The organism is uncultured Acetobacteroides sp. (assembly GCF_963667355.2).
Classification (GTDB): domain Bacteria; phylum Bacteroidota; class Bacteroidia; order Bacteroidales; family ZOR0009; genus Acetobacteroides.
In genome coordinates this window covers 2016774-2478146 of sequence record NZ_OY763328.2, presented here as the reverse complement: position 1 = coordinate 2478146, position 461373 = coordinate 2016774, and the positions used below count along the sequence as shown (strand labels likewise).

Genomic DNA, 461373 nt, shown 5'->3' with positions numbered 1-461373 from the left:
CAACGCATTCCAGCTCCTCAGCGAGGATAAGCTGCTGCCCGTGGGAACTAGAATGGATAATGGCAGCTTTGGCTTCGACCTGCCAAGCCCTACAACTGGTAAGCTAACCTCCAACTCGCTAAACAACCAGTGGGGAATGACTACCGGAGCCGATGGGAAGCCTGCCTACCTCCCCAAAGACAAAGACGGGAACTTCTTTAACCCCAAGACCAACCCCGAGAAGCTGGACTGGAAGAACTACGCCTACCTCCCAGCCGATCAGACCAAGGTGGAGAACAAAAACTACTACCTCGGAGCGGTAACCCTTCTGCAACCCGTGTACCTAGGGGGTAAGGTGCGGGAGCTAAACAAGATGGCCGGCTACGCCAAGAATATTGCCGAAACAAAGAAGAAGCTCGACGATACCGAGGTTCTCTACTACGTTGACGAGGCCTACTGGCGAGTGGTATCGCTTCAGGAAAAGGTAAAGCTGGCGCAAGACTACACCAACCTGGTTACCCGCCTCAATAGCGACGTGGAGGATATGTTTAAGGAAGGGGTGATCACCCGCAACGACCTGCTGAAGGTAAAGGTAAAGGTAAACGAGGTGGAGCTCAACCTGACAAAGGCTCAGGACGGGCTCGAACTATCCAAGATGGCCCTCTGCCAGGAGATCGGCATTCCGCTCGAATCGGATGTTAAGCTATCCGACCTGCCCAAGCCCCAGCTCACCAGCCTAAGCGATACCGGCTACGCCGACCGCGCCCTTGCCCACCGCAACGAAATAGTAGCCCTCGACCTGGCATCCAAAATAGCCCAATCGAACGTAAACATCATGAAATCGCGCTTTATGCCCAACGTGGTGCTTACGGCAAACTACATGGCCTCGAACCCCAACCCCTACAAGGGCTTTACCAACGAATTTGGGTTCGACTGGAACGTGGGCGTTGTGGTAAACGTGCCCATCTTCCACTGGGGCGAGCGCAACCAGACGCTACGTGCCGCCAGGGTGGAGCAAAAGGTGGCCGACCTGAACATCGAGGAGGCCAAGGAAAAGATTACGCTACAGGTGAGGCAGGCCATGTTTAAGGTGAACGAGTCCAACCGCCGCGTAGCCATGACCAAGAAGAGCATCGACCGCGCGGAGGAGAACCTAAAGGTGGCCAACGATGGCTTCAAGGAGGGCATCCTCTCGGCATCGGACGTGCTTGAGGCGCAAGCCCTCTGGCAGAGCGCCATCTCCGAAAATATTGAGGCCCGCAACGAGGCCATGCTAAGCGAGACGAACCTCAAGAAGGTACTTGGCGAGCTGCGATAGCTGTGCCCATAATTTGAACCAGCATTCAAATTACCCTAAAGCTCCCGATGGTATGTGGTGTACGTCGGGAGCATTTTTTTTAAAAATCTGGTAGGGTAAAGCAAAAGTTAGGTGTATTACCCTCAGAAAAGGATGAGCGAGCCGCCGAGCGCGGCAGCGTAGTCCTCACAGAAATGGTATCGTTACAGATGCTACCTGGTTGTTGAACGCTTGCTGCTTCTTGACGAACCGGCAAGCCCCAAAAAGAGAAGTTTTTTAGTGGGTCTTATGAATGAGTTTTTTTAGTTTTTATGTTAACCTTACATACTAAAGGGCGAGATTGTTGACGAAACAGTACTCGCCTTTGTTTTTTCCCCACGCCCCCACGCTGCCCCAGCATGCGCCCATCGCTTGCCGCGCAGCACCAGCCACCTTCCTCCATGCATGAACGAAAAGGTACTGCAGCCCCCTGCAGAAGCTTTATGCATACATATAAAGGCATTCGCCAGTAAAATCTTCCTTGTATGCATACATATAAAGATAAAACGGTCCAGAGCAGGCGTTGTATGCGTACATACAAGCACCATCATCATCGAAAACTTTTTTATATGCATACATATAAAAGCACTCGTCGGCAAAATCATCTTTATATGTATACATACAAAGGCGAAACAGCCCGAAGCGGTCGTTATATGCATACATACAAGCACCGTCATCATCAAAAACTTTCTTATATGCATACATACAAAGATGAAGCGGGCTGAAGCAGGCGTTATATGCATGCATATTTCCATGGGTACGGTTGGCGGCTGGGCGGCATGCCGGCATCATCGGCCTAAAACTTGAAGCGCTGGCAAAAAAACAGGGGGGAGATGCCTCTGGCACCTCCCCCCTCTATGCTGATCTGCAAGCGCTGCCTACCGGGCAAGCGCCTGCTTTACCTCGTCGAGCGTTGGGTTGTAGCCAAACACGGCCGAAGGCTTTAGGTAGAAGAGCTGGTGCTCGCGCTTGTAGCGCTTCTCGCCCCCGCCGGTGATGTTGAGCATGATGGTGGCGTCCTTGTCGATCCTGCCCGCCTTGGCTTCGCTGATGAGCGTTGCCACCGCTACGGCGGGGGCCAGGTGGATGTCGATCCCCTCGAGCTGCTCGAAGAGCTCGGCGGCGGCGAAGGCCTCCTCGTTGGTGGCCACCAGGAAGTCGCCACCGGCATCCTTCATCGCGTCGAACAGCCCCCCGGCCACGGCGTAGGGCGGCTTGCGGTTGGAGAGCACCTTGGCCACGATGGCCTCCACCTTGTGGCGGGCGTCATCATCATCCATAGGAAGAAGCGCGCGCGAGTCGGCCCTCCAGGCGTCGGCCATGGGGGTGAAGGGGGCATTCTGCGAAACCATCAGCTGGGCCTTGCCGGCGCCAAAGCGGCCGTCGGCAATCAGGCGCAGGTTGGCCTCCCAGGCGGCAATGGCGCCCGTTCCGCTTCCTACGGCCTGGAAGTAGTAGTCGGGAATGCGCCCGATGGCGGTGGCCGCCGAGAGCATGGTGGTGCCCATCCCGTCGCGGCGGGCGATATTCTTAGCGCCTCCCTCGGTGATGTAGCCGTCGAGCTGGCTCACCAGGTTCGAGAGGTTGATGGCGTCGAAGTAGTCGGCCCCCGCCTTGGGGCATATCAGCCGCACGCAGCTGTCGAGCGGGGCGTCGAACCAGAGCGCGTCGAGGTTGTCCTCGGGCACGCAAAGGATAAGCGGGATGCGGTTGTCGGAGCACACCTTGGCAAAGGCCCGGGCCGTGTTGCCCGCCGAGGCCACCACCAGCGTCTGGGAGGTGTCCATCAGCCTCCCGCAAACCGAGTAGGCCTCCGTCTCCTTAAACGAGCAGGTGCGGTTGTGGGCGCCGCGCTCGGGCCACCATCCGGTAAAGGTTACGTATAGGTTCGATAGGCCCAGCTCCTTGGCCAGCCGCTCGCTCTTGTAGGTTACCGGGGCCGACGAGCCGGCAAGCGTCCGCCCAATGGGGAGCCAGTCGGCAAACTTGTAGATGCCCCAGGCGTCATCTTTTACGTTAAGCTGCTTCTCCTCGTAAATGGCCCTCACGAGGCTGGGCTTTTCCTCGCCCAGCGGGTCGAGCATCCAACCAGAATCCTCAAACGTATGTCCGGTTGCAACAGATTGTAAAACGTAGCTGGTTTTGCCTATCACTTCATTCATTGTTTATATCGCTAAAGGATTCCAAAATTAGCATTTTTGCCCGTTGATGCCATCGCCAGCGGCCGTTAATGCCCGCAGGAGGCCAACTTTTCGGATTTTAGGGCCCCTCCATCCAGCAGCAAGGGGCGCCGCTACCGAAGTAGGGGCACCCCTTGCTGCCGGATGGCGACCACCGGGCCTTACTCCACGGTAAGGATTCTATTCTTGTAGGCGTAGGAGATCAGCTCGGCCGTATTCTGGACGTCCAGCTTCGAGTAAATGTTGTTCCGATGGTTGGATACCGTTTTTACGCTGATGCTTAGCACCTCCCCAATCTTCTCGGACGAATACCCCTTGGCAATTAGGTTGACAATCTCCTCCTCGCGCTTCGAGAGCTTGTTCTGCTTGGTTTTGCCCGCTTTCTGCGTGAGCATCTTGCCGAATAGCGGCAGAAGCACCTCCGAGTAGTAGCACTTCCCCCCGAATACCGTCCGTATCGCCCGTTCGAGCTCCTCCGAGCCAATATCCTTGATCACGTATCCGCTAACCCCGGCCTCCAGCATCTTCTGGAGGTACATCTCCTGATCGAACATGGTGATGGCCAGCATCCGTACCTGGGGGTACTCGTTGCTAATTATCGATGCCGCCTCAATCCCATCCATCTCCGGCATCATGATATCCAGCAAAACAACATCCACCTCCTGCAAGGCCAGCTCGTCGAGCAGCGCCCTGCCATTGACGGCAACAACGTTCAGATCAAAATCCGAAACCCTACGAAGGACGGAAACCATCCCACGCCGAAACAGCTCATTGTCTTCGGCAAGTGCAATACGGATAGACATAAAAATGGTATTAGCTGCTCGAATTTAGTTATTATCCCTCAACTTGCATGCTTTCTTAATAAAAACATCACCCCTTTAACATTTTATCCAAAATCGCCGCATTCGTGTAGCTTTATTTGCCGAAAAGTATACTTTTGGAGCAGCCTTGCTAAAGACTAGAGAAGAATGGGAACCGAGAGCTATAAAAAGATCCTGATTGTTGACGATGAAGCCGACAACCTTCAGCTCATCGTTGAGTCAATCGAAGCGATGGAGCAGCCCTACAACATCCTTTTGGCGAACAATGCCGTAAAGGCCATCACCATTATCAAGGACGAAGTCCCCGACCTCATCATCACCGACTGGGAGATGCCGGGCATGGACGGGGTCGACCTCATACGGATGGTAAAGGAAGATGAAAAGATTTCCCACATCCCCATCCTCATGTGCACCGGGGTAATGGTGAGCGCCGCGCACCTGAAGGCTGCGTTGGAGGCAGGTGCCGTAGACTACATCCGCAAGCCGTTCGATAAGATTGAGCTCAACGCCCGCCTCAACACCATGATGAAGCTCTCGGAGAGCACCCAAAAGATTCTCGACCTCAACAGGAAGAAGGAGGGGCTGCTTTCCATCATAGCGCACGACCTGCGAAGCCCGCTCTACGGCATTAAGTACCTCGCCAAGGTGACCATAGACGAGCTGAACAGCAACAACAACGCACAGGGAGTTGACGCCCTTGCCCAAATTGAAGAGCAGGCTGCTGCAACCTGCGATCTCCTGAACAACCTTCTGCTTTGGATTAAGCTGCCGGGAAGCACCAACTTCTATCACCCCAAAGCGCAAAGCATAAAATGCACCATAGAGGAGAGCACGAACCTATTCCGCACAACGCTCAACGAGATGAAGGTTCGCCTAACCCTTTCGGTCGAAGATGCAACGGCAAGCTTCGATAAGGAGCTTATAGCATCAGTAATCCGCAACCTAATTTCCAACGCCATCAAGTTTAGCGATGCCGGAGGCGAAGTGTCCATATCCTCCTCAGTAAAAAAAGATGCTGTAGTGGTAAAAGTATCCGATACAGGGGCTGGGATGAGCGAAGAACAGGTTAAGCGCATTACCACTCCACCTGCCAACTTGTACGAGTCAAACTCGTCGCGCACCAAAGGCTGGGGAATTGGCCTAAAGCTAGCAGCTATAATTCTAGACCTCCACAACACCCAGCTAAATGTCGAAAGCCATCAAGGAAAAGGCACCTCCATTTGGTTTTCGCTGCCGCTAACCCCTTCTAATGTAAAAGTTGCGCAGTAGCTTTTAGCTGCTGCGTATAGCGCTGCTCATTACCGGTCCACACCGACGAAAGAAGGGTATCAATCCATTCCATTATGGAAGGATTCCCCTTGGGCATCTCGTTGCTAAGCACCTTGCGAATCCGCGATGCCTTGTAAACCTCTATTTCCAGCAAAGATGATATCACCTTTTGAAAGGCAACCTTCTCCTCGTCGCTTTGGAATGTTGGCAACTCATACGATACATTAGGGACGGATTCCTCGCTGATGTTTGGTTCTAATTCCTCCAATTTCTGGTTGGAAGACAATGGCAGCGTAAACCACATCTGCGTCCCCTTCCCCATCTCCGATTCAAACCCAATTGTTCCCCCATGAGCCTCAACAGCCATCTTGCAAAAGGTCAGCCCAAGCCCAGTTGGCTTCACTCGCCCCAACATTTGCTCGTTGTAGCTGCCATATTTTTCGAAGATCAACTCCCCCTTATCCATCGGGATTCCTGGTCCCTTATCCGTAATGAAGAATCGTATGTTACCATCATCAATTGCACAGGAAAGCACCACCTCCGAATTCATGGGGGTATACTTCAGCGCGTTGGTAAGCAGGTTGGTAAAAATGCGCTCTACTACGTCGGCATCAATATCCAGCTCTATGTTGGCAGCGATTTTATTTACCAAGCTAATGCCATGCTGCGCTGCAAAGTAGCTTACACTTGAGAGCGATTTCTCCACTACCGTTCCAATAAGAATGTTATGCCTATTAAGCATCATCTTATCATTCTCGTACTTCTGAATATCGAGTATATTCTGAACCAAGCTAAGCATCTGCTGGCCTGCCGATGTAATTTTGGCATCGTTCGAGTAGTTGAGCACCATGTTTAGGGGATTCTTCAGATCGTGCACAATCATGGCGGTAAGCGCATTCTTAAGCCTATCCACCTTTACCAGCTTTTCGTTGACGCGCTTAAGCTCTTCTGCCTTACTTTCGATTTCCTGCTTCTGAAACGAGATGGATTGCGTTCGTTCCTCCACAACATCCTCCAGTTCCTTATTGTACTGCTGCAACTTTCGCGATAGAATCTCAACATCGTAAAAAGCAACGGAGGCTTTCTTGGATAACACAAATGCTTGCGAGAAAACCATAACAAACAACCCCAGTGGCATTAGAAACGAAGTGTCGACCATGCCATTGTAGAACAGGATATCGTTCATCATCACCGCAAACAAAAAGCAATACCCCAATAGCAGCACTAACGAATTGCTATACCTACAATAGATTGCCATCAACAAAATGTAGAAAACATAGCCGCCCTCTACAAGAAGAATGAACTGATAGGCAATTGGCGTGTAGGTGAAGTAAGTTGAGGGAAGAATTAAAACTATCGCCACAAAAAAAGCGGCCACCCCATAGCACACCTTTAGTATTTTTGATGATGTAAGCGTGGGGTAGATTTGCTCGATGAAGTGAAGGAAAACAGGTCCTGCCAATATGTAGGAAAAGTACTCGAACTTTACGGCAACTAACCAATCGAGCTGAGGAAAAAATAAAAATATCAGCTTCTCCCCAGTAGTGAGCAATCGAATTGTAATAATGCAGCACATGATGCTAAACACCAGCGACGACTTGTCCTTTCGCCTGTAGAGATAGAGCACCAAGTGGTAGAGCGCCATCACCAAAAACACGCCCAAAATAAAGAAGTTGGAACCAACAACCTTTTGCTTGAGATCGACAACATCAGTAGCCTGCCCAAGTATCATGGTGTCTTCGGGTCCTCCCTTCCAATGCTGAAAATTGGATATTTGTATAACTACTTCGGTTAAGCTATTACATGTGTAAAAGTAAAGCTCGCGCCGATGCCAGCTTGGCTCTGTATGTTCCTCCGATTTACCGACCTTACCGCATTCGGCTTTCAGCATTCCATCAATAAAAATTCGATAGGAACAATCTAATTCCCGGATTTTAAGCCCGTACGACTTATTCCTATCTAGGTTGAGCCAAAAACGAAGCGTGGCGCAACCTTGTCCTCCAATCTTCTTACCGTTTACCTCTTTCCCGTTCCATAATCCGGGAATTTTTAAGTAACCATCCTTTTGCGGCGCTGATATCTTGAACTCGTTGGGCGAGATTAGCCTATTCCAGTAGAACTCCACATTGCCGTTCATCCCGTAAAACTTTCCAGGCTCCATCTCACCCTTTAAGCTGCAAACCCCATCCTTGATAGTTGCAAGGGTTTTCTTGTTGCTCATGGCATTATAGCCATAGCGCACCATAAAAAAGAGCGGGATAAGCAGCAAAACTAGGATTAGTATGCGCAAGTATTTCCGATGGTCCTGCATGTTACGTTTTGATGTTAGCGTGGCGAATATAGCGCAATATCCTGTAAAGAATACACTTGAGGTATTTCTTTTAACTACGCCTACTCGCTTTTTTTGAAGAACTTCTACCGTTTTACCAGCGGCCAAATGAGACTTTCTAAGCCATTCAGCTTAATCTCGTACATCTGCTCCAGCATTTGTCCCAGCTCTCCCTTTGGAAAGCCCTTCTGCTTATACCACACAAGGTAGGGTTCGGGAAGTTCAACAAGTAATCGACCTTGGTACTTGCCAAAGGGCATGCGGGTGTTGGCTACCTTTAATAGGAACTGGCGAGGATCGGGGGTAAGCATGATTTTATGAAGTTAGATGAAGGAATCTTTAAAGTGAAAGAATAAAACTTAATCATCCTTCCTCAAATATTCGTCCAGTAACATTAAATTCAACTCTCTATTAGGGTACTTGAATTCAATCTCGTCGAAGGAGACCTTAAAGGTGCAGCCTTCCTTCCAGCGGCTGCAGCCAAAGGCGGTTTTGCCCTGCAGTATTTTTCCTTGTCCGCAGGAAGGACAGGTAAATTCATCTGTATATTCAAACTTTTTCTCCTTTGCAGGGATTTCGTCGCGCTGCAGTTCCACTTCGCCATTGGCGTTAAGGGTAAGGATGCCTTCGCACTTGGTACCATCAAGGGTAAAACCCTTAATCTTGGAAGTTTTTCCGTTGGCGATGAGGCTTTCGACCTGCTTGTCGGTTAGCTTCTTGCCAAACTGTTCGAACGAGAGGCGGAAACCGCATCCATTCTTATATTCGCTGCATCCATAGGCGGTTTTCCCCTGCAGCACCTTTCCCTTCTTGCACTTAGGGCAGGTAAGCTCGGCAGGTTTGTCGTCCTTCGGCTTCTTTTCGCGCTTTGCTTTTGCCTTTTTGCCATCCGATTCGCCCTCTGCCTCCTTTGCGGCAGGCTCTTCCTCGATAGTGATGCTATGAACCTCTCTTTCGGTGATCACCTCTACCACAAGCGCCTTTACCATCTCCTTCATCTCGGCTAAAAAGTCGGTTGCCTGGTAGTCGCCCTTCTCAATTTGGCGTAGCTTTCGCTCCCAAATACCGGTTAGCTCCACCGATTTTAGCTGCTCGTTGTTAATCGTCTGAATTAGCTCGATACCCGTAACTGTTGGCTCCAAATTCTTACGCACGCGGCGGATGTACTTCCGCTTAAACAGCGTTTCGATGATGTTCGCCCGCGTTGATGGACGTCCAATTCCGTTTTCCTTGAGCGCATCGCGCAATTCCTCGTCGTCGACCTGCTTTCCGGCGGTTTCCATGGCGCGGAGAAGCGTTGCTTCGGTGTAGGGCTTGGGCGGTTGCGTAAATTTCTCCTGAACTCCCGGCTCGTGTGGACCACTTTCGCCCTTTACGAACTCGGGCATCAGCTGGTCGTCCTTATCGGCAGGGTTTTCGTCATCATTTTCCTTATCGTCCTCCTTCTTCTTGAAAAGAATGCGCCATCCATCCTCCAAAATCTGCTTACCCGTTGCCTTAAACGGAATTTCGGCAGCCTCGCCCAGCACGGTGGTGTTGGAGACGATACAGTCGGGGTAGAAGGCGGCAATAAAGCGGCGGATGATGAGGTCAAACACCTTTTTCTCGTTGTAGGTGAGGTTGGGGTTGAACTCGCCCGTTGGGATGATGGCGTGGTGGTCGGTTACCTTGCTATCGTCGAAAACCTTCTTGCTCTTTTTGATTTTCGACTTCAGCAGCAGCTCGGTAAAGGTCTCGTAGGGCTTAAGTCCCTTGAGAATACCGGGAATCTTAGGGTATACGTCGTCGGGAAGGAAGGTGGTATCCACGCGGGGGTACGATACCTGCTTCTTCTCGTATAGGCTTTGGATGTAGCCGAGCGTTTCCTCGGCGGTAAAGGCAAACTTCTTGTTGCACTCCACCTGAAGCGACGTTAGGTCGAACAAGCGTGGCGGCGCTTCGGTTCCCTTCTTCTTTTCGAAGGAGGTGATGGTGAAGAGGCTCTCGCGAATCTTCTCGAGGATGTCGGCAGCCTCGTCGGCAGCGGCAAAGCGTCCCTGGGTTGCAGAGAAGATTACGCCGCGGTAGAGCGTTTTCAATTCCCAGTAGGCTTCGGGGGTAAAATTGACGATCTCGAGGTGGCGGCGAACGATAAGCGCCAGCGTGGGCGTTTGAACTCGCCCGATGGAGAGCACCCCCTTGCCGTTGCTGTACTTTGTGGTGTACAATCGGGTGGCATTAATGCCCAAGAGCCAGTCGCTTATGGCTCGGGCATGCCCGGCATGGAAAAGTAGATCGTACTTGCTGCCCTCCTGAAGCTTGTTAAAGCCCTCGCGGATAGCTTCTGCCGTAAGCGACGATATCCATAGCCGTTTCAGCGGCTTAGTGTTCTGCGCAAGCGAGAGTACCCATCTTTGAATGAGCTCTCCCTCCTGTCCGGCATCGCCGCAGTTAATTACCTCGTCGCATTCGCCAACGAGGCGCTTGATGGTGTTGAACTGTTTCTGGATTCCCGTATCGTCGACTACCTTAATCTGGAATCGCTGCGGAATAATGGGCAGGGTAAAGAGGCTCCACCGTTTTAAATCGGGATGGTAGTCCTCCGGCATCTTAAGGGTGCAGAGATGACCGAAGGTCCAGCTAACCCAGTAGCCATTGCCCTCGTAGTAGCCATCGTGGCGCGACTTGGCGCCCAAGATTTCCGCCAATTCCTTGGCAACGCTGGGTTTCTCGGCAATACAAAGCTTCACGGGAGTATCGGTAAATGGTAATCGTGCTACGAAGATAGCAAATTAGATTAGAACACGGATTTTGGGTTAACCTCAAAGGACAAAACAAGTACATGTATCCGAATGATTAACTACAAAGGGCGCAAAGGATAGCATAAAGGACACAAATATAATTGCTAAGGCAAGCGAAAGAACGACATTTACTACCAACGCCTATTCAACGCTGTGAATCCTCCCGCTTTGGCGGGAGGCAAGGGGTGGGTTGTAACTCTTAAGATTAACCTCAAAGCCCACAAATACAAAATCTCCGTGCTCTCTGTAGCTCTGTGCCTCTGTGCTAAAAACCACAAAGAACTCAAACATCTACCAAAATAAAACGCTGAACCATTCTATTTCAAATCTGTTTACCAAAGTATAAAAAAACCAAATGCCATGTCAGCAACCGAATCGAATATGCTGCCGCTGGGTACGGTAGCCCCAAAGTTTATGCTTGTAGAGCCTCTCACCGGGCAAATTCGCTCGCTCGACGGGCTGAAGTCGGAAAAGGCAACGCTCGTTATGTTTATCTGCAACCACTGCCCCTTTGTGAAGCATGTAAACCCGCAGCTGGTGGCGCTTGCCTACGATTACATGCCCCAAGGCGTTAGCATCATTGCCATAAGCGCGAATGATGTAGAGGAGTTTCCCAAAGATTTGCCCGTAAAGATGGCAGAGGTAGCACAAAAGCTGGAATATCCCTTCCCCTACCTCTACGACGAGACCCAAGATGTGGCGCGCGCCTACCATGCCGCCTGCACGCCCGACTTTTTCCTTTTTGATGGAACGATGAAGCTGGTTTACCGAGGTCAGCTCGACGGATCACGCCCCTCCAATTCCATTCCCGTAGATGGAAGCGACCTGCGCAGGGCTATTGATGCGGTTCTTGCGGGCAAAAAGGTGGATGAGAGGCAGCTTCCGAGCATCGGGTGCAACATAAAGTGGAAAGGGTAGCCCATACCGCTGAGGGCAAACCGCAGCAAGTATTTTATCGCCTAGCAAACCGCAAATGTCGGGTAAATCCCCGCGCATAGCTCTACAATCCCAAAAACAACCTAAGCTCCTTCACGAAATACATATTCATCACCGTTTTTCAGAATAAGTAGGCGAAATCAAGAAGATGTGATCCATTTTTTTTCGATAAATTCTTGCGTTTCATAGAGAAGTGATGGTGTTTTTTTGATAAAGTCATCCACTTTTAGAAGGATATCACCCATTTCCGAAGGAATGTAACCGAAATTCAAGGCATAGTAATCCAAAATCAGGGACTTACAATTGTACTTCGGAGCAATGTTATCCGTTTTCTTCTAACAGTGATACCATTTTTTTGAGAAGTAACCCCAAAACAAGCAATGGTTAGGCTGTTGCAAGCCCATGTAGCCTATTTTTTAGAAGCGAGTGTGCAGCTTTTTCAAAATGTTTTGCTTTTGCAGCCGAATGTTTTTGTAAATCCTAGGGATGTATTTCATTTTTTTGATGAAGTAGCTGATTTTTTCGAATGAGTAAGCAAAAGACAACGAGCATCACCCCATTTTCGAGCAGTAGCTCGCCGTTTTTTTAAAGAGTTCACCCAAAACATGCAAAGTTCACGCTCTTGAAGCGACCCGGTAGCAGCTATACGAGTATAGGAACCAATAATCGGAGCCATCTTTCCCATTTTTTCCGTATGTTTTTCATTTTTCGGGGGCAATTCCTCATTTTTTTTCTAAAAGTTATCGCCATAAATGGAAATGTAACGCTCTGAATCGTTCAAATACCCAAATGTAAGCTAATCTCATGCAGAGGTTTCGAGTAGCTCACCAGTTTTTTCGTACGAAAAGCAGCCTGTAACCGCTGCATCTCAGCAAATTAACCACAAACAGCGCGGAAACACTCAATTTTAACACACACCGTTTAGCTCAATAAGCTTAAATACCTGCAAAATGGGCTTTCCGCCAGTATTTGGAGCTACATGCCACAGTTCGACTGAGACTCCTGCCCCTACCCTTCAAGCACTCTTAAAGGAAGTACCCCTTGTCATGCCCATTCCCAACTCACCCCTAAATCCCCTCTCTTAGCCGAGTGGTTGGTTTACCAGTAAAAGAACGTTTCGGCTTCTGCTTTCTTTACTCAGGCGAAGCCTGCTCGGCCAAAAGAGGGGACTTCCTGCGCTCCGATTAAGCTGCAGCTTATATCCGTGCCGCTGCCCCCCTCTTTGCGAATGGCAAGTATATGCCGCTTACGGTATGGGCAGGCTCTCTAATGCCATTCGGAGAGAAGGGGATTTGGGGTGAGTCGGATTTGCGAAGCGCTTAGCTACCCCGTAGCTTCGCCTGTACGCCTACGGGCAAAAACCTCCACGTAGCACTGGCAAGGCTTGCCCTTTTACTGGCTAAGCTAAAATAAACTTGCACCTGCCGCAGAACCGCAGCGTATAATAACTAAATTGCCCGCCTACTTATAATCGGTAAGCCTAAGGTAAGCATGGTAGTTGAAGAGCACTTCGTTTGCGCCCCGTTCGGGGTGGTGGGTTTACGGTTTAAGTGGATAAATGCAACAGGAGCTAGGGTTATACGCCCAAAATGGATGGGTAACCACAGCTTTATTGGGGTTATAAACGAGTTAGGCGTAATTATATAACAACCAAACAAAAAAAAGAATGATAACAATAGACAATTATTTGGACAGCCATTATATACATAGAAGTAATTGGCTAAGAGCAGCTGTTTTGGGGGCAAATGATGGAATTATTTCAATTTCAAGTCTTGCTATTGGTGTTGCAACAGCAAGTACAACAAGAGAGCCAATTATATTGGCAACAGTAGCAGGTCTTGTGGCTGGTGCTTTATCAATGTCTGCAGGAGAATATGTTTCGGTAAGCTCACAAACTGATACAGAAAAAGCAGATATTGAAAGAGAAATGAAGGAACTTAAAGAAATGCCAAAAGAAGAACTTAATATATTGGCTCAAATCTATGAAAAACGGGGACTAAAAAAAGAAACTGCTATGCAAGTAGCTATTGAATTAACGGAAAAAGATGCTTTGAGTGCACATGTTAGAGATGAATTAGGTATTAATGAGATTAGCCAAGCTAACCCAATACAAGCAGCATTAGCGTCTGGTACGGCATTTACTGTTGGTGGTATTTTACCCCTTTTAACAATCCTCTTTGCACCAATAAAAGGTATGGAATATTGGCTGTATGGTTTTACAATAATTTTTCTCGTTATTTTAGGAACGATGGCTGCAAAGACAGGTGGTTCAAGTATTCTAAAAGCTATTTTAAGAATTACAGTTTGGGGAACAATTGCAATGGGATTATCCGCATTAGTTGGTTATATTTTTGGAGTGAACGTTTAAATAAAATTTGGAAAATGCAAAAACTACGCCTAACACGCGGTCATTAATATTGGGGTTTAAGCGGTTTGCTAAGTGTGGCGCCCACAGGCAGCAGTTCTTATCGGTTGATAAGTTCGCAGGCACGCAAACCCCAGTTCAGCGCAATCTCAATTAACCGCACGAGGCTCGGCGCATTTTACAATTCCGTCGAGCTTAAGTAGCGGTCTTTGACCGCCATTAAGCAGCAAGCTTTCACCACCACATAAAAGCGCAGCCATACCAACGGCTGCGCTTTGTTTTTTGCTGCCTCAGCCGAATCTATTCTGTAGGCTATGCCTGCAATGATAGAGTTGACGAAGGCAGAAGCCTTCGCCTAACAAGGAAATAGCCTAGAGTAAAACTCGGGGTTTTAGTCCGTAAGCGGTAAAAACAACTCAGATTGTAAAAGCGAAACAAGAATGAGTGCAGTCTTTCACCAACGTTGATGAAAGACTGCAATACCAACTGCATGTGACCATTAAAAGGACATTTACTTTCACATGAAATCCATGCCAAATGCAGCCATTGGTAACTAACGGTAGAATAATATAGCTAGATTTGGATCCTAAAATTGTACAACCAATCCAAATAGGCAATAATGGAGCATAACATTCCGCAAAAAGGATACGGAAATCCTTTTATGGTATACTACTTTTTCTTTCTGACGTACTTTATTCTAATTATCTTCAGCGTAACCGTTTATGTAGCACTATATGGCACCATCGGGTTACTACTCTCGCTTATACTAGCCCATGTTGATAATCGGCAAAATGAGAAGAAGGATGTAGCATTGTACATCATATACCCATTAGCCTCCGCCATATCCCTTTTCATTTTCATATTTATATTCTACCTAATGTCGGGTAGAATCGTTAACATATCACGCCTGTTCCTGCTTATAATCCCGCTAATTTGTGTAATTCCAGGCTACTTTACCATCCGAATATACCAAAGTATCGTAAATAGGAAGCTCGAAAATAAATACTGGGAAGAATACGATAAAACCCATTAATCACATCTAATATACTTACTAGTAATGAGAGGTATTCTTGGCATCGCTCTGCTATTTCTCGAAATAAAACGCATAACAACAAATATTATTAAGCCTATTAGGCTAAAGCGTATTTTAAAGAAGCTAGAGACCGATTTAAGCTATAGAACAACAGGCACCGATGAAATTGACTATCTAGTTGGGAAAGACGTAAGCTCCGAGTACAGCTTCCTATTTATACAGTACAAAAAGCGCATTGCCAACATTAAAACTCCCAAATTTGATGTAAGAGGGGTGTTTGATTTAAATCCCGATTCATTCTTAGTGGTTGTTCTATGCAACGATTCAGATTTAGCAGTAAATAGCTGGGGCGGTAATACCCTAGAACGGTATGTACGGATCCTTTACTTCAAGGTAAACCGAAATGCAAAAGAGTCGAGAGTAGAGATGTACTCATTTATTTATAACGATTTAAGCCACAAGAACACGCTAGAGGAGTTTTACAATTTAGCGAGCAAGCATATAAAAGAAGCCTCTATGACGTTTTAGGAGGGTAATGTCCTGCTTCCCTCTGCTCAGCCTAGCTAAGCTGGAGAGCAATCCGATAGATTCTGAAAAGAAGCCCTTCTGGTTATTCGCAAGGTTACTTTACTCCTCAGTTCGGCTGTGGCAGGAGCCCATAGCCAAACAAGGAAAGTAGCAGCTACTGCTGCATAGAAACAAGCTACAATAACCTACAACCAGAAGCCCAAAGGGCTTCAACCTTAATAGCCCCGAGTTTCACTCGGAGAATTAGGCCGTAAGCGGTAAAACAACTCCAAAGGGGTCAAATGTATTCGCAAAGTAGCGGGCCCTCCCTCCTATACATCCCCCCACCCTATTCGTCACAGAGCTGGTATCAGCAATTTTTTGTTGTTCCTGGAGAGGTTGCCGACAAACACCCCTGTTATATCTTTACCCGCCCCATTTTTGCTGCAACCGCCGCACAACCGCAGCTTAGAATCGCTATATTGCCACCCTAATTACATACAAAATTTGATAGTATTCATAAGCAAGAAAGTGATTAAGTATATTTGCTACGAAAGAATTAGAGGGAAATATTTACTTGTGAATGTTCTGTAGAGAATTGGATGAGGCTGAATGATTGGCAGTAGCTGTTTCAAAAGTTCGATAACTTATATCGAATAAATAAAACAACAATAAGTCTTGACAAAAATAACAGTAGTAAGGTTTATGCTATAATTAAACCTATTCGTAAACTTATTAATAGATGTCTCTGAATATTTTAGAAGAGGTTACCAAAACGAGCATAGAGCTACTTTTAAAGGAACCTTTTTATGCTCATTTTTTTTCTACATTAAATAAGGAGGTTGTACCTAAGCAGCATTCCGTTGCTACAATGGCCGTAGGGTTAAGGCATAATTCTTTTGTGCTAATAATCAATGAACATTTTTGGTCTTCCATTTTAACCAACCAAAAGCATCGCTACGGAGTCGTAAAACACGAAGTGCTACATCTAATTTTCAACCATTTACTAAGAAACGTAAAGGAGAATGGTAAGAATTCGCTTTTGTTGAATATCGCAATGGACCTAGTTGTTAACCAATATATTTTATCGGATCATTTACCGGAGTATTCTATCTTTTTGGATACATTCCCCGATTTAGATTTAGAAAAAGATCAAACATACGTTTACTACTACCAGAAGCTAAATGTTCTCCAAGAGGACATTGATAATCACATTGGACTATGCGATAGCATATCGGCTAAAAATTTGAAGAGTATAGAAAAGCAAAACCATGGATTAGAGCGGCATGCTACATGGGATGAATTTAATGTAATGTCTACCACTGAGCGAGAACTACTTGAAATACAGCTAGAAAACTCCATCAAAATAGCACGTTCTAAAACTTCCGAAAAAAACTATTCGCAGATTCCTCATGGCGTGCGTATTAGAATTGACGAAATTCTATTGAATAATAAGCCAATTGTTGATTGGAGAAGAGTTCTTCGACTGTTTTCGGAAAGTAGCGTAAGAACAAGAATTAAGAATACGCTAAGAAAACCATCTAAAAGGTATGGAACTAACCCAGGCCTCAAAATCGTACAGAGACATAAAATATTAGTTGTATTGGATACATCAGGAAGTATTTTGCTAGACGAACTCAAAGATTTTTTTTCGGAAGTTAGGTTTATGTGGAAACGAGGGGCCGAGGTTTTCATAGTAGAATGCGATTCTGTTATTCACAAAAAGTATTGGTACAAGGGTGTGCATCCCAATGTTGTATATGGTGGGGGCGGAACATCGTTTGATTTACCTTTGAAATTTGCCAATGAGGAGTTTCATCCAGATGGGATAGTATATTTTACAGATGGAATGGCAATGTCTCCCACGATTGTTTCTAAGGCGCCTGTTTTATGGGTGATTAGCAAAAATGGGATTGCAATAGGAAGTGAACATTTTACGAATTTAAAAGGACGGAAAGCAAAGATTTTGTAGTATGAGTAAGGAACAGCAATTTGACTACCAAGTTTACGGCGCTAAGGTATCGAGTTTAGAAATAGAAAGCCTGCTAAACCATTTATTTGAAAGTTTTCCCGACCGTAAGGATTCCGTTCCTGTACCTTTATGCATATGGGGGATGCATGGAATTGGAAAAACTCAGCTTATAAAGGAGTATGCCAAAAAAAACGGATACCATTTTGGCTATATCGCGCCTGCCCAATTTGAGGAAATGGGAGATTTGGTTGGAATGCCCAAAATTACAACGAAAGAGTGCGGTAGCACAGAAACATCTATCGTACCTCCGAGCTGGGTACCACAACAAGAAGGGCCTGGCATTTTTCTAATTGACGACGTAAATCGGGCAGATGATCGGATTTTAAGGGGAATAATGCAGCTGCTACAAGACTATGAGCTGGTGAGCTGGAAGCTACCTTCGAAATGGATGATTGTGCTAACGGCTAATCCTGATGGAGGAGACTATTCTGTTACATCTATGGATGATGCAATGCTGACACGAATGATGCATGTTACGCTTGAGTTTGATGTGAAAAGCTGGGCTAAGTGGGCCGAATTTTCGAATGTAGACCCAAGAGGGATTGCCTTTGTACTTGCCTATCCCGAAATAGTCACAGGAGGAAGAACCACCCCCCGCTCATTAGTTCAATTTTTTTGTTCAATCAAACGAATTCGGGATCTAAAGGACAACTTGACCATAGTTAAAATTTTGGCAGATGGTTGTTTGGATCCTCAAACAGCAATTTCTTTTATCAATTTTGTTTCGATGGATTTGGCCAAACTCGTTACACCAGAAGAGATACTGGAAGCCTCGAAATTTGAGCCGATCCGTAATAGAATAGAGGATCTTGTTGAAGGGAAGGTGAAAAGGCTAGACATCCTCTCCGTGATTCTTACACGCCTAACAAACTACTTGGTATCCTCAAAGGCCGAGCTGACAGATAAGCAATTCGAAAATTTAAAAAAGTTTATTCAGCTGCCTACTATACCAAATGACCTGAGGTTGGCAATGGCTCAAGAGATTGTAAAATCTGAGAAAAAGAGCGCAAAAAGGCTATACGCTGTACCTGAGGTTGGAAAACTGTTGCTGACAAAAATGTAATATACTATGATTAGTCGTCTAGAATATGGAGTTACGTGGTATACAAATTCTGCCACAAAAGAGGTTGCAATCTATTTGAATAAGCCCTTTAAAGTTGAAGATCTAAAAAGACTATACCCCAACTTGAAGGGGATTAGCTTCGAGTTCGCTAAAGGCGAATTTCGGGCACTAAAGGAGAGGCAGAATGAATACTTTAAAGAGGTGCTAGAAGCTTTCGACCTAGAGGAGGTCTTAATTGATGAGCACAGTTTCTTGGAGGGGTTACCTTCCATTCTTTTTAAGCCTTCTTTGAAACGTCTGTCAATTCATTCTTTGGGGAAGACAGATGAAAAATTTGAATTGAACATCCCTTCTTACAGCCAAATAGAAGCTGTAAGCTTACATTGTAACCATATTAAGCCAAATTCAGGGCTATTTGAGTTACCGAATCTAAAACATCTCGAGTTATACCTTTGCGAAGAGGCTGTTGATCTATCAAAGTCCGAGAAGCTAGAAAAATTAACATGTACCACCCAAAGTTCGGAGCTAGGTTGGGATACCTCAAAGATGCCGAACCTAAAGGAGTTGAATGTATGGATTAATGATAGTGAAATACCGGTTAAAACCCAGTTAGATTTTCAGCACAATAGATTTTTAGAGAAACTGTCCTTGCGTGGATTCGATTATTTTCCTAAAAATCTAGGAAAATGTAGCGCATTGAGAAGCGTTTGGTTGACAAATGTGGGACAACCGTCTTCGTCGGAAAACTTTATATTTTCATCACTAGATAATCTTGAAGAACTCTACCTGAACAAATGCGGCTTAGATTATTCGCCCGACAGATTTCTAGGATCGATGCCGAACCTGCATAAGCTCTCCATCCTAAATACCGAAGGAATTGTTCAGCTTAGGGCGGAACTTTTCCGATCTATGCAGCTTACGGAAGTGGAGCTCCAAAACTGCTCGTTGCCTAAAGATATGCCAGAGGTAGCTGTTGATTCTTTAGAAACGAACTATCTGAATACGGAAAATATTTCTTCGCTTTCGGTATTTAAAAAAATCAATCTTCTTTCTAGCGTACAATCCAATTTAGGGCAGGCAGAATGGAAGCATCTTATCTCCTTGGAAGACTTCAGTTTAAAAAGGTGTCATAATGTTAAGGTTTTACCTTGCTTTAGTGAAAGCAACAGCGCCCTCAAAACAGTTGAATTGAAAGAGAACGATCTGCTGGAAACATTCCCTGAGTCTTGGAAAGATTGTCCTGCCATAAAATCTCTATTTATAGATCGATGTCCGAATCTTGTTATACCTGCTTGGGATAGTTTTTCGGAATTGGAAAGCCTTTGTATCGATTCAAAGGTGTCTAAAATACCTGCTTCCATTTTATTATGGAACCGCCTAGCAACAATTAGCATTTCTGAGAATTGCCTTAGAAAGGAAGTCGCCTTATATGTGTCGGATCTAACAAAAGTTACATTAGATGACAACTTGAAGAAAGAAACAAAGCAGCTTATAGGCTTGTTGCTCTTCGAGAATTATACGAAACAGCATATTATAGATAAGAAGCGGCTATTTTTGGATATTTTAAATTGTAAAAGCTTTAACGTACGACAGTATGCTTTATCACGATTGGATTTGATAAACGAGCCTTTTGAGGTAAATATGGATTTTCTAAAAGAAAAAACGATTGGAATTCTTGGTAAAGTTCAAAATGCAAAAACATACTATAAAAATAAGCTGTCTGAATGCGGATTGCAATTTAAGTCAAAAATAGATAATGATGTTGATGTTTTAATTGTTGGTACAAACTTTGATCTGCCAGAAGAATTCACTTCCAAACAAAGATTCTATATATCAGAAAACCAGATCGAGAAATTTGTGCAGGATGTACGACCGGGATATATCCAAAATTTGGAAACACCAGAGCTGCAAAGCCTAAGAAACTTGATTTTCTCGAATCAGGAAGAGAACGACAGACTAGTTTTAGAAATGGTAAAAGGAGGAGGTGTCGCTGAAGCTTTGCTGCCAGATTTAATGGTGGTTGCAAAGACATCCAGAGTTGATTCTGTAAAAAATGGGCTAAAGAAACTTTTGAAGGCAAAACTATCGGCTGATGCACAAAAAATACTGTCGGATAGAACAAATATGCGATTGTATGGCGAAAGTCAATTTAACTATTACCATTCCTTAGATCCCGAATTTGATGTAGCTCAGATGGCCTACACGTTCGTACAGCGAGAAAACGCAGATCCAAAGTTCTTCTTGAACACATTTAATAGTAGTAAAAATCAATTTAGGGAGGAGATGTTCCTTGGCTATTATAAAAGATATCTTGAAAAGCCTCACTATTTGACAATCCGTGAGAAGCTAACTTCAGATGAGATGCGAATAGTTCTTTCGATGCCAGAATTTAAAGGCCTTCTTAAAAGATTAATTATTTATACAGATGAAGATGTTTCAGGATATATTGATGCACTATTATTACATAAGGACACATTGCAAGAACTCCATTTCACGACTACGTCTAGTAAACTGATAGATGATATAGGCCATTTAAAAAAAATTAAAAAGTTTAGTATTAATGGCAAAAAACTAGAGAAACTTTCTGAAGGACTGCTTCAAATGAAGAAATTAAAGGAGTTGCTTATCTATAGTGATCAGCTAATTATAGAAGATGTAAAGTTTAAAGAACTTAATAAAATAGAGCATTTTTATTGTTCAGGAAACATTAAGTTTCAAGAATAGATGTAGTGGTTATAGACTCGCTTATTCACCCCTAGTTCACCGTAGTCCAAATTAAACGCACGAGGCTCGGCGCATCTTGTAAATCCCGTCGAACATAAGTAGCGGTCTTTGACCGCCATTAAACAGCAAGCTTTCACCACCACATAAAAGCGCAGCCATACCAACGGCTGCGCTTTGTTTTTTGCTGCCTCAGCCGAATCTATTCTGAGGCTATAGCCTGCAATGATAGAGTTGACGAAGGCAGGAGCCTTCGCCAAACAAGAAAAATCCCCCTTTTACTATTCTTATTTAGACTGTTTATACCATAACAGCGTAAGCAGTCGGTATAAGCGCCAGTAAGGCAGCTCTACCTCATACTGTACGCCAGCTACTATTTATACCCTATTTTAAACTAATCACCTTAACATCAGGTGCAGTATTATCGTTTACATATCAGCAAAATAAAAATCGAAGCCCATGAGACGAACCGTACATTTCATTCTCACGCTTGTGCTACTTGCTATGCTTAGCTGCCAATTTGCAGCTGCACAGGTCAGGTATACGATAAGATCCCAAAAGGTGGAAATAGTGGGGACATCAAACATCCACGATTGGACAGCGGTAGTTGGAAAGCTCTCCGGATCATCCGACTTCGTCGTGGAGAACAATACGATAACAGGCATTAAAGCAGCGGTGGTAGATGTAGATGCCAGCTCGCTTGCCGGCTCGAAGGGGGGTATTATGAACAGAAAGATAAAGGAGTGCTTCGACTCCGAAAGCTACCCCCACATTAGGTTTGTGCTGGCAAAGGTAAATGGCGTTCAAACCACAGGGAATGTATCAACCATCAACCTTGTTGGCAACATTACCATAAAAACCACCACCGTACCGGTTGAGTTTTTGGTAAAGGCAACGGCACTTGCCAGTGGCGAAATTGAGGTGCGCACATCAAAGCAAATTAGGATGAGCGACTTTAACCTAAAGCCTCCAACAGCGCTGCTTGGCACGCTAAAGACCGCCAACGACGTAACAGTAAACATCTACTTTCTTCTTAAGAAGTAGTAGTATGCCAACCAGCGTATGGCTGGCAACCCGGTTCTAATTTTAAATCACACTACGATGAAATCAAAAGTAGGATACGCGCTAGTACTTGCCCTTATTGTAGGAGGCTCCTTCGGTGCATCGGCACAGCTTGCCGATATGCAGTACTTCAACAGAAACGACCAGAACGGAAGGAATCTTTTCGAAACAGCTAAGGATGATTCGGTAAAGTATGGTGGCCAGAAGCTAAGGGTTGGCGCAGGTTTCATGCAGGCCTTCCAAACGCTCAAGAATCACAATACGGCAACACCAAACATGGTAGGTGGCGTCGATCAGAACAAGCCCATTAAGATTGAGCCCGGCTTTGGTCTTGCTGCTGCAAACATGACCTTCGACGCCCAGCTCGCCGATGGCGTTAGGCTCAACCTCACCCTCTACCTTGCCTCTAGGCATCATAACGATACGTGGGTAAAAGGGGGCTACATCCAAATGGATAAGCTTCCGTTCCTTAAGGGAGAGCTCTTCGACAACCTGATGAAGTATACCACCATCAAGGTAGGCCACATGGAGGTCAACTACGGTGATGCCCACTTCCGCCGCAACGATAACGGGAACGCCATCCTTAACCCATTTGCCGAAAACCTTATCATGGATGGTTTTGCCACCGAAATTGCCGGTGAGGTTAACGTGCACTACAACGGGCTGATTGGCGTATTGGGGCTAAGCAATGGCCTGCTTAAAGGCGATGTTATAGAGAAGACCAACACCAAAACGGGCAAAACCCGCAGCAAGAAACCCTCCGTTTATGGCAAGCTTGGCTTTGACGGCTACCCTGTAGAGGGGTGGCGCCTCCGCGTTACCCAATCGGGCTACTTCAACGGCGGATCAACCAGCAATACGCTCTATTCGGGCGACCGTGGTGGATCCAGCTACTGGGGCGTGCTTACCAGCTCCACCGATCTAACCGCAAACATGGCAACCGGCCGATACTCCCCCGATTTCAGCTACCAGGTTAGCTCCCTAATGAGCAACATCTTCACCAAGTACCGCGGGCTGGAGCTCTTTGGCACTTACGAATGGGCAAAAGGACGACCATACACCAATGACGTAGCCCAGGTGGACAAGCGTACGGTACACCAAATTGCAGGAGATCTACTCTACTACTTTGGTGAAAAGGAAAACTTTTACGTAGGCGCTCGCTATAACAGGCTTAGCGGAGAGCTCGCTCCAACCGCAATGGATGCCGACATCACCCGTAAGGCATTTGCTGCAGGTTACTTCTTTACAAAAAACATACTGCTAAAAGCTGAATACGTGAAGCAAACGTACGATGGCTTCCCTGCAAATAACATCTACAACGGAGCCAAGTTCGACGGGTTTGTCGTAGAAGCAGTGGTGGGGTTTTAACACTTACCTAAATGAAAAAGTGCAGAGCCAGAGATTTCACCTTTATGACTTTTATTTTAGAGGAGTCCTCTATGAACCACAGAATAGAAAGGTTGCCCATATTTGCTCGCTTAACAACGGCAGGCAAACGTAGTGTTACCAACCGCTTTCTTCCGTAGACACCATGGCGCAGCCATACCAGACTGGCACGAATCCCTGTTTGAGCGAGGTCGCCTCCACAATGACCCTCAATGTTGTAACGGTCTTAGGGCTATTACCACATTTGAGGAAGCGCCATTTCTCCGCGACCGAGCGAGTTAATTCGTGCCAAGGCCTTTTGGTTCTTTTGGGCCAGCCAAAAGAACGGAAAAGAATAAATACTTCGCAGATAAAATCATAGCCAGCATTCAAGCCCTAGAAGAATTCTGTGCTTATTATTTTAAAAGTGATATACCTGATTGCTGGGCAGGGAGTTTACCTTGGCAGACCTCCCTGCCCTACTTTAGCGGATTGCTGATGCTACAGATATTTCTACTACAGGCTGTTTTTTTAGCTCTTGGGGCATCCAACAACCCCGACGTTCACACCTATGCCTACGAAATACTTTCCGGTAGCCAGATATCCATCTCTGGTAAAAGCAACATTAACACGTTTAGATGCTATACGGCCAATATCCCGCGTAAAGGATCCTTTTTAGCTTTCGAACCCGAAGGCGTTAATGTAGTAGATTTCTACCATGCCGATGTCGATCTGCTGGTAAAATCGCTCAGCTGCGGCAGCAAGCTAATCGAGAAAGATCTGAACAGATCCCTTATGGCCGATAGGTACCCATTTATTATGCTAAGCTTTAAGGATGCCAAGCTAGTTGCGCGATATCCAAATAGAACAGCAAAATATCAAACCACCTTAAGCATGACGATTGCCAGCACAACCCGCAACGTGGGAGTGGACATTCTTCTTCAGCAGGTAGATCATAACACGTTTAGGATAGTAGGTAGTCAGGTTATTAGCATGACCGATTTTAATATAAAACAGCCAACAGCAATGTTTGGAATGATAGTCGTAGATCGTGAGATTACCATTAGCTTCAATATTCTCGCAGCTGTATATAAGGATGTTCTTGGAAGCTATACAATCCCCATAGCGGGCAGTAGCAATTCCTCTGCTCAGCGTAAGCTAGATTAAACGCACGAGGCTCGGCGGAATTTGGCTACGCCGAGCTCCGCTTCGCAACGATGGTAATAGGCTACGTCGAGCTTCTGTTTCGTCGAGTTCAGCTCGGCTGAGTCCCCTGCCCATAGCCGTCAAGCTAAAAGATACCATTCTTAAAGGAAGACCATATGCCTGCCCATTCCCAACTCACCCCTAAATCCCCTCTCTTAGCCGAGTGGTTGGTTAACCAGTAAAAGAACGTTTCGGCTTCTGCTTTCTTTACTCAGGCGAAGCCTGCTCGGCCAAAAGAAGGGACTTCCAGCGCTCCGATTATGCTGCAGCCTATATCCGTGCCGCACCCCCCTCTTTGCGAATGGCAAGTAGGCGCTTACAGTATGAGCAGGCTCTCCAATGCCATTCGGAGAGAGGGGGATTGGGGGTGAGTCGGTTTTGCGAAGCGGCAAGCTCCTCTTTCGTTGCTTACCCATCCTTAGCTTGACGGCTATCGGCAGGAGCCTTCGCCAAACAAGGAATTGCCTATGCCATGCCCATCCCCAACTCACCCCTAAATCCCCTCTCTTAGCCGAGTGGTGGGTTAAACAGTAAAAGAACGTTGCCGCTTCTGCTTCCTTTACTCAGGTTACGCCTGCTCGGCCAAAAGAGGGGACTTCCATCGCTCCGATTAGGCTACAGCCTATATCCGTGCCGCACCCCCCTCTTTGCGAATGGTAAGTAGGCGCTTGCAGTATGGGCAGCCTCCCCAATGCCATTCGGAGAGAGGGATTGGGGGTGAGTCGGTTTTGCAAAGCGCTTAGCCACCCCGTAGCTTCGCCTGTTCGGCTACGGGCAAAACCCTCCACATAGCAGCGGCAAGGCTTGCCCTTTTATTGACTAAGCTAAAATAAACCTGACCCTGCCGCACAACCGCAGCGTATAATCGCTAAATTGCTCGCCTATTTATAATCGTAAGCCTATATTAAGCATGGTAACAGTGGAACACTTCGGTTGCGCCCGGTTCGGGGCGGTGGGCTTGCGGTTAGATAGTAGATGCACCTCATTTGCGGAAAAGGTATACATACCACTACAAATTTTGGTGGGATATACACCTTAGGGAGGATGGAGGTGCATATATAAACGAATTAGCGGTCACCCTAAGGACGACCCAATAAAACATAACAAGAAAGACAAATTAATATGGACTATATTTTACATACAATTGAAAAAAAGATAAGGCGATTTGAAGGTACAGCCGAGGCTCGAGTTTATCATCAAGTCAGAGTAGAATATGCCTTTTATTTGTTGCTTTCCTATTTTTGGAACAAAAATTTTGAAGAAATAGGAATTACTGATTTTGTTCTTCAAGGAAATATTATTAAGGAAATCCAAAAACCTTCAATTGGAACAATTGCAAGTATAATTCAAAAACTTGACATTGCTAATGAGTTATCTCAATCTGTTTCTAAAAAAGACACTAAACCCGAATTAAGCGAATATGCCGAACTCAGAAATGATTTAATCGGACACGGTTATAGTTTTGAAGATGATTTAAACAACTTTTCTAATTCATTCGATGTATGGTATCAGAAACTATTGAATCTAAGAGTTCAAATTTTAAGTAGAAAAACTGATTTGATAGTCTGTCAAGGTTTTGATGAAACTACTCAAGAATATATTGGAACAATATATGATTACGAGGGAGACATTAGAAGTAATTGGCGGTGTTCGAAAGAAATCTATGAGTTTGAATTCGAAAATCTTTATGCTTCATACGAACCAAACAATTATTCTCGTTTATCGCCATTTATCCACATAGAAGCTAATGAAGACGGATTGTTTGTATTTAGGAACGTTCAACAAGCACTACTTGGTAAACTTAGATATAACAGAATTGACAAATCAGATAAAGACTTCACTAAATGTTGGGAAGAGTTCGAATTTAGTGCTAATAACGGTGTTTTAAAAAGACAACCCAACGGCTGTATTATAAATGTATTTCACCCCAACTATAAAAGATACATTGAGGTTGGAAGTATAAAAGAAAAAGTTTACGATTTTCTAACAGGTAAAGAAAAGGGATCATCTGTATGTATTACATTATGGGGGCACGGTGGGAACGGTAAAACAGCTACAGTTCAAAAGATATGCGAAGAGCTTTCTCTCAATGAGAAAAAACCTTTTGAATTTATAATTTTTCTTTCCGCAAAAGATAGAGAATTGAATAAGTTCACAGGAAAAATTGTTCCTATAAATACGGAGAATCGCATTACCAGTTTTGAAGAACTTATTAAAAAATTGAACTTACTAATCTATTCAGAAGATTCAACAGACACTAAAAAAATCATTGATGAAAAATCCAGAATGTTGCTTGTCATAGACGACTACGAAACATTTGATGATACGGACAAAGAAAAAATTACTCAATTCATTAAACAATTAAATACTGTTTACCACAAAGTAATCATTACCACTCGAAATAGTTTTCTAAAAATTGGCGATGACATTCAAACGAATGAGTTGGATATATCTAACACAATTAAATTCCTTAATGAGGTATTGACATTTGAACACAACTATACGCCATTACAGCTAAAAGATGTTGAAGCTGAAATTAGACAAGGAGATATTAAGAAGGAAATTCATAAAATAACAATTGGTAAACCCATTGAAATTATCCGCTTCGTAAATTGTTTCGTTCAGAAAGGAAAACTTACTGAAGACTTCCTAAAAGATATGAAACGCGTTAATTCCCATTCTGAAAGAAATGAGTTCTTATATGGTCGAAACTACAAACAACTTGAAGGAGATAAATTAGCACAAGATATTTTTACTGTTATTGGCTTACTTACACCACAAGATTCCCTAACAAGTTTGGTCAAACACATAAAATTCATCTTAAATAAAAAAGATGAAGACGAAGCTGTTTTCAATAATTCATTGGACAAACTCGTTAAGCTTCGCTTAATTGAAGTTGACGAAGACGGTTCTTACAAAGTTGACTCGAAAGATATTCTTGAAATTATGAAACAAGAATACAACAAGAGAAATGAAGGTTTCCGAAGTGGTACTAGAGCATTTTATGAAAGGATAAAAACAAATATTACTACTGATACCGACAGAGCATTATTAACACACGTAAAAACTTTACGCCATCAATCAAATCCAGAAACAACAGTTCAGCAGTATCGAGAAATATTAAGACAGGGGAAAGAGTTTTCGTATGACGTAAAATTTGAAGCACTTTTAGATTTAGGTGATTTCCTTTTTAATCATCGTGGGGAAAAAGAGCTTGCTATAAAATTATTTGACGAATATTTTGATGATTATTATGAGTTTGAAGTTTTAAAACGATATTCGAGTTATTCTTGGAGTTTAGACAAAGAAAAATCAATTAGGATTCTTGAGAGTTTTTATGCAAAAAATTCAACGCGCAACGTAAGTATCACAAAGAATGAGAAACTACATTTGCTTGCGTTAATTGTTATGAGAGAAAGTTTCTATTGGAATGATAAGTTTGAAAGAGAAAATAACAATAGACAAAAAAATAAAGACCAACTTCAAAGAATATACAACAATTATGGTCATATACTCTTTGCACAACTCAAACACATTAATATCACGAAAGATTTAAGCTCGGAAGAACTTAATGACATTACCTTAGCAATAGAAAGTTTAATAGATACTTGCTATCGTATTAACAATAAACCCGTAGCTATTGAAATATGCGAGTTTGGATTAGCTAACTTTCCTGAACGAATACATTTTAGATTCAAGAGGAAAATTGACAAATTAAAAGGATATAGAAGCCATTTTCAACAAAGTCGTCCGAAAACACTTTCTGATTTTGGTGCAAAAGTAAAAGCTGCCTATACACCGTTAGAAATAATAAATCTTGACCCCAAAGACAAAGGATACACAGGTACAATTTTGAAATTATATAATGACCAATCAAAATACGGATACATAAAATATGATTCAGACCAAATTCAAGGCAGAATTTATTTTCGTGAAGCAAGTTTAGTTGGACATAAATTCGAACAATTAAAAGAAGGAGATAAGGTGAAATTTGGTTTTGGCAAAATTAATAAAACTAAATTTGGTGCTATTCAAATGATAAAAGCATAAACGACAAGGGCTAACCTCCGCTAAACGTAGCTCCTAGTTCAGCGCAATCTCAATTAAACGCACGAGGCTCGGCGGAATTTGCAATTCCGTCGAACATAAGTCGCGGTCTTTGACCGCAACTAAACGGCAAAACGAGCACCACCACATAAAAGCGCAGCCATACCAACGACTGCACTTTGTTTTTTACTACTTTTGATTGCGGTCTTCAGACCGCTACTTAGTAAAGTCGAAGTTTAAAACTTCGACTAGCCTTGAGCGCTGATGTAGGCTACGGCGAACGGGGGCACATCGTTTACGCCCCGTTCGGAACTACAGGTCTGCGGTTTTAGGTAAAAGACAGCTGTAGCTGCACATATACACCCATATAGGGATATATTAGGTAGCTTTGTTGCATATATAAACGAGTTGGGCGCAAGTTTGAAAATACGAGCATTAAGGATATTAACATTATAATATGACCAGAACAATAGGTATAATAGGAGACTTTCATAACTCGATAACTCAATCAACAATTGCTGATTCGATTAATCACTCAAATAGATTATTAGGATTTGATACAGCTTTTACATGGATTGACACAGAACAATTGGATTCGGATAATTATATGGATATATTAAATGGATTTGATGGCATCTGGAGTGCACCAGGAGGTCCATTTAATAGTTTAGATGGAGCAATAAACGCAATAAGATATGCCAGAGAAAATAGGATTCCGCATCTTGGAACTTGTGCTGGTTATCAACATACGATTATCGAGTATGCACGTAATGTATCAGGATTTAAGAATGCTCAACATGCCGAGTATTCATCAGATTTAGATAATCAATTTATAAGTAAAATGTCTTGTTCCTTAAAGGGTACAAAAGATAAAGTGATTTTGGTTAAGGATTCAATCGCTCAAAGGATTTATAATTCAAGTGAGATAGAAGGTGATTATTTTTGTAGTTATGGATTAAATAATGATTTTAAATTTGTATTTGAACACAGTGACTTTGTGGTAAGTGGATTTGATAAGGATAATGCAATTCGGATATTGGAATTAAGGAATCATCCATTTTTTATAGCAACAGTATTCGTTCCACAAGTTGATTCAACATTCGAGAAACCTAATAAATTGATAACAGAATTTGTGAGAATAGTGAACAGTTAAAAAAACCAGCGCCCAACAAGCGGTCTCAGCTAAGCGTAGCGTCCTCGCTACGCTCTAGCAACCAAGGCCTCCGGCCGTAACAATTATCACCAAGGCTACGCTTGAAGGGCAGCTTTACCATGAAAAGCTGCCGCTGTTGGTTCCCCGTTACATGGCATTAAAAAAAACAGCACAACCATAATGAAACACCTTGATTTTAAAGATAAATTTCTAAGAATTGATGATAAGGAACTTGAAATGGAGTTCTCGATTAAAGATGCTCGGATTATAGATAATAAAGCAATTGTGATTTTTGACTTTAATGATTTAGTTCCAAAACATAGACAATTTAATAATTGCAGAGCGTTTGATAATAATGGAGATTTGATATGGATTGCTGAACATCCGACAAATACAAGTGCTGATTTCTATGTTGAGTTTATGGATTCTAAATCTAATAAATTATGGAATTTTAGTTGTTTCATCTGTCAACTAGATTACAAGACAGGTAGATTAATTAAATCGGAGTTCACAAAATGATTTTTAAAACGGTAGATTCAAGAAACAAATGCAGCGGGTTTGACCCCCCAAGCTAAGCGTAGCGTCCTCGCTACGCTTGGTTGAGCAAGGCTTCCAGCCTATTATTAATGCGGCTCCTGCTCCCAAGTTCAGCGCAATCTAAATTAAACGCACGAGGTTCGGCGGAATTTGGCTACGCCGAGCTCCGCTTCGCTACGGTTGCAATTGACTACGTCGGACTTCGTTTCCGTCGAGCTTAAGTAGTGGTTTGTAACCGCCATTAAGCAGCAAGCTTGCTTGACAGGAGGGTACCGCTCGAGATCGAATAAAAGTCAATGGCCCGAATGGCTTATAAACGCATAAAAATTATCCCGGAAAGCATCCCCTATCGGAATCATGTTATCCTTAATCTTTATGCGGTTGCGCTCTATCGATTCAATCTTCGTTTTAGCTACAACCCATGATTTATGGACCTGGACAAACTTATTGGAAGGTAATTGACCAAGCATTGTAGCGAAGCTTTGTTTGGTCATAATCCTTTTATACGGCGTTACAATTTGCAGGTACTCCTTCATTCCTTCAATCCAAAGGATATCTTCAACCTGGATATTTTCGAGCCGGTATTCGGTTTTTACAAAAATATTAGCAGCTGTATCCGGGCTCATTTGCTTTGCCAGCGCATCGTCATAAGCTTTGTTCACGGCATCCAAAAAACGTTCAAACGAATATGGTTTCAACAGGTAATCAAACACCCGAAGCTCATAGCCCTTCAGCGCGTAATCGGCATACGCGGTAGTAATGATGACGTAAGGTTTTACCGATAACGCTTCCAGCAGCTGGATACCGGTAAGCTGCTCCATCTGAATATCGAGAAAAAGAACATCAACCTTATCCGCTTTCATATGCTGCATCCCCGAGAGGGCATCTTCAAAGCTGCCACGCAGCTCCAGAAAAGGTATTTTAGCAATAAAGCCTTCCATCTTGGTAATGGCAGGCGGTTCGTCTTCGATAATAATGCACGACAATTTCATGAGAGCAGGATGCTTAGGTCAACGCTAAAGATATGGTTTTCCTTCGAAACATGGAGCTGATACTTTCCCGGATAAAGAAGTGCAAGCCGGCGTTTTACATTCTCAAGCCCCACTCCTCCCGATCTTTCGTGCTGGGAAACCTCATCATTAAAATAATTCCGGCAAACAAAATGCAGCTGCTTCCCGTCACATTGTAAAGAGATATCGATAACCGGCACGATCCCCTTATTCGCAGAATACTTAAAAGCGTTTTCAACAAACGGGATGAACAGCATGGGGGCCAGCTCATAGCTAGAACAATCACAAGGAAATGAATATTTTACATATTCTGGCTTCTTAAACCGGATCTGTTGAAGCCGGATGTAATTCTGTACATATTCGACCTCTTTGGTTAACGGCACTTTTTCCGGTCGTGTTTCGTAAACCATGTACCGCATCATATCCGACAGCGTTATAAGCGCCTTCGACGCCTCATCGGGGGCACTGTGTATAAACGAATCGATATTGTTGAGTGTATTGAAGAGAAAATGAGGATTAATTTGTGATTTAAGGACTTCCAGCTCATTTTTCAGGTTACGGTTTTCCAGTTCTGCTTTCACCTTGATGTTGGTAAACCAATTCTCAAAGCCTCTCACCAGGCTTCCGCTTTGGGCAATGATAAAAGTGCCGACAACTGGAAGCCCGAAAACACTAAATCGCTGTACCTTAAAATGAGGTGCAATAACCCAATGGGCAACGAGGAAGACAAACGACACCAAAACCGTTAATATCAACGAATAAATGAGATAACGAACCAATTGCCGCTGCTCGAAATAACGAATAAAATACCCGTAGAACAGATAAAAGATAACAGCCGCCCATATAAAATTTAAGGCCAAATGCGGGATTAACAAAGTAATTCCGTCAAAATCGGCAATACTAGAGTATAACATAGCCAACACTACGGAGAACGCCCCAAATACCGTCCAGAAAATGCCGTGAATCAATATTTTTAAAGCCAGCTTCATTGCCTCGATAAGCTTAATTCTTCCTTCTCGCCCAGTACCCTTCCGGGCAAAAAGCATTGATGCAAACCTACGAATAAGATCAAATATGCAAAAGGGTTGTCCCCCCCTGAGCGTAACGCCCCCCGTTCGGCTGAGGCTCCTGCCTCAGTCGCTTCTATCCTTGTAGGCTTTGCCTACATAACGGAGCGTAGCCCCCAACTCGGCTACGGGCAAAAACCCTCACGTAGCGGCGGCAAGTCCTCGCTTTTTACTGGCTAAGCTACAATCCTGAAAGGATTGAATTTTAATAGCCCCGAGTGAAACTCGGGGAATTAGGTTGGAAGATGAAAACAACCCCGAAGGGGTTGAATAGCTTCTCTGAGAAACGGGCTAGCCCATAACGAATACCCAGGGATTTCGCCTTTAAGATTCTTGTTCTAGAAAAGGCCTTTATAAACCTCAGAATAAAAAGGTTTCCCATATTAGCTCGTTTAACAACGGCAGGCAAGCGTAGTATCACCAAACAACCTTCTTCCGTAGACACCATGGCGTAGCTGGAGGCGTTAGCCGACATCCCGAAAAGTTCCGACAACGGGACATACCAGACTGGCACGAATCCCTGTTTGAGCTGGCACATCCCGCTCTGCGGGAGAGGTCGCCTCCACATGTTCCTCAATGCTGTAACGGTCTTAGGGCTATTACCACATTTGAGGTAGCGCCATTCCTCCGCGACTGAGCGAGTTAATTCGTGCCAAGGGTTTTTGATCCTTTTTGCCCTACAAAAAGGATAGAAAAGAATAAAAGCTCGCGGCTAAAATCATAAGCAGCATTCAAGGCTTAGCTGAATTTTGTGCTTTTATTTTTTAAAGCGAAATCCCTGAACGAATACCCACCCTATTCGTTATAGAGCCTAATTTTTCGTTATTAGAAATATCATGGATATCAAGAATTTGACATTTGACTTTTCCGAGCTTTTACATAATTACTTATCAGCATGTAAACCGCCTGTGGCAACATAAAATACGTCATTCCCGAACAAGGAATCATGTAGCTGCCAATTAGTACGATAATTAAGTAGGATATGGTAAAGCTATAGGGCAAGGCAATCCCCTTCCTTTCCATTGAGTGCACCAACAAACCTAATGGAATGACTAGTATGCCAAAATAAAAGAACCAAAAAGCGGCAAACGTTTCAAAATTTGTACGTCCTGTCATTGCAGGAAATTCTTCCAATCCTCTGCTTATTTTAAAAAAACCCGATTGGGCAAATCCGTGAAATTGCTTGCCAAAACCACCAGCCGACAAAGCGCACTGGGTATGCATGATCCCAATGATTACAAGCAATATCCCGTTAGTTACTTTCTTTAGTATTTTCATAACATTTGGAGTTTTAAGGTTTCGTTTAATATTTCTGGCTAAAAAACATTGGTACGGTATAACATACAGTTGGCAACGCACACATTAAAAGGATCACTGGGGATGGCTGGCGGAAAGCTGAAAATAATGTAAACTCGGTTACGATGCGAATGACAAAGAATAAGATACACATTCCCAATACACTGTATCTTAGCAAGCTGCCTAGTATGGCTTTAGGCTGAACAAGCGACACTACTCCCATAAATAGTAAAACCAAAATAACAATGGCATGGTAAGTCAAAAAAATTGACCGGTTTACCTGCGACAGGCAGCTTAGTGTGTTGTCCCAGTCAAATAGCTTATTAAACAAGACGTGAAAAACAACAAACAGGAGGTCAATTGCCCCTGCTATACGGAGCATCAATACGCAATTCTTCATCATAATTATTTTTCAGAAAATTCATTGGTTATGCTAGTTATCATCGATTTGATAATGAGAATATGAAAAGGTTTTACTACGAAAAAATAGACACGTCCCCAGAAGTTATGATAGCACACCTTGGTTGTAACTGTCACCTTATATTTATAAGGTTGTATCTCCAACCTAAAAGACAAGCTGGCCGAGAGATGCTTATCGCTAGCATAGAGCAAGACCTCTTCGTCGGTTACTTCCTGCACATCAAAAAAACCGGCTCTTTCACCTTTTCGGATAGCCAAAACAGGCTGTTCCACCTCTTCTCCGGTTTGCAAACCCAACGGACGAACCAAGCAATTGCGCACTTTATAAAGCCAAACCAGCCAGGTTGGATTATAATTCAGCAGATAACGGGCAATACTGGTCACTTGTATGGGTTGCCGGGAAATAATTTCTCCTGAAAAGCTATCAGAATAATGTATCGTCGTAAAACAATCCCGCATCAACGATTTCTCGGGAGTGGCTATTTTTAAAGCATTCATGACTAATAGGTTAATTTGTCAGTACAAATATCCAATTAAGATTTATGCCAAACAAAACCAATCAACCAACGGACAATAACCGTCAACCAACTCAGTTCGACTGAGACTCCTGCCCTAGTTCAGCGTAGCATAAATGAAACGCACGAGGCTCGGCGTAGCTAAACTTCGCCGAGCCTCGTGCGCTGATACAGGCTTCGGCAAGTGGGGTGTTGCCCGTAGGGCATTCCGACTTGTAGCATGTCGCCACCTTACTTCGTAGAGGTTAAACCAGTCCGTTATAACCGAAGATCAACGTATTTTACCATCCAATGACAGGTATTCAAAAACCTGTCAGGTATTACCTTGTGGTGTAGAATCTCGGAAACGGGCACTATAGCATGCCTTGCTCTATACCCCTCACTAGCCGTAGTCTAATTAAACGCACGCGGCTCGGCGGAATTTGCAATTCCGTCGAACTTAAGTAGCGGTCTTTGACCGCCATTAAGCAGCAAGCTTGCACCACCACATAAAAGCGCAGCCATACCAACGGCTGCGCTTTGTTTTTTGCTGCTCTATCCAAACAGGCGAAGCCTGCTCGGATAAAAGAAGGGACTACCTGCGCTCCGATTAAGCTGCAGCTTATATCCGTGCAGCAGCCCCCTCTTTGCGAATGGCAAGTATAGCCGCTTACCGTATGGGCAGCCTCTCCAATGCCATTCGGAGAGAGGGGGATTGGGGGTGAGTCGAATTTGCAAAGCGCTATAGCCACCCCGTAGCTTCGCCTGTTCAGCTATGGGCAAAAACCTCCACATAGCTGCGACAAGGCTTACCCTTTTACTGGCTAAGCTAAAATAAACCTGCCCCTGCCGCAAAACTGCAGCGTATAATAACTAAATTGCCCGCCAACTTATAGCCGTAAGCCTAAGGTAAGCATGGTGGTGGTAGAGCACTTCGTTTATGCCCTATTCGAGGTGTTGGATTTGCGGTTTGTAGGTAAAAGGCAGCTATAGCTGCACATATACACCCATATAGGGATATATTAGGTAACTTTGTTGCATATATAAACGAGTTACCGCCAAGTGTAAGGAAGAAATCTGGATAATGAAATGTTGTTTCAAATTTGAATTTATTAATGGAATTATATAAAGCAATATATGGAGATTCTTGGAAAGAAAACATTGTTCTTTCAAGCGTTCCTTTATGGAAATATGACAAGCAAATTCCTATAGCAAATGCTTCAGGTTGTTTAATAAACTATAAAAACAATGTTTTTTTAGTTTCAATCGCTCATGCATCCATTGCTGAGAGTGAATGGAATGTTGAAGTTAAAGCAGTTGAAAAGGTTGGTGATCATTTTGGTACTATTCTTCAGCCAATTAAAATGCAACCGCTAGCAGAATTTAAAATAACTCCTAATGGAACAGGTTTTACCGAACCTAAAATTGTTGATTTTACTTACCGAAAAGTTTCTGATACATTTAAATCCACGCATTGTTTAGGTATAATAAATCAAAATCAATTAATGGAAAGTGATAGAACAGTTTTCTCAACAAACTTTCAAGACATCCCATCAGAAGAGAAAAAGTATGGTTTTTATGGTAAAGTAAAATTCAACGGAGTAAAAGGGAAATTAATGGATTTTCAACACAGAATAGAGAGTGATTTAGAATATATAGGTAAAAAAGATGAATTTTACGTATTTAGATTATCCCACAAATATGGTTCACATGCTAATTATGTTGGATGTAGTGGAGCTCCAATAATAGACCAAGATAATAAAGTGGTAGCACTTGTATCATATGGTGTGAAAAGTGAGAATTGTATTTATGCTATTGATATTGCTAAATATAGGGCTGCACTTGATATAGAATTATTATAACAAACCAATTTAGATTTTAAATATGAGCTTTTTGAAACTTTGTAACAATGATAATTTTTTAGTACTTCTTCGAGATACATTCAAAGCGTGTCCAATTAGAATTCCAGAAGAGAGAATTAAACCAATAATTGTTTATTCACAAGTAAGGAAAAAATATAAATATATTGGAGATGTTGTGAATCTATTAAATGATAATACAAAAATTGAGATAGAAGAACAAGTCTCTCAAATGGCAAGTTTATCTGCTACAAAGACAAAATCAGTAGACGCAAAATTAGGATTAGAAGTGATGGGCGGTTTTTTACAAGGTTTTGGAACTAAAGGAGCATCACTTGATTTTGCATTTAAAGGAGTGAAGAAGATTTCTTTTTCATTTCAAAATGTTAGTCGGTCTTTTGTTGATGTCGGAAAATTATGTGATTTATTGTCTAAACGAAAGTTTAATTTGGATAACCCTGTAAATAAAACGTTTGTAGATGAATCCGCAAAATGTATTATAATTGACAGTGTGATAAAAAGCGACAATTTTTCGATTTGTGTTGAGGAATCGACTGAAAGTGATTTTAAATTTGATATTTCAGAGATTCAGAAAGCTATAAGTTCAAATGGTAATAATATTTCAACAAAGTCATCTAACAATCTAAATATATCATTTCAAGGAGATAAATCGTTAGCTTTTGCCTTTTCTGGCTTTATAGTAAATTGTGATGAAGATGGCTCAATATATTATGAAGGAGAACCTGATAAGATGAATTTAACAGTTGAACCAACAAAAACTAGTAGAGTTATTCCTCCCTATTTAGATTTTATAGAATCTGATTTTGGATTATTAGAATTTGAATAAACACCAAGCGGTAACAAGCGGTCATAAAACATAGCGGTTTCGGTGCAATTTGCAAGCTCAGATCCCGCAGGCAAGGTCTGTAAAGGGGGATAGGTTCGCAGCCACGCAATCCGCTACGTTTCATACCGCCAACCGTTGGCAACAATTAAAGAAATGAACATGGAAACAATTGAACTGTTAATTGATGATTTTCTGAGAGAAGCAGAATATGCTGCCAATTGTTTTTACAAGAAATATTATCGTAAAGATTTATTAATAGCATCTAAAGATGGCACTATTATAAGATCCGGTAAAATCGAAGGTCTTCAACATTATGCTTTTCATGGAATAGGTCTGTATGCTAAACGGAAAAATTGTGAAATTGATTTTGACTTTGGATTGAACGACAGAATTGACGGATTTGACACTTGGCGATTGAATCAATTTGCTCAGTCAAGAAAAGAGAAAAAAGAGAAATGGACTGAAGATAAAATTAAAAATGAACTGGTAAGACTGGAACAGATGGGAAAGATATCAAAGTTGAAGGATGATATTTCTTCTAACTATTACAGGAATGAATAAAAAAATGTTGCCAACACACGGTATAGTCAACAAGCGGGTGAAGTGGTAAGCGGAAGTTTTCTGCGCCACAGCAGCCGCAAAGCAGGCTGAGAGAACGGAAGCCAGCAAGCACTTGTTGCCCCTAGTTCAGCGTAGCCTAAATTAAACGCACACGGCTCGGCGGAATTTGCAATTCCGTCGAACTTAAGTAGCGGTCTTTGACCGCCATTAAACAGCAAGCTTGCACCACCACATAAAAGCGCAGCCATACCAACGGCTACGCTTTTTTTTTTGCTGCTCTATCCAAACAGGCGAAGCCTGCTCGTCTAAAAGAGAGGACTTCCTGCGCTCCGATTATGCTGCAGCTTATATCCGTGCCGCCCCCCCCTCTTTGCGAATGGCAAGTAGGCGCTTACGGTATGGGCAGCCTCTCCAATGCCATTCGGAGAGAGGGGGATTGGGGGGGAGTCGGTTTTGCAAAGCGCTTAGCCACCCTTTTCGTTACTTACCCATCCTTAGTTTGAAGGCTATCGGCAGGTGCCTTCGCCAAACAAGGAAGTCCCCCTTGCCATGCCCATTCCCAACTCACCCCTAAATCCCCTCTCTTAGCCGAGTGGTTGGTTAACCAGTAAAAGAACGTTACCGCTTCTGCTTTCTTTACTCAGGCGCCGCCTGCTCGGCCAAAAGAGGGGACTTCCTGCGCTCCGATTAAGCTGCAGCCTATATCCGTGCCGCAGCCCCCTCTTTGCGAATGGCAAGTAGGCGCTTACGGTATGGGCAGGCTCTCTAATGCCATTCGGAGAGAGGGGGATTGGGGGTGAGTCGGATTTGCAAAGTGCGGCAAGCACCTCTTTCTTTGCCTACCCGTCCTTAGCTTGACGGATATGGGCAGGTACCTTCGCCAAACAAGGAACATTAAACAGGGGCGTCACCGCCCCTGTTTAATTGATGGTTATATATTCATTTGTACAATTCAACAAGATTTTTACCCATTTCAAAAGCATTTTTGCAATCAATTGGAAATTGTATTTCTCGTGCAACGTTCTGCTTCTTTTCAATTTCATCGCTAATTACATATCTTGATGGGTTTTTAAATATGGTTGTTTGATTTGCAGTCATATACTCCCATTTACCATTAAAAACTGAGCTACCCAATGCAGCATGCAACTTGAACATAGAGTCCATATTTTTTTGAATCATTGAGTCAATAGAAATCCCCATTGTATAAATCATGCCAACATTAATTTGTCCTTTAAATTGATTCCTATCATTAAGATCATAAGACAAGTTCATGTACTCTAAACGCTCCTTAAAAGCCTGTAATGCCCCAGATATATTGTATACGTAAATGGGTGAACCCATTATTAAAACATCACACTTCATTACTTTTTCAAGTATTGGTGTCAATTCATCCTGCATGCTGCACTGATTAATTAACTTTTTGTTTTTTAATTTACAGGCAAAACAACTGATACATCCTTTATAATTCAAATCGTATAAATGTATTATTTCTGTTTCTGCTCCAGCTGATTTTGCTCCTTCAAGAGCATGATTCAGTAATGTTGCCGTATTTCCATTTTTCCGAGGGCTTCCATTTATTGCTATAACCTTTTTCATTGGGGTAGTTGTTTAAATTAATTCCTCGACAAAATTATTCACATTTGCGACCTGATTAACGATACTTTCGCTGGGGAAAGCACTATCTAAAAGGAAAGTAGCTTAACATGAGTTCGATTTAAGCATTTTGCTTTAATGCGCTATTTTCAATCATTTCGATATTTAGAGATGTTTTTTAGGAAAGAATGAATATGCAATTGACCCAGATAACATATATCCACATTACCTTGAGTGAGCATGTAATCTACAATTTCACCTTTATCATTGATAGTCAGATGTAATTTCAATCAAAAAATTATATCCAATAGAACATTGTCCTTTCGTTGCAATATCTTTAAAAGCTTCATTGAAACACTCTCTTTTGGGAATGACACATCTTTAAAGGAGTGGAATCAATAAAAGAAACCTCAGAACACTAACCCAAACAGCATGTTTTCAACAATATAGTCATTGGCATAATTGCTCCCGGTTGTAATTCCACAAAACGACTATAGGAAATTCACGTTGAAGGTGTTATCAAAATCGTAATTACTTTACTATATGATAGAGTAGATATTCTGCTTCTAGACTTTTTAGTGCTATCATTTGAAATTACATGACCCGACTTAACGTTATTAAAATCAATGCAGAAATCGTCTACAATACAATAAATTTCTGTAAGTTTATCAATAGAAATCACGCGCGTGTGTTTTATTTGTTTTAAACATTTAAACATCTGACACTTAAACACAATGGGGAATCCTCATTTTTTATAGTATTTATTGAACTGTTTTACGTCGAACTCTAGTTAATTTAAATGTTAAACCATGAATGATTCAGATAAACAATTACACTCAGGTAACGAAGACAAGGAAAAATGTAAAAAAAAAATGATTGCTATTAGAGATTCGCTTGATGTACTTTATGGAAAATGGAAGATTCCAATCATTGCAGCGGTGTATTATGGAAATAAGCGATTTAAAGACATTAAGAATGAGATTCCAGGATTAACAGATAAAAGTTTAGCTAAAGAATTAAAAGAAATGGTTGGAGATGGACTATTAGCACGTGTTACAATTGACGCGTTTCCCCCTCTTGTTCAATATGAATTGACTGAGTATTCTGAATCGCTGAAACCTGTAATTGATGCACTATTTGAATGGGGATTTAAACATCGAAAAAAGATGTTAGAATAATCTTTTCATATGAAAGTGTGGGGGGGCAAGAAAAGCATGTGTGCGAAAGCGAATGGTTCGCTCGTAGGAAGTGCATGCCCATCCGCTGAACTCTTAGTGGGGGCACTTCGGAGGCAATCGTTCCTGCTTTAGCTCGTATAATTAATCCGGTAATGCTTTGGAGTAACCCCAGCATATTTATAGAATAATCGAATAAAGTAAGAGGAGTTATTGAACCCAAACTCTTCGCTGATTTCCTCTATGGAGAGGGTGGTATAGGCTAAAGAATTTTTAGCTTCTTGAATTACCTTTTTTAGAATGTAGGTCTTAGCATTGACTCCAAGTATTTGATGGGTTATCTTGTTTAGATAATTTGAGGTAATACAGAGTTGATTGGCATAGAAATTTACCTCTCGGTTTGTCTTAAAATTAGCCTCAACAAGCTCCGCAAATGCGGCCACATGCCTATTCATGATATATTCGCTGCTCGAAAGTGAGGACTCCTCATCAGCAATACTCGCACGCTCTAGTAATCCGAGCACCAAATAAACCAATGCTCTAAGTACATGATCTTCATTCTCAACATACGACTTCACTTCAGCTCTTATCTGCACGAATAGCTTTTCGACCTGGCCAAGGAGCTCACCTTCCAATCTTAAAAAGGGGGATCTATGCTCTCTGTTGAGGTAATGGAATTTTTCTAGAAAATGACGGTCATTGAAAAAGGAAAGGAGAAACTCTTTTTCAAACACAAGGGCATATCCTTCAAGCGAGCTGTCAGCTTGCCACCCCCACACATCTCCAGGTACCGAGCAGGCGATACATCCCGGAACAATACACATTTGGTGCTGGTTGAGCGTGATTTTCTCGGTGCCTTCGGTAATCAATGTCAGATCATAGTACGACAGCCGATGTACGGGAGTACTGCTGATATATTTTTTCATATCTTTTAAAGGGACCACATCTATAAGGAGTTCTTTACCATACTTGGTTTTATAAAAGTTGTACAGGTGTATTGATTTCATCCTACAAGCATTAAGAAGGCCTTATGAGAGTGCTATTCATCCGAAACAATATCGCACTTCTGCGGTTACTAAGTGGTATTTCCGGTAGTAAACAAAGGTAAAAAAACCAGATTGGCTTTTAATCACCCTAGATATGAAACTAGCAAGCTCATAGCTCGCTGCATCACATACGTTATAGGTTGGCACGTTATGTGACATTTTCCTCTTTGTTTGTGCTACAAGAAAACCTTGCGCTGCCGCTAACTTTGTACTATTAAAATTAATCACACTGCCATGAAAGAAAATAGCAAAGTAGCAGAGGCCATAATTGCTTTGGAAAAAGCAGCCTTAGACAGATGGTATAAAGGCGATCCATATGGTTACCTCGAAATGTACGATGAGCAAGATCTCTCATATTTCGATCCTGCAAAAGATAAGAGGTTGGATGGACATTCAAATATGAAAGCCTTTTATGATAGTATTAAAGGATTGGTTCATTCGGAAAAGTATGAAATTTTGAACCCCCTCGTTCAAGTGTCCAAAGACACGGCTACCCTAAGCTACAACCTTGTTGCTTATGTAGCGAAAGATGTTCACCGCTGGAACTCATCCTCCGTGTTCAGGTTGAATGAAAACAACGAATGGAAGGTGATCCATACGCACTGGTCATTTGTACGCCCTATGGATATGACATTTGATCCGGATAAGCAAGTTGTTTAAGCAGCGTAGCCTATAGGTATCAAAACCTCAGGGATTTCGCTTTTAGGATATGCTAAACGTTGAATACACCCCTAAATCCCCTAAAGGGGACTTCGCGGCAGCTCAACCATCATGTAAAATCTCGAGCACAATTCGGCTTCTGGTTACGATACGTGCTGCACCGTAGCCCCCTTTAGGGGGTTGGGGGTGAATACGGCTGAGTTTTCCTTCAGTTCCTAAGCGATAAATGTAAAAGCGATATCCCTGTATCAAACCTGCTTTTGAGGGATGAAAAGAGCAGGTTTGATTTTTTAATGTACTTGGGATTCAACAAATCTATGTTTTATGGATATTGAAAGTTTTAGAGAATACTGCCTCTCGTTAAAGGGAGCACACGACAAGCTGCCATTTCAAAAGGCAAGCACGGAATATGACCGAAATATTCTTGTATTTTCCGTGATAACGAAGTGGTTCTGTTTTGTTAACGTCGATAATTTCGATTTTTGTAACCTAAAGTGCAACCCGGAAGAATCCTTGATGCTGCAGGAACAGTATAAAGGAATTACGCCAGGATATCATATGAATAAAAAGCACTGGATTAGTGTCTACTTTAATAGTGATATACCAGATACGAAGATCAAGGAGCTTGTTGATAAATCATACAACCTAGTTGTAAAGAGCCTTTCGGCAAAAGAAAGGAATATCCTTAACGAAGAATTCTAGAACCCTAATAAGCTACAGATGGATGCTGAGACGTTCAGAGAATACTGCTTAAAGCTACCGAACACAAGGGAGGCAATGCCATTTGAAGGATTTTTTCATCATTCAAGATCAATTCTTGTCTTTTATGTAAAAGACAAAATGTTTTGCTTCTTTGACATAGATCGCTTCGATAGCTGTACAATAAAATGCAGTGTCAATCAGATAGAGGAGCTGAAAGATAGGTATAGCGCTGTTGGGAATCCCTTTAACCTCAGTCCAAAGCATTGGATTAGCATACAGCTTAATGCAGATATGCCAGCCGAATTGGTAATGGAGCTGGTTAAATCGTCGTACCTCCTGGTAGCGGAGGGCTTAGCAAGAAAAACTAAGGAGAAATAGATGCCTGTAATTTGGAATCCTTGGCATGGATGCACAAAAATAAGTGAAGGCTGCAAGAACTGCTATGTTTTTCGCGGGGATAAAAAGTGGGGTATTGATAGCAGCCAGGTAAGTAAAACCCAGAACTTCGATCTCCCACTCAAAAAGAACAGAAATGGAGAGTACAAAATTCCAACAGGAAGCAGGGTGTGGACATGTTTTACATCCGATTTTTTTATAGAACAGGCGGATAGCTGGCGGCCAATAGTATGGCAAATTATACAGAAACGAAAGGATCTCCACTTTTTCATCCCAACTAAGAGGGTTTATCGAATTCAGCAATGCCTTCCCGAAGATTGGGGAGAGGGGTATGACAATGTAACAATTAGCTGTACCGTGGAGAATCAGCGACAGGCTAATCTTCGCCTTCCAGAATATAAAAAGCTAGCCATTAAGCATAAATCACTTCTTTGCGAACCCCTATTAGAATCAATAGATTTAGAGCCTTGGATAGGAAGCTGGATAGAGTTGATAGTAGTTGGTGGCGAATCTGGGGGTAACGCTCGCACATGCAACTTTGATTGGGTTAGAAATATTAGGGCAGCTTGCGTCGAAAGCGGAATACCTTTTTGGTTCAAGCAGACTGGTGCCAACTTTGTAAAAGAAGGCATCGCCTATACGATCGAAAGAAAATCTCAAATTGCACAAGCGAAAAAGGCTGGCATAGATTTCGATCCCACCTGAGCTATCTTGATTACAAGGTCATAGTATCCACATCGACACGATTAAGAGCGAGCCCTGCTCAGCATAGCTTAATCAAAGCACGCGGCTCGGCGGAATTTGCAATTCCGTCGAACTTAAGTAGCGGTCTCTAACCGCAATTAAGCAGCAAGCTTGCACCACCACATAAAAGCGCAGCCATACCAACGGCTGCGCTTTGTTTTTTGCTGCCTCAGCCGGTTATATCCTCGCTACGCTTAATCTAGCAAAGCTTCCAGCCTACTACGAATGCAGCTTCTAGCCCTGAAAGGGCGATATCCAGCAGCGATGGGGGTAACCCATCGCTAGTAAAGCCATGGAATCACCTCCCCCCACCTAACGCACCTCCAAAAGGTAGTTAGCCCATCGCCCAAACCCCTCATCCCGCAAAAAAACGACGGCGAGCAGGCAGAAATACCCCAAAAAGTAGCTGCTGCACCCCCAAAAAGTGCGCTTTTCTGGAAACAAAAATTGAAAATTTTCGACCACTTATCGGCAAAAACCGACCAGTAATCCGTAAAATCCGACCACTTACTAAAATTCCCAGTAAGACGCGATCCACCGAATGGAATTATACCTATTTTAGGAATGTAAGACCCAACGTTAATTTTTAATTTAAAAAACAGGAACATGAAAGAAACCAACAAGCTATTTCTTCGGATGGCAATTCTCATCAGCAAGTATCTAAAGAACACCGATGCGCTCGCATCCATGCAGGTCATAAAGGAGCTCATCGCCAAGCTCGACGCACTGATCGAAAAAGCCGAAATACTGTCCACCTTCATCGACACCGAGAGCAAAACCGTAACGGTAGCGGTCGACGCGGCAAACTGCAAGGTAGTAGCCCCGCTGTATGCCGTAATGAAGGCGCTAGAGCACTACTACATCAAGCAGAACGACACCGTAATGGTGGCAGACCTGCACACCACCCGTACCGAGATCAAGCGATTGTCGTACGACACCATCGAAGCCAGCGCAAAGAAGGTGCAAAAGCTGGCCAAGGACAACCTCACCCACCTAGCCGTCTACAACATCACCGAAGCGCAGCTAACCGCCATCGATGCCGGCATGGCCGAGCTCACCACCGCCAACACCGCCCTCGTGGCCTACCAGGAGGAGAAGAAGGCGAAGCGCGTCGAGCTGAATACCCTCATGAATAAGGGCAAGGAGCTGCTCGACGAGGTCGACATGGTGGTCGAAATCGTGAGCCTCACCCACCCCGAGGCGCAAAAGGGGTACGCCGAGCTGCGCAGCAAGAGGGAGTACAACGAAAACATCCTCACCATTGCGGTGCTGAACAGCGAAACCGGCAAGCCCGAGGAAAACGCGCGGGTGCTGGTGCAGTCCACCACCAAAACCGAAAAGGGTAAGCCCGTGGTGCTGCTCGACCGCAAAACCGGCAAAAGCGGCGAGGTGCGCAACAGCAAGCGCATATTCGACCTCTACCGCCTAACCGCCGAAAAGCTGGGCTTCCACGCCGAAGACAAGCAGATTGTCCTTGCCGACAATACGCCCATCCGAATAGAGATCCTGCTAAAACGGATAGAGGGCACCAACTAGATACCGTAGGTTACATTTGACTTCATAAGTATTTTTGATTCATGGAGGGGTTGCCGCGAGGTACCCTCTCCTTTTTTGTATACGTTTATTTTCAAAAACCTTTATTACATGTCGACAGAAAACCTTAGCAAGATTTTCTTTGTTCTAACAACTGTAGAGTTTAAATATTTGTTCCACAACTGAGCATGGAAGAACGTTATGTCCAAGTAGTCAAGGCTTTTATTCATAAAATACGACAGAGGCAGAAAGAGCAAAATCGTATATAAAGTTTACGCTTAGCAAAAGAATCACTAGTAACAATTGTAATATATGGAATCATGGTTTAAAGAAAACAAAGTCGTTAGCATTAGTTCAGTCTTTTCCTCATTTGATCACGATGATGAAATATGTTCTATTGCCGTAGATACTAATAGTGGTAAAATAAAAACACTATCTGTTGATGGTATGTTGTACATACGTGATTTAAATTCTAAAAATATCATTCAACGAATCGACTGTTATAATGACTTGAAATTAACCAATTCAAGAAAATTAACCTTGCTGCCAAATTCAGATATATTATTGTATGAAAGTACTGACAGTATAATTGTTGGGCTAAACATAAAATCTAAAGAGATACAATTCTCAATTCCCAATAAGAACAAACACCTATTTTCAAATAATGTTACATCAGATGGAAACTATATCATTTTCTGTTATTCAGACGCAAATGTAGAAATTTTTAACACTAACAACCACAAAACAAAAACCTGCAAAATTAGTGGAACAAGCGCCGTTACATTTATCAATAATAACCCAAATCATTGGATTCTAGCACCAGAATCTGGAGGAGATAGTGGATGCTTTATTGTAGTTAATGATGGAAAACAAACAAGAATTGAGAAAGATTTCAGTTTTTTGTATAGACATATTGTTCATTGTCCATCAAAAGATATATTGATATGTACTTCAGATGATGAAGTTCATTTTGTAAGTCGAGTAACCTATGAAGTTATTCTTGCATTTAAAGCTTTTGAAGATGTAATTGACTATCCTCCTAATTTACTGACTGATATCCCTTGTGAAATAAGTTGCATCTGTTTCGTAGATGACGACCATTTTTTGTGTGCTTCTAATTTTGGACAAATAAAACTGTTTAATATAGAGATTGTTGAGAAGTGTATTTATGAAGAATCTCAACGAACATTTATGACAAAATGGGAAAAACCGAATGTAGAAAGAATATTTCTTTTCGGAGCAGGAGCAAGTGTGTATGCAGGTTTTCCTTTGGGTAAATCCCTTATTGATTTTGTACTTCGTTCAAAGTCTCCAGATAAAAAACAATATGATATTGGAGATGAATCAAACGGGATTGCATGGTTACTTGCTTATATAGTTACATCATCAGAACCATGTAAACTTTTGGATGATCCTGAAAAAGCTTTATCAGATTTAGTTACAATGTATTATGGGAATAAAACTTTCCCACAACTAGGGACTGAAGACTTATTCCTTGATTATAGGTATCTATCACATTGTCAACTCCCCATCAAAGTAAAAAGATATTCTAGTCTAAAAAGTTATTACATTGAAGGTTCTTTACCAGTTGAAGATGAAAAAAGAATTAAAAGATATAAAGAATACCTACCCAAATGGCTTAGTTTAAGTAATAATAAAAAAAAAGAATTATTGACCTCTTTTTCTAAAAAAAATAATACATCATGGTATGATATAGACCTCACAATAAAAGTTATGAACGAAAAACATCTGGAATTTTTTTCATTACAAAGTCTTATTAATGCATATATGCCAGCTTTTATTTATCACCAAAGAATTCTACGTTATACAATAAAAGAAGGTTATGAAAGTGAATATGCAAAACAGATATTTAAAACTAAAATTGACTTTGATCGTTTTATTGATACAGTTCATGGAATTAGTCAATATTTTAAAGAAGGAGATGTAATTGTAACATTTAACTGGGATTCTTTTTTAGAATATGTCCTATCTCTTTATAATCTTGTAAATATTCCAGCTGTTTATGGAATTGGCATTGCATGGGATCAAGAATATTTAAATGTCAAAAAGAATTGTATAAATAAATCGCCCATATATATACTTAAACCTCACGGATCTACAAGTTGGATGAGATATGAAGAGGATACTATAAGAGTCAAAAGAAATTTCAATAAAAAAGCAGAAATATACTGCAACAATTTAGACAACCTTTTTGGATGGAAGATTCATTCAACATTTTACCCATATGACTTAGAGGAATACAATACTTATGATTATGAGGAAAAGCAACTTTTTGCAGGAAGCGAGCCAGACTATGACGATAACTTTCGAACTTTTCAGATTATGAGTCCATTTTACCTTAAAGATTATAAAAGAATACCCATCCTTAATGAAATTTGGAATAATACTGCCCAATTATTACAGGAAGCATCGGAAATATATATTTGTGGCTATAGTTTACCTGAATCAGATCATCATGCTTTAGATCTCATACGTTCAGCTCTTTCAAAAAACAAAGAATGTAAAATTAAAATCATATCTAAGGAGCCTCAAGAATCATGGTTAAACCTCTTAAAAGATATAAATAAAAAACCTGAAAGTGGAGGGAATTTTTGGTTTGATAAATGGATGTGTAAAAACAGAGATTTTTAGTTTTCTGTTGCATTAGTGGAGAATACATCACAACTCATCGTTGGGCGTCCAAGTTGAACTGTTCATTTATTCGATTGTTATATTATCAGATTACTATATAAAAGAGAGTCTGTTATGGCACTTTCAACACAAAATACCAACGTGGCAAACACTGATATTAGTACAAGAGCAAATATTGGCAAGAATGTAATCTACTTCTCTCTGATAACCGTCAGTGTCCTAGGACTAGCGGTAATAATTACCGTTGGATTTGCTGACGAAACAAATACTACAATGGTTGAGAAGAAATTCAGTCTTATACGTGATACATTCACCATGCTGTTACCCGTTTTTGGAACCTGGGTAGGTACTGTATTGGCTTTCTACTTCTCTCGCGAAAACTTTGTAGAGGCAGCTAAGCAAACAGCAGCTCTTGTGAAGCAGCTTACACCGGAACAACAATTGGAAAAGATTCCTGTTACCGAAGCAATGATCTCCCTTGAGGATATAAATGCGGTGAAATTAGTGCTGACAAAGACTGAAGACCAAATTAAACTTTGGGATGACATTATACTCGCAGTGCTCAACAAAACCTCAAAGAACCGTCTGCCAATACTTGACAATCAGGGTCGTGTAAAGTATATTGTTCATCGGAGCATCATTGACAAATATTTAGCAGAGCAAGCATTGGCAGGTAATCAGAATGTCAAGAATTGCACACTAAAGGATTTGATCACCTCAAATGATTATGGAAATATTGCAACATCCTTTGGAGTCGTTGGAAAAATAACAACACTTGCTGCAGTGAAACAGCAGATAGATGGGAATCCTAACTGCTCAGATGTTTTCGTGACCGAGGATGGGACTAAAAACTCCAGAGCTACGGGTTGGATAACAAATGTCATAGTGAATGAAAGGTCAAAAGTATGATAATGTGCTCGCCCTGCTCAGCGTAATTTAATCAAAGCACGAGGCTCGGCGGTATTAGCAATTCCGTCAAACTTAAGTAGTGGTTTGTAACCACCATTAAACAGCAAGCTTGCACCACCACATAAAAGCGCAACCATACCAACGGCTACGCTTTGTTTTTTGCTACTTTTGATTGCGGTCTCTAGACCGATACTTAGCAAAGGCGAAGTTAAAAACTTCGCCTAGCCTTGAGCGCTGATGTAGGCAAACTACGACAATCGGGGGTTGCCGCGAGGCACCATCTCCTTTTTTGTACCCACCCCATTTTTGCCGCAACCGCAGCCAATAAGTGCTATATTGCCTATCTATTTATAATGGTAGGCCTATATTAAGCATGCTAGCAGTGGAACACTTCGGTTGCGTCCTGTTCGGGGCGATAGGTTTGCGATTTGTAGGTAAAAGACCGCTGTTGCATACACCCATAAAGGGATATATTAGTCAGTTTTATTGCTAATATAAATGAGTTGGATGCAAGCATAAAAACAGTTGCTAAACAAGATTTTTAAACTACAAATATGAAACAATATAGAAACCTGACGATTTTGGTTGTTTTACTCTTGACGATTTTCGCTTCTTGCGAAAAGGACAACAACAATGAACCTGAAAAAAATCAAAAACAAATTGTATGGTCAATTTCTCAAATCTCTGCAAAAGTTGAATTAAAAGGAGAAACGGACATTGACCAAGAATCAATAGAGCAAATGGAGAATGAAATAAAAGCAAAAACTACCCTTATTGGGGATTTATTCACATTTACTTATACTCTTGGAAATTCAAATACAGGACAGCTAAAGCGAACATTTAACGGAACCGAAAAAAAAATAGTTTCTGATTTTCTCACAGAAAAGTCAAAAGACAACGCACTATATTTAAAAATCATTAGCAACGGAGTGGTAATTGACTCTTTTCAAATAGTCGATAATTATATCATAAAAGACTTTTCTAAAGAATATAAGCAAATTAATAACAAGATAACTTCTGCTTTGGGAGCTGCAAAGTTTACAGTACTAAAATAATTGGCATTAGAAATAGGGTTTTGCTTCAGACCATAAGAATAGACTTATGTAAGTTAGCTAAATTAAAATTTAAGAATCAAGAAATGCCAACACTCTGTTCGGCTGAAGCAGAAGCCCATAGCCGTCAAGTTAAGCGGATGATAGAGTTATATCCTTTGAAAGAAAAGGATAGAAATTAAGTGCCAGCGCATGATTGAAACTGTTTATCCCCTCCTTGGGAGGGGTAGGGGTGGGTTAATAATGCTAATTAAAGTAAGATGTTGATCTAAACGAGTAAACCCACCCCCTGCCCCCTCCTATGGAGGGGATAACGAGCCATGAACATGCATTTGAGTTTTGAGAAAAACCCTTAGCTTGACGGCTATGAGCAGGAGCCTTCGCCGAACAAGGAAGTAATAAGCGATAGTTTACGGCGCTGCCGCAGTGCAGCAGGTTATTGAAAAGCAAAATCGAAAGCTTAAATAAAGTATAAACCGTCTGAAAGGACCTAAAATCAAAAGAAATGATGAAATTCAGCAATGTAAGACTGTTAGTCAAAGACTACGATAAGTGCTTCAAGTTTTACACCGAAAAACTTGGCCTAGAAGCGGCTTGGAATTTGGAAGGCTGTTATGCAAGCTTCAAAGTAGCCGAAGGTATTGAAGGATTGGCAATATTCGTGTCCGACCTTATGGCTCCTGCTGTCGGCAATACGGACAAAAGTCAGCCAACCGATTGCCGAGAAAAAATGATGGTGTCGTTTGAAGTTGGAAATGTTGATGAAACCTACAATGCGCTATTAGCAAAAAACGTTACCTTCATTAATCAGCCAACCGATATGCCCAATTGGGGTATGCGAGTAGCTTATTTGCGCGATCCCGAAGAAAATTTGATAGAATTATTTACACCGCTGAAAACAGAGTAGTAGAATCAGCTGCAAAATCAGGAGAACTACGAGAACGACACGATGAAAATTGAAAAGATTACCGAAAATAAGAAGCAGCATCTTGACCTACTGCTGTTGGCCGACGAGCAGGAAAACATGATTGATCGGTATTTGCCGAATGGAGACATGTTTGCCTTATATGACGACGAGCTGAAAAGTGTTTGCGTTGTGGTGCCAATAAACAGCGAAACCTGCGAGCTGAAAAACATTGCAACCTATCCAAAATATCAAGGAAAAGGGTACGGTAGAGCATTGATAAATTACATTTCCGATTTCTACAAGAACAACTACAAAACAATGCTTGTCGGGACAGGGGAAACACCGACAATCCTATCGTTTTACGAAAGCTGCGGATTTGAAAAGTCACATCGAGTAAAGAATTTCTTCACAGATAATTACGATCATCCCATGTTCGATGGCGACATACAGCTTGTTGATATGATCTATCTTAAAAAGGATTTATAGGAATAGCCACCTACTCAGCAAAAGAGGGGACTTTCAGCGCTCCGATTATACTGCAGCTTATATCCGTGCCACATCCCCCTCTTTGCGAATGCCTGGCATGGGCTTACAGCCTTGTCAGGCATTCTAATGCCATTCGGAGAGAGGGGGATTGGGGGTGAGTCGGATTTGCGAAGCCGTAAGCACCTTTTTCGTTGCTTACAGTTGCTTAGCTTGACGACTATGAGCAGGAGCCCATAGCCAAACAAGGAAAGTAGCAGCTAGTGCTGAATAGAAACAAGCTACAATAACCTACGACCCGAAGCCCCAAAGGGCTTCAACCTTAATAGCCCCGTGTGAAACTCGGGGAATTCGGCAGTAAGCGGTAAAACAACCCCAAAGGGGTTGAATGTATTTGCGAGAAGCGGACAATCCTCGGCTAAGCGCAGCGCCTCTTGTTAAGTTGAGGCTGAAGCCTTCGCCTAACGTAGGTAGCGTCAACGCTTAGCTGAGTGAATACATCGGCGAAACAAGCAACACTTGTAGCGCATCCATTAGTAACCATTGTAAAAACTAGAATACCAAATTATGAAGAGAATTGCCGTTGTCCTTGGATTATTACTTACGCTGGCATTAAGTGTAAGGGCAACAGAATGGTCACCTGTTGAACGTACATGTCCTATATGCAAGCACAAGCACGAGTATCAAGAAATCGTAAGCTACGGAAGCTACATATACAGCTGGCCATCGAAATACCAGTATGTTTTTTGGCCCCTGACAGACAATCCATCTGTTTACTGCTGCCCCGTGTGCCACTTTTCTGCATATATGTGGGACTTTGACAAAGTTCCTGAAAGTAAAGTAGACACGCTTACCAAGTTTCTCCAAACAGTGAAGCTCGATAAAGAGTATAAAGACTACCAGGATATTCCAATGACAACTCGACTCGAAATAGCCGAAAATGTTTATAAAATAATCGAGCAAAAAAGTGAATTCTGGTGTAAGTTCTATCGTGTACTAGGATATCATTACGACCAAGACAAGAATGCGATAAAAGCCAAAGAATCTCGGCTAAAAGCGCTAGAGACTGCCAAGCAAATGCTAGCTGACACAACCTATCGTGGGCAAGAGAAGGAAATTCTCTTTATTGCTGCGGCAATGCATAACTTCGTAGGACAAAAGGATAGCGCCTTAGCTTACCTAGACAAGGCAAGTGCTTTAACCTATAAGAACAAGAGTTGGAAGGTCGAAAATGCCAAAGGCCTTGATGGCTATTTGTCAGATTTGATTAAGCAATACAAAGAATTCATCAGAAAGGAAGATGAGAAGTAGCCCCCGCTAAGCACAGCGACCTCTCAACGCTTGATTTAGCAAGGCCTCTGGCCGTATTCGCCAGCCGAAGGTACCAACTATCGGCAAGCATCTGCCAAAAGATGGTTTACATTCACCCTCAGCGTGGCTAGGATTACAAAAAACGAGAAATGAAGAATCAGAGAATGATACGAAACTTGAAAGCCCTGATAATTTGTGCATTTAGTTTGGTTGTAGCTGCTCATGCAAGCGCCAAAGACAATCAGCAGAGGAAGCAACCTAAAAAGATCGTGAAGCTGAGCCATGGCTTTACATTAAGCTTAGGTAACGCAGAAGATTTCGGAGACTTTGTTACCTATTCCTACCTAAGGCTTTCTAAAAATGGGGCTACCATCTATGCTGACAAGGAGAAGGAGTATGAATTATCCGACAAGCATTATCCGTTATTGTTGAAAGCTGGCAAGAATAGCTTTGAGCTTCTTTTAGAGGTAAACGACAGACCCAGTAAAAGCTACTTGAGTAAGCTCTCCATTAGAAATAATCGGCTGGTAAAGACCGAGAAGCTTCCCACGTTCCTTACAAAACCATTCGATTTAAATGGAGACCGAAGGCTAGTTTGTGCTGGGTTCTTAGATTATACCCAAACTTGGGATGATTCATTAACCTGCTACAATCCGATACTCTTCTACGTAAAGGACAAGTCGGGTATTAGACTCGATTCTGCATTGACAATTAAAACCAACAAGGAAATCTATGGAGGTTTTTATGGATTTACGTATTATGAGAATAAAGTTCTAAACGTTAAATGTCTAGATAGGATTAGAGCGGTAACCGAACAGATTGAGAAGAAAGAAAGTAGCCAGCGCCAAGCACACGATATAGCCAACAAACGGATGAAGCGCTAAGCTGCTACCTAATGCGCCGCAACAGCCCCGCTGCAAGCTAACCACAAGCCGTTGTTGCCCACACGCCGAATGCTATCTGCATACTCCTAAAACTTACAACCTATGATTGAACAATTGATCGAAAGAATCAAAAAGGACGAAGAAAGCTGGCCTCATTTTCAGAATTCATTTGTTGAAACGAAGATACCATCAAGAGCTGTTTTATTGCGTGATGGAGAAATATCTACCCATATCTACATCATCAAAAAAGGCTGCCTAAGGCAATGGTTCAATAAGGACGGTAAAGAAATTACGCTTCAGTTCTTTTTCGAAAACCAGCCTGTTGCTTCTATTGATAGCTTCTTAAGCAATCAACCCAGCCTGTTCACAATTGAGAGTATCGAACCTTCAACCATTATTTCAGTTACGAAAGAAACCTTCGAAAAGCTCAATAGAATCTATCCCGATTTTAAGGATGGATTCAACGAATACGTATTTAAGAGATTCAGGAATTATGCTCAATTGTTCCTCTCCCGCATTAAGGACTCCCCCAAGGAAAGGTATGAAGACTTGATAAAAACCCATCCTGAAATAGTTAGAAGAGTGCCCCAACACTACATCGCTTCCTATTTAGGGATAACGCCTATTTCGCTTAGTAGAATAAGAAATAGAAGGTAAGGCCATTTTCTTAACAATAGCTATCGTTTCGAAGGGGAGCTATTGAAGAACTTTGCTCAAAAAATAATATGAGACAAGGATTCTTCAGAAGAGAGCATACAAGCACAACGTTTGTTACGCTTGACACAAAAAAATGCGAGGCATGTTGGAAATGCCTAAAAGCTTGTACTAGCAATGTAATTGGCCGGATAAACCTACCGTGGCACAAGCACATCCGATTTGTAAGTAGTAAAGAATGCAAAGGTTGCATGAAGTGTGTAAAAGCATGCAGGACTGGTGCAATAAGTAAGCTGATTAAAGAATAGGAGATTACACAAATGGGAAGGAATATCAACCGGTTCATAATTAATCTTGGCCTATTACTATTTGGAATTGCAACAGTATTCTCTGGAATGCTGATTCAGGCAAAGTACCACATGGGCAATCATGGAAATATTGCTACAAAGAACCTTGTTCTCGGAATTAACTACCAAGGTTGGTCGGATATCCATAAAATATCGATTGTGGCACTCTCCTTATTAATAATTTGTCATGTTTACCTACATAGGAAATGGTACAAAGCTGCGATTATAAAAAGGCACATCTCAAAAAATCAACAAGTATTGATGCTATCGGTGCTTTTTGTCGTAGTCGCAATTACGGGATTAACCCCTTGGCTTATCGATTTGCTGAACGGCAATGAAATGCAAAGGAAAGTATTCATTGAAATTCACGATAAGCTTACTTTAATCCTATCGGTTTATCTTACTTTGCATATCATCAAAAGATTGAAATGGTATTTCTCCACCTTTGAGAAAATAAGAAAGGAAGCACAGCACATAGAAAGTGATCATACCCCGTTCGGCTAAGGCTCCTGCCCATAGCCGCCAAGCCAAGCGAATGATCGAGTTATATTTTTTGAAAGAAAAGGATAGAAATTAAGTGCAGCGCATTATTGAAACTGTGTTTATCCTACCGCTTAGGCGGGAGGTAGGGGGTGGGTTAAAAACGCTAAGTAAAGTAAGATGTTGATTTAAACGAGTAAACCCGAAGCCCCAAAGGGGTTGAATGTATTTGCAGGGAAGCGGGCAATCCTCGGCTAAGCGAAGTTTAAATTAATTGCACGAGGCTCGGCGCATTTTGCAAATGCCGTCAAACTTAAGTAGCGGTCTTTGACCGCCATTAAACAGCAAGCCTGCACCACCACATAAAAGCGCATCCACATCAACGGCTGCGCTTTGTTTTTTGCTACTTTTGATTGCGGTCTGTACACCGCTGCTTGGCAAAAAACTTCGGCTAGCCTTACGCGCTGATATAGACCACAACGAATAGAGCACAGCTATAAGCGGCTTTGATAATAGCATTAAATGATATGGAAACAAAGATTTACAAACAATTTGGAACGGCTTCGGTGATTATACTTTTACCGCTAATGTTGTTTTTTTGTGGGTTATTGATTAAAACAGGATTTTCGACTGACCCAGCTACGATAATTCTGCTACTTGTAATCGTTACACTCCTGATTTGTTTACTAGTTTTCTATCAGTTAACGATTATGATTTCAAGTAATTCGATTTCATTTAGTCTCGGGATTGGATTGGCTGGTCGAACCTATAGATTTTCTGATATTAAATCGTGTAAGGCTGTAACCAATTCTGCATTAAATGGAATTGGAATAAGAATGCTTTCAAATGGATGGTTATACAATGTAACTGGACTCAAAGCAATAGAATTGCAATTTAAAAATCGAAAATCTGTTGTTCGGATTGGGACTGATAAGCCCGAAGAAATTGCCAATTTGATAAATTCAAGGATAGCTCAGGGAAATGCCGTTGCTGATGATTATGGATTGAAGAAAAAAATGTTTAATCCTATGTGGATTATCATGGTTATTTTGGTTTTACTTCCAGTTGCATTGTTAGTATCGAGCAAACAAGATACAAATATCTATTCAACTCAAAATAGTTTGATTATTGAAGGTTCGTACGGGTTAACTATACCATATTATGATATAATACAAGTTGATACGATTAGTTCTCTGCCGCAGATTAGTATTCGGACAAATGGATATGCACTAGGAAATACTAAAATCGGCAATTTTCGATTGGCAGATGGTAAAGATGCTAAGTTGTATGTAAAATCTGAATTCCCTCCTTATATTTTGATTCAATCAAAGGAAAATGGACTGATTTATATCAATTTTGAGGAAGCCAATAAAACGATAGATTTATACGATAAATTGAAAAAGAACAAATAAATAGCGGTGCCCTTTGTTGATCCTAGTATAATCGGAGTACAAGGCTCGGCATAGTCCGTGACTATGCCGAAGAAAGTAAGCAGTTTTAAACCGCAACAGAAGAGGCGCATCGAATGCGTGCTAATTATCGGCAAAGACTAAACTTCACCCATCGCTACAAGCAGCTACCAGCAGGAAGCGAACGGCTATTGTCTGATAGCATTCACCTATCCCACGGTTATCGATTCCTCGAAGTATGTTCCGTTGGGGCGTTTAAATCTTAGCAGGTAGGTTCCCTTTTCTTCGAGCTTTAGGTTCAGCTTTTCGCCGTTCAAAAACACCAATGCTTGCGTACAGCTTACAGGTTCGGTTGGTGCCTGCCCCCATATTTCAACATTTACGGTCTTCGCCATTTTTGCGATATCGAAATTGGCAAAGTGGTAGCAACCCGTTGGCCCCACGTATCCGTATAGCTGAATATCGAAGGCGTTGTTTGCGGTTATCTTTTCGGGTACCTTAATGCTATCAATTGCTATAAGGTACTTTCCGGTAAGCTTCCCATCATCTACTATTGTTGCATCTTTTGTGCACGAAAATGTCCATGTCCCTAGTAAGGAGAGACCCAATACGGCAACGATTGCTTTTAACGATTTCATGTTGGTTCGGTTTTAAAAGATTATTATAGGGTTGTTAAGGTATCCGATATCATCTGGCAATACTTACAGCGTTTCTATGGCAGCAGCGTTCGCTCCTTCAAAACATGGCTCGCCTTTCGCCGCATTTCTTATGCAGCGCTAAATATTGCGAATGATGCAAGACAATTTTTGTGCCAAAGCATTTAGCTGTTGACGACACATCCTTTTCAGCAATAGTTCACCTTCGCTAGGTTTAGCAAGGCTACTAGCCGCAACCCGAGGCAGCACTCCGTTCGGCTGAGGCTCCTGCCTCAGTCGAACAGGGGGGTATGGGCTGCACCTACGGCAAACGCAGAAGCAGAAAACACCAAGAAAAAAACAGCACATTCCAGCCAACGCTGTCATGTGCTGTTTCCAACCAATACATAACGATAACATACAGGTAAAGGCTAGTAGAACGTAGCCACTACCCATTAAAAATCAATCTGCGATTCTATCCATCTTAAGCTGATGCTTAATGGCATGCCTGATTGTGCTAAATTTGGGATGCAGCGCTTTGGGGCGTAGCGAGCTCTCCTTCAGAAGGAATATCAGAATACAAAAAAATCCTAGCATGCAGAGTAGTCCATAAATCTCCTTCATGCTCACCATCATTGCCTGCTGCTGCACGCTACCCCAAAGCCATCCGGAAGACACACGGCTTGCCCCTGTATTTACATTGTCAAGCGTAGCACCAATAAGCATCGTATTCTTCTTCATCGTATACTTAAATACGTGAGTAATTACGGCAGAACTAAACAAAGACCCACAGCATGCGCTAGCAAAGCTTTGAATGGTGAGCGACTGCCAAAAGTGCTCGAAAGGTGTTGTGGAGAGCGCCGTAATAAAGGTTATAATAATAATGATACTCCCAAATCCCCGCAGCAGCAAGGGCACAATAAGCATCTCCTTGGGTAAACCATAGTCTATCGTAAAATACATCATCAGCAAATACCCCACCACAAGCGTAAAACCAACCAGCGTCATTGTCTTGTACGTTACCTTGCGCAGGGCAAAGAAGCTGTAGGTAAAAATTACCCCCAGCACAATGCCGAGGAGCACCATCCAGTTCAGCGAAATAAGGTTCAGCGAGTCGTAACCTAGGATTCGCTCGGAGTAAATCATCTCAAGCTCGTGCGAAGGGCTAGTAAGGATATCCAGCACGAAGTAGAGAACAAACGTAAGCCACACGTTGCGGTAGGTCCACGTTTTGTTGGAGATGTAGGGATGCCGAATAAACGAGGCTCGCCACAGGTTAAGGGCTAATGCTCCTAAGCCGAATACCGTTCCCATCCAGATGTAGGAAGATTGATACCAATCGTAGTAGCTTCCGTAGTTAAGCACAAATATTGCGCACAGGATGGTGGCCGCCCACAGCAGGGCACCCATCCAGTCGATACCGAAAAGCGGAAGCTTCGGAATTATCCGCCTATTGCTAAAGAACACCCCCGTAAGCAGCAGCAGGCATAGCAGAAGCCCGATAATGAGCCAATGCATGTACTCCCATTGGGTGAAAAAGGCAACGAAAATGGTGGTTAACCCCGAGAGCTGCAGGAAACCCTGCACGCATAGCTGGATATAGCAAAACCACACCGCCATGTCGCGCTTAGGCGTTACCCATAGCTGAATGGCGCTATTACAGGCAAATGTACCCCACATGCGGAATATCCCGGCAGTAAAGCAAGTTGCTACCAGCAACGGAACGCTGCTGGTGTGCAGGCATATCAGGTTACAGGCAATAAGCCCCAAGGCCGTTACCGCTAGCGATGTCTTTGTGGTGAAGCAGAATTTCAGGCGAAGCATAATGGTAAATGTTAGGGCTAATCCCACCAACGAAGCATAGCCCGCCATCAGAACATCCTCCTGCATCAACGCCAAAGATCCCGACATCTCGCTAACGGCAGCCATATATACCCCACCCGAAAACTGGTAGATTACAAAGAAGACAATAAGAATCCACGGCCTTGCCTTTTCGGGTACAAATCCGCGGAACTCGGGTATGCTGAAAGGACCAGAGTGCTGCATCGGATTAATAGTTTACCTCGCATTCCACATTCATACCCGAGCGTAGCCTTTCCATATCCTGAAGCTTGTTGGAGCTGGAAAACTCGATGCGCACAGGTATCCGCTGCTCCACCTTCACAAAATTTCCAGCCGAGTTGTCTTGAGGTAAAAGAGAAAAGCTGGCACCCGTAGCGCGCGATATCGATCTTACCGTACCCTTAAATGTTACGTTGGGGATAGCGTCTATTCGTAGGTCTACGCTCATCCCCTCGCGGATGTTTGCCGTTTGGGTTTCCTTATAGTTGGCAATTACCCATCGCTCGGTGTCGTTTACCAAATCGAGTAGTGCCTGTCCTGGCTGGATAAGCTGTCCTGCTTCAATATTTTTCCGTCCGGTAACGCCATCGCATGGTGCCGTAATCACGGTGTACGACAAGTTTAGGCGGGCAAGCTCCAGGGCGGCCTTCGCCATCTTTATTCCGCCATCGTTTTGGTCGAGGCGCAAGGTTTGCTCGTTCTTCACCAGCGAGGTGGTGGCGCGCTGGCGCTGCGTTTGCTCGTAGCGAGCCTTCGCCGCTTCGTAGTTGGCGCTAGCAGCATCAAACTGCTGCTGCGTTACCGATTTCTGCGCCAAAAGGTTCTTATATCGGTTGAATTCCTTCTTTGCATTTTCCAGGCGCACCCGGCTTTCCTCAATACCGGCTTCCGTTACGCCGATATTGCTTTGCGTGGTAAGTATGGTGGTTCCCATTGCCTTTTTACCGATAATCGCATTCTTATAGTCGGCTTCGGCTTGCGCTACGCGGTAGCGGTACTCTGCATCCTCAATCAGCACCAGCGTATCACCCTTACGCACTCGTTGGTACTCCTTAAAGCTGATTCTCTTGATAAACCCTTGCACCCTCGAGTTTATGGGTACGATTTGCTGCTTTACCTGAGCGTTATCGGTAAATTCTACATCCCCAAGATGTACAAACTTGCCGCAAACCCAAATAATACAGCCCACAAGCAGTAGACCAACAACAATATTATACGCTAGCTTCATTTTCTTCTTTGCCATGATGATATGCTCTTCTAAAATTCTAGTTATTTGTTCTGATTACTTCCAATTTCCCTCTGCAGCCTGTAGTAGCTGTATATTACGTTGAGCTTTGCATTTACAACCTGCAGCTCGGCGTTAAGCTTGGTATTGCTGGCATCGAGCATCTCGGTAATTAGCACCAACCCGTTCAGGTAGCTGTTATTTATGATGCGATAGTTCTCGTCGGCCAGGCGGCTGCTGGTTTCGTATACCGTTAGCTTCTCAAACGACTCCTTAAACTTGGTGGAAGCGCTGTGTACAGCCACCTGTGCCTGCTCGATGGCAAGCGCTTCGGCATATTCCGCAGCAAGCTGTCGTGTGCTGGCAACCTGTACCTTTCTTTTGGTTTTGTAAAGCGAGGCGAGGTTGTAGCTTACCCCGACTCCCACATACCAGCTGTTGAAGTTCTTGTTGATGGTGGGCACCTCTATAAGAATAGGCCCATTAAAGCTGTTGGAAGCCACAAGTGCAACACGAGGGTAGTAGTCCGCCTTGGCAATGCGCAGCTCTTTTGCGGCAATCTCCCTACTTAGCGCTGCCGATCTCAGCTCCGGCAGATTTTCGATGGCATGCTGAAGCAGGTTCGCCGAATTTCCCTTACTCGTATCTAGATTTAGAATTGAAGGATCGGGAACAATCTGTATTTCGGGTGATAGGCCGAGCGTAACCACCAGCTGGTTGTTTATGATTCTACTGTTGTTGTCGATTTCGATTAGCGCCAGCTTTAGGTTCTGCAGCATCAGCTCGTGGCGGGTAACATCGCTACCTAAAGCCATTCCCTGCGATTCCTTCGACTTGATTTGCTGTATCAGAAGCTCCGTTTGCTCAATATTCTTCAGGAATACCTCACGCTGGTTCTTAAGCTTGAATAGATCGAGGTAGTAACCCGTTACCAGGAAACAGATGTCCAGCTCGTTGCGGCTGTAGCTAAGCTGTGCCACCTGCTCCTCCAGCTTGTTCTTCTCGATGCTTGTAGCAAGGGCACCTCCCGTAAAAATCACCTGCGAGGCCTCCACGCTGAAGCTATTCCCAAAATGTGGCATCCAAACACTCTGAGCATTGGAGAAGTCTCTATTCATGATGATGCCATTCCCAATGTAGGTAGCCGAAAGCGAGACATCGAGCGAGGGCAGCAGCGCTGTTTTGGTTAAGCTGGTAGCCGATTGTGCCAATCCAACACCTGTCTGAGCCAGCTTTAGCTGCTTGCTATTGGCAATGGCCAATTCGTAAGCCTCGTGTAGCGTTAGCACCTTGGCCGGCTGTGCCGAAAGACCTTGACAGGCCAAAATCAAAGCGCAAAACGCTATCGTAAAAGTTCTTTTCCGTTGTTGATTCATTATTTCCAATTAACTTAAGCGAGAGGCAAAAGTCGCGTTAATTGAAAATTAAATCGCTGTCTCGATTTCGACTAAAATTGTCTTTATTTCCACAAAACGGCTCACAGAAGAGCTATAAAAAAGTACTTTTGCATACAAAATGAGAATACCGCTAAATGCAGCAACCATCTCCTGATCTTTTTTTCGTTGATAAAACGAATATTGGAACTGATTTTCACATCTCGCTACACAACAACGCCTTGCCGATAGACTTTTCGCCTTGCCGAATAAGCTCCTGCTTGGTTTGCCTTTGCCTAGAAGGGAAGGCTGAGATAGAAGTAGACTTGCTGCCATACCATATTAGGCCCAACAGCATTATTGTGGTTTTCCCGGGGCAAATACTGGCTTGCAACGAAAAATCAGACGACTTTACGCTTGCCTACTTCTCGTTTTCCAATCTTCTGATCGACGAAATTCTGTTTCGATTTCCAACAGCTTTTATTGGGTTCCTAAGAGAAACCCCTGTTTACCATTTACCCGAGAAAGAGAAGCATACGCTTTGGGGCGAATACTTTACGATGCTACATGGCAAATACTTTGAGGTAAAAAACGTGTGCCGCAGCGCGATAATATTCAACCTGCTGCATAACTTTTACATGGATTTGTACAGCAAGGTGATTGCCAACAACGAGATACACCTACGCCAGCGTAAGCGTAAAAAGGAGATTCAGGAAGAATTCTTTCGTTTGGTAAAGCTGCACAAGGATAATCGTGAGGTTGCCTTTTTTGCCGAAAAGCTCTGCATAACGCCCAAATACCTCTCCATTATCACAAAGGAAAGTACAGGAAATTCTGCCAAATGGCTTATTGATAAGTTTGCCATAACGGAGCTCAAGCTGCAGCTTAAAACAACATCCACCCCACTCAAGGAAATTGCAGAGAACCTTAACTACCCCTGCGAAGCATTCCTGTGCAAGTACTTTAAGAAGCATACAGGCGTAACACCATCGCACTATAGGAATACAAGCAGGTAAAGAAATGCTATATTGCCTATCTATTTATTTACGGTAAGCCTAAAGCGTAGCATCACTTGTTACACTTAATTGAGCAAAACTCTTAGCCTGTAACTAATGCGGCCCAAAGCCGCATTAAGCAGAAGCGCAGGCGTTGCCTACGATTTGTAAAGAAACCATTGCAAGCACAAATAAACAGATGGTACACCTATCCTAAAGGAGATATTATGAAAAAAGTATTCTACATCACATTAGCACTCCTTCTGCTCAGCCAGGCATCATTTGGGCAGAAAGCTTCTACATTTCAAGACAGCGCTGCAAACTACTTCGATGAAATAAAAGCAGAGGCAGGCAGGCATCAGCAGCTCTGGGGAAAGGATCTATACGGCCCGTTGCTTTTGGTTGACCCCAACACACGGCAGCTATTCGCAAACTATCCCGATTCAGCTGGCATTCTCAAGCAAAGCGGTAACATATATACTGGCCAACTCCCAAACGAGATAAACATTGCCAACACCGCTATAAGATGGAATGGAACATGCTGGGCCATGATCATGCTCCCGCTACCAGCAAGCAAGCAGGAAAGAATAAGCCTACTCGCTCACGAGCTATTTCACGTCGCCCAACCCTCTTTGGGATTTCTTCAGTATAATACAGAAAATAAGCATCTAGACCAGAGGAATGGTAGGATTTACCTACGACTAGAGCTCGAAGCTTTAAAGAAAGCAGTACAATCAAAAAGCACAAGTGAGCAGAAGATACATCTAGCCAATGCCCTTACCTTTCGAAAGTACAGGTATATGCTTTACAAGGATGCCGACACTACCGAAAACCAGCTGGAGCTGAATGAAGGGATAGCCGAATATACAGGACAATCGGTTTCAGCAATATCAGATGAGCAGTCCATCGCAAGTCTCGAGCAATCCATAAATTCGTTCTATAGCAATCCAACCTTTGTTCGCTCATTCCCATATCAAACCATACCAGCTTACGGTTACCTACTCGCCAAGGTAAAAAGTGATTGGAACAAGGAGATCACATCCCAAACCAATCTAACCAGCTACTTTGCTACCCAGCTAGGCATACAGCTACCCAAAGACATAGAAAAATCGGTCGAGCGAACATCAGACCAATACGGTGGCCAAGCAATTATTTCAGAAGAAAAAGCACGAGAGGAGAAAACAAAAAAGCAGGTAGCCGAATTCAAAAGAAAGTTTATCGAGCAACCCCATTTCGAAATTGGGCTGATGAAGATGCAGGTCGCCTTCGATCCCCGAAACATTATGCCTCTTGAAGATAAAGGAACAGTATACCCAACCATTCGAGTTTCCGACAGCTGGGGCGTGCTTACCGTGAAAAACGGTGCTTTAATGAACCCCAGCTGGAACAAAATCTCAGTAACCCCTCCCCTAAAGATTAAAGATCGAGCAATTAGTGGAGACGGTTGGACATTGGAACTCCAGGAAGGCTATACTGCAACAAAAGATGAAAAGACCGGCTGCTACAAGCTTTCAAAAAAGTAAAAAAGTCGAAGCTGAGCGTAGCGAAGAACGCTCATAGCCGTCAAGCTAAGCGGCGAAATGCTACGAAGTAGCTAAACCTGACGGCTATGAGCTCCAGCCTCTGCCAAACGGAGTAATACTGCTAAAGAAAAGCTAGATTTTCTTTAAGCATAAGAGTTTTCCTTTAAGCATAAGAGATAATGTTTAAAGGATAAGAGATTTCCTTTAAGCATAAGAGATAAAGTCAAAGGGAAATGAGATTTCCTTTAAAGGATAAGAGATATTGTTTAAAGGAAATGAGATATCCTTTAAGCATAAGAGATAATGTTTAAAGGAAATGAGATATCCTTTAAAGGATAAGAGATATCGTTAAAGGAAAATGAGATTTCCTTTAAGCAAAATGAGATTTCCTTTAAGCAAAATGGATTATTGTCCCGACCTTAAGGCGTTCCCATACCAGCTTCCCCGTTCGGCTGAAGCGATAACCTTCTGCGAAAGCTGGCAAAACCATCGATAGCCCCCACCCTATTCGTTACAGAGCTGGCATACGCAATTTTTTGTTGTTCATGGATAGGTTGCCTCAAGGCACCCCCTTTTTTAAGTTCGTTTGATTTTTGTAGCTCTTGTTGAATAACGGCAGGGGATTATCGCTACATTGCTTTCCTATTTATAATCGTAGGCCTTTAGTAAGCATTGTAGTAAAAAACACTTCGCTTACGCCCTGTACGGGGTGGTAGGGTTGCGGTTAAATAGTAGATGCACCCCATTTTGCGGAAAAGGTATACATACCACTACAAAATTGGGTGGATATGTGCACCTTTTGGAGGATGAAGGTGCATGTATAACGAGTTAGGCAACATGTAAGCAGACCATCGAAACATTAAAGGATATGAAAAAAATAGGAGAACTAAATTTAGGTTTCATTGATGCAGAGAACTATCAAGGGAAATCAAACAAGGACTTGTTCAATAGAATATTTGTAAAGAATAAGTATCTAGATAGATTGTTTCTACATTACAATTACTTTCTGATTGGAGAGAAAGGCACAGGCAAGACTGCATATTCAGTATTTCTTTCTAACAACGTTTATAAAGACACTATTTCGGAAACTAAGTTCATTAGAGAAACTGATTATCAGAAATTTGTAACACTTAAAAAGGAAAAGCACCTTCAACTTTCTGACTATACAAGTATATGGAAAGTAATATTATTATTGCTTCTTTCAAAAAGTCTCAAAAAAGAGGAACTTGACCACAGTCCTTTTAGTAAAGGTGACATAATGAAATCAATATTATCAGCTATTGATGAGTACTACATGAATGCCTTTTCTCCTGAGATAATTTACGCACTAGATTTTATTGAGAATAATAAAATTGCTGCGGAATTAATCTCAAAATATTTGAAAGTTGGAGCTGAACAATCGCAAAATACAGCATTTCATGAATCAAGGTTTCAAGTAAATCTTCTCTATATTCAAAAAAAATTTGAGGATGCGTTATCGAATTTAAAATTAAAGTCAAATCATTTTCTTTTTATTGATGGCATTGACGTTAGACCTGGTGAAATAGCTTATCATGATTATCTAGAATGTGTAAAAGGGCTTGCAAATGCTGTTTGGGCATTAAACGCAGATTTTTTTTCAAAAATAAAAGACTCAAAGGGTAGATTTAAAGTAATTCTTTTATTACGTCCAGATATATTTAACTCATTAAGTTTACAGAATGCAACTAATAAATTGCAAGACAATTCGGTTTTTCTTGATTGGAGAACTACTTATCCTGAATATAGAGAATCTGAGTTGTTTAAACTTGCTGACAGAATGTTACGCTCCCAACAAACTGAAAATGTAGACGAAGGTAGAACTTGGGATTATTATGTTCCTTGGAAAAGTAAATCAAACCATCCTGATAGAGAATTTAATCCTTCCTTTTATAAATTTTTACAATTATCCTATTCTAGGCCTCGTGATATTGTAAGGATGTTAAAAATTTTACAAAGTATCTTTATTTCTAAGAATCACAATGAAAACTGGACTTTTCAAGAGTCTGACTTTGATAGTCATGATTTTCAAAATCAATATTCAGAATATCTTATGGCTGGGATAAGAGACCAGTTATCATTTTATTATACAAACGAGGATTATGAATTGTTTTTAAAGTTCTTTCAATTTCTTGATGGAAAGATTGAATTCAAATATGACGAATATGTTTTAGCATATCGTCAATTCGAAGAATACTTACTAGCAAATTGTAAAAACAGCATTCCTGAATTTGTTGAATCAGTTGATGGTTTTCTACAGTTTTTATATGAAACAAACATAATTTGCTATGTAGAAGATTATGAAACAGAACCTCTTTTTAGATTTTGTTATAGAGAAAGAAGTATAGCCAACATTTCACCAAAAGTAAAAACAAATGAAAGATATATAATTCACTATGGCTTAGCAAAAGAGTTAAATGTAGGAAAAGGAAAAAGAAAATAACACGTTGCTTAACACATGGTATAGTGCATGTGGGTTTCAGAAGTTTACGAGCGTTTGTCGCTCGTAAAAAAAGTAGGTGTAAACTGATATGAAATTGCTTCGTAATCCCTCAGTTCAGCGTAGTTTAATCAAAGCACGAGGCTCGGCGGAATTTGCAATTCCGTCGAACTTAAGTAGCGGTTTGTAACCGCCATTAAACGATTATTGCAATTCAACTAGCATGACAACAGGCTACCAAATAAAGGAACAAGATGCGCTTTACTACCTAACGCTACAGGTGGTAGACTGGGTAGATGTGTTTACTCGCCAATGCTACCGCGATATTGTGGTAGATAGCCTGAACTATTGCCAGCTAAACAAGAACCTGCAAGTATTTGCCTTCGTTATCATGTCGAACCACGTGCATTTAAATGCTAACAGCGGTACAAGCGAGTTAAGCGCAACGCTTCGCGATTTTAAGAAGTTTACGAGCAAGGCTATCCTACAGCAAGTAACCGAAGGTATAGAAAGCCGTCGCGAATGGATGCTCAACCGCTTCGAGTTTGCCGCCAGCCGTCACGGTAGAAATGATCATTATCAGCTATGAACACACGAAAACCATGCAGTACACCTTTACTCGGCAGATTTTATTCGCGAGAAGCTAGCGTACTTACATGATAATCCGGTACGTGCGGGTTTAGTTACAAAGCCAGAAGATTACCTATATTCAAGCGCTCGAAGCTACGCAGGTTTGGACGGTGTTTTGGATGTAGTACAAATAGACTTACCGTGGATAACTTATTAATCGCGGTCTATAGACCGCTACTTAGCAAAGTCGAAGTTAAAAACTTCGCCTAGCCTTGAGCGCTGAATTGGACTACGGCTATCGGGGGAAATGTTTGGATGATAGATGACATAAAATTATGAAAATACAAGCCTCGTTCGACGAAGGCTCCAGTCTTCGTTAGTTCTATCATTGCAGGCTATAGCATGCAGAATAGATTCGGATGAGGCAATAGCCTCAGCCGAACAAGGATATATTAGGTAGCTTCATTGCATATATAAACTAGTTAGCGTTCAGTGTAATAATGACAAACAAGGTTCTCTATGAAAAGAAGAAAAGTTGTATATGGAATCGTTATTGTATTGATAACATTGCTTATAACAGGCTTTGTTTTTAGAAATAGACTACTTTCCTCACTAATAATTGGGGAATTACTACCGAGAGAACCCAGAAATCAAATAGAGACTGTTACCGATATTGGTTGGTGGGCTTTTCAAGATGAGTTGAAAATTGACAACTTTACAGTGAAAATCGTCGAAAGCAAACTTAATTTATTCAACAACTATTCTTTGATAAGTTATACAGTAAAAGGAGAGTTAAAAGGAAACAATAATTGGAAACCTTATATAAGTAATATACATATTAGCCAGAGATTTATAAGAAAATATAATAGAGAACTTCATCCATATCTGGATAAGGATACATCAAAAATACCAGAAGCGCTTATTGAAATTACTCCTATTGTTAGGACAAAAGAAAATAAGAGTTATAAAGGTGAGGTTATTCAGTTTTGCTTTACAAATGAATTGAAAATACAGTCATTCCACTATGGAGATAATTGGATTAGATTCAAGTGTGACTCTTTACAAAATGATATTGTGTTGAAACAAAGAAAATAAACACCGAAACGCTAACACACGGTATAGTCAACAAGGGGTGAAGTAGTAAACGGTAGCTTACAGTCCTCGCTAACCGAAGTCTAAATAAACGCACGAGGCTCGGCGGAATTTGCAATTCCGTCGAACTTAAGTAGCGGTTTGTAACCGCCATTAAACGATTATTGCAATTCTACTAGCATGACAACAGGCTGCCAAATAAAGGAACAAGATGCGCTTTACTCCCCCCAAGCTAAGCGTAGCGTCCTCGCTCATAGCCGTCAGGCTAAGGTTTAATCCATAATGTTCGACTCCTCCAGAGTCGTGGTTCCAGGATGATTCCCCTATCTACAAACCTTTAATGCCTATGGCATTATGCTTTCGTTCGAATAATCCCAGAGGGATTTAAGGTTTGTAGATAGACGCTTGGCAACCATACCGACCCGATACGGGTCGTACTAGAAGAATCCTTTATTTCTTGGTCTGTCGGCTATGAGCGTCCTCGCTACGCTCAAGTAACCAAGGCTTCTAGCCTGTAGGTTTATGGCCGGAGGCCGAGAGGTAAAAAGCGTAGGCAGAGCCTACGCTTAGCATGAGAAAAAGGAGATGAGATCACTGGAATTGATACTAGTCTACCCAAGTGACTCATCTAAGCATACCATCCTCGCTACGCTTAATCTAGCAAAGTTTACAGCCTACTACTAATGCAACTTCTAGCCCTGAAAGGGCGATATACAGCAGCGATGGGGGTAGCCCATCGCTAGTAAAGCCATGGAATAACCACCCTATTCAGGGATGAATTGTCTCGACAAACAGAGCAAACAAGAGAATAGAAAAAACAAGAGCCGCAGTAATACTACTGCGGCTCTTTATTTGGAATAAGGCAATGCTTATCGTCTCAACCAGTACAGCCCCTTGTATTGGCTGTCGTTGTGGAACCAGATGACGGGTGTAACCACCTTTCCATCCTTGGTTTTCAAGTAGTGGTTGTAGGCTGCCATTACGGGGTCGAAAAGAATATCGGTAACCCCCACGGTAACCTTGCCATCCTGCTCCTCGCTAACCACCTCGAAGCCGCTAGCGGCAAGAATCTCGCTGATATGGCTGGCACGGTCGGGCGTAATGCCCTTCTCAACAATCGAGCAGCGAACTCCCTTGAGCTCCGCTACGGTATGGTGTGTATTTAATGCCATGTTTTTTCTTTTTTAGTATCAAGACACAAGTAACAAGACTTTGGTTGCAGCGAACAGCGGTAGCATCCTACCCTATTCCCTACTCCCTACTCCCTATTCCCTCCTAGATTGCCGAGCCAAGTACATCGATAAGCTTGTACAGCGAACCAATAAAGCCTAGCGAAATAATGGCAATAGTACAAACAACCAGCACGGTAGCGGTAAGCTTCGAACCCTTTATGGTTGGTACCGATTCCTCGTCGGGTGCGCTAATTACAATTGCCCTTACCACGCGTAGGTAGTTGTACAGCGATAGCACCATGTTAACGGTAGCAATAGCGAGCAGAATGTAAAGCTGCGATCCAAGACCCGAGGTAATTAGGAAGAACTTACCAAAGAACCCTGCGGTTGGAGGAACACCAGCAAGCGAGAACAGTGCAATGGCGAATACCAGCGCGTAGAAGGGGTTAGTTTTGAATAGCCCCTTGTAGCTGTTGATATCTTCCTTGCCAGTTGCCTCGCCAATAGCGCCAACAACGCTGAAAAGGGCGATGTTGCTGAACAGGTAAATGATGATGAAGTAGATGGCCGAGTCCATACCAATTTGCGAGGCACCGGCAATACCAACAAGCACGAAGCCCACCTGCGAAATCGACGAGAAGGCAAGGAATCGCTTAAGGTTGGTTTGGCGCATGGCAAACAGGTTACCAACCGTCATGGTAATAGCAGCAAGAATGCTGATGGCGTAGAGCCACTCCTCCTTTAGCGCACCAAACACCTGGTAAAGCACGGTAAGGAAGATGAATACTACAGCACCCTTCGATAGTACCGAAAGGAAGTTGGTAACGGGGGTAGGTGCACCCTCGTACACATCGGCAGTCCACAGGTGGAATGGCACCATCGACATCTTAAAGCCAAATCCGCTTAGGATAAGCACAAACGAAAGAAGGATAAGCGCGTTTGGCTGCTGAATGCTGGCAATGATTTCGTTGAAACCAAGCGATCCAACGGCACCGTAAAGAAGCGAAATACCAAACAGGGTGATTCCCGAAGAGAATGCCGAGTTCATGATATACTTGATACCTGCTTCCGACGACTTCTTGCTATCGGTTTGAAGGGCAGCAAGAGCAGCAACAGGAATGCTGGTAAGCTCTAGACCGATGTAAAGGGCTAGTACGTGACCGCTCGAAATCATTACAAACATACCAAGAACGCTCGAAAGCATCAGCATGTAGAACTCGCATCGGTTATCGAACGTCTTCAGCCATCTGGAAGCCGAGAGCGAGATTAGCAGAAGCCCGATGTTCAGGACATTCTTCTCGAGGGCAATAAGTCCGCTAGTTCTAAAGAAGTTATCGAAAAGGTGTCCATTCATCATAGGCAAGAAGCCTACAACGAAGTTGGCCAACAGCAGCACGTTAACCACGTTAAGAAAGGAGTTAGCCTTCTTATCGAAGCCGTTAAGGTTTAATATAAACAGCGCTATGATGATTAACGAAATCATCCACTCGAAGCGCAATAGCGTAAAATATTGAAGAAGCATCTCGTTCAATTTTCGGGTTATAATACTAGGCGTTTAGCAATCTCCTGCACATCTGGGCTAATCAGGTCGGTTAGCCAGTAAGGCATCGTACCAATAAATACGATACCTGCTACAAGAAGGATAACTGCAAAACGTTCGTTCCATGTTGCATCGGTAAGCTGCTTAAACTCTACGTTCTTAATGGTTCCCCAAATGGCGAAGCCAACTGCGCGGAGGATATACACTGCGGTAACAACAATTGATGATGCAGCAAGAATGGTGGCAACCTTATAGAAGACACCTGCACGGGCCCACGATCCAACAAACACGGTCATTTCCGATACGAAACCGCTAAATCCAGGAAGACCTAGCGAGCAAAGACCAGCAATGATGAATGCCGTACCAATGAATGGGATTTGGGTAAGGATACCGCCCAATTCGTCGGCCATACGGGTGTGAGTACGTTCGTAAATCATGCCAATGGCGGCAAAGAAGAGGGCTGTCATAATACCGTGCGATACCATTTGCATTACAGCACCGGTCATTCCCACCTGGGTTACAACGGCAATACCAAGAACTACGAATCCACAGTGCGATACCGACGAGTATGCGTTCATATACTTAAGGTCGCGCTGCATAAGCGTTGCAAATGCACCGTAAAGGATGGCAATTGCAGCCAGCACGATAAAGATCCAAGAGTATTGAACCGCAGCACCAGGAAGTAGGTAGGTGGCAACGCGAAGTGCTCCATATCCACCCAACTTCATCGAGATACCTGCAAGGAACATCGAAGCAGCGGTAGGCGCCGACGAGTGACCATCGGGTGCCCAAGTATGGAATGGGAACATGGCGGTAAATACGCCAAACCCAATAAAGGTAAGCAGGTAGATAGGAATCTGAACCGCCAGTGGGAAGTTCATGGTTGCAAGAGTTTGCAGATCCCAGGTGTTGTTACCAAAGTACCATCCCGAAGCAAGGTATAAGCCAATCATTCCAAGGAATACAACTGCCGAACCTGCCATAAGCATAAGAGCCAGCTTCATTGCGTTCTTTTCCTTGTTTCCAGTACCCCAAACGCCAATCAAAAGGTATTTAGGAATAACGGCAAGTTCCAGGAAGAAGAACATCATAAATAGGTCGAGCGAAACGAAGAATCCGTATGCACCAACGCTTAGGAAGGTGAGCAGGAAGAAGAACATCTTAATTCGACTTTCGATCTTCCACGAAATTAGCACGCCGGCAACCACTACCATAGAGGTAAGCATAATCATGGCAAGGCCAATTCCATCTACACCCATCGTGAAGTTGATGTGTAGCGGAGCAAACCACGAAAAGGTTTGGGTAAAGAGCATCTGAGCCTTTTCGCCTGCAGCGCGTAGCGAAATGTAGTGAACGGTAAGCCATGAGGCAAACCCTAGTTGAATGATGCTACCTACTAGCGCAATTTGCTTGGTGGCGATACCCTTTTTGGGTACAAGCAGCAGCAGCGATGTTGCCAGTGGTATTAGTAGAAGGTATATTAACACGCTCATGGTTACAAGAATTTAAAGATTAGAAGTGCGGCAAGCACAATAATACCTCCAAGGAAGTACATGGTGTAGCCTTGTAGCTTACCCGACTGCATTTGCTTGATGCTGCCTGACAACTTCTCGGCAACAAGTCCCGATTGCTGAACAGCGCCATCAACAACGTTGCGGTCGAACCATGCAGCGGGATATCCGATAAGGCGGAAGATAATCTTCTTGGTTACGAAGAGGTAAATCTCATCGATATAGAACTTGTTGTATACCGTTTTGTAGATGCCGTTAAGCGATGCGGCAAGTTTGTCAGAACGATCGTTCTTCTTGAAGTAAAGCACGTAGGCAATAACGATACCGATAACAGCAATTGCTACTGGAAGTATCGAGAATCCAAGGTGAACTACTAGCTCGATTGGCTTACCATCAGCTGATACATATTCGCCAAATGGAATGAGTCCGGCAAATACGGCACCAAAAGCCAAGATGATAAGTGGGATTGTCATAAATCCAGCACCCTTCTCGTGGTTGTGGTGTTCGTCGGCAGGCTTACTCCAGAATATGTTGAAGTAAAGACGGAACATGTAGAATGCAGTAAGACCACTAGCAAATACGCCTAGCACAAAGATGAGCTTGTCGGCTTGGTATGCTGAACTTAGGATGGCTTCCTTACTAAAGAACCCGGCAAATGGAGGAATACCTGCAATAGCCAAGCACGCGATAAGGAAGGTGATGTGGGTAATAGGAAGCATCTTGCGCAACCCGCCCATATCCTGCATATCGTTGCTGTGGATGGCATGGATTATCACACCAGCACCCAAGAACAGTAGCGCCTTAAAGAACGCGTGGGTAAATAGGTGGAACATTGATGCGGTGAAACCTTCGCTCTGCTCTGCTCCCCAACCTGCAACGCCAATGGCAAACATCATGTAGCCAATTTGCGATAGAGTAGAGAAGGCAAGCACGCGCTTGATGTCGTTCTGCGTTGTGGCGATGATTGCCGCAAACACTGCCGTAAATACACCAACGTAGGCAATGAAATGTAGTATTTCGGGTGCCGAGATGGAGTAGATAGGGAACAAACGGGCAACAAGGTAAACACCGGCAACAACCATGGTAGCGGCGTGGATAAGTGCCGACACTGGAGTTGGACCTTCCATAGCATCGGGTAGCCAAATGTGTAATGGGAACATGGCCGACTTACCGGCTGCACCTGCAAACACCAAAAGCATACCCCAAGAGAGCGACGAAAGTCCTAGGAAGGTGATTCCCTTCATTCCGAGCATCTGGATAGAACCGGTGGTGGTTAAGCGCTCTATAATGGTTGAGATGTTGAACGAATCAGCACCAAAACCAATAACCAGAATACCGATAAGGAAACCTAGGTCGGCAAAGCGGGTTACGATAAACGCCTTCTTGGCAGCGGCAATAGCCGACTGTTTGGTAAAGTAGAATCCGATAAGTAGGAACGATGATACCCCCACAAGCTCCCAGAAGATGTACATCTGGAAGATGTTGATCGAAAGTACCAATCCTAGCATCGAGAACGAGAAGAGCGATAGGTACGAGTAGTAGTTCTTGTAACGCTCTTCGCCATGCATGTACCCAACGCTGTAGATGTGTACCATCGACGAAACGGCGGTAACTACAACGAGCATCATCACCGAAATAGGATCGAGAATCGCTCCGAAGTTAATGCTCAACGAGCTGTTGAATACAAGCCATTGCGTGTTAAGCGCTATGTGAGGTAGGTAAACACCGTTTACCTTACCAAAATCGAAGAAGTACTGCTTCGCTATTACTAGCGAAAGTGCCAACGAGGCCAATATAGCAGTGGTGGCAATAATGCCGCCCATCTTTTGCCCCATATGCTTGCCCGAAAGGCCAATCACCACAAAGCTGAGTAGCGGAAGTAGCGGAATAAGTATTGCTGCAATATCCAAATTCATAGCTTAGTGTTTTAGGGTATCAGCCTCATCCATGTCAACCGTATTAAACTTGCGGTAGAGGTTGATGATGATGGCGATAGCCACCGTAACCTCGGCTGCCGCAATGGCAATTACGAAAAGGGTGAAGAAAACCCCTTCGAGCTGATTAGGATATAGATACTTGTTAAACGCAATAAAGTTGATGTTAACGCTGTTGAGAATTAGCTCCACCGACATCAACATGGTAATCATGTTGCGACGGGTAAAGAAGCCAAAAATCCCGATAAAGAACAGCAAGGTGCTAAGCACCAGAAAGTGTGTTATTGGAATTTGTTCCATTTCTTACTCCTTTTTATCTTTTATGGCGATGGCAATGCTACCAACTAGCGCGGCAAGAAGCAGGAAGCTTATCACCTCGAAGAACAATGCGTAGCCGTGGTTTGTGTAGTCGAGCATTTGTATACCAATGGTCTTTACCGATGCATCAACAGCTACCTGGCTGGTTTGTGGAAACGCATGTGTAAACAGCACGCCAAGGGTTAGCGCTAGGCCTGCTACACCAAGTAGTCCACCCCAAATAAGGTTGCTGCGTTTGCTCGCTGGCAACTTCTGTCCCGACTTGTGGGTAAGGAATATCGAGAAGATAATAAGTACAATAATACCTCCTACGTAGATAAGAATCTGGAGACCCGCAATAAATTCCATGCTCATTAGGAAGTAAAGTCCAGCAATGCTCACCATACAAAATAGCAGGTATATTGCCGAGCGGAATATCATTCGAGAAAACACAGTTAAGGCACCAAAAGCAACCGCCATTAGCGCCAAGATGTAAAATATTACGATTTCTGCGCTCATTTTACGGCTGGTTTAAGTTTTGAACCTGGTTTGTTGAGCACCTTGTTAAGTGTAGTACTCTTGTATGCGGCATGTTCGAAGGTATTTTCAAATTCGATGGCTTCGCTTGGGCATGCATCTACGCATAATCCGCAGAAGGTGCAAAGACCCATGTGGTATTGCCACTTGTCTAGTACCTTTTTCTTCTTGCCGTCCTCCTGCTCTTCCATCGCAGATATAATCTTGATGGTTCCGTTGGGGCAGTTTATCTCACAAATGCCGCAGGCGGTACAAGCATGGAAGTTTTCAGCATCGTGCTTAAGCGTTAGATTCCCTTTAAAGCGACTAGGAATTACCAGCGTGTCGCGGTTTTCGGGATATGGCTGCACGAGCCACATCTTTGGGTGCGTACTGTAGTAGCCCGTAAGCTTCATTCCATTCCAAAGCGAACGAATGGCAAGGAATATGGATTTATAAAAGTTAAATATGCGTCTCATTGTTGTACGGGTTATAGTAGCCAGTTCATAAGCGTAATTACAGCAGCAACTATCATGTTGATGATGCTAACAGGTAGCAGATACTTCCACTCTAGTTTTAGCAGCTGGTCGATGCGGAGACGAGGGAATGTCCAGCGGAACCACATAAATAGAATAATGAATCCGAGAGTTTTCCCGAAGAACCAAACTACACCTGGAATGAAATCCATCACATGGTTGAACCCATCAAGCCCAGGAATATGGAATGGCATCCATCCCCCAAGGAATACGGTTGTGGCCAACATCGAGGTTACGAACATGTTGCTGTAGTCCGAAAGGAAGAACATGGCGAACCTCATACCTGAATACTCGGTATGGAATCCTGCCGTTAGCTCTTGTTCAGCCTCAGCAAGGTCGAATGGGGTACGGTTCAGCTCGGCAGTACTTGCAATGATGTACACCACAAATGCTACGATTGCAGGAATATGCCCCTTGAAGATCCACCAAAGATCGCCTTGGCTCGCTATGATATCGTTTACGCTAAGGCTACCCGTCATAAGTACAATGGTAATCAGCGAAAGACCAGCTGACAGCTCGTAGCTCACAATCTGAGCACCGCAGCGCATTGCACCAAGCAGCGAATACTTATTGTTCGAAGCCCAACCTGCCATCAGAATACCAATAACAGCTAGCGAGCTGATGGATGAAACGTAGAATACCCCAATGTTGATGTCCCAGAACTGAACGCCTGGAGCATACGCCATGGGTAGAAGAGCCATAAAGCTAACTACGGTAACAATGTATGGAGCAATGGAAAACATCAGTTTATCCGCACTCTTTGGCATAAGAACCTCCTTCGAGAATAGCTTAAGCACATCGGCAAAAAGCTGAAGGGTTCCCCATTTACCTACACGGTTTGGACCGTAGCGTAGCTGCATAAAACCAGCTATCTTACGCTCGGCGTAAACCTGTATGATAGCCATAATTAATATCAAACAAATAATGGCCAATCCTCCCATAACCAACTCAGCGGCAAACGCGAGGTTGGGACTTAGGACTTGGTTGAGCCAAGTATCTATCGAATGGATGATATCAGCTAGTGTGATTGTTAGTAACATCGTTGTATAGATTACCTGTCAATATCTGGGATAATTAAGTCGAGCGTTGCCATGATAGCAATCATATCACCAATCTTTTGGCCAATAAACATCGAACGCAATGCGCTCAAATTGGCAAAGTTTGGAGTACGGTACTTTAAGCGGTAAGGCTTAGCACCACCATCGCTCACCAAGTATACGCCTAGTTCACCACGAGCAGTTTCTACACGTTGGTAGTATTCGCCCTCTGGAACTTTAGGTACACCCTTCAGCTTCTCGCGATATGGACCGGATGGAATGTTGTCGATTAGCTGCTCGATGATGTGAACGGACTGAACCATCTCGTCCATGCGAACCATGTAACGATCCCAGCAATCTCCACCGTTGTAGATAATCTCGTCGAACTGAAGTTTTTCGTAGCCATCGTAAGGGAAACGTTTACGAACATCGCACGCCAAACCCGATGCACGTGCCACTGGACCACATGCGCCAAAGTTGATAGCATCTTCTATGCTTAGCTTGCCAATGTTCTTTAGGCGGCTTTGCACAATTACGTTACCTGTAAATAGCTGGTGAAACTCTGGAAGGTTCTTCTTGAATTGGGCAATCCACTTCTTAACGTCTGCTACGAAGTTGGGGTGAAGGTCCTGAAGCACGCCGCCAGGAGTAATGTAGCTCATGGCAAGACGATTCCCAGTAGTTTCTTCAAAAATTTCGAGGATAGTTTCGCGCTCACGGAATCCAAGGAAGTAGGGTGTGTATGCACCCATATCCAAACCTATACTGGCATAGAATATTTGGTGCGATGCAAGGCGCTGCAGCTCTGCCATAATAATACGAATGGCTTTTGCACGTTCAGGCACCTCAATTTGCATACCCTTTTCAACGGCAAGCGAAACAGCTTGGTTGTTAATGTGAGCGGAGAGGTAGTCCATTCGGCTGGTCAGGTGAATGCATTGCTTATAGGTAAGCGCTTCATTCATCTTTTCGATACCGCGGTGGATATATCCCAAGTTTGGCTCAACATCAATTACTGTTTCGCCATTGAGTCTCATTTTAAGGTGAAGCACACCGTGTGTAGAGGGGTGCTGTGGACCAACGTTGATGACAAAGCTTTGCTCGTCCTCAGACTCTGAAAAGTTTTTAACAATTTCCATAGGATTACAGCGATATCATATTTTCGTCAGTATAATCTTTGCGTAGTGGATACCCTGGCCAATCCTCTCCAAGGATAAAACGGCGAAGGTATGGATGTCCCTTAAAACGAATGCCGAATAGGTCGTACATCTCATTCTCAAAGAACTCGGCTCCAGCCCAAAGCGAAGCAGCAGAGTCAATCTCTGCATTGTCACGGTCTGCAAGTTTTACCTTAACTACCATTTCGTGCTTAAGAGAGTAGGAGTGTAAATGGTAAACGACTTCAAAGTAAGTTTTACGATCTACGGCTGTTTGGCACATTAGGAAGTTAAGCTGTGTAGCCTCATCATCTTTCAGACGAGTAAGCACGCTTGTGATATCTTCCTTAGAAACCCATAGTAGTGGAAAATCAAAAGTTTCCTCTACAGTGCACTGTGGAAACGTATTGGTAAGGTAGCCTTTCAATTCTTCTCTACTCATCTTCCTGTTCCTTTTTGGGTTTATCAATAATGTAGGCTCTACCCTTCTTGATCTTAGCCTGTAGGGCCATCATTCCCTCTATAAGAGCTTCGGGGCGTGGTGGACATCCTGGAATATAAACATCAACAGGAATTACATTTTCAACTCCCTTTACAACCGAGTAAGAGTTGTAGAAGAATGGACCACCAGTTATGGTACAAGAACCCATAGCAATTACATACTTGGGCTCTGCCATTTGATCATAAAGTCTCTTTAGAACGGGTGCCATCTTGTAGGTGATGGTTCCTGCAACAAGAATAAGGTCTGCCTGACGAGGTGAGTAGCGAGCTACCTCAAAACCGAAACGAGACCAGTCGTACTTAGCAGATGCTGCCGACATCATTTCAATTGCACAACAACTTGTACCAAAGCCGAGCGGCCAGAGCGAGTTGCTGCGGGCCCAGTTGAATAATTTGTCAACTGTAGTAACCAAAAAGTTAGTGTTTCCTGTTTCGTCGGAATAAATTTCTCCAGGGAAATCAGGTTTCTGAGTTAAATCCATTGTAGCGCTTTCTTTTTATAGGCATACAGCAGCCCAAGGAACAATACGAGCACAAAAAATAGCATCTCAACGAGTGCTGCAATGCCTACAACCTTAAAAGCCGCAGCCCAAGGATACATAAAGGCAATCTCGACATCGAAGAGCAAAAAGACAAGGGCAAAGAGGTAGTAGCCAACATGGAATTGAACCCATGTGACACCCTCGGTTTGGACTCCGCATTCGTAAACTTCACCCTTTAAAGGGTTCGTTTTTTTAACCGACATTGCTTTACCCAGCCCAATAGCCAATGTCGCGAAAAATAATCCGCAGAGCATTAGCAAAAGGAGCGATACACTTCCCATATATAAGCCTTATTATAGTGTTGAAATTATTGTGCAAAACCTATTGATCCGCTTCCCAAGCTCCTTGTAGCATTCTTACAAGTTAAACCGCTGATAATAACTTGTTTTAATTGCATTCAAAGAGGTAAAAAAATGGTATAACCCAACAGCACTGCTCACATTAGCATAGGGTGGTGATTCGTAATAAGGTCTTGACTTTTTACAATCGGCGCAAAATTAGATGGTTTATTCTGTTTTGCAATACATTAATATGCTTTATTTTAGCCATAATATATTCACGATTTAACGCTTATTTGTTTGGCAAAAGGTATGATTGAATGATAGATAATATTGTTATTTAAATAACATAATTAAATGGTTAACATTATATCAAACTTGTTAACTTTGCGTGTTGTGATAATTCAACAGACTAGGAGTCAATGGTTTTTAAAATAACTAGTGGCTGTGCAAATTTGTGAACAAAGTAGAATGACTCGTTACCATTTGTAGCATATGACTTAAAGGGGTAAAAAATGGCTCTATACGTTTTAGATGGAAAAGTCCTAACTCCAGCTCAGAATTCAACTGTTTCGCGGTTATAGGCTCATGGTGATAATTTCCCCATATTGCAAATGGGGTTATACGAATTCAATCCTTCTCGGATTACTGCTCAGTTTCCATTGAGCGATCTTAATTAAGATAAAATAGAGCCTAGCAACTATTACAGCGAATAGAATCCATAAAGACCTGAGCATGAATCGCCCGAGTGAAAATTAATGGAGTGAGCAGAAGGTGGTAAACAACCTCAAAGTGTTTGAATATATTCACTGACAAGCGGCCATAACTAGCGCCCCCCAACTCATTATAGATCCCAAAAAGAGTTTGTCTATAAAAAAGTCCGCCCATCATCTGAAAAATGGAATACTTGAATTCGTTTTCAGACAGGGATGGGAATAAAAAAGGCAAAAAAAGAGGCTGCCCAATGTTTTTTTGGACAGCCCCCTTTTTGAATGTAAGCAGATAAAAATCCTTGAGTTCTTAATTTTTAAGCGCCGATAGCACTACCTTGACTTTTAACTTATTGCCAATTCCAACTATATCTACCACATTTTGAAGTGGAATCGAGTTGTCCGCTCTAAGGATAACTGTAAGATTTACTTTCTTATCGGTTAATTCACTTTGGAGTTGAGATTCAATTTCTTGAAATGAAATAGGTTTGTCGTTGTAGTAGTACTGCAAATCCTTTGTTATGCTAATGTTTATGTTCTTTTCTGCCGTAATCTGTTCAGCATATTGCGTTTTTGGTAGCAACAACTTAATAACAGAAGGATTAACCAGCGTGGAAATAATCAAGAAAAATAGCAGGAGGAAGAACATAATATCGCTAAGCGATGCGGTGTAAACATCTACAGCGTTACCACGTTTACTTCTTTCAACTTTCATTATATAAAATTTTTCGTTTAGCTATTTCCCGCGCTTAAGGAAGAAAATGAATTCATTTCCAGTTTTCTCCATATTGGCGGCAATTTTGTCTATCCTGTTATTTAACAAGTGGTAGCCAATAAAAGCAATAATACCAACTAGCAACCCAGCTGCCGAACAAATCATTTTCTGGTAAAGACCATCGGAAATAGTTCCAATGCTCAAGTTGTCGGTTATCGAAATGGTGTAAAATATCTTGATAACCCCCATGATCGTTCCTAAGAACCCAAGCATTGGGGCAATAGATGCAACCAAAGCAAGCAGGTTCATTCTATTTTCAAGGTAAAGGAGAACTTCTCTCGACTTTGCTTCCATCGCTTCGCGAATATCTTCAATCGAGTAATCCATGTAACGGATACCCTCTCCAATTAGCTGCGATAGTGGTTGATTATTTTTTTGGCAATAGATTAGTGCTGAGTTTGATTTGCCATCCGAGATGTAATTTTTCACCTCTTTTATTAGCAAACTATCCTCTTTACTTGCGCCATGAATAACCACAAATCTGTCAAAAATAACGAAGATGGCAACTAGTGAAAGTAGTGCTATGGGGATAAGAATCCATCCTCCTTTGATAATAATATCGAAGTAGTTACCGTTTGCTACGGCAGCAGGAACCTGGGCCGCTAACATTTCGAAACCTTTCATTGCAAGTGATTATAATTAAAAAAGGCACAGGTCATAACTATCATATGACCTGTGCGACCATGAAAACATTACTTTAATCCAGATAAGGCTGCTTTTGCCTTATCATTAGTAGGATCAAGTAAGAGTACTTTTCCAAAGGAGGCTTTAAAGTTAGCCATATCATTTTTCAGGTAATACTGATATCCAATATAGAGGTATGCTTCAGCTAACTCTCTTTTCCTTTCAACTTTTGCAGGATCGAGTTTTGGTTCACCTTTTGGTTCAAGAATTTCTATAACTTTTTCATAATAAGGTTTCGCTAAACCTTGAGTACTTGTTGGGTCAAAAGATGAATTTACTCGCGCTCTATAAATGTAACCTAGGTAACTGTCAGGTTGCTTCTCAGTGAAAATTGAAAATAAGCTATCAGCCTTATGTAAGTACGCTACTTTAGTCAACGAGTCTAACTTCTCGCTATTACCTGCATAGTAGTTTTCTTTTGCCCATTCGAAGTAACCCGATGGGCTAAGATTAGCCTTTTCACCATATAACTGTTCGAATATATCTGCAGACTTATCATACCTCTTCATTTTCTGATACAAGGATTGGATTTCGCGCGTCATAGCAATCCTATTTTTAGGAGTAATTGCCTTCCCAAAGTATGTTATGGCAAGTGAATCATTCCCAGCGCCCGAAAGTAATCTTGCATAGTACTCGTTATCACTTTGCAGAATATCATCCGGTTTCGCATTAGCCAAGAACTGCTCCATTACCTTTACACCATTTGCATAGTCTTTAGTTTCGAATAAGTTGTAGGCTAAAACTCTGTTAGCAACTGGACTCGTAGGATTTAATGCCTGAGCCTGCTTTACTATTTCTAGTGATTTGTTGTAGTCCTTGTTGAAGAATAAGATAAGTGCATAACGAACTAGATCGTTGTATGAAGGTTCTCCAGCAGCAAAAAATTTTGCATATGATTTTTCAGCATCAGCAAATTTGCCCTGTGCGTAGTAAACCTCTCCACGCTCTTTGTGAACAGGGAAGTAGGTCGAATCTAGCTGGTAAAGGTTATTGAAAGCATCCAACGATTGTTGGTAGTTCCCACTCTTAACGTAGATTCTCCCAAGCTTAAGGAAAGCCTCTTTGCTCGCCTTATCGTAGTAGATGGCAGTTTCGTATTTGGTTGCTGCTTCACCGATCTTCTTTTGATTTAAAAGAATATCTCCTTCGGTGATATAGATGCCTGCAAAGTTCTTATTTATGCTTTTTGCTTTATTAAGATAATCGTTGGCATCTTCGACATTGGGGGTTGCTTGGTTCATGTAAGCAGCATAGATGGCCATCCAGAGAGCAGGATTCTTTTTTTCGGAACTAATAGACTTAGCCTTCTTAAAGTTAGTCTCAGCCGTCTTTGTATCTCCGCTAGATAAGGCTATTTCACCCAATCCTACATAGGCAAATGCATTCTCAGGATTAACCTCTAGTCCCTTTTGATAGTATATGGCAGCAGAGTCTTTAATTCCCTGATTTTGGTAATTTTTGCCTAGAAGATAGTAGGCTTGATCTTTGTTTGCTCCGTTGAGTTCTTTTAGAAGATATTTTTTTGCTAGAACGAAGTTTCCATCGTTAAAGTAAAGAAGACCTTTCGTAAAGTCTTGTGCCATAGCGCTAGTTCCACATAGGACTGCTACAACTGCAAGAGTAAGTAAATATCTTTTTGCTTTCATGGTTATTTATTTACAATGGATAGTCATTGCTTACTTTTACAACCCTTAAGGGTTGTGTTGCTGGAACTAATCCAGACTTAAGGATGATGCGCTGCCCCCTATCGCTGGATAGGAATGAGGCAAATCCTGTTGGTACACCAGAGCTAGGATCGGTAGCAATGGAATAGATGATCCTACTAAGCGGATAGTCCTTGGTTGCCAAGTAAGCTTGGTAGGGTTGGTAGCTGTTGTCGGAGGTTGGATTTTTGGCGTACGAAACAGCCATTACTCTTATCCGATCAAGGAAGCCCATGCATTGGGCATTATTTCGGTTGCTAATCCAATTAACACCAATGATCCCAATAGCATTTGGATTTTTTGCAACGTAATTAATAACCTCCTCATTTTTGCTAAGTGCAGAAATCTGGGCCGATAGACTTTTACCTTCACAAAGTGAGTCGAGAAGGTAACGGACTGTGCTAGAGTTTTGGTTGTCGAAGATAATCTTCACTTTCCCAAGTCCCGATCCGCTGGCAATTTGGTTCCAGTTAGTAATTCCACCCGTTAGCAACTGACGGATCTGATCAACCGAAATAAGGCTATCCTTATTCTGGCGGTTGATGATTAGCGCAATGCCATCGGTTGCAATTTTCGAAATGCGTGGAACTAACTTTTTTTGTTGGAGTGCAGCCTTTTCCCTTTCAGTTAGCAAGCGAGTGCTAATAATTAGGCGAGTTGAATCTTTCAGCAAGGCATTCATAGCATCGATTTCCGAGACAAACTTTGCAGACACCTTTGCTTTGGGGTAAATACCTTCAAAAACTTCAATTTCTTCCGAAATAATCGGTTCGAAGGTTTGGTCAACATAGATTGTGGCCAAGCCGCTAGTAGGGGAATCTTCCTTAGTGGAAGACCCCCCGCAGCTTTGAAGTAATACGATACTTGATAAGAAAAGTAGGGTAACGAAAATGTTACTTGTTTTCATCTTTAATCTCCTTTACTTTTTTATAAATCCTATAAGCTCTAAAAATAGAGTAAAGAATTAGAAGAATTCCAAGTGCAGTACGCAGATTACCTGTAGAAATAAACTCTTGGAAAATGTTTGTTAACATAAATCCAAGGCCTAGAACTAGGTAGAAAAGCACCATCACATATCCGAAATACCCAGCAAACACCAACCAACTCTTCGTCATTGTCGTATCGTTGTTCTTCATGTTGTTCGGTTACTGAAGTACAAATTTAACTGGCATGGTAAATGCAACTCTAACAGCTTCGCCATTTTGCTTACCAGGCAGCCAGGAAGGCATGCTTTTAGCAACACGAATAGCTTCCTTGTCAAGTTCAGGGTCAACCCCACGGATTACCTTAACATCGGTAATTTTACCGTGCTTATCCACAACAAACTGTACAAAAACGGTACCTTGTATACCATTTTCTGCAGCTGTTTGAGGATACTGGGTATTCTTACCAAGGTATTTCATCATTTCCTCAGTACCACCAGGGAAGGTTGGCATCTGCTCAACTGCTTGGAATACTTGTTCCTCTTCTTGAGCGATCTCCTTTACGGTCTCAGTAATAGGCGTTGCAACAATCTCCTGACCGACATTATCGTCAAGTGGAGCAGCTGTAAGCATATCTTGAGACTGCATCTCTTCTCCTTCTTTTACCTCATCATCGGGTCTGATGACAGGAGGAACGAATTTGATTTGTGCCTTAACCTCTTCCTGCTTCTGTTCTTTTGGTAACTCTTGTGGTTTAATCTTCTCAATGTTGATTTTAGAGAGATTTGTCACCTGAACATTTTGCTCTTTTCCTTCCTTTAAAGCTTTATTAATAAAGGTAGGAAGCGCAGTGGCTAGAGAGAAGCCGATTACCACAAAAATAAAAGAACGTTTGTGGCGCGTGTCAGCATCCTTTCTAAGCACATAGGCACCATAGTCTTTGTTTTTCCCTTCAAAGACCATTTCGCACCATTCCCTGGAGAATAAGTTTATGTTTGATGCCATGGCTTATTGTTTTTTAGTTGATTCAGTAAATGCATCAGGCGCTGTTTTCACTACCAATCCTGTATCGTATGAAGTGATAGGTACAATAGCGTACTTAGCAACGTTGGTAATCTGCATTTCGTCGAGAATACTAACTAGGTTTTCGTAAGTCGAAACATCGCTAGGCTTGATAAGAACTACTACTGCGTCCTTATTTCCTCGAATTTCGGTTAACTTAGTCTTAAATTCCTCGGCCGATAGCTTTTTCTTGGCTTTTACCGCTTTCAAACTGTCCACTTGCTTCATAACAACTTTGTTACGAGTAAGCAGAGTCTTGCGAATACCTTTCTGTGAATCGAAGTTGGTCTCAAACACCTCTGGATCAACTCCGTTTTCGGTAGTCCCAAAGTAGTAGTATACCTTATTATCCTTAGCAAGGAGGATGGTCATTGCCTTAGAGGCCTTAACCTTATTTTGCTCCTCGTCTTTTACTTTTTCCTTCGAAGGCATTCTAATCTCCATGGTCTGTGGTTTAGCCATAGAGGTTGCAAGCATAAAGAAGGTGATAAGAAGGAATCCTAAGTCTACCATTGGCGTAAGGTCAACACGGGTGGATAACTTTTTAGGTTTTCCTTTACCCTTTCCACCTTTGTCTGCTGTATTTAATTCTGCCATTTTACTTAGTTTGTTTAGTAATTCTTTGGCAGTATTGGTGCCTCTTCCATCCCTGTAATAAGGTTGTACTGATTCTCATTAAGATCGAGAAGGGTATTCAAAACCTTTTTAATCTTACTGTAGGGGGTACCTTTATCTGCTTTAATTACAATCTTAATCTGGGGATTTACCTGGCGGGCAGCGCGTACCCACTCTTTAAATTCATTCCCTGTAGAGTCGGCAGGAATTCCAAGTACGTTTTCTGGCTTGGAACGATCTCCTGCGGATAGATCTAGTGATTGAGCAAGCGCGCCAATAGGAACTGCAAACGAATTGGCTAGACCAAACTCTTCAATTTGCTTTTTGGTGAAGGTTTTGCCGTAAACTTTAGCAATTTTATCGAGGAGTTCCTCGCGCTTCTTTTGGTTGTCAATGCCCATGGCCACCTTTCCATCGGGACCGATGAAGATGTTCATGACATTAACCTCGGGGATCTTGATCTCCGATATGGACGATGGTGTTACCACCTGTACCAGCTCCTTTTGAATGAAATTTGATGTCAAAATGAAGAAGGTAAGCAGAAGGAAGGCCACGTCGCACATCGCAGTCATGTCAACCCATGTACTTTTTCTTGCGACTTTTACCTTTGGCATATCAATGTACTTTAGTTGTTATTGGCTAATAAGCAGCTTAGTGCTTTTCAGCAAATGATTGTACCATTGAGTAGCCAGCTTCGTCGATGTTATAGGTAATCTTGTCGATTTGAGTTGTAAATACGTTGTAGAAAATGATGGCAACAGCTGCTGAACCAATACCTAATGCAGTATTGATAAGGGCCTCAGAGATACCAGCTGAAAGTGCAACTGAGTCTGGAGCACCTGCATTAGCCAACGCTGCAAACGCACGGATCATACCAAGTACGGTACCAAGAAGACCAATAAGAGTTGAAATTGACGAAAGGGTAGCAAGAATAACAAGGTTTTGCTCAAGGGTTGGAAGTTCCAAAGAGGTTGCTTCTTCTACGTTCTTTTGTAGAGATGCAAGCTTCTGCTCCTTAGTCATGGTTGTATCCTTTGCATTGTACTTGTAGGTAGTAAGTACAGCTTGGCATACATTACCAAGAGCTCCACGTTGCTTTGTACAAGCAGTTTCGGCAGCCTCAACATTACCTTCAGCAAGGTTTTTCTTAAGGTTGCGAAGGAAAGTTGCAGAAGAACCTTTACCCTTTGCACGGGTGATAGCGATCATACGCTCTAGTGAGAAGGTAAGCACCATCATTAAGCATGTCATCAGGATTGGTACGATAAATCCACCTTTGTAAATCACACCAAAAAAGTCACCAGGGATTGGTTGGTTTTCTGGATTTCCACCTTGGAAGTGACTAGGATCACCAAATACAAATTTGTAGATAATGATTGCAACTACCAATAAAGTTGGAATTACTAGGGCGGTGAACACTGTTCCAAAACCCTTCTTTTGCTCTGAGTTTTTCATGGTTGTCTATTAAATTGAAATTAGTAAAAAAAATTCGGTGCTATTTAGTTCAGCGAAGAAACGCTATGTTTCCATAGGCGTATTCTTTGTTGGTACATGTAGCTGCTAGTACAGTTACTTATGCTTGTTGCTGAATTTTGCAATTGTGGAAAATATTAATGTTGAACTGTTAGTTTACCAACAAGCAGTTGTTTGTTGGGGTGCGTGGTGTAAAGCGATATCACCAACTCAACATATTGGGCTAAATCCGAAACTGATTGAAAAGGGAGGTATGACATTGGGATAAGTCAACTTTTGGTGTAGAATACCAGCTGTCTTTGCTGCTTTCCGTAAGCTGGTTCAAAGAGCAACTTACTTTTTCAGTAGAGGCGAATGCCTTACTTAGCATCCTATAACTTTCCTCGGGCTTTGAGGATACCACTCTGATGAGGTTGATTAGCGTTTCCGAATCATGGTTATTATTAAAACCCAACTGTAAATCCGCTTCAACTACGGAACTATAGGTTGATGCTATGCCACATGAAATTGAGAACTCTTTCATCTGATTGTTGCTGTGCTTAGCGTTATTACATAATACATAAGCCCCAAGGAGTGTTCCTTGAAGAATTGCAAATGTCATAGCAACATATTTGAACTTTCCGCTTTTCAACGTCAACTTTTTTATGAACTACAATTCACTTCTCAAAAATCATGCATGCAAATATATACTAAATGCAATTCGACAATGCGTAGATCAAGATTATTAACAATAAATAACTAGATGCAAATACAAGCACCCTAAAGCCCCTTATTGACCTACTCCAAAGGCAAATGTAATGGAAAGTTTTACAGTTAACAACCTTAATGCTAAATAATGTGCCGATGATTCTTCTAATTCTAAAAAATATGTTTCGCCTTAAGGTATACGTCAGAAAATCATCGAGGAGGTTTCGTGGAAGAAATTAATTCCTCCAAGAAACCTTTTGTATAACATAAAAATACCTTTTGTATAACATATAAAAAAAAGAAGGCTTGTCTGTTCCCTCTTATATATTTGCCATACTATTGCATCGCAAAAGAATACTATAAAAGATTGAAGTTAAGTGGCAAACAATACCATAATGTTTAGGCATACTGTCTCTTTTGTGTGAGCCACTCCTTTAGTCTTGTAGCTATTTCTTTATAGTGGTGCTTATTAGTGGTAGTTTCAAGGTTGTAGCTTTAATTCGATTTTTCTTTTTGTACTCACAATTTTAATATAATTCCGATGTTCCACATTTTAGGCATTATTGCAATTATGATGGCCATTTCGTTCGTTATTGCAATGGCTGTTGCCCTGATCATAGAAAGGACAACAAGTGTAATAGAGAAGTTCGACCTTGCTTCGAGTAAGCCCAACGAGGTAAATAGAGCGCGTCGAATTCACAAGCTATCAAAGAAAATGAGAAAGCGTAGAGGTAACGATTATGCTAGGAAGCACGACGTTGAGATTGTCGACCACTACTATGGCGACAACAACTTCGATGGTAAATCCTCGCAACAGGAGCTCCTAAACCACTTTTACCCTCAAAAATAAGAACAGATGGACGGATTAAGCTTATCAGCACTCTTCCCTGGCATTGGAACCTTTTTCTCCTCGCCAGCTATAATATCAATTGCGCGTGTCATTCTTATTGCCTTAGGGCTTACTATAATTTACTTAGGACGCAAGAATATCCTAGAGCCATTGGTGATGATTCCAATGGGGTTAGGTATGATTGCCATTAATACAGGTGTGCTGTATATGCCTGGTGGTAGCATTGGAAACCTGTTCCTCGATCCAATGCTCTCGGATACCGATGACCTAATGAATGTGATGCAGATCGACTTTCTGCAGCCCATTTATACGCTAACCTTCAGCAACGGTCTTATTGCCTGCTTTATCTTTATGGGAATTGGCGCCCTGCTCGATATCGGGTACCTGCTCCAACGCCCCTACACCTCGATGTTTTTGGCGCTCTGCGGCGAGCTGGGAACATTCCTAACGGTGCCAATTGCCCATGCAATGGGTTTGACGCTCAACGAGAGCGCGTCTATTGCAATGATTGGTGGTGCCGATGGTCCTATGGTGCTCTTCACCTCGCTATCGTTGGCTAAGCATCTATTTGTTCCAATTACTGTTGTCGCATACCTGTACCTAGGGCTTACCTATGGCGGTTACCCATACCTAGTAAAGCTGCTTATTCCTCAGAGATTACGGGCAATTAAGATACAAAAGGATAGCAAGAAGAAGGTGAAGACCTACAGCTCTACCACCAAAATGGCGCTTGCCGTGGTGCTGTGCCTAGTGCTGTGCCTGCTCTTCCCCGTTGCTGCACCCCTTTTCTTCTCCCTATTCCTTGGCATTGTTATTAGAGAGTCTGGCCTAAAACAATTCCACGATTTTATTACAACAACGCTGCTATATGGCTCGACTTTCCTTCTTGGTACGCTACTAGGAGTACTTTGCGAGGCTAAGCTACTTACCGACCCCGTAGTGTTTAAGCTCCTAATCCTCGGAGTCCTTGCGCTGCTCATTTCGGGCATCGGAGGCATCATCGGAGGTTACATCCTTTACTTCGTCAAGAAGGGCAACTACAATCCGGTAATCGGTATCGCGGCGGTGAGCTGCGTGCCAACTACGGCTAAGGTGGCTCAGAAGATCGTCACCAAGGAAAACCCACAATCGGTGATTCTTGGCGAAGCCCTTGGCGCAAATATCTCGGGCGTAATATCTTCGGCTATCATTGCAGGCCTTTACATAACGCTATTCCCGCACATACACTAGCCGCGGCTAGGCTATAATACAAAAGGCAGCATACGGTAAAAGGTATGCTGCCTTTTCTGTTTAAATCCATTTACGCTGAAGCAGAGGATCGAGCATTCAACCTATAATTTTCACTAAGCAGCATTTAGCAAGACGAAACTGCGATACGCGTTTCATCGTGTTGGTGTATTTTTAGCGAGGCAGAAAAACAAATCAAGAAAAGGAAGCAGATGGACCAGAACAGTAGGGCCGCAGACCGTTTTAGGCGGCTGAAACTGGAGCGAACCCGCAAGTGGTCTATCACATGACAGGCGTAGGGCGACCGAGTACGTACAGCCCCGCTCCACCAAAGAACTAGTGGGGCGATGTCACTCTAGCACCCAGAAAACTCGCTAAATGTTTATGCTTAGCATAGCGATAGCGGTTAAACCGGCTATCGCTATTGGCATATAAGACCTAAGGTCGCAGTTCTTTCGATTCCCATCTACCACTATTCCCAAAACTTTTGCAGATACTCGTAAGATATTTGCAAGTACTAGCAAAATTGTTGCGTGTACTCACGAATTTCTTATTTATACACCAGAAATATTTGTTGATACTCACATCTTATTTGCAGATATTTACACCACGTTTGTTGATACTCGCAAAATATTTATTGGCATTCACGATATATTTGTTGATACGCGCAATATATTTGTTAACACTCACGAAATGTTTGCAGATACTCGCAAGATATTTGTTGGTACTCACAAAGTTGCTACCTGCACGCCCTTCCCCACCGCGTACGCAGGCAACTGTGCTCCCGTATTTCAAATGCCAACCTGCTGATGCGGCCTAGGGAACGGTTCTACCCATCGAACATTCTTCTGAACACCGCAGATGTTTCCCTAAAAGTAAACGGTAGGGTTGATATCTGGGAACTTGAGGATTTGCTACATTTGCAGCGTCGTTTTCTATACCTATTTATATATATACAAGATGACCGTACTTACCGAAAAGGAGCTAACCCTCTTTACCCCCTATAGCATTACCTCGGCCGATACCGACATGTGCGCACGCCTACGGTTGGGCGCCATGGTAAACCTGCTTATCCAGTCGGCTATTGGCTCTGCCGAGAAGTTGGGCTTTGGCTTTGGCGATCTGAGCCAGCTGCACCTCTTCTGGGTGCTCCGAAACCTTTCCCTCGAAATCTACCGCCCCGTGCGCTGGAGCGAGGAGCTGATGGTGGAAACCTGGCCAAAGAATATAGAGGGAATACTCTACCTTCGCGACTTTGTGGTACGCGACCGAAAGGGTGAGGTGGTAGCCCGCGCCACATCGGGCTGGCTGGCTGTCGATAGAACCACCAAGCGCCCCAAACGATTTAGCAGTGAGCAGCTGGAGTACTTCACCCACCTTAAGGAGAAGCATTCGCTGAGTTACAGCCCCGAGCGGCTGGCCGAGGCGGCTGGCAGCGACGAGTTCTTCGTTAAGCCCACCTTCTTCGATATCGACCTCAACCGCCATGTAACCTCCACCCGCTACATCGACTGGATGGTGGATACCCTGCCGCTCGACTTTCTGCTGGAGCGAAGCCCGGTGAAGCTCTCCATCAACTACCTCAAGGAAACCATGCTCAGCGACTCCATTAGGCTGGTGCGCTGCACCCTGGAACCTAACATTTTCGAGTTCGAGGGGATTAACGAATCGGCTGGCACCGCGGCATTCCGCGGAAGAATCGAGTACTCCTCGATTTAATGCTTTTACTTAGAACCATCCCCGCATAGCGTGAGGGGCTATTCCCTATTCACAATTTACTACAGGGGCAGATAGCGCTTTTGCCCCTCCTCGAAGTAGCAGATGCGCGAGTAGCCAACCTCCTTGAGCAAGGCCACCGCCTCGTCGAAGAATTGACCAACGTTATTGCGGTGATGGGCATCAGAGCCAAGGGTAACGTCAACGCCCAACTGGTGATACAACTCCACAATATCGCGGCGGGGATAGAACTCGTTGCAGATCTTAATCCGCCCGGCTGTATTCATCTCGAATGCCATGTTGTTGGCGAGGATCTTCTCGCCGATAGCCCTATACCTGTCGGTAAAGTCGATGTCGGTAAAGTGCCCGTACTTCTTGGGCAGGTCCAGATGCGCCACTATGTTGTACAGCTTGGTATCCACCATTTCCTCCAGCAGCTCTAGATACTTGGTGTAGGTGGCATCCACGTCTTTACCCTCCCAGTCGGCCGCATTGCTGTCGATGTTCCAGTCGCCGATGTAGTGCACGGAGCCAATGATGTAGTCCCAATGATTCTCCTCCTTCAGCCGCAGCACACGATTCTCACATCCCCTAACGTAGTCCACCTCCATTCCAAAAAGAATTTTGGCTGATGTGGTATTCGCCTTCAGGTTGGCAAAAGTGGAGCGCATCTCCTCGAATTGATCGAGGCGGGTAGTCCACGGATTATCGTGAAAGCAGAGGTGGTCGGCAATGCCGTATATGCCGATCCCTTTCGCGATGGCAGCCTCAACCATCTCGGCGTGAGTGCTACGGCCGTCGGAGAAGATAGTGTGCGAGTGAAGATCTACCAGCATATTCGTACTTTTTTTATGATGCAACCTGCCAGAGTCATCTCCGGTAGGCTGCAAGCATTATGCGCATACCTAAATCCGAAGAGAGTCCAGCTTACAAAAAAGGCAGCCGTTGAAGGCTGCCTTTTGCAAATGTATTCTTTCGATTAACCCTTAACGCGCTCTACGTAGCTGCGGGTGCGGGTGTCAATCTTAATCTTTTCGTCTTGGTTGATGAAGAGAGGAACGCGGATTTCTGCGCCTGTTTCGAGGGTTGCAGGCTTAAGTGCGTTCGATGATGCGGTGTCGCCCTTCAAACCAGGTTCGGTGTAGGTTACCACAAGCTCAACGAATGGAGGAAGTTCACAGGTAAGCACCTCTTCCTTATCGGCATGAACCATCATCTCCACATACTGACCTTCCTTCATCAGGTCGGCGTTCTCCACGATATCCTTCTCGAGGGTAATCTGCTCGAAAGTTTCGTTGTGCATGAAGTTGAATCCAACCTCATCAGCGTAAAGAAACTGGTATGGGCGACGCTCAACACGGATGATGTCGATCTTAACGCCAGCGTTAAAGGTGTTTTCAACAACACGACCGTTCTCTAGGTTTCTAAGCTTAGTTCTAACAAAAGCAGGACCTTTACCTGGTTTTACGTGCTGAAATTCTACTACGGAAAATGGCTTGCCGTTAAACTCGATGCATAGTCCGTTTTTGATATCTGCTGTAGTTGCCATAAATGGGTTTACTATTTTATTTGGTTGCAAATATAAGCCATTGATTCTAAAAAATATCGCTCTTTGCTATAGCCCAAGCGAATTTTTTTTAGATTTTGTTACCACAAAGTCTTTTAGGTAAAATGGTTCGAAGTAGGCGACGTCTACAAAGTTGCCGCTATCGAACAGCTGATGGGCAATGGGAACCATATTAGCAGCCGTATGGGCAACATCTATAAATTTTGCATTAGGTTGGTTGATGACCTCTGCGCATTTCTGGGCACCATTGCCAAAGAAGTAAACGATGTTGCTTGCCAGATCATTTCTGAACGAACTCTCGTCGATGATTGCTGCCTCTACAGCTGTTTTGGGACTACCGTCGCCATTGTAAAGTGCCGTATACACCTCCATCCGGCGGGCATCTATCATTGGGCAGAAAAGTATATTCCCGTTACCTTCAACTTGCCTTAAGGCACCATGAGTCAACGCCTGAAGGCTGCTAACGGCAATCATGGGGATCTTTGCTCCGAAACATATTCCTTTTGCGGTAGATACGCCAATCCGAAGTCCGGTGTAAGATCCAGGACCTTCGCTTACGGCAACTGCCGAAAGATCTTTCGTTGTAAGGTTGTTCTTTTTTAGAAGTTCGTCGATGAATACGGCGAGCTGACGAGCGTGCGCTTGAGGTTCTGCGCTTTCGCGGATGTCGACGATCTGGGAGTTGTTAGAAAGGGAAACGGAGCAAACCTCCGTTCCCGTTTCTATACATAGTATAATGCTCATGGTATTGTTCAGTATCTTCGAGCGCCTTTCGGTGCGCTTTCGGCTGCGAAGATACTTAAAACTTGATGGCTATTCAAACACCTTATCTGGCGGCACTACTTCCACCTTGGTACCATCTTTCAGCTTGCGCGATATGGCGCTAAATGGGGCAACGACTACCTCGTCCTTCTTGGTTAGCCCGCTTAGAATTTGGATGTAGGTGTTGTCCTGAATTCCAGTTTTCACCTTTACCCGTTTTACGTTCTTCTCTTTTGAATTGTACACATAAACAACCTCTTCTCCACCGGCACGGTCTAGTACGCTATCGTCATCAATAGGCTTCACCTCTTCGTCGGCTTTCTCCTCGCTTTTCTTAGCCTTATTCGCTTTTGCAATCTTTTTGGTGGTGTCGATGTAGTTGGTTACAGCTTGAATTGGTATGGTAAGCGCCTTGTTAATGCTGTTTGTTTGAATCTCTACCGATGCCGACATGCCGGGACGGAATGGGCTTGCCATCCCGGGCTTGATGATGCTCTTGTAGGAATCTTCGAGCAGTAGCACGCGCACCTCGAAGTTGATAACTTGGTCGGTGCTGGTTGCCGATGAGGTTGCCGAGTTGGCAATCTGCGTTACAATACCCTTAAACTTATGCCCTAGGTAGGCATCAACCTCAACAAGGGCTGTATCGTTGAGCTTAACCTTCACAATATCGTTCTCGTTAACATCGGCGTACACCTCCATCTGATTAAGGTTGGCAATGCGCATAACTTCGGTTCCTGCCATCTGCATGGTTCCAACAACGCGCTCGCCAAGCTCTACGTTCAACTTCGAAACAATGCCATCCATAGGGGCGTAAACCGTAGTCTTCGATAGGCTTTCATTGGTCTCCTTCAGCGAAGCTTGAGCGCTTTGGTAGTCGTACTGTGCAGCCTGTAGGCTATTCTTAGATGAGTTGTAAGAAGCTTCAAAAGCTTCGAACTCTGCCTTCGAGATTACCTTTTGGTCGTACAGCGTTTTATTTCTGCGGTATGCCTGCTCATCCTTTTGTAGCTGCACTTGCGCCTGGCTGATGCGGGTTTTGGAGGAGTTTAATGCGGCATTTGCCCTGTCGCGTTGCGAGAGGTACACATCGGGCTTTACCTTAAAGAGCAGGTCTCCACGCTTCACGCGCTGTCCTTCCTTTACGGGCAACTCAACAATTTCGCCCGACACATCAGAGCTGATCTTAACTTCGGTAACAGGCTGTATCTTGCCGTTTGCCGAAACGTACTCCACAATGCGGCGATCGGAGGGCTTCTCTACGGCAACCTTTTGCAGCTCACTTTTGCCAAACCATCCAGCTCTTTTACCGACTATAAGGAAAACAATTAGGACAACAACCCCAATTATGATGTATCTGGTTAGCTTTTTCTTCTTCATAGCTTATAGTTTTATGGGTACTCCTTTGTAGAAATCGAGGATTTTGGTTTTGAAGATGAACTGGTACTTTGCCTGCAAGAGCTCCGATTCCGATTTCGACAGATTGTTTTTTGCCGTGTTGTAGTCGAGCGAGTTGGCAGCACCTACGTTGAACTTCTTATCGATGTTATTGAACGATTCGGCTAGTGCTTCACTAGCTTTTTGGGTGGCGGCATACTTCTTTAGCGCGCCAACAGCATCGGCATGTGCCTGGGAGATCTCCTTGTAGAGCGTGTTCTTTCGCTGTTGAAGATCGAGCTGGGCTAAGCTGTAGCCTATACGGGCATTGCTAATGGAAAACTTCGTACGCATGCTGTTGAATATGGGGATTCGAAGGCTTAAGTTGATATTGGTGCTCTGATTCTTGTTCAGCTGATCAGAAATGGACTGTTTGCCAACGATGGGTGCCCCTGTTATGGGATCTTGCCCGAGAACTGTATTCTTCGGTGAAAAATAGTTCGATCCGTACTGGGCCGATAGAATAAAGCTGGGATAGTAGGCGCTTCGTGCAATCATTATTCCCTTTTCGGCACTTTGAAGCTTTACCTCGGATGATTTAATCTGGGGTAAATTCTGCGAAATTTCGAAGAGCTGGTTAGGATTACTTAGCACATACTGATCATTTACATTCATCTTGGTAGGATGCTCAACCTTAAATGGAGTATCGGCAGAAAGTTCGAGCAGCTGCTTAAGCGTAAGGTATGCAATGACCAGCTGATTTTGAGCATTAACAAGTGTAACCTCCTCCTGGGCTTGCTGCGAACGAATATCAAGCAGGCTACTCTGCGATAGGTTGCCCGCATCTACCAGCTTTTGGGTCCGTTCAACTTGCATTTTGGTGAGTTCTACCTGCTTTTCGGAGTTGGAGACGACCTCCTCGCTAAAGAGAACCTGAAGGTAGGCTGCCGCAATGTTGAGCGATATATCGTTTTTGGTTCGTTCAACTTCAAGAAGGGAAGACTGCAGATCCAGCTTGTTCTTCGAGATGGTGTTTCTTGTATTAAAACCTCCAAATAGGGTAACCTGGCTACCAAAACCAAGGCTTCCACTCCAGGCTGTTTTGTCGATATAGGTGTAGTTGGTGTTGTCAAGCGATCGTCCAAAGCTAACCGATTGGCTCCCGTTTGCCGAAAGCGTAGGTGTTTGGCTCCATTGAGCCTGCTTAACCGCATTCTCGGAGATGGCAACGTTAAGCTCCTGCTGCTTTATGGTGATGTTGTTGCTAATGGCATACTGGATGCACCGTTCTAGCCCCCAAGGTTCCTGGGCTTGTGCACCTACGGAGCCGATGAGTAGAAGTGTGAGTATGCTAAAGGGTCTTAGCTTCATAGATATATTTGATGTAGTTTGTTTTATGAGCATTCCTACGCAAGTTAGCTAAAAGTAGGAATTGGTTTGGCAAAACCTACAAATAAATGTAGATGTTCGCGTAAAACAACAGCCAGCACATCTTGTATGAACAGATTGGGCTGGCTGTTTTGCTATAGTACGAAAGGATTTCTAACTCCGTTTTACGATGGCTACTATTCCATCCATCTTTAGAATGGTAACCAGCGTATCCTTTTCAATAGGTTTCCCATCGATGCTTACGGCATCCCACTCGGTTCCACGGTAGAAAATCTTACCTCGACCGTTTTCGGGAATGTCATGGATCAGGTTAACCTTATCGCCAACAAACTCGGTGTAATCCATGCCTCCTTTGGCTTGCGAGAACTTTCGTTTGAGCAGCTTGCGGAGAAAAATCAGAAAGAGCACCGAACTTACGCTAAAGGTTACAATCTGCAGCGCGATAGTTGGAAGTACGCCCAAATAGGTGAGCAGAGCGGTTAGCAGAGCGCCCATCGCAATAAAGAACGCGAAGAACGATAGGCTGAACATCTCTATCACCAGCATTATAAAGCCGATGATAAGCCAAAGTTGGGAATCGCTTATTGCCTCCATAACTTCTACTTGACAGGTGTTGGATTACTTGGCGCTTGAGGGTACTGCTGCTTCACAACGGTAAGGGCGCTGGATACGATAGATGCCATATCGCCGAAGTTGGCAGGAAGAATAAGGGTATTGTTTGTTTTAGCAAGCTTGCCAAACTGCTCAACCAGCTGCTCGGCAACGCGGAGCTGAATGGCCTCGAATCCTCCTTCGTTCTTGATAGATGATGCCACCGCTTTAATACCATCGGCAGTAGCCACCGCTACGGCACGAATTGCTTCGGCTTGTCCTTCGGCTGTATTGATCTGCTGTAGTTTAACACCTTCCGATTCGAGAACTACCTTCTGCTTTTGACCTTCAGCAATGTTGATAGCCGATTGCTTTTCTCCTTCCGACTGAAGGATGCGGGCACGCTTTTCGCGTTCGGCCTGCATCTGCTTCTCCATGGCATGAAGAACCGATTGTGGAGGGGTGATATTCTTAATTTCGTAGCGAAGCACCTTTACACCCCAGTGCTGCGATGCCTCATCGATAGCCTCAACAACCGCGCGGTTGATGGTGGTACGCTCTTCGAAGGTGCGGTCGAGCTCGATCTTACCCATCTCGCTACGCATGGTAGTTTGCGAGAGCTGGCTTACGGCGAATACGTAATTGCTGATTCCGTAGGCCGCTTTTTGCGCATCAATTACCTGAAGAAATACCACACCATCGACAATAACCTGTACGTTATCGCGGGTGATACACACCTGCTCGGGGATATCAAAGGCTTGCTCCTTTAGGCTGTACTTATAGGCAACCTTGTCGAAGAAGGGGATTACGAAGTTGATACCCGGCTTAAGAACTTCATGGAACTTCCCGAAACGCTCGATGATGTATGCCGATTGTTGAGGAACAACCTTTATCGTCATCAAAACTAGAAGTAGCGCGAATGCTACAAGGGCAATTAATGCCCCAGAACCCATACCAATCATAATTTTCTACATTAATGAATAATAAACAATAGGACTTATTTAGGCTCTAAATTTAGTATTTAAGTTGATATGGCAGATATCCTCTGTTAATATTCTTTTCAATTAATAAAACTACAGCATTACATGGGGCTTTCGCTCCGTTGATACCTCTTTGCTACTGCTCACCTCATGTACAAAGCCTTCGTCGGAGTTCGGTTGGAGGCATTGTACCATGTGCAAGGGCTTAAACCGAACTCCGTTGGCCGTTTTGTACATGCTACAAGACCCTCGGTCTATGCTTCTAGCACGTTGTGCAGGACGGTTGGCATTCGGAAGTAAAACTTTGGGGATTCTATCAGAACTACTGCTTGAACTTGTAATCGCGATGCCGCTACCGAACCCGGACATCTATGTAGCTCGTATTTCGGCATGGATTTTTGCCATCGAATAGAATGCTATCAACAAAGTCCAAGCATTTGGCGACGTTGCTCTTCGATTTAATGGCGCCATCGCCGTGCGATGCACCTTTATATAGAACCAGTTTGGCTGTTTCTTTACCGGTTACTTCGTTAACCCGCTTCTGCATATTTACCGATTGCTGGTAGGGTACTATCTGATCATTGGTGCCATGCACTAAAAGGATGGGCGGGAAACGAGGTGTTACCAGCTGGATGGGGCTGGCATCATGCGTTCTTGCCTTGTTTGCATGGACATCGAAGCCCATGATCTTGTTAGCTGGGATGGTTCCTTGATCGCCTAACGCGCTTACATCAGCAATTCCATACCACGATACCACACCTTGTACCGCACTCGATGCATCCCTATTTCCCATCGACAAATCTTCGAAAGCGGGCAGGTTGTTGGTTGCTGCCAGCATCTCGACAATATGACCGCCGGCAGATGCTCCCCACGCTACAAGCTTTCTAGTGTCGAGGTGATACTTACCTGCATTGGCACGGATAAAGCGGATGGCTGCTTTTGCATCGTACAGCGGCTTGGGCCACTTTACCTCATCCGATAGGCGGTAGTTTACTGATACAACTGCATAGCCCTGTGTGGTGGCCTGAAAAATGGATGCTATTGTTTCGGATTGCTTATCGCCGCTCATCCATCCACCGCCGTGGAACAGAATAATGGTTTTGTAAGGTGGGTTGCCCATACTGGGATAGGCTATATCGAGCGTTTGACGGGAGTTCCTATTTCCTGTATAAAGAATATTGAGCGCTGTTTTTGAGAACTGCGACATGTCGACATTACGTTCTTTACTGGAGGTGCTATTTAAAGAAGATTCCCCTAAGGTTGCCTTTTCGATTCTCGAAGAATCGGATACTCTTGGTTTACCTGAATCTCGACATGCATAAAGTGCTGCTGCTAGCATTACAAATAGTACAGCCTGCTTAACGGTAGTCTTGGTTTTCATAACCGAACTGATTAGGTTTAGCATTTTCGCCCAAGACTTATTTACGTTACCTAACCTTCCAAAGTTCTTTGAAGGCTACAAGTTTAATGTTAGGTAAGTGAAACCGTCATAAATACTATGTTCTTAGGTTAGGGCTCGGCATCCCGTATAACAGATCATTCTGCATTCACTTTCTTAGTGCTGCGGAACGGATACTCAGGGTTACACGAAAGGTTTTGCTGTGCCGGAGTGCTTCTGCTGCCGTATTGTGCTGCTCTATGTTCTTCCCCCATCTATTAGGGAACACAGATGCATGTCAACATAACGATGTAACCATCTTTTCAAGCTATTTATTACTTCCAGGAGGAAGTTGGACAGAGTAACGGCTTACCTACAGAATTAGATGACCAACCGTTGCTCCTACTTCCTCAATCAGTTCCTGAGTATTGAGGTACAGCTGCAATCCTCGCTTCCCTGCGCTCACATATATCCGATCGAAATCGTTACAGGTTTCGTGAATGTAGGTGGGGAAATGCTTTTTCATGCCTATGGGCGAGCATGCTCCACGAATGTATCCGGTTGTTGGGAGAAGCTCCTTCATTGGGATCATCTCGCACTTCTTATTCCCCGAAATCTTTGCGGCCTTCTTCAGGTCGAGCTCTTCGGCTCCGGGAATCACGCAAACGAAGTAGCCCGACTTATCGCCTTTCAGCACCAATGTCTTAAAGACTCGCTCAACCGGCTCTTTCAGCTGCTCGGCAACGTGAATGGCGCTTAGATCGCTTTCGTCAACCTCGTAGGGGATTAGCTCGTAGCGGATCTTTGCCTTGTCGAGTAGCCTTGCCGCGTTTGTTTTATCAATAGCCATGGTGCTGATTTAATTTTCGGCAAAAATAGGAGTAATTGTACTTAAGCGTTACCTACTGGTACATTATATATATAGGTTTTGGCTTTAGCTTCATCAGCTCCGGAGGGGTTAGCAGGCGGTGGGGCGCCTTCTTCAAGTCGTTTTTGTAGAAAAGCTTGAATCCGGCAAACTGTACGGGCTCCTTGTACACATACTGCTTGTAGGTATTCTTCTTTAGCACGGGTTCTCCCCAGCCATCCATGTTCATTACGACTTGCACCTCGGGCCGCAGTTTGATGTCGCGGTATCTTCGGACCATTCCTTGGGTAAACCGATGGACAACCAGAATCTTTGGAGGGATGTTGTTCGCCTTTACCAGCTTGGCCAGGTACTCCGAGCAGAAGTTAACGTCATCGGCATCCATGGTGCCTATCTTATGGCCGGGGATGCTACCCGTTTTCATCGAGAATTCGGGATCGATGCCTAGGTGAACGTGCGGCATCTTCAGGTATTTCTCCAGCAGGGGAACTTCCTCCTGAACGCTACTCTTCCCGACCTGTATGTCTAGGAATACGATGGCATTCCCCATCTTGGCGATGGCCAATGCCGAATCGATCTGCCTGCGGGGCATGCGCATACGGTATTTGCCATCTTTCTGAGGAATTCCCTGGGCCACGACCGCGATATAGTGGATGGCGGGCTGCACGGGAGTGGTGGGGTCGGCCTCTTCCCAGGCTTTGACCTCGATATTTAGCCTTCGCCAGAGTTCCTTGGGGGGATACTCGCCGAGAATGCCCATTCGCTTGGAGTAGATGTTGCCGTAGTAGGCAATAATTCGCTTATGGGGAAGGATTGCCCCCTTTAGTGGGGCAGGATTATTCTTAATGGGCCAAAAACCTAGCGTGTCGCCATTGGCAAGGGCCGTTAGCTTTTCGGTATCCGAAGGTGTGCTGGCTGGAGCCGTACTTGCGGCCTGCTTATCCGTCGATGATGCCTGAGGTTTGCTCTTTTCAGAGCTAGATTCGCTCTTTTGAACGCATCCGTAGGTTGCAGCAGTAAGCGCAAGCGCTAAAATAGTAATGTGTCTGTTACTCATAAGATGAATTTAGAGAGACTGTAACGAAGGAGCTCTACGCTTTTATTGAGGCTGCCTTGCTTGTGTTGGTACTAGTTTGTTTGTTTGAATGTTTGGCGCATTTGCCGGAGCAAACGCTGAGGCGAACACTCGGGAGCAATAATCCTCCGTACGGATTGTAGCGGCAGTAGGGTGTCGCGCTTTGATATTAGCGTAAAAGAGAGCTTGAAGTAGCGGCTTAGCACCTCTGCGCTATGATGGTTATACACTCCGTTGGGGTAGGCCCAGTACTCTACCGGAATACCGGCTACCTTTTCGAGCACATCTTTTGGTTTCGCGACCTGCTTTTGCCAGTCGGACTCCTCCTTGTACTTGGTTGCCATCGTATGATCCCAGCTGTGCAGCCCTATGGTGTGCCCGCGCTTTGCGAGCTGCGCTATCTGAGCCTTTGTCATGTAGTTCTTCTTGTTGTAGGTGATGGTCATGATAAAGAAGACGCCCCTAAACCCGTACCTCTCCAGTATGGGAGCGGCAACGGCAGTGTGCTCCTCCCTCGAATCATCAAAGGTTATCATAACCGGCTTCTGGGGGAGCGGACTGTTGTACACCAGGTAGGCGTACAGCTGTGCGGGCGATATGGAGTGATATCCGCTATCGGCAAGGGCCTTTACGTGCGCCTCGAAAGTGGCTACGGCAACGGTATAGTCTCCTTTACGGTTGTCGGCAATTCGATGGTAGCAGAGGACGGGCACCTCGGGCTTGGAAAGGATCTGTGCAGCGCTGTTTTTGTGCTGATTGGTAGCAGAACTCTTATGAGATGTAGCGGCGGCGGTGCTTCGGCCTGCGGCTACGGCTTGCTGCTGTCGGTGCGCATCGCAGCCGATGCAGCATGCAGCTATTCCTAGCAGTACTACTCCTATGGTTGTAAGGCGTACGTTCATTTCTATTCCCTTTATGGTTAAGCAAAAGGCGCTATGCCCCTTGCGTTGTGGTAATTGTTCCATCATATCCAACAGCAGCTCTAGGGCGGGTGAATGCTACTAGGCTTCGGCAATGTTCCCCCTAAAATTGCCTGCTGCAAGATAATCTTTTCGTTTAATCAAAAAAGTAGGGTTGGCTGTTAAACTAGGAATTTGCAGTATAGCATAACCTTTTTCGAACAGCCCCCGCTCTGCAATGGCTTTCCCCTGCTCTACAATGGCTTTCCCTTCTTCTGTAATGTCTTTCCCCTCTTCTGTAATGCCTTCCCCCGCTCTGCAATGGGTTTCCCCAGCTCTGTAACGGCTTCCCCCTGTTCTGCAATGGCTTCCCCCTGTTCTGCAATGGGTTCCCCCTCCTCTGTAACGGCTTCCCCCTGCTCTGCAACGGCTTTCCCTACTTCTGCAATGGGTTTCCCCCGCTCTGCAACGGCTTCCCCCTGTTCTGTAACGGCTTTCCCCCGTTCTGCAACGCCTTTCCCCTCTTCTGCAACGCCTTTCCCCCGCTCTGCAATGCCTTTCCCCTATTCGGCAACGGCTTTTTCCAACCTTTCGTGGTGTTAATTCAATGTATATAAAAATAATTAGCAAATATTTTGCAAAACACTTGAAAATACGCTTGCAATTCCCGAACTTTACTTTCGAGAGTAAAATTTATTAGGCAACAATTAAGTATTAAGCAAAAGTAGGACAAATGAAAACAGCTTATTTACCATTTTCGCGCATGTACCTGCAGGTGCATTCCTTTTTGAACAACAGTAGCACACTAATGGACTTTCCGATTATGAAAACGATGGTCCCAAAGATGGAGGTGCACGGATCTACCCTCGAAAAGCTGGTGGGTGTTGTGACCTTCTCGGCAGCCGACGATCCTCAGGTGTACATTGATATCGTTAACACAAAGGGGTACCAGCTCGGCAAATGCCTGGAGGACATTGCCACCCAGAAGGGGGACACTGCCATGGTAAAGCGCATACATCTCTCCTACTCCGACTTAATCCGGAAGAGTACCTCCAATAAGATACAAAGTGCAAGCAGCATCCTCAACGAGGCGAAGGCTTGCCTTACCGATTTGGCCAACTACAAGGTGGATAAGGCCGATGTTGACAGCTTTGAGGCTGCCATCGTGAAGCTGGTAGAGATAAACACCAACAACGCCAAGCAGGCCGCAGAGCGCCGCATCAAGCAGCTGCAGGCGGCCGATGCCGTAAAGGTGTGCAAGGAGGATCTCCAGCGATGCGACAGCTTTATCGAAACGGTAAGGCTGAAGCACCCGGATATCTACAAGGCCTACTACGAGCAGCGCAAGGAAAAGGATAACCCCGCCATCTACTCGCGCATTCGGGTTGTAGATGCCGATACAAAGCAGCCTGTGCTAAACGCCCTGGTTACGGTAATCTCTACCACCCGAACAAAGAACGGCGAGCGGCTGGTGGTGCTCAAGCGCCGCACCGGGAAAACCGGCGAGCTGCGCATTAGCAACGCCGAGAAGGATATATTTATGGTTACCGCCGAAAAGCTGGGCTGCACGGAGAACAGCAGCAAGCTGGTAATTGCCGATAGCCGCCCGGTTGTGCTGGAGATTTCGCTGAAGAAGCTAAATATCAACTAGAACTCTTTGGTTAGGTTTTTTGTGGTTAATAGGGCTTGGTTAATGGTTGCCGCTTACCCCTTCGGGGGTGGCGGCTTTTTTTATCCGTAAGCAATATTTTTTACCAAATATTAAAATAAATGGGTTTGGGAGTATTACGGTACTAAAAAAATAGTACATTGCCCAATATCTTATAATCGTAGACCTTTAGAATCTTATTTGCTGTTACTCGTTTTTCGCTTGCTGCCCGTTCGGGGCGAAGGTTTACAGGTTGTAGGGTAGAAAGTTAATAACAGGAGACGCCTGCTATACTCCGTATTAGCATAAGGTCTATTGTTCAACAGTAATACCTATATCCCATGAAAAGACTAGCCATTCTGTTTTTGCTAATTGTCACCTTGGGCGCATTCGCCCAAACCGACACCAAGAAGCTCACCCTCGTAAAGGCGCAGTGGCCCATAAAGGGGGCGAATCCCGGCGAGGGCATCATTGGTAAGCCGGGGCAGTACATTAAGGGCGAAAGCAACTACGACAATCTCTTTATCGAGGCCAAGGAGGGCGACGCCGTGGTGGCTCCCGAAGGTGGAACCATAATGAACATTTCCTACATCTATCGAGAATCGTTGACCTATATGACGGGCACTAAGGTTGCGCTCGATAGCGGGACTGCCGCTGAGGATAAGCAGGCAAGGGAAGCCGTTGCGGCTAATCTGAAGAAGCATAACCGATCGCTTAAGGGCGATGTTGCCAAGTTTGTATCCCAGAGCATCGGAATTAGAACCGCATCGGGTGCGATTTACTGGATATCGGGGCTCCATCCCACAAAGCTATTCAAAACTGGCGATAAGGTATCGAAGGGCGACCAGATTGGCAGCGTTGGCTACGCCTACTCGGCCTTCGACAAGCCGCACATCAGCATCTCGCGCTCCATCGACTCGAAGCCGGCCGACCCCATGGGCGTTTTTGGCATTCCTACCTCGTTTGTAAAGGCAAAGCCAAAGACGTTCGACTTTTTGACCTACAGGCATCCGGTTGACTCGCTCAAGAAGGACTTCAGCATCTTCCGGAAATCCTTGGAGCAGGTGCATCCAGGGCTTTACGACTACACCTCGAAGGCGCAGATGGATAGCCTCTTCAATTCCATCGCCTCGAAGCTGAACACCCCCATGACTAGTAGAGATTTTATGATGCTCCTGAAGGAGATAACCGCAAAAATCAGGGATAGCCATACCTTCATTAGCGGAATAAATCCTCAGAGCATAAAGTTCTTACCTCCTGTTATGCTTGCCTACGACGGTAAAGGGATTGTGGTTACCGGTTCATCCGTAGCAGACAGGTGTAAAGTCGGCGAAAGAATAGCTGAGGTCAATGGCATTAGCTCGGCAACGCTGATTGAGCAAATGAAAAAGTCTGTAACAGGTGACGAGGGCTATAATACCCTACACACAGAACGATACCTGATGGAATACCTAACGCAACGGCTTTTTATAATGGGGCTATACGAAAAGGGAGGCTTCTTAAACCTAAAAACCGAGAGCGGGAAGCTCCTTGCCATACCATGCAAGGGGGTGAAGAAGACTTCTCGGGTAAAGATGAATAGCTGGGCTCCCGATTCGGTAGGCTTTACAGCTAGGATCATTAAACCCAACCTAGCCTGCCTTGATATCAACACCTTCCAGCTAAATCAGGTGGAGGAGGATTCCATTGCCAGCTTTGTAGCACGAATCGAGCGGCTTGGCGTAAAGAATCTTATTGTTGATGTCAGGGATAATGGGGGCGGAGAGATAAACGTTGGAACAAAAATCATCTCCTACTTCATTGATAAGCCTCTGAATACCTTTAGCTATCGAATGGTGAAGAGCAACACCACCTATCCCATACTTAAGTACTCGGATAGCTGGTTGGGAAGCCAAGTGATATTCCCCGAGTTTAAGGCGGTAGCGGGTAAGGACGGCTTCTACAGCTATGGAGAGGACTCTACCTACGTGCGCACGATTGTTCCCAACGAGAAGATTCACTTTAGCGGTCGCATATTTCTTTTAGCCAACGAGTACTCCCGTTCCATGGCCTCCGATTTTGCAAGCGCCCTTGTGGGGCAGGCTAGCTGTACGATTGTTGGCCGCGAAACCGGCAGCAGCTACTACCAGATGAACGCCGAGAAGTTTGCCGACATGCTGCTATTCACAACCAACATAAAGCTGCACATCCCCATGGTAAAATGCGTATTCCGCGATACCCCCAACCCACGAATCCCCTACGGCCACGGCGTAATCCCCGACTACAACGTTCCCCTCACCCTCAACGAGCTAACCCAGCCCAAGGATGTAATCCTCGACAGGGCAATGGAGGTAATTGAGGGAAAGGCGACAGCAAAGGAGTAGCTGGTTGCTGATATATTCCCCATTTTCGAGGACACCCCTATATAGAACGAACGAGGCTACCCATCAGGATAGCCTCGTTTATGTTTGTACAATAACTTTCTTATGTGTTTTGAAGAGGAATAGCCTCTTCTCCCTCTCCCTTCCTCCGCGTAAAGTAGGTAAACACCCCGGCAATGGCCACAACCATCAGGATGGTGCACACAATGGAGCCCTCGAAACCGAATTTCCCGCCCGTTATGGTCGCATCCCCCAGCGACGACATCTTTAGCAGGCTGCTGGTATGGGTTCCGCTCACCGAGTAGCCCAGCACAGGACCCTGGATGAAGTTCCAGAACAGGTGAAGGCTGATGGAGAACCAAAGGTTGCGCGTAAAGATGTAGGCCGAGCCCAGAAGTATCCCTGCAAGGATAAGGTTTACCAGCGGAAGCAGATCCATTCCGTTGTTCATGATGTGCAGCACCCCAAATATGGAGGCGCTGATGGCTAGCGCCACATACTTGTTCATCCGCGTCAGCAGGTTGTTGAGGATGTACCCGCGAATGAGCATCTCCTCGTTAACAGCAACCACTACGAATAGCGCAAAGCTTACCAAAAAGCTTGCCGCATCGAACTGAAAGCCCGTAAAGCGGATTTGTCCCATCAGGTAGAGGAGCGTAGTGCCAATGCCAAACAAAAGTATGGCGCCTACAAGTCCAGCGAGGATGTCTTTCCCCCTGCCAGCAATCGAAAAGCCGAGCGAAACAAAGGTTTTCCTATCCATGTACCGGCGGAATAGCAGCGTGATAAGCAGCGTACCCGTTAATCCAAAGAGTTCGACTCCCAGAAACTGTGCTGTGCTAAGGTTGCTGAAGCTTTCGAGGTCGGATATCGAGCATCCTACGGCAAGCATCCCTACTAGCTGGAGTGTTATCGTAGAAGCGATAAATGCAATAATGTACAGCACCACCCTTGCCCATAAAGGGAGAGATGCTTTTCTTTCTTTCTCAAGTTTTTCCATAGATGTATATTGGTTTACTGATAATATTCAGCCGATAGGTTGTAAAGACGGGTTTAAGGTAGCAAATAATGTTAAATAGCGAAGGTTTATCCTGTATTTCATCGAGAATTTCTCGCTTACGCAAGCTTTCAAAACAAAGAGACGCACATAGTGCGTCTCCTCGAATGTAAAATGAATGGATAAAAAGCAAAAATATCTGCATTGCGCCCCACGGTAACAACCGTACCAGCGAGGTTTTTACGGATTATCGGGCAGCCGCTGTTGTGTCCTAATCTCCGAGGGTTACGAAACTCGTGAATTGCTGTTGGGGAGCCTAGTTTACCTTCACGAACTCAACCCTGCGGTTCTGCGCCTTACCTTCGGGTGTGTCGTTGTCGGTAATTGGTTTGCTCTCGCCCCAACCTTTTGAGGTTAGGCGATTGGCAGAAATCCCCTGGCTTACTAACTCGTTGCGAACTGCTGCAGCACGTTTCTCCGATAAGGTTTTGTTGGCTACATCGGCACCATCGCTGTCGGTATGCCCTTCGACGCAGAATTTAAGCTCGGGATGATCGTTCATCAGCTTCACCACGTAGCTAATGGTGCCCATACTCTCGGGTTTGATGGTGGCTTGGTTGACATCAAACTTGATTCCCGTGGTTACGAATTTGCCATCGGTTAATATCTTGTCGTAAAGAGGTACTGCTCCTTTCGCAATTCTAATATTCTTGATGTAGCCATTCATGTCGCCGCTTGGATTGTGAAATCCAATGGTAAATCCAACGGGGTTAAACTCAATGTTGGGGATGTTAATCACGCGAGCATCATCAATATAGGCCTTTAATGCTCTTTTGTTGAAAGAGATGGCAATATGCCTCCAACTGGGTATCGATTTTGTATCAGCGTTGGAGAAACCGGGATAGAAGCCTTTGGTTATGTTTTTACCATCGGCGGCATTTTGGTAAAAGCGCAGGTACTCCCTACCGTTGATGTTGTTGCTCTTATCCAGATTCTTCTGATTTTTTGCATCAAGTAGGAATATGCGGTAGGCGTTATTATACTTATCGTAGTAGGCGTCGAATTCGATGGTAAATGCCTCTGGAAGGTAATCCTCCTTGCTGTTCTTTAGGAGGGGAACAATGCCATCGTAGGCGTTGGTGTTGCACTTCCTAAACATGATTACGTTTTCGCCATTGAGGTTGGCGTTCTCCACGATGCCCTGCACTAAATCCCACTTACTTGGGAATTCCCCATTCTGCTCACCCTGCAGGTTATCCTCGAATATGATCTCTGCCCCCGGAACGAAGTCGTATTTTGCCCATGTTAGCACAGCCTTAGCCTGTCCTCCGGCAGTATTTGCGCGTTGCGTGGATTTGCCTTGTGGTGCAGCTTGCTTATTGTTGACATTACCGTCACCTTTTACGGTGCTGTCTATGCCTTCCTCCGTTTTGTCGAAGGCTTTATCTATTCCTTTGTTGATTCGTTTATCGGTGCGCTTCTCGGTTTCTTTTTCTACCTTTTTCCCCACCTTTTTTATTGCCTTTTCGAGAAGTTGTGCGCTCGCATTCGTCGAAAATATCGCGAACAATGCGCAGGTAACGAGTAGTGTAGCTAATCTCATAGAACGTGTTTTTGGGAAGTAAAGGAACGTTGACGGTGCTGGCCTACTCTCTTACAACAATTGCAGGGTAGGAATTGTTTTCCAGCGCTGGTTTAGCAAAAAAGCTACTACTAAAAACAATGAACGATAGCATAAGGTAAGGGGATAACGCATCTTCAATACAAAGGATTCCCAATGCTCAAAAAGGAAACGGCTGCCCGTAAAGCAGCCGTTTCCTTTTTCATCTATTAGTTTGAATCCACCGATTTACCTAAGTTGTCGAGCTTCGAATACAGATGTGATTATGCTATCATCGGTAAGCTGAAGCGCACTAAAACTCTATTTTGTAGCTGATGGATGGCAGCTTAAACACCTTCTGCTCGCGCACAAAGGCTTTCTTCTTGTAGTTGTACTCGTACTTCTCGTTTTGTGGTTCGCCAAGCATGTTGTTCAGCTGCAAGCACCAGATGCTCGAATACTTGGCCCTATTTATACGGTAGGTGAACGAGATATCAACAAACTTGCTAGCCTTATCCTGCTTTTCGAATGCCTTATGCTCGTTATATATCGGACGCATGGCTGCCATAGATGCTGCTTCGTCGAGTGGGCTGTATCGCTCACCTCCCGATACGTTTATTCTGACATTTAAGCCCAGCAAGTTATTCTTGCCCCTGCCGATAAAGAACTCTTTGCCCATCAAAATATTCCCCACAAATCTTTTGTTGTAGCGGGTGTTACGCCAAACGTTATCATCGCCCTTATACTTAGAGTCGAACACCGATGCCGTAATCAGGTAGTAGAAGTTATTCTTTAGGAATCGCTCTAGGGTAATGTCTACCCCAATGTTTTTCCCAACGCTGTTATTGCCCAGCGTCGCCTGGAAGGTTAGATCCTGCCTAAAGTTGACCATGGAGAACGAGCTGTCGGCAATTCCGGGCACGTTGTACAGATACTGGAAGTATGGCTCTACCTTAAGCCGCATAGTCTCGCTAATGCGGTAGTTGTAGGCCAGCACCACATGGTGCGCGTTCGAAAAATCGAGTTTCTTGTTGGGATACAAGGGTTGCCCATTCTTCTGCGACTTAATGAAGTAGATATTCAAATCCTCCAGCTGGCTATGCTTGCCGTAGCCAATGCTAACGGAATGCTTTGGACTAAAGTCCCAGCTTACCGACACCCTCGGATCGATACTATAATGCTGGTTCAAGCCAAAGTATTCGACCATAACTCCTCCGTTGATGCTTAACGCATCGCTGATGCTATATTTCGACTCGCTATAGCCCTGCAAATGGTAGCTCTTGCCCGATTCGTCGGCATAGTTGCGATACGATGCCGGGTCTTCATTCTCCGTACCATTAAGGTTGTAGCTATAGAATAGGGTGTTGACATTAAATCCGGTTCGTGTGCTAAGCCGTGCCCCAAATTTGGTGTTCGCGTACATGTTAAAGCTCACCTTTCCGCTATTATTCTTTATGGCGATGTCGTTCTGCAGGGTAAGCGCATTGTTAAGGCGCTGTTGGGTGAGATCTTTCAAGTCGCATGTTCCTACAATGCTCGTACTAATAAGCGTTTTGGCGCTAATCGCATACTTGTGGTTTACACCAACGGCGCCAAAGGTCTCGTCCCAGTTGTTTTTGTAGCGATCCATATCGGTTTCCCACTTAGTGCTATCCGCTTGTTCCGAGTCGCGAATGTTATCGATACCGCCGAGACCCCAGAGCGAGAAAACACCCGCCTTTGCAGTAGGAAAATTAACCTTAAAGGATAGATCCTGGTATTTGGGAATCTGATCGGTGGGTATTGCGCCTAAATCAGCAAGCAATCCAAAGGTAGAGTAGCGGTAGTTGAACAGGTACGATGCCTTAGCCCCCTTTGCGAGCGGCCCCTCCGAAGAGATGTCAAGGCCTCGGATGCCAATCTGCACCGCGCTTTCGCGTTTCTCGTTATTTCCGGTTCGCAGCTTAATGTCGAATACCCCTCCTAATACGTTGCCATACTCGGCAGGGAAAGCGCCGGTGAGGAAATCGGAGTTGGCAAGCATCTGGCTGCTGATGGTGGTTGCAAATCCACCGCCTGCAACATTCCCACCCGAGAAATGGTTGGGGTTGGGGATGTCTACCCCCTCAATACGCCAAAGAACGGTCTTTGGTGCATTACCTCGAATCACAATGGCGTTATCCTGCATGTTTCCTCCACGAGCTACACCTGCAAAAGCCGACACCAAGCGGGCTGGATCGTCAACACCACCAGCATATCGGCGTGTCTCCTCCACATTAAACGACCGTGCGCTGATGGATGCCATGCTATTAAGGGGTCTATCCTTGTTGCTGTGGGCCTTTACCACCACCTCGTCGAGCTTGTTGACCACCTCCTGCATCTCTACCGTCAGCACGACCTCTTTTCCGCTCCCCACCAGCACTTCGGAGATGGTGATGGTGGAGTATCCCACAAATCGAACCTCTATTTGATGCCTACCAATCGGCACATTGGCAATCCGAAAGCCCCCTTCGGTATCGGTAATCGCTGCAAGCGAGGGGACGGTTCCCACAACCACCACGCTTGCCCCAGGAAGCGGCATCTGCGTTACTTTATCCACAACTTTACCCTTCACCGTTTGTCGGAGATTTTGTGCCTGCGCGGCAACTGCCAGTAGCGTAAAAAGAAGGACTAAAACCTGATGCTGTACTCTCATATCAATTAATTTTTACAGATTATTCGTAAGGCGTTACCTCCTAAAGAAGGTGTACACGATAAAAATCAAAATGAAAATACTTACTAGGTTGATGAGCAGATAAAATACCCGTTCGAGTACTTTACTCCAGAAGCGTTTCGCATCTTTCATTCTGTTTTTTTTGCAAAGAATTGAAAAATGCAGGCGCACATCGCCCAAGCCGATGCGCATGGACAAAGTACAGGTACAAGCGAATAGGATAGGACTGCCAATCGGCAGCCATTCAGTAGATTGTCGGTTTATCGAAGAGTAGACTTTTTCTCCGCCAAATATTGCGATGGGGTAATGCCGGTGTGCTTTTTGAACACTAGATTGAAGGATGACTTGGAGCTGAAGCCCGAATCGAGAGCGATGGCAAGGATGCTTAGGTGCTGGTTGCAGGTGGCAACCGCGCGCTCCTTAAACTCCTCAACCCGGTACTCGTTAATGAAGTCGTAAAAGTTCTTTCCCTCGTACTGGTTGATGATTTGCGAGAGGTGATTCACCGATACGTCGAGCCGAACGGCTAGGACGCTTAGGCTAAGCTTTGATTCGAGGTAGAGCTTATCCGCCTGCATCAGCTCCAGCAACTTTTGGTGGTGCTGCTCGGCGCTTTCAACCTTTAGCCCCGATTTTTTGTACTCGCCGTTGGGGTTGGCTTTGGTATCAGCAATCTGCTCCTCATCATTTATCGTTATGCTGCTGAATATCCCTTCCTGCCTAATGCCAAAGAAGCCCAGTAGGAATATGAAGAGGATTATCTCGGCATAGAGGACCAGATCGACATTAAAGGTGAACGGGTAATCAAATAGGCTTTGCAGGGTGGAGAAGAATGCAACCGTACAAAAGATGAGCGCGACCCCAAGGATGCAGTAGCGTAGCCAGCCCAGGCTAATCTTCTCGTCAAACGAAAAGTTTGCATGGATCAGCTTTTCGACCTTGCCAATCAACCTAAAGGATAGAATGGAATACGTAATGCCGGATACTACGAACGCCACTAAAGCAACAATACTGAAGGTACTATAGGCGTCTAGCTGTCCATGATGTAGCATAATCTTCTGCTCGGCAGTGTAGAAAAAGAAGAAGGGGAACATGTACAGGTAGCAGAGGAGCGCAGGAAGAAAGTGGGCGTAGTCGGTCAAACGGAACTGCTGCTCCTTTCTAAACGCAAATGCTACGTATAGGTAAAGCAAAGGGCCGTGCAACAGGGGTACAGGAAGCGTAGCCCCTACCAAATGCGGATAGCGATCCCAAAAACCAAGCTCATACAGGTAGTAGCTAAAAAGATGAATCCCAATGACGAACATCCAGATGCAAAGAATCTTATCGGATAGGGTTTTGTTCTTCTTTGTAAACAGCAAGAACTGAAGAAAAAAGGCGAGGAATATCCCAATTACAAATAGGTTGTTCATTCTTGGTTAACGTGCTACTATAGGTATATAAAATGTTAGGCCTAGCGGTACTACTGAAGCAACAAATATAGGTGCTTTAGGTAATGCACGAAATACGAGGGGGAAAATCATTACCAATTATTATCGCAGGCCTACCATACCCTACAAAAGTAACCAATTGTGGCTGTTACTCGATACGAAGATTACCGCTACGATGCATTGGTGCAGCGGCAGGGTTGTAGAGCAAAAGGAGTGGATTGAAATTCCCCGCATAGCAATGCGGGGAAGCCACAGGGAATTCGTTTTTAAAAATATAAGCACAAAATTCAGCTAAGTCTTGAATGCTGCTTATGATTTTAGCCGCGAACTTTTATTCTTTTCTATCCTTTTTGTAGGGCAAAAAGGATCAAAAACCCTTGGCACGAATTAACTCGCTCGGTCGCGGAGGAATGGCGCTACCTCAAATGTGGTAATCGCCCTAAGACCGTTACAGCATTGAGGAACATTGTGGAGGCGACCTCACTCAAACAGGGATTCGTGCCAGTCTGGTATGGCTGCGCCATGGTGTCTACGGAAGAAGGTTGTTCAGTGATACTACGTTTGCCTGCCGTTGTTAAGCGAGCTAATATGGGAAACCATTTTATTCTGAGGTTTATAAAGACCTCTTCTAGAACAAGAATCTTAAAAGTGAAATCCCATGAGGGGAAGCCATACGCCATGAGATCTCCCACTCAAAATGTTACATCTAGGGCTTATAGGGCTTGCCAACCACTAGGCGATTGCCCGAAAGATCGACCTCAAACAGATGGGGCACCCGATGGTAGCGACCACCAATATCCTTGTGGCTATGGGCCGACATGAGCAGCTTGCCATCCAACGTGCGGAACAGCATTCCATGTCCAAAATTAGGAGGCGTAATGGGCTCGCTCTCCTGGATCCATTTTCCGCTTAGGGTTCCGTTATCCGAGTAGGCCACTCCCTGCGTGTACACATCGTAAATCCAGCTGGTCCATATCATTCCCAGTCGGCCGGTGGATGTTCTAAACAAAAAGGGGCCATCGGTTACGCGGTTGGGATGGATGCGGCCATCCTTGTCCTTTTCGCGGCTCCATGGCGAATCGCTGGCCCGGAATAGCACTCTGCCGCTGCCTATGCTGCCGCTTAAGTCGGGCTTTAGCTCGATGCTCTCGATGGTTCCATTAAGATTCTGCAGCCACTCGTAGCAGTATACCATGTAGGGCTTGCTGTTGGTATCCATCCAGAAGGTACCGTCGAGGGTAGGCTTATTGGACGGAAGGTAGGTGGAGTCCTTCATCGGAACGTACGGGCCATCGGGCCTATTGCTTACCAGAATGTGCGAGGCGCGGCGTTCTATGGCAATCCCATTAACGGTATCAATCTTTACTGCGGGGTTGGTGAAGGTGGCAAAGTAGTAGTACTTGCCCTTGTAGGGATGAATCTCCGCCGCCCAGATCATCGGAGCTGGCCCCATCCACGATTTGGGATTGGTTTTGGCCACCACGTAGGGGCCATCCCAGTACTTTAGGTTCTTGCTCTTCCAGAGGAGCCCTCCAGTGCCGGTCATGTAGTACATATGCGTCCTGCCATCGGCTAGGATGTAGGGATCGCTTAACCGGATGGAGTCGAGCGGCACATGCTTTTTAATGATTGGGGCTGATTGGGGCTGCGCAGCCGATGCTGCAGCGGATATAGCCAAGCCTAGTACGAATAGCCATTTCATGCTCTAGTGTTTAGCGGCATTATGCCAGTGTATGCTAGCAAACGTACCACTTGCCCGGCATAGCAGCAAGCGCATGATCGTTAAAAATGGCGCTTCGCCCCTGCCCGACCTGCCGATGGGCTGTGCATAGCGCCGAATAGAGGATTGCACCCCTTGCTTGTTCCGAAATCGCCATACCAGCTGATAGTATACATCTTACGAGAGGCCTCCGACATGGACAAGGACAACCGGCAGAGGGTAGGAGGCTCCACTGTCCATTGACAGGTGCCACCATCAACCCTGGTGGTAGGTAAGCTACGGATTCATCTCCGTGTTGTACGCACGGTTGCTACTCGCTTCTCGTTTTTTTGCTTCTAATCTCGCATCCTTAATCCAACGAGACGCATGCAATGCACTGCTGTCCGCTAAAATAATTTAAGGTTTGAATTGCTTACAGGTTGAAAGTTCTCCGATAATTCAGCCTTGGCTAGGAACTCTTTTAGGTTCTCCTTTTCAAAAAGCGAAACGCTCAAGATTCGAAGTAATTCAAATGGCGATGACTTTGACTTCAATTCGACACCGACTAGAGCTACCAAGCAGTAGGCGATAATGCCTACATATATTTGGATTTTTACAGAGTTTTCGGAAGTTCCGTAAAATTGCTTTATCCTTAAATGCTGCTTTATCCATTTGAAGTACATCTCAATTTGCCATCTACACTTGTATAGGTATGCGATTTTATGCGCCTCTAAATCGAGGTTATTCGTAAAGAATTCTAGAGTTGCTTTCTTCTCTTCGTTGTAGTAGTAGATTATTCTCAGAGGTTTTTGATACCGAGCTTTCGCCCAACGATTCGACAATCTTATTTTTAAGTCGCGTAAAATGCCTTTTTCATGGACATCGCAGCTACATTCCTCTATAATTTCGAAGTTCATTTTCTCTTTCCTTCGCACTACAAAAAATGCACCTGCTTCATCGATTTTGTTAAGAGATAACAGTTTGACATAGGCTTTGTCGAAAATGTAAAATGCATCCGGTTCGTATTGAAAGTAGTCCATAACGCTTTGATCCCTGACGTCATGGTCGGTGATTACATTGTAAACCGGAATGCTTGTAAGGATGTCAAACATGGTGTGAACCTTAATTCCTCCTTTCCCATTTTGCACCTTGGACCACGAATACGCTTCCCATTTTAAAGTAACTGTTGTTGAATCCAACGCAAGCACACGATGAGGGATTCCCTCCATGAACAGCCCTTCGATGTTACCCCTTTTATCTTGAGCTATCTTAACAACTCGTTCAGCAAATAGCCGAAATATTTCCACATTTCGCTTCTCATTTGCTTCAGACAGCGTTGTGCGGCAAACGCTTTTGCCAAAGCCTAAACGATAAAACTTTGACCGATGCGCATTAAGCGATCCGATGATGTCGCGTAAACTTTCCCGGGCTGTCAGCTGAGCCCACAGCATAACCAAGAAATGGTTCCAGCAGGTAAACGATTTTATGTACTTGTTGCCATCGTACTTATTGACCAAATATTCGAAGTAGTCCTCAGGCAAGAACTGGCATAATTGCTTAAAAATATAGGTTCCACTATTCATTGCTTACAGTTTGTAGCTTGTCGCAAAAGTAAGCATCTGATATGTTCCGACTTTATCGCAACTGAATTAGCAATTAAACATCAATGTGTTAGTAGGTGTTTTAATAATATTTCCCGGACACTAGTGCATGCAATGCGTCTCTACCCCTAGGAATCTCATCTTTAAAATTTACGCTACTCTATTTCGAAGGATATCCCCCGCCGGCGGGGGGTAGGGGGTGGATTTTTTTAGAAGTGTATAGCAACAATTGGTATCAAGCTTTTACCTCTAACGCCTATTTTCCTCCCCCTTCCCCCTCCAAAGGGGGATACGCTTTGTGCTACGGCTTACTGATTCCTTTACGTCAACCTTAATTATGATCGATGTTTTTTTAAAAGCGATATCCCTGGTCTCTACCCCCATGGGTATCGCTTTTAATAATATAAGCACAAAATTCAGCTAAGCCATGAATGCTGCTTATGATTTTAGCCGCGAGCTTTTATTCTTTTCTGTCCTTTTTGTAGGGCAAAAAGGACCAAAAACCCTTGGCACGAATTAACTCGCTCAGTCGCGGAGGAATGGCGCCACCTCAAATGTGGGAATAGCCCTAAGACCGTTACAGCATTGAGGAACATTGTGGAGGCGACCTCGCTCAAACAGGGATTCGTGCCAGTCTGGAATGGCTACGCCATGGTGTCTACGGAAGAAGGTTGTTCGACAATACGACGTTTGCCTGCCGCTATTAAGCGAGCTAATATGGAAAACCTTTTTATTCTGTGGTTCATAGAGGACTCCTCTAAAACAAGAATCTTAAAGGCGATATCTCTGGTCTCTACCCCTGCAATGCTGATTCGAGCTGGGTAGAAACGCGATGTTCGCGTCTCTGGACAACTTTAAAAATGGATTTTACCCCAAATGCTTGCCAACAAAACCTACAATCATCGCTGGGCAAATCCTAAACGCGAAATCCCTGCTACTCGCTCCAGATGCCGTGCTTAAACAGCTGGAACCATTTCTCGATTTTCGCTTCGTCGTAGAGCTCTATTGCCCTAAATACCTCACGGGAAAACTCTATTGGGAATGATCCGCAGGCGGTGATTACGTTTTTGCCGGTTACCGCGGGCTCGTTTTGGTAGTGCTGTTCGCCACGATAGCTTGGAACTACCGCTTTTAGGTAGCCGAGGTCGTTGCTGGTATGGGCAAGCTCATCGAGCAGCCCCAGCTCTGCCAGCCGTGTTGTTGCGGCACAGATTGCGGCTACGGGTATTCCCCTCTTAAACGCTTCGACGACGAGCTCCGACACCTCTTCATTCTTCCCTTTCTCCCAGGTTGTACCTCCAGGAAGTATGAGCATGGCCAAATCGTGGAGGCCTACGTCGGCAACCGACGCTGATGGCTGTACCAGCATGCCACCCATAGAGGTTACCGGCTTTGCATCCTTCGAGATGTAAACCAGCTCGAATTGCTCGCTTCGGTTAATCTCGGGCGTAAGGTAGGCGATCTCCCAATCGGAGAATCCATCAAATAAAAACACTACAATCTTCTTCATCACTTATTAATTACTTTATCAAATCGGCTATCTAGGCAAACGCTCAGGTCGGTGGTTACCAATTCGCCGTTGTAGAACAGGCTGAATATGGTGGCGGGCGATGGAGCGGCCTGCGCCTGCTCCATGCTGTCGAGCTTGACGATGGTGAGCGGTAGATTCCGCTTCTCGGCGGCCTCTACCAGCGAGGTTCTTACGTGAAACTCGGTAAACGGGCAGCGGTTGGTGTAGTAGGCCACCAGCCCTTCGGTATTGCTGCATCTTCCGCTTCTTGTAGCATCCTTTAGCTGGGGGTTGGGGGCCTCGGGGTTGAGCTTTCGCACCAGCAGGGCAATCCCCGTTGACGTTTTGTCGCAGATCTCGAAGCCCTGCCGTAAAAGCCACTTGGTGTCGCTCATAAACGGCAGCTTGCTGGTGCCTGCTACGGTTACCAGCCCATTCTTTCCCTGCGATTGGGCATCGTCGAGCGCAAGACGTAGCAGCTCCTTGCCGTATCCCCTACCCTTGTACTGCCCCGATACCCAAAAGCACCCTACATGCAGGTATCCGGGGGCATCAACGGGCACCCAGGCCTTTTCAGCCGGACCGTACTCGATAAATACCTTGGCCCGCGCATCTATACGCCGAAAGACGTAGCCGTTGCCGAACTCCTGCTTTAGCCACTCCTGCTTAAGAACGTATCCTTCCCGGCATTTCTTATCGGAAAAGGCGCAGCAGATATGCTCGCTGTCGATATTCGACCGGTCTAGCGCTACTATTCGCTCCATTTTCTTGCGTTGCTTTAATATGCTACCAAAGATATGACATTCGGGATGACAACCCTATGTCAGCAGGGGGTGGAATTTTACTTGTAGTTCGAAAAATTAACCTGTTAGGCAAAGGATTTAGCCCATGGCTGCCAGCAGAAGAGGTGTGCTCGTGCCAATAGCCTACACCAGCACATGCTCAACTCACCCCTAAATCCCCTCTCTTAGCCGAGTGGTTGACTAACCTGCCAATTTAGGTCTCACTTACAGCTACGGCTATTAAAACAACCACTGCTCGGCTAATAGAGGGGACTTCCTGCTCTCCGATTAGGCACTACCCTTTATCCGTGCCACACCCCCCTCTTTGCGAATGGCAAGCATACACCTTTTTCGGATGCTGGTAGCCCAAAGCCATTCGGAGAGAGGGGGATTGGGGGTGAGTCGTAGCTGCGTGGTGATTAGCGGCTGTTTTTTTAACCACAAAGGGCACAAAGGATGGCACTAAGGGCACAAATAAGAAGCCTCCGTGCGCTCTGTTCCTCCGTGTCTCTGTGTTGAAAAAATAGCAGAACCCCTACCTCCCGTCTAAACGGGAGGATAACGTGCTGCTATTATGCCGTTACTCGTTAATAATTAGCGAATGCATCTAAATCTCAATACTTACAATTGCACAGAACCATTATTACTATTCTCAGTGCCCTACGTATCGTCCTATCTCTGTGTTAGAAAAGTAGGAAACCCACCCCTACCCCTCCCGCGGAGGGGATAACGTGCTGCTATTGTGTGTTATCCTGTAATCATTAAATAAATGCCTACAAATCTCAGACCTTACAATTGCACAAGAACATTCTCCAAAACCTCCGTGCCATCTGTACCTCAGTGCCTCAGTGCTGAAACCAGCAAAATAACCTCTACACCTCAGCGCTAGGCACCACAACGAAAAAGGGGAGCCCCCGCTCCCCTTCCCCATATCCCCACGATCAACCTAGGCCTTTGGCTTTTGGTCGTTTTTCTTCTCCTCGCGCTTTTTCTTGAGGGCGGCTTGCCGAACGGCCTCTGCCTTCTCGAATTTGGCGTTATGGATGGCAATTTGTCCATTCAGCTCCACCCACTTGCTACCCTTTTCCTCGCTGGCACGTATCCCTATAAAAACCATTAGGTTGCTGGCAGCCTTTATGAACTCGCCACGGATGCTCGAAGCGGTAACATTTTCTTCCGATTCGAGCTCCGTTACGATGGCCTGCAGGTGAGTCGATTCGCACAGGGCATCCTCGTCGAGCAGCTGCTTTACCTTCGCTTCCATCTTAAGGGTAGCAATAGCGCCGGCGTAGTTCTTCTGCTTCATATCCTGAATAAAGCTGTTGATCATGCCCGTTGCGCCGCTGTACGAGTTCTTCGAGAATTCGGAGGCGTAGCGTACAAACAGCGCATTAAGCAAGCTGGCAGCCTCGCGCTCGGCAGCGACGTTGGAGTTCAGGTAGCTCTTTGCGCCTAGGTTTACCGCCTGGAACGAACGGCCTCGTGCCTTAACGTACTCCGCCAGCTTATCGGTAAACGGATTCTTACGCTCCTGCAGGTGACCCAGTTCCATGCGATTAAAGGTATCGGTGTACACCAAGTAGGCGTTAGAGGCGTACAGCTCGGGAAGTTCAATTGATTTTAGGATTGCGTTAAAATCCTTAGCGTAACCTACAATCGAGCTGATTACGCTTCTTCTCAAAAACGACAAAAATTTTGCCATAACGATTTGTTTTTTAATTAAGAGAGTAGATTGTATTTATGATGGGGATATTGCAGAGGTGGTGGGTGAGATACCGGGCACCGTAAGGGAATCCTTACACCCGTTGGGCAGCGGCAATGCGCTGCGCTTAGATTGGTTTTGCCACGCCATGCGGCACGATTGGCGATCGGCGGAGTCGACATTTACTAACCTTACATAGTATGCCATACTTCTTGCTTTATTATTTCTGGTTAAGACTATATGCTGCGACCATTTTACCCAAACATATTTTGGTAAAAAGACCTATTACTCCATTTTTACCCATTTTCACCGTTGCAAACGGACATATTGACAGCAATAGTACCATTTGCACCTGTATTTTTTAATATTTCGGGCTCATTTACCCATTTGTACAAGTAAAAACGGATGTTTCACCACCATTTTATCTTTTTGTACAAGTATTTTTATATAAATCACCGCTCATTTATCCATTTGCACCGTTGCAAACGGACACATTGGCAGTTGGAGGTTCTTTTGCACTTTTTTGTCTGCCCCGATAGCCGCTCATCCTTTCATTTTCTCCGCTACAAGCTGTTGTTTACGCTAACGAAGGTCGGTTTGCACCCGGTGGGCCGGCTATCTGCCTCCAAAACCGTTGAAAAGTTATATAATATTCAGCTAACAAACAAATATTTTATCATTTTTTTCTTGCATAAAGCGCTACTCCATAGCGCATAGTGGCCTACAGCACATTCTAGCGCCATTTTTTATTTTATACAGATGTGCGTTGTGGGGGATTTTTTTATAACTTTCGAGGGTTGACCTATAGTATATCCATTATCTGAAGAATTAGAGAGTCAGAAATTCGTCGAACTCCATTCAGAGGGTATTGTAAAACTTATGGTTGAAAGTAATCTTTGTATGGTGAAAATAAACGCTATAAAAGATACGCTTTAAAACAAATTGTTAACAACACTAAATGGAAAGGAATATGATTAACGCATTTGATTTTTTTGCTTTTATATTTTTCCCTTATATACTTGTAGTACTAGTTTTTATCATAATTATGGTAATTCTCAGAAAACTAAACTTCAATGATAATGGAGAAAGAAAAAATAATTGGCGAAAACTGACACCTGATTTATTAAGTCAACAGATAGAGTATCACAATAATGCCACATATAAAGCCTTTGAGTTTTATATCAAAATGATTCTTGCTATTATAGGTGGAATTTCTATTCTGGCAATTTCAACGGATAAGAATGTAGATAATTTAAAAATTTTAGTAAAAACAGGTGGATTAATAATCTATCCTGTGACATTGCTTTTTTGTTCATTAGTCATAAATCATCAGCGAGCGAAAATAGAAAGGTGGAATAAATCATTTAAATGGCATGAAGTCTTTATGTGGAATGAGTATTGGTTTGTTACGATTCCTGTTCCAATTGCTGTTTCACTTAACGAAATAGTAATCCCATTAATAATTAATAATTTGAAATAAAGTTTAATGCACAACACTTTGGATAAGTAATGGAAGGGAAGGTGCTAAATAGTAAAGTTTGTAGCTTGCTTCAAACTGCGTCCCAGCTTGACAGAAAACCTCAGTTCAACTGAGACTCATGCCTCAGTCAAATCTATACTGCAGGCTATAGCCTGCAACGATAGAGTTTACGAAGGCAAGAGACTTCGCCAAATAAGGTTAGATGTATAAATAATTACTGAAAGCCTAATTAAGCAAATAAACAACAAATCATATGGACATTCTAGAAATTTTGACAAAAGCAATTAATCAACGGAAACCAATAATATTTGAGTATGATGTTGATAATAAAGTAAAAGGTAAAAGATATGGACATCCTTATGCTGTATTTACACATCCTACTAGTAACAATGTGATGGTTCATATATATCAAACAGATGGTGTTTCTGACACTAAAGATGAAATACCAGGTTGGCGTTCTCCATTATTAATGCACATCAAAAATATTGAAATACTTGAAAATAAAGAGTGCTTTGACATTTTGGGAACATATAAATCTAACTCACCAATGTATTCACGAGTATTTGCTAAAGTATAATGAGTATTCAATATCAAAAAGAGATTTTTAATAATGGCATATTATCTCTGCACATTAATATTGCAGGTGTTGACATAAACAATGTTACAAACAAGGATGATTTTTCATTATCGATTTATGCATTAAATAGGTCAACATTCAAATCTGTATTTTCTGAGTCATTAAATTTTGAACAAGCAAAGGCTATATACACACATTTAAATAGTATTTCTATAATTAGAGAAGATGGATTAACACATACAAGTGAATTTGTAGAAGTCACAAATAATGTAAAGGATATATTATCTATTATAAATAAAGTTGACAGTTCATTAGTAAAGTCAATATTAAGCAAAGTTGATGCTAATGATAAGTTGAAGTTAGTATTAGAAGCTCTTACAGAAAGTGAAATACAAAATCTTCACGCTTCTATTCAACAAACCAATCATCAGAAATCTTTAGTTAATCTAAGACAGTTACTTGACTTAGAAGAAAAGACTATAATTACTGATACAATTAATAATTTTGACAATCTTATAGAATATATTGCAGGTCAATCTGAAAAGATTTTTCAAAATTGGATTGAAAAAAATATCTGGACATTAGGGGTTGACTATATACAAAAACATCCAGCACGCCAAATTGGAATAAACTCTGAGAGCGATCTAATAATGGAAACTACTGACGGGTTTATTGATTTGATTGAATTAAAACGACCAAAATTTAATTTGTTTGACTATGATCAAAGTCATAAAAGTTATTATCCATCAAAAGAACTTTCAAAAGTAATTGGACAGTGTATGCAATATTTAAAAGTCTTGGATGATTACAAACTAGTTCTTGAAAAACAGCACAGATTCAAACTGCTTAAACCTCGTGTAAAAATAATCGTAGGCAGAACCAACAATTTTAATGACGAACAATTTGAGGCATTAAGAATGCTAAATTCAAGCCTAAATCACATACAAATAATTTCATATGATTATTTATGTTTATGTGGTGATAATATAATTTCATATTACAGTAGACAACTAGAAAAACAATAACAAGATAATAACAAAAAATTTATACTCAGCTAAGCGAAGTATAATTCAATACACAAGGCTTTGCGAATATGTAATTCCATCGAACATTGTCAGAATCACAGATTCGATGGATTAAAGAATTACACGGATAGCCATTATGGCGCTGAGATTACCGTTAGCTACGTGGAACACCACCCGTGAAATCGGCGAAATCCAATTAATCCGTAATTCGGAGGATAAGGGAGGTGCGCATTGCCTATTGTAGCAGAAAGATAGGTATTACAAAACCACAATCTTAGAAAGCTATAACCGATACAAACAAATATATCAATGAAATACACAGGTTTTGACGTAAATGGAGAACAGTTTGAATTCCATAATTCAATTGCTGGTATAGAAACGGTATTCGTTAATAGGAAGATTACGCAGCTCAGCTGATACCTCTGTCTTAGTCGAATCTATACTACAGGCTATAGCCTGCAATGGTAGAGCTGACAGCTGCAAGAGCCTTCGCCTAACAAGAATTTTTTTATACCTTTCGAGGGTTGATCTATAGTATGTTCGTAGGCTGAAACAGTAGAGAAGTAATATTTCAACAACCTTCGTTTGGGTTTATGGATTACTGATTGTAAGTTAGCGGTAAACTTTGTATGGTGAAGATAAATGCTATAAAGAATGCGCTTATACACCCAAAAAGGAAGGATATGTGCAACTTTGTTGAGCATATATACTAGTTACTTTCCATTAAAGAAAAATACTACGCAATTGATTAGTGGGTTATGATAAAGAAAATTTTAATCTTAATAATAGTCGTCATTCTTTTTGATAAAAATGCTTATTCTCACGAAGATGAGAATGCATTAATGTTCTTTATCAATAGTCCGATTGGAGTGCAGCAAGGATTTGGATCTAAAAACCCTAATAATAGTTTATCATTTGATACTAATATCACTCTTGTAATCTTTAATTTAGGGTATAATTATCAGGATTATTCTGGTCATAATGGATATATCGGTTTAGGTATAGGTTCTGCGATTCAAGTGCAATATGGATATGGATTTACTCAAAAAAAGAATTTATTAAGGATAAGGACTGATCTTCCATTATATTCTTTTACAGAGAATAAACAGTCACCACTTAGTTTTTGTAGTCTTGGTTTATATTGTGAAAAAACATTTGACAATCAAGACAAAGGATTAACAGTTGGTGTATCAGTAGGATTCAATATTTCAACATTGTTATTCTTAGAATCAAACTCAAATAATAGAAAAGGAAAATAGCCAGCAAATAACGCGTGATCATAATACATGCATATTTCAGTTCGGTTAAGGCTCAGCTAAGCGTAGCGTCCTCGCTACGCTTCGTTTAACAAGGCTTCCAGCCTGCATACCTCAACTCGGCTGATACTTCTGTCTTAGTCGAATCTATACTACAGGCAATAGCCTGCAATGATAGGGCTGATAACGGCAAGAGCCTTCGCCTAACAAGAATTTTTTTATACCTTTCGAGGGTTAACCTATAGTATATCCATTATCTGAAGAATTAGAGAAGCAGAATTTCGTGGAGCTCCGTTCGGAGGGTATTGTAATGCTTATGGTCGAAAGTAATCTTTGTATGGTGCAGATAAGCTCTAGAAAGCTGCCCTTACAAATAAGTTACCTGCAAGCACAAACTAAAATTAATATAAGACAAGCTGCTATGACAAAAATAAATTTAGTCCTGGTTATCTTACTGCTTACTACAGCATTCGCATTTGCTCAGAATTGCGATTGCAAAACCAACTACGAATGGGTAAAGAAAACCATCGAAGAAAATGATGCAGGATTTCAGTATGTTTTACAGGATAAAGGCCAGCAAGCGTACGCAGACCTCAATAAAAGAATTCTAGACAAAGTACAAAATGCGAAAACACTCGACGAATGTGCTCCCATTTTGTACGAATGGCTAAGATTCTTTCGCATAGGACACCTTAGCATACAGCCTATTAATCAGCAATCTCAACCACAACCACAACAAGCCGATACTCAAAAACCAAAAAAAGATTTCTCGAATTGGGAAACGTTCTCCATCAAAACAGAAGATTTCAAAAAATATCTAGACAAAAATAGAGTCTCCGACTACGAGGGTATTTGGGAAACAGAACCATATAAAATTGGAATCAAAAAAGAAGGTGATCGCTATATTGGTTTTATTATAGAATCGGGTGCCGATACTTGGACGAAGGGTCAGGTAAAATTAAAGTTTAGCATTGCAGAAGATAAAATGAATTCTGTTTTCTACATGCGCGATCATTCACCAGAGGAATCTGACAGGGGAACAATTATAGGAAAAAATTATCTGCAAATAGGTAGCTTTAGCCTTTCAAGAATTTACCCTAATATAGTAGACGAGCCTAAATATACCCAGTATCTAAAATCGTTAGGAGCAAAGCTGCCATACCTAGAGCAGCTAAACGAAACAACGCTATACCTAAGAATACCATCATTTAACAATAAGTACAAAAAGGATATTGATAGCGTTCTAAGCGTAAATAAGGGAAAAATACTTTCAACAAAAAATCTAATAGTCGACCTCAGAAATAATGGTGGCGGTAGCGATGGCTCCTATAGCGAAATCATACCATATTTGTATACAAATTCTATAAGAGCTATAGGTGTAGAATATCTATCTACAAAGCTGAATAATAAGAGAATGTTAGACTTTATCAATAACCCAGAATATGGAGCTAGCGATAAAGATAAAGAGTGGGCCAAAGAATCGTATGATAAGCTAGAAAGCAAATTGGGCCAATTTGTAAGCTTAAATGATAGGGTTGTTTCCGTAGAAAAGAAGGATACAATTTACCCATTCCCTCAAAATGTAGGCATTATCATTAATAGAGGCTGCGGAAGTACAACGGAGCAGTTTCTATTAGAAGCCAAGCAAAGTAAAAAGGTTAAGCTATTTGGTGTAACTACATATGGTGCGCTAGACATGTCTAATATGTACTTTGTCGATTCGCCTTGTAAAGAGTTTCAATTGGGATATGCTCTTTCTAGAAGTATGCGAATTCCAGACTTTACAATTGATGGAAAAGGCATACAGCCAGACTACTACTTAGACCGAAGTATACCACAATACGATTGGATAAACAGCGTAAACATGATACTAAACGAGAAATAGAGAAGTAATCAGGTAAAACACGGTTTATAAATTTGCCGATACAGTAGGTTATTCAAAGGTTGTTGCCAGCCCTTGCTCGCTATAGTATAAATCAACGGGCAAGGCTCGGCAAAGCTTGTAATTCCGTCGAACATTGTCAGAATCACGGATTCGACGGATTAAAGAATTACACGGATAGCCATTATGGCGCTGAGATTACCGTTAGCTACGTGGAAATACCAGGTATATCGCTTTTTAGAAGAACATCAATCATAATGGAGGTAAACGTAAAGAAATCAGCAAGTCGTATCACAAAGTGTATCCTCCTTTGGAGGGGGAAGGGGGAGGAAAATAGGCGTTAAAAGTAAAAACTTGATGCCAATGGTTGCTATATACTTCTAGAAATCCACCCCCTGACCCCCGCCAGCGGGGGATATCCTTCGAAATAGAGTAGTGCAAATATTAAAGGCGAACTCCCTACGTGGAATACCATCCGTGAAATCGGCGAAATCCAATAAATCCGTGATTCGGAGGATAAGGAAGGTGCGCATTGCCTATTGTAGCAGAAATCTACGCATGAGGCAGCATCGAAAGGATGCTTTGAGAATAGTAAAGGTATAATGCAAAACAGATAGCAAACTAAAAAACAAACAATGAGAGTAGTACCCTTCCTAAAAGTAGCCTCTCTACGCTTGCTTTAGCAAAGTTTTCATCCTGTAATTAATGCAGCAGAAGCAGCAAGAAAGTAAAAGTGCAGGCAAGTCCTACGATTAGCAGTAGAGTTTTAGCAATATGGCGGGATTTTTGTTGGTAATCCCGCTCAACCGCATACAAGCGACCGTTAATAGCACGTATAAGTTGGTTTAAAACATAAGACTCAAGATGACAAAAGCACCAGAGATAGTAGCTAAAACGTTAGATAGCCAACCGATTAATATTTCCGAAAAGTATTATGGTAACAACCTGCTCATTCTATTCTACAATAACGATTGCTTGGGCTGCACCGGTCGAGCCCTACCTTTAGCGTATAAGGCCATGCAGGAATTTAAGGGAATAGAGGTAATAGGCATACATAGCAGCTTCGGCAGAGCTATTACCAAAGAAGAAATCGTTGAAATATTTACCTCAAAGGAGCTCCCCTTCCCCATATATCTCGATGAAGAGCATAAAGCTTACGATTTGTACCAGTGCGAAGGAACACCTCATTGGATAATCATTAATAAGGTTGGAGAAATGTACCGATCATTCTTTGGATCTCAGGAAAATACCCAAACAAGGCTATGGTATTCTTTGAGCGAATTAACGCAAGCCGATTAGTAGCAGCTATGCAGCGATAAGCGGATTGCATAGCTAAGCGTATCGTCCTCGCTACCCTTGGTTTAGCAAGGCTTCCAGCCTTGTAATTAATGCGGCCAGAGTCTGCAACAAGCAAAAGCGTAGGCAGAACCTACGCTTAGCATCGGCAACAGCTGTAATTCCCTTGCTCGCTGTAGCAAAAGATATGGGCAAGGCTCTGCGAAGCTTGTAATTCCGCAGAACATTGTCAGAATCACGGATTCGACGGATTAAGGAATTACACGGATAACAATTAGGACACTGAGATTGCCGTTATCTACGTAGAATGCCATCCGTGCAATCGGCGAAATCCAATTATTCCGTGATTCGGAGGATAAGGGAGGTGCGCATTGCCGATTGTAGCAGCATTCAGCGCATGAGGCAGCATCGAAAGGATGCTTTGAGAATAGTAAAGGTATAATGTAACACAGATAACAACCTAAAACGCAAAAAATGAGAGTAAAACCCTTCCTAAAGGTAGCCTGTATTGCAGCAGTAGCCATACTAGCGGCAGCTACAGGCGTTAAGGCACAGCAGCAGGTAAAGCAAAAGTTTGTTCCGATGTACATTGTTAATGGCGAAGAGGTAAGCGAGGCCAAAGTCAATGAGCTGGCTAAGAACAACCGAATAAAGTTGATGCGAAGAGGCCTCTCGGATGACGAAAAGGCCGCCCTCATAAAGAAGTACGGTTCGCGGGTAGACGAAGCTATGGTCGCCATCATCTCGGTATATACCGATGAGGAAATGGCAGCGAAGAAAGAGGTCACCAAGGTGGAGGCCGAAGCTGATAGGAAGGCACATTTCGCCCAACAGGAGAAGAAAAATGCCGAAACGACGCTAGTCCACCCGGGCGATATGGCCCCCGACTTTACCGTAGAGATGCTTGATGGGCGCAAGGTAAAGCTGTCGGACCTAAAGGGCAAGGTGGTGCTCCTAAACTTCTGGGCAACCTGGTGCGGCCCCTGCATGATGGAGTTCAACGAGATGCCAGATAAGATTGTAAAGCGATTCGAGAATAAGGACTTTGTGCTAGTTGCCATTTCGTGGGGCGAAAAGCACGATGCTGTGGCGAGTAGGATGAGCAAGCTAAAGGCTAGGGGGATAGACTTCCCTGTAGGAATCGACCCTGACAAGAAAATATTCAGCCTGTATGCCACAGAATCGATTCCCCGCAACTTTATTATCGACCGCAACGGCAAAGTTGCCTACGTAACCATTGGCTACGATAGCAAGAAGCTCGATGATATTGCCAACACCATCGAGCAGCTGCTAAAGCAGTAGGTAGCTTCGGTAGGTTGCCCTTCGGAGATAGAGGCAACAAGAAGCAACATCGGAAGCAGAGCCTCAGCCACAGCTAAGCGTAGCGTCCTCGCTACGCTTGGTTTAACAAGGCTTCCAGCCTGCATACTAATGCAGCCAGAGTCCACAAGAAATAAAGCGTGGGCAGCTGCAACGCTTAGCAACGGGAAACCTCTTTGCCAAGCAAAGCCTACAACAGGTACAGGAGAATAAATGCACCAAAAAGATAAAGGGTAGCATGAGCTATAATATATCAATCACCAGAAATGATGTCCCTGCAGACGATAAGCAGGCATGGGAGTACGTAGAAGCCTTGTACAACGCCGACAGCGGCGAACCTTCGGCCGATTTTGTCGAGCTTATTAAAAAGCTTACGGAGAAGTTTCCCTGCATTTGCGACCTGCCCGACGACGAAGTGGACGATGGAGTTTGGAGCGATGGCCCGCTGGTAAACAATGCGGGTGATAGGATTACGGTACTCGGCGTTGTTTTCTCGCAGGTCGAAAACGTAATACCATTTGTTATCGAAACATCAAACCGACTAGGATTTGTTGTTTTTGATTATCAAACCGAAACAATATCAAGGCCAAGCGGAAGCGTAAACCATAGCAGCAAACCCTCCTCGAAGGGATTTTGGCAACGATTGTTTAGCTGATAAAGGATAGGCAAAAGCCTAAGTTCGGCTGATGCTCCTGCCTCAGTCGAATCTATACTGCAGGCTATAGCCTGCAATGATAGAGCTGACGAAGGCAGGAGCCTTCGCCAAACCAGAGAACCAACAATTAGCCTCTGCCATAACCTAGCCAGAGGCCAATACCTCAACCTAACAGGACAACAGTATAAGTAACAAACCATAACCTAAGTACCTATCATGCAAGAGACACGCGAAGTAGAGGTAGTACTCTACCAAACCGAGTACAACTGGGTTGATCCAGCGCCCGTAACCTCGAACGAGAAAAATGAGGCAACCATAACCAGCAACTACGACTACGAAGAGCTGCCCGATGGCACCAAGCGCATCTACCTAGATATTGGCTTAATTACGCACGCCTTAGCAATGGACTATCGTACAGGATTCGAGCTCGATGGCGAAGGTCTTCCGTGGAACATCATCTTTGCCCACAACATTATCCAACCATTGGTGGAGGTTGCTATCAAAAAAAGCCTCCAAGCCTACACCGACTGCTGCGAGGAGCACGGCATAGCGCACCCGCAGAGTATCGAGCTAAACGAAGAGTACGCCGAAGGCTTTACCAGCACCATCGTCGACCAGTACGTAACCCGCCGCCGCTTTAACGACGAAAAAAACGAGCGCGCCATTAACACCTCCGGCTTGGAAATCGAAATGGGAACCGACACCGAACTCCTTTTCGAGTGTACGTTTACCATTATGGACGACATACTCTATACCAACCACGCCTTCGACCATGCGCACAACATCGACGTCTTCACCGACCACGTGCACATCCAGCGCTACAACACCATAAAGCACTGCTGCCGGCAACCCGACGAAGATGTCATAGAGCTAAGCCTGTTCAGCACCGTCATGTTTCTCGATAGCCTTGCCTGCGCCCTACAGATGCTCGTTGGCGACAAGTCCGACCTGCTCGAAGCTACTCTCGAAGGCAAAGGAATCGGTAAGGAGGAGATCAAAAGCTACATAAGAATGGGAACCGAGCTCTTTGCCCAGTTCAACGATATGCTCGAAAGATCGCAAGCCCGCGTTTCCAACATCGAAAACCAACCCGACTGGTATCGGCTAATGCGGTAACAGCATATATTCGTACTACGCCTGGTTTATCGAGGCATACAGCCTGCTGCTGATGCAACCATACCTGAGCGCAGCAATGTAGCTCCGCTTAGGTGTGGCAGTTATGGGTTTTGTATTGAAAATTTTAGCCATAAAGATAAGCTCCTGCTATGGCGCGACGTTGCTTCGCTCCACTTCCTCTGGCTCCCTACTATTCATCGACCTCCTCTACCGCTACTCCACCACCTGCAAGAAGCTATTCAATATCGGATTGGGATTATTGCTGCTCCACACCATCTTTAGGGTGGTGCGCTGGGGGATTTTTGTAAGCTCCACAAACTTAACCCCCATATCGTAGCCCAGTTTTAGCGATGTTGGCACAATGGAGACGCCAAAACCGTTTTCCACCAGCCTAAAAATGGAGCTAGCATTAACCGTATAGTGCGAAACGATGGGGGTAAACCCGCTGGTGTCGAATATCTGCATCACGTTTACGTAGTACGACTCGCTAAACGACGAGTCGAAGAGGATAAACGACTCGTCCTTCAGCTGCGAGAGGTTCCTAAAGCTCGCCTCGGTTATCGCATGATCCTTTGGCAGCACCAGCGAAAAGGTATCCTCGAATACCGACCGCGTGCTTAGCCCCCTTGGCACGCGCTCCATGCGCACAAACCCGATGTCGATCTCCTGCTTCAGCAGCGCCTGCACCTGCTCCTCGTTGCCCATCTCGTTTAGGCTAAAGATGATGTTCGGATGCTCCGTTCTGAACCTAAGAAGCAGCTCGGGAATCACCTTTTGCATGGCCGAACCGATGTATCCCAGCTTCAGGTTGCCGGCAATGCCGTCGTTCAGCAGCTTGGCGTGGTCAACAATGTCGTCCAACCGCTTAAAGGTCTTGGTTAGCTCCTCCTGAAGGTACACCCCCGCCTGCGTAAGTTCCACCTTTCGGTTATGCCTCACAAATAGGGTGATACCAAGGTCATCTTCCAGCTGCTTTATCTGTCGGCTTAGTCCGGGTTGCGAGATGTAAAGCCGTTCGGCAGCCTTTCTAAAGTGCAGATCCTTTGCCAGCGCAAGGAAATACTTCAGGTGCCGGAACTCTATTTGATTACTTGCGGTTATCATACGTTGACAGAAGTAGTCTTATTCTGCATCAAAAATAGGAATAACTTTGTAATAGTATAAAAGCCTAACAAACTATGTTTAAATACGGAATCGACCACCTAACCGTCGAAAAAACCATCGAGATTGCCCAAGGCAAGCTCAAGGCAGGGCTATCACCCGAAGCCATTAAGAAAGTAAACGACTGCAGGGCACATGTTGATGCAATTGCCAGCTCCGATAAGGCCGTTTACGGCATTAACACCGGCTTTGGTCCCCTTTGCGATACGCAAATCACCCCCGCAGAGACCAGCAAGCTTCAGGAGAACCTGCTAATCACCCATGCCGTTGGCGTAGGCAACCCTATCGACAGGGAACTGTCAAAGATCATGATGATATGTAAGGTTCACGCGCTATGCCAGGGATTTTCGGGCATCCGCCTAGAGGTTGTAGAGCGTATCATCTACTTTATCGAGAACGATCTTCTTCCTGTTGTGCTAGAGCAGGGTTCGGTAGGCGCATCCGGCGACCTTGTACCACTATCGCACCTATTCCTAACGCTTCTGGGTGAAGGTGAATTCTGGCAAGGCGATAATCACGTCCCTGCCAAGAAGGTTTTGGCGAAGCATAACCTACAACCCATCACGCTAGCAGCAAAGGAAGGGCTGGCGCTAATCAACGGAACACAGTTTATCCTCTCTCACGCCATTAAGGGGTTGCATAAGATGGCCTACCTGCTCGACCTAGCCGATGTTGCCGGTGCAATGAGCCTCGAAGGATTCCAAGGAAGCGCCGCTCCGTTTAAGGAAGCGCTGCATATCATCCGTCCATTTAAGGGAAACCTTGTTGTTGCCGAGCGAATGCGCATGCTGCTAAAGGATTCTCAGAATGTGTCGTCGCACGTTAGCTGCGAACGCGTTCAGGACCCCTACTCGCTGCGCTGCATTCCACAGGTACACGGTGCAGCACGTAATGCATGGTATCACCTAAACGATATGGCCGAGATAGAGATGAATTCGGTAACCGACAACCCAATTGTACTGAGCGATACCGAAGCAATTTCGGGTGGAAACTTCCACGGACAGCCAATGGCCAATGTTCAGGACTACTGCGCTAATGCCGCATCGATACTTGGAGGTATTTCGGACCGAAGAAGCTACCTGCTACTCGAAGGTAAGTACGGTTTACCCCGCCTACTTACAACTGGTGGCGGATTAAACTCTGGCTACATGATTCCACAGTACACTACCGCCGCACTGGTTACCGAAAACAAGACGCTATGCTTCCCCGCATCGGCTGATAGCATCCCAACATCGCTCGGTCAAGAAGACTACGTTTCGATGGGAAGCATATCGGGACGTAAGTTCAACCAAATACTGGGTAATCTGGAGAAGATATTCGCCATCGAGCTGATGTACGCCGCACAAGCCATGGAATTCCGACCCCCAAATAGGTTTTCACCAATCATAGAGGAGAACTTTAGGATTATCCGTAGCAAGGTTGCCAAACTCGAGGACGATCGCCTGCTTAAGGATGATGTTACCGCCATGGTTGAGCTGGTAAAGGCAAGAGCATTTGTTGTAAAGTAGTAAAACAAGATAGAAAATGACATTTCAAGAACAGATACTGCAGGGAATTCCAGCGAAACTACCTGCAAAAAGGGAGTTACCTAAAGATGTGAACAGAGCTCCAAAGCGAAAGGACATCTTATCGGTAGAAGAAAAGCAGCTTGCCATCCGCAACGCCCTTCGCTACTTCCCAAAGGAGTGGCACAAGGAGCTGGCAGCTGAGTTTGCTCAAGAATTGAAGGATTACGGACGTATATATATGTATCGTCTTAAACCTGAGTACAAAATGTACGCTCGTCCGATTGAGGAGTATCCTGCCAAATGCCAGCAGGCAGCGGCAATCATGATGATGATACAGAATAACCTCGATCCTGCCGTTGCGCAGCACCCCGAGGAGCTGATTACCTACGGCGGCAACGGTGCGGTGTTCCAAAACTGGGCGCAATACCTGCTTACCATGCAGTACTTAGCCACCATGACCGATGAGCAAAGCTTAAACATGTACTCAGGTCACCCAATGGGGTTGTTTCCATCGTCGAAGGAGGCTCCAAGAGTAGTTGTAACCAATGGTATGGTTATTCCTAACTACTCTTCGCCCGATCATTGGGAAAAATTCAACGCTCTTGGCGTTTCGCAGTACGGACAGATGACTGCAGGATCGTATATGTACATCGGACCACAGGGAATTGTTCATGGAACTACCATTACCGTGATGAATGCCTTCCGTAAGATGCTGAAGAAGGGAGAATCGTCGAAGGGAAAGATATTCCTAACCGCAGGATTGGGCGGTATGAGCGGCGCTCAGCCAAAAGCTGGGGATATTGCGGGATGTGTCACCGTGTGCGCCGAGGTTAATCCAAAGGCTGCAACCAAACGCTACGAGCAGGGTTGGGTTGATGTGCTAGTAGACTCTATGGATGGACTTGTTGCTCGTGTTAAACAGGCACAGACAAACGAAGAGGTTGTATCCATTGCATACATCGGCAACGTGGTGGATGTTTGGGAGCGCTTTGATGAGGAAAACATCTTCATTCACATCGGTTCCGATCAAACATCGCTGCATATTCCATGGACAGGCGGCTACTATCCCGCAGGAATATCGTATGAGGAGTCGAATCGAATGATTCGCGAGGAGCCAGAGCAGTTTAAGGTAAAAGTTCAGGAGTCTTTGCGTCGCCATGCGGCTGCAATTAACCGACACACGGCAAAAGGAACCTACTTCTTCGACTACGGCAACGCATTCCTACTCGAAGCATCGCGTGCAGGTGCCGATATCATGGCGCCCAATGGCATCGACTTCAGATATCCATCGTACGTACAGGATATTGTAGGACCTATGTGCTTCGACTACGGCTTTGGTCCCTTCCGTTGGGTATGCGCATCGGGCAAACCAGAGGATCTCGATCAAACCGACGAGATTGCAATGCAAGTTCTTCAAGAAATTATGGAGAATTCGCCAGAAGAGATCCAGCTTCAGATGCAGGACAACATCACCTGGATTAAGAATGCCAAGAAGAATAAGCTTGTGGTAGGATCTCAGGCACGTATTCTTTACGCCGATGCCGAAGGGCGCTCGAAAATTGCAGAAGCATTCAACAAAGCAATCGGCGAAGGCAAGATTGGGCCAGTTGTTCTAGGTAGAGACCATCACGACGTGAGCGGAACCGACTCTCCTTTCCGCGAAACATCGAATATCTACGATGGTAGCAAGTTTACCGCCGATATGGCTATCCAAAATGTGATTGGCGATAGCTTTAGAGGCGCAACTTGGGTATCAATCCACAACGGAGGCGGTGTTGGTTGGGGCGAAGTTATCAACGGAGGCTTTGGAATGCTACTTGATGGAACACAAGAAGCTGATGCGCGCCTAAAAAGAATGCTTCTTTACGATGTAAACAACGGTATTGCCCGCCGTAGCTGGGCTCGAAACGATGGAGCCCTCTTCGCCATTAAGCGCGAGATGGAGCGTACGCCTAACCTAAAGATTACGCTTCCAAATATGGTTGAAGATGATCTTTTAAAGGGGCTTTTCTAAAATCGAAGAAGTAAAAACGAAAGAGATTTTTCCATAACGGGCACAAGGATATTCTCCTTGTGCCCTTACTTTTTATATTTTACAGACAAACAGGAGCAACACCCTCTACTATTTAGTTCTGCTTCGCTTCATAGCCCATTTTCTACATGTATTTTTCTTACATTAGTGCGCTAAATTCGCTAACCTAAGACAATATTTATGGAATTACATCATCATTCGAACCTAGGGCATGGCTTTAAAGGTTGGAAACCTTTTTTGTGGGAGTTTCTAATGCTATTTCTTGCCGTATTTGCAGCATCGCTTGCCGAATATCAGCTGGAGCATAAGATAGAAAGAGACAGGGAAAAGCAGTACATTAAATCGTTAGTAGTAGATTTGGCTGCAGATACAACTAATCTCAACAAAGCAATTAATGATATAAAAGAACAGAATTCAAGACTCGATACAGTTCTTGCACGATTTGATCAATTGTCAGTTTGCTTTAATGATACGCTAATTAGGAATATCTCGCTTAATTATGTAGACTTTATTTATACCGATCGCACCATGCAGCAGCTGAAAAATTCGGGAGCGATGCGCCTTATTAGAGATCAATCGGTTGCTGATAGCATCTTGGATTACGATTCGGCAATGAAGCACCTGATGAATTCGGGTCAACCCATTATCCAATACATGGTATTGCACGAACTCATGCCAATATACTACAAGTTAATAGATATGAAGGGGCTTACCTACAGCTTCAGGCATAAAAAAATAGCACAACTCCGAAAAGAGAATAAAACTTTTCTTATTAGTAATGACAAATCGAAGCTGGTAGAGCTTAGCAACTATCTCTTAAGCTATAGGTCTGCATGTTCGACGCTAAAGGATGATGAGATAAGGATAAAAAAGCAGGCAACAAAACTTATTAAGCAGCTAAAAGAGGAGTATAAATTGGAATAGCTTACTTTTTCCCTTCATAAGCCTGCGATTCTCGCTGTAAATTACTGAATTGGCAGCTGTTCTGCCATCCATCACAGCACTCCTTCCAATATTAAAAATGCTACGATAAGATAAGAATTGGCAAAAGTGCTATAAATTGCGACAATCAACTCGTATAGCAGATGAACTTTGTAGGACATATCTACCTTTCGGGTGAAAACGAGAGGATTGCTATTGGCAACTTTATTGGCGACTACGTAAAGGGGAAGGGATACGAGCGCTATCCTGATGATATCCGAAAGGGAATCCTGATGCATCGCGATATTGACGCTACAGTGGATGCGCATCCCGCCTTTTTGGCGACAAGGGGGCTGTTTAAGGAGAGCTACGGCCGCTATGCGGGAGTTGTTGTGGACATGGCCTTCGATCATATCCTTACAAAGAACTGGAATGACTGGCATACCATACCGCTAAAGAGGTTTACCCGCAGCTTTTACGGGTTGCTGATAAGAAATTATCGGGTTCTGCCCTCGCAGGTGAAGGATTTTCTCCCATTTATGGTACAAAGCAATAGACTTTACTCCTACTCCTCTCTTGATGGGATAGAGAAGGCGCTTGGAATAATGGCAAAATACACGTCGCTGCCCGGAAAACAGGCTGAAGCTGTATCCATCATACGAAATAACGAAGCAGATATTACCCAACACTTCAACGAGCTGCTGGGAGATCTATCGATTTACATAAATAAAAAGTACGAGCTGCCTGTAAATAGCAAAGCTGCAATTCAAATAGCAAGAAACTGCTCTACCGATACGGCAAAAGAGTAGCTCTGAGGACTACTCCTAGGTATTCCGCTTTTAAAGTTTAACCATACGACTCAAGAAACCCTTTGTTAGAAATCAGAAAAGCGAGATCTCTGGTGCTATTCCTATTGCGCAGAGATATTTACTTATACTTTTTATTTTGAAGTTCATGTTGCTATGCATTTCTTATGATGCCAACGCTGAGTTTAGTCAATTCACTATCCGATTATTGCGATATAAGGCTCTGATTTTACTAGTATTTGGGCTAGTTTCTCCAATATTCTGATACCTTTTACCTGTTTTTTTCCTGTTTCACGAGATATCCAGCGCATTCTCAAGAATCTTAAGGCTAGTTTTAGGATGAATTGCCGTGTTTATCTTAATCCTAAGGTAATTCACGCTTGTTGTAAGCTCATTTTCATCATTCTTAGGGCGTGTTTTTGAAAGTATTGAAGATGTTTTTCTTAATCCTAAGGGAGTTCACGCTGGTTGTAAGCGTGTTTTCATCATTCTTTGAGGTGGTTTTTGAAAAAGTTGGGGAGCTTTTTGGAATTCTAGGGTAGCTCTCGCCTATAAAAAGCTCATTTACGTCCATTCTTAGAGTCAATTTTACCGTTACGCAGCGCAATTCTATCGTGCTCCGAGCAAGTTTCTGCTAGAAACAAGACGAAATGATCGCAGATTTGGCGATGCATCCTCCTTTTTTGAGGATTCTATAGCATGCGTACGGATATATACAAGGCTTCTTTTACACATTTCGGTATTATTCGTCACTAACTTGTTGTAGAAAATTAAAAAAACTTCATAAAATAACTTGAAATCGCTTTTCACCCAATCGTAACTTGATACCTGAACAAAAAAACAAATCGATTATGAGAGTTTTGGTAGAACCACTTAGAAAGAGCATTGAGTCGAAATGCAACATCGTGATTAACTCGCCTGAGGCAAAGGATCACGCCGATACAAAAACGCTTGCAGAGGATATTCTTAAGGAAATAAACAGCAGAACTGCAACCAACATGAAGATTACGCTGGTGAAAAAGGATATTGAGGAGAAGCAGCGGACGGGCAAATCGCATTTGAGGATGCTTGCCATGATGGCCGTTGAGGGTAGCCACATGCTGGAGTCGATAAAGCCGGATGCCGAAGCCGATCCAAAGAATTTAAAGATAAAAACGAAGCTGGATAAGCTGGGCGACGCCAAGCTTTTGGAGGAGTGCGAGATTATTAACGCCGAACTGCTGAGGCAGAAGGCAAAGCTACTGGAGTACGGCTACAAGGAGGAGCAGATTGGCAAGCTTTCGAATGGTCTTGCCCAGATGACGAACATTAAGAAGGAGCTGACGGCAACCAACCTCTCCTACTCCGAGATTCGAAGCCAAAAAGAGAGCATGGACAAGGGGATTATGGAAAGGTTGGATAAGCTAAACCAAAAGATTGAGATAAATAAGGTGCTTATGCCGAACCTTTTTCGCGACTACTTTGCCGTTAAGCTGGTTACCGCCAAGAAGCAGCAATCGGGCATTAGCGGAACGGTGCTGTTTGACAAGCAACCGCTAGCCAACGCCTCGATAAAGCTGTACACGACCTCGGTAGCAAAGGCTCGAAAGAAAGCTTCGTCAAAGCCGCAAAAGGCTAGCGCGGAGCCACAGGAGAAGCTGGTGTACGATAAGCTGAGCAACAGCAACGGAGAGATAAATATTCGCGACCTAAAACCGGGAACCTACCGGCTAGTTGTCTCGAAAAATGGCTACAAGATCCAGGTATTTACCATTTACGTTAACCCTAAGGAGTTTTCGCTGGTAAAGGTTGAAATGGAGAAGCTGTAGAAGCGGGTAACGCTGAATGACTATATGAGAAATTGAGCGGTCTGAATAATAGCTTATGCTGAGGTGGGGGCGCAGGCGGAATCGGGAACGATGAGGCTTGCGCCCTTTGCTTTGTGAATGCTTTATCCTAAATTAATCCTATAAAATGAAAAGGGCTGTCGCCAATTTAGGTGGGACAGCCCTTTTTTCAAGTATGTTGTGCTAAAAATTATGCGTTGATAAGCGCAGCGTACTGCTCGGCAGTAAGCAACTCGTCAAGTTCGGCAGGATTAGCAACCTTAACCTTAATCATCCAACCTGCTCCGTATGGATCTTTGTTGATGCTATCGGGTTGGTCGGCCAAAATGCTGTTTACCTCAACAACTTCGCCAGCAACAGGCATAAAGGCATCAGAAACGGTCTTAACGGCTTCGATTGTGCCGAATACTTCTTCCTTTTCGAGCATTTCGCCTTCGGTTTCAATTTCAACGAAAACGATATCGCCAAGCTGGCTTTGAGCAAAATCGGTAACGCCAATGGTAGCAACATCACCGTCAACAAGTATCCACTCGTGATCCTTGGTGTACTTAAGGTTTGATGGAATATTCATGGTTCTAGTCTTTTATTGTTAGCATTTAGATCAGATTTGCTTAAAAAAGCACTCCAAAGTTAAACAATTTTCTTACTTCGCCGCTACTGACCGATATTATATCTTACGCTAAATCCAAAAGATGTATTAGCGGTAGGATAGGTGTTCGATATCAGCGGCTTATTCACCACCCTGTCGTAGAAAGCGCGGATGTTCACCCGCTCGTTGAACATGTAGTCGGAGCTAATCTTGAGGGCAACGGTATTTCGCCCATCCGAGGCTTGGGTAAAGCCCTCCACAATCTTGCGGATTAGCGACTGGTTGTTGGTAAACGACAATCCGCAATCGAGCTTCAGGTACGATGGGATCACCTTTTGCGACTCGTCGTCGATCCAACGAATTGGGTTGTCGATGCGGTAGCCTACGGTAAAGTTCCATTCGCTGTTGCGAATCTCGGTAATCTGGTTGTTGGTGAGGCTTAAGGCAACCACCCTGCTCCTGTTTATGCGCGCCTGGGTCTGTAGGTTGTTAACCCATCCTACGTTTACGCCAACTAAGGGCTGGAAATACTCCGAGATGCTTACGTTTACGATCTCGTGACGTGGGATAAAGTCGTTCTGGGCATTACGAACGTAGCTGAACCCATCGGTAAGCGGATCGAACTGGGGGTTGGAGTTGTATCCACCTATTGTATAAACGGCTCGGTACGAGTGCTCGATGTCGGCATTGGTGATATACGGCTTAAGCACTTCCATTTTACCAAAGCCTTGGTAGCGAATGGTCCAGTTAGGGTACGGAATGCGGATGAATGGCTTAACTCCAACGCTTGATGGCGAGAAGTTGGTGTACGCCGATAGGAAAGCGGGCAGCATTACCTCCTGCGAGAGCGAGCTGTAGCCATCGCTGTAGCCCTGCTTGGGCGTTCCATCGTATCCGTTGGCCGATCCTTTGGCACGATCGGAGCCTAAGCGTTGCGAAATGATGGCTCTATTGCTGATAAACCTGTCGAACGCGGCAGAATGATAGCCGTTACCCGATGTGGGGTTCTCGAATGCCGATCGAATGCCCACAACCGAGATGCTAAACGACCCGTTAAATACGGTTGCCCCACCGCCGGCGGTTCCATACTGGCTGGTGTTCTTCTGGTAGGAGCGATTTGCCGTAAGATCGACAATAAGATCCTTTATGGGCTCGAAGTTTAGGCGTGCCGAGAAGTTTTCCATGTGGTTCATCACAAAAGGTTGCAGGTAGTTGTTGTCGCTAACCAGCCAACCCTTAGCGCGGGCGACATCCATCATGTCGGGATCTTGCTGACCCATGATAAATGCTAATCCTGGGGCTAATCCGGTAGAGGTATGCAGCGTTCCAAACCAGCTGGAGTTGTTTTTGTATCCTGGAAGAATGGTTCCCTCGTTCTGGGTGTAGCTGGCGCTAATGTTTCGAACGCCCATGAGCATGCGAACGGCCCCTTTTGCCAGGTAAGCGAGCGGATTTTGATACTCCACCTTGCCGGTGATGTGTACAACAGCGCCTTTTACGGTTTCGGCAACCTGAATTGTTATCTTTTTCTTGGGTAGTACCTGCGTTACCGCCTCTACTGGCTTTCCTTTGGCATCGTACACGGCAACCTTGATGTCTACGCCCTCCATATCGTAGGATATGGTCTTCTTTCGCCCCTTAAAGAGGGTCATCTTATCGGTTTTGACGGTTTTGCTAACAAGAACGACCTTCTTGTTGGGATTATCGAACTCCTGGTTAATTGCCCGTAGGAACGGCACCTTATTGTAGAGCGAAACCATGTTAAGAGTTCCCATCAAAGATGCCTGATTCATGTTCTTGATGGTATTCCCAACGGAATAGGCCGTTTCGGCGGGCAGCATTGGACCTGCATCCCAATCGTAGCTGCCATCGTACGATGCCGAAGCCGATACCCAGTTAAACATCGGGATCTTATTGATAGGAATATTGTAGGTAATCTTAAAGCTGTGATCGTAGTGAACGTTTCGACCACCCATTGCAATATTCTTCCATACCGAATCTTTCCAAACTTGGTAGCTTGCCCTGTCGCGGCTCTTGTCTACCATTCCTTCTGGCTCGTCAATGCGGGCAAGATTGTTAGCTGACAAGGTAAACTTTAGGCTTTTTGTAAGATCCCACTGCAAAGCGTAAACCCGGTTCCAGTAAAAGTCCTTAGCAAAGGTGGAAGGTATCTGAATATCGGAATTTCCAGAAAGATTCCGGACCTTAATCTCGTTATAGTTACGGGTAATCTCCGAAACAAAGCTTAGCTGCGAGGGCTTATAGCCTATGTTGAAGTCTTTCAGCAGCCGTAGGTAAGGCGATTGCAGGGTTCTATTGCGGAAGCTGCTCAACGGCTCGAAATACTTTGGCGTTTGGTTGTACGCGTAGCTAAAAATGCCCTTGTAGTTCTTCTGCAGCTGACGCTCCATCTGAGGACTGCGCGAGTAGGTTTCGTTATAGGCATACGTCAGCGAGAAGTTGGAGGGCGAAATGATGGACGGCTTAGCCGAAGGTGGCGCAACCGTAACATTGGTAAAGTTAATCGACTTCCGCGCGGTAAAATCTTGGACAAGCGTAAGCACCGAGTCCTTGGCATGCTGCGATGGCAGATACTTTAGCGCAGTTTTCAACAGCAAATCCTGATCTGTGGGGCTATACTTGGCGTTAGCAATAGATTCGGAGTAACCTAAATGCATAGGAATTTTGACGCCAGCCTTCTCGGAGAAGAACTTGCCCAGCTCAAAGTCTCCTGCAAGGTCGTAGGTGTAGACATCAGCCTGATTACGGTTGTTGATTTTGCTCTCCAGCGAACCAAAACCAGGGGTCATGGTGCTACCGGCCAACGAAACCACACCAAAATCAGCCATCTTGGCAATCATGTGGGCATTTGCAGCCCAGCCACCCTCCTCGTTGAAGCTGTTAAGGCGCATTTCGTTCACCCAAACAATGCCCGACTTGGGCTGCCCATCGTCGGCAGCGTTGTTTTGCTTCGATGGATTGCGAATACCAATCATAATGGTGCGCACATTGCTTAAGCTGGGATTACCCAGCATTCGAACGATGTTAATACCATCATTCATTGTGAAGAGCTGCGTAGGAGAAGCACTAGATCCTAACGCGCGCATGGCATCGTACCGCTTCAGCTTAATATCTTGGAAAACATCTAGCGCAATATTTAAAGCATTATCGCTTGGCCATACGATAGCGCGATCGCTTTCCCTATCGCTGGAGTACTTTCCGTAAGGCGTAAGCTTAAGCGGGATCTCGTACTCGTAGTAGTTGTTCTTATAGTCGGTTCCTAGGCGGATAAAGATGCTGAGATCGCCGTCCTTAAGCGGTTGTCCTGAAATTGCCTCGGCATGTACATCAAGCTTAAGTCGCTTATACTGGCGAAAATCGTAGCCGGTGGTCTTATAGGCAGCCCGCGCGTCGCCATCCTGAAGGTCAAACACCTTTAGCTGCATTGCCTGCTCGTTTTCGCGAATGATCTGAGGGTTGCTAGGATCAATTACGCGATCGATTCCAGGAGGAAGGATGTAGTTAATGGGGGTTCTACTCGAGTTTTCCTCAACGCTTACCGTAGAAATGTCCAAACTTCCGTTAGTCATCTGCGAAGCGTTGCCGGTTTGCCCTTCGAGCAGCGAGAAATTATACTTGCGCCATTCCCCTTTTACGAGTTCCAAACGAGCGAAACGAAGAATAGTGGTATCCTCGAAGCCATGAAGCAGCATACGGATAAAACGTATCGACTTAAAGTCCTGAATATTTCCAATGGTTTTCTCGTAATCGGAAATTGGAACCTTAAACTGATACCAGGTTACCTTACTTTTGCCCATCGGCGTATCAACCTCGACATCGCGTCTGTCGCTCACAAAGTTTTTTCCTACCTCTAGTCCCGTTGGAGATAACGGCACGCGGTACTGGAAGTAAGATTCTGCATCGCTAAGGGTATTATCGTGGTTAATATCCTCGCCATCGGGGATAGAAGTTGACGATGTGCTGTACGACTCACCTGCCTGATCGGATGCCGGCGAGTTTCCTTCCTGGTTGTTGAAGTTCTTGTACCTGTCGAGGATAGAAGCCTTTTGATCGTCGTAATCTCGACCTCTAAAGTAGTGGTAGTTGTCGCTCGAAGGGTCGTTAAACGCATTTTGGTAGACCTTCGATCCGGCACCAAATAGCATTTCGAGATTCTTGAGGTAGGCATTAAAGAAGCTTTGCTCATCGTCGTTGCCCAAACCGTCTAAACCGACATCCTGATACCTACGTGATGCTGCGTTGTTGTCGAACGCATTTACCAGCGACTGAATAAGGGGAACCCTTCCCCATACAGTTGTATCGACTTTGGATACCGTGGCGCTGGTAGGAAGCCCATTCTCGAACGATTTACGTCCATCGCGAAGAATATCCTCCGAAATGTTTCCAAGGTTGAAGATCAGCTCTCCACCCTTCCTATTCTGGTTGTAAACGAATGGATCCATCATCCAAAACTCGATGTAATCGACATTCGCCATTTCGAAATCGCTAACCGGAATGGAGCGCATGACGCCGCCCCAGCGCGTTTCGGGAGCAGCAAGCGATCCATCGCTAAGCATACCTTTAGATACGGCACTTGCCGAGGTTTCGTAGTTGTACGGCCCCTTCTCCTTCGGATAGTAGGCAAGGTTTAGCACTGAAATGGTATTGGGTACGCCTTGTACTTCGTCCTTTTCAGGGAAAAGTTCACGTTCGCGGATCTCGCGCACCCAGTGGCTCGACTGCTGAACCTTATCGCGAGAAATATAGGCAGGAGTATACGAGGTATTTCGAAGGAAAAGAGGATCGATGCTGTACCAAGCCAGCTTTGCCCTATTATAACCGTAGGAAAGATTGTTCGACAGGTTACCTTCGGGGAACATATCGGGCTGCCCTTGGGGCGTTGATGCTAGCGTCCACGCATTCCAGCTTCGCAAATCGATTGGAATCTTAGCACCTTCGAAATCGTCGATGTAGGAGTTGCCCGATTTGCCAATAGCCTTTGCATGCCCGGGAATAAAGTGGGCAAACTCCGCCTCGAAAAGGATACTCGAAGGAGCCTGCGTTTCAATAAACGGTATTTTTTGAACCAGCGAGGTAAGCCAAGGTGCTTTATTCTGATACGACAGGTTTACCCCCCAAATGGTATTCGAAATTGGCTCGTCGGAGAAGTTAACCTTTTGCGTTAATGGTCGCTCGGAAAGGTTTAGCACCGTTGCCCCAATATGAAAGTTATCTGAAATACGATAATCGAAGTGCGAACCGACCAGCGTTTTGGTTTGAATGTTGAAAAGAGCCTGGCTCTCGAGCGATACCTTGATAGGAACACCCGATTCGAGGTAAGCTTGGTTGATAATACGCACACGTCCCAGCGCATAGTCTACGGTGTAGTCGATATTCTCGGCCAGCTTAAGCCCTCCGGCAGTAACTACCACCGAACCTTGTGGGATATTCATGGCGTTGAGCGAGATTTCGGAGCCTGCCGAGGACTGGAAGGTTCCGAAAAGCTTAAACCTATTCTTATCGGCCACCTGCTTTGCTTTGGTTAGCGAAGAATCGTAAAGTTCCTGGTAAACGTAGCGATCGGCAATGGAGTTATCTCCAATCTTAGAGCGAAGGTAGCTGCCAAATGGCTGAAGTACGGGGAAGATGACCTTTCCTCCCTCGGAAAGGACGGTGACTCCATCAACAAAGTCGAAGATACCATCGGGGTAAGGGTCGCCCTGCGAGTTTAGCCTGTCGAGATTCAGTACGCTAAGCAGCGGCTTGTTCTTTATTGCCCCTTCGGGGATATAGTTTACCGTTCTACCCACCTTGCTGTCATCGTAAAGGATATCCATGTAGAAATTCTCCTTATTTACCTGATAGCTTCCGATGGAGTAGATGTTTTTCATCATCAAAGCCCAGTTGGGCAGCTTTGGCGTAAGGTTTGTTCCCTTTAGCAGCTTAACCACAAGAGCCCTGGGAGCCTCGATACCATCGGTGGATAGCTCTCCCACCTTGTATGTTTTGCCATTCAGGATGTACTCGTAGGCTACACCCAATATTTCGTCGTTGTTCAGGGCGCTGTTCAGCGATATGTAGCCAAGCTTGGGGTTGAACGTGTACTCGTTGGAGCTTAACCGGCGCGCATTCTCAAGCTTCTCGAAATCTTCGCCCTGACGAAGCCCCATACCCGAGAGAATGGTGGTAGTTTGGTCGATTTGACGGATACCCGAGAGGGTTCCGTTCATCATGGAGTAAAGATTGTTGGCCTCGTTGGCGGGATATAGAACGCTAGGGCTGCCGGTAAAGGTACTTTTACGGTAAATGTTGCGCTGCTGCGCCTCGCCAAGGTCGAGGAAGGCAACAATGTTGCGCGCATTATCGAATTGTGCGGTTTTATTGGTTACCCACACCTCCAGCTTTGTAATTGTGACGCCCGACTGAATAACCGGAAAGGTGGATAGCGCATTATCGTAGCTCTCCCTGAAGAAATGCCCCATCAGGAAGTGGCGATTGGCGTCGTAGCTGTCGGCAGAGAGCTCGAACTGCTGGTTTTGCGCGCCTCCCTTGAGTTCCACCGACTGGCTTTGGCCCCGCTGCCGGCTAAAGATGGAGGTCATGGTAAGATTCCCGAACTTAAGCTGGGTTTTAAAGCCAAATAGCGACTGGCTCCCGGTGATTAGCGTTCCGGGCAGAGGTAGGGAGACGTTACCGGCCTCGATCTTCTGGATAATCTCGTCCTCGGTGCCGGTATACTCTACCTTTACGTTGTTCTCGAAGTCGAATGTTGCCTCGGTGTTGTAGTTGATGTCCATCTTCAGCTTCTCGCCCACCATTCCGGTGACGTTCATCTGCAGCTTGGACTGAAAATCGAAGATCGTGGTTTTGCGGAACTGCTCTGCAATGACGGGATTGTCGGTCTTATTCGTCTTTATCCCGAGAATAAGTTCGACGGAGCCTCGCGGAATGACGCTAATGGTGTTGCTCCCGAAGATTCTGTCGAAGCTTTCGCCCCCAACGTTCATGGAGGGGATAAGCGAGCTGGCTAGCCCCCCATTTCCGGCGGCGGGCTCGGAGCGCTTATCGAGCAGCAGGCGCTGCATGGCGCTTTGGACGCGGTATCGCTGGTATTCTTCGCGGCTCATCACCTTGTAGGGGATGCCGCGCGCAATGCTCTGGTTCTTGTAGAAGATGTAACGGTCGCTTTTGAGGTCGTAGATCACGTAATCGCCGGTGGCCGGATCGACATTGAGCGGTTTGGTGGGCTCCACGGCTTTCTGTCCGGTGGTATCCTGGCTTTGGCTAAGGTCGGCAAAGCTAATGCACGGGTAGGTAACCCTTGCCGTAGCCGAAGTAACGCAGCAGATGCCCAGAAATAGGAGTAAGCGCTTAATCATTCCAACCAATTATAGCCTTTTAAGAGCAGCCTTAATAATATCCTCAACCTTTAACGAAGCATCGTCCTTAAGTATTGCATCGAGCGCCTTCTCGACGTTGGGTTTTGCGAACCCGAGCGTGATTAGCGCCGACTGAGCCTCGTCGCGGGCAACGCTGCCCACCCCCGATAGGGCTCCGCCCCCGGCCATATCGCCATCAACCTTACCTTTTAGGTCGAGCAGCACGCGCTGAGCCGTTTTCAGGCCAATTCCCTTGACGCTCTTAATGCGGTTCAGGTCGTCGGTGGCGATGGCCGTGGCCACCTCGGCGGGCGTAAGCGACGAAAGCATGATTCGGGCAGTGTTGGGGCCAACCCCCGAGACGCCAATGAGCAGGCGAAACAAATCGCGCTCAACTTTATCGGCAAAGGCGAAGAGCAGCTCGGCATCTTCGCGTACAACATGGTGCAGGTATAGGATTACCTCCTTTTTCTGGTGTATCTTCGAGTAGGTATTAACGGAAATATTCAGATTGTAGCCAATGCCGTAGGCTTCGACAACGGCATTAGAGGGTGTAATTTCTGCTAGATTGCCCTTGATGTATTCGAACATGCCAAAGTTATTATATCTATTTCTTGCAAAGTTGTCTTAGATTTGCAAATATATCTATTTGGAACAATTAGGAGATTATGTAAGGATAACTTTAGCTGAACGAAGAGCAACTTTGACCCGTAGTATTATGATTGATCGAATTCGCGCCCTATCGCTTGCAATTGGCTTGCTGCTCGGCATAAGTGCAGAGGGGCAGGACCGACTTCCGCTGTCCTTTTCGGTAAAAGACCTGTCGTCGGAGCTAATTCCCACGAAAAAGCTGCCGCCAATCCCGAAAAAGGCGCCGGCTGCGCTGCGCTCCGAGGGGAGATCATCGCGCTACCTGAAGCGGCTGGAGTTTGGATCGACCCTGGCAACCAGCATCAGCATAAATTCCGAGGGAAAATCGGATACCGTACGCTCAACCATCATCCATAGAATAATGGTGAAGTCGGAAGGCGCGAAGTGCCTTACCCTTAAGCTGAGCGTCGACCAGGTAAGCGGGTTCGATAGCCGTAATATCTTCGTGTATACCCCCACCCGAACCTTCGTTGCCAGCGTGCTGGCCAAGCTTTCCGATAAGTCGACCGTGGTGCTACCCCTGGTGCCCGGCGATTGTGCCGTTGTGGAGGTCGAAAAACCAGTGGGCAGCAAGGCGGCCTTTACCATCAGCGAGGTGGTGCATGGCGATAGGCTTCCGCTTAAAGGGTACGGCTCGGATGCCGAGGTTTCGGGCGCGTGCATGGTGGATATTTCGTGCGCAGAGGGGCAGGAGTGGCAGGTGGAGAAGAACAGCATCGTGAAAATACTCATCGCCACCGAGCTGGGCGAGCGGATGTGCTCGGGGGTGCTGGTAAACAACACGTCGAAGAATAGGCATCCCTACCTGCTTACGGCCAACCACTGCATTCTATCGGGGGAGGACGCCAAAAACTCGGTTTTCTACTTCGGAAACGAGAAGAAGAGCTGCGGATCGGACAACATCTTTGTGGGATACTCCATCTCGGGCGCTACGCTGGTGGCCTCGGGTTACCAGGGGAAGACCGACTTCGCGCTGCTGGAGCTCTCGCAGGCGCCACCCGCCGAATACCTCCCCTACTTTGCCGGATGGGACGTCCGCCGTAAGCCTTTTACCGAGCCAGGTGCAACCTGCCTGCATCATCCCAACGGCGATGCCAAAAAAATATCCGTCGACTTCGATACACCTATCGCCGCCGACTTCAACGAGCTCGACCCCACCGCCGGATTCGAGGCCAACACCCACTGGCATGTCGAGCGATGGGACATTGGGGCTACCGAAGGCGGCTCGTCGGGGGCGGCGCTCTTCAACAGCAAGCATTTGGTTGTTGGAAACCTCACCGGGGGCCTGGCCGACTGCTCGAACCCCGTTGATGACTACTTCTCGCGCATCAACGCCGCATGGAGCAGCAATCCCGACCCTAAATATCAGCTGAAATACTGGCTCGACCCCGCCAAAACGGGCGATTCGACCCTTTTGGGCATGGGCAACAACGTCGTTTTCTTCGGCACCATCGAGCCCAGCAACGTCAGCGTTTACCCGATACCCGTTTACGGCGGCACCATCCATATCCGCATCAAGCCAGCCGAGGATAACAGCTCGTTTGTGTACTACGGATCGCTGGTGGTGAGCCTCTACGACGTCAACGGACGCAAGCTGGGCGCTACGCCCTTTACCGATCCCTCCGAAACCTTCGACTACAACCTGCCAACCGCCAATCCCGGCATGTACCTGCTCGAGATTGCCGCCAAAGAGCGGAGGGTGGTCAAGAAAATTATCATTCTCGGCCGCTAGGGGCGCCACCGCAGCCCGTCTGGGGCAGAAATGTACGCGACAGGGGCAAACTTTTGCCCTCATCCCTACGAATTGCACGGCAAAGTTGGCTCTTCCGCCGCGTTAGCCTGCTCCTATCACACGATCATCTGCAAATTATTCCATGAAAGGGCAGCGCAGCTCAACCATTTTACCCTTTACCTCAAGCGTAAGGGCGTTCCTACGCGCACTATTGCAAAAGACCGCGCGTAGGCCATGACCAGTAGCGCATGCAGGGGGAAAGCGCACGTAAAGCTTAGGGAACCACGCGTGATATGTGGCAACTTTCAGGTGAAACCTGAGGAGTTTCACGTGCAATATAAAGGGTTTCGCGTGCTGGGGTGGGGCTAAACGTTAGGCGGGGCAACGCTTCGTGCCGATCTTCCACCAGCCGACTCGACTACCATCGAGAAAAGGGCTCTACACCCCACTTGGTATCTAGAATTATTCTAAATTTGCACCATCAGGCGGCAAACGATACATTTGCCCAGGTAAACCAATGTGGATTTTAGGTGTTTCTACACCAACCGAAATAAAAGAAACGAAATGAGCATCGACAACCAAGCCATAGAGAAGGTTTTATCGCAGGTAATTCACCCCGACAGCGGCGATAGCATCGTTGCGCTGGGAATGGTAGAGAACATTCGAGTAGAAGGAACCGATATAAAGCTAACGCTGGCCTTCAAGAAGGCGCGCGACCCATTTGCCACCTCCATAAAGAGGGCCTGCGAAACGGCCATCGAGCAGGCGTTCCCCGGATTTACCATCAAGGGGAACATTCTTGAGCTCGTAAAGGAGAGCGAACCCAAAAAGAAGGCGGAAAAGCAGGTATTCGACACGCTGAGCGGCGTAAAGCACCGCATTGCCATCGCCTCGGGCAAGGGCGGCGTAGGCAAGTCGACCGTAACCTCCAACCTAGCCGTAACGCTCGCCAAGATGGGCTACAAAGTTGGGCTTATTGACGCTGATATCTACGGCCCGTCGATGCCCAAGATGTTCGGCCTCGAGGATGCCATGCCCATCATGGTGGAAGTTAACGGGCAGGAGCTCATCGAACCCGTCGAGAAGTTCGGCGTTAAGGTAATCTCCGTCGGATTCTTCGTCAAGCAGGAGGATGCGCTCGTTTGGCGCGGCCCAATGGCCACCAACGCCCTTCGCCAGATCGTCCAGCAGGTGAATTGGGGCAACCTCGACTACCTACTCTTCGACCTCCCCCCCGGAACTGGCGACGTACACATCACGCTCTCCACCGAATTCCGTCCCGATGGGGTTATCGTCGTAGGAACCCCTCAGGATGTCGCGCTTGCCGACGTGGTTAAGGGCATAAAGATGTTTACCAGCGACAATCTTCACATCCCGATCCTCGGAATCGTCGAAAACATGGCGTGGTTTACCCCCGCCGAACTGCCCGAGAACAAGTACTACATCTTTGGGAAGGACGGATGCAAGAACCTCGCCCAAAAATACGAGTTACCACTCCTGGGACAGATCCCAATCGTGCAAAGCGTCTGCGAAGGTGGCGATAGCGGCACCCCATCCGCCCTCTCGAACCCGATAGTTGCCGAAACCTTCGAGCAAATTGCCCACGGGGTTGTTACAGAGCTAGGAAAGATTTCGTAACGAAACACCAACACCAAATATGGAAGCCAACAGCAGCTTGGTAGAACGGATTGAAGGCGCGCTTGATACTATACGCCCATTTTTGAAGAATGACGGCGGAGATGTGCAGCTTGCCGAGATCACCCCCGATATGGTGGTGAAGGTAGTGCTGCTCGGCGCCTGCGGCAGCTGCCCCTTCAGCCTAATGACCCTAAAAAACGGCATCGAGCTGGCAATAAAGCGAGACGTTCCTGAAATAAGAGAGGTTATAGCCATCCAGGATGACGAGATTGTGCTGTAGCCGCTCCGTACGGCGCAGGTTATGCCGCTGCTGGGGCAAATTTCATGCATTCAGTAGGGGCATATCCCGCGTTTAGTCATCTTTTTTTGCTATAATTGCCAATCCAAAAAGGCTTTACTTAGGGTCTTCGAGGCGATTTCAACCCGTAACAATTGAAAAAGGCATTACTTATCGTACTCACTGGGCTGTTGCTGGGCTGTTCCACACAAAAGAACACGCTAGTCTCGCGTACCTACCACAACGTTACGGCGAGGTACAACTTTCTATTCAACGCCAAGGAGAGCTACAACGAAAGCACCGCGAAGTACGCCAAGGAATTCCCCTACACCTACAGCTCGCTCCTGCCAGTCTTCCTTTTCTCCGACAAGCTGGCCCCTTCGAAGACCGCCGAGGGCATGGATCGCGCCATACTCAAGAGCGGCATGCTGGTAAAGTACCATTCCATCACCGCAAAGCCTAAGAATGCCAAGCAAGACACGCATGGCCAGCGCGCATTCTACAACCAGCGCGAGTTTTGCAGGTACGTAGACGATGCCTACCTCTACATCACCAAGGCCAACGCCCATCTTCACGAGTACGGCAAGTGCCACCAGACCATCGACCAGATTCTGCTCAACTACCCCAACACCGATACCAAGGTAGATGCCCAAATATGGCAGGGCGTTATCGCCGGAGCCGAAGAGGACCTCATCCAGTACGCCAGCTCGCTGAATTCCGCCAACCAGCTTCGCAACCTTACCAAAGCACAGATGGCCTTCCTCCGCGCAGCCTGGGCCGACTACTACATAATGAAGAACGACTACCCCAAAGCCATCGAAAATCTCGAGCAGGCCGTTACCCTCGAAGGCAAAAAATACGACAGGGATAGATACCGCTATATTTTAGGCCAGCTTTACCTGCAAACCAACAAGAAACAGCAGGCCGCAGCCGCATTCCACAAGGTTGCCCGAAGCACATCCTCCTACGAGATGGCTTTCAACGCCCAGCTCGACGAGGCAAGATCGTACACTGCCGGCAGCGCATCCGATCTTAAGAACGTTTTACTGAAGATGGCCAAGAGCGACCGCAATGCGCCCTATCGCGATCAGATCTACTTCACCATTGGTAGGATCTACCAGCAAGATAAGAACGAAAAGGAGGCGCTTGCCTACTTCTACAAGGCGTTGGAATACTCGGCGCCCAACAGCAACCAGAAGGGGATCACCTTTGTTGCCCTTGCCGACATGGCGTACGACAAAAAGAGCTTCGTACAGGCCCAATCGTACTACGATAGCGCAACCACCAACCTCGATAGCGGCCATCCAATGTTCAACGCCGCCCAGCTACGCTCCAAAAAGCTCGACCGCCTCGCACTAAACATGCGCGAGTACCAGCGGCTCGACAGCTTGCTGAAGATGTCGGAGCTGAGCGAGGCCGAGCTCAGCAAGCTTATCGATAAAAAGATCGCATTCCTCACCGAACAGCAGAACAAAGTTCAGGAAGAGGCCAATACGCAGCGCCAGTACATGATGAACCAGAACAACCTTACGCTAAACCCCAGCCAATCGGGCAGCTGGTACTTCTACAACCAGTCCACCCTCGCATTTGGTACCGCCGAGTTCAAGATGCGATGGGGCCAGCGCAAGCTAGAGGACAACTGGAGGCGCAAAAACAGGGGAACCCTCGACCAAATCGCCGAGGAGAAGAAGGAAGAGGAAAAGAAGATAGAGGAAAAGACCTCGCCGCTCACCCGAGAGTACTACCTAAAGAACATACCCAAGTCGGCAGCCGACAAGCAGAAGTACATCGACCAAAAGCAGACGGCCCTCATCGAAGTAGCCGAAGCCTACCGCGCAGATGTCGAAGAACCCCGCGAGGCCATCGAAACCCTTAACGGGCTAACTGCTGAAAAGATCTCGGAAGCTAACGAGCTGAAGGCATACTCCATATACTACCAGTCGTATCTAGCCCTCAACGACATGGCGGGAGCCCAGCGCTACAAGGAGCTTATCGCCAGCAAGTATCCAAAGAGCGAGCTGGCCCAGTCGCTCAACACCACCACACATTCGGTAAGCGCACAATCGTCTGCTGCCAACGATGCATTCGCCAAATGCGTCGAGCTGCTCAACGCATCCAAGTACGACGAGTGTCTCACCCTTGCCAACCAGCAGCTAAAGGATAACACCAGCGCGCTTACCCCACAATTTGCGCTTGTTAGGGCAATGGCAACAGGTGGTTTACAGGGACGAGAAGCCTACCGTAAGGAGCTTGCCGCAGTAGTCAGCCAGTACCCCAACAGCGAGGCTGCCAAAACCGCGTCGGAATACCTTCTGCAGCTCGACAAGCAAACCCTTAACCTGATAAACAGCACCGAGCCTACGAAAAAGGCAGATACCCCAGCCAAATCGGCAAGCACCACCAGCTATGCCCCATCGGAAGGCTGCCATATGGCCATTATTGTCGTTCCCAGCAAGTCAAACTTCAACCAGATTAAGTTCAACCTCGTCTCGTTGAACCTCGAACTCTCGCCCGAGCAGGAGCTAAGCATCAACAAGCAGCAATACGACAACAACAACGATATTATAGTAGTAAGCCCCTTCGACAACAAGAAGAAAGCAATGGACTACTACTATGCCCTTATCCAAAAGCAAAAGATAATCAGCCAATCGGGAACCGAAAACTTCGCCATCTTTGCAATCTCGTGCGATAACCTAAATCTTTTACTCAAGGATAAGACGCTTGAAGGGTATGCTGACTTCTTCTTTAGCAGCTACCTTAAGTAACTATAAAATGTTCGAAAGATGCTATAACATCAGCAGAAGACCTACGTATAAAACTGATGTATTCAAGCCAAAACGATCACGAAAAAACAAGAAGCAACTTCAGACTCAAACATCACTTTATAAGCTTAAATGATTATTACGGTAAACGAGCTAGCCGACCTTGATGCAGCAGCAAAAAAGGTTGTAGAGGCTATTGGAAATAGAAAGGTTATTGCCCTATACGGGCAGATGGGTGCAGGAAAAACCACGTTGATTAAGCATATCTGTAAAGTTCTCGATGTGCAAGATGTGGTAAATAGCCCAAGTTTCTCGCTGGTAAACGAGTATCAACGCCCCAATGGCGATCCTATTTACCATTTTGATTTTTACCGTATAAATAAAATCGAAGAGGCTTTTGATTTTGGTTACGAGGAATACTTTTTCAGCAACAACCTCTGCCTTATCGAATGGCCGGAGGTAATTGAAGATTTAATTCCTGATGATGCTGTCAAGCTAACGATTCAGGTATTAGGCGATGGAAGAAGAGAGATACAAATTACATAGACATCTGCTTTATGGTAGTGGAGAATGGCAAAACGAAGACTAGTTTCCCGTTTGCATGGGGCTTTAACCCACAAGAAGAAATGCTGGAAGTGAGCCGAAAGACAAAAAAGCTCACCATTGGTATTCCCAAAGAAACTACTTGTGGAGAAACACGTATGCCGCTTACCCCAGAGGCGGTCAAGCTCCTCACCCAACGAGGGCACGACGTCATTATCGAAGCTGATGCAGGCCTAAATGCCAACTTCTCGAACCTGTACTATTCCGAGAATGGCGCAACCATTGTTCAAACGCCACAAGAAGTATTTACTGCGGATATCGTTATAAAGGTTTCCCCGTTTAGCATTGATGAGGTTGCCTTGATGAACGTCAACCAAACCATCATCTCCTCCCTTCACCTCAACAAGTACACTGCCGACTTCATAAAGGCAGTCATGCATAAAAAGGTTACTGCTATTGCCTCTGATGCCATAAAAGATGCTGATGGCTGTTACCCAATCGTTCGCTCGATGAGCTCCATTGCAGGATCTACGGCAATTCTTGTTGCCGCCGAACTAATGAGCACCACCAATAAAGGCAAAGGCGTGCTTCTAGGAAGCATCCCTGGCATTACTCCTGCCGAAGTCGTAATTCTTGGAGCAAGCACCGCAGGCGAATACGCTGCACGAGCCGCTATGGGATTAGGTGCCGAAGTTAAAATCATCGACCACTCCATAAGACGGCTTACCGAAATTCAGCAGCTGCTTGGTCAACGAGTTTTTACCAGCAACTTTCACCCACAAATCATCGAGAAAATTCTGAAAACCGCAGATGTGGTAATTGCCACCATCATCCCAGAAGACTCTCAGAACAGAATCCAAATTGACGATGACCTCGTAAAGGTTATGAAGCATGGTGCTGTTATTATCGACCTCACCGTCGACAAAGGCGGTTCGTTTGCATCCTCGGAATACAAGACCAACAACGATCCTCCATTCGTAAAGCATAACGTTATCCATTACTGCATCCCCAATATTACCTCACGAGTTGCACGTACGGCATCCATTGCCCTTAGCAACGTATACATGCCACTGCTAGACAGCATTGCTGATGCACCAAGCATAAAAGCCTACTTAAAAGAAAATACAGGAATTCGTAACGGAGTTTACGTCTTTAACGGAATGCTGACAAACAGCTATCTTGGAGATGTCTACAATATCCCATCAAAGGATATTGATTTGCTAATGGCAGCCTTTTAGCTACTGAGCTACAAAACGGTAGGTTATCGATCCTTTTTGGGTAGCAGGTGCCTTTTCATCCATAGTAAAGCGTGAACGTTTGGCGGCTTTTAGGGCTTCTGCAAAGAGGCATTCGCTTGCTGTTGTTCGTGCCGATATTGCAGCATCAACAACAGATCCTCGCTGGTTTATCGTAATGTTTACAACCACGTCTCCACCACCCTCGCAAAGATAGGCAGGCACAGGTAAGTAGGTTCCCTGGCGTCCTTGAACCGAGTAAGAAAGCACCGAAGCACCCTTATAAGCCTTTTCCGAACTCGAACGTGCACCACCACTGCCCATTTGTCCATGCTGACTGGATGGTGTCTTGTCTGCTGCTTCCAACGACTTCTTGTAGAGCTGCTGGTTATCCTTCATTCGGGCTGCCAACTGCCGAGCCTCTTCATAAACAGGATTCGACCTACCAAACTTATCATCAACAAGTTTATCGGTAAGCTTGTCTAGGTTAGTATTTACAGCAACATTTCGTACAGTGGTTGCCCTGTTATCTTGAGATTGTTTGATTATTTGGGAATCTGCTTTTTTTAAAAGTTCCTGAACAAACTTCGCAGGATCAGCATTGGGAGCAGCAGGTGGTTCTTGAAACTCTAGGTAAATCTTATCCTTGACATCCTTTACCGGATTAAGTTTTAAGGCTATCACGAAAACCATCACCAGCAGGTGAAACACAATTGTGCCCAACAACCCCACCTGATGATCAATTATCCACCGCACAAAGCCTTTCGACTGATTCTCGTTAACGATATCTCCCATCTAATCCGCAAAAGTTTAGACAAAAGTAATCATTACAACAAAACGTCAGCCAAACTTTATGATTTGCTAACAACCTTTGGAACAAAATGTGGCGTATTCATTCTCTTGAAAGAAGCGACAATCTCCCTTACTTGATAAAAACCTTTATCAAGATTCTGCCAATAACCAATTCTCTCAAGAAATAACCGCTTAACTTAGGAAGAATTCTTTGTCGTCTACTATAACCCGCTTTATTGAACTATACTTTAATATCTTAAATCCACCTCCATTAGTTTCATCACTTGCAATAAAGTGCCGAGAAGAGGCTGTGTAATTATAATTCAACGGCAAGGTGTAAGAATTCTGTTCGTCGAAAACAAGAAATCTATAGGTGGCTTCAATTAATAGTTTTTTGAGCACATCCTCGTCAAAAATAAAAACTCGCATAACTACTCAATTTATGTTTATACTCAAATCCAAAAATCAACGAACACCGACTATCGTCGTTATTTGACTGTTTGTTAAATAAAGCAACATTTATCCACAAATCAAATATGCAACACTGAAAGTTTTAAACTTTATCAAAATAGTTATCAACAGGCACAGCTCTTATTTTGATAAAAATTCTATTGGGGATGCTATCTTTGCGCAAAATTGAGGAATGCACAAACAATATCTCCAATCAAATGCCTTTCGATGGACGCTTGAACTAGTTGGATCACCCCAAAGGCTGCTCATAAACATCACTATTTTTATACTTGTGGGAATAGGATACGTACTTCCCAATAGTAACTCTGCCATTCTCATCCTTTTCTTCGGAGGAGTGATTCCATGCATTCTAAACTACTGCGTATATAGCTTATCACGAGTTTGCATCAGCAAAGCAGCTGGAAGAAGCATCACTATTAACCTAAGCCCAAAACGGATGAGGCTCTATTTCTGGATCGATAGCGCAATTATACTGATCCTGTCATGCCTTATAGTAACCGACGTTCTGTCATCCACCATATTCAAGGCTATTGCCTGTCCTTTGATCCCAACCATCCAACTTCTTGGCATGCGAGGACTGCTCATATTCTACTTGACTTAGATTGAAACGCTTATTTCAAGCCGACTTGCAGAAAAGAAGTGCATCTTTGCGTGAAATCCATTTTTTTTTTGTTAGTTTATGTTGATTATTAGAAAGTAGAAAACGGACAAGCTGATCGAAGTTTTCGAGAGGACTTTTTTTAATAATTTTGTAAATAAAATTTCCGTGAATATTAGCCACTACATCCAAGAACTACTCTTCACCAAACAAAAGGTAGTACTACCTTACATTGGCTCCTTTGAGATGGTGAGTAAGCCCGCACATATAGATGGTGCAACGGGAACCATTACTCCTCCATCTAAAAGCATAAAATTCATACATAATGAGGGAACAGACTATTCTGCTCTGGTAAACCATATTGCAAAAAAAAATGGCATTTCTACGACAAAGGCTCTTAAACAAATCTGTGCTTTTTCGGAAGAAATAAACAATCGTCTGCACAATGGTGAGGAATTTGAAATAGAAGGCATTGGCATACTACGAGTAATAGGAAGCGGAACTGTAATCTTTCTTCCTTTTTCGAGCTATAGCAACCTTGGCGAATCGTTTGGACTACCAACAATAAGCATCGGTAAAAAGGCCAAACTCGAAGAAGTAGCAGAGCAAGACGTTATTTCAGAAGCAGACCTAGAAGGTCAATCAACACCAGAGACCTCTCCTATTGTGAAGAAAGAAGAGGAAGAACTCTTCGAACTTATTGATGACTTTGTTGAGGAGCCATTACCCTCAGCTGCAGAAGTTCAACCAGAGAAAGTAGAAAGCAGCGAAGCAGGTAAGACACCTGCTATCGAAGAAGAAAAACATATTATTTCGGAAGAGAAAAAAGAAGATATTGAGGAAACTTCTCCAATTATAGAGAAGAAATCTGAAGAAAAGCCTACTGTAGAGATTCCTATTGAAAAAGCACCTGTAGAACCTGCAAGAGAAGTCCAACAGCCTCATTTTTTTAAAGAGAAAACCTTTAAAAACGATGAAGTACTGGAAGAAAAAACAGACATAGAAACAGCAACCCGAAGAAGCAAGCATAGCTGGATTTGGCCTTTGCTAGTTGTTATTTGCATCCTAGCGATTGGGCTTGTTGCCTTGTACCACTACAATCCCAATATATTTGCCTTTATCATTCCTAGCGATAAAGAAATGGTAGTAGAACCTGCTGTTCCTGCGGATGTAGACTCTTCGTACTACAAAACCCTTACAAGCGCTGCTACCGATACATCGTCAGTAGATAGTACCAGAGCAGATAGCGCAAGGGCTAACCTACAGAAGATTGATAGTACATCTAAGAAGACTCCAACGGGGAAAAAGATAGTAAAGACTCCATCCTTCTCTACAAAAAGACCAATGACCAAGGAAGAGATGGAGACCCTAATAAACGAAAAGCTGAAGTTGAACAATTCATCATCAGCGAAAACTAACGACACCCAGCAAAGAGCCGCAGTAAACAGACAAATACAACAAGAGGTAAAGCCATCGAAACAAGCAACAACAAAGGGCTACAGTGTTATTGCCGCAAGCGTTGCAAGCATGGATGAAGCCAAAAAGATAGCAGAGGTGCTGAAAACAAAAGGCTACAATCCTCAAATAATGGAAGGAGGTAAAGGGAAAATCCGAATAAGCATAGGTAGCTACCCAACCTCCCGACAAGCTATTAATGCGGCTAACTCCGCAAAGAAGAAAATTGGTATAAATGCTTGGATCCTGAATCCCTGATCATCAAGGAATGAAATAAAAAGCCCCACTAATACTTTAGTGGGGCTTTTTATTTAGAACGCTGTCCCATCTTCCTGTAGGAATAGGTTGGGAACCGACAGGTAGCGTTCGCCAGTATCGTAGTTAAAGGTGAGGATTCTTGCTCCCTTATGGATATCTGGCAACTTCTGGTTAATTGCAGATAGCGATGCACCACTAGAAATTCCAACAAATAGGCCTTCTTGTGATGCAGCCCTTCGCGCAAAATCGAAGGCATCTTTCCCATCAACCTGAATAACGCCATCTAGGAGAGAGGTGTCCAAATTCTTTGGGATAAAGCCGGCACCGATACCCTGCAAAGGATGAGAAGATGGTTGACCTCCGCTTATAACTGGCGAGGCAGCTGGCTCAACGGCATAAACCTTTAGGTTAGGCCACTTCTTCTTCAACACGCGAGCAACTCCTGTTATATGACCACCTGTTCCTACTCCGGTAATCAGGTAATCTATTCCTTCAGGGAAATCTTCGATAATTTCAAGAGCTGTTGTCTCTTCGTGCGCAAGAATGTTTGCTGGATTATCAAACTGCATCGGAATCCAAACCTTGGGGTTCTCTGCAGCAATCTCGTTTGCTCGCTCTATGGCACCTTTCATTCCCTTTTCGCGAGGTGTAAGTACGAATTCGGCTCCGTAAGCGCTCATGATGGCACGGCGCTCTACCGACATTGATTCGGGCATCACCAGCACTACCTTGTAGCCAAGCGCAGCACCAACTAGCGCCAATCCAATACCCGTATTACCCGATGTCGGCTCAACAATTACTGAATCCTTCTTTAGAATTCCCTTTTTCTCGGCATCGCGAATCATCGATAGCGCAACGCGATCCTTAATGCTACCACCAGGGTTTTGCCTTTCGAGCTTAACCCAAACTTCGTAGTCATTACCAAATAGCTTGTTGATCTTTAGGTGAGGCGTATTGCCTATCACATCAACGATTGAAGTTACTCTCATTTGCAGATATTTTTACAGTAAACAATTTTTGACTCCATGTTATTGAAGATTTTACTCCCCGGAGGAACGCTCTCGGTAAGCCAGACATTGCCACCAACAATGCTCTCGCGACCCACCACCGTATCGCCACCAAGAATGGTTGCTCCGGCATAAATGGTAACCCCATCCTCTATTGTAGGGTGACGCTTAACCTCGGCATCGGCTTTATGAACCGAAAGCGCACCTAGGGTTACCCCCTGATAGATCTTCACGTTGTTACCAATAATGGTAGTCTCGCCAATTACTATCCCAGTTCCGTGATCGATAAAGAAGCTGTGACCAATATGCGCACCGGGATTGATGTCTATCCCCGTTTTGCTATGCGCCAGCTCCGAGAATATCCGAGGAATGATTGGAACACCGGCAACATATAGCAGGTGGGCAATTCGGTAGGTGGCAATGGCAAAGAAACCTGGATACACCATGGCTACTTCCTCCGCAGATGAAGCCGCAGGATCGTTTTCGGCAATAAACTGCGCATCCTCCATCAGACGTTCACGCACCTCGCACAGATGACCAAAGAGATGATCAACTGTATTGGCAATACTCGCATGATTTTCATCAAGCAGTAGGAGGATCTTTTTCAGCTCCACCCGAAGCTCCTCCTCCGTGTGAATCTTCTCTGGATAGCACAATGTTTCGCAAAGCACATGAGGATGAACAAACGATATCAGCCCACTATGATAATTCTTCGCTCTTACCACCACCTCTAGCTGGCGGATCTTCTGATCTAACTCTTCCTGATTCTTTTCCTTCATTACACCAAAAATAAAAAGCCCCCTACCGTTAGGTAGAGGGCTTACGTATCGTAAATGCAAGCATAGTCTACCCGTACTGGTGCATACCACAACAGCAACAGATAAACGAATATGCTCTTTCTTTGTTCATGGGGTTTACATTACAATTGCCTGACGTACGTAGTACACTGCATTAGCGATGCTCTCAAACTGTTCTTTGGTTAGGTTCTCGCCAACTACAGGTTCAAATGCCTTTCTAATTGGTTCGAATAGCCTAAGCGTTTCCTCAACGTTCTTGCTCTCCTTGTTCTGCTCCATCAGCTCTAAAACCTTGTCTAGGGTTTGCTTCTGATTCGCAATCACTCTTAGGAAAACCTTGTTTTTTGGTGTCGACTTAGCGATCTCGACGGTAGTGTAGAGCCCTTCGACCCAGCTGCCGCTCATTACGAGGATCGAAAGATAGTCTTTTCCATTATTCTGCAAGAATGCATAGGTGTCTAGATACGAGTCGGTGATGATACGGGTCAACGAATCCTTGTTGTCGATATTCTGCTCAACACGCTCTGCGAAAGATGTATTAAACTGCGTAGATATCTGGAGCTCGTCGATTAGTTTTTTACAAACCTTCAGATAGTTTAAGGTTTCCTGCTTCATCCCGTAGGTGCTGGAGTAGCTTAGGTTGGCGCCATACACCCCCAAGTTTAAAGCCTTGTCCTTATCGGTAATATACTTGTCGACCTTTTCAACCGGGTTGCAGAGCGAGTAGATGTAGTTTGCCTTGGCCTTATTTAGCGCATCGTTAATTTGCTGTGGGCTTGGGATGGGGTACTTGATTACCTTACGAATCACCTCCTCCTTGTTCAGCGATAGGTCGTTGTTGTCCTTGTTCGACTTGCTGCCGCACGATACTGCAGTTAATGCAACGGCTAAGATGATGATATGGGAAAGCTGCTTAAACATAGTCTTCGACTAACAAAGTTTTTGTAATGTTAGCAATAAAGTCGTTAAAATCCGCTTCGACAACTTCTGTGCACCACGCAACTGCTGCCTTTTCGCTCAATTTTGTTAATGAGCACCGCCTAGGTCCTAGCAGAGAACGGGGCGTTCGAGCTGCTTGGCGATTTCGGTGCGCACCTGGTTGAGGGCGGTGATGCGCATCGTCATCTCCTCGAAATCTTCCTCCGTGATGTTCTTCAACTCCTCCATCATATTCTTAATGGCAAGCGCAATAACCTTTGCCTTGTAGTTGGTTACCGCCTTGGGCACCGCGGCGGAGAGGAACTCCACCAGGTTATCCTCCGATTGCCCGAACTTCTTCCAGATGTTGCTGAGCACATACTCGTCGGACTGGAGGTTGATGACCAGCTCGCTTATCTTCAGATTTTCGTGGTGGATGAAGTGCGTGATCTTGGGCTCCTCGCCGTTGGCGATAAGCACGGCGAAGTCGTCGAAGATCTGGCGGTACTCGAGGTTTAGGAACTCGAGCTCGTCGTTGGCGATTTCGGAGATGATGTACTGCCCGACGCTCATCTCGAGCTCCTCGCCGCTATCGTCGGTAAAGCGGAAGAGCTTTACGTTGGCATGCCGGAGCAGGAAGTAGATGATCTCCTTCTCCTGCTCCTCGCAAAACACGTTGCTTACGAACGAGGGGATGGCAGGGGTCTGCCGCTCGGGTCGCGCCTGCTGGGCGGCGTTAAACTGCTGGGCGGCGGCAACGCCCATCTTCTTGCTGCGCAGCGACGACATCTCCTGGATAAGCGTCTCCTCGGCTACCTCGAACATCCGGGAGCACTCGCGGATGTACACCGAGCGGATGATGGTGTCGGGGATGACGGAGATGGAGTGCATGACGTCGGTGATGAGCCCGGCGCGCTTTATGGGGTCGTTATCGGCATCCTTTAGCAGGAGCTTGGTCTTAAAGCTGATGAAGTCGGCCTCGCTGTCGGCGATGTACTGCCTGAGCTCGGTTACGGAGTGCGACTTGGCGAACGAGTCGGGGTCTTCGCCGTCGGGCAGCAGCACCACCTTTACGTTGAGCCCCTCCTCCAGGATCATGTCGATACCGCGCAGCGAGGCCTTGATGCCGGCCGCGTCGCCGTCGTAGAGCACGGTGACGTTGTTGGTGAAGCGCTTGATGAGGCGGATCTGCTCGGTGGTGAGCGAGGTGCCCGACGAGGCCACCACGTTCTCGATGCCCGCCTGGTGCATGGAGAGCACATCGGTGTACCCCTCGACGAGGTAACAGCGGTTCTCCTGGGTGATGCTCTTCTTGGCAAAGAAGATGCCGTACAGGGTGAAACTCTTGTGGTAGATCTCCGACTCGGGCGAGTTCAGGTACTTGGCCACCTTCTTGTCGGTCTTCAGCGTACGGCCACCGAAGCCGATCACCCGGCCGCTGATGGAGTGGATGGGGAACATCACGCGGCCATGAAAGCGGTCGAATAGGTCGTCGTTATGCTCCACCGAGAGCCCCGTCTTCACCAAAAAATCCTTCTTGTACCCCTGCTTAGCGGCGTACTGCGAGAAGGCGCTGCGGGTGTCGAGGCAGTAGCCCAGCTGGAACTTCTTGATGATGTCGTCGCGGAAGCCGCGCTCGCGGAAGTAGCTCATGCCAATGGTCTTTCCATCGACATGGTTGAAGAGCGTATCGGTGAAGTGCTTTTGGGCGAAGGCCGAGAGCACCATCATGCTCTCGCGGTCGTTGTTCTGCTGCATCTCCTGCGCCGAGAGCTCGCGCTCCTTGATCTCGATGCCGTACTTCTTGGCCAGGAAGCGCAGCGCATCCACGTAATCGAGCTTCTCGTGCTCCATGATAAACGACACGGAGTTGCCCGCCTTGCCGCAGCCGAAGCACTTGAAGATGCCCTTGGCGCCCGATACGGTAAACGACGGCGTCTTCTCGTTATGGAACGGGCAACAGCCGAGGTGGTTCACCCCCCGCTTCTTCAGGGATACGAACTCGCCTACAACCTCAACGATGTTGGCCGCATCAATAATTCTGTCAACCGTTGTTTTATCTATCATTACCCTGAGCTATCTTTAGTGGTGGATTTGGGGTGGCAAAGATACCTGTTATCCCCCATAAAAGTAGGAAAAAGAATGTCAACAAAAAGGAAAAAGCTGGTGGTGCTCACCGGGGCCGGCATCAGCGCAGAGAGCGGACTTAAGACGTTTAGGGATATGAACGGGCTCTGGGAGGAGTACAACGTGGAGGATGTGGCCACCCCCGAGGGATGGCACCGCGACCCCGACCTGGTGCTCCGCTTCTACAACGACCGCCGCCGGCAGCTCAAGGGCGCCCAGCCCAACCAGGGGCACATCGGGCTAGCCGAGCTGGAGGAGCACTTCGACACCGTCATCATCACCCAAAACGTGGACAACCTGCACGAGCGGGCGGGCAGCTCCACCGTCATCCACCTGCACGGCAAGCTCACCGAGGTGCGCAGCACGGCCAACCCCAACCTTATCTACACGGTGGATGGCGACGTAAACCTGGGCGATAGGTGCGAGCTCGGATCGCAGCTGCGCCCCAACATAGTATGGTTTGGCGAGGCCGTTCCAGCCATGGACATCGCCATCGATATCGCCTCGGATGCCGACATCTTTGCCGTGGTGGGCACCTCGCTCAACGTGTACCCGGCAGCAGGCCTCTACCGCTACGCCCCCCGCGAGGCACCCATCTACGTGATAGACCCCAACGACGACGTTACCGTGTCGGGCATGGGCGGCCGCGTGGTGTACATCCACGAGAAGGCCACCACCGGCGTGGCGCAGATGAAGGAGCTGCTGATGGAGAAGTACCGCTAGGATTTGGAGGTGGAGCCGATTGAGTAAGCGGGATAACAGAAAGTCCAGATTGCTTCCCCTGAAATTGCATCGACATCAATATAAATTCAATCGATGACCATTGAAATTACATGGTCATCGATACAAATTCAGTCGACAACCATTAAAATTACATCGACACCGATACAAATTCAGTCGACGACTATTGAAATTATATCGGCACCGATACAAATTTGGTCGATGACCATTGAAATTACATCGGCGTCGATACAAATTCGGTCGACAACCATTGAAATTATATCGATGCCGATATAAATTTGGTCGACAACCATTGAAATTCAATCGACGCCGATACAAATTCGGCCGATGACCATTGAAATTACATCGGCATCGATACAAATTCAGCCGATGACCATTGAAATTATATCGGCACCGATATAATTTCAGCCGACAACCATTGAAAAAGTAGCCGCTGGAAGTAAAACGTAAAGCCTACCTGTTGCGAGGTAGGCTTTTTTATACTGTAAGGGGATGGCGAAGACAAGTGCCCATAGCCGTCAAGTTAATAATGTTATTACTGCTACTTCGCCAAATAGCAGCACGTTATCCCCTCCTTGGAGGGGGAAGGGGGTGGGTAAAGAACGCTAAGTGAAATGAAAAATGTTGCTTTAAACGTGCAAACCCACCCCTACCCCTCCCATGAAGGGGATAAACAGTTTCAATCATGCACTAGTGCTTAATATCCATCCCTTTCTTTCTAGAATAAGGAGCTATACAACTCTTAGCTTGACATCCATGGGTGAAGCCTTCACCAAGCAGGGCACGCTACCCTACACCTCTTTCTACTTTCCCTCAATATCCTTTCGGTACTGGCAGATATCCTCGATGGAGACCACCGTCATGCGGTGCTTCTCGGCGAATGCGGCCACCTCGGGCAGGCGCGCCATGGTTCCGTCCTCGTTGGTAAGCTCGCAGAGCACGGCGGTGTCGCCCAGCCCAGCCAGCTTGGCGAGGTCGATAGATCCCTCGGTATGCCCCCGGCGCTCGAAAACGCCACCGGGCTTTGCCATAAGCGGAAATACGTGGCCCGGATGTGCCAGGTCGGAGGGCTTAGCGCCATCGGCAATGGCGGTGCGGATGGTGGTAAGGCGGTCGGCTGCCGAAACGCCTGTGGTTACCCCCTCCTTAGCCTCTATGGTGATGGTGAACGCGGTTTGGTTCTTGCTGCTGTTGGTGGTAACCATCGGGCGCAGCTCCAGCGCCTTTGCCCGCTCGGGCGTAACGCAGAGGCACACGATGCCGCTGCACTCGCGGATCATCAGCGCCATATCGGCTGCGGTCATGTTCTGCGCGGCGTAGATGATGTCGCCCTCATTCTCGCGGTCGTCATCGTCAACCAGTAGAATTCCCTTACCCTGCTGCAGCAGGGCGATGGCCTTCTCCACCCTCTCCCTGTAGTCAGCACCAAAATCGGCTAATCCTTTCATATCTTTCAAAGTTTATGCATCAAAAAAAGCCCCGAACGAGCCAATCTCATTCGGGGCATATATGTAAGATACGTACGTTATACTCACGTAGCAGCTGCTTCTTCTACCATCCAGACTGTAACTGTCGGTTTTGGAGTTTCACCAAATCAGTCCTCTATTGAGGAGTCGCGGACTGTAACCGCCGGTAGGGATTTACGCCCTGCCCCGAAGAAATCTGGTGCAAATGTATAAATAGTTTTGGGGATGATGCACTTTTTCGCGATTATGTTCGGGCAGCGCGCTACGGCTTACTCCTTCTTCGTCGACGAGCAGGTATCCATTCCGAATACCCTGTACAGAGGGCAATTCCCCACGATGCTGGTAACCACAAAAACGGCAGCTAGCACCAGAAGGAGTATTCCAATGGCCCCCATAAGTACGTTGCTCAGGTAAAGGATTACGATAACCACAGCAGCAATAAGGCGCGCCACCCTGTCGACGATTCCCATGTTCTTCTTCATCGCTCAATGCTTAGGATTCAACAATCAAATTGGTTGCTTTTAGAACATCGCTACTAGCAATATGTTTCGCGGGAGTCCGCCTTTATAGGCTGCAATCCCAAAGAATTAGCCGGCAATCATCTTTACCACCTTATCCAGTGCGATGCCAGTTTTTGCCGATACCTCCTCAGCCGTTATCCCGCTGCCGTGAAGCCGCACAATCAGCTGCTTCAACGTTTCGCCAACCTCGATAAGATGGCGGTCGGGGTCGAAGAAGCGGATGGTGTGCTGCCCCCACTCCTCCTCGTGCACCTCGTGCAGAAAGTCAACACCGGCATCCTTCAGCGTTTGGTAAACCTCCTGAAGAGTCTCCGTTTCGAAGTAGAGCTCGAAGCGGTTGCTCGAACGGTTTAGCGTATTGGCAACGCCCAGCGTTTGGGGTATCAGGTGATCGTCCTTTACCTGCCATAGTGCAAACCCACCCTTAAGGATGATGTTCGTACCAAAGTCGCACTCCACGGCAAAGCCAAGCTGGTTAACGTAAAACTCCTTCGACCGCACGATATCCTTCACAAATAGAGCGGGGCTACAGGTTCCTAAGTTCATAGCGCATTATTTACTTTTGATGATGTCCCCTTAAACAAAAAACCTAGGCGCTCACCTAGGTTTTACGTATTCTGATGCCGCTCCTACCTTTTTTCGTTAAGGACATAGCCCTCTACGGCAAGCCCGATACGGACAATCCGCTTACGGAGCCCCTTTACCACGATTGGATTCTCGCGATGCTCCACCTCGATGGTATCCTCGTACTGATCGAGAAACCTTTTTAGGCGGTTGCTTGGACGGAAGAATATCGACGACCCCGTTTCGTAGGTTTGCTCGTAGCCGTACTGCGCCATGATGTCGACAATAGCGCTTTTCTCCTGATCGAATGGCTTATTAAGGTACACCTTGCGCTTCCCGAAACCAACAAAAGGGTAGGTTAACCCAAAGGCAAGCCCAAAAATCAGCATCTTGTAAAGACCTATTTGCTGAATAAAAACGTCTACCGAAATATCTTGACCGCCCTGGAAAAAGTAGAGCAAAATCATCATCAAACTTATCGATACGTAGAAGAAGATGGTAAACTTTAAAGCCCGAATAGCGAATCTTTCCATATGAAATCAATTTTGATGGTAAAATATGATTTTTTCAGCTATAAATAAAACGCAATAAGCTGTAAATTTAAAGGCGATTACAAAAATCTTTGAAAGCCTATGAGCTGGATTTCCGATTTTATTGCCCTATTCTACCCGCATACCTGCCGGATGTGCGGCGCTCCCCTCCTAAAAGGCGAAACCACCATCTGCACCAAATGCGTTGCAAGCCTGCCCTACACCCGCTACTGGGAATACGATGATAATCCGGTTGCCCAAAAGTTCTGGGGGCAGATTGAGGCAACAGCAGGCTGCTCGCTCCTCCACTTCCGCAAGGGAGCCAAGGTGCGCAAGCTAATCCACCAGCTGAAGTATAAGGGCAGAACGGAAGTTGGCTTCAAGCTTGGCTACCTCTTGGGGCTTCACCTTAAAACCAATCCGGTTTATGCGGACATCGACTACGTTGTTCCAATCCCGCTTCACCCCAAGAAGCTCCGCAAGCGAGGCTACAACCAGAGCGACTACATTGCCAACGGGGTTGCCGAGGCGCTAGGGGCAAAATCGGCCCCAGCGCTAGTTAGGCGCAACACGCACACCTCCACCCAAACCCAGAAGAACCGAATGGAGCGCTTCCAAAACGTTCGCTCCATCTTCGAGGTGGTGCAGCCGCAGCTCATCGAGGGCAAGCACATCCTTGTTGTCGACGATGTGATAACCACCGGCGCTACCATCGAATCGTGCGCTGCCGAGCTGCTTAATGCAGCGCCCTGCAGGGTAAGCATCGCCTCTATTGGAACGGTGTAGCATGCTTGCTAAGGATTCTTCTCAAAGCCCAAACGCATAATCAGGGCGGTCTATCCCCTCCACGGGAGGGGGCAGGGGGTGGGTTTTGCTCGTTTAGATCAATATTTATCACTCCACTAAGCGTTCTTTACCCACCCCTACCCCTCCCGTGGAGGGGATAAACAGTTTCAATCATGCGCTGGTGCATGATATCTATCCTTATTCTTTTCAAAAAACATAGTTCTATGCATCTGATTAGCATGACGGCTATGGCTACCAAACTTCGGCTTGCTTATCTTTGCTTCCCATTAATCTTCATTCCTCGTTATGAAAAGCGACCTCTCCAAGCTGCCCAACATCGGTAAGGACACCGAAGCCAAGCTCGTAACGGTTGGGATTACCAGCGCAGCCGAGTTAAAGGAGGCTGGCGTAGAGCAAGCCTTCCTCCGGCTACAAGCCATCGATCCGGGAGCCTGCCTTAGCCTCCTCTACGGGCTATCCGGCGCCATCGAAGGCGTTAAGTGGAACCAGCACTCGCCCCAACGAAAGCAGGAGCTGCAGGAATTTTACCATCAGGCAAAGAGGATGCTCGATGGCAATACCTCCAACATCGGGTAGGCCGCAATATCGTACAAAATAGCTGTGGGGCTCTTTACGAGGATCGCTTATTCCTCGATTGCAGGTATCTTTGCCTCTTCAAATAAAGGGATTATGGGAAAGAGATTGAGGCTTCTGGCGGCTCTCCTTGGCGTTTTGCTCCTAGCAGGCTGCAGCAGCACCCGAAACATGCAGGTGCTAACGGCTCGACCAGCCAACATCGACGTCGATAGGTCGGTTAAGCGGCTTGCCATCGTAAACCGTTCGATTGCCATTCAGAAATCGGCGGTGGAGAGCGCCCTTAAAGGCGATATCATAGGAACCATTACCAGCGAGCTGACGGGCAGCGATATCAGGCTTTCGCGCGAATGCATCAGCGCCATCAACCAGGGGCTGAGCAACAGCAACCGCTTCGACGTTAGCGTGTACAACCGCGAGCTGCTCAGCGGGAGCCTAATCAGCTCCGAGTTTGGCTCGTGCCTCAGCTGGAATACCATTGGGGAGATCTGCCAAAAAACCGGTGCCGATGCCGTGATCTCCCTCGAATACTTCGATGCCGGCTACACCCTCGAGGACCTGAACAAGGCCAACAAGACCATCGACAAGGTGCTAACCAACCCTACCGGCGAACCGATCTTTAGCGCAGGGGGGACTGCCTCGGCACGCGCTGGGTTCAGGATTTACAACAACCGCAGCCATACCATCATCTACGAAAACTCCTACCGGCACAGCCGCGTTTGGAAGCAGAGCGCCCGTACCTACCTCGAGGCTGCCTCGAAGCTGCTGAAGCGAAACGATGCCGTAGTATACGTCAGCCGCGATTTGGGAACCAACTTCTCGAAGCAGCTCATCCCAATGAGCTACTGGGAGCACCGCCTGATGTTTAAGGGGAAGAATCCCGAATCGGTAAAAGCCGAGAGGCTGGCGCTCACCAAGGACTGGGAGGCTGCCGCCGATGCCTGGCTACGCGCCTACAACAGCGCCTTTAAGCCTAAGGAGCGGGGGGCTATTGCCTACAACCTAGCGCTGGCCAACGAGGTGCTGGGCGATTACGCGAATGCCAAGAAGTGGATCGTTACCTCGTACACCGAGGGGGGCGACAGGCGGGCGCTACAGTACTCGCAGATTATCGACGGCCTTATTGCCGACCACCAGCGCCTACAGCAGCAGAATCCATCCGAAAAATAAGCGGTACACCACCTCAGCAGAGCGGCCACCCAGCAACGGTGGCCTTTTCTTTTCGCGCCGTTTACACAGGCTGGCGTGCCATTGGCATTGCGCCAGCTGCTTTCTGTCATGCCGCGCCGCTAAAGTAGGAGCCCCCGATCTTTTCGTCTGATTTTTGATTCATCTTTGGCCAAAATAAACGAACAAACCAGATGAAAACTAGGATACTTATACTGGCGCTTTTCGCCGTAATTCTGGCGAGCTGCTCGAAGAAGGACGACAGCGTAACGCCTACCCCACCGGATTCGGGAACAGAAGTTGGCTTTCAGCAGCGAACATGGGATGGACAAAACCGTGGCGACGTGTTCTACGAGATCTTTGTCCGCTCGTTTGCCGACGGCAACGGCGATGGCATTGGCGACTTTAAGGGGATAACCGAAAAGCTGGCCTACCTCCACTCCCTCGGGATATCGGGCATCTGGCTAACCCCCATGAACCCTTCGCCATCGTACCACGGCTACGACGTTACCGACTACAAGGCCACCAACCCCCAGTTTGGCACCATGGCCGACTTCGAGGCGCTGCTGGCCGAAGCCAAAAGGCAAAATATAAAGGTGATTATCGACTTTGTGATTAACCATACCTCCAGCCAGCACCCCTGGTTTGTCGATGCCAAGAGCTCGCCCACCAGCGCCCACCGCAGCTGGTACCTCTTTGCGCCCACCGGCTCCATTCAGGAGTGGATCAGCTCGGGCAAGGTGCCAACCGTATCTACCTACAACGCCAGCGAGTGGCACAGCAACGGCGATGGCTACAGCTACTACAACGCATTTTGGGATCAGATGCCCGACCTCAACCTCGCCAACCCCGATGTGGTGAATGCGATAAACGATGCCGCCAAGTTCTGGCTCGACAAGGGGGTAGACGGCTTCCGCCTCGACGCCGTTAAGCACGCCTGGCAGGACCCCAAGGCTGCCGACGGGTACGCCTTCTGGAAGAGCTTCGCCAACACGATGAAGGCGTACAAGCCCAGCGTGTACCTGGTGGGCGAGGTGCTCGACGATGCCCCTGTGGTTGCCCCCTACTTCGGCTCGCTACCCGCGCTCTTCAACTTTAAGGCCTACTGGAAGCTCACCGAATTCCTCAACACCACCACCTACGCCAAGTGGTACCCCAAGGACTTTCAGGATATCCTGAACAGCTACAACGGCTACTCATCAACCTACACGAACGCCACAAAGCTCTCCAACCACGACGAGGATAGAGTCCTTAGCACGTTGGGCTCGGTGATGGGTAGGGCCAAGGTGGCCGCAGCGGTGCTACTTACCATGCCCGGGCAGCCCTACATCTACTACGGCGAGGAGATTGGCATGAAGGGCCTCAAGGCCTCCGGCGACGAGAATGTCCGCGAACCCTTCCTCTGGATGCTGGGCACGGATACCTACCGCACCACCTGGCGCACGCCAACCTTCTCCACCAACGCAACCGTTACGCCGCTTGCCCAGCAGCAGGGCGATGCAACATCGATATACGCCATGTACAAGAAGTTCCTCGAGCTGCGCAACACCTACCCCGCGCTGGCCTCGGGCACGCTCGCCTACGGCGACATCGACAGCCAACCCGACAACGAGCTGGTGTACTACCTCCGCCAAAAGGATGGCGAGAAGCTGCTGGTGATGCACAACTTCGGGTCGACCTCCAAAACGGTGAGCTTGGCCACCATCGTAAAGGCGCTAAACCTCTCCGGCATTAAGGCGCCCGTTGCCCAGCAGGGCGGGGCGAAGGTAACGCTTAGCGGCAGCACCTATACGGTGACGCTTCCCGAATACTCATCGATTGTAGCGGAGATGAACTAACGAAAGGAATATATTTCTAAGGAATACCCCAAAGGGCTTGCTGATGAGGTTCAGCAGGCCCTTTCCCTGTTTTTGAGGTCGCCCTAGGGGTTCAGGAAGCCCAAAATCCTACCTTGGCAGGCCTCGTGACCCCTCGGACAGGGGTCGGTCCCCCTTAAGGAGGCCTTGCGAGGCCTCTTCGAGGCCAACGTTGCCCTCGCCGAGGGGTCGTGAGACCTTACCGAGGCCTCGCATGGCCTCGAAGAGGGGTCGTGAGCCCTCAGCTAGGGGTCGAGAGGCCTCAACGAGGGGTAACGAGCCCTCCGTGAGGGGTCGCAAGGCCTCGGCAAGGGGTAACGAGGCCTATTCGGGGGTAAGCGTTCGCCCCTAAGGCTGGTTGGCGTAGGCCATTGAACCTGCTGGGGGGCTACCTCTTCTTGGATTTACCCACACCGGCCATCGCAATCTCGATATTGGTGTAGGTAACCATAAAGCCCTTTTCTGATTTTTCAAGCATCGGCATCAGCAGGTCGGCAAAGAGGTGGACCTTCTCGGGCTGGTCGACAATTTCCACCACGATGGGCAGCTTCTCGGTGACCTCCCACATGCTGGCCGAGATGATCTTGCTGCTCGGGCCAAACCCCATCATCCCCTTCAGCACCGTAGCGCCTTGCAGCCCATTCTGCTTTGCGAAGAAAACGATGGCCTCGTACAGCGGCTTGTGGTCGATCTTGTCGGTGCTGCTAACGTAGATGCGCATCAGCACGGCTGGTTCTTGCTTCATCCTAGAAAAGTTTTGTGGCTAAATTGCCCAGGTAAACGGCTACCAAACCCAGAAACACGCTTAGCGCGGTGTAAGCGGCAAAGTAGAGAAAGGCCCCATCCCGGAGGAGGCCCAGGTTCTCGTTGGCGAAGGTCGAGAAGGTGGTAAACCCACCGCAGAAGCCAACGGTAAGGAAGAGGCGCAGCTCGTCGGACATCAGCCCGCTGCGCTCCGAGAGGCCGTAGAACAGCCCGATCAGGAAGCATCCGGCGATGTTAACCCAGAACGTGCCGTACGGAAAGGGCGAGAGCACCGCCTGCTGCACGTAGCGCGACAGCAGGTAGCGCGATACGCTTCCCAAAAAACCTCCGGCGCCAATAATTAGAAGAATTCGAAACATTGCGGATTACCGGTTATCGTACAAAATGGCAGCTTACATAAAAAGGATGGAAAACTCCATCCTTTTAGCTGATAATATAGCTTACTCGAGCGAGGTCTTCGAGAAAACTCTTTCCGTTATTCTTGTGTAGGCCCAAGGCAGATAGATGCCCAAGGTTACAATGGTGAGCAGCAGCTGCCCCCAGATGAGCATAAAGTCGCCTCCTTGTTCCAGGTCGTAGTCGAGCGCCACCCTATCGCCAGCCGCATTCTCGCAGCTGGTATGCGATAGCACGTACTTGTAGATCTTCAGGTAGAACAGCGGGAAGTAGATGCCAACCGTAATCACGGTGAGCAGCAGGTGCAGGAATATGAAGCCCATAAAGCGGAAGAAGTCCACCTTTAGCGAAATGCGGTAGCCGTTGTAGCTGCCGTTTACCATCCACTTAAGCAGCAGGGTGTACAGCGGAGCCAAAGCCACCAGCTGGTACACGTTTAGGAGAATGCCCTCCTCCACGCTCTGTACGCCGTAGAGCGCTATAGCGAGAAAGGATATCGCCATAATTGGCACCACCATCAGCAGGGTGAAAATTCCAAACAGGGTAAGCCCATCGCCATCGAACTTGTAGCGAACGCCCTTGTAGCTCGATCCCTCGATAAAGAAGACCATCAGCCGCTGAACAAACCAGGGAAGGTAGATCCCAAGGGTGATAAGGGACAGGAACGTGCCAAGAACAAACGTCCTCAAAAACTCGGATATGGTATACGACGTTGCCAGCCGCTCACCCTGGTACTCGGTGTTATCGGTAGTAAATTTTAGGACGTAGTAGTAGAAGATGTAAATAACGCCCACCAGCAGCAGAAAAGTCAGCACCAGCATCACCGAAGTTCCAAACGAATTATCGCCATTAAGGATTGCCTTCGAACGAATACTGTAGATAATAACAAGAACGATACCTAAGATATAGGTCGAAATCCAGTACGGAAAAAGCTGCTTGCCGTCTAGGTGAAAAGATAGATAGTTTTTCATGGCTTTTGAGTCATTGAAGTCAAAAGATTATCTAGTATTAAATTTGATGCTAAAATAACCATTTAACCCGCACCAACAGCCGAACGCGCAAATAAACAGGTAAAAAAAGATTGACGAACCCCTACTTCGCCTGAAGCAGCCGCGCCCTTTGCTCCATCGGAAGAATGCAGCTGTACACGAAGCGGTTCACCGGAGTTGGCACGCCGTACTTCTCGCCCAGCCGTACAACCGTCCCGTTTTGGTACTCAATTTCCGAAGGCTTACCCTCCATCACATCGCGCGTAAGCGACGAGGTGGTTTCGTAGTCAAAGGTATCGATCATCGCCATTGTCTTGTCAATGATGTCCGGCTTCAGGTTAACCCCCTTTGCCTTGGCAACATGGTACGTTTCGGTAAAAAGATCGACGAGCATTTGTCGGGTTTCAGGAAGTTCTCTAACCGCCCCATACGAAGATCGGCATACCGCAAGCAGCCCGCTGCTGCAGATGAACAGGAACTTCTTCCACGCCTCAACCTCAATGTCGCGTGGTATTACAGCCGTCACACCTGCCCTATCAAAGGCTCCCTTGATACGGAGAACCCTATCGGTTTGCTCGTTGCTATTCTCCCCAAAGATGACGGTTGGGTCGATGCCAAAATGGTGAATCACCCCATACGACTCTACCTTGCTGAAGATTCGGCAAAGCCCCCGAATCACCGCTCGCTCGCCAAGCACCTCGCGCAGCTCATCGGTAGCCATCACCCCATTCTGAAGGGGGATAACAACCGTGCTATCGCCAATCATTGGCTTAAGCTGGGGAGCCATATCACGAACCTGCCAAGCCTTTAGGCAGACAAACACCACATCAACCACACCAACCTCCGCAATGCTGCTGGTAGCCTTGGCTGACTTTACCGTAAAATCTCCATTGATGCTCTTAACCCGCAATCCGTTGGTTTGGATTGCCCGTAAATGCTCGCCACGAGCGATGAAGGTTACATCGTAACCTGCTGCCGCTAGCTTTGCTCCAAAGTAGCCGCCAACACCTCCAGTACCGACAATGGCAAATTTCATCTGACAGATAATTTTTAGTGATGATCTTCTAGGAGAATCCTTCCCAGTTCTTAGCCAACCCTCCGATACCAGTCTCGCGGTAGGCAACCTGGATATCGTTGCCCGTTTCAGCCATAGTTTTTACCACCTGGTCGAATGGTATCTTATGCCCGCCATCGGAGAACAGCGCGTACGAGGCGCACTGGTACGCCTTACCCGCCGCAATAGCATTCCGCTCGATGCAGGGAATCTGAACGTACCCCATTACAGGGTCGCAGGTAAGCCCAAGGTTGTGCTCGAATCCCATCTCGGCAGCATACTCAATCTGAGTAATCGTTCCGCCTAGGATTTGTGCCATAGCGGCAGCAGCCATAGCGCAAGCCGTACCCACTTCGCCCTGACATCCTACCTCGGCACCCGATATCGATGCGTTATGCTTTACAATGTTTCCTATAAGAGCAGCAGTGGCTAGCCCACGCAGTATTTTATGCTCCGAAAGATTCTCGTCGCGATTCAGGTAGAAGAGCACACCTGGAAGAACACCTGCGGCACCACAGGTTGGTCCGGTAACCACCTTCGCCCCTGCGGCATTCTCCTCCGAAACTGCCAGCGCAAATGCGAATAGCAGCCCCATGTTCTTCATTGTTCCCGAAGACTTAGTGGCTCTTATGAATTGTGATGATGCCTTACGCTGCAACTTAATTGGACCAGGGAGTACCCCCTCGTTATCGATACCTCTACGAACGGTATCCTTCATTACCTCCCATATCTCTGCAAGGAAATCCCAGATTCCTGGACCTTCATAATCCTCTACGTACTCCCAGAACGTTTTTCCTTCGGTACGGCACCATTCCATAATCTCAGAGAGCAGATGATGAGGGTAGACCTCCTTGTCATTCAGCAATCCCTTGTCGTCCATCAAGTCGCCACCACCAACGCTGAATACACGCCACGAATCAAGTATCTGATTGTTTATATCGAAAGCAACGATCTCCATCCCATTGGAATGCTCCTCCAAAAAAATATCGGGCTTCCAAACAAACTGAACCTCCTTGGGCATGAGCTCCTTTAGGATAGCCTTATCGGTATGGTGCCCAACACCTGTTGCGGCAAGGCTTCCGTAAAGGGTAACCTTAAACTTTTTGGCATTTGGATTCTTGCTGCTAAAGATGGTTGCTGCCCTCCCCGGTGCTATGGTATGGCTGCTCGATGGTCCATATCCTACCTTAAAAATCTCTCTGATCGACTGCATGTGCGGTGTCTTTTCTATGCTATTATGTCCTGCAAAGGTAAGCCAAAACCTTTTATAGGATATGATTACTCTTTCTTCGTATTTTGATCCTCAACGGTTCCCACGGTGCTCACAACAGGTTTGGCAACCTCTTCGGTCTTTGGCTTCTCTTCTACTGATGTAGCAGCTGCTTTTTCCTGCTTTGGTGCATCTTTAGGTACTGGCTTAAAGAAATCAGGGCGCTTTTCGGTAATATACTGTAGATTCTCCTCAATAGAGAGGATGTAGCTCTGAAGTTTACTGTTTACCTCGTTGATAATATCCAACGACTTATCGGCAATGTTCGTCTTGGCAAAGTCGTTCAGGTTGCCCATGTCGCGCTTAACCTCAAGCAGTTTGGTACGAAGAAACGAGACGCTGGCAGGAAGCGAATCGCCATACTGTGCCTTTATGTTCTTCTCCATCAACTCCGTCTTCTCTATATATCCGTAGAGCTTATTCTCCACCACCATTGCCAAGCTATCGCGCTTCTGAAGTGCGGCAACCTTATAGCTCTGGTTCAGCCCATCGTAGAAATCCTTTACAGCAGCCAACGCCTGCTCGCGACAAATAACGCAAACCGTATTGTTTGCCTTCTCCTTCAGCTTTTCAGGTGCCGAGATATTCTGAGGTATCGATTTAGTCCCCCTTAGTTTGGAAATATCTGCCGTGAAACTCTTATCCAACAAAAACTTTTCGAACTGTGCAATTTGGCTTAGGATGATCTGACCTTCCAAGGTTTGCTCTAAGTTCGAGCGCTTAAAGATATCAGAGAAGCGAAGGCTGCGAAGGCTATTCTCGCATACGTAAGGATCGGTTAGCTTCATATCCTTTTCCAAGGCAACCATGGTTTTAACCATATTCTTGGTTTGCTTCAGGTTCTGATCGTCTTCTAGGTAAAGACTGGCAAAACCAAGGATTGAGGTGTACTCCGATTTAAATACGGTGAGGAAGGTACTGTTTGTCCTATACTTATACTCCACCTCGTCGTAGAGTTTCAACAGCTGGCGGTAGCCCTGCATAACCTTAATCAACCCGTTGGTAATGGCATCTGGGTTGCCCATTCGGAAGTTAAGGCTATACACCTCCATCATGCCCTTAAGATTGGCGAATACGGTTAGGAAGCTAATAAAATCCTTCTCCTGACGGTAGGTCTCATCATTAATCAGCCCCGCCTTATAGTCGTTCTCGATGCGTAGCTTGCGCTTGTCGATGTTCGACTGATTCACCTCATCACCACGAATCTGCTCCATCTTGTAAAGCGACTTGTAGTTGGCAACAACGATGAGCGGATACTGCTTGTAGCCTAGCATCTGAATCAAGCTCTCGCGGGTAATGTCAGGATTTGCAGTAGTATCAAGAAACGACTTTAGCGCTTCGGTATTAAGGAGAATTGGTCGGCTATTCTCCGTGTTAAGCGCATAAATTTTTATTGAATGAAGACGAGTATCAAAGTTTTTCTGCTCAAAAAGGCGGATGGTCGTGCTGAATCTGTACTCCTTTCGTTTCGAGTTAGCCTCCAAGAAATTACCAAACTCGCGTAAAAGCGAGAATACTGCGGCTGTTGGAGTCGGTATCTTCGAAATGTTCTGAAGCTGAGTTGCCACCAACGATACCATTTGATCGCGCTGGTTGGTGGTGATAGCTCGAACCTTTATGTCAGCATCAATCTTATCGGAAGCGGAGTAGAGCGGAAGGTTGTCGATAATTCGGATCTTATCGATCTTATCGCTCACAAACGTTTGGTACTTGTTATCCTTATCCCTATTTATCTGAAAATTGTAGATTGGATAGGCGATATCCTTGTCACCAAAGAACTTTACATCCTTAAGTTGCGCCGTAATGAAAAGATACTCCAGCTTCTCCTCATCAATCCCCCGCTTAAAAAAGCCTTTGCCTTTTGGGTTCTCGAAGTTGATCTCATTTATGAGCTTGCTAAACCGATCCCCGTTCAAGAGGTAGATGTCAGTAGAAAGGTATTGCCACTCACTACTAAAAGGATACTTCACAGAATCAGCAAAGCAAAGCTTTGTGACGATATCGCGCTGCGCATAGCCGCACGATGCTGCAAAAACGAGTAGTGCTGCAACTAGTAACTTCTTCATTACGATTAAACTTTTAGGCTGAAAACTCAAAGGTTCAGCTGTCATTAATGAGGCAAATAGGCTGCTCTAAACCTATTCCTTCACCTTCTTCTCTCTTCCAAACTTAGGGCAACGCTCAAATGGTTTACTTGGATCGAACCACATCCGGTAGGTAATATGCCTTTTGCGAATAGTACAGCCAATTTGTGTCATCAACCTCATCATTACCGGATTGAAATCGCCAACCCAGTTAAACTCGAGCTCGTTATAGCTAAACGTACTGGATGTGGCAACACGCCCAAAAGCCCTAATCATTCCAGCATCGACGCCCTTACCATGAAACTCGGGGACTACCCCAAAAATGATGCCAACAGCACGTCGAGCACGGCGCCTTACCTTAAGGTAGTAGACGAATTTTAACTTCCCCCACCAGTCGAAACGGCCATTCAGCGGCCTTGCTACTTGGTTCAGGTCTGGAATCATTATAAAAAAGCCAATGGGCTCCCCTTCGTGGTAGGCAAAGTAAAGCAGCTTCTCGTCGAGGATTGGCTTCATCGACTTTATGAGCAGCTTGGTGTTGGCCAAAGTCATATCACCGGCACCAACATACTTCCCCCACGCCTTGTTGAATACCACGTTGAAATCGTAGGCAAGCTTATCCAGATCTTTCAGGTTTGCATGCGTAAACTGGTACGAAGGGTTTGCCTCCAGACGAATACCTCGCTCAACTAGGGCTTCGGCTAACCCTTCGCAGCTAATCGGGCGGGTGTAAGTGTACTGGTTGAAGTAGTTTTGGAGTCCATACCCCTCGAAAAGATCGTTGTAGTAGGCTGGATTGTAGTTCATACAGTAGGTTGGCTCCACAAACCCTTCGCTTAGGCATCCCCACCAACGATCGCGGTCGCCAAAGTTCACGGGTCCATCCATTCCCTCCATTCCTTTTGCTTGCAACCACTGCTTGGCTGCATCTATGAGCATGTTCGCTGCCGCTTGGCTATTGATGCACTCGAAAAAACCAACGCCTCCAACGGGCGGCTCTCCCTTCTTAAAGGTTACCGGATCGACAAAGGCTGCAATGCGGCCAACAGCAACGCCCTTTTCATCCTCTAAAATCCAACGGATTACCTCTCCCTTTCTAAATCGCTTATTCCTTTTTGGATCAAAAACCTCCTCTATATCGCTATCAAGAGGTTGAACCCAAATCTTATCATCCCTATAAATTAAAAGGGGCATGCGCAAAAAAGTCTTTTCCAACTCTTTTCCACGTACCTCTTTGAGCGTGTACTGATTCATAATCGTAATTCTGTTGCCGTAAAAATAGAAATTATTGTGGGGAGTACAACCTCGGAATACTGGTAGGCCTAGTAGTAAGGCAAGAGGTCTGATGAGGTATAAATAAAAAAGCCGACTAGATTAAATTTCTTTTCTTTGGCAGGAATAGACAAGCTCGCCAAATCGAGTCGTTTTTATATCTAATCGGCTTTATGCACAAAAGTAATCTTGATTTTTAAGAATTCCATCTTTTAACAAAAAAACCTTAAACATTTCCCAATTAAATGCCTAGCTCACTCCGAACCTTCTTGGGAAGCTTGCATGCAACTTCAAGGTACGACTCGTCAATCCACCTATAGATAATGCCATCTGGGATGGTGCCATCAACCAGCACGGTTACCCAGTAGGTTTTATTCATGTGGTAGCCGGGAAGCACCGACGAATGCTCCTCCTTCATCTCGATAACCTTGTCGGGAGTATTTTTTAGGTTGATGCTAAAATCTCCATCGAGTTTGGTAAGCAGAAACATCTTGCTGGCAACCTTAAATACCAGCGTAACCTCATCGAATGGGAGGCATTCGGTAACGGCAGGTTTGGAGAGACAGTATTCGCGTAATTCCTCTATATTCATTTCAATCGGTAAAAGCAATGCGGCAAATATACCATTTCCCTTCTATCAGAAGTTAGGCTCAAAGGCATTCTCGATAAACTCCAACTCGTGATAGTTCTTGTAGAAAACAATGCTCACGATGTCGAAGCTGGCCTCGCGACCATCGTTGCGCTGCTGCATAAAAGCATCGGCAGCAAGGATGATGTTGTTCTGCTTTTTTCGCACCACCGCCTGCTTAGGATCTTCGAGAAAATGCTGACTCCGCGCTTTTACCTCAACAAAGTGCAGCATATCGTTCTTTTCGGCAATGATATCGACCTCCTTGTGACCGTACCGCCAGTTCTTGAAAAGGATCTTAAAGCCATTGTCGCGAAGATGCAGCATTGCCAGCTCCTCGCCCTTTGCTCCTAGCTCATTCATACTCAAAATCAATTTATGGTTCCTATCGCTTAGGTTGTAAAATGACAACTATTACTAGTACTGTCATACTCCTAGTTTTCAAGGAATATCTAGTCAAACCCAGAAGAGGTCGTTAATGTTTTGTTAATGGAGGAATAAATCAACAAAAAATTAAATGGAATTTTTCTAAATTGCCCCCTGCGAGATAATACAAATTTCAACTAAAAAATGTAACAAGATGAAGAAGATTGCTATTCTAGCTATGTCTCTTTTAATTGCTGGTGCTGTATTTGCTCAAACACCTCAAGCACCTGCTAAGAAAGAAGCTGCTAAGACTGAAAAGAAGTGCTGCGACAAGAAAGATAAAAAAGAATGCACTGAAGGAAAGAAAGAATGCAAGAAAGCTTGCGCTGAAAAGAAGGCAGAAAAGAAAGCTTGCTGCGCTGAGAAAAAGGCTGAGAAGAAGTCTTAATTACTCAAACGAAATAAAAAATCCCAGATCTAAGGTCTGGGATTTTTTTGTTTTATCGGGTTAGCCCATCGAGAGCGACAACCACCTTATCGAAGTTAAACTGCGCCAGCTTTGCCTCCATCAGCTGGGATATTTGCTCGTTGGCAAGATTTCCGATGCTACCCAGATGCTGGTAGTTTAGCTGTTTTGGACGCTTAAACTTACCCTCGGCAATATCGCCACCTACAATCTTGTAGGCATCGCGGAAGGGTTTGCCTTCTACTACTAGGTTATTTACGGCATCGACGCTAAAGAGTACATCGTACTTTTCATCATCAAGAAGACCGTCTTTTACCTTTACCTGCGAGAGCATGTAGGTGGTTATGTTGATGCAGTCTACAATCTTGTTGAAGGCTGGGAAGATGACGTCCTTGGTTAGCTGCAGGTCGCGGTGGTAGCCCGAGGGAAGGTTGCTGGTGAGCAGCATCAGCTCGTTGGGAAGCGACTGCAGCACGTTGCACTTGCCACGTACCAGCTCGAATACGTCGGGGTTCTTCTTGTGCGGCATGATGCTCGACCCGGTTGTCAACTCGTCGGGGAAGGAGATGAAGCCAAAGTTCTGGTTCATGTACAGCACCACATCGTAGGCTAACTTGGAGAGGGTTCCGGCAACGGCAGCGATGGCAAAAGCCACGTTGCGCTCGGTTTTGCCACGGCTCATTTGGGCAAATACGGCGTTGTAGTTTAGCGTTTCGAAGCCCAAGAGGTCGGTGGTTAGTTGCCTGTCCAGCGGAAATGTCGATCCGTAGCCGGCGGCAGAGCCTAGTGGATTCTTGTTTGCCGAGTTGTAGGCAGCCAACAGCATCTCCATATCGTCGGTGATGGCCTCGGCATAGGCGCCAAACCACATTCCAAACGACGAGGGCATAGCTAGCTGAAGGTGGGTGTAGCCGGGCAGCAGCTTATCCTTATGCTCTTTGCTTAGCTCCTGTAGTAGGTCGAAGAGCTCCTTGTAGCAGTACACCACGCGCATTACCTCGCTGCGGAGGAACATCTTGATATCGACCAAGACCTGATCGTTGCGCGAGCGTCCACTATGAATTTTCTTTCCAACCTCGCCCAAGCGACGGGTGAGCAGCAGCTCCACCTGCGAGTGGATATCTTCAACATCGGGCTCGATGGTAAAGCTACCCTCCTCTATCTCGCTGTAGATGTCTTTCAACCCTTTTTGCACCTGCTCAAGATCGGCTGCCGATAGCAAGCCTACCTTTTCGAGCATGCGGGTGTGCGCCAGCGAGCCTAGCACATCGTATTTTGCGAGGTAGAGGTCCAGCTCGCGGTCGTCACCCACCGTAAAGGTGTCGATGGACTGGTCTACCTGATAGTTTTTTTGCCAAAGTTTCATGGTCTTGATTTTAGACGTTAGACATTCGTTCGTAATACAACCGCCCCGCCCTTCGGGCACCCCTCATTGCTTCGAGTATTACACTGCAAACCCTTTTACTTATCTTCTTCTAACTTCGTTTAACTTCTGAAATAACTTCCTCTAGCTCCTCTACAAAATCACCTTCTCCAGCATCTTGATGTACAGCTCTACGCCTTCGTGGATTTCGGAGAGGTGCACAAACTCGTCGGCAGTGTGCGAGCGGGCGCTATCGCCAGGACCGAGCTTGAGCGATGGCGAATCGACCAGCGCCTGATCGGAGGTGGTTGGCGATCCGTAGGTGGTGCGGCCCAGCGCCAATCCGGCCTGAACGATGGGGTGCGAAACCTCAATCTTCGATGGTCGTAGGCGCATCGAGCGGCAGGTAACATCGCTCTTGATGTTCTGCTTGATGAACTCGAACACCTCCTCCAAGGAGTAAGCGTCGGTAAGGCGTACATCCACCACAAACGAGCAGCGGTCGGGCACCACGTTGTGCTGCGTTCCGGCGTTGATCATGGTTACGCTCATCTTTACCTCGCCCAGATAGTCGGACACTACCGGGAAGCGGTAGGTGTTGAGCCAGCTGATATCCTCAATCGCCTTGAAGATGGCGTTCACCCCTTCGTTGCGGGCAGCGTGACCCGACTTGCCGTGCGCCACGCAGTCGAGCACCATCAGCCCCTTTTCGGCAACGGCCAGATGCATCTGCGTTGGCTCGCCCACAATGGCAAAGTCGATGGGCGGAAGCAGCGGTAGCACGCACTCCAAGCCGTTCTTGCCCGAGTTCTCCTCCTCGGCAGTTGCGGCAAAGACGATGTTGTACTTCATCCCCTGCTGATGGTAGAAGTGGGTAAACGTTGCTGCCAGCGACACCAGGCATCCTCCGGCATCGTTGCTGCCCAAGCCGAAGAGCTTATCGCCCTCCACCGTTGGCTCGAACGGATTGCGGGTGTAGCCCGTGTTGGGGCGCACCGTGTCGAGGTGCGAGTTGAGCAGCACGGTGGGCTTCTTGGGATCGAAATCCTCGTTAACCGCCCAGACGTTATTCAGGTAGCGCTGGGTTTTAATGCCGCGCGAGGTGAGGTAGTGGTTCATCAGATCGGCCACCTTACCCTCCTCGCCGCTAAACGACTGGGTGGAGATGAGCAGCTTCAGCAGCTCGATGGCACCGTTTGAGAGCGTTTTGTAGTCCATGCTACGTTGGTATTGCTTCTTTATTTGTTGTATAGCCTTATTTAGAAAAGAGACGCATGCAATGCGTCTCTACCCTGAAACGCTTATTTAAGCTAGTAGAGACGCGATGTTCGCGTCTCAATGCTTATCCTTGTACTATTAACCCACCCCTACCCCTCCCAAGGAGGGGATAACGAGCCTTGATTAAGGTTAACCCGTAATTTTCTAGCTTCAATTTTATTTCGACTAATCCAGCTAAGGTGGGATGTCGCTTCGCTCCACTTCCGTTTATTCCCGTTTAACTTCTCGCTATTCGGAAGACTATAGGCTCAGCGTCGTTCCACAGGCGAGTGGCTCGCCGGAGGCAGTAAGCACATCCTCGGCTTGGGTGATTACCACCGAGCCTACGCCCTTAGCAAGCGCATCGAACGCGTTCTGCAGCTTAGGCAGCATACCTTTAGCAACAACGCCCGTGCTGACAAGCTCACCGAATTCATCCTTTTTAATTAGGCTGATAACGGAACTCTCGTCGTTGATGTCCTTCAGCACACCCTTCTTCTCGAAGCAGTACACCAGCTTGGTGTCGCCCTTCTTCGATAGCGCCACGGCGATGGCAGAGGCGATGGTGTCGGCGTTGCAGTTAAGCAGATTGCCCTTGCCGTCGTGCACGATGGCCGAGAATACGGGGGTGAACCCGTCGTAGAGCAGCTGCTTGAGGTGGTCGTCGTGCACGCTATCCTCGTTTAGGTCGGCTACGAAGCCAAAGTTGATGGGCTCCTTGGGGCGCTGTACGCCGCAGATGATGTTGGCATCAGCCCCCGAAAGACCGATTGCGTTGCATCTGCGTGCCTGAAGGGCAGCCACCATCTTCTTGTTCACCAATCCTGCGTAAACCATGGTAACAATATCGATGGTTTCGGCATTGGTGATGCGGCGGCCATCCACCAGCTGAGGCTCTACGCCCAGCCTTAGCGAAAGCTCCGTGGCAATCTTACCGCCACCGTGGATGAGCACCTTAGGCCCATCTATCTGGGCAAACTTATCGAGGAAATCGGACAGCAGCGCCGGATTGTCGATCACGTTGCCGCCTATTTTTACTATTGTAATCATCTTTTTTAAGATGTTAGATATTAGACTTTAGATTTTAGAGCTGTTTACCTAACCCTGACAGGGTTTTAAACCTGTCAGGGTTAACTGCCATGCGGCGACGAAGCTTTACACTTTGTAAAAGCTCTATTGCCGAGTGGCGATGAAGCTTTACACTTCGTAAATGCTCTTCTGCCGTGCGGCGACGAAGTTTTGCACTATGTAAATGTTCTACTGCCGGGTGGCGATGAAGCTTTACACTTCGTAAAAGTTCTACCCGCGAGCGCCGATAGAACTTTTCCTTAGGTGAAAACTCCATCCGCAAGCGCCGACAGAACTTTTCCTTAGGTGAAAACTCTACCCGCAAGCGCCGACAGAACTTTTCCCTTGGTGAAAGCTCAATCCGCAACCGCCGACGAAGCTTTTCCCTTGGTGAAAGCTCTATCCGCAGCCTCCGACAAAGCTTTTCCTTTAGGGAAAGCTCTACCGGAGCTCGCGGATGCTACTTCGTTGCCGCTATCGCCTTTTTAAAGGCATCGATAAACGCGTCGGCCTCTTTTTGGGTGATGTTTAGCGCTGGCAGCAGGCGTACGGTGTGCGCTCCGGCTGCTCCGGTAAACACCTTGTGGTCGAACACCAGCGCATTACGCAGCGGTCCAGCCGGCTTCTCCATATCCACCCCAATCATCAGTCCTAGCGCCCTAATCTCCTTGATGCCGGAGATGCCCTGCAGCTGCGCCAGGATGTAGTTGCCCATCTTCTGCGCGTTGGCCATCAGGTTCTCCTGCTCCATCACATCCAAAACGGCAATGGAGGCCGCGCAGGCAAGGTAGGCTCCGCCAAAAGTGGTTCCCAGCATGCCGTAGCTTGGCTTAATATCGGGTGCGATGAGCACGCCTGCCACCGGGAAACCGTTGCCCATGCCCTTTGCGGTGGTGATGATGTCGGGCTTTACGTTGAAGTGCTGATGGGCAAAGAACCTACCCGTACGACCGTAACCCGACTGCACCTCGTCGAGGATGAGCTTCGCCCCAAGCTCCTTGCACTTAGCCTGAATGGTTTCAAGGAAATCAGCGGAAGGAATCTGTATCCCGCCAACTCCTTGGATTCCCTCTACAATCACAGCAGCCACCTCGGCATCCATCTCTTTTAGGAATGCCGTAGTATCATTAAACGGAACAAATACGATGTTCTCGGTAGCGTTTACCGGGGCTACAATCTTGGGGTTGTCGGTGGCGGCAACGGCCAACGACGTGCGACCATGGAAGGCGCCCGTAAAGGCGATCACCTTCTTGCGTCCGGTAACAAACGAGGCGAGCTTAAGCGCGTTCTCGTTGGCCTCGGCGCCCGAGTTGCAAAGGAAGAGCTGGTAATCGGTGTAGCCGCTCAACTTGCCCAGCTTCTCGGCAAGCTCGTTCTGCATCGGAATCTTCACCGAGTTGGAGTAGAAGCCGATCTGCGAGAGCTGCTCGTTAATCTTCTTCACGTAGTACGGATGGCTATGGCCGATGGAGATCACGGCATGCCCACCGTAGAAGTCTAAATATTTTGTACCCTTATCGTCCCACAGGTAAGAGCCCTCGGCCTTTACCGGGTTAATATCAAAAACGGGATATACGTCGAATGGAATCATTGCTTTTTAAGATTTTAGATGTTAGACTTTAGATATTAGACCCATCTAAAGTCTAACGTCTATCGTCTAAAGTCTACTTTAAAACGCTACCGGCTTCAGCATCAACCCTGCGGTTTCGGGGATGCCGAACATCAGGTTCATGTTCTGAACCGCCTGACCCGATGCCCCCTTTAGCAGGTTGTCGATGATGCTCATCACCAAAAGGTACTCGCCATGCTTCTCCACGTGCACCAGACACTTGTTGGTGTTCACCACCTGCTTTAGGTCGATGTTTTGGGTGGATACATGCGTAAAGGGTTGCCCCTGGTAGAACTTCTGGTAGAGCGCCACCGCCTCCTCCTCCGTACCGCTAAACTTGGTGTGGATGTTCGCAATGATTCCACGGGCAAAGTCGCCACGGTAAGGGATAAAGTTGATGGCCTTCTTGTAGTCGGGCTGCAGCTGCACCACGCTCTGGGTGATCTCCTTCAGGTGCTGATGCTCGAACGCCTTGTACACCGACAGGTTGTTCGATCGCCAGCTGAAGTGGGTCGATGAGGTGGGCTTTTGTCCTGCCCCCGTGCTGCCCGTCACCCCTGTAATGTGAAGCTCATCGGTAAGCAAACCGTTTGCAGCAAGGGGAAGTAACCCCAGCTGCAGGCAGGTTGCAAAGCAACCCGGGTTTGCGATTTGTGTAGCAGTTTGTATAGCTTGTTTGTTAATCTCTGGTAGTCCGTATACAAAGCCAGTCCCCTCGGGCGATGTTCCCTTAATCCTAAAGTCCTGGCTAAGGTCAACGATCTTAACGCTCGAAGGCATCGGATTCGCCGCCAAAAACTTCTTGGCATCGCCGTGGGCAACGCACAGGAAGATGACATCGATATCGGTGGATACCTCACCGGTAAAGCGCAGGTCGGTATCCCCAAAAAGGTCGGTATGCACCTCGTACACGTAATTTCCCGCGTTGGAGCTGCTGTTTACGTAGGCAATATCCACATCGGGATGGTTTATCAGAAGGCGAATCAGCTCGCCCCCCGTATAACCTGCTCCGCCAATAATTCCGGCTTTAATCATAATTCAGATATTAGATTTTAGACTTTAGATTTTAGACTTTAGAAGGTAGATGGCAGGTGTTAGACTTTGCTTTTGTTGCATTTATCTAATATCTAACATCTAGTGTCTAATGTCTAAAATCTTATATCTAATGTCTTTCATTAAAACTCCACCCCATTAACCTTTTGGAAAATCGAAAGCTGATTGCCCAGAATCTTGGCAAAGCCTCTCACATCGTCGCCGCTCCACGACTTGTTCTCCTCGCCGTAGGCGCCAAACTTGCTCGACATCAAGTCGTGCTCCGACTCGATACCGTTAAGCTGGAAGTAGTGCGGATGCAGCGTGATGAACACCTTGCCGCTAACGTACTTTTGTGAGCTCTCGAAGAACGCCTCTATGTTGCGTAGGGTTGGATCGAGGTATTGACCCTCGTGAAGAAGGGTGCCGTACCAGTCGGCCAGCTGCGTCTTGATAAACTGCTGCCACTTGGTTAGCGTATGCTTTTCTAGCAGATGGTGCGCCTTAATAATAAGGTATGGAGCAGCCGCCTCGAATCCTACGCGACCCTTAATACCAATGATGGTATCGCCAACGTGGATGTCGCGACCAATGCCGTAAGGACCTGCAATGGCGTTAAGCGCGTGGATAGCCTCAACCGGATTGGCGTACGCCTTTCCGTCGATAGCCTTAAGTTCGCCCTTTTCAAAGGTAAGCTCCACGTCGAGCGGCTGGGTTGCGGTGCATGGGGTTGGGTAGGCCTCCTCGGGTAGCTGACCGTGCGACGAAAGCGTCTCCTTTCCACCAACCGAAGTTCCCCAAATACCCACGTTGAGCGAGTAAGTAACCTTCTTTGCCTCGAAATCTACGCCGTGCTTCTTAAGGAAGTCGATCTCGTACTCGCGCGAGAACTTAAAGTCGCGGATTGGGGTGATGATGCGGGCATTAGGTGCGATGGTGTTAAACACCAAGTCGAAGCGCACCTGATCGTTTCCGGCACCGGTGCTACCGTGAGCGATGGCATCAGCTTGCATTTCCTTTGCATACTGCGCAATGGCAATAGCCTGGAACACACGTTCGGCGCTAACGCTTAGCGGATAGGTGTTATTCTTAAGCACGTTACCCATGATAAGGTACTTGATGCACTTGTCGTAAAACTCATCGGTAATGTGGATACACTTGTACGAGGCGATACCAAGGCTCAGCGCCTTATTCTTGATAGCCTCCAGCTCGTCGGCGGTATACCCTCCGGTATCAACCATTACGGCGTGTACTTCGTGACCAAGCTCCTTGCTGAGGAAGAGAGCGCAGAAGGTGGTATCCAACCCACCGCTATATGCTAAAACAACTTTTTCTTTTGACATTTTGATTTGATTTTATAATTAGACTTGAGATTTTAGACCTTAGATTTTAGTTTTTGAGACTTGGCTGTTATTGCATTCGTCTAACATCTATCGTCTAATGTCTAACATCTTGTATCTATTAGGCAAACAACGCCGCCTTAATAAACTTGCCCCTGAGCATGATGAACTCCTTAAGCCTCATAAAGCGCTCGTACAGCTTCGACTTCTTCTTGAAATCCTCCATTGGAGCCTTATCGCCGCCCTTTTGCTTGGCAGGGTCAAATATCATCGCCGTACAGAGACAGTTCTTGCGCTCCTTGCTCATAAGGATCGGGAAGTTAACGCAGCTCTCGCAGCCCTTCCAGAACGACTCATCGTCGGTAAGCTCCGAGTAGGTAACAGGAACGTAACCCAACTCCGAGTTGATCTTCATCACCGCCAATCCGGTGGTAAGACCAAACAGCTTTGCGTTGGGGTACTTGGTGCGCGACAGCTCAAAGGCCTTCTCCTTGATCTTCTTCGCCAAGCCCACCTTACGGAACTTTGGCGATACAATCAGACCCGAGTTGGCAACGTACTCCTTGCCCCCCCACGTCTCGATGTAGCAGAATCCGGCCCACTCCACACCCTTGTAAAGTGCGATGATGCCCTTCCCCTCCTCTATCTTTTGGGCGACATAGGAAGGGGTACGCTTTGCAATACCAGTTCCGCGCTGCTTGGCCGATTCGGCCATCTCGTCAACGATCTCCTGGCTGTACTTGATGTGGTCGGTAGTTGCCACCGTTACCACAAAATCATCAATATGCATGATGCCTCTAAAATTGTACTGTGATGAATGAATTGCGTTGATTTCGCTCAGGGCGACTTATTGGTTACTTGCAGAAAAGTTCAATATACGATGCCAGAAGAGGCGATTGCCAATTTAGCTAGCTGCAAATAAAGATTGATTGTGAGAGTTTGTCCTAGTGGGACAAAAAAGAAATTACCGCCGGCTTTCCCGTCGGTTAAGGCTAGATGAAATAGTTGCGAACGAAATAGCAAGCTGACGTTGAGCGGAGATGCCCATCGAAACAGTCGAACTTAGTATGCTTTGCTTGTTGTCCATCGCAATTTTGCCTTTTCAGATGGTGCAAATGTAGATATTATAGTTTCCATTTATCATTCAGCCCTTTTTATTTCTTTTTTTTTAACAGATAAAGGCTGAAGAGAATCGAAACCGTTAAACTTTATCCCAATGTAGATGTTTCGGCCCATTAGAATCTCATTAGAGCTACACCTGCATATTTGATAGGTGTAATTATTTACTACATTTGGCGCCGAGGGAAAACACACCACATTTTTTGTTCATATGTTTAATTCTATTTTACGCACCCGCTTCAAGGGGTTACTCAGCTTAGCTGGAATTTACGTTGCCATTGCCATGGTAACCCGTACGTATCTTCTCTTCTTCTCACGTGCCGATGTTTCGTGGAATATCTGGAACCTGATAAAGGTATACGCCATGGGTGCCTTCTACGATATTGTCTCGGTAAGCTATATGCTCATTCCGTTTGCCCTTCTGGTAACGCTGCTCACCGACAACGCCTTCTACAAGCGCTGGAGGATGACATCGGCGATCGTATTCTACACCATACTGATTGCCGCAGCCATATTTGGCGCCTTTGCCGAGTACTTCTTCTGGGAAGAGTTTAGCACCCGCTTCAACTTTATCGCCATCGACTATCTGGTGTATACCTCGGAAGTTACCAACAACATCTTCGAGTCGTACAACATACCGCTGGTGGTATCGCTTTGGACCCTTTTCACAGCGGCTGTTGCCATATTCGCCATCCGCAAGAAGTTGTTTACCCCAAGCGAGCGCATTAGCACCACCATTTGGCAGCGCCTCAAGGTGGGTAGCGCCTTCATCATCTTCCCCTTTATCGCCTTCTTTGCATTCGGACAGAATACGGAGAGGTTCTTCGACAACCAGTACAACAGCGAGCTGGCTAAGGATGGCGTTTACTCGCTGGGCTCGGCCTACATCAACAACGAGCTCGACTACCACAAGTTTTACATCAACAACGATAATAAATCAACGCTTGCCGAGCTCCGTAAGCTGCTAGCCACCGAAGGTAGCCAGTACACCAGCAGCAACCCCGATGACATCACCCGAAAAATCACCAGCCAAGGAGAAGCAAAGAACTACAACGTTATCCTCATCTGTAACGAGAGCCTGAGCGCATCGTTCCTCGGAGCGTTTGGCAATACCGAGAAGCTAACGCCCAACCTCGATAGCATCGCCAAGCAGTCGATGCTATTCACCAACCTCTACTCCACAGGAACCCGTACCGTTCGCGGCATGGAAGCCATCACCTTGTCTATCCCTCCAACACCTGGCTCAAGCATTGTACGTCGTCCGGGCAACGAGAACCTCTTTACGCTGGGCTCAGTCTTCAGCCAAAAGGGCTACGACACCAAATTCGTTTATGGTGGCTACGGCTACTTCGACAACATGAACTACTTCTTCGGGAATAATGATTTTAAGGTGGTAGATCGTAACTTGTTTACCAAAGCCGATACCCACTTCGCCAACGCCTGGGGTGTTTGCGATGGCGATCTCTTCAATAAGGTTATCCAGGAAGCCGACAGCTCGTATGCATCCGGAAAGCCATTCTTCCAGTACGTAATGACCACCTCCAACCACCGCCCCTACACCTATCCCAATAATTGCGTAGATATTCCATCGGGCAGCGGGCGCGAGGGTGCCGTTAAGTACACCGACTACGCCATGGGCCAACTTATCCGCGATGCAAAGAGCAAACCTTGGTTTAAGAATACACTCATCATCATTGTAGCCGACCACTGCAACAACAGCGCTGGGAAATCAAGCATGAACATCGAGAAGTACCATATCCCATTTATAGTGTACAACCCAAACTTGGTAAAACCTGCTAAGGTTGAAACCCAGTGCAGCCAGATTGACGTTGCACCTACCATTCTTGGACTAATGGGCTGGAGCTACGAGTCGAAATTCTTTGGCAAAAACATCCTTACCATGAAGCCCAACGAGCAACGCGCCTTTGTTGGCACCTACCAAAAGTTGGGCTACCTAAAGGGTAATAAGGTGGTGATACTGGACGTACAGCATCAAAGCGAGTTCTTCACCTACAATAAGAACTCCAACAACCTAACTCCAGCATCAAAAGATAATGCCTTGCTTAACGAAGCCGTAGCCTACTATCAAGGGGCTTACTACCTATACAAAAATGGGCTTACAAAGAATTCTATTAACAAGAATCCCCCAATGGCACAAAAACGTTAGCAGTAGCCATCGATAAAATACAAAAAAGGCGTACCCAAAATGGGCTACGCTTTTTTTATGCTTTACAAATACCTACAACAGCATTTATGCTTTTAACAATGTTTACATCTTTAATAGAACTTTCCAAAAGACTTTCATCGAGCTTTTTAAAAGCATACGTTGTTTAAATCTATACCTCGCTCTTGTAGAAATAAAAACAAGGTTAGAAATGAAAAAAGGGATAGTCCTACTGCTGCTAATATTTGCATCGCTATACCTTCCTGCTCAGCATAGAAGGATGGAATCCCTATTACCATTCGAAAACTATAGTTCTCTAGTATCACAGATCAGCAGCGATATTATCCACAACCTTAGCAACCAAAATATATATACCCTGCTTGATTACCGCTTCACAAAACAAAAAAATCAGGAAACAAAACAAGTTTCCAGGATAGAAACCAGCCACATCTTGAGTGCCATACTACTCCTTGCACTTCTTTTAAGCGGTAGCCTAATCGACTTTTTAATCAAAAGTCGCCAGAAAGAGAGAAAAGCAAAGATGCAGATTCTTGCGCAGGTAGAGCAGCTGCAAGCACAGGTCGAAGAATTAAGGATCAGCAATAAATCAAAAGACCGAATGTTATCCATCGTTGCCCACGACCTGCGAAGTCCACTCGCTACCTTAAAAAACATACTAGACCTACGCAAGTCAAGGGATCTCTCCAAAGACGAATTCGACGAAATTATTCCGCTGATGATCAAGGAGGTAAACGGTTCGCTCGAACTTACCGAAGAGATTCTCTACTGGGCTAAAAGTCAAATGGAAGACAGCAGCTCTTCTCCCACAAAAGTTGACATCAACCAAATTCTTGAAGAACAAGTCAATCAATTCTGCATATCCGCAAAATCGAAAGGCGTTACGCTAAAAGTCAAAAGAACATGTGGCGAATGCACTGCATTAGCCGATGTCAACATGATAAAAACTATAATTCGAAACCTGCTTGGAAATGCCATTAAGTTTTGTCGATCCAACGACTGCATTACCCTGAGTGCTCAGAAAAATGGCAAGGCTACTCTTATAAAAGTGGCTGACACAGGCATCGGAATATCACCCAATAATCTATCTAAGCTGTTTGGTTCTAGCACAATTACTACAAAAGGAACAGCAAACGAAAACGGTTCGGGATTAGGATTAACCCTTTGCAAAGACTTCGTCGAGAAAAATCATGGCAAGATATGGGCGGAAAGTGAAGTTGGCAAGGGTAGCACCTTCTACTTTACATTACCCTAACAGTAACTATTTTTTCCCCTTAGCTCGGAGGGAAAATAATCGCTTTTACATATATTTACCGCTCTAACATTCCCAATAGAATTGTTGGAAATGCATCCAAGCATGAAATAGCATGCTGCATTAACGAAATCTAGTAAAGCGACATAATTATGAAACGAGCATGAATCTACAGATTTACCAAGGTAGATGAAAATCTGTCATGCGAGTTACATGTGACCATTAAGAAACAATTATTTTCACATGAAAGCACTACTGATTATTGACATGCAGATAGGGCTGTTTACCCCATCGACACCAAGATTCGATGCCCATGGTGTAATTAGCAGAATAAATGCCCTTTCAAAAAAGTTTCGAGAATTAGAATGGCCTGTTATCTTCATCCAGCACGATGGTACCAGCCAAGACTACCTCCTCCCCAATACCCCCGACTGGGAAATACTTCCATCGCTCATCCAAAAATCATCCGATATTGTAGTTGGTAAAACAGCCAACGATGCATTCTACAATAGCAATCTGCAAGATATTTTAGAAGCAAAAGGTATTACCGAACTGATAATAACCGGTTGTGCTACCGATTTCTGTGTTGATACTACCGTTAGATCTGCACTAGGACGAAATTATAAAATTACAGTTATCGAAGATGGACATACAACTGGTAACCGTCCTCATCTTGATGCCCAAACCGTTATCATGCATCACAACTGGATATGGAGCGAACTTTCTCCTACCGCTCATAGGCTAAAGGTGAAACCATTTGATGAAGTAATTGTAGAAATGTAGCCTTAAGGTAATCGGGTCAGCTCAACAATTATTTTTTCATGCTCGGGGAAAGCCTTTATGAGCCTTGACCTATCAGCAAGTTCAAAATCTGTGAAGTCGAAGCCTGGAGCTACCGTGCAACCCACTAAAGCAAATCCATCATCTACCACACGTGAGGCAAACCAGCATCCTTCGGGTACTACCTGCAAGGGTTGCTCGCCCTTCTCTAAATTCTTTCCCAACTTAAGAATCTCAAGTGTTCCTTTGGGATGGATAACCACTATTTCTAAACCAACACCCTCGTAGTGGTGCCAAAGCTCATCCGATTTAATGCGATGAAAGGCAGAGAAGTTTCCTGTCTCCATCATGAAGTAGATTGCGGTGCTTACCGAACGGCTACCTCCGCAAAAGCGATGATGAAGGCATTCCTCTGCAATTCTATCCGTCGAACGGTACATTTCCCGATAGTAGCCTCCCTCGGGATGAGGAATAAGTTGTAGTTGCCGAATAATATCTTTTGCAGCTGTCATGGTTACGCTTTTTATATCCACACAAAATTACGATGCCTTTCCTGAAACGTAAAATTAAAAAAGGAGGTTGCTGTAATAGCAATCTCCTTAAGTTTAATACTTACTTGTAAAACCTTCTTAACAGTACCTTTTGCAGCTCACGCTCAATTATCGTATGTGCGAGTTCCTCCTCCACGTTACAATCCTCCTTCCTCTGCAAAACACCTAATACATTAATATCAATTTGATAAAGCAGATTCTTTAAACGGCTGACATCGTTAATCCCAAGCGCTACAATATGGTTGTACACTTGAATGTAAAGTTCCTCGTAGGCTTGAGGAATATCGTTGCTATACGCGATGGACATCCCCCACATCCCAAAATCTTTCTCCAGCTGCCTAGCAACATCCGCAATTATCTCCTCCCGAAGCAGCGCATCCTCCATTTGCTCCCTCGTTACAATTCTATCAAAAGCACTGTTCTTCTTAGGACTTCTTTCCATCTATGTTGATGTTAAATATGAGAGTCTCTGTTTGCAGCAGCGTTTTACGCTTATCCTTCTTAGGCGAATAAACGTAGGCTCGTATAGTTAGAACTTCGTTCTTCTCTTTCCAATACGTAGAGTAACTAATAAAAGGTCCTCCCATAAAATCATTTTTCACATCCCAAAAACCTCGCATACGGTACCATGTTCGACCCTTATATATGAGCTTTTCTACTTTTGGTGCAACAGCCTTACCTGTTACCATGTAGCTCCCATCACTTGGACCTGGAACATGCTGCTTTGTATACCAATCGGTCACAAAGCATAGGTTCTCCACAGTAAAGTCCGCCTCTCCTTCGTACTTGCTGGTAAAAATCAGCAATCCCTGACTCGACAGGTTGGTCTCCAACGAAATCCATATAAAGTTGGTCTTGCTGGTACGCAGCTGATAGCCTGCCGGGAAATAGATGTCAAACCCAAACTTATCTCGAACAGCAACCGTAAGCCCAGCATCTGCCTTCGATTTTACAACCTGGGCATACCGATCCTTCTCGGTTTGATCAAAAATCGTCCTAAGCCTCTCCGCATTCTCCTTTACATAGCTTGCTGCAACTTCTACAGTGGGTGCTTCTACAGCTACCACAACCTGAGACATCGCATAGACATCAGCCTGAATAACCAACCGAGGTCTTGCAAGTCTTGGGTCTATTTTAGTGATAACAAGATTACGGAACTTTTGAGCCGCAGCAACAAACACATCCCTACTTACATGCAATACGTGAAAGTAAGGCTCTATCTGTGGAAGATAGGGGTAAGGCTCGGTTAACGCCTCGCGATAGGCTTCTCCAAGCTCCCCCTTCCAGCTTTCTTCGCTAAGAACAACCAGCACATCGCAAGCTGCACCAGCCGGATTAGGAAGCGTTGCCCCTCCTCTTTTGGCATCCTTGCATCCTGTCAGCACAGCAAGCGGGAGTAGCAGAAACAGAACAGCTCGTAGCGGTTTCATATATGGCGTTAAGTAGAGAACCGTACCCAATGCGGTTCGGCATAGGCAAGGTAGGGAGATTTTATTGCCTTATCAACCCTACAGCTACGCTGGCTGAGGCAATCCTATCGCTATAGCTGCTAGGATAGCGGATAACCTTTAAGGGAAATGACCTACCCTCTCAACAAAAAGAGTTATCCCTCGAAGGGTAACTCTTTTCCTTCGAGGGATAACTCTTACTGTCGTGAGGATAACTCTTTCCGACGCGTAGATAACTCTTACTGACGCGTGGATAACTCTTTCCGACGTGAGGATAACTCTTATCCTCGAAAGAATCTCATCTAGTGCTTAAACAGCTTAACTATATCGTTACCGTTGGCAAAGATAAGCAGGGCAAACAGGATGACCATCCCCACAATCTGGGCATACTCCATAAACTTTTCGCTAGGCTTACGGCGCGTAACTATTTCGTAAAGCAGAAACATCACATGTCCTCCGTCCAATGCGGGTATTGGAAGTATGTTCATTACGGCAAGGATGATGGAGAGGAATGCGGTCATGTTCCAGAACAGGTACCAGTCCCACGTACCAGGGAAGAACTTGCCAATGGCTATAAAGCCACCCAACGACTCGTATGCCTTTGTTTCGGGCGAGAAGATCAGCTTCAGCTGCTTCACGTAGTTCACCGTCTTATCGAAGCCATGGCCAATTCCGGCAGGAATCGATGCCCAAAAGCCGTACTCAATCTTACTAAACTTAAACTGGTTAAGGCTAAGCGCAGTGCCAATCAGCCCATCGTTATTGGGTGCAACGCTAAAGTTAACGGTATCCTTACCTCTAACAATGGTTAAGGCAACCTTCTTATTCTTATGCTTCGAGAAGTAAGTTCGATACTCGTCAACAAAGGTCATGCTTACCGTATCCACCTTAATAAGCCTATCGCCAGCCTTTACACCGGCAGCTTTAGCGGGCATATCCTTAGCAACATCCTCCACAATATACTTTGCACGTGGACCGAACATCCCTTTTGCCTTCAGGATCTCAGGAACAAATTTCTTGTTTATGGCAACATTAACCTGCTTGCCATCACGCTCTACCTTTACGTTCTTTACCTCATTAAAGATGATATCGCCCTGCAGCGTTGCAATATTTTCGAGTGGTTTCCCATCCAGCGAGATAATCTTATCGCCGTTGCAGAATCCGATGCGCTGCGCCAAGCTATCAGCCTGAATACCGTAGGTAACATCCTTGTTGGCAATGTACTCCTCGCCCCAGGTGTACAGAACGGCTATATAGATAAACAGGGCTAGTACAAAGTTTACCAACACCCCACCAATCATGATCAACAGGCGCTGCCACGATGGCTTTGCACGAAACTCCCATGGCTGAGCGGGCTCCTTTAGCTGCTCCTTGTCCATGCTCTCGTCCATCATCCCGGCAATCTTAACGTAGCCGCCAAGAGGAAGCCAGCCTACTCCATACTCGGTTTCCCCCTTCTTAAACTTAAACAGCGAAAACCAGGGGTCAAAGAAGAGGTAGAACTTCTCTACGCGAGTCTTGAATAGCTTTGCAAATAGGAAGTGCCCCCCCTCGTGGAGCAGCACCAGAATCGAAAGGCTCAGAAGTAGCTGGGCTACCCTAACTAGTATTTCCATTTTTTATCGAATTAGCGATGTTGTAAGCTGCCTTACTGCGGCATCGGTTTCGCAGTAGTCGGCTAGCGTTGGTTTGTTTATGAAGGATGCCCTGCACATCACCTTCTCGATGATGTCTGACATCTCTAGGAATCCTATCCTACCCTTTAGGAATGCATCAACCACCACCTCGTTGGCGGCATTTAGGATGCATGGCATGTTTCCACCCTTGCGCATGGCCTCGAAGGCAAAGGCAAGATTGCGGAATTTTGTCGTATCAGGCTCCAGGAAGGTTAGCGTGCTATAGTCCTTAAAGCTTAGGCGCTTAAAGTCCGTTTTCACCCTCTCGGGGAAGGTAAAGGCATACTGAATGGGCAGCTTCATATCGGGTAGCCCCATCTGCGCCTTAATCGACGAGTCCTCGAACTGTACCATCGAGTGGATGATCGACTGCGGATGGATCACCACGTCAATCTGATCGGGCGTTACATCGAAAAGCCACTTAGCCTCAATCACCTCAAATCCCTTGTTCATCATCGAAGCCGAATCGATGGTAATTTTTGCCCCCATGCTCCAGTTCGGATGCTTAAGGGCATCGGCACAGGTAACCGTTTTCAGCGTATCAATATCGGTATGAAGGAATGGCCCCCCCGATGCGGTAAGTATCACCTTATCGATAGAGTTCATCTCGCCAACCAAGCATTGGAAGATGGCAGAATGCTCCGAATCAACTGGGATTATGGGTGCCCTATACTCCCTCGAAAGAGCCTTAATCAGCTCCCCAGCCACCACCAAGGTTTCTTTGTTGGCAAGGGCAATTACCTTATTCGATTTGATGGCGTTGATGGTTGGCAGCAAGCCGGAGTATCCAACCATCGCCGTCAGTACAACATCAATGGTTTCCATCTCCACCACCTGCTCTATAGCCTTAGCGCCGGCGTACACCTTAATCGGATGGCTGCCCAACGCATCGACAACCATTTTGTACTTCGCCTCGTTGCCAATAACAACGGCGTTGGGCTGATATTTAATAGCCTGCTCGATGAGCAGCTCCACGCTATTGTTTGCCGTTAAAACCTCTACCTCAAAGAGGTCTGGATTTGCCTCTATCACCTCTAGGGCTTGCGTGCCTATTGAGCCTGTAGAGCCAAGTATTGCAATCCTTTTCTTAATCATATCTAAAAAATAACGTACTGCTGTGGGTTAATCGGTACCCCGTTGTACCAAAGCTCGAATAGCAGTTCAGCCGTATTCTTCTGCTCCTTCCGCGTTCCCACTACAGCAATAGCCTCTCCGGCCCTAACCTTTTCGCCGACCTTCTTAATCGCCTGCGAATTGTACCTATATACTGATATCAGATTATTGCTATGCTGAATAACCACGCTATAGCCAAACTCCATGCTCCAGCCTGCGCTAACCACAGTTCCCTCGAGCGCTGCCAGCACCAGCTCGTTGGGAGCCACCGACAGCACAACCCCCATCTGCCCGGTTTGGCTGTTGAAAGGCTTAGTAACCTTCCCCTTTACCGGCGTGTAGAATCGTACCCCAGATATTCCCTGTGGCTTCTTGGCCTTGTCGAAAACGCCCAGCTTATACTTCTCAGCAGCCTCCACCTCGGCCCTGAACTTCGAATCCTCCTCCGAACGCCCAACATTCAGATCCTTGTACTTTTTGGTGGTGTCGGGCCTGCTTTCGATAACCTCGGTTGGCCGCCCCGAAAGAACTCGGTTCACATTGTCGAGATGCCGCTGCCACATGCTCAGCTCCCGCTCCAGCGAGTCTACCTTAAGCGCATTGGCAACAATCGTCCGCCGGGTGTTCTTATCCGGATACCCCGGGATAAACTCGCGCAGAGGCGTAAACGAGATGAGGATGGTTACCGCAAAAATGATCAGGATGATTAGCGAACCAAAGACTACCAGTACGTTCATTCGCGAAAGGCGAAGGAACCAAACCTCCTCGAGGTTGGAGTCGTTGTAGATGCTAAGACGGTACTTATGGTGCAGCTTGGAGATCAGCTTCTTCTTTTTGCTCTCGGCCATTGTAGGGTTATGTTGACGACCACAAATATATAAGATTTAAGCTTACCATCTCGCAAAAAGACAAATAGGGCTGGGATTTCACTTTTAGAATATAGGCTTGCAGCTGTTTTCTTAGCTCGCTACGAATCTGTCTTGGTTCTATCAGGCATAGCCGTCAGCGAAGGATAGTATTACTACGGAAATGTATAATCAGGGCACATTATCCCCTCCCGAGGAGGGGCAGGGGGTGGGTTTGCTCGCAGAAATCAACATTTCTACTTTATAATATGCCCCCTCCCCCTACCTGCACCTTAGCAGCTTCGGCTAATCGGTTACAGCAACATCAACGGTTTCGCTCTCCCAAAGGCCGTGCTTGGTGCATACAGCCATCGCGGTAAGGTTCAGCGCCATCTTCGGAACGATATAGAAATCGACCTCCACATGGCCTGGCTGGTTACCCATTGCCCCCGGCATAAAGTGCACCTGCGCCAGCAAGGTTTCCCGGTTCCAGAGCTGGATGGTGCTAATGTAGTGGTCGTAGTCGTCGGGATGCACGTACTGATCGCCCAAGGTTACCTTAACCTTCAGCTTCTCGTTGCGCTTCGCCTCGCGCGCGCAGATAATAAATGGGGTATGGCGGTCGAAGTAGTCCTTGCGGCATTCCTTCTCCTCGTTGCTGATATCAACAGGTTTAAATACTAGTGGCATAAGGCATTTTTGTTTTTTACCCCACGAATTTACAGCATAGTTTCCAAATTGATATAGGAACCATCCGCAAAATAACTGCTATATTTTTCGGAAACCCTTGCAGAATCGGAAAAAGGAGTTACCTTTGCAGAGCAATTGAGAAAAACAGACAACTATCAAGTTTAAGATATAACATTGCGGGATGGAGCAGTTGGCAGCTCGTTGGGCTCATAACCCAAAGGTCACAGGTTCGAGTCCTGTTCCCGCTACTACAAAGACCTTCAGGAATTCCTGAGGGTCTTTTTTTATTATAATACCCTTTAAAATCTAGCATCCATCCCCATTTGCCAATCAGCGAAACCTCCGAATAGCCATTACCCTTGTAAACCCAATTATTACATCCGCATTCCAGCAGCTTGCAAAAACATTCCTCGTACTCGCGCATTTCTTTCACGTAATCGATACTACATTCCTTGCACTTACTCTTGCGTTTTACCCACTCGCTACTACATTCCCCGCACTTACTACTGCGTTTTACCCAATTGCTCCCGCGTTCCTCGCACTCGCTACTGCATTCTACCCACACACAGCTTCACCTCGCACAACAGCACCTACACCCCAGCCCCAAAGCCATCGGAGCTGCTGTTACAACCAAATTTTACCAATGCGGAGGCATTTACCTCTTCTCCCGAGAACAACTGCACGAATAATCTCCTACATTTACCAACAGGTTAGCCGCTAATAGGCAACCCCGCACATATTTTACCACCTACACAACGGCCGAAATGAAGAAGCTTCTATACCCTATCCTACTCGTTAGCATTGCCAGCGCCAGCCGCGCGCAGGACTTTCTTCCTACCTTTAAGGCATCATCCGACAGCTTAAAGAAGTACGTATACTTTTTGGCATCCGACAGCCTCAAAGGCCGCAGAACCAGCAGCCAAGGGCAGGAGATTGCAGCAGCCTTCATTGCCGGCAAGTTCAAGGAGGCAGGGCTTACCCCCATCAGCCCTACCAGCGCCACCCCCTTCTACCAACCCTTCGCCCTGTACACAGCCCCCATCAGCTTTAAAGAGGCAGCCATTAGCATTAAAGGTTCATCGAAGAAGGTTTACCTATTCAGCGACATCATGCTCCTCTCGGAAAGCGGCATTGCCAACACCTCAGTAACCCCTTACTTTGGCGCCAACGGCAGCCAACCCGATAGCACCAGCTATGCGCCCGTACTAGCCGCCGAATCTATTGATGATGGCCTAAGCAAGCTAAGCCGCGCCTACACCGAAAGTAAGGACGCCAAAAGAACCTTTCTCCTGGTTCTCCCCTCCCAGAAAGTCGTAGAGTTTAACCGTAGCAGGCTCATTTTTTCGGCGTCGCTCATGCAGAAGACCAATAAGGACGGCGACACCCTTTTCTACACCCCCATGAACGATCCTGTGCTAGCAAAAGAAAACATATACTACCATAAAGTTCTTCCATTTCTGGCCAAGCACCCAGGCATTAGCATCCTGCTCACCGACGAAATCTTCCTCAAAAAGCTCTTCAGCAAAGACGACCTCGAAGGCTACCCCCAGGTAAATAAAGCATCCGTAGGAAAAACATTGGTGATTAGCGGCAGCTGTGCCGCCGATAAGCTCAAAAAGATTCAAACCGAAAATGTAGTCGGAGTATTCGAGGGAACCAAGAAAAAGAACGAAGCGATAATCGTATGCGCCCACTACGACCATATAGGTACGCTCAAGAATAGCACGAGCACCCCAACAGACAGCATCTGCAATGGTGCCGACGACAATGCCTCAGGAACATCAGCAATCCTCGAAGTCGCCCGCCTACTCGAATCAGCCAAAAGCAAAGGTTACGTTCCCAACCGAACGATCATCCTGGTAGCCTTTACCGGCGAGGAGCTCGGACTATTTGGGTCCGACTTCATGGTTAACAACCCCATCTTTCCCCTATCCAAAACCGTAGCAGTAGTAAACCTCGATATGATCGGGCGATCCAACGGGACCCATTTCGACTCAGATATGTACGCCTATCCGCTTACACTAGGCAACCCGAGCAGCAAGTTCGGGCAATGCCTAAGTCAAAGCGCCAAGATCGCCAAGTTAAACATCAACAATACTATTTCTGAAAGGGAGCTCGAGCTATGGACGCATGGTTCCGACCATGATAACTTCGTAAAGGCAGGAATACCAGCCATCGTTATCACCACCGGCGAGCATGCCGACTACCATACCCCTGCCGATGAAGCCAGCAAGATTAACTATCCACGGCTCGAACGTATTACGAACTTCACCTTCTACACCGTTTGGAAGTTAGCCAATCAGTAAACCATTACTTTAGTCTTATAGTTCCGACGATTCGCCTGTAGAATTATCAGCGAGGTATACATTACTGATCGAAGTGCTGGTTAGAAGAACATCAACATATCTGAAACAACATAACACAAATTAATACCACCCCATAAACACTATCGCAATATAGCCTGTTCTAATGGTATAAAAATTTAGCCATGAACAAGCTTTCCAACCTCTACTACGAGATAAGAAACTACGAGAAAAACCTTGTAAAGCCATGCCTTATAACAAAGGATACCGATTCTTCCTTTGAAGTCTGGATCTCGAAAGGGAATTCGAGCATTTTTTTCAGCAGCATAGTGCTCTTCCCCGATCACCTTACCATTAAGTTTAATCCCCACATCATTAAGGATACCTACGACTACATACCCAATCCTCCCAAGTCGAGGTACGAGTACCAAGTCACAGAAACCGATATTGAGAAAAACATCGATAGCCAGCTGAAGCGCACCATCCTGGATCTTGTCCTATGCGCTCGCAACGAAAGCTGACCGCTGCTTTTCGAATTCCCATACTCAGCTTACAACCCCTTCCGTAAGGGCATAAAAAAAGCCCCCGACCTTTCGGTCGGGGGCTCTATAGGTTTGGCGGCCACCTACTCTCCCGCTTGGTGTAGCAGTACCATCGGCGCTGGCGGGCTTAACGGCCCTGTTCGGAATGGGAAGGGGTGGAGCCCCGCCGCCTAGCCACCTAAGTCTTCTTTTAGATCCTAGTATTTAGCACCTAGATCTTAGACTTCATAGCATATGCCATTCAATCCTCATATAGCGTCTAATATCTAGCGTCTAAAATCTTATATCTTTTAGATTTTGACATTCTTCGGACGAAGCGGCGTCTGCCCGCTAAGGGCGCGGCCCTCTCGGAGCTCGTTCGGGCAATTAGTACCGCTCGGCTAAGCGCATTGCTGCGCGTACACCTGCGGCCTATCAACGTGGTAGTCTCCCACGGCCCTTAAGGGAAGTCTCATCTTGAGGCAGGCTTCGCGCTTAGATGCTTTCAGCGCTTATCCCAACCGAGCGCGGCTACCCAGCGGTGCTCCTGGCGGAACAACTGGTACACCGGAGGCTCGTCCAACCCGGTCCTCTCGTACTAGGGTCAGACCCCCTCAAACTTCCTACGCCCGCAACAGATAGGGACCGAACTGTCTCACGACGTTCTGAACCCAGCTCGCGTGCCACTTTAATCGGCGAACAGCCGAACCCTTGGGACCTTCTCCAGCCCCAGGATGTGACGAGCCGACATCGAGGTGCCAAACCGCCGCGTCGATGTGAGCTCTTGGCGGCGATCAGCCTGTTATCCCCGGCGTACCTTTTATCCTTTGAGCGATGGCCCTCCCATGCGGAACCACCGGATCACTATGCCCTGCTTTCGCACCTGCTCGGCTTGTCGGCCTCACAGTCAAGCGCCCTTGTGCCATTGCACTCCACGCGCGGTTGCCATTCGCGCTGAGGGCACCTTGGGAAGCCTCCGTTACTCTTTTGGAGGCGACCACCCCAGTCAAACTACCCGCCAAGCGGTGTCTCCCTATCAGGGATTAGGCCCCGAAGTGGCGAAGGGCTGTATTTCAACGTCGGCTCCAACGATACTAGCGTACCGCCTTCACAGCCTCCAGCCTATCCTACACATCGCCACCCCAGAACCAGCGCTAAGCTGCAGTGAAGGTGCACGGGGTCTTTCCGTCCCGTTGCGGGTAATCGGCATCTTCACCGATACTACAATTTCACCGAGCTCACGGCTGAGACAGCGTCCAGATCGTTACACCATTCGTGCAGGTCGGAACTTACCCGACAAGGAATTTCGCTACCTTAGGACCGTTATAGTTACGGCCGCCGTTTACCGGGGCTTCGATTCAAAGCTTCTCTTACGATGACCTCTCCTCTTAACCTTCCGGCACCGGGCAGGTGTCAGGCCCTATACTTCACCTTTCGGTTTCGCAGAGCCCTGTGTTTTTGGTAAACAGTCGCCTGGACCTCTTCGCTGCGCCCCACGTCACCGTGGGGGCCCCTTATCCCGAAGTTACGGGGCTAGTTTGCCGAGTTCCTTAGCCGTGATTCACTCGAGCACCTCAGGATTCTCTCCTTGACCACCTGTGTCGGTTTGCGGTACGGGTGCCCAGCGCCTGATGCTTAGGGGGTTTTCTTGGAAGTCGGATTAGGGACGCTATCCGCTTGCCCGTGGGCTCGCGGTACTATCAGGTTCGGCAGGATCCGGCTATTAACCTACACCCTATACCTACACCCTTCAACCCGGCATTCCGTCGCCGGGCGGTCCTTTCACTCCTTCGTCGCCCCATCGCAGCGCTGGCCAGGGACGGAATATTAACCGTCTGTCCATCGGCATCCCCCTTCGGGTTAGCCTTAGGCCCCGCCTTACCCTGATCCGATTAGCGTTGATCAGGAAACCTTGGTCTATCGGTGGGCGGGTTTCGCACCCGCCTTGTCGTTACTCATGCCTACATTTGCTTTTCCACCAGCTCCACCAGACCTTACGGCCCAGCTTCACCGCCGGTGGAATGCTCCCCTACCATAATTTCTTATCCGCAGCTTCGGCGGACGGCTTGATGCCCGATTATTATCCACGCGCAGCCGCTCGACTAGTGAGCTGTTACGCACTCTTTAAATGAATAGCTGCTTCCAAGCTAACATCCTAGCTGTCGCTGCAGCCGCACATCGTTTCATCAACTTAGCCGCCTCTTGGGGGCCTTAGCTGGCGGTCAGGGTTCTTTCCCTCTCGTCGACGGACATTAGCACCCGCCGGCTCACTCCTGGATATCGCACCACGGCATTCGGAGTTCGTCAGGATTTGATAGGCGGTGAGGCCCTCGCATCCAATCGGTAGCTCTACCTCCATGGTGGTAAGTCCAAGGCTGCCCCTAAAGGCATTTCGGGGAGTACGAGCTATTTCCCAGCTTGATTAGCCTTTCACCCCTACCCACAGCTCATCCAGAAGCTTTTCAACGCTTATTGGTTCGGACCTCCATTCCGTATTACCGGAACTTCATCCTGGCCATGGGTAGATCGCAAGGTTTCGCGTCTGCCCCGTCCGACTTATTCGCCCTATTCAGGCTCGCTTTCGCTTCGGCTCCGTACGTAACCGCACTTAACCTTGCCGGACAGGAGCAACTCGTAGGCTCATTATGCAAAAGGCACGCCGTCACCCCACTAAAGGGCTCCGACCGCTTGTAGGCGCACGGTTTCAGGGTCTTTTTCACCCCCCTATTCGGGGTACTTTTCACCTTTCCCTCACGGTACTGGTTCACTATCGGTGTCCTATGAGTATTTAGCCTTGGCAGATGGTCCTGCCAGATTCAGACGGGGTTTCTCGTGCCCCGCCCTACTCAGGGTTCCTCCCCCGCCCACTCGCCTACGCCTACGGGGCTGTCACCCGCTATGGCACCGCTTTCCAGCGGCTTCAGCTTCGCTCGTGGTTGGTAATGGAGGCCCTACAACCCCCACCCGGCCGTAACCGGATGGGTTTGGGCTAATCCCCTTTCGCTCGCCGCTACTCGGGGAATCACTATTGTTTTCTTCTCCTGGGGGTACTTAGATGTTTCAGTTCTCCCCGTTCGCCTCCGGATTGCTCCGGATACCTGGCCTTCAGCCAGGTGGGTTGCCCCATTCGGGTATCCGCGGATCGATTCGTGCTTGCCGATCCCCGCGGCTTTTCGCAGCTTGCCACGCCCTTCGTCGCCTATAGGACCCAAGGCATCCCCCGTGCGCCCTTTTCTTACTCCTTTCCGCGCACCCGCCGGAGATCAACTCCGTCGCATGCGCCGCTTCGTCCTCAAACGTCAAAGATCTTCTGGTGCCTCCGGGTTTTAAAGCCGGATTTACCGTTTGCGCGCCACCCGCATCCGATGCGGCCGTCTGCCTCGTGGCGCTCAATATCTTTTGGGAAGTGCAGCTCTCAGATTTCGCCCTGATGGCGCTCCAGAAAGGAGGTGTTCCAGCCGCACCTTCCGGTACGGCTACCTTGTTACGACTTAACCCCAGTCACCGGTTTTACCCTAGGGCGCTCCTTGCGGTCACGCACTTCAGGTCCCCCCAGCTCCCATGGTTTGACGGGCGGTGTGTACAAGGCCCGGGAACGTATTCACCGCGCCATGGCTGATGCGCGATTACTAGCGAATCCAGCTTCACGGAGGCGGGTTGCAGCCTCCGATCCGAACTACGACCGGCTTTCGAGATTCGCGCCCCATCGCTGGGTGGCTGCCCTCTGTACCGGCCATTGTAACACGTGTGTCGCCCCAGACGTAAGGGCCGTGCTGATTTGACGTCATCCCCGCCTTCCTCGCAGCTTGCGCTGGCAGTCTCGGTAGAGTTCCCGGCTTAACCCGCTGGCAACTACCGATAGGGGTTGCGCTCGTTATGGCACTTAAGCCGACACCTCACGGCACGAGCTGACGACAACCATGCAGCACCTCGCCGACCGCCATTGCTGGCTATGAAGTTTCCCCCATATTCGTTCGGCGTTCGAGCCTGGGTAAGGTTCCTCGCGTATCATCGAATTAAACCACATGTTCCTCCGCTTGTGCGGGCCCCCGTCAATTCCTTTGAGTTTCACCGTTGCCGGCGTACTCCCCAGGTGGATGGCTTAACGCTTTCGCTAAGCCCCTGACCCTTGCAGGCCAAGAGCGAGCCATCATCGTTTACGGCGTGGACTACCAGGGTATCTAATCCTGTTTGATCCCCACGCTTTCGTGCCTCAGCGTCAATACTCAGCTGGCGAGCTGGCTCCCCAATCGGCGTTCTGCGCGATATCTATGCATTTCACCGCTACACCGCGCATTCCGCCCGCCTCGCTAAGATTCTAGCCCAGCAGTATCAACGGCAGCTCTCCTGTGGAGCAGGAGCCTTTCACCGCTGACTGACCGGGCCGCCTACGCACCCTTTAAACCCAATGAATCCGGATAACGCTCGGGTCCTCCGTATTACCGCGGCTGCTGGCACGGAGTTAGCCGACCCTTATTCGTCTGGTACTTGCAGGCAGGGACACGTCCCTGCGGTTACCCCCAGACAAAAGCGGTTTACGACGCGTAGCGCCTTCTTCCCGCACGCGGCATGGCTGGTTCAGGCTTGCGCCCATTGACCAATATTCCTCACTGCTGCCTCCCGTAGGAGTCTGGGCCGTGTCTCAGTCCCAGTGTGGGGGGCCTTCCTCTCAGAACCCCTAGCCATCGTAGCCATGGTAGGCCGTTACCCTACCATCAAGCTAATGGCACGCATGCCCATCCTTTACCGATAAATCTTTACCCCAAATCCGATGCCGGACCTGGGAGCCATGGGGCATTAATCCGCCTTTCGACGGGCTATTCCCCTGTAAAGGGTAGGTTGCATACGCGTTACGCACCCGTGCGCCGCTCTCAAGGACCCGAAGGTCCTCTACCGCTCGACTTGCATGTGTTAGGCCTGCCGCTAGCGTTCATCCTGAGCCAGGATCAAACTCTCCATAGTAGAAGATGTTGATTTCGGGGAATTGCTTCCCCTGTTGTTTCCTTAGCCCATCAGGATTACGTTAGTCTAATAAATCATCCTAATCGTTTTCTATCTTTTCACTGCACTTCCTCAAAGAACCTATTTACTTTTTGCCGCTTCGCAGCGACCCGCTCCCTCATTTGCGGGCTGCAAAGGTAGGCTTTATTTCGAAACTTCCAAGCGGTTGGCCAACTTTTTTTTTCGGTTGCCCCTTCGCGGCTTTCCGTCCTAAAACCCTTCTGGGCGGCCGGTGCTCTCGCTACTCCCTCGTCCGTTCCGGCTTACCTCCTAAGCCGCTTATGTTAAAGAGCCTCGCTCCCGTTCCCGCTAGCCCTCCCTGCGAAGGCGCCGTTGTTCCCGATTGCGGATGCAAAAGTACTGCCTTTTTCCGAACCTGCAACCCCTACACCATACCTTAACGCGTTAACGAACGTTGCCTCCCTTAAAATGAACTCCTTGGAGGGAAATGTTTTTTGAAAAACTACACGCTTATACCGTTTGAGATGCTATTGATAGCCTCCTATTGTAGATCTCTGAAGCAGATTTATGCTATTGCCCTCACACCATCTACAAATCTGGGACTATAAATGAAGTATATTGAGTAGATATCCATCTATAAAACAGAAAAGCATAATAAGTGGAGACCGAAAGTCTTACGTCATCACCTCTTAGTACTTATAAGTATAACGTTACAAACGAAGAAATATAATTTTCAATGAGAGGGGGGGATCATCGTCATTAGATGTCATAGAGGTGAATTGGAGGTAAACCGATTATTGATACTTTTGGGATTCAATTCAGCGAAGTGAACGAACAGGTACTTATAGCAGACATAGCAAAGGGTAATGAGGATGCTTTTGAGATGGTTTTCAGGGCATACTACGCTGCGCTATGCACCTACGCCAACTCGCTGCTGAAGGATCCTGCCGAAGCTGAAGAGGTGGTACAGGGAACTTTTCTTACTCTATGGGAGAGCCGCCAAGGACTTGATATCCATACCTCGCTGAAGTCTTACCTGTACCGTGCGGTGCATAACACCTGCCTGAATAAGCTAAAGCACTACAAGGTGCGGCAGGCGCACAGCACAGAATATAAGAGTACCAACAGCGAGGAGGTAGATACTACTATAGAGCAAGTGCAGGGTAGCGAACTCGAACGTCAGATTGCAACGGCTATTGAGAAACTTCCCAACCAGTGCCAAACCGTATTTAAACTTAGCCGCCAACAGGGACTCTCGTATGCCGAGATTGCCGAGCAACTGGGAGTATCAGTTAAGGCGGTTGATAAGCAGATTGTTCGGGCGCTTAGAATCCTTCGGGAAGAACTAAAGGATTACCTTCCTGCAATACTTATTTTCTTCATGTTTAAAAACTAAACCGAAGCAGAATTGACTGATGATGGCAAACATATCGACTACCTAATAGCCCGCTACCTAAATGGAGAGGCATCGACCGAAGAGCGGACGATGGTGAAGCATTGGTGCGCCGAATCGGAGGAGAACCAGAAGTACTTCGATGATTTACGGCTCATCTTTGAACGGGCATCGGAGCTGGAAACGGACAACCAGTTTGACGTAGATGCCGCATGGAACCGCATTGCACCTCAGTTGAAGCATTCGAGTAAGGTAATTCCCTTTAGGAAGAGATGGACAACATGGGTAGCAGCTGCAGCATCCGTTGCCATTCTTTTTGGTGTATGGACAGGCATTAACCGGTACGAGATGCATGATAAGGTTGCTAAGCCAATAGAACTGGCAGCCAACAATCTCCCCAAGAAAGGGCTTCTCCCCGATAACTCTAAGGTAGAGGTAGAGCCCAACAGCCGCATCACCTACGCCGAGGGCTTTGGCAAAACCAACCGCGAGGTAACGCTGGTAGGCAACGCCTCTTTTGATGTACACCATCAGAGCGGTCCCGCCTTTACGGTTAAGGCTAGCGGTACCCTTATCAAGGATATCGGAACAGCCTTTAGGGTGAAGACAGATGGTGATACCTCTATTGTGGAGGTGTACGTTAAATCAGGATCGGTGGTGTTCTATACGGACAACAACCGAGGAATAATCTTAAAGCAAGGTGAAACGGGTATCTACAACAAGATCACCAAGGAATTTACCAAGATTGAACCTGCCAAGCAGGAAGCCCCCCCTGCTGTGGTTAAGGCCTTCAACTTTCAGGAGACGCCTCTTAGCGAAGTTATCAACCTGTTGAGTAAGGCCTACAATGTTCCGATTGCTTTGGATAACCCTAAGCTGGGCAGCTGCACCATCAGCGTAAGATTTGAAAACGAAAAAATTGATACCATAATAGATATCGTAGCCGAGACCCTAAACCTTAAGGTGACAAAACGGAATAATGGCTACCTGCTAACCGGAGAAGAATGCTCGAAATAGTACGCAAGGGGGTAGGCTTGGTAGTCCTATCCTCTTCCATTATTGCTACCACCACAAAGTTACAGGCACAGAGCCAGGGCTCATCGGCACTAGAGCGCATCGTATCAGTAAACATTTACAACGAGCCCCCCAAGGAAATGCTTGATCTGATTGGCAAGCAGGCCAACGTTGTCTTTTCCTACTCGCCCAAGATACTTGAGAACCGTCCACCAGTTACGGTAGCTGCCGAACGTCAGCCAATTCGACTTGTGCTATTTACGGCATTTGGCGAAACGGTAAAGATGAAAAGCCACGGGAAGTACATCATACTTACCGATAACAGAACAGCACTAAGCAAGCCATTCGGGGATAAGCCACAGGTAATTCAGGGGTACATCACCAACCCCAAAACGGGCGAGGGGATTCGCAACGCCACCGTATACGACCAGAAGCTGCTGCTATCGGCCATTACCGATGAGTACGGCTACTTTAAGATGGAGGTTCCCTACGGCGAGATGTCGAAGCAGCTGCAGGTAAAGAAAATGGGATTTGCCGATACCACCATTGTACCGAACAACAACAGCAGCAGCTTCGTTCTGCTCAAGCTGCCAGCTACCGCACTCGATCATCTAAAGGATATTTCGAAAAAAGGGGAAAACTTCATTCTGAAAACTGTGCCCCACTGGTTAATGTCGGACAGACAGAAGACCAACACTATTAACGTAGGCGACACCATTTACCGTAACTGGCAGGTATCGCTACTACCCTACATTGGAACCAACCGCCAGCTATCGGGCAACGTGGTAAACAAGTACTCGTACAACATCTTTGCAGGATACTCTATGGGAGTTCGGGTGTTTGAAGTTAGCAGCTTGGTAAACATTGTTCGTGCCGATGCCCGATACGTTATGATTGGCGCGGTGAACTACGTGGGAGGAAACACCAAGGGCGTGCAGATCGGAAACATATTTAACCGCACCCAATCGGTTACAGGAGTCCAGATTGGCAATGTATTCAACCTAGCAACGGGCAACGTAACCGGCGCCCAACTTGCGGGTGTATTCAGCATGACCCATGCCACCTTAAAGGGCGCGCAGATTAGCGGAGTACTAAGCGTTGCCGATACCGTAAAGGGTGCTCAGATTAGTGCCGTGTACAGCAATGCCCACTACTTAAACGGTACACAGGTAAGCGGAATCCTGAACAACGCAAATGGGACAGCAGTTCCCTGCCAGCTATCAGCAGCCATTAACATCCTTAATGGCAACATCACCGGGTTACAAACATCGGGGGTGATGAACATCTCCAAAAAAGTTTCAGGAGCACAAGTTACAGGGGTGATGAACCTAGCCAGCATCGTAAAGGGGGAACAGATTGGAGGAGTGTACAACCAAGCCAATACCCTAAACGGCGTACAGGTAAGCGGTGTTACCAATATTGCAGGAAGAAGCAATGGCAGCGGCCAGGTATCAGGCGTTCTCAACATTCTTAATGGAGACGGAACCATACAAGTTGCTGGTGCGGCCAATATCGCCCGAAGCATACACGGTGTACAAATTGCCGGTATATACAACCAGGCCGATACGGTAGCAGGAGTTCAGGTAGGCGCTGTTCTGAACAAGGCAAAGGTGATGAAAGGGGTGCAGCTAGGCCTTATAAACATTGCCGATACCATTAGCGGTATCCCCATCGGTTTGTTTAGCTTCGTAAAGAAGGGATACCACCATATAGAAGCTTCGGGTGATGAGCTCTTCTACACCAACGTTGCCTTCCGCACAGGGACTCCACTTTTCCATAACATCATTACAGCAGGTAGCCGTACCCTCAACAAGGGAGGTGACGATCTTTGGACGGTGGGGTATGGCCTCGGAACCACCTTGTCGATGGGCAAGAAATGGTCGTTTGACGCCGATATCACCTCAAACACCATAGCCGTAAACGACCAACTGGAGGATAACAACAAGCTCTACAAACTATACCTTGGCTTCGACAGGAAGCTGAGCAAGCATGTGTCGGTTGCCTTGGGGGTTACCGCCAACTACTTCGACTATAAAGATTCCGAGGTAGAGGATGGCAAGATGCTTTCCAGCATGATCCCCTACACTTTATGGAATACGCAGCAGGAAAACGGGCGCACCTCGTGCGGCTGGATTGGCGCTAAGCTTGGCATCCGATTTTAGAAGACTTCTAGCCCCTTGTTCGGGTAGCAGATTCTGCTACCTTTGTTTGGCATTCGGTAACAACAGGTATATTGATGGCAAATAAACAACAAGGCTGTAGGAAGGGGATGGGAAGGTGGATGGGGATTATCCTCGTGCTTGCCGCTCTGCTAGCATCCTGCTCGGACGGGCCACCCCCAAGCGTATCATTCTACTACTGGAAGAGCCGCTTCCGGCTAGGTAAAATCGAACAGGAAGTCCTCCGCACCAACAACGTCCAAAAGCTGTACGTCCGCTACTTCGATATCAATATCCACCCCTACCTTGGTAGCGCAACGCCTGTAGCCATCATCAAAGGCGACAGCCTACCCCGATGCTCCATCGTTCCGGTTGTATTTATAAAGAATAGGGTATTCGAGAACGCCAGCAACCAAGAGGTAGATACGCTTTGCCGTAAGGTGGCGCAGCTGGTTGCCGGCATCAACCATAACTTTGGCATAAAGCCCACCGAGATGCAGTTCGACTGCGACTGGACGGTGAAAACCAAGGATGCCTACTTCCATTTTCTAAAAAAGTACCGGGCGTTAACCGGACAAACGCTATCGGCCACTATCCGCCTTCACCAGGTGAAGTACCCCAACAGAACGGGTGTTCCGCCAATAGACAGGGGCGTAGTGATGTACTACAACATGGGCAGCATTAGCGCCGATGGCCGCTGCTCGATCTACGACAGGGACATTGCACAGAAGTACACCGCCGCGCTAGGCCGCTACCCGCTACCGCTGGATGTTGCGCTACCCATATTTACGTGGGGAATTCAGGTGCGGCAGAACATGGTGGTGCACCTGCTAAACAAGATGAACGAGGGGCACTTTGCCAACGATCCGCACTTTACAAAAATGCACGACTCCCGCTACCGTGTCGTTACACCCTGCTTTAAGGGCGGCTACTACTTTATGCAGGGCGACGAGATAAAAATCGAAAGCATCTCGCGCAGCAACCTCCGCCAAATGGCGAAGGATATCGCGAAAAACCTCAAAGCCCATCCTCGAAACCTGATTTTTTACGATTTAGACTCTCTTAATATCAAACAATATGATGCTAAAATCTACCAAAAGCTGGCAAATCGTATGCGCTAGCCTGCTGCTCCTAGCAGCCTCGTACGGTATTGTACGCGCTTGCGCAGGTGGCGAATGGGACGAGACCTACACCTCGAACTACACGCCCGAGGTGTTTGTTGCCGATACCACCCAGACACCTTTCTTCTACACCTGGCTTTTCTACTACCAGATAGGGTTCGACACCCAGCACAACGAGCGCTTCAACACCACCAACGTGGCCGATTGGAACAGGTACCTGAAGGGCTCTATAGATTCCTCATCGCTCGACTACCTGCTAAACAGGGCTAACGATGCCTCCATAGATAGGTTTGCGGCCTTTTTCGACGGGAAGGCGCTGCCCGATTCCCTAACGCTTAAGGTGAAGGGGCTAAGCAGGAGCAATCCCCAGCACAAGGAGTTTGTCCGCTACCTAGGCTACGCCAAGAAGTGCGAGCAGTACGCCGTGTTCTACTACAACGACTACTACTGGGAGGTCAAACGCATCCTCCCCAGCAAGGAAACGCTGGGCAAGCTCGAAAAGCAGCTGCGCACCGGCTTCGAGAAGAGTGCCGACCAATTCCTAAAGGAGCGGTACTGGTTTCAGCTGGTCCGCTACTACTTCTTCTACGACTCGGAGAGGTGCATTGCCGAGTTCGAGAACTACCGATCGAAGCTTACGCCTAGCACCATGTACTACCGCACCATGGCGTACGCCGCCGGAGCCTACTACGCTACCGGTAAGTTCGGCATCGCCAACTACTACTACAGCCTCATCTACGATGGCAGCAGCCTGCTAAAGACGGTGGCCCACGCCAGCTTTCACCCCCAAGACGAAAGCGACTGGAAGCAAACGCTCGACCTGTGCAAGAGCAAGGAGGAGCGCATTACCCTTTGGCAGCTGCTGGGCATACGGTACGCCGACGAGGTGCGCTCGATGAAGGAGATATACAAGCTCTCGCCCCGCAGCCCCAAGCTCGACCTGCTGCTCACCCGATATGTCAACAAGCAGGAAACCGCCATACCCTACAGCACCAATAGCGACTCGGCAAAGGCAGCCATTGCGCAGGCCATCCGCTGGTGCCAGCAGGTGGCCAACGACGGCAAAACCTCGAACCCATTCCTATGGAGCGTATCGGCCGGCTACCTGTCATTCCTAACGGGCGACTACCCCAAATCGGCCCAGTACTACCAAAAGGCCGCCAAGAGCGCACCCAACAGCCCTCTTGCCCAGAGCCAGCTACGCCTGCTATCGCTGCTTACCAGCATTAAGCTGCTGCCCACGATCACCCCAGCCTCCGAGCAAGCGCTGCTGGCCGATCTGCAGTGGCTGTACGCGCTCTCGGAAGAGAGCGTCAACCCACGCTTCCGCTACTACACCGCGCAGGGCTGGGTGAAAACGGAGCTATCAAAGAAATATACGGAGCAGGGAGATATCGTCAAGGCCGAGTGCTTTACAACCAGCAGCGCCTTCTACGCCAGCAACGACAACGTCGAGCGGTTGAAGGCCTTCTTCCAAAATCCCAAAGCGAACGCCTTCGAGAAGTTCTGCATGGAGATGAGCGAGAAGAAGCTCGCCGACCTATGGGAGTACCAAGCCATACGGGCAGCCTACAGCGACAGCCTCGGCAAGGCCATCGCCCTGATGGAGCATGTAGGGCAAACCTCCACGCTACTCGGCAACCCGTTTGTTGGCCGGAAAAACGACTGCCACGACTGCGACCACGCCGCTCTCCAAAAGGTGAAGTACACCAAGATGGCGTTCCTTAAGAGGCTGAATGAGGCCGAAGCCGCCATCGTCGGAAAAGATGCCTTCAACAACGCCTTTGTTGTAGCCAACGCCTTCTACAACATGAGCCACTACGGCAACGCCCGCGCCTTTTACGAGTGCAGCGTTTTGGGCAGCGCCCACTACGCGCCCTACGCCATCCCCGACGAGTTCGTCGACATGCTTACCTCCAACCAAACGGCCGCGAAGTACTACCGGATGGCGCTGAAGGCAGCTACCAGCAACGAGCAAAAGGCCAAGTGCCTGTTTATGCTTGCCAAGTGCGAGCGCAACGAGTGGTACAACGGCATCTTCTACAGCGACAAGAAGAACGAGTACCGCTACGACCCCAACCAAGTTGACTTTATCCAGTGGAGCAGCTTTAAGGCGCTGAAGGCCTACAGCAGCACCAAGTTCTACAAGGAGGTGCTGAACGAGTGTGGCTACTTCCGCAAGGCCGTGCGCGGCTAACCCATCGGCCAATGGCACAGCAGCTCCCAGGATAGCCCCCTGGGAGCTGTTCTACTTCCCCACATCTTAAATGATAAAAATTAGCTCACCCGATAGGGGGGAGCATACCGGGTTAGGTGTCTTGAGTTGGAACCAAACAACCGAGCAACATGCAATCCATATCACGAGCGCTGCAGCACGCCGCCAATCACGTAGACTTTATTGCCACCCAGCTGCTGCTGGCCATCAACACCTGCTTCTCGATAGCCCTACACCACCTAGGCAAGCTGCTCTAGGTGGCATCTCCCATAACTACCTTTGAGGTGGTTATGGACTCTAACCGTCACCCCTAATAATCACCTTCGAGGTGGTTACTGACTCTAGCCACTACCCCACATAACCATCTTCGAGATGGTTATTGGCTCTAACCTCCACCCCACATAACCATCTTCGAGGTGGTTACTAACTCTAACCAACATACCCCATAACCACCTTCGAGGTGATTATTGACTCTAACCACCATACCCCACAACCACCTTTGAGATGGTTGCTAACCCTAGCCACTACCCCACATAACCATCTTCGAGATGGTTACTAGCTTTAACCACCATACCCTATAACTACCTTTAAGGTGGTTGCAAACCATGATCAACATACCCAAGAACCTCCTTCGAGATGGTTATTAACCTATTTAGAACAGGTTATTACCTATCTGGAACAGGTTAATAACCAGTTCGGAGCAGCTTATTACCTGTTCGAAGCAGGTTAGTAACCAGTTTGGAGCAGCTTATTACCAGTTCCAAACTGGTTACTAACCCACCTAGAGGGGCTGAGGGCATCATCAAAAAAAAAAATTTACCAGGAGGGGGGGAGGTTAGCCGGCAGGGTTGTCATAGAGCCGTAAGAGAAAACCAAATCAACAGAATTATGAAGCGTAACGTTCGAATGGCCATCGTGGCCCTAGCATTTATGGCAGCAGGCAGCACCAGCGCGCTTGCACAGTCAGCAGACAACAACCAAACCCAAGATAGCAGCATTACCTACCGTCCGTTCCAGATTTCATTTGTGCCCATGCTCGGCACCAACGGCATCGAATCGCCCAAGGTGGCCAATAGGCTTTCGGTAAACATCATTGCCGGCATGTCGAAGGGCGTAGGGGCGGCCGAGTACGGTGGCATTGCCAACCTCACCAACGGTAAGGTATTCGGGTTTCAGTACGCGGGCATCCTCAACACCTCGAAGGATGTAACCGGCTGCCAGGTAGCCGGCATCGTCAACCTCACCCGTGGCAACGTTAAGGGATTCCAGGCGGCTGGCGTGGTGAACAACACCAAAGACGTAAAAGGATTTCAGGCCGCCGGCGTGGTCAACCTCGCCAGGGGTACAGTGGAGGGCAGCCAAGCTGCCGGTGTCGGCAACATGGCCAAGAGCGTAACGGGCGTTCAGATGGCGGGAGTCTTCAACCTATCGGCCGATAAGGCCAAGACCCAGCTGGCCGGAGTCTTCAACTCGGCGACCACCGTCGAGGGAGTTCAGATTTCGGGTATTGTAAACAGGGCCAAAACCGTGGGCACCCAAATCGGCATCGTCAACATTGCCGACAGCTGCAGCGGCGCCACCATCGGCTTCATCAACATCGTGAAGAGCGGCTACCACCAGTTCGAGGTGTCGGGCGACGAGCTCTTCTACGCCAACCTAGCCTACCGCTCGGGGGTAAAGAAGCTGCACACCATCTTTTCGGCAGGTATCCGCCCCGACTACACCAACACCACCATCTGGACCACCAACTTTGGGGTGGGCACCAGCTGCAACCTTTCGGCCAAAACCCTCTTCGATGCCGAGCTATCGTGCGGTAACGTAGTTGTTGACGACAAGTTTCGCGATGAGAATAACCGCCTCTACAGGGCCTACATCGGCATCGACAAGTACCTCTTCCGCGGCATGTCCATTGCCATTGGCGCAACAGCCAACCTGCTAAGCTACAATACCGACAACGAGCGCAACGAATACCTGATGAAGCAAATCGTTCCCTACACCATGTACACCCACAAGGTTAACGACAGCCGAAGCCTTTCGGGATGGATTGGCGGCAAGATTGCCCTCCGATTCAACTAACCGATCAACACAACCAAACCCAGATAATTCCCAGATCGGAGCCATAGCGCTCCAGCCATTCTTCCCCTTACTGCCGACGATGGCAGTGGGGCGAAGAAAAGGCTCCCCAAAAAAGACAAATAGCAAAGTTCGAAGCATAGCCTTTGCCGCAGGCATACCCTGACACTCCTGCAGAGGCCAACCAACCATCGCATAAAATGAAAAAGATTCTGACAGCTATAGCTGCAGCACTACTATGGATAGGCGCTGCAGAGGGCCAAACCCTTGTCCAAACCGTACGCGGTAAGGTGTACGACGCCGAAACGCAGGCACCTATTCCAGGTGCCAACATCGCCATCTCGGGATTTGCTCTAGGCGGCTCGAGCACTGCCGACGGCAGCTTTAGGGTAGCCAACGTGCCCGTAGGTAGGCACGACGTGGTAGCCACCTTTGTCGGCTACGAGCCGGTAACCCTTCCCAACATCATGATTTCCTCGGGCAAAGAGGTAATCCTTAACATCGGCCTCAAGCAATCGGTAAAGCTCATGGAACAGGTAGTCATCAAGGGCAACACCCGCAAGGATAGGCCCATCAACACCATGGCTAGCATTAGCGCCCGCTCTTTTTCGGTAGAGGAAACGCGCCGCTACGCCGGAGGTATGGACGACCCCGCCCGCATGGCATCGGCCTTTGCAGGGGTTACCGTGGGCAACATCCAAGATAACGCCATCATCATCCGAGGCAACTCGCCCAAGGGCGTTTCGTGGAGGCTCGAAGGCGTGGAGGTACCCAACCCCAACCACTTTGCAGGTGGTAACGTGGCCGGTGGCGGCTTCACCAGCATCTTCAGCAGCCAGGTGCTGGCCAACTCCGACTTCTACACGGGCGCCTTCCCCGCCGAGTACGGCAACGCCCTTGCCGGCGTCTTCGACATGAAGCTCCGCACCGGCAACAACGAAAAGCGCGAGTACACCGCACAAATTGGCATGATGGGCATCGACTTCGCCTCCGAAGGGCCATTCAAGAAAGGCGGCAGTTCGTCGTACCTCTTCAACTACCGCTACTCCACCATGGGGCTACTATTCAAGGCAGGGCTAATCCCATCCGATCAGGTTCCCGTTTACCAGGACCTCTCGTTTAAGCTCAACTTCCCAACAGCCAAGTGCGGAACCTTCTCCATTTGGGGTATCTGCGGCATCGACAACAACAAGGAGCCAGTAGACAAAGACTCCACCAAGTGGGAGACCAACTGGGATCGTATAAAGTACAACTGGGACATATACACTGGTGCTACGGGCATCTCGCACCGCTACTCCATTGGCAAGTCATACATCAGCACCACCGTTTCGGCATCGGGCACCTCCAACAAGATGGACCAAACCCGCTACGACGACTTTATGCAGCTACGCCCCAACGGCAACATCAAGAGCAACACCTCTACCCTTACCCTCAACAGCTACATCAACAGCAAGCTTAGCACGCGCCATACGCTACGTGCCGGAGTAACCGTCAAGGAGATGTTCTACAACTTGGATATCAGCAGCACAATTGACGAAAAGCCCGAGACCTACCAGAATATGATACTCGAAAAAGGGCAAAGCACCCTTGCCGAGGCCTACTGGCAAAGCCGCTACCAGCTGTCGCCATCCATCTCGGTAAATGCAGGGATTAACGCCAGCTACTTTGCCCTCAACAAGAGCCACTCGGTAGATCCCCGCTTCAGCATCAAGTGGCAGATGGCCCCCAAACATGCCCTCACCCTAGGATTAGGGAAGCACAGCCAGCTGGAGGAGCTCCGCTTCTACTTTGTCAGAAATAGCAAAGATGGCAGCAGCTACTTCCCCAACAAGAACCTCGACTTCTCGCAGGCGCAGCACATCATTCTGGGCTACGACTGGTCGATCGGCGAAAAGCTACGGTTTAAGGCCGAAGCCTACTACCAACGCCTGTACCATGTACCCGGCATTGCCGACAGCTCCTACTCGATGATCAACTTCAACCAGGATTGGGGTTTTCACGATGCGCTCGTCAACAACACAAAGGGTAAGAACTACGGTATCGACCTAACCCTAGAGCGTTTCCTTACCGATGGATACTACTACCTGGCAACGGCATCCATCTTCGACTCCAAGTATAAGGGCGGCGATGGCGTTTGGCACAACACCCGATTCGACAAGGGATACTCGTACAATATCCTTGTAGGGAAGGAGTACGATCTTAGTAAAAACAGAATATTCGGAATAAACGTTAGGTTTAACTACATAGGTGGCGAGCGCAAAACACCCGTAAGCACCAGCGAATCGATAAAAGAAAGAAGGGTAATCTACAACGAGTCGAAGGCTTTCGACGAGCAGTACCCCTCCACCTACTACCTCGACTTTACCCTAACCTACCGCACCAACAAAAAGCATTACTCGGGCACTTGGGCGTTACAGGTTAAAAACATGCTAGGTTCGCCAATCTATGGCGGCCCAGAATACAACTACAAAACCAAAGCAATAGAAGAGCAGAAGATAACAATGGTACTCCCCGTACTAAGCTACCGAATAGACTTTTAATTTCACACAACCAGCAAAGGCAACCTCGTGAGGTTGCCTTTGCTGGTATTTGTACATTCTATATAATTCCCAAAATCTCCAAATTATTGCAAGATTAGGAGGTTTTTGGGTGGTTTTAAGATCTACTCATTAAGCAAGTCCACGAATTTTGGACCTTTTATAAAGGCCGTTTTTTTGCCATTCACCTGAACCAAATCAAGGTAACCTATGGACATCAGTCCCTGCAAATCTGTCCTTGCGGTTTGGTTGGACACGATAAAGCGATTTTGAATTTCTTTTACAGTAAAACGCAAATCTCCATTATTATAGAGCAGCCTAAGAATTTCGGCCTGACGCTCGTTCACCAAAGGTAATTTCTGAAAGACTACTGTACTCTGCTTCTCCCTAACCTTACGCTCGATGTAGCTCTTCAGTTCCGCGTAGGCTAAACTCATTGTTTTCAGGTTGTAGGTAATAAAGTAGGTTAGGTCATTCCCATCGTTTTCTGTATATAGGTAGGCCTTCTCGTATTGGTTTTTCGATTTTGCTATAAGACGAGATATGGAGAGGTATTCCGTCATCCAGTAGCCCTTCGAGAGTAGGTACCAGTAAAATAGCGCTCTGGCAGTTCGCCCATTTCCATCAGTAAAAGGATGGATATATCCCATCATAAAATGAATAATAATACCCTTTACTATGGGATGTATAAAAAGATGAGGGTTATCGTTATTAAAAAAGTCACAGAGTCCATCTATTAACTGCGGAATATCCTTGAAGTGTGGCGGCGTATGTACCACCTCGCTATCGCTGTGGTTAACCACGTAAATGTCGTTCGTAGTCCTAAAACACCCCTCCTCCAATTTATCATCAAGGGTATTGTACGCCATAAGCGCGTGAACCTCCAGCAAACGATCCAGCGTAAGCTTCTCCTGCTTATTTTGAACGATATGCCTAATGGTGTTATAGTTATTCACGATCATCTGATCCGACTTATTCCTCGGTTTTTCCTCATTACGAAGCATCTCCTTCGCCTTTTTTCGAGTAGTCGACGCCCCCTCCATTTGCGAAGATGCAATAGCCTCCTCCATGATGGAGCTGATAAGGTAGCGCTGCTTATCCTCTTCTGTTATTGCCCCTGTTGCTCCAAGCGTTCCCGCAAAGTTCAGGTCTATCTCATGCAAAACTTGTAAAATCCAATCCGTTGTATTAAAGATAAAACTGTAGTTCCCAAATCTAAGTTGCTTTGCATGTACGCTTCTTGAAACCTTTACGGCATGCCATAAATCCACAGCACCATACTTCTCCGAAATAGGACGATACTTCACTTTATCCCAATAAAGATACTTTTCGTTGATGCTTTGAATCAGTTCACGACCTTCGTCGCTGTTCATCAAACTAAACGCCTTACTAATTGATTGAGCATTCATCCTTAATGAAGGTGGTTGTTCTATCATTGCTAAAACCTCCTAATTTTTGCAATATTTGGAATGATTGGCAATGTATGATAAATTCCAAAAATCTCCAAATTATTGCAAGATTAGGAGATTTTGGGTGGTTTTGAGAAAGCCTATTCCACCTCAAACAATCCGCTTTTATAGTCGAAGGTCAAGCAGCGTCCCTTAAATAAGCTGGTTCCAATCCAACCATCCTTACTTATATTATATAGCATCTCCATTTCATCCACCTCCCTCGGCTACCTATTCATTATCGCCGATTTCAATTAAAAGAAACCACATCAAAGACGGATACTATTTTTCCCGTGTTAAAACAAACATATTTTACAAAACGCATGTTAATAGAGATGTTAATCAAAATAAATCTTTCTATGAAACTAAAATTAATGTTTGTTTCGATGCTCGTTGCAGCATCAATGCTATTCGTTGGCTGCTCGCAGCAAGACGATTCTGTAAACGTAAATTCTTCTCAGAAGGAATTAAGTGTTGCTCCTACTCAGAAGTATGTCCCTGGTCAACTAATCGTGAAGTTCAAGGATGGGCAGACTTTAAAATCTAAGACAGATGTTATGCAGGCTTTTGGTGGTGCTGTTGTTCAAAAGATCTATGGCTCCAAATTAAAAGGAACAGACAATGGTTCCGTTTACCTCTACAGCATTAAAACTTCTGTGGAGAGTGCCATTTCAAAGCTAAAGCAAATGCCTGATGTTGAATACGCCGAACCTAACTACATCTACACAACGCAGGTAACCTCCAACGATCCATACTTTACCAACAGATCGCTTTGGGGAATGTACGGCGATGCATCAACTCCTGCTAACCAGTATGGCTGCCAGGCTGCAGAAGCTTGGGCGCTTAACCATACCGGCTCATCTACAGTATATGTTGGTATAATCGACGAGGGTTACATGTACAACCATGCCGATTTGGCTGCAAATGCTGGTACCAACCCTGGCGAAATTCCAAACAACGGTATCGACGATGATAACAATGGCTACATCGACGACGTTTATGGTTGGAACTTTGATGGCAATAATAATTCCGTTTTTGACAGTGCTGGTGATACGCACGGAACTCATGTTGCAGGTACTATTGGCGGTGTTGGTGGCAATAATATTGGTGTTGCAGGTGTTTGCTGGAATGTAAAAATGATCAGCGGCAAATTTTTAGGGACCAATGGTGGTACGTTGGCAAATGCTATCCTTGCTATTGACTATTTTGTTGACCTAAAGACGAGACACAACCTTAATCTTGTTGCGCTTAACAACTCTTGGGGTGGCGGCGGCTTCTCTCAAGCACTTAAGGATGCCATCGACAGAGCAAGTGCTGCAGGTATTCTATTTATTGCAGCAGCAGGCAATGGCGGCTCTGATCAGATTGGCGACAACAACGATAGATATCCTAGCTATCCTTCCAACTACACCAGCAGCAATATTATTGCAGTAGCATCAATTACTTCATCGGGTGCTAGATCTTCATTCTCCAACTACGGTGCAACTTCAGTAGATATAGGTGCTCCAGGTTCTAGTATTTACTCTTGTCTTCCTAGTTCTAGTGGTGGTTCTACCTATGGAACCATGAGCGGAACATCAATGGCAACGCCTCATGTTACAGGTGCTGCAGCCCTATATGCTTCTACACACCCTGGTGCTACAATGACACAGATTAAAAATGCTATTCTTAACTCTGCTGTTGCCACAACATCTCTTAGAGGTAAATGCGTAACCGGTGGACGACTAAACGTTAGTGGGTTCTAGTATATAATTATAGGACCGTACTATATATCTGTATAAAAAAGGGGTTGTCTAAGTAGACAACCCCTTCATCATTTAAGAATATCGTATAAAAAAGATTTACCTCAAGCAAAGCATTTGTTAGTACTCGTCAGGTAACTCCTTAAGCTCCTTAAGCGAGAATACGGGACCATCCTTGCATACGTACACCTTACCCACGTTGCAACGTCCACACTTGCCGAAGCCGCACTTCATACGGTTTTCGAGGGTGGTGTAGATGTTCTCGTCGGTAAAGCCCAGCTTTGCCAGTACAGGGAATGTGTACTTTATCATGATTGGGGGACCGCACACAATGGCAACGGTATTCTCGCTGCTTGGCGCCATCTTTTCGAGAACGGAAGGAACAAAGCCAACCTCGCCCTTCCAATCTGGGGTTTCACCTCCCGGATCAACGGTAGTAACAAGGTTTACATCTGGGCGTTCTTCCCACTCCTTTAGCTCGTGCTTGTACACCAAGTCCTCAACGCTGCGGGCTCCATACAGGATGGTAACATCCTTAAAGTTCTCGCGGGTATCGAGGGCGTTCCAGATTACGCATCGCATTGGAGGGAGCGCAATACCACCTGCTACGAACACGAGGTTCTTGCCCTTCCACTCATCAATAGGAAAGGTGTTGCCGTAAGGTCCACGGAAGCCAATGACGCTTCCCTCTTCGCACTGCTGAAGTGCCGTAGTTACCTTTCCCGCCTGACGGAAGGTGCACTCGATATACCCCTTACGGGTTGGAGAAGATGCCACGCAAAAGGTAGACTCCCCTACCCCAAACACCGAATACTCACCAAACTGTCCCGCCTTGAAGCTGAATTTCTGCTCATCCTCTTCGTTGACGAACTTCAAACGGAATGTCTTAACACCAGGTGCCTCGTGAGTGATCTTCTCGACCACCATTTGGTATGGCATGTATATATTTTCGCTCATTACTTGATCTCCTGAATTGCGGTTAAATGTTCCAGAATATTCATATCGGCAGGACAGGCGCGCGAGCAACGTCCGCAGCCGCTACATCCGTACACCGAAAGACGCTCGGGCATGTACGAGAACTTGTGCAGAATACGCTGACGCCAGCGCTGCGACTGCACCTCGCGTGGGTTGTGCCCCGATGTATGTTGGGTGAAGAGCGATAGCCCGCAGGTATCCCAGCAGCGAACGCGGCTACCATGCTTGCCGTGCGCTTCGTCCTGAATGTCGAAGCAGGCGCAGGTAGGGCATACGAATGCGCAGGCACCGCAGCTGAGGCATCGGAGCGACTGCATCTTCCAAACATCGCTTTCGAAAAACTTGTCCACCTTATCCTTTATCTCCTTGTAGTTGAACCTAACAGGAAGGTTAACCAGGTACTTCTCCTTATCCACATCGCCAATTGCCTCGAAGAGGTTTGGATTCTTGCTTACAATATCCTGCCCCTTTTCGGTAATGATCTCTGCAAGATAATCGCCATCTGCGCCCATCTGGGTTAGAAAGATGTCGCTCCCTTGGGTATTGCCGGGACCTCCTGCAACAGAAGTACAGAAGCACGACTCGTCGCACCTGCTGCAGCTAAATCCTATTACCGTACTCTTTTCGAGACGAGTATTGTAGAGGATATCCTTGCTATCCCAGTTGAAAATTGCCTTTAGCGGAGCAATGCCGGCAGCGTCGCATGGACGAACACCCCAAACTACCGTTTCGGGAACGCTTTGCGGATCGAAGTCGGTAACGGCAATGCCATCCTTACCTTTAGTATAATCAAACAGCTTTTCGGTTCGTGGGAATGCCACCTCCTTAGCCGACTGGGTAGTCTGGATATAATCGATAGCAACATCAGAAAAATTGTCTACTACCTCGTAGTTCACCTTTCCATTTCTGAGCCTTGGAGCATAGATGGTCTTGCCCTGCTGTTTTATGGCGTCGAATAGCTCTGCAAGAGAAGCCTTCCTAACCAAACGCTTTTCAATACTCATAGTCTATCGTATAAAAGATTCTTTATCGTCGGGGTTGAACGTTGACATAACATGCGCACACTTTCGCGAAGGCTGGTGCTCTCCAAAGCTCTCCTCGATGTTCTCGAACATCTTCTTGGTAAGGAGGCTAAATGGTATTGCCAGCGGACAGGCATCGGCACAGGCGCCGCAATCTACGCAGCGACCGGCAAGATGCATTGCCCTCATGAAGTGCCACTCGATGTTACCCAGCTGGTGAGATGGGGCATGAATCCACTGAGGCTGATTCATCTCGACGGTGCAGCGCTGGCAGTAGCACATGGGGCAGGCAGCACGGCAGGCGTAGCACTTAAAGCAGGGCGACAGCTGCTCTACCCAGAAAGCCCAACGCTCCTCTTGTGTCATGCTATCGATCTTGGCAATTAGTTCCTTGTCGCGAGCATCAATCTCTATGGCATGCTGGGCAAGGTATGCCTCAACCTCATCGAGGTTGGCAAACTCCATCAGTTTGCTTTCTGGGGTGATGCCCAGCACTACTATATTTTCATCCTTAACCTGATTCTCGGCGGCAAGCTGAATAACTGCGCGCATCACAGGGATTGGAGCCACAATGGCAGGCTTACCCAGCTGCTTTACCTCATGCTTATGGAGGTAAACCGCAAGGTTCTGCACGCAACGGCTATCGAAAATCAGCTTAGCTACATCGTCGGGGTTGGTTACAAATACCGCCCTTGTCTTATTGCCGACACCTTGCTCGAATCCGATAACAACCTTTACTTCGCCGGATTCGAGAAGCTCCTTGGCGCGTTTTCTAAGTTCATCCATTGCTTACTTCCTTTTCGAGGTAATTAGCTACTTTCTTATAATCGTTGTAGGGTCCCAGCTCGCGGATGGTGGAAACGGTAGTGTTTACCACATCGGCCCACTTGGCACCCTCGGCTGCCGACACCCACGAGAACTGGATACGACGGATGTCGATACCCATGAAGTCGCAGAGGTTGCGGAACACGATCCAGCGGCGGCGGGCTTGGAAGTTACCCGAGGTGTAGTGGCAGTCGTTGGGGTGGCAACCCGAAACGATGATGCCATCGGCTCCCTCGCCAAATGCCTTCATCAGTAGCATATAATCAATACGTCCGGTGCAAGGGAAACGTACAATCCGCACGTTGCTTGCATACTTTATACGGCTTGTGCCGGTAAGGTCGGCTCCTGCGTAGGTACACCAGTTACACACAAAAGCCACTATCTTGGGTTCAAACTCGGTCATTTCTTATTCGTTTAGAAGTTAAACTGAAGTTAGACGGTAGTTATACAGAAGTTAATCGGAAGTTAGAAGAATGGCTTACGCCTCAAAATCTAACATCTAAAGTCTAACATCTTGTATCCTAAAACTCGTTCAACAATCCCATCACTTCGTTATACATCTGGTCGTGGGTGTAGCCCTGAATGTCTATCGACTTCGAGCGGCAGAAGGCAACGCAGGTTCCGCACCCTTGGCAAAGACCCGGATTAACCTTGGCAACCGTTTTGATGACATTGCCTGCACGATCCTTGATCTCCTCGCGCTCGATGGCCTGATACGGACAAGCCGACTGGCAAAGGAAGCAGCCCACGCAGGTGGAGAACATAGGCGGAGCGCAGCGGTTTACCGAGGCCACCAACGGCTCGCGGGTAAGCTCGCTCTGCGAGAATAGCGTGGCAACCTTTACAGCAGCGCCCGAGGCCATGCTCACGCTTTCGGGGATATCGCGAATCGACTGGCATGCTCCAGCAACCATGATACCTGCCGTGTTGGTTTCAACAGGCTTGAGCTTTGGGTGTGCCTCTGCAAAGAAATTGTAAGCATCGTACGATACGTGCAGCTTCTGAGCCAGCTCCTCGGCACCCGGATTGGCAACGCCGGCGCTTGCCAGCACCACCATGTCAGCCTCAATCTCTACAGGAGTTGCCCCAAGCAGGGTATCGGCACCCTTAACGATGAGCTTGCCGTTCTTCTCGTAAACGCGCGATACGCGACCACGAACGTACTTAACGCCATCGTCCTCTATGGCACGGCGAACAAACTCCTCGTAGTTCTTTCCGGCAGCACGGATATCCATGTAGAATACTGTCGACTCGCCACCGTGAACCTTGTGCTGGTACAGCATAGCGTGCTTAGCCGTGTACATACAGCAAATCTTGGAGCAGTATGGAATACCCTTAGCCTCGTCGCGCGATCCGGCACAGGCAATAAACACAATCTTTTTAGGAATCTGACCATCCGAAGGCCTGCGGATCTCGCCCAATGTTGGACCCGATGCCGAAGCAAGGCGCTCGAACTGCAGCCCGGTGATCACATCGGGGTACTTGCCGTAGCCGTATTCGGGGAAGAAGTCGGGCTGCTTTACGTTGAAGCCCGTAGCAACCACAACGGCTCCAACCTCAACCTCAACGATCTCATCCTCCTGGTCGAAGCGGATAGCTTGGGTTGGGCAAACCTTCTCGCAAACGCGGCACTTGCCCTTGGTGTAGTAGTTACAGGTAGCCTTATCGATTACCGGCTTGTTGGGAACCGCCTGTGGAAAGGGTACATATATAGAGGTACGGTTTCCTAACCTCTCGTTGAATTCGCTTGGTATCTTCTTATTCGGACACTTGGTGGTGCATAGCCCGCAGCCGGTGCAAAGCTTCTCGTCGATGCTCTTCGACTTCTTGCGGATCTTCGCCTTAAAGTTTCCGATAAAGCCGTCGAGGCTCTCCAGCTCGGCGTAAGTGTACAGCGTGATGTTGGGATGCTGGGCAACCTCCACCATTCGTGGGGTAAGGATGCACTGCGAGCAGTCGAGCGTGGGGAAGGTCTCCGAGAGCTGCGACATGTGCCCGCCGATGGATGGCTCCTTCTCCACCATAATTACCTTATGGCCGCAGTTGGCAATATCAAGCGCCGACTGGATTCCCGAAATCCCCCCACCAATAACCAGCGCGGTTTTGGTAACAGGCACCTTGATGTTGGACAGCGGATGGTTGCGCTTTACCTTCTCCACCAGCATGCGCACCACGTCGATGGCCTTTTGCGTGGTGGCATCGTTGCGCTCGTGCACCCACGAGCAGTGCTCGCGAAGGTTGGCCATCTCGCAAAGGAAGGGGTTAAGTCCAGCTTCGCTGCAGGCCCTACGGAAGGTAGGCTCGTGCATGCGGGGCGAGCAGGCCGCCACCACCACCCCGGTAAGGTTTTTCTCCTTGATGGCATTCTTAATAAGGGTCTGACCAGGATCGGAACACATGTACTTATAGTCCACGCTATGCGCAACCCCTTCGTACCCGCCAACTACCTCGGCAACTTTAGCGCAGTCGACGGTAGCTGAAATGTTTTCGCCACAATGGCAGATGAATACTCCTATTCGTGACATATCTTATGCTTCGGTACGGATTTCTTAAATATCAACTTTTACAAAATGCCTTTGCAGGCCTAGCGACTCCCTATCGAGCCCAATGGCAAGGCCGATGGCCTGGGTGGTGTAGAGCACCGGAATGCCTACGCTGGCGCTCAGGTAGGAGTTGATCTCCTTGCGGCGCATGTCCAGGTTGGAGTGGCACATGGGGCAGGCCACGATGATGGCCTCGGCGCCCCGGTCGGCCGCATCGCGTACGATCTCGCCCGAGAGGCGGGCAACGGTGCTGGTGCGCGACATGGTTAGCCCCGCCCCGCAGCACTCGGTCTTAAAGGCCCAGTCGATGGGGGTTGCCCCGATCTTGGCCATCAGCGTATCCATCGATTGGGGATCTTCCTGACGGTCGAACTTGAGGATTTCGTGAGGGCGAACCAGCAGGCAGCCGTAGTAGCAGGCCAGCTTGTGGTCGAAGGGCTTTACCACGCGCTCCTCGAGCTTGGGGGTGATGTACCTGTCGAGCATCTGGATGATGTTCAGAATCTCCACCGTACCCTTATACTCCATGCCGATGGCCTCCACCACCTTCGCCTTGAGCGCGGGGTTGGCGTTCAGCTCGTGCTGAGTGGTGCTCAGGCGGCTGTAGCAGGCGGCACACGGAACAAGAACCTCGTGCATACCCTGCGCCTCGGCCAGCGCCAGAATGCGGGTGGGCAGCGCCAGCGACAGCTCCTTGCTGACGTTATGCGCGGCAGTGGCGCCGCAGCAGTTCCAGTCCTCGATCTCGCGGATCTCGATGTCGAACGCCTTGGCTACTGCAAAAACTGATTCGGTATATTCGCGCGAGGAACCCTTGAGCGAACATCCTGGATAAAATCCCAGAACCATATGTTTCTTTTTTGATATTAGACGGGAGATATGAGAGGTTAGATATTAGACGTTAGACTTTGCGGCGTAGACTTCTTCTAATCCCGCTAAGGCAGGATGTCGCTTCGCGCCACTTCTTCTAACTCCTCCTCCTACTTCTTCTTCACCGTCTTATTAAAAATCGATACAATCTTACTCTTGCCCTTGATGACCTCGGGCACCAGGTGCAGCTTGCCGCGCGAGAGCATGGATGGGGCCACCGCCACGTCCTGCATCAGGCTAAGCGTGCGGGCCTTGTACTCCAGGGTAAGCCCCAGCTCGTACAGCCTTCCCGTCTTCTCGATGGAGGAGAGGAACGACTTGTGGAAGGCCACGATTTCCTTGGCTTTGGGTGATACCTTGCCCTCCTTAAGCGATTTCTCGCGGAGGTAGTCCATCACCTTGGGGATGTCTACGCTCTTGGGGCAGCGCGAGTAGCACATCTCGCAGGTTAGGCACACCCAGATGGCGAACGAGCGCAGCAGCTGCTCCTCGAGCTGCGGGTCGCCCGCCTGCAGCATGCGCATCGCGTAGCTGGGCGTGTACTCCATTTCGGCGGCCAGCGGGCAGCCCGCCGTACACTTGCCGCACTGGTAGCACTTGTTAACGTTAACCCCAGTGTTCGCTAGGACTTCGCCCGCTAGGCCACTTACGGTTTGATGGTGAACATCAGCACTCATAATTCCAGAAGTTGTTTTGTAAAAGCTACTTTTCGGACTTCCGCCGAAGAAATGCCCTCCCGGTATGGGCCGCCACTCCTCCCCAAAAAGTCCGGGGGCAAATGTAGTAACCCAATCGAAAAAGCCAACACCATTCCCCCTTATTTTCCATGCTGTTAATTGATTAGCAGTAAAATCGAGGTGCATTGCCCCCCTCCAGACCGCCCCCCATCGGAGGGTCGCGCCGCCAAGAGGCTATCGGATAGCACCTTTTGTTCATTCCTCCAAGCGAAATTTTGTTAATAATCTTTGTAAGCTAAATATCGCTAAGTATCTTAAGGGCCGATACGAGCTGCTCCCGCACAGCATCGTGCGCTCTTTGAAAGATCGGCTAACGCTTGCTCTTTACCGGAAGCACCGGCGCCCGCCGGAAGGCTAGGCTTCCACCCCCCCATCATTTTAATCATTAACATCCGCCCCGGCGGGTCGCCCTTAGGCGATGTCGGGAAGATGTTTTCGGTTCCGATTGGCTCGTCCCGACATCTCGGGTAGACGATTTCGGTTCCGATTGGCTCGTCCCGACATCTCGGGTAGACGATTCCGGTTCCGATTGGCTCGTCCCGACATCTCGGGTAGACGATTCCGGTTCCGATTGGCTCGTCCCGACATCTCGGGTAGACGATTTCGGTTCCGATTGGCTCGTCCCGACATCTCGGGCAGACGATTCCGGTTCCGATTGGCTCGTCCCGACATGCAAAGGCCAAGAACAAAAGGCAGGCAACCACCGATCTTCGGGAAAGCACGTCGCTGGCAAGCGGCTCCATCTGCGTAAATTGAACACTTAACCTTTAAAATGATTGACAGATGAAAAAATTTGGACTAAGCGGATTTAGCGTTAGCGATTCAGGTAGCATGGCCACCGTAGTGGAGGAAGAAGTAGCAGCCTCCACCCTTACCGAGGCCAAGGAGTCGCCCCAGCTTAAGGAGGTAATGAACAACCACGTGGACTACCACGAGAGCATGGCCCGTGTCCGTAAGAGCCAGAACACCGAGGTGAAGATTGCCGCCGACAAGGCCTTGGACGACGCCTGGGTGGGCACGCGGCAAATGGTGTGGGGGCACACCTACTCGCCCGACCCGGCCGTGGCGCAGAAGGCGCACCAGCTCTACGCCGTGCTCGACACCTACGGCGCCGGCGTGGAGGAGCTCTCGGGCACCGAGGAGAGCGAGAAGATTGACACCATCCTGGTAAAGCTCCTCGAGCCGGCCAACCTGCAGCTGGCGGTAGACCTCGGTGTGAAGCCCTTCGTCGACCATCTGAAGGTCTGCGCCCAGAACTTCCGCCGCGACTGGGGCAGCCTGGAGGCCGACAAGGAGGCCTTCCGCAACAGCCTCTCGGCCACCAACAGCCGCCGCAAGCTCGAGGCCAGCATCGTAGCCTTCTACGAGTATGTGGACTACGGCGCTAAGTTCGCCCCCACCAAGCGCGAGGAGTGGGCCAAGCTCGAGAGCGCCATCTATAGCCGCTACACCACCATCCGCCAGAAGTACGCCGAAACCAAGAAGAAGAAAACCGACCCCACCAAGCCTACCACGCCAGATACGGGTAAGAAGTAGGCAGGCCGATGCTGCAGATTACCCCGTCAGGATTAAAACCCTGACGGGGGATGGCTGCAGTTCTGACATATATTCAGTTATTTGGAGAAAGAAACAAGTTAAGTTTAATATTTAAAAAGAATCGAAGATGAATAAACATAAAGAGATTATTCCTATTGAAGACAATCGACTATATTTTCTTTTTAAGAGAGGTGAGCACGATCATATAAAGGCATTATTTGAAGAAGGAGAGGTCTATATAAACTCAATAGATCACATTCGAAAATGTGACAATAATAAAGAACGTTCCGATGAAGAAGATGGAATATTCTACAGAAACTTTATAGGACAAGCAACAGTAACAATGTGCGATGTTGGAAAAGACTTTGATAATGACGGTGTAAATATGAATACACCGGATTTGGTTTTTAATTATGATCATACTGAAAAAGGAAATATTTATTGTTTAACTGGAATTTACTCTGAACATTTAAGTGGTGATAGAGACAACATAACATTTAACACAAAATCATTTGGAGAAACTACAATACTAATTCATAGTCCCCAAAATTTTCTTGACAGGTTATTCGATGCGTTGAAAGAAAATGGATACTCAAATTTTAAACCAAGAAAAGTCTCTTACTATGAAAATAACTATTCTGGGAATGTTGGTTTCTTTAGAAAACATGAGAGGTTTAAACCACAAAGTGAATTTAGAATTTTCATACCAAATGCAAAAAACGAACCTATAAAGTTGAAAATTGGTTCATTGAAAGATATCGCTAGTTTTAATACAGGCTTTATCAAATTAAATTACACTGACGGTAAAGAACAAATAATATCCCTATAACGCCCTGTTAGGACTAAGTTTCACCTCTTCATAATCTATCCTAGCAAATTCTAGCTTCCACCAAAAAAAGAAGGCAACCCTTCTCAGAGTTGCCTTTGTTGTCCTATCAGGGCTCGAACCTGAACTCTTCTGATCCAGAGTCAGACGTGTTACCAGTTACACCATAGGACAGAATTGATGCTGCAAAGGTAGCAGAAATGCCCCAAAAAGGAAGCCTAGCACCAAAAAAATTTGCGAACTCTTTACATCTTTATGTTTATTAGCTAACTTGGGAACGTGTACAACCTAAAAAACTAACAGGTATGAATACAGTTTTAGTCAACAACGGTAAGGCCGAGATCCAGAAGGACGGCCAAACTGTTAGCACAATTGGCCACGGAGAGATTATCTGCGCCGAGTACAACCACGATCAATCGCTCATCCTCTGCGTAACCGATCAGGGAAAAGTTGAGCTGAGAAAGGAAAATGGCTCGGTGCATAAAAGTGTTGCAACAAACGCCGTTTACGCCACCTTCGAGGGGCACGACGTGCTAGTTACCACCATGAAGGGCAGGCAGGAGCTCCGCAAGGAGAACGGCAGCCTGCTAAAGACGATAGGTTAAGCAGCACATGTACGAAACTAAAAAGGCGAATCGGTTATGGATTCGCCTTTTCTACATTATAATGATGATGATCTACTTTCCGGCAATCTTAGCCCACGAGTCCTTAAGCGTAACCGTGCGGTTGAATACAATTCTATCCGCAGTGCTATCGGGATCTACGCAGAAGTAGCCGATGCGCTCGAACTGGAACTTATCACCAGCCTTCTTGGTAGCCAAGTCGGGCTCCACCAGCGCCTCAACCACCTTCAGCGACTCGGGGTTTAGGAAGTCCTTGTAGTCCTCCTCCTCGGTAAGGTTGTCCATATCCTGACGGGTAAACAGGCGGTCGTAGAGGCGAACCTCCACCTTCTTGGCATGCTCGGCCGATACCCAGTGGATAGTACCCTGAACCTTGCGGCCGTCGGGCGAGTTACCCCCACGCGATGCAGGATCGTAGGTGGCGTGTACCTCGATGATATTGCCATCGGCATCCTTAACCACATCGGTAGCCTTAATGAAGTAGGCGTAGCGCAGGCGAACCTCCTGGCCAATGGCCAAGCGGAAGTACTTCTTAGGAGCAACCTCCATAAAGTCGTCGCGCTCGATGAAGATTTCCTTACCAAAAGGAACCATGCGGGTGCCAGCCTCGGCATCTTCGGGGTTGTTTATACCCTCCAGCTCCTCGGTTTGCCCATCGGGATAGTTGGTGATAACCACCTTCAACGGATTAAGCACCGCCATGCGACGTTCGGCGCGCTTGTTCAAATCCTCGCGAACGAAGAACTCGAGCAGCGAGAAGTCGATAACGTTATCGCGCTTGGCCACCCCAATACGCTCGGCAAAGTTGCGGATAGCCTCAGCAGTGTAACCACGACGGCGGATGCCGCAGATGGTAGGCATACGAGGATCGTCCCATCCTGAAACGTAGTTATTCTTAACCAGTTCCAGCAGCTTACGCTTGCTCATTACCGTGTAGGTAAGGTTTAAGCGGGCAAACTCGTACTGCTTCGATGGAAATATCTCGAGCGTGTCCACAAACCAATCGTAAAGCGGACGGTGTACGTCAAACTCGAGCGTACATATCGAGTGGGTAATATTTTCGATGGAGTCGCACTGTCCATGTGCCCAGTCGTACATTGGGTAGATGCACCACTTGTCTCCAGTGCGGTGGTGTTTCGTATGGATGATGCGGTATAGGATTGGGTCGCGGAAGAACATGTTGGTATGCGCCATATCAATCTTAGCACGAAGCACCTTAGCGCCATTCTCAAACTCGCCATTCTTCATGCGCTCGAATAGGTCGAGGTTTTCCTCAACGCTACGGTTACGGTATGGGCTTTCCTTTCCGGGTACGGTTACCGTTCCACGACCAAGACGAATCTCCTCTTGGGTTTGATCGTCAACGTAAGCTTTGCCCTTCTTGATAAGCTCAATAGCCCAAAGGTAAAGCTGCTCGAAGTAGTCGGATGCGTAGAACTCGTTGGCCCAATCGAAGCCAAGCCACTTTACATCTTCCTTTATTGAATCAACGTACTCCACATCCTCCTTAACGGGGTTGGTATCGTCGAAACGAAGGTTGGTTTGTCCGCCGTACTTCTTTGCCAAACCAAAGTTTAGGCAGATAGACTTGGCATGACCAATATGCAGGTATCCGTTAGGCTCGGGAGGGAAACGGGTTAGCACCCTTCCGCCATGCTTGCCGCTCTTGATATCCTCTTCGATAATCTCCTCAATAAAGTTTAGCGCCTTTTCCTCAGCGCTGGTGATCTCCGTCTTATTGTCGCTCATACGTGTAGTTTTTCTCTTAATAACGATATCGCTCGAAACGAAGCGAACCACAAATATAAGCAAAGTGGCGCTTCGCAGCCGAACTTGGGCATACAAATCGCGCATTTCGGCAAAATACAGGAGCAAGATAGCACCCAAATCAGCCCTACCATCCGACAAAAGCCAGCCGAATCCATTACCTTTGCCCAAAACAGAACGGATATGCACGGTATTATTGAAATAGAGAACATGGAGTTCTACGCCTACCACGGCTGCTTTGAGGAGGAGGCCATCGTTGGCAACAAGTTTTTGGTAAACCTCACCATCGAGATGAACCCCGATGTACCCGCCCAAACCGATAGCATCACCGATGCGGTAAACTACCAGCTGGCCTACAGCATCGTGAAGCGCGAGATGGCGATACGCTCGCACCTACTGGAGCATGTTGGCGGACGTATTGTTGATGCCATCTACAAGGAGCTTGCCGGCATCCAGAAGGTAGCCGTTAAGGTTTCGAAGATGAACCCACCAATGGGTGGCCCTATTCAAAAGGTAAGCGTGACGGTGGTTAGATAGATACAACTGATGAGCACAGAGAATAAGCAACCCAAACAATCCATTTGCCCCAAATGCGGCGCCGAGTTTACCTGTAGCACAGCAACGGGCAGCTGCTGGTGCATGGAGCTTAAGCTATCCTCAGAAACCCATAACCAGCTGAGGGCAATGTATGCCACATGCCTTTGCCCTGCCTGCTTGGCTCAATTTGCCGAAAAAGATAAATGAAGCCCTTGCGGCTTTTAAAATTTTACTATCTTTGCCGACGCAAAAGGGTTTCGTGGCCGAGTGGCTAGGCAACGGTCTGCAAAACCGTGTACAGCGGTTCGAATCCGCTCGAAACCTCAAAAAGGCTGAATGTTTCATTCGGCCTTTTTTATTACCATTACCCAAACTGCATTTATATCTTGAATTTAGGATACAGAAAAGGGGAACCTCTTGGCTCCCCTCTTGATATAAAAGGTTCTTTAGTTTCTTTCTACTTTAGTCCTAAATCCCAGAAATCAGGAAGTACTATATCGCTTGCCTGCCTACCTGTTCCTATCAGAACTCGCTTATCAAATTCAAATGCAATAGCATCGCGACGATTAGGGACAGCACCAATTTCCACTTTTACCCATTTCTTTGCTACCGCATCGAGTGTCCAGAGGTCGCTAAAGTACTCCTCGTTATTACAGCCAAAACCTACATACGCCTTCCCTTTCAACGTAAAAGCAACTGCTGCGTAGCGATAGGTTGGAAAATCCTGAATTTGTCTCCACTCGTCTTTGATGGGATCATACTCATAAAAATCCTTTGTCTGACGATAGGGATACCCTCCTTGGCTAATTCCTAATCCCACATACCCCTTTCCGTTGCACGAAAAGGCAACAGCGCCGCATCTAATACCAGGCATGCTTTCAACCTGCATCCATTTATCTAGTTTGGGATCGTATTTCCAAAAATCACTTAAATAATCATCCGAAGAATTGTGAGTACCGGTTCCTACATAAGCACAACCACCTACCACAAAACTTTTTGCACTATAGCGAGCCATTCCTGGGAAATCAGCCTTTCTTTCCCACTTATTTGTGCTAGGATCATACATCCACAAATCGCTACAGTTTTCGTGATTAACGCTAAACCCAAGCCCAACATATAGCTTTTTACCAACAGTGAAAGCAGTTGACGCATTGTATCCTTCTCCTGGATAATCGGCTATTCTTGTCCATGTCTTTTTATTTTCATTATACTTCCAAAAATCATTTAGGTAATCGCCATTAGTATTTACACCTAATCCTACAAATCCATAGCCATCAATTGTTGCAGCTACCGCCCCCTGCCTTTCTGAAAGGGGAGTATCTTTTAACTTCTCAAAAACTGGATGGAAAATTTCATCTCCTTTTGAACAGCTTGTTAAAACAATGCCGGAGATTAAAACGGCAACAAGTAGCTTCATTTTTATCATTTTTCTTAGCTCTTAAATATTCGCCAAAATTAGCCGTTTTCAACGACAAACAGCATATAGAGCGACTACAACTTCGAACAACCATTAACCGAGCGAAGGGAATCGAACAGCGTATAGTATAATGCCGAATATACTTGAGCCTAAATAAAAAGGGGGAACCGTTAGGCTCCCCCTTTTATATATAGCTGGTTGCACTACAACCCAAACTCTTTCTTGATAGCGTCAACGCTGTCGAGCTTCTCCCAGGTGAAGAACTCCACCTCCTTCTCGGCTTGGTTGTTGATGGGGCCAACAAGCACGGCCTTCTTGTAGCACTTACGCCCGAAGTGGCCGTAAGCTGCGGTTTCCTCGAAGATTGGGTTCTTCAAGCCAAACTTCTCGATGATGCGCGCTGGACGAAGGTCGAACAGCTTAGCAACCTTTTCGCTGATCTGAGCATCGGTTAGCCCTGCCTTTGCCGTACCGTAGGTATTCACGTAGATGCTTACCGGACGGGCAACGCCAATTGCGTAGGCTACCTGAACCAGCACCTCTTCGGCAACACCTGCCGCAACAAGGTTCTTGGCAATGTAGCGGGCAGCATAAGCCGCCGAGCGATCTACCTTCGACGAGTCTTTACCCGAGAATGCTCCACCACCGTGAGCCCCCTTGCCGCCGTAGGTATCTACGATGATCTTACGGCCGGTAAGGCCGGTATCGCCGTGAGGGCCACCGATAACAAACTTGCCGGTTGGGTTTACGTGAAGGATGATATCGTCGTTAAAGAGGCTTTGGGTACGAGCTGGAAGAAGCGCCTTAACGCGTGGGATAAGGATATGCTGAACATCAGCCTTAATCTTGGCAAGCATCACCTCGTCCTCGTCGAACTCGTCGTGCTGAGTAGAAACTACGATAGTGTTGATGCGCGCTGGATGGTTGTTGTCGTCATACTCGATGGTAACCTGCGACTTGGCGTCTGGACGAAGATAGGTCATTTCCTTACCCTCGCGACGAATCTTGGCAAGCTCCTGAAGCAGCATGTGCGAGATGGTTAGCGATAGCGGCATGTACTCGTCGGTTTCGCTACAGGCGTAGCCAAACATAAGCCCTTGGTCGCCGGCGCCCTGTTCGCCTGCCCCCTTTTCCTCTTGGCTAACACCACGGTTGATATCGGGCGACTGCTCGTGAATGGTAGAGATCACGCCGCAGGAGTCTCCGTCGAACTTGTAGGCCGCCTTGTTGTAGCCAATACGGTTGATAACCTTACGGGCAACTTCCTGAACGTCTACGTAAGCCTCCGAGCGAACCTCGCCGCTGATAACCACCAAACCTGTGGTAACAAGCGTTTCGCAAGCCACCTTCGAGTTGGGGTCTTGGCTTAAAAACTGGTCGAGAATTGCATCGGAAATTTGGTCGGCAACTTTGTCTGGATGTCCTTCGGATACAGACTCAGATGTAAATAAGTATCCCATTTCTTGTTAAGCTGTTTTTGATTAAACAATAATGAGAAAGGATTTTAGGATGGACAGAAATACTAGGTTTTAGCATTTTTTTCTGTGGTTGCAAGCATCCAAATCTTTCCACATAAGCGCACAAAGGTAGCAATTGTTTTATTTTTTGCTCCATCCGTTGCGCATATTACCCATTTTCTTCAATTGGCTTATAAATTATTATGATAGCAGCCGCTACTGTTTGGGTTCTTTAACTAGCTAAATCTGAAAAACGGCGGCCCATAACTGTTTTTTAATCATTACCGACTATCTTTGCTTCTTGACTATCAACTTAGATTACGAATAATGTTTAGATTCTCTCGAATAGGTTTGGTTTTAGGCGTTGTGGCCCTTGCGATTGCTAGCTTTACATCGTGCTCGAAAAGCGATTTTGTAGGACCAACTCTTATCAACGACCCTATTAACCTAAAGCGGTCCTTTACCGTTAATCCTGGCGAGTCGGTTTCGCTCACCTCAAAGTTCGATGTACCCGAAAGCCTAACGTTCGAGTGGAGCATAGATGGCGTAAAGATGGCTGATAGCAAAAGCACGTATACCTTTTCCACCACCGATCCTGGCAGCTACATCATCACCGAAAAAATATCGAACAGCAACGGCGAGGTATTCATCGACTACTACGTTACGGTAAGAGGTAAGACCTACGACCAAGGCTATTTTCTGCTTAACAACAATACGTCGGAGGCATCGCTTACCTTTATCAGCAAGGATTATTCGACGACTGACGAAAACGCGTACGCAACCGTGAATCCCGGCAAAACTCTAGGTTCGAATATCGTCTCGGCCCAAGCCTACCTCGGAAAGATCTACATCATCTCCGAAACCGAGGGGCTGATTGTGCTAAACTCCATCACCCTAAAGGAGGTTGCCCGAATTGCGTTACCAGCCAAGCCCAACTACTTTTTGGGCATCGACAGGGCAACTGCTTTGCTCAGTACCGATGATGGCATCTACCGAATCAACCTCAACCCGCTTAAGGTGGGCGACAAAATCCCCGGCATCGGAGGGCGCTGTGGCTTGATGGCCACCACCACCAGCTACATACAGGTACTTACCCTCGAAAGTAAAATAATTGCCATAGACAGGAACAAGCTTATCGTATCGAAGCTGCTAAATGTGGGCCGTTCGGGGTTGGCTACCGATTTGAGCGGCAACGTATGGTCCTCGTACAAGGATACGCTCTACTCCATCAACTCATCGCTTTACGTTACAAAATATAAGATGCCTACCGGATTCCTGGTAACCTCCTCCTGGAATCCCTGGAACGAAGGCTCGCTCTGCATATCGCAAACCGAGAATGCGCTGTTCTTCATCCGGGCCAATAGCGATGGCCGCCCCTCGCAGGAAATCTACAAGGTTAGCCTCAGCACCATCACCAATACCTCCACAACGGCATTCATCACCCTGCCCGCAGGCCGGGCATTTAGCGGGGTGGGCATCCGAATCAACAGCGAGAACAACATCGTTGCCTCTACCGTTAGCAGCACCGGCGATAGCCCCGAGGTGGTGGTGTACCGCGCTGGCGATGGAACACCCGTAAAAACAATCAAAACCACCTCGAAGGAGGCAAAGTCGATGCTCTTTAACAACGTAAAGTAAGATGAGAAAGGTTGCCGCACACTACGTGTACTGTGGCGATGGCCAACCCGTAAAGTTTGGCATCGTTTCGCTCGACGACAATACGGTGGTTTCCGTTAGCCCATCGGCGGAAAACCTCGTAGAAGCTGCCCAAACCGAATTCTACCCCGGGGTACTCATCCCCGCCATCGTCAACGCTGCGGCGGCAACCGGCAGCGGCGTTTGGTTTCCGAAGGATGACCACGAGGTAGGCAGCGTACTAACCATCGAGAAGGAGCAGCCGCTGCTGGCGGTGATCACCCCCGAGGCATTGGCACACCTTTCGGCCGAGGCGCTGGCATCCATCTACGAGAATATGATTGCCCTGGCGATAGGCCACGCCTCCTCCAACCATCCTACCCTACTCCTTAGGATGATGGTGCAGCTGGCGGAGAAGCTGCCGGATGTTCCATTCCACGAGATTGTGAAGATGGCCACCACCAACGGAGCCGCAGCGCTGCAGCAGAAGCAGCGGGGCACGATTGCCGCCGGATACCAACCCGGCATTTACCACATATCGGGATTCTGCTTTGCCCGAAAAACCATCGACCAGCACTCCACCATTGAAGTAATTGCTAGCTAAAACCACCCGTTTACCATGGCTACATTTCTATTCGATAAGATAATATTTGGCCCTATAAAGAGCCGCCGCCTGGGCAGCTCGCTCGGCGTTAACCTGCTGCCCAACGACTGCAAGCTGTGCTCGTTCGACTGCATCTACTGCGAGTGCGGGTGGAACACGCCCGGCATCCGCAAGGTATTCCACCCCCGCGAGGAGGTAAAGGCCCGCCTAAGAGAGAAGCTCGAGGAGCTCGGCCGCCAGGATAGTTTGCCCGACGTGATCACCTTTGCCGGCAACGGCGAGCCCACCATGCACCCCGAGTTCGACGGCATCATCGACGATACCATCGAGCTGCGCGATGCGCTGAGCCCCAAAACCCGGATTGCCGTGCTCTCCAACGCCACGCTCATCGGGCGCGAGAAGGTTTTCAACGCCCTGAGGAAGGTAGACCAGAACATCCTGAAGCTCGACTCGGCCTTCGAGGATACCGTGCGGCTGCTCAACCACCCCCAGGGCGAGTACTCCACCGCCGTGCTGGTGGAAAGGCTCAAGAAGTTCGAGGGCAACCTCACCATCCAGACGCTCTTCGTGCGCGGCAGCTACAACGGGCAACCGGTGGACAACACCACCCCCGCCGAGCTCGAGGCCTGGATGAAGCTGCTGGCCGAGATCAAGCCCAAGGAACTGATGGTGTACACCATTGCCCGCGACACCCCAGCCCCCGACCTGGTAAAGGTGCCGGAGAAGGAGCTTCGCGCCATTGCCGACACCGTAACGCAAATGCTAAACATACCCGTACAGGTATCCGCATAAAACCAAAAACCCATGAAGGTACTGGTAGCACCGCTCAACTGGGGAGTAGGGCACGCCACCCGATGCATCCCCATCATCCACTTCCTCCTGAAAAGGGGCGACGACGTGCATATTGCCGGCGACGGGCAGTCGCTGGAGCTGCTTCAGAGCTACTTCCCGCAGCTGGCGTTCCACGAGCTGCCCCTGCTGACGATCACCTACACCAAGCACCTTCCGCTCTACGCGGCCTTCCCCCGCATGGCCGCACGCATGCTCATCCACTACTTTAAGGACCGAAGGGCCATCCGCCGGCTGATGGAGCAGGAGCACTTCGAGTGCATCTTCTCCGACAACCGCTACGGCATCCGCAGCGCCGAGGCCAAGTCGTACCTCATCACCCACCAGCTGCACGTGTGCTTCGGCTGCGCCAACAGCTGGCTCGAGCGCCTCTCGGCCCGCATCATCCGCCGGCTGATCCGCCCCTTCAACGCCTGCCTGGTGCCCGACTACGACAGCGACAACAACCTGGCCGGGAAAATCGACAAGCCCAACGGCGGGCTAAAGGTGCTCTACACCGGCCCACAGTCGCGCTTCCCGCTCGAGGAGCCCGACATCCCGCTGCCCCGCTACGACCTGCTCATCATCCTATCGGGGCCCGAGCCCCAGCGCACCAAGTTCGAGCGGATCGTCGCCTCGCTCTCGGCCTGCAGCGCCAAGCGCATCATGCTGGTAAGGGGCACCAAGGATGCCCCAAACGAGCCGCTGCCGGTTAACCTCAACACGCTCGACTTTGCCGGCGACCTCATGCTGCAAACGCTCATCCGCAACTCCAAGGCCATCGTCGCCCGCGCCGGCTACAGCACCATTATGGATCTCAACGCCCTAGGTCGCGGCGCCGTGCTGGTGCCCACCCCCCACCAGCCCGAGCAGGAGTACCTGGCTACCTGGCTCGACGGCAAGCGCGGCTTCGTTAAGGCCGGGCAGAACGAGAAGGAGCTGCAGGAGTGGTTCTAGCGGCAGAATCATATCATCAAAAATTATAGCAATGAGATCAGCGTTGATATTTGCACCATATATACTTATTCCCATATTCGTCACTTTAATTTTCAAAAAATATAAGGCCTCACGGTCTGATTGGACTTATCCTATAACACTCCTTCTCGTTTTCTTTTACCCATTCCTCCTGTTTTGGATTGACGACTTAGCGACTCCTCCGCAGCCGGGACCTAGATGCGGAAATCCTCCTTGAGGATTCCTTGTCGGCAGCACCATAATGCTGCTGCCCATCTCGCTGGTTCTGCAGTTCGTATTCAACAGAATTCTCTTGCCTACCAAAAAAAGCAGGAAAGCCCCCGATGAAACCAACGGGTAGCTTCACCGCCCATCCACACCTGCCACTGGTCAACTAGGATTCGAGCACGGGCGCTTTCGGGGAATGAACCTCCCCGCCACAGCAGCTTACGCCGACAATCGGATTCCCCCACCCCCCAAAATAAAAATCTCCTACGCCCTACGCAGGAAGCCGTACTGAGATCAGTACAGAGCCCTGCATACTGCAGGAAGCCGTACTGGAATCAGTACAAGTCCCTGCATACTGCAGGAAGCCGTACTGGAATCAGTACAAGTCCCTGCATACTGCAGGAAGCCGTACTGGGATCAGTACAAGTCCCTGCACACTGCAGGAAGCCGTACTGGAATCAGTACAGAGCCCTGCACACTGCAGGAAGCCGTACTGAGATCAGGACGGAACCCTGCACACTGCAGGAGGCCGCACACCTGCCCAAAGCAGATAGCACCCTCCCGCAAACCCGCAAAAAATTCGTACACTTTCTGCTTTGTAAGTATTTTTTAATATATTTACGCCTGTACAATAATATTAATTATTACTGTTATGAAAAAAGTAACCTTCCAGAGCTCTCCAGCTCACCTGCTCTCTCAGATGCAGTTTTACCAGTACATCATCGGCCAGGCCAACAGCATCCACGGGCTGGGCGATACCGTGCTTACCGATACCGAGCTCAAGCAGCTGGTTGCCGTGCTAATTGCGCTTTCGGGCGATTACAACAAGGTGCTACTCCGCGTTCAGAAGAGCCTCATCACCGACGACATCGTCAAGCAGGATCGGGTTCGCGACTTCAGCATCGCGGCGCTACGTGCCGCCATTAAGAACGCCCACTACTCCACCGATGCGGAGGTGGTACGCTGCTCTGTGGCCCTAACCATACTCCTGAACACCTACAGCGATGCCGCCCGGGAGGACCTAGACACCGAAAGCGCCACCATCGACAAGCTGGTGGGCGAGCTCGAGGGCCCCACCTACAAGCCCATGGTGGATACGATTGGAATTGCACCAAATGTCGCCCGCCTGAAGACGGACAACAACACCTTTAAGACGCTGTACGCCAAGCGTACCAGCGAGGAGGTGGCCAAGGATGCCTCCGATACGCGCGAGCTGCGCAGCAAGGTAAACGAGCAGTACATGCTGCTGTGCGACTACGTGCTGCTGAAGGCCCGCATGAAAGACGAGCCCCAGTACAACCAGTCGGTGCAGATCATCAACGAGGCCCGCAGCCGCTACAACGCCCTAATGGCCCAGCACCAAGCAAACCTGAAAAAGGAGAAAGAGAAAGAAAAGGAAAAAGAGAAGGAGAAGAACGACAAGCCCACCAAGAGCTAGCTTCCTCCCTACCATACGCCGCGAGTAGCGCCTCCACAGCGGGCGCTACTCGCCTTTTTTTGAACAAGGTCCGAGACGATGTTAGCGGCTATTGCTATTTTTATGGTCTGGCACCATCTTTGAGATGGAAATTTCCGCGTTGCCTACATTAAGCAACGCCACGCATGGAGGTATTTCCTACAAGCTATACAAGTAAACGTTCACTAAAAACTAAAAACAATGAGAACAACCATTTTGCTACTGAGCCTACTTTTCGCCTTTACGTCATGCTCGAAAGATGATGATAGCCAAGACCCAACCATCGACTACCCCAACAGCCAGATATATACCAACACCAACAAAACCCTGCTAGTTTTGCACAGCGCAGAGTGGTACCTCACCAAAAGCACCAATGGCTTCGCTGAAGTGCATCTGAAAGTGACAGGGTTTACCAACGGCGATAAGATAACCATCGAAAACTACGGCGATGGCCTAAAGGATGACGTAGACGTAGAGTTGGACTCCAAGAAGACCTTTACGAAAGATATCGTTATTTGCTTCTATGCAACCACCGTTCCAACCGGGGAATTCGAGCAGTCGACCACCGTAAAGGTATACCGCGGCTCGGACATACTAACGGTTGACCTGAAAAGCGGAAAACTGAAATTCTAAAGCTGCTATACAAATGGAGCGAGTAGCTGCCTAACCAGTAAGCACTACTCGCCTTTTTTTGGCCCAAATTATACAACGATAACGCAAAGGATTTTGTAAAAGCTATACCTTTGCTCCCCGATGAGAAACCTAAAAGCCATACTTGCCGTACTGCTGCTCGCGCTATCGCTGCTCGACTGCTTCGACACGTGCATCCTCACGGCTTTAAAGCGCTCTCCGAACCTTACCTGCCAAAGCTGCACCGCGCAGGCCACCCATCACCATCACCATCAGGAAGAGATTGTTTTGGAGGAGACCAGCACCACCAGCCAGCCGCAGGAGAAGCAGCAGCCGAAGCTCCCCGTTAGCGATCAGGTTGCCGCGAGCACCTACACTACCTCTATCTGGCAGCCCCCCAAAGCGGCCTAGGCGCAAAGCCTTCACCAAAATGCGATCTGCATTATCCATCGACCAGCAGCTAGGGTAACACCGGCATGACTGGCGATTAAAAACAAAAATCGACCATCATTTTTACCTGTATGAGTACAGAAAAGGAAAAAGTAGCCGGATTTTCGGTACTTGCCGCTGTTTTTTTGACTGGCTTTAAGCTGCTGGTAGGGATCGTTACCGGGAGCCTCGGCATCCTATCCGAAGCGCTACACTCAACGCTCGACCTAGTTGCTGCCATCATAACCTACTTTTCGGTTCGTATTTCCGATAAGCCCGCCGACTACGACCACAACTTTGGCCACGGCAAGGTCGAGAACCTTTCGGCCCTAATAGAGACGCTGCTGCTGCTGCTTACCTGCGTGTGGATTATTTACGAAGCGGCAAGCCGCCTTATCTCGGGCAATACCCACATTGAGGTAACCGTATGGAGCTACGTGGTAGTGGTGCTTTCTATTGTTATCGACTACACCCGATCGCGAGCGCTGTACAAGGTGGCCAAAAAGCACAACAGCCAGGCGCTGGAGGCCGATGCGCTCCACTTCGCCACCGACATCTGGAGCTCGGCAGTCGTGCTGCTAGGCTTGGTTTGCTCCAGCTTTGGCTTCTACTTTGCCGATAGCTTTTCTGCCCTAGCCGTAGCACTAATCGTGCTGGGTGTATCGTACAAGCTCGGCCGTAGGGCCATCGACGTGCTGCTCGACAGGGCCCCCAAGGAACTCTTCGACGAGGTCTCCGCGCTACTCGAACAGCAGCAGGAGGTGGAATGCTACCACGACCTCAAGGTAAGGGTGGCCGGTGCAGATACCTTCATCAACGTAACCATCCACCTTCATCCCGAGCTGAGCCTGACGCAGGCCCACGCCATATCGCATAAGGTGGAGGAGTACTTGAGCAGCAGCATCAGCCGATGCGAGGTGCAGATCCACTACGAGCCCCACGAGACCGAAGTATCAACCAAAAAAAATGAAATCCATGAACTGTCCAATATGTAACGTTCCCCTGATGATCGCCGACAAGCAAGGGGTAGAAATCGACTACTGTCCACAATGCCGCGGCATTTGGCTCGACCGCGGAGAGCTCGAAAAGATCATCGAGCGCTCGCAAACCTTCGGGTTCGGCCACAACCGCTACGATGACGACGACCATCACCACGACAGCCACCACAACTACGACAAGCACGACGACCATCACTCGTACAAACATGGCTACCCGCACAACCGCAAGAAAGGATTCCTATCCGACCTTTTCGACTTTTAGAAGATACCACAAAAGAGAAGCGCCCCCAATTGGAGGCGCTTTTCGCTTACTATCGTATCCTGTTTGATGATTTTCTAGAACAGGTAAATCGTGCAAATCATGGTAATCATGCCCAAGGCGTATCCCCCAGCAATCTGCTTAAGGTTATGCTCGCCCAGATAGAGCCTCGACGTTCCAATAACCCCGCTAAAGAGAAACCCGACGAGCAGAAAGCCGACGATACTCGATAGCAACTTAAGGATTACCAGAAAGATCATTCCCATTAGCCCACCAATGCCTACCATGTGGATGCTGACCTTCCAGAAGATGTTAACCACAAAGGTGAGCAGCACGGCTATTGTGGAGCCTAGCAGAAACCCTTTGATGATGCTTGGAAGCGACACCCCTCCAATAAAGTAGAAGGTTACCGCGTAAAGGATAAAGGTAAAGAGTAGCGGCAGCATCCGTTCCTTCTTATCCGAAAAGTTGTAGTCTTTAGCCATTCGTCGCTTGACGAATATGGGCAAAAGCAGCATGGGCAGCACAAGCGTATTGGCCACAACAACCATCAGCACGTACTGTTTTACCTCCCAAGGAAGAATAGCAGCCACGCTACCAGCCTGAAACATGATCAGGATGCCGTAGGTAGGCATAAAAAGCGGATGCAGCAAAAAGCTGAATGTCTTAGCCAGCACTTTAAACATATTCTATAGCTCCTTACGTAAACGTGCAACTGGAATATTGAGCTGCTCGCGATACTTGGCCACCGTACGGCGGGCAATGGGGTATCCCTTTTCCTTCAGAATATCCATAAGCGCCTCGTCGGTTAACGGCTGCCGCTTATTCTCGTTGGCAACGCACTCCTCCAGTATTGTTTTTATTTCTCTAGTCGAAACCTCCTCCCCGCTATCGTTCTGCATTCCCTCCGAGAAGAAGTGTTTTAAAGGATAGATGCCGAAGTGGGTTTGCACGTACTTGCTATTTACCACGCGCGAAATGGTGGAAATGTCAAGATCGGTTACCGCGGCAATATCCTTAAGTATCATCGGACGAAGCTTGGTTTCGTCGCCCTCCATAAAGTACGCCTTCTGAAATTCCAGGATGGCGTTCATGGTAAGCAGCAGCGTATTCTGCCTCAGCTTCAGGGCATCTATAAACCACTTCGCCGAATCTATTTTTTGCTTTACAAAGGTTACCGCCTCCCTATCCTGCTTGGTGCGATCGGCCTTTTTGGCAACATACGCCTGCAGCATGGTCTGGTAGTCGCGGCTGATGCGTAGCTCGGGCTGATTCATCGAGTTGAGCGAAAGCATCAACTCGTCATCCTTAAGCTCCAGCACAAAATCGGGGATAACATGCTCGGCATACGCGCTGTGCGGATCGTTGTAGCTGCTCCCTGGCTTGGGGGTAAGGCTAATGATCTCCTCAACGGCATCGCGAAGCTCATCCTCCTCCAGGTTGAGCCTGTTGGCAATCTTGTCGTAGTGCTTCTTGGTAAACTCCTCGAAGTACTTCTCCAAAATAGTGGTGGCATTGGAAACCGATGCCACCGCCTGATCCTTGTGCCGCAGCTGAATCATCAAGCACTCCTGAAGGCTACGGGCTCCCACGCCAAGCGGCTCAAAATCCTGAATAATCAGCAGCACCTCTTCGAGTTCCTGCTCGGTAGCTTCGATGTTGAGCGCAAAGGCAATATCATCGACAATGTTCTCCAGCGGACGACGGAGATAGCCGTCGTCGTCGATACTTCCGATGAGGTACTGCCCAAGAGCCTGCTGCCGGGGAGTGATCGGGCGTAGCCCCAGCTGATCCTCCAAACTGGTATGAAAGTCTACACCTACCGAGAAGGGGATCGCCGTCTTTGTGCTATCCTTCGAAAAGTTGTTAGCATACAGCTTGTAGCTGGGCGTATCGTCGTCGTTGATGTACGAGTCGATATTCGACAGCGCATCCTCCTGCGTTTTGTCGGCCATTTCGGCCTCGTCGCTCACCTGATCGCCTCCCTCTTCGAGTACAGGGTTAACCTCCAGTTCCTCCTTAATGCGCTGCTCGAGTTGCATGGTGGGAAGCTCCAGCAGCTTTATCATCTGGATTTGCTGAGGAGATAGCTTCTGTAGTAATCGTTGCTGAAGGTTTAGTTTTTGCATGCTAGCGAATTCCGTTGGCTACGTAGGTTAAAACTCTGCTGTATTTGGGGTACGTGGGAATGGGATAACGTCGCGAATGTTGCCCATTCCGGTAACAAATAGCAGCAGGCGCTCGAACCCAAGACCGAATCCGGAGTGGGGCGCAGTGCCAAACCTACGGGTATCTAGGTACCACCACATATCTTTTTCTGGAATCTCCAGCTCGGCAATACGGGCCTGCAGCTTCTCAAGGCTCTCCTCACGCTGCGATCCGCCAATGATCTCGCCAATCTTTGGGAACAGCACGTCCATGGCGCGTACCGTTTTGCCATCGGGGTTTTGCTTCATGTAGAAGGCCTTTATCTCCTTGGGGTAATCGGTAAGGATTACTGGTTTCAGGAAGTGCTTTTCTACCAGGTAGCGCTCGTGCTCCGACTGTAGGTCGAGCCCCCAGCTAACGGGAAATTCGAACTTATGGCCGCTAGCCATAAGAATGTCGATGGCCTCGGTATATGGTAAACGAACGAAGTCGTTGCTAACAACAAACTTCAGGCGCTCGATGAGCTCCTCGTCGTACATCTTATTCAGAAACTCTAGGTCGTCCATGCAGTTGTCCAGCGCATACTGGATGAGGTTCTTTAGGAAATCCTCGGCAAGGTTCATGTTGTCCACGATATCGTAGAAGGCCATTTCTGGTTCAATCATCCAGAACTCAGCAAGGTGGCGTGGGGTGTTCGAGTTCTCGGCACGGAAGGTTGGCCCAAAGGTGTAGATCTCGGATAGCGCCATGGCACCTAGCTCACCCTCGAGCTGCCCCGATACGGTAAGGTTGGTGGACTTGCCAAAGAAGTCCTGGGTATAGTTGATTTTACCATCCTCGGTACGGGGGGGGTTATTCATGTCCAGCGTGGTTACCTGAAACATGGCTCCAGCACCCTCGGCATCCGAACCGGTAATGATTGGGGTATGCAGGTAGAAGAATCCTCGATCGTTAAAGTACTTGTGGATGGCGTAGGCCATGGCATGGCGGATGCGAAGCACTGCGCCAAACGTGTTCGTGCGTGGGCGAAGGTGGGCGATCTCCCTAAGGAACTCCAGCGAGTGCCCCTTCTTCTGCAGCGGGTAGGTGTTGGCATCGGCGGTGCCGTAAACCTCTATCTCCTTGCCCTGGATCTCTACGCTTTGGCCCGAGCCAACCGACTCTACCAGTGTACCAACAACCTTGAGGCAAGCTCCTGTAGTTATCTGCTTAAGCATCTCCTCGTCGAAATTCGATACCTCAACAACTACTTGGATATTATTAATGGTAGAACCGTCGTTCAGTGCGATAAATGCTACGTTCTTGTTGCCACGCTTGGTGCGTACCCAACCTTTTGCAGTGACTTCGCTGCCAACGCTGTTGGAGCGGAGCAGATCCTTAATCTTAAGTCGTCCTCCGGGTTGCATGATGATCTTTAATTATATATTCATTTCGAAACTCGACAAAGTTAGAAAAAAGAGCCTTCTACGATGCGCCGCATGGGGCTCATTTTACCCGTTGCCTTTAAAGTAGGTTAATAACGATCGCTGCTAAATCACGTCTTTTAGGACAAAGCGCACCTTAACCAAGCCGCCATCCCGGAGAACCTCCATGTGAATTGTTGTTCCCTTCTTGCCATTGAGGATTTCCAACAGCTCGCTCATCTTTATGGTGATGGCCAGCTTGTCGTTTACCGACACAATCTGGTCGCCAACGCGTAGGCCCACCTTTTCGGCTGGCGAGCCGGACCGAACCGTTAGTATCCTGTATCCAGGGAAGCCGGGTAGTACGGAGCCGATTTCGATACCGCTCATGTCCAGAAAGAAGGGGCTCCTGTAGCTCGAGTTGGGCCGCAGCCCGATCTTCTTCTCGGGGTAGTTCAGCAGCACAGTAAAGCGCCGAAGGATATCGGAGCCGATGCTCCCATGACGGTTGTTCAGGTTCGATACGCTCCCGATGTAGGCGGTGTCGGGGAAGGCCGCGATGATCTTCTTAAAGCTGAAGCCACCAATTCCAATGGACGGAATTCGGCTCACCTGCCCGTAGATATCGCCGTTAAGCCCGTAGCCCAGGTAGCTGTAGATGCTGGTGGCCGACGGGGCAATGGTGGTGCCGGTGCGGATGTCCACCCAAAGGGGGGTGCTAAGGCCCGAGTCGATGAGGAACTTCATGGGCGCGCTTTTCCCGTTGGCGGTAACGTTGAAGGTTGCGAAGCACTTGTCGTCGGGCAGCTCGAGGTCGTACAACTTGTACTTTTTCAGTCTGGCCCGCCGAAAGTACTTGGGGTTCCAAATCTTCAGCTCCTTTTGGGTATAGTCAATCTCCACGATAAAGTTCTTGAGGAAGCCGCCGCCCATCATGCCGTTAACCACCATCCCCGTGCGGATGGAGAAGTCGAAGATGTCGTCGATGGCCACCAGCAGGTCGATGTTCTCGCCAACAATGCCAGGCATGCTAAAGGTGTTGCGCATGCTGGCGTAGGCCTCTATGGCCTTGCCCTTGCCCAGCCCCTGCAGCTGCACCTTCCGGGCCTGGTTGAGCGTGAGCACGCGGTTGTTCTGCAGCTCGGTGATGAGCACCCCGCCGTACCCCGTATCGAGCACAAACATCAGCGAGTCGGAGCCGTTTACCGAAAACGGCAGTATGATAAGGTTGTTGATGAACCGAAACTTGACCACGGTAAACCGCTTGGTGCTGTCGGTAAACCGGAACTGGTTGTAGTCGGGGTTGGCATTCGGCCCGCCATCTGGCGCTGCCCCGGCAAGCGTAAGGGCAAGTAGGATACCTGTAAGGGCTTGGATGATACGCGTCATAGCAGCTCCTCCTTCTCGTTTACTAGTAGAACAGCGAAAGCTAGCCGATGGTAATGGCTGCTCGGCCCAAAAAGCAGCCATTAGGGCGCGGGCAGCACCGCTCGGAACGTGAAGGTTGCCGAATCTGACGTAAAGTTCGCCGAGTTTGACGTTAAACTCGACGAGTTTGATGTTGGACTCACCGAGTTTGATGCTAGACTCACCGAGTTTGACGTTAAACTTACCGAGTTTGACGTTAGACTCATCGAACTTGACGTTAGACTCGACGAGTTTGATGTTAAACTCATCGAACTTGACGTTAGACTCGACGAGTTTGATGTTGGACTCACCGAGTTTGATGCTAAACTCAGCGAACTTGACGTTGGACTCGACGAACTTGACGTTAGACTCACCGAGTTTGACGTTGGACTCGACGAACTTGACGCGACGAACGTCAATCCTAACGCTTGGATAGCAGCACCGCTACCAACCAAAAAGGCCCACCAGAATGTCTCCGGTGGGCCTCGTATAGCTTAAGCGGCTGGTTTATCGTAGCGCTTCGATACCGCGACGGATGCGCCCAACGGCATCGGCCTTGCCAATGGCTGCCATAATATCGGCTATGCCGGGTCCCTTGCTGCTGCCTACCAGGAGGAGGCGCAGGGTGTTCATCACCTGCCCCATCTTCAGCCCGCTATCGTGGATGTAGCCCTTAACGGTAGCCTCGATGGCAGTAGCCGAAAAGTCGTCGGCGGCCTCAACTAGCTCGGCGATAGCGGTAGTGGCCTTGCCCATCTCCTCGCTCCAGAACTTGGCGGCCACCTTCTCGTCGTAGGCCGTGGGCGCCACAAAAAAGTAGGAGGCCTGCTCCCAAATATCATGAACAAACACCAGTCTATCCTTTACCAATCCGGTCACGGTAGCCACAAATTCGTCCGATGCCTCCACACCATGCTTGGCCAACTCGGCCTTAGCCAGAGGCGTTAACTCCTCAACCGGCAGCTGCAGGAGGTGCTGGTGGTTAAACCACTTGGCCTTATCGGGGTCGAAGCGGGCTCCCGACTTGCTCACTCGGTCGAGCGAGAAGAGCGGAATAAGCTCGTCGATGGTAAACAGCTCCTGGTTGGTGCCAGGATTCCAGCCCAGTAGGGCCAGCAGGTTAACGAACGCCTCGGGAAGGTAGCCCGCCTCGCGGTAGCCCGAGGCCGTTTCGCCCGTTTTAGGATCAACCCAGCGAAGCGGGAATACTGGGAAACCCAGCTTGTCGCCATCGCGCTTGCTGAGCTTGCCCTTGCCGCTTGGCTTCAGGAGCAGCGGAAGGTGCGCAAACTGCGGCATCTTATCCAGCCAGCCAAACGCCTTGTAAAGCAACACGTGCAGCGGCAGCGATGGCAGCCACTCCTCGCCACGAATAACGTGCGAGATATCCATCAGGTAGTCATCGACGATATTTGCCAAGTGATACGTTGGCAGCTGGTCGGCCGACTTATAGAGCACCTTATCATCCAAGGTCGACGAGTTTACGATCACCTCGCCGCGGATAAGGTCGTTCATTACAATCTCCTCGTTTTCGGGCATCTTAAAGCGAACAACGTACTGGTCGCCCGCGCCTATGCGACGCTGAACCTCCTCGGCAGGAAGTGCCAATGAGGTTGCCAGCTTCCCGCGCACCTCGTAGTTGTAGGTAAAGGTCTTGCCCTCGGCCTCGTATTCGGCGCGAAGCTTATCCAGCTCCTCGGCCGTATCGAAGGCAACGTAGGCATTGCCGCTGTCGATGAGCTGATCGGAGTACTTTTTGTACAGATCCTTGCGCTCGCTCTGGCGGTAGGGTGCGTGTGGGCCACCCACAGAAACGCCCTCGTCAATCTGAATGCCACACCACTTCAGCGACTCGATGATGTAGTCTTCAGCACCCGGCACAAAGCGGTGCGAGTCGGTATCCTCAATTCTAAGCAAGAAATCGCCGCCGTGCTGACGGGCAAATAGGTAGTTGAAAAGGGCGGTACGAACGCCTCCCATGTGTAGCGCACCGGTTGGGCTGGGTGCAAAGCGTACCCTTACTCTTCTTTCGCTCATTTTTCTGATGATTTCGTAATAGGCCACAAATATAGGGCGAAAGTTTGAGTTACCAGCAACTCGACCAGCGTAGCGCTCGTGGATGAGGGCGCGCTCTTCTATGAAATAAAAGAGGAGGCCCAACATCGCCTCCTCAACTCCTTTATCCTATTGGATTACCTTATACCGTATCAGGTTCCAGGTTTCGGTATTCCCGCTTTCGGGGTTCTTCACCTTCATCTTCACAATCCAGCGGTTGCGGGCAATCCAGTACTCGTTCTCGTAGGTGGTATTGGCCAAGATGCCTCCAACGCCCTTAACGGAGCACTTCACGTGTACCACATTGGTCAGCACCTCGCTGTCGAGGCTTACCTTTTCGTTTTCCGAGATAATGCTGAAGTAGGGGGAGTCAGTTTGATTAACAAAGGAGAGCGGGAATACCAAGATCATGTCAATGCTCGAAATAGGCCTGCTGCTCTTATCGTAGGCCGATACCCGAAGAGAGTTGCCCCGAGGCAGCAAATTCTCCACCTTGGTGCTCTGGTAGCCGTCGTTGCAAGCGTACCTCACCTCAATCTGCTGGGCAAGGCACCTATTTCCACCCTCATCCGTGCCCGAAACCTCGGTTTCGCTAAACAGCACCACGTACGAGGAGTCCGTCACGTTAGTCCCCTCCTGCTGGTACACCCAGTAGCTCCCCGGCTTAAAAGCCGTCCACTGCCGCGTCTCCTTCTCTATGGTGTAGTTTCGTACAGGATCTTCCTTTGTACACATGGTAAGCGCCATAATCGACACACCAGCCAACCCAATAAGCCTAATAACTCCCCTCATATCCTCGCGCTAAAATTTCCTGCCGCTAATATAGCGTGGTTCTTTACACTTCTGACGTATTATAGTGGATTTTTTAGCAGCTAAAATGTTAAATGGCTCGTGGTAGAAAACAAAAAATCCTGCCACACCATGTAGCAGGATTTTGTATGAGCCCGTAGCTGCGGGCTAAATTACCTTAGAGGCATACTTACGGGCAATAACCGCAAGCATGTCATCGGTCATGTTTTCGATATTCCATTTAGGACTCCAACCCCACTCCTCGCGAGCGCAGCTATCGTCCATCCAGTTGGGCCAGCTGCGCGAGATCGCTTCCTTAACCGAGTCTATGTTGTAGGTCATGGTAAACTCGGGGATGCGCTTCTTAATGGCAGCATAAATCTCCTCTGGCGTAAAGTGCATGGCGGTAATGTTAAAGCTGTTGCGGTGAACCAGCTTATCGGGGTTAGCCTCCATCAGCTGTACCATTGCCGATAACGCATCAGGCATGTACATCATATCCATGCTCACATCCTTGGGGATAGGGCAGATGAACGACTTATCCTTAATGGCACCGTAGTAGATCTCTACCGCATAGTCGGTAGTTCCGCCACCAGGAAGGGTTACGTTCGAGATGATTCCAGGGAAACGTACCGAACGGGTATCCACCCCAAAGCGCGAATGGTAGTAGTCGGATAGCATCTCGCCGGTTACCTTGCAAACGCCATAGATGGTAGATGGGCGCATCACGGTATCCTGAGGAGTTCCGTCGTGTGGGGTATTGTTTCCAAAAGCCCCAATCGAGCTAGGCGTAAACACCGAGCAACCATTCTCACGGCCAATCTCCAACGAGTTTATCAGCGCCCCCATGTTGATCTTCCATGCCAGCTGAGGATTCTTCTCGCCAGTAGCAGAAAGAAGCGCTACCATATTAAATATGGTATCAATCTTATACTTCTTCACCAGCTGAGCAAACTCCTCACCGTTAAGCGCATCTAGCACCTCGAATGGGCCATCGCCGCCAAGTGTCGCTCTGCTTTTGTCGTTAATATCGGTAGCAACAACATTGCTATTGCCGTAGATGCTTCTAAAGTAGGGCACCAGCTCAGATCCAATCTGTCCGCCAGCACCAACTATGAGGATGTTTTTCATTGACGTGTACTTAAATTATCGGGTAGGCAAATGTAGCCATTATTTAAAAATGTCATTACAAATGGTAATAAAAACTCACATCCAAACTGTAATTTAAAACATATACTGCGGATATCGATTACAATAAATCACCATTCGCACCTCGGTGCTTAATTATGTAGCGCCATAAGTAGTAGTTAGCTACTATCCCTCATCCAGAGGTCTTCTATAGTACATCCGAAAGCCCTTCTCCAAAAATAGCGAAGGCCACCTTGATGCAAGGTGGCCTTCGTAGTATTTTGTAGCATACGGCAAGGTAGGGGCTATCGCCTTCTACGCTTTCCGCTATCTTTCTTATCTCCATTTGGCTTGGATGATGAGCGGCGGCTTCCTCCGCTCGACTTCTTTTCGCCGGAGCGTCCTTTGCCCGAAGAGCCACGTCGCGAGGCAGAGCCTCCTCCGTTTCCGCCTCTTGAACTGCCGCCTGCGGGGCGTGGTGCGGCGGGCTCGAAGCTGAGCACCTCGTCGCCCTTGCCGATGAGCTCGTAGTCGAGCTGCTTGCGCGATAGGTTGGCGCGCAGCACGCGGATGCGTACCTCATCGCCTAGGGTAAAGGTGCGGCCGTTGGTTTTGCCCACCAGGCTGTAGGTATCCTCGTCGAAGATGTAGAAGTCGTCGGTGAGGTCGCGGGTCGAGACCATGCCCTCCACCTTGTTCTCCTTTATCTCCACGTAAATGCCCCACTCGGTGATGCCCGATACGATGCCGTCGAACTCCTGCCCGATCTTATCCACCATAAACTCCACCATCTTGTACTTGATGGAGGCGCGCTCGGCATCCGAAGCGAGGATTTCCATTTCGGACGAATGCTCGCACAGCTGCTCGTAGGTCTCCTTGCTCTGCGACTCGGCCTTGTGGTCGTACATGTCGAGCAGGCGGTGCACCATCACGTCGGGGTAGCGGCGGATGGGCGAGGTGAAGTGCGTATAGTGGTCGAACTGCAGGCCGTAGTGGCCGATGTTCTCGGTGGAGTAGCGGGCCTTGGCCATCGAGCGGACGGCTAGGGTTTCGATGAGGTTCTCCTCTGTCTTCCCCTTCACCTCGGCCAGCAGCTTGTTGAGCTCCTTGGAGATGCCCTTGCTGTTGGTGGCCTGCAGGTAGTAGCCAAACTTTACGATGAAGCGGCGGAAGGTGTCGAACTTATCGGGGTTGGGCACGTCGTGGATACGGTACACGAAGGTTTTGGCCACGCTCTTGCCCCTGGGCTTGCCGATGTGCTCGGCCACCTTCTTGTTGGCCAAAAGCATAAACTCCTCGATGAGCTGGTTGCTCTCCTTCTGCGCCTTGAAGTACACGCGTAGGGGTTTTCCATTCTCGTCGAGCTCGAACTTGGCCTCCTCGCGGTCGAAGGCAATGGCGCCGTGCTTGAAGCGGTCGGCGCGCAGCTTCTGCGCCAGGGTGTGCAGCGTTAGCACCTCCTCCTTATAGTCGCCCTGGCCGGTTTCGATTACCTCCTGGGCCTCCTCGTAGGCGAACCTTCGGTCGGAGTGGATCACCGTGCGGCCAATCCAGGTGTTAAGCACGTTGGCATCCTCATCGAGCTCGAATACGGCCGAGTAGGTGAGCTTATCCTCGTGGGGGCGCAGCGAGCAGAGGTTGTTCGACAGCCTTTCGGGCAGCATCGGCACGGTACGGTCTACCAGGTACACCGAGGTGGCGCGATCTACGGCCTCCTGGTCGAGGATCGACCCGGGTCGTACGTAGTGCGACACGTCGGCGATGTGCACGCCCACCTCCGTGTTGCCGTTGGGCAGGCGGCGGTACGAGAGCGCATCGTCGAAGTCCTTGGCGTCGGCAGGGTCGATGGTAAAGGTTACCGCATCGCGCATGTCGCGGCGCTTGGCGATTTCGGCGGGGGTAATATCGTCTGGAATCTGCTCGGCGGCGCGAAGCACCTCTTCGGGAAACTGGTAGGGCAGGCCGTAGTCGGCCAGGATGGCGTGCATCTCGGTTTCGTTGTTGCCGGGGCGGCCCAGCACCTCCACGATCTCGCCGATGGGGTTCTTCCCCCCCTTGGGGATCTCAATCACCTTCACGATCACCTTGTCGCCATCCTGCGCCTCGCCGGCGCTGCGCATGGGCACGAAGATGTCGAAGGGCATCTGCTTGCCGTCGGGCACCACAAAGACGTAGTTGGGCGACAGCTGCACCGTGCCCACGTACTGGCGCTTGCCCTGCTCGAGGATCTCCACGATCTCGCCCTCGGGGCGCTTCTTCCCCTTGTACGGGAAGATGAAGACGCGCACCTTGTCGCCGTGCAGCGCCTGGTTCATGTTGCCGGGGGCGATGAACACGTCCTCGTCGCTCTCGGGCGAGATGATGAACGCCGAGCCCGACTGGGTCATGTCCACCTTGCCCTCGATGAAGCCGCCCTTGGTAACCACCTTGAACACGCCGTGCTCCACCTCGGTTACCATGCCGCGCTGCTTGAGCTCGGCCAGGCACGATACCACCAGCTGCTTCTGCCCATCGTCCTTCAGCCCGATGCTCTTGGCGATGGCCTTGTAGCTGAAATCCTTGGTGGGGTTGCTCGATAGTATTTCGAAGATGTGCTTTTCGATGCTCTGCTTCTTTATGGCCTTGCCGCTAGCTTGGCCCTCCTTCTTGATCTTCTTCATTTGCTTGGATCTGTCGTTGTTTTACGGATGGGGCGGATGATTCCCCCACGACTTTCCTAGATAACCGCTCACAAGTAATGCTGGAGCTGGGGGGTGCACCCGACCGGTCAAAAAAAATATTCTAATCGGATGGATAAGATGGGGCAAAGGTACTAAAAATGATCGAGAACCTGCCAGCTTTCCCCCACCGCCCCCCTACCCCAGCTGCGGCAGGCAATGGCCCTTAGCCGGACGAGGGCGAAGCCGCAGAAAAGCCGTGCAGCGCCTACCGCCAGAACAACAGCGTGGCACAGCGCCATCAAAGTGCAAGCCTCAGCCCCAGCAATGCGGCTTACTACCCCCGAAATGAAACATACCACCCCCGCAATGCAATGTAGAGCCCCCGTAATGCGGTACAATACCACCGTAATGCAATGTAGCTCCCCCGCAATGGGGTTTACCGCCACAGCAATGCGGTTTAATACCTCTGCAATGCAATTTGCTACCACCACAATGCGGTTTAGCGCCACATTATTGCAATAGGCTACCCCATCATTGGGGTTTGCTGCCCCATCATTGCAGCTTGCTACCACCGTAATGTAAGTCGCTACCACATCTACGAGAGTGGCTACCCCATTAATGAAAGCTTGCGCCCCATCATCCAGATAAATAAAGTGAATGATTGCAGCTTTTGATCCCGAAATTTTACTAAATTTAACCGAACCAATACCGATACCCCCATGCTACGCTACAACATCGAGCGCATGATTCTGATGCGCGGCCACACCAACCCCAAAAGCTACCTGAAGCGGATGGGCTACACCCGCTACGTGATTAGCCACCTGCTGTCCAACCCCCGCCACCTCGACATCGCGTACATCGAGCGGTTCTGCCACGAGCTGCGCTGCACCCCCAACGACCTGATGGAGTGGGAGCCCTCGAAGTCGGAGCCAACCGAAAAGGACCACCCGCTCACCAAGCTCCGCCGCAACGACCTCAGCGCGCCCGTCCAAAGCGCCCTGCTGAGCGTGCCCGCCGAGAAGCTCGACGAGGCGGTGGCCTACCTCCAGCAGCTCGGCAAACCGGAGTAGCCGCCCTTCGCCCCACGAAATGGCGCCAACCCTCCACGATTTGCTCTAGCCAAGCGTAGCGTCCTCGCTACGCTTGGTTTAGCACGACCTCCTGCCGTATTCTGTGCGGCCGGAGGCCGCGAGTACGAAAGCGTAGGCAAAGCCTACGCTTAGCAAGGGCTTATATTTTAAAAGCGATATCCCTAGATAGCCCCCTAACCCGCTTACAATATCATCCGTAAATAGCTAACTTTGCTGCTCGAACAAAAAATTACGACAGCGATGGAAGGACAACTGCAAATCTACAATACCCTTACCCGTAGGAAGGAAGATTTTACCCCGCTCAACCCACCCCATGTTGGCCTGTACGTATGCGGCCCCACCGTGTACGGCGACCCACATCTGGGCCACGCGCGTCCCGCCATCACCTTCGACCTGCTGTTCCGCTACCTCCGGCACCAGGGCTACAAGGTGCGCTACGTGCGCAACATCACCGACGTAGGCCACCTGGTGAACGATGCCGATAGCGGCGACGACAAGATCGGCAAGCAGGCCCGCCTGCAGCAGCTCGAGCCCATGGAGGTGGTGCAGTACTACACCAACCGCTACCACCAGGCCATGGACGCGCTCAACGTGCTTCCGCCCAGCATCGAGCCGCACGCCTCTGGGCACATCATCGAGCAGATCGAGATGGTGCGCAAGATTCAGCAGGCCGGATTCGCCTACGAAAGCGAAGGATCGATATACTTTGATGTGGAAGCCTACAACAAGAAATTCCCCTACGGGAAGCTCTCGGGCCGCATCCTCGACGACATGATGGCCAACACCCGCGAACTCGAAGGCCAGAGCGAGAAGCGCAACCCGTTCGACTTCGCCCTCTGGAAGAAGGCGCTCCCCGAGCACATCATGCGCTGGCCCTCGCCCTGGAGCGACGGCTTCCCCGGATGGCACCTCGAGTGCTCGGCCATGAGCACCAAGTACCTCGGCGAAACCTTCGACATCCACGGCGGCGGCATGGACCTGATGTTCCCCCACCACGAGTGCGAGATTGCCCAAAGCACTGCCGCCCTGGGCCACGACTCGGTGCGCTACTGGATGCACAACAACATGGTCACCATCAACGGCCAGAAGATGGGCAAGAGCCTGGGCAACTTCATCACCCTCGAGCAGCTCTTCACCGGCAGCCACGAGCTCCTGCAGCAGGCCTACAGCCCCATGACCATCCGCTTCTTCATCCTCCAGGCGCAGTACCGCGGCACGCTCGACTTCTCGAACGAGGCTCTACAGGCCGCCGAAAAGGGGCTACAGCGGTTGATCACCGCCACCAGCACGCTGGCCAAGCTAAAGCCCGCCGACGCTTCAACCGTTAATGTTGACGAACTCGAGAACGGCGTATTCGCCGCCCTCAACGACGACCTCAACAGCCCCATCGCCATCTCGGTGCTGTTCGACTGGGTGCGCAACATCAACTCCATATACGACGGCAAGGAGAAGATCAGCACCGAAGACCTCGAGCGCCTTCGCGCCATCTTCAGCGCCGTAGTCTTCGACATCCTCGGCCTTCGCGACGACAGCATTGCCGGAGATAATAAGGGCAAGCTTACCGCCGAGCTCATCAACATGCTCCTGAACATGCGCCTAGAGGCCAAGCAGAACAAGGACTTCGCCACCTCTGATAAGATTCGCGACGAACTCAACAAGCTGGGCGTAATCGTAAAGGATAGAAAAGACGGCTTCGACTGGGAAATCGCCTAGTTCAAAACCTGATAGCATATTTCAAAAGCCTACCCGCAGCGGTAGGCTTTTTTTATTCCAGTACATTTAACAAAAAGCCCCTCTTCCCCAATCAAAAAAATGCAACAAAGACCAACTCCCTCCCGTAAAAAACAGTGAACAGAGGGGAGATCAAGAAGAGAAAGCACGTCGGTGGGACGTGTGAGTTTTAGAGGTCTTTTAAACATACGATAGTTGAGGCTTAAGACTTGGGTCTTAACTTTTAGGTGAAGGTTCATTTAAAAGAGGATGCTACAGAGGGTAAAACTTCTGCCGATTTTACTTGAAGCAAGTCTGATTCTCGAAATTAGAACTTGTAGCCTCAGTTGGGAGTCTGTAAATCGTGGTTTCATTCAAGGAACGCACCCTTAATCGAGTTAAAGGCGATATGCCAAGGTTACGATGAAGTAATGACAACACGCTTGCTCTCAATGCCGATTATCAAACGAGGTACAAAGCTAATGGAAGGGATCGTGAAAGCGAGTACGCCGGATTTGCAAGCTGCGATAGGTGTAAATTTCAGCAAATGGTTAAAGGTAAATTATCAGTTAGGTTGCAGATGCAGATTTTGGTTAACCCTTAAAATTTGTATATGGCAAATTTGAGAAGAGAAGACAATGAAACTTAGTGAGGCTACGATCTTAGATGATGGTAGCCTCAATTTTTTGGTACCAACCAGTACGTAGCCCGCTGCATAAACGTAAAAAAGGGAACCCTGTGGATTCCCTTTTGTCGGTTCGGTGAGGATCGAACTCACGACCCCATGATTAAGAGTCACGTGCTCTACCAACTGAGCTACGAACCGTTCTGATTACGGGTGCAAAGGTAGCGCCTTTTTTTAGAATCGCAAATATTAGCCCCCAAATATGGATGTTTTTGCAGAAGAAATGGCCCTACACCCCCGCTTATAGCTGCTATAAGCCGCATTACCACTCCTGCGGCAAGGGGGAAACAAAAAAGGGAACCCTGTGGATTCCCTTTTGTCGGTTCGGTGAGGATCGAACTCACGACCCCATGATTAAGAGTCACGTGCTCTACCAACTGAGCTACGAACCGTTCTGATTGTGCGTGCAAAGGTAGACCATTTTTCATCACAAGCAAGTCACCATAACACTTTTTTAGAATTAAATAGTAGCCCATTCTCCTGCCCTTTTTCGTACATTAGCGGCTCAATAAAGTATAGCATAATGAGCAAGAAGATTTTAGTAACAGGGGGAACCGGGTTCATTGGTTCGCACACCACCGTGGAACTCCAAAATTCGGGCTACGAAGTTGTGATTGTCGATAACCTCTCGAATTCTGAGGCAGGTGTTGTAGACGCCATCACGCAAATTACCGGCAAAAGACCAGCCTTCGAGCAGGTTGACTGTACCGATAAGGCTGCCATGAAGAATGTTTTTGAGAAGCACGGACCAATCGAGGCAATCATCCACTTTGCGGCGAGCAAAGCAGTAGGAGAATCTGTTCAAAAGCCCCTTCTCTACTACCGCAACAACATCGGCTCCCTAATCAACCTTCTTGAGCTCATGAAGGAGTTTAAGTGCAACAACATCGTATTCTCGTCGTCGTGCACCGTATACGGGCAGCCCGATAAGCTACCTGTAACCGAGCAAGCCCCAATCAAGAAAGCAGAATCGCCTTACGGCAACACCAAGCAAATTTGCGAAGAGATACTAGGTGATACCGTTAACGCAGAACCTTGGCTACAGGTTATTGCCCTTCGCTACTTCAACCCAATCGGGGCACACCCTTCAACGCTTATCGGAGAACTTCCAATTGGCGTTCCTGCCAACCTAATACCATTCGTTACGCAAACCGCCATCGGCATTCGCGAGCAACTTTCGGTATTTGGCGACGACTACAATACCCCTGATGGTTCGTGCATCCGCGACTACATTAACGTAGTAGACCTTGCCAAGGCTCACGTGGTAGCCGTAAACCGCATGTTCGAAAAGAAAAACAAGTCTAACTACGAGTTCTTCAATATCGGAACAGGAAAAGGATTATCGGTACTCGAACTTATAGACATCTTCCAAAAGGTATCTGGAACAAAGCTAAACTACAAGATTGTGGGTCGCAGAAGCGGCGATATCGAGCAAGTTTGGGCTGACACTTCCTTTGCCAACAACGAGCTTGGCTGGAGTGCAAAAGAGAGTGTTGAAGACACCCTTCTTTCGGCTTGGAAATGGCAGTTGAAGCTAAAAGAAAAGGAAGAGAAGAAATAAGCATTATCTTTACCCAATATAGCTATAACGACAGCTCGAATAGTATCGAGCTGTCGTTAATTATTAACGGCGATGAACAGAAAGTCCGCTTTCTTCATCATAAATACTGATAACTATGAGGACAATAGTAGTTACCGGAGGTGCAGGCTTTATTGGCTCGCATGTTGTGCGACTTCTGGTTAACAAGTATCCCAACTACCGTATCATCAACTACGACAAGCTGACCTATGCGGGCAATCTAGAGAACCTTAGGGATATCGAGAACACTCCCAACTATAGGTTTGTAAAAGGTGATATCTGCGATGCCCAACTTTTAGAAAAGCTTTTCGACGAAGAGAACGTTAGTGCCGTAATCCACCTTGCTGCCGAATCGCACGTTGATAGGTCGATTACCAATCCAATGGAGTTCATCCAAACCAACATCGTAGGTACAGTTACCCTACTCAACGTAGCAAAAAGTAAGTGGGCAGGTAACTTCGAGGATAAGCAATTCTACCACGTATCAACCGATGAGGTATACGGATCGCTTGGTGAAACTGGATACTTCTACGAAAATACATCGTACGATCCTCGTATAGCCCCTACTCGGCATCTAAGGCAAGTTCCGACCACTTGGTTATGGCATACCATCATACATTCGGACTTCCAGTAGTAATATCGAACTGCTCGAACAACTACGGTCCAAACCAGTTCCCCGAAAAGCTCATTCCGCTTGTCATCAACAACATCAAAAACGGCAAACCAATCCCCGTTTACGGTAAGGGTGAGAATATTCGCGACTGGCTATACGTTGTTGACCATGCAAGAGCCATCGATATGGTATTCCACAATGGCAAGAATGGCGAAACCTACAACATAGGCGGACACAACGAGTGGAAAAACATCGACCTGATTAAGGTTCTTTGTCGAGTTATGGACAAAAAGACGGGGAAACCCGAAGGTAGTGCCGAAAAACTAATTACCTATGTAAAGGACAGAGCAGGACACGACCTACGTTACGCAATTGATGCCACCAAAATTAAGGTTGAATTAGGCTGGTTGCCATCTCTTCAATTTGAAGAGGGTATTGAGAAAACCGTTGAATGGTATCTAGCCAATAATGCTTGGCTCGAGAATATCGTATCTGGTGAATACGAAAAGTATTATTCGTCCCAGTACGAGAAAAGATAATCAAATTCTAATATCAGTAAATAAAAAAGAGGGCGATGCCCTCTTTTTTATTTACTTACTGTATGTAATAACAAGTCTTATCGGATTTTTCGGTGCCTTATTCGGATCGGCACCAAGTATTACCTGATTAGGTACATTCCAAAAATCATAGGGTAATTCAACATAGTTTGTACCATACGAACTAGAACTGCTACTGTACAATCCAGAAGGGACACCAGCATATAAGTAAAACTCTTTAGGTTTTACACCACGCATTGCATCCTTAAAATGAGTTGTAATATTTAATGAGTACAACCTACGACTACGATTATAAAAAGCATTAGTAGAAACTCCCTTAAAGGTTACCATATCGTCAATAAAATACATATACTTCTTACCGCTAACAGTCTTAGAGTAATAAGCCGTCATTGACATTGGCATATTCTTATAATTGAGCAGATTCCCAGGAAAGTACGGTTCAACAATAAGTTCTGCTCTATAGATTTTAGCATCTTTATGCAATTCTAACCAACTCTTTACAGAAGCATCATTAAACTTAACCAAAGTTCGAAGTCCTCCAAAACCTTGAAGATAAACCAATTTAGAGGGTGTTGGATTCTTCGATAAATCAGGGTTGATTTCTCCAGGTTTCACAGCATACAGGCTATTTCCATTGTAAACATGCTGGATAATACTAAATCTACGAACACTACTATACGATGTACTTCCTACGAAGAAAGGCATACGTACAATTGAGTCTTTGTTCACTACTCCAGCAACTTTAAAGTAAAGATGCATTCTAGTAGTGGTATCGGAAAAATCTATTGCATTTAAACCGCCACCAGAAGAAAGTGCAGCATTCTCAATATAAAGAGACTTAAATGTACTCATAAATATCTCGTAACTCGATATTTTAGCAGTATCTATATTGCTATTAAAGAGTTTATTTACGAAATCTTTACTCAATTTTATGTGTACCACTCCATCACCTTTTCTACTATAAGAGATAGACGATTTATCAAAATTCTTATTTACACTTATTTCTTCAGTCTCAATACTATCCTTAATTCTATAGTTCGAGTAGTAATATAAGGTATCACTATGAATCTTATTCTTCATCTGAAAGACCTTAAGATGCTGTATTGCTAACGAGTCACCAACTCCACCTTTAAGTTTTAGATTTAGCACGAGAGAATCTATCCGATCGGAAACATTTTTTGCGTACTTCTTATAATCAGAGAGAGAAGAAGGATAAAACTGTGTAGCAACACTAGAATTAATTTGCCCAAAAACAGGATCGTTATATGAACCTATATAACTCTTCCCAGAGGTTGTACTTGTTGCAACACTATCAGTAGATACAGTATAGGCATCTATCGCAAAAGTAGAATCAATCAAAACCCCATTCCTCTGACTTGGATCTATAAAATCATCACCTAGAGTATTATCAACGTCAGTACAAGCATTAAAGGTAACAGCCAACGATGCTAATGCACCCAAAAAGAAAAATCCTCTATGCTTTATCGAAAATTTGATCATAAAAATCAGTATATGCTTCAACATAATTCTCCATTCCCTGATACCCGAGCACTGGTTTGTCGCAAGTTTTAAGGAATTCAGCAACTTCGCTATTTATTGATTCGCTTCCTATAATCATTCCATCGGAATACTTATAGGCGAACTTAATAAGATTAACGTAAGTTGGGTCGGTTAATTGTTCAACATCCTTACTTTTTATGCCCTCGAGAATTACTTTTTTCTTAAAACTAGAATCTAGAGGCGTTGGAAACTCATCGTTGTAGACGGTAAATACCACCTTTGTATTGGCAAACAAAGGATCTTCCTTAAAAAGTTTCTTCACGTAAAGTGGTACTAAGCTGGTAAACCAACCCTGACAATGAATAATATCAGGCGACCATCGCAGCTTACGAACGGTTTCGAGCACCCCACGAGCATAAAAAATGGCGCGTTCATCATTGTCTTCGAAGAACTGTTCATTCTCATCCTTAAGGATCTGCTTTCGGTGAAAGTAATCTTCGTTATCAATAAAGTAAACCTGCATGCGAGCTGCAGGAATAGAGGCTACCTTAATGATAAGAGGATGGTCGGTGTCATTAATTATGAGGTTCATTCCCGACAAGCGAATAACTTCATGGAGCTGGTTGCGACGTTCGTTTATTAAGCCAAACCGTGGCATAAATGTCCGAATTTCTTTTCCTTGCTCTTGTACCCCTTGGGGTAGATAACGACATAGTATGGAAATATCGTTCTCTGGTAAATAAGGCGTAATTTCCGTACTCACAAAAAGTACCCTACTGCTTTTCATTTTTTTCAGGTCTAACTATGGAGAAAGTAGATACAAAGATAGCTATTTTTCTTGAGCTTATAAAGATAAATGCAAAAGTAGCTTAACCTGCTTTAGCTGAAAAAGAAGCGTCTGCTATTGGAATGTATTGTTTGGATAATGGTATATTTGCCGAAATTTTTTTCCAATGAAGGTTGTTAGAACAGCTGCAGAACTCAACGAGGAAGTCGCAAAACAGAGAAAGGATGGACAAACAGTTGGGTTTGTGCCAACCATGGGAGCGTTACATGTTGGGCACATCTCGCTAGTGAACAAATGCTTAAACGATGGATGCTATACCATTTGTAGTATCTTTGTTAACCCTACACAATTTAACGATAAGAACGACCTAAAGAACTACCCACGCATGCCCGAGAAGGATTTAGCCCTACTCGAAGAATGTGGAGTTCACCTTGTTTTCATGCCATCGGTAGAGGAGATATACCCCGAACCAGATACAAGAGTCTTTGATTTTGGCTCTATCGATAAAGTAATGGAAGGGGCAAAACGTCCTGGGCACTTTAACGGTGTCGCACAAATAGTAAGTAAGCTTTTCGCTATCGTAAATCCTGATAAAGCGTACTTCGGAGAAAAAGATTTCCAGCAAATTGCCATCATCAATGCAATGGTAAAGCAGCTAGGATTCAAGGTAGAGATTGTTCGCTGCCCAATAGTTCGCGATACCGACGGATTGGCTTTGAGCTCGCGCAACATGCTACTCAACGAAAAGCAACGTAAAAGCGCACCTAATATATATAGAGCGTTAAGCGATGCCAAACAACTTGGCACTTCGTTTTCCATCAAAGAGATCAAAGAAAAGGTTATTGCTCAAATAAATGCCGATAACGAATTGAAAGTTGAGTACTTCGACGTAGTCGATGCAGATTCTCTGCAAAGCCTTTCATCGTGGGAAGAGTCCAATAACATTTTTGGTTGTATTGCCGTACAAGTAGGCGCAGTACGCCTAATCGATAACATCAGACTAAAGTAAAAAGCCATGCATATTGAGGTTGTAAAATCGAAAATTCACCGCGTAAAAGTTACAGAGGCAAACCTTAACTATGTTGGCAGCATCACCATAGATGAAGATCTTCTGACTGCTTCCAATATTATCGAAAACGAGAAGGTTCAGATCGTAAACGTAAACAATGGTGAGCGACTTGAAACCTACGTCATTAAAGGAGAAAAGGGGAGTGGAGCCATCTGTCTAAACGGCGCAGCTGCTCGTAAGGCAGAAATTGGCGATGTTCTTATCATCATCTCGTACGCAACTATGGATTTCGAAGAGGCTAAAGCCTTTAAGCCTTGGATTGTATTCCCCGATACCGAAACGAACCGCATCATCTAAGATACCCCACACGTTGAAAAAAGGAACTCTTCTCAGGGGAATAAACATTACCGTATTCTTTGGACTAGGCGTTGTGCTAATGTACTTTGCCTTCAAGAATGTTAAGTTTGACTTCCTGATGGAGGGGTTACGTGGGGCCAATTACTCGTGGCTGGTGATATCTCTTCTGCTGGGCAACGTCGCCTTTTTGGCACGTGCCCTACGCTGGAGGCTGCTCATAGAACCGCTTGGCTACCAGCCTTCAGTAATGAACTCTTTCCACGCTATTACCATAGGCTACCTTGCCAACTTTGCCTTCCCAAGAGCTGGGGAAGTATCGCGCTGTGGGGTTCTTCGCAAAACAGAGAAGATTCCGTTTGAATCGTTAGTAGGTACTGTTATAGTCGAGCGCACCTTTGATCTTTTATGCCTTCTGATACTGCTAACGGCAGTCTTCTTCTTTAAGGTCGATTCCTTCGGAAAGTTCATATACGATACAGCGTTACTTCCTATTACCAATAAATTTGCAGGTTTTGGAGGTAGCTATCTTGCTATGCTTATCGTAATGCTACCTATAGCTACTGCGCTTTTCGTTGCATACGTTTTTAGATACAAGTTGATCCGGTATGGTGTCATTCGTAAAATGATAAGGCTGTCAAAAGGCGTTGTCAACGGTCTGAAAACAGGCTTTACCATGGAGCGCCGACTTGAATTCCTTCTTTTCACCTTGCTAATATGGGCATCGTACCTCACAATGACTTGGGCCGTTTTTTATACGCTACCCGCCACCAGCACTCTTGGAATTGTTGATGCGCTATTCATCTTGGCCATTAGCAGCATAGGAATGGCGGTTCCTGTTCAAGGTGGATTCGGAGCCTTCCACATTATCGTAGCAATGGGGCTAACCATGTACGGCATCTCTCGTGAAGATGGATTACTCTACGCAACAATTTCTCACGAATCACAGGCTATCATGACTATTATTATTGGAGTAATTTCGCTATCTTACCTCTTCTTTAAGAAACGAAATAATCCAGTAATAGCCACCAGTCATGAACAGATTCAAGAACGTTAGTAAAAAGGTGGTGGATCAGCACGAGCTGAGCCGCCGGGTTGCCGTGTGGAACCTTCTCGGGAAAAAGATTGTTTTCACGGATGGCTGCTTCGATATTCTTCATCGAGGACATGTTGACTACCTCACACAAGCAGCGAGCAAAGGTGATGTTATGGTTATTGGGCTGCACTCAGATGCCTCAGTTGCTCGTCTCAAGGGTGAAGGACGTCCCATTCAGAATCAGGAATCCCGTGCGCTAATTGTAGCCTCGCTCTCGTATGTTGATGCTGTTATCATTCTTGAAGAGGACTCTCCATACAACCTTATCAAGTTTATTAAGCCCGACGTGCTGGTTAAGGGTGCAGATAAGCTACCCAAAGACATTATTGGCTACGACATTGTTTCTGCCAAAGGGGGCAGCGTTATTGCTCTTGATATTAAGGAGGGTAATACCGAACGGCTTATTGACAAAATAAAGCTAACCCAATAGACCCTAATCAAAGAATAAAACTATAGTATGGATTTTACCATTGCCGGTAGAATCCATATTTTTTTCGTGTATCTTAGTCGGACTATCGTAAAACTAAACATAATCATCAGGTAATGGCTAAGGTAAAAAAGGCCTACTTCTGCCAAAGTTGCGGCTTTGAATCTCCTAAGTGGTTAGGGAAATGCCCTTCGTGCGGCGAATGGAACACCTTTGTAGAGGAGATTGTCACCAAATCGAGCGCTGCACCAACCTCCTTTGGGCTGGAGACCAGCAAACCGCTACGCATCGACGAGATTGACCTTGAAAAAACACCCCGCATCACCCTTAACTCAGGAGAACTTAACCGCATACTAGGCGGTGGCGTTGTTCCCGGCTCGCTGATTCTAGTTGGAGGAGAGCCCGGCATAGGAAAATCAACCCTTAGCCTACAGATTGCCTTACGAACTCACGGTCTGAAAACGCTATATGTATCGGGAGAAGAGAGCGCACAGCAGATTAAACTGCGCGCCGAAAGGCTTGGCGGCAACAACTCCGACTGCCTGATCTACTGCGAGACGTTGGTGGAGAACATCATCACCCAGGCAAAGCACACAAACCCCGACTTGGTGGTTATTGACTCCATTCAAACGCTGCTCACAGAGCGCATCGACTCGTCGCCAGGAAGCGTGAGCCAGATCCGCGAAACGGCAGCCATGCTGCTGCGCTACGCCAAAGAATCGTCTACACCTATATTTATTATAGGTCATATTACCAAGGATGGCACCATTGCCGGCCCCAAGGTGCTGGAGCATATTGTGGACGTAGTGCTGCAATTCGAGGGTGACTCGAACCACATCTACCGTCTACTGCGCTCGGCCAAGAACCGCTTTGGCTCTACCGCCGAGATGGGCATCTTCGAGATGACCGGCCACGGGCTGCGCGAGGTAGACAACCCATCGGAGATGCTGGTTACCCAGCACGATAGCCAGCTGAGCGGCATCGCCATTACCGCTGCGCTCGATGGCAACCGCCCGTTTATGATTGAGGTGCAGGCGCTGGTTAGTTCGGCCGCCTACGGTACGCCTCAACGCTCGACAACGGGCTTTGACATCCGCCGCTTGAACATGCTGCTGGCCGTTCTCGAGAAGCGGGTAGGCTTTAAGTTGGGCGCTAAGGATGTTTTCCTGAACATCGCCGGAGGCATAAAGTTAGCCGACCCCTGCATCGACCTTGCCGTTATCAGCGCCGTGCTCTCGTCGAACCTCGACATCCCGATATCCACCGACATTTGCTTTGCTGCCGAAGTGGGGCTCTCGGGCGAGATCCGCCCCATTACCCGCCTCGACCAGCGCATCGCCGAGGCGCAGCGCCTTGGTTTTAAAAGAATATACGTATCAAAGTACGGGCAGAAAGGGCTAAACATTCCCGATGGAATAGACGTGAAGTTTGTGTGCAAGGTAGAAGAGCTGTTTAGAAGCCTGTTTGGAAAGGGGTAGCCCCCATATTCTCGTGAAAATCTATTCGAAAACACGCACATGTATCCTTGTCTTTACAAGGATACTTCAAAATAATCCCCCTTCAGATCTACTTCTGCAGATGCTATATTGGCGTTTTTGCAAATAAGTAACCCTATTCTAGCTTATTTCAACTAAAAAGATAGTAGGACGGTATCATCTCTTAGTATTTTTCATACCTTTCGTTTTGTTAACATAACATATACTAAAAGTATGAGAAAGACGATCATCGCTGGACTATGCTTGCTTATGGCCTCCCCGAGTCTATTTGCTCAGTCCAAGAAATTCGACGTAAAGGATATCGATATCCCTTACAAAAAGTTTGTTCTCGACAACGGTCTTACTGTGCTCATCCACGAAGACCACAAGGCTCCTGTGGTAGCCGCCAACATCTGGTACCATGTGGGATCGAAGAACGAGAAGGCCGGTAAAACGGGCTTTGCTCACCTTTTCGAGCACCTGATGTTTAACGGTAGCGAGCACCACAAGACCGACTACTTTAAGGCAGTTGACAAAGTTGGTGCAACAGACCTAAACGGAACCACCAGCAACGACCGCACCAACTACTTCGAAACCGTTCCGACCTCGTCGTTGGATCAGATTCTATGGTTGGAGAGCGACCGCATGGGCTACATGGTAAATGCCATCGACCAGAAGACGCTCGACGAGCAGCGCGGCGTTGTGCAGAACGAAAAGCGCCAAGGGGAGAACTCTCCTTACGGCTTAACCGAGGACGCCATCTGCAAGGCAACCTATCCAGCGGGCCATCCCTACTCGTGGACGGTTATCGGTTCGATGGAAGACTTGAATGCCGCCAGCTTGGACGATGTTAAGACTTGGTTTAAGACCTACTACGGTCCCAACAACGCAACCTTGGTTATTGCAGGCGACATTAAGACCGAAGAAGCCCTTGAAAAGGTGAAGAAATACTTCGGCGGCCTACAGGCAGGACCTCCTGTAACCAAGTTTACCTCGTGGCCTGCCAAGCGCACGGGTACACAGCGCGAGGTGATGCAGGATCGCGTTCCCCAAGCCCGCCTCTACATGGTATGGAACATTCCCGAAGATGGCAGCTGGGATGCCAACATGCTCGACATCGCCTCGAGCGTACTTGCCGGAGGAAAAACTTCTCGCCTGTACAAACGCTTGGTTTACACCGATCAGATCGCATCGAACGTATACGCTTGGGCGGGTACGAACGAGATTGCCGGACAGTTTGAGATTATGGCTACCGCCAAACCAGGCGTTGAGCTTTCGAAGATTGAGTCCGTGATCAACGAGGAGATGGCCAAGTTCCTAAAGGAAGGCCCTACCGAGCAGGAGATGGAGAAGATAAAGGCGAAGATGTACTCGTCGTTTGTACAGGGATTCGAGCGCGTGGGCGGATTTGGCGGTAAGTCGGATGTGCTGGCCACCTACCAGACCTACCACAACAACCCCGACTTCTACAAGGTCGTGCTCCAGCAGGAGATGGACGCTACACCAACCGACGTGAAGAAGGCCGCCAACGAGTGGCTCAGCGATGGCCTGTACGCCCTAGAGGTGGTGCCCTTCACCGACCCTAAGCCTACCACCGCCGATGCCGATCGCACAAAGCTACCCGATCTGAACACGCCCCCAACCCCAACCTTCCCCAGCTTCCAAAGGGCAACCCTCAGCAACGGGTTAAACATCATCCTTGCCGAGCGTCACGCCATCCCAGCACTGAACATGGAGCTGCAGTTTAACGCCGGAGCGGCTGCCGACATCCTTGCCAAGCCGGGTACGGCCCGCCTGTTTGGCAGCGTACTGGACGAGGGCACCAAGACCCGCTCGTCGATGGAGATTAGCGAGGAGATGGAGATGCTGGGCAGCTCGATGGGCGCCGGATCGAGCCTCGACCGCACCTACATCTACCTGAATACGCTGAAGGGGAACCTCGACAAGTCGCTCGCCGTATTTTCCGACGTGCTGCTGAACCCCACCTTCCCCCAGAAGGAGTTCGACCGCCTGCGCAAGGACCAGCTCGTTAGCATCAAGCAGGAGCAGGCACGCCCCAACAGCATCGCCTTCCGCGTTCTTCCCCAGTTCCTATACGGCAGCGGGCACCCCTACAGCAATCCGCTATCGGGTACCGGCTTCGAGAGCAGCGTAAGCTCCATAACCCGTGATGACCTAGTGAAGTTCTACAAGGATTGGATCACCCCAAATAACGCCACCCTAATCGTGGTGGGCGATATCACCATGGGCGAGCTGAAGCCTAAGCTCGAGGCCGCCTTCAAGGAGTGGAAGAAGGGTACCAACCCCAAAAAGCAGGTTGCAACCGTGGCGCTACCTACCAAGCCAACCATCTACTTCATCAACCGCCCACAGGCCCAGCAGTCGGTAGTTATGGCTGCCAACCTAGCGCCTGAGGCCAACAAGATGAACGAGGCCGCGGTAGATTTGGCCAACAGCATCATCGGTGGCGAGTTCACCTCGCGCATCAACATGAACATCCGCGAGGATAAGCACTGGAGCTACGGCGCTAGCTCGTTCGTTTACGAGACTGCGGGCCAGCAACCCTTCATTGCAACTACCTCCGTTCAGTCTGACAAGACCAAGGAGACCATTCAGGAGATCGAGAAGGAGCTTACCGGCTACGTGGGCAGCAATCCCGCCACCGCCGAGGAGTTTACCACCAACCAGAACAACAAGCTGCTCCAGATTCCTGGCACCTACGAAACCGGCAACGCCGTGCTGAACACCATCAGCAAGATTGTGGCCAACAACCTGAAGGATACCTACCCACAGGAGAACGCCAAGAACCTGAAGAGCGCCAAGCTCGCCGATATCCACCAGATGGCGAAGACCCTCATCAAGCCCAACCAGCTTACCTGGGTGATTGTGGGCGACAAGGAGAAGGTGCTCGCCAACGTGAAGAGCCTTGGCTACGAGGTGAAGCTGATCGACGCCGACGGCAAGCCCGTGGCGGAGTAACGACCCAGAGCAACGATCTTAAATGTGACCATTGAGATATGTGACGTGAACACGCCAGCCCCGCTGGCAAAAAAGGAGAGCCCGGATTTACATCCGGGCTCTTGCTTTTTATGGGGTAGCGGGTAGCGCTAGCTCTTCTTGGTCTTCTTCTGCTCCTCCTCCTTCTGCTTCTCCTCAGCTTTCTTCTTCTCCTCGGCGGCCTTGAGGGCTGCCTTGTGGCGGGCCACCAGCTCGTTGTACTCCTTGCGGATGGTGTTGATAATCTGTAGCGCCTCGGCGTACTGAGCGTCGTCGGTCATCTTGGCCCGGAGCAGCACGTAACTGGATAGGATCTGGTACTGCTCGTTCACCTGCCTGCGCAGGCTGATGGCCTTTGCGCTATCCTTGGTGATGGACTCGGCGCGACGCCCTTCGTAGAGCGCCTTGAAGGCGTTGTTGTCGGCCTTCAGACGGGCTAGCCTAGCCGAGAGGCCGATCTTCTCGACCATGGGCTTGTAGGTTGGCCCCTCGAACTCTGCCACCAGCTTGTCGATGGTGCCGCTCTCCTTATCCAACGACATGCGCGCTATGTCGCCGTAGGTGTCCAGCAGGGTCGTAAGGCCGTTGGCCGCTCGGAGCTCTGCCTCGTCGGTGGAGTAGGTAGCATTCTTAACCCACGACTTTAAGGCGCTAATGCTGATATCGCGAACCTGGTTTTTGGTAGCAATGTCGTCGCTCTTAAGGTTCTTCTGCACCTGAAGAATGGCCTTGTTGAAGTCCTCGGCAAACGAAAGAATCGTAATAACAAGGTTGCGCAGCTCGGCATCGGTAAGCATTGTGTCGCCAAGTGACTTGATGTGGTTGGCCTGTGAGGTTATGAACTGGTAGAAGTCTACGTTAGAAAGCTTAGGACCTGGAGTCACTAAAATGTTAATCTTTTTCATTTGAAAAGTTATTAAGTTAATGTTTGTCGTTTGTGCTGTTAGCATCATTTACGAATTTACAAATATTTTTAGGCTTATAATTCAAATTAATCAAATTATCTGCAATTATTTTTCCTAAAATACAGAAACATGCAAGCGCATCATGTTAAACTCAGATGTTAAACGAAAAAAATTAAAAGGACATCATCCCATTTACAAAAGGACGGCAGGCAGCTTACGCAAGCTAAGCGGGCCGTGGGAAGTTGGGCAAGCCTACACGGCTGCTACAGCTGCCAACAAAGAGCCCATGCAAAAGTGCAGCGGCCATAAATCGACGATTGTGGAGCTCCTGCAGGCTTGCAGGAGATGAATATTCTCCAACTTTAGGCTCATGCAGCTTGCAGGAGATATAAATTCGCCGATTTTTAGACTCAAGCAACTTGCAGGAAGCAATAATTCGCCAATTTTAGGCTCATGCAGATTGCAAGAAGCAATAATTGGCGAATTTTATGTCCATGCAGCCTGTTGCCAACCTAAAATTCGCGATTGTAAGGCCTATGCAAGCTGCAGGAGGTGATAATTGACGAATGCAAGGTTCATGCAGCACTGCATGAACCCAAAATTCATGAATTTTTGTTCCATGCATTCGTGCACGGACTAAAAATTCGCAAACGAAAGGTAGAATCATGGCATATTATCCCTCTGCATAAACGGGAGGATTAGAAATGCAGTTTGCTTAAATCGTTACTCTTCCTCTTTGTTGTGTACTTAACCCATCTTACCTCCCGCCAAGCGGGAGGATATCCATTTTAATAATACTGTACTATGAACTAGCATTGTGTTAGGGCTGCTAATATGTATATATAACCCGCTATTGCCGCTAGCAGGAAGCATGCAGCATGCTACAGCATGCCGATTCGTTAACGGCTAGTCCATATATAAAGGATAAATTTCTAAAGTGGTAATCGCTACTTATAGAAAAAGCTGGGAGCTGAACCCATCGCTATTATTAAGGAGTAAGTGGCAGTGCAAATAGCTGCATGCGGCATAGAGTATCCTCAGGCAGGTTAACAAAACCTTAATCTTGGCTAGCTAGAAGGTAAAATCCCCGTAATGCTTGCCTAACGCAGGGCTGGTTCCTTTGTGGCGGAATATAAAACCATAATCTAGGAAATCTATGTTTTTCGAATGGAAGAAGCTGCTGCTATCCACGCTGCCGGCACTTATGGTGCTAATGGGGATATCAGCCAATACCTTTGCGCAGGGAATCGTGAAGGGAAAGGTAACAGACAAAGCAGGAAATCCGCTAATTGGCGCAACTGTGCTAATCAAGCGGCTCAACGAGGGGGTGATTACCGACGCCAACGGCAACTTCACCCTAACCACCAAGAAGGCTATGAGCAAGAACGATATTCTACTATTTCGGTATGTAGGCTATAAGAATGCAGAGCTGAGGTACACCGACGGCCCCGTAAAAATGGTGCTGGAGGAGGATGCCCACACCATCGACGAGCTGGTGGTTACGGCGCTTGGCATCAAGAAGTCGGAGAAGAGCCTCTCCTATGCTACGCAGTCGATATCCAACGAAAAGCTTACGGGGGTGATGCCCACCAACTGGTCGTCCGCCCTATCGGGCAAGGTGGCTGGGCTGAGCATCAGCAGCGCAGGCGGCCCCGTGGGCTCTACCCGCATATCGCTGCGCGGTGACGTGTCGTTGAATCCCAATGGTAATCAGTCGCTGATTGTGGTAGACGGAATCCCCATCAGCAATACTCTTACCGGTACCGGGCCCGCCTACGGCGCGGGCAGCAAGAGCGATCTTCCAATAGACTACGGCAACGGCTTTGCCGATATCAATCCCGACGATATCGAGTCGGTGCAGGTGCTCAAGGGTGCCAATGCTACGGCGCTCTACGGCTCTAGGGCCGCCAACGGCGTGGTGCTTGTAACCACCAAGAGTGGCTCGAAGAAGCAGAAGGGGCTGGGAGTAACTATCAACTCCAACACAAGCCTCGACGACGTGATGCATTGGCCCGACTACCAGTACGAGTTTGGACAGGGCCTCCCCTCGTACATCGGCAAGGCAGGTACCGCCTACGCCGGGCAGCCCTACTACAGCTACGGCGCCTCGCCCGACGGCAACGGGGGCACCAGCGGCACCAGCAGCGCCTATGGCCCACGGTTCGACCCCAATGTGTCGTACTACCAATTCGACCCCGTAACCCAAACCCGTGCCACCGAGGCTACCCCCTGGGTTGCCCACAAGAATAACCGTAAGGGGCTATTTCAAACCGGCTACACGCTCACCAACAGCGTTGCCGTGGAGGGCGGATCGAAGGACGCCAGCGTGCGCGCCTCAATAACGCATACCAAAAATGAGTGGATTCTCCCCAACACCGGGTTCGAGCGCATCGTCGGATCGCTCTCGCTCAGCTTCAAGGTGTCGGATAAGCTGCGCATCACCTCCAAGGGGTCGTACACCAACCGTAAGAGCGACAACACCCCAGCCATCGGCTACAACAGCAACTCCATTGCCTACTTCCTGATCTTCCAAAACCCCAACGTAGACCTAAAGTGGCTGCGCCCAACCTGGGTAAACGGGCAGAAGGATGTGAAGCAGCTGCAACCCTACAGCACCTTCATTGGCAACCCCTACTTTACGCTCTACGAGTCGACCAACCCCTCCAACATGCATAGCGTTACCGAGAGCCTATCAGGCACGCTCGACATCACCAAGGATCTGCAGCTGATGGTACGCTCGGGGCTACAGCTCTCGTATGACGAGCGCGAGCAGCACCGCCCCGTCAGCGACGTGGTGTTTGGCAAGGGATACTTCAAGAAGCAGAACGTGTTCGACTACGAGGTGAACTCCGATGTCCTGCTCTCCTATAAGCACAACCTAGGCAATAGCTTCGACCTAGCAACCAGCCTCGGCGGAAACCTCATGCGCCAGCACTATAACCTGATGGAGGCATCGGTAACGGGGCTTACCACGCCAGGCGTCTTCAACCTGGCCAACGGCGCATCGAGCCCCTACGTGGTGTCCACCATGCGCAACAAGCGGCTGAACAGCGCCTACGGAACGGCCTCACTCTCGTGGGACGGAAAGGTATACCTGGAGGCAACCGGCCGCAACGACTGGTCGTCGACGCTGCCCAAGAAGAACTGCTCGTTCTTCTACCCATCGCTAGGCGCAAGCATCCTGCTCGACAAGCTCTTCAGCCTACCGGCCCAGGTGAGCCTGCTGAAGCTGCGCGGGTCGTGGGCGCAGGTGGGCAACGACACCGATCCCTACAAAACTACCAGCTACTTTACCACCGGCACCTTCCCAGGATCGGCCACACTCCCCACCACGCTGGCCAACATGAATTTTAAGCCCGAGATATCCACCAGCATCGAGGCAGGCATGGACATGCGCCTGTTCGGTAGCCGCCTGGGGCTCGACCTCTCGTACTACCACAACGAAACCAAGAACCAGATTATCGACGCCCCCATGGATCCCACCACCGGATTCTCCAAGGCCACCATCAACAGTGGTAGGGTGCGCAACCAGGGCTTCGAGGCCAACCTCAACATGGTGCCCATCGCCGGCAAGAAGTTCAGGTGGAGCTCCTCCATCAGCTGGTCGCACAACGAGAACACCATCCTCAGCCTGTCGGAGGGGATGAATGATAACCAGCTCATCAGCAGCATCGGGTCGGTATCCATCATCGGCAAGGTGGGCGGCACCACCACCGATCTCTGGGGCTATAAGCTCAAGCGCAACGACAAGGGGCAGGTGATTATCGCCGCCAACGGGCTACCACAGCTCGGCTCGGAGCTCGAGTACGTGGGCAACGCCTCCCCCAAGTGGAAGGCAGGATTCTTCAACGAGTTTTCGTACGGTATAGTGAAGCTGAGCATCCTGATCGACGGCCAGTACGGCGGCATCGTATACTCGCAGGCCCACCACAAGATGACCGAGCAGGGTAAGCTGCAGCACACCCTCAACGGAAGGCTTCCGGGCACCGAATTCTACATCGCGGCTGACGATCCACGCCTAGCCGCCGCCAAGCTACCCGCCATGGGTGGCGTGTACATGGTGGCACCAGGCGTAGTGGCCAACGCCGACGGCAGCTACAGCCCCAACACCAAGCTAGTAACAGTAGAGGCCTACAACAAGGAGAACTGGCGCATCGACAACGTGGAGAACAACTCGTTCGATGCCTCCTTCCTTAAGGTACGCGAGGCCCGCGTAGAGGTTTCGCTGCCCAGCAGCCTGCTCGCCCGTACGCCGCTCACCAGGGCATCGCTCGCCTTCTACGGCCGCAACCTGTACATGAAGACTTCGTTCCCGCTGTTCGACCCCGAGGCCGCCTCGCTCAACAGCAACGTCATCACGCCAGGCGTAGAAACGGGCCAGCTGCCCACCACGCGCACCTTTGGCGTTAACCTTACCCTAGGATTCTAGCACAGCAGCCCTATGCTGCAATTCAGAAATCAACTTGTAACGATGAAAAGAATTAAGATACTCGCCCTAATCGCCACCATGGCCGTTGGAGCCATCGCATGCTCCAACTTCGAGGATATCAACACCGATCCCAACCGGCTTACCAAGGTAAACCCCGGGTCGCTGCTCAACCCCATACTCTACAACCTGGCCATATTCAACTGGAACCGGGCCGACGACTTCACCTTCGACCTCATGCAGGTGTCGGTGCCCACCAACAGCTTGGGAGGGGTTAGCCGCTACTACATGTCCGACGCCGCCGGCAATAGCACCTGGAACAGCTACTACAAGTGGCTCTCCAACATCAACGAAATGGAGCGGCAGGCCGACGCGCTGAACGATCCCAATTATAAGGCCATTGCCATCACCCTCCGTAGCTGGGTTTACCAGCTGCTCACCGACTGCTTTGGCGATATCCCCATGTCGGAGGCGCTTCAGGGAACCAGCGGCCTGTTTAAGCCCAAGTTCGACACCCAAAAGGAGGTGTACACAGCCATCATCAACGACCTCGATAAGGCCAATACCCTCTTCGACGACACCAAGGGCCTTGCCTACAACGCCGATGGCGAGCTGCTCTACCTCACCAGCAACCAGCTAACCGCCGGCAAGTCGGCGGGCATCGCCAAGTGGCGCAAGTTCTGCAACTCGCTCCGCCTAAGAGTGCTGCTGCGCGTGCTGGGCAAGGATACGGAGATGGGCTCCAAGGCAAAGCTCCAGCAGATGCTCAATAGCCCAACCACCTACCCCATCTTCCAGAGCAACGACGACGCTGCGCTACTCTCCATATCCGGCGTATTCCCCCAGGATGCCCCTATGACGCGCCCGCAGGACTTCACCTCGTACAGGGCCGTAGCCAGCTCGTTCATCGATACCTTAAATGCGTGGAACGATCCCCGCCGCCCCATATTCTGTACCCCCGTTGTCGACCAGTATATCGGATGGCCCAGCGGATACGATATCGCACCAAGCACAGCAGCCTCTAACCTCAACCAGAACCTCGCCAAAACCCCAAGCAAGGTAGTTTTGATGAGCTATGCCGAGGTAGAGCTGATACGGGCCGAACTCGCCATTCGCGATATTACTCCCAACGTTAGCGCCGAGGATGCCTACCGAAGGGGAGTAACCGCCGCCATCGCCCAGTGGGGTGGTGTGGTTCCGCCTACCTACTTCAACAACCCTGCCGTGAAGTACAGGGGCACGCTACAACAGGTGCTCACCCAAAAGTACTTTGCCCTCTTCTTCTGCGACTACCAGCAGTGGTTCGAGTACCTCCGCACGGGCTACCCCATCCTCCCACGTGGCAAGGGAGTGCCCGATGGCAACCAAATGCCCTTCCGCCTCAAGTATCCGCAGACCATCCAAAGCACCAACGCCACCAACTACAAGGCCGCAGTGTCCAGTATGGGTGGCGACAGCTTCTCCACCATGCTCTGGTGGCAGAAATAGAACCTTTAAAATACTACCATGATAATGAACAGAAAGAAATTACTCCTCAGCATCTGGGCTGTAGCAGCCCTATCGATGCTGTGCAGCGCCCAAGTACAACGCCGCGAGCTTAAGCTCCCCAAGGTGGAAGGCTACGAGCTCCTCCGCTGCGATTTCCACATGCATACCGTCTTCTCCGACGGCATGGTGTGGCCCACCACACGTGTCGACGAGGCTATAGAGGAAGGCATCGACGCCATCGCCCTCACCGACCACATCGAGTACCGACCAAAGCTCAAGGAGTTCACCACCACCGACCACAACCACTCCTACGAGCTGGCCAGCAAGTACGCCGCCGACCGCGGCATCATCCTCATCAAGGGCAGCGAGGTTACCCGCCGCATGGCTCCCGGCCACTTCAACGCCATTTTTATTGATGATGCCAACGCCTTCCAGAAGTTCGTAAACCCTAACGACTGGCACGACGGCAGCAACATCGCCCAAACGCTCGACGAAGGTAAGAGGCAGGGCGGATTCATATTCTGGAACCACCCCTGGTTCCAGCACAAGCAAAACATCTCGGAGTGGGCCGCCATACACGAGGAGCTTTACCAAAAGAAGCTCATCTCAGGCATCGAGGTGGTAAACGGCAACCGCTACGACCCCACGGTGCTGCAGTGGTGCCTCGATAAGAACCTCACCGTGATGGCCAACACCGACATACATACCCCTATGAAGCTCGAGAAGGGCGAGTTCCGCACCATGACCATCGTGTTTGCCAAGGAGCATACCGCCCAAGCCATTAAGGAGGCGCTAGAGAACCAGAGAACCATTGCCTACTCCTCCAACGCCATCTACGGCAAGGACGAGTTGGTTCGCCAAATCGTAGCCAGCTCCCTGCAGGTAAAGGCCCGCCGAATTGGCCCCAACGGCGGTATCGTGGAGCTTACCAACATCTCAAGCATTCCCTTCAGCATGTCCGTAACCTCGTCCGAAGGAGTAAAGCCAGTACTCGATGGTGTCCTGAACAACTTTACCGCCTTCAGCACCAGCACCACGCTCATCCCTGTTGACCTCAAGAACCTTAAAAACAACCAAGGCTCCTTCACAGTTGAAGTAGTCAACGCTCAGGTCGGTGCCAACAAGCCGCTACAGTATACCATTACGGTGAACTTCGAAAAGTAGCAGAAGAAAAGACTAAGAAACATTAGTACCATGCAAAAGGGCCACCTCCTTACGGAGATGGCCCTTGAAACTATTTTTAGGCTATGCCTTAACTTACTTAATCGTTTTTACACGAATTCTAATAGCGCGAGTTTCTTGGGTAGTACCCATAATTTCAATTACCTTTATAAGACCTTTTTGGCCTAGCACTGTTTTGAATGCAAGGCAATCACCTACCAAAAGCTGAGTTTGTGCTGCAGCAACAAAAGTTGAGTTTGCAGTCTCTACAGGTAGAGTATTGTTGGTATAGTTTTCGGCAGTTGCCTTGAGGAACTTGGTTGCATTAACTACGTTGAATTGTCCAATATATTCCTTAATTCCAGCAACAAGTGTCAGCGAATTATCATTTATTGGAGAAAGAGTTGCTTTGTTATTCTCACCGAAGTAGTATACAAAGTCAACCAGCTGTGCATTGGTAACAGCATCGCTAAGCTTAAATACTTTATCAATAGCAACAGAATAGAAACCACCCTTAGCCCCGTTAGCTCCGGTAACGTTAAGCTGACCAGCAAGCAGTGTTGCTTCACGCTCCACATTGTCTGCAGGAATAGAAGTTCCCTTAGGAGCAACAGTAATGGTGGTAGTACCTACGCGACCCTTCACGTCCGTAGTTTCAAAGGTGATAGTAGATAGCGATTGCCCTACAGCGATGTTGTAGTTACGCTCCAAGAACTTGTCTCCACGGTTAAACCATCCAGAGTTTAGAGTGCTATCGAGAACTACAAAGCTCTGCCCTTGAACAACGGTGGTTATTTTGATTTTTTCAAGACGATCTTGTTGAGCACCCATATCGAAACGGGCAACTACTGGTACAATTTCGCCTGCATTCTTGTCGTTAATGGTGGTAATAGAAGCACCATCCCTGTTAATGGTAACCACAGGTTTGTCCAACTCTGGAACATCCAACAAATCGTCCTTCGAGCAAGAGGTGAAAGCAGCGCCAGCCAGCACAAATGCAAACATCAAAAACTTAAACTTTCTCATAGAATAGATATTAAAAAATACGGTGCAAAGTTCGCAAAAACTGAGCCATCCAACCGACTGTTAGGAATGTATAGCAAAAGGGCATTGCAGCAAGAATAGGAAAAGATACCCAAATTCGGTCCACAACCAGGCTAACACTCATTTCGTTAAATAGCGCTGAAATATATTTCAGAAGATAGCATTACTGTTAATCGCCCACGCAGTTTTCTCCTTCCTGCCATCTCCATACGGCTACCATTTACAGCAGGCATCCCCGCAAACCCCAACCTGCACCCTGATTTACCCACAAAAAAAGTTGCCCACACGCTCTGGCGAGGCAACTTCTATAAATGATGTTGGCAACCGATAAAACCGGCCGCTACTTCACGTCCTTTTTCATCTCCTTTTTCATATCCTTCTTCATCTCTTTCTTTTCGCACTGCTTAGCGCACTCCTTGGAACACTTATGGCCCTTTTCGCCATGGGCGTACACGTGCTTGCCATTCTTGCAGGCCTCGGTGCACTTGTGCTCCTTCAGCGCCTTCTGCTCCATCTTAGGCATATCCTTCTTCTGCTCCTTCTTTGTGGTCTGAGCATTTGCCGCATAAAACATCAGGGCAATTGCCAAAAGCCATAGTAGCTTCTTCATAATCGTACCATTTTAGTTTGACAACAGTTTTCTAGTATATTCGGTGATGCATCTCCATGAGCCACCAATATCAAGGAACAAGCAGAGTTGGGCAAGGGTTGATTCCTCCCTGCTTTTTTATGCTAACCCACGTTAAAGGCCCCGATCAACTTAAGTAGCAGCATTTGCTTTGCCCCTCCGCCATTTTTCGCGATATTGCGGCGAGTTTAAGAAAACGGTCATGCTTACAATCAGCAATCTTACGGTAGAGTTTCAGGGCGTAGGCCCGGTGGTAAAAGGAGTAAACATCAGCGTGGGCAAGGGCGAGACGGTTGGCCTCGTGGGCGAATCGGGCTCGGGCAAGTCCATCAGCTCGCTTTCGGTGATGGGGCTGCTGCCCTCCACCGCCAGGATGAGCGGCAACATATCGTTTACCAAGGCCGATGGCACCACCGTAGAGCTGGCCGTAAGCGGCAACGCCTACCCGCAGGGCGTTCGAGGCCGCGAGATTGCCATGATCTTTCAGGAGCCGATGACGGCGCTCAACCCCACCATCCGCTGCGGCGAGCAGGTGGACGAGATGATGCGCGAGAACCTCAGCTACAGCCGAGCACAGGCCAAGGAGCGCACGCTGCAGCTCTTTGCCGAGGTGCTTCTCCCCGATCCCGAAAAGGCTTACCGGTCGTACCCCCACGAGCTCAGCGGTGGTCAGCGCCAACGGGTGATGATTGCCATGGCCATATCGTGCCACCCGCAGCTGCTCATCGCCGACGAGCCCACCACCGCCCTCGACGTTACAGTGCAGAAGGAGATCCTCGAGCTGCTCAAGCAGCTGCGCAACCGCTACGGCATGGGGCTCATCTTCATCAGCCACGACCTGCGCATCGTTGCCGAGGTATGCGAGCGCATTGTGGTGATGCGCCACGGCGACTTGGTGGAGCAGGGTCAGTCCGACGACATCTTCCACCGCCCGCAGCACCCCTACACCAAGGCGCTCATCAGCTGCCTACCTCCAATAAATGCACGTCCCGAGCGGCTGCTTACCGTAAAGGAGTTTACCGAGCAAAGTAACCCCACCCTAACCTACCAAAGCGATAGCGACAGAAGCGATAAGCATAAGAAGATATACGCCCAAGCACCGCTGCTAAAGGTCACCAGCCTCGATGCCGGCTACTCGTTCGGCGGATCGATATTCAGCAAGACCCGCAACCTATTTAAAGCGGTAAAGCAGGTTGGCTTCGAAGTTTACCCCGGCGAAACGTTTGGCCTGGTAGGCGAATCGGGCTGCGGCAAGACCTCATTGGGCCGTACCCTCGTTGGACTAGTAAAGAGCCTAAGCGGCAGCATCGAGTTCGAGGGTAAGCGCATCGACAAGCTCAAAGGCGATGAACTACGCCGCATGCGCCGCGATATCCAGATGATCTTTCAGGACCCCTTCTCGTCGCTCAATCCTAAGATAACCGTGGGCGAAGCCATCATGGAGCCCATGCGCGTGCATGGCGTTGGCCGTAACGAAAAGGAGCGCTTGGAACGAATGAACTATCTGCTAAATAAAGTGGAGCTACCGCTCGAAGTAGCCTCGCGCTATCCGCACGAGTTCTCGGGAGGGCAGCGCCAGCGTATCGTCATAGCCCGTACGCTTGCCCTACAGCCCAAGCTGGTCATCTGCGACGAGTCAGTATCTGCTCTCGACGTATCGGTACAGGCGCAGGTGCTCAACCTGCTCAACGACCTGAAGAAGGAGCTGGGGCTCACCTACATCTTCATATCGCACGATCTCAGCGTGGTTCGCTACATCAGCGATCGAGTAATGGTGATGCAGCAAGGCAAGATGGTGGAGCTTAACGATGCCGACGAGCTCTACAACCATCCGCAGCAGGAGTATACCAAGAAGCTGATTGGGGCTATACCAAAAATATAGTTCCTATTCGAAACGCGTATTTTCCCGTGGGGTGATGCGCAATTTATGGCCCAATTTCAAACAGCAAAAAAATAAATCCCCCTTTACAACCCTAATTTTTTGGCATATTGACTGGAAACTGATAAGTTTGCTACTCGTACGAAGAAACAATGAGCGCACTAGACCAACGGATATCAAGTTTTATAAAAACCCACTCGGTTTTAACCATGGCCACCAGCTTCGGTGATGAGCCCTACTGCGCTAACCTGTTTTATGCCTTTCTTCCTGAGGATAACTGCCTAGTGGTTACTTCGGATATGAATACGAAGCATATAAGAAACATCTCCCACAACATATTTGTAGCCGGAAGCATTATAGATGCCTGCAACTTGCCAATGGCAAAGGGCGTACAGTTTCAGGGTGTGATTTCGGAGCCATTGCAGGAGCTGGCCGAAAAGGCAAGAAAAGTATACTCCAACCTATTCCCATTTTCGCGAGGAATGAACACTACACTCTGGGTTATCGACCTTACCTACGTAAAGTATACCGATAGTTCGCTTGGGTTTGGAAAGAAGCTAACCTGGAAAAAGTAACCATGCAACCAACCATACTAATCACTGGAGCTACAGGATTCTTAGGCGCTCATGTTGCTCTAGAGCTTCTGCAATCAGGCTACCATGTAAAGGGAACCTTCCGCAACCAAGCATCACAAGCAAAAGCCAAGCAGATTTTTGGCTACTACGAAAACGGCTTCAGCCTCTTCGATAAGGTTGAATGGGTAAGCGTAGACATGCTCGACTATAGCGAAGTTCTGATGGCAATGCAAGGCGTTCAGTACGTGGTGCACACAGCCGCAGAAGTATCGTTCAACCCCCAGTTCAAGAACCGCATCATCGAGAACAACACGCTAATGGCCTCCTACGTTGTTGATGCAGCCATCGAGGCTGGTGTCAAGAAGTTGTGCCACATAAGTTCTATAGCTGCGCTTGGCAGCACCATCAACGGCGAACCCATTACAGAGGAAACCAAGCTGGCATCGGTTAAGGATCAAAGCGCCTACTCTACCAGCAAGTTCTACGCCGAGATGGAGGTTTGGCGTGCCATAAATTCGGGGCTCAATGCGGTAATCCTCAACCCCTCAGTAATTCTTGGCGCTGGTGATTGGAAAACCAGCAGCTCTACCTTTATATCTTCCATCGCAAAAGGTTTGTCCTTCTATAGTAAAGGAGTAACGGGTTTTGTTGATGTCCGCGATGTTGCCCGTGCAAGCCGACTGGCCTTGGAGAGCGATATCTCTGCCGAAAGGTTTATTCTCTCTTCCGAAAACATTAACTACTACGACCTATTCTGCAGCATTGCCAAAGGGCTTAGCAAGCCAGTTCCTAGATACAAAGCATATCCATTTTTGATTAAAGCAATTGCCGCCTTTAGCGGTTTCTACTCCTACATAACTGGTAAAGAGCCGCTGGTAACGCCACAAAGCGCTCGTTCTGCCTGGCGAAAGAGCTACTACAGCGGCAAGAAATTTGAAACCCAGTTCAACTTCAAGTACACGCCAATCAGCGAAACCGTTGATTTTGCCTGCACCGGCTACCTAAATAGTAATCGTAAGAAGTAATGAAGAAGGCTGTCGTAATTGTTGCAGGAGGCAGCGGAACACGCATGCGCAGCGATATCCCCAAGCAGTTTCTGCTGCTTCGCGGAAAGCCCATCCTCATGCACACCATCGAGCGGTTCTACTACTTTTGTAATGATATAAAGATTGTTGTTGTACTGCCAAATGATGAGATCGAGCGATGGAAGCATCTTTGCAGCGAATACCACTTTACCATACAGCACGATGTGACCCAAGGTGGTGAAACCCGCTACCACTCGGTAAAGAACGGATTGTTGCTTGTCGATAACAACTGCATAGTTGGCATCCACGATGGCGTTCGACCATTGGTTTCAACTTCTGTTATTGAACGATGCTACAATGAGGCGGCTACCGGCAGGGCCGTCATTCCCGTTATACCTGCTGTTGACTCTCTTCGAATGGTTACGGCTACGGGCAATGCAGCAATAGACAGAAGCGCCATTCGTCTAGTTCAAACCCCACAGGTGTTTCCTTCAAATATGCTAATGAATGCCTACAAGCAGGAGTACACCCCTACCTTTACAGATGATGCTTCGGTTGTAGAATCTTACGGGTTAGCGATTACGCTTGTAGATGGTAATATCGAGAATATTAAAATAACAAACCCCATCGACTTAACCATTGCCGACAGGGTTTATGATAATGTTATTTAGCGCTTCGTTCTTAGCTTCAGCAATTTCCAGTAAAGTTTAAAGTGATTTGCAGTATCGGAACGCGCAATAGAGTACACGTTCAGTGTGTCGGCTACCAGATCGAAAGCAAATTGAACAGTATTCTTAGCACCGCTCATAAAGATTGCATCCTTAGGTAAAGTTGGCCTTAAGCAATCCATCCCATAGCAGAGCTTATACTCTTTAAAGCCCTTTATCCCATTAACTGATCCCGAATCCGAGAACTCAACTTCTTTTAGCAGCGACTTACCCTGCAAAGGCGTATACTTTCCTGCTATAAGAATTCTATTTAGCAGCCTATGGAAGATCTTTCCCCTATCCATACCCTTAAAGGCAGTATCTACCTTTGTATAAATCCAAGAACTTCCGCTCCACTTTTCTTCAAAGGAAAATTTCTTCTTAAGGTTTACAGTTCCAATGGTATCTGTAAACCGAGTTAGTAGGTACTTCCCCTTCTTTTGCTTAATCAGCATCATCTTATAGGTGGATGCTAAGCCGGTTCCCATCACCGAATCAATCCATCCCTTTTTAAAGGATATCTGCACAAACATAGGAGCAGCCTTTATTGCAGCAACCGAACGTTTTGCTGCAATACTATCCAGATACTGCTTACAAACCCACGTGCCCTCTAATGTTGGGGTAATGTGCGTTTTTTTAAAGCTCAAAAAGTAGTAAAGACCTGCTACAGCAACTATAAACAGACCTAAGGAGAAAAGTGCAATCTTTAGCCTATTTCCCCTTACCGTTTTGTGGACGTGCATTGGGCTTTGCATATTTATTTGCGTAAATGATAAAACCAATACCCGCTAAAATAAATGGTATGCTAAGAATTTGCCCCATGTTTAAGGCCATCCCCTGCTCAAATCCTACCTGATCATTCTTAATAAACTCAATTAAAAAACGGGACAAGAAAAGCAACGATAAAAATACACCGAATTGCATTCCAGGCTTCTTGAAGGCACACTCCTTCTTGAAGTGCATCCAATATAGCACAAAAAAGATTGTCAGATACGCTAATGCCTCATAAATTTGTGTCGGATGCTTAGGCAGCGTTTCGCCTTCACGTAAAAAGATAATCCCCCAAGGCAAGTTAGTTACATGTCCGTAGATTTCGGAATTCATTAGGTTACCTAAGCGCACAAACATTCCAGCAATAGGAACAGCAAGCGATATCCTATCTAAAAGCCAGATAAATGGTCGCTTATACTTTCGCGAATAGAGAGCCAAGGCAATTAAGATACCTATTGCGGCACCATGACTGGCTAGTCCACCCTCGCGAATGTTAAGAATATGCCAAGGATGTGAGAAGTAATATTCGGGCTGATAAAAAAGTACATGACCTAAACGAGCTCCAACAACAACGCCGATGCCCACATAAAATGCAAGATTATCTATTTCCGAAATCTTTATCCCCTCAAACTTATACATTCGAGTAAAGACCCAGTAGCTGGCCACAAAGGCTATGGCAAATAGTATTCCGTAATAACGAACCTGAAATCCAAAAATGGTAAAGAATACAGGATCAACATTCCAATTGATAAACAGAAGATTCATGCTTTTATATATTATGCTTTATTAAGGGTAAAGGCAAATGAGCTGCCTTCCCCTAATTTGCTTCTCACGTTAATGGTTTGACGGTGGGCCTCAATTATATGCTTAACAATGGCAAGGCCTAATCCCGTTCCTCCTGATTCTCTCGATCGACTTTTATCGGCCCTGAAGAATCGCTCAAAAATACGGTTTAAATCCTTTTGATCAATGCCTACACCATCATCCGAGACCTCAATGAGAATACTATCGAACATATCTGAAAAAGATACGATAGTTGTTCCTCCTTCCTTTCCATAATTTATGGAGTTAACCAGTAGGTTTACAATTACCTGCGATATGCTCATCCTATCAGCATTTACATAGATAGGGGTAGTCTTGCTCCGGGCAATCACAATTTTAATTTCGCGCTGTAACGCCTTCATCTCAAGGCTATCGACAATTTCCTGCACCATCGCTACGATGTCAAACTTTTCAGGCTTTAACTTCAACTCGCCAGACTCCAACTTCGATATTTCCTCCAAATCTTCAACAATCGAGATCATTCGGTTGATGCTTTTCTCAGCACGCTCGAGGTAACGTCGGTTTATTGATTCATCCTCAAGTCCACCATCCAGCAAGGTTAGGATGTAACCTTGCATGTTGAAAATTGGAGTTTTAAGCTCGTGCGATACGTTGCCTAAAAATTCTTTACGGTAACGTTCCATTTCGCGTAGTCGAGTTAACTCGTTACCCCGCTTCGCAGCCCACTTTGTAAGTTCCTCTTCGAGCTCCTTCCCGATATCCTTCCCCTCCAAAAATTCTTTCAATTCAGAATCAGAAAGATTAAGCTGCTGGATGGTTTTATATATTGGAGTTATCTTCCCGAAGATTAGTTCATTGAGAAGATAGTAGATTACAACAAAAACCACAATAAATACAACCAGTGCAATTGCTACGCCTAACAGCAACTCATTAATAAAGTTCTTCGACGTATGCGACAACCAAAATACAACCACCACTAATACCGAGGTAATCCCCGATATCAGCACAGACATTTGCTTAGGCGACGAGATTTGCATGAGATGCCTACTACTTTCCTGAGTACTGCTTCATGAGCTTTGTAACGTACTTACCAAGAATATCAAACTCAAGGTTAACTACCGTTCCAACCTTAAACTGGTGGAAATTAGTATGCTCGTAGGTATAAGGAATGATAGCTACCGAAAACTCATCATCTTTTGAATTAACAACGGTCAGACTTACACCATTAACTGCTACAGATCCTTTCTCTACAGTTATATTCCCTAAAGATGGATCATACTTAAATGTAAAGTACCAACTTCCATTTACCTCTTCGATGGAGGTGCAGACGGCAGTTTGATCAACATGTCCCTGTACAATGTGGCCATCGAGAAGTGCCTCCATGCGCATGCTACGTTCCAAGTTTATCTTTTCGCCAACCTCAAGTAATCCTAAGTTGGTTTTTTGTAGCGTCTCCTTAATAGCAGTAACGGTATACTCACCCTCCTTTAGGTTTACAACCGTAAGGCACACCCCATTATGGGCAATACTTTGATCTATCTTCAACTTATCGGCAAACGAGCAGTTGACGGTAATATTGAGGTTATCCTTTTCCTTCTCAAGCATAACCACCTTGCCGGCTTCCTCTACAATTCCTGAAAACATATATCAACTTTATTATTAAGTCCTAAATTAGTGCAATATATAACCACGAATTCAGATTCCAATCCTTAAAAGAGTTAATAAACACCTAACAAATCAACCAATCTTTCTTACTTTTGCCAGTTGTGGGATAATAACATCTTCAAACAAAGACTTTAGCTTTGAGAAATACACCTTTTATACTCCTTATAGGTGGCTTACTAGCACTATCATTTAGCCAATGCGCCCGTATGGTTAGCCCTACTGGCGGTCCAAAAGATACCCTTGCCCCTGTTGTTCTAAAAAGTTCGCCAGTCCAATTCAGCCGTAACGTATCTGAAAAGGAATTCGAAATCTCATTTGACGAGTATGTTACCCTAAAAGATCTACAAAAATCCTTCTTTGTTTCTCCCCCGATGGAGGAACTACCTGAAGTTCGAGAAAAGGGTAAAAAAATAGAAGTTGTTGTTGAAAAGGCGCTAATGCCCAATACTACTTACTCGTTCAACTTCGGTAACTCTATTGTTGACAATAATGAAGGCAATCCACTAGTTAACTACTCCCTCACTTTCTCTACAGGCAGCAACTTGGATACCCTTAAGTTGAATGGCACCGTTTATGATGCCAGCACAATGCTCCCTGTTGCCGGAGCTTACGTATTTTTCTACGATAACGATAGCGTCCAAGTGCCTCTAAAGTACAAGCCCAGCATTATCGCAAAAACAGATAAGGAGGGAATCTTTATTGCAAACACGCTTAAAAATAAGCAGTATAAAATTATCGCAATAGATGATGCCAACCGCAACTATCTTTTCGATCCCGGAATCGACAAAGTAGCTTTCGAAAAAGGACTCTTTAGCCCTGTTAACATCTCTGCTCGTCGAGACACAGTTTCCGACTCGCTATGGCGTTCACAGCTACCTCCTCAGGTTAAGTTTAAGATGTTTTCTGAAATGAAAACCCTCCAGTACATAACAGGGAAAACTCGTCCCGAGAAGTATAAGTTCCAACTGTTCTTCAACAGCCCCAACCCTGATATAAAAAAGATCGAATTCGATGGTTTAACTATCAATGATTTCTTTGTAGAAAAAGATACCGAAGGTGACACCATTACCTATTGGCTAAAAGATGCCACACGCAAGATAGTCGATACGTTGCTCGCTAACTATACCTACATGAAGAGCGATAGTACTGGCAAACTTATTGAAACTCTTGAAAAAGTTTCATGGGAACTTCCTCTTTCTAAAATGGATAGGGCTACAAAAAAAAATAAGAAGAAAGAAGAGGAAAAGGCTGCTCCAAAGATCCAATCCATTACACCTCAGTTTAACACGCCCGATGGCACAGCAAACGAGGATGGCGGCTTCTTTATGCAAGTAAACCTTCCGCTTACCCGCATTGATACCTCTAAACTTACCCTATATCGCATTGACGATAACGACAAAAGAGTAAAGGTTCCTTTTAACATTAAAACTGATCCTAAGAGTCTGCTAAACTACTCCATCACTTCAAAATGGGTGGAGGATAGTCGTTACCAAATGCTTCTAGACTCCAATGCAATAGAGAATATCCAAAAGCAGGTAAACGACTCAACCTCGTTTGCCTTCAACACCTCTAGCCCTTCCAAATTTGGAACATTTATCTTTAATGTCAAGAACGTTAAAGATAATTTGATTATGCAGGTTCTCGATAAGAAATACAAGTTGATCCGCCAAAAGACGATAACCCAAAGCGGCGTTATCCGCTTTCCTTTCATTAAGGCAGATACCTACATTATTCGAGTTATCGAAGATCTAAACAAAAATGGGGCCTGGGATACCGGAAACTACCTCAAGCAGTTGTCGCCCGAACGCGTATGCTACCTCCACAAAGAAAAGGAAAAGCAATTCGTGCTTCGCTCGGGTTGGGAGAATGAAGTGAATGTAGATGTAAACGAGATCTTCTCAAACTACTAAAACTATGTCAACCATACTACAATTTGCCATATTCCCTACCGATAAGGGGTCAAGCGTAAACAGCTACGTAAGTAAAGCCATTGATGCTATAAAGAGTTCAGGCGTTCCCTACCAGCTTACCTCCATGAGCACCATTATAGAAACGGAAACCCTTGAGGAGGCTTTAGCTATTGTCGCCAGAGCAAAAAAGGCAATCGAACCATTTGCCGACCGCGTTTACCTGAGTATTAATGCTGATATCCGCCAAGGAGAGTGCGGAAGAATGGAGCATAAAGTGCAAGCAATCCAGCAAAAAATTGTCGATGTAAACCTTTGATTTTAACGAATGAAAAAACTACTATATACACTCCTTCTTGCTGGAATAGCAGGTGCTGTTGTTGCCCAAAAACCAAACATTCCCGCTAAGAGATATCTTGGCATAAATTTTGGCTACGGAATGTCGGGTGTGATGTTTCAACCCGATTTAAAGCAAACATCCTACGCAGGTAGCTACAGCGGAGGATTATCGTTTAGGTATGTGGGAGAAAAATACATGTCATTTCAGGCGGAGTTGAACTATACGCATAGAGGCTACAAAAAGCCAGAGATTGGCGACTCAATTTACACCCGCACCTACAACTCCATCATGCTGCCAATAATGGCTCAAGGAAATGTAACCTACAAGAGAGTTTCGGTATTACTGAATCTGGGTTGCTACGTCAACTACATGCTCGACTCTAAGGATCAGATAAAAACTAAGGGTATTACCTATAAAAACGACTACGAATTTTTCCTTAAGCGCGATCGTCGTTACGAGTTTGGCGTATTAGGAGGTGTAGGATTAGGCTTAAAACTTAATCCATTCATGCTACAGGTAGAATCACGCTACTACTATGGGCTTACAAACCTCTACAACCCAGACTATACTAACAACCGTCCATATGGCTCGCGCCAATTTCAGCTGCAGTTTTCAGCAGCTCTATTTTACGACTTAGGATCACTGTTTGAAAGTGAGCCTAAGCTAACTAAAAACTAGATTTATGCGGAATGTTGTCCTGATTATTCTTTTTTCGGTATTTTCATTTTTAGGCTATGCACAAATGCCTGCCGAAGAGGGTCTGGCTAGCTTCTACAACAAAAGATTCAACGGACATAGAACTTCTAGCGGAGAGGTCTATCGCCACACCAAGCTTACAGCTGCACACCCATCATTTCCTTATGGAACAGACGTACTTGTTACCAACTTAAGCAACAACAAATCGGTTGTTGTCAAAATTAATGACCGCTGCTCCCCTCGTCGCATAAAAATTGATATTTCTCGTGCTGCTGCTGCAAAAATTGATATGATTGCAGCAGGGGTACAAAAGGTTAGAATAGAAGTGGCCAGCGATAGTATCAAAGCCCGACACTTAGCTGATGAGATTGCTGATTTAGAAGCTGCAGCAGATTCTCTACCATCAAAAAGCATCTCAACGAATACTGCAGAAGATAGCTGTACCATCCAAGTAGCCAGTGTAGCCTCGCTGAAGAATGCTAAGAGACTTGCTGAAAAGTTGAATGAGACCTACAAAATGCCTTCTAACTACCGAAAAGTAAGACACAGAAGAAAAACGCTTTACAAGGTTTTTGTTGGTTCATTTACCAATCATGACGAAGCAAAAGAACCTTTAGCGGATATAAAGAAAACCTATCGCACGGCCTTTATTATTGCCAACTAACTGCCATGGAATTTTTTGAAAGCCTAAACCAATACAAACGTCGTGAAACCAATAGCGTATGTATTGGAAACCTTATGTTGGGTAGTGAGTTCCCTATCAGAGTTCAATCGATGACTACGACGGATACGCTTGACACTGAGGCCTCCGTGGCTCAATGTAAGCGCATCTTTGAGGCTGGTTCAGATCTGGTTAGGCTAACCGCACAAGGTGTTCGTGAAGCAGAGAATCTTGCCAATATCCGTCAGTCGCTACTGCAGCAAGGCTACGATAAACCTCTTGTTGCCGATATTCACTTTAACCCAAACGCAGCCGATGTGGCAGCGCTTCATGTTGAAAAAGTTCGGATTAATCCTGGTAACTTTATCGATAAACGGGCTAGCTTTATTGACGTTAACCTAAGCGATGAAGAGTACGCAGAGGAACTGGGGAGACTACGCGAGAAGTTTGTCAACCTGCTCAACATCTGCAAAAAAAATAGTACCGCAATTCGTATTGGCGTGAACCACGGTTCGCTTTCCGACAGAATAATGAGCCGATATGGCGATACACCAGAGGGAATGGTAGAATCGGCAATCGAGTTTCTGCGAATATGCGTCGAGGAGAACTTTTCGAATGTAGTGCTCTCGATGAAATCAAGCAACGTTAGGGTAATGGTTCATGCCTACCGCCAATTGGTTAGGAGAATGAAGCTGGAAGGAATGCAGTTTCCTCTGCACCTTGGCGTCACCGAAGCTGGCGAAGGCGAAGATGGCCGTATCAAGTCGGCAGTTGGTATTGGAGCCCTTCTTGCTGATGGCATTGGCGACACCATTCGCGTATCGCTTACTGAAGAGCCAGAAGCCGAAATTCCGGTTGCCAAAGCTCTTGTAAGCTACTTCGACAATCGCCAAAACCATGGAAGAATTGCAGAAGTCAACACATCGTTATACAGCCCTTACACCTATGTAAAGGTTGAAAGTAGCGCTGTTGCAAACATCGGAGGTGATAACCTTCCTGTGGTAATCTGCGATCTTTCAAAGCAAGCGGCTATCACCAACGAGATCATCAGTAAGCTTGGATACCAACTTGCTGATAGTGATTGGAAGAAAGCGATTGATACCGCCCCAGATTACCTTTTTGCTGGTAAAGCACCTATCAGCTTAGGGACTGAAGAAGGTCTCAATATCATTGGTGATACCCCAAATACCCCTTCGTTTATTTGGGTAGATGCGGCTGATGATATGGAAGCTGCGGCTAGCAGCCTAAACCAGAATTCGCAGGCAGTAGCAATTATAAGCACATCCAACATCAATGGACTGGCGGAACAAAGAGCCGCAATACTCAACTTAAGGAGTAAAAAGGTGCTTAACCCAATTATAATTCATCGCCAATACTTCGAAAACGATGTAAACCTTCTACAACTTAAGTCTGCTGCCGACTACGGTCCTCTCTTCATAGATGGTCTGCCCGATGGTATCATGATATCGAATACTGGCAGCATTGACAACGAACAGGTTGTATCCACATCCTTTTCCATTCTGCAGGCTGCGAGGGTTCGTATCTCCAAAACAGAGTTTATTTCTTGTCCTGGCTGTGGACGTACGCTCTTCAACCTTCAGCAAACAGCTGCGCTTATCCGCGAGCGTACCAAACACCTTACCGGATTAAAGATCGGCATCATGGGCTGCATCGTAAACGGTCCTGGCGAGATGGCCGATGCCGATTACGGCTACGTTGGAGCAGGACCTCGAAGAGTTACTCTTTATAAAGGTAAGGTTGCTGTTAAGAAAAATATCCCACAAGAAGAAGCCCTAGAAGAGCTTATCAACCTTATCAAAGAAAACGGAGACTGGAAAGAGTAATCCTAGATTATTTTACATAACGTTTTACTAAAAGGCAGAAGTATACTAATACTTCTGCCTTTTTAATTTGTTAATGTACGTCACAATGAATATCTGTTTGTTTAATCGTGTTAATTCAAATGTTTGCTATTGCAAGGGTTTAGCAAACCATTATTTAATCAAGATCTCGAATAATCCAAAGGGTAAATTTTATTTAATAAATGGTTATAATGTTGTTTTTCAGGGCTGTTAATAACTTTCCTCGATTGTTGATATCTATAGTAAAAAGCGTTTGGCTTGCTCCAAATAACGTTGCTATCTTGCAAGGGCGTTCGTAATACGAGCAGAAATAGACAACTCATTTTTCCTAAAGCAATTAAAGGATACTATAAATACAGAATAATGGAAGCAGCCAAAACAGCCAAAACAAAACTAGAAACAACACCTGACGAGCTGAAGGTTTACTCGTATCAGGACGCCGTTGCTTCTGCCAAAGAGTACTTCCGGGGAGACGATCTTGCCGCTACCGTTTGGGTAAGCAAATATGCTCTCAAGGATTCGTTCGGTAAGATTTACGAGCAGAATCCCGACCAAATGCACTGGCGCATTGCCAACGAGATTGAGCGTATTGAGAAGAACTATCCAAATCCGCTTACAGCCGCCAAGGTTTACGAGCTACTAAAGGATTTCAAGTACGTTATTCCGCAGGGAGGACCAATGACAGGCATTGGCAACAACATGCAGGTTGCTTCTCTTTCTAACTGTTTTGTTATTGGGCAGGACAATCCGGCTGACTCATACGGAGGTATCATCCGTATTGACGAAGAGCAGGTGCAACTGATGAAACGCCGTGGAGGTGTCGGTCACGACCTATCGCACATTCGTCCAACAGGTAGCCCTGTATTAAATAGCGCGCTTACCTCAACAGGCGTTGTTCCTTTCATGGAGCGCTACTCCAACTCGACCCGCGAAGTAGCCCAAGATGGTCGTCGCGGTGCGCTTATGCTCAGCATCTCGATAAAGCACCCAGATGCAGAGCGCTTTATTGATGCTAAGATGGAAACTGGAAAGGTTACAGGTGCCAACGTATCGGTAAAGATTGACGATGAGTTCATGAAGTGCGTACAGACTGGACGTAAGTACGTTCAGCAGTACCCTATTGATTCTACATCACCCAAATACAGGGTAGAGATTGATGCCCAGAAGCTATGGAAGAAGATTGTTCACAACGCATGGAAATCGGCAGAGCCTGGCATCCTTTTCTGGGATACCATCCTTCGCGAATCGGTTGCCGACAGCTACGCCGACTTGGGATACCGTACCGTTTCAACCAATCCTTGCGGTGAAATTCCACTTTGCCCCTACGACAGCTGCCGTCTGCTAGCCCTTAACCTATATAGCTACGTAGAGAATCCGTTTACACCAAAGGCAAAGTTCGACTACGAACTCTTCAAGCGCCACGTCATCATTGCCATGCGCATGATGGACGATATCATCGACCTTGAACTGGAGAAGGTTGAAGCCATTATTGAAAAGGTAAACAAGGATCCTGAAGACGAGGAGATCAAGTTCGTTGAGCGCCATCTTTGGGAGAAGATTCGCGAGAAGGCAATCAACGGTCGCCGTACTGGCTTAGGGATTACCGCCGAGGGAGATATGCTTGCCGCCCTTGGTATTCGTTACGGTAGCGACGAAGCCATCGACTTCGCCGAAAACATCCAACGTATGCTTGCCACGGAAGCTTATCGCTCGTCGGTAATGATGGCTCGCGAACGAGGTGCATTCCCAATTTACGATACCAAGCGCGAATCAAAGAACCCCTTCATCAACCGTATTAAGGAAGCTGATCCATCACTTTATAAGGAGATGAGCGAAGTTGGTAGACGCAACATCGCCATGCTTACCATTGCTCCAACAGGTACTACCAGCTTGATGACGCAGACAACCTCGGGTATTGAGCCTGTATTCCTGCCTGTATACAAGCGACGCCGTAAGGTGAACCCCAGCGATCAAGATGTTGTGGTGACCTTTGTGGATGAGGTAGGCGACTCGTGGGAAGAGTACTATGTATTCCACCATAAGTTTATAGCATGGCTCGATATCAACGGCTACGATGTAGATGCTGTAAAGCAGTACGACAGCGAGCAAATGGATGAAATCATTGCAAAATCGCCATACCACAAAGCAACGTCGAACGACGTTGACTGGGTAAGCAAGGTTAAGATGCAGGGACGCATGCAAAAGTGGGTAGACCACTCCATCAGCGTTACCGTAAATCTTCCTTCGGACGTTACAGAGGATATGGTATCAAAGGTATACAAAACAGCATGGGAAAGTGGCTGTAAAGGAGTTACCGTTTACCGTGATGGTTCGAGAGCAGGCGTGCTTGTTTCTAGCAAAAAGGAGAAGAAGGAGAACAGCGCCGAGTTCCCCAGCAAGCGCCCAACATCGGTTGACTGTGAGGTTATCCGCTTCAGGAATAACGAGGAGCAATGGATTGCCTTTGTGGGTATCATCAACAACCGTCCTTACGAGATCTTTACCGGTATTGTTGACGAGGAAGTTCGTCCGATACCCAAGATCATCACCAAGGGTAAGATTATCAAGGTTAAAGATGACAAGGGGAGCCGCTACGACTTCCAGTACGTTGACAAGTACGGCTACACCAACACGCTAGGTGGTATCTCGCACATGTTTAATAAGGAGTACTGGAACTATGCTAAGCTGATCTCCGGCATCCTTCGCAACGGAATGCCTATTAACGACATCGTGAATCTTGTATCATCTCTTCGCTTGGATAGCGATACCATTAACTCGTGGAGGAATGGTGTTGAGCGTGCCCTTAAGCGCTTTATTCCAAATGGAACCAAGGCGAAACAGGGCATCAAATGCCCTGAGTGCGGTGCCGACACGCTAATCTACCAGGAGGGTTGCCTAATATGTACCTCGTGCGGAACATCTAAGTGCGGATAGCACTTCTTATATTTACAACTTGAGGAAAAGGCTCGGATTGTTCCGAGCCTTTTTTATGCAATAGGGATGCACTAGACGATGGTGAAGATTCCGAGCCGGTAATGGCTGGCACCACCTCTGTAGGTGGTACTACCTCAGCTTTAGCGCTTTACACTTTTCCCGCCAATCAGCCGGCTGAATGGCCCGTAAAGGAGAACGCCGAGTACCGCACCTGCCGTATCGGAGGCTACATCCATGAGCTCATAGCTACGACCGGGGAAAAAGTTCTGCTGCAATATTTCTATCAGCCAACCATACAGGAGGCAGATTAAAATGGTGATGGCATACGATGCCATTTTCGATTCCTTCAGCCGTGTATTCAGGGTTAGAACTGCCATAATTAGCACTCCAAGTACGAAGTAGAGCCCAAAGTGCACAATCTTATCCTGAAAAGGAAAGTCGAACAGCTTCATTTTATCAACATCCTTGGGCGGCATTCCGCAGAGTACTAGTATAATTGCTGCCCATGCCAGAGCCAAAAACCAATATTTCTTTTTTACCATGATAATCGCCTTTAACTTCGTAACTTTACGAGACAAAATTAATAATTTATTTGGTGGCAGGTCTTTACATTCATATCCCGTTTTGTAAAAAGCTTTGCAGCTACTGTGATTTCTACTTTTCGGTGTCGCTAGCCAATAAGGACGAGATGCTTACTGCTCTGGCTAAGGAGATTGCCGACCGAAAGGATTACCTTGGGGGCGAAACCATCAGCACGCTATACTTTGGTGGAGGAACGCCTACCATCTACTCGTCTGCCGAGCTTAAGCGGCTTGCGGATAAGGTTATGGAGTGCTACCCCTGGCAGATTGAGGAGCTTACCGTAGAGGCCAACCCCGACGACCTTACGCCGAAGTACCTTAGGGAGCTACGGGCGATGGGAGCAAATAGGCTGAGCATCGGCATCCAATCGTTTATTGAGCGCGACCTGGCGCTGATGAACCGCCGGCACGACGCGCAGATGGCCCTCGACGTTGTTCCGATGGCCCAGGCGGCCGGATTCGACAACATCAGCATCGACCTGATCTACGGTATCCCTGGTCAAACGGAACAGGAGTGGATGGACAACCTCGATACGGCGCTGTCGCTTAACGTACAGCACATATCATCGTACCACCTGAGCATCGAGCCTAAGACGGTGTTCGGCAACCAAATGAGGCGAGGCCTGTTCCATCCTATTGATGACGAGGCCAGCGAACGCCTCTACCGCCACCTCGAGGATAAGCTAACCCGTGGGGGCTTTGAGCACTACGAGGTTTCGAACTTTGCCAAGCCCGGATTCTACTCGAAGCACAACACCTCGTACTGGACCTACGCCAAGTACATCGGCATTGGCCCATCGGCGCACTCGTTTGATGGCGCATCGCGCCAGTGGAATGTTGCCAATAACAAGAAGTACCTTAATGCATTAGCGAAGAACCTTCCCTACTGGGAGAGGGAGCAGATGACCACCGCCGAGCAGTACAACGAGCTTATCCTGACCTCCCTCCGCACCGCGTGGGGGATCAGCAAAAAAAAGCTTGAGAGGCGCTTTGGGGAGAGGCTTACCGGCTACTTCTATAAGGCCATCGAGCCATACACGAAATGCGGAAAGCTGATCGACGATGGCGATGTTGTACGCATCCCAACCGAGCACTTCCTGCTCTCGGACGGCATCATGGCCGACCTATTCTTTGTTGAACCATAATATACCAAACCCTATGAGCCAGATTTTCGATTTCCTAAGCGAGCTTCGGGAGAACAACAACCGCGAGTGGTTTAACGATAACAAGAACCGCTACAAAGCGGCCCTATCAGAATTCGAAGGAGTAGTTGGGCAGATGATTGCCTCCATCGGCCAGCTGGACGATGCGGTTAGGCTGCTCGAACCCAAGGAGTGCATCTTCAGGATATACAAGGATATCCGCTTTAGCAAGAACAAGGAACCCTACAAGACTAACATGGGCGCCTACCTTGCTAGGGGTGGACGCAAAAGTAAATTCTCGGGCTACTACATGCATATGGAACCTAACGGATCGTTTCTGTCGGGAGGGATTTACCTGCCGGAGCCTGCGGTGCTAAGCCGGGTGCGCGAGGACATCGACCTGTACTACGACGACTTCATTAACATAATCAACAACCCCTCCTTCAAGCAGCACTTCCCCGAGCTGCATGGCGATAAGCTTAAGACAACCCCTAAGGGATACAGCAAGGATAATCCTGCCTCCGAAATCTTGAAGCATAAGAGCTTGTACGTTGCCCGGATGCTCTCCAACAACGAGGTAAATAGCCCGAGCTACATCGCCGAGGCCACCGAAACCTTCAGGGCACTGAAACCCTTCAACGATTTTCTGAATAGGGCCATCGAGGATTTGTAGCAGAAGACCGCTACACGAAGATGCGCTAGCCGGATGGCAGCATACCCTGCTCGTCACCCGGCAAGTAGTAGCTGCCTGCTCGTTCTTTACCTTCTGCTAAGCTGACGTCCAAAAATTCAACCTTGTGGAGTAGGCCTTCCCCATTTTGGCTGCTGGCTGCAGCATGCAGAGGGATTTTGCTTTTAAAATAAAGGCCTAGCATTCAGCAGAGGCTAGGCTTTATAAAGGAAATCTCATCTTCTTATCTGTTCTTTTTGTAGGGCAAAAAGAACCAAAAACCCTTGGCACGAATTAACTCGCTCGGTCGCGGTGAAATGTCGCCTTATCAAATAAATGCTTCGAGTCCTTTCATCGCTGTTGCGCAGATTAGCGTTGTAGTAGCTCCGCTCGCTCAAACAGAATTCCTGCCAGTCTGGTATGTCCCGCTGTCGGAATTTTCGGGATGTCGGCTAACGCCTCCAGCTACGCCATGGTTTTTACGGAAGAAAGCTATCCTAAACTAGTATGCCTGTCCGCCGTTGGTTGGTCATTCTTCCAATAATCGTTATATTCAAATTACAAAAGCGAAATCCCTACCAGCAGATCGAGGGGAGCGTAACGCCTTTCCCCTATGTTAGCCCAAGTGGTAAAGACCACCAACCCTATTTCTTCCACAACAATGCCATCCCTTCGGGATTAGGCCCAAGGGGTATGGGCCAGAACCCAAGGGAGTATAACCTTATAGAAAAATAGGCGCCGCCGTAGCCAATATCCCACATCGGGTACTAAATCCTAGAGCTTTACCATCTTAGCCGCTGATAGCCTAGTTACAAAGTACTGCGTCACAACTAAACACGAGCCACCTACTAGAATTAGGGCCCATATCATGGCTTGCGATGGTTCGGCATCGAGGCCCATCACGCCTTTTACATTCCCCCTGATATACGGATCAGACATGGCAATTATGGCCGACGAGCAGCAGATAAGCAGCATGAAGGAGGTGGTAAGCCACGATAGCTGCCTGATGGACTTCGATCTAATGCTGGTGTATATCTTTTTAAGGGCAATTCGTTTCCCGTAGTAGATGCCTGCCAGCAATCCGCAAAACAGGTTAAATACCGGAAATCCCATAAACAGCCCGAAAACTCCAATATTCAGCAGCAGATAGGCCACAATCAAAATCCATATCGGCATCTCGTAGATACGCTTCGAATACTTTTGCAGCAGTATCCCATCGACGGCAAGGCCTGCCACAATGCCCGCAATCAGGTAAACCAGAATGCTGCTGCCAGTTGGATCGGTGTAGTGCCAAAATCCGACAAACAGCAACCCGAATAGCAGGATGGGGGTAACACCTATTGCTGCCCCAAATAGTACCTTAAGAATTCTATCCATTTTTATTTCAAGTATAGTAATGACACTTCGAGTAAGGGTTTTCCCTTAACTTAATGGCAGCAGGCCGAGGGGACCATAGCGCCTTTCGCCTATGTTAGCCCATGCGGCCAGCTCCTCCTACCCTATTTCTTTTGTAACGATGCCATCCCTTCGGGATTCTACCCAAGGTGTATGGGTTAGAACCATAGGGGGATTGCCTTTAGGATATTCGATGCGCTGCACACCCCCCCTAAATCCCCTAAAGGGAACTTTGCGCTGCTCAACCATCATGGTAAATCTCGAACTCCTATTCGGCTTCTGGTCACGATACGGACTACAACGCAGCCTCCTTTAGGAGTTTAAGGTGAATACGGATGAGCATACCAGCTGCTCCCTAATATTTCGCTCTTAAGATTTAACCAGCGTTGAATGTAGGTATTGTTAGCAAACATTTGAGTAAAATCCCTTCCTAAATTTGTTCCAAGACGCAAGCAGCGCGTTTCTACCAGACTGAATCAGCGCCGCAGGAGTAGAGATGCATTGCATGTGTCTCGGGGTAATAAAGGATTTGAATCAAACCTAAAATTCCAAGCCAGCCTCCCATATGGCAGACCATTACCGCAAAAAGAAGCGGATACCTAAAGGTATCCGCCTTTACGATGATGTAAGCCGCCAAAGAGTAGCTACAATGCCCTAAAGGGCAAGGATTCGGATGGTATCGCCAAATATGGGCTTATGATCGCTACCTTGGTAGGCGCATCGGCACTCATATTCAATACCATGGGTAAACCCAGTAACAGTAATCTTACGTGTAGTAGACACGGCCGAACGCCACATGGTAGCATCGGAGTGCTGCGCAGGCGAAGGCGTAAAGTAGAAGATGTATACCGATACATCCTTGCTGGCAGCCACCGAAAAGATGAGCTCACCTTCGCATGTACCGTGCTCCACCTTAAAGCCTACGGGCCTAGAGGGTTGCTTGCTCTTACGTTCAGGCTCTTTAACGAGCTTAAAACCAGAAGTTGCCAGCTTATCGCGGTCGCCACTGGCCTGTATGCATAAGTCAAGCGCCAAATCGTCGAGAAGAGAGGTTAGGATGCCCTTCGAGGCGTTCTTCAGCAGGGTATCCTGCTTCGACCCATCCTTGCTCCTCGCCAACTTAGCTTGGTAGTCAACCAAACATGTCCGAACGCCATCAATCCGCTCTTTGGTTAAGGTAAAAAGCGAATTTCCGGTCAGGTTCTGCAGCACGTTCTCGGTAAACGGTATTAAGTCGTTATCCTTAACCGTGCTGTGGCTAATAACAAGCTCAATTTTATTCATATAACTCGATTAGAAGTTAAATGCTTAAAACACATGCCTACATCATCGCCTATAAATATACAAATATTTCTACTTTTTTATCTTTCTTTTATAATTAATGTTTTGTATATGGCCTAACCTGCATCTCCCCTACCCCAAGCGCAGCTGCTACAGCTCAAGCACCCTTCGCCCGTAAGGCAGCGCGCAGCACCTCCATCCTGCAGCGTAACGCTTGCTATTAACGATGAAATAGCCGCTACTAATTCCAAAATAAATGCAGCTAATTATGGAGTAAATTGAATAAGCTCTATCCTATTTTGAACCCAAGATGGAGCATTTTGTATTAAAGATGAACTTTTTTGCCTCAACGATGCCGCATTTTGATCTCAAAATGTCTCACATTTAAATTAATTTTAGCTATATAATGTTCGACATGCAGCATTTAGGGTTAAAGATTGGGCATTTTGTATTAAAGATGCTCCATCTTGTATTAAAGATGAAGCATATTGAATCAAAGATGGAACATATTGAATTAAAGATAAAGCATATTGGATTAAAGATGGAACATATTGAATACAATATAGAGCATTTTGGATTAGATATGCTCCACATTTTATAATACGTAAACAGTTGCATGTACAAGGTCAAAAAGCAGCATAACTATTTACAATATTATGCTTCTGTTACTTACAATTAAGTAAAATATGTTTTATTATTATTCAACTTTTACAGCCACTTTTTATGCTATTTTTTGCTATCTCATTTCACAGTATGTGATTTAGTGTTACAAATAATGCTGATATATGGGCATAGCTATTGCCTTAATTAAGGAATAAATAGCCGAAAAAGTAAATGGTAATTCTCGGTGAATTATCACCGTATTTAGCCGATAAATTGGTGAAGGCGGCTATAGGAAAGCCCTCCAAAGGAGTGCAGCACCACAAAAAAATAGCCGCATGCCTCAAAGGAATAAGGCATACAGCTTAGCTAATCGCCCTTACATGAGAAGGAAGCGCGGGCATCCTGCCGCCGATGCCCGATAGGGCGTACCGCTGCTGGCAAAACCCATTGGGCAAGAAGGCCTTGCAGAACGCTATAGCCTATGGTCGGCTTCGGCAGCATTCGCTACAGTGCGCTACAGGGATAAGCCACCCGCACAAGCAGCTGGGCGGCTATCGAATGTAGGTTAGCGGGTAGCTCGTCTTTACCATCCCCTTTATGATGCGGCGCAGCTTACCGCCCAGCAACCGCCGCGATAGAGCCGAAAGGCGGTCGACGTAAACCACGCCCTGGGTATGGTCATACTCGTGCTGGATGACGCGGGCAGTAACACCGCTAAAAGTCTTCCGATGCTGCTGGAAGCTCCTATCGTAGTACGCTATCTCGATTCTCCAGGGCCTTGCTACATCCCCCGATAGGTTGGGAACGCTCAGGCATCCCTCCTCGTCCTTCCAGATTTGCTCCGACTGCGATAGGATGGTGGCATTAATAAAGGTCTCCTTTACCCCCTGGTCGCCGTCGAAGTAGCCGCGCCGTTCGCTTTCGTCCATACTTCTATACACCTGGGCGTTATCAACGGTAAATAGCCGGATAGCCCTGCCCACCTGTGGGGCGGCCAGTCCCTGCCCGTGCGCTGCGTACATCGTTTGCCACATGTCGTCGATGAGCTGCTGCAGCTCGGCCGAGTCGGAAGAGATCTCGGTGCACGGTTTCTTTAAAATGCTGCTGCCATAGGCAACTATCGGTAGTACTGCCATCGCCTGCTGATTTTCTTACATCTAAAATGGTTAACAAACCTACACTCCTATAGGTAATTGCCCGCAAGTTAGCGGTAATTACGGCAGGTTGTACGGCTATAGCTTACTTTTGAAGGGGATGCGGGGAAGAGTCATTCCCCAGGGATTTAGTTTTTTTAGAATTTCAATTCGCTGCTTTCACCCCTAAATCCCCTAAAGGGGACTTTATGCTGATCAACCATCATGGTAAATCTCGAACTCCTATTCAGCTTCTGGTTACGATACGGGCTGCGCCGTAGCCTCCTTTAGGGGGTTTGGGGTGAATACGGATGAGCATACCAGCAGCTGCTCCCTGAGATATCTCTTTAAAGATAACCCCAGCGCTGATTGTAGGTTTTGTGTGCAAGCATTGGAATATAATCCCTCCCCAAACTTGTTCTGAGACGCGAGCATCGCATCTCTACCAGCCCTAATCAGCGTAGCAGGGGTAGAGACACATTGCATGTGTCTCTTTGTAGTAAAGGATTTGGACTAAAAGCGAAATCACAGAAGTCATCACTCTTCTGCAATACCGCTTCTATTGCTGCTGGCCCTGATGCCAGAAAATCGTTACCCCGCCTTCGGAAGCCGCTTCCTAAGGCTGCACAGGCGAAGATGCTGATGCAGCCTTGCGCGGACTCGCCTACGGCCTTAGCCGTTGCTTAGCGGATTCTTCGGGAGGTTGTTGAAGCCGGCAGTGATGCCTAGCCCCATGCTCTCGATGGCCGTGCTGGGCACGATTACAATGGTAGAATTGGTTTTCAGCCCCTCGTAGAGCATGTTCATGGCGCGGAGGTGGAACGCCGTGGGGTTATTGGCGTAGGTTTTGGAGGCCTCCTCGAACTTTTCGGCAATCTGACGCTCCGAATCGCCAAGGATAACCCTCGCCTGGCGCTCGCGCTCGGCCTGCGCCTGCATGGACATGGCGGCTTCCAATCCCTCGGGGATCAGCACATCCTTCACCTCCACCGATATCACGTTGATCCCCCAAGGCTCCGTTCGCTCGTCGATGATGCACTGGAGCAGCGTGCTGATCTTATCGCGCCCCTCCAGCATCTCGGCCAGCATCGTCTTGCCAATCACATCGCGAAGGGCCGTTTGCGAGGCCCAGCTGATGGCGCTTCGGTAATCGGCCACATCCATGGCCGCCTTCTTCGGATCGATGACCTTCCAGAATAGAACTGCATCAACATCCACCGGCACGGTATCCTTGGTAAGCGTCTTCTCGGCGTTAAAGGACGTGCTGATCACCCGGATGTCTATCCAGTACGGAATGCTATCGATAATGGGAACGATAAAGAAGAGTCCTGGCCCCTGAAGCTGATGAAACTTGCCCAGGCGCAGCACCACAGCCCGGTTCCACTGGTCGGCCACCTTGGTCGCCGAAGCTACCACGACCGCCAGAACCGAAAACCCAATAAGAATGATGATACTCAAAGGCGAGGAGAGGCTGCCGTCAACGGCAAACGCCAAACCGAGCCCCGCAGCAGCTACCAATACGAATAGAAGCGCTGCAAATGATCCGTTGTTATTCATATCCTATGCACGATTAAGAGGTTAATGACCGAAGCAAGGATCAGCAGGCAGGCGCTAAACGATGGGTTTAATGGGTAGCGGCGCCAAATGCGCACCGTATAGAGTAAACGCCGCTGCCGCCGTAGTAGCTCGTATGGACGGTACAATTAGTGCTAAAAGGATTGCCTAGAGGAAAACACGTATGCCGTATAGCGATACCACCCCAACAATAAGCCAAATTGTAACACCCAACACAATGGGCCTAACCCCTACGCTACGGATGGCCTTAAAGGATAGCCCCATCCCAATAAGGAATAGCGCAACGTTAAGCGTTCGTCGGGCAACGGAGGTTACGCCCAACAGCAGGCCATGCGGAATGGGCAGATAGGTTCCAACAACCATCGATACCACAAAAAGTATGATAAAGAGAGGAACGCTGGCCCTCTTCCCTCCTCCACCGTAGAGGTACGAAAAGAGCAGCGAAACAGGAACAATCCATAAGCTACGCTCCAGCTTAATGGTGGTGGCTATATTCAGCGCATCGCTCCCAAAAACGCTAGCAGCACCCACCACCGAGCTGGTGTCGTGTATCGCAATAGCCGACCAAAAGCCAAACTGCAGCTGACTCATATCTAGCAATCTACCAATAAAGGGGAAAATCAGCAGCGCTATCGCATTAAGCAGAAAGATGGTGGCCAGCGAAACCGAGGTTTCATCATCCTTTGCGCCAACTACTGGAGCAACAGCGGCAATGGCACTTCCTCCACAGATGGCGGTACCCGAGGATATCAGCAAAGAGATATTCCTTCCGATACCTAACCTACGGCCAATAACCATACCTACAAGCAGGGTTAGCGTAATGCTCAATGCCGTAACGGCCAACCCTGTTGTTCCCGCCTTTGCGGCATGTACCAGGTTGATCCCAAATCCAAGTCCCACAATAGAGTACTGTAGAATATACTTGGATAGCTTCGATGTCGCTTTAGGCATTGGACTACTCCATAGTTGGGCTACTACAACGCCCAATAAAAGGGCAACAGGAGCATTAATAAGGTCGAAGAGGCATAGAATGGCTACCAATGCGAGCATTGAGTAGAAAAGATGCGGAGTCTGCTTAAGCATGCGGTAATTCGTTTGTTTGCCGCAAAGAAACCCCAACAAAAGCCCACAGGAAACTCAAAAGTAGCTATATGGGATAGCTAAAAGCTATTGCTTAAGCAGCGCAAACTGAATAAACGACTCCGCAATGCCAGCCGATGCACCGTGGGGAAGAATAAAGTTAAGCGTTCTGGGAAACTCCACCTCCGCGAGCTGAAGCATTTTAAAAGAGCCTTCACGTACCTCGCTCTTAATGGTTTCTTCCGATAGGATGGCAATGCAAGTTCCCGCTTCGAGGGCATTCTTGATGCTCTCGGTGCTACCGAGGTAAAGCTTAACGTTCAGATCGCTAATCCGCAAACCACAATCCCGCAACGAATGCTCAATAACCTCAAGCGTTCCCGAGCCATTCTCCCGAAGAATGAGCGGCTGTGCCTTCAGCAGCTCAAGGCTGATGCTCCCGCGCGAGTAAAGCGGGTTCGAACGATGGCAAACCACCCTTAACCGATCCTCCCTAAAGGGAACATAGCGCAATCCGCTACGATGGCTAAGCCCCTCTACAATCCCCAGGTCGATACTCTTGCCAAGGGCCGCCTGTTCGATATCGCTGGTGTTGCCGCTAAGAAGCTTAACCTCCAGCTGCGGGTAGTTGTTGCTAAACTGCAGCAGTATTTTGGGGATGATGTACTGCGAAATGGTGGTAGAAGCCCCAAGCGTAAACGAACCCTTATGCTGGTTGGTAAGCATCCCCAAATCAAAGAGCAGCTGCTTCTCCTCTACGATAGCCTTCTCCACATGCTCCTTAAAGAGAATCCCAGCAGGAGTTAGCACCAGCTTGCTACCAGTACGCTCGAAAAGCGAATGCCCCAGCTGCTGCTCCAACTGCCGGATAGCCTTGCTTACCGCAGGCTGCGAAATGAGGTTGTCGTGAGCCGCTCGTGTAAAGCTAAGCGACGTTGCAGCAGAGTAGAATACCTTAACCTTAAAATCGAGCATGACAGCAGAGTTATTTTTTAGATATTAAACGCAAGATATTAGATTTTCCAAGTAAACACCCTCATGAATTATTGAGCGGTATTGCAAATCCACCAGCATTCGTAATTCCAATATCTCACATGATAGATCTCATAGCGGAGATCAAAAAGAAAGCCCCCAACAACGTGGAGGCTATTCGTTATGCTTCGGTTTGGTAGAGGAAGCGCTTAATGCTCTTCTTCGGCGTTTTCTCAAACTCTTCTTCACGGAGCTTTAATGCCGAAAGCTGACAGAAGGCAGGGAGCTGCCGATTAAGCTCGTGCCGTGTTCTCTCGAAATGGCTATGCAGCTCATCCTCCTTTATTCCCGAACTCTTTGCCGCATCAACATCTGGGAATACAAGCGCCACAAGGCGCGAGTTATTCTCCACAACCAGCGACTCGCTAACAAAAGGCAGGTTGTTGAGCTTGTTCTCTATCTCTTCTGGGTAGATATTCTGCCCCGAAGGACCAAGAATCATGTTCTTGCTACGCCCCTTTATGTAGATAAAGCCTTCTCTATCGATTACGCCAAGATCTCCGGTATGCATCCAACCAGTTTCATCAAGAACGGCAGAGGTAGCATCCTCATTCTTATAGTAGCCGAGCATCACATTCTCGCCCTTAACCAGTATCTCTCCCGCCTCGTTGTAAGGATCGCTAGAGTTAACCTTAAGCTGAAGCCTCTTTACAATCTTACCACACGATCCCACCCGGGTATCATCGTAAGGGGCATAGGCGATAATGGGTCCACACTCGGTCATGCCGTAACCAACGGTATAGCGAAACCCTATCTTCTTAAGGAATGCATCCACCTCGGGGTTCAGCGCAGCACCCCCAATAATTACCTCAATGAAGTTCCCTCCAAATAGCGAGGTAATCTTATCGTTTATCTTATTATAGATGATATTACGGATACCAGGAATCGAGAGCATCACCTTCATGGCAGGAGTCGAAATCTTCGGAAGGATCTCCTTCTTGTAGATCTTTTCGAGAATAAGCGGAACCAAAAGAATGATACGGGGCTTTACATCGCCAAAAGCATCGAGGATAATCTTTGGTGAGAGATTCTTTGTGAGGAAGACTATTTCTACCCCCTCTAGGAATTCGTAGATAAACTCGAATGCAGCACCGTAAGCGTGCGCCAAAGGTAGCAGCGAAACCACCTTCTCACCCCTTTCGATATTCAGAACATCCTGGGCAAAGCGATAGTTCGCCATCAGACTACGGTAGGGTAACATTACCCCTTTAGAGTATCCGGTTGTACCCGAGGTATAGTTTAAAAGACAAAGATCTTCGACGCTTTTCTCTGCCTCGTAACAGATATCCGATGGCTGTAGCCCATTAGGGAACTTCTCCTCGTAAAGAGCATTTACCTTATGGGTCAGATGCTCAATCTCATTATTAAAGGCATCGAAGGTAATGGTAAAGTCCGCAAGATTAACAATCGAGTTAAGCTGCGGCATCTTCTTTTCGTCAAGCTGTTCGATGTAGGATTCTCCAGCAAAAACCACCTTTGCCTCAGAATGGTTTATGATATGATGGATGTTGTCAACCTTGAACTCGTGAAGGATGGGAACAATTACCGCACCATAGGTTACCGAAGCTATAAAAGTTATAGCCCAGTTCGATGAATTCTTACCAACAAGGGCTATCTTATCTCCCTTTTCCACTCCGCAACGTTCGAAGATAAGGTGTATCTTCTCTATCCTGCGAGCTACATCTTTGTAGTGGTACGTATCACCCTTATAGTCCGTTAATGCCTTCCGTTCCCAATTTTCCTTTATCGTGCGTTCAAACTCTTTTATAAATGATGTTTCCATCAAAAAGGTTTTAGTTAAACGTTTTGTTATTTAAATAACAGTCATATTTCCAGCCTTTTAAAAAGATAAAAAGCGGACAAATATAAATAAATTTTCATTACTCGTACTTTTCAGCGATGTTAGACAACATATTTCCCAAAAAAACTGATACCAAAAAAAAGAGGCTGTCAATGACAGCCTCTTTCATCAATATTAATTCGATTGCTACTTGAGAATAAACTGTGTAGAGCCTACCTGACTGCCATCTAAGAACACCGCTGCAGAATAGGTTCCAGGCTTAAGCTCACCACGAGTATCGTAGAAGATACACATGTCAACATCCTGATTTTGATAGTCAACCTCACGCTTTGCAGAATAAACAAGGTTTTCGCCACCCGCATTAAATACATCTCCCTGACTTTGGGCAAGCAGGAATCCCTCTGGACTCGTAATACGAAGGTAGGCAACCTTTATACCAGCCTTTGCGATGCTATTTTCTACAAGAGTGAAGCATACCTTTATTTTCTCAACACGGCTAGCACGAGTCATTTCCTTTCCGCGTGCATTAATTGGTTGTGCTTTAGTTCCACGTGCCTTTATGATAGAACCCTTTGCTACCTGAGTGTTAAGTGAGGTATTTTGCTCTGTAAGCTGCTGGTTCTTTACCTTCTCGCTAGAGTAGTTCTTCTTTACGTCGATATTCTCAGCAATAAGCGCATGGTTTAGGGTATTTAGCGAGTCTATTTGGGTAATGTAGCTGCGCATTACTGCTCGAAGTGTACCTAACTCACTTTGATATTGCTTAATTTGCTCGTAGTTAACAGATTTAACGTGTCGCATCTCTCTAAGCAAGCCTTCAACCTTTGCACGCTCTCCAAGAAGCTGTGTGTTAATGGTGTCATTGCTTGTTTTTAGGTTACTATACTCGCCCACCATTTTGGTAAGGTTAGCTTCAATAGAATCCTTTTCCTGAGTAAGCTGAGCTTGGGTGCTCGCCGATTGGTTCGTTTGGTTCATGTACATAATCCCCAAAATCACAACAGCAATAATAAGGGCAACGATTACCCCTATCAGCACCTTACTTGTTGATTTTACTTGGCTTTGTTCGTTCATTTTATTCTGCTTTTTTCTTTTGTTACATGTCTTTCTTTCCTGTAAGCGAACGGAATACATTTTCAAGATGCGCCTCCTGCTCCTGCAGCTGCACAATGCTCAATCCATTCGCAACTGCAAAGTTAAACAATTTGGGTCTAATGTCAACATTATCAGAAGAATTGATTGTAAACCGTGCTCCATCCTGACGTACAATTTTACCAAAGCCCGCAAGCTGTTCAATAATATCGCTGCTAGGCTCTTTTTCGAATTCCACAGTTACCATTTTCGAATCGAGTGCCAAACTTGCAATTTCCTTAGTTGAACCATTTGCTACAATATATCCTTTATCTATAATTATGATATTCTGGCATATAGCCTCAACCTCCTGCATAATGTGCGTCGAGAGCATTACAGTTTTCTCGCGACCAATTTGCTCAATAAGGGAACGTATCTCTACAATTTGGTTAGGATCGAGCCCAGAAGTTGGTTCATCTAGAATCAGCACTCTGGGGTTGTGAATAAGCGCCTGGGCAAGCCCAACACGCTGCTTGTATCCCTTCGAGAGCGATCCAATTTTCTTATTCTGCTCGTAGCCAATACCCGTAATATCGATCACCTCTTTAATCCGAGCCTTAAGGTTTTCTACCTTATATATACCTCCCACAAACTCTAGGTACTCCTTAACGTAAAAGTCTTGGTATAAGGGGTTATTTTCTGGTAGATATCCGATAATACGCTTTGCTTCTATAGGATTCAGCAGCACATCAATCCCATCAACAAAGGCTTTACCCGATGTGGCAGGGATGTAACCCGTAAGAATCTTCATCATGGTAGATTTCCCAGCTCCGTTAGGACCAAGAAAACCAACAACCTGGTTAGATGGTATGCTAAAGGATACCTGGTTGAGCGCAACCTGCTCGCCGTAAAGTTTGGTAACCCCTTCTACTAGTATTGACATTATTTACTTTTTTTGAACCTCAAAAGTAAGGATTTTATCAAACGAATTAAAGAATGCAGACAAACACCGTTCCACTACGATTCCGGAATTCTATACCATCCAAGTCATCCATTCCCATCGCTAACAATACTTTCGTTTAGGACAGGACAACCTAACCCCTACCGTCTATTCATAAAATAAGTTGTTGAATAGAGTCTCATAAAAATAAATATTAAGAATTTGTATCTTGGCGCCACTTAAAATAAACCTGTTATTACCTATTAAGCTTTATGAAGAGCGTTGTTGTTGGCATTGATGTTGGGGGAACAAATACTGCCTTTGGCATAGTAGATAAGGATGGAAACTTCTACGGCGAGGGTTCTATCCCAACAAAAACATATCCTTCTTTTGAAGATTGGGCACAATCAATTCATGATGCCATTATGCAAACGTTAAAGCAGCAGAATGAGCAGATTGAAATTATCGGCATCGGCATTGGAGCCCCTAACGGTAACTACTATAACGGCTGCATCGAAAATGCTGTCAACCTTAGCTGGAGCGGCAAGGTTGATGTAGTTGGTAAAATCAAGGAACTTTTTGGTAACAATAAGCTAGTAGTTCTCACCAACGACGCCAATGCAGCTGCCGTAGGCGAAATGGTTTACGGAGGTGCTAAAGGAATGAAAGATTTCATTGTTATTACCTTAGGAACTGGTCTAGGCAGTGGTGTCGTTGCTAACAATCAAATGATACTCGGTTGCGATGGTAATGCAGGAGAGCTTGGCCATGTTATTATCGAGAGAGGTGGTAGAAGTTGTGGTTGCGGTCGTAAAGGCTGCTTAGAAACCTATGTTTCGGCAACTGGCATCAAGCGAACTGTATTCGAACTACTTGCCAACGAGAATATTCCTAGCACGCTTCGCTCCTACTCCTTCAACGATCTTACCTCCGAGATGATATACAAGGCAGCAGTAGCAGGAGATGCAATTGCCCTTAAGGCATTCGACGAAACAGGCAAACGCCTTGGCTATGCATTGGCAGACTTTTCCGCCTTTTCGACGCCAGAAGCATTCTTCCTTTTTGGAGGCCTAGCAAAAGCTGGAGAACTTATCCTAGAACCAACCAAGCGCTACATGGAAGAAAGCACCTGCATTATATATAAGAACAAGATTAAAGTTCTACTTTCGGAACTTAACGATAAAAATGCTGCTGTGCTTGGGGCAGCAGCCCTTGCTTGGTCTGAATTAAGTTAATTTGCTTCGTTTTTAACATAATAAAGAGCAGCTGTTCGATCAACTGCTCTTTTTTCTATTCCATCAATTATATAAAAAGCTATTTTTACACCCGAAACATTTTACACATGCGTAAAGAATTGACATTTGTTGCCTTACTGCTGCTCTTGTTAGTAACAAGTTCTTGCAATAAGCACAGCCAACTCCTCTACCTGCAAAGCCAAGGAGCTGCCAAGCCAGCAAAGGCTCAGCAAGAGGAGTATCGGATATCAGCCAAAGATGAAATTTACATCCAAATTACCAGCATGCTGAATAAGGAGATTAATAATCTGTTTAGCACTAGCAACAGCAATTCCAACATGATGGGTAATATGCTTAATAGCGATGTAGGCATCTATGTAAATACTTACTCGGTATGTGATTCTGGCTACGTAGAGATTCCGCTAATTGGTAAGGTAGATGCAGAAGGAAAGACCCTCAACGAATTTACCTCATCTGTCAAAAAAAAGGCGCTGGAATACGTAAACGATGCTGTTGTTGTTATTAAGTTGATGAGCTTTAGAGTTACCGTAATTGGCGAGGTAAAGAAACCTACCGTAATTACCAACTACCACGACAGACTCTCCATACTGGAAGCTATTGCTCAAGCTGGAGATATGACCGACTATGCAGACCGTCAAAAGGTAACCATCGTCCGTACCTTAAAGGGCGAAAACACCACCATCCCAATCGATTTAAACTCCAGATCACTCCTATCAAACCCTGGCTACAACCTTCAACCAGGCGATGTGGTGATTGTAGATCCACGAAAAGGAAAAACTACCCAAATGAATATACCCACATACTCTATATTCTTAAGTTCCGTTTCCACCTTAATTCTCCTACTTAACTATATAGTAAAATAGACCTATGGATTCAAGAGAAATAGAGCAGCTGTTGGCCGAAGAAACGCTTGATTTTAAGAAATATATAAACCTTGTACTACGCTACTGGTACTGGTTTGTTATATCATTGGTATTCTGCTTGGGATTGGCGTATATAGCCACACGAACAACACACAACGTTTACCAAGTTGATGCAACCATCCTGATTAGAGATGACAAAAACTCGAAATCAAATACAGGAGCAGAAGCACTCCTAAGCGAGCTAAGCTTAGTGAACAATACCAAAAGTATTCAAAACGAGATCGGTATTATTAAATCGTACACAATTGCCTACAATACGATTAAAGAGCTTGAGAGTTTTCACACCACCTATAAGCTTGTAGGAAGCAGCACCTTCAAGCAGAATGTTGTTTATAAAGATATTCCATTTCGCATTGTTTTCAATTCAGCCTACGAGAATCCCACAGGATTAGACATTACTGTTGAGTTTACCGATGGCGATAACTTTATTGCAAAGGTTAATAACGGCGATTTCTCTGAGCCAAAATCAATAGGACAAAAAGTTGTTATAGACAACTTTGCCTTTACCATCCTTCCAACTGCCTGCTATAGCGAAAAGGTGCTTTCGGGGAAAACTTACGTTATTACCCGAAACGATTTAAACACCTTGGCAAATCAGTATAAGAACAAGGTAACAGTAAACCTTGTAGACAAGAATGCATCGCTTATTTCGCTCTCCACCACAGGACAATCAGCCGACCAGGAGGCCGACTACCTTAACAAGCTTATTGAGGTATATGTCCGCCAAGGACTTGAAGAGAAAAACCAAATTGCAAAAAACACCATTGATTTTATTGATAACCAGCTGTTCGGAATGCGCGACTCGCTTCAACGTGCTGAGATTCAGCTGCGCAACTTCAGAACAAGCAACCGAATACTGGATATCGATAAGGAATCGAGCATGCTGCTGGATAAACTTAAGGATCTGCAAACCAGCAAGGCAACTGCTGAAATAAACCAACGCTACTTTGCCTACCTTAAAAATTACCTCCATAAGCGAGATAAGTATTCTGACGTTGTTGCACCATATACGCTAGGCATAGCAGATGTACAGCTGGTTAATCTGCTTAACGACCTAACGCAGCTGAGTAGCGAGCGCGAAAATATGAAAATGAGCGTTAAGCAAAGCAACCCGGCACTCCAACAACTCGAAGTAAAGATCCGCAATGTCAAGGAGGCGCTGATGGAGAAGGTCAACAGCTTAATAGCCACCAATAAACTATCCAACGACGATATAGACTCACAGATCAATAAGATCGAGTCAAATATCTCCTCGTTGCCAGTTAACGAACAGCTGCTCATCAACAAGACAAAGATGTACGACCTACTCGATAAGATGTACACCTACCTACTCGAGAAGAAGTCGGAAGCATCTATTGCAAAGGCGTCCAACATTTCCGATTGCAAGATTGTAGATCCGGCCCTTCCCATAAATGCCGAACTTAAGCAGCCTAAACCTAAGATGAACTATGCCCTAGGTTTTATCCTCGGCTTGCTCATTCCGCTGATCGTAATTATCCTTCGCGATTACTTCGACAACAAGATTCGCTCCATAAAAGACCTAACAGGCAAGCTACCCAATGTGTCGATGCTCGCCACCCTCGACCACTCGCAGCTACCGGTTGATATTCCGGTTATAGAGCGTCCAAAATCGAGGTTGTCGGAATCGTTCCGTGCATTGCGTACAAACATCAACTACTTTGTCCACGGCAAGAAGAGCATAACCCTGCTCACCACCTCGCTCATTAGCGGTGAGGGTAAAACATTTTGCGCTAGCAACCTAGCGGCAATATACGCGCTATCAGGTAAGCGCACGCTTCTTATTGGCCTCGACCTTCGCAAGCCAAAGATTCAGAAGATGTTTGAGCAGACTAACCACCACGGCATGAGTGGCTACCTAAGCGAACAGGGCACCTTCGATAAGGCGCTGATGACCACATCCATTTCAAACTTATGGATTGCTGTTTCTGGACCAATTCCACCAAACCCTTCGGAGCTTATTGGATCACCCCGAATGGAGCAGTTTCTGGCAGAAGCCCGCGAGCAGTTCGACTGCATCATCATCGATACGCCTCCTGTTGGCATAGTTACCGATGCCCGCATCATTTTTGACAAGGTAGATCTGGTGCTGTTTGTTACCCGTCTGGGCGTTTCTCCGAAGGAGACTGTCGAGTACTGCAAGGAGCTGCATGCTAACCTTGGCAACAAAATGGCGCTGGTGATTAACGACTTCGATTCGAAGAAAAGCTACTCCAGCTACAGCAAGTACCACTACGGCTACAACAAGTACTACCAGAGCGAGTACTACGAGAACTAGATGCTTGGCACAATATCCTAGATTTTGAACGGTGGATATTAGTGTCAATCCGTTGGGGCAGGGGACATCAGTCCCTTGCCGCCATTTAGCAGCAGCTCTCCCTATAGGAGACTCGCCGCTCCATAACTCTTTTGGAAGGTAGCTCTACTACCATCTCACCATTCAACTACTATTCAGTTGAAATCTCAGGGTGCTTTGTTTCCCCCATGCTATGCGGAGAAATTCTAATTCAAACCTTTCGGATTGCGGCTCCTTAGCCGTTGTTACCTCTATCAATAATCTATTGGGGCTTCAATGGGAATTGCTCCGAGAAAATAGGGTAGATGCCGTTCCGTGAATAATCCCCTGTACTGATTCCAGTACAGCTTCCTGCAGTATGCAGGGCTTCGTACTGATTCCAGTACGAAGCCCTGCAGTATGCAGGGCTCTGTACTGATTCCAGTACGGCTTCCTGCAGTATGCAGGGCTCTGTACTGATTCCAGTACGGCTTCCTGCATGGGACGCAGGGGGAATGTTTTGGGGGCGGAGGAAACTTGGTGCTCGGCGTAGGGGTGGTGAGAAGGTTCATTTCCCGAAAGCACTTGTACTCGAATTGGGCTTGCCCAGTGGTTGGTGGGGCTTCTGCGGTGATGCTACTCGTTGGCTTCTTCGGGCAAAGCTAGAGGCATCGGAGCATTACGGCCAGCAGCTTCTCGGTAAGCGCATGCTTGGAGAGGTAGAGGTAAAATCGTGTTTTATTCGAACATGAGCCAAGCCGATGAAATTCTTCGCGATACGAATTAAGAGAGGGTAAGCCGTACTTTAGGGCTATGCGATACATCTTGTACACCTTGCTGGCAATCCCCTTGTGGCATTCCTCAAAAATGGCGAAAAGGTTGACGTAGTAGCTCACCACATCGAGCACCGACTTTACAAAGCCGATCTGCCGCTGGGGATCAACCGAGTGCGAAGCAGACTCGCCAAGAACCCGGTAAACAGCAGTTGGATGAGGGTAATGCGCAATCTTATGGTTACGTGCGGCCTCTATCCACAGCGGATAGTCAATCATGCGCCACTTGTTCTGCAGAACAGCCTCGTGTACCGATTCGCGCACCTCGTTATATATCGATGTTCGCACCAAAACGGTAACCGTAGAGATAAAGTTCCCGTTTAGCAAATCGATAAGCACGCTACCCGATGGCGCCTTGGCAGGCTTATACGCTCTGAACCCTACACCTTCCACATACTGCCTTACATCCGTATATATCAGGCCATAGTCCCTATTTTGCTCCAAAAGGTTAATCTGCATCTGCAGCTTATGGGGATCATCCCAGTAATCATCTCCCTCGCAAAAGGCCAGATAATCGCCATCGATGTAGGAATCCAAATCGAAGAAGTTGGCAACCATACCAACGTTGGCCTCACGGATAGCTGCCGTTATTCTATCGGGATAGCGGGCTGCATAGTCGCGAATAATATCAGGAGTCCCATCAGTAGAGCCATCGTCGCCAATCACCAGCTGCACCGGGAAGGTGGTTTGCTGAGCCAGCACCCCCTCTATTGCCTGAGCAATATACGGTGCATGGTTGTAGGTTATCATCTTTACCGAAACCTTCATGCTATCCCTCGTTGCTTACGAATTTGAGCAAGCCCTTGCTTCTTGGTTTATGATACTTTGCAGGAATGCCAAAATAGATTCCCCAGTCGCTTAAGTTCGAGCAAACCAACGACATTGCGCCAACTGCCACACCCTCGCCAATGGTAAGGTTTGGGAAGATGGTAGTACTCGATCCAATCTGGGAGTAGCGCTTAATGGTTACCAAACCGCCCTGCACATTGGTATACTCACTTTTCGACATAGGGCTGATGAGATAATCGCCACCAAAATCGTCCATGGCGCTAAAGATGGTACAACGAGGAGAAAGCCCGGTATAATCTTCCATCACAACACCATTTGCACCATATATAGCCGAATAGGCTGCAATGTGTATGCTATTGCCAAGAGTAATGGTTCCGGATAGAATGCAGAAGTCATCGATGCGCACATTGCTTCCAATGCTCATCTTATCCGCACCGTAAAACGAAGCCTTACGGCTAATAAGAACGTTGCTTCCAACGCTTTTAAACCCCATTTCGGCTAACTCGATTTCGCTTAGGAAGGAGCTCATCTACCTTTTCTTTATTGAGTTGATAACCCTTTGCACATCCTCATCGGTCATATCCTGATGTAGCGGAAGGCAGATAACCTGGTTTGATATGCGGTTGGCTACAGGAAGATTATCGACTGCCGCAGACGGTAACCCTCTATAAGTAGAAAAGCTGCTGATTAGCGGGTAGAAGTATCGACGACCGTAAACACCCTGCTGCTGCATGGCAGCGTATAACCCATCGCGCTCCATGCCAAATTCCGTAGCATCAATAAAGATGGGAAAGTAGGAGTAGTTATGGCGAACATTTTCGAGTTCGGGGATAAACTTTAAGCCAGCAACACTTGCCAGCTCGCGACGATAAGTCTCGGTAATGGCCTTTCTGCGTTCGATAGCCGCATCGACATGCTTGAGCGACATCAAACCAAAGGCGGCCTGTACCTCGTTTAGCTTAGCATTGATACCGGGGGCAACCACCGTTACCTCATCGGCAAATCCGAAATTCTTGAGGTAGTCAATACGCTGCTTCATCTTCTCGTCGTGGCACACAATAGCGCCACCCTCTATAGTCGAAAATACCTTGGTTGCGTGGAAGCTGAGGATAGAAAGATCGCCAAAGTTAAGCACCGAATTGCCGTTTTCCTTAACGCCAAAGGCATGGGCAGCATCGTATATCACCTTTAACCCATAGGTGTCGGCAATTTTTTGGATACGCTCCGTTTGGCAGGGATTACCGTAAACGTGTACCGGCATAATTGCCGTAGTCTTTGGCGTAATGGCAGCCTCAATCCTATCGGGATCGATATTGAATGTGCGTGGCTCAACATCCACAAACACCGGCTTAATATCGTTCCACCAAAGGGAATGCGTTGTCGCTACAAAGCTGTATGGGGTTGTTATCACCTCACCTGTAATACGCAGAGCCTGCAGTGCCGTAATCAGCGCAAGCGTTCCATTAGAGAAAACAGAAATATACTTTACCCCAAGGTAGTCGCATAGCGCCTTTTCGAGCTCCTGATGGTAGTGACCATTGTTCGTAAGCCAGTGACGCTTCCAGATATCCTCCAGGTAAGGCATAAACTCCTCCAAAGGAGGGAGTAGAGGAGAGGTAACGGTAATATTCTTATTGTTTTCGCCCATTTCTCATCTTTTTAATAAATCCCACAAACATTGCCTTGAGCTCAACAAACTCCGTCAGCTTAATCCTATCGTAAATAACATACGAGAGTGCAAGCCCCACGACAATTTGAACTGCTAAGGTTGCAAAAAGATTCCAATTTAAAAAAGTAACCAGCCACATCGGAATGGCTACCACTATAGAAACACCTAATAGGGGAAGGATATCGGCCAGCTGCTCGCGGGTGGAGTAGCCTATCATATCAGCAGAATAGTAGCTGTTTAGGAAGAATGATATCACCGAAGTTACCACCATACCGATAAGCAGCGCATAAACACCCCAAAAGATAGCTACCACAATCACCGGAACGGCAATTACCTTTTTAATAATTTCTAACTTCAGATAGAGATCAGAACGTCCCTTTACGTTAATTACATTCAGGTTGATGGCATGTAGCGGGTAAAGCATTCCCGAAAGACAGAGCAGCTGCAAATAGGGGATAACCTGTTCCCACTGATTTCCAATAGATAGCAGTATAACAGGTTTTGCAGCAGCAGCCAACCCCAGCATCAGCGCAAAGGTAGCCATCATTGTATTGATGATAAGCTTGCGGTAGGCCTGCTTCAACTTAACGAGATCGTCCTGTATGGCAGAAAGAACAGGGTAGCTAACGCGCTGAATGGTCTGAGTCAAATTTGAAGAGAAAACTGACTGGAACTTATCGGCATTGGTGTAGTGTCCCAGCGTTGCCGACGAAAAAAAACGACCAATAACCAGCGAGTTAATATTCTTGTAAACGGTGTCGAGTAGGGAAGAGGCTAAAATCTTAGACCCAAAACCAAAAAGTTCTTTAAAACTAGACTTAGAGAAGACCAGCGATGGACGCCATCTATTCCCAAGCCACAGCATCAAGCTCTGCAATAGCTGGCGGCTTAAAAGCTGCCCAACCAAACTCCAAACACCAAATCCCATAAACGCCATGGCAATGCCAATAACCCCGCTACCAATCGACGATACCAACGATATCTTGGTTTGAAGCTTAAAGTCAATATTCTTGGTGAGAATAGTTCGCTGAATAACCGAAATGGAACTTATAATAAGCCCTAAAGCCAATACTCTGGTGATGCTTGTAAGCCCAGGCTGCTTAAAAAATGTACTTATTAAGGGAGCTGTAACATATAGCAAAAGAAATAGGAGAGAACCAACTCCAAGATTGAAGAAAAAAACCGTGCTATAGTCGTGCTGCGAGCAATCCTGCTTTCGTATCAGCGCCGTAGTAAACCCACTATCGATAAACGTATTGGAGATTGCAGTAAACACCGTAATCATGGCAACTAAGCCAAAATCGTTTGGTGTAAGCAGACGGGCAAGCACCACTCCAACCAAAAATGTGACACCCTGATTGCCGATATTATCAACAAAACTCCAACCAAAGCCGTGTAGCGTCTTCTTCTTTAATGACATTGTTATATTTTGAACCGCATTTATCTGAAACAGCAAAAGTAACTAAAACAAATGAAGCGACAGCGGTTCGAGAGTCGGGAGTCGTTAGACGGGATGGGTGAACAAGTGAACTGTGAGGCGAAATTTTACATTCTTTCATTTTTCATGTTTTCATTTCCAAACACAGAGTCTCAGAGAACACAGAGGTACACAGAGATTATTGTGAGTAGAGAATCGTTAGTTGGGAGGAGTGAACAAGAGAACTTTGACGTGGAATTTTTCATTCTTTCATTTTTTAATCTTTCATCTTGCCTGTCTTGTGTCGTGATACTTGATACTTTTTCTTGCTTCAAGAGGGCATTTTTCCCTATCTTTGGATTTCTTACTTACAGCATGGTAAATAAAGATAATAATAGCAAAGGGTTACAATCGCGATGGCTGGTAGGCTACTGCGCACCACGTTCGGAGAAGCAGGTTTACGATAAGCTTCTCAAGCAAGGTTATACAGCATATCTTCCCCTTGCCAAATCTTCGCGCAAGTGGAGCGATCGGATTAAAATTGTTGAAATACCTCTTTTTACCTCATATATATTTGTCTACCTTAACAACTTCGAGGTTTACGAGGCACTAAAAAGCATCCCACAACTAGTTCGATTCATCTATACGCAGGGCAAATTCGCCGAAATTACCGAAAAGGAGATAGAGGGCATTAAAAAGTTCCTATCAAAAACCGAAGGCTACCAGTTCTCATTCGAGGAGAATCAGGTAGTAGAAGTTCGCGAAGGTATCCTAAAAGGCAAAAGGGGTGTCATCACTAAACTGGGAAAGACTAAGATGCAGCTCCGCATCGAGGAGTTTGGATGGGTAGTTACTGCTGATATCCTTAGGACACAGGCCAAATCGGTGGAGTGAGGTAGGGAGTGGTGAATCGTGATGGGTGAACAAGTGAAGACAGTGAGGCATAATTTTTCATCTTTCATTTTTCATTTCCTTCGTCTTGTGTCTTAATACTATTATTTAACCACAAAGTTCTACAAAGGTATAGCACGAAGAAATACCGAGGGAATAGGGAACCGCTAGTAGAGAGTTGTTGATCGTGATACGTGAACAAGTGATCGTGTGTGGGAAAACTTTGATAAGGAACTTTTCATTTTTCTTATTTTCATCCTTTCATTTTCCAACGCAGAGACCAGAGGGCACAGAGGCACACGGAGTTTATAGAGAATGGGGACAAGTGATCGGGTGAAGAGAGAACCGTGAGGTAATTTTTTTTATTTTTCACCTCTTGTGTCTTCTGTCATGATACTATTTATTATAACCACAAAGTTCACAAAGGTGTAGCACAAAGAATCACAAAGAACTATTCGTGAAATTCGCAAAAAATCGTTGAATGGAAATCTCTCATTCTTTCATTTTTTCAACGCAGAGACACTGAGGTACAGAGGAACACAGAGATTATTTTGAGAAAGACACGTTAGTCGGGAGTGGCTAATCGTAAATGGTGATGCGTGAACCAAGAGGAGTTGCGAGATAATGTTGAGCAAAAATCATTTTTCACCTTTCACTTTTCATTTTTCATCATTCCCGTCTTGTGTCTAAAATCTAATATCTACCGTCTATCATCTCCTCCATTTAACAAATTATGTAAAGCTAAAGTCGACGATGGTATTGCATATTTACCCATAGCGGTTACTTTTGCACCGTTGGAAGGGAATTTACTACTCAATTATGGCTGCATGGAATTCCCCTTTTACATACTTCACAATTAGTTACTCCTTAGTATTACAGTTGGTTATAACGCCAACAGTGGGAGTGACGAGGCTTTGCTGTTGGTATTGTAATAAACGGTAAAACCACCAATAACACCCGTTCGGATTACATCTTTCGACATCCATCTATAAGAATAAATAATCTTTAACCTTGATAGAGGTAAAGTAGAGATAGGTAGCAAATAACCTACCATTAAATCTGCATCTTAATAACAAAAAAATATTTCTTTATTTCTGTTAATTTACTACATTTGTCTCCATAAGTAACTACTCAGCATAATTACTTATGTGTTAGTTGTGGCTAGTTCACAATATACATAACCACAGAGAGACACAGATTATCAGAGTTGTAACTATATGACTTACGCATGGAAAAGTGGAGCAATTAATTTATTTGGAGGGCACAGAGAGCAACCTACAGTTGATAAATTCAAAGGCTGAAAAAAATCTTTCGTTCATCTCCGTGCGCCTCTGTATCTCTGTAACTATGTGCTGAATAATTACAAACTAGAAACAATGCGATAAATGCTGCATTCAGCATTTAATGCAATAAAATAAAAAAGCTTAGGCTGAAAAAACTGTTGGAAACCACCGATATTATTTGCTATGAACAAAAAACTAATCCTATCGCTAATGGCGGCGGCTATGCTAGCGCTTGCCTTTACCTCATGTAAGAAAGATGTCTCGGAAGAGGAACTACTAAAGAACCAGCTCGCCCAAACCGACTCGCTGCTAAAGCGTGGTGGGGTAATAAAATATACCGTTAAGTTAGTATCGGCTGCAAACTCATCAATGCTAAAAGATGCGATGAGCCTTAAAGATGCCGAGGTTATCGCCTACCAAAACGATAGCGTATACACCGCAAAAACCGATGCTAACGGCTTTGCCACCTTCCCAAACATGCGCATTGGTACGGTAGCAGTACACGTTAAGCTTACTGGACACGCCGAGGTAGACTATATAGCCGACATTACCCCAGCCGAGAGCCTCATTAACCTCTCGCAAACCCAAATAATGAACACCATACGCTACGCCAGCACCATGATGCCCATGTTCCCGATAGCCGATCCCGGTTGCGCCACCATTACTGGTAAGGTAACGGCAGAGCTCGACCTTACCAACACCACCCCAGAACCAGCACCCGGCGTTAAGGTTACGGCAACGGTAGATGTTGACGACCCCGACTTTGTTGCCCGCTATATAGCCCCAACCCAGGGCACCACGAGCAACTCAAGCGCAGGCCGCATACTTAAGTACGCATTTAGCGATGCCAGCGTTACAGCAACTACTGCTGCCGATGGCACCTATACACTTAAGGTTCCTGCCTCGGTTAACGGTTTACCCGTTAAACTAAACGTGGCCGATTACCAATCAACTCAGAAGTTGTACCTAGAAAATGACCCTACTACCAATACATTTAAACCTGGGGAGTATACCGTTCCTGTTCTATTCTCCAGCAATGTAGAGCCTAGCCCAATACCTGAGGTTAAGCCTGTTTATGTGGTAGTGGATGAGCCTACAGCGCCGATAGGAATTGTATATAAAAGCGCCTCCTTTACATTTGAACTAGATGCTAATGGAGGAATTTCTAAAGTAAATGTGATTAATAAGGGGAAGTACAGTTCTAAGCCTGCACTAGTAGTATCTGACCAAGGTTCAGGAACAGGTGCTGTATTAGAACCTGTTTTCAATACAACAACTGGAGAAATTGAAAATATTACCATTATTAAACCAGGAAGTGGATACCTATCAATTTATTGCAATATATTTTTACTACAAAGTAAAAGAACAGCAAAAATTAATGCTGCTATAGACGATAATGGATACATATATAACATAACCCTTAGCGATAAAGGAACGGGTTACATAACCAAACCTACAGTTCGATTTCTTGCCCCTAATAACAATGCAATAGAACCTATTGTTTTATTGATAATGAATTCAGGACTTGGAGGAATTGCCAATGTATATCTTCAAAGTGCAGGATCAAACTATAGAAATGTATTCAATTACCCAATAGATACAAAATCAGTAAATTCAACTTTAAGTAACTGCAAATTAAACGTAAAAACAGAAAATGTTATAGTAAAAAACATTAATTTAAATACAGGATCCAGAATCAAATAACTACTTTCACATTAAAATTTAGGAAAAATATATATTTAATCTAAATACCTATTATCTCAAGTATATTTGAATAATAAAGCACTTACATATTAAATACTTTATCATTAATAGTATTTCCATCCTATTTGAGAAGAAAAAACTATAAAAGTTTTTATGTAAAAACGAATCCTTAAAAAGACAAACATTTTTGGAAACCAATAATAAAAAAATAGCCCAAAACACCATATTCCTCTATATACGGATGTTAATAACTATGGTCGTATCATTGTATACATCCCGTGTTGTTCTGAATACTTTAGGTGTGAATGATTTTGGTATATACAATGTGGTGGGTGGCGTTGTTGCCATGTTTGGTTTTATTACCAATACAATGGCATCTGCATCTCAAAGGTTTTTGGCATATGAAATCGGTCGCAAAGATGAAGAAAAATTACGTAAAACATTTAGCGTTACAGTAACTATATATCTTTTATTTGCCGTAACTATAATTATTCTAGCAGAAACTATTGGATTATGGTTTATTTACAATAAGTTAAATTTACCTGCTGAGCGATTTATTGCTGCTATATGGGTCTATCAATTTTCAATTCTAGCATTTATTGTTTCTATTTTAAGGATACCCTACAATGCAGCAATTATTGCGCACGAGAAAATGGGCTTTTATGCTTGGAACAGTATAGTGGAGGTGTGCTTGAAACTTCTAATTGTATTAATGTTGGTATGGCTTAGTTACGATAAACTTATGCTATATAGTGTTCTTACATTTTTGGTGGTATTAATTATTACTATCATCTACATCGTATATTCAAATGCTACATTTACATCCTGCAAATATAAATTTCAATGGGATAAAAATCTATTTCAAACTATGTTTAATTTTGCTGGTTGGACATTGTTTGACAGCCTTGCAAATATAGGTATGAATCAAGGAGTTAATATTCTTTTAAATATTTTTTTTGGCCCTACCATTAACGCAGCGCGAGGAATTGCATATCAGATAAGCTCACAAGTAGCATCATTTGTTTATGGTTTTCAGATGGCTACCTCACCTCAACTAGTTAAGTATTATGCATCTAATCAGAAAGATAAGTTCAAAAAGTTATATTATAGAAGTTCCAAACTCTCGTATTTTCTTCTTTTTTTTATAACATTACCAGTCTTATTTGAAATGGATTTGCTATTAAAATGGTGGTTGAAGAATGTGCCTGACTATACAACCCTTTTTGCTAGACTAGTTTTAATTTCTATACTTATTGATTGCTGTTCTGGAACTTCTAATGATGTTGCCAAAGCAACAGGCAAAGTTAAATATTATAACATGTTTACAGGTATTATAATGTTCTTAAATCTTCCCGTATCCTTTTTATTTTTGCAATATAGATTTGAAGCACAGTCAACGATGATTATTGCTATGTTTTTTAGTACAATAGCATTTTTTTTTCGTTTAATCTTATTAAGAAGTATTATAGGATTTAGTGTTTTAGAATATTTAAATTTTGTTGTAAGAAAAATTTTGTTGGTTTCCATTTTTGCAACTATACTTCCTTTATTTATATATTATAACATACATCAAAATATATTTGCTCTTTTTATTATATTCATTACATGTATGATTACAACCTCTTTATCTATTTATTTTATTGGTATAGATGCTTATGAAAGACTAACACTACAGGAGTATCTAAAAAAAATTAAACACAAATATTTTTAATTGCAAGCAATTAACTTTAATTGACATGAATATTAGTGTGTTTTTCCTAAAAAGTTTACGCAAGTTATACTCTATTTACCAGCAGAAAATTAGATGGACCAAAATAGAAATATTCAAAATAAAATTTGATCAGTATGAAGATCAACTATTTGAAGGGCATGTAGAAATGTTTGATCAGGAGGCTAATGATTACTGTAGTAAACTTTTGGCAACTGGGGCACCATGCATGATTTCAAAATTCGGGACTATAGAACTCTCTGCTTTAATACAGTATAAAAGTTTACAGCAATCGGGGTTTAGCTTTAGTGAGTATATTCAATATATAAAAAAAAAACGACCCACTTTATGGTGGAACGAAGGTGTTGATGCATTATGTAGTAATGCAGGCTTTTTCCCTAATGACCCCAAATTATTAGAGCAATTTTTTTATATAAATATTGCGGCGATGGAGCGTATTGATGTTCTTGGATCATATCTCGAAAGTGAAGATTTTTTTAAAGAAGAATTAAAACAAACTAGGAAAATAAATATTGATGGCTATTATGCCCCCTTCTATTTTAAGAACCCATGGACAAAAGTATTGAAAGGCAAGCGTGTTCTAGTCATTCACCCATTTGAAAAATCAATTCAAAGACAGTACCAACGAAAAGAGTTAATATGGCAAGATAAAGATCTACTGCCAGTTTTTGAATTAATAACAATAAAAGCAGAACAAACTATATTGGGGCAACCTTGCGAATATGCGAACTGGTTTGAAGCACTTGAATCGATGAAGAAAAAAATGCAAGTAATTGATTTTGATATAGCCTTGATAGGAGCGGGTGCTTACGGTATGCCACTGGCAGCTTATGCGAAAGAACTGGGAAAACAGGCTGTACATTTAGCTGGTTGGACACAAGTTTTGTTCGGTATTAAAGGTAAACGCTGGATTGATATGCCTTCGGTAGAAAAATATATGAATGAGTACTGGGTCAATCCTCTTCCCGAAGAAGTTCCACAAAATTTTAAAAAAGTGGAAAATGGGTGTTATTGGTAACGTAAGCATAGTAAATAAAAAGAATACAGTTACAATAGCAATAGTTGCTGTAATTCTAATATTTTCATTTGTGCCATGGATGTTTTATACGAATTTGCCAGTTCTATCTATAATTATTGGAATTGTTGCAGTTTGGATGGCATATAATAAAAAAATTGGCTATTCATTCATTTTTATAGCATTATCATTTACAATACCATATAGCCCAAGTCTTGAAAAAGATATAATAGCCGATTATATTTGGTGGCCGATAAATGCAATTAGAGAAAGTATATTTTTAATATTTATTCTTTATTATGTTATCAGAAAAATGTATGCTAAACTAATAACAAAACATTTGCTTATTATACTGTCTTCTTTATTAATATTAAGTTTTTTATATTCTATATATAATAATAGTAACTTCCTTGAACTCATCAATTGGATTAATACTGCATTTTATTTTATTCTATTTTATTTTATTACATATAATGATCAAAGTTCTTTAAAGGATTTCCTGTTATTATTAGACATTCTATTTATTTGTACATCAATTTATACAATAATTGAATTTATATTTCAAATTAGCCCATATCAATCATTATACTCTCAATATATAACATTTGGTATAGAAGATGAAATTGGAAGAGCAAAAGGATTATTAGGACACCCCTTAGTTTTAAGTTCTTTAGTTATAATCTATCAAGTCACATTATATATCAGATTAATGCTATTCAAAGAATTTAAAGCATTACTTTTTGCCTTGACATTAGTTATTGGGGTATTTACCACATCAAGAACAACTGTAGTTATTATGGCGTTTTCATTTATTTATTATTTCATTGCAGCAGGCATCTATAAAAATCCAAAGAAAATTATCGTAATAATTTTTATAATTACAATAACTATTTTCGCAGCTTTAAATAGTTTACAATACTACATCAATAATAATTTGAATAGAATTGAAACAAGTTCATCAGAACATAGGATGGCTGGATATACTAGTGTAGCTAATTTTTCAGCAGATCATATATTAGGCGTTGGTTATACAGACTTAACTAAAAAAATTAAAGTAGAAGGATATGCAAGCAAGGGATTAATAGATGGCTTTGGGACACTAGATAATTTCTTTTTAACACAAATTGCTGCCTATGGTATTTTCTCAATAATTGTTTTTGCATTTTATTTCTATTTATTTTTCAAATCCTACCATTATAGGAAAAAAAACAAGATGCTGTTTAGATCAGCCTTTATGCTTTTTCTTACATGGTGTCTCATAGGGCTTTCTTTCAATTTAGAGTCATATTTGTGTTTACTCCTCCTATTCTCTGGTCTTTATGCCAAATTAAATAAGCAATATTTGATAGAAAAAATTGAACATAAAGAATCTTTATTAAAGAATAATAATTATGCTATCAATCATTATTGTTAATTACAAAAACGAACTTAGATCTATAGAATATATTAAAAACGAACTTAGCAAGGTTTCTATGCCCCATATAGTAGTGGTTATAAACAATGCAGCGATGGATGATAGCAACAGGATATTATCGGAAGCATTAAATGCAGACCTTATAAGTGATATAGAACAGCCTATCAATAAAGATAAACGATGCTTTGTCGTAGCACATCCAGATAATCTGGGTTTTGCAAAAGGGAATAATCTAGGAGTAGAGTTTTCGGTTAAGCATTTTGATGTAGACTATTTTTTATTTAGTAATAATGACATTAGTTTTGTAAATAGTGATGTAGTAGAACAGTTGGTAGCCAAAATTTCCAATTTATCCAATGTGGGATTAATTGGACCAAAAGTAATTGGATTGGATGGAAAAGATCAAAGTCCAGAACCATATATGCCTTTTTGGAAAAAATATATATGGATGTATTGGTTAACACCATTTCTATCAAAGAAAATCAAAACTAAATTATTTAAACTTGACTACTCTGAAAAAGCAAAAGAAGGTATTCATTACAAAATTATGGGATCATTCTTCTTAGCCAAAAAGAATGATTTTATAAAGTGTGGTATGATGGATCCGAATACATTTCTTTATGCTGAAGAATTAATCTTATCAGAAAGACTATCCAATATTGGAAAATTTGCCTATTATTACCCTGAAGTAACAATTATTCACGAACATGGTAAAACTACTTCTCAACATTATAACACTATTCAAACAAGTCTAAAAAAATATGAAAGTGAAAATTACTATTATCGTAAATATAAAAATATTTCTTTATTAAGCATTTTCTTAGCAGGCATTTCTTTAAAATTTTATCTAAAACTAAAAGGTCTTCAAAAATGAAAATCCTATATATTTCGAACAATTATCTAAACGGCAATAGTGGAGGTAATTATGCAACTAGAGCTTTTGTCAATGCATTTGCAGAAATTGCAGATGAAATTCTATTACTTTATCCTGATAAAGGGCAAGATATAAAAAAATATGTGAATAATAAAATTAAATATAAAGGCGTTTCAAACAACAAAAATAATATAGAAAAATTATTTGATATATATATTGGCAAAATAAATAGATATACAAATGTAGTTATCACGGAAATTAAAAAATTTGATCCTGATATTGTTGTTTTTGATGGTAGCCGTAATTCTGCTGGACTGATAAAAAAAATCAATAAAAAAATAATAACAATTCATCACAACTATGAAATTGAGTATTACAAAGACACTCCTCCATCGATTTTATGGAGAATTCCATTTATGTATTATATAAAAAAAGCAGAAAAAAATGCAGTTCAATTAAGTGATGTAAATTTAACGCTTACCAATCAAGATATTAAACTATTAAAAATGCATTATGATCATAATAATACAGTTAAATTTAAAAAAGTTGGTTGTTTTGAATGTGAAAAAAAGAATATCGTTCCAAATTTCCTAGAAAAGGAACAAGACAATAATTCTCTAGTTTTTGCAATAACAGGATCGCTTTGTGATATTCAAACAGTAAATCCAATTATTCAATTTATATACAACTACTATCCTATAATATTAAAAAAACACCCAAATAGTAAACTTATAATTTCAGGAAAAAATCCTTCAAATAAAATAATTAAATCTTGTTCTAAATTTCCTGATTCAATTATTCTAATTCCAAACCCAGATAACATGCAAGAAGTAATTCACCAAGCCGATATATACATATGTCCTATTAATCTTGGTGGAGGATTAAAATTACGTATAATGGATGGTTTAAAAGCAGGTCTGCCTGTATTATCTCACGTTGTTTCTTCAAGAGGTTATGATGATTTTCAAAATGTTGGATATTTATTCGTCTATGAAAATAAAAAAACTTTTACTGAAATGCTAGAACAACTCTTATTAGAAAGAGAAAAAGGTAAATTAGATAAAATGAAAATAAAAAATCATTATTCAACACTATTCTCTTTTGAATCAGGAGTAAAAAGATTAAGACACATCTTGTCAAATGATTTATAATAACAAATAATTCATAATACATTGTCACTCATATGAATAAAAGAAAGATTATTGTATTCCACCCTGCTTTAGCACCTTATAGAATTGATTTTTTTAATGATTTATATAAAGAATTTGATGCTGAAATATTTTTTTTAAAAAACAACTTACATTCTCAAAAATTTGATTCCAATAAATTATTATGCCAACTAAATTTTAAACCAAAATATATTACAACTGGCTTTGAATTAAAACACAAAAACCGAATAATTAGATTTGGTTATCTATACAAAATAATTAAATTCAAACCAAAAATAATTCTATGTTGGGAATTCAATCCTATAACAATTATAATCTTATTATTTGCTAAATTATTTTTGTGTAATACAAAAGTATACACAATGTGTGATGATAGCCTTGATGTTGCAATTAATTGTTCCACATTTCGATCGTTAGCACGTACCATTTGCATTAAATATTTAGATGGAATAATATTTGGTAATGACGCTGCAAAAAATTGGTATATTACAAATTACAACAATATACGCGCTGTTGTTTTCCCAATTATACAAAAAGAAGAACGTATTTTTGAAATTATAAAAAACACAGATTATACTTCTAATGTATACATAAACAAATTTGATTTAAAAGACAAAGATGTATTGTTATTCGTAGGACGTTTGGTTGATGTTAAAAATTTGAATTTTCTAATTGAAGTATTTTCAGATTATGTTTTATTGAACAAAAATGCTAGACTAATATTAGTAGGCGATGGTGATAAAAAAAATGAACTTAAAAATTTAGTGCTAAATTTAAATATACAAGATTATGTTTTATTTACTGGCCGATATGAAAATGAAGAACTATATGCATGGTACAAAATCGCTGATTATTTCATACTACCAAGTACATCTGAAACATTTGGAGCAGTTGTAAATGAAGCATTAATAGCAGGTTTACCTGTACTATGTTCAAATTTAGCTGGTGCATCATGCTTAATAACATCAGATAATGGAATTTGTTTTGATCCATTCAACAAAAAAGATTTATTGAATATATTTAAATACAATATAAAAAAAAGAAATAAATTAACCGTAAACAACAGCAAAATGCCATATAGTTATCATGAAAAAATTACAGAGTTAATCTGCTTTTTAAAAGAATAAAATTTCACACTTACTTTTTACTAAAAGTGCAATTATGAAAAATAAAAGATTCATTGTATATACCTCAGGTACATTTGATATGTTTCATTCTAATCATTTAAAAATGATTAAGTACGCAAGAGGTTTAGCAGACATTTTAATTGTTGGTGTAAGCACTGATGAACTAGTGTGTACTTATAAAAATACACCTATAATTCCATTTGAAGAGAGGCTTTCAATTGTAGAAGCACTTAAATATCCAGATTTAGTTATTCCTCAAAATACATTAGACCATACAGAATTAGTAAAAAACTTAAATATTGATGCGTTTGTAGTTGGAGATGATTGGAAAGGTAAATACGACTACCTTAGGGATATAGGTATTTTAGTGTATTATTTCCCATATGGTAATGGAATTTCTTCAACTTCTTTAAAAGAAAGTATATATAAAAAATATGAGGAATTAAAATATAAAGCAGATAAACACGATAACCCTAAAGTAGTCTTTTAGTATGAAATATGCACTAATAACAGGTGGCACTAAAGGTATTGGAAAAGCAATCGGTAAAAGCCTGTTAAAAAAAGGTTATTCAGTAATACTTAATTATTCAACGGATGATAACACTGCCCGACAAGTTTTAAACGATCTTTCTCTGAAATATCCTGAACGTATTAGTATTATAAAAACTGATCTAAGTTCTATCGATAACGTTAATAACTTTTGTATCAAAGTAACAAGTATTACTTCTAAACTTGATGTTTTAATCTTAAATACAGGTATTACAGATCGTTCTAATTTTTTAGAAATTAAAGAAGAACAATGGGAAAAAGTAATTAATACAAATGTTTCCATTCCATTCTTTTTAATCCAAAGACTTTACAGAATAATACCAACAAATGGTTCAATAATTTTTACTGGTTCCTTAATGGGAATTTATCCTCACTCATTTTCCATATCCTACGGAGTAACAAAAGCTGCTGTTCATGCTCTTGTGAAAAATCTAGTTAAATTTCTAAGCCCGTATCAGATAAGAGTTAATGCTGTTGCTCCTGGTTTTATAGATACTGAATGGCAACAAGAAAAATCACATGAATTAAGGAATAAAATTGAACATAAGATTAGTTTAAAAAGATTTGGTCAACCAATAGAAGTTGCAAATGCTTGCCTATTCTTAATCCAGAATAATTATGTAAATGGGGAGATACTAGTTGTTGATGGTGGTTATAATTTTGTTTAAAAAATGAAAATATGAAAAAAGCCATTTCTAAAATACTTTATTATATTACGAAGTTAACGCCTAAATTTGATTGGATAATTATACAAACATATCCTATATGGGAAGATAATGGTGTAGCTGTATATGAATACTATAAAAATACTCATAAGATTATTTGGCTTATACCAGACAAATTAGAGTTTATACCTTTTCAAATAAATAAAAATACCATTTTCCTAAAGCGTAATTCAATAAGAGCAATATTTTATTATATCTTTTCACGTTATGTATTTATGACACATGGTTTATATTTTCGCAAATTCCCGAAAAATCAAATATCAGTAAATCTATGGCACGGTATGCCCTTGAAACGTATAGGTGTTGAAAAAGGAAAATCTCAATTAATTACTAACTATACATTATCAACATCTGTATATTTTAATCAGATATTAGCTGAAGCATTTAAAATTTCGCAGAATTCAATTCTACCTATTGGTTTACCTCGTAATGTAAGGCTCTTCACAAATAGAGAGGAAACACTTGAAAAACTCAAGGTTTCTTCAACAACAAAAATTATATTCTGGTTACCTACTTACCGTAAAAGTGTTGAAGGCGATGTTCGTATCGATGGTATTGATTTTGGTAACGTATTCAATATGCCTAATTTTGATACCAAACAATTTTGTATATTACTCAAAGAATTAGATATCATTTGTTATGTTAAGCCTCATCCTATGTCAGTTTTTCATGATATTTATGATAATGAAAGACTTAAAATTATCAATGACACATGGTTATATAAAAAAAAGTTAACTCTTTACGAAGCATTATCCGTTTGTGATATATTAATTACAGATATTTCATCTGTTTTAGTAGATTTTTTACTCGTTAACAAGCCAATAATATTTGCATTCCCAGATAAAGAAGCTTATATTAAAAGTAGAGGTCTTGCTACTGATAGTTTTTTAAAAAATTTGCCAGGTCCATTTTGCATTAATCAATTTGAAATAACCAAACAATTAACAGAAATTTGTAATAAACAAGATAATTATTTAATCCAACGTGAAAAATTAAAACTGATATATCATGAAAATGAAAATTATTTAGAATGTATAGACAATTTGAATACTATACTTAGTATAAAATAATTAAATGAAAATGAAAAATAAAATACTATTCATCCTCCATCTTCCACCTCCTGTACATGGTGCAGCTATGGTAGGTGAATACATTAAGGATAGCATTGAAGTAAACAGTAAATTTGATTGTACCTATATCAACCTATCAACATCAAAAACCGTAGATGATATAGGTAAATCCTCCTTTTCAAAGTACTTTACGTTTTTAAGGCTTTACATAAATGTACTAATAAGGATTTTTCATAATAGATTCGATCTTTGTTATATAACTATAAACTCTAAAGGTTCTGGCTTTTACAAGGAAATGGTAATTGTGGCAATTGTAAAACTCTTTAGAATACCAATTGTATACCACTACCATAACAAAGGTATAGCAGAAAATTGCAATAGTTGGCTTAAAAAAATGCTATACCGTTTTCAATTAAGCAAATCTCGAACTATTCTTTTATCTTCGCAATTGTATAGTGATATTGAGAATTTTTTACCCATAGATAGGCTATATTACTGCCCCAATGGTACTCCTTTAGTTAACCAAACTGACATTACTATCCAAAAAAATAGAAACAAAGAGGCAAATATTTTGTTCCTTTCAAATATGATGGTAAGCAAAGGGGTATATGTATTTTTGGAAGCCTGCAAAATACTATTAGCAAAAGGTGTTGTATTCAAAGCAAACTTTGTTGGTTCTTGGGGTGACATTAAACAATTAGATTTTAATTCTTATATTACTGATAATAAATTAAGTGAAGTAGTATCCTACTTAGGAGTGAAATACGATAATGATAAAAAGGAGGTTTTAAAAGAATCTAATATTTTCGTTTCCCCTACATGTAATGATTGCTTTCCATTAGTATTGTTAGAGGCTATGCAATATCGTCTGCCTATAGTTACCACTAACGAAGGAGCAATACCCGAAATAGTTGAAGATGGTGTTAATGGCTTTATTGTACCAAAAAAAGATGCCCAAACACTAGCCGATAAAATTAAATACTTAATTAGAAATCCTGAAATAGCCCAGCAAATGGGAGAAAGTGGATATAAAAAGTACGTGAATAACTATACGTTGGATATATTCGAAAAGAATTTTATTAGTACCATAAGTCAGGTTATTGCTGACTTTAAAAAGGAGAAAAGAAAAGTGAAACAGAGGCTTAAGGATCTTCCACTATTCATACTTTCCTTAGGTATGCTTCCTAAGGATAAATGCTTAGTAAATACCATTAATGCCCACTCTTTTAATACCCTTCAAAAGGATTTTGATTTTTATGAATCACTACAAAAGAGCACCATACTACTACCCGATGGCATAAGCATAGTATTAGCCATAAGACTCCTAACCGGAAAAAAGATTGGTAAGATTGCCGGAGAAGATCTCTTTAAGTGGGAAATGGAGCGAATGGAGCAGGAGAGGGGTAAAGTCTTCTTTTTGGGTAGCAGCGAGGCTACGCTGGCAAAGATTGTAGAAAGAACTAAAAGGGAGTACCCGAATGTAATGGTTGCCACATACTCGCCACCCTATAAGCCCGAGTTTACAGCCGAAGACAACCAGCAAATGATTGAGGCTGTAAATGCATTTAAACCGGATGTGCTCCTTATAGGTATGACAGCCCCAAAGCAGGAGAAGTGGGCTGCAGCGCATTTCGAGCAACTAATGGCAACACATGTATGCTCTATAGGTGCAGTATTCGATTTCTATGCAGGTACGGTAAAGCGTGCTCCACGCTGGATGATTGCTATAGGAATGGAGTGGTTTTACAGGCTGGTACGTGAGCCTAGAAGGATGTGGAGGAGATACCTTATTGGAAATGCACTATTTATATATTACATAATATGTGAAAAATTAAAGATGAAAGGATGAAAGATTTTCATTCCACTAATTTTCTCAAATTACGCGAATTACCCTTTGTGATTAAAGAAGGATGAAAAATGAAAGAGTGAGAAATTCTTGTCAACCTTAACGATTAACCACTAACGACTCCCACCCACCCCGTTCACTCGATCACTTATTCCCGCATCACCCGTCACAGTTCACACTTCACGACTCCCAATCACCTGCCCAATCATTCACTCGATCACTGGATCACCCGTTCACTATTAACCCCTCCAACTAACGACTAACGGCAACCCCCTCCCTTGATCACAAGTTCCCTGTTCCCTCCTCCCGGCGAACCCTTCACGCTTCACTCATCACATCTCACGCATCACTTCTCCTTCCTCACTTTTTAAAACTACAGCAGTTCCAACCCCGTATTACCACGAGTTTAAGGTCGGTATCACCCGAGTAACAGGCAATCATTACTGCTGTTTGGGGGCGGTATCATCGTAATATCAGGCTCAAATCACTACGTTTTTAGAGTCGAAATCATATACTGTTTGAAGGTGATTTCATAGTGAATTCGGGGTTAGTTTCATATACTGTTTAAAGTTGAACTCATAATGATATCGGGTTCGAATTCATAGTGAAAACGGGAAAGGATAAAAAGATGAAAAGATGAAAAGATGAAAGGATGAAAGGATGAAAAATGAAAATGAAAATGAAAATGAAAAATTTCGGCCCACGCTTCATTCGTCACCCATACGATTAACCACTCCCGATTACCGACTCCCAGCTCACTCGTTCTCTCGATCTCAAGTTGCCTTGTTCACGGGTCTCTCATTACGCTTCACAGTTCACGCTCCCCGACTAACAACTAATTCTGTTTTAATAAAGAAAAGAGAATGCCCCAGCCGAGGCCAGGGCATTCGATAGGAAAAAGGAAGGCTATACGATCGTAAACGTCTTTTTGAAGGCACTCTTTCTGATCTCCTTGTCGGAGCAGTAGGCCTTGCGCACCTGTGCTAACGTATTCGCCCTTCGTTAGCACAGGTAGGGTGAACATCAGCTCAGCATTGGTGATTTTTCCAAAATGCTGCACCTTCACCTCCGATCCGCTCTCGATGTTTACTAAGAAAAGCCCCTCATCTGTTTTAGTAGAATCTAACTTTAGCTCGTTGCCAATAAGCTTGTCAATAAATCCGGCATTATATTCGGTTGAGTTTCCAGTAAAACAGTTTACGAACTGCTTAAGTACAGGAGCTCTTTCCACCGAATCGTATCGACTAACCTGCAGATTAGTGATGCTACTGTTGAGCATTTCGCCGGGGGTAACCTTAACATTAACAGCATGTCTGGTTGAATCAAAGTTGTCAATTGGACTGTTGAATCTACCCGATATGGAAGGCTTAATGTTGACAATAGGTAATTGAACACTGCATCCGCTAGACACCTTGTCGATACCACAAAGAAGAGAATTTCCATTACCGCCTTGATGTCGGCAATGGTAGCAGACTATTATACTTCTGCATTTCGGCCGCAATACGGTTTACATCGTAAACATCGGTTGCACTTACTTTGGCCATGTACGCCTCCGAACCCTTAATCAGCGGGTTTTGTAATAGGTAGTACCAAAGAGTTCCTGTTACTTTTTGTCTAGCCATTTTCTAATTTTTTGGCATAACATTCAAAACTAACTTGCGTATTTCGAACCTTTTGGTACTTGTTACGGGTTAACAAAGTACAGAAGGTTAGCGTTGTGATAGGATAGGAGCATGTGAATTGATAGTTCGGCTCCTAAACGTATAGAGCATCTCGCTACAGTGTAGCATCTTTTTTAGGCCATTAACAGGCGATGTTGGCGCATCGGCTGTTGGTGGCTTTTTTTATGCAGCACATGGTGTCGCATAAAATGGTTGCGTATTAATCACCTATAGCATACAAAATCCATTAAGGTTTAACATTATGGGGGTTGGTACACCACAGAGCATACCACGCCCTACGCCTTTATCTTCTTTGTTGATTATTACAAGGACTCTTCGCCCTTTCTTCTTCCCGGTGGTAAATTACTTGTTCGGGATCTTTGAATAGCTGTTTAAGCTATAATCTTAATCTTAGTTTCAAACTCTGTAAACGACAGCCTCTTCAGCCTTCCTTGAGTATTCACATAACAAATATCGAATATTTTTTTAATAGTATCAAAATTTATGGTAAAATATTTTTATTCCAAGAATTATCACAAATTTCACAAATTACGCTTTGTCGCTGAAATAATAGTATCAAGTATAACGACACGAAGAAAGACAGGAAAAATGAAAGGATGAAAACATGAAAAAATTAGGCTCCAACTTCATTAGTCACATATAACGCACCACGCTTCACAATAGCCTCAGTGTCATATGTATCTTAGCGTTGAAAGAAAAATTACGTAAAGTTCGTGACAAAAAACTCGTAATATTAAAGTTAACTCACCACACATCATGGTTCGGGACTCTTGACTCTATGATTCTCGACTCCCTCCGTGTACCTATGTGCCTCATCGACTCTGCGTTGGAAAATGAAAGAATGAAAAATTCTTGTCTCTCATTACGACTCTCGACTAACGACTAACGGCAACCTCCTCCCAAGATCACTCACTCACCCATAACGATTAACCTCTCCCGACTAACGACACCTAGCTCCTGCCTCCCTCAATCACTCATTCACAGGATCATTCGTTCACTATTTCCTACTTCATCCGTATTTATCTGTTTCTCAATACCTCCGTATTGAGAAAACTACAAACATTCGTATTTAAAATATTCGTATATTTGTACTGAATTCTTTAATTCAGAAGTATATGGATAAGCCGTTTGTTTTTGGAGTTGCTGCAGCTGACGGAAACTTTACGGATAGACAAGACGAAGCAAAAAGATTGTTGGCCAACTTTTGAGCGGCGTAAATACGGTGCTGATATCCCCCCCGACGTTGGGGAAAACCTCGTTAGTTCGAAAAGTTGGGAAGATGACCGAGGAAAAAGGTGTAAAAGTGATGTTTTTGGATGTCTTTTCGCATCGGACCGAGGCTGAATTCTACAATGGCTTTGCAACTGCAGTAATTAAGCAAACCTCATCTAAATAGGAGGAATGGGTCGAGAACACAAAAAGTTTTCTATCGCGCGTACAACCTACTATTTCTATGGGAACCTATCCTAATATAGATTTCTCTGTAGGGCTAGTGCTAGATGAAAAGCGCGAATCAGTGGAGAAAATTCTATCGCTACCGGAGAAAATTGCTTTAAAGAAGGGGGTACAAATAGTTGTTTGTATTGATGAGTTCCAGCAGGTGATGGATTTTGAAGAACCTGTAACTTTTCAGAAAAAGTTAAGAAGCGTTTGGCAGCATCAGTCCGCAGTTTCCTACCGCCTTTTGGGGAGCAAAAAACATCTTATGAGCTTGCTATTTGAGAAAAGAAACCTGCCATTTTATAAATTCGGAGATGTGTTGTACTTGCCAAAGATAGGTACAGCTAACTGGGTGAATTATATAGTAGATAGGTTCGAGAGTAGCGGCAAAGAAATAGACGAGAGCTACGCTCAGTTGATCTGCGATATGGTTGATAATCATTCTTCGTATGTTCAGCAACTCTTCTGGTTGATATGGATGAGATCTGAAAATAGGGTTGACAATGAGAACTTTTGCTTAGGATTAGACGATTTGCTAAATCAGAATTCAATGCTTTTTCAGCGTGATATGGAATACCTGACAGGCTACCAACTAAACTTCCTAAGAGCGGTATGCGATGGCTTAAATTCGGAGTTTACTAAAAAGGATGTAATAGCTAAGTATAACTTCAGAACATCGGCAAATGTTACACGAATTAAGAAGGCTTTAGCTGATAAGGAGATTATTGATGTGATTTCCAAAAAGATAACCTTAGTAGATCCTGTTTTTAGTTTATGGTTTAAAAGAGAAATTCAGCATAAGCAAATATTACCTTTTAGTTTAACGAAAGATGAAAAATGAAAGATTCTGCCTTACGATTAACGACTTCTAACAAATTCTTCCCTCTATCACTTATTCACCCATCATGATTAACCACTCCCGACTAACAATAAACAACTAACGATTCTCGACTCCTACATCCCTCGATCACTCGTTCACAGGATCACTAGATCATTTGTTCTCCCTTCACATTTCACCAGCTTCATATCCTACCAGTTGGATATTTAACAATTTAAGCTTTTGAAGAATTAATTATGTTAGCTTACTTTAGCGGCGAAAATAAATGAAGGGAAAAGGGAATAGAGAGTAGTGTCTTTTGTAAGATCTAATATCCAACGTCTCAGATGACGTGCCTATCCACATTCTTTCATCTTTCATATTATACTAATACAATAGTTCTGGCATGTTGAATAAGAGGATGAAATTCATTAAGGTGAGCTTCATTATCATGGACACGGTACTCACCTTGGCAACCTTTAGGGTTGCGCTGGTGCTTCGTAACATGATAAAGGGAGATACCACCTCATTCGGTACCGCGTACTGGATAATGCTAGCAGGAGTAATGGTGCTATGGCCCATTTCCATAATGCTGTTCAACGTGTATGGTTTAACTAGTAATCATAAAAAAGAGAAGTTTGCACTTACAGCAATTCTTCCTAAGTTGATAGTAGCGGTATGCTTCGCCTTCCTGATCTGTACTACATCGCTTTACCTTATAAAAACTCAGGTAATTAGCCGCGCTTTTCTGATGGTATTTTTTGTTACCAATATAAGCGTACTGTTGGCAGCCAACTTTATTTACAAGATGTCGTTACGAAAGCTGCTAAGGCGTACCTCCTTTTACCGCAGAATAATTGTAGCAGGAAGTCCCGATAAGGTAAAGAAGCTGGTTAAGTACCTGAATAAAAATAATGAGCTATTTATCGACATTATTGGTACCGTACACCTAAACGGCTACGAAGACCTAAGCAGTAAGCCTAAGTTGGGCGATTTTGAGGATCTTCCCGAACTGATAATGAAGCACAATGCCGATGATGTGGTGGTAACCATTCCGTACGATCACCTTAAAGAGATAGAGCCGTACATACACCGTTGCGAGGCTATGGGTATTACCATTCACCTTGTAATGGATGTTTACGATATGAAGATTGCCAAGACTGGCATATCATCGATAGGCGTGATTCCTACTTTAACTTGGGCTAGTGTTAACCTAGATCCTTGGCAAATTGTAACAAAGCGCATAATTGACATGCTTGGAGGTTTAGTAGGACTAATTCTTACGGGAATACTTTCCATATTTATTGTTCCAGCAATACTCCTAGATTCTCCGGGCGGCGTATTTTTCCGACAGACTAGAGTAGGGAAGAACGGCAGAAACTTCAACATCTACAAGTTTCGAACCATGTGTAATAATGCCGAAGCTCTTAAAAAGAAGCTGATGGATAAGAACGAGATGGATGATATGATGTTCAAGATGAAGGATGATCCACGCGTTACCCGTGTTGGTAAGTTCCTCCGCAAAACCAGCCTCGATGAGCTTCCCCAGTTCTGGAATGTACTTATGGGCGATATGTCGCTGGTAGGAACGCGTCCGCCAACCCTCGATGAGGTAGATAAGTACGACCTTCACCACTGGCGCCGTTTAAGCGTTAAGCCTGGTATTTCGGGCATGTGGCAGGTATCGGGCCGTAACGAGATTACCGATTTTGAGGATGTGGTTAAACTTGATGTTCAGTATATCGACAGCTGGAGCATTTGGCTCGATTTCTCCATTATTTTCAAGACGATACATGCGATAGTTAAACGATCAGGAAGATAGAACACATATTTTACTGATAAAGCAGATTTTCACAGATATTGATTTTCCACTAAGATCTTCAATGAATTGCACAAATATCGCAATGAAAATGCCCCAGAGATTTTGTGAGAATATTTGTAATATGAGAGAGAGATTGAATACAGACGTTCCAAATAAACCTCTACGCCAAAATCAAAGAATATCCACCTTTGGAGGGGGTAGAGGAGGGCATTCTGCCGCAATAATTCAATTGTTTAGTTTTAATTCTATCGATTTTTTCCATGCGTAAATTCTCCCTACTAGCTGTTTTCATTTTTGTTAGCCTTATAGGTAGTTCCCAGTCTGTTACGGTAAACCATGGCAACACCGGCATTTACTCTTTTATCGACGAGCTATCCAACGACGGCATAATAGATGTGGTATCGGTTACCAAACCCTACTACCGAACCGATATTGCCAAATGGCTGCAGGAAGCCGATACAAAGAAGCAGCAGCTATCGCAACGACAGCAAAAGGAATTAGCCTTCTACCTTAAGGATTACGGCAAGGAACTACACGCTGATAGAAACTTTAAGCGTCGCCTAGATCTTCTTTACTACAAGGATACGCTGTTCTCGGCAACCATAAACCCAATATTAGGGCTCACAAAGGGCAAATATGGCGAACAAGATTACACCCATAGATACAACGGTATAGACGCCTTCGGGTATATAGGTAAGCATGTTGGCATTTGGGCCAGCTTTAGGGATAACTTCGAAAATGAACCGCTAACCAAACCAGCCTATCTAAACCAGGAACTTGGTAAGAACAATATGCATACCTCAGCAGGCTACGAGTACGACGAAATGCGCGGAGGCATATCATACGGTTGGAATTGGGGTAGCCTAGAACTAGCCAAAGATCAAATACAGTGGGGATCGGGTTATAATGGTACCAACATTCTTTCGGGTCGTACACCATCGTTTCCTTACGTAATGCTAACGCTATCGCCCGTAAAATGGTTTAAGTTTAAGTATTTCCATGGAACATTAGTTTCCGATGTGGTAGACAGCAGCAAATCCTATAGTATTTCAGGTGCAAAGTTCGATCGTGAGGTTTACCGAAACAAGTATATGGCAGCTAACATGTTTACCCTAATACCTACACGTTGGCTGGAATTCTCGTTCGGTAACTCAACTATTTATAGCGATAATGGGATACAACTAACCTACCTTATCCCATTTATGTTTTACAGATCGTCAGATAGATCTACCTCATCCAACAAGTCAAACGGTATAGATAACAACTCGCTGCTTTTCTTCAATTTGGAACTTAAACCCGTTAAGCACCTAAGCGTCTATTCATCGGTATTTATTGATGAGATAGGTATAAGCAGAATGTTTAGCAAAACCGAGAATACCAACGAGGTATCTGTAAAGGTGGGGGGTAATTTAACCAACTGGCCTGTAAACAATATACAGGCAACGGTTGAATATACAAGAACCAATCCCTTCAGCTACCGTCATTACGTTCAGGCTTGTACGTACGAATCGAACAGCTACCTTTTAGGTCATTACCTTGGCGATAATTCCGATGAAATCTACGCTGCTCTTACCGTAAAACCGCTCAGAACGCTTTACCTAAAGGCTACCTTCACCAAAGCAAGAAAAGGTAAGGTATATTCCGCCGACTTGATGAATAGTCCACAAAGAAGAGGTCTACCTTTTATGGATGAAGAACGATGGAAAAGCCAGGTTATCAAATTTGCGGCAACCTACCAACCCATCAACGACCTATACATCAACTTTGGGGTTGAAAGCAGCGACATTAGCGGAGCTGATGTAAATCTTTACACACCAAAATTCTTACAGGGCAAAACCACAACGGTGTATGGTGGTATAAATATCGGATTCTAGATAAGAACGCAGAAAGCACAGATTTTAAAGATAAGATTACCATAAAAAAAGGCATCCAAAATAGGATGCCCTTTTTATTTGCCATAGAGAGATTTAAAGTGATTGCAAACAGAGAATAGGGAATCGTAAGTGAGATGAGTGAGTTTGGGAATCTGTGATCGGGTGATGAAGTAATGCGAGAACCTTGGAATAGAATTCTTTCATCTTTCCATTTTTAAATCCCAGTTTTAGTACTTATTCTCTGTGATACTCTGTTCCTCGGTGCCCCCTGTGCTTAAGTCGTGTCTTCCTTCTAAAATCTAGCATCTCACTTCTATCATCTGATATAATCGCTACCTTTGCCATCAGAAAAAGCAAAAGACTCTACTCAATGGAAAAGAAGAAGTTGGGAATGGCTAGCGACCATGCAGGCTATTCGATGAAGGTTAAGATTAAGGAATACCTTGAATCGCTAGGCTACGAGATTGTTGACTTTGGCAACTACTCCGAAGCAAGCGCTGACTATGCAGACTTTGCCCATCCTTTAGCCAACGCTATTGAGAACGGCGAACTTGAACGCGGTATTGCCATGTGCGGCAGCGGAAATGGCATTAACATGACGCTAAACCACCATAAGGGTATCCGATCGGCTCTTTGCTGGATCCCCGAGATTGCCGCTCTTGCCAAGCAGCACAACGATGCTAACGTATGCACCCTTCCTGCTCGCTTTGTCACATTCGAGGAGGCTAAAGCCATTGTAGATGCCTACCTTAACGCCGAATTCGAAGGAGGAAGGCATCAGGCGCGTATTGATAAGATTCCATGCTAAGATAAGACACAAGATTCTTGTATCAAGATATTAGACTAGGCGCCATAGGCGCCTTTTTTTATTTTTTCATGCAAAAGTCAACATCTTTCGCCATGCTGCTGTTAATAACATTGCTATCAGCAGACTTAGCGAGAAAATTGAATCTGCAGAAAACAGTAAAACCAGTAAAATATGGATTCTGATGCCTGTTGATTTCTTTTTCTTGCACAATTCAAACTTCCTGAACTTCACAGTTATTAACAGCCACCAAAGCTAACACCCTTTTTGTTGATAGCTTATGAGCTTTGGTGAGCTAGTTTTTAAAACTATCTCTTGGAATAACCGTGAATCTTGATAAGCCAAAATAGGAATGTTAAATCAAAGCATTAGTTTTTACAAAAAGCTAGCCGTTATAAACAGCGTTAGCTAAGCTTTTGGAGGGCTTTCGAACCAACTTTTTACTAACTCTCTATGCTGTCAACAGCTGTTAATAAAGTTTGGAATTGGCTGTTTGTCAATCCTCACTTAGGGCTTTTAGCTGTTAATACATTGTTTTTAGCGTTTTAATTGTGATTTTTGCAAACGGATGTCATCCTAGTTATCAACAGAGCTAACAGGATAACATTTACATCATTCATTTTTTTTAAAAAGAAAAGAATAATAATGATATCTAGAGATGATGTTTTGAAGAAGGGGTTCGTTGATGAGCCTGTGGATAGCAGCGTCGATTTGGTTGCCGAGATTGCTCGCCTCAAAAAAGAGAAGAACGCCGTTATCCTGGCGCACTACTACCAAACGGGCGACATTCAGGATATCGCCGATTTTGTAGGTGATAGCTTGGCGCTGTCGCAGCAGGCTGCCAAGACGGATGCCGACATCATTGTGTTTGCCGGTGTTCATTTTATGGCTGAAACGGCAAAGATTCTTTCGCCATCGAAAAAGGTGCTGATTCCGGACTTAAATGCGGGCTGCTCGCTTGCCGACTCGTGCAAGGCTGAGGATTTCGCCGAGTTCCTGAAGAAGTATCCCGACCATACTGTAATATCGTACGTTAATACTACGGCTGACGTGAAGGCGCTGACCGATATAGTTTGTACATCGAGCAATGCGGTACAGATAGTCGAAAGCCTTCCTGCGGATGCTAAGATAGTATTCGGACCGGATCGTAACCTGGGGAGCTACATCAAAAACCTTACGGGGCGCGATATGGTTATTTGGGATGGTGCCTGCCACGTGCACGAGGAGTTTAGCCTTGAGCGCATCCTGGAGCTGAAGAAGGAGCATCCAAACGCAAAAATTCTTGCCCATCCCGAGTGCAAGAAGCCTATTCTGCTAGTTGCCGATCATGTGGGGTCGACTGCCGAGCTGCTTAAGTTCTCGACCACCGACGATGCCCAGGAGTACATCGTTGCCACCGAAACCGGCATCATCCACCAAATGCATAAGTCTAATCCCGATAAGGTGTTTATTCCTGCACCGCCGCTCGACTCTACCTGCGGATGCAACAACTGCAGCTTCATGAAGCTGATTACGCTTAAGAAGCTGTACAACACCCTTAAGTACGAGATGCCCGAGGTGGTGGTTGACGAAGAGGTTAGCCGTAAGGCAGTAAAGTCGATAAAGGCAATGTTGGAAATATCTGCTAAGCTAGGATTGTAGCATGAGCGATTCTTTTGACCCACGAAGGGAAAATAGCGTTGAGACCGATAAGGATATCGAAACCGAAATCCGTCCGCGGGAGTTCGAAGACTTTAGCGGGCAGGAGAAGGTGGTCGAAAACCTCCGCATATTCGTTCAGGCTGCCCTGATGCGCGGCGAAGCGCTCGACCACGTGCTCTTGCACGGTCCCCCAGGTTTGGGGAAAACAACGCTGGCGCATATCATCAGCCGCGAGCTGAACGTAAACTTAAAGATAACTTCGGGACCCGTACTCGATAAGCCGGGCGATTTGGCTGGCCTGCTCACCAACTTGGAGCAGGGTGATGTGCTCTTTATCGATGAAATTCATCGTCTTTCGCCGGTTGTCGAGGAGTACCTCTATTCGGCCATGGAGGACTACACTATCGATATCATGCTGGATAAGGGTCCAAGTGCCCGATCCATCCAGATATCGGTTAATCCTTTTACGCTGATTGGCGCTACCACCCGAAGCGGCTTACTTACTAGTCCGTTACGCGCTCGATTTGGCATTCAGTGCCACCTGGAGTTCTACGATTCAACCGTGCTCCAGCGCATCGTAAAGCGTGCTTCGGCAATTCTAAATATTGGCATATCCGACGATGCAGCCTTCGAGATTGCCTTCCGCAGCCGCGGGACACCCCGTATCGCCAATGCGCTGCTTCGGCGCGTGCGCGACTTCGCCCAGGTGAAGGGATCGGGCTTTATTGACGTAGAAATAGCCCGTATTTGCCTCGAAGCACTCAATATCGACAAGTACGGTCTCGACCACATGGATAATAAAATTTTGACCACTATAATCCATAAATTCAAAGGTGGTCCCGTTGGGCTTAACACCATAGCTACCGCCGTGGGCGAGGATCCCGGAACCATCGAGGAGGTGTACGAGCCATTCCTCATCAAGGAGGGCTTCATTAAGCGCACCCCACGCGGACGCGAGGTTACCGAACTCGCCTACCAGCACCTTGGCGTCGATAGGTTTGCCGAGCCTGGAAGGCTGTTTTAGAATATTCTGCTGATGCTAGCAGGGCAATCTCCCTGCAACAAATACAAGACTTTTACTGCTGAAATCTACCGTTGAGCAACAACAACGGTAGATTTCCTTAAGAGAATCTCCTATTGAGCGACAACAATGGTAGATTTCCTTAAGAGGATCTACTATTGAGCAACAACAATGGTACATTTTCCTTAGAGGATCTACTATTGAGCGACAACAATGGTAGATTTCCCTTAGAGAATCTACTATTGAGCGACGACAACGGTAGATTTCCCTTAGAGGAACTACTATTGAGCGACAGCAATGCTACTTCATCTATTAGTATAAATTATTGTATTGTTGGCTTTTGTAGGTATTGGTGGCAGGTGCTGTTTTCATAAAATGCCTTTAAGCGGTAAACATTCGCTGGCTATCTTTGTAGATAGAGAAAAACTGAATGCTATGGCAGATAGAGTTACCCTTAAGTGGAAAAGCGGAATGGCCTTCGAGGGCGAGGTAAACGGGCATACGCTTGCCATCGATGCCGACCAATCGGTGGGTGGTACGGATAGCGGTCCCCGCCCCAAGGCGCTGATGCTGCTTGCCCTTGCCGGATGTACGGCAATGGATGTGGTTTCGATCCTCGGTAAGATGCGGATGCCCTATGACGATTTTACTGTTGATGTGGTTTCGAACAAAACCAGCGAGCACCCTGTGGTTTACACCGATTTTAAGATTATCTACAAGTTCAGGGGCAAGGAGCTCGACTTGGAGAAGATACAGAAGGCTATCGACCTCTCGCAGGAGAAGTACTGCGGCGTATCGGCCATGTACCGCCACATCGGACCGGTAACCTTCGAGGTGGTTACCGAAGAGTGAACGGGGAGTAGCGTAAGGCGAATGCTTTGAAAAAGAAAAGGCTTCCAACTTGGAAGCCTTTTCTTTATAGCTTATGCTGATTATAGCGACGATTTAAACTGCTTAAGGAAGCGTACGTCGTTCTCGAAGTACAGGCGGAGATCCTTGATCTCGTACTTCAGCATGGCGATTCGCTCCAATCCCATACCAAAGGCGTAGCCGCTGTACTTTTTGCTGTCGATACCGCAAGCTTCCAGCACGTTGGGGTCTACCATTCCGCAGCCCATAATCTCCAGCCAGCCGGTGTGCTTGCACACGTTGCAGCCCTTGCCGCCGCAAATGGTGCACGATACGTCCATCTCAGCCGATGGCTCGGTGAAGGGGAAGTACGATGGGCGTAGGCGGATCTTTACGTTTTCGCCGAAAAGCTCCTTGGCGAAGTAGAGCAGCGTCTGCTTAAGGTCGGCAAACGATACGTTCTCGTCGATGTACAATCCTTCAATTTGATGGAAGATGCAGTGCGCACGTGCCGAAATGGCTTCGTTACGGAACACTCTACCGGGGCACACCACGCGGATAGGGGGCTTCTGGGTTTGCATCGTTCTCACCTGAATGGAGCTGGTATGCGTACGAAGCAGTATATCTGGGTTCTTTTCGATGAAGAAGGTGTCCTGCATATCGCGGGCAGGGTGCTCGGGTGGAAAGTTTAGCGCGCCAAACACGTGCCAGTCATCCTCAATTTCGGGTCCCTCGGCAACCGAAAAGCCCAACTTCTTGAAGATGGCAATCATTTCGTTCTTAACCAGCGAAATGGGGTGGCGTGTACCAATCTCGTCCTGCGTTCCAGGGCGGGTAATGTCAACCTTTTCGCCATCCTCATCCTTATTTTCAAGAACTTCCTTGATGGAGTTAATCTTATCTTGAACAGCGTCCTTGAGCACGTTGATCTTTTGTCCAATCTCCTTTTTTTGCTCAGCAGGTACGTTCTTAAATTCAGCGAACAGCTGGGTAATAGAGCCTTTCTTTCCCAGTAGCTTAATTCTGAATTCCTCTACCTGCTGTAGGTTATCCGCCTTAAAGGCTTCAACTTCGTCTAATAGTTGCTGAATTGTCTCGAGCATGATGCTATCTAATTACTTTAACGTTCAAAATAAAGATATCCTTTAGCGGACGGTCTTTAGGATTAGTAGGAGTAGCGGCAATTTTGTCTACTACATCCATACCCTCAATTACTTCGCCAAAGATAGTGTATGAACCGTCTAAATGAGGCGATCCGCCCGTTTTTTTGTACACTTCCCTTCGTTCTTCATATATTTTAAAGGGGGGAGCGCTGTTTACGGCAGCCTCCACTTTTAGGTTAACCGTGTTCTTAAACTCCTCGGCGCTAAGCGCGTTGTTTTCGGGCTTAGCCTTTTCTTCTTCAAATATTTTTTGGATGATGCCCATTCGAAACCTATCGGACACCTTCTTTTCCACAGCATCCAGTTCGGCATTGGTAAACTTTTTACCCTGCACAATGTAGAACTGCGATCCGGAGGATTTACGTTCGGGGTTTGTTTTATCTCCCTCGCGAGCTGCGGCAAGCACCCCTCTTTTGTGGAAGTGCGTATTTACGATCTCTGCGGGTAAATCGTACCCTGGTCCGCCTTCGCCGTAGGTCGAGTCTGCTTTTGGATTGCGCGAATCGGGGTCGCCGCTTTGGATCATAAAGTTCTTAATAACCCTATGGAAGATTATGCCATTAAAAAACTTCGCCTTTGCCAGCTTTATAAAGTTATCTCGGTGGCGTGGGGTATCGTTGTACAGCTTCACCTTAATGGTACCTTCGCTCGTTTTTATGGCAACCGTAGGCTCCTTTATGGCCATCGTATTTATACTAAAGGCTGCTAGAATGGTAGTTAAAAAAGCTAATTTTTTGAGTTTCATTCCCTGTTCGAACTTTTAAGTTTAAATTTCGCACAATATGCAAAGATATTGGCAAAGAATGAAAAGAGCGCTGCTTGTAATAATTCTTCTTTTAAGTTTTGATTTTTCATATTCGCAGAAGGTTGGGCTAGTCCTAAGTGGGGGAGGGGCAAAGGGTCTTTCGCACATCGGAGTTATAAAGGCTCTCGAGGAAAACGGCATTCCTATCGACTATATCTCTGGAACATCAATGGGTGCTCTTATTGGTAGCATGTATGCCATAGGCATGTCGCCAGACGATATGATAAAAATGGTTACCTCACCCGATTTTTTGCAGTGGTCTACTGGTCAAATAGAGGACGACTACCTTTACCTCTACAAAAAGCTCGATCCGAATGCTGCCATGTTCTCTTTCAAGTTCAGCTTAAAAGATTCGCTCAGCATGCCTAAGCTGCCCACCAACCTTATACCCTCGCATCAAATGGACTTAGCCTTGCAGGAGTACTTGGCAGGTCCAACTGCGCTTGCAAAAAATAACTTCGACAGTCTTTTTGTTCCATTTCGCTGCGTTGCTTCCGATGTCTACAACAATAGGCAGTATGTTGCTCGACGCGGAGATTTGGGTTCGGCAGTTCGTGCCTCAATGACATTTCCTTTCTACTTTAAGCCTATAACCATCGATTCCACTCTTCTTTTTGATGGCGGCATCTACAACAATTTTCCTTGGGATGTAATGCAAAGCGACTTTAATCCTGATTACATGATCGGATCAAAGTGTTCAGGTAATCCTACGAAGCCCGATGAAGAAAATTTGCTTAAACAGATCGAAAGTATGGTTATGGGCCGAACTAACTACACCATTCCAAATGATGAAGGTCTTGTAATAGAGAATACGTTTGCCAATATTAGTCTTTTGGATTTGGTTAAGGCTAAGGAGATAATTGATCAAGGGTATAGGTCTACTCTTGCAAAGATGGATATAATTAAGAAGCACATATCGCGAAGAGTAGGAGTGCAAGAAGTAAAAGATAGGCGAGAGGCTTTTGTAAAGCGTGTACCTCCATTAATTTTCGATAGGGTAAAGTTTAAAGGGCTAAATAGTAAGCAGGAAGATTATGTTACAGGACTCTTCCTCTCTAAAAAAGAAGATCATTTTACCTTTAACAAGTTTAAGAAGGAGTACTTTAAGCTGCTTAGCGATAATACTATTACCTCAATATTTCCTACTACCAGTTACAGCGATAGCACGAAGATGTTCGAACTATTGCTTAATTTGAAAGCTAACAACGATTTAGATATTGATTTTGGTGGAAATATTTCATCAAGTTCTATGAATCAAGGTTATTTGGGGTTAACCTACAAGTACTTTGCTAAAAGTTATACGAGGATATTTGGTAATATATATTTTGGAAGGCTTTACAGTTCGCTCCAGCTTGGTTTAAGGCAAGATTTTTCCTACCGAAAACCCTTTTTCTACGATATTGCATTTACTCTACAACGGTTGGACTACTTTAATAGCAATCCAGATCCCTTTTTTGAAGATTTGCGCCCTAGTTTCTTGAAGCAGTACGAGTTTTTTGGACGATTGAATTATGGATTTCCCGTTAGTTCCACATCTTCTTTAAAGATTGGCTATAATTTTGGAAATAACCGTGATGAATACTATCAGATTACGAACTTTTTGAAAAGCGATGAGCCAGATAGAACTAGCTTTAACTTCCATAAGTTCTCAGTTTCATTCGATAAGAATACGCTCAATCAAGTAATGTATCCATATCGAGGGCGTAAGCACTATATTAGCGTTTCTTATGTGCTTGGAAATGAAAAGAACACACCTGGAAATACAGGACCAACTCTTTCAAAGAGCATTTACAATCATAATTGGTTGGCATTAAGGTTATACAATCAGAGCTATCACAAGTTGGCTGATAATGTTTGGGCTGGAGTACTGATTGATGGCGTTTATACTACTAAGAAGGCTTTTAACAATTATACTGCTACGTTGTTGAGCGCTCCTTACTTTGCACCATCTCCACAGAGTAAAACGTTATTTTTACCAAATTATCGCTCCGAATCGTATGTTGCTATGGGGATAATGCCCAATGTATTGTTTACTAAGAATATTTATCTAAGAGCTGAAGCCTATGTATTTATGCCATTCTATGAGATTATTAAGACCGACCAGTACTATGTAAAGTATGGGAATTTATTTAAAAATAGATTTTACATGGGTTCATTATCAATGATTTATAATACAATTGTTGGACCTCTCAGCCTTTCAGTTAATTACTACGAGAAAGAGAATACAAAATTATATTTCGTTGCTAACTTTGGCTTCGTTTTATTTAATCGTCGTTCGTTAGAATACTAGCATTGTGGGAAATCTAAAAAAACTCGCAGGCCATACGCTAATATATGGCCTAAGTACCTTACTTGCTCGCTTTATAAACTATCTGATGAATCCAATCTACACCTCGGTTTTTGAACCAAGCGTGTATGGCATCTATGGTGAGTTTTATATCTATATTCCAATACTTCTAACTATTCTAACGTTTGGTTTAGAAACAGGCTTTTTTAGATTTTCTAGCAATCAAATCGAAAATAAGGAATCTGTATATTCAACTTCCTTTACAACTTTACTTATTACATCATCAGTATTCATACTGTATGTAATGTTTAGCTACCAGAGCATTATCTCAGGGTTAGATCTTTCACCAAATCGTTGGTATGTCATTTTATCGGGCTGGATAGTATTTTTTGATGTAATTGCTGCCATTCCTTTCGCCAGGCTTCGAAGTGAGAATAAAGCAACGCTATTTGTTGTAATCAAGACGTTGAATATACTTGTAAATGTTGGGCTTAACCTACTTCTAATTTACATTATTCCTTCGCTTTTTCCATCGTTACCTAAAATGGGTATTCTTGTAATATTCATCGCTAACGTAATAACTTCATTCCTTACCTTGTTTGTTGTGATGCACTTCGCTGGAATTCCTTCAGTTCGCATTAACAAGCCATTATTTAAGGAGATGATGATTTATTCCTTGCCATTGGTTATTTCAGGACTTGTTGGGCAAATTAATGATTTACTCGATCGTTTTAGTATTAAGTACTTGCTTCCATCGGGTGAGAATCCAATGTATCAGATGGGAATTTACATATCAAACCTAAAGTTGGCTGTGGTGCTTACTCTATTTACTCAGATGTTTAGGTATGCTGCCGAACCTTTTTTCTTTTCGAATGTAAATAAGGAGGATTCGAGTAAAACTTATGCTGATGTTTTTAAGTACTTCTCCATTTTTGGTATGATAATATTCTTACTAGTAACGCTTTATATTGATATATTTCAGCATCTCGAAGGAATTAAGTTTAGGATAGGACTTCCTATTGTACCTATACTGCTACTTTCATACTACTTTGTAGGATTGCTTTATAATCTTCAAATTATCTTTAAGTTGCATAATAAAACACGTAAGACTATTGATGTAACTGCTTTTGGGTTAGTTATATTGGTTATTTTTAATATGATTTTTGTTCCACGTTTTGGCTATCAGGCTGCTGCGTGGGGGCGTTTGCTTTCTTTTGTATCGATGTGTGTGGTTAGTTATTTTATTGCACGTAAGTTTGTTAGAATACCATATGACTTTAAAGCCATTTTGCTTTACTTTGTTCTAGGTTTAGGCATTTACTTTTTAAGTGAGGCAGTTCGCCAAGAAAATATATATTTACGTTTGGCGATAAATACGGTTTTATTCAGTTCATACGTTTTAGTGTTTCTGTATCGCGAAAAAATTAATCCTGTTACCATAGCCAAATCGTTTTTAAAATGGAAGTCAAAGTAGTAAATAAGAGTGGATTCGATTTACCTGAATACGCAACTGTACATTCAGCAGGGCTTGATTTGCGTGCAAACATTGCTGAAGATGTTGTTGTAAGTCCGTTGAATAGGGTTATTGTACCAACTGGTCTATTCTTAGAAATACCCGTAGGATTTGAAGCACAAGTTCGTCCTCGTAGTGGTTTGGCAATTAAACATGGCATTACTATAATAAATTCTCCTGGTACTATTGATGCTGATTATAGAGGAGAAGTAAAGGTTGGTTTGGTAAATATTTCGAACGAAGAGTATACCATTAAACCAGGGGAACGTATTGCTCAAATGGTATTTGCAAAGCATGAAACCATAAAATGGTTAGATGTGGAATTGCTTTCTGATACCGATAGGGGAGAGGGTGGTTTTGGTCATACCGGAAAATAGTATAAAATGAAGAGGCAGATTCTTTTTGCAGCAGTTGTGAGTTTTTGTGTAGCAAGTTGCTCTTCGTCGTATAATTCCATGAAGAAGCTTAGTAAGAATACTATGCTTATGTCGGATATGAATTATTATGAGGGGCTAAAGCAGTACTATAGCGGAACAACTGACAATGCAATCAAATTTCTGAACAGAGCTATTAGCCTAAATAAGGAAAATGATGCTGCATATTTTATACTGTCTCAAATTTATCAGGGAAAAAATCAGCGAATAGAAGCACTTAAAAATGCCGGATTAGCATATACGTATTCACCAAGTAATGAAGATTACGGTTTAAACTATGCTCAAAATTTGCAGCGGTCGAATCGTCTTGATTCTGCTTTAAATGTATATAGTCAACTAATAACAAAAGATTCAGCTAATACTGATTTATTGCTAAACATGTCGCTTATTTATGGAGTAAAAGGCGATATAGTAAAAAGCATCAAGTTGTACGATGAGTTTTCTTCTAAGTATGGCATTAACGAAGCTATACTGGAGAATAAGCAGAAACTGTATTTACAACTTAATCAACTCGACTCTGCTATTAGTGTAGGAAATAAGTTGGTAGAACTTTTTCCAGATAACCCCAAACATTTAGCCCTAATAGCTGATATTTATGCTAATAAGGGAAGCGATTCTTTGGCTATTGAATATAACCTTAAGGCCCTTGAGTTAGTTCCAACATATCCACTAGCCCAAATTGGTTTATCTGATGCCTATCGTAGAGAGGCTCGTTATGCCGATTACTTTAGAATATTAAATCATATATTTAAAAATGATGAAATTAAAAATAGTGATAAGGTTAACTACTTTAATCAGTTTTTGGGGAATAAGCAATTTTATCAAGTGTTTTATCCAAATATAGATACTCTAATAAACAATTTTATAGTTACTTATCCGAAAGATACTTCCATTTATCCAATTTATGCCGAACATTTAGGTAAACTTGGTAAACTTGATGACTTAAATACTTTTTTAAAGGAAAAGTTGGATTCTGGATCGAAAGATTCTACGCTCTTCTTTAAGTTTATAGAGTTAAATCTATATACAAAGCGATTTGACACGACTAGTTTATATGCTTCGAAGGCAATTCATATCTATCCAAAGTTGGTTAAGTTGTATCTCTATAAATCATATGCGCTTTTCCAAAAGAAAGATTTTGACTCAACTATATTTGTCCTGAAAGCCGCATTACCTTATGTGAAAAGCGATTCGGTCAAAGTAGATATACTTTCCATGATTGGCGATTCATATCACTCTCTCGGAAAAGATAATGAAGCCTTTGCCTATTACGATGAGGCTCTTTCTGTAAATCCTGCTAACATACAAGTGCTAAATAATTACAGTTACTATCTTTCGCTAGTTGATAAGAAATTGGCTAAGGCTCTTAAAATGATTAATGTTGTACTTAAAAAGGAGCCCAACAATTCTACCTATTTGGATACAAAAGCATGGCTGCTTTACAAATTGGGTAAATATGACGAAGCAAAAACGGTTATGCGTCAGTCTTTACTATATGGGGGTAATGAAAGCGATACGATATTAGAGCATTATGGTGATATCCTTTTTAAGTTGAAAGATATAGAAACTGCAAAATTGTACTGGCAAATGTCGTACGATAGGGGAAACCGTTCTGAGGATATATTAAAAAAACTCAATCATAAATAAGAAATGTACCGTTTACTACTTATACTTCTTTTTTTATTTTCCGCTCAAATAACCTTTTCGCAATCGCTTAAAGAATTGCAGGATCAAAAGCGTATTGCTGATAGAGAGATAAATAAAATTAACGAGCAGCTTAGTGCTACAATGCTCGAAAAAAATTCTACTTTAAAGCAAGCTGCACTTATTAATTCTAAAATTCAAAAGCGTAAAAAACTTATTGATAATATTGATAAGCAAGTTATAATTGTAACAAAAAACATTCAGGTTAAAACGGATACCGTATATTGTTTACGTTTGGATATTGATACTTTAAAGGTTTCTTATGCTAATACGTTAAAGCATGCGTATAAAATGCGAAACAGCAATTCTGTTGTAGCTCTCGTTTTTGCTTCTTCTGATTTACATCAGGCAATACGTAGAATGAAATATCTTCGATCTTATAGCAATTTTAGAATACAACAGGCAAAATCTATTGAGCAAAAGCAGCAGATTCTTAATGTAGAAATAGTAGATTTAAATAGTAAGAAGCGCAGCTTAGAAGTTTTATTGGCAGATAAAAATAAAGAAATAAGAAAACTCGACCAAGATGAGAAGGCCTATGAGAAAATGGCTGCTCAACTTAAGAGTAAGGAGAAAGATTTAACAAAAGAAATTCAGATACGCAAGAATTTAAGCGATAGACTTTCTCGAGAAATTAGCAGGCTTATTGCAGAAGAGGCTCGCAAAGCAGCAGAAGCGGCTCGTAAAGCAGCGGCTCGTAAAGCTGCTGCAGAAGCTGCTAGACTCGCTAAAAGAAGTGGAAGAGAAAAGGAAAATCGTTCTCGTATATCTTCAAAATCAGGCGAAAGTAGTGATGCTAAAACGTTGCCATTTACACCTGAAGATAGAATGATTGCAGGTAGATTTGAATCAAATAGAGGAAGATTACCTTGGCCCGTACGTCAAGGTGAAGTTGTGGAAGGTTTTGGAATGCATCAGCATCCATTTCTGAAAGGGGTTAGAACGGAGAATAAGGGTGTTGACATTTCGTCGAATGCGGGTACCGATGTGTATGCAGTATATGATGGAGAAGTAAGCAAAATATTCACTCTTCCAGGGGCTAACTGGTCTGTTCTAGTGCGGCATGGATATTATATTACCGTTTATTCGAACCTCTCTCACGTAAATGTGAAGGAAGGACAATCTATAAAAGCTAAGCAGATACTAGGTGTTTTAGCAAATAGCGATATGGGTGGCGAAAAGCCTACACTTAAATTTCAGGTATGGAAGGAGATGACTCCTCAAAACCCAATGATGTGGTTAACTCGATAGACTATGAAACTTTTTTTGTTATTAGCGTATAATAACAAATGAAAATTTACAAGTTTGAGTCAGATCCAATTATTTTAAATGATATAGAAGAGATTGTTATTCATTTTGTTAAAGAAAATGACATACCAAATTCTCTTCGATATAAGCTTATAGTTTCATCCCTCGAAGCAATTACAAATTCGATATATCATGGTAACTGTTGCGATATTCGAAAAACTGTACAATTTGGTCTTGAAAAGTTAAGTGATAGAGTAGTTGTTTATGTGGAAGATGAAGGATCTGGTTTTGATTACACTCATATTCCTGATCCAACCTCTCCAGAAAATTTGGAAAATCCAGATGGGAGGGGGGTTTTCTTGATGATGAAATTATCTGATTATTTTGAGTTTAATACAACAGGAAACAGAGTTCAACTTTATTTTAATATATAAGTTTTGGCAGTTAATTTTTTTGCAGAGGGAGTAAGCTTTAAGCCAAAGCAAACTCTAAAGATAAAGACGTGGTTGAAAGATGTTGCAGCAGAAGAAGGGTACCAGGTTGGTACCCTAAATTATGTATTCTGCAACGACGAGTATATTCTTGAAACAAATCGACAGTATTTGCAACACGATTACTATACGGATATTATCACTTTTGATAACACAGAAAAGAAAAAAATTTCGGGTGATTTGATGATAAGTATTGACACCGTAAAATCGAATGCAGAGATGATTGGGGTTGATGAAAATCAAGAATTGTGTAGAGTAATAGTTCATGGAGTTCTTCATCTTTGTGGTTATAAGGATAAATCGGAAGATGAAGAGAAAAATATGCGTAAAAAGGAGAACTACTATCTTTCAAAGTTTAACGTTTCGATTATTTAAATATGGTTTTTAATTACGACGTGGTTGTCGTTGGGGCAGGACATGCCGGTTGCGAAGCTGCTGCAGCCGCAGCAAATCTTGGTGCTCAAACCCTTCTTATAACAATGGACATGACAAAAATGGGACATATGTCATGCAATCCAGCGATGGGGGGAATTGCAAAAGGACAAATTGTTCGCGAAATTGATGCTCTTGGAGGATATTCTGCTATTGTTACTGATTATAGTAGTATTCAGTTTAGAATGCTTAATAGGAGTAAAGGACCTGCAATGTGGAGTCCAAGAGCCCAATGTGATCGTTCACTTTTTTCTTTAAAGTGGCGTGAAATGCTCGAAAATACCGAGAATCTTTTCTTTTGGCAAGATTCTGTTGTAAATCTTTTGATTAATAACAACGTTGTAAACGGAGTTCGCACTGCATTGGGTGTTGAGTTTACTGCAAAAAGTGTTGTACTTACCACTGGAACGTTTATGAATGGGTTGATGCATGTTGGACGTGCACAACTTTATGGTGGTCGTTCTGGAGATATGGCTTCGTATGGAATTACAGAGCAACTACGCCAGTTGGGAATGGAAGTGGGACGAATGAAAACCGGAACTCCTGCTCGTATTGATGGTAGAACTATTGACTATTCAAAGTTAACAGCACAAGAGGGCGATGCTATTCCTGAAAAATTTTCATATCTTGATAGTATAAAACCATTAGAAAAACAATTACCGTGCTATATTACCTATACAAATCTTGATGTTCACGAGACATTACGTTCAAAATTTAATGAATCTCCTCTATTTAATGGGACAATCAAATCTGTAGGACCTCGTTATTGTCCAAGTATTGAAGATAAAGTACGCACTTTTGCTGATAAGGATCAGCATCAACTCTTTTTGGAACCCGAGGGGTGGAATACAAACGAATATTACATAAACGGTTTTTCTTCTTCACTACCTTTAGAAGTGCAGGTATCTGCGCTTACTAAAATATCTGGATTGGAAAATGCTCGTATATTCAGACCAGGTTATGCTATCGAATACGATTACTTGCAACCTACCCAACTTAACCATTCACTAGAAACAAAACTGATTAAAAATCTCTTTTTTGCTGGACAAATAAACGGAACTACAGGATACGAAGAAGCCGCTGGTCAAGGTTTGATTGCTGGAATCAATGCAGCAAGAATCATACATAATAAGGAATCGCTTATACTTTCTCGTGAATCTTCTTATATAGGTGTACTAATTGACGATTTGGTAACTAAAGGAGTGGACGAACCTTACCGAATGTTTACTTCTAGAGCAGAATATCGTATTCTTTTGCGTCAGGATAATGCAGACGAAAGGCTTACCCCAATAGGAATTAATATAGGTCTAGTTAATAATGAACGCGGAGAATTATTTAAATATAAACAATCAGCTGTTGAGAAACTTGTTGTATTGATAAATAAAACTAGCGTATCACAAAAACAAATTAATGATTTACTTAGAGAAAAGAACACTACACCAATTAATCAAACTCGAAAATTGGTAGATGTTCTTTTAAGACCTCAAATTTCAATAAATGATGTGTTATTTTTAGAACCAATAAGGGAATTTTACGACACACTACTATGTTTAAAAAATGAAATATTTGAGCAAGCAGATGTAAAAATAAAATATAGTGGTTATATTGATAGAGAAAAGTTAATTGTAAATAAACTATCAAGATTAGAAGATGTTCGAATTTCAGATAATTTTGATTTTGATAAATTACAATCATTATCCACAGAGGCTAGACAAAAGTTATCTAAAATAAAACCTAAAACTGTAGGACAAGCATCACGTATTCCTGGAGTTTCGCCATCTGATATTAATGTTTTGTTGGTTTTTTTAGGTCGATAAAGTTCCACGTGAAACTGAATTGAATTGAGTAATTAATATGTTCCACGTGAAACTTTGGGTTTTTAAAAAGTAGTATGGAAAAAGTAAAAGGAAATATAGTTGATCTTGAGAAGAAGGATGTATTTTTTGGAGAGTTTTTTATCAAAGATGGATTTGTTTTTGATTTAGTTAAAATTTCCAAGGAGAAAAAATTTGAAAAATACATTATTCCTGGTTTTGTTGATTCTCATATTCATATTGAGAGTTCAATGTTGGTGCCATCTGAATTTGCTAAGGTTGCGGTGCGGACGGGAGTTATTGCAACGGTGAGTGATCCTCATGAGATTGCAAATGTGCTTGGTGTGGATGGTGTTGAATACATGAGGTTGAATGGAGAAAGATCAGGATTTAAATTTTTCTTTGGAGTGCCGTCGTGCGTGCCTGCTGTTCCTTTTGATAAGTCTGGTGCTGTACTTGATTCGCGAATTGTTACTAAAATGCTTGAATCGGGAAAGTATTTTTATCTTTCGGAAATGATGAATTTTCCCGGAGTTGTTAATGGTGATGTAGAGGTGAAAGCAAAAATTGATGCTGCCTTGCGGTATGGTTTGAAGGTGGATGGTCATGCCCCAGGATTGATTGGTGCTGATTTGGAAACATACGTAAATGCAGGAATTACAACTGATCATGAGTGTATGTCGCTTCAAGAAGCAGAAGATAAGATAAAATTGGGTGTGAAGGTGCAGATACGAGAGGGAAGTGCTGCGAAAAACTTCGACTCGTTGATAGATATTGTAAAGAAATATCCCGATATGGTGATGCTTTGTTCAGATGATTGTCATCCCGATGATCTTTTGAATGGCTATTTTGTTGGTTTGGTAAGACGTGCATTGAAAAAAGGTGTGGATGTTTTTGATGTACTTCGTATATCTGGTTATAATGCGATAAAACATTACAATCTTCCTTTAGGACTTTTACAAGAAGGTGATCCGGCAGATTTTGTTATGGTTGATAATCTTTTGGATTTTAACGTTGAAAAGACTGTTGTTGGTGGAAAAGTTCTTTTCGAAAAGGGTAATGTAAAAACGATTGATGCCAAAATAGAAATAGTAAATAATTTTATAGAAAATATTGTAAGACTTGAAGATATAAAAGTTTCTTCGTCTCAAAATGATTCTGTTTCTGTTAGGGTCATTGGTGTTGTTGAAGGGGAACTTTACACCAATTCAGAGGTGTATGATTTGGAAGTTCAAAATGGTAATGTTACTTCTGATAGAAATTCTGATATTCTTAAAATAGTTGTTTTAAACAGATATCAAAAAGCAAAGCCAAGTGTCGGCTTTATTAAAGGATTTGGCTTAAAACAGGGTGCTATTTGTAGTAGCGTTTCTCATGACTCTCATAATCTTGTTGCAATTGGTGTCGATGACGAGAGTATTGTGAAGGTTATAAATGGGGTAGTGGCATCGAAAGGAGGTTTAGCCTATGCTGACGATGACGTGCTAAAGGTTTTGGAATTGCCTGTGGCTGGGCTTATGGCAGCGGCATCTGCTGAAAAAGTAGCAGAGGATTACCGAAATTTGCTTGAAATTACCAGAAAAAGTGGTTCTACCATGAAGGCACCATTTATGACAATGGCTTTTATGTCGCTAATTGTAATACCGGAGTTGAAGATTTCTGATCAAGGTTTATTTGATGTGGTAGCGTTTAAACCAACATCTCTTTTTGCCAATGAGCGATAAAAGTATTAGCGAGTACCTGAAAAAGTTAGTTGAAATCCTTCCCAATCAGCCTGGCGTTTACCAGTATCTGGATGAGGAAGGAGTTGTTATTTATGTGGGAAAGGCAAAGGATTTAAAAAAGCGCGTGTCTTCATACTTTACGTCGAGAAGGTATGAGAGTAAAAAGTTAATGGTGTTGGTTAGGAAAATTCGCGACATAAAGCATATTGTTGTGCCTACCGAATCGGATGCGCTGCTGCTTGAAAATAATCTTATAAAAAAACTACAGCCCCGATATAATATCAACCTGAAGGATGATAAGACTTACCCTTGGATTGCCATAAAGAATGAATTGTTTCCAAGGGTGTTTTCTACCAGAAGGTATGTGAAGGATGGGACTCGATATTTTGGTCCTTATACTTCGGTAACGCGTCTTCGAACCTTGCTCGATTTGATAAAGCAAATTTATCATCTTCGAACATGCAATTTGAATCTCGATGAGAATAGCATATCTAAGGCTAAGTATAAGCCTTGCCTTGAATATCACATTGGAAATTGTAAAGCACCTTGTGTAAATTATTCTTTAATAAGTGAATATGATAATTCAGTTAAAGAAATAAGTGAAATACTTCGAGGAAATCTAGGAGATTTACTCTCGATGCTGAAGTGTAAAATGGAAATCGCCGCTTCGGACTATCGTTTTGAGGAGGCTCATATCATCAAGCAAAAAATTGAGATGATGGAAACCTACCAAAGCAAATCGGTCATTGTAAGTACGAGCATTACCAACCTTGACGTTTTTTCGGTGGTGATGGATTCAAGCAATGCTTACGCCAACTCTATGCGTGTGAAGAATGGAATGGTTGTTCAATCGCACAACTTTGAAATAAAACTTCAGATTGAAGAAGAAAAGGAAAGCATCCTATCTTTTGTGATTGCGGAAATTCACGAGCGGCTAGGATTTGTTTCACGTGAAGTGGTGGTGCCATTCTTACCCGATCAGGAGTTTCCAAATTCAACTTATACCATTCCGCAGCGCGGAGATAAACTGAAGTTGCTGGAACTATCCGAAAAGAATGCAAAAATGTTTAGGATGGAGAAACTGAAGCAACTAGAGAAGGTTGATCCTGAAAGGCACACGGCCAGAATACTGAATACCATCAAGAAAGATTTGCAGTTGGATGAACTTCCTGTTCATATTGAATGCTTCGATAACTCCAACATTCAGGGAAGTAATCCGGTGGCGGCATGCGTGGTGTTTAGGGATGCAAAACCATCGAAAAAGGATTACCGCCACTTTAATGTGAAAACGGTTGTTGGTCCTGATGATTTTGCCTCGATGCGTGAGATTGTATATCGTCGCTACAGAAGAATGCTAGATGAGGGGGAAAGTCTCCCAAATTTAATTGTTATAGATGGTGGAAAGGGGCAACTTTCAGCTGCAGTTGAATCGCTAAAAAAGTTGGATATAATCCACAAAATACCAGTCGTTGGTTTGGCTAAAAAAATGGAGGAAATTTACTTTCCAAACGATCCTATTCCGCTGTACCTCGATAAAAATTCGGAAAGCTTAAAGGTTCTCATGCATATACGCGATGAGGCACACCGTTTTGGTATTACCTTTCATCGAAATAAGCGATCGAGCAGTTTCATAAAATCGGAAATAAAATCAATACCAGGTATTGGTGAAAAGAGCGCGATGGAACTCTATGGAAAGTTTAAAACCGTGGCAAAAATGCGCGAAGCCTCAGAGGAGGAAATCGCTCAAGTTGTTGGAGCACATCGGGCAAAAATAATCTTCGAGTACTTCAATTCGAGTAGCAGCGATGGCAGTCAAAACTATTAGCGCTATATTTGTCGCAGTAAAATACTTGGAATGATGTCTGGTGATACGCTGAACGTAAAGAAGGAAACCCCAAAGGTAGAACAGCAACAATTGACCTTAAAACCGGTTAATGTTGCTGTCGTAAAACTCTATACGGCTACCTATTATCCAACGCTTTTGGCTACAGATATCGATAAAGGTTCTTATAGCAGCATTTTATCTAAAGAAGCGCTTGAAAGCATATTGCCATCGAATATTATGCAAAAGGCTGCTGCTCCAAGTGAAGAGGAACTTGCTAATTTTAGGTTTTTCGAGCATGGTGGGGTATCGGTACCTCTTGAGGAACTTCAGGTAAATACTGCGCCTGAAAGTGCCTTAAATGACACCGTCAGCATTCAGCATCCAGCAACAGTTTCGGATACTCTTACCAGAGTAGGGCAGGATTCGCTTGCTCTTAGACCTGCTATAGATTCGCTTCCTGCTGTAAATATACCGGAGCAATCTTTCCGCTTTTCGGATATTGACTCTTCGATGCTTGCGCGATTTGATATACCAGAATTGATTTCGCGTGACTCATACATTTTGCTTGAGAGCCATCCTGAACTAGTTTTTGGAAAGTATAGCAGACCTGCTCAAGTTATACATGCCTCAAGTGTGGGAATCGCAAAAGAGCGTGATACGCAAAATCTTGGTTTTATCAGCTTTTGTATGCTAACACTTGGGCTTATACTGTTTATTGTAAGCCTTAAGTTTCAGTATAAGAATGTTGAACTGGTTGTTAAAGGTTTTTACAGTTTTCGTGAGGCACGTAAAATTTACCAGAGTCGTTCGCTTAACTTTAAGCGTTTTGCTAGCCTTTCTACCATTTTTTATCTTCTTACCTTCACCGTTTTCCTTGTGCTTCTAGTACAAAAATATGCTGGCAACACTGTTAAGGAACTAGGTATACTATCTACCTATCTTGCTGCTTTTGGTTTGCTGCTTGGTCTCTATATGCTGAGAATTTGGGCTTGGAAAATGTTAGGTAACGTTAGTAGAAACAAGGAGTTGTTCAAAGAACTTGGCTTTAGCCATCTGATTTTTTATGCTGTTTTTGCACTTTCAATTTTCCCCTTACAAATTGTAGCTTCGTACACCATTAAGTCTGCTTCCCTATTTTTTATTCAACTATCTATTTATATTATTTCCATTATTTTACTGCTATTCATCATTAGAACATTAAGACTATTTCTCAGCTACAGAGTTTCATTTTTCTTTTGGTTTTTATACTTTTGCACTCTCGAAATACTACCCGTGTTGCTAGCACTTCATTTTGCTGGAATCGTTGGTTAAGTATTGGTATTCAATAATTATTAAAAATTTACAGCCTTGAAAGTCAAGAGAGTACTTATTTCGCAGCCTGATCCTGGTTCCGAAAAGTCACCGTACCAAGAAACTGCAGAAAAGTATGGGCTCAAGATTGATTTTCGTCCTTTTATCAACGTAGAGGGCGTTAACGCAAAGGAGTTCAGACAGCAAAAAATTGATATTCTTGCTCATACGGCTGTTATTTTTACCGCACGGACAGCTATCGATCACTTCTTCCGTATTTGTGAGGAGCTTCGGATTACGGTTCCTGAAACCATGAAGTATTTCTGCATTTCAGAATCTATTGCCCTTTACCTTCAGAAGTACATCGTTTACCGCAAGCGTAAAATCTTTTTCGGTAATGGTAAATTCGAAGATTTGATGGATTCAATTACGAAGCACAAGGATGAGAAGTTTCTTCTTCCGCTTTCCGATATCCACAAACCAGAAATTCCTAAGACGCTTGATAAGGCAAAAATTACCTACTCGAAGTCTATCCTGTTTAAAACTGTAAGCAGCAATCTTTCGGATTTGAGCTTGGATAAGTACGATTTGGTTATTTTCTACAGCCCTGCCGGCATCACCTCGTTGAAGGAAAACTATCCAAACTTCGATCAAGGGGAGAAAAAGATTGGTGCTTTTGGACCTGCCACCTCTAAAGCTGTAAAGGAAGCAGGTTTAAGTTTGGATATTGAGGCGCCAACACCCGAAGCTCCTTCGATGGCTAAAGCGCTTGAACTTTTCATCAAGAAGAATCACAAGGATAACAAGTAAGGCCCGCAGCCTAAACAATATAATCGCCTTAAAGCATATTTCGATTTGGAATTGTTTAAGGCGATTTTTCATTGTATGAGTCTCCTGAATTGTAGAGAACCTGATCTCTTCAACGTTTTGAGCTGATATGAGGAGAAGCTCTGCTGCCGGTTAGCTTATCGTTATGTTTTTATATAGGATGATTAGCTTACTTGGTAGGCTAAATGTGCGGGTGTAAACCTGCTTATTAATATTTTTGAATGTAACAGAACAGCCATGAAGGAGAACAGGTTTTATAAAACCGAACGGCTATGCAGCAAAAAAGATTTCGAGCAGCTTTTTACTGGTTCGAACTCTTTCTTTGTGTATCCCTTTAAGGTTGTTTACCGAACTGTAGATTACTCCGAAAAGGAGTATCTGAAGATAGGAATTAGCGTTTCGAAGCGTAACTTTAAGCGTGCGGTTAAGCGCAACTACATCAAGCGGAGAATTCGTGAGGCGTTTAGGCTAAACAAGGGGCAGCTAAAGTTGTTACTTGAGGAACGTAGAGTGGGGCTTCAAGTTGTGCTTGTGTACGTATCGAAGGAAACCCAAGAGTATGCTGATATCGAACCAAAAATTAAGATTGTACTTGAAAGGCTTGCTAAGAATGCTTCGAAGGATGCTGGTGTGGATACTTCTTCAGCCGATTAGGTTTTACCAGGTGGCAATATCGCCGCTGAAACCGCCATCGTGCCGCTTTACGCCAACCTGCTCGGCCTACGCCATTGAGGCGCTGAAGAAGCATGGACCAATTAAGGGGCTGGGGCTGGCAATTTGGCGCGTGCTCCGCTGTAACCCATGGGGAGGGAGCGGATACGATCCTGTACCTTAGCTTGTACGTTAACGTGTAATATCTTTTGTCGACTATGAATAGGATAAAATCTTTGATGAAGAACGCAAAACGGTATGCTGTCATCACCATTTCGAGCGTGGCCTTGTTTGCCATGTTCTCGTTTACCGCTCCTGACAAGACTAGCCCAAACTACAACTTTGCAAAGAGCTTGGACATCTTCTTTAACGTGCTTCGGGAGATCAATATCTTCTATGTTGATTCGGTAAAGTCGGAAGATTTGGTTAAAACGGGCATAAACGAGATGCTCTCTACGCTCGATCCCTACACGACCTACATCCCCAACGAGGATATGGCCGACTTCGAGTTTATGACCACTGGCCAGTACGGTGGGATGGGGGCGCTTATCCGCAAAACTGGCGACTATATCGAAATATCGGAACCCTACGAGTCGTTTCCTGCTGCAAAGGCGGGGCTTGTTCCTGGTGACTTGCTGATAGGCATCGACGGGAAGACGATGAAGGGGGTAGATGTTACGAAGGTGAGCGCCATGCTTAAGGGAAAGCCTGGTTCGAAGATGAACCTTAGGGTGGTGAAGCTGCGCAGCAAGGATACCGCTAACGTCGAGATCACCCGTCAGGTGATTAGGATCCCTGCGGTTCCATTTTACGGAATTGTGAAGGATAAGGTGGGGTACATTCGCTTTACCAACTTTACCACCGACTGCAGCAAGGAGGTTAAGGAGGCGCTGATCAGCCTAAAGAAGCAGGGGGCTACCTCCATCGTTCTCGATCTTAGGGGAAATCCTGGCGGATTGCTCAACGAGGCCGTGAAGGTGGTTAACCTTTTTGTTCCACGTGGACAGCTGGTGGTGAGCACCAAGGGTAAGATCAAGGAATTTGATGCAACTTATAAGACTGAAGCCGAGCCGGTAGATACAAGTATTCCGCTGGTGGTGCTGGTTAACAGCGGATCGGCTTCGGCCTCCGAAATTGTTTCGGGATCGCTGCAGGATTTGGACCGCGCCGTTGTTGTTGGCAACCGTACCTTCGGAAAGGGTCTTGTGCAGACCACCCGCCCCGTTGGGTACAACTCGCAGGTGAAGATAACCACCGCCAAGTACTACATTCCTTCGGGCCGATGCATTCAGGCACTCGACTATAGCCACCGTAACGCCGATGGTAGCGTTGGAACTGTGCCCGATTCGCTGATTACCGCCTTCAAAACTAAAAACGGGAGAACCGTTTACGATGGTGGGGGTGTTATGCCCGACGTAAAGGTGGATTTCGAGCAGATGAGCAAGATTGGGATTAGCCTAGTTGGCCGTGGGCTTATTGGAGACTACATCAACGAGTACTACGTTAAGCATACCGATGTTCCGAATATCCTCGGCTTTAAGCTGACCGACGCCGACTACGATGATTTCGTCCGCTTCCTCGAAAATAAGGAGTACGACTACACCACGCAGACCGATGTGCTGCTGAAGCAGCTAGAGGATGCTGCCAAAAAGGATAAGTACTACGCCCATGCCCAAGGCGAGATTGAGCAGCTGAAGAAGCAGCTCTCGCATGATAAGAAAAAGGACCTTGTGCTCTTTAAGGATGAGATCAAGTCGTACCTCGAGGACGAGTTTATTGGGAGGTACCACTACCAAAGGGGAAAGATTGAGCGCTCGCTGATTAACGACCCTCAGGCGCAGCAGGCCTTTAAGCTGGCCGGAGACGAAAAGAAGGCGAAAGAGCTGCTCACCCAAACGCAGACCAAGAAGTAAGCTAAGAATATCAAAGCCCGTTGAGCATTGCTCAACGGGCTTTTTTTATGGGGTGTTGTTTTCTGCGGTTGCCTATGCCACTTGGCTAAGCTTTTCATCCTAGCTATCCGCTTTTGTACCTGATTAGCTCCAGCATATAAAGTCCGAGTTCAGCTAATTCTATAAAACTCTTCGGTCAATTCAGCATATAGCATGATGGGCAAGGGGTGACACCTTGCGGTTAAGCAAATTCTTAATCTAGGAGCGTGTAACCTTATGCAGTGCAGGTACTACTTTTCGTTGCATAGGTTGCTGAGCAGCTCGGATGCCTCCTCTACCTTGTCGGTTGGTATGCTTTGGATCAGCGCCTTTAGCTTGGCCTCGCTGGCTTGGTTCCGGCGAAGCTTATCTAGCGGATGGTCGGACTCGGGCGTGCGCTTCTTGTCTGGAATCCATTCCATTAGGTCGTTGGGGGTACAATGTAGCAGCTTGCATAGCCTTTCGAGCTCCTTAAAGCTTACCATTTTGGGGTTGCTGAGCATTCGATGGCACTTGTAGTACGGAAATCCCTTGCTTTGGAGGAAAGCAACGGGCTTACTATGGCCTCGGAGCAGGATGATGCGCTCCAGATTGTAGCAAATCATCGGTTTTGGTTTTGTTATATAGGCAATTATAGGAAAATTTGTTCTTTTTTTCGATGTTTTAGATAAATTTTGTGCTCCGATGGGCGTTTTTTCCCCGCAGCCTCCCGATTTGCTCGAAGAAGTTGGCACATGGTGTACGTGTTCTGACGAATTGTGTGGCAAACCTTGCAAATTCTGTTAGAGATGTGTGAGATACCATGCGATATGTGGCGTATTGCGTATGTAATATGACAAAATATGCAAGAAATGTGGCAGGTTGTGTAGCCTTTGTTAGCATCAACGGGCTCTGTAGGGGGTAAATGTCGCTAGTAGGGATGGGTATTTCGGCGAAATTGTACGTTTGGCCACAAAAAATGCCGGACTGGATAAGGAATCCAATCCGGCATGCTATTTTATCTTCAAATCGTCCTCGGTGGGTTCGTATACCAGTGGCGAGGTTGAAACAAAAAATACCGCAGGTTTTGGTCCCTTTTACGGGCGCTGCGGTGCGGGCTTACTTTTTGGCCTCTTCGGTGGTGCCGTTGAGCTTATTCTTCAACTTCTCGAAGTAGGGCTTTGTCCATTCCTCCTTTATTGAGGCTATTCTAGTATCTATGTAGGCGTTGATGGTGGCAATGGCGCTCTTGTTTTTACTATCGGCAACCAGTGGTATTATTTGGAAGAGGATAACGTGACATTCTTCGTCGGTAAGCTCAACTTTTTTCATCGAACCATCGACAATAGCGGCAATGGTGCCGCTATTCTTGGCAAACTTGGCATCGGCTAGGTCGAGGATCAGGAAGTACTTCTGGATGTTGGAGGGTTTGCTGGCGTTTACCAGGTTGCGGAACTTCTGTGACTCCTCCTTGCTGTACACCGCACCCTTGCGGTTGATCAGGAACGACATGGCCTTGTCGGTAAAGACGCTGGTGATCTTGGCATCGACAGCTGAGTCGCCAACGGCATCGGTAAACTTGATGCGGTTGGTGAGAATGAAGAGAAATTCCTTGCTCGACGCGTTGTTGATGAAGTCGTTGTAGATGTTCCAGCTATCTTTGGTGATCCTATCCTTCTCTTTAAGCGAGCGTAGGTAGGCGGTGGCAACCACTTTGGCGGTATCCTCCATATAGGCCTCCTTTAGCGTGTTCAAGTAGCCCTTTACGAAGGCGGGGGTACGATCTCCTGCCCTGTAGGTGGCCTGTTGGGCGGCCAGCGAGGTGGCTGGGTTAAGCCCGGCCTTCACCTTTTCGAGGAACTCATCGGCTTCGCTGCTGCCCACTATCCTGTGGACGAGGTTGCCTGCGGTATCCAGGATCAGGAAGGTGGGATAGACATTTACGCCGTACTTTTTGGCGAGGGTAACCCCTTCGCCCTTCTCCATGTCGAACTTAACGCTGACGAAGTTGGCATTCATAAAGTCGGCCACCTTATCCTGCGTAAATACTTTCTTGGCCATGTACTTGCAGGGGCCGCACCAGCTGGTAAATCCATCCATAAAGATGGGCTTGTTGGCGGCTTTCGCCTTGGCGAGGCTGATGGCAAAGGTGGTATCCTCGAATTGTACGCTGCGGTTTTGCGCTTGCAGGCTTCCGGCAAAGAGCGCTGGGAGCAGGAGTAGGGCTGCTGCTAGTTTTTTCATTGATTTTCTGTTTATAATGGTAATTTGTTTGGATTTGCTCTTTAGCTTGATGCTGCTTTGGGAACCTGCGCCAGCTGATGGGTACCGCTAGAGGCCCAGCTTCTGCTTTACCAGCTCGACGACCTTGGCTAGGCTGTTCTTCGACTCGATAAAGTTCAGCTGGTCGATGTCTAGCACCAGCAGCTTGCCCAGCGTGTAGCTGCTTATCCAGGTTTCGTAGTGCTCGTTTAGGTTGCTCAGGTATTCGGCGCTGATTTCCTTCTCGTACTCGCGTCCGCGGCTGGTAATCTGGCGGATTAGCGTCTTCACCGAGGCCCGGATGTAGATCAGCAGGTCGGGCGACTGCACCAGCGAGGTGGAAATGTCGAAAAGATCAACATATGTCCTGTAATCCCTCTCGTACATCAGCCCCATTTGGTAGAGGTTGGGGGCAAAGATATGGGCATCCTCGTAGATGGTTCTATCCTGAATAACATTCTCCTCACCTTTCCTCAGCTCGACGGTCTGTTTAAGGCGCGAGTGTAGAAAGTAGATCTGAAGATTGAACGACCAGCGAAGCATATCGCGATAAAAGTCGTTGATGTAGGGGTTTTCGTCAAGCCCCTCGAACTGTGCCTTCCATCCAAGGCTTTCGGCAAGCATCTTGGTAAGGGTTGTCTTACCGCTGCCGATGTTTCCTGCAACTGCAATCTGTAACATCTTTCGAAATCATAAGAATTTATAAACTATAAGAATGCTTAAACATAAAAATGTGACGAAAGTGGTGCTTTAGCGCATGGTTATGTTTATAGCTAAGAGTGCGTTGATGTAGTCGCGGCTGTTGTACAAGCGTGGAACCTTATGCTGGCCGCCCAGCTTGCCATTTTGCTTGAGCCATTGGTAAAAAATACCCTTTTTTACGGAATGAACGATAGGAAGTTGCAGGGTAATGCTCTTAAACCGCTTGGCCTCGTAGTCGGAGTTGAGCCGGATGAGGGCTTGGTCGAGCGCATCGGTGAACTCGGCAAGGCTTTCGGGCTCCTTTTCGAACTCGAAGAGCCACTCGTGCCCACCCTTTGCGTTGGCATCCATGTAAACGGGGCCTGCGGTGTACTCGCTGACGATGGCGCCCGTCTTTTCGCAGGCAAACTTGATGGCCTGCTCGGCGTTGTCGACAATTAGCTCCTCGCCGAAGGTGTTTATGTAGTGCTTGGTGCGTCCGGTGATGCGAATCTTATGAGGATAGAGGCTGGTGAACTCCACCGTGTCGCCAATAATGTAGCGCCAAAGCCCGCCGTTGGTGGTTATTACGATGGCGTAGTTAACCCCCGTCTTCACATCGGCCACCGTAAGGGGCGTAATGCCCTTTTCGAAGAAGCGATCCATGGGGATGAACTCGTAGAAGATGCCGTAGTCGAGCATCAGCAGCATATCGTTGCTATTGGGGTCGTCCTGAAGGGCAAAAAATCCCTCGGAGGCGTTGTAGGTCTCCATGTAGTTCATGGAGTCGGAGGGTAGCAGCCTTCGGTACTGCTCGCGGTAGGGCGTAAAGCTAACTCCACCGTGGATGAAGAGCTCCATGTTGGGCCACACCTCCAGCAGGTTGCTCTTTCCGGTCTGCTCCAGGATGAACTTCATGAGCACCATGTTCCACGACGGTACCCCGGCGAAGTAGGTAACGTTTTCGGGGATGGCCTCTTCGGCAATGCGGCGCATCTTCTCCTCGAAATCGGGGATGAGGGCCACCTTTTGGCTGGGCGTACGGAAAAGATCAGCCCAGAATGGAATATTTTCGATGAGGATGGCCGATAGGTCGCCGGTGAAGGCCCTTTCGTTGAGCTTGTCGATCTGATGGCTGCCACCAAGGGTCAATCCCTTGCCTGTGAATATCTGCGTGCCGGGATGGTTGTAGTTGTAGACGGTGAGCGTATCCTTTCCACCCTGAAAGTGGATGTTGTTCAGCGACTCTTCGCTAACCGGAATAAACTTGCTCTTATCGTCGGTGGTCCCCGACGACTTTGCAAACCAGCAGATCTCCGATGGCCAGAGCAAGTTCTGCTCTCCCTGGCGAATTCTCTCGATAAACGGCTTCGCCTGGTTATAATCCTGAACGGGCGACCGCTGCTGAAACATTTCGATGCTCCTTATCGGGGCAAAATCGTGCATTTTTCCCCACTCGGTGCCTTTTGCCGCGTCAACTAGGCCCCTTATAACGGCCTCCTGCGCTTCAAACGGCTTCTTTCTGAACTCATCGATGCTTTTAAGGCGCTTTGTGCTAAGAAAATTTACTATGGAGTTAATTATTGGCATATAACGGTGGTTCTATTTAGCACCCAAAGATATATATTTGCTTTTTTTAAGCAAATAAATGGTAAAATTTGAGGTAGAATACCCTACTTACACGCAAACCTTAAGGGCTTGCAGGTGCTCGGTGCTGGCAATGCAAACCGGGTTGAAGGTTTCTGTGCCGTAGTCGTAGTCGAAAATGGAGGTGGAGAGGTTGGGATGGAAAAAGTTTTCCATTTGCGAGATGGGCTGGCCCATAAGGTGGCACATCAGTATCCTAAGCGCCCTACCATGCATGCAAACCACCACGTTGCTCTCACTTTTTTCGGCTAGGACAACCTCCAGCGCCTTCTTCATGCGGGCTTGCACCTCGTTGGGGCTTTCTCCTCCGTCAACCTTTGCATCCCCGTTGTTCTTTCTCCACTGTACGAAGAGGTTTTCGAGGACAAAGGCTCCGTTGGCATCGAACATCGCCTTGCCTTCCATGGTGCCGAAGTCCATCTCGTCGAATCCCGAAAGAATTTCGTGGGGGATGCCGCTCTTTATCAGCGGTGCCATGGATTGGTGCGTGCGCTGCAGCGACGAGGTGTATACTTTGTCGAACGGAACAAGCTTATAGTGCTGGTAGAATGCCTCGGCCTGCTGTTGGCCAAGGGCATTGAGCGGTGCGTTAACGCCCCTGCCCTGAATAAGGTTCTTGTTGTTGCAGTCGGTTTCGCCGTGGCGAACAAAGTAGATGCGCTTTTTCATTCTATTCCTAATTTGCAGCTCAAATATAGAATTTTGAAAACCGATACTGTCGGATGCTCGATAAATTAACAGGCGATGATTGATGTTGGGCGTGCCCCTGCTCTTGTTCGTTCTCTTTTCTGCGCCAAAGCTGGTAATTGTGATATTTGTCACCGTACAAATGGCGCGAAAACTTTTAATTTGCAGGACAATTGAGTATAAATATTTACGGATATGGGGTTTTTCAGCAATCTTTTTGGTACAGCACCCAAGGTAGACTTTAAGGAGCTTGTTGCACGTGGAGCAATAATTATTGATGTACGAACTCCTCAGGAGTTTTCTACAGGTAACATAAAGGGATCGGTTAATATTCCCGTTAGCGCTTTGCCCCATCGGGTGGGAAGCCTTAGTAAGCAAAAGCCGATTATTGTATACTGCGCGTCGGGCTCGCGGAGCGCCTCGGCTAAGGGGTTTTTAGATCAGCAGGGATTCGCCGAAGTGTACAATGGTGGCAGCTATCGTGCCCTTTACAGGCATTTAAATGAATAGCGACTTTAAAAAAATCATATCGCTTTGGCGAAAAGCAAAGAAGGGGCTACATGGCCCCTTTTGCTTAATGTATGCGTTGATGTATTCCAGATCTTCGAGGGTAAACCTGCATCAGTTTACCACCACCAGCTTAAAGTAAGGCTCCAAAATACTCTTAGCACGATTCAGCTGCTCAGGAGTATTCTCAGGAACACCTTCTAGCTGATACTTCATGTTCAGATGCTCGTACTTATGCTTGCCTAGGGTGTGGTAGGGTAGTATTTCGAGGCGTTCCACGTTCTTGAAGTCCTTAAAGTGTTCTCCAAGCGCCTTCATATGCTCTTCCTGATCGCTATATCCAGGAACAAGCACGTAGCGAATCCACATTTTAATGCCATTATCCTCCAGATAGTTGGCCATCTTTAGGGTTCTGTCGTTTTCGTGGCTGGTTATTTTGCGATGCCAATCGGAATTAAAGTGCTTAACGTCGAGCAGGACAAGATCAACATACCTAAGCAGATCCACAACGTCGTTGTTAAATATGCTGCCGTTGCTATCCATGCAGATGTTGATGTTTTCCTCCTTTAATCTTTTAAACAGCGGAATAAGCGCCTTGGCTTGAAGTGTAGGTTCGCCGCCTGATACGGTAACACCACCTTTTTTGCCAAAAAAGGACTTCTGGCTAACGGCCATTCTAACAATTTCCTCAATATCGGTAGGTGTTCCGCCTTTTGGGGTAATGGTATCGGGGTTGGCGCAGTATAGGCACTTGAAGTTGCACCCTTGAAGGAAAACAACCAGCCTTAATCCCGGGCCATCAAAGGTTCCCATCGACTCGTATGAATGTACGTTTAGCATTATTGGGTGTAGCGGGTTATGTAAAGGTATCCCAAACAGGAGCAAAAACCTGTCTGGGATGAGATATGGTAGTCTTGTTAATTACATCTTTTCGAAGAAGCTGCGCGATATTACCTCTAGCTGTTGCTCACGTGTAAGGCGAACGAAGTTTACGGCATATCCCGAGACGCGGATGGTAAGCTGAGGGTACTTTTCTGGGTTCTCCATAGCATCCTGAAGCATTTCGCGGTTCAAAACGTTCACGTTAAGGTGATGGGCACCCTTCGAGAAGTAGCCGTCCATCATCGAAACAAGGTTGTCGAGTCTATCTTCGAGCGTTACCCCCAACGATTTAGGAATAATGGAGAAGGTGTTCGAAATACCATCCTTAGAGCTGTCGTAGTCGAGCTTTGATACAGAGCTGAGCGATGCAATTGCTCCCTTCGTGTCGCGTCCGTGCATTGGATTGGCCCCTGGGGCAAAAGCAACGCCTTTAGCGCGGCCATCGGGCGTAGCTCCCGTCTTCTTTCCGTACATTACATTTGAAGTAATGGTTAAGATAGAGAGAGTAGGCTCTGCGTTCTTGTACGTTGGCTGCTGTTTCAGAAGCGAGTTGAAGTATGTTGGGATCTCAACGGCAAATTGGTCAACGCGGTCGTCGTCGTTTCCGTAGTAGGGAAAGTCTCCGTCGATATCGAACTTAACCGCTAGGCCATTTTCATCGCGGACAGGGGTAACCTTGGCGTACTTGGTGGCAGATAGCGAGTCGGCAACAATCGACAGACCGGCAGCGCCGTAGGCAAGGTTAATTTTAGGATCGGTATCGATAAGCGCCATCTGCGCTTTTTCGTAGTAGTACTTGTCGTGCATGTAGTGGATGATGTTCATCGAGTCGTTGTAGACGCGGGCCACCTCCTTAAGCACGATTTTGTAGTTGGCCATTACCTCGTCGAAGTCAAGTACCTCACTTTTTAGGGCAGGAATCCCCTTAACCACCTGCTTGCCGGTAATCTCGCAGTGGCCCTCGTTGATTGCTAGAAGCAGAGCCTTGGCAAGGTTGGTTCGAGCGCCGAAGAATTGGATTTGCTTTCCGATTTCCTGGTACGATACGCAGCAGGCAATACCGTAGTCCTCCGAGTCGCGGGTTTCGCACATCAAGTCGTCGTTTTCGTACTGAATGGACGAGGTGTCGATGGAAACCTTTGCGCAGAAGTGCTTGAAGTTCTCGGGAAGCGAAGGCGACCAGAGCACCGTCATGTTAGGCTCTGGTGATGGCCCAAGGTTGTATAAGGTTTGAAGGAAGCGGAACGAGGTTTTGGTAACCTTGGTACGGCCGTCGGCAGTTCTGCCACCAATTGCCTCGGTTACCCATGTTGGGTCGCCGGCGAAGATCTCGTTGTAGGCATCCATACGCAGGTGGCGTACCATGCGCAGCTTGATTACGAACTGGTCGATGAGCTCCTGGGCAAACTCTTCGGTAATCTTTCCGCTCTTTAAGTCGTATTCGATGTAGATATCGAGGAAAGATGAAACGTTGCCAAGCGACATAGCGGCTCCATCCTGCTCCTTAACGGCCGAAAGGTAGGCCATGTACACCCACTGAACGGCTTCTTGGGCGCTACAGGCAGGACGAGATAAATCGAGACCGTAAATTGTGCCTAGCTCCTTAATCTGCTTAAGCGCTTTAATCTGCTCGCTTACCTCTTCGCGAAGGCGAATGCGGTGCTCGGTCATTGGGCCACCTAGGTTGGCGAGGTCGTGCTTCTTGGTCTCAATTATACGGTCGATACCGTAAAGCGCCAAGCGGCGGTAGTCGCCAATGATGCGGCCACGGGCGTAGTTATCGGGTAGCCCGGTAAGGAATCCTAACGAGCGGAAGAGACGAATTTCGTCGGTGTAGGCTTCGAAAACGCCATCGTTGTGGGTTTTTGCGTAGCTGGTAAAGATCTCCAATACATGGGGATCAACTTCAACGCCATGCTCGCTGCAGGCTTTCTGAACAACCTTTATTCCGCCGTATGGCTTCATTGCGCGCTTAAGCAGCTCGTCGGTTTGGAGGCCAACGATAAGCTCGCTCTCCTGGTGGATGTAGCCCGCCTTATGCGAGGTGATACTTGATACCACCTTGTTGTCGATTTTGCGAACGCCATTGTTTTCACTTTCCTCCTTAAGCGCCTGCTTGCAGATGTCCCAGATCTTTAGGGTTCGCTTGCTGGGGCCAGATAGGAAGGATGCATCTCCCTCATAAGGGGTAACGTTTTTGTTTACGAAATCCTTGACGTTGATTTCGGCTTGCCAAACCCCTTCGTTGAATTTGATGTTTTGATCCATTTCTATTGTAAAGATTGTTGTTTGCAAAATGGGCATAACTCTCCCGTTCTAACTCGTTGTTAGGCTCTATGTGGTTCGATTAAAAAATGTGGTACGGCTTCAGCCAACCGTGTGATATGCGCCTTCTACTGCTAGAAGATAATTCAACGGGATGCGGATTGAACTTAATAAGAAACATTCCGTGCGCAAAAGTAACTCCTTGTTTAGAATTATTCAAAAGAACGGGGAGGGGGGGAGTTATATAACGTTTGTAATTTGTTAATGAGCTTCAATCTGAGAGAAAGTGGCTTAACTAGCTTAAAAGAAGAAAGGCCATCCCTCTGGGGACAGCCTTTCCTGTATGGTGGTTGGTTCTTATCTTCCTACTGCTTTTTTTGTATGATTGGTTTCGTCCTCATCGTAGATCTCGTCATCGAACTCTTCGTCCTGTTCTTCGTCGTACTCTTCTTCCTCAAAGTCTTCGTCGTCGAGCTCTTCCTCGTCTTCTTCTCCGTCATCGTAGAAGTCGGCAATAGATTCGCGCTTGTACTTGTGAAGATCGTACTCCTCTTCGAAATCATCGACATCGTATAGCTCTTTCTTTTCGTTTTTTGGCTTTTTGTCGGGGACTAATTTTTTCCCTTTCTTAGCATCGCCAGAGTCGAAAATATCCTCTTTTGAGTTAGGTCGAAATTCTTTATTTGCTTTCATTTCGGAGCCAAATTAATAAAATTACCGGATGGTATTAGTTTTTGTTTTAGTTGTTAAACACTGTGGCAATAGCCTTTACTTACGGTGCAATTTTAAAACTTTTTTTGGACTTTAGTATATAGCCTGACAAACATTTTTTCTTTTCTTTCCTTATTTTTTTTCAAGGAGTTATGCTGTCTTTGGGCAACTTCACGAATTCTTAAAGAGGTCTTACTGCTTGTAAGACCTCTTGTGGAGCGGGCTGAGTTTGGTATTGGGCGTTACGAGAAGGCTTGGAAAAGCTTATTCCTATAAGGAAACGTTGTTCTTGGGGAAGGCGTCTGGAACGCTATCGTCGCCGAGGGTTACCTTCGCAACCTTCTTATCGAATGCCTGCTTTAATCTCCAGGTGCTGCTCTTCTCCCATACTTGGGCGGTTTGGGAGATGGTTTGGGTGGTTCCATCGGCGAAGGTGACGGTGAGCTTTATGGGGACGGGGAACAGCCCCTTTTTGTTAACCGCTAGGTTAACCCTATCGCCGCTGATGGTTACATCTTCGAGCGCCAGATCGGCGTAGCCGTACTCGTAGAACCAGGGGTTCCAGTACCACGAGTAGTCCTTTCCGGTTACCGAGTTGATGGTGTAGATGAGGTCGGTTGGCGTTGGGTGCTTGCTCTGCCAGCGGGTGACGTACTCCTTTATCACCTTTTCGAACGTGGCATCGCCCAGCATATCGTGCAGGAAGTAGAAGCCAACGGCGGCTCTTCCGTAGTTCTGCATAAAGCTGGTGGCCATGTTTAGGTTGGTGGATGGCACGGATAGCGGAACGTCGTTGGAGGTGCCCATTGCTCGTTTCGCCCACGCTGCGATGTAGTAGTGGGCATTCTTATTCCCGTACTCCTGCTCGATTACCTTAGGGATGAAGGTTACTAGCCCCTCGTCGATCCAGCCGTAGAGGGTTTCGTTGGTGCCCACCATAAAGGGGAAGTAGCTGTGGCTAACCTCGTGCGAGGTGACGAATGCCTTCTGTATCGGATCGCTTACTGGACCGTCGTTGCACATCATGGGGAACTCCATCCCGAAGTCGCCCTCGTAAACGGTCATGTGGGGGTAGGGGTAGGGCACGCCAATCAGGCTTTCGGAGAGGCGCTTGATGGAGTGCTGCGCTATCTGGGCAACGTTTTCGCCAGCCGATGAGCCAACCTTATACACGGCGTTCACCAGCACGCGGCGGTGGGTGGCGGGGTCGACCTCTAGGCTGGTGGCATCCCACACGTAGTGGTCGCTTACGCCAAAGGCAAAGTCGGTGACGTTGGAGGCCTTAAAGTGCCACACGTTTTCGCCATCAGCTTTAAGAATGCTCCTGCTGCTTACATCCTCGGCGGTAGCAATCCGCACCAGCTGATCGGACTGCTTGGCGCTGGCAATCCTTCCGAGGGTTTTCTCGGAGAGGATGTCGCCGGCGTTTTGCAGCTCGCCGGTTGCCCACGCAACCTGATGCTTTGGCAGGGTAATCTCCACATCGTAATTATTGTAGTCGTTGTAGAACTCCTGCAGGCCGGTGTAGCTGTCGGTGCTCCATCCGTTGATATCGTCGTAGACGGCCACCTGGGGGTAGAAGTAGGCCACGTAGTAGGAGGTGCTATCGTAGCGGCCCATGCGGAGCTGTGTCTTGTTGGGGAGGCTTACCCTCCAGGCGATATCCAGCGTAACCGGGGTTTTGGCCTTTACGCTTGGCTTTACGGGGATGATGGCGTTGGTGCCCGCGTACTTCAGCTTTTCGGGGGTAAATGGCACCCCATTTACGCGAATTTCCTTTAGCGCTACGCCGCTGTTCAGGTCGGCCGGATCAACCTCTTGCTGGCGCTCGGCCCCGGCCTTAAAGAGGTTGGGGTAGAGGCGAAGGATGATGCTTCGGAGCGAGTCGGGGCTGTTGTTCTCGTAGACGATGGTTTCGCGGCCCTCCAGCACGCCCGTCTTGGGGTCGAACGTGGCCTTAATGCTGTAGTCCGATCGGTTTTGGAAGTACTTTGGACCGGGCTTGCCGTCGGCGGTGCGCGTTCCGCGATCGATGGCCCGCTGCACGTTGAGCGGTACAAACAGCTTGGGCTGCTGCGCCATTAGCGGAAGGCTAAGTAGCAGGCAAAGCGTGGCGATGGTGGCTTTACGTTTCATAGATCAGCGTTGATGACGATAATTTTGCCTAAAGACGCACGTGGAACATCGATGTGACGGCGAGAGGAGCATCAAGTTGCGAAGAAATGGTTCCGAAAAGTCTATTGAACCCCAAACGTATTGTGTTTAGCTCCGCCACAGATTTTTGAACGAAAAACGCTCGATGATTAGTTCCGCCACAGATTTTTGAACAAAAAATGCTCGGTGATTAGCTCCGCCACGAATTTTTGAACGAAAAACGCTCGGTGATTAGCTCCGCCACGGATTTTTGGACAAAAAACGCTCGGTGATTGGCTCCGCCAGAGTCTGTAGGACCATCGAGCGTCGAAATGAGGTTATCCGCAAAAATTTGGAATCGTTAAAAGCGAATAAAACCTCAGATTGCGCGCTTTGGTGTTGCGTAAACGGCTAATTTCATCCGATCGGAAAAAAGTTACGCTGCTACTGTAATAGAACGTCCCCCAAATCGTCTTTAAGGAAACAAGCAACAAAAAATGCTCAACATCAATAGCACAACCATACGAAATCGGCTGCTTCGGGTTGCCCTCCGCCTGCTGGGGAGCAAGGACGATGCGGAGGATGTTGCGCAGGAGGTGCTGCTGAAGCTTTACCAGCGAAGCGATATCGGCGAGCTCAAGAGCGTGGAGGCCTACGCCGTGACGATGGCCCGAAACCTTTGCCTCGATATCAAGCGGAGGAGCAGCTGCCACCGAACCGTAGAGATCGAGCAGGCGGCCAACCGGCACGATGGGCAAACGCCCCATACGAGCCTCGAGCGGGCCGATAGCTACGGCTTCGTCCGCCAAACCATGGAGGAGCTGAAGGATACCTACAAGATGGTGATCCACCTGCGCGATATCGAGGAGCTGGAGTTCGACGAGATTGCCACCATTATGGACATGAGCGAGAATCAGGTGCGGGTGACGCTCTCGCGGGCAAGAAAAAAGCTGAGGGATGCCCTCGTAAACAGTAAAAATTTCGAAGATGGAACGATTGGAAGAGCTGCTGAACAGGTATTTTGAGGGTGAGACCTCGCTGGAGGAGGAGAGGGAGCTCCGAGAGCTCTTCCGCTCCACGCAAATAGTACCCTCGCAATGGGAGTGCTACCGCGACATCTTCGGCTACTTCGATAGCGAGCGGGCCATCGTAAGCGATAGGTCTACATCGCCCCTCCCAACAAGGCGTAGGGCTCGGAAGATTACCTGGCTGTCCACCGCCGCTGCCGCCGCTGCCTGCGTTGTGTTTGCCGCGCTCTACGAGGTAAAGGAGCCTATGGTAGCTACTCCGGCAAGGAGCCTAGCCCAGGAGGTAAAGGTCGTAAAGGTGGAGGAGGTAAACCGCATGGCCCCACAGCCCGCAAAGGCTGCTCCGGTTCGGAAGGTCAAGAGCCGGACTGCGAAAAAGGTTGCCCCAGTAAAGAAGATTGAGGAGTCCCAGCGTCGAATCGTTAAGCCTGCCCGAAAAAAGCACACCATCGATGCCCTCGAGGAGGTGAATGGCGTGGACAACAGCCTCAAGAAGTTCGAGGTGATCCGCGAGGTAAACCGCTCGCTCTCGCCGCTGTCGAGCCTGGCCTACCTGCAGGAGTACTGCCCCAAGGAGAAAAGTAACAATTAAAATAAAATTAGACTGCCATGAAAAAGTTTTCGATTATTACCGTACTAGCCATGGTTGGTACGATGGCCTTTACCAGCGTCGCATCGGCGCAGTGCAAGGTGGAAGATATATTCGCTAAGTATAAAGGCGATACCCGCTGCAACAGCGTAAACATGAGCAAGGAGATGCTCAGCGTTATCGTTAAGCAGCGTGGCGATGAAGAAGGATTCAATGATATTAAGAATCTCAGCAGCGTGAGAATTCTGACGGTAAAGGTTCCAAAGGATAATAAGATGTACGGTAACTCCTTTTCCTTTTCCTCTGGCGATGGTACTAATGTTTATATCGACGACGATGCCATTACCACAACATCTAAGGGAGACAGCAAGGATACCAAGGAGGCCATAGAGAAGAAAGTGAAAGAAAAGCAAGCTCAGAAAGAGGCCGACCGCAAGAAGAAGTTTGATGAGCTTATCGTCCTAAAGCAGCAGGTGAGCAAGGAAGTCGAAGGCTGCATCGAAGCCTCGAAGTACACCGAGCTGATGAGCATTAACGAAAATGGCAAGCAGGTAACCTACTATGCTAAGCAGGAGGCCGAAAAGATCAAGGAGTTTATTGTGGTAACCAACAGCAACAAGGAGTACAGCATCATCATCATCAAGGGTGACGATATCAAAATCCAATCGGTTAGCCGCCTGAGCGATATTATTCCTAGCGCCGATATCGATGTGGATTATCTAAACTAACCTCGAAAGGGTTAAATTGAAGTAAGTAAAAAGGTAGGGGCAGGTTTTAAACCTGCCCCTACTGTTTCAAAAATTCTGTACAAAATCCATTACCATTACGATTATCGCCGTAAAGAATAGCAATACTATAAGCAATATTTTAATCGTTTTGCGGTTCATCTAGGTTGATTAGCGCGAAGCATTTACCTCCGGTCGTTGTATTTCACAGGGATTTGCCATAATCAATTCGGCAATGCTTTCCAGCTTCCACTGCTGGCATTGCGCCCCATTCCAGTATATGTTGTGTACCCTACCGCTAAAGCAGGCATCTAGCACTCTCCCGGTTGCCTTGTGCACCAGGCAGCAGTAGCCATCGCCAACGTTATCAATCGACCATTTTTGGTTGTCGCCTCCATTCCATTGGCGGGTGAAAACGTCGCCTCGCGCGTTTCCTTCAAGAACCTGCTTGGTGAAATCTTGGATGATTCGATAGTAACCATCTTCCACCTTTTCGAATAGCCAGCGCTGGCTGTTTCTGCTGCCTAACTCGTTTGTGCACACAAGTTCATCTTCACAGTCCAAGACGCTACCAATGCTTCGGTTCGTGATCTTGAAATAGGTCTCTTGGATAATCATTTCTTTTAGTTTTTAATTTTGATTAGAGATTGCTTATACTCCATTCTCGTTTCCTCAAAAAAGTACGGAGGCAAATTACGGAGGCTCTGGTTGGTTGTCAATGATTCAGGGATGGGCCCGAGGCATAAACAGCACAAAATGGAGCTAAGGACTATGGCGCAGAATGGAAGGTTACAGGAAGAATACGAAGGTTTCATAAACCTTCGTAGAGACGGGTTTCAAAAACCTGTTAGGGTTGGTGGGATTGGTTGATATAAAAAAAACGAGAGGCAGGTATTAAACCTGCCTCTACCGCATTTCTAACGTCTAATATCTAAATTCTAATATCTCAAATTAATGTGCAATCAGCCAATTCTCGCCCACGCCCGCCTCGGCGGTGAGCGGAACGGCCAGCTGGGCGGCGCTCTCCATCTTTTCGACCACCAGCTGCTTCACCTCGTCGAGCTCGGGCTTGTACACGTCGAACACCAATTCGTCATGCACCTGCAGCGTCATCTTGGTGCGGAGGTTGCGGCGCTTTAGCTCTTTATGGATGGCAATCATGGCAATTTTGATGATGTCGGCGGCGGATCCCTGCAGCGGTGCGTTGATGGCGTTGCGTTCGTCGAGGCTGCGGCTCATGGCGTTGCCCGCGTTGATGTTGCGCAGGTAGCGCTTGCGCCCGAAGAGGGTGGTTACGTAGCCGTCGGCACGGCCCTGCTCTATCACGCGATCCATGTAGGCCTTTACGCCGGGGTACGACTCGAAGTAGCCATCGATAAGCTCCTTGGCCTCGCCCCTTGGTATGTTCAGCCGTTGCGAAAGGCCAAAGGCCGATATCCCGTAGATAATACCGAAGTTGGCCGTCTTGGCCCTGCCGCGCTGTTCGCGGGTCACCTCCGATGGTTCCACGTGGTACACTTTGGCGGCGGTTGCCGTGTGGATGTCGGCGTTGTGGATAAAGGCCTCCACCATCGACGGGTCATTGCTAAAGTGGGCCATCAGGCGTAGCTCAATCTGCGAGTAGTCGGCCGAGAGCACCAGATGGTCATCACCACCAGCGATAAAGGCGCGGCGAATCTCCTTGCCGCGCTCGTCGCGGATGGGTATATTCTGTAGGTTGGGGTTGTTGGAGCTTAGTCGGCCTGTTGCCGTTACCGTTTGGTTGTACGAGGTGTGGATGCGGCCATCCTTCTTGCTGATAAGGGCAGGCAGCGCCTCCACGTAGGTGGAGAGGAGCTTCTTTATGCCGCGGAACTCCAGAATCTTATCCACGATAGGGTGCTTGTCGCGCAGCTGCTGGAGCGTCTCCTCGCTGGTGGAGTACTGCTTGGTTTTGGTCTTCTTAATGGTATCGCTAATCTTCAGCTTTTCGAAGAGGATTATCCCCAGCTGTTTTGGCGAGCTGATGTTGAGCGTTGGATCGCCCGCCATCGCCTTAATCGCCTCGTCTAGCACCAGCAGATCCTTTAACAGCACGCCGGCGTACTCCTTTAGCGCAACATCATCAATCTTAACGCCCGTAAACTCCATATCGGCCAGCACGGGCATCAGCGGCATCTCTATGGTTTCGAAGAGCTCCACTAGACCCTGCTCCTTTAGGATAGGCTCGAGCTTGTTGCGCAGCTGCAGCGTTACGTCGGCATCCTCGGCGGCGTACTCGGCAATCTTCTCGAGCTCCACGCGGTCCATGGTGCCCTGGTGGATGCCTCTTTTGCCGATGAGCTCCTCGATCTCTACGGGCGAGTAGTGGAGGTAGGTCTCGGCGAGGTAGGTCATGTTGTGGCGCAGCTCGGGCTCTATCAGGTAGTGGGCAATCATCGTATCGAATAGCTTGCCGCGGAGCTCGATGCCGTTGGCCTTAAGCACCTGCAGGTCGAACTTGATGTTCTGCCCCGTTTTGCCGATGGTCTCATCCTCGAAAAGGGGGCGAAAAATCGCCATAATTTCGGCCTGACGGCCGGAGGTAACGGGCACGTACCACGCCTCGTGCTCGCGAATGGCAAACGACATGCCCACCACGCGATCCTCGAAGGGGTTCAGCCCGGTGGTTTCGGTGTCGAAGGTAAACTCGCCGTTGCCTCGTAGGGTGGCTACCAGCTCCTCCAGCTGCTCGTTGGTCTCGGCGATGTGGTAGGTGTGGGCGATATCCTCGATGGTGTTGTACGCCTTAACAGCGCCGGTCGCCGCCATGGGCGTATCGCCGAAGAGCGACATCTGCGCCGACTGCGGTGCGGCCTTTTCGGGCGCTGCGGTTGGTGCTGCAGCGGTGGGCGTCATCCCCATCTCCTTGAGGATGGAGGTAAACTCCAGCTCGGTTAGCAGCTCGGATAGGCGCTCGTGGTCGGGCTCCTCCATCACCAGCTTCTCCTCGTCGAAATCGACGGGCACGTCGAGCACGATGGTGGCCAGCCGCTTCGAGAGCATCATCTGCTCCTGGTAGCTGACGATGTTCTCCTTCTGCTTCCCCTTCAGCTTATCGGCGTTGGCCAGCAGGTTCTCCACGCTGCCCCACTCGCCGACGAGCTTGCAGGCGGTCTTCTCGCCCACGCCCGGCACGCCGGGGATGTTGTCGCTGGCATCGCCCCAGAGCGCGAGGATGTCGATCAGCTGCCGTGGCTCGGCAATGCCGTAGTGCTCGCAGATCTCCTTCGGCCCCAGAATCTCGATATCGTTATCGCCCTTTTTGGGCTTGTACATGCGGATGTGGTCGGTAACCAGCTGCCCGTAGTCCTTGTCGGGCGTCACCATGAAGGTGGTGTAGCCGTGGCCTTGGGCGCGGTGCGCAATGGTGCCGATGATGTCGTCGGCCTCGTACCCCTCTACCTCTAGGATCGGGATGTTCATCGCCCTAAGGATATCCTTGATGATGGGCGTCGCCTTGCGGATGTCGTCGGGCGTCTCGTCGCGGTGGGCCTTGTACTCGGGGTAGAGCTCGGTGCGGAAGGTAACCCTCCCTAGGTCGAACGCCACCGCTAGGTGCGTCGGCTTTTCCTTCTTGATGATCTCGAGCAGCGCACGGGTAAAACCGAAGATGGGCGAGGTGTTGAGCCCGGCGGCGTTGAGCATCGGGCGGTTGAAGAAGGCGTAGTGCGCCCTGTAGATGAGCGCGTAGGCATCCAGCAGGTAGAGGCGTTTATCCATGTTGCGTAGTATTTGCTTCCGGTTGATTTTGATACGGCAAGATAGCAAAAGAATGGGGGAGATTCTAACCGATGGTTTTACCACCCAAAGCGCTTCAAGAACTTCTTCTAGAAGAACACCTCCACCCTATAGCACAAAAAAGCCCGGGTTGCTCCAGGCTTTTTTATTCTCGTTTTATGGCGGTTGCAAAATACGTTTAAGTAATACGGCAATCTAGTCGCTTTACCTTGTTCGCTGATTAAACTTCGCTCAACAAGAGAAAGCTACGAACCAAGATCAACCATATTTTTAAGTTCTTGCATTGTTTTTTCACTATCACAAAACTCATGTAGTTTTTTTTCTAATGAATTAATAAAACTAATTGAAGCAATTCCGCTTTTAACTAAAAACAAATCTTGGATAAATTCGTCAATTACAATCCAATCCTTATCCTTAATGGTTTGCTTTTGCAAAGAAGTTCCTATTCGACTCCAGCCATCAATATCACCACCAAAGTATTTGTACACTTCCAATTTTTCTTGAGTAATCATGGTTTGAAATTGTAAAATTTAAAAGAATTTTTCCCCCAGTTCGCCGTAGCCTGCATCAGTGCACGAGGCTAGGAGAAGTTTGCAACTTCGACTTTGCTAAGTAGTGGGTTGGCTACGCCGAACTCGCGCAAAGCGCTCGGTTCAGACCGCAATCAAAAGTAGTAAAAAAGTTAAGCGTAGCCGTAGAGGTGAGTTGTGATTGTGGTGTCTAGGCGTTTCATTACAGTCTACGACCGCTACTTAAGTCAGACGGCATTGCAAATGCCGCCTAGCCCTGTGCCTTTATTTTACTCTATGGCTAGCAAAGGGGCTACCCTCGAAATTTGATAGTCGAGGATGTAAATTCAATGGTCGACCTTCAAAATTTGGTGGTTGAGGATGCAAATTCAATGGTTGACCCTCGAAATTTGATGGTCGAGGATGCAAATTCAAGGGTCGACCTTCAAAATTTGGTGGTTGAGGATGTAAATTCAAGGGTCGACCTTCAAAATTTGATAGTCGAGGATGCAATTTCACTAGTCAACCTTCAAAAGATGATCCGGAATATTTAATCCTTATTTGCTTTGATGCGCTTTTCTGTAATCGACCCCTTGTACGGCGCGCACAACGAATCGGTGGTGATCGTCAGCGCATTATTCTACCAGGATGTAGGGCGAAAAATGAGAGCCAGTATTATTTAGCTTGCATTTGTGGGCAATATGGAGTTTATTGCCAAAATCCGATTCCGGATAACGAAGAGACAACAAAACAAATTTTTATGTGTGGAATAGTCGGAGTTTTCGATTTGAAGTGTAAGTCGGCAGATTTACGCCCACAGGTGCTCGATATGGCCAAGCGCATACGGCACCGTGGTCCCGATTGGTCGGGCATCTTCTGCGACGACAAGGCGATCCTCGCCCACGAGCGCCTGTCTATTGTAGACCCCGAGTCGGGTCGCCAACCCCTTTACAGCAAAGACCGAAATTTGGTGCTCGCTGTTAATGGCGAGATCTACAATCACCTCAATATCCGAAATCAGTACGCCAATAAGTACGAGTTCCAAACCAACTCCGACTGCGAGGTTATCCTTGCGCTTTACCAGGAGAAGGGTCCCGACTTCCTCGAAGAGCTAAACGGGATCTTTGCCTTTGCGCTATACGACCGCGAGAAGGATGTGTACGTGATTGGTCGCGACCACATGGGCATCATTCCGCTCTACCAGGGATGGGATCAGTACGGCAACTACTACGTGGCCTCGGAGCTCAAGGCACTCGAAGGGTACTGCAACCGCATTCAGGAGTTCCTACCCGGCCACTACCTCTACAGCAAGGATGGCGAGATGAAGCGCTGGTACACCCGCGACTGGATGGAGTATGATGCCGTTAAGGATAACGAAACCGATATTGCCCTCCTTCGCAAGGCGCTGGAGGATGCCGTGCACCGCCAGCTGATGTCCGACGTGCCCTACGGGGTATTGCTCTCGGGCGGATTGGACTCGTCCATCATCTCAGCCGTGGCCAAGAAGTACGCCGCCAAGCGCATCGAGAGCGACGACACCAAGGAAGCTTGGTGGCCGCAGCTCCACTCGTTTGCCGTTGGCCTAGTGGGCTCGCCCGACCTCATCGCCGCCAAAAAGGTGGCCGAGCATATCGGAACCATCCACCACGAGATTCACTTTACCGTACAGGAGGGATTGGACGCCGTTCGCGACGTTATCTACCACCTCGAAACCTACGACGTAACCACCGTTCGTGCATCAACCCCAATGTTCCTGCTGGCAAGGGTTATCAAGTCGATGGGGGTAAAGATGGTGCTTTCGGGTGAGGGCTCTGACGAGCTTTTCGGCGGATACCTCTACTTCCACAAGGCGCCCGATGCCAAGGCGCTGCACGAGGAAACCGTGCGTAAGCTCAGCAAGCTGCACCTGTACGACTGCCTCCGTGCCAACAAGGCGCTATGCGCGTGGGGTGTTGAGGGGCGCGTGCCCTTCCTCGACAAGGAGTTTATGGACGTGGCTATGCGCATCAACCCCAAGGATAAGATGTCGGGCGACGAGCGCATGGAGAAGTGGGTTCTGCGCAAGGCCTTCGAGGATTACCTACCCGAGAGCGTGGCGTGGCGCCAGAAGGAGCAGTTCTCCGACGGCGTTGGCTACAGCTGGATCGACTCGCTAAAGGAGCTAACCGCTACGGAGATTTCCGACGAGCAGCTCGCAACCGCCAAGTTCCGCTTCCCGCTAAATACGCCAAGCACCAAGGAGGAGTACTACTACCGCTCGATCTTCGCCGAGCACTTCCCCAGCGATCAGGCTGCTGCCTGCGTACCATCGGTGCCATCGGTGGCTTGCAGCACGCCCGAGGCTATTGCGTGGGATAAGTCGTTTAAGGATATGCTCGACCCATCGGGCCGCGCCGTAAAGAGCGTGCATAAGAAGGGGTACAAGTAGACTACAAACTACAACTCTATAATCAGAAAGCCTGTAAGCATTGTGTTGCTTGCAGGCTTTTTTAATTATCCTTCGATTTTAGGAGAGCGCTTGATGTTATCAGCAAAGGATGTTCTGTGCTTATTCCCCTCCTTTTTTAAGGAGGGGTGCCCGTAGGGTGGGGTGGTTCTGAGCTGATTTTTTACCATATCGCTTTCTGTAATTTATAAATTACAACCACCCCCAGCTGCGCTGACCTCCCGCTTTAAGCGGGAGGTCAGCGCTAAATATACCTTATGCAAACTGTAAAAGAGGGCTCAGCAAGATAGGTGTTTTACTAGTACCCCTTTCTAGGCTTATAGTGCGTATGTAGCAGGTCGTGCGCCTTATGGCTGTTGGGTTCGCCGAGGAAGAGCTTGTAGAGCAGCTTCACCTCGGGGTTGTCGTGCGATTTGCGGATGGCCAGCCCCATGTCTTCGGCGTAGATGGCTGCAACCCGCTTCGAGCGTATCTCGCTGCTGGTTGGTATTGGCTGTCCACCACCTCCAATGCAGCCACCTGGACAGGCCATCACCTCTACGAAGTGGAACTGCAGCTCGCCGCTGCGGATACCTTCCACCAGCTTCTTGGCGTTGGCTAAGCCGTGCGCTACTGCCACCTTAAGCTCTACCCCTTCGAGGTAGCTGAACTCGGGTTTTACGTTGGTCAGCTTCAGCGAGGCTTCCTTAATGCCCCCGAAGCCACGAACGGGCGTGATGTTCAGCTTCTCGAACGGAACTTCGGTTCCGGTTACTATTTCCCATGCGGTACGTAGGGCGGCCTCCATCACCCCACCTGTTGCGCCAAAGATAACCCCGGCACCGGTAGATGCGCCCATGAGGCTATCGTAGTGCTCGTCGGAGAGCTTCATAAAGTCGATGCCCGTTTGGTGGATCATCATCCCCAGCTCGCGGGTGGTGAGCACGTAGTCTACATCCTGGTAGCCGCTGTCTCGCATCTCGGGACGTTTAGCCTCGAACTTCTTGGCCGTGCAGGGCATTATCGATACCGATACCATGTTCGATGGGTCGATGCCCTTCTTGCGGGCGTAGTAGGTTTTGGCGAGGGCGCCAAACATCTGTTGAGGCGACTTGCAGGTGGAGAGGTTGTCGAGCATGTCGGGGAATAGGTGCTCCTGGAACTTTATCCAGCCGGGCGAGCAGGAGGTCATCATCGGAAGGGCTACCGTTTCGTTGTCAACCAGCGCTCGTTTAAGGCGGTTGAGGAGCTCGGCGGTTTCCTCCATGATGGTGAGGTCGGCGGTAAAGTCGGTGTCGAGCACGCTGTCGAATCCAATCAGCTTTAGCGCCGATACCAGCTTGCCCGTAACGCGCATTCCTGGTGGAAATCCCAACTCCTCGCCCAGTGCGGCGCGTATGGCCGGTGCGGTTTGCACCACCACGTACTTTTCGGGGTTGTTGATGGCCTTCCACACCTCCTCGATGTAGGTTTGCTCTACCAGCGCAGCGGTGGGACAGCGGTTGACGCATTGGCCGCAGTTGGTGCAAATCACCTCCGATATCGGCTTGCCCATAAAGGTTGATATGAGCTGCTTGTCGCCCTTGTAGGCAACGGTTAGCGCTCCGATGTTCTGTAGCTCGTCGCAGGTGCGCACGCAGCGCTGGCAGCGGATGCACTTGTTGTCATCCTTTACGATGGATGGCGATGATCGATCGATCTTATGGTTCTTGAAGTTGAGCAGGTTCATGAAGGTGTATTCGCCGATGCGGTACTCGGCGGCCAGCTCCTGCAGCTCGCAGCTGCCGTTCTTGAAGCAGCGCGTGCAGTCGGCGTTGTGCTCCGACAGTAGTAGCTCAATGACATGCTTGCGGGCGGTGCGCACCTTCTCGCTGTTGGTAAGCACCTCCATCCCTTCGGCAACGGGCGTTGCGCAGGCGGCGGAAAGGAATCGGCTGCCCTTTATCTCCACCACGCACACGCGGCAGTTGCCGGCAATCGACAGGTCGGGGTGATGGCACAGCGTTGGGATGTTAAAGTTGAGCATCTTGGCGGCTTCGAGGATGGAGGTCCCTTCGCGAACGGCAATGGGGATGTTGTTTATCTTGAGGTTTACCTTAAACTCGTTCATGGCGCTAGGGTTTGGGGGTTAGTAGATGATCTCCTCGCGGAAGTTGTCGACGATGGAGTTGAAGGGGTTGGCTACCGACTGTCCGAGGCCGCACTTGGAGGCAATCTTCATGGTGGCGGCCAGCTTCTTCAGATCGTCAAGGTACTCGGGCTTGCGCTCGCCGCGCTTTACGGCTTCGATGCCCTTGAGCAGCTGCTGGCAGCCCACGCGGCAGGGTGTGCACTGCCCGCACGATTCCTCGCAGAAGAACTCGAGGTAGTCGTGCAGCACGTTGTACATCGAGCGGGTGGAGTTGAAGACCATCATGGAGCCCCCGGTGGGTATCCCCTCAAAGCCAATTATGGTATCGGCAAACAGCTTGCGCGGTACGCAGTGCCCCGAGGCGCCTCCAACCTGAACGGCCTTGGTGTCGCCATCGCCAAACTCGGCAACGAACTCGTCGAGCGGCATGCCCAGCTCCAGCTCGTAGATGCCGGCGATGGGGGTGTCGCCCGAAACGGAGAATACCTTCGACCCCGAGGAGTCTTTGGTGCCCATCTTGCGGAACTGCTCGGCGCCAAGGCGGGCAATCATGGTGACGTACACCAGCGTCTCCACGTTGTTGATTACCGTTGGCTTGCTGTCGAAGCCCCACTGAGTGGGGTAGGGTGGCTTGTTGCGGGGCTCGCCGCGCTTACCCTCCATGCTCTCGAACAGGGCGGTCTCCTCGCCGCAGATGTAGGCGCCGCTGCCGCTCTTTACGCCAACGGAAAAGCCCAGCTCGAGCTCCTCGAGCGTCTTGTTAAAGATTTGGACGTGCTTCAGCAGCTCGGGCAGCAGAAAGTTGTACTCGCCCCGCAGGTAGATGTACCCCTGGTGCGCGCCGATGGCGTACCCGCAGATGGCCATCCCGGTGAGCACCTTATAGGGGACGGTTTGCAGGATCTCGCGATCCTTAAAGGTTCCGGGTTCGCCCTCGTCGGCGTTGCACACCACGTACTTGACGGTGCTATCCTCGGTTTTGGCGAAGCGCCACTTCAGCCCGGTGGGGAAGCCTGCGCCTCCGCGCCCGCGCAGGCCGGAGTCGATCACCTCGAGGATGAGCTCGTCGGGCGTTTTCTGGACGGCGCGCTGCAGCGTCTGAACGATGTCGGCGTAGGGGGTGTCGAGAAATATCAGGTCAACCTTTTTCAGATTCTTCGATTCCATGGCGGCGGGTTTTTAGGGTCGATACTTGCTGATGATGGCTATGGCCGACTCGGGCGTTACGGCCGGGTAAACGTCGTTGTTGACGAGCATCACCGGGCCCTTGTGGCACCAGCCAAGGCAGTTGGCCGTTAGCAGGGTAAACTGCCCGTCGGCGGTGGTACCTCCAATGTGCGTGTCGAGGGCCTCCTCGAGCGCCGCAATCAGCTGGTCCTTGCCCTTCATGTGGCAGGTGATGGTCTTGCATACGCGGATGATGTTGCGGCCCCGGGGTACCGTATCGAGGAAGGTGTAGAAGGAGGCGGTGCCAAATACGTCGGCGGCCGAGATGTTGAACTCGCGGGCTACGGTCAGCATGGCCTCCTCGCTCAGGTAGCGCTCGTGCCCAACGATTTCCTGGAGCACCGCCATCAGGCTGCTGCGCTGCGTGCCATGCTTGTCTACGAGTTCGCGAACGAGTTCTTCGATGTGCGTCATAGCTGTACAGTTACTAGTTCTTGGGTAAGAGAGTTCGGTTACTACGATACCTCAGGGTGAAACGCTCGCGGTAGGAGTAATTTACTGGATAACGTTAGGGGGAATGGACTAGTTTAATTTTTGCTGCAAAATGTTGCGAAAGGAGCATCATCTGCTTAACAAAAGCTTATATTTGGATTCGGAAGCTAATATTTTGATGGCAAAACCTACAAATAGATTATGGATAGCAATAGTAGAGACCTAACGAACATCGACGACAAGCTTCAGGAGCTCGAAGAGCTGGCTGAGGTGATCAACTCCCTGCAAAAGAATCCGAACCATAACCCCGACGAGCTGGAGCTGCTGGCCGAGGTGCTGAAAACGCGCGCACATGAGCTGGAGTCCTTCCTGCTGAAGGCCAAGCAGGAGGTGGACAACCGGCTAGCGGCCCAATCGACCGCCTTCTACTTCCACGTAAAGGAGCTGGCCGATGGGGGCGATGCCGAGGCTCGGAAGGCTTACGAGGATCTCCGTCCGTTGTACGAGAATTACCTCCGCTCGTGCATCGAGCTCAACTAGCCAGGCCCTAGCGGTCGCCGCCTCGGCAACGAGCTTTCACGGTTGCGAGAGCGTTCCCGAGGGGTCGGGAATCAGCTTTCACGGTTGCGAGGGCATTCCCGAGGGGTCGGATATGAGCTTTCACCATTGCGAGGGCATTTCCGAGGGGTCGGGAACGAGCTTTCACCATTGCGAGGGCATTCCCGAGGGGTCGGGGATGAGCTTTCACCATTGCGAGAGCATTTCCGAGGGGTCGGGAATCAGCTTTCACGGTTGCAGGGGCATTCCCGAGGTTCGGGGCTACAGCTTCCGGGATTATTCACGGAACTGTGTCTACCCTATTTTTTCGGAAGCAGGAATTACGCCTGCCTTTTAGGTTAGGGCTGCTAGCGGGGCAAGGGTGGCGGAGGAACGGAGCCACTTGTATACCCTTGCCCCGCTAGGAGGCCTGGCCTTCCTTCGCGGGTGTTCTTCATGCTCCAAACTTGGCCATCCGCTCGGCAAATTTAATGCAAAGCTGCCCGTAGATGAGCTTCCACCCCGCAACTTCCCGCTTTGGGCTCGAGCTGATATCCCGAATAACGAGGTATATCAGCTTCTTGATGGCCATGTCGGAGGAGAAGCACCCCTTGGTCTTGGTCACCTTCCGCATGCGCCGGTGGATGCCCTCGATGGGGTTGGTGGTGTACATGAGCCGGCGGATCTCCCTGCCGAAGTCGAAGAAGGAGCTCAGCTTGTACCAGTTTTCCCGCCAGCTCTTGACGGCGGTGGGGTACTTCGTCCCCCAGCGCTCGGCGAAGCGCTCGAACTCCGCCTCGCCCGCCTCCAGCGTGGGGCTGCCGTAGATGGCCCGCATGTCGGCGGTGATGGCCTTGTAGTCTTTTTTAACCACGTACTTGAGCGTGCTGCGCACCTGGTGGACGATGCAGCTCTGGATGACCGTCTCGGGAAAGGTGCTGCTGATGGCCTCGCTGAAGCCCTTGAGGTTATCCGTGCAGGCGATCAGGATGTCCTCCACGCCCCGAAGGCGCAGATCCTGCAGCACCTCCAGCCAGAAGCGGGCCGACTCGCTCCCGGCAATGTAGATGCCCAGCAGCTCCCGAAAGCCCTCCTAGCTGACCGCGTAGACGTTGTAGAGCGCCTTGCCCTGCACTGCACCGCCCTCGCGGCACTTGAAGTGGATGGCGTCGAACCAGACTATCGCGTAGAGCGGGCTCAGCGGGCGCTGCTGCCACTCCTGCAGCTCGGGGATGAGCCGATCGGTGAGCTCGCTCATCTGGGCGGGCGAGAGCGAAAGCCCGTAAACCTCCATCAGCAGCTTCCGAATGTCGGCGTAGCTCATCCCCTTGGCGTAGAGCGAGAGCACCTTCTCGCAGAGCTCGTCGTCCAGCAGCACCTGCCGCTTGGCCACGATCTCTGGGGTAAAGGATCCGTTACGGTCTCTGGGGGGGCTGAGCTCAAACTCGCCGTTCGAGCTCTTAACCGTTTTGGTGGTAGCGCCGTTGCGCTTGTTGCCCTCCGAATCCTTCAGGTGCTGCTCCAGCTCCAGCGCTAGGGCCTTCTCCAAAAAGTGCTTGAGCAGCGGGGCGAACACCCCATTCTCGCCGCTTAGGCTCTTGCGCTCGTAAAGGCCTTTGATGGCCTCCTTCTCAAATTCCTCGTAGCTGAAGCTCGCTACTTTTTCTTCCTCTTTCATTGTCTGCAAAGTTATCGTTATCATTTTGCAGACACAGTTGCATGAACAGTCTCCAGCTTCCCAGACAAGCTCACCAGCTCCGCTCGGGGGGATGATAAAAGAAATAGTGCACCAAACCATACGACTGATTTGTTTACTTACCTAACCAAATCCTAGATCATGAAACAGCAACTGGGCACCAGCGGCATGAACACCTCGGAACTCTACGAGTACACCTCGCAGACGCTGAGCGTTGCCCGCCAGCATGGGCCTCTTCTGGTTTCGAAGTCGCCGCTCTACCTAGCCGTAGAGGCGAAGTTCAACAAGTACGACGAAGGCTTCAAGAAGGACGACAAGAGCATGCTCACCGATCCGATCTTGGCCTTGGATGCCGACCGCGATAGGGTGGTAAAGTGGCTTTACTACACCGTTATGGGCCTATCGTTCTCTTCTAATGCAACGTCGGTGGAGGCGGCAACGCTTCTGCTCTCGAAGCTCGACACCTACGGATTGGACCTGATTCGGAGCGCCTACAGCGAAGAATCGGCCATGATTAAGGGGCTACTCAACGATTTCAAGCAGCCAGACTATGCGGCGGCGGTGGCGAAAGCTGGCGTGCAGCCCATTCTGGACGAGCTGCAATCGGTACAGACCAGCTTCGACAAGCTCTTCGAGCAGCGCCGCGAGGCCACCCAGGAGCGGCTCGACATCGATGCGGCCAGCATCGCCCGCAAGGAGCTCGAAGCGGCCATTCGCGGCTTCCGTACGCTGGTTGCCGGCATGGCCATGGCCGAACCCACCTCGGAGTGGGGCAAGGTTAACGACCTGCTCCTCCAGCTCGACGCCGAGTACGCCAAAAAGCTACGCACCAGGGCCACCCTTCTCGCCAAGCAGAAGAAGGATTCCGAAAAGAAGTAGCCCTACACCCTCTTTCCGGGTTTGGACGCACTAAAGAGGGGCGATCTCCCCAAAGGAGGTCGCCCCTTGCTCTAGCCGCCTTTCCTCCGACGCCCATGGCTGCACGTAATGGGTTAATTTATTCTACCTTCGGCGGTATCAACAACGATATTTTTTTGTTTTTTTGTTGCGTTGAAAAGGGGATAATCGCTAATTACTTTACTATGAAAAGACAAACCACTTCTTTGCTGGCCCTTTGGGGAATTCTGCTGCTGTTTTCGGCGCTAATTTACTCTTGCGTATCGAACCAGGAGCCCATCTACACCGGAAAATGGGTAGCAATGGATAGCTCTCAGTTCTATACCCCCGACAGCTTAGTTCGAAAAACGACCATCAACCTTAGCGAATCGAAGTTCGTTATCACCAAATCGACAATTGTTGATACCGCAAAATCTTTCATTGATTCTCTTGAAATCAAGGGGAGGCTTTCGGTACTTGCAGAGAAAATCTGTTTTCTTGTAAATGAATTTTCGGTAAGACCAGACACCGCCAAGGGGTATGTTCCATTTAAAAGCGTAGATAACGACTACAAGAGGGTGTCCGAGGAGTATAAGATAGACACCATGCCTACCTACACATTTAGGGTGGTTAATAGCAGCACGCTGTTGCTGAAAATTGGTGATACCGAAAAGAAATATCATCGCGAGTAATCTACCAACGGTATATATAGATCTAAAACGGGCAACCCAGTAAAGGTTGCCCGTTTTCTTTGCGGCCTTTTTCAGATGCCTATCTAGAATTTCATGCTTGCTCTGATAGCGTTATCCGCTGGGTGGCTCACCCCTAAATTGGCTTTGCCCAAAGCGTGTGGATGCCGTACAGCAGCGCAGCGCCCAGCAGCACCACCACGGTAGCCGGAACCCCCATTGCCAACGCCCAAAAGCCGATAAACGATACGATAACAACCGTTACCACCTGCCTAAAATGCGACTTTATGTGGTTGATAGGCGAAACCCCCATCGACGAGGAGGCTAGTATGGTAATGTCGGAGTAGGGGATCAGCAAATCGCCAGCAATGGAGCCGCCAATTACGGCCCCCGATACGATGTAGACCATTTCGCCACCGCCGCCCAAGCCCATGGCCATTCCAAAGGCAATAGGCATCGTAATGGCCATCGAGCTCCAGCAAAAACCCGTAGCGACGCTTATCAGCAGCGCCATCACAAATACGATGGACGGAATCATCGGCGCGGTGATAAACGGTTCGAGTAGCGATACGATGTAGCCGCCCGTATTTAGCGTTGCCGAAACTTCGGTTAGCCCCGTTGCCCAAAGGATAATGAAGGCCGTGGGCAGCATATGAACTATTCCATTCTTAGATGAACTAAAGAACGATTTTATGCTGATAACCTTATTTCTAAAAAGAATTGTAGAAGAGTAGGCTATCGTTACAAGAGTAGCCCCGAATAGCACTTCAATCGTTGGCGAGTTACCAATAATGTCGATAGGCGTATATGTGCTTATACCTTTTACCTTAAGTGCAATAACACCGGCCACTATGGTTCCAACTATAGCTAGCGCAACCAGCATCACGATGGGGTAGATAAAGGTTTTGTGCGTAACCTTTGGATTGATGTTTTGCATCTCCTCAAAGTGTGCTTGTCCTCCCGATTTCATCCGCTTGCCCATCCATTTCCCCGAAAATGCGGAGATGAATGCGAAAAACAAGAGTAGGTAAATGAATATGTTATAAGGAATCATCTTTACCAAGTATTCAGTAGAGGAGATATTCAACCCGAAAGGTTTTCCGGCATCTACCATAAGCGAACCCTCGTAGGCCGCCCATGTTGAAACTATTGCGCCAGAGGCAATGGTAGCCGTGTTATCGATAAGGTAGGTGAGGTACACCTTAGGGATGCGCTGCTTGGCCGCCACCGAGCGCATAGAGGTGGCGCTTATTAGAATGCTGGCATAGTCGTCGAAAAAGAGGACAAGGCTGATGAGGAAGGTGGACACGCGCGTCTTTTGCGGCTTGTCGAGGTAGCGAATGATGTATTCGGCAAACTTATCAAAAGCGCCACTAAAGCGGAGCTGCTCTAGCAATGCCCCTACTGCTAGGATGAAAAGAATAATCATGTTGCGCTCGAAGTTGCTAAAGCAAAGCGCAACGTAGTGCAGCAGCTCCTTTGGCGATGCCGCAAGCGATGGGGCAGCCACAACGCTGCCTACCACAACCCCTAAAAACAGCGCCCAAGTAACCTTGCGCGTAGCAAAAGCCACAACAATGGTAACCAATGCTGGAAGGAGCGATAGAATACCGTACTCCATTTTTTATAATGATATTAACAGGTTCAACAAAACTGAGATATTGGTTGTATACAGGCGATCAAGCAAAACTTTGGCTAGGATTTTTGATGTAAGTATACCAAGAGGCTATTTATCCTCTCCTAATGAGGGGACAACTTTGAGTAGCTGTTATTGCTTATTCCTGTTCGCCAAAGTCTTGATACTAACATCTAAAATTTAGCATCTTACTGTACTACTGCATGCCCCTTGTCGGTAAGTTGCTTTTCCTCTTCGGGGGTGCAGACTTTAATTAGGCCTTCGTTTAGCCCGTGTATTTCCACATTATAGTCGCGGTACACCTGCAGGGCGTTTACGATATCCTCGGTAATAAGCTGGCCGGGAACAAGGAATGGTATTCCTGGAGGGTAAGGAACAATCATGGTGGCACAAATACGGCCAATGGCGTTGCGCAGCGGCATCATTTCGCCATCGGTGTAAAAGGCGAAGCGGGGCAGGTACTTAATTGGCGACAGCTTCAGCTTAAAGTCCTTCCATATCTCGTTTACGGCGGCCTCGGCTTGATTGCCGCTCATCCGCTCGATGCTTTCGAGGGCAAAGTAGAGGCGGTTGATCTTACTTTGGGTGGTGCCAATGGTAATCAGGAGCGTGAGGGTATTGAAGGTGGTCTTCTCTACCTGAATATTATGCTTTGTCATAAGGATGCGCTCCACCTCGTGGGCGGTGTAGCCCGAGTTGGTGACATCGATGGTGATCTTGGTCTTGTCTAGGCGAATGTTGTCGTTTGCCACTTCCTCCGAAATAAGATCTTCGAGTTCGAGTACCCTAAACTTCTTAAGCGAGTTGATCGACTTCTTGAGCATCTCCGAGAGCTTTAGCGCGTTGGAGAGCAGCGTGTAGCCTTCGAGTACCATTTGCTTGCGGGCAATGTCCAGCGAGGCAATCATGGTGTACTGCGGCGAGGTTGAGGTGTGCATGTTGAGGTTTTCGGTGAAGAACTCGCGGTTCTTCTCGAAATCGGGGTCCTGCACATGGATCATCGACGCCTGGCTGAAGGAGGACATAGTCTTGTGCGTTGATTGGGTGGCATAGTCGGCACCTGCCTCCATGGCGCAAGGCGCAAACTCGGGATGGAAGTGGGCATACCCAAACCAAGCCTCATCAACAATTATTTTAATACCCCTATCGTGAGCCTCTTTTACGATATCAGCTATATCATAAATTAAACCATCGTAGGTACAGTTGGTAAGGATTATTGCCTTGAGGCGTTTGCCATCGGCAATGGCCTTATCCATCTTTTCGATGATTTGCTTTTTGGGGATTGGCCCAAAGATGCCATATTTGTTATTAACCGACGGCATTAGGTAAATTGGTTCGGCACCGCTGATAATCACTCCGTAATGTACCGACTTATGGCAGTTACGATCTAGGAGTATTGCATCGCCTGGTTTGAGCAATGTTTGTATCAGTATCTTGTTGGAGGTTGATGTTCCGTTGGTGGCAAAGAAGGTGTAGCGCGATCCGAACGCGCGGGCTGCTAGTTCCTGCGCCTCCTTGATTACGCCTTTAGGTTCGAGCAACGAATCGAGCGCCGGTACCGATACCGAGAGGTCGGATGCAAACATGTTGTGACCGAAGAAGTCGTAGAAGTCCTTCACCCAAGGGGAATTCTTAACTGAGAAGCCACCTGCATGGCCGGGAGTATGCCACGAATCTCGGGTAGTATTGGAGTACTCCACCAGCGCATCGAAGAAGGGTGCCCTAATCTTTCCGTTGTACACTACGCTATGGATTTTGCTGGCAATATCCTCGTAATCGTTATCGCCGCGGTAGAAATAACCGCTAAGTAAGCCACCTGTAGTATATATTTCGCCTGCAGTTTTGTTGGTGAGCAGGAAGATATCCACTTCGAATCTAACTTTGCTGATTAGCTTGAACAGCTCCTCGCCAACAACGTAGGTCTTATCGCTATCGCTGAGCGGCACCTTCCAGGAGGTGAGAACAGCTTGAATGGAGCCATCGCTAAGCAGCAGCTGCTCGGCTTCGGCAACGTTTTTTGCGGTAAGCATGTTCATGCCCTGCTTCTCGAGCAGCGTGGCAACTTCGCGGAGGCGCTTGGCTTCCGAGTCGATTAAAAGGATGGAGTAGCTCATGGCCAATCTAATATTTTATGTGCAAATCTACCTGTTTTTATTCAGATCATAAAAAAAGCGCCTTCCGACGCCTTTCGCATATATGCCGAGTCGAATCTTTACTTTGTCACCGAAATGCATCGCGAGGGGCAGCAGGCCATAACCGATGCAAGAACATCGTCGTCGCCAGGGAAGAGCTCGGTTGCGATGGTGTCCTTTTCGGAACGTCCCCCAAAGAGATTAGCCTTGCCATTTTCGTCCATCACAAAGTAGGCGGGTGCGATGTCCACGCAGGTGCCGCATCCGATGCACTCAATAGGTGTAAGCACTATCTTCTTCATTCGTTTAAATCTATTTTCTCTTGTATTTCTTGTCTTGTAGCTATTCTTCCTCTGCATCTACCATCTTGTAGAGTTTATCGCCGCGGCGAACCTTATCGATAGGTAGCGAACAGAGAACACCCTTATTGGCTTTTTCTGTCTCGATTAAGTCTACTCGAATTTCCTTAACAACATCTTCTACTACGCCAGTTGTTGGCCCCATAACTACTATGCTGTCACCCTTGTATAGTTCGGCAGCTTCAACCTGTACTTCAGCAACGCTAAGCTTGCCGAAGTAGTTGGTTACCTTGCCGACGTAAACCTTCCGCTTGGTTGCCTTAGAGCCGTATACCTTGCTCCACTCGCCCATCTTGCGACCGAGGTAATATCCGTCCCAAAATCCTCTATTAAATACTTCGGATAGACGGCTTTCCCAAGCATCAATTTTATCTCTAGAGTATGTTCCGTCGAGGATGGCATTTACCGCCTCGTTGTAGGTTTCTACAACACGTTTAACGTACTCGCCAGAACGTGCTCTGCCTTCAATCTTTAGTACCCTTACGCCAGCCCCGATAACCTTATCGAGAAAGCCGATGGTGCAAAGATCTTTGGGAGACATTATGTACTCGTGATCGATCTCCATCTGGTTGCCGGTTTCCTTTTCGGTAACCACGTAGGCCTTGCGGCAGGTTTGCTGGCAGGCACCGCGGTTGGCCGAGGCGTTGTTCTCGTGTAGGCTCATGTAGCACTTGCCCGAAATGGCCATGCAGAGCGCGCCGTGCACAAACATCTCGATTTTTACAGGCTCGCCGTAGGGGCCGCGAAGATCATCTTCTATAATTTGCTTGTGAATGTTCTTTACCTGGGTCATGTTGAGCTCGCGGGCAAGCACCACCACGTCGGCAAACTGGGTGTAGAACTTTAACGCCTCATAGTTGCTTACGTTAAGCTGGGTGGATATGTGTACCTCCACATCGTTGGCACGAGCATAGGAGATTGCGGCCATATCCGAGGCGATAATGGCGCTTACCTCCGATGCCTTGGCGGCATCAATCACCTTGCGCATCACCGTTAGGTCGTGGTCGTACATCACGGTGTTCAGCGTTAGGTACGACTTAACGCCGTTCTCGTAGCATATGGAGGCAATGTTGCGAAGGTCGTCGAGCGTAAAGTTGTTGGACGACTTGGAGCGCATATTCAGCTGCTCTACGCCAAAGTAAACCGAGTTCGCCCCTGCGTGGATGGCCGCCATGAGCGATTCGTAGCTCCCAACGGGCGCCATAATCTCAATATCTTTTCGTGTCATTGTAAACGGGTGGATAGTTGGCCGCAAAGATAGCTATTCCTTCTAAACCACCTCTTTTGCTGGCTCGATATCGCTACGGTAGGCGCCGCGTGCCTCTGGGTGCACAGTATACCGCCTAATGCGCGACGATTATAGCCTTGGCTTAGTTGAACTGGCGAAGGCTGAAGCCAACCATCAAGCTAAAGCTGAATTCAAAAGAACAAACGCCCAACAGCAGCACGTTATCCTCCCGCCTAAACGGGAGGATAACGTGGCTTGTTTATTTAAATCTACATTTACTGCATATTTACCTGCAATAAGCCAAAGCCGATGGCCAAACAGATGTAGGAATATTCTCAGTGCTCTCCGTGTCTCTGCTATTCTGTATTAAAGCGAAATAGCGCTACATCCCCGAGTGGTTCTGCTGGCGGTTTTCGAGGTAGCCCAGCACCACCCTATCCATGAAGAGAAGGAAAAGAATTAGGAATGCCACAACTGCTGCAACGTAGCCGCTGATGGTAAACTCGGCATACTTGGGGAAGAAGGTGTTGATAACGTAGTTGCCCACAAAAACCGCTACGGTAAGCAGGGTAAGCACGATAGCCGTGCGCCCAAGCACCTTAAGCTGAATCTGGAAGGCCAGCTTACGGGCAATGCGGTCGTTAACCCCCTGTAGAAAGCTCTTAGGAAGCCTGTAGCCTGGATCTTGGCGCATGGCGCTCTCGAATAGCTCGTCGAAGTTTTGCTGCTTGCTCATATCGTTACCCCCAGATTTCTTCTTTTGCAAATGTAAGCTTTTCCCTTAACATGTTCCGAGCCCGGGCCAGGTAGCTCTTCACCGTACCCTCGGGCATCCCGGTTACCTCTTCTATTTCCTTATACGAGAACTCCTCGAGGTAGAATAGCGTGAGCACCACCCGGTAGTGCTGCGGCAGCTCCTCCACCTTGCGCAGCAGCAGCCGCCGCCCATCCTCGTCGAGGGTAAAGGAGCGACCATCGTCAACCGCGCCCCCCACCTCGCGCTCTAACGCTGGAGAGTCGTCCATCGACACCTCCTGCAGCCGCTTGCGCTTACGCAGGTGGTTCACGGCATGATGGTAGGCGATGGAGGCAATCCATGTCGAGAGCTTGGCCTGCCCACGGAACTCGCCCAGCTTCTGAAATACCTTCACGAACACATCCTGGCAGATGTCGGCAGCCTCATCGTCGCTCAGCACCATGCGGCGAACGATGTGCAGCACCAGCTTCTGGTGAATGCTCACCAGGTAGCCGAAGGCCGACATGTTGCCGTTAATGATTTGCTTTATGAGTTCTGCATCGTTCATGTTGTGTATATGACGCCAAGATAGTAGTAAAGGTTGCAGCATCCGCTAGCTTTTCTTCAAAAAATATTTTCTAAAAAAAAGTATCCGTCCTGCAACCTTTCCCCCCGCAGCGGTGTCATATGGGCAAATCAAAAACACAAACGCGATGGACGATATACTAGTATTTGGAATCGTATTTTACGGGTTCTACTTTATTTTTAAGCTCTGGTCAGACCATTCCATAAAGCGAATGCTCATCAAAAACAACATGATCGACCAATCGGATAAGCTAATTGCTAAGGAAACATCAACGTCCGAACAGAACAGCTTACCAACGCTTAAGTGGGGATTGGTGCTTCTTGCTCTTGGAATAGGCTCTGTAGTGTCTGCCTCCTATTACCCGCTTCTTAAAACCTTCGAAGATAGTGACTACATGATCGAGTGGATGATCCCCGGTATCGTACTCATCTTTGCCTCGATGGGATTCTTGGCCTACTTCTTCATCTCACAAAAAATGAAAAAGTAGCATCTCGAAAATAGCTAAATGAAAAGGGAGCAACCGCAATGGTTAGCTCCCTTTTTTTACGATCATCTGGCAGCGGGCACAATCGAACTGCAGCCTAAAGCGCCGCCCATTATTTTCGAGGTATAGCGGCTCCTTCAGCTTCGAGATACCAGCCGTTTTAAGGCAAGCCCCCAGTTCGTAGCGCAGGCAGTACTTGGTGGTCATCAGGTGGGCACCCTCCACGTGCGAGAGCTCGTAGCCCTCGTCAACCTGCAGTACGCCGTGGCGCTCGTAGAACTTCCGCGCTAGCGAGTTCACCACGTTACCCGAGTAGTCGAGCGCTCGTTCGGGGTAGGGTATGCTATTGGGGATGATAGATGACACAGGCTCTGGCAGACTTGCCGCACGCTTAGTCTCCAGCGCTTCGAGCAGCGATCTACGGTAGCCATTCAGGGTCGATATGGAGATAAACGGCACCTCCGAGCAATCGACATCTACGCGCACCACCTCAAACATCCCGCCACCCGACTTGCGCAGCTGCTGATCGATGTTCTGAAGCGCACGATCGGGCTTTTGGGCTACTTCAAAGGTCGCCTCCACCACCAGCTCGGAGGAAAAGCCATCGGCATCCAGCACCATCATGGTCAGCCGTCCAGCCGCGTAGGTAAAGCTTATGCTGATATCTACCAACCGCTCGGTAGCGCCGCTCTCGAGCATCTTGGCAAACCGATGGTCGTAATTCCTAAATATCTGAATCCCCTTCGTAATGCCATCCATCCGGTTAGGGAACACGCTTCGGCCTTCCACCTTGTTGATGTTGGTTCCCACCAGCCCCCCACCTTTAGCGATAAAGCAGATGCCATCGCCATTCGACAGCGGCATTTTGGCATCAACATCAAAGGATGGCTTCCGCACATTCGTCACCGTACCCACCAAGGCTCCGGTAGCCTTTGCGGTATTGAATCCCGTGAGGCTATCCTCCCGATTCTGCGTAAAGTAGGTGGTAAAACCACGGTTAAAGCTCTTCTGCGCATCGGGCGTAAAGCCAAGGTACACCTTCCCCGATGATGCCCTGCGGTACTCGGACCGCTCCTCAAGTATAGCATCAAGCTCCTTACGGTATAGCGCGGTGATATTCTTAACGTAGTCGATATTCTTGAGCCTGCCCTCAATCTTAAACGAGCAGACACCCGCATCGGCCAGCTGCCGGATGCTATGCGAAAGGTTGAAATCCTTAAGCGAAAGCAGATGCTTATTCTTTAGGATGATGCTGCCCGTGCCATCCACCAAGTCGTAGGCCGATCGGCAGGGCTGTGCGCACGCACCTCGGTTGGCGCTGCGCCCGGTAATAGACTCGCTCAGGTAGCACTGACCGCTGTAGCTCACGCAAAGCGCGCCATGCACAAACGCCTCCAGCTCCACGCTAGTCTGCCTACGAATATCAGCAATCTGCTGCAGCGACAGCTCGCGGGCAAGAATCACCCGCTCGAAGCCAACATCCTGTAGAAACCGCGCCTTTTCGGGGCTGATGTTGTGAGTTTGCGTAGAGGCATGCAGCGCAATAGGCGGTAAGCCCATCTCCATAAACGCCATATCCTGAACAATCAGCGCATCGGCACCCGCATTGTAGGCCCAACGGGCAACCCTCTCGGACTCCTCCAGCTCCTGCTCGTACACAATGGTATTTACTACCACAAAAACCTTCGCCCTGTAGCGATGCGCATAGCGGATAAGCTGCTCCACATCCTCAAAAGAGTTAGCGGCAGCCTCGCGTGCGCCAAAACGGGGCGCCCCAACGTACACCGCATCGGCCCCATAGCCAATGGCAGCAATACCCTGCTCAAGGTTCTTGGCGGGCGATAGTAGTTCTAAGGTTCTTGGCTTCATCGGCGACAAAGGTAGCAATTAAGGGAATAGGGAGTAGCAAATTGAGCGTAGCAGAGCGCTCTGCTGCCATAGCAACTAGCATCCCTGCCGAGCCAAGCAGGCGGCTGGCATCACGTACCCCGCAGCAGCCTATTATAAAGCATAAGTAGCACAACCATCGGCACTTTACTCTTTTTCGATCACTCTAAAACCGAGAAAAAAGTCGAAAAAAGTGAGAAAAAAGTCGCTTTTTGGGTGGATGTCGGAACTAGAAGCTTCAAAAATGAAGGAAAAAGCCCCAAAAAAGGCGGTTAAACCGATAAATTTCTCCCTCAAAGTGACCTTTTTGAGGGTTTCAGCCACAACGAGCACTCAAAAACCGACTTTTTTCTCGGTCTGACCGAGTTTTTTCTCACTTTTAGCGACCTTTTTCTCGCTCTGAGGGACTTTTTTCTAGCTTTTAGGGAGAAAAAGGTCGGTTCAACCGATGACTTAGTCGGTTCAACCTTCTATTAAGTCGCTGGCAGGTTCGGCTTTGTCGGTTTTAGCGGTAACCTCCCCCAATCCAAAAAGATGAATCAACTCGTGGGCCACCCCATCCTCCTTATGGTGGCGCGCAACTACGTTGGCAGCCTTTTTCACTTTTTCGGGAGCATTGCCCATGGCCACCCCAACGCCAACCTCGCGGAGCATCTCCACGTCATTGTAGTTATCGCCAAAAGCGGCAGCGTTGGCGGCATCAACGCCAAGAGCGGCTAGCACCTTATGCATGGCTAGCGCCTTATTGGTCCCAGTTGGGGTAATTTCGAGGTAGGTATCTTTTGATCGGTAGGAGTTGGCATTAGCGGCATGCTCTCTTCGCATAAAGTGCTCCAGCTCGCCAATAGCATGAGCATCGCCCATGCACATGATTTTGTGCACGCCTCCACCCTTACGCGCCCACCTTTCGAGGGTTTGCTCAACAGGTGCAAGTGCAGGTGTTACCCTGGTATTGTTAATCTCACGCTTGGCCCAGTAGTCCTCCGTTTCGGCAACCCACTCGTCTTCCCTAAACAGGCTGATGTGGACGTTGGATTCCTTTAGAAAGGAGTATACCTCGTAAGCCACATCGGTAGAAATTGTCAAGTTTTGAACAACCTCGCGCCGCTCGGTATTGTGGAAGATAAGCCCGCCATTGTAGGCAACAATGGGGTCGTTAATCCCCAGTTGGGCGGCCAGATGGGTTATCGCCTTTGGCATACGCGCCGAAATAAGGACGAAGGGAACATCGTATAGCGTACGAATCTTTTTGATGGTATCAACCGTAAGCGGAGAGAGAACGCGATCCTTGTTGAGTAGGGTACCGTCAATATCCGAAAGTATCGCCTTGATGGGCTGCAATAGTTCTGCCATATAATTGTAGAAGGAACGCGCGAAAGTAGACAAAAAAAGAGGGCTCCGAAATTCGGAGCCCTCAGCGGCAATGCCTATTAAGAATTATTTACATTTTAAGCCCTTAAGAGCAGCAGCAGCCTGAGCCTTATACTTTGGACTTTCAGCTGCAAGCTTGTAGTTGGCGCAAGCATTAGGGTTGTCGTTCTTCTTCGAGTAGATGTTACCCAACAGAATATAAACCTTACCCTTATCCTCTGGCTTCGTAATCAAGGCTAATGCCTTATTTGAGCTTTCAATTGCATCATCCCACTTCGATAGGTAGTAGCTGTCAAATGCCATTTTGTAGTAGATTGCATCGGTCTCTGGAGCATACTTAAATACATTCTTGTATGCTTCAATTGCATTCTCATACTTCTTTGCCTTTTCGGCAGCAGCAGCCTTGTCAATAAAAAGGTCGCGAGCCTGAGCCTTTGCATTCTTTACGTCTTCTGGCTTATTGGTACGAGTTCCTACCTCTATTACCTTTTCGAAGTAAACAAGAGCAGAATCTGCCTTTGCCTGCTTTTCATACACTAAACCTAAACCAAGAAGGTTCTGAGTAGCATCAGGTGTAAGCTTTAGCCCCATGTTGTAGTACTCCTTTGCCTTTTCTAGGTTATTCGCACCAAACTCCTGGTTACCCAAAATTCTGTACAGCTGTGGCACTGCATTCTTCGCGCTGCTTACAACCTTTTGATCGTTGTACTTTTCACCAACCTCAATAGCGTTGTTGAACTCCTTTACCGATTCTGCAATCTTCTTATCCTTGTAAAGAGTCATCGCATTTTGAAGGTAGCTGGCAGGAAGGAGCTTAATTGCACCATCCTTCACCTCGTTAGCTTCATCTCCAACCTTTCCGGCAACATCTATGGCTTGGCTGAAAGCCGCAATTGCTGCTGGGTAATTTTTAGCATTAAAAGCAGCAACACCATCGTTGTACGACTTCGCAGCATCCGCTTTAGTTTGAGCAGCGGCATTTAGCGTAAGGAAAAATGCCATTACTCCAAGAAGTCCAAAAACTCTCATCATCTTCGTTCTCATAGGTCTATTCTGTTTAAATTTTACTCTCAATAATCATTAACAACTTCTTGCAAAGAAATGTTAATCCATCAAATGTGCAATAGCTAACGTAATTTTTGTCGCTTGTTTTTGAAAAAACTTATCATCAAAGCTGTACAATCCTCATTTAGCACCCCTCCTTTTACCTCTGTCCGTGGATGTAGGAGGCCTTCCCCTATATTCTGATACCCCCTTTTCGGATCTGTAGTTCCATACACCAACCTTCCTAGATGTGTCCAGTATGCTGCCGATGCGCACATTGGACAGGGCTCCACCGTTACATACAGCGTACACTTATCAAGGTACTTTCCGCCTATTGTGTTTGCCGCCGCAGTAAGCGCCTGCATCTCGGCATGCGCCGTTGCATCGTTCAGCGCTTCAGTAAGGTTATGCGCTCTGGCAACTATGCGATCATTCATAACAACAATCGCGCCAATTGGCACTTCGTCCCTACTTAACGCATAATGCGCTTCTTTTAGTGCCTCGCGCATGAAATGTACGTCATCTTTGTCGATATTGGTCATATTTAAGTCGTTAAAATACCCTTTCGAAAGCCGCAAATGTATAGATTAATTCAGCATTTAAACGAAAAATTGTACCTTCGCGACATTAGAAATTAAGGTACTATGTATAGAACACATACATGCGGCGAATTACGCCTCGAAAATGTTGGAACTGAAGTTACCCTATCGGGATGGGTACAGCGCGTCCGTAAGCTGGGCGGGATGACCTTTATAGACCTTAGGGATAGATATGGAATTACCCAGCTGGTTGTTGAAGATAACGCTAGCGCTGATGTTGTTGAAACCACCAGCCGCCTTGGACGCGAATTTGTTGTAAGCGCAAAAGGGAAAGTGGTTGAGCGCGCCAGCAAGAATAGCAAGATTGACACCGGCGATGTAGAAATCATCGTAAGCGCGCTTACCGTTCTCAACAAATCGGATATTCCTCCTTTCACCATAGAAGATGATACTGATGGTGGCGACGAAATCCGCATGAAGTACCGTTACCTAGACCTACGCCGCAGCAAGGTGCGCAACAACCTTATCCTGCGCTCGAAAATGGCTATCATCGTTCGCAACTACCTCGATACGCTCAACTTTATTGAAACGGAAACTCCCGTATTAATAAAATCGACCCCCGAAGGAGCTCGCGACTTTGTAGTTCCTTCGCGCATGAATCCTGGCGAGTTCTACGCCCTGCCCCAGTCGCCACAACAGCTAAAGCAACTGCTGATGGTTGCAGGCTTCGACAGATACTACCAAATCGTAAAGTGCTTCCGCGACGAGGACCTAAGAGCCGATCGTCAACCCGAGTTTACCCAAATAGACTGCGAGATGTCATTTGTAGAGCAGGACGATGTTCTTGGCATCTTCGAAGGGCTAACACGCCATCTCTTTAGGGAGATCAAAGGGTTTGATCCTGGAGAATTCCCACGTATGACCTACGCCGAGGCCATGGAAAAGTACGGCAGCGACAAGCCTGATATTCGATTTGGCATGCTCTTCAACGAGATTACAGAGATCGTAAAGGGTAAGAATTTCCCAGTATTCGACTCGGCCGAGTACGTTGGGGCTATATGCGTTGAAGGTTGTGCCGAATACACCCGAAAGCAGCTTGATGCGCTGACCGAGTTTGTGAAGCGCCAGCAAGTTGGTGCCAAAGGGTTGGTATACGTTAAGTACGCTGCCGACGGAAGCCTTAAATCTTCTGTCGATAAGTTCTACAGCACCGAAGACCTTGAAAAATGGGCAGCAGCCTGCAATGCTAAGCCAGGCGACCTGCTCCTAATTCTATCTGGCGAAAAGGCCAAGACTCAGGTGCAGCTAGGGATGCTACGCTTAGAGCTTGCCCACCAGCTGAACCTAATGAACAAGGACGTATACAGACCTCTTTGGGTCGTAGATTTCCCTTTACTAGAATGGGACGAGGAAACTGGCCGCTACCACGCCATGCACCATCCGTTTACATCGCCAAAGCCTGAAGATATTGCAGAACTCGAAGTATCGCCAGGCACTATACGCGCTAACGCCTACGACTTGGTGATTAACGGCGTAGAAGTTGGTGGTGGATCGGTTCGTATTTTCGACAGCGAGCTTCAAGCGAAGATGTTTAAGCTGCTTGGCTTTACACCCGAAACGGCGCAAGAACAGTTTGGCTTCCTGATGAACGCCTTTAAGTACGGTGCTCCTCCCCATGCCGGGATTGCGTTTGGCTTCGACCGCCTAGTAAGCCTCTTTGCCGGACTAGACAGCATCCGCGACGTGATTGCCTTCCCAAAGAACAACTCTGGCCGCGATGTTATGATGGAATCGCCATCTACCATATCAGACGAGCAGCTGAAGGAGCTAATGCTGAAGGTTACCAAGTAAGCATCCACATTCAACAATAAAAAAGAAGGCTACGGTTATCGTGGCCTTCTTTCTTTATGTATAACACAGTTACCGAGGCAGATTAATGCTCTCAACCTTACGTGCAATGTAGCTAATCTTTAAGGCGCTTGCCTTTCTAAGCTCCTGCTTAACATCGGTAACCATCCCCATTCTTGCATCTTCGTCAATCTTTAGCGCAACGGTCATAAAGCCACGATCGGCTTCGTCAAGCTTTTCTCGCTCTGAGGATATGAAATCGCGAATATCCTCGAGGGTTCTGAACGAATCGTTTAACTGAATACGAGCATCGGTTCCGTAGATAGCCTGAAACTCACGATTAGGGGTTCCAATGTAGATGAAGCTGGTAAGCGATTTCTTCTCTAATTTGGCAACCTCGGTTGCAGCGGGTAGCCTTACCCGTACCTTAACCTGCTGCTCCCTCATGGTGGTGGAAACCATAAAGAAGAATAGAAGCATAAACACAATGTCGGGTAACGACGCTGTAGACAGCGAGGGCATACGCCCCTTTCCTTTTCTTGCAAATTTTGCCATCGCTATTTCGCTCCTGCTGCATTACGTGGATTAGCCTCTGATATTTGCTGAGGATACACTTTCTTAACAGCCTCCTGCTCATCTTCGGAAAGCTGCACGAACTTCTTCCCGAATCTTTCGTGAGAGGCCTTTTCACGGAGAATGTTGTAAGCCGCAACAATCTCGTTCTGAACTTCCATATACATTCTATAGGAGGTACCACGGTCGTTCTGCAACGAGATAACCCCTTTCGAAACCTCTACATTGCCAATTCCTTCTATGCTTTTAACCGTGCGTTCCGAGAGTGATGGCTTATTCTGTGGATTTTCAACGAACTCTATAACCTTTTCCCTAAGCTGGGAGACATCCATGCGCTGCCCGTTTACCATTAGCCAGTCGCGGCTGTTGACTAGCACCATCAGCACATTTCGTTGGTTTACTTCTTGGCTGGAAGCTTGCTGCTCCTGTGTCCAAGGGGGAAGCCTGCGCTGTAGGCCTGTATCCGAGTTCATGGTAGTTGTTACCAAGAAAAAAATCAGCAGAAGGAAGGCGATGTCTGCCATAGAGCCTGCGTTTACCTCGGGGGTACCTCTTCCTGCCATAGCTGCTATCTTTTAACCGATGAAGATTGGTTTAACGTTTAAGGAGATCCCTAACCTCGGTAAGCAGCATCCCAAAAATGGAGATGCCGAAAAGGGCATAGGCCACATAAAGACCTGTATCTGTCCATTTCAACGTAGCGGTATCTTTACTGTAAAGGTCCGACATCTCCTTTGATGTAAAGACAAGAGGGGCATCGGACGAAAGCAGGTAGGCTACAACGGCAATGGCAAGCAGGCCTCCTACCCCAACCAAGACAAACTTAAGATTAGAGGGATTCAAGAAAATATTGATAACGGAGAAGACTGCAACAAGCGCGATGGCAATAAACGCCAGCACATACGCATACGATAGGTATGGACCTGCGGCGGCAATGTTCTGCTCGCTCTTGTTGCCAGTTCCATCCTGCTCCATAAAAAACATCACCGTAAATACGACTGCTAGCGCATAGGCGATATACAGGAATGCCTTCGAATATTTGGTTATGGTCATGGCCGGTTACCTTTTTAGGTTGAACTTAACAAGTATGTCGATAAGCGAGATGGAGGCATCTTCCATTTCCATCACCAGAGAGTCGATCTTCGATACAATGTAGCTGTAGAATACCTGAAGGGTCATCGCTACAATAAGCCCCGTTACAGTGGTGATAAGGGCTATCTTAATGCCACCAGCCACAAGGCTCGGCTCGATATCGCCTGCTCTTTCGATGTTGTCGAAGGCTATAATCATACCTATCACCGTACCTAGGAATCCGAGCATCGGCGCAATAGCGATGAAAAGGGCAATCCAATTAAGCCCACTCTCCATCTGGGCCATCTGAACTCCACCGTACGCCACAACCGACTTTTCCACAACTTCCACCCCTTCGCTGGAACGATCTAACCCCTGATAGAAAATAGAGGCCACCGGACCGCGGGTGTTTCGGCACACCTCCTTTGCGGCTTCAATGCCACCTCGATCGAGCGCATTTTCGATGCTCTGAAGGAGCTTCTTGGTATTGGTGGTGGCCATGTTCAGGTAGATAATCCGTTCGATTGCGATGGCCAACCCGAAAATCAGGCACAGAAGGATTGGGGCCATATAAAGAGGGCCTCCCTCGATAAACTTCGTTTTTATCTGCTGATGAACGGGTATCTCTGCCGCGACGGCAGCTGATGCCTGGCTGCCAGCGGCGGCAGTATCGACCTTCGCAGCAGCGGCGGTGCTGGTTGTAACCGAATCCTTTTGAGCAGATGCTGTAGATACCAAAAGGAGCATCCCCAAAGCGGCAATCGTTGCAAGATATATCTTCATGGTTGATGTCGATTAGTTCTTAAAAAACAACGAATTGCCGTGAATAGTTTTACGCGGGTTCCTAAAAGTGCCTTGCTCCTTACGCCGCTTCGCTTGTTCTCCCCAAGACCAGCATTCAGGCAGCCTCACATGTTACGCACTATGCCAGCGCGTACACAATTTTGGTGGAGGCTAATCCAACTGATACCCATTGGAATGCTTACCAGTAATCGATACCTTCGCTTCCGAATACGGCCAGAGGCTTCGCCAAACCAAGCGTTGCGAGGAAGCTAACGCTTAGCGAAGGAGGATAAAGGACGAAGGCGGTGTTATTCGATATAAATCGCAGCATTCTGCAACAGAAAAATGGGGTGTTGTTCTCCATCAAGACGAAAGTGATACTCTTTCTTGAGGTAGTGCTTGTGTTTTATGCTGATGTAATGGTAAAAGGGTAAAGTGTGAGGCTGCTGCCAAGCATTGTACGAGGCAACGAACAGCTGTAACGCAATTTTCGCCACCGAGTGTGCAACTTTTGGCGCGAGCTAATGCCCAATTTCTGGAAGGTGTTGCCCAAAAATGAGGAGGTGTTCCTCAAAAGTAGTGGAGTAATGCCCAAAGCTTGGAGGCTGATGCCCAAAGCAGCCCCAGTAATGGCAAAAGTAAAGCCGGTGATGGGCAAAAGACAGGCTGCTCTCCCGTTTTTAGGTAATGCTTCGCTGTTTTTGTAGCTGGTAACCGAATATCTTCAGGCAGTGGATGCCACATGGAGCATAGTGTTGATGAAAAATGCAATAGTGTTGGTGAAATGGGGCTAAGTGATCGCCAAAATCGCAGAGGTGTTACCCAAATATGGAAAAGTAACCGCCAAATTCGTTCAAGTTTCTTTACTTGTGTAAATATTTCGCTGTTTTTTGGTATGTATCGCGTGTTAGTTTCGATTGTTTATCGGTGCTAGTTTATGAATATCAGCAATATATCTAGTTTTGTAGCAAAATCAGCATGTTTAACACTACTGTTTAGCTCACTAGGTGGTGGTTTAAGCTAATGCTGCGCTTTCTGGCCTCGATCGTAGTACTGCCCCCAACCGCCAAACCTGCAATGGCGCATAGATGCGTCGGCATCAATGCTCGAATATGGGAGCATAGGGCGTAGCCCCATGCTCGATGATGGCGCCCTTACAGGGCTATGGGGCGGATGGGCTCTTTGCCTAGGGGCACCTGAGGTTGCCGCTATAGCCTGGCAGCCTGATCTGAACATAGCGTCCTCGCTCATAGCCGTCAGGCTAAGATTTAATCCATATTGTACGACTCCTATGGAGTCGTACATCTAAGATGATTCCCTTATCTACAAACCTTTAATGCCTCTGGCATTATGCTTTCGTTCGAAAAATCCCATAGGGATTTAAGCTTTGTAGATTGAAGTTTGGCATCCATACCGACCCGATACGGGTCGTACTAGAGCATACAATTCTGTTAGCAGAATCCCTTTTTCTTAGCCTGACGGCTATGAGCGCCCTCGCTACGCTCTAGCAACCAAGTCCTCCGTCCTTAATGACTATCACCTAGCTCAGCGTAGTCTAATTAAACGCACGAGGCTCGCCTCCATTTTGCAATTGACTACGTCGAACTTCGTTTCCGTCGAACATAAGTAGCGGTCTTTGACCGCCATTAAACGGCAAGTCTGCACCACCACATAAAAGCGCAACCACACCAACGGCTGCGCTTTACTTTTTTGCTACTTTTGATTGCGGTCTGAACCGAGCACGAAGTGCGAGCTCAGCGTAGCTAAGCTACGACTAGCCTCGTGCGCTGATGCAGGCTTCGACGAGCGGTGGATCTAAATCATACGCCATAAATTATTTAGCATAGCCATAAAAGAAAAAAGCTTCCCATGCAGGAAGCCTTTTTTGGATCTATATCAAGCCTATTTATATGAGTCTCGATAGTAGCATTCCCCAAACGAATAGACTGTTGTTTCTTTTTTCTTGCCAGTAAATAAAAAAAACAGACATAATGCTGCATATTATACCATACCATTATTTTGATCTTTTAATTTCCTCATGCACTAGTTCAAAGGTTTCTATTGAAACATCATTCCCCTTACTAGAAATTTGGATAAATTGCTTTTTAGCAGGCGTTGGTAGATCGTTTGAATCATCTCTGCTACAAGATGTAAACGCTAAGCCAAGAATGGCTACGAAAGACAAAACTCTTAATGATTTCATATCTATTTGTTTTAATTAATGCCTTACCCAGTTTCCCAAGGTAAAACTACCTCAAGAGGAAAAGCGTGTAAGCTGCTAATCTATCTATCTTGAGATACGACCAAGCACCCGCATCATAAATAAACAACCTCTCCACGTCCATCCGATATATTTAAAAAAACATATGACCAACAGAACACTTGCATTGCCTAACCCTTATATGCTAAAAATTGGTCGTTTTCAAGATAAGGATAAAGCCAAAGCGCTTTAAAAACTAGTATGTAGCTGTGTCGTTGCGAGCACAAAATTATAGTTTCCTTAGCAACATGCAAACATCGTGGAGGTGTCTCAGGATTTTCGCCTTTAAGATTTCAGCACTTGTTCTCTATACGAGTCACTTATTGCGGCCTTAATCCACTAGTTAGCCGTAGTCGAATTCAAACGCACAAGGCTCACCTACATTTTGTAAATTCCGTCGAACATAAGTAGCGGTCTTTGACCACCATTAAACGGCAAGCCTGCACCACTACATATAAGCGCAGCCACCACCAACGGTTGCGCCTTACTTTTTTGCTACTTTTGATTGCGGTCTGAACCGAGCGCTTTGCGCGAGTTCGGCGTAGCAACCCGCTACATCGCAAAGTCGAAGTTGCAACCGAGCACGAAGTGCGAGCTCAGCGCAGCTAGCTTAGCCTAGCCTAGCCTCGAGCGCTGGTATAGACTACGGCGAGCGGGGTATTAGGCAGCTTTATTGCTTATATAAACGAGTTATGCACAAGCTTATGACTAAGACAACAATCATATCATTACTAGGAATAGTACTTCTTTCATTTACTATTAAGACAGACTTTTTAGGTGAACAAAAAAAGTATGAACGAGTAAGGATAGCCATAAAGGAAAAACAAGGACTACTAGAAAAGACTTTAAAAGAAAATCAAATTTCAATAGGTAACCTTAACCTGCTTTTGGTTGCATATAAAGACAACGACCTCCTTGAAATTTACGCTAAGAATAAACAAGATGGGGCTTATAAAAAAATTCTTTCGTATGAAGTTTGTTCTCGTTCAGGACAACTTGGACCAAAAAGAAAATCTGGTGACGGACAAGTTCCAGAAGGTTTCTATCACATTGACAGATTTAATCCGACAAGTAACTTTTACCTATCTCTTGGACTTAGCTATCCGAATCTTGCCGACAAGAGAAAAAGTAAAGCCAGCAATTTAGGGGGGGGAATTTTCGTTCACGGCTCTTGCGTTACCATAGGTTGCTTACCAATGACAGACGACTATATTAAGGAAATATATTTATTAGCTGTTTATGCCAGAAATAATGGACAAAACAAAATCCCAGTCTACATTTTTCCGTTCAAAATGACCGACCAAAATATGAAAACATATAAAGCCAAACACAAAGGAAATAAAGAATTAATTTCGTTTTGGGACAACCTTAAAATTGGATATGGCAAATTTATCAAAGACTCTAAAGAGTTGAATATAAAAGTTGCAGAGAATGGAGATTACATTTACTAAGACGATTATAAAGCCTGTGCATAACACACGGTATAGCCAACAAGCTGGTGAAGTGTAAGCGGTAGCTTGCAGCACCGCAGTGCAGGCTGAGAAAAAGGAAGCCCCTCACTAGCCGTAGTCTAAATTCAACTCACAAGGCTCGGCGGAATTTGCCATTGACTACGTCGAACTTCGTTTCCGTCGAACATAAGTAGCGGTCTTTGACCGCTATTAAACGGCAGGTTAGTACTTCTACATAAAAGCGCAGCCACCACCAACGGCTGCGCTTTGTTTTTTGCTACTTTTGATTGCGGTCTGAACCGAGCGCTTTGCGCGAATTCGGTGTAGCCAAGCATCGGCTAGCCTCGTGCGCTGATGTAGACTACGGCTAGTTAGTTATTATTTATACGGTAGAAAAAGATGGTAGTGTAACAATAAGCATTAAAAAGTAAACAAAATGGGAAAGAAGATTTCTATTACATGCGGAATTATTTTATTGGTTGCTTGCTTGTTTTATTGGTATGCAAATAGAATGGAGTATATGAACGAAGTTAAATACAATAGAGATACTTTTATTCTTTATAAGGATTGGCACGAGAGTACTGGAAACTTTGATAAACTTTGGGATCCTGATTATAAACATATTTATGTTATAAAAAAAAATAGAAAGTACTATTTAAAGTTCTCTTACGGAGAATTGGTAGGGGAGGATGGATTTATGGTAGAACCTTACATAAGAATAGAGGGAGATAGTCTTGTTCTTTCACAAGGAGATGATTTTATCTACTATCGAATGCCTGCAAATTTGCCTAGCGTATCAGTAAAAAACATAAGGGTTTATAAAATATACAGAGGGGCTTGGGCAAATGGTAGCAGAATAGATAGCAGTATAGGAGGGTATGATGTAAAAACCACTGATTTTCTCGAAATTCCTGTAAATGGTGATGCCTTAATAAAATTTATATCCTTGCCAAAGGGTAAATAGAGAAGCGGCCTTTGACCGCAATTGAACGAAAACAATACCCCCCCTGAATCCCCGAGCTGAGCGTAGCGTCCTCGCTCATAGTTGTCAGGCTAAGAAAAGGGATTCAGCTATCAGAATAGTATGCTCTAGTACGACCCATATCGGGTCGGTAAGGATGCTAAGCTTCTACCTACAAACCTTAAATCCCTATGGGGATTTTTCGAACGAAAGCATAATGCCAGCGGCATTAAAGGTTTGTAGATAGGCGAATCATTTTGGATATACGACTCCATGGGAGTCGAACAATATGGATTAAATCTTAGCCTGACGGCTATGAGCCTCCTCGCTACGCTCTCGCAACCAAGGCCTCTGGCCGTAATTGCCTAACCAAAGCTAAGCTTCGCCTAGCCTCGTGCGCTGATACAGACTTCGACGAGCGGGGAACTTGGCAACGCCAGCACCCCTTGGAAAGCTTACCGCAAATCGATACCTTCCGCCTCCGAATACGGCCAGAGGCCTCGCCAAACCAAGCGTAGCGAAGACGCTAGGCTTAGCATGGGGGGACTGCCTAACGTGGGTTTTTAAATGACTATTTTAAGTAGGAGAAGTTTCGATGAGTAGCAAAGAATTGGAAAAGGAGGTAAAAAGATTGGTGCATTCGAATCGCTATTTGAAGGGCTATGTTTGCGCTGTAGATGTACTCATGCAGCTTAACTTTTTGTCGGAGAGTGATTATGAATGCTGGCAGCTGGGTAAGGTCGACTATTTAGAAGGTGTATGTAGCGTTAATTTGGAGAAGCTTACGTTGGTAAATAAGCTGATTAGAAGATACGCTGCTGAATTGAATTTGGAGAGTTCTTGGACAGAATATAATCAAACGGGTAAACGATTAAGCCGTCGGTTGAGGTTTAGCAAATCGGGCAATAAAGCTATCGAAGAACAGTATGCCACACATTATGTGGATAAAAAGCGAATGGAGGAATTGAAGGAGAATAGGAGCAGTATCTAGTTCCCTAGTTAACCGGAGTCTAAATTAAACGCACGAGGCTCGGCGGAATTTGGCTACGCCGAGCTCCGCTTCGCTACGGTTGCAATTCCGTCGAACAGAAGTAGCGGTCTTTGACTGCCATTAAACGGCAGGTTAGTATCACCACATAAAAGCGCAACCACACCAACGGCTGCGCTTTACTTTTTTGCTACTTTTGATTGCGGTCTGAACCGAGCGCTTTGCGCGAGTTCGGCGTAGCCAACCCGCTACTTAGCAAAGTCGAAGCTGCAACCGAGCACGAAGTGCGAGCTCAGCGTAGTCAAACTTCGCCTAGCCTCGTGCGCTGAAGCCGTGGACTACGGCTAGCGGGGGCTTAGCTGAGGCTTTCCCCGTCAGTTAGTGCTGGCGAAGGCAGCCTGCTCGATTACCTGCTGGACTTAGAGCTGAAAAAAACATCTAAGGCCTGTTATGGTACATAATTGGACATACCCGGACCCGTCTTGTCATAAACATTAAAGAACTCGTCAGACATGATTGTGGCAATACTATCTTTCGGTGTCTCAATCAGATCCTGGTCCAGCGTCTTGATCCGGAACGTCCAGCCTGTTGGGAGATTCTTGAAGTTGCTTGCGCCTGCAGCAACAAATTCCTCGTAGGTGTATTGTGGTTCGAGACCCAACTGGAATCCTTTCATGATCCAGGTGTTGCCTGCAGCATCGTCAAGCAGCAAAACTGTGGTGCCTTTGTTCCAACCCAGTGAGCTATTCCGCGCGATGGTCTGGGGCATGTAGGGCGTGCTCTCGGAGACACCACCATTGTTGCCGCTCATGTTAAGTTGTGCAACCCATGCAGCCAACATGCCATTGAAGACTCTCTCCACTCCTCTACCAATTTCTGACCAATCGGTCAACCAGAGTTTCGGTCCGTTTAACGATGCATTCTGAACACCATATTCCTGCTCCATCTTGTTGAAGTCAAGTCCTTCGACAAGTTCCTGAGGAGCGGTGTCTTTCGAAGCTGGGATTCCATTGGTCGTAAACATGGTGTTGTAACATGCAGCGACCATATCTCCAGTTTCAGGATCGGGGTTCGCGAGGAATATCTCGATGAACCTTACCTGGTGCGTATTCTCGACATGAATCATGATGGCGTTATTGCCGTCGTCAAGCACACTGAATTCGCCAACGGATATTCCCTGTGCGAAGGAACCCATCTCATTTGCAGGCATTAATAAAACTTCTTTCATCTTTTTCATCGTTTTTCTCCTTTGAATTTTAGTTTTTACATTTTAACTATATGGTTGATCGGTTTACTATTTCATGTCCTGGTAACACCCATGTGCCATTAATAACCCCATTACGGGCTTTGTATAAGCGTACAATATTCGGTAATGGGTATGAAATTGGATTGTTTCGGATCTCCCCCAAAATAAACTATAATGCTGCCATCACTGTTTTTTACAGCAGATGCGCTGTTGACGGTATAGGAGTTATACGGGTTCTTTTCAAAATATCCGGCGTTTATTGTAAACGCTCGTCGACCAGGGGGTGTTCAATTTAATTTTCATTTTTTTTTTTGGCTTGCAGATAAAGGTTGGCGGTATGAAATGTTAGGGATTGCGGGCTACTTTCCTGTCCAGTTACACCGAAGCTCGGCGGCATTTGGCTACGCCGAACTCCGCCGAGCTACGGTTGCAATTCCGTCGAACATAATTAGCGTTCTTTGACCGCCATTAAACGGCAAGCCTGCACCACCACATAAAAGCGCAGCCACCACCAACGGTTGCGCTTTACTTTTTTGCTACTTTTGGTAGCAGACGGTAGACTGCTGCTTGGCAAGGACGAAGCTATTCTGCAGGCTATAGCCTACAATGATAGAGCCGACGAAGGCTGGTGCCTTCGCCGAACGAGGGAATAATAAATAGGTTGTTAATATATAATCTTGAAAGATTAATTCATTTATATTTTATGAAGGTGATTTCAGAAATAAGCAAAAAGAAAATGTTAATTGTAATCATTCCTGTTATTATTACTGTTTTAGTGACAGTTTATATTAGTAATTCTAGAAAAGTCGAGATTCTAGGATTTGCTAATGAGAATGAAAAGATTACTATCGAATTTCCTTACAAATGTTACAAATTTACGGTAAATGGTGATAATGAAGGAGGTACTCTTCGCTATTTTTATAGGGAAACTAAATTCTTTTCAATATGTAATAAATCTAGAATTATCATTCGAATAGATTCATCTAATGTTAATCGTCTAGACACCCTTATTTTGTTAACTAAAAGCAACAGGTTACCAATTATTTCTTTTCAAAATCCTAGAAAAACCTCTTTTAAAAGATGCTTTTTCATTATAGATGGAAAAGATATAGTTATACCTTAGTTGAGCGAAGTTTAATCAGCGAACAAGGCTAGTCGGCATTTGGCTACGCCGTCTGACTTAAGAAGCGGTTTGGTTCTCTGCTAGCCGTAGTCTAATTAAACGCACGAGGTTCGCTTACATCTTGCAATGCCGTCGAACCTAAGTAGCGGTCTTTAACCGCCATTAAACGCAAGTTAGTACTACTACATATAAGCGCAGCCACCACCAACGGTTGCGCTTTACTTTATTGCTACTTTTGATTGCGGTCTGAACCGAGCGCTTTGCGCGAGTTCGGCGTAGCCAACCCGCTACTTAGCAAAGTCGAAGCTGCAACCGAGCACGAAGTGCGAGCTCAGCGTAGCTAAACGTCGCCTAGCCTCGAGCGTTTTGGCAGACTACAGCGAGCAGGAGAATTGTTCACAAGCAAGAATTAAACAAATAAAAACATGAAATATATTTGCTTGGTATTAATTGTAGCCTCATCACTCTTAATTTCTTGTACTCACATTGAGGAAAACAAGAAACAAAATTGTAACATAGGAAGGATTAGAATAAGTAAGCATAATGATGACTGTCCTGGAGGATATCACATTTATGTGTCTTTGAAAATGGTAAACAACACCAATGATACTTTATTTTTGCCAAGCCGTGATTCGATAGGTCAATTTCCTCGTTCTGCTTTTATCGGCCGCATAACTCACGGTAAAATTGAATTCAGAGAACTAAGAAGTAGGTCAAAGATTCTACCAAAAGATTCTATTTATGTCCGGTTAGTTAGTCTGTATTATAAACCGAGAACTAACGATTCAATTTTTCTTAAAGAAATTAAGAAAGTAATTATTGAGTATGAATATCCAAAGAGTAACAAACAGACTTCCAGCAAATACATTAAAGAAATAAATGTTCAAAGAACTTCAAAAACTAGATTTGAAATTTTGGAAGACAATAAATCAATTGAAGGTGTATTCCTTTTTGGAAATAAAGAATTTAAGTAGATTTTAAAAGTCAGCCTTAGGTAGCACTAGTTAGGAAGAGGCTATCATCAGCGCACGTTCAGCAGTCGGCTTTGCCAGAGTAAAAGTAAAAAGCAGGAGATTCTGTAGCTATAGCGGTATAAGGCCGCCAAGCTGCAGAATCTCCTGCTTCCCTCTGCTTTGCTGAGTATTCCTACTCCTTTAGGGATGATATCGCTAGCTTCTCGCCTTTAAGGTCATCACCCGAAACCGTTAGCTCAATATTCCCTGCTTGGGTCGACGATTGAACCAGGACAACCAGCTTGCCGTTAAAGGCCTTCATGGTAGGCTTGTGGAACACCTCCAACGAGGTTGCATCGCCATTGCAGGCGGCCCTGTACTTGCCGTTGCCCTTCACCGTAAAGTGTAGCCTGTTGGAGGCGTTGGGGCAAGGGTTACCCTGCTTGTCGACAATGGTAGCAGCTACGTAGCACAGGTCTTCGCCATTTGCGGTGATGGTTTGCCTGTCGGCCTCGAGCTTAATGTGATGGGGTTTGCCTGCTGTTACCACTGTCTCTTCGGCGGCTGGCTTTCCCCGATCGTCGTAGGCCACAACCTTTAGCGTTCCGGGCTCGTACTTCACATCCATCCACATCAACCGGTAACGGTTTAGCTTCGATTGGGTATTTTTCCGTTGTACACCCTGACTTTTCCCGTTAACAAAGAGCTCGGCGCTGCTGTAGCTGGTGTATACGAAGACTGGTGTCGTCTGCCCCTCGCGTCCTTCCCAGTTCCAGTGGGGAAGAACGTGTAAAGTCGTATCTTTTGTGTTCCAACGGCTACGGTATAGGTAGTACCTATCCTTGGGTAGGCCTGCAAGGTCGCAGATGCCAAAGTAGGAGCTGCGCGAAGGCCAATAGCTATCGTAGGGAGTTGGCTCGCCCAGGTAGTCGAAGCCCGTCCACACAAATTCGCCGATAACCCAGGGCTTATCATCCTGTTGGATGAAGTCATCTTCTGGGATATTCGACCATCCGCAGTATTCAAGGTCGTAGGAGGAGCACTGGTGGTCGGGGTAGGACTTATCGGGTACCGCTACAACCGGAAATTTGTAGACTCCTCTCGAGCTTACCGTCGATGCTGTTTCAGATCCTAGGAGGATTCCCTGAGGGAACTTCTGGTAGGCCTCATCGTAGAGGTGCACGCGGTAGTTTAGGCCAGGGATATCTAGGGTAGCGCCAAAGCCGCTTTCCATTACCGCCTTAACCTGATCCATACCCACGGTTACGGGTCTAGTTGGGTCTTCGCGATGGAAAATATCCTGAAGCCATCTCAACCTTTTTACTCCGTCGCTGCCCCATTGGTCTGGCACCTCGTTTCCGGCGCTCCACATTACAATGCAGGGGTGATTTCTGGTGGCGCGAACCAGGTTTTCCACATCCTTTTCGGCCCACTCGTCGAAGTACAGGTTGTAGCCATTTTGCACCTTGGGCTTCTTCCATTCGTCGAAGCTTTCGGCTAGGAACAGGAAGCCCATTTCGTCGCACAGCTCCAGCTGCTCGATGGAGGGCATGTTGTGCGACGAGCGGATGGCGTTGCAGCCCATATCCTTCAGGATGGTTAGCTGACGCTTGAGGGCCGCCCGGTTAACTGCCGTGCCAATGGGCCCTAAGTCGTGATGCAGGCACACCCCCTTGAACTTTGTTACCTTACCGTTAAGCTCAAACCCCTTAGCGGCGCTGTATTTGATCTGGCGTATTCCGAATCGGACAACCTCCGAGTCTTTTAGCATATTATTCTGGTAGAGCTTTAGCTCGGCCGTGTACAGTTGGGGCGTTTCGGGGCACCATAGGCTGGGATTGGTAACGGCAATGCTCTGCTCTATTGCGTCGCCGAATCTTTCCGACGAAACCTTTTCGGCTACTGCGTTGCCCTTGGCATCCCTGATGGTTGCTTTTACCGTAAGGTTTTCGCCCTGAACCTGCGAGCGGATGTTTACCCTGGCGATGTTGTCGGAAACGGATGGTGTGGTGATCGTGTTTCCCCAATGCTTAAAGCATTCTTTGTTCTTAACGATTACTCGAACCTTTCGGTACAATCCTGCGCCCGGATACCACCGCGATGAAAAGGGTTGGTTCTCGAGGCGGACTGCAATTACGTTCTTTTTGCCTGCCTGAATGTAGTCGGAGATATCGAAGTAGAAGTAGCTGTAGCCGTAAGGCCTATTCCCTACTTTCTTGCCATTTACAAACACCTCGGCATTGCTCATGGCGCCATCAAAGCAGATCAAAGCCTGTTTGTCGCTACCAAATTCGGGCAAATCCAGCGAGGTTCGGTACCAGCCCACCCCTACGAAGGGCAATGCTCCCGTTCGTCCCGTTTTTTCCGTAGCCACCTTCTCGTTGTTCTGCTCTATCTTGACAACCTGCTTGTCGACCTCCTTATCAAAGGGACCGTAAATGGCCCAATCGTGGGGGATACTTACTGTTTCCCAGTGCGAGTCGTCAAAGTTGGCTTGTAGGGCAGCGGTATTGTCTCCTCGGTAAAATTTCCACACGCTTAGCTCCTTAACCGCCGTTTGCGCATGCAACGCCGAGCCGTAGGCTAGAAGCAGTAGCGCGAAAATAAGACTTCGTCTCATATTGATGTTTGGTTTTATTTGATTCTTTGGATGGATTCCTTAAATGACCTACATGGGTAACAAGCGTCTCGGATTTCTGTTCTCCCGGCTTGGCCTACGACGGTTGCCGTACAGCAAGCTGCCGCTTATCGCATTACCCGTTTATGTGAGCCTCAATTGGTAAATATAAATTCAATGATCTTTAAGATCAAGAGCATTTAAAGAAGGTACAGAGGATGCAACCTGTACTACAGACCGTCTCTACGTTCGTTCTCCCTTCCTCTGTTTGAATCTGATAGGCGTGAACCGTTTGCGGCATAAAATGCTAAGATGTTATCTTATTCTGGGTGGATTCTTGGTAGGTGCTTACTGGTGGGGTGGCTTTGCTGGAGCGCTACTTGCAAAACTCTCAGCCGAATCTATTCTGCAGGCTATAGCCTGCAATGATAGAGCTGACGAAGGCTATAGCCCATAGCCGTCAAACTAAGGAATTTTATCAAAAACTCAAATGCATATTCATGGCTCGTTATCCCCTCCTTAGGAGGGGGCAGGGGTGGGTTTACTCGTTTAAATCAACATTTTACTTCACTTAGCATTCTTGACCCACCCCTACCTCCCGCCTAAGCGGGAGGATAACCAGTTTCAATTATGCACTATTGCTAGAGCAATAAGCCTCCTTAGCTTGACGGCTATGCCCATTCGGGGCTGTTAAAGAGGAATGGGCGTTCAACATCTACGGATTTTATCTGCGGCTAGAGGCTACTGGTTGGTTTTGCTACCCAATAGGTCAAATTTATAGCTGCAAAGTCATATTCTTTTAAACCGAAAATACCTGTTTTGGCAGAACAGGTTTTCTTACCAGCCTTTTGAGGGCAATGGATGTGCCTAGTTTCCATTGTGCACTTTTATAGCGGAGTATAGTAATTCCAGTGGCTCCGTTCTAATGGGTACTCAGGGGACGGGAGCCTCGGGCAAGTGATTTAGGTTACCGTTGGGACTATGATGGTAATATTTAGCTTCCTTTACATAGCCGAATAGGCTTCGAATACAAATTTTAAAATAAGGCTGATAACTATGAAAATTACTAGGTTGTTAGTTGCCCTCGCTGCTCTTCTGGCGTTGGGCAGCTGCGCTAAGGATGAGGCAAGTGTGGTGGCTCCCACATTAAGCGGCGAATTTAAAAGTAGTAAATCGTACGCTACGGTTATTGAGTTTTCCTTTTCATACTATGAGGAAAATGTAGATGGGAAAATTCTCGAAAAGGGCGTGCTGGTTGGTGAAGATCCTACAACACAAAGCGTAGCAACGTACGATTCCGATACCGCTAAACATCGTGAGATTAACGTTGCGGTGCGAAACCTAAAGGCGCAGACCACCTACTATGTTCGGCCTTTTGTAAAAACGGAGAAGGGGATTGTACCAGCCAAAGGGACGTATAAGGTGGTAACCGCATCGGAAGGAAAGCCTGTGCTATTATCGGGATATGCTCGCTTCGACGACAGCTATAATGCAAACCTTGGGGGAATTGTTTACTCGAATGGTGGCGTTCCTATAGAGGAGGCCGGCTTTATCCTAGCAGGAAAGACCTACAAGGTAGACCCTGCCAATTTAAAAGCTGATACGCTATGGAGCGAGATGGTAAAGGAAATAAATGTTATTGCCGCCTATAAGTTCTACGCAAAGAACAGGTATGGCTCTGATACGGTTTCCTGTTTTGCCACTTTTATCGATAAGAAACTTCCGTCGTATAAGTACTTTACCGTTAGTGCTACTCGCGATAAAATTATTGCCAGCTGCACCTTCTTCGGTCATGGTAAATTTTCTGGATGGAGTAGTTGGAACTATTATGTGATTGATGATAAACCTACACTGGTTTCAGAGAAAAGTACTAATTCTCCATTTGTTAACGATCCTTCGAATCCTTGTGTTGGATCTTATAGATACAAGGGGTTTGAGTATGGGCCTACAATTTGTGATGTATATTATTATGAAGAAAAAACTCGGTTTAAGCCAAACACTACCTACTATGTGCGCATGGCTGTTGATTGGTATGAGCGCGATCCATCCACGAATGAAACTGTACAAAAGTATCTTTGGACCGAGGAGAAGACGGTGGTAACGCCATCGGAGATTAACCTGAATAGTCCTGTAGGCTCTAGCCTTAAGCAGGCGCACAGAGCCCAGCATACCCGATGAGTTGGGGTGTAGAACATATAGCAGGTTAACCAACCTGTCCATAAAAGAAAAGCGCAGGCAGGAGCCTACGCTTTTTTGCATTTTTGGCCTTCGTCCATCGAAGAGGTTTGAATCCTTAGCTCTCTGAGCCGAATATTACCTTAGATTTTCATTGCGACTGCTTCGATTTGTCGGTCTGCTGTCCATCCCTCGTATTCTTCTGAACGGTAATGGCACCAAATAGCGCTAGGAGAAAGGAGAATGCATAGAATCCCTTTTCGCTGGGCAGGATGGTAGCATTAATCAAGCCTACCGTCAGGAGTGCAACTGCAGCCAATGTCGAAAACCAGCTGAGGCCGTAGTAAATATCGGTAACTGGTATTTCTTCTATTCTGTCGCGTACGCATTTCTGAACCGATACTGCCGAAAAAAGCCCCAACAATAGTATGGTGAGGTAATATCCTTTTTCGTTTAAAAGCATTTCGGCGCGTACAAGTCCTGTTAGGTATCCAACAACTCCTACAGCAAGCGCAACCCACGACGCCCCAATAAAGGCATTTGATGGTTTTTGATTCATAGCTATTCTGTTTTTGATATGTATTTCAGCCAGTAACTCCTCGCTAATCGACGTTATTTGATATTCGGAGTCATCTCAAAAGTAGAATTATTTACACATACTGCAAACTGTCGGGTAAATAGCTACCGAAATAGCATGATGCCTATCGTCACTAGCGGCATCCGAGTTTTGTATAGTTGAATCGGGACTCGGCCAGCAGGGGGGGGCGCTTTTAAGATTCTTGTTCTAGAAGAGGCCTCTATAAATCTCAGAATAAAAAGGTTTCCCATATTAGCTCGCTTAACAACGGCAGGCAAACGTCGTATCACCGAACAACCTTCTTCCGTAGACACCATGGCGCAGCCATACCAGACTGGCACGAATCCCTGTTTGAGCGAGGTCGCCTCCACAATGTTCCTTAATGCTGTAACGGTCTTAGGGCGATTACCACATTTGAGGTAGCGCCATTCCTCCGCGACTGAGCGAGTTAATTCGTGCCAAGGGTTTTTGGTCCTTTTTGCCCTACAAAAAGGACAGAAAAGAATAAAAGCTCGCGGCTAAAATCATAAGCAGCATTCAAGGCTTAGCTGAATTTTGTGCTTATATTTTTAAAAGCAAAATCCCTGACTCGGCCAGCGAGAGGTACCCCTCGCCGATTTATTTTTGCTACATTGCCCGATCGAATTACCGATACAGTAGCCGACAAATCGCATAAACAAACACTACAAATAATGAAAATGTTAACCGCTGCTATGCTCTTTTTGCTTAGCATAAGTCTTGCACATTCGCAAGAAAAACCCTTTGATGCCAAGGATATCGATCAGGTGATAGGCCGCTTTAAGGAGAAATGGAACGTTCCGGGGATCTCCGTAGCGATTGCCAAAGATGGGAGGCTGATATACGCCAAGGGATTCGGATACGCCGATACGGCCACAAAGGAGGAAGTAACCCCATACAGCATGTTTCGAATTGCCAGCTGCTCCAAGACAATAACCGCTACTGGCATCATGAAGCTTATCCAAGATAAAAGGCTTGGCATCAACGATACCGTATTTGGTCCTAGGGGCATTCTTAACAATAGCGAGTATGTCTTTACCGATGCGCGTATCGGCAAGATAACGGTAAAGAACCTGCTCCAGCAAACTATCGGCTGGAATAAGAAGGATGTTGTTGGTGGAAACGAAGCCTCGTACGCGCTAAAAACCCCAACTCCCGCAACCCCGAACGACGTTATCCGCTATAACCTACAACGGGGGCTCGACTTTGCGCCTAACTCGGCCTATCTGTACTGCAACTTCAACTACATGGTGCTTGGCGAGGTTATCCGAAAGGTAACGGGCCAACGCTACGAGGAGTTCATCACCCAGGAGGTGCTCAACCCCATTGGCGCCAGCTACACCAAACCTGGCAATACATTTCCTACGGAGCGATTGAAGCATGAGGTGCACTACTACGAGAGCATTCCTGACTCCTGCGGCTCCATTATCGACACCACCCAAAAAGTTACCCTTTCCTATGGGGGATACGACCTTCCCACAATGCACCCCAGCGGAGGATGGGTATCGCGCCCCATTGATTTGATAAAGATTCTGATGGGCATAGAGGGTAATGGCTCATCAGCTAGCATTCTTAGCAAGGAAACCGCCAGCTTAATGAGAACCCCTCCTGATACCATAAAAAGCGGCTACGCCATGGGGCTTGAGGTAAGCAAAGGAGCCTGGTATCACTCCGGTGCGCTAACCTGGGGCACATCATCGCTCATGTGCCGAACCGCTCAAGGAGTTTACTACGCCATTGTGTGCAACACCCTTGCAACTAAACCCGGAACCGACGAGGAGCAGTTCAAGACCATGGTGGAGTACGTGATTGAGATGCACAAGCTGCTGGCCGATCCCCTCAAGGGTGTTACCAGCTATCCAACCACCGATCTTTTTGAGAAGTACGATGCCGAGCCTCGTGCGTTGAATTAAACCTTGCGTAGAGAGGTAGGCTCTGCCCTCTGTAATTTCAACATTGAGGAATGAGCATGTGGTTCATTTTACGGGTAGCTTCCTGCTGCATCTGAACATTTGTTCTATACCTTTGTTATGATACCAAATTTTAACGAGAGGATGGGACATTGGCTCTGATCTTCGAAAGCACAAACAACTTAAAACATTAAATAATGAGACGTAAAGCAACTGCTAAATGGAATGGTACTGGCCTAGAAGGCAAAGGCGTAATAACAACCCCAAGTAGTGTTCTAAATGGTACACCCTACAATTTCACGGCAAGATTTAAGGACGAAGAGGGTAAGTCGGCGACGAATCCAGAGGAGCTGATTGCAGCAGCACATGCTGGATGCTTCTCTATGGCCCTAAGCTTTCAACTTGTGGGGGCTGGGTTTACTGCCGAAGAGCTGACAACCGATGCTGTTGTTAGCTTCGACCAGGTAGAGGGGGGATTTGCCATTACAGGTATTACCCTGAAGCTAACCGGAAAGGTACCAGGAATAAGCGAGGAGAAGTTTATGGAACTGGCCAATGCTGCCAAGGTGGGATGCCCCATTTCGAAGGCGTTGAGCGCGGTGCCCATTACCCTAGAGGCTAAGCTCGTTAAGTAGGTTGGTTTTTATATGTTTAGGAGAGGTTATCCAATACTATTTGCGATAGCCTCTCTTTCTGTATGTGCTGATATCGGGCACTTTCTTTTGCTAGGTTTATCAGGTGGTTTCGGATAATTACTATTGACCATGGCTAAATTCTTCGTTGTAGTAGCTCATTGTACGCCATTTTTCACTAAAGGATATGTGGCTTTTATTTGCTTGCAGTGGCTTATCCTGTAAACCAAAGGTAGTGAAAAAGGAAAGCGCAGCCATTGGTACAGGCTGCGCTTTTATGTGGTTATGCGGGCTTGCTGCTTTATGGCAGCTACTTATTTTGTGCGCTGATCTAGACTTCGGTTAGCAAGCTTACTCTTTGGTAGCTTCTAGAATATAATTCCCCGCACTAATCCTAAATAGGATATGGCTATCTGTACTTGCTAAGTGTTCTAAGATCTTTTTATTCTTGATTGCCCTTCCGTTTTCCCAAACAACTTTATTGTTAAACTTTATCTGAGAAATCTTGCATGCAGGAATGCCTACTATAGCTTCGGTTCCATTTGGTATGGAAACTGTTAGCCTAAAGCATTTGTCTGTATTCTCAAAGCTGCTTTTAATAACCCCTTTTACCGACTGAACTGTAGCAGATGCTGCTTTTACGGAGCCTGGATTGGGCTTTATTTGGAATAATTTGTAGCCTGGCTCAATAGGCGCGATACCACACAAATACTGCGATAGTATTGTTAACGAACCACCACTCCAAGCGTGGTTCGTTGTTCCTCCACCATAACCCTCAGCGCCAATTCCCCAACCCTCAAAAAGGGTTGCATAATCAGGATTGTTGACCATGCTTCCAAACCTTTTTTTCATACGCTCGATGGCATAATCTGCATAACCCATTTTGAATAGGGCTTCTAGCACGTACTTTTCCATGTAAGGGCTTGCATGTTCCTCCTTTTTAAAAACATCGTATAAGGCTTGATATTTCCCCTTTTCAGCAATGCCTGCCACAACTGCAAGAGCCTGACACCGATCATCCGTTTTCCCCTTATAGTCAGGATGACGATAGGCTGTCCCAGTCCAATACTTGGCATTAAAGATAGCTTTAATTCTCTCCATTGATTGCCTGTATTCTGAGGCATCTTCACTGCGATTTAGGATTTCGGCCATGTTTAACGCCCCATCAAGCGCCAAATAGTAAAAGCTATTGGTTATAAGCTCCATGTCAATATCATCGCCCCAATCACCCCACGACCAACCTCCTTGGCGAAGCTTAATTGAGCCATCATCATTTACGCTCCATAGCTTCAAATACTTTCGTACCCCAGCGTATAGGTCCGAAATAGGTTGCTTATCTCCTGTATTCAGATAGTAGTTCCAAAAACCATAGTATCCTATACTTGTAAGCATTTGAATGGGTAATTCTTTATCCCAATTTCCTGCTGGTACTGGTGCAAATAAAGTGCTGTCAGGTCTTTGCCAGCCTATTAACTCATACATTCCCTTCTTTAGCAGCAAATGGCTTAAGGTATCGAGGGCATAAAAGGCTTCACCAGATTCGTTAACTTCATCTCCCCACCATTGAGCACGTTCACGGTCGGGACAATCCATATAGTTATCACGCATGGTAACGTAGAGTGTCCTTAAAGACTTTTGCCAGATTTTATTTAGAAATGGATCGGTACAGGTAAAGCTACCTGCAAACTCGGTATTATATCCTGTTTCTCGATATTTTAGGTCTAGGACAGTAACTCCCGCTGGTATTTTGTAGATCACTTTATGACCATTCATCCAACCGTAGCTTTCGTAGTCTTGAGTGCCTTTACGGGTAATGTATTGTGCGTACACATTAGGTTCGCCTCCACCCATAAAGTTTTCTGTTTTTATTTCAACTACTTTGCCTTCTTCATGTGCTGCGATTTTAAGATAGGGGGTTACCTGCAGATTAGAGGGTAAGGTGCATACAATAGTAGTATCTCTACTTAGTTGAAGCGGAAAGTTAGGTGCTTGAACATAGGAAACAAGCTTTGAGTCTTTCCATTGAGGAATTGGACGAAGTACTAAGCTATTCCAAGGAGCAATTGGTGGTGTCCCGAGCATTTTGGCATTGCTCCAGTTACCAACCGAGTAGCTTTTTGAAAACCAGCTGCCTATATCATTTCTGGCATCAAATCGTATGTTCGATTCTGGTAAACGGAAATTAGGCAGAGGTGCAGGGCAGGTTCCATAGGCAGGATGTTGCATTACCTTCCATGAGCTATCGCTTAGCACCTCCATTTCAGGCGTAATGCATTCGAATATAAAACCAAATTTGCCACTGGTTATATGAGAAAATCCACTCTTCCCAAAGTGCCAGCCTAGAACCGCAATGGTATTGGTCCCCTTCGTAAGATACTTCGAAATATCTACCTTGTCGTAATATGTATCGCTAGGGTTGGGGCCTCGCTTTAACCCTCCTTCAAACACAACCATCGTGCCGTTTACCCACAACCAGTACTTGCTATCGATTGCAATTTTTGCCAACGCCTTTAATGGCACTCTCGCTAAAGGAAAGTCTTTACGGAAGCAATACCACGAATTCGCCTCGCTCAGAGAGCTTGGGTCGGTAATCCATTTTGCTTGCCACTTGTCTTGCCCACTTAGGTTGGGCATTTGAAACGCAATTAAAACAAATAGAAAGAACTTTTTCATTCTACAGGGGTAACGGTTATGTGCATTGATTCTTAAGCCAATTTGTTCGCGGTAGATGCGCCGTGAACTAAACGACTTGTAATATACAAAGTTCTTTTAAGTGCGATAATGGACATTAGTGCACTTTGAACGAATGGTTTATACCAAATGTACGGGGCGCAGTGGAATTTAGGTACGTGATTTTCATGTTGCTTCAGCAATAAAGCTTTATTACTTGAGCAGCAGCTGTACTGTTGGCTGCCAACCAGTATGCATCGGTAGTAGATTGTGGAAGCTTCCTATAAGCATGTTCCTCTTGTTACGTTCTAGCACTCGCAAAGTAAAGCGCAGCCGTAATGCTGGTTGCGCTTTACTTTGCGTTCTGCAAGCTTGCTGATTAATGGCGGTAAGGATGCTACTTATATGTGAGGGCTTTTCTGTGCTATATTCTACTGTCCGATAAGCTTGTCAACATCGCCACTTAAGATGCTTCGAAGGTTCCTTTTTACCTTATCCTCATCCCAATTCCACCATTGTATTTGGGTTAGCTTGTTTACGGTTTCGGCGGGGAATCGATTCTTTATCTCTTTTGCGGGTATCCCTCCAACGATTGTATAGGGTGGTACATCTTTCGTAACAACGGCTCTTGTTCCGACTATTGCACCGTCGCCAATTTTTACGCCTTGCATAATCACCGCTTCGTAACCAATCCAAACATCGTTTCCAATAACTATATCGCCTTGATTATCCCATGCCTCGGTTACGTTTTCTTTATCGAGTCTCCACTCTTCAAAAAAAAGAGGGAACGGATAGGTGGAGAGCGAGGACATTTTATGGTTTCCGGAGGTAAACATGAATTTTGCACCACAGGCAATTGAGCAATATTTGCCAATTACTAGCCTATCATTATTTATTGGGTAGTGGTATAAAACGTTGTTAATCTCGAATTTGGTGGGATCGTTTACAAAATCATTATACATAGTGTATTCGCCTACTATAATGTTCTGTTTTGTGATTGTCGATTTTAGGTATACGGTTTCCTTATCTCCTGTTCGGGGGAATACTGCTTTACTGTTCATCTGCTAGCTTCATTTTTTGTACTATACGGCTAACCTTGTGCAGCGATGGGCTCCGCTTGGTTTAGCAAGGTCTTGGGCTGTTTTCGGAGGTGGAAGGTATCTATTATCGGTAGGTTTTCCAAGGAGTGCTGGCTTAGCTCCCCCGTTCGGCAAATGCTATTGTCCATCGATGACGAGCGAAGGCTTTTTCTCAAAGCCCCAATGCATAGTCAATGGCAGGTTTATCCTCTACGAGGAAATGGGCGACTTAATGGAGGTATAAACCGCCACCTAAGTTCGATGGAATTAAAGATTCCGGCTAGTGTCGAGTGCCTAATTAAACTACGGCTAGCGAAGAGGTTGTCTAATATTATTTGTGATAACCTCTCTTCTATGATAGATTGCTGCTCACCTGAATTTTGTTTGAAAATTAATGTTTTAGACAAGACACGTATCCACGCTAAGGCTAAAAACTTTGGATGTCTAATTGTAAGAAACGAATATTGTGAAGTAAGCCTGAATCTTGTGCCAGCGCAATAGAAGATCTATAACTTTTTCTACTTTTGAGACCTTAAGTAGGTATGGATACTCTCTTCGGATGAGGTCAACGTAAATACGGCTAATTTCTAATTGTCAAATAAAAACTAAAATTATTAAATGAAAAGACTATCGGTTCTTCTTATTTCAATTCTTGTGGCATCTATGGCTTACTGCCAAGATATCAAGTTGTTTTCAACGTATGTTAAGCCAACTGGAGAATCTAGGTATGCGTTTGTCCTTTCCGACAATTCTATTTGGTGGGGTGATCCTACCGAGGATCAATGGAATCAGGTTTCAACGAGCGAGCTACCTGCTAATTTTAGCATCAAACATTTCTCGACGTACGTTAAGCCAACAGGAGCATCCCGGTATGTTATTGTTCTCTCCGATAATTCTATCTGGTGGGCGGATCCCAACGATACTCAATGGGTTCAAGTATCAGCAGAGGGGCTCCCTGCTAAGTTTAATGTAAAAGAACTTTCGACTTACATTAAGCCTAATGGGGAATCAAGATTTTGCATTGTTCTCTCCGACAATACCATCTGGTGGGCAGAACCAAACAATGCTCAATGGGTTCATGTTTTAACCACCGGAGTAAAAACTAAGTAGCAATACGCTGCTAGGCATTGTAAATCTCGGCAAAACTATAAGGGGGCTGTCCAAAAAGTAATGGACAGCCCCCTTTTTACCTGTTTTATTCGTATTACTGTCTAAGAACAAATTCAAATTGATATCCCTGTATCTGCCTCTATTCTTCTTTGGGTGATGCATTATTATCCTTAAATTTGTACCCTATTTTTAAATCTACCATAATGATAAGCAGGCTGAAAAACTTTTACTTAAACAGTAGCATTCGAGTAAAGATAAACCTTGCGGTTGTTGGCTCCGCATGCGTTATACTTATCCTTCTAATGACAATTGTTACGGTACGCTCTCGGAGTATCGTGCTTGATTCTGCCGAAAAAACAGTGACTTTGATCGGGAAAGAAAATGCGGCACGTGCCAACGATGTAATCAATCGAAAAATAAGCGCTGTTAAGGCACTTGCCAGCAGCTACGAGAGTCATGCCGAGATGGGCGAAGCAAAATTCAGCCTGTACAAGAATATGATGCAGCATTTGGCTAAAGACGAAAACGATATTTATGCCATGTGGTTCATCGAGGAGGCTCAGCCAGGCGATACCGCTTCGGTTCAAAAGTACTTATACAGCAGCAAGGCCATTGCGGGTAGCGATCAGCTGCTCCAGAAGGTCGAAACCGAGTTGGGGTATAGGCAGGTTCGGCAAACTGGCGGGACCTGGATTAACGATCCTGTTGCTGTTAACGATGTACGGGTGATTAACATCTGCGTGCCCATCTCCGTTAATGGAAAAATTATTGGCGCTGTTGGATGCCTGCTCAACGCCGAGTTCCTAACCAAGATTGTCGACGAATCGATGAAGGAGGAGGATGGCATCTGCAAGGTAGTTACCCCCAGCGGGCTGGTGGCCGCTAACAAGATGCGGGAAAAGGTTGGAACAATCCTCGACGAAGGCGACCAAACCAGCGAAATCATGGATTGCATTAAGCGGGGCGAGCAATTCTCGAGCTTCATATACTCTGCCTACTTTAAGGAGAAAAGCTTTAAGGTGTACGTGCCCATTAGCTTCGAAGGAAGCAAGAGCTCCTGGTCGTACTGCACCATTGTGCCCACCAGCAAGATGCTGCACCAGTCCAACATGCTCTCGCTGTTTGCCTACCTGCTTATTGCGCTAGGTGTTGGCCTGCTAGTGTTTATAGTAAACATCATTACCCAGTTCCTAACTGGGCCCATAGTCTCTACCGCCAAGGAGTTGAAGCTGATCGCCGCGGGCCGCTTAAACCAGGTAAAGGAAATTGCGATTAGCAGCACCGACGAGATTGGCCAAATGGTAGAATCGCTCAACCTGCTAACCTCTAGCCAAAAGGATCTGGCCAATTTTGCGAACGAAGTGGGCCACGGCAATCTTGATGCCTCCATCGAGGTTAAGGGCAACGATGATCAGATTGGGAATGCAATGATAGAGATGAAGGAGAACCTCATTGCGGCTAAGAAGGCCGAGGAGCAGCGTATCTTCGAGGATAAGATTCAGGATTGGAAGTTCGAAGGTACCGCCCGTATTCACGATATCATCCGTAAGGAGAACCAGAACATCAAGCACCTTTGCGATACCATCCTTCAGGAGATTATCACCTATTCGAAGGCTACCCAAGGGGGGATATTCATCATCAACGAAGATCAGACAGAGGAGCGATTCATTGAGCTGGTTTCGTGCGTTGCCTACAACCGAAAGAAGATGATGGCGAAGCGGATGGAGTTCGGCGAGGGTATGGTTGGCCGCTGCATCTTCGAGAAGGAATCAATCATACTTACGGAAATTCCTCAGGATTACCTTTCCATTACCTCTGGTCTCGGCGACCGAAACCCCAACTTCTTGGCCATTATTCCGCTTATCAACAACGAGGTGGTGGTGGGTGCCATAGAGGTAGCCTCGTTTGATAGAATGGAACAGCACGTGCTAGAGTACCTCGAGAAGGCTGTCGAAAGCCTTGCCTCTGCGATATCCAACGTAAAGGTGAACGAGCGAACCCAAAGGCTGCTCGACCAAAGCAAGCAATACTCCGAGGAGATGGCGGCCCAGGAGGAGGAGCTGCGCCAGAATATGGAGGAGATGCAGGCCTCCCAGGAGGAGATGCATCGAAAGACGCAAGAGTACGAGGAGACCATCGCGCAGCTGCGCACCGAACTTGGCGAGAAGGCTATGCAACAAGATGTTTTGAAGAATATGGACTAAAAGCGAAGTCCACTTGCTACGCGTAGCTTCGGGATTCATGCACAGGCTTAAGATCCGGATAAGTTAATAGCGCATTTGTAAATACGAGAGGCTGCCTATAAATAAGCAGCCTCTTTTTTATCTATCGGGCACGGTAGCGAGCAGGAAGCTACTACTTCACCTGCTTATTGCCAACACCCTCGTTAGGCGAAGGCTGGGATCCATATTTATCAAGCTAAGCGGTGAAATGCTACGAAGTAGCTAAACCTTAGTAACCGCGGATGAAATCCGTGGACACAGAACGCCCCCTTCTTTAGAAGCCCGAATGGGCTGACCCTTTGGGCAAACGAACAGCATTGGGGGCGCCACTTCGGGGCTAACGTTCTTCGATCAAAGCGCTGTGGGCTTACACCTACGGTTACTGAAGTGGCGTTACATTGTAGCGCTATAATGCAATCCTAACTGTAGATCGTAGCCTTAGCTTGACGGCTATGGGGATAGCGTCAGTGAACAGGGGTAGCGATGCATTGCATGCGTCTCGGTTGAAGGATTTGGATTAATAGCGAAATCCCTACGTTGCTATGCGAAGGTTTTTGCCATAGCCGCTAGGGTATAGAGGAAACATCTAGCGCTCCTAAGCAAGGAGCACATTCTCCCCGTTCGACGAAGCATATCGCGCTCAAGCCGCACCTCTGATTCTAGTGAATCTTTAATTCCACCCGTCGGTTTTTCATCCTATTCTTTCTGGAGGTATTAGGCGCCACGGGTTCGTCGGAAGCTTTAGACTCTACCTGAAGCTGATTATTTGGAACGCCGTAGCGGAGCAGCAGCTCCTTTACAGCTTGAGCTCTTTCCATTCCCACCCTTTGATTAACTTCTTTTGAGGCAATGTTGCAGGTGTGGCCTACTATAGTAATCTTCATCGCTGGCGTGGCTTTGGCGATTTCGCTCAATGCCTTTAACTTTTCCACATCTGCTACTTTGGGCTCGTTGGAGCTAAAGTCGAATTTTATACTGACTGATGCTGCCATCGCTTTGGCTCGTGCATAAATGGTATCGTTTGGTTCTGCCATTTGTTTAGGCGATACAACCGCCTCCGCTTTTGTTGTGCTTGCTGCGGGAGCAGGTGCAAGGGCAACAGCAGCTGTGTTATCAGCAGGTTTTTCTTCGATTTGCTTTGGTGCTACCACAACCACCGCCTTTTCTTCGGGTAGGGTTGCCGGAATGGCAACGGTTTCTGCCTCCTTCCTACTTTGGCCTAGGCTCCAACGGAACCCGACTTGTACTCCTACTGCAAGCTTACGTGCTTTGCCCGCTTCACTAGAGCTTAGTACTCCATTATATACACCATCTTGCTGATACACGAGTTTGTCGGATGCTTTAACCATGCTGTTGAATCCATAGCTTACGTACGTCCCCGCATAAAAATTGGCATTTGCCGATAGCTTGTAAAGCGCTCCTAAATTGGCGTATCCTGCATAGGATGGATTTAGGGATACCTTACCGCTAAACTTGTCGGAGATGGTGCTAAAGCCATGCTGGGGCATGTCGGTAAGCTCTGCATTCCACTTGCTGTAGTAGCCGGTGGTGGCTATTTCGCCATCGGTGGCCTTATAGCGGCAGCTTAGGGGTAGCGATATGCTTGCACCGATTCCGGCAGTCCATTCGAGCTTGGTGCTGATGCTTTTCTGGAAGCGAATTCCTAGTGGGATATCAAACAGGTAGGCAGTCTGCTTCTCCTTCCAGCCTTTGTAGTAGGTGCGGAACTCGTAGGTGTCGCCGTCGGTATCGGTTGCTGGGATGCCGGTGGTGTAGCTTAAGGTGGAGGATGACTGGAGGGTGCTTACGCCAAGCCCTGCCTCTACGGCCCATTGGGGGGAAAAGAAGTAGCTATACCCCCCGTTGAGGGTAAAGCCGGCTCCTCCTTTTTGCTTCCCATCACGAAGATCGTACGAGAGCGAGTGTAGTCCTCCTCCTGCATTAATAAATATGTAATGGTTGGGCTGCTGCGCCTGCATTTCGAAGGAAAGGGAAGTAAGCAGCCCTACTACTAGAATTGGTTTCTTCATGTCTTGGTTTCGCTTGGATTATCTAACAACAATAACTTTGAAGGTGTAGTCCTTATTCTTAGCGGTGGTTAGGTGGCCAACGTAAACGCCGTTCCCAACTGGCATGTTTAAGGTGTTAAGCGATTCGACCTTTGGGGTATGGAATACCCGTAACCCCTTTAGGCTATATACCGACAGCGTAGTTCCCTGTAATTCGCTATCGTTTAGGCCTGATATTTTAACCGAACAGCCCTGGTTGGAGTAGACAGGGTTGGGGAACACCGTTAGTGTAACCGAGGTTGGCGCAGGCATCGTTACTGTTTTGGCACACGACATTAGCGTTTCGCCGGTAACGGTTACCACCTGCACGGAATAAGCACCAGACAACCCTTGCGGGTCGTTGTAGAACTGCTTGGTTGCCCCGCTTATGGGAGCCCCATTCTTATACCACTGGTAGGAGGTAAAGCGGTTGGAGGCATCGTTGCAGAGCACCACATCGTTAAACTTGGTAACGATATAGTCGGATGACAGGTTGATGCTAAAGGTGAACGGATAGAGTTCGCTGGCATCGTTCAGGCTGTTGACCATTTGGAGCGAGGCCGTATAGACGCCTTCGGTAGCGCCCGTTGGCACTGGAATGCTAATGGGCTGCTCGGATGGCGATAGATCGGTAAGGGAGATGTCGCGAAATCCTGCCGAGAGAGCCTTGCTTCCGAAGATAATTCGGTATTGGGTTGGCTCGCCTGATAGAATGGTGTAGGGTAGGCTTAGGGCACTACCCTCGCATCCCGACTGGGGCGATTTTAATGTGGCCAAGGTAATCTTTTCTGATATCTGGCCGCCAGCTATAACCTCGCTTGCCGGAGCCAGGTAGCTTTTAGCGGAGCTACCGCTGAGGGTATAGGTTACGGTAATCGTTTTGGCTGTACCTGCAGCGGAATTGTTGTAGGCTGCTGCTCCCAAGACGGAAACCGAAGCTGCATCTGCCGGGATAATTCCGCTTACCTTACCAAGGGAGGTAATTGTTGCGGTGGTGGTACCATCGTACATCTTGCTTGTTACAACTTTGGGCGGGGTAATGGTTAGCTGCTTGGCGGCGATGCTAAAGTCTTTGCCCACAAAGGTGAGCGAATAGCTGCTTCCGGCGGTTAGCGATCCCTGAGCAATGGGGTAGCTGCCTACGCTCTCGCCCGTAGCTCGGGTGAGGCTGCCGGTAAATATATCGCTGCCAAGTAGGGCTGGCGAAGCGGTGTAGGTAAGGGCAGGGTCGGCGTTGCCGTAAACCTTTCCCTGATTATCATCGGCGGTAACGGTGATGGCCTTTGGCGTAATGGTGAAGCCTTTCGGAACAAAGGTGATGCTATAGTTGCTGCTCGCCGAAAGCGATCCCTGAGCGATGGGGTAGCTGCCTACGCTCTCGCCCGTAGCTCGGGTGAGGCTGCCGGTAAATGCATCGCTGCCAAGTAGGGCTGGGGATGCGGTATAGGTAAGGGCCGGGTCGGCATTGCTGTAGACCTTTCCCTGGTTGTCGTTGGCGGTAACGGTGATGGCCTTTGGCGTAACGGTAAAGCTTTTAGGAGCAAAGGTGATGGCGTAATTACCACCCGCCGAAAGCGATCCCTGAGCGATGGGGTAGCTGCCTACGCTCTCGCCCGACGTTCTGGTAAGGTTGCCGGTAAATGCATCGCTGCCAAGTAGGGCCGGCGAGGCGGTGTAGGTAAGGGCCGGGTCGGCATTGCCGTAGACCTTTCCCTGGTTGTCGTTGGCGGTAACGGTGATGGCCTTTGGCGTAACGGTAAAGCTTTTAGGCGCAAAGGTGATGGCGTAATTACCACCCGCCGAAAGCGATCCCTGAGCGATGGGGTAGCTGCCTACGCTCTCGCCTGTAGCTCGGGTGAGGTTGCCGGTAAATGCATCGCTGCCAAGTAGGGCTGGCGAAGCGGTGTAGGTAAGGGCAGGGTCGGCATTGCCGTAGACCTTTCCCTGGTTGTCGTCGGCGGTAACGGTGATGGCCTTTGGCGTAATGGCAAAGCCTTTCGGAACAAAGGTGATGCTATAGTTGCTGCTAGCCGAAAGCGATCCCTGAGCGATGGCGTAGCTGCCTACGCTCTCGCCCGTAGCTCGGGTGAGGCTGCCGGTAAATGCATCGCTGCCGAGTAGGGCAGGCGAAGCGGTATAGGTAAGGGCCGGGTCGGCGTTGCCGTAGACCTTTCCCTGATTATCATCGGCGGTAACGGTGATGGCCTTTGGCGTAATGGTAAAGTTTTTAGGAGCAAAGGTGATGGCGTAATTACCACCCGCCGAAAGCGATCCCTGAGCGATGGCGTAGCTGCCTACGCTCTCGCCCGTAGCTCGGGTGAGGCTGCCGGTAAATGCATCGCTGCCGAGTAGAGCAGGGGAAGCGGTGTAGGTAAGGGCCGGGTCGGTATTGCCGTAGACCTTTCCCTGGTTATCGTCGGCGGTAACGGTGATGGCCTTTGGCGTAACGGTAAAGCTTTTAGGTGCAAAGGTGATGGCGTAATTACCACCCGCCGAAAGCGATCCCTGAGCGATGGGGTAGCTGCCGACGCTCTCGCCCGTAGCTCGGGTGAGGCTGCCGGTAAATGCATCGCTGCCAAGTAGGGCAGGCGAAGCGGTGTAGGTAAGGGCCGGGTCGGCATTGCCGTAGACCTTTCCTAGGTTATCGTCGGCGGTAACGGTGATGGCCTTGGCAGTAATTTCTCCGATGTTTACCACGTAATTGTCCGGAGCGGTATACTTTGCCACATCGGCACCGCTAATGGTGTAGCTTACGGTAATGGCTTTGCCGGTACCCGCAGAAGCATTGTCATAGGTTGCGGTGGCCGATACCGAAATGTCATCGGTACCTACTTTGTTAGCTATACTTCCGGGAGTTACGGAAGCTGCAGGTGTTCCGTCATAGGTTTTCGACAGGCTTAGCGCAGGATTGCCTGCGGTTAGCTTACGGGGTGTAATTTCGCCGGTGCTTACCACGTAATTGTCTGGTGCGGTATACTTTGCCACATTGGCACCGCTAATGGTGTAGCTTACGGTAACGGTTTTGCCGGTACCCGTAGAAGCATTGTCATAGGTTGCGGTGGCCGATACCGAAATGTCGTCGGTGCCAATTTTATTGGTGATGGCGCCTGCTGTTACTGCTGCCGTATTACTGCCGTCGTAAACTTTCGATATGGTAAGGGATGGGTCGTTAACCGTAAGCTTTCGTTTACCCACTTCAATGGTGATGGTTGCAGAGCTTGCCCCTGCCACATTGGTACCCGTAATGGTATATGTTGTAGCGGGAGAAATAACCGTAGGCGTTCCGCTAATGGCTCCTGTTTTGGCATCGAAGCTTAAACCGGCAGGCAATGTAGGGCTTATGGTGTAGCCATAAGGGGTTATTTTTCGGATCCTATGATTACGTTGATCAGCAACATAAACATTCCCTGCCGCATCGGTAGCCACTCCGAAGGGTAGGCAAAATTGAGCCTCCGTTACGATGCCATCTTTAAATCCCTGGAAGTGACCGGCAAGGGTAGTGACCGTGGCATCGGAAGCAATTTTCCGGATTCTATTATTGTTTACATCGGCCACATATACATATCCTGCCACATCGGTTGCCACTCCGAGGGGGTAGTTAAATTGAGCCGCCGCTCCAGTACCGTCGGTATATCCCGGGGAGCTTCCAGCGAGGGTGGTTACTATTCCCGAGGGGGCTATTTTTCGTATTCTATGATTATTTTGATCTGCAACGTAAATATTCCCTGCCGCATCGGTGGCCATTCCTATTGGGTTGCTAAATTGAGCCAACGTTCCTGCACCATCAGCATATCCCTGGGAACTTCCGGCAAGGGTAGTCACTACTCCCGAGGGTGTTATTTTTCGTATTCTATGATTAATTTGATCCGCAACATAAACATTTCCGGCCGCATCGGTGGCCACTCCTGTTGGGTAACTAAATTGAGCCGCTGTTCCTGTGCCATCAGCATCGCCTGATATGCTTCCTGCGAGTGTAGTTACTACTCCGTTGGGGGTTATTTTTCGTATTCTATGATTATTTTGATCTGCAACGTAAATATTCCCTGCCGCATCGGTGGCCACACCTCTTGGGTTGCTAAATTGAGCCAACGTTCCTGCACCATCAGCATATCCCGGGGAGCTTCCGGCAAGGGTAGTCACTACTCCCGAGGGTGTTATTTTTCGTATTCTATGATTAATTTGATCCGCAACATAAACATTTCCTGCCGCATCGGTTGCCACTCCTGTTGGGTCGTTAAATTGAACCGCAGCTCCGGTGCCATCGGCATATCCTTGGGAGCTGCCCGCAAGAGTGCTTACCTCGTTGGGTATAGTGGCCGGTACTGCCCCTCCGCTGTTAGTTGGGGTTAACGCAGAAACCGCTGTTCCTACTGTAAAAAGCTGCGATGAAGCCGTGTAGCTTATGGTAGGTGCTACCTGCAGGGTGTTGAACGTAACCACATCGCCGTAGCTGGTACCTTTGGCATTAGTAGCATACGCCCTTGCATAATAGGTAGAGCCAGGAACTAATCCGGTGAGCGAAGCGGTAAAGGTTCTGGTGGCAGCAGAGGCCGTAATATCTACTTTACTATCGGTAGTGGTTGGTACAGTATTGGTGCTGCTGTAGCAGATGCCGTAATGGGTTGGAGTAAGGCCCGATGAGCCCAATGAGGTGATGGCTCCATTACCTGTTGCCGATATGCTTGTAATAGCGGTTACGCCTTGCGTAGCAACTAGCGGTAAAAGCTGCCATTTTAAGCAGGGATATCCATTGTTTACATCTGCGGAAATTGCCCATATATCGGCTGTGCCGTTGGTGGATTCTTCCACAAAATCCCACGTGGCCGCGGTAAAGGTATTCTGGGCTTTCATTGTGGCAGTAGATGCTCCAGAACCAACTCCGTTACTGGTAGGTACTTTTGTGTTATCCCAAAAGCTGTAGCTTACCGTGGAGTTTGAATTATTTCCCGCTAATCCGCCAGTATACGAAGTTCCGGGGGTAGTGCCTGATGCATACGAGTTGTTTATTGATGACCCAGATTCGTTATTCCCCACTAACCCTCCGATAGATGTAGTTCCCGACACCGTGGCTGTAGCATATGAGTTGCTTACCGTGGAATGATAGTTATCTCCCACTAATCCGCCGACAGCATCATTGCCAGACACAGTACCTGTAGCGTATGAGCTGCTTACCGTAGATTGAGTGGTATTATAGCCCACCAATCCGCCGGTATACCGATTCCCGTATACCGAACATCCTGTCAATCCAAGGTTTTGAATGGTGGCGTGGTTTGTAACACCGAAAAGACCTATATAGCCAGAGGTAGGACGGTTGATGGTGAGCCCGCTGATGGTATGTCCTAAGCCATTGTAGCTACCACTAAAAACGGTCGTACTAGTGTTTCCGATGGGCGAAAAGCCTTTACCACCATTCCAGCTGGAGGTGGCCGAAGCATCAATATCGGCTGTTTGGATGAAATTTTTGTTCCACACCGAAGAGGTTTGCGAGAGCCAGTTAAGGTCGCTGAGGGTAGCTATCTGATAAGGGTTGCTGGCAGAGCCATCGCCCGCCGAAGGGGCAACCGGAGCGGGCATGGTGGTAAACGTAACCACATCGCCGTAGTTGGTGCCCCCTCCTCCGCTATTGGTGCCATACGCCCGCGCATAGTAGAGCGTGTTGGGCGTAAGGCCGGCAAGCGAAACAGTAAATGGCCCGGTGGCAGCTGGGGTGCCTAACGCGGCTTTGCTATCGGCTATGGTTGGGGTGGCATTGGTGCTGCTGTAGCAGATGCCGTACGTTGTAGTGGAGGCGCCTAAGCAGGTTATGGACCCGTTGCCGGTGGCCGTGGTGGCGGCTATGCCGGTAGCCCCCTGCGTCGCTAAAATGGATAAATCTTCGACGATGGTAAAGCAGGAACGCCAGCTACCGTACGATGCCGCACTTCCCGGTAGTACATGGAGCACCTTAGCACCTGCTGGTTGGCTAAAGGCCTCAAAGCCTAGGGAAACGGAGCCCCCATCGCTGCGGTACTCGTTTACCGTTAAGCTGCTGGATGCGTTGGAAAACGCAAAATTGCCAATGGAGGTAACCGAGCTGGGGATGTTCATGGAGGTTAGGCCTGTACAATTAAAAAACGCACTACTGCCAATGGCGGTAACCGAGCTGGGTATGTTCATGGAAGTTAGGCCTGTACAACCACTAAACGCATTATTGCCAATGGAGGTCACCGAGCTGGGTATGGTTACGGAGGTTAGGCCGCTACAATCCAAAAACACAAAATCGCCAATGGCGGTAACCGAGCTGGGGATGGAATAGCTCGCTCTATTCGAGGGGAAGTAAATGATCGTCGATTTATTTTTGCTAAAAAGCACCCCATAGGTGGAGCTATAGCTGGGGTTGCCATCATCTACCGTAATGGAACAGCTGTTATGACGAAACGCACCATCGCCAATGGCGGTAACCGAGCTGGGTATATTCACGGAGGTTAGACCGCTACAACCGCAAAACGCAAAATTGCCAATGGAGGTCACCGAGCTGGGTATGGTTACGGAGGTTAGTCCGCTACAACCAAAAAACGCATAATCACCAATGGCGGTAACCGAGCTGGGGATAGCTATCGATTTCAACTTATCACACATCCAGAATGCATAAAATGGTATAGCATTACCGTCAATGGCAGCCCCGCTGAGGTTGATGCTAGTCAGGCTGTATTTTGCCGTCATGTCCTTTAGGGTGGTAATGTCGGAGCTGTTGATGCTTCCGGTAACGGTAAGGCTGGTAACCGAGCTTTGTTCGGCGGGGGTAAGCAGGGTTGTCAGGGTTCCTGCTGTGGCCACGTTAACGGTTTTGGAAACCTGCGCTTGCAGCGCTATGCTGCAGGCTAGCGAGAGGAAAAGAAGTACAATTTTTCTCATATAATGGTAATGGCTAACAGCTTTGGTTGCCCCGCTTGGGGCTAGTTGTTGGCTGTGGTTTGCTTTTGTCTATATTGGCTGGTGCTTTATAGGCATCCATTTCTTTCAGGATCACACATCTGCGACAGCTCCGCTAGAGCGACCGCTTCTTGCTGCTGCGCGCTTAAGATCAGCGGCGCTGTTATGTGTATCTACCTATCCTGCAAGCCACGATACCCCGGACAGTGCACCGAAAAGAAGAGCTCTACTACTACTATGCTTTCCTAAGGCTTAGGACTATAAATTAGGGCGCAATTTAACAATTCTCCGCTTTGGTTCTACCGCTTACGGAAATTATTATCATTCATGCAAATGCTGATGATGCTTGGTGGGCGCTACGTGGGTTTTGTAGCGAATAGAATGGGGATTATAGATGGAGTTGCCCGCTATTCAGCGAATACATTCAACTCTAGTTGGCGAAGGTTCCTGCCCATAGCCGTTAAGCTAAGGATGGGTAAGCAACGAAAGAAATTCTAAGCGCGCTTCGCAGATCCGACTCACCCCCAATCCCCCTCTCTCCGAATGGCATTGGAGAGTCTGCCCATACCGTAAGCGGCATATACTTGCCATTCGCAAAGAGGGGGCTGCGGCACGGATATAGGCTGCAGCATATTCGGAGCGCAGGAAGTTCTCGTTAGGCGAAGGCTCCTGCCGATAGCCGTCAAGCTAAGGATGGGTAAGCAACGAAAGAAGTTCTAAGCGCGCTTTGCAAATCCGACTCACCCCCAATCCCCCTCTCTCCGAATGGCATTGGAGAGCCTGCCCATACGGTAAGCGACTACTAGAGGGGGGTGCGGCACGGATATAGGCTGCAGCTTAATCGGAGCGCTGGAAGTCCCCTCGTTAGGCGAAGGCTTTTGCCCATAGCCGTCAAGCTAAGGATGGGTAAGCAACGAAAGAAGTGCTAAGCGCGCTTCGCAGATCCGACTCACCCCCAATCCCCCTCTCTCCGAATGGCATTGGAGAGCCTGCCCATACGGTAAGCGACTACTTGCCATTCGCAAAGAGGGGGGTGCGGCACGGATATAGGCTGCAGCTTAATCGGAGCGTAGGAAGTCCCCTCTTTTAGACGAGCAGGCGGCGCCTGAGTAAAGAAAGCAGAAGCCGCAACGTTCTTTTTCTGGTTAACCCACCACTCGGCTAAGAGAGGGGATTTAGGGGTGAGTTGGGAATGGGCATGGCATAGGCATTTCCTTGTTTGGCGAAGGTTCCTGCCCATAGCCGTTAAGCTAAGGATGGGTAAGCAACGAAAGAAGTGCTAAGCGCGCTTCGCAGATCCGACTCACCCCCAATCCCCCTCTCTCCGAATGGCATTGGAGAGCCTGCCCATACGGTAAGCGACTACTTGCCATTCGCAAAGAGGGGGCTGCGGCACGGATATAGGCTGCAGCATAATCGGAGCGCTGGAAGTCCCCTCTTTTTCGACGAGCAGGCATCGCCTGAGTAAAGGAGGTAGAAGCCGCAACGTTCTTTTACTGGTTAACCAACCATTCGGCTAAGAGAGGGGATTTAGGGGTGAGTTGGGAATGGGCATGGCATAGGCATTTCCTTGTTTGGCGAAGGTTCCTGCCTCGTTAGTCGAAGGCTCCAGCCTTCGTCAGCTCTATCATTGCAGGCTATAGCCTGCAGAATAGATTCGACTAAGGCGATAGCCTCAGCCGAACAAGGGATAGGCATCTACAGTAACTCTAGCTTGTAAAGTTCACCCTCGTGCTCATCCATAAGCTTTAATATACAGCGCCTATTTTTAGCGGTATAGTAGAATACTTGTGCCGAATTTGGCTTTACCAGTACCTGATAAAGTGGAACTCCGTTTAACTCCCCATCCAGCGTAATAGTCATGTAGTAGACCTTTGCTCGAATATTTTCAGGAATAATACATACCCCCTTTTTGTAGCTTAAAATGGAATACATTTTAGTCAGGTAAGCTTCTGGTGTAACAATGGTAACATCAACTGTACCATCGGTAAGGTAGCATTCTCCTTTTATATTCGTCCGATGCTTAATGATTGAAGGAACCTCAATCTTAAATTCGTTAACTAGGTACTTAAATTCGGCATTACTGTGGCTGAGCCCATGGGGTGCATAGACGTTGCTTTTAACCGACAGCACATCTTGATTTAGCGCATCACCTAAGAGGTATCCTAGCCTATTTTTTGTTTTTTCTTCAATATTACCATAGCCGCCAAATACGATGAGCTTGTCCTTATTAAGGTTAACCCCTTTTATGGACGATAAGATATTGAGGCATGATACTCTAAATCGATCTTTCATGTTCGAAAAACCATAATCGTAGGGAATAAGCGTAAAGCCCAGCTCAAGTGCTTTTCGAACGACCTCCCCGAAGGTTGGTTCGTTGGTATATACACCGGTAAGCCCAACTACTGGATACTTCCGCTGGCCTAAAAGGGTATCCTGCACATTTAACGCCTCAAGTGCAATATACTTATAGCCCAGCTTTCTTAGCCCATCCAGAATATCGTAAAGGAATACACGGGGTGACGGGTAGTGGTGAATGTCGTTTAAAAGAAGAACATCATGCTGCGCCGCCAACCGAAGAATCTCCTTTTTGGCATCTATACGGCGATAGTTCTTCCTGTTATAACGGGTTGTATCCAACGAAAAGCTGTCAGCTGCATTATTTCGCTTGTCGAATACATTGAGCGCCCTATCGTATTCGCACATGAAAGACATTATGGTCCCGTACATCTCGAAGTAAAAGCAAGAATCTTCCTTTACATAGGATAGTGAGTCCTTTTGGAGATGCCGATACTGCTCAAGCGCACTTCCCTTGAAAGGGCTAAACTGATATACTGATTGTGCAGCAGCTTCGCTACAACCTGCAAGCATGAAAGCTAGCATATAAAATATTCGAACCATTGCTAGTAAGTATTACAATTTTTGCTGTTTTTCATAAAGAGGAGGTGCTTTCGCTCTACAATCAAAACACCCATAGCTGTCAATATATACATCTGTAAGCGACGAAAATGTGCTAACCGCTTCGTAGAACCGACTCACCCCCAATCCCCTCGTTAGGCGAAGACTCCAGCCTCAGCCGAACAAGGGCTATGACGGGCTGGTTTAACCTCTACGAGGTAAGATCTGCCTATGTGGCGACATGCTACAAGTTGGAATGCCCTACGGGCAACTCTCCTTCTATCCTCGTTAGGCGAAGGCTATGGGTGATAGCCTTCGCCTAACAAGAGGACTTTTAAATTTTTCTACGCATCATTTGTCGTCGAAATGGATGATCAGAACAGCTTACTTCCCAAAATTTCTCGACACAAATGGTAGGCAGGTAAGGAGTGCCGAGTGCCAGTATTCGCTGGTATGGGCGCCATCGCGTACGCGGAATTCACAGGGGATTTGTTGCCGGCGCATGGCCTGAGTGAATTCGATGTTACGGTCGAGCAAGAAGTCGTCGTCGCCACAATCAACAAACCATTTCACGCTTCGGAGCTGCTCCTTGCGGGCATCATCGGCATCAGCCACATACTTTATGCAGCTATTCTCCTGTACCGACTTGGTGAGCAAAGCCATCTTGTCGTTGGGATTTTGTGAGGGGACTGCTCCTTCCTGTGGGATGTTCATTAAAGCACTCATTGCATATACCGACGAAAACATGTCGCTGTGCTTTTGCCCATAGGCAGTGGCACCTCCTCCGCCCATTGACAAACCAGCAATAGCGCGGTGCTGCTTATCGCCAATAACACGGTAGGTTTTTTCGATAAAGGGTAAAAATTCGGAGTAGAAGAATGTTTCATACTTCCAGCCCGGCATATCGAAGTAGCCATTCCATGCACCGTCGGAGACGTTTCCACCAGCATTGGGCGATACAATAATCATTTCGCAGGCTTCGCCGGATGCGATGAGCTGGTCGGCCACCTCTTTGGCGTGCTCGTTGTCAAACCAACTCGTATTCACGCCCGACATTCCATGCAGAAGGTAAAGAATTGGATACCTACGATTCGCATCAGTACCGTAGCTCTTCGGTAGGAAGATGGTGTAGTCGCGATCGGCATTCAAAACGTTGCTGTGAATAGTTTTGGTTTCCACCTTGCTTTGTGGCCCCCACTGTCCGAATTGTGCCGATGCTTCAAAAGCAAACAACACGCCGATAAAGAATAGGAATAGCTGTTTCATACAATCTATCATTTTTAGGTTTAAATGCGAATTAAGAGCAGGACTTAGCCTATGGCCCCTCGTTAAGCGGGGGTATCGGTGGTTTTGCCCGCTTCCCTGCGAATACGTTCAACCCCTTGGGGGCATAGCCGTCAATCTAAGGATTTTTCTCAAAACTCAAATGTATATTCATGGCTCGTTATCCCCTCCTTGGGAGGGGGCAGGGGGTGGGTTTACTCGTTTAAATCAATATTTTACTTTACTTAGCGTTCTTAACCCACCCCTACCTCCCGCTCAGGCGGGAGGATAAACAGTTTCAATCATGAACTGGCACTTAATTTCTATCCTTTTCTTTCAAAAAATATAACCCGATCATCCGCTTAGCTTGAGCTATTCATGTTGAAGACCCTACGGGCTTCGGGTTGTAGGATATGGTAGTTTGTTTCAATTAATCAACACGCCCATCCCTCGCTAGGACTGGTTTAACCTCTACGAGGTAAGATCTGCCGATGTGGCGACATGCTACAAGTCGGAATGCCCTACGGGCAACACCCCTTCTACCCTCGTTAGGCGAAGGTTGAAGCCCATTACCGAACAAGGGCAATTTAGCGATTATTGGCGGCGGTTGTGCCGCGGGTGCAAAAAAAGGAGAGGGTGCCTCGCGGTAACCTCTCCATGAACAACAAATAATTAAGTATACAGATGAATCCAATGATTGTGCCTACCTCCGAGGGCTAGCTGGGGTTGTTACCCTTCCTCTTCTTCAGCCGCAGCTCTATCCGCTGCGGGGTGTTGTCGGCAAGGACAAGCTGCTGGCTTTCTATATCGCAGGCAATCTTTTCGGCGGTTATGTTGTAGATGTCGAACTCGCGCTTGCTGTTGCGCACCTCGCCGGTTTTGCCGGTTTTACGATCGAGCAGCACGAAGGGCTTACCGTCTACCGTTCTGGTGGTGGATAGTACCCGCACGCGGACGTTCTCCTCGGGTTTGCCGGTTTCGCTGTTGAGCACCGTGATGGTCGTCAGCCGCTCGGCGTACTCCTTCTTGCTGCGCACCTCGGTATAGCCCTTGAACGCTTCGGGGTGGGTGAGGCTGATGATGTCGGCCACCATGTCCATCTCGTCGAGCATCCCCCTGCCCTCGTTTACCAGCTGCTCGAGCTCCGTGCGCTTTACCTTCTTGTCCGCGTTGTAGGCTTCCTGCTTGGCGTTGGCGGCGGTAAGCGCCTGCATGTTGGCCTCTACGGTGGTGAGCAGCTCCTCGGTGACGTTGTAGGGTACCAGCCCGGCGGCGTTTTCGCGGGCCAGCTTGAGCACGGTGCCTACGCTATCGTTGATGGCCTTGTAGGTGGCGTTCTTGATCTCGGAGCGGGTGGTGTGCAGCTCGGCTACCAGGGGCAGGTTGTTCTGCTTGGTGAAGTAGAGCTCTTCGGCCTTTACGACGGCGAACAGCGGGGCAATCACCTTGTCGGTGGCGGTGCTTACGGCTACGCTAATGAGCTTATCCTCCGACTCGAGGTACACCATCAGCTTTTCGCCCTTGCCGATTAGCGCTTCGGCCTCGGTGACGAACTGCTTGGCCGCCGGAATGGCGCTGAGCGCATCGCAGCCTTTTACGTACTTGCTTACTCCCGTAATCATTCGGAAAAATACCTTGTTAACTTCTTTCATACTACTAGTTTTTTTGGTTGGATTTAGGACGTTTTTGTAATTGGTCTTCTATTTTGGGTTCTACTTAGGTTTTTGCTTTTCGGCTCGGGTGGCGCCCTCCGCTGCTGGCGGCATGCTGCAGGAGGATACCAGTAGGATTTACTTAACTTACTGCCTAAAGATATAGCTTTAATTCTTATTTGCATCCGTATTTATACCTTTTATTATCAAAACAGATGTAAATATGGGTTTCACCAAAAGAAAAGAGGGAACGTGCTTTTCCAGATTGTACGCGGGGCTGCTTTCCCTTCGGCTCCGCTCGGAGAACGGAGGACTTGGTTGCCTGTAGCGGCAAAAAAGAAAAGCGCAACCGTGGTGGTGGCTGCGCTGGTGTATGGATTTGCTAGCTTGGCGGTTATAAAACCGATACTTAAGTTCGACGGAATTACAAATGCAGGCGAGCCTCGTGCGTTTAATTAGACTACGGTGAGCAAGGGGACTTCTTCCAGAAAAACATCTCCACCCTATAGCGCAAAAAAGCCCGGATTGCTCCAGGCTTTTTTATTTTCGTTTTATTGCGGTTACAAACCGCTGCTTATGTTAGACGAAATTACAACCGTAGCGAAGCAGAACTCAGTGTAACTAAATGCCTCCTAACGTTGTGCTTTTAGTCTACCGATTGTGGGGATTCGTATTTTTATTCCACCCATCGCAAAATTGATGTTCTTCAACCATCTTAAATCCATTGTTGCAATATGAGTATAACTACTGGGAATATGAATCGTCTATTTCATCTTCTTTACAAATTCTTGGTATTTCTCCTTTCTTTAATTTTCTGTAAACAGGCTTTCTATAGTTTACATTCAATTTCCGATTTGTTTTAATAAACATGCGTGTAGGAGTTTCCCCATAGACAAAACATAAATGTCTGTTTATGCAAAAGACCCCTGCCGGTTTTAAATGGATAAAGGTATATTTACTTACTCCCGTCTCGAGTAACAATAAATAATACCTTTTAAAGGTACATGAATCGTTAGGGTATGACGAAATTCGTATAGAAATCATAAGAGAATCAGTGTAATATTTACACCTCTTTTCCTTTTCAAATAAAGAACTTATCACTTCTTTTAAGGAATTATCTTTAAATTCGAGCAGAGAAACTTGTTCTTTACTGTGGATATATTTATAGAAAGTGTCAACCGCAAAACTTCCTAAACTGGTAAAACTAAAAGGATAACAAAAAAATGCTTTTTCATAGCATTAATAGATTTTGACGCCATTTTCTCTTAAAGCCTCAAGATAAGCAATTCTCATAAGATCTGCAGTAGTTGTATATGGTATATAATGACCATCAGTATACACATTTAGTTTGGTCCCAGGGTATTTATCCCGCAAATTTATATCAGAGTTAGAAGGCAAGGTTCCGTTAGGATGGTTGTGATTAAACTCTCTGATATTATAACCGTAGCCCTTTACTACTGCTCCTGCGGCATTACTTGATTCGTTAGCATTTTCTTTTGAGGTTTCACTTGAACCTGTTGCTATTAAATTTTCGCCCTTTTCACCATCTGATTTACCGACCTTCAAATGGCCCCATTCTACTTTTGTACCATTTGCTAAGAATTCAAACACCTTCTTCCCATTATTATCTCCTGTAATATTGAGAAATGTCATGTTTTTTTCATTACCTTTTTCATCCTGATATTTCATTTCTTTATTGTGTATAGTGCCATATTTAAATTCTATGGAAGATTTTTTAATTCCATCACTATTTACAATGTTAATCTGATCTTTCTTAGTGTTTTTAACATACTGAATTCCCCCGTTCTCATTGATATTCCATATATCCATACCATCTGGATCCGTAAACCTCAGCGGATTATCAACGCAGTAGTTGTAAGGGCTCCATCTCCTATACTTTTCAGCTAAAGGATCCATCGTATGCCATACGCCCAGCTCTGGGTCGTAGAACCGTGCGCCGTAGTCGTACCAGCCGAAGGGGGTACCGCCAATGTACTGGTCCTGCAGTTCCTTGCCGTTGTAAAGGTAGCGGTTTTGCGGAACATTTACGTTATCGAACGATTTCCCAAAGGGGTAGTAGTCGGTGGCCTGCGCTAGGGCTGGCGTTTGCCCAGCACCAGCCGCCTTGCTAAACATGGCGCGGGTGTTGCCCAGGTGGTCCTTCAGGTTGTACTGGTAGGTGCCGTTGCCCAGCACCATACCCTCCTCGTGTAGGGCATAGGCCAGCCTCTTGCGCTGGTCGTACACCATGCTGCCGTGGTAGTAGCGGGCGGTGCCGTCGGGGTTAGCTACCGCCAGCTTTGCCCCGGTGGCATCGTAGGTGTAGCTTACGCTTTGGCCGCCCTTGCTCACGCTCCTGGGCAGGTTCAGCTCGTTGTATTGTATTGCAAACCCGTTGCGGCCATCGGTGGTGGCGTTGCCGTTGGCGTCGTAGATGTAAGGATTTTTATCTACCCCATTTAAGGTTATCTTGCTAAGCTGATTTCCACTATAGGTGTAGCCGTAAGTGGTAGCCTCCTTGCTGCCATTCTTACGAACAAGAGTACGGATGTTTCCGTTCTCATCGTAAAGCGGTATGTTTTCGGCATAGGCTTCATCGGCTACTAGGGTGCCCGAGCCGTTGTCTTTGGCATAGGCACCAACATTCAGCCTATCCAGCCCGTCATAGGCAAAGCCGTAGCCTTTCTTGTTTTGAGTACCGTCAACCATCTTGGTGCGCCACACCATCGAGGCGATGTTGCCGCCATACTGAGGTTTTACATCGGCTCCTGCTACCTCAGGTGCGTTGTACGCCAGGCTCATGGCGAAGAAGTCAGCTCCAGCAGTGTTGGGCTCGTTGATCTTGGAGAGCCAGCCGCGGATGTTGTACTCGTAGTGTTGCTTCTGATCGGTACCTCCGTAATTCTTTTGCAGCACGTGGCCCAGCGCATCGTAGGTGTAGGAGGCCAGCGTCTCCACCGGGTTGGTATTCAGCTGTGCTGTTACCTCCTGTAGCTGCCCGCTGTCGTAGTACTTGTAGGTGCGCACCAGCGTGGTGGTATTGCCATTAAACGTTTGTACCTCCTTCACCTCATCGGGCTGTCCTACGAAGTTGAGTTTACTCGATACTGTCAGCAGCTCATCGGCATCCAGAATCATCAACACCATGCTCACCAAAAAGAAGTTCAAGGACTTATTCCAAAAAAAAACATCTCCACACTATAACCAAACAGCCGCCCGGTTCTCACCAAGCGGCTGCTTTTTGTTTTATGGCGGTTGCAAACCGCTACTTATGTCAGACGGCATTGTAAATGCCGCCTAGCCTTGTTCGCTGATTAAACTTCGCTCAGCACGGGGGAATATCTCCACCCTATAGCGCAAAAAAGCCCAGATTGCTCCAGGCTTTTTTATTCTCGTTTTATGGCGGTTACAAACCACTGCTTATGTTCTGCAAAATTGCAAATATCGCAGAACCTTGTGCTTTTATTCTACTCTTCGGCTAGCAAAGGCTATCTAAGGCTGATTTTAAACATCTACTTAAACTCTTCATTTCCAAAAAGAAAAACACCTTCAATAGATTTATTGTCTTCTAAAATTTCAAATCTAGTTTTTGAAGTTCTTTGAACATTTATTTTTTTAATGTATTTGCTGGAAGTCTGTTTGTTACTCTTTGGATATTCATACTCAATATTTACTTTTTTAATCTCTTTAAGAAAAATTGAATCGTTAGTTCTCGGTTTATAATACAGACTAACTAACCGGACATAAATAGAATCTTTTGGTAGAATCTTTGACCTACTTCTTAGTTCTCTGAATTCAATTTTATCGTGAGTTATGCGGCCGATAAAAGCAGAACGAGGAAATTGACCTATCGAATCACTGCTTGGCAAAAATAAAGTATCATTGGTGTTGTTTACTATTTTCAAAGACACATAAACGTGGTATCCTCCAGGACAGTCATCATTATGCTTACTTATTCTAATCCTTCCAATGTTACAATTTTGTTTCTTGCTTTCCTCAATGTGAGTACAAGAAATTAAGAGTGATGAGGCTACGATTAATACCAAGCAAATATATTTCATGTTTTTATTTGTTTAATTCTTGCTTGTGAACAATTCTCATATACTCTTTAAAAGGCTGTGTTGTATTTTTCCATGAATCATGTCTAAATTGATATTCATATACATTATGGGTTCTTGTATGATCGGACAACCCCTTTTGACCATGACCAATTTTTTCATGAGCACCCAATAAATTCTGAACATTTGATGTTGTTGAAAAGAGAAATCTATTATCATCTTTATCTCCTGAATTTATAATAGATGCCGTTATCCTTGTTTGACCTTCATAAAGACCTTCTGAGGCATTCTGATTAGCGTTCAAACTTGGTGAATTATACTGATCATCCACATTCCAATCATTATGACTTATAACTACAGACACGGAACCATTATATAAATTATTCATTTTTACTCCTGTTGTCTCTGACAAAATATTAGTAAACACGTTTGAATAGGCTTCTGCAGATAATGTAGTTTTTTCTATGCGTGTATCAATATTGTCTGCCATATTTTTTACAAACTTACTATCTCCAAAGCCTATAGCGACCAAAAATTTTTTGGCATAATTTGGTTCCCGGATTACAATATGATCTTGTTTTTTGTCAATTTCATGCTTATTGTGTTCGATAAACTTTCCTTGACTGTTATATACATCATCCATTCCATCTGGATCAATTTTATTAATCGGATCATTTGAACAATAAGCATATGGTGAAATCCAAAACTTTTTTTCTGCTAATGGATCAAAACTATGCCACACGCCCAGTTCCGGGTCGTAGAACCGTGCGCCGTAGTCGTACCAGTCGAAGTGGGCGCCGTCAATGGTTAGATTTTGGAGCTCCTTACCGTTGTAAAGGTAGCGGTTATTTGGAACATCCTTATTCTCGAACGACTTCCCGAAGGGGTAGTAGTCGGCAGCCTGTAATAGCATGGTATTTAGCCCCACTCCTGTTTTCTTAAAGACGGCGCGGGTATTCCCGAGGTGATCCTTCAGGTTGTACTGGTACACAAACCCATTGTCTGTTGATTTTATCATTCCCTCGTCGTGTAGAGCGTATCCGAACGAAAAGGCTCCTTCTTTACTTCTTTCGTACACCATGCTGCCATGGTAGTAGCGGCCACTATTATCTGTATCCACCATTGCCAGCTTCGACCCGGTAGCGT

At 46.5% G+C, this 461373-nt stretch carries 368 protein-coding genes, 5 tRNA genes, 3 rRNA genes, 5 pseudogenes and 1 riboswitch (2 of these 382 running past the window's edge); of the genes and pseudogenes, 189 read left to right on the top strand and 192 right to left on the bottom strand.

Annotated features, from left to right (window positions below; all coding sequences use genetic code 11):
• Positions 1-1297, top strand: partial view of a TolC family protein gene (locus tag ACHZA1_RS10250; protein ID WP_320051789.1) — the 3' portion only. 230 nt of this gene lie to the left of the window's left edge; only the last 1297 of its 1527 coding nucleotides appear in the window; its start codon lies off the left edge, out of view; the stop codon is at positions 1295-1297.
• Positions 1298-1756: 459 nt separating this feature from the next.
• Here ACHZA1_RS10250 and ACHZA1_RS10245 read toward each other — a convergent pair whose 3' ends face one another.
• From ACHZA1_RS10245 to ACHZA1_RS10235, 3 genes are all read right to left on the bottom strand, one after another.
• Positions 1757-2161 carry a hypothetical protein gene (locus ACHZA1_RS10245; protein WP_320051788.1) on the bottom strand — a complete coding sequence of 135 codons (405 nt, stop codon included), beginning with the start codon at positions 2159-2161 and terminating at the stop codon, positions 1757-1759.
• A gap of 32 nt (positions 2162-2193) precedes the next feature.
• Entirely contained in the window at positions 2194-3477 is a 1284-nt protein-coding gene (locus ACHZA1_RS10240; protein ID WP_320051786.1) for a cysteate synthase, read from the bottom strand.
• A gap of 179 nt (positions 3478-3656) precedes the next feature.
• Complete coding sequence (locus ACHZA1_RS10235; RefSeq protein WP_320051785.1) at positions 3657-4298, bottom strand: response regulator transcription factor; 642 nt, start codon at positions 4296-4298, stop codon at positions 3657-3659.
• Between the two features lie 165 nt (positions 4299-4463).
• Here ACHZA1_RS10235 and ACHZA1_RS10230 point away from each other — a divergent pair, with 165 nt between their 5' ends.
• Positions 4464-5585: a hybrid sensor histidine kinase/response regulator gene (locus ACHZA1_RS10230; RefSeq protein ID WP_320051784.1), complete on the top strand. Its 1122-nt coding sequence runs from the start codon at positions 4464-4466 to the stop codon at positions 5583-5585.
• Here the strand turns inward: ACHZA1_RS10230 and ACHZA1_RS10225 are convergent.
• The 3 genes from ACHZA1_RS10225 to ACHZA1_RS10215 form a co-directional block, all read right to left on the bottom strand.
• Complete coding sequence (locus tag ACHZA1_RS10225; RefSeq protein ID WP_320051783.1) at positions 5563-7806, bottom strand: sensor histidine kinase; 2244 nt, start codon at positions 7804-7806, stop codon at positions 5563-5565. The two genes, ACHZA1_RS10230 and ACHZA1_RS10225, sit on opposite strands and share 23 nt — an antisense overlap.
• Positions 7807-8000: 194 nt before the next feature.
• Positions 8001-8225 (bottom strand): DUF3820 family protein, encoded by a 225-nt coding sequence (locus ACHZA1_RS10220; RefSeq protein WP_320051782.1) that lies wholly within the window; start codon positions 8223-8225, stop codon positions 8001-8003.
• Positions 8226-8273: 48 nt separating this feature from the next.
• Positions 8274-10643 carry a DNA topoisomerase 3 gene (locus tag ACHZA1_RS10215; RefSeq protein ID WP_320051781.1) on the bottom strand — a complete coding sequence of 790 codons (2370 nt, stop codon included), beginning with the start codon at positions 10641-10643 and terminating at the stop codon, positions 8274-8276.
• 411 nt (positions 10644-11054) lie between these two features.
• On the opposite strand from ACHZA1_RS10215, the gene ACHZA1_RS10210 reads away from it, so the two are divergent.
• The 13 genes from ACHZA1_RS10210 (at position 11055) to ACHZA1_RS10150 (ending at position 30703) form a co-directional block, all read left to right on the top strand.
• Positions 11055-11612: a thioredoxin family protein gene (locus ACHZA1_RS10210; RefSeq protein WP_320051780.1), complete on the top strand. Its 558-nt coding sequence runs from the start codon at positions 11055-11057 to the stop codon at positions 11610-11612.
• A 1684-nt stretch (positions 11613-13296) separates the two neighbouring features.
• Complete coding sequence (locus ACHZA1_RS10205) at positions 13297-13998, top strand: VIT family protein (RefSeq protein ID WP_320051778.1); 702 nt, start codon at positions 13297-13299, stop codon at positions 13996-13998.
• Between the two features lie 616 nt (positions 13999-14614).
• The gene (locus ACHZA1_RS10200) at positions 14615-15028 is read left to right on the top strand and encodes a hypothetical protein (RefSeq protein ID WP_320051777.1); all 414 of its coding nucleotides are present in this window, start codon (positions 14615-14617) and stop codon (positions 15026-15028) included.
• 24 nt (positions 15029-15052) lie between these two features.
• Positions 15053-15556, top strand: coding sequence for a hypothetical protein (locus ACHZA1_RS10195; RefSeq protein ID WP_320051776.1), 504 nt, complete (start codon positions 15053-15055; stop codon positions 15554-15556).
• A 721-nt stretch (positions 15557-16277) separates the two neighbouring features.
• A complete protein-coding gene (locus ACHZA1_RS10190) occupies positions 16278-17507 on the top strand; it encodes a VWA-like domain-containing protein (RefSeq protein WP_320051774.1) in 1230 nt (409 codons plus the stop codon).
• A 1-nt stretch (position 17508) separates the two neighbouring features.
• Positions 17509-18630, top strand: coding sequence for an AAA family ATPase (locus ACHZA1_RS10185; RefSeq protein ID WP_320051773.1), 1122 nt, complete (start codon positions 17509-17511; stop codon positions 18628-18630).
• A 6-nt stretch (positions 18631-18636) separates the two neighbouring features.
• The gene (locus ACHZA1_RS10180; RefSeq protein WP_320051772.1) at positions 18637-21354 is read left to right on the top strand and encodes a hypothetical protein; all 2718 of its coding nucleotides are present in this window, start codon (positions 18637-18639) and stop codon (positions 21352-21354) included.
• A 456-nt stretch (positions 21355-21810) separates the two neighbouring features.
• The gene (locus ACHZA1_RS10175) at positions 21811-22395 is read left to right on the top strand and encodes a YceI family protein (RefSeq protein ID WP_320051771.1); all 585 of its coding nucleotides are present in this window, start codon (positions 21811-21813) and stop codon (positions 22393-22395) included.
• Positions 22396-22452: 57 nt separating this feature from the next.
• On the top strand, positions 22453-23781 hold the full coding sequence (locus ACHZA1_RS10170; RefSeq protein ID WP_320051770.1) for a hypothetical protein: 1329 nt from the start codon (positions 22453-22455) through the stop codon (positions 23779-23781).
• A gap of 495 nt (positions 23782-24276) precedes the next feature.
• Entirely contained in the window at positions 24277-24945 is a 669-nt protein-coding gene (locus tag ACHZA1_RS10165; protein WP_320051769.1) for a YceI family protein, read from the top strand.
• Between the two features lie 1161 nt (positions 24946-26106).
• Positions 26107-29034 carry an NB-ARC domain-containing protein gene (locus ACHZA1_RS10160; protein ID WP_320051768.1) on the top strand — a complete coding sequence of 976 codons (2928 nt, stop codon included), beginning with the start codon at positions 26107-26109 and terminating at the stop codon, positions 29032-29034.
• Between the two features lie 454 nt (positions 29035-29488).
• Complete coding sequence (locus tag ACHZA1_RS10155) at positions 29489-30184, top strand: hypothetical protein (protein ID WP_320051767.1); 696 nt, start codon at positions 29489-29491, stop codon at positions 30182-30184.
• A 180-nt stretch (positions 30185-30364) separates the two neighbouring features.
• Entirely contained in the window at positions 30365-30703 is a 339-nt protein-coding gene (locus ACHZA1_RS10150) for a hypothetical protein (RefSeq protein WP_320051766.1), read from the top strand.
• Between the two features lie 311 nt (positions 30704-31014).
• On the opposite strand, the gene ACHZA1_RS10145 is transcribed toward ACHZA1_RS10150, so the two are convergent.
• The 4 genes from ACHZA1_RS10145 to ACHZA1_RS10130 all read right to left on the bottom strand — a co-directional run bounded on the left by ACHZA1_RS10145 (position 31015) and on the right by ACHZA1_RS10130 (position 35012).
• Entirely contained in the window at positions 31015-31662 is a 648-nt protein-coding gene (locus tag ACHZA1_RS10145; RefSeq protein ID WP_320051765.1) for a LytTR family DNA-binding domain-containing protein, read from the bottom strand.
• Positions 31663-31709: 47 nt separating this feature from the next.
• Positions 31710-32720, bottom strand: coding sequence for a sensor histidine kinase (locus ACHZA1_RS10140; RefSeq protein WP_394701024.1), 1011 nt, complete (start codon positions 32718-32720; stop codon positions 31710-31712).
• Between the two features lie 921 nt (positions 32721-33641).
• The gene (locus tag ACHZA1_RS10135) at positions 33642-34076 is read right to left on the bottom strand and encodes a DUF6463 family protein (protein WP_320051763.1); all 435 of its coding nucleotides are present in this window, start codon (positions 34074-34076) and stop codon (positions 33642-33644) included.
• Positions 34077-34499: 423 nt separating this feature from the next.
• A complete protein-coding gene (locus tag ACHZA1_RS10130) occupies positions 34500-35012 on the bottom strand; it encodes a DUF2867 domain-containing protein (RefSeq protein ID WP_320051762.1) in 513 nt (170 codons plus the stop codon).
• Between the two features lie 1111 nt (positions 35013-36123).
• Here ACHZA1_RS10130 and ACHZA1_RS10125 point away from each other — a divergent pair.
• The 3 genes from ACHZA1_RS10125 (at position 36124) to ACHZA1_RS10115 (ending at position 38275) form a co-directional block, all read left to right on the top strand.
• Positions 36124-36870 carry a hypothetical protein gene (locus ACHZA1_RS10125; protein WP_320051761.1) on the top strand — a complete coding sequence of 249 codons (747 nt, stop codon included), beginning with the start codon at positions 36124-36126 and terminating at the stop codon, positions 36868-36870.
• A 31-nt stretch (positions 36871-36901) separates the two neighbouring features.
• The gene (locus tag ACHZA1_RS10120) at positions 36902-37714 is read left to right on the top strand and encodes a hypothetical protein (RefSeq protein ID WP_320051760.1); all 813 of its coding nucleotides are present in this window, start codon (positions 36902-36904) and stop codon (positions 37712-37714) included.
• 159 nt (positions 37715-37873) lie between these two features.
• Positions 37874-38275 carry a DUF6896 domain-containing protein gene (locus ACHZA1_RS10115; protein WP_320051759.1) on the top strand — a complete coding sequence of 134 codons (402 nt, stop codon included), beginning with the start codon at positions 37874-37876 and terminating at the stop codon, positions 38273-38275.
• 939 nt (positions 38276-39214) lie between these two features.
• Here ACHZA1_RS10115 and ACHZA1_RS10110 read toward each other — a convergent pair.
• Positions 39215-39871, bottom strand: coding sequence for a flavodoxin family protein (locus ACHZA1_RS10110; RefSeq protein WP_320051758.1), 657 nt, complete (start codon positions 39869-39871; stop codon positions 39215-39217).
• Positions 39872-40677: 806 nt separating this feature from the next.
• On the opposite strand from ACHZA1_RS10110, the gene ACHZA1_RS10105 reads away from it, so the two are divergent.
• Complete coding sequence (locus tag ACHZA1_RS10105; RefSeq protein WP_320051757.1) at positions 40678-41046, top strand: helix-turn-helix domain-containing protein; 369 nt, start codon at positions 40678-40680, stop codon at positions 41044-41046.
• A 128-nt stretch (positions 41047-41174) separates the two neighbouring features.
• Here ACHZA1_RS10105 and ACHZA1_RS10100 read toward each other — a convergent pair whose 3' ends face one another.
• Entirely contained in the window at positions 41175-42050 is an 876-nt protein-coding gene (locus ACHZA1_RS10100) for an AraC family transcriptional regulator (protein ID WP_320051756.1), read from the bottom strand.
• A 273-nt stretch (positions 42051-42323) separates the two neighbouring features.
• Between ACHZA1_RS10100 and ACHZA1_RS10095 the strand changes: the two genes are divergently transcribed.
• The 16 genes from ACHZA1_RS10095 (at position 42324) to ACHZA1_RS10020 (ending at position 57215) form a co-directional block, all read left to right on the top strand.
• Positions 42324-42749 (top strand): DUF4440 domain-containing protein, encoded by a 426-nt coding sequence (locus tag ACHZA1_RS10095; RefSeq protein WP_320051755.1) that lies wholly within the window; start codon positions 42324-42326, stop codon positions 42747-42749.
• A gap of 324 nt (positions 42750-43073) precedes the next feature.
• Complete coding sequence (locus ACHZA1_RS10090) at positions 43074-43451, top strand: MmcQ/YjbR family DNA-binding protein (RefSeq protein ID WP_320051754.1); 378 nt, start codon at positions 43074-43076, stop codon at positions 43449-43451.
• Positions 43452-43469: 18 nt separating this feature from the next.
• Entirely contained in the window at positions 43470-43829 is a 360-nt protein-coding gene (locus tag ACHZA1_RS10085; protein WP_320051753.1) for an MmcQ/YjbR family DNA-binding protein, read from the top strand.
• Positions 43830-44552 carry a DUF5131 family protein gene (locus ACHZA1_RS10080; protein ID WP_320051752.1) on the top strand — a complete coding sequence of 241 codons (723 nt, stop codon included), beginning with the start codon at positions 43830-43832 and terminating at the stop codon, positions 44550-44552.
• A gap of 645 nt (positions 44553-45197) precedes the next feature.
• Entirely contained in the window at positions 45198-46127 is a 930-nt protein-coding gene (locus ACHZA1_RS10075; RefSeq protein ID WP_320051751.1) for a hypothetical protein, read from the top strand.
• A gap of 309 nt (positions 46128-46436) precedes the next feature.
• Positions 46437-48776: a WD40 repeat domain-containing protein gene (locus ACHZA1_RS10070; RefSeq protein ID WP_320051750.1), complete on the top strand. Its 2340-nt coding sequence runs from the start codon at positions 46437-46439 to the stop codon at positions 48774-48776.
• A gap of 114 nt (positions 48777-48890) precedes the next feature.
• Positions 48891-49685, top strand: coding sequence for a hypothetical protein (locus tag ACHZA1_RS10065; RefSeq protein WP_320051749.1), 795 nt, complete (start codon positions 48891-48893; stop codon positions 49683-49685).
• A gap of 554 nt (positions 49686-50239) precedes the next feature.
• Positions 50240-50740 (top strand): hypothetical protein, encoded by a 501-nt coding sequence (locus tag ACHZA1_RS10060; protein WP_320051748.1) that lies wholly within the window; start codon positions 50240-50242, stop codon positions 50738-50740.
• Positions 50741-51245: 505 nt separating this feature from the next.
• Positions 51246-51644: a VOC family protein gene (locus tag ACHZA1_RS10055; protein WP_320054905.1), complete on the top strand. Its 399-nt coding sequence runs from the start codon at positions 51246-51248 to the stop codon at positions 51642-51644.
• Between the two features lie 42 nt (positions 51645-51686).
• Entirely contained in the window at positions 51687-52130 is a 444-nt protein-coding gene (locus ACHZA1_RS10050) for a GNAT family N-acetyltransferase (protein WP_320051747.1), read from the top strand.
• Positions 52131-52694: 564 nt separating this feature from the next.
• On the top strand, positions 52695-53438 hold the full coding sequence (locus tag ACHZA1_RS10045) for a DUF2225 domain-containing protein (protein ID WP_320051746.1): 744 nt from the start codon (positions 52695-52697) through the stop codon (positions 53436-53438).
• A 149-nt stretch (positions 53439-53587) separates the two neighbouring features.
• A complete protein-coding gene (locus ACHZA1_RS10040; RefSeq protein WP_320051745.1) occupies positions 53588-54322 on the top strand; it encodes a hypothetical protein in 735 nt (244 codons plus the stop codon).
• Positions 54323-54424: 102 nt separating this feature from the next.
• Positions 54425-54979 (top strand): Crp/Fnr family transcriptional regulator, encoded by a 555-nt coding sequence (locus ACHZA1_RS10035; protein ID WP_320051744.1) that lies wholly within the window; start codon positions 54425-54427, stop codon positions 54977-54979.
• A 68-nt stretch (positions 54980-55047) separates the two neighbouring features.
• Positions 55048-55284 (top strand): 4Fe-4S binding protein, encoded by a 237-nt coding sequence (locus ACHZA1_RS10030; protein ID WP_394701023.1) that lies wholly within the window; start codon positions 55048-55050, stop codon positions 55282-55284.
• Between the two features lie 12 nt (positions 55285-55296).
• The gene (locus tag ACHZA1_RS10025; RefSeq protein WP_320051743.1) at positions 55297-55827 is read left to right on the top strand and encodes a DUF4405 domain-containing protein; all 531 of its coding nucleotides are present in this window, start codon (positions 55297-55299) and stop codon (positions 55825-55827) included.
• A 503-nt stretch (positions 55828-56330) separates the two neighbouring features.
• Positions 56331-57215 carry a hypothetical protein gene (locus ACHZA1_RS10020; RefSeq protein WP_320051742.1) on the top strand — a complete coding sequence of 295 codons (885 nt, stop codon included), beginning with the start codon at positions 56331-56333 and terminating at the stop codon, positions 57213-57215.
• A 206-nt stretch (positions 57216-57421) separates the two neighbouring features.
• Here ACHZA1_RS10020 and ACHZA1_RS10015 read toward each other — a convergent pair whose 3' ends face one another.
• The 4 genes from ACHZA1_RS10015 to ACHZA1_RS10000 form a co-directional block, all read right to left on the bottom strand.
• Positions 57422-57850, bottom strand: a complete 429-nt coding sequence (locus ACHZA1_RS10015; protein ID WP_320051741.1) for a hypothetical protein — start codon at positions 57848-57850, stop codon at positions 57422-57424.
• A 459-nt stretch (positions 57851-58309) separates the two neighbouring features.
• The gene (locus ACHZA1_RS10010) at positions 58310-59893 is read right to left on the bottom strand and encodes a hypothetical protein (RefSeq protein WP_320051740.1); all 1584 of its coding nucleotides are present in this window, start codon (positions 59891-59893) and stop codon (positions 58310-58312) included.
• 4 nt (positions 59894-59897) lie between these two features.
• The gene (locus ACHZA1_RS10005) at positions 59898-60932 is read right to left on the bottom strand and encodes an HlyD family secretion protein (RefSeq protein ID WP_320051739.1); all 1035 of its coding nucleotides are present in this window, start codon (positions 60930-60932) and stop codon (positions 59898-59900) included.
• A gap of 26 nt (positions 60933-60958) precedes the next feature.
• Positions 60959-62290, bottom strand: a complete 1332-nt coding sequence (locus ACHZA1_RS10000; RefSeq protein WP_320051738.1) for a TolC family protein — start codon at positions 62288-62290, stop codon at positions 60959-60961.
• Positions 62291-62445: 155 nt separating this feature from the next.
• Between ACHZA1_RS10000 and ACHZA1_RS09995 the strand changes: the two genes are divergently transcribed.
• The 5 genes from ACHZA1_RS09995 (at position 62446) to ACHZA1_RS09975 (ending at position 68928) form a co-directional block, all read left to right on the top strand.
• A complete protein-coding gene (locus ACHZA1_RS09995) occupies positions 62446-63303 on the top strand; it encodes a helix-turn-helix domain-containing protein (RefSeq protein ID WP_320051737.1) in 858 nt (285 codons plus the stop codon).
• A 206-nt stretch (positions 63304-63509) separates the two neighbouring features.
• Complete coding sequence (locus ACHZA1_RS09990) at positions 63510-64805, top strand: hypothetical protein (RefSeq protein ID WP_320051736.1); 1296 nt, start codon at positions 63510-63512, stop codon at positions 64803-64805.
• Between the two features lie 868 nt (positions 64806-65673).
• Positions 65674-67266 (top strand): P-loop ATPase, Sll1717 family, encoded by a 1593-nt coding sequence (locus ACHZA1_RS09985; RefSeq protein WP_320051735.1) that lies wholly within the window; start codon positions 65674-65676, stop codon positions 67264-67266.
• A 220-nt stretch (positions 67267-67486) separates the two neighbouring features.
• A complete protein-coding gene (locus tag ACHZA1_RS09980; RefSeq protein ID WP_320051734.1) occupies positions 67487-67852 on the top strand; it encodes a transposase in 366 nt (121 codons plus the stop codon).
• A 500-nt stretch (positions 67853-68352) separates the two neighbouring features.
• Positions 68353-68928 carry a hypothetical protein gene (locus tag ACHZA1_RS09975; protein WP_320051733.1) on the top strand — a complete coding sequence of 192 codons (576 nt, stop codon included), beginning with the start codon at positions 68353-68355 and terminating at the stop codon, positions 68926-68928.
• An 866-nt stretch (positions 68929-69794) separates the two neighbouring features.
• Here the strand turns inward: ACHZA1_RS09975 and ACHZA1_RS09970 are convergent.
• The 21 genes and pseudogenes from ACHZA1_RS09970 to ACHZA1_RS09870 form a co-directional block, all read right to left on the bottom strand.
• Positions 69795-70097, bottom strand: coding sequence for a hypothetical protein (locus ACHZA1_RS09970; RefSeq protein ID WP_320051732.1), 303 nt, complete (start codon positions 70095-70097; stop codon positions 69795-69797).
• A gap of 103 nt (positions 70098-70200) precedes the next feature.
• The gene (locus ACHZA1_RS09965; protein ID WP_320051731.1) at positions 70201-71619 is read right to left on the bottom strand and encodes an NADH-quinone oxidoreductase subunit N; all 1419 of its coding nucleotides are present in this window, start codon (positions 71617-71619) and stop codon (positions 70201-70203) included.
• A gap of 17 nt (positions 71620-71636) precedes the next feature.
• Positions 71637-73130, bottom strand: a complete 1494-nt coding sequence (locus tag ACHZA1_RS09960) for an NADH-quinone oxidoreductase subunit M (protein ID WP_320051730.1) — start codon at positions 73128-73130, stop codon at positions 71637-71639.
• A gap of 2 nt (positions 73131-73132) precedes the next feature.
• Positions 73133-75064, bottom strand: a complete 1932-nt coding sequence (nuoL, locus tag ACHZA1_RS09955; RefSeq protein WP_320051729.1) for an NADH-quinone oxidoreductase subunit L — start codon at positions 75062-75064, stop codon at positions 73133-73135.
• A 3-nt stretch (positions 75065-75067) separates the two neighbouring features.
• Entirely contained in the window at positions 75068-75382 is a 315-nt protein-coding gene (nuoK, locus tag ACHZA1_RS09950; RefSeq protein ID WP_320051728.1) for an NADH-quinone oxidoreductase subunit NuoK, read from the bottom strand.
• 3 nt (positions 75383-75385) lie between these two features.
• Positions 75386-75898, bottom strand: coding sequence for an NADH-quinone oxidoreductase subunit J (locus ACHZA1_RS09945; protein ID WP_320051727.1), 513 nt, complete (start codon positions 75896-75898; stop codon positions 75386-75388).
• Positions 75895-76374 (bottom strand): 4Fe-4S binding protein, encoded by a 480-nt coding sequence (locus tag ACHZA1_RS09940; RefSeq protein ID WP_320051726.1) that lies wholly within the window; start codon positions 76372-76374, stop codon positions 75895-75897. Before ACHZA1_RS09940 ends, ACHZA1_RS09945 begins: the two co-directional genes overlap by 4 nt.
• Positions 76375-76385: 11 nt before the next feature.
• The gene (gene nuoH, locus ACHZA1_RS09935; RefSeq protein ID WP_320051725.1) at positions 76386-77471 is read right to left on the bottom strand and encodes an NADH-quinone oxidoreductase subunit NuoH; all 1086 of its coding nucleotides are present in this window, start codon (positions 77469-77471) and stop codon (positions 76386-76388) included.
• 11 nt (positions 77472-77482) lie between these two features.
• Positions 77483-79067, bottom strand: a pseudogene (locus ACHZA1_RS09930) (NADH-quinone oxidoreductase subunit C).
• Positions 79060-79608 carry an NADH-quinone oxidoreductase subunit NuoB gene (locus tag ACHZA1_RS09925; RefSeq protein ID WP_320051722.1) on the bottom strand — a complete coding sequence of 183 codons (549 nt, stop codon included), beginning with the start codon at positions 79606-79608 and terminating at the stop codon, positions 79060-79062. Before ACHZA1_RS09925 ends, ACHZA1_RS09930 begins: the two are co-directional and overlap by 8 nt.
• Complete coding sequence (locus ACHZA1_RS09920; protein WP_320051721.1) at positions 79599-79949, bottom strand: NADH-quinone oxidoreductase subunit A; 351 nt, start codon at positions 79947-79949, stop codon at positions 79599-79601. Before ACHZA1_RS09920 ends, ACHZA1_RS09925 begins: the two co-directional genes overlap by 10 nt.
• A 1017-nt stretch (positions 79950-80966) precedes the next feature.
• Positions 80967-81371: a biopolymer transporter ExbD gene (locus ACHZA1_RS09915; protein WP_320051720.1), complete on the bottom strand. Its 405-nt coding sequence runs from the start codon at positions 81369-81371 to the stop codon at positions 80967-80969.
• A 21-nt stretch (positions 81372-81392) separates the two neighbouring features.
• On the bottom strand, positions 81393-82055 hold the full coding sequence (locus ACHZA1_RS09910) for a MotA/TolQ/ExbB proton channel family protein (protein WP_320051719.1): 663 nt from the start codon (positions 82053-82055) through the stop codon (positions 81393-81395).
• 68 nt (positions 82056-82123) lie between these two features.
• On the bottom strand, positions 82124-83761 hold the full coding sequence (locus ACHZA1_RS09905) for a tetratricopeptide repeat protein (protein ID WP_320051718.1): 1638 nt from the start codon (positions 83759-83761) through the stop codon (positions 82124-82126).
• A 10-nt stretch (positions 83762-83771) separates the two neighbouring features.
• The gene (locus ACHZA1_RS09900) at positions 83772-84725 is read right to left on the bottom strand and encodes a substrate-binding domain-containing protein (RefSeq protein WP_320051717.1); all 954 of its coding nucleotides are present in this window, start codon (positions 84723-84725) and stop codon (positions 83772-83774) included.
• On the bottom strand, positions 84712-84954 hold the full coding sequence (locus ACHZA1_RS09895) for a hypothetical protein (protein WP_320051716.1): 243 nt from the start codon (positions 84952-84954) through the stop codon (positions 84712-84714). The genes ACHZA1_RS09900 and ACHZA1_RS09895 overlap by 14 nt, the downstream gene beginning before the upstream one ends.
• 9 nt (positions 84955-84963) lie before the next feature.
• Positions 84964-85746: a TonB family protein gene (locus tag ACHZA1_RS09890; protein WP_320051715.1), complete on the bottom strand. Its 783-nt coding sequence runs from the start codon at positions 85744-85746 to the stop codon at positions 84964-84966.
• A gap of 3 nt (positions 85747-85749) precedes the next feature.
• Complete coding sequence (locus ACHZA1_RS09885; protein ID WP_320051714.1) at positions 85750-86400, bottom strand: biopolymer transporter ExbD; 651 nt, start codon at positions 86398-86400, stop codon at positions 85750-85752.
• A 14-nt stretch (positions 86401-86414) separates the two neighbouring features.
• Positions 86415-87032 carry a biopolymer transporter ExbD gene (locus ACHZA1_RS09880; protein WP_320051713.1) on the bottom strand — a complete coding sequence of 206 codons (618 nt, stop codon included), beginning with the start codon at positions 87030-87032 and terminating at the stop codon, positions 86415-86417.
• 37 nt (positions 87033-87069) lie between these two features.
• A complete protein-coding gene (locus tag ACHZA1_RS09875; protein WP_320051712.1) occupies positions 87070-87873 on the bottom strand; it encodes a MotA/TolQ/ExbB proton channel family protein in 804 nt (267 codons plus the stop codon).
• A gap of 241 nt (positions 87874-88114) precedes the next feature.
• Positions 88115-88522 carry a hypothetical protein gene (locus ACHZA1_RS09870; RefSeq protein ID WP_320051711.1) on the bottom strand — a complete coding sequence of 136 codons (408 nt, stop codon included), beginning with the start codon at positions 88520-88522 and terminating at the stop codon, positions 88115-88117.
• 597 nt (positions 88523-89119) lie between these two features.
• Between ACHZA1_RS09870 and ACHZA1_RS09865 the strand changes: the two genes are divergently transcribed.
• The 3 genes from ACHZA1_RS09865 (at position 89120) to ACHZA1_RS09855 (ending at position 92374) form a co-directional block, all read left to right on the top strand.
• Positions 89120-89428, top strand: coding sequence for a hypothetical protein (locus tag ACHZA1_RS09865; protein ID WP_320051710.1), 309 nt, complete (start codon positions 89120-89122; stop codon positions 89426-89428).
• 6 nt (positions 89429-89434) lie between these two features.
• A complete protein-coding gene (locus ACHZA1_RS09860) occupies positions 89435-90658 on the top strand; it encodes a sodium ion-translocating decarboxylase subunit beta (RefSeq protein ID WP_320051709.1) in 1224 nt (407 codons plus the stop codon).
• 957 nt (positions 90659-91615) lie between these two features.
• A complete protein-coding gene (locus ACHZA1_RS09855) occupies positions 91616-92374 on the top strand; it encodes an acyl-ACP thioesterase domain-containing protein (protein ID WP_320051708.1) in 759 nt (252 codons plus the stop codon).
• 59 nt (positions 92375-92433) lie between these two features.
• Here ACHZA1_RS09855 and ACHZA1_RS09850 read toward each other — a convergent pair whose 3' ends face one another.
• The 11 genes from ACHZA1_RS09850 to ACHZA1_RS09800 form a co-directional block, all read right to left on the bottom strand.
• Positions 92434-93207: a histidinol-phosphatase gene (locus ACHZA1_RS09850; RefSeq protein ID WP_320051707.1), complete on the bottom strand. Its 774-nt coding sequence runs from the start codon at positions 93205-93207 to the stop codon at positions 92434-92436.
• A 143-nt stretch (positions 93208-93350) separates the two neighbouring features.
• Positions 93351-93920, bottom strand: a complete 570-nt coding sequence (gene efp, locus ACHZA1_RS09845; RefSeq protein WP_320051706.1) for an elongation factor P — start codon at positions 93918-93920, stop codon at positions 93351-93353.
• Positions 93921-93986: 66 nt separating this feature from the next.
• On the bottom strand, positions 93987-94682 hold the full coding sequence (gene tsaB, locus ACHZA1_RS09840; protein ID WP_320051705.1) for a tRNA (adenosine(37)-N6)-threonylcarbamoyltransferase complex dimerization subunit type 1 TsaB: 696 nt from the start codon (positions 94680-94682) through the stop codon (positions 93987-93989).
• A 69-nt stretch (positions 94683-94751) separates the two neighbouring features.
• Positions 94752-96080, bottom strand: a complete 1329-nt coding sequence (locus ACHZA1_RS09835; RefSeq protein ID WP_320051704.1) for an efflux RND transporter periplasmic adaptor subunit — start codon at positions 96078-96080, stop codon at positions 94752-94754.
• A 3-nt stretch (positions 96081-96083) separates the two neighbouring features.
• Positions 96084-97448: a TolC family protein gene (locus tag ACHZA1_RS09830; RefSeq protein WP_320051703.1), complete on the bottom strand. Its 1365-nt coding sequence runs from the start codon at positions 97446-97448 to the stop codon at positions 96084-96086.
• Positions 97449-97619: 171 nt separating this feature from the next.
• Positions 97620-98060, bottom strand: coding sequence for an NfeD family protein (locus ACHZA1_RS09825; protein ID WP_320051702.1), 441 nt, complete (start codon positions 98058-98060; stop codon positions 97620-97622).
• A gap of 5 nt (positions 98061-98065) precedes the next feature.
• On the bottom strand, positions 98066-99010 hold the full coding sequence (locus tag ACHZA1_RS09820) for a stomatin-like protein (protein WP_320051701.1): 945 nt from the start codon (positions 99008-99010) through the stop codon (positions 98066-98068).
• A 379-nt stretch (positions 99011-99389) separates the two neighbouring features.
• Complete coding sequence (locus tag ACHZA1_RS09815) at positions 99390-100418, bottom strand: alpha/beta hydrolase (RefSeq protein WP_320051700.1); 1029 nt, start codon at positions 100416-100418, stop codon at positions 99390-99392.
• Positions 100419-100788: 370 nt separating this feature from the next.
• A complete protein-coding gene (gene ybaK / locus ACHZA1_RS09810) occupies positions 100789-101265 on the bottom strand; it encodes a Cys-tRNA(Pro) deacylase (RefSeq protein WP_320051699.1) in 477 nt (158 codons plus the stop codon).
• 52 nt (positions 101266-101317) lie between these two features.
• Positions 101318-102340 (bottom strand): hypothetical protein, encoded by a 1023-nt coding sequence (locus ACHZA1_RS09805; protein ID WP_320051698.1) that lies wholly within the window; start codon positions 102338-102340, stop codon positions 101318-101320.
• Between the two features lie 71 nt (positions 102341-102411).
• Complete coding sequence (locus tag ACHZA1_RS09800) at positions 102412-103260, bottom strand: polysaccharide deacetylase family protein (RefSeq protein ID WP_320051697.1); 849 nt, start codon at positions 103258-103260, stop codon at positions 102412-102414.
• A gap of 730 nt (positions 103261-103990) precedes the next feature.
• On the opposite strand from ACHZA1_RS09800, the gene ACHZA1_RS09795 reads away from it, so the two are divergent.
• Together ACHZA1_RS09795 and ACHZA1_RS09790 are read left to right on the top strand one after the other, a co-directional pair.
• Positions 103991-104908, top strand: a complete 918-nt coding sequence (locus tag ACHZA1_RS09795) for a hypothetical protein (RefSeq protein WP_320051696.1) — start codon at positions 103991-103993, stop codon at positions 104906-104908.
• Positions 104909-105246: 338 nt separating this feature from the next.
• Positions 105247-107268 carry a S41 family peptidase gene (locus tag ACHZA1_RS09790; protein WP_320051695.1) on the top strand — a complete coding sequence of 674 codons (2022 nt, stop codon included), beginning with the start codon at positions 105247-105249 and terminating at the stop codon, positions 107266-107268.
• Between the two features lie 100 nt (positions 107269-107368).
• On the opposite strand, the gene ACHZA1_RS09785 is transcribed toward ACHZA1_RS09790, so the two are convergent.
• The 10 genes from ACHZA1_RS09785 to ACHZA1_RS09740 all read right to left on the bottom strand — a co-directional run bounded on the left by ACHZA1_RS09785 (position 107369) and on the right by ACHZA1_RS09740 (position 121485).
• Positions 107369-108265, bottom strand: a complete 897-nt coding sequence (locus ACHZA1_RS09785) for a type II CAAX endopeptidase family protein (protein WP_320051694.1) — start codon at positions 108263-108265, stop codon at positions 107369-107371.
• A gap of 313 nt (positions 108266-108578) precedes the next feature.
• Positions 108579-109865 (bottom strand): OmpA family protein, encoded by a 1287-nt coding sequence (locus tag ACHZA1_RS09780; protein ID WP_320051693.1) that lies wholly within the window; start codon positions 109863-109865, stop codon positions 108579-108581.
• A gap of 310 nt (positions 109866-110175) precedes the next feature.
• Positions 110176-112536, bottom strand: a complete 2361-nt coding sequence (locus ACHZA1_RS09775; RefSeq protein WP_320051692.1) for a TonB-dependent receptor — start codon at positions 112534-112536, stop codon at positions 110176-110178.
• A 278-nt stretch (positions 112537-112814) separates the two neighbouring features.
• Positions 112815-113966: a helix-turn-helix domain-containing protein gene (locus ACHZA1_RS09770; protein WP_320051691.1), complete on the bottom strand. Its 1152-nt coding sequence runs from the start codon at positions 113964-113966 to the stop codon at positions 112815-112817.
• Between the two features lie 724 nt (positions 113967-114690).
• Positions 114691-115686 (bottom strand): glycoside hydrolase family 43 protein, encoded by a 996-nt coding sequence (locus tag ACHZA1_RS09765; protein WP_320051690.1) that lies wholly within the window; start codon positions 115684-115686, stop codon positions 114691-114693.
• A gap of 404 nt (positions 115687-116090) precedes the next feature.
• Positions 116091-117266: an IS4 family transposase gene (locus ACHZA1_RS09760; RefSeq protein WP_320051689.1), complete on the bottom strand. Its 1176-nt coding sequence runs from the start codon at positions 117264-117266 to the stop codon at positions 116091-116093.
• Positions 117267-118218: 952 nt separating this feature from the next.
• Positions 118219-118794, bottom strand: coding sequence for a type 1 glutamine amidotransferase family protein (locus ACHZA1_RS09755; RefSeq protein ID WP_320051688.1), 576 nt, complete (start codon positions 118792-118794; stop codon positions 118219-118221).
• A complete protein-coding gene (locus ACHZA1_RS09750; protein ID WP_320051687.1) occupies positions 118794-119558 on the bottom strand; it encodes an N-acetyltransferase in 765 nt (254 codons plus the stop codon). The genes ACHZA1_RS09755 and ACHZA1_RS09750 overlap by 1 nt, the downstream gene beginning before the upstream one ends.
• A gap of 964 nt (positions 119559-120522) precedes the next feature.
• Entirely contained in the window at positions 120523-121278 is a 756-nt protein-coding gene (locus ACHZA1_RS09745) for a DUF6261 family protein (RefSeq protein WP_320051686.1), read from the bottom strand.
• Between the two features lie 36 nt (positions 121279-121314).
• On the bottom strand, positions 121315-121485 hold the full coding sequence (locus ACHZA1_RS09740) for a hypothetical protein (RefSeq protein ID WP_320051685.1): 171 nt from the start codon (positions 121483-121485) through the stop codon (positions 121315-121317).
• Between the two features lie 763 nt (positions 121486-122248).
• Here ACHZA1_RS09740 and ACHZA1_RS09735 point away from each other — a divergent pair.
• The 9 genes from ACHZA1_RS09735 to ACHZA1_RS09695 all read left to right on the top strand — a co-directional run bounded on the left by ACHZA1_RS09735 (position 122249) and on the right by ACHZA1_RS09695 (position 131885).
• Entirely contained in the window at positions 122249-122758 is a 510-nt protein-coding gene (locus ACHZA1_RS09735) for a hypothetical protein (RefSeq protein ID WP_320051684.1), read from the top strand.
• A gap of 253 nt (positions 122759-123011) precedes the next feature.
• A complete protein-coding gene (locus ACHZA1_RS09730) occupies positions 123012-123335 on the top strand; it encodes a hypothetical protein (RefSeq protein WP_320051683.1) in 324 nt (107 codons plus the stop codon).
• Complete coding sequence (locus ACHZA1_RS09725) at positions 123335-124360, top strand: Shedu anti-phage system protein SduA domain-containing protein (protein ID WP_320051682.1); 1026 nt, start codon at positions 123335-123337, stop codon at positions 124358-124360. The genes ACHZA1_RS09730 and ACHZA1_RS09725 overlap by 1 nt, the downstream gene beginning before the upstream one ends.
• Positions 124361-125118: 758 nt before the next feature.
• Positions 125119-125619, top strand: a complete 501-nt coding sequence (locus tag ACHZA1_RS09720; protein ID WP_320051681.1) for a hypothetical protein — start codon at positions 125119-125121, stop codon at positions 125617-125619.
• A 334-nt stretch (positions 125620-125953) separates the two neighbouring features.
• Positions 125954-127501, top strand: a complete 1548-nt coding sequence (locus ACHZA1_RS09715) for a S41 family peptidase (protein ID WP_320051680.1) — start codon at positions 125954-125956, stop codon at positions 127499-127501.
• An 861-nt stretch (positions 127502-128362) separates the two neighbouring features.
• Entirely contained in the window at positions 128363-128797 is a 435-nt protein-coding gene (locus tag ACHZA1_RS09710; RefSeq protein WP_320051679.1) for a redoxin domain-containing protein, read from the top strand.
• A gap of 471 nt (positions 128798-129268) precedes the next feature.
• Positions 129269-130096, top strand: a complete 828-nt coding sequence (locus ACHZA1_RS09705) for a TlpA disulfide reductase family protein (protein ID WP_320051678.1) — start codon at positions 129269-129271, stop codon at positions 130094-130096.
• Positions 130097-130352: 256 nt separating this feature from the next.
• Positions 130353-130769: a hypothetical protein gene (locus ACHZA1_RS09700; RefSeq protein ID WP_320051677.1), complete on the top strand. Its 417-nt coding sequence runs from the start codon at positions 130353-130355 to the stop codon at positions 130767-130769.
• A 216-nt stretch (positions 130770-130985) separates the two neighbouring features.
• Positions 130986-131885 (top strand): hypothetical protein, encoded by a 900-nt coding sequence (locus ACHZA1_RS09695; RefSeq protein WP_320051676.1) that lies wholly within the window; start codon positions 130986-130988, stop codon positions 131883-131885.
• A gap of 213 nt (positions 131886-132098) precedes the next feature.
• Here ACHZA1_RS09695 and ACHZA1_RS09690 read toward each other — a convergent pair whose 3' ends face one another.
• The gene (locus tag ACHZA1_RS09690; protein WP_320051675.1) at positions 132099-132989 is read right to left on the bottom strand and encodes a LysR family transcriptional regulator; all 891 of its coding nucleotides are present in this window, start codon (positions 132987-132989) and stop codon (positions 132099-132101) included.
• A gap of 74 nt (positions 132990-133063) precedes the next feature.
• On the opposite strand from ACHZA1_RS09690, the gene hutH reads away from it, so the two are divergent.
• The 4 genes from hutH (at position 133064) to ACHZA1_RS09670 (ending at position 138316) form a co-directional block, all read left to right on the top strand.
• Positions 133064-134554 (top strand): histidine ammonia-lyase, encoded by a 1491-nt coding sequence (hutH, locus tag ACHZA1_RS09685; protein WP_320051674.1) that lies wholly within the window; start codon positions 133064-133066, stop codon positions 134552-134554.
• Positions 134555-134570: 16 nt separating this feature from the next.
• Positions 134571-136568: a urocanate hydratase gene (locus ACHZA1_RS09680; RefSeq protein ID WP_320051673.1), complete on the top strand. Its 1998-nt coding sequence runs from the start codon at positions 134571-134573 to the stop codon at positions 136566-136568.
• 198 nt (positions 136569-136766) lie between these two features.
• Positions 136767-137510 carry a hypothetical protein gene (locus ACHZA1_RS09675; protein ID WP_320051672.1) on the top strand — a complete coding sequence of 248 codons (744 nt, stop codon included), beginning with the start codon at positions 136767-136769 and terminating at the stop codon, positions 137508-137510.
• A 161-nt stretch (positions 137511-137671) separates the two neighbouring features.
• Positions 137672-138316, top strand: coding sequence for an ACP phosphodiesterase (locus tag ACHZA1_RS09670; RefSeq protein ID WP_320051671.1), 645 nt, complete (start codon positions 137672-137674; stop codon positions 138314-138316).
• Positions 138317-138719: 403 nt separating this feature from the next.
• Here the strand turns inward: ACHZA1_RS09670 and ACHZA1_RS09665 are convergent, their stop codons facing one another.
• A complete protein-coding gene (locus ACHZA1_RS09665; RefSeq protein WP_320051670.1) occupies positions 138720-138887 on the bottom strand; it encodes a hypothetical protein in 168 nt (55 codons plus the stop codon).
• Positions 138888-139164: 277 nt separating this feature from the next.
• Here ACHZA1_RS09665 and ACHZA1_RS09660 point away from each other — a divergent pair, with 277 nt between their 5' ends.
• Entirely contained in the window at positions 139165-140121 is a 957-nt protein-coding gene (locus ACHZA1_RS09660; protein WP_320051669.1) for a carboxypeptidase-like regulatory domain-containing protein, read from the top strand.
• A gap of 208 nt (positions 140122-140329) precedes the next feature.
• On the opposite strand, the gene gcvH is transcribed toward ACHZA1_RS09660, so the two are convergent.
• From gcvH to ruvA, 3 genes are all read right to left on the bottom strand, one after another.
• On the bottom strand, positions 140330-140710 hold the full coding sequence (gene gcvH, locus ACHZA1_RS09655; protein ID WP_320051668.1) for a glycine cleavage system protein GcvH: 381 nt from the start codon (positions 140708-140710) through the stop codon (positions 140330-140332).
• Positions 140711-140793: 83 nt separating this feature from the next.
• Positions 140794-148107 carry a cell surface protein SprA gene (gene sprA / locus ACHZA1_RS09650; RefSeq protein WP_320051667.1) on the bottom strand — a complete coding sequence of 2438 codons (7314 nt, stop codon included), beginning with the start codon at positions 148105-148107 and terminating at the stop codon, positions 140794-140796.
• A 9-nt stretch (positions 148108-148116) separates the two neighbouring features.
• Positions 148117-148698, bottom strand: a complete 582-nt coding sequence (gene ruvA / locus ACHZA1_RS09645; RefSeq protein ID WP_320051666.1) for a Holliday junction branch migration protein RuvA — start codon at positions 148696-148698, stop codon at positions 148117-148119.
• A 127-nt stretch (positions 148699-148825) separates the two neighbouring features.
• Between ruvA and ACHZA1_RS09640 the strand changes: the two genes are divergently transcribed.
• The 6 genes from ACHZA1_RS09640 to ACHZA1_RS09615 all read left to right on the top strand — a co-directional run bounded on the left by ACHZA1_RS09640 (position 148826) and on the right by ACHZA1_RS09615 (position 156948).
• The gene (locus ACHZA1_RS09640; RefSeq protein WP_320051665.1) at positions 148826-150490 is read left to right on the top strand and encodes a trypsin-like peptidase domain-containing protein; all 1665 of its coding nucleotides are present in this window, start codon (positions 148826-148828) and stop codon (positions 150488-150490) included.
• 564 nt (positions 150491-151054) lie between these two features.
• Entirely contained in the window at positions 151055-152128 is a 1074-nt protein-coding gene (locus ACHZA1_RS09635; protein ID WP_320051664.1) for an Mrp/NBP35 family ATP-binding protein, read from the top strand.
• Positions 152129-152147: 19 nt separating this feature from the next.
• Positions 152148-152408 carry a NifU family protein gene (locus ACHZA1_RS09630; RefSeq protein ID WP_320051663.1) on the top strand — a complete coding sequence of 87 codons (261 nt, stop codon included), beginning with the start codon at positions 152148-152150 and terminating at the stop codon, positions 152406-152408.
• A gap of 152 nt (positions 152409-152560) precedes the next feature.
• Positions 152561-155170: a tetratricopeptide repeat protein gene (locus tag ACHZA1_RS09625; protein WP_320051662.1), complete on the top strand. Its 2610-nt coding sequence runs from the start codon at positions 152561-152563 to the stop codon at positions 155168-155170.
• A gap of 129 nt (positions 155171-155299) precedes the next feature.
• A complete protein-coding gene (tsaE, locus tag ACHZA1_RS09620) occupies positions 155300-155713 on the top strand; it encodes a tRNA (adenosine(37)-N6)-threonylcarbamoyltransferase complex ATPase subunit type 1 TsaE (RefSeq protein ID WP_320051661.1) in 414 nt (137 codons plus the stop codon).
• Between the two features lie 11 nt (positions 155714-155724).
• Complete coding sequence (locus ACHZA1_RS09615) at positions 155725-156948, top strand: alanine dehydrogenase (RefSeq protein ID WP_320051660.1); 1224 nt, start codon at positions 155725-155727, stop codon at positions 156946-156948.
• Here ACHZA1_RS09615 and ACHZA1_RS09610 read toward each other — a convergent pair whose 3' ends face one another.
• Entirely contained in the window at positions 156949-157740 is a 792-nt protein-coding gene (locus ACHZA1_RS09610; protein ID WP_320051659.1) for an energy transducer TonB, read from the bottom strand. It abuts the gene before it with no gap.
• A gap of 1234 nt (positions 157741-158974) precedes the next feature.
• Here ACHZA1_RS09610 and ACHZA1_RS09605 point away from each other — a divergent pair.
• Positions 158975-160519 carry an SPOR domain-containing protein gene (locus ACHZA1_RS09605; protein ID WP_320051658.1) on the top strand — a complete coding sequence of 515 codons (1545 nt, stop codon included), beginning with the start codon at positions 158975-158977 and terminating at the stop codon, positions 160517-160519.
• A 53-nt stretch (positions 160520-160572) separates the two neighbouring features.
• Here the strand turns inward: ACHZA1_RS09605 and cysK are convergent, their stop codons facing one another.
• The 4 genes from cysK to dnaG form a co-directional block, all read right to left on the bottom strand.
• A complete protein-coding gene (gene cysK, locus ACHZA1_RS09600) occupies positions 160573-161514 on the bottom strand; it encodes a cysteine synthase A (RefSeq protein ID WP_394701078.1) in 942 nt (313 codons plus the stop codon).
• Complete coding sequence (gene epsC / locus ACHZA1_RS09595) at positions 161505-162305, bottom strand: serine O-acetyltransferase EpsC (protein ID WP_320051656.1); 801 nt, start codon at positions 162303-162305, stop codon at positions 161505-161507. The genes cysK and epsC overlap by 10 nt, the downstream gene beginning before the upstream one ends.
• A 135-nt stretch (positions 162306-162440) precedes the next feature.
• The gene (locus ACHZA1_RS09590) at positions 162441-163244 is read right to left on the bottom strand and encodes a hypothetical protein (protein WP_320051655.1); all 804 of its coding nucleotides are present in this window, start codon (positions 163242-163244) and stop codon (positions 162441-162443) included.
• 126 nt (positions 163245-163370) lie between these two features.
• Positions 163371-165308 (bottom strand): DNA primase, encoded by a 1938-nt coding sequence (gene dnaG, locus ACHZA1_RS09585; protein ID WP_320051654.1) that lies wholly within the window; start codon positions 165306-165308, stop codon positions 163371-163373.
• Positions 165309-165383: 75 nt separating this feature from the next.
• On the opposite strand from dnaG, the gene ACHZA1_RS09580 reads away from it, so the two are divergent.
• The gene (locus ACHZA1_RS09580) at positions 165384-166091 is read left to right on the top strand and encodes an NAD-dependent deacylase (RefSeq protein WP_320051653.1); all 708 of its coding nucleotides are present in this window, start codon (positions 165384-165386) and stop codon (positions 166089-166091) included.
• Between the two features lie 93 nt (positions 166092-166184).
• Positions 166185-166385: a hypothetical protein gene (locus ACHZA1_RS09575; RefSeq protein ID WP_320051652.1), complete on the top strand. Its 201-nt coding sequence runs from the start codon at positions 166185-166187 to the stop codon at positions 166383-166385.
• Between the two features lie 527 nt (positions 166386-166912).
• Here ACHZA1_RS09575 and ribB read toward each other — a convergent pair.
• The 4 genes from ribB to ACHZA1_RS09555 all read right to left on the bottom strand — a co-directional run bounded on the left by ribB (position 166913) and on the right by ACHZA1_RS09555 (position 169193).
• On the bottom strand, positions 166913-167557 hold the full coding sequence (gene ribB / locus ACHZA1_RS09570) for a 3,4-dihydroxy-2-butanone-4-phosphate synthase (protein ID WP_320051651.1): 645 nt from the start codon (positions 167555-167557) through the stop codon (positions 166913-166915).
• A gap of 94 nt (positions 167558-167651) precedes the next feature.
• Positions 167652-167773: riboswitch (FMN riboswitch) on the bottom strand.
• A gap of 71 nt (positions 167774-167844) precedes the next feature.
• The gene (locus tag ACHZA1_RS09565) at positions 167845-168057 is read right to left on the bottom strand and encodes a DUF2892 domain-containing protein (RefSeq protein WP_320051650.1); all 213 of its coding nucleotides are present in this window, start codon (positions 168055-168057) and stop codon (positions 167845-167847) included.
• A 105-nt stretch (positions 168058-168162) separates the two neighbouring features.
• Positions 168163-168642 (bottom strand): VOC family protein, encoded by a 480-nt coding sequence (locus tag ACHZA1_RS09560; protein ID WP_320051649.1) that lies wholly within the window; start codon positions 168640-168642, stop codon positions 168163-168165.
• A gap of 83 nt (positions 168643-168725) precedes the next feature.
• Positions 168726-169193 carry a hypothetical protein gene (locus ACHZA1_RS09555; protein WP_320051648.1) on the bottom strand — a complete coding sequence of 156 codons (468 nt, stop codon included), beginning with the start codon at positions 169191-169193 and terminating at the stop codon, positions 168726-168728.
• A gap of 99 nt (positions 169194-169292) precedes the next feature.
• On the opposite strand from ACHZA1_RS09555, the gene ACHZA1_RS09550 reads away from it, so the two are divergent.
• The 4 genes from ACHZA1_RS09550 (at position 169293) to ACHZA1_RS09535 (ending at position 173575) form a co-directional block, all read left to right on the top strand.
• The gene (locus tag ACHZA1_RS09550) at positions 169293-169976 is read left to right on the top strand and encodes a phosphoribosyltransferase family protein (RefSeq protein ID WP_320051647.1); all 684 of its coding nucleotides are present in this window, start codon (positions 169293-169295) and stop codon (positions 169974-169976) included.
• Positions 169977-170282: 306 nt separating this feature from the next.
• Complete coding sequence (locus tag ACHZA1_RS09545) at positions 170283-170573, top strand: TfoX/Sxy family protein (RefSeq protein ID WP_320051646.1); 291 nt, start codon at positions 170283-170285, stop codon at positions 170571-170573.
• A gap of 93 nt (positions 170574-170666) precedes the next feature.
• Positions 170667-171740 carry a DUF6340 family protein gene (locus tag ACHZA1_RS09540; RefSeq protein WP_320051645.1) on the top strand — a complete coding sequence of 358 codons (1074 nt, stop codon included), beginning with the start codon at positions 170667-170669 and terminating at the stop codon, positions 171738-171740.
• Positions 171741-171931: 191 nt separating this feature from the next.
• Complete coding sequence (locus ACHZA1_RS09535) at positions 171932-173575, top strand: alpha-amylase family glycosyl hydrolase (RefSeq protein ID WP_320051644.1); 1644 nt, start codon at positions 171932-171934, stop codon at positions 173573-173575.
• A 406-nt stretch (positions 173576-173981) separates the two neighbouring features.
• Here ACHZA1_RS09535 and ACHZA1_RS09530 read toward each other — a convergent pair whose 3' ends face one another.
• From ACHZA1_RS09530 to ACHZA1_RS09490, 9 genes are all read right to left on the bottom strand, one after another.
• Positions 173982-174338: a DUF190 domain-containing protein gene (locus tag ACHZA1_RS09530; protein WP_320051643.1), complete on the bottom strand. Its 357-nt coding sequence runs from the start codon at positions 174336-174338 to the stop codon at positions 173982-173984.
• Between the two features lies 1 nt (position 174339).
• Positions 174340-174717, bottom strand: a complete 378-nt coding sequence (gene crcB / locus ACHZA1_RS09525; RefSeq protein WP_320051642.1) for a fluoride efflux transporter CrcB — start codon at positions 174715-174717, stop codon at positions 174340-174342.
• Between the two features lie 81 nt (positions 174718-174798).
• The gene (locus ACHZA1_RS09520; protein ID WP_320051641.1) at positions 174799-175725 is read right to left on the bottom strand and encodes a DUF898 family protein; all 927 of its coding nucleotides are present in this window, start codon (positions 175723-175725) and stop codon (positions 174799-174801) included.
• Positions 175726-175846: 121 nt separating this feature from the next.
• A complete protein-coding gene (locus tag ACHZA1_RS09515) occupies positions 175847-176779 on the bottom strand; it encodes a 2-dehydropantoate 2-reductase (RefSeq protein ID WP_320051640.1) in 933 nt (310 codons plus the stop codon).
• Between the two features lie 28 nt (positions 176780-176807).
• Positions 176808-178010 (bottom strand): L-serine ammonia-lyase, encoded by a 1203-nt coding sequence (locus ACHZA1_RS09510; protein WP_320051639.1) that lies wholly within the window; start codon positions 178008-178010, stop codon positions 176808-176810.
• A 65-nt stretch (positions 178011-178075) separates the two neighbouring features.
• Positions 178076-180133, bottom strand: coding sequence for a hypothetical protein (locus ACHZA1_RS09505; protein WP_320051638.1), 2058 nt, complete (start codon positions 180131-180133; stop codon positions 178076-178078).
• A 72-nt stretch (positions 180134-180205) separates the two neighbouring features.
• Positions 180206-181405, bottom strand: coding sequence for a hypothetical protein (locus ACHZA1_RS09500; RefSeq protein WP_320051637.1), 1200 nt, complete (start codon positions 181403-181405; stop codon positions 180206-180208).
• A 259-nt stretch (positions 181406-181664) separates the two neighbouring features.
• Complete coding sequence (locus tag ACHZA1_RS09495; protein WP_320051636.1) at positions 181665-182015, bottom strand: MmcQ/YjbR family DNA-binding protein; 351 nt, start codon at positions 182013-182015, stop codon at positions 181665-181667.
• A 45-nt stretch (positions 182016-182060) separates the two neighbouring features.
• A complete protein-coding gene (locus ACHZA1_RS09490; RefSeq protein WP_320051635.1) occupies positions 182061-182414 on the bottom strand; it encodes a YraN family protein in 354 nt (117 codons plus the stop codon).
• 217 nt (positions 182415-182631) lie between these two features.
• Here ACHZA1_RS09490 and ACHZA1_RS09485 point away from each other — a divergent pair, with 217 nt between their 5' ends.
• A complete protein-coding gene (locus tag ACHZA1_RS09485; protein ID WP_320051634.1) occupies positions 182632-182865 on the top strand; it encodes a hypothetical protein in 234 nt (77 codons plus the stop codon).
• Between the two features lie 52 nt (positions 182866-182917).
• On the opposite strand, the gene argH is transcribed toward ACHZA1_RS09485, so the two are convergent.
• The 7 genes from argH to ACHZA1_RS09450 form a co-directional block, all read right to left on the bottom strand.
• Positions 182918-184249, bottom strand: a complete 1332-nt coding sequence (gene argH / locus ACHZA1_RS09480; RefSeq protein WP_320051633.1) for an argininosuccinate lyase — start codon at positions 184247-184249, stop codon at positions 182918-182920.
• A 150-nt stretch (positions 184250-184399) separates the two neighbouring features.
• Positions 184400-185464 carry a M20 family metallo-hydrolase gene (locus ACHZA1_RS09475; protein ID WP_320051632.1) on the bottom strand — a complete coding sequence of 355 codons (1065 nt, stop codon included), beginning with the start codon at positions 185462-185464 and terminating at the stop codon, positions 184400-184402.
• A 300-nt stretch (positions 185465-185764) separates the two neighbouring features.
• Positions 185765-186553, bottom strand: a complete 789-nt coding sequence (gene argB, locus ACHZA1_RS09470; protein ID WP_320051631.1) for an acetylglutamate kinase — start codon at positions 186551-186553, stop codon at positions 185765-185767.
• A gap of 478 nt (positions 186554-187031) precedes the next feature.
• Positions 187032-188162, bottom strand: a complete 1131-nt coding sequence (locus tag ACHZA1_RS09465; RefSeq protein WP_320051630.1) for an aspartate aminotransferase family protein — start codon at positions 188160-188162, stop codon at positions 187032-187034.
• A gap of 78 nt (positions 188163-188240) precedes the next feature.
• Positions 188241-189215, bottom strand: coding sequence for an N-acetyl-gamma-glutamyl-phosphate reductase (argC, locus tag ACHZA1_RS09460; RefSeq protein WP_320051629.1), 975 nt, complete (start codon positions 189213-189215; stop codon positions 188241-188243).
• 140 nt (positions 189216-189355) lie between these two features.
• Positions 189356-190555 carry an argininosuccinate synthase domain-containing protein gene (locus ACHZA1_RS09455; RefSeq protein WP_320051628.1) on the bottom strand — a complete coding sequence of 400 codons (1200 nt, stop codon included), beginning with the start codon at positions 190553-190555 and terminating at the stop codon, positions 189356-189358.
• Between the two features lie 118 nt (positions 190556-190673).
• Positions 190674-191342, bottom strand: coding sequence for a GNAT family N-acetyltransferase (locus tag ACHZA1_RS09450; RefSeq protein ID WP_320051627.1), 669 nt, complete (start codon positions 191340-191342; stop codon positions 190674-190676).
• A 540-nt stretch (positions 191343-191882) separates the two neighbouring features.
• Here ACHZA1_RS09450 and ACHZA1_RS09445 point away from each other — a divergent pair.
• From ACHZA1_RS09445 to ACHZA1_RS09435, 3 genes are all read left to right on the top strand, one after another.
• Positions 191883-193838 (top strand): sulfatase-like hydrolase/transferase, encoded by a 1956-nt coding sequence (locus tag ACHZA1_RS09445; RefSeq protein WP_320051626.1) that lies wholly within the window; start codon positions 191883-191885, stop codon positions 193836-193838.
• A gap of 208 nt (positions 193839-194046) precedes the next feature.
• Positions 194047-195108: a HAMP domain-containing sensor histidine kinase gene (locus ACHZA1_RS09440; protein ID WP_320051625.1), complete on the top strand. Its 1062-nt coding sequence runs from the start codon at positions 194047-194049 to the stop codon at positions 195106-195108.
• Between the two features lie 240 nt (positions 195109-195348).
• Positions 195349-195888, top strand: a complete 540-nt coding sequence (locus ACHZA1_RS09435) for a cysteine hydrolase family protein (RefSeq protein WP_320051624.1) — start codon at positions 195349-195351, stop codon at positions 195886-195888.
• Positions 195889-195890: 2 nt separating this feature from the next.
• On the opposite strand, the gene ACHZA1_RS09430 is transcribed toward ACHZA1_RS09435, so the two are convergent.
• From ACHZA1_RS09430 to ACHZA1_RS09400, 7 genes are all read right to left on the bottom strand, one after another.
• Positions 195891-196397 carry a cupin domain-containing protein gene (locus tag ACHZA1_RS09430; RefSeq protein WP_320051623.1) on the bottom strand — a complete coding sequence of 169 codons (507 nt, stop codon included), beginning with the start codon at positions 196395-196397 and terminating at the stop codon, positions 195891-195893.
• A gap of 100 nt (positions 196398-196497) precedes the next feature.
• On the bottom strand, positions 196498-196878 hold the full coding sequence (locus ACHZA1_RS09425) for a hypothetical protein (protein WP_320051622.1): 381 nt from the start codon (positions 196876-196878) through the stop codon (positions 196498-196500).
• The gene (locus tag ACHZA1_RS09420) at positions 196862-197866 is read right to left on the bottom strand and encodes a DUF4837 family protein (RefSeq protein WP_320051621.1); all 1005 of its coding nucleotides are present in this window, start codon (positions 197864-197866) and stop codon (positions 196862-196864) included. Before ACHZA1_RS09420 ends, ACHZA1_RS09425 begins: the two co-directional genes overlap by 17 nt.
• A gap of 320 nt (positions 197867-198186) precedes the next feature.
• A complete protein-coding gene (gene rseP / locus ACHZA1_RS09415) occupies positions 198187-199500 on the bottom strand; it encodes an RIP metalloprotease RseP (RefSeq protein ID WP_320051620.1) in 1314 nt (437 codons plus the stop codon).
• A 3-nt stretch (positions 199501-199503) separates the two neighbouring features.
• Positions 199504-200652: a 1-deoxy-D-xylulose-5-phosphate reductoisomerase gene (locus ACHZA1_RS09410; protein ID WP_320054904.1), complete on the bottom strand. Its 1149-nt coding sequence runs from the start codon at positions 200650-200652 to the stop codon at positions 199504-199506.
• Positions 200653-200657: 5 nt separating this feature from the next.
• Positions 200658-201521, bottom strand: coding sequence for a peptidoglycan DD-metalloendopeptidase family protein (locus tag ACHZA1_RS09405; RefSeq protein WP_320051619.1), 864 nt, complete (start codon positions 201519-201521; stop codon positions 200658-200660).
• Between the two features lie 303 nt (positions 201522-201824).
• Positions 201825-202208: a desulfoferrodoxin family protein gene (locus tag ACHZA1_RS09400; RefSeq protein WP_320051618.1), complete on the bottom strand. Its 384-nt coding sequence runs from the start codon at positions 202206-202208 to the stop codon at positions 201825-201827.
• A 175-nt stretch (positions 202209-202383) separates the two neighbouring features.
• Between ACHZA1_RS09400 and ACHZA1_RS09395 the strand changes: the two genes are divergently transcribed.
• The 3 genes from ACHZA1_RS09395 to ACHZA1_RS09385 all read left to right on the top strand — a co-directional run bounded on the left by ACHZA1_RS09395 (position 202384) and on the right by ACHZA1_RS09385 (position 205032).
• Positions 202384-202456: transfer RNA gene (locus ACHZA1_RS09395), tRNA-Met, on the top strand.
• A 516-nt stretch (positions 202457-202972) separates the two neighbouring features.
• Positions 202973-204514: a M28 family peptidase gene (locus ACHZA1_RS09390; RefSeq protein WP_320051617.1), complete on the top strand. Its 1542-nt coding sequence runs from the start codon at positions 202973-202975 to the stop codon at positions 204512-204514.
• Between the two features lie 182 nt (positions 204515-204696).
• Positions 204697-205032: a hypothetical protein gene (locus tag ACHZA1_RS09385; protein WP_320051616.1), complete on the top strand. Its 336-nt coding sequence runs from the start codon at positions 204697-204699 to the stop codon at positions 205030-205032.
• Between the two features lie 91 nt (positions 205033-205123).
• On the opposite strand, the gene rrf is transcribed toward ACHZA1_RS09385, so the two are convergent.
• From rrf to ACHZA1_RS09370, 3 genes are all read right to left on the bottom strand, one after another.
• A 5S ribosomal RNA gene (gene rrf, locus ACHZA1_RS09380) occupies positions 205124-205235 on the bottom strand.
• A 163-nt stretch (positions 205236-205398) separates the two neighbouring features.
• Positions 205399-208276, bottom strand: a 23S ribosomal RNA gene (locus tag ACHZA1_RS09375).
• Between the two features lie 198 nt (positions 208277-208474).
• A 16S ribosomal RNA gene (locus tag ACHZA1_RS09370) occupies positions 208475-209994 on the bottom strand.
• The 16S, 23S and 5S rRNA genes sit together here, the layout of an rRNA operon.
• A gap of 826 nt (positions 209995-210820) precedes the next feature.
• On the opposite strand from ACHZA1_RS09370, the gene ACHZA1_RS09365 reads away from it, so the two are divergent.
• From ACHZA1_RS09365 to ACHZA1_RS09330, 8 genes are all read left to right on the top strand, one after another.
• A complete protein-coding gene (locus ACHZA1_RS09365; protein WP_320051615.1) occupies positions 210821-211390 on the top strand; it encodes an RNA polymerase sigma-70 factor in 570 nt (189 codons plus the stop codon).
• Positions 211391-211402: 12 nt separating this feature from the next.
• On the top strand, positions 211403-212404 hold the full coding sequence (locus tag ACHZA1_RS09360; RefSeq protein ID WP_320051614.1) for a FecR domain-containing protein: 1002 nt from the start codon (positions 211403-211405) through the stop codon (positions 212402-212404).
• Positions 212392-214563 (top strand): hypothetical protein, encoded by a 2172-nt coding sequence (locus ACHZA1_RS09355; protein WP_320051613.1) that lies wholly within the window; start codon positions 212392-212394, stop codon positions 214561-214563. Before ACHZA1_RS09360 ends, ACHZA1_RS09355 begins: the two co-directional genes overlap by 13 nt.
• 74 nt (positions 214564-214637) lie before the next feature.
• Entirely contained in the window at positions 214638-215681 is a 1044-nt protein-coding gene (locus ACHZA1_RS09350) for a hypothetical protein (RefSeq protein ID WP_320051612.1), read from the top strand.
• Entirely contained in the window at positions 215638-217878 is a 2241-nt protein-coding gene (locus ACHZA1_RS09345) for a hypothetical protein (protein ID WP_320051611.1), read from the top strand. Before ACHZA1_RS09350 ends, ACHZA1_RS09345 begins: the two co-directional genes overlap by 44 nt.
• A gap of 149 nt (positions 217879-218027) precedes the next feature.
• On the top strand, positions 218028-218153 hold the full coding sequence (locus tag ACHZA1_RS09340) for a hypothetical protein (RefSeq protein WP_320051610.1): 126 nt from the start codon (positions 218028-218030) through the stop codon (positions 218151-218153).
• A 631-nt stretch (positions 218154-218784) separates the two neighbouring features.
• Positions 218785-219972 (top strand): hypothetical protein, encoded by a 1188-nt coding sequence (locus ACHZA1_RS09335; protein WP_320051609.1) that lies wholly within the window; start codon positions 218785-218787, stop codon positions 219970-219972.
• 197 nt (positions 219973-220169) lie between these two features.
• Complete coding sequence (locus ACHZA1_RS09330; protein ID WP_320051608.1) at positions 220170-222509, top strand: TonB-dependent receptor; 2340 nt, start codon at positions 220170-220172, stop codon at positions 222507-222509.
• Positions 222510-222631: 122 nt separating this feature from the next.
• Here the strand turns inward: ACHZA1_RS09330 and ACHZA1_RS09325 are convergent, their stop codons facing one another.
• The gene (locus tag ACHZA1_RS09325; protein WP_320051607.1) at positions 222632-223942 is read right to left on the bottom strand and encodes a Fic family protein; all 1311 of its coding nucleotides are present in this window, start codon (positions 223940-223942) and stop codon (positions 222632-222634) included.
• Between the two features lie 371 nt (positions 223943-224313).
• Between ACHZA1_RS09325 and ACHZA1_RS09320 the strand changes: the two genes are divergently transcribed.
• Positions 224314-225699, top strand: coding sequence for a S8 family serine peptidase (locus tag ACHZA1_RS09320; RefSeq protein ID WP_320051606.1), 1386 nt, complete (start codon positions 224314-224316; stop codon positions 225697-225699).
• 117 nt (positions 225700-225816) lie between these two features.
• Here ACHZA1_RS09320 and ACHZA1_RS09315 read toward each other — a convergent pair whose 3' ends face one another.
• From ACHZA1_RS09315 to ACHZA1_RS09285, 7 genes are all read right to left on the bottom strand, one after another.
• Positions 225817-226653, bottom strand: coding sequence for an FAD/NAD(P)-binding protein (locus ACHZA1_RS09315; protein WP_320051605.1), 837 nt, complete (start codon positions 226651-226653; stop codon positions 225817-225819).
• A complete protein-coding gene (locus ACHZA1_RS09310) occupies positions 226653-227675 on the bottom strand; it encodes a 4Fe-4S dicluster domain-containing protein (protein ID WP_320051604.1) in 1023 nt (340 codons plus the stop codon). Before ACHZA1_RS09310 ends, ACHZA1_RS09315 begins: the two co-directional genes overlap by 1 nt.
• Positions 227676-227678: 3 nt before the next feature.
• Positions 227679-228479 (bottom strand): hypothetical protein, encoded by an 801-nt coding sequence (locus tag ACHZA1_RS09305; protein WP_320051603.1) that lies wholly within the window; start codon positions 228477-228479, stop codon positions 227679-227681.
• Entirely contained in the window at positions 228472-228921 is a 450-nt protein-coding gene (locus ACHZA1_RS09300) for a hydrogenase iron-sulfur subunit (RefSeq protein ID WP_320051602.1), read from the bottom strand. Before ACHZA1_RS09300 ends, ACHZA1_RS09305 begins: the two co-directional genes overlap by 8 nt.
• Positions 228922-229039: 118 nt before the next feature.
• Positions 229040-231043: a CoB--CoM heterodisulfide reductase iron-sulfur subunit A family protein gene (locus ACHZA1_RS09295; RefSeq protein WP_320051601.1), complete on the bottom strand. Its 2004-nt coding sequence runs from the start codon at positions 231041-231043 to the stop codon at positions 229040-229042.
• Between the two features lie 24 nt (positions 231044-231067).
• Complete coding sequence (locus ACHZA1_RS09290) at positions 231068-231910, bottom strand: CoB--CoM heterodisulfide reductase iron-sulfur subunit B family protein (protein WP_320051600.1); 843 nt, start codon at positions 231908-231910, stop codon at positions 231068-231070.
• Positions 231911-232041: 131 nt separating this feature from the next.
• Entirely contained in the window at positions 232042-232608 is a 567-nt protein-coding gene (locus ACHZA1_RS09285; RefSeq protein ID WP_320051599.1) for a 4Fe-4S dicluster domain-containing protein, read from the bottom strand.
• A gap of 843 nt (positions 232609-233451) precedes the next feature.
• Between ACHZA1_RS09285 and ACHZA1_RS09280 the strand changes: the two genes are divergently transcribed.
• Both ACHZA1_RS09280 and ACHZA1_RS09275 read left to right on the top strand, forming a co-directional pair.
• A complete protein-coding gene (locus ACHZA1_RS09280; protein ID WP_320051598.1) occupies positions 233452-234204 on the top strand; it encodes a DUF6261 family protein in 753 nt (250 codons plus the stop codon).
• 127 nt (positions 234205-234331) lie between these two features.
• Positions 234332-235033 carry a hypothetical protein gene (locus ACHZA1_RS09275; RefSeq protein WP_320051597.1) on the top strand — a complete coding sequence of 234 codons (702 nt, stop codon included), beginning with the start codon at positions 234332-234334 and terminating at the stop codon, positions 235031-235033.
• 98 nt (positions 235034-235131) lie between these two features.
• Here the strand turns inward: ACHZA1_RS09275 and ACHZA1_RS09270 are convergent.
• Positions 235132-235204, bottom strand: a tRNA-Gln gene (locus ACHZA1_RS09270).
• Positions 235205-235335: 131 nt separating this feature from the next.
• Between ACHZA1_RS09270 and ACHZA1_RS09265 the strand changes: the two genes are divergently transcribed.
• Positions 235336-235635, top strand: coding sequence for a hypothetical protein (locus ACHZA1_RS09265; protein ID WP_320051596.1), 300 nt, complete (start codon positions 235336-235338; stop codon positions 235633-235635).
• Positions 235636-235707: 72 nt separating this feature from the next.
• Here the strand turns inward: ACHZA1_RS09265 and ACHZA1_RS09260 are convergent, their stop codons facing one another.
• Positions 235708-237402: a glutamine--tRNA ligase/YqeY domain fusion protein gene (locus ACHZA1_RS09260; protein WP_320051595.1), complete on the bottom strand. Its 1695-nt coding sequence runs from the start codon at positions 237400-237402 to the stop codon at positions 235708-235710.
• Positions 237403-237603: 201 nt separating this feature from the next.
• On the opposite strand from ACHZA1_RS09260, the gene folB reads away from it, so the two are divergent.
• From folB to ACHZA1_RS09245, 3 genes are all read left to right on the top strand, one after another.
• Positions 237604-237957 (top strand): dihydroneopterin aldolase, encoded by a 354-nt coding sequence (gene folB, locus ACHZA1_RS09255; protein WP_320051594.1) that lies wholly within the window; start codon positions 237604-237606, stop codon positions 237955-237957.
• A gap of 9 nt (positions 237958-237966) precedes the next feature.
• Positions 237967-238164 (top strand): cysteine-rich CWC family protein, encoded by a 198-nt coding sequence (locus ACHZA1_RS09250; protein WP_394701021.1) that lies wholly within the window; start codon positions 237967-237969, stop codon positions 238162-238164.
• Positions 238165-238210: 46 nt separating this feature from the next.
• Positions 238211-238281 (top strand) — tRNA-Cys (locus ACHZA1_RS09245).
• A gap of 133 nt (positions 238282-238414) precedes the next feature.
• Here ACHZA1_RS09245 and ACHZA1_RS09240 read toward each other — a convergent pair.
• Together ACHZA1_RS09240 and metK are read right to left on the bottom strand one after the other, a co-directional pair.
• On the bottom strand, positions 238415-239374 hold the full coding sequence (locus ACHZA1_RS09240) for a kelch repeat-containing protein (RefSeq protein WP_320051593.1): 960 nt from the start codon (positions 239372-239374) through the stop codon (positions 238415-238417).
• A 203-nt stretch (positions 239375-239577) separates the two neighbouring features.
• On the bottom strand, positions 239578-240834 hold the full coding sequence (metK, locus tag ACHZA1_RS09235; RefSeq protein WP_320051592.1) for a methionine adenosyltransferase: 1257 nt from the start codon (positions 240832-240834) through the stop codon (positions 239578-239580).
• A gap of 324 nt (positions 240835-241158) precedes the next feature.
• On the opposite strand from metK, the gene ACHZA1_RS09230 reads away from it, so the two are divergent.
• From ACHZA1_RS09230 to ACHZA1_RS09190, 9 genes are all read left to right on the top strand, one after another.
• On the top strand, positions 241159-242469 hold the full coding sequence (locus tag ACHZA1_RS09230) for a DUF5074 domain-containing protein (protein ID WP_320051591.1): 1311 nt from the start codon (positions 241159-241161) through the stop codon (positions 242467-242469).
• Position 242470: 1 nt separating this feature from the next.
• A complete protein-coding gene (locus ACHZA1_RS09225) occupies positions 242471-243070 on the top strand; it encodes a hypothetical protein (RefSeq protein ID WP_320051590.1) in 600 nt (199 codons plus the stop codon).
• Positions 243071-243085: 15 nt separating this feature from the next.
• Complete coding sequence (locus tag ACHZA1_RS09220; protein WP_320051589.1) at positions 243086-243862, top strand: radical SAM protein; 777 nt, start codon at positions 243086-243088, stop codon at positions 243860-243862.
• Positions 243863-243874: 12 nt separating this feature from the next.
• Positions 243875-244855, top strand: coding sequence for a glycosyltransferase (locus tag ACHZA1_RS09215; protein ID WP_320051588.1), 981 nt, complete (start codon positions 243875-243877; stop codon positions 244853-244855).
• A gap of 877 nt (positions 244856-245732) precedes the next feature.
• Positions 245733-246518, top strand: a complete 786-nt coding sequence (locus ACHZA1_RS09210) for a DUF6261 family protein (protein ID WP_320051587.1) — start codon at positions 245733-245735, stop codon at positions 246516-246518.
• Positions 246519-246737: 219 nt separating this feature from the next.
• A complete protein-coding gene (locus ACHZA1_RS09205; RefSeq protein WP_320051586.1) occupies positions 246738-247169 on the top strand; it encodes a hypothetical protein in 432 nt (143 codons plus the stop codon).
• A 120-nt stretch (positions 247170-247289) separates the two neighbouring features.
• Entirely contained in the window at positions 247290-247577 is a 288-nt protein-coding gene (locus tag ACHZA1_RS09200; RefSeq protein ID WP_320051585.1) for a hypothetical protein, read from the top strand.
• A 110-nt stretch (positions 247578-247687) separates the two neighbouring features.
• Positions 247688-248590, top strand: coding sequence for a cation diffusion facilitator family transporter (locus ACHZA1_RS09195; protein ID WP_320051584.1), 903 nt, complete (start codon positions 247688-247690; stop codon positions 248588-248590).
• Positions 248571-248855: a zf-TFIIB domain-containing protein gene (locus tag ACHZA1_RS09190; protein WP_320051583.1), complete on the top strand. Its 285-nt coding sequence runs from the start codon at positions 248571-248573 to the stop codon at positions 248853-248855. Before ACHZA1_RS09195 ends, ACHZA1_RS09190 begins: the two co-directional genes overlap by 20 nt.
• Positions 248856-248929: 74 nt before the next feature.
• Here ACHZA1_RS09190 and ACHZA1_RS09185 read toward each other — a convergent pair whose 3' ends face one another.
• The 4 genes from ACHZA1_RS09185 to ACHZA1_RS09170 form a co-directional block, all read right to left on the bottom strand.
• Positions 248930-249538 carry a hypothetical protein gene (locus ACHZA1_RS09185; RefSeq protein ID WP_320051582.1) on the bottom strand — a complete coding sequence of 203 codons (609 nt, stop codon included), beginning with the start codon at positions 249536-249538 and terminating at the stop codon, positions 248930-248932.
• 3 nt (positions 249539-249541) lie between these two features.
• Entirely contained in the window at positions 249542-250981 is a 1440-nt protein-coding gene (rpoN, locus tag ACHZA1_RS09180; RefSeq protein ID WP_320051581.1) for an RNA polymerase factor sigma-54, read from the bottom strand.
• Positions 250982-251008: 27 nt separating this feature from the next.
• A complete protein-coding gene (gene asnS / locus ACHZA1_RS09175; protein ID WP_320051580.1) occupies positions 251009-252406 on the bottom strand; it encodes an asparagine--tRNA ligase in 1398 nt (465 codons plus the stop codon).
• 123 nt (positions 252407-252529) lie between these two features.
• The gene (locus ACHZA1_RS09170; RefSeq protein ID WP_320051579.1) at positions 252530-253792 is read right to left on the bottom strand and encodes a PDZ domain-containing protein; all 1263 of its coding nucleotides are present in this window, start codon (positions 253790-253792) and stop codon (positions 252530-252532) included.
• Positions 253793-253900: 108 nt separating this feature from the next.
• Here ACHZA1_RS09170 and ACHZA1_RS09165 point away from each other — a divergent pair, with 108 nt between their 5' ends.
• Complete coding sequence (locus ACHZA1_RS09165) at positions 253901-254308, top strand: hypothetical protein (protein WP_320051578.1); 408 nt, start codon at positions 253901-253903, stop codon at positions 254306-254308.
• Positions 254309-254317: 9 nt separating this feature from the next.
• On the opposite strand, the gene gltX is transcribed toward ACHZA1_RS09165, so the two are convergent.
• The 4 genes from gltX to rnr form a co-directional block, all read right to left on the bottom strand.
• On the bottom strand, positions 254318-255847 hold the full coding sequence (gene gltX / locus ACHZA1_RS09160; protein WP_320051577.1) for a glutamate--tRNA ligase: 1530 nt from the start codon (positions 255845-255847) through the stop codon (positions 254318-254320).
• A gap of 147 nt (positions 255848-255994) precedes the next feature.
• A complete protein-coding gene (locus tag ACHZA1_RS09155) occupies positions 255995-256657 on the bottom strand; it encodes a hypothetical protein (RefSeq protein ID WP_320051576.1) in 663 nt (220 codons plus the stop codon).
• A 165-nt stretch (positions 256658-256822) separates the two neighbouring features.
• Positions 256823-257785: an NAD-dependent epimerase/dehydratase family protein gene (locus ACHZA1_RS09150; protein WP_320051575.1), complete on the bottom strand. Its 963-nt coding sequence runs from the start codon at positions 257783-257785 to the stop codon at positions 256823-256825.
• A 302-nt stretch (positions 257786-258087) separates the two neighbouring features.
• Positions 258088-260442, bottom strand: a complete 2355-nt coding sequence (rnr, locus tag ACHZA1_RS09145; RefSeq protein WP_320051574.1) for a ribonuclease R — start codon at positions 260440-260442, stop codon at positions 258088-258090.
• A 719-nt stretch (positions 260443-261161) separates the two neighbouring features.
• On the opposite strand from rnr, the gene ACHZA1_RS09140 reads away from it, so the two are divergent.
• Entirely contained in the window at positions 261162-261512 is a 351-nt protein-coding gene (locus ACHZA1_RS09140) for a helix-turn-helix transcriptional regulator (protein WP_320051573.1), read from the top strand.
• Positions 261513-261773: 261 nt separating this feature from the next.
• A complete protein-coding gene (gene cysS, locus ACHZA1_RS09135) occupies positions 261774-263246 on the top strand; it encodes a cysteine--tRNA ligase (RefSeq protein WP_320051572.1) in 1473 nt (490 codons plus the stop codon).
• 750 nt (positions 263247-263996) lie between these two features.
• On the opposite strand, the gene ACHZA1_RS09130 is transcribed toward cysS, so the two are convergent.
• Positions 263997-264069, bottom strand: a tRNA-Lys gene (locus tag ACHZA1_RS09130).
• Between the two features lie 178 nt (positions 264070-264247).
• Positions 264248-264320 (bottom strand) — tRNA-Lys (locus ACHZA1_RS09125).
• Between the two features lie 131 nt (positions 264321-264451).
• Between ACHZA1_RS09125 and galE the strand changes: the two genes are divergently transcribed.
• Positions 264452-265489 carry a UDP-glucose 4-epimerase GalE gene (gene galE, locus ACHZA1_RS09120; protein WP_320051571.1) on the top strand — a complete coding sequence of 346 codons (1038 nt, stop codon included), beginning with the start codon at positions 264452-264454 and terminating at the stop codon, positions 265487-265489.
• 115 nt (positions 265490-265604) lie between these two features.
• Positions 265605-266659: pseudogene (gene rfbB / locus ACHZA1_RS09115) on the top strand (dTDP-glucose 4,6-dehydratase).
• A 51-nt stretch (positions 266660-266710) separates the two neighbouring features.
• Here the strand turns inward: rfbB and ACHZA1_RS09110 are convergent.
• Both ACHZA1_RS09110 and ACHZA1_RS09105 read right to left on the bottom strand, forming a co-directional pair.
• Entirely contained in the window at positions 266711-268177 is a 1467-nt protein-coding gene (locus tag ACHZA1_RS09110; protein WP_320051570.1) for a DUF4270 family protein, read from the bottom strand.
• Entirely contained in the window at positions 268152-268964 is an 813-nt protein-coding gene (locus tag ACHZA1_RS09105; protein ID WP_320051569.1) for a glycogen/starch synthase, read from the bottom strand. Before ACHZA1_RS09105 ends, ACHZA1_RS09110 begins: the two co-directional genes overlap by 26 nt.
• 166 nt (positions 268965-269130) lie before the next feature.
• Between ACHZA1_RS09105 and panC the strand changes: the two genes are divergently transcribed.
• From panC to ACHZA1_RS09075, 6 genes are all read left to right on the top strand, one after another.
• Positions 269131-269973: a pantoate--beta-alanine ligase gene (gene panC / locus ACHZA1_RS09100; protein WP_320051568.1), complete on the top strand. Its 843-nt coding sequence runs from the start codon at positions 269131-269133 to the stop codon at positions 269971-269973.
• 6 nt (positions 269974-269979) lie between these two features.
• Complete coding sequence (gene panD, locus ACHZA1_RS09095) at positions 269980-270330, top strand: aspartate 1-decarboxylase (RefSeq protein ID WP_320051567.1); 351 nt, start codon at positions 269980-269982, stop codon at positions 270328-270330.
• 13 nt (positions 270331-270343) lie between these two features.
• Complete coding sequence (locus ACHZA1_RS09090; protein ID WP_320051566.1) at positions 270344-271384, top strand: lysylphosphatidylglycerol synthase transmembrane domain-containing protein; 1041 nt, start codon at positions 270344-270346, stop codon at positions 271382-271384.
• The gene (locus tag ACHZA1_RS09085) at positions 271362-271853 is read left to right on the top strand and encodes an adenylyltransferase/cytidyltransferase family protein (protein WP_320051565.1); all 492 of its coding nucleotides are present in this window, start codon (positions 271362-271364) and stop codon (positions 271851-271853) included. The genes ACHZA1_RS09090 and ACHZA1_RS09085 overlap by 23 nt, the downstream gene beginning before the upstream one ends.
• Positions 271854-271966: 113 nt before the next feature.
• The gene (radA, locus tag ACHZA1_RS09080; protein WP_320051564.1) at positions 271967-273328 is read left to right on the top strand and encodes a DNA repair protein RadA; all 1362 of its coding nucleotides are present in this window, start codon (positions 271967-271969) and stop codon (positions 273326-273328) included.
• A gap of 231 nt (positions 273329-273559) precedes the next feature.
• On the top strand, positions 273560-276304 hold the full coding sequence (locus ACHZA1_RS09075) for a pitrilysin family protein (RefSeq protein ID WP_320051563.1): 2745 nt from the start codon (positions 273560-273562) through the stop codon (positions 276302-276304).
• Between the two features lie 128 nt (positions 276305-276432).
• Here ACHZA1_RS09075 and ACHZA1_RS09070 read toward each other — a convergent pair whose 3' ends face one another.
• On the bottom strand, positions 276433-277227 hold the full coding sequence (locus ACHZA1_RS09070; protein WP_320051562.1) for a DUF6261 family protein: 795 nt from the start codon (positions 277225-277227) through the stop codon (positions 276433-276435).
• 1204 nt (positions 277228-278431) lie between these two features.
• On the opposite strand from ACHZA1_RS09070, the gene ACHZA1_RS09065 reads away from it, so the two are divergent.
• From ACHZA1_RS09065 to ACHZA1_RS09055, 3 genes are read left to right on the top strand one after another with little or no spacing between them, the layout of a single operon-like run.
• Complete coding sequence (locus ACHZA1_RS09065) at positions 278432-281656, top strand: SusC/RagA family TonB-linked outer membrane protein (protein WP_320054903.1); 3225 nt, start codon at positions 278432-278434, stop codon at positions 281654-281656.
• Positions 281657-281698: 42 nt separating this feature from the next.
• Positions 281699-283141: a SusD/RagB family nutrient-binding outer membrane lipoprotein gene (locus ACHZA1_RS09060; RefSeq protein ID WP_320051561.1), complete on the top strand. Its 1443-nt coding sequence runs from the start codon at positions 281699-281701 to the stop codon at positions 283139-283141.
• A gap of 24 nt (positions 283142-283165) precedes the next feature.
• Positions 283166-284305: a CehA/McbA family metallohydrolase gene (locus ACHZA1_RS09055; protein WP_320051560.1), complete on the top strand. Its 1140-nt coding sequence runs from the start codon at positions 283166-283168 to the stop codon at positions 284303-284305.
• Between the two features lie 93 nt (positions 284306-284398).
• On the opposite strand, the gene ACHZA1_RS09050 is transcribed toward ACHZA1_RS09055, so the two are convergent.
• Positions 284399-285328 (bottom strand): hypothetical protein, encoded by a 930-nt coding sequence (locus ACHZA1_RS09050; RefSeq protein WP_320051559.1) that lies wholly within the window; start codon positions 285326-285328, stop codon positions 284399-284401.
• Between the two features lie 358 nt (positions 285329-285686).
• A complete protein-coding gene (locus ACHZA1_RS09045; RefSeq protein WP_320051558.1) occupies positions 285687-285956 on the bottom strand; it encodes a hypothetical protein in 270 nt (89 codons plus the stop codon).
• A 220-nt stretch (positions 285957-286176) separates the two neighbouring features.
• Between ACHZA1_RS09045 and ACHZA1_RS09040 the strand changes: the two genes are divergently transcribed.
• The 4 genes from ACHZA1_RS09040 (at position 286177) to ACHZA1_RS09025 (ending at position 290124) form a co-directional block, all read left to right on the top strand.
• On the top strand, positions 286177-287856 hold the full coding sequence (locus tag ACHZA1_RS09040) for an ABC transporter ATP-binding protein (RefSeq protein WP_320051557.1): 1680 nt from the start codon (positions 286177-286179) through the stop codon (positions 287854-287856).
• Positions 287857-288005: 149 nt separating this feature from the next.
• A complete protein-coding gene (locus ACHZA1_RS09035) occupies positions 288006-288428 on the top strand; it encodes a pyridoxamine 5'-phosphate oxidase family protein (protein WP_320051556.1) in 423 nt (140 codons plus the stop codon).
• Between the two features lie 2 nt (positions 288429-288430).
• Positions 288431-289453 (top strand): NAD-dependent epimerase/dehydratase family protein, encoded by a 1023-nt coding sequence (locus ACHZA1_RS09030; protein WP_320051555.1) that lies wholly within the window; start codon positions 288431-288433, stop codon positions 289451-289453.
• Positions 289453-290124: a 2-C-methyl-D-erythritol 4-phosphate cytidylyltransferase gene (locus ACHZA1_RS09025; protein ID WP_320051554.1), complete on the top strand. Its 672-nt coding sequence runs from the start codon at positions 289453-289455 to the stop codon at positions 290122-290124. The genes ACHZA1_RS09030 and ACHZA1_RS09025 overlap by 1 nt, the downstream gene beginning before the upstream one ends.
• Here ACHZA1_RS09025 and ACHZA1_RS09020 read toward each other — a convergent pair.
• Genes ACHZA1_RS09020 through ACHZA1_RS09005 form a run of 4 tightly spaced genes read right to left on the bottom strand, consistent with a single transcriptional unit; the run spans position 290121 to position 293358 of the window.
• On the bottom strand, positions 290121-290903 hold the full coding sequence (locus tag ACHZA1_RS09020) for a hypothetical protein (protein ID WP_320051553.1): 783 nt from the start codon (positions 290901-290903) through the stop codon (positions 290121-290123). The two genes, ACHZA1_RS09025 and ACHZA1_RS09020, sit on opposite strands and share 4 nt — an antisense overlap.
• The gene (lgt, locus tag ACHZA1_RS09015; protein ID WP_320051552.1) at positions 290872-291696 is read right to left on the bottom strand and encodes a prolipoprotein diacylglyceryl transferase; all 825 of its coding nucleotides are present in this window, start codon (positions 291694-291696) and stop codon (positions 290872-290874) included. Before lgt ends, ACHZA1_RS09020 begins: the two co-directional genes overlap by 32 nt.
• 11 nt (positions 291697-291707) lie before the next feature.
• Entirely contained in the window at positions 291708-292751 is a 1044-nt protein-coding gene (locus ACHZA1_RS09010; RefSeq protein ID WP_320051551.1) for an ATP-binding protein, read from the bottom strand.
• Between the two features lie 10 nt (positions 292752-292761).
• Complete coding sequence (locus ACHZA1_RS09005; RefSeq protein ID WP_320051550.1) at positions 292762-293358, bottom strand: riboflavin synthase; 597 nt, start codon at positions 293356-293358, stop codon at positions 292762-292764.
• A 158-nt stretch (positions 293359-293516) separates the two neighbouring features.
• On the opposite strand from ACHZA1_RS09005, the gene ACHZA1_RS09000 reads away from it, so the two are divergent.
• From ACHZA1_RS09000 to ACHZA1_RS08975, 6 genes are all read left to right on the top strand, one after another.
• Positions 293517-295289, top strand: coding sequence for an Ig-like domain-containing protein (locus ACHZA1_RS09000; protein ID WP_320051549.1), 1773 nt, complete (start codon positions 293517-293519; stop codon positions 295287-295289).
• Positions 295290-295293: 4 nt separating this feature from the next.
• A complete protein-coding gene (locus ACHZA1_RS08995; protein ID WP_320051547.1) occupies positions 295294-295605 on the top strand; it encodes a thiamine-binding protein in 312 nt (103 codons plus the stop codon).
• 9 nt (positions 295606-295614) lie between these two features.
• Positions 295615-296304 (top strand): outer membrane beta-barrel protein, encoded by a 690-nt coding sequence (locus tag ACHZA1_RS08990; protein WP_320051546.1) that lies wholly within the window; start codon positions 295615-295617, stop codon positions 296302-296304.
• A 4-nt stretch (positions 296305-296308) separates the two neighbouring features.
• Entirely contained in the window at positions 296309-296986 is a 678-nt protein-coding gene (locus tag ACHZA1_RS08985; protein WP_320051545.1) for a septal ring lytic transglycosylase RlpA family protein, read from the top strand.
• Positions 296987-296991: 5 nt separating this feature from the next.
• Positions 296992-298827: a (E)-4-hydroxy-3-methylbut-2-enyl-diphosphate synthase gene (ispG, locus tag ACHZA1_RS08980; protein WP_320051544.1), complete on the top strand. Its 1836-nt coding sequence runs from the start codon at positions 296992-296994 to the stop codon at positions 298825-298827.
• Positions 298828-299208: 381 nt separating this feature from the next.
• Positions 299209-301779 carry an adenosylcobalamin-dependent ribonucleoside-diphosphate reductase gene (locus tag ACHZA1_RS08975; protein ID WP_320051543.1) on the top strand — a complete coding sequence of 857 codons (2571 nt, stop codon included), beginning with the start codon at positions 299209-299211 and terminating at the stop codon, positions 301777-301779.
• A gap of 140 nt (positions 301780-301919) precedes the next feature.
• On the opposite strand, the gene ACHZA1_RS08970 is transcribed toward ACHZA1_RS08975, so the two are convergent.
• A complete protein-coding gene (locus ACHZA1_RS08970; RefSeq protein WP_320051542.1) occupies positions 301920-302321 on the bottom strand; it encodes a VanZ family protein in 402 nt (133 codons plus the stop codon).
• A 53-nt stretch (positions 302322-302374) separates the two neighbouring features.
• Between ACHZA1_RS08970 and hemW the strand changes: the two genes are divergently transcribed.
• The gene (gene hemW, locus ACHZA1_RS08965) at positions 302375-303505 is read left to right on the top strand and encodes a radical SAM family heme chaperone HemW (RefSeq protein WP_320051541.1); all 1131 of its coding nucleotides are present in this window, start codon (positions 302375-302377) and stop codon (positions 303503-303505) included.
• A 13-nt stretch (positions 303506-303518) separates the two neighbouring features.
• On the top strand, positions 303519-304175 hold the full coding sequence (locus ACHZA1_RS08960; RefSeq protein WP_320051540.1) for a DUF2461 domain-containing protein: 657 nt from the start codon (positions 303519-303521) through the stop codon (positions 304173-304175).
• Positions 304176-304946: 771 nt separating this feature from the next.
• On the opposite strand, the gene ACHZA1_RS08955 is transcribed toward ACHZA1_RS08960, so the two are convergent.
• From ACHZA1_RS08955 to gldA, 9 genes are all read right to left on the bottom strand, one after another.
• Positions 304947-305549, bottom strand: coding sequence for a hypothetical protein (locus tag ACHZA1_RS08955; protein WP_320051539.1), 603 nt, complete (start codon positions 305547-305549; stop codon positions 304947-304949).
• A 672-nt stretch (positions 305550-306221) separates the two neighbouring features.
• Positions 306222-306851, bottom strand: a complete 630-nt coding sequence (locus ACHZA1_RS08950) for a hypothetical protein (protein ID WP_320051538.1) — start codon at positions 306849-306851, stop codon at positions 306222-306224.
• Between the two features lie 1151 nt (positions 306852-308002).
• A complete protein-coding gene (gene def / locus ACHZA1_RS08945) occupies positions 308003-308587 on the bottom strand; it encodes a peptide deformylase (RefSeq protein WP_320051537.1) in 585 nt (194 codons plus the stop codon).
• Positions 308588-309256: 669 nt separating this feature from the next.
• Complete coding sequence (locus ACHZA1_RS08940; RefSeq protein ID WP_320051536.1) at positions 309257-310141, bottom strand: SPFH domain-containing protein; 885 nt, start codon at positions 310139-310141, stop codon at positions 309257-309259.
• Positions 310142-310306: 165 nt separating this feature from the next.
• Positions 310307-311242 carry a putative sulfate exporter family transporter gene (locus ACHZA1_RS08935; protein ID WP_320051535.1) on the bottom strand — a complete coding sequence of 312 codons (936 nt, stop codon included), beginning with the start codon at positions 311240-311242 and terminating at the stop codon, positions 310307-310309.
• 84 nt (positions 311243-311326) lie between these two features.
• Positions 311327-312214 (bottom strand): LysR family transcriptional regulator, encoded by an 888-nt coding sequence (locus tag ACHZA1_RS08930; RefSeq protein WP_320051534.1) that lies wholly within the window; start codon positions 312212-312214, stop codon positions 311327-311329.
• 178 nt (positions 312215-312392) lie between these two features.
• Positions 312393-314054 (bottom strand): AMP-binding protein, encoded by a 1662-nt coding sequence (locus tag ACHZA1_RS08925; protein ID WP_320051533.1) that lies wholly within the window; start codon positions 314052-314054, stop codon positions 312393-312395.
• A gap of 204 nt (positions 314055-314258) precedes the next feature.
• Positions 314259-315146 (bottom strand): hypothetical protein, encoded by an 888-nt coding sequence (locus ACHZA1_RS08920; RefSeq protein WP_320051532.1) that lies wholly within the window; start codon positions 315144-315146, stop codon positions 314259-314261.
• Positions 315147-315168: 22 nt separating this feature from the next.
• Positions 315169-316086 carry a gliding motility-associated ABC transporter ATP-binding subunit GldA gene (gene gldA / locus ACHZA1_RS08915; RefSeq protein ID WP_320051531.1) on the bottom strand — a complete coding sequence of 306 codons (918 nt, stop codon included), beginning with the start codon at positions 316084-316086 and terminating at the stop codon, positions 315169-315171.
• 269 nt (positions 316087-316355) lie between these two features.
• Between gldA and ACHZA1_RS08910 the strand changes: the two genes are divergently transcribed.
• The 3 genes from ACHZA1_RS08910 (at position 316356) to ACHZA1_RS08900 (ending at position 320558) form a co-directional block, all read left to right on the top strand.
• The gene (locus ACHZA1_RS08910; RefSeq protein ID WP_320051530.1) at positions 316356-317318 is read left to right on the top strand and encodes an ROK family protein; all 963 of its coding nucleotides are present in this window, start codon (positions 316356-316358) and stop codon (positions 317316-317318) included.
• A 107-nt stretch (positions 317319-317425) separates the two neighbouring features.
• Positions 317426-318202, top strand: a complete 777-nt coding sequence (locus ACHZA1_RS08905; RefSeq protein WP_320051529.1) for a polysaccharide biosynthesis/export family protein — start codon at positions 317426-317428, stop codon at positions 318200-318202.
• A 4-nt stretch (positions 318203-318206) separates the two neighbouring features.
• A complete protein-coding gene (locus ACHZA1_RS08900; RefSeq protein ID WP_320051528.1) occupies positions 318207-320558 on the top strand; it encodes a polysaccharide biosynthesis tyrosine autokinase in 2352 nt (783 codons plus the stop codon).
• A gap of 659 nt (positions 320559-321217) precedes the next feature.
• On the opposite strand, the gene ACHZA1_RS08895 is transcribed toward ACHZA1_RS08900, so the two are convergent.
• From ACHZA1_RS08895 to ACHZA1_RS08880, 4 genes are read right to left on the bottom strand one after another with little or no spacing between them, the layout of a single operon-like run.
• Positions 321218-322156 carry a glycosyltransferase gene (locus ACHZA1_RS08895; protein WP_320051527.1) on the bottom strand — a complete coding sequence of 313 codons (939 nt, stop codon included), beginning with the start codon at positions 322154-322156 and terminating at the stop codon, positions 321218-321220.
• Position 322157: 1 nt separating this feature from the next.
• Entirely contained in the window at positions 322158-322706 is a 549-nt protein-coding gene (locus ACHZA1_RS08890; RefSeq protein WP_320051526.1) for an acyltransferase, read from the bottom strand.
• Complete coding sequence (locus ACHZA1_RS08885) at positions 322707-323825, bottom strand: DegT/DnrJ/EryC1/StrS family aminotransferase (protein ID WP_320051525.1); 1119 nt, start codon at positions 323823-323825, stop codon at positions 322707-322709.
• Complete coding sequence (locus ACHZA1_RS08880) at positions 323809-325272, bottom strand: lipopolysaccharide biosynthesis protein (protein WP_320054902.1); 1464 nt, start codon at positions 325270-325272, stop codon at positions 323809-323811. Before ACHZA1_RS08880 ends, ACHZA1_RS08885 begins: the two co-directional genes overlap by 17 nt.
• Before the next feature lie 366 nt (positions 325273-325638).
• On the opposite strand from ACHZA1_RS08880, the gene ACHZA1_RS08875 reads away from it, so the two are divergent.
• The 13 genes and pseudogenes from ACHZA1_RS08875 to ACHZA1_RS08815 all read left to right on the top strand — a co-directional run bounded on the left by ACHZA1_RS08875 (position 325639) and on the right by ACHZA1_RS08815 (position 340662).
• Positions 325639-326157, top strand: coding sequence for a UpxY family transcription antiterminator (locus tag ACHZA1_RS08875; RefSeq protein ID WP_320051524.1), 519 nt, complete (start codon positions 325639-325641; stop codon positions 326155-326157).
• 1463 nt (positions 326158-327620) lie between these two features.
• Entirely contained in the window at positions 327621-329141 is a 1521-nt protein-coding gene (locus ACHZA1_RS08870; RefSeq protein ID WP_320054881.1) for a hypothetical protein, read from the top strand.
• A gap of 187 nt (positions 329142-329328) precedes the next feature.
• Positions 329329-330852 carry an MATE family efflux transporter gene (locus ACHZA1_RS08865; RefSeq protein ID WP_320054880.1) on the top strand — a complete coding sequence of 508 codons (1524 nt, stop codon included), beginning with the start codon at positions 329329-329331 and terminating at the stop codon, positions 330850-330852.
• A gap of 25 nt (positions 330853-330877) precedes the next feature.
• Positions 330878-331888, top strand: a complete 1011-nt coding sequence (locus ACHZA1_RS08860; RefSeq protein ID WP_320054879.1) for a hypothetical protein — start codon at positions 330878-330880, stop codon at positions 331886-331888.
• Positions 331872-333299 (top strand): O-antigen ligase family protein, encoded by a 1428-nt coding sequence (locus ACHZA1_RS08855; protein ID WP_320054878.1) that lies wholly within the window; start codon positions 331872-331874, stop codon positions 333297-333299. The genes ACHZA1_RS08860 and ACHZA1_RS08855 overlap by 17 nt, the downstream gene beginning before the upstream one ends.
• A complete protein-coding gene (locus ACHZA1_RS08850) occupies positions 333277-334173 on the top strand; it encodes a glycosyltransferase family 2 protein (protein ID WP_320054877.1) in 897 nt (298 codons plus the stop codon). The genes ACHZA1_RS08855 and ACHZA1_RS08850 overlap by 23 nt, the downstream gene beginning before the upstream one ends.
• Positions 334170-335324: a glycosyltransferase gene (locus ACHZA1_RS08845; RefSeq protein WP_320054876.1), complete on the top strand. Its 1155-nt coding sequence runs from the start codon at positions 334170-334172 to the stop codon at positions 335322-335324. Before ACHZA1_RS08850 ends, ACHZA1_RS08845 begins: the two co-directional genes overlap by 4 nt.
• Positions 335325-335356: 32 nt before the next feature.
• Positions 335357-336469 (top strand): glycosyltransferase, encoded by a 1113-nt coding sequence (locus tag ACHZA1_RS08840; protein ID WP_320054875.1) that lies wholly within the window; start codon positions 335357-335359, stop codon positions 336467-336469.
• Positions 336470-336503: 34 nt separating this feature from the next.
• Complete coding sequence (locus ACHZA1_RS08835) at positions 336504-336959, top strand: adenylyltransferase/cytidyltransferase family protein (RefSeq protein ID WP_320054874.1); 456 nt, start codon at positions 336504-336506, stop codon at positions 336957-336959.
• Position 336960: 1 nt separating this feature from the next.
• The gene (locus ACHZA1_RS08830; RefSeq protein ID WP_320054873.1) at positions 336961-337686 is read left to right on the top strand and encodes an SDR family oxidoreductase; all 726 of its coding nucleotides are present in this window, start codon (positions 336961-336963) and stop codon (positions 337684-337686) included.
• An 11-nt stretch (positions 337687-337697) separates the two neighbouring features.
• Positions 337698-338813, top strand: coding sequence for a CDP-glycerol glycerophosphotransferase family protein (locus ACHZA1_RS08825; RefSeq protein ID WP_320054872.1), 1116 nt, complete (start codon positions 337698-337700; stop codon positions 338811-338813).
• A 4-nt stretch (positions 338814-338817) separates the two neighbouring features.
• Positions 338818-339810: pseudogene (locus ACHZA1_RS08820) on the top strand (glycosyltransferase family 4 protein); the annotation flags it as partial.
• Positions 339811-339990: 180 nt separating this feature from the next.
• A complete protein-coding gene (locus tag ACHZA1_RS08815) occupies positions 339991-340662 on the top strand; it encodes a WecB/TagA/CpsF family glycosyltransferase (protein WP_320054901.1) in 672 nt (223 codons plus the stop codon).
• 832 nt (positions 340663-341494) lie between these two features.
• Here ACHZA1_RS08815 and ACHZA1_RS08810 read toward each other — a convergent pair.
• The 3 genes and pseudogenes from ACHZA1_RS08810 to ACHZA1_RS08800 form a co-directional block, all read right to left on the bottom strand.
• Positions 341495-341938, bottom strand: coding sequence for a DUF4469 domain-containing protein (locus ACHZA1_RS08810; protein ID WP_320054871.1), 444 nt, complete (start codon positions 341936-341938; stop codon positions 341495-341497).
• A gap of 21 nt (positions 341939-341959) precedes the next feature.
• Positions 341960-342070: pseudogene (locus ACHZA1_RS08805) on the bottom strand (hypothetical protein); the annotation flags it as partial.
• A gap of 31 nt (positions 342071-342101) precedes the next feature.
• The gene (locus ACHZA1_RS08800) at positions 342102-342281 is read right to left on the bottom strand and encodes a hypothetical protein (RefSeq protein ID WP_320054870.1); all 180 of its coding nucleotides are present in this window, start codon (positions 342279-342281) and stop codon (positions 342102-342104) included.
• 1513 nt (positions 342282-343794) lie between these two features.
• On the opposite strand from ACHZA1_RS08800, the gene ACHZA1_RS08795 reads away from it, so the two are divergent.
• The 7 genes from ACHZA1_RS08795 (at position 343795) to ACHZA1_RS08765 (ending at position 352613) form a co-directional block, all read left to right on the top strand.
• Positions 343795-344622: a hypothetical protein gene (locus ACHZA1_RS08795; RefSeq protein WP_320054869.1), complete on the top strand. Its 828-nt coding sequence runs from the start codon at positions 343795-343797 to the stop codon at positions 344620-344622.
• Between the two features lie 382 nt (positions 344623-345004).
• Positions 345005-346420 carry a sugar transferase gene (locus ACHZA1_RS08790; protein WP_320054868.1) on the top strand — a complete coding sequence of 472 codons (1416 nt, stop codon included), beginning with the start codon at positions 345005-345007 and terminating at the stop codon, positions 346418-346420.
• Between the two features lie 260 nt (positions 346421-346680).
• The gene (locus ACHZA1_RS08785; protein WP_320054867.1) at positions 346681-348294 is read left to right on the top strand and encodes a capsule assembly Wzi family protein; all 1614 of its coding nucleotides are present in this window, start codon (positions 346681-346683) and stop codon (positions 348292-348294) included.
• Between the two features lie 370 nt (positions 348295-348664).
• The gene (gene rpiB / locus ACHZA1_RS08780) at positions 348665-349102 is read left to right on the top strand and encodes a ribose 5-phosphate isomerase B (protein ID WP_320054866.1); all 438 of its coding nucleotides are present in this window, start codon (positions 348665-348667) and stop codon (positions 349100-349102) included.
• 642 nt (positions 349103-349744) lie between these two features.
• Entirely contained in the window at positions 349745-350740 is a 996-nt protein-coding gene (gene nadA, locus ACHZA1_RS08775; RefSeq protein WP_320054865.1) for a quinolinate synthase NadA, read from the top strand.
• 1 nt (position 350741) lies between these two features.
• On the top strand, positions 350742-351764 hold the full coding sequence (gene ruvB / locus ACHZA1_RS08770; RefSeq protein WP_320054864.1) for a Holliday junction branch migration DNA helicase RuvB: 1023 nt from the start codon (positions 350742-350744) through the stop codon (positions 351762-351764).
• Positions 351765-352196: 432 nt separating this feature from the next.
• Positions 352197-352613 carry an OsmC family protein gene (locus ACHZA1_RS08765; RefSeq protein WP_320054863.1) on the top strand — a complete coding sequence of 139 codons (417 nt, stop codon included), beginning with the start codon at positions 352197-352199 and terminating at the stop codon, positions 352611-352613.
• Between the two features lie 80 nt (positions 352614-352693).
• Here ACHZA1_RS08765 and pheS read toward each other — a convergent pair whose 3' ends face one another.
• Complete coding sequence (gene pheS / locus ACHZA1_RS08760; RefSeq protein ID WP_320054862.1) at positions 352694-353713, bottom strand: phenylalanine--tRNA ligase subunit alpha; 1020 nt, start codon at positions 353711-353713, stop codon at positions 352694-352696.
• A 4-nt stretch (positions 353714-353717) separates the two neighbouring features.
• On the bottom strand, positions 353718-354518 hold the full coding sequence (locus tag ACHZA1_RS08755; protein ID WP_320054861.1) for a peptidylprolyl isomerase: 801 nt from the start codon (positions 354516-354518) through the stop codon (positions 353718-353720).
• Positions 354519-354555: 37 nt separating this feature from the next.
• Between ACHZA1_RS08755 and ACHZA1_RS08750 the strand changes: the two genes are divergently transcribed.
• The 15 genes from ACHZA1_RS08750 (at position 354556) to ACHZA1_RS08680 (ending at position 372732) form a co-directional block, all read left to right on the top strand.
• Positions 354556-356868 (top strand): patatin-like phospholipase family protein, encoded by a 2313-nt coding sequence (locus tag ACHZA1_RS08750; RefSeq protein ID WP_320054860.1) that lies wholly within the window; start codon positions 354556-354558, stop codon positions 356866-356868.
• A gap of 85 nt (positions 356869-356953) precedes the next feature.
• A complete protein-coding gene (locus ACHZA1_RS08745; RefSeq protein ID WP_320054859.1) occupies positions 356954-358339 on the top strand; it encodes a polysaccharide biosynthesis C-terminal domain-containing protein in 1386 nt (461 codons plus the stop codon).
• A complete protein-coding gene (gene dut / locus ACHZA1_RS08740) occupies positions 358324-358755 on the top strand; it encodes a dUTP diphosphatase (RefSeq protein WP_320054858.1) in 432 nt (143 codons plus the stop codon). Before ACHZA1_RS08745 ends, dut begins: the two co-directional genes overlap by 16 nt.
• Positions 358756-358761: 6 nt before the next feature.
• The gene (locus ACHZA1_RS08735) at positions 358762-360459 is read left to right on the top strand and encodes a tetratricopeptide repeat protein (protein WP_320054857.1); all 1698 of its coding nucleotides are present in this window, start codon (positions 358762-358764) and stop codon (positions 360457-360459) included.
• A gap of 3 nt (positions 360460-360462) precedes the next feature.
• Positions 360463-361767 (top strand): peptidoglycan DD-metalloendopeptidase family protein, encoded by a 1305-nt coding sequence (locus ACHZA1_RS08730; RefSeq protein WP_320054856.1) that lies wholly within the window; start codon positions 360463-360465, stop codon positions 361765-361767.
• A gap of 38 nt (positions 361768-361805) precedes the next feature.
• A complete protein-coding gene (locus ACHZA1_RS08725; RefSeq protein ID WP_320054855.1) occupies positions 361806-362198 on the top strand; it encodes an ATP-binding protein in 393 nt (130 codons plus the stop codon).
• 3 nt (positions 362199-362201) lie between these two features.
• The gene (gene ybeY / locus ACHZA1_RS08720) at positions 362202-362630 is read left to right on the top strand and encodes an rRNA maturation RNase YbeY (protein ID WP_320054854.1); all 429 of its coding nucleotides are present in this window, start codon (positions 362202-362204) and stop codon (positions 362628-362630) included.
• A 2-nt stretch (positions 362631-362632) separates the two neighbouring features.
• Positions 362633-364504: a tRNA uridine-5-carboxymethylaminomethyl(34) synthesis enzyme MnmG gene (gene mnmG, locus ACHZA1_RS08715; RefSeq protein WP_320054853.1), complete on the top strand. Its 1872-nt coding sequence runs from the start codon at positions 362633-362635 to the stop codon at positions 364502-364504.
• A 74-nt stretch (positions 364505-364578) separates the two neighbouring features.
• Positions 364579-366225 carry an adenine deaminase gene (gene ade / locus ACHZA1_RS08710; protein WP_320054852.1) on the top strand — a complete coding sequence of 549 codons (1647 nt, stop codon included), beginning with the start codon at positions 364579-364581 and terminating at the stop codon, positions 366223-366225.
• Positions 366215-368050: an excinuclease ABC subunit UvrC gene (uvrC, locus tag ACHZA1_RS08705; protein WP_320054851.1), complete on the top strand. Its 1836-nt coding sequence runs from the start codon at positions 366215-366217 to the stop codon at positions 368048-368050. The genes ade and uvrC overlap by 11 nt, the downstream gene beginning before the upstream one ends.
• A 30-nt stretch (positions 368051-368080) precedes the next feature.
• Positions 368081-369361, top strand: coding sequence for a DUF4271 domain-containing protein (locus ACHZA1_RS08700; RefSeq protein WP_320054850.1), 1281 nt, complete (start codon positions 368081-368083; stop codon positions 369359-369361).
• Positions 369362-369397: 36 nt separating this feature from the next.
• Positions 369398-370150, top strand: coding sequence for a uroporphyrinogen-III synthase (locus ACHZA1_RS08695; protein ID WP_320054849.1), 753 nt, complete (start codon positions 369398-369400; stop codon positions 370148-370150).
• A gap of 255 nt (positions 370151-370405) precedes the next feature.
• Complete coding sequence (gene rnpA, locus ACHZA1_RS08690; RefSeq protein ID WP_320054848.1) at positions 370406-370822, top strand: ribonuclease P protein component; 417 nt, start codon at positions 370406-370408, stop codon at positions 370820-370822.
• A complete protein-coding gene (yidD, locus tag ACHZA1_RS08685) occupies positions 370728-371003 on the top strand; it encodes a membrane protein insertion efficiency factor YidD (protein WP_320054847.1) in 276 nt (91 codons plus the stop codon). The genes rnpA and yidD overlap by 95 nt, the downstream gene beginning before the upstream one ends.
• A gap of 55 nt (positions 371004-371058) precedes the next feature.
• Positions 371059-372732, top strand: coding sequence for a S41 family peptidase (locus tag ACHZA1_RS08680; RefSeq protein WP_320054846.1), 1674 nt, complete (start codon positions 371059-371061; stop codon positions 372730-372732).
• 269 nt (positions 372733-373001) lie between these two features.
• On the opposite strand, the gene ACHZA1_RS08675 is transcribed toward ACHZA1_RS08680, so the two are convergent.
• The 5 genes from ACHZA1_RS08675 to ACHZA1_RS08655 form a co-directional block, all read right to left on the bottom strand.
• Positions 373002-373355, bottom strand: coding sequence for a helix-turn-helix transcriptional regulator (locus tag ACHZA1_RS08675; protein WP_320054845.1), 354 nt, complete (start codon positions 373353-373355; stop codon positions 373002-373004).
• A gap of 493 nt (positions 373356-373848) precedes the next feature.
• Entirely contained in the window at positions 373849-374973 is a 1125-nt protein-coding gene (locus ACHZA1_RS08670; RefSeq protein ID WP_320054844.1) for a thioredoxin fold domain-containing protein, read from the bottom strand.
• Positions 374974-375060: 87 nt separating this feature from the next.
• The gene (locus ACHZA1_RS08665) at positions 375061-375672 is read right to left on the bottom strand and encodes a deoxynucleoside kinase (RefSeq protein WP_320054843.1); all 612 of its coding nucleotides are present in this window, start codon (positions 375670-375672) and stop codon (positions 375061-375063) included.
• 69 nt (positions 375673-375741) lie between these two features.
• Positions 375742-377262, bottom strand: a complete 1521-nt coding sequence (locus ACHZA1_RS08660; protein WP_320054842.1) for a GH3 auxin-responsive promoter family protein — start codon at positions 377260-377262, stop codon at positions 375742-375744.
• A gap of 87 nt (positions 377263-377349) precedes the next feature.
• A complete protein-coding gene (locus ACHZA1_RS08655; RefSeq protein WP_320054841.1) occupies positions 377350-377988 on the bottom strand; it encodes a histidine phosphatase family protein in 639 nt (212 codons plus the stop codon).
• A gap of 213 nt (positions 377989-378201) precedes the next feature.
• On the opposite strand from ACHZA1_RS08655, the gene ACHZA1_RS08650 reads away from it, so the two are divergent.
• Positions 378202-378516 carry a rhodanese-like domain-containing protein gene (locus ACHZA1_RS08650; protein WP_320054840.1) on the top strand — a complete coding sequence of 105 codons (315 nt, stop codon included), beginning with the start codon at positions 378202-378204 and terminating at the stop codon, positions 378514-378516.
• Between the two features lie 111 nt (positions 378517-378627).
• Here the strand turns inward: ACHZA1_RS08650 and pflA are convergent, their stop codons facing one another.
• From pflA to ACHZA1_RS08630, 4 genes are all read right to left on the bottom strand, one after another.
• A complete protein-coding gene (pflA, locus tag ACHZA1_RS08645) occupies positions 378628-379353 on the bottom strand; it encodes a pyruvate formate-lyase-activating protein (protein ID WP_320054839.1) in 726 nt (241 codons plus the stop codon).
• Positions 379354-379434: 81 nt separating this feature from the next.
• Positions 379435-381663: a formate C-acetyltransferase gene (gene pflB, locus ACHZA1_RS08640; protein WP_320054838.1), complete on the bottom strand. Its 2229-nt coding sequence runs from the start codon at positions 381661-381663 to the stop codon at positions 379435-379437.
• Positions 381664-382017: 354 nt separating this feature from the next.
• The gene (locus tag ACHZA1_RS08635) at positions 382018-382353 is read right to left on the bottom strand and encodes a hypothetical protein (RefSeq protein ID WP_320054837.1); all 336 of its coding nucleotides are present in this window, start codon (positions 382351-382353) and stop codon (positions 382018-382020) included.
• Positions 382354-382641: 288 nt separating this feature from the next.
• A complete protein-coding gene (locus ACHZA1_RS08630) occupies positions 382642-384507 on the bottom strand; it encodes a M1 family metallopeptidase (RefSeq protein WP_320054836.1) in 1866 nt (621 codons plus the stop codon).
• Positions 384508-385001: 494 nt separating this feature from the next.
• On the opposite strand from ACHZA1_RS08630, the gene ACHZA1_RS08625 reads away from it, so the two are divergent.
• Genes ACHZA1_RS08625 through ACHZA1_RS08615 form a run of 3 tightly spaced genes read left to right on the top strand, consistent with a single transcriptional unit; the run spans position 385002 to position 386849 of the window.
• Entirely contained in the window at positions 385002-385529 is a 528-nt protein-coding gene (locus tag ACHZA1_RS08625) for a sigma-70 family RNA polymerase sigma factor (RefSeq protein WP_320054835.1), read from the top strand.
• Positions 385492-386124, top strand: a complete 633-nt coding sequence (locus ACHZA1_RS08620) for a hypothetical protein (protein WP_320054834.1) — start codon at positions 385492-385494, stop codon at positions 386122-386124. Before ACHZA1_RS08625 ends, ACHZA1_RS08620 begins: the two co-directional genes overlap by 38 nt.
• A gap of 17 nt (positions 386125-386141) precedes the next feature.
• On the top strand, positions 386142-386849 hold the full coding sequence (locus ACHZA1_RS08615) for a DUF4252 domain-containing protein (protein ID WP_320054833.1): 708 nt from the start codon (positions 386142-386144) through the stop codon (positions 386847-386849).
• A gap of 168 nt (positions 386850-387017) precedes the next feature.
• Here ACHZA1_RS08615 and ACHZA1_RS08610 read toward each other — a convergent pair whose 3' ends face one another.
• The 3 genes from ACHZA1_RS08610 to ACHZA1_RS08600 form a co-directional block, all read right to left on the bottom strand.
• Positions 387018-387464 carry an RICIN domain-containing protein gene (locus ACHZA1_RS08610; RefSeq protein ID WP_320054832.1) on the bottom strand — a complete coding sequence of 149 codons (447 nt, stop codon included), beginning with the start codon at positions 387462-387464 and terminating at the stop codon, positions 387018-387020.
• 333 nt (positions 387465-387797) lie between these two features.
• On the bottom strand, positions 387798-390587 hold the full coding sequence (gene polA / locus ACHZA1_RS08605) for a DNA polymerase I (RefSeq protein WP_320054831.1): 2790 nt from the start codon (positions 390585-390587) through the stop codon (positions 387798-387800).
• 263 nt (positions 390588-390850) lie between these two features.
• Positions 390851-391117 carry a hypothetical protein gene (locus tag ACHZA1_RS08600; RefSeq protein WP_320054830.1) on the bottom strand — a complete coding sequence of 89 codons (267 nt, stop codon included), beginning with the start codon at positions 391115-391117 and terminating at the stop codon, positions 390851-390853.
• 347 nt (positions 391118-391464) lie between these two features.
• On the opposite strand from ACHZA1_RS08600, the gene ACHZA1_RS08595 reads away from it, so the two are divergent.
• Complete coding sequence (locus ACHZA1_RS08595; protein WP_320054829.1) at positions 391465-391668, top strand: hypothetical protein; 204 nt, start codon at positions 391465-391467, stop codon at positions 391666-391668.
• Positions 391669-391874: 206 nt separating this feature from the next.
• Positions 391875-393542, top strand: coding sequence for an asparagine synthase B (asnB, locus tag ACHZA1_RS08590; RefSeq protein ID WP_320054828.1), 1668 nt, complete (start codon positions 391875-391877; stop codon positions 393540-393542).
• A gap of 316 nt (positions 393543-393858) precedes the next feature.
• Here the strand turns inward: asnB and ACHZA1_RS08585 are convergent, their stop codons facing one another.
• The 3 genes from ACHZA1_RS08585 to ACHZA1_RS08575 are packed head-to-tail and all read right to left on the bottom strand — an operon-like array spanning position 393859 to position 397311.
• Positions 393859-395649 (bottom strand): NADH-dependent [FeFe] hydrogenase, group A6, encoded by a 1791-nt coding sequence (locus ACHZA1_RS08585; RefSeq protein ID WP_320054827.1) that lies wholly within the window; start codon positions 395647-395649, stop codon positions 393859-393861.
• Positions 395650-395667: 18 nt separating this feature from the next.
• Positions 395668-396837, bottom strand: a complete 1170-nt coding sequence (locus ACHZA1_RS08580; RefSeq protein WP_320054826.1) for an NADH-ubiquinone oxidoreductase-F iron-sulfur binding region domain-containing protein — start codon at positions 396835-396837, stop codon at positions 395668-395670.
• Between the two features lie 12 nt (positions 396838-396849).
• Complete coding sequence (locus ACHZA1_RS08575) at positions 396850-397311, bottom strand: NAD(P)H-dependent oxidoreductase subunit E (protein ID WP_320054825.1); 462 nt, start codon at positions 397309-397311, stop codon at positions 396850-396852.
• Between the two features lie 219 nt (positions 397312-397530).
• On the opposite strand from ACHZA1_RS08575, the gene ACHZA1_RS08570 reads away from it, so the two are divergent.
• Entirely contained in the window at positions 397531-397869 is a 339-nt protein-coding gene (locus ACHZA1_RS08570) for a hypothetical protein (RefSeq protein WP_320054824.1), read from the top strand.
• A 451-nt stretch (positions 397870-398320) separates the two neighbouring features.
• Here ACHZA1_RS08570 and ACHZA1_RS08565 read toward each other — a convergent pair.
• Positions 398321-399544, bottom strand: a pseudogene (locus tag ACHZA1_RS08565) (IS256 family transposase).
• A gap of 159 nt (positions 399545-399703) precedes the next feature.
• Between ACHZA1_RS08565 and ACHZA1_RS08560 the strand changes: the two are divergent.
• Together ACHZA1_RS08560 and ACHZA1_RS08555 are read left to right on the top strand one after the other, a co-directional pair.
• On the top strand, positions 399704-400441 hold the full coding sequence (locus ACHZA1_RS08560; RefSeq protein ID WP_320054823.1) for a DUF6261 family protein: 738 nt from the start codon (positions 399704-399706) through the stop codon (positions 400439-400441).
• A gap of 203 nt (positions 400442-400644) precedes the next feature.
• Positions 400645-401130, top strand: coding sequence for a hypothetical protein (locus ACHZA1_RS08555; protein ID WP_320054822.1), 486 nt, complete (start codon positions 400645-400647; stop codon positions 401128-401130).
• Positions 401131-401263: 133 nt separating this feature from the next.
• On the opposite strand, the gene ACHZA1_RS08550 is transcribed toward ACHZA1_RS08555, so the two are convergent.
• From ACHZA1_RS08550 to ACHZA1_RS08525, 6 genes are all read right to left on the bottom strand, one after another.
• Positions 401264-402748, bottom strand: a complete 1485-nt coding sequence (locus ACHZA1_RS08550) for a Na+/H+ antiporter NhaC family protein (RefSeq protein ID WP_320054821.1) — start codon at positions 402746-402748, stop codon at positions 401264-401266.
• A 203-nt stretch (positions 402749-402951) separates the two neighbouring features.
• Positions 402952-404877 carry an aminotransferase class I/II-fold pyridoxal phosphate-dependent enzyme gene (locus tag ACHZA1_RS08545; protein WP_320054820.1) on the bottom strand — a complete coding sequence of 642 codons (1926 nt, stop codon included), beginning with the start codon at positions 404875-404877 and terminating at the stop codon, positions 402952-402954.
• A gap of 98 nt (positions 404878-404975) precedes the next feature.
• Positions 404976-405197 carry a ferredoxin gene (locus ACHZA1_RS08540; protein WP_320054819.1) on the bottom strand — a complete coding sequence of 74 codons (222 nt, stop codon included), beginning with the start codon at positions 405195-405197 and terminating at the stop codon, positions 404976-404978.
• Between the two features lie 40 nt (positions 405198-405237).
• A complete protein-coding gene (locus ACHZA1_RS08535; RefSeq protein ID WP_320054818.1) occupies positions 405238-406482 on the bottom strand; it encodes a peptidase U32 family protein in 1245 nt (414 codons plus the stop codon).
• 382 nt (positions 406483-406864) lie between these two features.
• Positions 406865-407218, bottom strand: coding sequence for a hypothetical protein (locus ACHZA1_RS08530; RefSeq protein WP_320054817.1), 354 nt, complete (start codon positions 407216-407218; stop codon positions 406865-406867).
• Positions 407219-407222: 4 nt separating this feature from the next.
• The gene (locus ACHZA1_RS08525) at positions 407223-407786 is read right to left on the bottom strand and encodes an RNA polymerase sigma factor (RefSeq protein ID WP_320054816.1); all 564 of its coding nucleotides are present in this window, start codon (positions 407784-407786) and stop codon (positions 407223-407225) included.
• 145 nt (positions 407787-407931) lie between these two features.
• On the opposite strand from ACHZA1_RS08525, the gene ACHZA1_RS08520 reads away from it, so the two are divergent.
• Positions 407932-408291, top strand: a complete 360-nt coding sequence (locus tag ACHZA1_RS08520) for a DUF6249 domain-containing protein (protein WP_320054815.1) — start codon at positions 407932-407934, stop codon at positions 408289-408291.
• A gap of 42 nt (positions 408292-408333) precedes the next feature.
• On the opposite strand, the gene ACHZA1_RS08515 is transcribed toward ACHZA1_RS08520, so the two are convergent.
• The 4 genes from ACHZA1_RS08515 to ACHZA1_RS08500 all read right to left on the bottom strand — a co-directional run bounded on the left by ACHZA1_RS08515 (position 408334) and on the right by ACHZA1_RS08500 (position 413132).
• On the bottom strand, positions 408334-410157 hold the full coding sequence (locus ACHZA1_RS08515; RefSeq protein WP_320054814.1) for a U32 family peptidase: 1824 nt from the start codon (positions 410155-410157) through the stop codon (positions 408334-408336).
• Positions 410158-410637: 480 nt separating this feature from the next.
• Positions 410638-411528, bottom strand: a complete 891-nt coding sequence (locus ACHZA1_RS08510; RefSeq protein WP_320054813.1) for a Cof-type HAD-IIB family hydrolase — start codon at positions 411526-411528, stop codon at positions 410638-410640.
• Between the two features lie 84 nt (positions 411529-411612).
• Positions 411613-412590, bottom strand: a complete 978-nt coding sequence (locus ACHZA1_RS08505; RefSeq protein WP_320054812.1) for a hypothetical protein — start codon at positions 412588-412590, stop codon at positions 411613-411615.
• An 83-nt stretch (positions 412591-412673) separates the two neighbouring features.
• Positions 412674-413132 carry a nucleoside deaminase gene (locus ACHZA1_RS08500; protein ID WP_320054811.1) on the bottom strand — a complete coding sequence of 153 codons (459 nt, stop codon included), beginning with the start codon at positions 413130-413132 and terminating at the stop codon, positions 412674-412676.
• Between the two features lie 102 nt (positions 413133-413234).
• Here ACHZA1_RS08500 and aspS point away from each other — a divergent pair, with 102 nt between their 5' ends.
• The gene (gene aspS, locus ACHZA1_RS08495) at positions 413235-414980 is read left to right on the top strand and encodes an aspartate--tRNA ligase (protein WP_320054810.1); all 1746 of its coding nucleotides are present in this window, start codon (positions 413235-413237) and stop codon (positions 414978-414980) included.
• Positions 414981-415049: 69 nt separating this feature from the next.
• On the opposite strand, the gene ACHZA1_RS08490 is transcribed toward aspS, so the two are convergent.
• The 5 genes from ACHZA1_RS08490 to ACHZA1_RS08470 all read right to left on the bottom strand — a co-directional run bounded on the left by ACHZA1_RS08490 (position 415050) and on the right by ACHZA1_RS08470 (position 419607).
• Positions 415050-415532 (bottom strand): biopolymer transporter ExbD, encoded by a 483-nt coding sequence (locus tag ACHZA1_RS08490; RefSeq protein WP_320054809.1) that lies wholly within the window; start codon positions 415530-415532, stop codon positions 415050-415052.
• Between the two features lie 2 nt (positions 415533-415534).
• Positions 415535-416113: a biopolymer transporter ExbD gene (locus ACHZA1_RS08485; RefSeq protein ID WP_320054808.1), complete on the bottom strand. Its 579-nt coding sequence runs from the start codon at positions 416111-416113 to the stop codon at positions 415535-415537.
• Positions 416114-416144: 31 nt separating this feature from the next.
• Positions 416145-416603: a hypothetical protein gene (locus tag ACHZA1_RS08480; protein ID WP_320054807.1), complete on the bottom strand. Its 459-nt coding sequence runs from the start codon at positions 416601-416603 to the stop codon at positions 416145-416147.
• Between the two features lie 6 nt (positions 416604-416609).
• Complete coding sequence (locus tag ACHZA1_RS08475; protein ID WP_320054806.1) at positions 416610-417404, bottom strand: MotA/TolQ/ExbB proton channel family protein; 795 nt, start codon at positions 417402-417404, stop codon at positions 416610-416612.
• 2014 nt (positions 417405-419418) lie between these two features.
• On the bottom strand, positions 419419-419607 hold the full coding sequence (locus ACHZA1_RS08470) for a hypothetical protein (RefSeq protein WP_320054805.1): 189 nt from the start codon (positions 419605-419607) through the stop codon (positions 419419-419421).
• A 761-nt stretch (positions 419608-420368) separates the two neighbouring features.
• Between ACHZA1_RS08470 and ACHZA1_RS08465 the strand changes: the two genes are divergently transcribed.
• The 3 genes from ACHZA1_RS08465 (at position 420369) to ACHZA1_RS08455 (ending at position 423067) form a co-directional block, all read left to right on the top strand.
• On the top strand, positions 420369-421115 hold the full coding sequence (locus ACHZA1_RS08465; protein ID WP_320054804.1) for a L,D-transpeptidase family protein: 747 nt from the start codon (positions 420369-420371) through the stop codon (positions 421113-421115).
• A 436-nt stretch (positions 421116-421551) separates the two neighbouring features.
• Complete coding sequence (locus ACHZA1_RS08460) at positions 421552-422079, top strand: hypothetical protein (protein ID WP_320054803.1); 528 nt, start codon at positions 421552-421554, stop codon at positions 422077-422079.
• Between the two features lie 592 nt (positions 422080-422671).
• Positions 422672-423067, top strand: coding sequence for a hypothetical protein (locus tag ACHZA1_RS08455; protein WP_320054802.1), 396 nt, complete (start codon positions 422672-422674; stop codon positions 423065-423067).
• Between the two features lie 445 nt (positions 423068-423512).
• On the opposite strand, the gene ACHZA1_RS08450 is transcribed toward ACHZA1_RS08455, so the two are convergent.
• A complete protein-coding gene (locus ACHZA1_RS08450; RefSeq protein ID WP_320054801.1) occupies positions 423513-424292 on the bottom strand; it encodes a hypothetical protein in 780 nt (259 codons plus the stop codon).
• A gap of 721 nt (positions 424293-425013) precedes the next feature.
• On the opposite strand from ACHZA1_RS08450, the gene ACHZA1_RS08445 reads away from it, so the two are divergent.
• Both ACHZA1_RS08445 and ACHZA1_RS08440 read left to right on the top strand, forming a co-directional pair.
• Positions 425014-425433 (top strand): hypothetical protein, encoded by a 420-nt coding sequence (locus ACHZA1_RS08445; protein WP_320054800.1) that lies wholly within the window; start codon positions 425014-425016, stop codon positions 425431-425433.
• A gap of 425 nt (positions 425434-425858) precedes the next feature.
• Positions 425859-426407, top strand: coding sequence for a hypothetical protein (locus tag ACHZA1_RS08440; protein WP_320054799.1), 549 nt, complete (start codon positions 425859-425861; stop codon positions 426405-426407).
• A 172-nt stretch (positions 426408-426579) separates the two neighbouring features.
• Here ACHZA1_RS08440 and ACHZA1_RS08435 read toward each other — a convergent pair whose 3' ends face one another.
• Positions 426580-429012, bottom strand: a complete 2433-nt coding sequence (locus ACHZA1_RS08435; protein WP_394701077.1) for a DUF4982 domain-containing protein — start codon at positions 429010-429012, stop codon at positions 426580-426582.
• A 1047-nt stretch (positions 429013-430059) separates the two neighbouring features.
• Here ACHZA1_RS08435 and ACHZA1_RS08430 point away from each other — a divergent pair.
• Positions 430060-431181 (top strand): hypothetical protein, encoded by a 1122-nt coding sequence (locus tag ACHZA1_RS08430; protein WP_320054797.1) that lies wholly within the window; start codon positions 430060-430062, stop codon positions 431179-431181.
• 148 nt (positions 431182-431329) lie between these two features.
• Here ACHZA1_RS08430 and yiaA read toward each other — a convergent pair whose 3' ends face one another.
• Positions 431330-431737: an inner membrane protein YiaA gene (yiaA, locus tag ACHZA1_RS08425; protein ID WP_320054796.1), complete on the bottom strand. Its 408-nt coding sequence runs from the start codon at positions 431735-431737 to the stop codon at positions 431330-431332.
• A gap of 710 nt (positions 431738-432447) precedes the next feature.
• On the opposite strand from yiaA, the gene ACHZA1_RS08420 reads away from it, so the two are divergent.
• Positions 432448-433686, top strand: a complete 1239-nt coding sequence (locus ACHZA1_RS08420; RefSeq protein WP_320054795.1) for a serine hydrolase domain-containing protein — start codon at positions 432448-432450, stop codon at positions 433684-433686.
• Between the two features lie 194 nt (positions 433687-433880).
• Complete coding sequence (locus ACHZA1_RS08415; protein ID WP_320054794.1) at positions 433881-434318, top strand: OsmC family protein; 438 nt, start codon at positions 433881-433883, stop codon at positions 434316-434318.
• A gap of 348 nt (positions 434319-434666) precedes the next feature.
• Here the strand turns inward: ACHZA1_RS08415 and ACHZA1_RS08410 are convergent, their stop codons facing one another.
• A complete protein-coding gene (locus ACHZA1_RS08410; protein WP_320054793.1) occupies positions 434667-436988 on the bottom strand; it encodes an alpha-L-rhamnosidase C-terminal domain-containing protein in 2322 nt (773 codons plus the stop codon).
• A 428-nt stretch (positions 436989-437416) separates the two neighbouring features.
• Positions 437417-438046, bottom strand: coding sequence for a CatB-related O-acetyltransferase (locus ACHZA1_RS08405; RefSeq protein WP_320054792.1), 630 nt, complete (start codon positions 438044-438046; stop codon positions 437417-437419).
• A gap of 636 nt (positions 438047-438682) precedes the next feature.
• On the opposite strand from ACHZA1_RS08405, the gene ACHZA1_RS08400 reads away from it, so the two are divergent.
• Positions 438683-439174, top strand: a complete 492-nt coding sequence (locus ACHZA1_RS08400; protein WP_320054791.1) for a hypothetical protein — start codon at positions 438683-438685, stop codon at positions 439172-439174.
• Between the two features lie 365 nt (positions 439175-439539).
• Complete coding sequence (locus ACHZA1_RS08395) at positions 439540-441378, top strand: GAF domain-containing protein (protein WP_320054790.1); 1839 nt, start codon at positions 439540-439542, stop codon at positions 441376-441378.
• A 677-nt stretch (positions 441379-442055) separates the two neighbouring features.
• On the opposite strand, the gene ACHZA1_RS08390 is transcribed toward ACHZA1_RS08395, so the two are convergent.
• From ACHZA1_RS08390 to ACHZA1_RS08370, 5 genes are all read right to left on the bottom strand, one after another.
• Positions 442056-443426 carry an OmpA family protein gene (locus ACHZA1_RS08390; protein ID WP_320054789.1) on the bottom strand — a complete coding sequence of 457 codons (1371 nt, stop codon included), beginning with the start codon at positions 443424-443426 and terminating at the stop codon, positions 442056-442058.
• 18 nt (positions 443427-443444) lie between these two features.
• Complete coding sequence (locus tag ACHZA1_RS08385; protein WP_320054788.1) at positions 443445-450338, bottom strand: MBG domain-containing protein; 6894 nt, start codon at positions 450336-450338, stop codon at positions 443445-443447.
• A 1716-nt stretch (positions 450339-452054) separates the two neighbouring features.
• Positions 452055-453257: a hypothetical protein gene (locus ACHZA1_RS08380; protein ID WP_320054787.1), complete on the bottom strand. Its 1203-nt coding sequence runs from the start codon at positions 453255-453257 to the stop codon at positions 452055-452057.
• A 381-nt stretch (positions 453258-453638) separates the two neighbouring features.
• Positions 453639-454520 carry an alpha/beta hydrolase-fold protein gene (locus ACHZA1_RS08375; RefSeq protein WP_320054786.1) on the bottom strand — a complete coding sequence of 294 codons (882 nt, stop codon included), beginning with the start codon at positions 454518-454520 and terminating at the stop codon, positions 453639-453641.
• A gap of 713 nt (positions 454521-455233) precedes the next feature.
• The gene (locus ACHZA1_RS08370) at positions 455234-456169 is read right to left on the bottom strand and encodes a hypothetical protein (RefSeq protein WP_320054785.1); all 936 of its coding nucleotides are present in this window, start codon (positions 456167-456169) and stop codon (positions 455234-455236) included.
• Between the two features lie 252 nt (positions 456170-456421).
• Between ACHZA1_RS08370 and ACHZA1_RS08365 the strand changes: the two genes are divergently transcribed.
• Complete coding sequence (locus ACHZA1_RS08365) at positions 456422-456628, top strand: hypothetical protein (RefSeq protein ID WP_320054784.1); 207 nt, start codon at positions 456422-456424, stop codon at positions 456626-456628.
• Positions 456629-457408: 780 nt separating this feature from the next.
• On the opposite strand, the gene ACHZA1_RS08360 is transcribed toward ACHZA1_RS08365, so the two are convergent.
• From ACHZA1_RS08360 to ACHZA1_RS08350, 3 genes are all read right to left on the bottom strand, one after another.
• Positions 457409-459337, bottom strand: coding sequence for a JAB-like toxin 1 domain-containing protein (locus ACHZA1_RS08360; RefSeq protein ID WP_321426981.1), 1929 nt, complete (start codon positions 459335-459337; stop codon positions 457409-457411).
• A 344-nt stretch (positions 459338-459681) separates the two neighbouring features.
• Positions 459682-460230 carry a hypothetical protein gene (locus tag ACHZA1_RS08355; protein ID WP_320054783.1) on the bottom strand — a complete coding sequence of 183 codons (549 nt, stop codon included), beginning with the start codon at positions 460228-460230 and terminating at the stop codon, positions 459682-459684.
• Between the two features lie 4 nt (positions 460231-460234).
• Positions 460235-461373 carry the final stretch of a DUF6443 domain-containing protein gene (locus tag ACHZA1_RS08350; RefSeq protein ID WP_320054782.1) on the bottom strand. 2434 nt of this gene lie beyond the right edge of the window, so 1139 of the gene's 3573 nt are visible here — the last part of the coding sequence; the start codon falls outside the window, past its right edge — the gene reads right to left on this strand; its stop codon occupies positions 460235-460237.

Excerpts from the sequence above, each read along its gene's own strand:
- ACHZA1_RS10240 (WP_320051786.1), bottom strand. The coding sequence starts at position 3,477 with ATGAATGAAGTGATAGGCAAAACCAGCTACGTTTTACAATCTGTTGCA.
- ACHZA1_RS10235 (WP_320051785.1), bottom strand. The coding sequence starts at position 4,298 with ATGTCTATCCGTATTGCACTTGCCGAAGACAATGAGCTGTTTCGGCGT.
- ACHZA1_RS10230 (WP_320051784.1), top strand. The coding sequence starts at position 4,464 with ATGGGAACCGAGAGCTATAAAAAGATCCTGATTGTTGACGATGAAGCC.
- ACHZA1_RS10225 (WP_320051783.1), bottom strand. The coding sequence starts at position 7,806 with ATGAGCAACAAGAAAACCCTTGCAACTATCAAGGATGGGGTTTGCAGC.
- ACHZA1_RS10220 (WP_320051782.1), bottom strand. The coding sequence starts at position 8,225 with ATGCTTACCCCCGATCCTCGCCAGTTCCTATTAAAGGTAGCCAACACC.
- ACHZA1_RS10210 (WP_320051780.1), top strand. The coding sequence starts at position 11,055 with ATGTCAGCAACCGAATCGAATATGCTGCCGCTGGGTACGGTAGCCCCA.
- ACHZA1_RS10205 (WP_320051778.1), top strand. The coding sequence starts at position 13,297 with ATGATAACAATAGACAATTATTTGGACAGCCATTATATACATAGAAGT.
- ACHZA1_RS10200 (WP_320051777.1), top strand. The coding sequence starts at position 14,615 with ATGGAGCATAACATTCCGCAAAAAGGATACGGAAATCCTTTTATGGTA.
- ACHZA1_RS10195 (WP_320051776.1), top strand. The coding sequence starts at position 15,053 with ATGAGAGGTATTCTTGGCATCGCTCTGCTATTTCTCGAAATAAAACGC.
- ACHZA1_RS10190 (WP_320051774.1), top strand. The coding sequence starts at position 16,278 with ATGTCTCTGAATATTTTAGAAGAGGTTACCAAAACGAGCATAGAGCTA.
- ACHZA1_RS10185 (WP_320051773.1), top strand. The coding sequence starts at position 17,509 with ATGAGTAAGGAACAGCAATTTGACTACCAAGTTTACGGCGCTAAGGTA.
- ACHZA1_RS10180 (WP_320051772.1), top strand. The coding sequence starts at position 18,637 with ATGATTAGTCGTCTAGAATATGGAGTTACGTGGTATACAAATTCTGCC.
- ACHZA1_RS10175 (WP_320051771.1), top strand. The coding sequence starts at position 21,811 with ATGAGACGAACCGTACATTTCATTCTCACGCTTGTGCTACTTGCTATG.
- ACHZA1_RS10170 (WP_320051770.1), top strand. The coding sequence starts at position 22,453 with ATGAAATCAAAAGTAGGATACGCGCTAGTACTTGCCCTTATTGTAGGA.
- ACHZA1_RS10165 (WP_320051769.1), top strand. The coding sequence starts at position 24,277 with ATGCTACAGATATTTCTACTACAGGCTGTTTTTTTAGCTCTTGGGGCA.
- ACHZA1_RS10160 (WP_320051768.1), top strand. The coding sequence starts at position 26,107 with ATGGACTATATTTTACATACAATTGAAAAAAAGATAAGGCGATTTGAA.
- ACHZA1_RS10155 (WP_320051767.1), top strand. The coding sequence starts at position 29,489 with ATGACCAGAACAATAGGTATAATAGGAGACTTTCATAACTCGATAACT.
- ACHZA1_RS10150 (WP_320051766.1), top strand. The coding sequence starts at position 30,365 with ATGAAACACCTTGATTTTAAAGATAAATTTCTAAGAATTGATGATAAG.
- ACHZA1_RS10145 (WP_320051765.1), bottom strand. The coding sequence starts at position 31,662 with ATGGAAGGCTTTATTGCTAAAATACCTTTTCTGGAGCTGCGTGGCAGC.
- ACHZA1_RS10140 (WP_394701024.1), bottom strand. The coding sequence starts at position 32,720 with ATGAAGCTGGCTTTAAAAATATTGATTCACGGCATTTTCTGGACGGTA.
- ACHZA1_RS10135 (WP_320051763.1), bottom strand. The coding sequence starts at position 34,076 with ATGAAAATACTAAAGAAAGTAACTAACGGGATATTGCTTGTAATCATT.
- ACHZA1_RS10130 (WP_320051762.1), bottom strand. The coding sequence starts at position 35,012 with ATGAATGCTTTAAAAATAGCCACTCCCGAGAAATCGTTGATGCGGGAT.
- ACHZA1_RS10125 (WP_320051761.1), top strand. The coding sequence starts at position 36,124 with ATGGAATTATATAAAGCAATATATGGAGATTCTTGGAAAGAAAACATT.
- ACHZA1_RS10115 (WP_320051759.1), top strand. The coding sequence starts at position 37,874 with ATGGAAACAATTGAACTGTTAATTGATGATTTTCTGAGAGAAGCAGAA.
- ACHZA1_RS10110 (WP_320051758.1), bottom strand. The coding sequence starts at position 39,871 with ATGAAAAAGGTTATAGCAATAAATGGAAGCCCTCGGAAAAATGGAAAT.
- ACHZA1_RS10105 (WP_320051757.1), top strand. The coding sequence starts at position 40,678 with ATGAATGATTCAGATAAACAATTACACTCAGGTAACGAAGACAAGGAA.
- ACHZA1_RS10100 (WP_320051756.1), bottom strand. The coding sequence starts at position 42,050 with ATGAAATCAATACACCTGTACAACTTTTATAAAACCAAGTATGGTAAA.
- ACHZA1_RS10095 (WP_320051755.1), top strand. The coding sequence starts at position 42,324 with ATGAAAGAAAATAGCAAAGTAGCAGAGGCCATAATTGCTTTGGAAAAA.
- ACHZA1_RS10090 (WP_320051754.1), top strand. The coding sequence starts at position 43,074 with ATGGATATTGAAAGTTTTAGAGAATACTGCCTCTCGTTAAAGGGAGCA.
- ACHZA1_RS10085 (WP_320051753.1), top strand. The coding sequence starts at position 43,470 with ATGGATGCTGAGACGTTCAGAGAATACTGCTTAAAGCTACCGAACACA.
- ACHZA1_RS10080 (WP_320051752.1), top strand. The coding sequence starts at position 43,830 with ATGCCTGTAATTTGGAATCCTTGGCATGGATGCACAAAAATAAGTGAA.
- ACHZA1_RS10075 (WP_320051751.1), top strand. The coding sequence starts at position 45,198 with ATGAAAGAAACCAACAAGCTATTTCTTCGGATGGCAATTCTCATCAGC.
- ACHZA1_RS10070 (WP_320051750.1), top strand. The coding sequence starts at position 46,437 with ATGGAATCATGGTTTAAAGAAAACAAAGTCGTTAGCATTAGTTCAGTC.
- ACHZA1_RS10065 (WP_320051749.1), top strand. The coding sequence starts at position 48,891 with ATGGCACTTTCAACACAAAATACCAACGTGGCAAACACTGATATTAGT.
- ACHZA1_RS10060 (WP_320051748.1), top strand. The coding sequence starts at position 50,240 with ATGAAACAATATAGAAACCTGACGATTTTGGTTGTTTTACTCTTGACG.
- ACHZA1_RS10055 (WP_320054905.1), top strand. The coding sequence starts at position 51,246 with ATGAAATTCAGCAATGTAAGACTGTTAGTCAAAGACTACGATAAGTGC.
- ACHZA1_RS10050 (WP_320051747.1), top strand. The coding sequence starts at position 51,687 with ATGAAAATTGAAAAGATTACCGAAAATAAGAAGCAGCATCTTGACCTA.
- ACHZA1_RS10045 (WP_320051746.1), top strand. The coding sequence starts at position 52,695 with ATGAAGAGAATTGCCGTTGTCCTTGGATTATTACTTACGCTGGCATTA.
- ACHZA1_RS10040 (WP_320051745.1), top strand. The coding sequence starts at position 53,588 with ATGAAGAATCAGAGAATGATACGAAACTTGAAAGCCCTGATAATTTGT.
- ACHZA1_RS10035 (WP_320051744.1), top strand. The coding sequence starts at position 54,425 with ATGATTGAACAATTGATCGAAAGAATCAAAAAGGACGAAGAAAGCTGG.
- ACHZA1_RS10030 (WP_394701023.1), top strand. The coding sequence starts at position 55,048 with ATGAGACAAGGATTCTTCAGAAGAGAGCATACAAGCACAACGTTTGTT.
- ACHZA1_RS10025 (WP_320051743.1), top strand. The coding sequence starts at position 55,297 with ATGGGAAGGAATATCAACCGGTTCATAATTAATCTTGGCCTATTACTA.
- ACHZA1_RS10020 (WP_320051742.1), top strand. The coding sequence starts at position 56,331 with ATGGAAACAAAGATTTACAAACAATTTGGAACGGCTTCGGTGATTATA.
- ACHZA1_RS10015 (WP_320051741.1), bottom strand. The coding sequence starts at position 57,850 with ATGAAATCGTTAAAAGCAATCGTTGCCGTATTGGGTCTCTCCTTACTA.
- ACHZA1_RS10010 (WP_320051740.1), bottom strand. The coding sequence starts at position 59,893 with ATGCAGCACTCTGGTCCTTTCAGCATACCCGAGTTCCGCGGATTTGTA.
- ACHZA1_RS10005 (WP_320051739.1), bottom strand. The coding sequence starts at position 60,932 with ATGGCAAAGAAGAAAATGAAGCTAGCGTATAATATTGTTGTTGGTCTA.
- ACHZA1_RS10000 (WP_320051738.1), bottom strand. The coding sequence starts at position 62,290 with ATGAATCAACAACGGAAAAGAACTTTTACGATAGCGTTTTGCGCTTTG.
- ACHZA1_RS09995 (WP_320051737.1), top strand. The coding sequence starts at position 62,446 with ATGCAGCAACCATCTCCTGATCTTTTTTTCGTTGATAAAACGAATATT.
- ACHZA1_RS09990 (WP_320051736.1), top strand. The coding sequence starts at position 63,510 with ATGAAAAAAGTATTCTACATCACATTAGCACTCCTTCTGCTCAGCCAG.
- ACHZA1_RS09985 (WP_320051735.1), top strand. The coding sequence starts at position 65,674 with ATGAAAAAAATAGGAGAACTAAATTTAGGTTTCATTGATGCAGAGAAC.
- ACHZA1_RS09980 (WP_320051734.1), top strand. The coding sequence starts at position 67,487 with ATGACAACAGGCTACCAAATAAAGGAACAAGATGCGCTTTACTACCTA.
- ACHZA1_RS09975 (WP_320051733.1), top strand. The coding sequence starts at position 68,353 with ATGAAAAGAAGAAAAGTTGTATATGGAATCGTTATTGTATTGATAACA.
- ACHZA1_RS09970 (WP_320051732.1), bottom strand. The coding sequence starts at position 70,097 with ATGGCATTAAATACACACCATACCGTAGCGGAGCTCAAGGGAGTTCGC.
- ACHZA1_RS09965 (WP_320051731.1), bottom strand. The coding sequence starts at position 71,619 with ATGCTTCTTCAATATTTTACGCTATTGCGCTTCGAGTGGATGATTTCG.
- ACHZA1_RS09960 (WP_320051730.1), bottom strand. The coding sequence starts at position 73,130 with ATGAGCGTGTTAATATACCTTCTACTAATACCACTGGCAACATCGCTG.
- nuoL (WP_320051729.1), bottom strand. The coding sequence starts at position 75,064 with ATGAATTTGGATATTGCAGCAATACTTATTCCGCTACTTCCGCTACTC.
- nuoK (WP_320051728.1), bottom strand. The coding sequence starts at position 75,382 with ATGGAACAAATTCCAATAACACACTTTCTGGTGCTTAGCACCTTGCTG.
- ACHZA1_RS09945 (WP_320051727.1), bottom strand. The coding sequence starts at position 75,898 with ATGAGCGCAGAAATCGTAATATTTTACATCTTGGCGCTAATGGCGGTT.
- ACHZA1_RS09940 (WP_320051726.1), bottom strand. The coding sequence starts at position 76,374 with ATGAGACGCATATTTAACTTTTATAAATCCATATTCCTTGCCATTCGT.
- nuoH (WP_320051725.1), bottom strand. The coding sequence starts at position 77,471 with ATGTTACTAACAATCACACTAGCTGATATCATCCATTCGATAGATACT.
- ACHZA1_RS09925 (WP_320051722.1), bottom strand. The coding sequence starts at position 79,608 with ATGGATTTAACTCAGAAACCTGATTTCCCTGGAGAAATTTATTCCGAC.
- ACHZA1_RS09920 (WP_320051721.1), bottom strand. The coding sequence starts at position 79,949 with ATGGGAAGTGTATCGCTCCTTTTGCTAATGCTCTGCGGATTATTTTTC.
- ACHZA1_RS09915 (WP_320051720.1), bottom strand. The coding sequence starts at position 81,371 with ATGAAAGTTGAAAGAAGTAAACGTGGTAACGCTGTAGATGTTTACACC.
- ACHZA1_RS09910 (WP_320051719.1), bottom strand. The coding sequence starts at position 82,055 with ATGAAAGGTTTCGAAATGTTAGCGGCCCAGGTTCCTGCTGCCGTAGCA.
- ACHZA1_RS09905 (WP_320051718.1), bottom strand. The coding sequence starts at position 83,761 with ATGAAAGCAAAAAGATATTTACTTACTCTTGCAGTTGTAGCAGTCCTA.
- ACHZA1_RS09900 (WP_320051717.1), bottom strand. The coding sequence starts at position 84,725 with ATGAAAACAAGTAACATTTTCGTTACCCTACTTTTCTTATCAAGTATC.
- ACHZA1_RS09895 (WP_320051716.1), bottom strand. The coding sequence starts at position 84,954 with ATGAAGAACAACGATACGACAATGACGAAGAGTTGGTTGGTGTTTGCT.
- ACHZA1_RS09890 (WP_320051715.1), bottom strand. The coding sequence starts at position 85,746 with ATGGCATCAAACATAAACTTATTCTCCAGGGAATGGTGCGAAATGGTC.
- ACHZA1_RS09885 (WP_320051714.1), bottom strand. The coding sequence starts at position 86,400 with ATGGCAGAATTAAATACAGCAGACAAAGGTGGAAAGGGTAAAGGAAAA.
- ACHZA1_RS09880 (WP_320051713.1), bottom strand. The coding sequence starts at position 87,032 with ATGCCAAAGGTAAAAGTCGCAAGAAAAAGTACATGGGTTGACATGACT.
- ACHZA1_RS09875 (WP_320051712.1), bottom strand. The coding sequence starts at position 87,873 with ATGAAAAACTCAGAGCAAAAGAAGGGTTTTGGAACAGTGTTCACCGCC.
- ACHZA1_RS09865 (WP_320051710.1), top strand. The coding sequence starts at position 89,120 with ATGTTCCACATTTTAGGCATTATTGCAATTATGATGGCCATTTCGTTC.
- ACHZA1_RS09860 (WP_320051709.1), top strand. The coding sequence starts at position 89,435 with ATGGACGGATTAAGCTTATCAGCACTCTTCCCTGGCATTGGAACCTTT.
- ACHZA1_RS09855 (WP_320051708.1), top strand. The coding sequence starts at position 91,616 with ATGACCGTACTTACCGAAAAGGAGCTAACCCTCTTTACCCCCTATAGC.
- ACHZA1_RS09850 (WP_320051707.1), bottom strand. The coding sequence starts at position 93,207 with ATGCTGGTAGATCTTCACTCGCACACTATCTTCTCCGACGGCCGTAGC.
- efp (WP_320051706.1), bottom strand. The coding sequence starts at position 93,920 with ATGGCAACTACAGCAGATATCAAAAACGGACTATGCATCGAGTTTAAC.
- tsaB (WP_320051705.1), bottom strand. The coding sequence starts at position 94,682 with ATGAGCATTATACTATGTATAGAAACGGGAACGGAGGTTTGCTCCGTT.
- ACHZA1_RS09835 (WP_320051704.1), bottom strand. The coding sequence starts at position 96,080 with ATGAAGAAGAAAAAGCTAACCAGATACATCATAATTGGGGTTGTTGTC.
- ACHZA1_RS09830 (WP_320051703.1), bottom strand. The coding sequence starts at position 97,448 with ATGAAGCTAAGACCCTTTAGCATACTCACACTTCTACTCATCGGCTCC.
- ACHZA1_RS09825 (WP_320051702.1), bottom strand. The coding sequence starts at position 98,060 with ATGGAGGCAATAAGCGATTCCCAACTTTGGCTTATCATCGGCTTTATA.
- ACHZA1_RS09820 (WP_320051701.1), bottom strand. The coding sequence starts at position 99,010 with ATGGGTTCTGGGGCATTAATTGCCCTTGTAGCATTCGCGCTACTTCTA.
- ACHZA1_RS09815 (WP_320051700.1), bottom strand. The coding sequence starts at position 100,418 with ATGAAAACCAAGACTACCGTTAAGCAGGCTGTACTATTTGTAATGCTA.
- ybaK (WP_320051699.1), bottom strand. The coding sequence starts at position 101,265 with ATGGCTATTGATAAAACAAACGCGGCAAGGCTACTCGACAAGGCAAAG.
- ACHZA1_RS09805 (WP_320051698.1), bottom strand. The coding sequence starts at position 102,340 with ATGAGTAACAGACACATTACTATTTTAGCGCTTGCGCTTACTGCTGCA.
- ACHZA1_RS09800 (WP_320051697.1), bottom strand. The coding sequence starts at position 103,260 with ATGAACGTACGCCTTACAACCATAGGAGTAGTACTGCTAGGAATAGCT.
- ACHZA1_RS09795 (WP_320051696.1), top strand. The coding sequence starts at position 103,991 with ATGAAAACAGCTTATTTACCATTTTCGCGCATGTACCTGCAGGTGCAT.
- ACHZA1_RS09790 (WP_320051695.1), top strand. The coding sequence starts at position 105,247 with ATGAAAAGACTAGCCATTCTGTTTTTGCTAATTGTCACCTTGGGCGCA.
- ACHZA1_RS09785 (WP_320051694.1), bottom strand. The coding sequence starts at position 108,265 with ATGGAAAAACTTGAGAAAGAAAGAAAAGCATCTCTCCCTTTATGGGCA.
- ACHZA1_RS09780 (WP_320051693.1), bottom strand. The coding sequence starts at position 109,865 with ATGAGATTAGCTACACTACTCGTTACCTGCGCATTGTTCGCGATATTT.
- ACHZA1_RS09775 (WP_320051692.1), bottom strand. The coding sequence starts at position 112,536 with ATGAGAGTACAGCATCAGGTTTTAGTCCTTCTTTTTACGCTACTGGCA.
- ACHZA1_RS09770 (WP_320051691.1), bottom strand. The coding sequence starts at position 113,966 with ATGAACAACCTATTTGTAATTGGGATATTCCTCGCCTTTTTTCTTCAG.
- ACHZA1_RS09765 (WP_320051690.1), bottom strand. The coding sequence starts at position 115,686 with ATGAAATGGCTATTCGTACTAGGCTTGGCTATATCCGCTGCAGCATCG.
- ACHZA1_RS09760 (WP_320051689.1), bottom strand. The coding sequence starts at position 117,266 with ATGAATAGTGGAACCTATATTTTTAAGCAATTATGCCAGTTCTTGCCT.
- ACHZA1_RS09755 (WP_320051688.1), bottom strand. The coding sequence starts at position 118,794 with ATGAAGAAGATTGTAGTGTTTTTATTTGATGGATTCTCCGATTGGGAG.
- ACHZA1_RS09750 (WP_320051687.1), bottom strand. The coding sequence starts at position 119,558 with ATGGAGCGAATAGTAGCGCTAGACCGGTCGAATATCGACAGCGAGCAT.
- ACHZA1_RS09745 (WP_320051686.1), bottom strand. The coding sequence starts at position 121,278 with ATGGCAAAATTTTTGTCGTTTTTGAGAAGAAGCGTAATCAGCTCGATT.
- ACHZA1_RS09740 (WP_320051685.1), bottom strand. The coding sequence starts at position 121,485 with ATGGCATACTATGTAAGGTTAGTAAATGTCGACTCCGCCGATCGCCAA.
- ACHZA1_RS09735 (WP_320051684.1), top strand. The coding sequence starts at position 122,249 with ATGATTAACGCATTTGATTTTTTTGCTTTTATATTTTTCCCTTATATA.
- ACHZA1_RS09730 (WP_320051683.1), top strand. The coding sequence starts at position 123,012 with ATGGACATTCTAGAAATTTTGACAAAAGCAATTAATCAACGGAAACCA.
- ACHZA1_RS09725 (WP_320051682.1), top strand. The coding sequence starts at position 123,335 with ATGAGTATTCAATATCAAAAAGAGATTTTTAATAATGGCATATTATCT.
- ACHZA1_RS09720 (WP_320051681.1), top strand. The coding sequence starts at position 125,119 with ATGATAAAGAAAATTTTAATCTTAATAATAGTCGTCATTCTTTTTGAT.
- ACHZA1_RS09715 (WP_320051680.1), top strand. The coding sequence starts at position 125,954 with ATGGTGCAGATAAGCTCTAGAAAGCTGCCCTTACAAATAAGTTACCTG.
- ACHZA1_RS09710 (WP_320051679.1), top strand. The coding sequence starts at position 128,363 with ATGACAAAAGCACCAGAGATAGTAGCTAAAACGTTAGATAGCCAACCG.
- ACHZA1_RS09705 (WP_320051678.1), top strand. The coding sequence starts at position 129,269 with ATGAGAGTAAAACCCTTCCTAAAGGTAGCCTGTATTGCAGCAGTAGCC.
- ACHZA1_RS09700 (WP_320051677.1), top strand. The coding sequence starts at position 130,353 with ATGAGCTATAATATATCAATCACCAGAAATGATGTCCCTGCAGACGAT.
- ACHZA1_RS09695 (WP_320051676.1), top strand. The coding sequence starts at position 130,986 with ATGCAAGAGACACGCGAAGTAGAGGTAGTACTCTACCAAACCGAGTAC.
- ACHZA1_RS09690 (WP_320051675.1), bottom strand. The coding sequence starts at position 132,989 with ATGATAACCGCAAGTAATCAAATAGAGTTCCGGCACCTGAAGTATTTC.
- hutH (WP_320051674.1), top strand. The coding sequence starts at position 133,064 with ATGTTTAAATACGGAATCGACCACCTAACCGTCGAAAAAACCATCGAG.
- ACHZA1_RS09680 (WP_320051673.1), top strand. The coding sequence starts at position 134,571 with ATGACATTTCAAGAACAGATACTGCAGGGAATTCCAGCGAAACTACCT.
- ACHZA1_RS09675 (WP_320051672.1), top strand. The coding sequence starts at position 136,767 with ATGGAATTACATCATCATTCGAACCTAGGGCATGGCTTTAAAGGTTGG.
- ACHZA1_RS09670 (WP_320051671.1), top strand. The coding sequence starts at position 137,672 with ATGAACTTTGTAGGACATATCTACCTTTCGGGTGAAAACGAGAGGATT.
- ACHZA1_RS09665 (WP_320051670.1), bottom strand. The coding sequence starts at position 138,887 with ATGGACGTAAATGAGCTTTTTATAGGCGAGAGCTACCCTAGAATTCCA.
- ACHZA1_RS09660 (WP_320051669.1), top strand. The coding sequence starts at position 139,165 with ATGAGAGTTTTGGTAGAACCACTTAGAAAGAGCATTGAGTCGAAATGC.
- gcvH (WP_320051668.1), bottom strand. The coding sequence starts at position 140,710 with ATGAATATTCCATCAAACCTTAAGTACACCAAGGATCACGAGTGGATA.
- sprA (WP_320051667.1), bottom strand. The coding sequence starts at position 148,107 with ATGATTAAGCGCTTACTCCTATTTCTGGGCATCTGCTGCGTTACTTCG.
- ruvA (WP_320051666.1), bottom strand. The coding sequence starts at position 148,698 with ATGTTCGAATACATCAAGGGCAATCTAGCAGAAATTACACCCTCTAAT.
- ACHZA1_RS09640 (WP_320051665.1), top strand. The coding sequence starts at position 148,826 with ATGATTGATCGAATTCGCGCCCTATCGCTTGCAATTGGCTTGCTGCTC.
- ACHZA1_RS09635 (WP_320051664.1), top strand. The coding sequence starts at position 151,055 with ATGAGCATCGACAACCAAGCCATAGAGAAGGTTTTATCGCAGGTAATT.
- ACHZA1_RS09630 (WP_320051663.1), top strand. The coding sequence starts at position 152,148 with ATGGAAGCCAACAGCAGCTTGGTAGAACGGATTGAAGGCGCGCTTGAT.
- tsaE (WP_320051661.1), top strand. The coding sequence starts at position 155,300 with ATGATTATTACGGTAAACGAGCTAGCCGACCTTGATGCAGCAGCAAAA.
- ACHZA1_RS09615 (WP_320051660.1), top strand. The coding sequence starts at position 155,725 with ATGGTAGTGGAGAATGGCAAAACGAAGACTAGTTTCCCGTTTGCATGG.
- ACHZA1_RS09610 (WP_320051659.1), bottom strand. The coding sequence starts at position 157,740 with ATGGGAGATATCGTTAACGAGAATCAGTCGAAAGGCTTTGTGCGGTGG.
- epsC (WP_320051656.1), bottom strand. The coding sequence starts at position 162,305 with ATGAAGGAAAAGAATCAGGAAGAGTTAGATCAGAAGATCCGCCAGCTA.
- ACHZA1_RS09590 (WP_320051655.1), bottom strand. The coding sequence starts at position 163,244 with ATGTTTAAGCAGCTTTCCCATATCATCATCTTAGCCGTTGCATTAACT.
- dnaG (WP_320051654.1), bottom strand. The coding sequence starts at position 165,308 with ATGATAGATAAAACAACGGTTGACAGAATTATTGATGCGGCCAACATC.
- ACHZA1_RS09580 (WP_320051653.1), top strand. The coding sequence starts at position 165,384 with ATGTCAACAAAAAGGAAAAAGCTGGTGGTGCTCACCGGGGCCGGCATC.
- ACHZA1_RS09575 (WP_320051652.1), top strand. The coding sequence starts at position 166,185 with ATGACCATTGAAATTACATGGTCATCGATACAAATTCAGTCGACAACC.
- ribB (WP_320051651.1), bottom strand. The coding sequence starts at position 167,557 with ATGAAAGGATTAGCCGATTTTGGTGCTGACTACAGGGAGAGGGTGGAG.
- ACHZA1_RS09565 (WP_320051650.1), bottom strand. The coding sequence starts at position 168,057 with ATGAAGAAGAACATGGGAATCGTCGACAGGGTGGCGCGCCTTATTGCT.
- ACHZA1_RS09560 (WP_320051649.1), bottom strand. The coding sequence starts at position 168,642 with ATGAACTTAGGAACCTGTAGCCCCGCTCTATTTGTGAAGGATATCGTG.
- ACHZA1_RS09555 (WP_320051648.1), bottom strand. The coding sequence starts at position 169,193 with ATGGAAAGATTCGCTATTCGGGCTTTAAAGTTTACCATCTTCTTCTAC.
- ACHZA1_RS09550 (WP_320051647.1), top strand. The coding sequence starts at position 169,293 with ATGAGCTGGATTTCCGATTTTATTGCCCTATTCTACCCGCATACCTGC.
- ACHZA1_RS09545 (WP_320051646.1), top strand. The coding sequence starts at position 170,283 with ATGAAAAGCGACCTCTCCAAGCTGCCCAACATCGGTAAGGACACCGAA.
- ACHZA1_RS09540 (WP_320051645.1), top strand. The coding sequence starts at position 170,667 with ATGGGAAAGAGATTGAGGCTTCTGGCGGCTCTCCTTGGCGTTTTGCTC.
- ACHZA1_RS09535 (WP_320051644.1), top strand. The coding sequence starts at position 171,932 with ATGAAAACTAGGATACTTATACTGGCGCTTTTCGCCGTAATTCTGGCG.
- ACHZA1_RS09530 (WP_320051643.1), bottom strand. The coding sequence starts at position 174,338 with ATGAAGCAAGAACCAGCCGTGCTGATGCGCATCTACGTTAGCAGCACC.
- crcB (WP_320051642.1), bottom strand. The coding sequence starts at position 174,717 with ATGTTTCGAATTCTTCTAATTATTGGCGCCGGAGGTTTTTTGGGAAGC.
- ACHZA1_RS09520 (WP_320051641.1), bottom strand. The coding sequence starts at position 175,725 with ATGAAAAACTATCTATCTTTTCACCTAGACGGCAAGCAGCTTTTTCCG.
- ACHZA1_RS09515 (WP_320051640.1), bottom strand. The coding sequence starts at position 176,779 with ATGAAATTTGCCATTGTCGGTACTGGAGGTGTTGGCGGCTACTTTGGA.
- ACHZA1_RS09510 (WP_320051639.1), bottom strand. The coding sequence starts at position 178,010 with ATGCAGTCGATCAGAGAGATTTTTAAGGTAGGATATGGACCATCGAGC.
- ACHZA1_RS09505 (WP_320051638.1), bottom strand. The coding sequence starts at position 180,133 with ATGAAGAAGTTACTAGTTGCAGCACTACTCGTTTTTGCAGCATCGTGC.
- ACHZA1_RS09500 (WP_320051637.1), bottom strand. The coding sequence starts at position 181,405 with ATGAATCAGTACACGCTCAAAGAGGTACGTGGAAAAGAGTTGGAAAAG.
- ACHZA1_RS09495 (WP_320051636.1), bottom strand. The coding sequence starts at position 182,015 with ATGAATATAGAGGAATTACGCGAATACTGTCTCTCCAAACCTGCCGTT.
- ACHZA1_RS09490 (WP_320051635.1), bottom strand. The coding sequence starts at position 182,414 with ATGAATGAGCTAGGAGCAAAGGGCGAGGAGCTGGCAATGCTGCATCTT.
- ACHZA1_RS09485 (WP_320051634.1), top strand. The coding sequence starts at position 182,632 with ATGAAGAAGATTGCTATTCTAGCTATGTCTCTTTTAATTGCTGGTGCT.
- argH (WP_320051633.1), bottom strand. The coding sequence starts at position 184,249 with ATGAAACTTTGGCAAAAAAACTATCAGGTAGACCAGTCCATCGACACC.
- ACHZA1_RS09475 (WP_320051632.1), bottom strand. The coding sequence starts at position 185,464 with ATGGACTACAAAACGCTCTCAAACGGTGCCATCGAGCTGCTGAAGCTG.
- argB (WP_320051631.1), bottom strand. The coding sequence starts at position 186,553 with ATGATTACAATAGTAAAAATAGGCGGCAACGTGATCGACAATCCGGCG.
- ACHZA1_RS09465 (WP_320051630.1), bottom strand. The coding sequence starts at position 188,162 with ATGATTCCATTCGACGTATATCCCGTTTTTGATATTAACCCGGTAAAG.
- argC (WP_320051629.1), bottom strand. The coding sequence starts at position 189,215 with ATGATTAAAGCCGGAATTATTGGCGGAGCAGGTTATACGGGGGGCGAG.
- ACHZA1_RS09455 (WP_320051628.1), bottom strand. The coding sequence starts at position 190,555 with ATGTCAAAAGAAAAAGTTGTTTTAGCATATAGCGGTGGGTTGGATACC.
- ACHZA1_RS09450 (WP_320051627.1), bottom strand. The coding sequence starts at position 191,342 with ATGCATATTGATGATTTTGTGGTAACGGTGGCAACTACCGACCACATC.
- ACHZA1_RS09445 (WP_320051626.1), top strand. The coding sequence starts at position 191,883 with ATGTTTAATTCTATTTTACGCACCCGCTTCAAGGGGTTACTCAGCTTA.
- ACHZA1_RS09440 (WP_320051625.1), top strand. The coding sequence starts at position 194,047 with ATGAAAAAAGGGATAGTCCTACTGCTGCTAATATTTGCATCGCTATAC.
- ACHZA1_RS09435 (WP_320051624.1), top strand. The coding sequence starts at position 195,349 with ATGAAAGCACTACTGATTATTGACATGCAGATAGGGCTGTTTACCCCA.
- ACHZA1_RS09430 (WP_320051623.1), bottom strand. The coding sequence starts at position 196,397 with ATGACAGCTGCAAAAGATATTATTCGGCAACTACAACTTATTCCTCAT.
- ACHZA1_RS09425 (WP_320051622.1), bottom strand. The coding sequence starts at position 196,878 with ATGGAAAGAAGTCCTAAGAAGAACAGTGCTTTTGATAGAATTGTAACG.
- ACHZA1_RS09420 (WP_320051621.1), bottom strand. The coding sequence starts at position 197,866 with ATGAAACCGCTACGAGCTGTTCTGTTTCTGCTACTCCCGCTTGCTGTG.
- rseP (WP_320051620.1), bottom strand. The coding sequence starts at position 199,500 with ATGGAAATACTAGTTAGGGTAGCCCAGCTACTTCTGAGCCTTTCGATT.
- ACHZA1_RS09405 (WP_320051619.1), bottom strand. The coding sequence starts at position 201,521 with ATGGCCGAGAGCAAAAAGAAGAAGCTGATCTCCAAGCTGCACCATAAG.
- ACHZA1_RS09400 (WP_320051618.1), bottom strand. The coding sequence starts at position 202,208 with ATGCCACTAGTATTTAAACCTGTTGATATCAGCAACGAGGAGAAGGAA.
- ACHZA1_RS09390 (WP_320051617.1), top strand. The coding sequence starts at position 202,973 with ATGAAGAAGCTTCTATACCCTATCCTACTCGTTAGCATTGCCAGCGCC.
- ACHZA1_RS09385 (WP_320051616.1), top strand. The coding sequence starts at position 204,697 with ATGAACAAGCTTTCCAACCTCTACTACGAGATAAGAAACTACGAGAAA.
- ACHZA1_RS09355 (WP_320051613.1), top strand. The coding sequence starts at position 212,392 with ATGCTCGAAATAGTACGCAAGGGGGTAGGCTTGGTAGTCCTATCCTCT.
- ACHZA1_RS09350 (WP_320051612.1), top strand. The coding sequence starts at position 214,638 with ATGGCAAATAAACAACAAGGCTGTAGGAAGGGGATGGGAAGGTGGATG.
- ACHZA1_RS09345 (WP_320051611.1), top strand. The coding sequence starts at position 215,638 with ATGATGCTAAAATCTACCAAAAGCTGGCAAATCGTATGCGCTAGCCTG.
- ACHZA1_RS09340 (WP_320051610.1), top strand. The coding sequence starts at position 218,028 with ATGCAATCCATATCACGAGCGCTGCAGCACGCCGCCAATCACGTAGAC.
- ACHZA1_RS09335 (WP_320051609.1), top strand. The coding sequence starts at position 218,785 with ATGAAGCGTAACGTTCGAATGGCCATCGTGGCCCTAGCATTTATGGCA.
- ACHZA1_RS09330 (WP_320051608.1), top strand. The coding sequence starts at position 220,170 with ATGAAAAAGATTCTGACAGCTATAGCTGCAGCACTACTATGGATAGGC.
- ACHZA1_RS09325 (WP_320051607.1), bottom strand. The coding sequence starts at position 223,942 with ATGATAGAACAACCACCTTCATTAAGGATGAATGCTCAATCAATTAGT.
- ACHZA1_RS09320 (WP_320051606.1), top strand. The coding sequence starts at position 224,314 with ATGAAACTAAAATTAATGTTTGTTTCGATGCTCGTTGCAGCATCAATG.
- ACHZA1_RS09315 (WP_320051605.1), bottom strand. The coding sequence starts at position 226,653 with ATGAGCGAAAATATATACATGCCATACCAAATGGTGGTCGAGAAGATC.
- ACHZA1_RS09310 (WP_320051604.1), bottom strand. The coding sequence starts at position 227,675 with ATGAGTATTGAAAAGCGTTTGGTTAGGAAGGCTTCTCTTGCAGAGCTA.
- ACHZA1_RS09305 (WP_320051603.1), bottom strand. The coding sequence starts at position 228,479 with ATGGATGAACTTAGAAAACGCGCCAAGGAGCTTCTCGAATCCGGCGAA.
- ACHZA1_RS09300 (WP_320051602.1), bottom strand. The coding sequence starts at position 228,921 with ATGACCGAGTTTGAACCCAAGATAGTGGCTTTTGTGTGTAACTGGTGT.
- ACHZA1_RS09295 (WP_320051601.1), bottom strand. The coding sequence starts at position 231,043 with ATGTCACGAATAGGAGTATTCATCTGCCATTGTGGCGAAAACATTTCA.
- ACHZA1_RS09290 (WP_320051600.1), bottom strand. The coding sequence starts at position 231,910 with ATGGTTCTGGGATTTTATCCAGGATGTTCGCTCAAGGGTTCCTCGCGC.
- ACHZA1_RS09285 (WP_320051599.1), bottom strand. The coding sequence starts at position 232,608 with ATGAGTGCTGATGTTCACCATCAAACCGTAAGTGGCCTAGCGGGCGAA.
- ACHZA1_RS09280 (WP_320051598.1), top strand. The coding sequence starts at position 233,452 with ATGAAAAAATTTGGACTAAGCGGATTTAGCGTTAGCGATTCAGGTAGC.
- ACHZA1_RS09275 (WP_320051597.1), top strand. The coding sequence starts at position 234,332 with ATGAATAAACATAAAGAGATTATTCCTATTGAAGACAATCGACTATAT.
- ACHZA1_RS09265 (WP_320051596.1), top strand. The coding sequence starts at position 235,336 with ATGAATACAGTTTTAGTCAACAACGGTAAGGCCGAGATCCAGAAGGAC.
- ACHZA1_RS09260 (WP_320051595.1), bottom strand. The coding sequence starts at position 237,402 with ATGAGCGACAATAAGACGGAGATCACCAGCGCTGAGGAAAAGGCGCTA.
- folB (WP_320051594.1), top strand. The coding sequence starts at position 237,604 with ATGCACGGTATTATTGAAATAGAGAACATGGAGTTCTACGCCTACCAC.
- ACHZA1_RS09250 (WP_394701021.1), top strand. The coding sequence starts at position 237,967 with ATGAGCACAGAGAATAAGCAACCCAAACAATCCATTTGCCCCAAATGC.
- ACHZA1_RS09240 (WP_320051593.1), bottom strand. The coding sequence starts at position 239,374 with ATGAAGCTACTTGTTGCCGTTTTAATCTCCGGCATTGTTTTAACAAGC.
- metK (WP_320051592.1), bottom strand. The coding sequence starts at position 240,834 with ATGGGATACTTATTTACATCTGAGTCTGTATCCGAAGGACATCCAGAC.
- ACHZA1_RS09230 (WP_320051591.1), top strand. The coding sequence starts at position 241,159 with ATGTTTAGATTCTCTCGAATAGGTTTGGTTTTAGGCGTTGTGGCCCTT.
- ACHZA1_RS09225 (WP_320051590.1), top strand. The coding sequence starts at position 242,471 with ATGAGAAAGGTTGCCGCACACTACGTGTACTGTGGCGATGGCCAACCC.
- ACHZA1_RS09220 (WP_320051589.1), top strand. The coding sequence starts at position 243,086 with ATGGCTACATTTCTATTCGATAAGATAATATTTGGCCCTATAAAGAGC.
- ACHZA1_RS09215 (WP_320051588.1), top strand. The coding sequence starts at position 243,875 with ATGAAGGTACTGGTAGCACCGCTCAACTGGGGAGTAGGGCACGCCACC.
- ACHZA1_RS09210 (WP_320051587.1), top strand. The coding sequence starts at position 245,733 with ATGAAAAAAGTAACCTTCCAGAGCTCTCCAGCTCACCTGCTCTCTCAG.
- ACHZA1_RS09205 (WP_320051586.1), top strand. The coding sequence starts at position 246,738 with ATGAGAACAACCATTTTGCTACTGAGCCTACTTTTCGCCTTTACGTCA.
- ACHZA1_RS09200 (WP_320051585.1), top strand. The coding sequence starts at position 247,290 with ATGAGAAACCTAAAAGCCATACTTGCCGTACTGCTGCTCGCGCTATCG.
- ACHZA1_RS09195 (WP_320051584.1), top strand. The coding sequence starts at position 247,688 with ATGAGTACAGAAAAGGAAAAAGTAGCCGGATTTTCGGTACTTGCCGCT.
- ACHZA1_RS09190 (WP_320051583.1), top strand. The coding sequence starts at position 248,571 with ATGAACTGTCCAATATGTAACGTTCCCCTGATGATCGCCGACAAGCAA.
- ACHZA1_RS09185 (WP_320051582.1), bottom strand. The coding sequence starts at position 249,538 with ATGTTTAAAGTGCTGGCTAAGACATTCAGCTTTTTGCTGCATCCGCTT.
- rpoN (WP_320051581.1), bottom strand. The coding sequence starts at position 250,981 with ATGCAAAAACTAAACCTTCAGCAACGATTACTACAGAAGCTATCTCCT.
- asnS (WP_320051580.1), bottom strand. The coding sequence starts at position 252,406 with ATGCAACCCGGAGGACGACTTAAGATTAAGGATCTGCTCCGCTCCAAC.
- ACHZA1_RS09170 (WP_320051579.1), bottom strand. The coding sequence starts at position 253,792 with ATGACGCGTATCATCCAAGCCCTTACAGGTATCCTACTTGCCCTTACG.
- gltX (WP_320051577.1), bottom strand. The coding sequence starts at position 255,847 with ATGAGCGAAAGAAGAGTAAGGGTACGCTTTGCACCCAGCCCAACCGGT.
- ACHZA1_RS09155 (WP_320051576.1), bottom strand. The coding sequence starts at position 256,657 with ATGAGGGGAGTTATTAGGCTTATTGGGTTGGCTGGTGTGTCGATTATG.
- ACHZA1_RS09150 (WP_320051575.1), bottom strand. The coding sequence starts at position 257,785 with ATGAAAAACATCCTCATAGTTGGTGCTGGCGGACAGATTGGATCTGAG.
- rnr (WP_320051574.1), bottom strand. The coding sequence starts at position 260,442 with ATGAAGAAGATCAAGAAGGAGGGCCAAGCTAGCGGCAAGGCCATAAAG.
- ACHZA1_RS09140 (WP_320051573.1), top strand. The coding sequence starts at position 261,162 with ATGCTACGCTACAACATCGAGCGCATGATTCTGATGCGCGGCCACACC.
- cysS (WP_320051572.1), top strand. The coding sequence starts at position 261,774 with ATGGAAGGACAACTGCAAATCTACAATACCCTTACCCGTAGGAAGGAA.
- galE (WP_320051571.1), top strand. The coding sequence starts at position 264,452 with ATGAGCAAGAAGATTTTAGTAACAGGGGGAACCGGGTTCATTGGTTCG.
- ACHZA1_RS09110 (WP_320051570.1), bottom strand. The coding sequence starts at position 268,177 with ATGATCAAATTTTCGATAAAGCATAGAGGATTTTTCTTTTTGGGTGCA.
- ACHZA1_RS09105 (WP_320051569.1), bottom strand. The coding sequence starts at position 268,964 with ATGAAAAGCAGTAGGGTACTTTTTGTGAGTACGGAAATTACGCCTTAT.
- panC (WP_320051568.1), top strand. The coding sequence starts at position 269,131 with ATGAAGGTTGTTAGAACAGCTGCAGAACTCAACGAGGAAGTCGCAAAA.
- panD (WP_320051567.1), top strand. The coding sequence starts at position 269,980 with ATGCATATTGAGGTTGTAAAATCGAAAATTCACCGCGTAAAAGTTACA.
- ACHZA1_RS09085 (WP_320051565.1), top strand. The coding sequence starts at position 271,362 with ATGAACAGATTCAAGAACGTTAGTAAAAAGGTGGTGGATCAGCACGAG.
- radA (WP_320051564.1), top strand. The coding sequence starts at position 271,967 with ATGGCTAAGGTAAAAAAGGCCTACTTCTGCCAAAGTTGCGGCTTTGAA.
- ACHZA1_RS09075 (WP_320051563.1), top strand. The coding sequence starts at position 273,560 with ATGAGAAAGACGATCATCGCTGGACTATGCTTGCTTATGGCCTCCCCG.
- ACHZA1_RS09070 (WP_320051562.1), bottom strand. The coding sequence starts at position 277,227 with ATGAAAAAGATTAACATTTTAGTGACTCCAGGTCCTAAGCTTTCTAAC.
- ACHZA1_RS09065 (WP_320054903.1), top strand. The coding sequence starts at position 278,432 with ATGGTGCTAATGGGGATATCAGCCAATACCTTTGCGCAGGGAATCGTG.
- ACHZA1_RS09060 (WP_320051561.1), top strand. The coding sequence starts at position 281,699 with ATGAAAAGAATTAAGATACTCGCCCTAATCGCCACCATGGCCGTTGGA.
- ACHZA1_RS09055 (WP_320051560.1), top strand. The coding sequence starts at position 283,166 with ATGAACAGAAAGAAATTACTCCTCAGCATCTGGGCTGTAGCAGCCCTA.
- ACHZA1_RS09050 (WP_320051559.1), bottom strand. The coding sequence starts at position 285,328 with ATGAGAAAGTTTAAGTTTTTGATGTTTGCATTTGTGCTGGCTGGCGCT.
- ACHZA1_RS09045 (WP_320051558.1), bottom strand. The coding sequence starts at position 285,956 with ATGAAGAAGCTACTATGGCTTTTGGCAATTGCCCTGATGTTTTATGCG.
- ACHZA1_RS09040 (WP_320051557.1), top strand. The coding sequence starts at position 286,177 with ATGCTTACAATCAGCAATCTTACGGTAGAGTTTCAGGGCGTAGGCCCG.
- ACHZA1_RS09035 (WP_320051556.1), top strand. The coding sequence starts at position 288,006 with ATGAGCGCACTAGACCAACGGATATCAAGTTTTATAAAAACCCACTCG.
- ACHZA1_RS09030 (WP_320051555.1), top strand. The coding sequence starts at position 288,431 with ATGCAACCAACCATACTAATCACTGGAGCTACAGGATTCTTAGGCGCT.
- ACHZA1_RS09025 (WP_320051554.1), top strand. The coding sequence starts at position 289,453 with ATGAAGAAGGCTGTCGTAATTGTTGCAGGAGGCAGCGGAACACGCATG.
- ACHZA1_RS09020 (WP_320051553.1), bottom strand. The coding sequence starts at position 290,903 with ATGCACGTCCACAAAACGGTAAGGGGAAATAGGCTAAAGATTGCACTT.
- lgt (WP_320051552.1), bottom strand. The coding sequence starts at position 291,696 with ATGAATCTTCTGTTTATCAATTGGAATGTTGATCCTGTATTCTTTACC.
- ACHZA1_RS09010 (WP_320051551.1), bottom strand. The coding sequence starts at position 292,751 with ATGCAAATCTCGTCGCCTAAGCAAATGTCTGTGCTGATATCGGGGATT.
- ACHZA1_RS09005 (WP_320051550.1), bottom strand. The coding sequence starts at position 293,358 with ATGTTTTCAGGAATTGTAGAGGAAGCCGGCAAGGTGGTTATGCTTGAG.
- ACHZA1_RS08995 (WP_320051547.1), top strand. The coding sequence starts at position 295,294 with ATGTCAACCATACTACAATTTGCCATATTCCCTACCGATAAGGGGTCA.
- ACHZA1_RS08990 (WP_320051546.1), top strand. The coding sequence starts at position 295,615 with ATGAAAAAACTACTATATACACTCCTTCTTGCTGGAATAGCAGGTGCT.
- ACHZA1_RS08985 (WP_320051545.1), top strand. The coding sequence starts at position 296,309 with ATGCGGAATGTTGTCCTGATTATTCTTTTTTCGGTATTTTCATTTTTA.
- ispG (WP_320051544.1), top strand. The coding sequence starts at position 296,992 with ATGGAATTTTTTGAAAGCCTAAACCAATACAAACGTCGTGAAACCAAT.
- ACHZA1_RS08975 (WP_320051543.1), top strand. The coding sequence starts at position 299,209 with ATGGAAGCAGCCAAAACAGCCAAAACAAAACTAGAAACAACACCTGAC.
- ACHZA1_RS08970 (WP_320051542.1), bottom strand. The coding sequence starts at position 302,321 with ATGGTAAAAAAGAAATATTGGTTTTTGGCTCTGGCATGGGCAGCAATT.
- ACHZA1_RS08960 (WP_320051540.1), top strand. The coding sequence starts at position 303,519 with ATGAGCCAGATTTTCGATTTCCTAAGCGAGCTTCGGGAGAACAACAAC.
- ACHZA1_RS08955 (WP_320051539.1), bottom strand. The coding sequence starts at position 305,549 with ATGGATAGAATTCTTAAGGTACTATTTGGGGCAGCAATAGGTGTTACC.
- ACHZA1_RS08950 (WP_320051538.1), bottom strand. The coding sequence starts at position 306,851 with ATGAATAAAATTGAGCTTGTTATTAGCCACAGCACGGTTAAGGATAAC.
- def (WP_320051537.1), bottom strand. The coding sequence starts at position 308,587 with ATGGCAGTACTACCGATAGTTGCCTATGGCAGCAGCATTTTAAAGAAA.
- ACHZA1_RS08940 (WP_320051536.1), bottom strand. The coding sequence starts at position 310,141 with ATGAATAACAACGGATCATTTGCAGCGCTTCTATTCGTATTGGTAGCT.
- ACHZA1_RS08935 (WP_320051535.1), bottom strand. The coding sequence starts at position 311,242 with ATGCTTAAGCAGACTCCGCATCTTTTCTACTCAATGCTCGCATTGGTA.
- ACHZA1_RS08930 (WP_320051534.1), bottom strand. The coding sequence starts at position 312,214 with ATGCTCGATTTTAAGGTTAAGGTATTCTACTCTGCTGCAACGTCGCTT.
- ACHZA1_RS08925 (WP_320051533.1), bottom strand. The coding sequence starts at position 314,054 with ATGGAAACATCATTTATAAAAGAGTTTGAACGCACGATAAAGGAAAAT.
- ACHZA1_RS08920 (WP_320051532.1), bottom strand. The coding sequence starts at position 315,146 with ATGAACGAACAAAGCCAAGTAAAATCAACAAGTAAGGTGCTGATAGGG.
- gldA (WP_320051531.1), bottom strand. The coding sequence starts at position 316,086 with ATGTCAATACTAGTAGAAGGGGTTACCAAACTTTACGGCGAGCAGGTT.
- ACHZA1_RS08910 (WP_320051530.1), top strand. The coding sequence starts at position 316,356 with ATGAAGAGCGTTGTTGTTGGCATTGATGTTGGGGGAACAAATACTGCC.
- ACHZA1_RS08905 (WP_320051529.1), top strand. The coding sequence starts at position 317,426 with ATGCGTAAAGAATTGACATTTGTTGCCTTACTGCTGCTCTTGTTAGTA.
- ACHZA1_RS08900 (WP_320051528.1), top strand. The coding sequence starts at position 318,207 with ATGGATTCAAGAGAAATAGAGCAGCTGTTGGCCGAAGAAACGCTTGAT.
- ACHZA1_RS08895 (WP_320051527.1), bottom strand. The coding sequence starts at position 322,156 with ATGAAGGTTTCGGTAAAGATGATAACCTACAACCATGCACCGTATATT.
- ACHZA1_RS08890 (WP_320051526.1), bottom strand. The coding sequence starts at position 322,706 with ATGAGCTCCTTCCTAAGCGAAATCGAGTTAGCCGAAATGGGGTTTAAA.
- ACHZA1_RS08885 (WP_320051525.1), bottom strand. The coding sequence starts at position 323,825 with ATGGGCGAAAACAATAAGAATATTACCGTTACCTCTCCTCTACTCCCT.
- ACHZA1_RS08875 (WP_320051524.1), top strand. The coding sequence starts at position 325,639 with ATGGTAAATAAAGATAATAATAGCAAAGGGTTACAATCGCGATGGCTG.
- ACHZA1_RS08870 (WP_320054881.1), top strand. The coding sequence starts at position 327,621 with ATGAACAAAAAACTAATCCTATCGCTAATGGCGGCGGCTATGCTAGCG.
- ACHZA1_RS08860 (WP_320054879.1), top strand. The coding sequence starts at position 330,878 with ATGAATATTAGTGTGTTTTTCCTAAAAAGTTTACGCAAGTTATACTCT.
- ACHZA1_RS08855 (WP_320054878.1), top strand. The coding sequence starts at position 331,872 with ATGGGTGTTATTGGTAACGTAAGCATAGTAAATAAAAAGAATACAGTT.
- ACHZA1_RS08850 (WP_320054877.1), top strand. The coding sequence starts at position 333,277 with ATGCTATCAATCATTATTGTTAATTACAAAAACGAACTTAGATCTATA.
- ACHZA1_RS08845 (WP_320054876.1), top strand. The coding sequence starts at position 334,170 with ATGAAAATCCTATATATTTCGAACAATTATCTAAACGGCAATAGTGGA.
- ACHZA1_RS08840 (WP_320054875.1), top strand. The coding sequence starts at position 335,357 with ATGAATAAAAGAAAGATTATTGTATTCCACCCTGCTTTAGCACCTTAT.
- ACHZA1_RS08835 (WP_320054874.1), top strand. The coding sequence starts at position 336,504 with ATGAAAAATAAAAGATTCATTGTATATACCTCAGGTACATTTGATATG.
- ACHZA1_RS08830 (WP_320054873.1), top strand. The coding sequence starts at position 336,961 with ATGAAATATGCACTAATAACAGGTGGCACTAAAGGTATTGGAAAAGCA.
- ACHZA1_RS08825 (WP_320054872.1), top strand. The coding sequence starts at position 337,698 with ATGAAAAAAGCCATTTCTAAAATACTTTATTATATTACGAAGTTAACG.
- ACHZA1_RS08815 (WP_320054901.1), top strand. The coding sequence starts at position 339,991 with ATGCTTCCTAAGGATAAATGCTTAGTAAATACCATTAATGCCCACTCT.
- ACHZA1_RS08810 (WP_320054871.1), bottom strand. The coding sequence starts at position 341,938 with ATGCTCAACAGTAGCATCACTAATCTGCAGGTTAGTCGATACGATTCG.
- ACHZA1_RS08800 (WP_320054870.1), bottom strand. The coding sequence starts at position 342,281 with ATGGCTAGACAAAAAGTAACAGGAACTCTTTGGTACTACCTATTACAA.
- ACHZA1_RS08795 (WP_320054869.1), top strand. The coding sequence starts at position 343,795 with ATGGGAACCTATCCTAATATAGATTTCTCTGTAGGGCTAGTGCTAGAT.
- ACHZA1_RS08790 (WP_320054868.1), top strand. The coding sequence starts at position 345,005 with ATGTTGAATAAGAGGATGAAATTCATTAAGGTGAGCTTCATTATCATG.
- ACHZA1_RS08785 (WP_320054867.1), top strand. The coding sequence starts at position 346,681 with ATGCGTAAATTCTCCCTACTAGCTGTTTTCATTTTTGTTAGCCTTATA.
- rpiB (WP_320054866.1), top strand. The coding sequence starts at position 348,665 with ATGGAAAAGAAGAAGTTGGGAATGGCTAGCGACCATGCAGGCTATTCG.
- nadA (WP_320054865.1), top strand. The coding sequence starts at position 349,745 with ATGATATCTAGAGATGATGTTTTGAAGAAGGGGTTCGTTGATGAGCCT.
- ruvB (WP_320054864.1), top strand. The coding sequence starts at position 350,742 with ATGAGCGATTCTTTTGACCCACGAAGGGAAAATAGCGTTGAGACCGAT.
- ACHZA1_RS08765 (WP_320054863.1), top strand. The coding sequence starts at position 352,197 with ATGGCAGATAGAGTTACCCTTAAGTGGAAAAGCGGAATGGCCTTCGAG.
- pheS (WP_320054862.1), bottom strand. The coding sequence starts at position 353,713 with ATGCTCGAGACAATTCAGCAACTATTAGACGAAGTTGAAGCCTTTAAG.
- ACHZA1_RS08755 (WP_320054861.1), bottom strand. The coding sequence starts at position 354,518 with ATGAAACTCAAAAAATTAGCTTTTTTAACTACCATTCTAGCAGCCTTT.
- ACHZA1_RS08750 (WP_320054860.1), top strand. The coding sequence starts at position 354,556 with ATGCAAAGATATTGGCAAAGAATGAAAAGAGCGCTGCTTGTAATAATT.
- ACHZA1_RS08745 (WP_320054859.1), top strand. The coding sequence starts at position 356,954 with ATGAATCCAATCTACACCTCGGTTTTTGAACCAAGCGTGTATGGCATC.
- dut (WP_320054858.1), top strand. The coding sequence starts at position 358,324 with ATGGAAGTCAAAGTAGTAAATAAGAGTGGATTCGATTTACCTGAATAC.
- ACHZA1_RS08735 (WP_320054857.1), top strand. The coding sequence starts at position 358,762 with ATGAAGAGGCAGATTCTTTTTGCAGCAGTTGTGAGTTTTTGTGTAGCA.
- ACHZA1_RS08730 (WP_320054856.1), top strand. The coding sequence starts at position 360,463 with ATGTACCGTTTACTACTTATACTTCTTTTTTTATTTTCCGCTCAAATA.
- ACHZA1_RS08725 (WP_320054855.1), top strand. The coding sequence starts at position 361,806 with ATGAAAATTTACAAGTTTGAGTCAGATCCAATTATTTTAAATGATATA.
- mnmG (WP_320054853.1), top strand. The coding sequence starts at position 362,633 with ATGGTTTTTAATTACGACGTGGTTGTCGTTGGGGCAGGACATGCCGGT.
- ade (WP_320054852.1), top strand. The coding sequence starts at position 364,579 with ATGGAAAAAGTAAAAGGAAATATAGTTGATCTTGAGAAGAAGGATGTA.
- uvrC (WP_320054851.1), top strand. The coding sequence starts at position 366,215 with ATGAGCGATAAAAGTATTAGCGAGTACCTGAAAAAGTTAGTTGAAATC.
- ACHZA1_RS08700 (WP_320054850.1), top strand. The coding sequence starts at position 368,081 with ATGATGTCTGGTGATACGCTGAACGTAAAGAAGGAAACCCCAAAGGTA.
- rnpA (WP_320054848.1), top strand. The coding sequence starts at position 370,406 with ATGAAGGAGAACAGGTTTTATAAAACCGAACGGCTATGCAGCAAAAAA.
- yidD (WP_320054847.1), top strand. The coding sequence starts at position 370,728 with ATGCTGATATCGAACCAAAAATTAAGATTGTACTTGAAAGGCTTGCTA.
- ACHZA1_RS08680 (WP_320054846.1), top strand. The coding sequence starts at position 371,059 with ATGAAGAACGCAAAACGGTATGCTGTCATCACCATTTCGAGCGTGGCC.
- ACHZA1_RS08675 (WP_320054845.1), bottom strand. The coding sequence starts at position 373,355 with ATGATTTGCTACAATCTGGAGCGCATCATCCTGCTCCGAGGCCATAGT.
- ACHZA1_RS08670 (WP_320054844.1), bottom strand. The coding sequence starts at position 374,973 with ATGAAAAAACTAGCAGCAGCCCTACTCCTGCTCCCAGCGCTCTTTGCC.
- ACHZA1_RS08665 (WP_320054843.1), bottom strand. The coding sequence starts at position 375,672 with ATGTTACAGATTGCAGTTGCAGGAAACATCGGCAGCGGTAAGACAACC.
- ACHZA1_RS08660 (WP_320054842.1), bottom strand. The coding sequence starts at position 377,262 with ATGCCAATAATTAACTCCATAGTAAATTTTCTTAGCACAAAGCGCCTT.
- ACHZA1_RS08655 (WP_320054841.1), bottom strand. The coding sequence starts at position 377,988 with ATGAAAAAGCGCATCTACTTTGTTCGCCACGGCGAAACCGACTGCAAC.
- ACHZA1_RS08650 (WP_320054840.1), top strand. The coding sequence starts at position 378,202 with ATGGGGTTTTTCAGCAATCTTTTTGGTACAGCACCCAAGGTAGACTTT.
- pflA (WP_320054839.1), bottom strand. The coding sequence starts at position 379,353 with ATGCTAAACGTACATTCATACGAGTCGATGGGAACCTTTGATGGCCCG.
- pflB (WP_320054838.1), bottom strand. The coding sequence starts at position 381,663 with ATGGATCAAAACATCAAATTCAACGAAGGGGTTTGGCAAGCCGAAATC.
- ACHZA1_RS08635 (WP_320054837.1), bottom strand. The coding sequence starts at position 382,353 with ATGAAAGCAAATAAAGAATTTCGACCTAACTCAAAAGAGGATATTTTC.
- ACHZA1_RS08630 (WP_320054836.1), bottom strand. The coding sequence starts at position 384,507 with ATGAAACGTAAAGCCACCATCGCCACGCTTTGCCTGCTACTTAGCCTT.
- ACHZA1_RS08625 (WP_320054835.1), top strand. The coding sequence starts at position 385,002 with ATGCTCAACATCAATAGCACAACCATACGAAATCGGCTGCTTCGGGTT.
- ACHZA1_RS08620 (WP_320054834.1), top strand. The coding sequence starts at position 385,492 with ATGGAACGATTGGAAGAGCTGCTGAACAGGTATTTTGAGGGTGAGACC.
- ACHZA1_RS08615 (WP_320054833.1), top strand. The coding sequence starts at position 386,142 with ATGAAAAAGTTTTCGATTATTACCGTACTAGCCATGGTTGGTACGATG.
- ACHZA1_RS08610 (WP_320054832.1), bottom strand. The coding sequence starts at position 387,464 with ATGATTATCCAAGAGACCTATTTCAAGATCACGAACCGAAGCATTGGT.
- polA (WP_320054831.1), bottom strand. The coding sequence starts at position 390,587 with ATGGATAAACGCCTCTACCTGCTGGATGCCTACGCGCTCATCTACAGG.
- ACHZA1_RS08600 (WP_320054830.1), bottom strand. The coding sequence starts at position 391,117 with ATGATTACTCAAGAAAAATTGGAAGTGTACAAATACTTTGGTGGTGAT.
- ACHZA1_RS08595 (WP_320054829.1), top strand. The coding sequence starts at position 391,465 with ATGGTCGACCTTCAAAATTTGGTGGTTGAGGATGCAAATTCAATGGTT.
- asnB (WP_320054828.1), top strand. The coding sequence starts at position 391,875 with ATGTGTGGAATAGTCGGAGTTTTCGATTTGAAGTGTAAGTCGGCAGAT.
- ACHZA1_RS08585 (WP_320054827.1), bottom strand. The coding sequence starts at position 395,649 with ATGAACGAGTTTAAGGTAAACCTCAAGATAAACAACATCCCCATTGCC.
- ACHZA1_RS08580 (WP_320054826.1), bottom strand. The coding sequence starts at position 396,837 with ATGGAATCGAAGAATCTGAAAAAGGTTGACCTGATATTTCTCGACACC.
- ACHZA1_RS08575 (WP_320054825.1), bottom strand. The coding sequence starts at position 397,311 with ATGACGCACATCGAAGAACTCGTTCGCGAACTCGTAGACAAGCATGGC.
- ACHZA1_RS08570 (WP_320054824.1), top strand. The coding sequence starts at position 397,531 with ATGGATAGCAATAGTAGAGACCTAACGAACATCGACGACAAGCTTCAG.
- ACHZA1_RS08560 (WP_320054823.1), top strand. The coding sequence starts at position 399,704 with ATGAAACAGCAACTGGGCACCAGCGGCATGAACACCTCGGAACTCTAC.
- ACHZA1_RS08555 (WP_320054822.1), top strand. The coding sequence starts at position 400,645 with ATGAAAAGACAAACCACTTCTTTGCTGGCCCTTTGGGGAATTCTGCTG.
- ACHZA1_RS08550 (WP_320054821.1), bottom strand. The coding sequence starts at position 402,748 with ATGGAGTACGGTATTCTATCGCTCCTTCCAGCATTGGTTACCATTGTT.
- ACHZA1_RS08545 (WP_320054820.1), bottom strand. The coding sequence starts at position 404,877 with ATGAGCTACTCCATCCTTTTAATCGACTCGGAAGCCAAGCGCCTCCGC.
- ACHZA1_RS08540 (WP_320054819.1), bottom strand. The coding sequence starts at position 405,197 with ATGAAGAAGATAGTGCTTACACCTATTGAGTGCATCGGATGCGGCACC.
- ACHZA1_RS08535 (WP_320054818.1), bottom strand. The coding sequence starts at position 406,482 with ATGACACGAAAAGATATTGAGATTATGGCGCCCGTTGGGAGCTACGAA.
- ACHZA1_RS08530 (WP_320054817.1), bottom strand. The coding sequence starts at position 407,218 with ATGAGCAAGCAGCAAAACTTCGACGAGCTATTCGAGAGCGCCATGCGC.
- ACHZA1_RS08525 (WP_320054816.1), bottom strand. The coding sequence starts at position 407,786 with ATGAACGATGCAGAACTCATAAAGCAAATCATTAACGGCAACATGTCG.
- ACHZA1_RS08520 (WP_320054815.1), top strand. The coding sequence starts at position 407,932 with ATGGACGATATACTAGTATTTGGAATCGTATTTTACGGGTTCTACTTT.
- ACHZA1_RS08515 (WP_320054814.1), bottom strand. The coding sequence starts at position 410,157 with ATGAAGCCAAGAACCTTAGAACTACTATCGCCCGCCAAGAACCTTGAG.
- ACHZA1_RS08510 (WP_320054813.1), bottom strand. The coding sequence starts at position 411,528 with ATGGCAGAACTATTGCAGCCCATCAAGGCGATACTTTCGGATATTGAC.
- ACHZA1_RS08505 (WP_320054812.1), bottom strand. The coding sequence starts at position 412,590 with ATGAGAACGAAGATGATGAGAGTTTTTGGACTTCTTGGAGTAATGGCA.
- ACHZA1_RS08500 (WP_320054811.1), bottom strand. The coding sequence starts at position 413,132 with ATGACCAATATCGACAAAGATGACGTACATTTCATGCGCGAGGCACTA.
- aspS (WP_320054810.1), top strand. The coding sequence starts at position 413,235 with ATGTATAGAACACATACATGCGGCGAATTACGCCTCGAAAATGTTGGA.
- ACHZA1_RS08490 (WP_320054809.1), bottom strand. The coding sequence starts at position 415,532 with ATGGCAAAATTTGCAAGAAAAGGAAAGGGGCGTATGCCCTCGCTGTCT.
- ACHZA1_RS08485 (WP_320054808.1), bottom strand. The coding sequence starts at position 416,113 with ATGGCAGGAAGAGGTACCCCCGAGGTAAACGCAGGCTCTATGGCAGAC.
- ACHZA1_RS08480 (WP_320054807.1), bottom strand. The coding sequence starts at position 416,603 with ATGACCATAACCAAATATTCGAAGGCATTCCTGTATATCGCCTATGCG.
- ACHZA1_RS08475 (WP_320054806.1), bottom strand. The coding sequence starts at position 417,404 with ATGAAGATATATCTTGCAACGATTGCCGCTTTGGGGATGCTCCTTTTG.
- ACHZA1_RS08470 (WP_320054805.1), bottom strand. The coding sequence starts at position 419,607 with ATGAAATCATTAAGAGTTTTGTCTTTCGTAGCCATTCTTGGCTTAGCG.
- ACHZA1_RS08465 (WP_320054804.1), top strand. The coding sequence starts at position 420,369 with ATGACTAAGACAACAATCATATCATTACTAGGAATAGTACTTCTTTCA.
- ACHZA1_RS08460 (WP_320054803.1), top strand. The coding sequence starts at position 421,552 with ATGGGAAAGAAGATTTCTATTACATGCGGAATTATTTTATTGGTTGCT.
- ACHZA1_RS08455 (WP_320054802.1), top strand. The coding sequence starts at position 422,672 with ATGAGTAGCAAAGAATTGGAAAAGGAGGTAAAAAGATTGGTGCATTCG.
- ACHZA1_RS08450 (WP_320054801.1), bottom strand. The coding sequence starts at position 424,292 with ATGAAAGAAGTTTTATTAATGCCTGCAAATGAGATGGGTTCCTTCGCA.
- ACHZA1_RS08445 (WP_320054800.1), top strand. The coding sequence starts at position 425,014 with ATGAAGGTGATTTCAGAAATAAGCAAAAAGAAAATGTTAATTGTAATC.
- ACHZA1_RS08440 (WP_320054799.1), top strand. The coding sequence starts at position 425,859 with ATGAAATATATTTGCTTGGTATTAATTGTAGCCTCATCACTCTTAATT.
- ACHZA1_RS08430 (WP_320054797.1), top strand. The coding sequence starts at position 430,060 with ATGAAAATTACTAGGTTGTTAGTTGCCCTCGCTGCTCTTCTGGCGTTG.
- yiaA (WP_320054796.1), bottom strand. The coding sequence starts at position 431,737 with ATGAATCAAAAACCATCAAATGCCTTTATTGGGGCGTCGTGGGTTGCG.
- ACHZA1_RS08420 (WP_320054795.1), top strand. The coding sequence starts at position 432,448 with ATGAAAATGTTAACCGCTGCTATGCTCTTTTTGCTTAGCATAAGTCTT.
- ACHZA1_RS08415 (WP_320054794.1), top strand. The coding sequence starts at position 433,881 with ATGAGACGTAAAGCAACTGCTAAATGGAATGGTACTGGCCTAGAAGGC.
- ACHZA1_RS08410 (WP_320054793.1), bottom strand. The coding sequence starts at position 436,988 with ATGAAAAAGTTCTTTCTATTTGTTTTAATTGCGTTTCAAATGCCCAAC.
- ACHZA1_RS08405 (WP_320054792.1), bottom strand. The coding sequence starts at position 438,046 with ATGAACAGTAAAGCAGTATTCCCCCGAACAGGAGATAAGGAAACCGTA.
- ACHZA1_RS08400 (WP_320054791.1), top strand. The coding sequence starts at position 438,683 with ATGAAAAGACTATCGGTTCTTCTTATTTCAATTCTTGTGGCATCTATG.
- ACHZA1_RS08390 (WP_320054789.1), bottom strand. The coding sequence starts at position 443,426 with ATGAAGAAACCAATTCTAGTAGTAGGGCTGCTTACTTCCCTTTCCTTC.
- ACHZA1_RS08385 (WP_320054788.1), bottom strand. The coding sequence starts at position 450,338 with ATGAGAAAAATTGTACTTCTTTTCCTCTCGCTAGCCTGCAGCATAGCG.
- ACHZA1_RS08380 (WP_320054787.1), bottom strand. The coding sequence starts at position 453,257 with ATGGTTCGAATATTTTATATGCTAGCTTTCATGCTTGCAGGTTGTAGC.
- ACHZA1_RS08375 (WP_320054786.1), bottom strand. The coding sequence starts at position 454,520 with ATGAAACAGCTATTCCTATTCTTTATCGGCGTGTTGTTTGCTTTTGAA.
- ACHZA1_RS08370 (WP_320054785.1), bottom strand. The coding sequence starts at position 456,169 with ATGAAAGAAGTTAACAAGGTATTTTTCCGAATGATTACGGGAGTAAGC.
- ACHZA1_RS08355 (WP_320054783.1), bottom strand. The coding sequence starts at position 460,230 with ATGAAATATATTTGCTTGGTATTAATCGTAGCCTCATCACTCTTAATT.